We start from the raw sequence: 461,373 nt of genomic DNA, 5'->3' as shown, positions 1-461,373 counted from the left end.
CGGGTGAACCTTCTGTCCCACTATCGGGCACTTCCCTTCGTGTTCTCACGCGGAGCGACGACCACGGTGATGTGGCTGGTGCGCTTGAGGATGCGGTTCGCACGGCCCTGGGCCCGGGGGCGGAAACGCTTGAGGGTCGGGCCCTCGTCGACGAACGCCTCACGCACGACGAGCTCCTGCTCCTCGAACGCTTCGCTCGCGCGGTCCGCCTTCACCCGGGCGTTGGCGATGGCGCTCTCCACGACCTTGCGGACGGGCTCGCTCGCCGCCTGCGGTGCGAACTTCAGCACCGCGACGGCCTCGGAGGCCTGCTTGCCACGGATGAGGTCCACGACGCGCCGGGCCTTCTGGGGCGTGACACGGACGAACCGCGCCTGCGCCTTGGCTTCCATTGCTGTCCTGCCTTCTTGTCTCTTGACCGTCCAGGTCGTCACCAGACTGACCCGGGGGTCAGCGGCGACGACCCTTCTTGTCGTCCTTCACGTGGCCGCGGAAGGTCCGCGTGGGAGCGAACTCGCCGAGCTTGTGGCCGACCATCGACTCGGTGACGAACACCGGCGTGTGCTTGCGACCGTCGTGCACGGCGAACGTGTGACCGAGGAAGTCGGGCGTGATGACCGACCGACGGGACCAGGTCTTGATGACGTTCTTGGTCCCCTTCTCGTTCTGAGCGTCCACCTTCTTCTGCAGGTGGTCGTCGACGAAGGGGCCCTTCTTCAGGCTACGAGGCATGTCTCCAGGCTCCTATCAGCGCTTCTTGCCGGTACGGCGACGACGCACGATCAGCTTGTCGCTCGGCTTGTTGGGACGGCGGGTACGACCCTCCGGCTGGCCCCACGGGCTCACCGGGTGGCGACCACCGGAGGTCTTACCCTCACCACCACCGTGCGGGTGGTCGATCGGGTTCATGGCGACACCGCGGACGGTCGGGCGCTTGCCCTTCCAGCGCATGCGGCCGGCCTTGCCCCAGTTGATGTTCGACTGCTCGGCGTTGCCGACCTCGCCGACCGTCGCGCGGCAGCGCAGGTCGACGTTGCGGATCTCGCCGGAGGGCATGCGCAGCTGCGCGTACGGCCCGTCCTTGGCGACGAGCTGCACGGACGCACCGGCCGAGCGGGCGATCTTCGCGCCGCCACCGGGCTTGAGCTCGATGGCGTGGATGACCGTACCGGTCGGGATGTTGCGCAGCGGCAGGTTGTTGCCGGGCTTGATGTCCGCGCCCGCGCCCGCCTCGACGACGTCGCCCTGCTTGAGCTTGGCCGGCGCGACGATGTAGCGCTTCTCGCCGTCCGCGTAGTGCAGGAGCGCGATGCGCGCGGTGCGGTTGGGGTCGTACTCGATGTGCGCGACCTTCGCCGGCACGCCGTCCTTGTCGTGACGACGGAAGTCGATCACGCGGTACGCACGCTTGTGGCCACCACCCTTGTGACGGGTGGTGATACGACCGGAGCTGTTGCGGCCGCCGCTCTTGGAGAGCGGGCGGACCAGAGACTTCTCCGGCTGCGAGCGCGTGATCTCGGCGAAGTCGGCGACGCTCGAGCCGCGGCGGCCGGGCGTCGTCGGCTTGTACTTACGGATTCCCATGGGGATCTGTCCTCAATCTGCTCTCGTCGGCTCAGCCGAAGATGTCGATCGTGCCCTCGCGGAGGGTGACGATCGCACGCTTGGTGTCCTTGCGCTTGCCCAGGCCGAAACGCGTGCGACGCGTCTTGCCCTTGCGGTTGATCGTGTTCACCGAGGCGACCTTGACCGAGAAGATCTGCTCGACGGCGATCTTGATCTCGGTCTTGTTGGCCCGCGGGTCGACGACGAACGTGTACTTGCCCTCGTCGAGCAGGCCGTAGCTCTTCTCGGAGACGACCGGCGCGAGGATCACGTCACGGGGGTCCTTGGTCACGGTGGTCACTTCGCGGCCTCCTCGGCAGCAGTCTCGTCCGCCTCGGTGGAGGTGGCGACGGCCTTCGCGGAGCGACCCGTGGCCGGGCCCGTCAGGAACGCGTCGAGCGCGCCCTGCGTGAAGACGACGTCGTCGGAGACGAGCACGTCGTAGGTGTTGAGCTGGTCGGCCACCAGGAGGTGGACCTGCTCGACGTTCCGCAGCGACTTGATCGTCAGCTCGTCGCCACGCTCGGTGACGACGAGGACGTGCTTGCGCCCGGAGAGCTTGGCGAGCGTCGTGACGGCGGTCTTGGTCGACGGCACGCCGTCGACGCCGAAGCCGGTCACCACGTGGACGCGGCCGTTGCGGGCGCGGTCCGAGAGGGCACCGCGGAGCGCGGCGGCCTTCATCTTCTTGGGCGTCCGCTGGTCGTACGAGCGCGGCGTGGGGCCGTGGACGACGCCACCGCCGGCGAACTGCGGCGCACGGGTCGAACCCTGGCGGGCGCGGCCGGTGCCCTTCTGCTTGTACGGCTTGCGACCACCACCGCGGACCTCGCCGCGGGACTTGGTGTCGTGGGTGCCCTGGCGTGCGGCAGCACGCTGGGCGACGACGACCTGGTGGATCAGCGGGACGTTGAGCTCGACGTCGAACACCTCGGCGGGGAGCTCGGCGGTGCCGGCCTTCTTGCCCTTGGGGTCCAGCACGTCAACGGTCAGAGCGGACATGGGGTTCACGCTCCCTTCGCGGCGCTGCGCACGAGGACGACGCCGCCCTTGGGGCCGGGAACCGCGCCCTTGACGAGCAGCAGACCCTTCTCGGCGTCGACCGCGTGGACGGTCAGGTTCTGGGTGGTCTGACGGACGTTGCCCATCCGACCGGCCATGCGCAGGCCCTTGAAGACTCGCGACGGGGTCGAGGCCCCACCGATCGAGCCGGGCTTGCGGTGGTTGCGGTGCGAGCCGTGGGAGGCACCCACGCCGGAGAAGCCGTGACGCTTCATGACACCGGCGGTGCCCTTGCCCTTGGTCGTGCCCACGACGTCGACCACGGCGCCGGCCTCGAAGGCCTCCGCGGTGATCTCCTGGCCGAGCGAGTACTCGGTGGCGTCGGTGGTGCGGACCTCGGCGACGTGACGACGCGGCGTGACGCCGGCCTTCTCGAAGTGGCCCTTGAGCGGCTTCGTGACCTTGCGCGGGTCGATCTGGCCGTGGGCGAGCTGCACGGCGGCGTAGCCGTCGGCGTCCGACGTGCGCACCTGCGTCACGACGTTCGTGCCGACCGCGACGACGGTGACGGGCACGAGGCGCCCGGCCTCGTCCCAGAGCTGCGTCATCCCGATCTTCGTGCCGAGCACCGCGGTGACCGGGCGCGCGTTCTGCTGGGGGGTAGTCATGATGTCCTCCAGCCTCAGAGCTTGATCTCGATGTTCACGTCAGCCGGCAGGTCGAGACGCATGAGCGAGTCGACCGCCTTCGGCGTGGGATCGATGATGTCGATCAGCCGCTTGTGCGTGCGCATCTCGAAGTGCTCGCGGCTGTCCTTGTACTTGTGAGGCGACCGGATGACGCAGAAGACGTTCTTCTCCGTCGGCAGCGGCACCGGACCCACGACCGTTGCACCAGCGCGCGTCACCGTGTCGACGATCTTGCGCGCCGAGCTGTCGATGACCTCGTGGTCGTAGGACTTGAGCCGGATGCGGATCTTCTGTCCCGCCATGGCGTCGTCTGACTCTCTCTCTCGAACCGCTAGCTGTCCGACCCCCGCGCTCGGGCGTGTCGCGTAGTCGCGACGCACCTGGGCGCACACGCCGAGAGGCGCAGGGCCGTTGGATATGTGGACTCCCGCCGGGTTCCGTGCTGACGCACGGCTCCGCGAACCGGACCACAACGTTTGTGCGAGCCTGTCGGAACGTGTGTTCCGCGGGGTACTCGATCCATGGCGACACAGAGAGCTCAACCCGCAGACCCGAGAGAAGTCCCGGGGTCCTGGCCCTCGGCGAGAGGACCGGTTCAACACACTGTTCGACACGTGAAAGAGCGCACCCGTAACAGGCAACCTGAACAGTCTGCCACACGAAGCCGCCGTCGTCCAAGTCGGGACGACGCGACGCCGGTGTGACGGTGACCGCAGGCCGAAGGCCCGGCCCCGCGGACGGGACCGGGCCTTCGACGAGGTGCTGCGGAGGCAGCGTCAGATCACTTGAGGATCTTGGTGACGCGGCCCGAGCCGACGGTGCGGCCACCCTCACGGATGGCGAAGCCGAGGCCCTCCTCCATGGCGATCGGCTGGATCAGCTCGACCGTCATCTCGGTGTTGTCGCCGGGCATGACCATCTCGGTGCCCTCGGGCAGCGTGATGACGCCGGTGACGTCCGTCGTGCGGAAGTAGAACTGCGGACGGTAGTTCGAGTAGAACGGGTTGTGACGGCCGCCCTCGTCCTTGCCCAGGATGTAGACCTGCGCCTCGAACTGCGTGTGCGGGGTGATCGAGCCCGGCTTCACGACGACCTGGCCGCGCTCGACGTCCTCGCGCTTGATGCCGCGCAGGAGCAGACCGGTGTTGTCGCCGGCCTGAGCCTGGTCCATCTGCTTGTGGAACGTCTCGATGCCCGTGACCGTGGTCTTCTGGGGCGAGCGGATGCCGACGATCTCGACGTCCGAGTTGAGGTCGAGCGTGCCACGCTCCACCTTGCCGGTGACGACGGTGCCACGACCGGTGATCGTGAAGACGTCCTCGACGGGCATGAGGAACGGCTTGTCGAGCTCGCGGACGGGCTCGGGCACGTTCTCGTCCACGGCCTCCATGAGCTCGAGGATCTTCGCGGTCCACTCGGGGTCGCCCTCGAGCGCCTTGAGACCGGAGACGCGCACGACCGGCGCGTTGTCACCGTCGAACTCCTGCGAGGAGAGGAGCTCGCGCACCTCCATCTCGACGAGCTCGAGGATCTCCTCGTCGTCGACCATGTCGGACTTGTTGAGCGCCACGAGCAGGTACGGCACGCCGACCTGGCGGGCGAGCAGGACGTGCTCGCGCGTCTGGGCCATCGGGCCGTCGGTCGCGGCGACCACCAGGATCGCGCCGTCCATCTGGGCGGCACCGGTGATCATGTTCTTGATGTAGTCGGCGTGACCCGGGGCGTCGACGTGCGCGTAGTGGCGCTTCGGCGTCTCGTACTCGATGTGCGCGATGTTGATCGTGATACCGCGCTGCTTCTCCTCGGGGGCCGCGTCGATCTCGTCGAAGTTGCGCTGCGTGTTCGCCGGCAGGTCCGGGTACGTGTCCGCGAGCGTCTTCGAGATCGCTGCCGTCAGCGTCGTCTTACCGTGGTCGACGTGACCGATGGTGCCGACGTTGACGTGCGGCTTGGTCCGCTCGAACTTGGCCTTAGCCACTGGGGTCCTCCTGGGACTTGGGTAGATGTGCCGAACGTTGCGAATGTCGACCGAGAGATCCTACATCCGCGGGGCGTTGCGGTTTCCTACAGGTTGATGGTTGTGCGGGTCTTCGACCTGTGGGGACTCACTCGCCCCGGGTCTTCTTGATGATCTCTTCGGCAACGTTCCGAGGAACCTCGGCGTAGTTGTCGAACTGCATCGAGTACACCGCACGACCCTGGGTCTTGGACCGGAGGTCACCGATGTACCCGAACATCTCTGACAACGGTACGTGGGCCCGGACGACCTTCACACCCGTCGCGTCCTCCATGGACTGGATCATTCCACGACGTGAGTTCAGGTCGCCGATGACGTCGCCCATGTACTCCTCGGGCGTACGCACCTCGACCGCCATCACCGGCTCCAGCAGAACCGGGTCCGCCCGCTTGACGCCCTCCTTGAGGACCATCGAGCCGGCGATCTTGAACGCCATCTCCGAGGAGTCGACCTCGTGGTAGGCGCCGTCGAGCAGGATCGCCTTCACCCCGACCAGCGGGAAGCCGGCGAGCACGCCGAGCTCCATCGCGGACTGGATGCCGGCGTCGACGCTGGGGATGTACTCGCGCGGGATGCGACCACCGGTGACCGCGTTGGAGAACTCGTAGAGCTCGCCCTCGGACGTGTCGAGCGGCTCGAAGGTCACCTGGACCTTCGCGAACTGCCCGGACCCACCGGTCTGCTTCTTGTGCGTGTACTCGATCTTCTCGGCCTTGCGGCGGATCGTCTCGCGGTACGCGACCTGCGGCTTGCCGACGTTCGCCTCGACCTTGAACTCGCGACGCATGCGGTCGACGAGGATGTCGAGGTGGAGCTCGCCCATGCCGCCGATGACGGTCTGGCCGGTCTCGTCGTCCAGCTTCACGCGGAAGGTCGGGTCCTCCTCGGCGAGCTTCTGGATCGCCGTGGAGAGCTTCTCCTGGTCGGCCTTCGTCTTCGGCTCGATCGCCACGTCGATGACGGGCTCGGGGAAGCTCATCGACTCGAGGATGACCGGGTTCGCCATGTCGCTCAGCGTGTCACCGGTCGTGGTGTCCTTGAGGCCGATGACCGCGTAGATGTGACCGGCGCTCGCCTCGTCGACCGGGTTCTCCTTGTTGGAGTGCATCTGGAAGATCTTGCCGACGCGCTCCTTCTTGCCCTTGGTCGAGTTCGCGACCTGCTGGCCGGGCTCGACACGACCGGAGTACACGCGCACGTAGGTGAGCTTGCCGAAGAACGGGTGCGCCGCGACCTTGAAGGCGAGCGCGGAGAACGGCTCCGAGGCGTCGGGGTGACGCTGGATGACCTTCTCCTCGTCCTTCGGGTCGTGACCGTCGATGGCCGGCACGTCGAGGGGCGACGGCAGGTAGTCGATGACCGCGTCGAGCATGGGCTGGACGCCCTTGTTCTTGAACGCGGAGCCGCACAGGACCGGGAACGCCTCGCCCGCGATGACGAGCTTGCGGATGCCGGCCTTGAGCTCGGCGATCGTCAGCTCCTCGCCACCGAGGTACTTCTCGAGCAGCTCCTCGTCGGCCTCCGCGACGGCCTCGACGAGCTCGCTGCGGTACTGCTGGGCCTTCTCGACCAGGTCCGCGGGGATCTCCTCGGTGTCGTACGCCTCGCCGAGCTGGGTCTCCCCGTGCCAGACGAGCGCCTTCATCTCGAGCAGGTCCACGACACCGGTGAAGTCGCTCTCGGCACCGATCGGGAGCTGGATGACCAGCGGCTTCGCCTTGAGGCGGTTGATGATCGTGTCGACGGTGAAGTAGAAGTCCGCGCCGAGCTTGTCCATCTTGTTGACGAAGCAGATGCGCGGGACGTTGTACTTGTCCGCCTGGCGCCACACCGTCTCCGACTGCGGCTCGACACCCTCCTTGCCGTCGAAGACGGCGACGGCGCCGTCGAGCACGCGCAGGGAGCGCTCGACCTCGACCGTGAAGTCGACGTGGCCGGGCGTGTCGATGATGTTGATCTGGTTCTTGTTCCAGTAGCACGAGACGGCGGCGGACGTGATCGTGATGCCGCGCTCCTTCTCCTGCTCCATCCAGTCGGTCGTGGACGCGCCGTCGTGCGTCTCGCCGAGCTTGTAGTTCACACCCGTGTAGAACAGGATGCGCTCGGTGGTCGTGGTCTTCCCGGCATCGATGTGGGCCATGATGCCGATGTTGCGGACCTTGCTCAGGTCGGTCAGCACGTCAAGTGCCACGGTCTGCTTCCCTCGTTAGATGGGTTGAGTCGGGGGCGCTGCTCGGACCGGGGTGACCGGCCTCGACCCGCCGACGGCCCCGGGGACCGCTCCGGTCCCCGGGGCCCGTCGTGCGGACTACCAGCGGTAGTGGGCGAAGGCCTTGTTGGACTCCGCCATCTTGTGCATGTCCTCACGGCGCTTGACCGCGGCGCCGAGGCCGTTGCTCGCGTCGAGGATCTCGTTCATGAGGCGCTCCGTCATGGTCTTCTCGCGACGGGCGCGCGAGTAGTCCGTGAGCCAGCGCAGCGCGAGGGTCGTCGCACGCGCCGGGCGCACCTCGACCGGGACCTGGTAGGTCGCACCACCGACGCGGCGCGAGCGGACCTCGAGCGCCGGGCGGACGTTCTCGAGCGCGCGCTTGAGCACGACGACCGGGTCGCCGTCCGTCTTCGCCCGGACGCCCTCGAGGGCGCCGTAGACGATCGACTCGGCGGTGGACTTCTTGCCGTCGAGCAGCACCTTGTTGATGAGCTGCGTGACGACGGGAGACCCGTAGACCGGGTCGACGATGAGCGGCCGCTTCGGGGCCGGGCCCTTGCGAGGCATCAGCTCTTCTCCTTCTTGGCGCCGTAGCGGCTGCGGGCCTGCTTGCGGTTCTTCACGCCCTGCGTGTCGAGCGCGCCGCGCACGATCTTGTAGCGCACACCCGGGAGGTCCTTCACACGACCGCCGCGCACGAGCACGATGGAGTGCTCCTGGAGGTTGTGGCCGACGCCGGGGATGTAGGCCGTGACCTCGACCTGGGAGGAGAGCTTCACGCGAGCGACCTTGCGCAGCGCGGAGTTCGGCTTCTTCGGGGTGGTGGTGTACACGCGCGTGCACACACCGCGCCGCTGCGGGGAGCCCTTGAGGGCGGGAGTCTTGGACTTCCCCACCTTCGAGGTCCGCCCCTTGCGGACGAGCTGCTGGATCGTAGGCACTACGTCTCCGTGTCTTCTCGAGCTACCGGGGCTATCCCCGATGGTGGTCGTGCGGGCTGCTGGAGCCGATCGCACGAGGCACCCGCAGCGCGAGAGACGCTGCAGCAGCCACCTACCACCGGCTCGATGGTCCGGCTCCGGGCCGTGGGCGCGAGCGCGCCACCAGGACCGGGATCCGGAGTGCCCGGGCACTCACATCGGCCCGTCCGGAGACCGCCACGCGGCGGTGTGCGACGATCGCTCGCCCGCACCGTCCCGCCAGGGACATCACGGAGGGCCCGACGGCGCGGGCACGGTTTACCAGGCTACCTGCCACCCGGCAAGGAGTCAAAGGAGCAGGTCGCGAGCACGGCCGCTCCCCCGGGCTCGTCGTCGTCCCGCAGGAGGGACGACGACGGGTGCCCGCCGGCCACCGCGCGCGAGGCGCGGCAGCCGACGGGCACCCGTCGTGGGACGTCAGCGGTAGTCGCCGAAGTCCAGGTCCTCGAGCGGGATCGCCTCGCCGGAGCCCATGCCGAGCGCCGGGAAGTCGATCTCGTCGTAGCCGAAGCTCGGGTAGAGCTCCGTCTTGGCCTGCTCGGTCGGCTCGACCTGGACCTTGGTGTACCGGGGAAGACCGGTACCGGCCGGGATGAGCTTACCGATGATGACGTTCTCCTTGAGGCCGAGGAGCGGGTCACGACGACCGCTCATCGACGCCTCGGTGAGCACGCGCGTCGTCTCCTGGAACGACGCGGCCGAGAGCCACGAGTCCGTCGCGAGCGACGCCTTCGTGATGCCCATCAGCTCCGGACGGCCGGAGGCCGGCTGGCCACCCTCCGCCACCGCGCGACGGTTCGCGTCCTCGAAGCGGCCGCGCTCGGCGAGCTCGCCCGGCAGGAGGTGCGAGTCGCCCGAGTCGAGCACGGTCACGCGACGCAGCATCTGCCGCACGATGACCTCGATGTGCTTGTCGTGGATGTCCACGCCCTGCGAGCGGTAGACCTCCTGGACCTCGTCCACCAGGTGCTTCTGCGTGGCGCGCGGGCCGAGGATGCGCAGGACCTTCTTCGGGTCCACCGCACCCTGGACGAGCTGCGTGCCGACGTTCACGTGGTCGCCGTCCTGCACGAGCAGGCGGGCACGCTTCGTCACCGGGTAGGCGATCTCCTCCGAGCCGTCGTCCGGCGTGAGCACCAGACGGCGCGAGCGCTCCGAGTCGTCGATCGCGATGCGGCCCGAGAACTCCGCGATGGGCGCCTCACCCTTGGGGGTGCGGGCCTCGAAGAGCTCCGTGACACGCGGCAGACCCTGCGTGATGTCGTCCGCGGAGGCGACACCACCGGTGTGGAAGGTACGCATCGTCAGCTGCGTGCCGGGCTCACCGATCGACTGGGCGGCGATGATGCCGACCGCCTCGCCGATGTCGACGAGCTTGCCCGTCGCGAGCGAGCGCCCGTAGCACTTGGCGCACGTGCCGACGCGCGACTCGCACGTGAGGACCGAGCGGACCTTGGCCTCGCGGACGCCCGCGGTGACCGCGGCGTCGATGAGGACGTCGCCCGCGTCGTCGCCGGCCTTGCCGACGACGTTCCCGTCGGGGTCGACCAGGTCGGCCGCGAGGGTGCGCGAGTAGACGCTCGTCTCCACCTTGGGGTGGCGCACGAGCTTGCCCGCGAGCTCCTCGGCGATCGGCAGGGTCAGGCCGCGCTCGGTGCCGCAGTCCTCCTCGCGGACGATGACGTCCTGCGACACGTCCACGAGACGACGCGTGAGGTAGCCCGAGTCGGCGGTCCGCAGCGCGGTGTCCGCCAGACCCTTGCGGGCACCGTGCGTCGCGATGAAGTACTCGAGGACGGACAGGCCCTCGCGGTAGTTGGACTTGATCGGGCGCGGGATGATCTCGCCCTTCGGGTTCGCCACGAGACCGCGCATACCGGCGATCTGACGGACCTGCATCCAGTTACCACGCGCACCCGAACCGACCATGCGGTACACGGTGTTGCGGTCGTTCGCCTCGAGGTTCTCGCGCATGACCGACGCGACCTTGTCCGTCGCCTGGGTCCAGATCTCGATGAGCTCCTGACGGCGCTCGTCGTCCGTGATGAGACCACGGTCGTACTGCTGCTGGACCTTGAGCGCGCGCTCCTCGTGCTGCTCGAGGATGACGGCCTTCTCCTTGGGCGTCGCCACGTCGGAGATCGCGATCGTGACGCCCGAGCGGGTCGCCCAGCGGAAGCCGGCGGCCTTCAGCGCGTCGAGCGACGCCGCGACCTCGACCTTCGGGTAGCGCTCCGCGAGCTCGTTGACGATCGCCGAGAGGCGCTTCTTGTCGACGACCGAGTTCACGTACGGGTAGTCGACGGGGAGCGTCTCGTTGAACAGCGCGCGACCGAGCGTGGTGTCGAAGAGGATCGGCTGACCCTCCTCCCAGCCCTCGGGAGCCTCGAAGCCGGAGACCGGCGGGACGAGGTCCGTCGTGCGGATCTTCACCCGGGCGTTGAGGTCCAGGGTGCCCTGGTCGAACGCCATGATCGCCTCGGCCACCGAGCCGAACGCACGACCCTCGCCCTCGGCGCCCTCGCGGTCGCTCGTCAGGTGGTACAGACCGATGATCATGTCCTGCGAGGGCATGGTCACCGGACGGCCGTCCGACGGCTTGAGGATGTTGTTGCTCGAGAGCATGAGGATGCGGGCCTCGGCCTGCGCCTCGGCGCTCAGGGGCAGGTGGACGGCCATCTGGTCACCGTCGAAGTCCGCGTTGAACGCGGCGCAGACGAGCGGGTGCAGGTGGATCGCCTTGCCCTCGACGAGCTGCGGCTCGAACGCCTGGATGCCCAGGCGGTGCAGCGTCGGTGCACGGTTGAGCAGCACGGGGTGCTCGGTGATGACCTCTTCGAGCACGTCCCACACGACCGGGCGGGCACGCTCGACCATGCGCTTCGCGCTCTTGATGTTCTGCGCGTGGTTGAGGTCCACGAGGCGCTTCATGACGAACGGCTTGAACAGCTCGAGCGCCATCTGCTTCGGCAGGCCGCACTGGTGCAGCTTGAGCTGCGGGCCGACGACGATGACCGAACGGCCCGAGTAGTCGACGCGCTTGCCGAGCAGGTTCTGACGGAAACGACCCTGCTTGCCCTTGAGCATGTCCGAGATGGACTTGAGCGGGCGGTTGCCCGGGCCGGTGACCGGACGACCACGGCGGCCGTTGTCGAACAGCGAGTCCACGGCCTCCTGGAGCATCCGCTTCTCGTTGTTGACGATGATCTCCGGCGCACCCAGGTCGAGGAGACGCTTGAGGCGGTTGTTCCGGTTGATCACGCGGCGGTACAGGTCGTTGAGGTCGCTCGTCGCGAAGCGGCCACCGTCGAGCTGCACCATCGGGCGCAGGTCCGGCGGGATGACCGGGACGGCGTCGAGCACCATGCCCGTGGGCGAGTTCGTCGTGGTGAGGAACGCGTTGACGACCTTGAGGCGCTTGAGGGCACGCGTCTTGCGCTGGCCCTTGCCCGAGCGGATGGTCTCGCGCAGGGACTCGGCCTCCGCCTCCAGGTCGAAGTCCTGGAGACGCTTCTGGATCGCCGCGGCGCCCATCGAGCCCTCGAAGTAGGTGCCGTAGCGGTCCTGGAGGGCGCGGTACAGCATCTCGTCGCCCTCGAGGTCGGCGACCTTGAGGTTCTTGAAGCGGTCCCACACCTGCTCGAGACGGTCGAGCTGGGCGTCGGCGCGCTTGCGGATCTGCGCCATCTCGCGCTCGGCCGAGTCGCGGACCTTGCGGCGCGCGTCGGCCTTGGCACCCTCGGCCTCGAGCTCGGCCAGGTCGGCCTCGAGCTTCTGGGCACGGGAGTTGATGTCGTTGTCGCGGGCGTCCGCGATCTCCTTCTTCTCCAGGTCGATCTCGTTCTGGAGGTTCGGGAGGTCCTCCTGGCGGCCCTCCTCGTCGACCGAGGTGATCATGTACGCCGCGAAGTAGATGACCTTCTCGAGGTCCTTCGGGGCGAGGTCGAGCAGGTAGCCGAGGCGCGAGGGCACGCCCTTGAAGAACCAGATGTGCGTGACCGGCGCGGCGAGCTCGATGTGGCCCATGCGCTCACGACGCACCTTCGAGCGCGTCACCTCGACGCCGCAGCGCTCGCAGATGATGCCCTTGAAGCGCACGCGCTTGTACTTGCCGCAGTAGCACTCCCAGTCCCGGGTGGGGCCGAAGATCTTCTCGCAGAAGAGTCCGTCCTTCTCGGGCTTGAGGGTGCGGTAGTTGATGGTCTCGGGCTTCTTCACCTCACCGTGCGACCACGCACGGATGTCGTCGGCCGTGGCCAGGCCGATACGCAGCTCGTCGAAGACGTTGACGTCGAGCAAGTTGTCCTACTTCCTTCGCCTGCCGGGACCGGCCGTGGCCGGCCCCGACGCCAAAAAGACGGTTGGTGTGGGGGTCGTCGGTGGGAGCGGGGTGACCCGCTCCCACCTGCCCGAGATCAGATCTCGTCGACGCTGGACGCCGCGTTGGGGCGGCGCGACAGGTCGATGCCGAGCTCTTCGGCTGCGCGGTACACGTCGTCGTCCGACTCCCGCATCTCGATGGACACGCCGTCGCTCGAGAGCACCTCGACGTTCAGGCACAGCGACTGCATCTCCTTGAGGAGGACCTTGAAGGACTCCGGGATGCCCGAGTCGGGGATGTTCTCGCCCTTGACGATCGCCTCGTAGACCTTGACGCGACCGGGCACGTCGTCCGACTTGATCGTGAGGAGCTCCTGGAGCGTGTAGGCCGCGCCGTACGCCTCGAGGGCCCACACCTCCATCTCGCCGAAGCGCTGACCGCCGAACTGCGCCTTACCACCGAGCGGCTGCTGGGTGATCATCGAGTACGGGCCGGTCGAGCGCGCGTGGATCTTGTCGTCGACCAGGTGGTGGAGCTTGAGGATGTACATGTAGCCCACCGACACGGCCTCGGGGAACGGCTCGCCGGAGCGGCCGTCGAAGAGACGCGCCTTGCCGTCGGCGCCGACCATGCGGTCGCCGTCGCGGTTCGGGATGGTCGTCGAGAGCAGGCCCGTGAGCGCGTCCTCGTGGACGCCGTCGAACACCGGGGTGGCGACGGGACGGCCCGGCTCGGACGTCGCGGCGATCTCGGGGACGTTCTCCCGCCAGGAGAGGTCCTTGCCGTCGGCGAGCGAGATGTCCCAGCCCTGCTTCGCGACCCACCCGAGGTGGGTCTCGAGGACCTGGCCCACGTTCATACGACCGGGGACGCCCAGCGGGTTGAGGACGACGTCGACCGGCGTCCCGTCCTCGAGGAACGGCATGTCCTCGACGGGCAGGATCTTGGAGATGACGCCCTTGTTGCCGTGACGGCCGGCGAGCTTGTCGCCGTCCGTGATCTTGCGGCGCTGCGCGATGTAGACGCGCACGAGCTGGTTCACGCCCGCGGGCAGCTCGTCGCCGTCCTCGCGGTTGAACTCGCGCACGCCGATGACCGTGCCGGACTCGCCGTGGGGCACCTTGAGGGACGTGTCGCGCACCTCGCGCGCCTTCTCGCCGAAGATCGCGCGCAGCAGGCGCTCCTCCGGGGTCAGCTCGGTCTCGCCCTTCGGCGTGACCTTGCCGACCAGGACGTCGCCCGCGCCGACCTCGGCACCGATGCGGATGATGCCGCGCTCGTCGAGGTCCGCCAGGACGTCCTCGGAGACGTTCGGGATGTCCCGCGTGATCTCCTCGGGGCCGAGCTTGGTGTCGCGCGCGTCGACCTCGTGCTCCTCGATGTGGATCGAGGAGAGCACGTCGTCCTGCACGAGACGCTGGCTGAGGATGATCGCGTCCTCGTAGTTGTGGCCCTCCCACGACATGAACGCCACGAGGAGGTTGCGGCCGAGCGCGAGCTCGCCCTCGTCGGTCGCCGGGCCGTCCGCGAGGACGGAGCCGGGCTCGACGCGCTGGCCCTCGTCGACGAGCACGCGCTGGTTGTAGCTCGTGCCCTGGTTCGAGCGGCGGAACTTCGCGATCCGGTAGCTGCCGGTCGTGCCGTCGTCGTTCGCGACGAGCACGAGGTCGGCCGAGACCTCGGTGACGACACCGGGCTTCGTCGCGACGACGACGTCGCCCGCGTCGACGGCCGCGCGCCACTCCATGCCGGTCCCGACGAGCGGGGCCTCGGAGCGGACCAGCGGCACGGCCTGGCGCTGCATGTTCGCACCCATGAGGGCGCGGTTCGCGTCGTCGTGCTCGAGGAACGGGATGAGCGCCGTCGCGACCGAGACCATCTGGCGCGGCGAGACGTCCATGTAGTCGACCTGCGCGCCGGGGACGATCTCGACCTCGCCGCCCTTGGTGCGCACGAGCACGCGCTCGTCCGCGAAGGAACCGTCGGCGTTGAGCGTCTGGTTCGCCTGCGCGATGACGTGGCGGTCCTCGTCGTCGGCCGTGAGGTAGACGACCTCGTCGGTCACCTTGCCCGCCGTCACCTTGCGGTACGGCGTCTCGATGAAGCCGAACGGGTTGATGCGCCCGTACGACGCGAGCGAGCCGATCAGACCGATGTTCGGACCCTCAGGGGTCTCGATCGGGCACATGCGGCCGTAGTGCGACGGGTGGACGTCACGGACCTCCATGCCGGCGCGGTCGCGCGAGAGACCACCCGGGCCGAGGGCCGAGAGACGACGCTTGTGCGTCAGGCCCGCGAGCGGGTTGTTCTGGTCCATGAACTGCGAGAGCTGCGACGTGCCGAAGAACTCGCGGATGGACGCCACGACCGGGCGGATGTTGATGAGCGTCTGCGGCGTGATCGCCTCGACGTCCTGCGTCGTCATGCGCTCGCGCACGACGCGCTCCATCCGGGACAGGCCCGTGCGGACCTGGTTCTGGATGAGCTCGCCGACGGCGCGGATGCGGCGGTTGCCGAAGTGGTCGATGTCGTCCGTCTCGACGCGCACCTCGACGGCCTCGCCGTTGCGCGTGCCCGGGATGCTCGCGTGGTCCGCGTGCAGCGCCGCGAGGTACTTGATCGTCGCGACGACGTCCGAGACCGACAGCGTGGAGTCGCTGAGCGGCGCGTCGATGCCGAGCTTCTTGTTCGCCTTGTAGCGACCGACCTTCGCGAGGTCGTAGCGCTTCGGGTTGAAGTAGAAGTTCTCGAGGAGCGCGCGGCCGGCCTCGACCGTCGGCGGCTCGCCCGGGCGGATCTTGCGGTAGAGGTCGACGAGCGCCTCGTCCTGCGTGTGGACGTGGTCCTTCTCGAGCGTGTCGAGCACGGACGGGAAGTCCGCGAACTGCTCGCGGATCTCGGACTCCGTGAGGCCGAGCGCCTTGAGCAGCACGGTCACGGACTGCTTGCGCTTGCGGTCGACGCGCACGCCGACGGCGTCGCGCTTGTCGATCTCGAACTCGAGCCAGGCACCGCGCGACGGGATGATCTTCGCGGAGAAGATGTCCTTGTCGCTCGTCTTGTCGGCGGCGCGCTCGAAGTAGACGCCGGGCGAGCGGACGAGCTGCGAGACGACGACGCGCTCGGTGCCGTTGATGATGAACGTGCCGCGCTCGGTCATGAGCGGGAAGTCGCCCATGAAGACCGTCTGGCTCTTGATCTCACCGGTGTTGTAGTTGACGAACTCCGCGGTGACGAACAGCGGCGCGGCGTACGTGAAGTCCTTCTCCTTGCACTCGTCGGCCGTGTACTTCGGCGGCTCGAAGCGGTGGTTGGAGAACGACAGCGACATCGAGGACCCGAAGTCCTCGATCGGGGAGATCTCCTCGAAGATCTCCTCGAGACCCGACGTCGAGGGCACGTCCTGGCGCCCGGCCTCGGCCGCGGCGGCGACGCGCGCCTGCCACGCCTCGTTGCCGAGCAGCCAGTCGAAGCTCTCGGTCTGGAGGCCCAGCAGGTCGGGGACCTCGAGCGGCTCGAAGATCTTGGCGAAGGAGAGGCGACGCGATGCGGTGCGGTTCGCGATGGCGTCGGCGGACGGAGCAGAAGGGGTGCGCGAGGCAGCCAAGAGGGGTCCTTCCCTGCAGATCGAAAGAACGCTGCACCGGCCGGGCTGGACACGATCACCGCCGCCACGACACCTCGCGGACGCGCACGTACGTCGTCGAGGGGGTCGGGGGTATATGAGATCGGGGGCACAGGACAGCGCAAAGCGTGAGCATACCCCAAGAAGGCGTCGCCACACAACCTCGGGGCACACTCCCCCGCCCGGCCCCGGACGCTGCGCGCCTCGCCGGTACTCGCACGAGCCTCGTCGCCCGTCCTCCGGCCCGCCGTGCGGGCCCTGAACCTGCTGCTGTCGACCTCGCTGTCCTGCGTCGTCGACCCGCACATGGTGGCACACTCGTGGCCGTTCCGTGAAGCCGGTGCGCCGACGCCGTCGGATCCCGGTCGCCCCAGGACGCCGCGCGACGCCGCGCGACGCCGCGGGGCCGCCCCCGGGCCCTCCCGCCCGCCCGGCGCCGCCCCCGGGGAACGACGAGGCCCGCACCCCGGGCGGGGTGCGGGCCTCGTGCGGCGTGCGACCGGTCCCGTCAGGACGGGACCGGTGCGATCACTTGAGGGTGACCGTGGCGCCGGCGCCCTCGAGGGCAGCCTTGGCCTTCTCGGCCGTCTCCTTGTTCGCGCCCTCCAGGACCGGCTTCGGGGCACCGTCCACGAGGTCCTTGGCCTCCTTCAGGCCGAGGGACGTGAGCGCGCGCACCTCCTTGATGACCTGGATCTTCTTGTCGCCGGCAGCCTCGAGGATGACGTCGAACTCGTCCTTCTCCTCCTCGGCCGGGGCGTCGCCACCGGCGCCACCCGCGGGGGCGGCGACCGCGACGGCGGCGGGGGCGGCGGCGGTGACCTCGAAGGTCTCCTCGAAGGCCTTCACGAACTCGTTGAGCTCGATGAGGGTGAGGCCCTTGAACTGCTCGATGAGCTCGTCGGTGCTGAGCTTCGCCATGATGGCGTTCCTTTCGGTCGGTGCTCGGCAGCGGCCCGGGGCGGGCCTGCCAGAAGCGGGGTGTTGTGCTTGCGCTGCGTCGATCGCGGGACCGGGCGAGCCCGGTCACGGGATCAGGCGGCAGCGCCCTCCGATTCCTGCTTCTGACGCAGGGCATCGATGACGCGGGCGGCCTGGGCGGTGTTCGCGGTGAAGACGTAGGCAGCCTGGAAGAGCTTGGCCTTCATCGCGCCGGCCGCCTTGGCCAGCAGGACCTCGCGGGACTCGAGGTCCGCGAGCTTCGTGACCTCCGCGGCGGTCAGGGGGCGCCCGTCGAGGACACCGCCCTTGATGACCAGCGCGGGGTTCGCCTTGGCGAAGTCACGCAGACCCTTGGCTGCCTCGACCGGGTCCCCGGTGACGAAGGCGATGGCCGAAGGACCCTGCAGGTCGGCGTCGAGTCCCTCGACACCGGCCTCCTTGGCCGCGATGGCGGTCAGCGTGTTCTTCACCACGGCGTAGGTTGCGTTGCCGCTGAGCGACCGACGCAGCTGCTTGAGCTGCGCGACGGTGAGCCCGCGGTACTCGGTCAGCACGGCAGCGTTCGAGTCGCGGAACTTCTCCGAGATCTCGGCGACTGCGGCTGCCTTGTCCGGCCTCGCCATGGCAATCCTTCCGGTGGTGGTACCACCGGCGTCCGTCCCGGAACGAGAAAGAGCCCCGCGCAGGCGCGGGGCTCGCAGTCGCACGCGCGGCGGGACCGGGCGGACGTCGTCGATTCGCTACCTGCGCTGGCCTCCGCCTCGTGGGCGGGACTTCGGTCCGTCACGTCCTGCAGACGGAGTCTGCGGGCAGCGTCGGACGACCGGCGGTCTTGGGTACACGCTCATCGTACGGGACGACGGCGCGTGCTCCAAACCGCGGCCCGTGCCGTCAGAGCACCAGCGGGCCGAAGCAGACCAGCGGTACCGGCTCGGGCTCGTCGGCGACCGCCCGGGCGAGCGCCGTCCCCGGCATGGCGCCGTCGCGCAGCTCGGCGTGGAGCGACGGCATGACGCGCGCCGCGACGTCGTCGCGCAGCGGGGCCACGCTCGCGATCACCGCGCGGGCGCCGAGCCGCAGCAGGACGCTCGTCAGGCCGAGCGACTCGCCGCCGATGCGCGGCGTCGAGAGCCCCACCTCGCACGCCGACAGCACGACGACCACGCCGTGCAGGTCGGTCCCGTCGAGCTCGTGCGCGAACAGCGGACCGTCGGCGAGCCGCAGCGACGAGAACAACGGGTTGTCGGTCTCGTGCGTGCCGTGCGCGGCCAGGTGCACGACCCCCGCGGTGCGCAGCCCGTCGACGACGGCCTCGCACGTCGCCTCCTCCCCCGTGAGCGCCTCGGCACCCTCCCAGACGGACGCGACGAGCTTCGCCTCGGCGCCGGAGAAGCGCAGGCCCGGTCCGGCGACGACGAGCGCCTCGTCCGCCCGGCGCACCGGCTCGCCGACGCGCAGGTCCACCCACGAGTTCGCCCACGTGCGCAGCCCGCGCCGCGAGGGCAGCGAGGCCCATGGCAGCGCGAGCAGCAGGTCGCGGGCAGCGACGTGGAGGTCGCCGTCCGCCTCGAGCGGGACGACGAGCGCGTCGTCGAGCGCGGCCAGCGTCCGGGACAGCGAGCCGACGGCGGCCTCGCGCATGGGGACCGGGATGAGCACGTTCGACAGGACCGCGAAGTCCGCGCGCGCACGGCGCACCTGCTCGGCGACCGCTGCGCGCGACGCGAGGCGCACGAGCCGAGAGCCCCGGGCGCTGACGCGGACGGCGAGCACGTCGTCGCCGTCCAGCATGAGGTCGGCCACGACCGCGTCGGACCCGGCGTCGGCCAGCATGGCGCGCAGCCGCCGCTCCGACGCGGGGACCGGGGCGGCGGCCCCTCCCCCGTGCTGCCAGGAGCGCCGTCGTGCGTCGTCCTGGAGGCGCCGCGCCGCCTGGAGGTGGTCCTGCCGGCGCGCGAGGCTGGCCGCGTCCGAGGGCGCCCCCAGCGCGCGGGCCGCCTCGACCTCGCGCCGGGCGGCGGCGAGGAGGTCCGCGAGGACCGGGTCCGCGGGCGGGCGCACGCGGCCCGTCCCGGCGAACGCCGCCCGGCCGCGCTCGACGGCGTCGAAGATCGTCCCGGGGCGCCGGGTGCGCAGCGCCGCCTCGACGTCGACGTTGCCGAGCCGCACGCCGTGCACCGCGGACGCCGTCACCGCGTCCACCGACCCCAGCCGCGCGCGGTGGTCCGCGAGCGCCGCCTGGCCCCGCCGCACGGCGCGGACGCCGGCACGCCGGTCGCCCGCCACGAACGCGAGCTGCGCGAGGACCGCCTCGTGCTGGAGCCGGACGGGGAGCGGCGCGCGGCCGAGCCGCGGGGGCACGGCCCGCAGGACCTCCTGCGCCCCGCGCACGTCGCCCGCGGACACGAGCCACTCGACGGCGAGGAGCTGCGCCGGGACCTTGATCCCGAGGCCCGAGACGCTGCCCAGGGTCTCGCCGTCGTGCGCGAGGTCGAGCGCCCAGGTCGCGTGCCGACGGGCGCGCGCCGGGCCCACGGGTGTCGCGCGGTGCTCCGTGAGCGCCGCCTGGAGCTCCGCGACGCGGGCGCGCAGCACCCAGGGCCTGTTGCCGAGGCGGTCGAACCGGCGCGACGCCGAGCGGGCGAGGCGCCGCGCCTCGGCGTACCGCCGCAGGCCGAGCACGACGCGCGACCGGACCAGCTCGACCTCCGCGAGGTCGCGCAGCATGCGGTAGCGGGAGAGGTGCTCGCGCGCCTCGCTCAGCGCCTCGTCCGCCTCCGTGAGCAGGCCGGCGTCGAGCAGCACCTGCGCGCGGTCGATGAGCCCGACGGCGGCGTGCCGGTCCGGCGCCTGCGCCGCGGCCTCGTCCATGGCGCGCAGGGCGACCGGCAGGTCGCCGCGCAGGTACTCCGCGTACCCGAGGTTGTGCCGGGCCTTGGACACCAGGAGCTGGTCCCCGAGCGCGGTGGCCCGGTGGACGGCGTCGTCGAGGTCGCGGCTCGCCCCCTCGGCGTCGCCCAGCTCGAGGCGCAGGGAGCCGAGGTTGAGCAGCAGGACGGCCGCGTCGAGGGGGCGCGCGTCGTCGATGACCTCGGCCGCCGCCTCCATCTCGTCCAGCGCGGCGGCGACGTCGCCGGTCCGCAGCCGCAGGAGCCCGCGCTGCGACCGTACGACGAGAGCCAGGTCGCGCCTGGCCAGCGCGGCGCCGCGCGCCTCGACCTCGGCGAGCCGTTCGTAGGCGCCGTCGACGTCGCCCGTCAGCTCGAACTCGGCGAGCGCGAGCCCCAGCAGGGCGCGCGCGGCCAGGTAGGCGTCGTCCCGGCTCGCGCCCTCGCCCACGGCGTCGACGTCCTGGACGATCTGCGCGAACGCGCGGCTCGCGCGCCGGTGCTGGCCGCGCGCGTTCACGGCCTGCGCAGCGGCCAGCCGGGCCTCGAGCACCTCCCGGCCGCTGCGCACCACCGCTCATCACCTCATGCGTCGTCACCCGGGGTCGGGACCAGACCCGTCGCCAGGGTAATGGACGGCCACAGCCAGGCGCAGCGGCCCGGCGCGCCCTGGCCGGGCTGCAGGACGCCCGGGTCCGTCGGGTCGTCGGCGATCCGCTCGAGCAGGGACGCCGCGAGCTCGCCCGCGAGGACGGGCGCCGCGAACGACGTCCCGCTCCACGTCGCGAACCCGCCCTGGAACCCCTCGGGGTCGATCGTGGCGCGGTATCCCGGGCCCCACAGCTCCTGCACGTGGCGCGAGGGCGCGACGGCGCCGTCGATCGTGCGCGGGATCGTGGACACGAGGGCCGCGCCCGGGCGGGTGCACGTGATCCAGGGGCCGTCGTTGCTGAAGAGCGACACCGTCCCGTCGGGGTTCTCCGCACCGACCGTGAGGACCGGCGGCTCGTCGAGGAGCAGCGTCACCCCCTCGAGCGGCACGGGCGGCTCCGCCTTCCGGTTGATGCGGGGGGCGAACGCCGCGGGGTAGGTCGGGCGGGTCTGGCCGTCGTTGCCCGACGACACGACGACGACGACCCCGTACCGGCGCAGCGCGCGGATGAGCGCCCCGAACGGGGCGTCGAAGTCCGCGTCCTCCGGGCGCTCGTGGTAGTACCCGAGAGAGAGCACGAGGACGTCGATCGGCGCGTAGCCGTCGCGACCGGCCAGGCCGAGCACGTGCCACAGGAGCACGCGGCGCAGCGTCCGCAGCAGGTCGCGCTCGGGCACGATGCCCGACCCGCCGTAGAGGCGCGGGGCGAGGATGACGGCGTCCGGGCAGAGCTGGTGCACGAGGCCCGCGATGAACGTCCCGTGGCCCGCGACCGGGTCGAGCGGACCGGTCAGGGGCGAGACGGACACGCCGCCGATCTCCGGGTCCTCGTACGGGTACTCCGTCGGCGGCAGGGTCGACAGCGGCTGACCGAGCAGCTCGGGGTCGCGCACGACGATCGTGCCGCGCGTCTCGAGGTCGTCGTCGAACCACGGGTGCTCGCCGACGCCGGTGTCGAGCACGGCGACGACGGGGCGACGGACGCCGTCGCCCGCGACCCACGGCGTGTCCCCCGCGGGCAGCGCACGGCGCGGCACGGGCCCGATCCAGCTCACCGGCGTGCGGCCGCCCGAGCCCGGCAGGGAGTACTCCGCGGTGCCCGCGAAGGGGTGCGGCTGCGTGTAGGGATGGGGCTGGGTGTACGGGTGCGGCTGCGTGTAGGGATGAGGCTGGGTGTACGGGTGCGGCTGCGTGTACGGGAACGGCTGGGTGTACGGCTGGCCGCCGATGAACGGGGTCGGCGCGACCATGTGGTCGAGCGCGAGCCGCGGGCTGTGCCGGTCGTCCGGGCACAGTCGTCCGCTCAGCTCCTCGACGAGGCGCCAGGCGTCGGGGAGCTCCCCCTGCGTGTCGTCGCGGTAGCGCAGGCGCACGGAGTAGCCGAACGTGCGGAGCAGGTCGGTCGTCGTCTCCGGGTCGAGGTCGGCCTCGCGCACGAGCTCGGCGTCGTCGATGCTCTCCTGCTGCACCTCCACGCGAAGGCGGAGGCGCTCGGCCGCGCGCTCGAGCCACCGCAGGGAGCGGTTCCCCTCGCGGTCGAACGGCGACTCGGGGATGAGGATCCGGTCGCCCACGTACCAGGTCGGGTGCGGGGACTGCTGCCCGGCGCGACGCTGCGCGGCGACCGGGTCGATCGTGCGGGTGCGCCACTGGAGCCGGCTCGGCCGGTCACCGAAGAAGCCGGGGTCCGCCGCGGCGGGGGGCTCAGGGGTCTCGCTCACGTGCTCCTCCTCGGGAGATGACGTTCGTCCGGTGCCGCGCGCGTCGTCGTCGACGGGCGACCGCCCGCGCAGCGCTGCGCGGGGGGAAGGGTTTGCTGGTGCTGCGGTCGGTGGGCCGCGGGCGTCGCCCGCGGCCCACCGGGTGCTAGAGCTCGACGACCGGCGTGCTCACGGCACCGCCGGCGCCGTCGGCGCGGCGGACCACGAGGCTCGCCGGGCCGCGGTCGACGGCCTCGAAGACGAAGCGGCCGTCGTCGTCGCTCGTCGTCTCGCTCACCACGCCGGGGCGGTGCAGCTCGACGCGCAGCGCCGTCGCGGGGGCGGCCCAGCCGTCGATGCGGATGCGGCCGTCGTCCGTCGGGGACAGCGAGATCATCACCGTGACGGACTCGGACGTGAACGTGATCGTGCGCGCCTCGACGGGCGGCGCGTCGCCGCGCACGGACGTCGCGGGGGCCTGGACGTACTCCAGCTCCATGACCTCGGCCTCGAGCCCGGCGAGCGTGATCGCGAAGAGCGACCGCTCGACGAGGCCGTCCGGGACGGGGTCGATCTCCTCGGCGATCCGCGCGAGGTCGGCCAGGAGTGCGAGGTCGACGGCGTCGAGCGGCTCGTCGGGGCTGTGCGTCGGCTCGGTGCTCATGATGCTTCCCACGGTTCCCCCTGGTCGTCGATGATGTCGCGCAGCTTGGCGAGGCAGCGGCCCCGCGTGGAGCCGATGCTCCCGACGGGCATGCCGATGGCGGCCGAGATGGCCTTGTAGTCCGGACGGTCGGCGAGCGACACGAGGTGCAGGAGCTGGCGGCAGCGTTCCGGCAGCCGGTCGAGCGCGGCCCAGAGGGAGCGGTCGCGCTCGTTGCGGAGCACCTCGACCTCCGGCGTCGGGTCGCCCGACGGGAGCTCGGGGACGCCCTCGTCGGTGTCGTCCGGGAGCTCGGTGCGCCGTCGGGCCTCGTCGCGGTGCTTGCGCACGGCCTCCCAGGCCGCGCGCTTGGCCGTGATGAGCAGCCACTTGAGGACGGCGTGCGGCTCCTTGATGGTCATCGCGTTGCGCACGAGCGCGACCCACACCGTCTGGACGAGGTCGTCGGCCTGCTCGCGCTCCACGCCTTGCGCGCGCACCGTGTGCCACAGGAGGGGGGACGCCTCGCGGACGAAGTCCCCGAGCGCCTCCGGGCGGCCGTCGCGGTACTCCAGGAGCGCGAACGCGCCCCGGTCCCCCAGGCTGAGGCCCGGTTCGCCGGTGTCGGCCACCTCGTCGGTCGTTCTGGTCATGGGGCGCACTGTCCTCGGCACGCTCGTCCGGTCAGGCATCAGCGGGGGGTCCCCGGAAGCGCCTGATTCTACGGCCGGGCCGGTGGGGTCGACAACCATCGTCACTGGTCACACCCCTCCCGGCTCGTGCGGTTGCGTCGCATCTCGTCCCTCCGGCACACGGGCGGGAGCGTCCGGTCGGCGCTCCTCCACCCGGACGAGAGCGGCGGACCGCCCGTCTGATACATCGCGGTCTGCTCCGTCCGGAGCGATCCCGGTCCGGGACCCGCACCGGCGGACCCGTCCGGATCGCGCACCGCTCCGAACCCGGGGCGACGCGCGGAGAGGCCGCGCGACCACCGAGCGGAGACCACCATGACCTCGTCCCCGAACCGCCTGCTCGCAGCCGTCTTCGGCACCGTCTACCTGCTGGTCGGCCTCGCCGGCTTCGTCGTGACGTCGGGGGTCGGCTTCGCCGCCACCGAGGGCCGCAACCTCCTGCTGTTCGAGGTGAACCCCCTGCACAACATCGTCCACCTCGGCATCGGGGCGGCGCTGCTGCTCGCGTCGCGCAGCGTCCGGGCCGCGCGCGGCACGAACGTCGCGATCGGCGCGGTGTACCTCCTCGTCGGCGTGGTGGGGCTGTTCCTCGTCGACACCGGCGCCAACATCATCGCGCTCAACGGCGCCGACAACGTGCTGCACCTCGCCAGCGCGCTGCTGCTCCTCGGCGTCGGGCTCGCCGCGGACCGCGAGGACGCGGGCCGCGCCGTCACGGCATGACGACGCCCGTCCCGACCCGCCGCGTCGGCGCCGCGCTCGCGCTGCTCGGCGCCGGGATCGTCGACCTCGGGCTCGTCCGGGGCGCGTTCCCGGCGCCGTCCGGCCTGCTCGCGCTGGCCACCGGGGCCGGGGAGCTCGTCGTCGCGCTCGTGCTCCTCGCCCGCGGACCGCGGCCCGGGCGCCCGACGGCGGTCCCGCGCGTCGGGATCGCCCTGCTCCTCGTCGCGACCGTCGCCGGGGTGGCCGTGCCCGTCGTGTCCGGCGTGCCGCTCTCCGCGGGTGCGGCCGCCGCGGCCGCCCTGCGGGTCGCGTCGGCGTGCGTCCTCGCCCGACCGGCGCGCGTCCCCGCCGACGGCCCGCCGCCGCGCGCCGGGGCGCGGCTCGTCGCGCTCTTCTCGGTGTCCGTCGTGGTCGCCGCCGTCGCGACGTTCGGTCTCGGCGGGACCGACGCCGCGCGGCACGCCGTCCCGCACGGGTCCCACCTGCCCGCCCTGGGGCACCTGCCGGGTCACGGCCAGGCCCACGACGGCGGCCCCGGCACCGCGCCGTGAGGGCCCGACGGCGGCTGCGCCCGGAGCGGCGCCACGTCTTCCGGAGGGTACGAGTTCTCCCGTAACCGCGGGGCCCGAAGTTCGGGGGAATCCCTCATGCCGCGCGGAGGGCACCGGGCCTAGCGTCGGGAGCGACCCCTGCACCCACACCGCGGGTGCGGACCGGCGAGGCGCGACGACGCGCCCCGCCCGAGCACGAGGAGCACCTCCGTGAGAACAGTCCTCCCCGGCCGCACGCGCGGCCTCACCGGGCGCGCGCTGCGCGCCCTCGCCTCCGTCGTCGCCGCGGCGACCGTCGTCGCGGGCGGCGCGCTCGCCGCCGCGCCCGCGACCGCCGCGGCGCCGTCCGCCGCCCCCGCCGCTCCCGTGAGCGCCGCCGCGTCGTCGGGCAGCACGCAGTGGCTCACCGGCTACTGGCACAACTTCGACAACGGCTCCGTGACGATGCGCCTGTCCGAGGTCCCCCAGGCGTACAACCTCGTGGCGATCGCGTTCGCGGACAACCTCGCCGGGACCCCCGGCGGCATCACCTTCAACCTCGCGAGCGCGGAGCTCGGCGGCTACACCGAGGCCCAGTTCAAGGCCGACGTCGCGGCCATCCGGGCCCAGGGCCGCAAGGTCGTCATCTCCGTGGGCGGCGAGAAGGGGAACGTCATCGTCTCGAACGCGACCGAGGCGAAGAACTTCGCCGACACCACGTACGCGCTCATGCAGAAGTACGGGTTCGACGGCGTCGACATCGACCTCGAGCACGGCATCAACGCCACGTACATGTCGAGCGCCCTCCACCAGCTCGCGGCGAAGGTCGGTCCGAGCCTGATCCTCACCATGGCGCCGCAGACGATCGACTACCAGGCGACGAGCATGGGGTACTACCAGCTCACCCTCGCGATCAAGGACATCCTCACGATCGTCAACACCCAGTACTACAACTCCGGCTCGATGATGGGCTGCAACCAGCAGGTCTACTCGCAGGGCACGGTCGACTTCCTCACCGCGCTCACCTGCATCCAGCTCGAGATGGGCCTGCGCGCCGACCAGGTGGGCATCGGCGTCCCGGCCGTGCCGCGCGCCGCGGGCGGCGGCTACCAGCCGCTCGCGAACGTCGTCAAGGCCGTCGACTGCCTCGAGGTCGGCACCGGCTGCGGCGCCTTCAAGCCCGCGAAGCCGTACGGCAAGATCGGCGGCGTCATGACCTGGTCGATCAACTGGGACAAGACCAACGGCTACCAGGTCGCGTCCGTGATCGGCGGCCGCCTCGCGAGCGGTCCGACCACGCCCACGGAGCCGACCAACCCCACCGAGCCCACCAACCCCACCAACCCGACGAACCCCACCAACCCCGGGACCTGCACCGCGACCGCGTGGTCGGCCTCCGCCGTCTACACCGGTGGCGCCCGCGTCTCCCACCAGGGCCGCACCTACGAGGCCAAGTGGTGGACCACCAACGAGAACCCCGCGCAGAGCGGGCAGTGGGGCGTCTGGAAGGACCTCGGCGCCTGCTGACCCGGCCGGCGGACCCTCGGGCGACCTGCTGAGACGACGACGGCGCGGCACCCTGGTCGGGTGCCGCGCCGTCGTGCGTGGTGCGGACGGAGGACCGTCCGCGGGGAGGACTGCCGTCAGGCGGCGTCGTCCTCGAGCAGCTTCGTCGTCTTGGACTGGTCCAGCGGGATGCCGGGGCCCATCGTCGTCGTCAGCGTGGCCTTGGTGATGTACCGGCCCTTCGAGGACGACGGCTTGAGACGCAGGACCTCTTCGAGAGCCGCCGCGTAGTTCTCCACGAGCGCCTTCTCGTCGAACGAGACCTTGCCGATGATGAAGTGCAGGTTGCCGTGCTTGTCGACACGGAACTCGATCTTGCCGCCCTTGATGTCCGACACGGCCTTCGCCACGTCCATCGTCACGGTGCCGGTCTTCGGGTTCGGCATGAGACCACGGGGGCCCAGCACCTTGCCCAGACGACCGACCTTGCCCATGAGGTCCGGCGTCGCCACGGCGGCGTCGAAGTCGGTGTACCCACCGGCGACCTTCTCGATCAGGTCGTCGCCGCCGACCTCGTCGGCACCGGCCGCACGGGCCTCCTCCGCCTTCGCCGCGTTCGCGAAGACGATGACGCGGGCGGTCTTGCCCGTGCCGTGGGGGAGGTTGACCGTGCCACGGACCATCTGGTCCGCCTTGCGCGGGTCGACACCGAGGCGGAACGCGACCTCGACGGTCGCGTCGTACTTCACGGTCGACGTCTCCTTGGCGAGACGGATCGCCTCGAGCGGCGCGTAGAGACGCTCGCGGTCGATCTTCTCCTCGGCGTTGCGGTACGCCTTGCTGCGCGTTGCCATCTGCTTCTCCTTCTGCAGTCGTGGTCAGCGGGTCCGCGCGGACCCTGCCACTGCCGCCCACGGTCGTGGACGGACACTTCCGATGTTGCCACGCTCGGCCCGACGCATCGTCTGCTCGGGCCGAGCGCCGCTCACGCTCCGGCAGGACTCGCTGGCGCTCGTCCTACCTCCGCGCTCGCTCTGCTCAGCCCTCGACAGTGATGCCCATCGAGCGGGCCGTGCCGGCGATGATCTTCGACGCGGCGTCGAGGTCGTTCGCGTTGAGGTCCTCGAGCTTGGTCTGGGCGATCTCGCGCACCTGGTCCGCGGTGATCTTCGCGACCTTGGTGGTGTGCGGCGTCGCCGAGCCCTTCTGCACGCCCGCGGCCTTCTTGATGAGCTCCGCCGCCGGCGGGGTCTTCGTCACGAAGGTGAACGAGCGGTCCTCGTAGACCGTGATCTCGACGGGGATGACGTTGCCGCGCTGCGACTCGGTCGCCGCGTTGTAGGCCTTGCAGAACTCCATGATGTTCACACCGTGCTGACCGAGCGCGGGGCCGATCGGCGGCGCGGGCGTCGCCGCACCGGCCTGGATCTGGAGCTTGATGAGGCCGGAGACCTTCTTCTTGGGAGGCATGACTCTTCCCTGGCTTTCTTCTCGTGGGCCGACGCCGTGGGCGATGACCCGGTTGCAGTACTGCGCTCACGCGGGGCGGCTCGGGCCGCCCGCGCGTCAGATCTTGGCGACCTGGTTGAACGACAGCTCGACCGGGGTCTCCCGGCCGAAGATGGAGACGAGGACCTTGAGCTTCTGGTTCTCGACGTTGATCTCGGAGATCGTGGCGGGCAGCGTGTCGAACGGGCCGTCCGTGACGGTGACCGACTCGCCGACCGTGAAGTCGACCTCGACGGGAGCCTTCGCCGCGGCCTGCGCGGGCTTGCCGGCCTCCGGGGCGGGGGTGAGCATCGGCGCGAGCATCGAGAAGACCTCGTCGAGCGTCAGCGGCACCGGCTGGTGGGTGTGCCCGACGAAGCCGGTGACACCGGGCGTGTGGCGTACGGCGCCCCACGACTCGTCGGTGAGGTCCATGCGCACGAGGACGTAGCCGGGGATGCGCACGCGTCGGACGATCTTCTTCTGCGCGTTCTTGATCTCGGCCACCTCCTCCATGGGGACCTCGATCTGGAAGATGTAGTCCTCCATGTTCAGGCTCTGGATGCGGTTCTCCAGGTTGGCCTTCACACGGTTCTCGTAGCCCGCGTAGGAGTGGATGACGTACCAGTCGCCCGGCTGCGAGCGCAGCGTGCGCTTGAACTCCGCGACCGGGTCCTCGATGACGTCGCCGTCCTCGTCGGCCGGGCGGACCTCGTCGGCCTCGTCGTCGTCCGACGCGTCGTCGGTCTCGTCAGCGGCGTCGTCCGTCGCGTCGTCGTCGGTCTCGTCAGCGGCGTCGAGGGCCTCGTCGGCTCCGTCGACCGCCGGGACGTCCGTGGTCTCGTCGACGTCGTCCTGGGCACCCTCGGGCTGCGTCGGGTCGACGTTCTCCGTCTGGTCCAGCGACTCCTGGGACACGAACGAACCTGCTTTCTCAACGAACTGCTCGAAGACTTCTTCTGGAAGCGCCGACGGCGCCCCGAGAGGCGCCGGCTGCCGTGCTGACCCGGCCTGGCCGGGGAAGGTCGTGCGCTAGCCGAAGACCCACCGGACGGCCTGGCCGATCCCCAGGTCGAGGACGGTCACGAACGCCATGACCACGACCACGAAGACGAGGACCACCGTCGTGTAGGTGATGAGCTCGGACCGCGTCGGCGTGACGACCTTGCGGAGCTCGGCGACCACCTGGCGCACGAACAGGGCGATGCGCGCGAAGACGTTGGGCTTCTTGTCCGCGGACGGACCGCCCTTCTTCTTCACCTCGTCGGCGCGTGCACCGCCTGCGCCCACGGCCTCTGACGGCGATTCGCTCACTCGATCTTCCCCATCGCTCACGTACGGGACCTGCTCGAACCCTCGGTGCGACCCGGTGTCGGGCCGCGCGCGGATCCCGGGAAGGTCCCGCGAGAGCCACGCCGTGCAGGGTAGACAGGACTCGAACCTGCAACCTGCGGTTTTGGAGACCGCTGCGCTACCAATTGCGCCACTACCCTTCGTGCCGACGGCGCCTCGCACGGCCTCGCTCCCCGGACGAAAGTCGTCTCACGGGCGCGGACCAGCGTGGCGGGCGTCAACCACCGAGGGATCACTGTACGCGACGCGGCGCCCCTGGTCGAACCACCGTCCACCGATCGGTGGACACGAGGTCCGGACGAACGGGCGTCGCGGGCCGGGGCCCCGCGCCGACACGCTGGTCCCATGACGACGACACCCCTCCCCGCCGGCCCCCGCGGCGCCGGCTCCGGCCCCGGCGCCGGCGCCGGGCAGAGCGGACCGGCCGTGGACGTGCGCGGCCTGCGCAAGCGCTACGGCCCCAAGCAGGCCGTGGACGGCATCGACCTGCGCGTCGAGCGCGGCGAGATCTTCGCGGTCCTCGGCCCCAACGGCGCCGGGAAGACCACCACGGTCGAGATCCTCGAGGGCTTCCGTCGCCGGGACGCGGGCGAGGTCCGCGTGCTCGGTGAGGACCCCCAGTCCGCGGGCCGCGCCTGGCGCTCGCGCCTCGGCGTCGTCCTCCAGGACTCGCGCGACCAGGCCGAGCTCACGGTCGCCGAGCTCGTCCGGCACTTCGCGACGTTCTACCCGACGCCGCGGGACCCCGACGAGGTGATCGACGCCGTCGGGCTGCGGGAGAAGGCCCGCACGCGCACGCGCCAGCTCTCCGGCGGGCAGCGCCGACGGCTCGACGTCGCGCTGGGGATCGTCGGCCGGCCGGAGCTGCTGTTCCTCGACGAGCCCACGACGGGGTTCGACCCCCAGGCCCGCCGCGCGTTCTGGGCGCTCGTCCGGTCGCTGCGCGAGGACGGCACGACGATCCTGCTCACCACGCACTACCTCGACGAGGCGGCCTACCTGGCCGACCGCGCGGCCGTCGTGCGGTCGGGGCGGGTCGTCGCGCTCGACGCGCCCGACCGTCTCGGGGGCGCGGAGGCGCGCCGCCCCGTCGTGCGGTGGCTCGACGGCGGCACCCGGCGCTCCGAGCGCACGGACTCCCCCACGGCGGTCGTCGCGGCGCTCGCCGCGCGGTACCCCGACGGCGAGGTCCCCGGGCTCGAGGTGACACGCCCGAGCCTCGAGGACGTCTACCTCGAGCTCATCGGCGAGCCGGCCGCGTCGAGCGACCCGGCGCCCGCCCCCGACCGGCCCGGCGCACCCGCCGCGGCCCGCACGCCCGACGACGCGACCGTCGTCGTCCCCGAGGAGGCCCGACCGTGACCGTCGCCCCGACCACGCGCGCACCGCGCGCCGCCCTGCCCGGGCCCGCCCGCCTCGGCGTCGAGCGCACGCGCGCCGAGCTGCGCGGGTTCTTCCGCGAGCGCGACGCGGTCGTCTTCATCTTCACGTACCCGCTCATCATGCTCGCGATCTTCGCGACCGTGTTCGACGGACAGGACCAGGGCGACGCGGGCTACTCCGTGCCCTTCGCGCAGTACTTCCTGCCGGGCATGATCGCGACGGGCGTCATGCTCACGAGCTTCCAGTCGCTCGCGATCTCGATCGCGGTCGAGCGTGACGACGGCGCGCTCAAGCGCCTGCGCGCGACCCCGCTGCCCGCGTCGGCGTACTTCTACGGCAAGGTGGGCCTGGTCCTCGCGACCTCGATCGTGCAGACGGCGCTCCTGCTGCTCCTCGCGGCCGTCGTGTACGACGTCCCGATGCCCTGGGACATGCCCGACGCCGCGACCCGGCTCACGACGTTCGCGTGGGTGTTCGTGCTCGGGTGCGCCGCGGGCGCCGTGTGCGGGGTCGCGTTCTCGTCGCTGCCGCGCTCGGGCCGGTCCGCGACGGCGGTCGTCACGCCCGTCGTGCTCGTGCTGCAGTTCATCTCCGGGGTCTTCTTCGCGTTCTTCGCGCTGCCCGCGTGGATGCAGACCGTCGCCTCGGTGTTCCCGCTCAAGTGGATGGCGCAGGGCATGCGCTCGGTCTTCCTCCCCGAGCAGGCCGCGGCGCTCGAGCCGTCCGGGTCGTGGCAGCACGGCGCGACCGCTGCTGTACTGGTCGCATGGCTGGTCCTGGGGCTCGTGGTGGGCGCGCGGTCGTTCCGGTGGCGGCGCCGTGACGACGGCTGACCCGCCGTCGCCCGCGGGCGGGCTCCCGGCAGCCGGGGACCGGGCCGGGGGCGAGGACGGGGCCGGGGACGGTGCGGCCACGGCCCAGCTCGACGGCACGTGGGCGCGCGACGTGCGCTGGTGGGACGTGGCGTTCTACGTCATCGTCGTGCTCAGCGCGCTCGCGCTGCTCACCGCGGGCGTCGCCGGCACGGCCCTGCTCGTGTCGCTCGCCGCGCTCGGGACGATCCTCCTGGCCTACCTCGCGTGGGGGCGGCGCGCGGCCCGCACGCGCGCCCAGGTGCCGGCGCACCTCTACCTCGTCGTCGCGATCGCCGGGACGCTCGTCGTCGTCGGGCAGGACGCGCTCGGCACGCTGCTGCTGTTCGCCGTCTTCACGCAGATCTGGATGCTCTCGGAGCACCTCTGGGCGCAGGTCGTGCTGTGCGTCGTGCTCGCGGCGGGCACCGCGCTCGCGCTCGCGTTCGACCCGGCGACGGGGCGCGTCGAGCCCGACGAGCTCGCGAGCGCCGCGCCGCAGATGGGCGTCGCGCTCGCGTTCGCGCTGAGCCTCGGGCTGTGGACGGCGCACACGATGCGGCAGTCGGAGCGGCACGCGCGCCTCGTCGACGCGCTGCGCGCGACGCAGGCCGAGCTCGCGCGCTCGCACCACGAGGCGGGCGTGCTCGCGGAGCGCGAGCGGGTCGCCCAGGAGATCCACGACACGCTCGCCCAGGGGTTCACGAGCGTCGTCATGCTGGCGCAGGCCGCGGGCGCCGACCTGGACCGGGGCGCCCCGGACGCGGCGCGCGAGCGCCTCGCGCTCGTCGAGTCGACGGCGCGCGACAACCTCGCCGAGGCCCGCGCGTTGGTCGCGGCCTCCGCGCCGGCCCCGCTGCAGGGCAGCACGCTCGGGGAGGCGCTGCGCCGCCTCGCGACGCGCTTCACCGAGGAGACGGGGACGCGCACGGAGCTCGCGGCCGACGACGTCCCGGGGCTGTCGAGCGCCGAGGAGGTGGTCCTGCTGCGCTCGGCCCAGGAGGCGCTGACGAACGTGCGGCGCCACGCCGGGGCGGGCGCGGTGCGGGTCGTGCTGCGCCGCGACGCGGACGGGACCCTCCTGGAGGTGTGCGACGACGGTCGCGGGCTGCCCGCCGACGCGGCCGAGGGCTACGGTCTGCGAGGCATGCGCGAGCGCGTCGCCGCGGAGGGCGGCAGCCTCGAGGTCGGGCCCGCGCCGGGCGGGGGCACGCGCGTCGCGGTGCGGCTGCCCGCGACGGGCGTGGGCACGGGCCGGACGGCCCCGACGAGGCGAGGAGCGGTGCGGTGACGAGGACGACGGGCCGGGACGGCGCGGTGCGGGTGCTCGTGGTCGACGACCACCCGGTCGTGCGCTCGGGCATCGTGGGGATGCTGGCCGCCGAGCCCGACCTCGCGGTGGTCGGGGAGGCGGGCGACGGCGCGCAGGCGGTGGAGCTCGCGCGCGAGCTGGCGCCCGACGTCGTCCTCATGGACCTGCGGATGCCCGTGCTCGACGGCGTGGGCGCGACCGCGGCGATCCTCGGTGCACCGGGCCGTGGGCGCAGGGCGGCGGGGCCGCGCGTCGTCGTGCTGACGACCTACGAGACCGACGCCGACATCCTGCGGGCCGTCGAGGCGGGCGCCACCGGCTACCTGCTCAAGGACACGCCGCGCGAGGAGCTCGTCGCGGGCGTGCGCGCCGCGGCGCGGGGGCAGACGGTGCTGGCGCCGAGCGTCGCGACGCGGCTCGTGACGTCGGTGCGCGGGACGGAGCGGCTCACGGACCGGGAGGTCGAGGTGCTGCGGCTCGTGGCCCGCGGGCTGTCGAACGCGGCCGTCGGGCGCGAGCTGTTCATCGCCGAGGCGACCGTGAAGACGCACCTGCTGCGGGCCTTCGCCAAGCTCGGCGTGGACGACCGCACCGCGGCCGTGACGGTCGCGATGCAGCGCGGGTTCCTCCCCGGGGCGTGACGCGCGAGGGCGCCGTCGGCACCCCGACCTGCGGCGGGACCTGCGCCGTGGTCGGCCCGCGTCCGACGGCGGGCGCCGGGCGCCCGTGACAGACTCCCGCTGTGCGAGACCTGGCGACGCTCCCGAAGGCCCACCTGCACCTGCACTTCACGGGGTCCATGCGGCCCGACACGTTGCGCGACCTCGCCGCGCAGTACGGCGTGCGGCTCCCCCACGCGCTCGTCGACGGCGACCCGCTGCGCCTGCCGCCCACCGAGCGCGGCTGGTTCCGGTTCCAGCGCCTGTACGACGCGGCGCGCGCGTGCGTGCGGTCCGAGGCCGACATGCGGCGCATCGTGCTCGAGGCGGCGCAGGACGACGCCGCGGAGGGGTCGGGGCGACTCGAGATCCAGGTGGACCCGACGTCCTACGCGCCGTTCGTCGGGGGCATCACCCCGGCCGTGGAGATCGTGCTCGACGCCGCCCGGTCCGCGAGCGCCGCGACGGGGACGGAGGTCGCGGTGGTCGTCGCGGCGTCGCGCACGCGGCACCCGCTCGACGCGCGGACCCTCGCGCGGCTCGCGGCGCAGTACGCGGGCGAGGGCGCGGGCGAGGTCGTGGGGTTCGGTCTGAGCAACGACGAGCGGCGCGGGGACACGGCCGAGTTCGCGCGCGCGTTCGCGATCGCGCGACGGGCGGGGCTCGCGTCGGTGCCCCACGGCGGCGAGCTCTTGGGCCCCGGCCACGTGCACGAGGTCGTGCGCGAGCTGGTCCCGGACCGCCTGGGCCACGGGGTGCGGTCGGCGGAGGACCGGCGCGTCCTCGACGACGTGGTGGACCGGGGGATCGCGCTGGAGGTGTGCCCGGCGTCGAACGTCTCGCTCGGCGTCTACGAGGAGGCGGGGCAGGTCCCGCTCGGCGCGCTCGTCGACGCGGGCGCGCAGGTCGCGCTCGGCGCGGACGACCCGCTGCTGTTCGGGTCCCGGCTCGTCGGGCAGTACGAGACGGCGCGGCGCGAGCACGGGTTCTCCGACGCGGAGCTCGCCGACCTCGCGCGGTCGTCGATCCGAGCGAGCCGGGCGTCGTCGGGCACCAAGCGACGGCTGCTCGCGGGCGTGGACGACTGGCTCGCGGCGGGCTGACGCCCGCGTGCGCGCGGGCCGCCGGAGATCGGCGGACCGCCGCGTGGGGTCACGCGCGCGTCGCGACGACGAAGACGCGACGGAACGGCAGGAGCGTGCCTGCGCCGCGCTCCGGGTACGCGTCCCGCAGCGCGGCGGCGTACTGCACGACGAACGCGTCGCGCAGGTCGTCGGGGAGGGCCTGGAGCACCGGACGGGCGCCCGTCGCGGAGACCCAGCGCAGCACGGGGTCCGGGCCGTGGAGCACGTGGAGGTACGTCGTCTCCCAGGCGTCGACGGCCCAGCCGAGCGTGGTCAGCGCGTCCAGGTAGACCTCGGGGTCGTGCGCCGCGGGGCGCTCGACGCCCGCGGCGTGCGTCGCGTACGGGGGTCGGGCGGCGAGCTCGCGCAGGAGCCGGTGGCTCGGCGCGTCGTGGTTGCCGGGGACGGAGAACGCGAGCGCGCCGTCCGGGGCGACGTGGTCGGCGAGCCGGGGAAGCAGGTCGAGGTGACCGGGCACCCACTGGAGCGTCGCGTTGCTCACGAGGACGTCGGCGGGCGCGGGCGGCGCCCACGAGCGCACGTCCGCGAGCTCGTACCGCACCCAGGGGGCGGACGCGTCACGCCGGGCGGTGGCCACCATGGCCGGCGACGCGTCGATGCCGGTGATCGCGGCGTCGGGCCAGCGCGCGTGCAGGAGCGGGGTCAGGTGGCCGGGGCCGGACCCCAGGTCGACGACCGTGCGCGCGTCGACGGGGACGCGTGCCACGAGGTCGGCCATCGGGCGCGTGCGCTCGTCGGCGTGGCGGAGGTAGAGGGCAGGGTCCCAGTCGCGTGGCATGACGGCTCCGTCCTGTCGCAGTATCTAGACGTCAACAATCTTGACATCAAGGTACACACGTCCTCCCGGCTCGTCGCGCGGACTCTCATGTGCGTCTCATCCGGCTCTCCGATACTGGGTCCATGACTCGCCGGACCGTCGCGTGGCTCGTGGGGGCGCTCGTGCTCGTCCTCGCCGGCGCCGCCGCGGCGGGCGCGCTCGCCGCGCGGCCGCAGGACCGCGACGTCGGCGTGGCCGTCGTCGTGACGCCCGCTCCCCCGGCCGCGACCCCGACGACGCCGGCCCCGACGCCCAGCCCGACCGACGACGACGGTGACGGCGACGACACGGACGACGACCGCGTCACGCCCGCCCCGCCGTCGAGCGACGACGACCGGGACGACGACTCGGACGACGACTCGGGCGACGACCCCGACGACGACGCGACCGACGACCAGGACGACGACCGCGACGGCCCCGACCGGGGCGACGGGTGAGGCGCCGGGCGCGCGGCGCGGGACTCACGGTCCGCACCCGGATGCTCGCGGCGTTCCTCGGCCTGTCCGCCCTCGCGCTCCTCCTCGCGGGCGGCGCGGCGTGGTTCCTGCAGCGCGGACAGCTCGACGCGCGCATCGACGAGAGCCTCGTGCGGAGCGCGAACGAGCTGCGGCGGATCGCGGGCTCCGGCGTGAACCCCGTGACGGGCGAGCCGTTCCGGTCCGCCGAGGACGTCGTCGTCGCGTCGATCCAGCTCACCGTGCCCGCGCAGAACGAGGGCGTGCTCGGGCTGCGCGAGGGTCGCACGCCGCTCGTGTCGCAGCAGGACGTGCGCCTGCGCCTCGAGGAGGACGCCGAGCTCGTCGCCGCGCTGTCGCCGCTCGTGGCGGGCGACCACGTGGTGCTGCGCTCGGTCGGGACGGCGACCGCGGACTACCGCGCGCTCGTCGCACCTGTGCGCGCGACCGGGGCGGACGGCGCCGGGCCCCCCGCGGCGCTCGTCCTCGCCTACGACCGCTCGGCGGAGCACGCCGAGTTCGCCCAGGTCTTCCGCACGTACGCCGTCGTCGCGCTCGGCGCGCTCGTGCTCATCGGCGTCGTCGGCTGGGTCGTGGCCGGCCGGCTCCTGCTCCCGATCCGCACGCTCTCGCGCACCGCGCAGCGCATCGGCGAGACCGACCTCTCCGCGCGGATCCCGGTCACGGGCAACGACGACCTCTCCGACCTGTCCCGCACCGTGAACGGCATGCTCGACCGGCTCGAGGGCGCGTTCGACTCGCAGCGCCGGCTCATCGACGACGTCGGGCACGAGCTGCGCACGCCCCTCACCGTGGTGCGGGGTCACCTCGAGCTCATGGACCCGCACGACGCGACCGACGCGACCGAGACGCGCGACCTCGCGCTCGACGAGCTCGACCGCATGAACCGCCTCGTGGACGACCTCGTGACGCTCGCGACCGCCGGGCGCCCGGACTTCGTGCGCCCCCTCGACACGGACCTCGGACGGCTGCTCGACGACGTCCACGACAAGGTCCGCACGCTCGGCGACCGGCGGTGGCTCGTCGACGCGCGCGCGGACGTCGCGGTGCGGGCCGACGCGCAGCGCCTCACGCAGGCGCTCCTGCAGCTCGCGGCCAACGCGGTGAAGTTCTCGGCGCCCGGGTCAGCCGTCGCGCTCGGCTCGGCCGTGTCCGACGACGGCGCGCGCGTGCGCGTCTGGGTCCGCGACGAGGGCGTCGGGATCGCCCCCGAGCAGCAGGAACGGATCTTCGAGCGGTTCGCGCAGGCCACCACGCCCGGCGCGGCGCACCCCGAGGGTGCCGGGCTGGGGCTCGCGATCGTCGCGGCGATCGCCGACGGCCACGGCGGCCGCGTCCACGTCGCCTCGACGCCTGGCGTCGGGTCGACGTTCACGCTCGACCTGCCGCTCGTGCCGGTCCCGGGAGCGGCCCCCGCGACGACCGACGCCGCGACCCCGTACGGGGCGACCGCGCCGACCGCACCCACGGCGCCGTCCGCCGCGACCCCCGAGCTGCCGCCGGACACGCCGGACACGCCGCCGACCAGCCCGGGGGCGGGCTCCGAGACCCGCCCCCGGACCGGCACCCGGACCGGCACCGATAACGGCGCCGACAACGGCGCCCCGAGCAGCACCGAGACCGGAACCGACCCCGACGGAAGGACCACCCGGTGAGCCAGATCCTCGTCGCCGAGGACGAGACCCGCATCGCGTCGTTCGTGGCCAAGGGGCTGCGCGCCGCGGGCTACGCGAGCACCACGGTCGCGACGGGCCGCGAGGCGTTCGACCTCGCGAGCAGCGGCGACTTCGCGCTCCTCGTGCTCGACCTCGGCCTGCCGGACCAGGACGGCTTCACCGTGCTGCGCCGGCTGCGGGAGACCGGGAACGCGATCCCCGTCATCATCCTCACGGCGCGCACGTCGGTCACGGACACCGTCGCCGGGCTCGAGGGCGGCGCCGACGACTACATGGCCAAGCCGTTCCGCTTCGAGGAGCTCCTCGCGCGCATCCGGCTCCGGCTGCGCAGCGAGCCCGCGGGCGAGGTCACGGTGCTCACGCACGGTGCGCTGAGCCTGGACCTGCGCACTCGGCGGGCCCGGACGTCCGACCGCGAGGTCGACCTCTCCGCGCGCGAGTTCGCGCTCGCCGAGGCGTTCCTGCGCAACCCCGGCCAGGTCCTCAGCCGCGAGCAGCTCCTCTCGCGCGTGTGGGGTTACGACTTCGACCCCGGCTCCAACGTCGTCGACGTGTACGTGCGGTACCTGCGCAACAAGCTCGGCGCGGAGCACTTCGTCACCGTGCGCGGGATGGGCTACCGCCTCGCGGACGCGCCGCGGCGCTCCTGAACCGACGACGACGCCCGCCCCGGGGGCCGGGGCGGGCGTCGTGGGGGCGCGGGCGGCGAGGCCCGGGCCGGGTCAGGTCGCCGACTGCGGCGACGGCGGCGTCACCGGGCTGGCCGGCGTGCTCGCCGTCTGCGCGGTGCCCGCGGTGTCGGCCGTCGGGGCGGTGCTCGCGGTGTTCGCCGTCTGGCTCGTCACGGCGGAGGCCGCCGTCGTGGGCGACGCGGACGTGTTCGCGGAGCCCGCGGTGACCGTCGTGATCGACGTCCCGTTCTGGACGTCCGTCGGGCTCGGGGTGGCCGACGCGGTCGCCGCGGCCGTCGCGGCGTCGGACGTCGTCACCTCGACCGACGGGGAGACGACCGCCTCGTCGGGGGCGTCGAGCGCGCCCTGGGCGGCCGCCATCGTGGCCCCGAGACCGACCGCGCCGAGCGCCCCGGTGACGATCCATGCACTGCGTGCCTTCATGGTGCTTCTCCTTCGTCCGATGGTGCGCACGACCCCTCGGCCGTGCAGGTCTCGAGCCTCCCGCTCACGCGTGAGACTCCGAGGAGGTCGTCATGAGAGTGCTCTCAGGAACCGGCAGCAGCCCGTCGGCGACCGCGAGCCAGGCCTCCGCGAGCTCGCGCGAGCCCGCGCCCGGCACGAGCGACAGCACGACGCCCGCGGCCCGGGCGCGCAGCCCCACCGGGTCGACGGCGGTCCCGAACACCGCGAGGCACCGCTCGACGAGCCCGCCCACGCCCCCGTACACGGTCGGCGCGAGCGCGGGCAGGACGGCGAGGTGCCCGACGAGGCACGCGAGGTCGTCCACGCGGTGGCCCGGCCCGAGCGTGTCCACGTCGAGCAGCGCGGCCACGCGCGGCCGGGCCGTCGCCCCCGGGACGTCGACGGCGCCCGGGCCCGCGGCGAGCAGGACGTTCGCCTCGTAGAAGTCGCCGTGCGTCGCCACGACGGGGCCCGGGTCGCGCGTCGCGACCGCGTCCCCGACGCCGCGCGCCACGTGCCGCACCCGCTCGGCGTCGAGACCGTGGACCGCGAGCGCCGACGTCGCGTAGTGCTCCACGCGCTCCGCCCACGCGGGCCGACGGCGCAGCGTCGTCGCGCGCTCCGGCAGCGCGTCGAGCGCACGGAGCAGCTCGCGCGGGTCGATCGCGCCGGGCTGCGCGGCCGGCCCCGACGCCGCGAGGTGCTGCGCGAGCGACGGGCCGCGCGCCTCCTCGAGGACCACGAGGCCGTCGTCGTCCCGGGCGAGGCACCGCGGGGCGCGCACGGACCCGTCCTGGAGGAGGTCGTGGCGGCGCGCGAGCGCGCGCGCCCGGCCGGGCCGGACGACCTTGACGTAGAGCGTGCGCGAGGGGGTCCGGACGCGGAGCACGGCGCGCCGCAGCGGCCGGTAGGCGACCATCGCCACGGACTCGACGGACTCGCCCGGGGCGAGCACGCCCGCGTCGTCCAGGCGGCGCGTGAGCCCGGGCGCGTCGCACGCCGCGGCGAGCGCGGGCAGCGCCGGGTCGGCCGGGTGCCGCCACACGTGCACGACGCGCGGCCCGTCCTCCAGGCGCGCGACGCCCGGCCCGACGGCGTCCGGCGGCAGGGGCGCCGTCGTGGCGAGCAGGTACGCGGTCGCGTCGACGGTCGCCACCGCCCCGCCGGGCCGCGCCGGGAGCGTGCGGCGCGCGACGACGTCGTACCCGACGGTGACCTCCGCGCCGGGGCGCGCGTGCACCTGGTGCACGCGCCACGTGCCGAGCGCGGCGCCGTCGGCCCCGAGCGCCGCGTCGAGGAGGCCGCCCGCGTCGGGACCGGTGAGCAGGTCGAGCCAGGCGCGCTGGTCGGGGACGGCGGGGGCGATCGTCATGCGCCCAGGGCACCGTGCGCGCGTGGAACGGGGGTGAGAGCCCGATGAGAGTCCTCTCATCGAGTCCGCCCGCGGCGCCCGGCGCCCCTTGACCCGCGCACGGGTCCGTGGGAATGTATCGATGTGTTGATACAAAGCGTCTCCGAGGAGCCGGGCGGGGTCAACATGTTCCTCCCCGCCGCGTACGACCTGCTGTGGAGCGTCGTCGCCCTCGCCGTACTCGCGGGCGTCGGCGCCCTCGTGGTGCTCGTCGTGCGCGCGCTGACGCGCGAGCCGGCGCCCGCCCTGCACGGGCTCGCGGACGGGGACCCGGTGCGCCGCGCCGCCCGACGGCACGCGACGACCGTCAGCGTCGCCGCGGCGACCGCCGCCGCGCTCGTGGGCGCCGTCCTCGTGCAGGCCGTGACGACCGCCGTCGGCGGCCTCGCGGAGGGCGTGCTCGTGGGGCTCTCCCCCGCGCTCGTCGGCCTGGCGTTCCTCGGGGCGCACGCCGTCGGCGAGCGCACCTGGCCGCGCCAGCGCACGGCGGTCCGGGCGGCCACGCTGCGCCCGCGCACGGTGTCCGACGTCGCGCCGCGCGGCCTGCGCCGCCTCACCTGGGCCCTCGGTGCCCTCGTGCTCGTGCTCACCGCGGTCGGCGGCCTCACCGCCGGGGCGGACGGGCGGTCCGTGACGCGCGTGCTGGGCGACGTCACGTCGACGACCAGCCCCTATCCCGGGTGGTTCTACGGCGCCTGGCTCGCGGCCGGCGCCGTGCTGCTCGTGGCCGGCGCGGAGGGCGTGCTCCGGCTGGTCGCGCGCCGCCCCGCCGTCCCGCGCGTCGAGCCCGGGTGGGACCTCGCGCTGCGTCGCGCGTCCGCGCACCGCGTCCTGCGCGGCACCCAGCTCGCGCTCGGACTCACCGCGGCCGGCACGCTCGCCTACGGCGCGAACGCCGCCGCCCGGGCGGGCTACCCCGGAGCGGTCGTGCTCGTGATCGTCGCCGTCGGGATCGCCCTCGTGGCGGTCGCCGTCGGCGTGCGTCCCGCCCCCGACCCCGACGCTGAGGTCGCCGCCCCGGCGTCCGCGGGGCACGGGCGTCGCGATGGGTGAGCTGCGCGTCGAGATCGACCTGCGCACCGGCCTCGCCCCGTACGAGCAGATCCGGAGCCAGGTCGTCGCGCACGTCGCGGCCGGGCGGCTGCGCGTCGGGGACCGCCTCCCCACGATCCGCGCGCTCGCGACCGACCTCGGTCTCGCCCCCGGGACGGTGGCCCGCGCGTACCGGGAGCTCGAGGCGGCCGGGGTCGTCACGACGCGTCGCCGGGCCGGGACGGTCGTCGCCGACGGCGTCTCCCCCACGGACGTCGCCGCGCGCCACGCCGCGCACGAGCTCGTGCGCACCGGCCGCGAGGCTGGGCTGTCGGACGACGCGATCGTCGACGTCCTGCGCGGCGCGCTGCTCGACGCGCACCGCCCGGACCGGGGCGCGCCGCACTGACCACCGGCACCGACCGGGCACGGACCACCGGCACGGACCGTGCGTCACGACCGGGTCACGATCCGCCGAGAACCGGTGCCGTCGTCCGACCGGGCGCGGCGGACGGCGCATGATGGACCATCGCGGCGACGCCGCGGCAGACGAAGGGGGACCAGGTGGAGCAGGGAACCGTCCGCTCGACCGCGACCACACCCGCGACCGGCGCGCGACCGACGGCGGCACCGCGCCGTCACGGGCCCGTCCGGCGGGCGGTCGCGCGCGCCGTCGTGCCCGCGCTCGCCGCCGCGCTGGCCCTCGCGGGCTGCCAGGCGGGCCTGCCGGACATGGAGCCTGGGCGGACGCCGTCGGCCTCCGAGAGCCCGACCTCGCCGGAGCCGACGAGCCCGAGCCCGTCCGCGCCCACCACGGCGCCGGAGCCCACCCCCACGGAGCCCCCCGAGCCCGAGCCGACGCCCACCGAGACGCCTGAGCCCAGCACCCCGCCGCCCGCCGCCGAGCCCGCGCCGGAGCCGACGCCCGAGGCCCCGCCGGAGCCGGTCGAGCTCGCGCGCGGGGCGACCGGCGAGCGGGTGGTCGCTCTCCAGCAGCGCCTCGCCGACCTCGGCTACTTCATCGGCGCGCCCGACGGCGACTTCGGCGGCGGCACCCAGCAGGCCGTGTGGGCCCTGCAGAAGGCGGCGGGCCTCTCGCGCGACGGCGTCGTCGGGCCCGCGACCCAGGCCGCGCTCGACGAGGGCGTCACGCCGCAGCCGCGCAGCGGGTCGGGCAAGGTCGTCGAGATCGACCTCGACCGTCAGCTCCTGCTCGCCGTCGAGGACGGTCGCGTCGTCACGGTGGTCAACGCGTCGTCCGGGAACGGCGAGTCGTACGAGGCGAAGGGGCGCACCTACCGCGCGAGCACGCCGCGCGGCACGTTCCAGGTAGGCCGGCAGGTCGACGGGAACCACTCGTCCAGCCTCGAGCTCGGCGACATGTGGCGCCCCAAGTTCTTCACCGGCGGGATCGCGGTGCACGGCTCGGGGTCGATCCCGCCGTGGCCCGCGTCGCACGGGTGCGTCCGCGTCGCGAACTCGGCGATGAACTGGCTCTGGGACACCTGGCGCGCCGACCCCGGCACCACGGTCCTCGTCTACTGAGCCCCGCGCGTCGGGCGGGTCAGAGCGCGACGCCGACGAGCACCGGCTCCGGCACGAGCTCGACGCCGAACGCCTCGACGACGCCGTCGCGCACCGCGCGCGCGAGCTCGACGACGTCCTCCGCGCTCGCCCCGCCGCGGTTCGTCAGCGCGAGCGTGTGCTTCGTCGACAGCCGCGCGAGGCTCGACGGGCCGTGCACGCCGAACCCCTTGGTGAAGCCCGCGTGCTCGATGAGCCACGCGGCCGACGTCTTCACGAGCGTCGGGTCGATCTCGCCGAGGCTCGGGCCGGTGGTCCGGGTCGGGGTCGCCGTGCGGACCGGGTACCGCGGGGCCTCGGCCGGGAGCAGGTCCGCCTGCTCGGCAGGGACGACGGGGTTCGTGAAGAACGACCCGGCGCTCCAGCGGTCGTGGTCGGGCCCCGCCGCGCGGTCGACGTCGGGGCCGACGCCGTCGAGCAGCATGCCCTTGCGCGCGCGCAGGGAGAGCACCGCGGCGCGCACGTCCGCGCTCGGCGCGCGGTCCCCGACCTGGACCCCGAGCGTGCGTGCCAGCTCGGGGTACGCGACCGGCGCCGACAACGACCCGAGCCGCGCCTGGAAGCCCACGTCGAGCACGACGTAGCGGGGCGACGGGTACCAGGGGCCGTCGTCGTCGGACCCGGCGCCGGCGTCCACGTGCATGCTGCGCTTGAGCAGCGACGTCCGGTAGCCGAACGCGAGCTCGCCCAGGGCGAGCGTGCGCACGCGCGATCGCGCGCGGTCCCAGACCCGCACGGTCGAGACCACGCCCGCGACGTCCTGCCCGTACGCGCCGATGTTCTGGACCGGCGCCGCGCCGACGGTGCCCGGGATGCCCGACAGCGCCTCGACCCCGACCCACTCCTCCGCGACCGCGCGCGCCACGAGCTCGTCCCAGTCCTGGCCCGCCGGGGCGTGGAAGCTCGCGCCCCCGCACGAGTCTTCCGCGTCGACGGTGATCCCGCGCCGCAGGTCGCGCACGACGACGCCGCCGAAACCCTCGTCGCCCACGAGCAGGTTCGAGCCTCCCCCGATCACGAGGAGCGGCTCCCCCGCCTCGTCGGCGGCCCGGACGATCTCCAGCAGCTCCGCCTCGCTGTGCGCCTCGACGTACCGGTCCGCCGGCCCGCCCACGCGCAGCGTCGTCAGCTCGGCGAGCGACGGCGTCCCGACGGCCTCGGGACGCAGCCCCGGGGCGGTCCCGACGATCTCGGGCAGGTCACGGTCCACGGGGGCGGCAGGTTCGCAGGTCACCCGTCCAGCGTAGTTCGGGTTCCCCGTCAGTCGGCGCGCCCCGCGCGGTCCGCGCCCTGGGCGGCCTGCTGGCCCGCGGCACCGGCGGCCGTGGGGAGCGGTCGCGTCGCGCCGACGACGAGCAGGCCGACGACGACGGGCACGGCGATCACGAGGAGCGCCCCGCGGTAGCCGACGTGCTCGGCGAGGAAGCCGATGAGCGGCGGCCCCATGAAGAACGCGGAGTACCCGATCGTCGCGACGACGCTCACGCGCACGGCGGCGCGCGCCGGGTCGTCGGACGCGGCGCTCATCCCCACGGGGAACCCGAGCGCCGCACCCATGCCCCACGCGACGACGCCGACGAGCGCGACCCAGAGGTTCGGGGACAGCGTGAACACGAGCAGGCCGAGCAGCGCGAGCGCGGCGCCCAGGCGCAGGACGGCGACGCGGCCGTAGCGGTCGAGCAGGCCCGTCCCGAGCAGGCGCATCCCGGTCATGGCGGTGAGGAACACGGCGAGGCCGACGGCGCCCATGGCGTCGGACGTGCCGAACCCGTCGACGACGGCGAGGCTCACCCAGTCGTTCGCGGCGCCCTCGGTGAGCGCGGCCGCGAGCACGACGAGGCCGATGAGGAGGGTGCGCGGCTCGGTCCACGCGCTGAGGGCCCCGCGCGCGTCCTTGCCCGTGCCGTGCGACGCGCCGCTCCCGGCCGCGGCGGCGGGGTCGGCACCCGCGGCGTCCTCGACGGCGTCGGCGACCGCGTGGTCCACCTGGCCCGCGGGGAGGAAGAACCGCACGGACCACAGGACGCCGACGAGGCTCAGCACGACGGCGGCCGTGAGGTGCGCCTGGACCGGCACGTGGAGCGCGGCCATGAGCGCACCGACGCCGGCGCCGGCCATGGTGCCGAACGAGAACCCGGCGTGGAAGCGCGGCATGATCGCCTTGCCGAGCCGCTGCTCGACGGCGGCGCCCTCGAGGTTCATCGCGGCGTCCCACACGCCGGTGCCGATCCCGGCGAGGAACAGCCCGACGCGCACGACGACGTCCTCCCCCGTCGCGACGCCCGTGACCGCGGTGACGAGACCGACGACGTTGGTCACGGCGAAGACCGTCACGGCCTTCGAGGCACCGAGCCGCTGGACGACCATCCCGGACAGCGGCAGCGCGAGCAGCGACCCGACCGCCATGAAGAGCAGCAGGAGGCCCATCTGCGCCTCGGTGAAGCCGAGCGAGTCCCGCACCGCGGGCAGGCGGGAGGCCCACGTCGCGAAGTTGAACCCGTTGAGGAAGAAGACCGCGAAGACTGACCAGGTGGCGAGGGCGACGACGCGGCGGTCGGGGCGGGCGGTGGTCATGCGGAGGTCTCCTCGCGGCGGTGCGACGGGCGGGTGCGGGGGCGGCGGGACGCGGCCCGGTGGGCGGTGGCGGAGGACCCCGCGCGGACGCTGCGCCACGGGCGGCGACGACGGGCGCCGTCGGCCGGGGCGGGGCCGCCCACGGCGTCCGGGGCGTGCGCGCCGGAGGTCAGGACGTCCACCGGACCATCCTGCACCGCGACGGGTGCGGCGTCGTCGGTGCCGCGCGCCGGGCGCGCCGCACGGACGGCGGCGGTGCCCAGGGGTGCGACCTGGCGCGCGAGGAGGACGCTGAGGACCATCGCGGCGACGATGAGGACGAGCGCGTGGCGCGCGCCCATCGCCTCGGCGGCGAGGCCGAGGAGCGGCGGCGCGGCGAGCGACGCCATCGAGGAGAACGCCGACACGACCGAGACGCGGCTCGCGGCCCGCAGGGGCTCGTCGGACGCCGCGGCGATCCCGACGGGCACCGCGAGCGCGGCGCCGAAGCCCCACAGGACGACCCCGACGGCCGCGAGCGGGAGCGTCGGCGCGAACCCGAAGAGCACGAGACCGGCGATCGACGCGACGCCCGACGCGCGGAGCACGGTGACGCGGCCGAACCGGTCGATGAGGCGCGTGCCCGCGAGGCGCATCACGGTCATGGCGGCGACGAACGTGCCGAAGACGACCGCGCCGACGGCCTCGGTCTGGGCGAACCCGTCCACGACGGCGAGAGACAGCCAGTCGTTGGCGGAGCCCTCGGAGAGCGCGGCCGAGAGGATGACGAGCCCGATGAGCAGCGTGCGCGGCTCGCGCCATGCCGACAGCGCGGCGCCGAGCCGGGCACCGCGCCGGGCGAGGCGCGCGCGCAGGCCCGCCGTCTCGACGTCGACGACGGCGTCGCCGAGCGCGTCGACCGGGGCCGGCGCCGTGGTTCCGGGCGCGGGGGTCCGCGTCGGGAGGGTGTCGTGGACCGTGGCGGGGATCGCGGCGAGCCGCCACACCGTGGCGACGACCCCGGTCGCGACGAACTGCACGACGACGGGCACCTCGGCGTGCGCGCACGCCGCGCCGACCAGCGAGCCCACGACGGCGCCGACGGAGAACGCGGCGTGGAACTGGGGCAGGATCGTGCGCCCGACGCGCCGCTCGATGCCCGCGCTCTCCACGTTCATCGGCACGTTGCCGAGCGAGAACGCCATGCCGTTGACGAAGATGCCCGCGGCGAGGAGCGCGACCGACCCGGTCGCAGGGCCGAGCCCGAGCAGGAGGAACGCGAGGCCGAACAGGCCCGCCGAGACGGCGAACGCGACCCGGCCGCCGAACCGCGTGACGAAGGGTCCGGCCGCGGTGACCGTGAGGAGCGCCCCGACGGCGCCCGCGAGGAGCACGACGCCCAGGTCTGCGGGGCCGAGGCCGAGCGCGTCGCGCACGGAGGGGAGGCGCGCGAGCCAGCTCGACATCATGACGCCGTTGAGCGCGAACACCCCGAGGAGAACCCAGCGGGCCCTGGCCAGGGCGCGGGCGTCGGACCCGGGGCCGGACGGGAACTGCGCAGCACCTCCTCGAATCGATTCGATCCGACGGACGAGAGTGCGCTTCGAATCGATTCGAGGCATGGTCACCAGTGTGCGGGTACGCTGGCCGCGCGTCAATCGAGAATCCCGCGCCCGCGGGAGGCAGGGAGCGTGATGAGCGACACCCCCGGGAACCGGGAGCCCGCGGCGCCCGCCGCGCCGGCTCACCGGCCCACGCTCGCCAAGGTCGCCGAGCTCGCGGGGGTCTCCGTCTCGACGGCGTCGCTCGCGTTCTCCGGCGCCGGGCCGATCACCCCGGAGACCCGCGCGCGCGTGCTCGACGCCGCGAAGGAGCTCGGGTACACCGGACCGAACCCGCTGGGCCGCCAGCTCCGCTCCGGCCGGTCGGGCGTCGTAGGGGTCGTCGTCGGCGACCAGCTCCGCCGCGCGTTCCGCGACCCGGTCGCCGTCCAGGTGCTCGACGGCCTCGTCTCGACCCTGGGCGAGAACGGCCTCGGCGTGCTGCTCATCCCCGGCATCCCGTCCGACGACCCCGCACGCGCCGTCGACCCGCTCGTCGAGAGCGCGGCCATGGACGTCGCGGTGCTCGTGTGGGGCGTCGGCACGGACGACGCGACGCTCGCCGCGCTCCAGCGGCGCGGCGTGCCCGTCGTCGTCGGCGAGGGCCGCCCCGTCGAGGGCGCCCCGCTCGTCCTCATCCACGACCGCGCGGGCACCGCGGACGCCGTGCGGCACCTGGTCGAGCTCGGGCACACGCGCATCGCCGAGGTCTCGCTCCCCCTCGACACGTCCGACCGCAGCGGACCGCTCGACGCCGCGCGGCTCGCGCAGGTGGACCGCACCCCGACGGCCAACCGCCTCGCGGGCGTGCGCGACGTCGTCGAGCCGGTCGCGAGCTGGGAGACCGAGGCCTCGCTCGTCGAGCACGGCCGGTCCGCCACGCTCGCCCTGCTCGGCCGCACCGCGGCCGACGGGACGACCGAGCCGGCCGACCCCGCGACCCGGCCGACCGCCGTCATCGCCCACTCCGACCTCCTCGCGGCGGGCGCGCTGCTCGCCGCGCGCGAGCTCGGGCTGCGCGTGCCCGACGACGTCTCGGTCGCGGGGTTCGACGGGCTCGACCTCCCGTGGCTGGCCCCCGACGTGCTGACGAGCGTGCACCAGCCGCTCGCGCGCAAGGGCGCCGAGCTCGGGCTGGCCGTCATCCGCCAGCTCGCGGGCGAGGCGCCCACCACGGTCGAGCTCGACGTCGAGCTCGTGGTGGGGACGACGACGGGCCCCGCCCCCACCACCTGAGCCCGCGCGTCAGCCCAGCCGGCCCGGCTGGAGCGGGTTCGCGCGCGCCGCGGCGAGCAGGTACCACGACGTCGCGCCGACGTGCTGGACCTGGAAGTACCCGAACCCGAACCCCGAGTCGAGCAGGCTCGACGCCGCGACGACGCCCGCGCGCTCGGGCAGCGGCGCGCCCCCGATCGTCTGACCGGCGCCGACGCCCTCCTGCACGCCCTGGACCTCCCGCAGCAGGCCCTCGGCGCGGACCCGGTCGTCGTCCCGCTCGCAGCCCCGGCGTCCCCGCCGCCGGTCGTCGCGACTCCCCCGCCCGCGCGCCCCGCGGTCCGCGAGGGCCGACGCGAGCTGCGCCGTCCCCTCCAGCCACACGCCCTGCGGGTGCACCGGCAGGTCGTTGTACGAGGCCGTGGACGTGAGGCTCGCGCTCGAGAACGTCACGCCCTCGACGACCGTGCCCGCCGGGAGCTGCGACACCCCCTCGCCCGCGACGTCGCGCGCGGCCAGCGCGTCGTCCGCCCAGTCCAGGGCACGGGCGTAGCGCCGCTCGCGCAGCGCGAGCCACCCCCACGTCTGCGGGTCGAGCGGGAGCGGGTCCCGGTTGATCTCGGTGCCGTCGTTCGTGCCGGTGTAGAGGTAGCCGCCGTCGGGCTCCCACATGCGGGCGACGAACGCGCGCGCGTGCTCGGCGGCACGGCTCCAGCGCCGGTCGCGCGTCACGGACCCGAGCTGGCGGAAGAACGCGACGCAGTCGACGTTGTGCTCGGTCGAGCCGTTGGGTATCGGGGCGTTGCCGCCGTCCACGCCGAACGAGAACCCGCCGAGGGGTGCCTGCGACCACGTGTTCGCGACGATCCACTCGCCGATCCGCCGGGCGGCGTCGAGGTAGCGTCGCTCGCGCGTCACGGCGTGCAGGTGCAGCAGGGCGATGCCCGGCCAGGCCATGTCCCCGACCGCCGTCCCGAGGAAGCCGAACTGCCACCCGACGTTCGCCGTCCCGTCGGGGAGCACGAGCCCGTGCTCCTGCGGCGTGCCGTCGTAGAACGTGTAGGGCCCGACGTTGTACGCCTGCCGGAGCCGGCCGTCGTCGTGGTCGGGGTCGTGCTCGAGCGCGAAGACGAGCCCGTCGCCGAGCGCCCGCGCGCGGTCGAGGTGGCGTCGCCCGGCGGTGAGCGTCGCGAGGATCGCGAGGGCGTTGTCGTAGACGAACGCGGTGGAGAACAGCCCGAGCTGGTCCGCGTAGGACTGCGCGAGCCGCGGGCCGGGGTTCACCTCCGGGTAGGCGTCGGTCGCCGCGGCGAGGAAGCCGTGGGCCCGCTGGACCGACGCCGCGCGGCCCCGCGCCGGGACGCCGGGCGCACCCCGCCCGAGATCGCCTGCGGCGGGCAGCGGACCGGTGCTCGTCGCCGCGGCCGGGGCGGCCGTCAGCCCCGCGAGCGCGAGCGCGCCGCCGAGGGCGAGGACGGTGCGTCGGTCGACGCCGCGAGCGGGACCGGGGTCGTGCGCGGTGAGGTCGGGCCGTCCAGAGCGGCCGCCGTGCTGGGTCATGAGCGTCTCCTTCGACGTCGTGAGTGGCGCGACCCACCATAGTGGGAGCGCTCTCACGGCGAAAGGGGTGCGCCGAGGCGAGACGTATCGAACCCTGTGCGCCGCATCGCCCGTCGAAGACTCAACCTTCGGGAGCCGTCGCGCGTGTGACAGTCATGACCGTGAACGCGATCGCCCTCTCGGCCGACGACCAGCCCGACGAGAGCCCACCACCCGACGCCCTCCTCCCCGTCGTCCGGGTGGTCACGTCGCACGAGCAGGAGTTCAGCGACTTCATGGCGAGCGCCGCTCCCCGGCTCGCGCGCACCGCGTGGCTGCTGTGCGGCGACGCGCACCTGGCCGACGAGCTCGTCCAGCAGGCCCTGACGCGCACGTACCTGCAGTGGCGCACGGCCCGTGAGCGGGATCCCTACGCGTACGCCCGCCGCACCCTCGCCAATCTGCGGGTCGACACGTGGCGCCGCCGACGACGGGAGGTGCTCGTCGCTCCGCCCGACCTCCCCGAGACGGCGAGCGACGCCCGGGCCGACCAGCACGCCGAGCGGGACGCCCTCGTCCGTGCGCTCGCGACGCTCACGGCCCGCCAGCGCCAGGTCGTCGTGCTGCGCCACCTCGTCGGGCTGAGCGAGAGGGAGGTCGCCGACGACCTCGGCGTCTCCGTCGGCACCGTGAAGTCCACGGCGTCCCGCGGGCTCGGACAGCTCCGCTCCGTCCTCGGCACCGCCGGCGCGCCGCACCACCGCCCCACCGACCGGACCGACAGGAGGCAGCCATGACCGGCACCCTTCCGACCGACGACGAGACGTTCGTCCGCGCGCTGCGCGCGCGGGTCGACACCCTCGCCCCCCGCATCGACGTCGACACCGACCGCGTGCTCCCGACGGCCCGCCGCCGACGACGACGGCGCCGCACCGTGGTCTCGGGCCTGTGCGCGCTCGCGGTCGTCGTCGGCGGGGTGGGTGCGGCGTCCTACTGGTCGGAGCCCAGTCCCACGCACCCGTCGCAGATCGCTCCGGCGAGCGGCGGCGACGCCGCGGCCCCGGTCCCCGACGGGAGGCCGCAGGGCAACGGCCCGGCCGACGGCCCGTACTGGCGCGTCCGCACCCTGACGACCAGCACGGAGACGACCAGCGACGGACGGACCGAGGAGCGATCGCAGGGCATCACGTACTGGACCGCGCGTGACCCGGAGGGCGACTCGTACCGAGCCTTCGAGGGGGACGACGCCATGGAACCCTCGCCCGGCTCGACGTTCGGGTCGCTCGTCATCGACGGGGAGCACCTCCGGCTCGGCTGGGACGAGCTCGACACGCTCCCGACGGACCCGGCGGAGCTCGACGCGCTCCTGCGCGAGAGCGTCCGAGCGGAGGTCGGGACCGTGAACGAGGACGCGCTCGCCCAGAAGACGTGGAACCTGCTGCACAGCGGCCCCACCTCGCCTGCTGTGCGCGACGGGCTCTGGGCGACGCTGACCGGGCTGACGGCCAGCACCCCGCTCGGCGCCGTCCAGGACACGCAGGGGCGCACCGGGGAGGGCCTCGAATGGGTCGGTCAGGACCAGAGCAACCGGATCGTGCGGCTCGTCTACGACACGGCGGAGCACCGGCTCCTCGAGCTCACCTTCGACGTCGATCTCAGCACGTCCGGCTCCGAGCCCACCGCCGACGCCCCGACCGCGGGGTCGGACGGCGACGGTGCCGCCGCACTGCAGCACGTCGTGCTGCACACCACGTATCTCGACGAGGGAGAGGTCGCCGGGCCGCCCCCGGCGAGCGGCGGCCCCGACTGCTGGAAGACCTGCTGAGGCCTCCCGAGACGACGAGGGCGCCGCACCCGGCCGGGTGCGGCGCCCTCGTGGCGTCAGGAGCGCGTGGTCGCCCAGGGCGACCGCGGGTCAGAGGCGGACGACGGCCTGGGTCTTGCCGAGCACGCGCGCACCCTCGAACGTGACCGTAAGGTCGACGCGGACGGTGCCCGCCTCGGCGTCGACCGCGCCGACGGTGCCCGTCACCTCGAGCGTCGCGACGCCCGGGTTCGGCACGGGCACGGGGCGCGTGAACCGGGTCTGGTAGTCGACGACCGCGCCCGGGTCGCCGGCCCAGTCCTCCACCAGCGCGACGGCGGCACCCATGGTGAACATGCCGTGCGCGATGACGCCCGGCAGGCCGACCTCGGCCGCGAACGCGTCGTTCCAGTGGATGGGGTTGAAGTCGCCGCTCGCACCGGCGTACCGCACGAGGCGGGCGCGGTCGACCTCGACCGTGCGCGTGCCGATCACGTCGCCGACGGAGAGGTCGGCGAGGACGGGACGGGTGACGTCGGTGCTCATGCGCCCTCCCCGCGGACGGCGAGGGTCGAGGTGACGGTCGCGACGGGCTCGGTGCCGCCGTCGGACAGGGCCGCGATCTCGCAACGCGTGGTGACCATCGCGAGGCCGGCTCGCTCGACGATCGAGTCCACGTGCAGCACGGTCACGAGCTCGTCGCCCGCGACGATCGGCCGGTGGTGCGTGAAGCGCTCGTCCGCGTGGACGACGCGCGAGAAGTCGATGCCCGCCTCCGGGTCCTCGATGAGCTGCCCCTCCGCCCGCTGGGCGACGACGACCGCGAAGGTCGGAGGTGCGACGAGGTCCGGATAGCCAGCACCCCGCGCCGCCACGAGGTCGTGGTGCACGGGGTGGGTGGCGCCGACGGCGCCCGCGAACTCGCGCAGCTTCTCGCGCCCCACCGAGTACGGCGCGTTGGCGGGGTACTCGCGGCCGACGTAGGCCAGGTTGACGCTCACTGCGGGTCGCGGGTGCGGAGCCGGAGGCTCAGCGGGTCTCGCGGTGCGCGGTGTGCTTGCCGCAGCGCGGGCAGAACTTCGCGAGCTCCAGGCGGTCCGGGTCGTTGCGACGGTTCTTCTTCGTGATGTAGTTGCGCTCCTTGCAGTCCACGCAGGCCAGCGTGATCTTGGGGCGAACGTCAGCGCTCTTGCTTGCCACGGTAGTGAGCCACCTCTCGCGCCTCCGGAGGGCGCATGTGCTGTGCAGGTCGCACGACGCCGGCCGCCGTGCGAGGTTGTCGAAAGTGGTAGCGGAGGCGGGGATCGAACCCGCGACCTCACGATTATGAGTCGTGCGCTCTAACCATCTGAGCTACCCCGCCGCGTGACTGAACGCGAGGTCGCCTTGCAGTATTCCAGCAAGACGACCCCGCGTCACCACAGAGCCCCGAAAGGGAATCGAACCCTTGACCTTCTCCTTACCATGGAGACGCTCTGCCGACTGAGCTATCGGGGCAGCGCGGAAAACTCTACACGGAACATGGCGCCGAGAGAAATCGGCGTCGTTCCGCCGTTTCCGGGCCGTCGGACCGTGCCCGGCGACGCGCTCGCGGGGCACGCCCCACGCACCGGACCGGCACGACGACGGGGCGCCACCCGTGGGTGACGCCCCGTCGCTCCGGTGGCAGGTGAGGGATTCGAACCCCCGAAGGCTGAGCCGTCTGATTTACAGTCAGATCCCTTTGGCCGCTCGGGCAACCTGCCGTGTGGAGTTGTCGCTCGCCGGTGGTCGCTGCACCAGGTGCAGCCCCTGCCGTGCGGGCGAGCCAACGATACAGCCCGAGCGGACCAGGTGCGAAATCCGCGTGTGGGCGCCTCTCCGTACAGTGGTGCGGTGACCCACCCCTCCCCCGCGCCGGACCACCTCCCCGGCACCGGGACGCCCGCGCCCCCGGACGCCCCGTCCGTTCCCGCCGCACCGTCCGACGCCGCGGCACCCGCGCCGTCGGGCACGGGCCGCGGCGCACCCGCCCCGACGGACCGCTGGGGCCTGCTGCTCGGTGCCGGCGCGTTCTTCCTCTGGGGCGCGATGCCCCTGTACTTCCCGCTCCTGGAGCCGGCCGCACCGCTCGAGATCATCGCGCACCGCGTCGTGTGGAGCCTGCTCTTCTGCCTCGTGCTGCTCGCCGCGACGCGCCAGCTCGGGGGCTTCGTCGCCGCCCTCCGGTCGCCCCGCACGCTCGGGACGCTCGCCGTCGCCGCCGTCCTCATCGTGACGAACTGGACGGTCTACGTGTACGGCGTCCTCTCCGGCCACGTGCTGGACGCCGCGCTCGGGTACTTCATCAACCCGCTCGTCACCGTGCTCCTCGCCGTGGCCGTCCTGCGCGAGCGGCTGCGGCCCGCGCAGTGGGTCGCGGTCGGCGTCGGCGCGGCCGCCGTCGTCGTCATCAGCACCGGTGCCGGCGGCCTGCCGTGGATCGCGCTCGTCCTCGCCGGCTCGTTCGGCCTCTACGGCCTGGTGAAGAACCGGGTGGGCCGCACCGTCGAGGCGCTCCCGGGGCTCGCCGTCGAGACGGCGGTGCTCACGCCCGTCGCGCTCGTCTACCTCGGGTGGCTGGGCGCCACGGGAGCCGGCACGTTCGGCACCGAGGGCGTCGGGCACGCGCTGCTGCTCGCCTCCGCCGGGATCGTCACGGCCCTGCCGCTGCTGCTGTTCAGCGCGGCCGCCCGGCGGCTGCCGCTGAGCGTCGTCGGCCTCCTGCAGTACCTGGGCCCGGCGCTGCAGTTCCTGTTCGGCCTGCTCGTGTTCCACGAGCCCATGTCGCCCACGCGGTGGGCGGGCTTCGGGCTCGTCTGGCTCGCGCTCGTCGTGCTGTCGGTCGACGGTCTGCGCACCGCCCGGGCGACGCGCCTCGCGGCCCGTCGCTGAGCACGCTCGACTACGGTGGGACCCAGCACCGTTCCCGGCCCGAGAGAGGACCACCCATGGCCGACTCGTCGTTCGACATCGTCAGCAAGGTCGACCGCCAGGAGGTCGACAACGCGCTGAACCAGGCCGCCAAGGAGGTCTCGCAGCGCTACGACTTCCGCAACGTCGGCGCGTCCATCGCCTGGAGCGGCGAGACGATCGTCATGGTCGCCAACTCGGCCGAGCGCGTGCTCGCGATCCTCGACGTGTTCGAGACCAAGCTCATCAAGCGCGGCATCTCGCTCAAGTCCCTCGACACGGGCGACAAGGAGCCCAAGGCGTCGGGCAAGGAGTACCGCCTCGTCGCGACCCTCAAGGAGGGCCTGTCGAGCGAGAACGCGAAGAAGATCACCAAGATCATCCGCGACGAGGGCCCCAAGGCCGTGAAGACCCAGATCACGGGCGACGAGGTGCGCGTGACGAGCAAGTCGCGCGACGACCTCCAGACCGTCATCGCGCTGCTCAAGGGCGCCGACCTCGACGTCGCGCTGCAGTTCGTCAACTACCGGTAGCTCGCCATGACCCTGCCCGACGGCGGCCCGCGCCCGGTCGCGCCGGGCCGTCCCGCCGCGTCGTCGAGCGGGCTCCCGCGCGTCGTTGCGACGGACCTCGACGGCACGCTCCTGCGTTCCGACGGCACCGTCTCGGAGCGCACCCGCTCCGCCCTGCGCGCGGCCGAGCACGCGGGCGTCGAGGTGGTGTTCGTCACCGCCCGGCCGCCGCGCTGGCTCGGCGCGCTGGCCGACGTCGTGGGCGGGCACGGGCACGTCATCTGCCTCGGCGGGGCCGCCGTCTGGGACCTCGCGACCGCGAGCCCGCTCGACGTGGTCGGGTTCGCGGACGGCCACGCGGCAGCGCTCGTCGCGGACCTGCGCACCGCCGTCCCGGGTATCGCCCTCGCGTTCGAGCGCGTCGACGGCCCCACGTTCGACCCGGGCTTCCGCTCAACGCCGGACGACGATGCCGACGTCGTCGCCGTGGTCGAGTCGACGCTCGACCCCGGCGCCGCGCCGGGCGGCTCGACGCGGCAGCCGGGCGGCGCGACGCGGCAGCCGGTCGGCAAGATCCTCGCGCGCGACCCCGCCGTGCCCGTCGAGGACTCCCCCGCGACGCAGCCGGTCGTCGTCGCGGACGGGCAGACGACGGCGCAGGAGACGTTCTTCGCGCGCGTGCGCGACGCCGTCGGGGACCGCGCCCACCTCGCCTACTCCGGCGCGGCAGGGCTCGCCGAGCTGCTCGCCCCGACGGTCACCAAGGACGCCGCGCTCGCGCGCTGGTGCGCGCGCCTCGGCGTCGAACCGCACGACGTCTGGGCGTTCGGCGACATGCCCAACGACCTGCCCATGCTGCGCTGGGCAGGGCGCTCGTTCGCCGTCGCGAACGCGCACCCCGACGTGCTCGCTGCGGCGACCGACCGCACGGGCTCGAACGACCACGACGGCGTCGCGCGCGTCCTGCTCGACGCCGTCGAGGCGCTGCGCGGCGCGCCGAGGAGGACGACGGCCCGCTGAGCGCGGCCACCGCGCTCCAGGCCCTGCACTCCGGTGCGGGCCGGTCAGTGGTACGTGATGCCGCCGTAGCCCGGGCCGTGGCCGGCCATCGCCTCGAGGCGCTTGATGCGCTCCGCCATCGGCGGGTGGGTCGCGAACATCTTGCCGACGCCCGCGCCGCGGAACGGGTTGGCGATCATGAGGTGCGAGACGTCGACGAGGTCGCGGTTCTGGGGCAGCGGGGCGCGCTGCGTCCCGGCGTCGAGCTTGCGCAGCGCGGACGCGAGCGCGAGGGGGTCGCCGGTGAGCTTCGCGCCGTCCTCGTCCGCGTCGTACTCGCGCGTGCGCGAGATCGCGAGCTGCACGAGCATCGCCGCGATCGGCGCGAGGACCACCATGGCGATCGCCGCGAGCGGGTTGCCGCCGCGGTCGCGATCCCCGCCGAAGATCAGCAGGAACTGCGCGAGCGACGTGATGACCCCGGCGAGCGCGCCCGCGACCGACGACGTGAGGATGTCGCGGTTGTACACGTGCATGAGCTCGTGCCCGAGGACGCCGCGCAGCTCGCGCTCGTCGAGCAGGCGCAGGATGCCCTCGGTGCAGCACACGGCCGCGTTCTTCGGGTTGCGACCCGTCGCGAACGCGTTGGGCGCCTGGGTGGGCGAGACGTACAGGCGCGGCATCGGCTGGCGCGCCTCGGTCGAGAGCTCGCGCACGATGCGGTACATGGCGGGCTGCTCGAGCTCGCTCACCGGGCGCGCGTGCATCGCGCGGATGGCGATCTTGTCGGAGTTCCAGTAGCCGTAGAACGTCGTGACGAGGCCGATGCCGACGAACACCCACAGCAGGTTCGCGCGCGCGCCGAACAGGGCCCACAGGCCCAGGACGATGGCCCACATGACGCCGAACAGGCCTGCCGTCTTGAGACCGTTGAAGTGCTGACGCCCCACGCTGTGCTCCCTTCCGCGCCCCGGGCCCGCCCGCGCGGTGTGCCGGGCGCCCGACGGGCGCCGACCCTGCCGACGCCCACCTGGATGAACGCCCGAGGCGACCGTCCCGTTCCCGGGCGGGGCGACGGCGTCGGGCACCCGCGACGAGGGAGGTCCCGGACCACGCCTGGGACGACGACGGCGCCCCACCCGGTGCGGGTGGGGCGCCGTCGGGCGTGCGGCCGGGGCCGGGTCAGCCGGCCTGCGACTGGCCGCGCGCGACGCGGATCATGTCCTCGCGCGGCACGACCTTGATGCGCTCGCGCCCGTGCGGCTCGCCGAGCGAGCGCTCGTACGCGTCCAGGAGCTCCCAGCCCGACCACTCGATCGGGTCGACGCCGCGCTCGCGCAGGAAGTCCAGGACGGCCTCGGGCTCGCCGAGCGGCGCGACGCGGCCCGCCGTGAGGTCGGCCGCCGCGACGTCGCCGCCGTCGCCCGCGCCCGTGACGTCCTCGACGAGGTGCCGGACGGTCTCGGACGCGTCGGACTTCGTGTGCCCGATGAGGCCCACGGGACCGCGCTTGATCCAGCCCGTCGCGTAGACGCCGGGGAGGTGCTCGCCGTCGATGTCGACGACGCGGCCCTCGCGGTTGGGGATGACGCCCTTGAGCTCGTCGAAGGGGATCTCCGGGAGCGGCGAGCCGAAGTAACCGACCGCGCGGTACACGGCCTGGACGGGCCACTCGTGGAACTCGCCCGTCCCGGACACCGTGCCGTCGCCGTTGAGACGCGTGCGCTCGGTCCGCAGCGCCTCGACCTTGCCGTCGCCGAGGACGGCCGACGGCGCGTGGAGGAAGTGCAGGTGCAGGCGGCGCGACGCCGTGTTCTCGCTCGGGTCCTTGAGCGTCCAGTCGGTGAGGGTCTTGACGACCTGCTTCGTCTGGTTCGAGGAGCTGATGGCGGCCATCGAGCCCTCGTCGAACTCGAAGTCCTCCGGGTAGACGATGACGTCGACGTCCGGGACGTGGCCCAGCTCGCGCAGCTCGAGCGGCGAGAACTTGGCCTGCGCCGGGCCGCGGCGCGCGAAGACGTGCACGTCGGTGACCGGCGACGCCTTGAGCGCCTCGTAGACGTTCTGCGGGACCTCGGTCGGCAGCAGGTCGTCCGCGTGCTTGGCGAGCACGCGCGCGACGTCGAGCGCGACGTTGCCGGCACCGAGGACCGCGACCTGCTGGGCCTCGAGCGGCCACGTGCGCGGGACGTCGGGGTGGCCGTCGTACCAGGACACGAAGTCCGCCGCGCCGTAGGAGCCCGGGAGGTCGATGCCCTCGATCGGGAGCGCCGCGTCACGGATCGAGCCGGTCGAGAAGATCACCGCGTCGTAGTACTGGCGCAGGTCGTCCAGCTTGAGGTCGACGCCGTAGTCCACGTTCGCGAGCAGGCGGATGTCGCCGCGGCTCAGCACCTTGTGGAGCGCGACGATGATCTGCTTGATGCGCGGGTGGTCCGGCGCGACGCCGTAGCGCACGAGCCCGAACGGCGCGGGCAGGCGCTCGAACAGGTCGATGCTCACGTCGAGGTCGGTCTTGGACAGGATGTCCGCGGCGTAGATCCCGGCGGGACCAGCGCCGACGATCGCGACGCGCAGTGGACGGATGCTGCTCACAGGACAGGGCGCCTTCCGGTCGAGGACGGGGGTCTCTCCCGCGCGGCCGACGGGCCGTTCCGCGTCGACCGGTGGGTACCGGCCGCAGGAGACCTCTCGATTGTACGACTGGGGTGAGGGTTGCCTCACTCGGACCCTCTCCTCCGTGACCAGCCTGACACCGGTCTCGCCTGCTGGATACCCCGTCTTGCGGTCCGGGCGAATGTAACGCCGGGGGTCAGCGGTCGACGCGGAGGCTCTCCTGGACCGCGCGGATCTCCGCCGCGGCCCACGGGTGCTGCGTCAGCGTGCACGTCCCCGTCGTCTGCACGAGGTCGGCCACGGGGCCGCGCGGGACCACGACCGTGCGCACCGCCTGCACGAGGACCGTGCCCCCGCCCCCCTTGAACGACGCCTCCAGCCAGCGCCCCGGCAGTCCGTCGACGTCCACCTCGCCGCCGTCGAGCTCGCGCAGGCGCGGCATCGGCCGGAGCTTGCGGAGCACCTCGGCGTGCGCGTCGTCGAGCGTCTGCTCCGCCCGGATCCGCGACACCGTGACGATGACGTTCGGGTTGAACTCCCCCGGCTCGACCTCGCGGCCGAGCGCGAGCGGCAGGCCCACGTGCGGGAGCGGGACCCACCTCTCCGGCGCGACCAGGCGCACCCCCACGGGCGCGGGGAAGTCGTCGCTCGGGTAGCGCAGCTCGGCCATGCGTCAGGTCCTCTCGTCGGGGGTGGGCGCCACCGGGCGCGTCAGCAGTCTCGCACCCGAGCCCGGGCGCGCGTACGCCGAGGGCGCGGGACCCTCTCGGGGTCCCGCGCCCTCGGCGGAGCTCAGCCGGATCAGCTGTTCGAAGCCTGCTCCTGCTGCTGCGCGTTCTGCGTGGCCTTCTGGCCCGCGTCCGTCAGCGTCTGCGCGACGTTGTTCAGCTGCGTCTGCGCGGCCGGCCAGTCGCTGCCCTTGAACTGCTGGGCGTCGGGGCCCTCCCACGGCACGCTCTGGATCTGGGAGTTCAGGTTCTGCATCGTCGTCCGGATCTCGTCCGCCTTCTGCTGCAGCGTCTGACCGAGCCCACGGAGCTCCTCGACGTTCGCGCCCCACATGCCACCAGCCATGGTGTTCTCCTTCTGTGTCTCGACCCCCACCCTGCGTGGACGTCGTCCCGTTGTCGATGGCAGTACTCAACCATCGGCCCACGAGCGCCGTCGATGGGGAGGTGTCCCCATGAGGTGCCCGTGGTCGTCACGTCGCTACCGCGGGAGCGCGACGTGCAGCTTGCGCGCCCTCCCCGAGACCACGAGGAACCCGCGTCCCGGCGGGAAGTCCGCGCGACGGATGCGGCCCAGTCCCGTCCCGAGCAGCGTGTCGCCGTCGAGGTCGCCGGGCGTCAGCAGCAGACCGGTGCGGCCCGCCTTGAACGGCTGCGCGATCGCCCACGCCTGGCCCCACGTCGAGGACTCCGCCTCGCCCACGACGAGCTGCTCGGCTCGCGTGGCGGCCCGCACGAACGCGACGAGCGGCTGCTCGGCCGGGGTGCCGGTGAACTCGGTCACCGACTCGACCAGCACCGTGAGCGTGCCCGGGCGCAGCGACCCGCCCTCGATCGCCTGGGTGAGCGTCTCGAGGAGCGTCACGACCTCCTCGGGCGACGTCGCGACGGTGTCCCACGCGTCGAGCGCCGAGATGCTCGTGCGGCGCGGCGAGAGGTACACGACCCGGCCCGCGCGCGCCCGGCGCACGGCCTGCGCGATGGTGACGAGCGCCGTCGTGCGGCCGCCCCCGGGAGGGCCGGAGAGCATGAACGTGCCGCGCGCGGGGAGCCCCACGGGCGCGATGTCGAGGTCGTCGAGGCCGATCGTCGGGCGCCCGCCCGTGACCTCGGGCAGCGACTCGAGCGCGAAGCCGTCCGGCAGCCGCTCGACGCCCGGCGCCTGCGGGATGCCGAGCCGCGTCATCGCGTCGCGGAGCTTGCCGAGCTCGCGCGCCTGGAGCGCGACGTTCGGGTCGCCACCCAGCACCGCGACCTGGACCTCGTTCTCGTCGAGGACGCCGCGCCCGGGCGGGGACGTCAGCGACAGCACGTCCTTCGGGACGCCGAGCGTCAGGTAGTCGTCCTCGCTCGCGAGGCGCAGCACGAGCCGCTTCTGGATCGTCGAGCCGAGCGACGTCGGGACCGACGCCGCGCGGTCGCCCGCGACGACGACGTGGACGCCGACCTGGCGCCCGTCGGTCGCGACGGCCGTGAACGCGCCCCACACCGGGAACGCGTGCGCGGGCCGGAACTCGTACGACTCGCGGAACGCACCGATGCCGTCGACCAGGAGCAGGATGCGCGGCTCGTCGGGCGCGTTCGCGAGCCGACGGTACTCGTCCAGGCTGCCGGCGCGGACGGCGGCGTAGCGGGCGGACCGCTCGTCGACGAGGTCGCGCAGGGTGCGCAGGAGGCGCTGGACGCGCTCCTCGTCGTCGCCCGAGATCACGGCGCCGACGTGCGGCAGGTCCTCGAGCATCCGCAGGCCGCTCGCGCCCGCGTCGATCGCGTAGACCTGGACGGGGCCGCCGCGCGCGGTGATGGCGGCCGAGACCGCGATCGTCCGCAGCGTCGCGCTCTTGCCCGACCCGCCCGTGCCGTAGATCGCCATGTTGCCGTCGCGGTCGGGCTCGTAGAACACCGTCGGCTGGGCCTGCGACTTCGGGTCGTCCTCCACGCCGAGCAGCAGCATCGTGTCCGTGCGCGGGTTCGGCAGGCGCGCGAGGTCGTACGTCGGCGCGAGCTCGGCGAGCCACGGCTTGCGCGGCATCGGGACCGCGGCCTCGGTCGCGGCCCGGGAGATCGTCGCGACGACGCGCGCGATGTCGTTGGGGCCCGGGTCGGTGACCTCCTCGACCTCGGGCTCCGGGAGCTCCCAGCGCACGCCGGTGCCGAACGACATCTCCTGCACGTCGATGCGGGGACGCTCGGGGCGCGACGTCGTCCAGCCGCCCGCATAGCCGGTCTGGAACGGCGTGATGCGACCAGGACCGGTCTTCACCGCGCCGCGGCCCGGGATCGACGGGTCGAAGTGCGCGGCCATGGGGATGCCGAGGATGTCCGTCGAGTCGTCCTCGTCGGCCATGCGCAGCGCGACGCGCAGGTTCGTGTTGGCGCGCAGGTTGTCCTTGATGACGCCCGCGGGACGCTGCGTGGCGAGGATGAGGTGCAGCCCGAGGGACCGGCCGCGCTGGGCGACGTCCACGACGCCGTCCACGAACTCGGGGACCTCGTTGACCAGGGCCGCGAACTCGTCGACGACGATGAGCAGGCTCGGCGGCGCGTCCGGGTCACCCGTGCGCTCGAGGGACGCGAGGTCCTTGGCCTTCTTCCGGTTGAGCAGGTGCTCGCGGTAGCGCAGCTCGGCCCGCAGCGACGTGAGCGCGCGGCGCACGAGGTGGGGCGAGAGGTCCGTGACGAGCCCGACGGTGTGCGGCAGGTTCACGCAGTCCGCGAACGCGGCGCCGCCCTTGTAGTCGACGAAGAGGAACGTCACGCGGTCCGGGCTGTGCGCCGCGGCCATGCCGAGCACCCAGGACTGGAGGAACTCGGACTTGCCCGCGCCCGTCGTCCCGCCCACGAGCGCGTGCGGGCCCTGCGTGCGCAGGTCCAGGTAGAGCGGCTCCGTGCCGGAGTGGCCGACGAGGCCGCGCAGGTTGGTCGGCGCCGAGCGCCGCACCGGCGGGGAGCCGTCGCGCGGCGTGAGCGACCCGTTCTCGCGCCACGCGTCGATGAGCCGGCTCGGGTCCTCCGCGAGCGCCGTGCCCGCGAGCGCGAGGTAGGAGACCGAGCGCGGGAGGTCGGAGTCGTCGTCGACGGGCGCGCCGACGTCGACCACCGGGGCCAGGATGCGCGCGACCTCGTGCGCCGTCGCGAGGTCCACCGTCTCGCAAGCCACGGGGAAGGTCAGGCGTCCGACGCGGACCTCGCCGCTCGTCGCGCCCGCGGAGCCGCCCGGGGCGTCGGCGGTGTCGACGGTGTCCACGAGCACGAACGTGCGGCACGCGGCCGGGAGCTGCTCGACGGACGGCGCGACCCACACGACGTGCACGCCGGCGTCCGCGCCGCGCTCGACGAGGCGCGTGAGGCGCGAGCGGTCGACCGGGGCGTCGTCCTCGACGAGCACGACGACGGTCGGCAGGACCGGCTTGGGGGTGTCCTCCCCCTCCTCGGGGTCGATCGGTCCGCGCAGCTCGGCGTGCGTGCCGAGGTCGGCGCCGCGCAGCTCGACGAGGTCCTCGAGCCGGGACAGGAGCGACTGCGCGGCCCCCGGGTTGTCGGCGAGGTGCTCACCGCCCAGCGGGCTGTGGGCCGACCCGGTGTGCGGGAGCCACTCGAGCCACTCCCAGTCCGCGCGCGAGCGCTGCGACGTCACGGCCGCGAGCACGAGCTCCGACGGCGAGTGCAGGCCCGCGAGCTGGACCAGCACGCCGCGCGCGACGGCGTCGACCGCGGCGCCCGCCCCCGCGACCCCGAGCGCGCCGTCGGTCCGCAGCCGCGCGACGACCGGGACGCCGGAGATCGTGGCGCACTGCGCGTGCAGCTTCTCGAGCTCGTTCCAGTACTCCGGCAGCGTGTTGTTCTCGTTCGGCTGCTCGAGCTGCGTGCGCGCGGGCGCGGAGCCCAGACCGATCCGGACGGAGAGGAACGCGTCGTGCTCCGGGCGGTGCGTCCACAGCAGGCCGCCGAGGCGCCGCACCGCGTCGACCGTGTCGGCCACCGAGGGCGCCTCGGAGAGCCGCACCGCGCGCTCGACCGCGTGCGTGCGGTCGATCGTGTCGCGCATCGCGACGACGGCGGCCTCGAACTGCTCGCGCTGCGCCTTGAGCTTGCGCCGCGCCTGCACCTTCTGGTCGAGGTAGTTGCCGAGCATGAGGATCGGGCTGAGCCCGATGAACACGATCGACAGGACGTTGCGCGTGACGGAGTACAGGATCACGCCCATGAGGAGCGGCGCGACCATCGCGAGGTAGGGGAACCGCTGCGGCTCGGGCGGCTGCGGCGGCTTGGGCGCGCGCAGCTTGCGCTCGCCGAAGCGGGCCACGACGCGCGGGGACCGGTTGAACTCCACGACCGGGCTCGTCGGCGCGAGGCTCGTCGTGCGGTGCAGCGCGACGACCGAGACCACGGTCGAGCCGATCGTCACGGTGTCCGCGGACGTGAGCGTCGAGCGCAGCATCCGCTGGCCGCCCATGACCAGGCCGTTCGCGGAGTTCGTGTCCGTGATCTCGATCGTCTCGCCGACCGTGATGCGCGCGTGCCGCTTCGACACCTGCGGGTCGCTCAGGCGGATGTCCATGTTGCGGTCGCGCCCGAGGTAGCTCGTGCCGACGGGCAACGAGAACTCCCGCCCCGCGTCGGGGCCCTCCAGCACACGCAGCACGGCGACGGCGGCCCCGCGGTCCTGGCCCGGCGAGTCGAACTGCTCGGAGACCCGCACGATCGAGACGGTCGAGCCGGACCGCAGGCCCGCCTCGACGAGGTCGCTCGTCGGCGACAGCACGCGGCCCTGGCCGCTGCCCGACGGCGACGTCCCGACCTGCAGCGTGAGCCGGTCCGGCACGGCGGTGCCCGCGCGCGTCGGGTCGCCCGCGAACAGCGCCTCGGCGACGTCGCGCACCGACGCCGTCGCGTCGGCCGTGACGGCGACGTTCGTCGTGCTGGCGTCGGGGCGGTGCAGCGTGAGCTTGATTCGCACGGGAGTTCCTCGTTCGGGTCCGGGTGGTCAGCGGCGGACGGCGAGCGGTCGACGGGCGCGACCGACCGGAGCGCGCGGCGCGCGCTCGCAGGAGCGGGCGGGCTCAGCCGTCGTCGGTCAGGTCGAGCAGGGGCAGGTCGGCCGCCGTCACGAGGCGCGACGCCACGGCGTACTCGACGAGGCGCGCGCGGCGGTTCGTCGCGAGCGCGCCGGGCCCGCCGCGCAGGCCCTTGACGCCGATCCGGTCGAGCTTGTCGCACACGTTGTCGAGCTTGCGGTTGAAGCGCGTCGTCGCCCAGCCGAGCCGGGCCGCCGCCGCGGCGGACGACGGGATCTCCGACAGGCCCGTGCCGTCGCGCCGCAGCATCGGCTCGGCGAGCGCCACGATGAGCTGCTTCTGGCTCGTCGTGAACGTGATCATGCCGATCGTCGTCGCGCCGCCCGCCTCCGGGTCCTCCGAGCGGATCTCCTGGTAGGGCGCGCCGCGCAGTTGCGCGGTGATCTCGTACGTCGTCGGCCCCGCGGTGAACACGATCGACGTCGTCGGGAAGACGATCGGCAGGCGGTTGCCCGGGGAGAGCCACGACTGGACGCCGCCGCCGGAGTCGCACACCGTCGCGGAGATGAGCGACCCCACGTTGGCGAGCCACCAGATGCCGCCCTCGTGCGCGATGCGCAGGAAGCGCCGGTGCAGGTACGGGTTGTCCTCGATCGCGAGGTCCCCGTCGCGCCCGATGTCGAACGGGTCGCCGTCGGTGGACGGGCGGAACCACTCGCCGCAGAACTCGACCGCCAGCTCGCTCATGCCGCCTCCCCCGTGACGCACGCCTTCTGCGGCGAGGCCGAGACCTTGCCGTCCCGGTCGACGATGACCTCGACGCAGACCTGCTCGCCGGGCTTGGCCCGGAGCTCGACCGACGTCTTGTCGAAGTTCTCCTTGAACGGCGTCTCCTCGATCGGGTCGATCTTGCGCCACCAGAAGGAGTCGTCCTCGAGCGCCTTGTCCGAGTCGTAGGCCCACGTGAACGTCGCGACCTCGCGCGCCGGGTCGTAGGTGCCGACGAGGTCGTTCACCGGGGGCACGAGGTCGCCGAGGTTGTCCGACGGGACGAAGTCGTCGTCGGGCGCGGCCGAGCTCTCGCCGCCCGCGGTGGTCTCCGTGTCGTCCGGCGTCGCGTCGGGCCGCAGGAGGAAGAAGCCCCCGACGGCGACCGCGACGCCGACGACGCCCGCGACCGTCGCCCAGAGCGCACCGCGGCCGGAGCGCTGCTCCTGCGGGGACGCGTCGTCGGGCGCCTGGTCCGGCCCGGCGGTCCGGTGCACGGTGTCCTCGACGGGCGGGGTCCCCCAGCCACCGGGACGCCGCGGGCCGGGGTACAGCCGCGAGGGCTCCGTGAGCTCCGCGACGGGCGCGCCGCCCTGCCCGACGGCGGTCGTCGGCACCGTGCCGGACGTCCCCGCCGAGGGCCCCTGGTCCCACGCGGCGGGCGCGTACGGCACCTGGGGGCGGTACGGCGCCGGCTGCCCGGGCGCGGTGCCCGGGGCGACGGTCTGCCCGGGCCACGCACCGGGCGGGGCGGTGTGCAGCGGGGTCGTCGGCTGCGTCGGGCGGCCCGGTGCCACGGGCCCCGCGGACGTCCCGGTCCCGGACGGGTCGATCGAGACGACCTGGCGCAGGCGCGTCCCGGCGTCGTCGTCCGGCTCCTCCTCCTGGACGTGGCCCGAGTCGTCGAGCAGGTCGATCGGCGTCACCGCGTACGACAGCTCGTTCTGGACCTGCTGGAGTGCGCGCGCGAACGCGAGGACCGTCGGGTAGCGCGACGCCGGGTTCTTCGCCATCGCCGTCGCGAGCACGCGCTCGAGCGAGGCCGGGACGTCGGTGCGGCCCGTGGGCGGCAGGGGCGAGCCCTCGATGCGCGAGATGAGGTTCGCGCTCGAGTTCGACCCGCCGGGCACCTCGAACGGCGTGCGCCCGGCGAGCAGCGTGTACGTCGTCGCGGCGAGCGCCCAGACGTCCGTCGCGATGCCGCTGCGCGGGGGCTCCGCGAACGACTCCGGCGGCGACCACGGGATGGACATGCCCTCGGCGCGCGCCGCGTCGTCGACCGTGGACGAGATGCCGAAGTCCGTGAGCGCGGGGTGCCCGTACTCGGTGACGAGGATGTTCGCGGGCTTGATGTCGCGGTGCAGGATCCCGGCGCGGTGCGCCGTCTCGACGGCACCGGCGATCTGGACGGCCGTGCGCAGCGCCTCGGCGACGGGGAGCCGCTCGGTGCGGTAGCGCGCGCCGAGGTTGGGCCGCGAGCAGTACTCCATCGCGAGGTACGGGCGGCCGTCGTCCGCGATGTCCGCCTCGTACATCGTGACGATCGACGGGTGCGTCGAGAGCGTCGCCATGAGGTCGGCCTCGGCGTCGAACGCCGCGCGCTGCGAGTGGCTCGACCACTCGTGCAGCAGCACCTTCACCGCGACGCGGCGGCGCGGGCGCTGCTGCTGGTACAGGAAGACGTCCGAGAACCCGCCCGAACCGATGAGCGAGACGTACTCGAAGCCGCGGATCTCCGGTGGAGGGGACGGTGCGCGCTTGCTGCTCACCGGATCCCCTCGAAGCGCAGGGTCACGCCGTCGCCCAGGTCGGCGACGTCGCCGTCCACCACGAGGACCGGCTCGGACGGGTGCAGGCGCCGCGGCGGCTGGCCGCCGCGCAGGAGCGTGGTCCCGTTCGTCGTCGCCATGTCGCTGACGAGTACATGCCAGCCCTCGAGCGTGATCTCCAGGTGCGAGCGCGAGATGTCCTGCTGCGGGCTCGGCACCGTGACGAGGCGCGGGAGCTCCGCGGCCTGCGTGCGCGGCGAGCGCGGGCGACGGCCCACGACGACGGGCCGGTCGAGCTCGAGCGTCTGCCCCGTGGAGACCACGACCCGGCCGAGCGGCGGGCGCACGGCGAGCTCGGCGTCGCCGTCGAGCGGCGCGTCGCACACGGCGCACGTGTCGCGCGACGGCGGGTTCGCGTGCCCCTCGGGGCACGTGCGCGCGAGGATCTGCTGCTGCCCCGGTGCGGGCGGCGGGCTGAAGGACGGGACCGGGGGCGGCACGGGCGCGTCCTCGACCGCCGGCTCCTGGGCCGCCGCGCGCAGGTCCGCGATCGCCGACGACAGCACGGTGTGGCCGTCGTGGTCGAGCCCGGCGACGGGCGCGGGCTCGTCGTCGGGCGTGACGGTCGCCGCCCGGTGCGCGGCGGCGGGCGTGGCGCCCGTCCACTCGCGCGGGACGCCCGCGATGAGGCCGTCCGGCGCGGGCGGCGGGGCGGGCACGGGCGCCTCGTCCGCCGGCGGGGCGGGGACGGCCGGGACGGGCGGCGCGGGCGGCACCGTGGCCGACGGCGTCGGCTCGTCGGCCTCGTCCGTCTCCTCGTCCTCCGCGGACCGGACCGCGGCGTCCTCGACCGTCCGCAGGATGGTGGAGCCCCACAGGTGGGCGTAGTCGTCGTCCTCCTCCGGGGGCGCCTCGGAGACCGGCGCGGCCGGCTCGACGACGGGCGGCGGCTCGACGGCGTCGGGCTGCGGCGCGATCGTCTCCTCCGGGAGCCGGAGCGTCGCCCCGAGCCCGCCGAGGACCGTCGTCGCCGACGGCACCGCGGGCGCCTCGGCGAGCGTCGCGGTCTCCGCGGCGGCGTGGCGCGCACCCGGTCCGGGCTGCGACGCTCCGTCTTCGGGGACGCTCGCCTCCGAGGCGGCGAGCCGGTCGTCGTCCGGCCCGGGGTCGGAGCCGAGGTCCTCGCCGCCCGACGCGACGGGCTGCTCGGGGCGCTCGACGAGCGGCCACGCGACCGCGGAGGCGAGCACCACGCCCGACTCCAGCGGCACGGAGAGCGCGTCCCCGAGGAGCGGCCCGCCGGGCGGTGCGGGCTCGACGGGCACCACGCCCGCGTCCGCCTGGACGAGCAGCTCGACGACGTCGTCCAGCACCCGCTCCGACCAGGTGGTGACGCCCTCGCCCTCGACCTGGACGCGCTCGCCGCCGTCGAGCTCGAGCGTGACGGAGAGGCGGCCGCGCGCGGCCACGTGGACGCGGCGGCCGGTGACGACCGCGACGACGAACGGCGGCACGGTGCGCAGGCTCGAGCCGAACGCACCCGTGAGGACCTGGAGGACCTCGACGACGCCCGCGTCCGTGCCGAGCTGGTCCCACACCTGCTCGACGAGCGAGGGCTCCACCGGTGCGGGCAGCACGACGACCGCGCCGCCGCGCACCACGGTGCGTGCCGTTCCGGTGACGTAGCGCAGCGTCACGTCAGACCCCCGATCTGCAGACGAACATCCCTGGGCAGCGTGTCCTCGTCGACGACCGGACCCGGCGCCGCCACCTGGTCCCGCGGCGTCGTGCTCCCGCCGCTCGTGTCGTCGGACACGCCCGTCGCGTCGACGACGACGACTGTGATGTTATCCCGGCCACCGGCGGCGATGGCCTCGTGGACCAGCCGCTCGGCCGCGGCCTGCGGGTCCGGCGTGGCGAGCAGGACCTCCGCGATCCGCTCGTCGGACAGCTCGCCGGTGAGGCCGTCGGAGCAGACGAGCACGCGGTCGTGCCGCTCGATGGGCAGGTACCAGAAGTCGGCCTGCGGGGCGTTGCGCGAGCCGAGCGCACGCGTGACGACGTGGCGCCGCGGGTGCGTGAGCGCCTCGGTCGGGGTGAGGAGACCGGCGTCGACCATCTCCTGCACCTCGGAGTGGTCGACGCTCACCTGCTCCAGGCGTCCGCCCGCCAGGTGGTAGGTGCGCGAGTCGCCGACGTTCACGACGAGCCAGTACGGGTTGCCGTCCTGCTCGGAGACGACGACGCCCGTGACGGTCGTGCCGGCGCCGCGGCCCGGCTCGGTGACGATCGCCTGCACGTTCTCCTGCGCGACCGCGATCCGGGTCCGCACCTCCTCGGGCGTGACGACCTCGAGGTCGGCGAGCGGGCGCAGGGCCTCGACGGCGGTCGCGCTCGCGACCTCGCCCGCCTCGTGCCCGCCCATGCCGTCGGCGACGAAGAAGACGGAGCGCGCGGCGAGGAAGCGGTCCTCGTTGAGGAGGCGGCGGGCGCCGCGGTGCGACGCCGCGCCCCAGGCCAGGTGCACCTCGGCGGGCTGGTCGGTGGTCACGAGACTCCCGGGTGGACGACGAGGCGACGGTCGCCCACGTGGATGGTCGCGCCGACGGGGACGCGCACGCGCGTCCCCGGCTCGGCGACGCGGGGCGGGGCTCCGGGCACCGACACGACGGTGCCGTTCGTCGAGCCGCGGTCGGTGAGCCACAGGCCGCTCGGGTCGACGCGCAGCTCGGCGTGCGTCTTGGAGACGGAGCGCGTCGGGTCGTCGAGGGCGACGAGGGTCCAGGGTCCGTCGTCGGGCGCCTGGGGGTTGCGGCCCACGAGGGTCGGGCGGTCGACGGTGCGCCGCTCCCCCGACTCGAGCTCGATGACGACGGCCACGTCGGGCGCGGGCTCCATCGCGCGCACGTCGCGCGCGGACATCCGGGTGCTGTCCCACTCGGGCTCGGCGGCCTCGGGGCCCGCCGGCGGGGCGGCAGGCCGCGCAGCAGCCGCCGGGGCGGGCGTCGGCACGGGCGCAGGCGCCGGCACCGCGGCCGGCGGGGGCGCGGCGGGCGGCGGGGCGGACGCTCCGCTCCCGACGCCGGGGACGCCCGTGATGAGACCGCCCTCGGTGGGCGCGGGCGTGGACGGGAAGGCCCACGGGTCCGGCACGGGCGCGGCCGACGGTGCCCCGGACGCCTCGCCCGGGCGGGCCGACGAGGCGGGAGACGGCGGCGGCGCGAACGACGCGGCGGGCGTCGCGGCCGACGGCGCGGGCGGGCGCCCGACGTCGGGCGCCGGGTACGGCGCCGGCTGGCCGCCCGGGGCGGCGAGGTACGCGCCGGGGGCGGCCGGGGCGCCGTACGCCCCGGCGGGGCCGCCCGCCACGAGCGAGGCGACGCCGTCGTACCCCGAGGACGTGGGGGCGACGCCGCGCACGTCGAGCACGAGCGACCGGCCCGCCTTGTCGTGCCAGCCCTGCGACCGGCCGGTGGAGTCGAAGCGCGGGCTGAGCAGCACGACGAGGATCCCGCCCAGCGGCACGACGCCCACGATGATCCAGCGCAGCGCCGCGCGCCCGAACCCGACCGGCCCGCGCGTGCCCGCGTCCACCGTGCGGATGCCGGTCGCGAGGTTGCCGAGCGTCTTGCCCGTCGACCCCTCCCAGAACCAGACGCCGACCCACCACGCGAGCGCGAGCACCGCGGCCACGACGTAGACCACGAGGATCTTGCCGAGCAGCGCGGCGGCCTCCTCCTGGGTCACCGTCTGCACGCTGCCGAGCGGCGCGCCCACGACCGCGAGACCCGCCACGAGGACGACGAGAGCGACGACGGCCGGCACCGCCGCGTCCACGAGGTACGCGAGGAAGCGGCGGCCGGTCCCGGCGAAGGGCGCGGCGGCGAGGGACGACGGCGACGCCCCGGCCGAGACCGGGACGAAGGCCTTCTGCGTCGCCGCGTAGACCTCGGGCTCGGTCGTCGTGTCGGGCGCCGAGTGCGCGACGGCGGCGTACGGCAGGTCCGGCCCACCGCGGCCCGCGACGGCCTGGACGCCGCCGACCGGCCCCGCCGACGGCGCGGCGACGGGCCGGCCCGTCCGCGGGAACGGCTGCCCGCACACCGCGCAGAACGCGGCCCCCGGGGACTGCGCGGACCCGCAGGCGGGGCACGTCACGTCGCTCATGACTCGTCTCCCTGTCGTCTCGACGGCCCCGACGACGACCCTGCCGCCGGGGGCACCGCGCCACCCCGCGCGCCGGCGCGGCGGCCGGGCAGCCACCGGCGCAGGCCCGCGGAACCGCCGCCCGCGCGCACGGACCGCAGCGAGAGCGCGGCACGCACCCGGGCGCGACGGTTCACGGAGGAGCGTAGCCCTCCGACGACGGAGTCGACGTCCGCCCAGAACGCCTCGATCTCCTGCTCCGTCGGCTCCCCGGTGCCGAAGACGGTCGCGTCCGCGCGGTGCGCGAGCGGGATCGTCGCCGTCGCGCCGTACGCCTGCGCGAGCACCCCCGCGCCCTCGCGGCGGGTCGAGCCGGCGGGGACAGGCGTCCCGAGGTCGGTCGCGGTGTCGAGCACCTCGCGCCAGCCGCCGCTCACGCGGTCGACGGGCCGTTCCGCGGTGCGGCGCCGGGCCCGGCGTCGCGCCTTGTAGGCGAGCACGAGCACGACCGGGAGCGCGAGCAGCGCGAGCGGCACGACCACGGCGACGCCGATGAGGACCGCCTGCCCCCAGTCGAACCCGTCGCTGTCGGCCTTCTCCTTCTCCTCGTCGTCGATCTTCCCGGCCTCGGCCTCGGCGGGCTCCTCCGGCGGCTCCGGGTCCTCGAGGATCGGGGGCTTGGGCACCTGGAGGCTCTTCGGCTCCGGCTGGATCTTGTTGTCCTCGTCCGGGATCGCCGTGATCGGCACCCAGCCGTGGCCGACGAACGGCACCTCGGCCCACGCGTGCACGTCGGTCCCGGTCGCCGTGTACGGCTCGCCCGGCTCGAGCGGGTTCTTGTCCAGGTCGGGGTAGAAGCCCATCACGACGCGAGCCGGGATGCCGGCCTGGTTGGCCATGAGCGCGAGCGCGACGGCGAACTGCTCGTCGTCGCCCACCATCTCCTCGTCGGCGAGCAGCGTGTCGATGCGCTCCGCCGAGTGGCCCGGTCGCGACGGCGGCTGCGTGTCCAGCCCGCTCGAGAAGATGCCGCTCGCGACGAGGCCGTCGCGCAGCGCGTAGAGCTGGTCGACGGGCTCGGTCTCCTCGCCCATGAACTGCGCGGCCTTGCCCGCGAGCGACGCGGGCAGCACGCCCTTCGGCGGCGTGGGGACCTGCACCGACTGGTCGATCGCCCCGGCGCGCAGGTCGTCCTCGGTGGGCTCGGCCGTGACGAGCGCGTCGAGCGTGTAGGTGTCGCCCGGGCGCAGCCCGGCGGTCGACAGCGCCGTGCCGGTCGTGCCGTTGTAGTACGTCGTGTCGGCGAGCTCGCGCGCCCGCTCGCCGGTGTAGGTGATGCCTGCGAGCTGGCCGACGTCCGGCACCCACACCCCGGTGTAGTCGCCGACCTGGACGTCGAGGCGTGTCGGCGTGCCGGGCGCGACCGTCGCGATCTCCTGGCCCGCGCGCGTGTAGACGCCCGAGCCGGGCAGCCCGCTCGAGACGTCGTAGACGACGCCGTTGTAGGTGTCGAGCGCGGCGAGGCGGACCTTCGCGCCCGGGGGCAGGCCCCGGACGGTGAACAGCTCGTCCTCGCGCATGTCCTTCGCGTACTTGCGGAACGCCGTGAGCGGGCTGACGTACTGGTGCAGGTCGAGCGGCGGGACGACCGTCTCGCGCAGGACGGTGCGCGGGTCGTCGGGCAGGAGCGCGGGGGCCGCGAACGCCGCCGCGACGCCCCCGACGACGAGCATCGCGGCACCCGTGCGCACGCGGTGCCACCACAGGCGCCGGGTCGCGGCGCGGCTCGCCTCCGTCGTGATCTGGTGCGCGCCGAGCCGCGCGGCGGTGACGCGCCACCCCGCCCAGAGCAGGCCGACGCCGCCGAGCACGAGGCCCTGCGCCACCGGGTACGCCGCGATGACGGTCCCGAGCAGGATGACCGCCACGAACGCGCCGGCCACCGGCACGAGCGCCCACGCGGCACGACGCGCGCGCCACGCGATCGTGCCCGCGAGGAGACCCGTGACGAGCATGAGCAGGTAGGGGACGACCGCGAGGTGCGGGAACGAGTGCAGCGGCGGGACCGTCGTGACGAACTCCTTCCAGCCCGTCACCGCCCCCCGCGCGAGGTCGGCGATCGTCGTGAGCGACGGGAGCACGCCGCCGATCGCGTCGGCGGGCAGGGCGAGCAGACCGCCCAGGAGGAGGTACGCGAGGACCGCGACCGGGAGCACGGTGTAGGCCGCCCAGCGCCGCCAGGCGCCGAGCCACGCGACCGCGAGACCGACGACGGCGCCCCCCGCCGCGGGGAGCAGGTAGCCCGAGGAGCCCCACACGGGGCCGAACCCGACGACCGTGGCACCGAGGACGAGGACGAGCGCGAGCGCGTCGACGGCGCCGAGCGCCGTGAGGGCGCGCGGCGTGTCGGCGCCGCGCAACCGGGTCGTGTTCCGCTGCGACGTGCCGGACGAGGGCGCCGGCGTGCCGACCGGCGTGGCGCGGCGCGAGCCGCGCGTCGTGGTGCTGGGCGCGCTCATCAGTCGTTCAGCCTCCGCAGGGCGAGGGGGAGCTCGCCGAGCTCGCCGATGGTGAGGACGACGAGCTCCGCGATCGCGTGCCGGCTGAGGGACGCGCCGGGCACGCACTGGATCGCCATGACGCGCACGTCCTGCGGCAGGCGCGCCGACGCCGCACGGAGCTCCGTCGGGGTCACCCGGCTCCCGACGATGAACGCCACGACGGACGCGTCGGTGATCGTCAGGCCCGCGACGCGTGCGACGTCGACGAGCGACGTGCGCTGCGACTGCGTCTCCACGCGCGCGAGGTCGTCGAGCAGCCGCGTGCGGTGGTCGCCGCGCAGGTTGCCGTCGTTGACGAGGACCGTGACGCCGCGGTCCTCCTTGATCGCCTGGAGCCCGAGGGACCCGCACGCGCTCACGGCGAGCTCGAACTCGTCGTCGTGCGCGTAGTCCTCGGCCCGCGTCGAGAGCAGCACCGCGAGGTGCGAGCGCCGCGTCTCCTCGAACTGGCGCACCATGAGCTGGCCCGTGCGGGCCGTCGTCTTCCAGTGGATGTGGCGGCGGTCGTCGCCGGGCACGTAGTCGCGCAGCGCGTGGAACGACACGTCGGAGTTCGAGATGTCGGTGGTCACGCGGCCCTCGAGGTCCTTGAGGAACCCGGTCGACGAGCCGGACAGGTTCTTGACCCGCGGGTGGACGAAGAGCTCCTCGGGCTCGGTCCACACGACCTCGCGCCGCAGGAGCCCGAGCGGGTCGGCCCGCACGGAGCGCACCGGGCCGACGGAGATGACCGACCGCCGGTGGGTCGGCACGGTGAAGATCTCCTCGTGGCTCCCCTGCGGGCGCAGGCGCGGCACGGGGAACGTCGCCATGCCCTGCCCCACGGGCAGCTCCATGACCGACGGGAGCAGCGGGCGGGCGGAGTCGTTGCGGACGTCGAGCCGGCCCACCGCGCGGTCCCCCACCGTCACGCGCTGCTGCGCGAGGTCGAGCACGACGGCGTACCGGAAGCGCCCGAGGACGAACGCGACGGCCGCGAGCAGCGCGACCGTGAGCAGGACCGCCACGACGAGCAGCTCGAGCCACGACAGCGCGAGCCCGGCCCACCAGGCCGCGACCGTGACGACGAGCGCAGCCCAGCCGAACGGGCTGACGGCGGACGTCACGGGCCGGACCGTCCGCGCGGCGGGCGCGAGCGCACGCCCGACCGGCGCGGTGACCCGCGCGAGGGGTGCGGCCAGGGGGCGGAGCAGCCCGGCGAGGGCGGACCCCGCGCGGGGTGCGCCCGGGCGGCCGCCGCTGGCGGTGCGGCCGGAGCGGGCGCTGGGGCGCCCGCTGGTCGGGCCGGGGGTGGCGTTCATGGCATGAGCTCTCGGTCGGTGCGGGCCGTCGGTCCGCCGGCGGCGGGACGGCGTGCGGCCGGCGTGCGGGACGCCGGTCGTGTCAGGCGCTGCGGCGCTCCTGCGGCGCCGCGACGTCGGCGAGCAGGCGGCCGAGCACGGCCTCGTTCGTCGCGCCCGCGAACTCGGCCTCGGGGTCGAGCACGAGGCGGTGCGCCCACGTCGGCTGCGCCAGCTCCTTGACGTCGTCCGGCAGGACGTAGTTGCGCCCGTGCGCGGCGGCCCACACCTTCGCGCAGCGCACGAGGGCGAGCGCACCACGGACGGAGACGCCGACGCGCACCTCGGGCGCGTTGCGCGTCTCCTCGGCGAGCCGGGAGACGTACTCGAGCACCGCGCCGTCGACGTGCACCCGTGCGCCGAGCTCGGCCATCTCCGTGACGGCCTGCGTCGTGATGAGCGGCTGGAGCGTCTTGCTCCGGTCGCGGACGGACGCGCCCGAGAGGATCTCGACCGTCGAGGCGTGGTCCGGGTAGCCGATCGACGCCTTCATGAGGAAGCGGTCGAGCTGCGCCTCGGGCAGGCGGTACGTCCCGGCCTGCTCGATGGGGTTCTGCGTCGCGATGACCATGAACGGGCGGCCGACGTCGTGGCCGACGCCGTCGACCGTGACCCGGCCCTCCTCCATGACCTCGAGGAGCGCGGACTGCGTCTTGGGCGAGGCGCGGTTGATCTCGTCCGCGAGGACGATGGACGCGAAGATCGGGCCCTGGTGGAACTCGAACTTCCCCGTCTTCTGGTCGTAGATCGTCACGCCCGTGACGTCGGACGGCAGGAGGTCCGGGGTGAACTGGATGCGGTTGTTCGTGCCCTGGACGCTCGCGGCGAGGGCGCGCGCGAGCGAGGTCTTGCCGGTGCCGGGCGCGTCCTCGAGGAGGATGTGGCCCTCGGAGAGCATGCACGTCAGGGTCAGGCGCACCACGTGCGCCTTGCCCAGGACGGCCTGGCCCACGTTGCCGACGAGGCGGTCGAAGGTCTGAGCGAACCAGGTGGCCTGCTCGGGGGTCATGGTGGTCATTCGTCGCTTCCGTTCGCTGTGCTGTCCGAGGTGGGGCGCGGTCCGCGCTAGTACCACGTCATGGTGTTCGTGCTCCCGATGGTCGTCTCGATCCGCGCCGAGCCGCCCGGCTGGCCGTAGACGCACTGCTGGCCGCCGGAGTAGTTCCCGTTGCCGTCGGTCCGCAGGGCGCGGCCCTGGGCGTCGCGGCTGTAGTTGCCGGACCCGATCTGCGAACCGCCGCCATAGCACGTCACCCGGAACGAGGTGTTGGCCGGGCCGTCCTTGATGGTGAGGTAGAGCTCGGCGCACGACGAGTGCCCGCACTCGCCCGGCCACTTCCCGTCGGGGAGCTTGTGGTTGCTCCCCTTGCTCACCGTGAGGACGGGCTCGGGCTTCTTGTCGGACGTCGCCGACCGGCACGTCTCCTTCGCGGCGCCCTCCGTCGGGGTGACCCGGACGCAGATCTCGCGCGTCTCGGAGTAGCCGACCGAGAGGCTCCCGGAGCCTTCCTTCTGGGTGGACTGGACCGCGCCGCGCACCTGCACGGAGTACCCGCGCCCGTTGCCCGCGGTCGACCAGCTGTACGTGATCGAGCGGTCGCCGCCGTTCATCGAGACGACCGGCGCCGGGATGGGCCCGTAGGGCAACTCCTCGTTCGCCGTCGCCGCAGCGCCAGGCTCGCGCGCGCCGTCGACCCCCGCGACGGCGCGCACCGCGATCCGGTACGGCTTGCCGTTCGACAGCCCGTCGACGACCTTGTTCGCGCCGAGCGTCTGCCAGCCGCCGCCGGCGTCGTACTGGTAGGAGATCTCGTCGGCCCGCACGCCGTTGCCCGACGCGGCGCCGAACGACAGCTGGATCTGGCCGTCCGTGCCGTTCGCGTCGGCGCTGAGGTTCGACACCGCGCCCGGCTTCGCGAACGCGCGCACCGGGTCCGACGCCGGCGAGAACTCGGCGTCGCCGAGCTTGTCCGTCGCCTTGTTGTGCGCGCGCACCCGGAACGCGTAGCCCGTCGTGTCCGCCGGGACGCCGACCGTCGCGGACGTCGCGCCGCCGGCGGCGGTCGAGGTCTGCACGACGCTCCCGCCCCGCAGCGCCTCGATCGTGTACCGCGTGATCGGGGCGCCGTTGCCGTCCGGGGCGCCCCAGGAGACCTGCATCTGCGACGTGTCGCCGATCGACGTGCGCCGCACCGCCGGCTTGGCGGGAGCCGCCGGCTTGCCCGCCGGCGTCTCGGCGGCCGAGTAGTCGCCCCAGTCCGAGGGGTCGGGGGCGAGGTTCACGGCCTGGGCACGCACCTTGTAGGCGACGCCGTTCTGCAGGCCGTCCCACGTCACCGACGTCCCGGTCAGGGCCGTCTTCTGCACGGAGCCGCCCGGCGGCGCGGGCGAGATCTCGAGGTTGACGGCCTGGATCGGGGAGCGGTCGGTGTAGGTCTTGTTGGTCCAGGTGACCGTGAGGGACTTGTCGCCGAACTCGAGGGTGGGTGCGGCGGGCGGGTCGGGCTTCTCGTCCGGTCGGGCGACGGCGGAGGCCGGGGAGGCGGGTCCGTCGCCGACGGCGTTGGTCGCGTAGACGGTGAAGGTGTACTCGACGTTGTTGGTCAGGCCGTCCAGGGTGCAGGTGGTGGTGCCGCAGGCCTTCTCGTAGCCGTTCTGGGAGCGCACGGTGTAGCCGGTGATGTCGGCGCCGTTGTTGTTCGGCGGGTCCCAGGTGAGCACGACCGTCTTGGAGCGGACCTCGACGACCTGCGGGGTCGAGGGCGCCTCGGGCTTGCCCAGCACCTTGAGCTGGACGCGGCCCTCGACCTCGCGGTCGGGGTCCTTCGTCGCGTCCTGGATCCGGTACCGGACCACCATGACCCCGACGAAGTCGTCGCGCGGCGTAACCGAGACCTGGTCGCCCGCGACGGAGGCGGTGCCCTGCCCCGTCTCCACCACGGCGTCGACGAGGGTCAGCGGCCGGTCGGGGAACGGGTTGGAGTCGTTGGCCAGGACGGGCACGGTGGTGGCCTTGCCCTGGTGGGCGTCGTCGACGGTGTCGGGGTTGGCGCGCGCCAGGGGCCGGGTCGAGGCCACGACGGTCAGGGTCGCGGTGCCCTCGACCGGGGGGTGCTCGCCGTCGGTGACGGTGATCGGGACCTGCACGACCGAGCCCTTGGGCACGTCCGGGGTCGCCTGGGCGCGCAGCGTGGTGCCCTCGACGGTCACGGTCACGCCCTGGGCCTGGCCGGTGGCCTTGAAGGTCAGGGGGTCGCCGTCGGGGTCGGTCGCGAAGCGCGCGAGGTCGATCGAGGCCTCCTCGCCCGCTGCGACGTCGAGCGTCGGGGTCGACAGCTCCGGCGGCAGGTTTTCCGGCGGGAGCACCTGGACGGGGATCGTCAGGACGTTCGTCCGGCCCTCCGGGTCGTCCGGGCCCGACCCGTCCGTCACCTCGAACGACACCGACGCCGGGCCGGTGTAGTCCGCGTCCGGCGTGTAGACGATCTCGGTCACGGACGGGACCTGCCGGTCCCCCTCGGTGACCTTGACCTTGTCCTCGGTGGTCAGGCGCGGGGAGCGGCCCTCCACGACGAGCACGTGCTCGGTGAGGTCGATCGGCAGCGACTCCCCCGCCAGCACCTCGAGCTGCGTGCCCGGCCGCAGCGTGGGCTTCTGGTCGGTGAGGCCGGGGACCTTGACGAAGGCCTTGGCGGTCAGGCCGTCGATGTCGGTCGCGGTGTAGGTGATGACCTGGCGGCCCTCGGTGAGGGTGACGGTGAGCTCGCCGTCGGGGGTGACGCTCGCGGTGCTCGCGTCGGTGGTGACGGTGAGCTCGCTCGCGGCGCCGTCGGGGTCCTCGTCGTTGTCCAGGACGGGGACGGTGACCTCGGTCTTGCCCAGGATGTCCTCCACGGGCACGGTGTCGTCGCGCGCGACCGGGGGCAGCAGGGGCGCGTTCGCCGAGACGTTCACGGTGACCGCGCCGGTCGCGCGGGCGCCGTAGGTGTCCTGGATCTGGTAGTAGAACGTGTACGAGCCGTCCTGGTCGGGCGAGGTCAGCACGATGCGGTCGGCCACGACCTCGGCGTCCAGGTCGTGGGTGTCCTCGATCCCGCCCGGGACCAGCCCGACCTGGTCCCCGTCGGGGTCGGTGTCGTTGGCCAGCGCCGCGACCGAGACCGTGCGCCCCGGGCGCACCGTCACCTCGTCGTCCACCGCGACCGGCGACTGGTTGCTCTCGCCCGGCCGCGCGATCCCCACCCGCACGGTCCCGGTCGCCGTCGCCCCGCGGGCGTCCAGGACCGTGTACGTGAAGGTGTCGAGGCCCGTCGCGTTCTTGGAGGCCGCGTACTCGAGGAAGCCCTCGACGACGCTCGCCGAGCCCTTCGCGGGCGGCGCCGCCACCCCCGTCACCTGGACGGAGTCGCCGTCGGGGTCGATGCCGTCCAGCGGGACCGCGATGCGCACGCTGGACCCGGACAGCACCCGGGCCTCGATCTCGCGCGGCTGCGGCGGGGCGTTGTCCTCGCCGTCGCGGATCCGGATCGTGACCTGGGCCGAGTCCTCCTGCCCGTTGACGTCCCGCACCCGGTAGATCGCGTACGCCGTGCCCGCCTCCGAGCCCGCCTTGAACCGCAGCGTGTCCTCCGAGACGAACGCCTCGCCCAGCGCCGGGTCCACGTCCTGCTCCAGCTCGGGCTGCAGGAACAGCTCCAACCCGTCAGGGTGCGTGTCGTTCTTCAGCACCGGGACCGTCACCACGTCCCCCGCGTGCACCGTCACCTCGTCCGCCACCGCGTTCGGCGGCTGCAGCCGCGTCGGCGCCGGCACCGGCACCACCCGCACCTCGCCCACGGCCGACTCCGTGCCGTTCGACACGGTGTAGGCGATGCTGACGGGGCCGTCGAGCCGCCGCAGCTCCGTGACGCGGAGCATCTGGTGCCCGAGGACGGCCACGGAGACGCCTGCGTCCGCCGGGACCGAGACCGACTGGACCACCAGGACGCCGCCCGCCGGGTCGGTGTCGTTGGCGAGCACGTCGACCAGGGTCGAGCCGCCGGTGGGCAGCAGGGCCGTGTCGGTGACGACGATCGGGGCGCCCTCGGCCTCGGACGGCGGCAGGACGTCCACCCGCACCAGGCCCGTGGTCGCGTTCGGGCCGTCGGTCACCTGGTACGTCAGGTCGTAGGAGCGCGGCTCCATCGAGAGGAACGTGAACGTGCCCGCGTCGTAGTTCGGCGTGATCTGCGCCGGGGCGGACTCCGAGACCGACGCCAGGCGCAGCTCGTCCCCGTTCGGGTCGGTGTCGTTGCGCAGCGGCTCGACCGTCACCGGCTGCCCCGCCGGGACCACCACGTGGTCGCTCACCGCGACCGGCGGCTGCGGACCGGGCACCACGTCGACCAGCAGCTTGCCCTCGAACACGCCGCCCTGGCCGTCCGCCACGGTGACCGCGACGATCTTCCGGCCCGTCGAGCCGCCGCCGTCGCGCAGCTCGACCGTGCCGTCGGGGCGCGAGCGCACGTCGTCGCCCGCGACCGTCGCGGCCGCCGACGCGAGGTACAGGTCGTCGCCGTCCGGGTCCTTGAAGTACGGCAGCACCTTGATCGACGCCGTCCCGCCCTGCTCCACCCGGACCACGGGGTCGCCCGTCTGCTCCGGCGGAGCGTTCTCGCCCCAGGGCGAGACGCGCAGCGACACCGAGGCCTCCGCGGTCCCCCCACGGCCGTCGGAGACGGCGTAGCGGAACGAGCCCTCCCCGGTCGCGCCCTCGGGGACCACAGCCTGCAGGGCGGCGCCGCCCATGATCGTCTGCACGGTCGCGTTCGACGGCGAGTCCCCGACGAGCGACGCCGTCATCACGTCCCCGTCCGGGTCCACGTCGTTGCCCAGCACCGGCAGGATCGTCGTGCGCCCCGGACGTACCCCGAACGCGTCGTCCTTGGGCTGCGGCGGCCGGTTCGGCTGGGACCGGTCCGCGATGAACTGGTCCACCTGCTCGGGGTTCGTCAGCTCCGCGTCGGCCTCCTCGCCCTCGGCCTCCTCGGGCATCTGGACGTCCCAGTCGTCGACCTTCTGGTACTCGTCCGCCGCCATCCACAACGTCCCCGCCGACAGGTCGTTGAGCACGATCACCTGCCGGTTCACCCGGTACTCCAGGCGAGCCTGCGGGTCGATCCCCTCCAGGCGGGTGTCCAGGTCACGGTCGGTGCCCTCGCAGTCGCGGATCACCTGGCCGGTCGAGGCCCACGCCCCGTACGTGCACGACCCGAGCTGCACGGGCGCCGCCGGGCGGCCCTCGGCCGCGCGGCGGACCGCGTCGCCGCCGGCGAGCGGCTGCGTGACGAGACCGTGCGACGTCGCGACCACCACGTCGTCGGACGCCGCCGAGGGCTGCTGCAACCGCGCCTCCGCGCCGTCGTCGAGCGCCACGGTGCGTCCGCCGGGCAGCACGAGCTGCGACGCGGAGCGGTCCAGCACGACCGGCTCGTCGCCGACCGCGGTCACCTCGACCTCGGCACCCGACCCCACGGGCAGCGTGGTGGACGCGGGCTCCCCCGAGACCGCGCCGCGCACCGTCGTGCGGACCGTCCAGAGCGTCCCGGTCGACGGGACCGCGACGAACACCGTGCCGTCCTGCGCGACGACGACGTCCCCGTCGCCCTCGACCTCGACCGTCGGGTCGAGCTCCTCGGCGTCGAACGAGGTGGCGCCGTCGAACGGCAGGACCCACAGCAGGCCCTCCTCACCGTCGAGGATCGCGGTCGTCGCGCCCCCGGAGGCGACCTGCGCCCCGGCCGGCAGCCGCACCTGGCCGTCGAGCTTGAGGTGGGCGACGTCCACGGGCGAGGCGGTCCCGGTGCCCGCGTCCTCGAGGAGCACGCGGCCCGCGTCCTGCTGCACGTCGAACGACGCGCTGCCCGCGTTGAGCGTGCCGTCCATCGCCTGGGACTCGTAGTTGAACCGCCCCACCAGGCCGGCCGACGTCTTCGTCACCCACACGCCCGAGTCGTTGAGGTCCACGTCCGCCGTGGCCTCGCCCTCGGTGAACAGCGCGAGTCCCACCAGCGCCGTGGAGAACACCGACACGGTGCTCACGGACGCGACGGTACGGCGGTGCTCACGCAGGCGCGCCAGGAAACCCACAAGTCCTCCGAGGTGCCGGATCGGGAGGCGACCGGTCCCCTTCGCCGGCCCCCTCGATCTCGCACTTGCCAGGCGGCCCCACCGATCGCGCAACCGAGGATAACGGGAGGGCGAGTGAGGTCCGACACCCGTCCCATGGGGAGAACTCCCCTCTCGGTGAGCGCGCCCCGGGCCCACCGGCGCGGACCACCGTCGGGTGTGCCGCTACCGGCAGGGCCGGACGGGTGTCCCGGGCAACCGGCCCGGGCACCGGGACGGCCCCGCGCCCACGGCACCCACGACCGGAAAGTTCACCCTCTCGGCGGGTCAGGCGGCGCGGTCCGCCAGGGCCTCCGCGAAGGAGCGCAGCGCGTCGCTCACCGGCCCGGGGGGCAGCGTGTCGAGCTCGTCGACGGCGGAGCGGGCCCACCGGACGGCGAGCGCGCGCGTCTCGGCGAGCACCTCGTGCCGGCGCAGCGCCGCGACGGCCGCCGCGAGCGCGGCGTCGTCGGTCAGGTCGGAGTCGAGCAGCTCGACGAGCGCCGCATCGTCCTCCGTCGCGGTCCCCTGCGCGATGCGCGCGCGCAGCAGGAGGACCGGCATCGTGGGGACCTTCTCGCGCAGGTCGGTGCCCGGGGTCTTGCCCGACTCGTCTCCGGAGGACGCGAGGTCCAGGACGTCGTCGGCGAGCTGGAAGGCGACCCCCAGCCGCTCGCCGTAGGCCGCGACCGTCTCGACGACGTCGGCCGGGCAGCCGGCGAACATCGCGCCGAGCCGTGCGGACGTCGACAGGAGCGACGCCGTCTTGTCCGCGAGGACCTCGAGGTAGTGCTCGACGGGGTCGTCGCCCTCGCCCGGCCCCGTGGTCTCGTGGAGCTGGCCGAGGCAGAGCCGCTCGAACGTCCGCGCCTGGATGAGCACGGCCTCCGGGCCGAGCGCCGCCACGGTCGACGCGGCACGCGCGAAGAGCAGGTCGCCGACCATGATCGCGACGGAGTTGCCCCACACCGCGTGCGCGGACGGCGCCCCGCGCCGCACGGGCGCGGAGTCCATGACGTCGTCGTGGTAGAGCGACGCGAGGTGCGTGAGCTCGACGACGACGGCTGCCTCCGCGACCTCGGGCCGCGTCCCGTCCCCGAGCTCGGCCGCGAGCAGCGTGAGCAGGGGGCGCAGGCGCTTGCCCCCGGCGTTCACGAGGTGCCGCGACGCCGAGTCCGCGAGCGGGTCGGCGTGCGCGACGGCGGCCCGGAGCCGGGTCTCGACCTCCGCCAGGCGCTCGGTGAGGGCGGCCGCGAGCTCGGGGTCCGAGATCGGGATCGCGGTGGTCGTCACGGGAGCGGTCCGCTCGCGCGGGCCGCGGGGCCCGGCGGGCGCGGAGGGGACGGGAGGCACGGAGGTCACGGGACGAACTTAACCGCCTCGGCCGCCAGATCGAGAACCGGGGAGGGGAACACACCGAGGAGGAGCACCCCGATCGCGCACACGGCGATCGCCACGGTCGTCGGTCCGGTCGACCGCACGACGGTCACCCCGGTGCCCTCGGAGGCCTCCGCGCCGCCGTCCGCGCCGTCGCCCACGCCGCCGGACGGCGCCGTGAAGAACATGAGCACGATGAGGCGGACGTAGAAGAACACCGCCACGGCCGAGGCGAGCACACCGACCACCGCGAGCACCCACGTGGAGCCGCCGCCCTGCCCGTCGGGGCCGGCGATCGCCGCGCCGAACGCGGTGAACTTCGCCACGAACCCGGCGGTCAGCGGGATGCCCGCCATGGAGAGCAGGAACAGCGAGAAGACGCCGGCGAGCCACGGGCTGCGGCGCCCCAGACCCGCCCACTGGGCGAGGTGGGTGGCCTCGCCGAGCACGGCGACGGGCTCCCGGGACGAGTCGTCCGTGACGTTGTCCGCCGCGTCCGAGCCGTCGGCTCCCCCGGCGCCCGCCCCGACGGTCGCGGGCACCCGCTCGCGGACGGGGGCCGTCTCACGGACGAGCGTAACGACCGCGAAGGCGCCGACCGTCGCGAGGCCGTAGACGAGGAGGTAGAACACCGTCGCCCGCAGCGAGAGCTGGGAGAACCCCAGGACGCCGACGAGGATGAAGCCCGCGTGGGCGATCGACGAGTACGCGAGGAGCCGCTTGACGTCGGTCTGGACGGCGCCGACGACGGTCCCGACGACCATGGTGAGCAGCGTGACGATCCACAGCGCGACGAACAGGTCCTCGCGCGTGGCCGGCGACGACTGCGCCAGACCGAGGCTCACGACGTACAGCACGCGCAGGAGCGCCCCGAACGCCGCGGCCTTGGTGCACGCCGCCATGAAGCCGGTGATCGGCGTCGGGGCCCCCTGGTAGACGTCGGGGCTCCACGAGTGGAACGGCGCGGCGCCGATCTTGAACAGCAGCCCCGCGAGGATGAGCAGGGCGCCGACGACGACAAGGCCGGGCATGCTCGCGAGCGGGCCCTCGGGCGTCGCGAGCGACCGGTACACCTCGACGAGGTCCACCGAGCCGGCGAACCCGTAGACGAGAGCGACGCCGAACACGAACAGCGCGGACGCGAACGCGCCGAGCAGGAAGTACTTGAACGACGCCTCCTGCGACAGCAGGCGGCGACGCCGGGACATCGCGGACAGCACGTACAGCGGGAGCGAGAGCACCTCGAGCGCGACGAACATCACGAGCAGGTTCCCGGTGGCGGGGAAGATCATCATGCCGCCGACGGCGAACAGCACGAGCGGGTAGACCTCGGTCTGCTCGAGCCCCTTGCGCCGCGTGAGGTCCTCGTACGGCGAGCCGGGGACGGCGGCCGCGGACGGCGCGAACGCGTCCTGGCCGGTCGACGTCCGGTCGGCGATCACGAGGATCGCCAGGAACGCGAGCAGCACGACGATCCCCTGGACCGCGAGCCCGAAGGGGTCGATGACCATCGACCCGCCGAGCACCCGCACGCCGTAGGCGGCGCCGTCCGTGCCCTGGACGGCAGGGTCGCGCCACAGCACGACGACGAAAGCGAGCGCCACGGCCGTCGCCAGCAGGGCCAGGACGACCTGCACCGTGCGCCGGACGCGCGCCGGGACGAACGCCTCGACGAGCACGCCGACGACGCCGACGCCGAGCACGACGAGGACCGGGGCGAGGTACAGCCAGTCGACCGTGGGGGCCACGAAGGAGTCGTTCACGACTCGCTCCCTTCGTCGGAGCTACGAGTGACGGACGTGCCCGGGCTCGAGGAGGCGACCTGCTCGGTCCCCGCGGCGAACGGGTCGGAGCGCGGCGGGTCCTCGACGCCCGCGACCGCGAGGTCGGAGAGCGTCACCTCGGCGGGCTCGCGCACGAGGTCGAGCGCGGGCGCCGGGTAGAACCCGAGGACGAGGAGGGCGACCAGCAGCGGCGCGACGACCCACTTCTCGCGCGCGCCCAGGTCGGGGAGCCGGTCGAGCCCCTCGCGGGTTCCGCCCGTGAAGATCCGCTGGTAGGTCAGCAGCACGTAGAGCGCGGCGAGCACGACGCCGAGCACCGCGACGAGCGCGGCCCACGGGCTGCGCGCGAACGTCCCGACGAGGACCATGATCTCGCTGACGAACGTCGACAGGCCGGGCAGCGACAGCGCGGACAGGCCCGCCACGAGGAACGTGCCCGCGAGCACCGGGACGACCTTCTGCAGGCCGCCGTAGTCCGCGATGCGCTGCGAGCGCTCCGGGTGCCGCGCGACGAGGAAGCCCGCGATGAGGAACAGGGCCCCGGTCGAGATCCCGTGGTTGACCATGTAGAGCGACGAGCCGGACACGCTGAGCGACGTGAACGCGAAGATGCCGAGCACGATGAACCCGAAGTGCGACACCGACGTGTAGGCGATGAGGCGCATGAGGTCGCTCTGCCCGATCGCCATGAGCGCGCCGTACAGGATCGAGACCACGGCGAGCACGACGACGACGGGCGCCGCCCACCTGCTCGCGTTCGGGAACAGCGGCAGGCACAGCGTGAGCATCCCGAACGTGCCCACCTTGTCCAGGACGCCGACGAGCAGCGTGGACGTCCCGGCCGGCGCGTGCTGCGCGGCGTCGGGCAGCCAGGTGTGCACGGGGAAGAGCGGCGCCTTGATGGCGAACGCGAGGAAGAAGCCCAGGAACAGCAGCCGCTCGATCGTGACCGGCATCGGGTTCTCCGCGAAGTACCCGACGAGGTTCGTCGTGAGGAACGCGTCTTCGGGCCGCGCGCCCGTGGCCGGGTCGATCGGCACCTGGACGTAGAGCGCGATGACCGCCGCGAGCATGATGAGGCCGCCCGCGAGCGAGAACAGCAGGAACTTCACCGCGGCGTAGCGCCGCCGCGCCCCGACGCCGAACCCGCCGATCATGAAGTAGACCGGGATGAGCATGGCCTCGAACAGCACGTAGAAGAGGAACACGTCGCGCGCGACGAACACCGCGACCATGAACGCCTCGAGGAGCAGCACGAGCGCGAGGTAGTGGCGCAGGCGGCGGACGTCGCCGTCCTGCTCCTTCCACGCGGCGAGCACGACGAGCGGGACCAGCAGCACCGACAGCGCGACGAGCGCGAGCGCGACGCCGTCGGCGCCGACCGCGTAGCTCGCCCCGATCTGCGGGATCCAGCGGTACGTCTCGGCGAGCTGGTGGGTACCGGCCGCGGACGTGTCGAACGCGGTGAACGCGCCGACGAGCAGGCCGAGCTCGACGAGCGCCGCGCCGAGCGCGATGCCGCGCACGGCACGCAGCGCGCCCGCACCGACGCCGCGCGTGCGGGCCGCGGCCGTGAGCCACACCGCCGCGGCACCCACCAGGGGCCAGGCGATGAGCAGGGACAACCAGGGGACGGAGGTGGTCATGGGTGTCTCCCTCTCAGCTCGCGGAGCCGGTGGTCAGGGCGAGGACGACGGCGACGACGACCACGAGGCCGCCGAGCATCGTCGCGCCGTACGAGCGCACGTAGCCGTTCTGCCACCCGCGGAGCCACTCCCCCACCTTGCCGACGAGGCCGGCCAGGCCCATCCAGCCGCCGTCGACCATCTCCTTGTCGGCGTAGACGAGCGAGCGCGTGAGGTACTGGCCGGGACGCATGAACACCGTCTCGTTGACGTCGTCCTGGTACAGGTCGCGGCGGGCCGCGCGCGTGAGCACGGAGCCGCGCGGGGCGCGGACCGGGACGCTCGACATCGCGTACTGGCGCCACGCGAGGGCGACGCCCGCGAGGACGAGCAGGAGCGTCAGGGCGATGAGCGACCAGACGGGCAGCACCGGCTCGTGGTGCTCGGCGTGCCCCGTGACGGGCTCGAGCCACGTGACGAAGCGCGAGCCCGCGGCGAGGATGCCGCCCAGGGCCACCGACCCGACGGCGAGGACGATCATCGGCCACGTCATGAGGCGCGGGGACTCGTGCGGGTGCTGGACGGGACCGTCCTGCGGGCCGAGGCCGTCCAGGGAGCCGCTGCCGTCGTTCCAGCGGCGGCGACCGGAGAACGTCATGAAGAACAGGCGCGACATGTAGAACGCCGTGATCCCCGCGCCGAGCAGCGCCACGCCGCCGAAGACCCACGCCCGCCACGGCTCGCCGTCGACGGGGACGAACGCGGCCTCGATGATCTTGTCCTTGCTCCAGAAGCCCGAGAACGGCGGGATCCCGAGGATCGCGAGCCAGCCCATCATGAAGGTGATCCACGTGACCTTCATGTACCGCGCGAGGCCGCCGAACCGGCGCATGTCGACCTGGTCGTCCATGCCGTGCATGACGGACCCCGCGCCGAGGAACATCCCGGCCTTGAAGAAGCCGTGCGTCACGAGGTGGAAGATCGCGAACGCGTAGCCGATCGGGCCGAGCCCCGCGGCGAGGATCATGTAGCCGATCTGCGACATGGTCGACGCGGCGAGCGCCTTCTTGATGTCGTCCTTCGCGCAGCCGACGATCGCCCCGAAGAGCAGCGTCACCGCACCCACGATCACCACGACGAGCTGCGCCGTCGGCGCGCCCTCGAAGATCGGCGCGGACCGGACGACGAGGTAGACGCCCGCCGTGACCATGGTGGCCGCGTGGATGAGGGCGGAGACCGGCGTCGGGCCGGCCATCGCGTCCCCGAGCCACGCCTGGAGCGGGAACTGCGCCGACTTGCCGCAGGCCGCGAGCAGGAGCGCGAGGCCCGTCGCCGTGAGCAGCGCGGTCGAGGCCTCCGGCACGCGGGCGAACACCGTGCTGAAGTCGAGCGCGCCGAACGTCGCGAACATGAGCATCATCGCGACGATGAGGCCGATGTCGCCCACGCGGTTCATGACGAACGCCTTCTTCGCCGCGACCGCGTACGCCCGGTTGTGGTTCCAGAACCCGATGAGCAGGTACGACGCGAGGCCCACGCCCTCCCAGCCGACGAACAGCAGGAGGAACGAGTCGGCGAGGACGAGGACGAGCATCGCCGCGATGAACAGGTTGAGGTACGCGAAGAACCGGCGCCGGTCGCGGTCGTGCGCCATGTAGGCGACCGCGTACACGTGGATGAGCGTCCCGACGAACGTCACGAGGAGCACGAAGGTCAGGGACAGCGGGTCGATCCGCAGCCCGACGGCGAGGTCGAGCCCGCCGGACGCGATCCAGTCGAACAGGCGGTAGTCCACGACGCGCTCGTCGACCGGGAGGCCGAGCATCGACACGAAGAGGACCAGGCCCACGACGAACGCCGCGGCGGACATCAGCACGCCGAACCAGGCGCCCCAGCGGTCGCTGCGGCGGCCCGCGAGCAGCAGGACGGCCGCCCCGACGAGCGGGAGCAGCACGAGCAGCGGTGCGGCGAGGAACGCGCCCGGGACCGTCTCGGTCGCGGGCACGACGTCGGTCGCGGTCAGCAGTCCGCCCGCCGACGGCAGGGCGGGAAGGAGCATCGTCATCGGTGCCGGCCCCTCAGCTCTTGAGCAGGTTGACGTCGTCGACCGAGGCGGACCGACGGGTGCGGAAGATGGACACGATGATCGCGAGGCCGACGACGACCTCCGCCGCCGCGACCACCATGACGAAGAACGCGAGGACCTGGCCGGTCACGTCGCCGTGGATGCGGGCGAACGTCACGAACGCGAGGTTGGTCGCGTTGAGCATGAGCTCGATGCCCATGAACACGATGATCGCGTTGCGGCGCAGGAGGACCGTCGCCGCGCCGATCGCGAAGAGGATCGCGGCCAGCACGAGGTAGTGGGTGAGCTCCATCAGTCCTCTCCTCCCGGGGTCGCGCCGGGCACGCGGGACCGGCCCGGGTCGTCGGGACCCCCGACGTCGCCGGCGGGCGGCTCGCCCTCGGGCTGCTCGGCCGTCGCGGCCTGCACCACGCGCTCGTTCGCGTCCTGGGCCCGCAGCGCGGGCAGGGCACGGTGCGGCTCGTGCTCGACGAGCACGTCGCGCTCGGCCTCGAGGATCGTGCCGGCCGAGCGCTCCTGGCCACGGATCCGCAGGATGCGGGACACCGACTCCTCGATGGGCCGCCCCTGCGGGTCGAGGGCCGGCGTGTCCATCGCGTTGTTCTGCGCGTACACGCCGGGCGCGGCGAGCGGCGTGAGTCGGCCGCCCGAGGGCAGTGCCGCGACCTTCGCGTCCGCCTGCTCGCGCTGGCCGACCTTCGGGGTGAGCCGGCGCCGGTGCGTGAGCACGAGCGCCGAGACCGCGGCGGTGATGAGCAGGATGCCCACGACCTCCATCGCGAACACGTAGTCCGCGAAGAGCACGCGTGCGAGCGCCGTCGGGTTCGTCACCGCGTTCGCGGCCTCGAGACCGACCGCGGGCGGGAACGCCGCCTGCGAGACGACGCCGACCAGGACGGCCCCGAGCCCGAGCCCGAGCAGCACGCCGATCCAGCGCTGGCCGCGGATCGTCTCGACGAGCGAGTCCGACGCGTCGACGCCGACGAGCATGAGCACGAAGAGGAACAGCATCATCACGGCGCCCGTGTAGACGACCACCTGGACGACGCCGAGGAACGGCGCCTCCTGCGCGATGTAGAGGATCGCGAGGTCGACCATGACGAACATGACCGCGATGGCGGCGTGCACCGCCTTGCGCGCGAAGAGCAGCGAGAGCGCCGCGAGGACCATGAGGGGGGCGAGGACCCAGAAGAGGACCGCCTCGCCGCCGCCCCCGATCACCGCGCGCCCTTCCGGGCCGACGGACGGGCGGACCGCCCGGACGGCTGCGCGACCCGCCGGACCTCCGGCTCGCGGCCCGCCGGCTCCGGCGGGAGCGTCGGGTCGTCCGGCCGGTGCTCGCGCACCCACTCCACCTGCTCGGCCACCGGTCCGCTCACCTCTCCGCGGTAGTACTCGGTGTCCGACGTCCCGGGCACCATCGGGTGCGGCGCGGCGAGCATGCCCTCGCGCAGCGGCGCGAGGAGGTCCTGCTTCTCCCAGATCATGCCCTCGCGCGTCGGCCCGGCGAGCTCGTACTCGTTGGTCATCGTCAGCGCCCGCGTCGGGCACGCCTCGATGCACAGCCCGCAGAAGATGCAGCGCAGGTAGTTGATCTGGTAGACGCGGCCGTACCGCTCGCCGGGCGACATGTGGCCGCCGTCGGGCAGGTCGGCGTTGTCCGCGCCCTCGACGTAGATCGCGTCTGCGGGGCACGCCCACGCGCACAGCTCGCACCCGATGCACTTCTCGAGCCCGTCGGGGTACCGGTTGAGCTGGTGCCGGCCGTGGTAGCGCGGCTTGGGCGGCACCTTCTGGCGCGGGTACTGCTCCGTCACGGTCGGCCGGAACATCGAGGAGAAGGTCACGCCGAACCCGGCGACGGGCGCGACGAGCTCGCGCAGGCCCTTCGCCTGCGGGCGGCGGACCTCGTACTCGCCCGGCCGGTCCGGCTTCTGGTCGTCAGCCACGGTCGACCTCCTTGTCGTGCGGTGTGTCGCGGGGGGCACCGGCACCCGGTGCGGACGTCCTGGCCGCGCCCGCGTCGTCGGGCACGAGGGCCCGACGGCGCGGCGAGGGCGGGAGCGACTGGCCGGGCAGCGGCGGGACGGGGAAGCCGCCGGCGAACGCGTCGAACGGCTCGGGCGCGCCCCCCGCGGTGCGCGGAGCGGCGCCGGGTGGCGCCTTCTTCTCGGGCCAGAACCAGACGACGACCACGACGACGAGGGCTATCGCGACCGCGATCCCGATGAACACGCGCAGGTCCACGTCGAGGAACTGGCGCACGGCCTGGGCGACGGCGAGCAGCACGAGCCACGCGAGCGCGAAGGGGATGAGGACCTTCCAGCCGAAGCGCATGAACTGGTCGTAGCGCAGGCGCAGCAGCGTGCCGCGCACCCACACGAAGAAGAACATGACGGCCCAGACCTTGACGAGGAACCAGAGGATGGGCCACCAGCCCTCGTTGAACATCCCGTCGTTGATCGCCGAGAGCGGCCACGGGGCCCGCCACCCGCCGAGGAACAGCGTCGTCGCGACCGCGGAGACGTTGAGCATGTTGATGTACTCCGCGAGGAAGAACCACGCGAACTTCATCGACGAGTACTCGGTCATGTACCCCGACACGAGCTCGCCCTCGGCCTCGGGGAGGTCGAACGGCAGGCGGTTCGTCTCGCCGACCATGGAGATGACGTAGATGACGAACGCCGGGAGGAGCGGGAGGAACCACCACAGCTGCGTCTGCGAGTCGACGATGCGCGAGGTCGACATCGACCCCGCCATGAGGAAGACGGAGACGAGCGACAGACCCATCGCGAGCTCGTAGCTGATGACCTGGGCCGTCGAGCGGACCGACCCGAGCAGCGGGTACGTGGAGCCGGACGACCAGCCGCCGAGCACGATCCCGTACACGCCGAGCGACGCGCACGCGAGGATGTAGAGCGTCGCGACCGGGAAGTCGGTGAGCTGGGCGGGCGTCACGTAGTCCGTGAACGGGATCTGCACCTCGGGCCCGAACGGGATGACCGCGAACACGAGGAGCGCGCAGAACACGGAGATCATCGGCGCGAGCAGGTAGACGAACTTGTCGGCCGCCTTGACGGTGATGTCCTCCTTGAGCAGGAGCTTCATCGCGTCGGCGAGCGACTGCAGCAGGCCGAACGGGCCGTGCCAGTTCGGGCCGGGCCGCACCTGCATGCGGGCGACGACCTTGCGCTCGAACCAGATCGCGAACAGCACGCTCGTCAGCAGGAAGACGAGGATGAGGACGGCCTTGACGAGGTAGGTCCAGCCGTTGTCCTGCGAGAAGTTCGCCACGATGCCGGGCACCGCCGGCGTCTCGGTGGCCAGCGCGTGGAGCGCGTGCAGGCCGCTCATGCGCCCTCCCCTCCGTCGGTGGTCCCCGGCTCGAGCCGGACGAGGTCGCCCGGCACCGCGCCGAGCGTGGCGTGCACGGACGACCCCGGCGAGCGCAGCGGCAGCCACACCACGTGGTCGACCATGTCGGTCACCACCACGGGGAGCGTGACCGCGCCCCGGTCGGTGACGACCCGCACGAGCTCGCCGTCGAACACGTCGACCGCGGCGGCCGTGGCCGCCGACAGGCGTGCCACGGGGCGCTTGGCCGTGCCGGCGAGGTACCGCTCGCCGTCCTGGCCGCGCGCGTCGTCGAGCAGGAGGCGCCAGCTCGCGAGGACCGCGGTCCCCGGCGCGACGGCGGGCGGCTCGGTCGCGTCGACCGTGGGCGCCGCGGCGCGCGCGCCGTCCCACGCGCCGTCGCCCACGAGCTGCTCGAGCTCGGCGCGCACGGCCTCGAGCGTCGACAGGCCGAGCGGGGCGCCGGCGGCGTCCGCGAGTGCGTCGAGCACGCGGTGGTCGGGCATCGCGGTCGAGGCGAGCGCGGCCGGGAACGGGCGCACGCGCCCCTCCCAGCTGACGAACGCCCCGGCCCGCTCCACGGGCGGCGCGACCGGGAGGACGACGTCGGCGAGGTCCGTCACCGCCGAGCGCCGCACCTCGAGCGAGACGACGACGTCCGCCGCCTCGAGCGCGCGGCGCGCGTGCGCCGGGTCGGGCAGGTCGTCGAGCTCGAGCCCGCCCACGAGGACGCCCGCGAGCTGGCCGACCGAGAGCGCGTCGAGCATCTCCCCCAGGTCGCGGCCCGGCGCGGTGGGCAGCCCCGCGGGGTGGTCCTCGGTGGTCGCCGCGCCCCACACGGTCGCGACGTCCACGCGGGCCGCGGCGTCGGCGACCGGGCGTCCGCCCGGCAGGAGGTTGGGCAGCGTGCCCGCCTCGACGCCGCCGCGCTCGCCCGCTCGGCGCGGGACCCAGGCGAGGCGTGCGCCCGTCGCGGCGACCGCGCGCAGCAGCGCGCTGTACCCGCCGGGCGTCGTGGCGAGCCGCTCGCCCACGAGGACGACCGCCCCCGGCTGGCGGAGCGCGTCGCTCGCGTCGGCGAGGACGTCGTCGGTGCCGCTCGCCTCGTCGAGCGTGCGGACCCGGTCGCCCGCGGCGATGCCGTCGAGCCACTCGGCCTCGGTCCCCGGGGCGGCGGGGAGCAGCGTGCCGTGCATGCGCTGCACGCCGCGCGACGCGAACGGCGCCACGGAGAACACGCGGACCCGGTGCCGCAGCGCGCCCTTGCGCAGGCGCAGGAACGCGACGCCCGCCTCCTCCTCGGCCTCGAGGCCGACGAGCAGGACCGCGGGGGCCTTCTCGAGGTCGGGGAAGGTCACGCCGAGACCCGTGCCGGCGACCGCGTGCGCGAGGAAGTCCGCCTCCTCCGCGCTGTGCGCGCGGGCCCGGTGGTCGACGTCGTTCGTGCGCAGCCACGTGCGCGCGAGCTTGGCGTACGCGTAGGCGTCCTCGACCGTGAGCCGCCCGCCCGGCAGGACGCCGACCCCGCCCGCGTCGCGGGCCCGGGTCAGGGCGTCGGCCGCGACCTCGAGCGCCTCGGCCCACGAGGCCGGGCGCAGCTCGCCGCGCGTGACGGTCCCGTCGGGCGCGACCTCGCGGTCGCGCACGAGCGGGTGCGTGAGGCGGTCCGGCGCGGACTGCCACGTGAAGGCGAAGCGGTCCCGGTCGGTGATCCACTCCTCGTTGACCAGCGGGTCCTCCCCCGCGAGGCGGCGCAGCACGACGCCCCGGCGGTGGTCGACGCGGATCGCCGACCCGGACGAGTCGTGCTCGGCGACCGACGGCGTCGAGACCAGGTCGAACGGGCGCGACCGGAAGCGGTACGCCGCCCCCGTGAGCGCGCCGACCGGGCAGATCTGCACGGTGTTGCCGGAGAAGTACGACGCGAACGGGAGGCCCGCCTCGTCCTCCAGGGCCAGGCCCACCGGGCGGTCGCCGGGCGCCTCGCCCGCGGGCGGCGCGAAGTCGAGCACGGCCTCGTCGAAGCGCCCGATCTGCTGCGCGGCGCCGCGCTTCTGCAGGTCGATGAACGCGTCGCCCGCGATCTCCTGGGAGAAGCGCGTGCACCGCTGGCACAGGACGCAGCGCTCGCGGTCGAGCAGGATCGTCGTCGAGACGGCGATCGGCTTGGGGAACGTGCGCTTGACGTCGACGAACCGGCTCGTCGCGCGCCCGTTGCTCATCGCCTGGTTCTGCAGGGGGCACTCGCCGCCCTTGTCGCACACCGGGCAGTCGAGCGGGTGGTTGATGAGCAGCAGCTCCATGATCCCGTGCTGCGCCTTGTCGGCGACCGGGCTCGTGCGCTGGGTCTTCACCACCATGCCCGGCGTCGCCTCGAGCGTGCACGACGCCTGCGGCTTCGGCATGGGCCGCACGTTGCCCTCGCGGTCGGGCGCCGCGACCTCGACGAGGCACTGGCGGCACGCCCCGGCGGGCTCGAGCAGCGGGTGGTCGCAGAACCGCGGGATCTGGATCCCGATCTGCTCGGCCGCACGGATCACGAGCGTGCCCTTGGGCACCGACATCTCGATGTCGTCGATCGTGAACGTCACCTGGTCCGCGGGGGCCGGGGTCTTGGCCGCGCCGCCCGAGGGCGCGACGGCCGAGGAGCCGGTGCCCGGGGCGGGGGTCGTGGTCGTCATCAGTGCACTCCTGCCGTCAGGACGCGGGCCGGGCGGGGCGTGTAGTCGAAGAGCGCCGAGGCCGCCGGGTCGAACGGGCAGCGGTGCTCCGTGATGTGCGCCTCGTACTCGTCGCGGAACAGCGCGATGCTGCTCGTGACGGGCGACGTCGCACCGTCGCCGAGCGCGCAGAACGCGCGGCCCAGGATGTTGTCGCACGTGTCGAGGAGCAGGTCGAGGTCGGCCTCCGTGCCCTGGCCCGCCTCGATGCGCGCCAGCACCTGCTTCATCCAGTACGTGCCCTCGCGGCACGGCGTGCACTTGCCGCACGACTCGTGCGCGTAGAAGTCGGTCCACCGGCTCACGGCCCGCACGACGCACGTCGTCTCGTCGAAGAGCTGGAGCGCGCGCGTGCCGAGCATCGAGCCCGCCGCGGCAACTGACTCGTAGTCGAGCGGGGTGTCGAGGTGCGCGTCGGTGAACAGCGGCGTCGACGAGCCGCCCGGCGTCCAGAACTTCAGCGCCTTGCCCCCGCGCATCCCGCCCGCGAGGTCGAGCAGCTCGCGCAGCGTCGTGCCGAGCGGGGCCTCGTACTGCCCCGGCCGCGTCACGTGCCCGGAGAGCGAGAACAGGCCGACGCCGGCCGAGCGCTCCGTGCCCATCGAGGTGAACCAGTCCGCACCGCGCGCGACGATCGACGGCACGCTCGCGATCGACTCGACGTTGTTGACGACCGTCGGGCGCGCGTACAGGCCCGCGACCGCGGGGAACGGCGGCTTGAGCCGCGGCTGCCCGCGGCGGCCCTCGAGCGAGTCGAGCAGCGCCGTCTCCTCGCCGCAGATGTAGGCGCCGGCCCCGGCGTGGACCGTGACGTCGAGGTCGAAGCCCGACCCGAGCACGTCCTTGCCGAGGTAGCCCGCCTCGTACGCTTCCTCGACCGCGCGCAGCAGGCGGCGGTACACGTGCAGCACCTCGCCGCGCACGTAGATGAAGGCGTGCCGGCAACCGATCGCGTACGACGTGATCGCGACGCCCTCGACGAGCGCCTGCGGGCTCGCGAGCATGAGCGGGATGTCCTTGCACGTGCCCGGCTCGGACTCGTCCGCGTTGACGACGAGGTAGCGCGGGCCGCCGTCGGGCGCGGGCAGGAAGCCCCACTTCATGCCCGTGGGGAACCCCGCGCCGCCGCGGCCGCGCAGGCCCGACGCCTTGACCGTCGCGACGACGTCGCCCGGCTCCTGCCCGAGCGCCGCGCGCAGGCCCGCGTAGCCGCCGCGGTCCAGGTACGACGCGAGCGTCCAGGACCGGTCCGCGTCCCACGTGTCCGACAGGACCGGGGTCAGCGGGTCCGGCGCCGGACGGGTCTCGGTGCTCTGCTGCTCGCTCATGCGTCCGCTCCCTTCGACGGGTCGGGCTTCGTGCCGGGCGACTCGGCCTTGCCGCCGGGGTCGACGTCGGCGTCGGTCGTCGGCTTCCGCTCGGCGCTCGACTGCGCCTCGCCGGCGTCCGGCGCACCGCCGGCGGGGGCGCCGCCGTCCGGGGCCGCCTCCGCGTCCGTCTCACCGGTCGGTGCGGTCCAGCCGTGCTCGCGCGCGAGCCGCAGGCCGGCGAGGGTGGGCTCGCCCGCGCCGACGCCCTCGTCGGCGCGGCCGTCGGTGAAGCCGGCGAGCACGCGGCTCATCTGCTTGAACGTGCACACGCTCGCCGCGCCGCGCGTCGGGGCGACGGCCTCGCCGGCGCGGAGCCGGTCCACGACGTCCGTCGCGCTCCCGGGGGTCTGGTTGTCGAAGAACTCCCAGTTGACCATCATCACGGGCGCGTAGTCGCAGGCCGCGTTGCACTCCACGCGCTCGAGCGTGATCGCGCCGTCCTCGGTCGTCTCGTCGTGCCCGACGCCGAGGTGCTCAGACAGCTCGTCGAAGATCGCGTCGCCGCCCATGATCGCGCACAGCGTGTTCGTGCAGACGCCCACGGTGTAGGTGCCGTTGGGGTGGCGCTTGTACTGGGTGTAGAACGTCGCGACGGCGGAGACCTCGGCCGCGGTGAGACCGAGCTGCTCCGCGCAGAACAGGATGCCGTCGCGCGACACGTAGCCGTCCTCGGACTGCACGAGGTGCAGCATCGGCAGCAGCGCGGAGCGGGACTCGGGGTAGCGCGCGACGATCTGCGCGGCGTCGGCGGCGAGGCGCGCCGTCGTCTCTGCGTCGTACCCGGGGCGCGCCCGCCGGGCGGGCGTCCCGTCCGTCGCAGGTCCGGCGTCGATGGTCATCGGTCCACCCCTCCCAGCACGGGGTCCAGGGACGCGACCGCGACCACGACGTCGGCCACCTGGCCGCCCTCGCACATCGCTGCCACGGCCTGGAGGTTGTTGAACGACGGGTCGCGGAAGTGCGCCCGGTAGGGGCGCGTGCCGCCGTCGGACACGAGGTGCACCCCGAGCTCGCCGCGCGGGTGCTCCACGGTCTGCCACGCCTGCCCCACGGGGACCCGGAAGCCCTCGGTGACGAGCTTGAAGTGGTGGATCAGGGCCTCCATCGAGGAGCCCATGATCTCCTTGATGTGCTCGAGCGAGTTGCCCTGGCCGTCGCTCCCGATCGCGAGCTGCGCGGGCCACGCGATCTTGCGGTCGCCGACCATGACGGGCTGGCCCGCCGTCGCCTCGAGGCGGTCCAGGCACTGCGCGACGATGTGCAGCGACTGGTAGCACTCCTCGAGCCGCAGCACCACGCGGTCGTAGCAGTCGGCGCCCGTCGCGGTCGGGACGTCGAAGTCGTACGTCTCGTAGCCGCAGTACGGGTCGGCCTTGCGCACGTCGTACGGGTGGCCCGTCGAGCGCAGCACCGGTCCGGTGACGCCGAGCGCCATGCAGCCCGCGAGGTTGAGGTGCCCGACCCCGACGAGGCGCCCCTTGAAGATGGGGTTGGCGAGCATGAGGTCGCCGAGCTGGCCGAGGTAGCGGCGCACGAGCGGGTCCGCCCGGCGCACCTGCTCGACGAGGTCCGGCGGCACGTCCTGCGCGACACCGCCCGGACGGACGTACGCGTGGTTCATGCGCAGCCCCGTGACCGCCTCGAAGATCCGCAGGATCTCCTCGCGCGCGGTGAACGCGATGGTCATGACGGTCGTCGCGCCCATCTCGTTGCCGCCCGTGCCGAGGCACACGAGGTGGGACGCGATGCGGTTGAGCTCCATCATCAGCACGCGGATGACGCTCGCCCGTTCGGGCACGTCGTCCGTGATGCCGAGGAGCTTCTCGACCGCGAGGCAGTACGCCGTCTCCTGGAACAGCGGCGCGAGGTAGTCCATGCGGGTGCAGAACGTGACGCCCTGCGTCCACGTCCGGAACTCCATGTTCTTCTCGATGCCGGTGTGCAGGTAGCCGATGCCGCAGCGCGCCTCGGTGACCGTCTCGCCGTCGATCTCGAGCATGAGGCGCAGCACGCCGTGCGTCGACGGGTGCTGCGGACCCATGTTGACGACGATGCGCTCCTCGCCGAGCGCGGCGGCCGCGACGGCGCTCTCCGCGATCTCGGCCCAGTCGCCGCCGGACGCCTCGAAGCTCGGGACGCCGGGATCGAAGTCGCCGACGGGCGGACGGGTGGCGTGCGGGGCGCCGCCGGGGGCGCCGGTGGTGTGCGTGCTCACGAGTACGACCTCCTCGTGTCGGGCGGGGGCACGGTCGCGCCCTTGTACTCGACGGGGATCCCGCCGAGCGGGTAGTCCTTGCGCTGCGGGTGGCCCGGCCAGTCGTCGGGCATCTCGATGCGCGCGAGCGACGGGTGGCCGTCGAAGACGATGCCGAAGAAGTCCCACGTCTCGCGCTCGTGCCAGTCGTTCGTCGGGTAGACGGACGTCGTGGTCGGCACGTGCGGGTCCGCGTCGGGCACCGACACCTCGAGCCGCAGCCGCCGGCCGTGGGTGATCGAGGTCAGGTGGTAGACGGCGTGCAGCTCGCGGCCGACCTCGTGCGGGAAGTGCACGCCGCTCACGCCCAGGCTCAGCTCGAAGCGCAGGTCCTGGTCGTCGCGCAGCGCCCGGCACACCTCGACGAGGTGGTCGCGGTGCACGTGCAGCGTCAGCTCGGCGTGCGCGCCGGGCGGGTCGACGACGACGCGCTCGACCGCGGCGTCGAACCGGACGCCGGACGCCTCGAGCACCTCCGTGAGGACGTCCACGACCTCGTCGAACCAGCCGCCGTAGGGGCGGGCGCTCGCGCCCGGCATCGCGACGGGCTGCACCAGGCCGCCGTAGCCGGACGTGTCGCCCGAGCCGTGGACGCCGAACATGCCCTCGCGGACCTCGACGACCTCGAGCGTGCGGGGCGCCCCGGCACCGGTCACGAGGTCGGCCGACCGGGGGCCGTTCACCTCCTCCGGCTGCGGCACCGGCGTGCCGGCGCCGCTCTTCTCGTCCGTCACCGCAGCAGCCCCTTCATCTGGAACGTGGGCGTCGCCTCGAGCGCCGCCGCCTCTGCGGCGCGCGCCGCCTCCTTGCGGTTCACGCCGAGCGGCTCGTGCTGGATCTGGTCGTGCAGCGCGAGGATCGCGTTGATGAGCATCTCCGGCCGCGGCGGGCAGCCGGGCAGGTAGATGTCCACCGGGACGACGTGGTCGACGCCCTGGACGATCGCGTAGTTGTTGAACATGCCGCCGCTCGACGCGCACACGCCCATGGACAGGACCCACTTGGGCTCGCTCATCTGGTCGTAGACCTGCCGCACGACCGGCGCCATCTTCTGGCTCACGCGCCCGGCCACGATCATGAGGTCCGCCTGGCGCGGCGACGCGCGGAAGACCTCCATGCCGAAGCGCGACAGGTCGAACCGCGACGCGCCCGCCGCCATCATCTCGATGGCGCAGCACGCGAGGCCGAAGGTCACGGGCCACAGCGACGCCTTGCGCAGGTACCCCGCGAGGTCCTCGATCGTGGTGAGCAAGAAGCCCGAGGGAGCTTCCTCGATCCCCATGGTGTCTCTCCTAGTTCTCTCGCCGGTGCCCGCCGGGGCCCCCGCTGGGTGCCACCGTCAGTCCCACTCGAGGCCGCCGCGGCGCCACTCGTAGACGAACGGGACGGTGATGAGCGCGAGGAACGCGAGCATCGCCACCAGACCGAACGTCGCGAGCGTCGCGAAGTCGACGGCCCACGGGTAGAGGAAGACGACCTCGATGTCGAAGACGATGAACGTCATCGCGACGAGGTAGTACTTGATCGGGAAGCGCCCGCCGCCGACGGCGTGGGGCGTGGGCTCGATGCCGCACTCGTAGGCGTCGAGCTTGGCGCGGTTGTAACGCTTGGGGCCGATGACCGCGCTCGCGGCGACGCCGCCGAGCGCCAGGACGGCGGCCACGCCCATGAGGACGAGCAGCGGGACGTACGGGTTGGTCATCGTCGACTCCTCGAGTGGGGGCTCGGGACGGGTCTCCCCGGACGACGTCGTCCGGGTCCGCGGTCAGGTGGTGCGAGTGCCGGCGCTGCGCGGTGCGCGGGTGCCGGCCCACCTCGTGGGCTCATGACGATGGCACCACCCTGGTCAGCCCCGCGATGACGCGATCGACCCAGTCACCGCCGCGGGGCTCGTAGCAGTCCGACAGGAGCTTGAGCACGAACCGCATGACGACCGGGCGCGGGAGCCCGTAGCGCGTGCAGATCCGCATGATCTCGGGGTGCTCGATGAGCTTCACGAAGTACCGGCCGAGCGTGTAGTAGCCGCCGAGCTCGCGCCGCATGAGGCGCGGGTACGTCTGCAGCGCGCGCTCGCGACCGCCGTCGGTGAGCCGCGCGCGCGACTGGGCGACGACGTCGGCCGCCGCCCGCCCGGCCTGCATCGCGTAGGCGATGCCCTCGCCGTTGAAGGGGCTGACCATGCCGCCCGAGTCCCCGACGAGCAGCACGCCGCGCGTGTACAGCGGCGTGCGGTTGAAGCCCATGGGCAGCGCCGCGCCGCGCACCGGGGCGAGCCGGTTCTCCTCCGTGAACTCCCACTCGGCGGGCGCGTTGCGCATCCAGGTGGCGAACAGGTCCTTGTAGTCGACGTTCGCCGCGGACTGCCGCGCGGGCGTCGAGCTCACCGAGCCGAGGCCGACGTTCGCCGTGCCGTCGCCGAGCGAGAAGATCCAGCCGTACCCCGGCAGGAGGTTCGACTCGCGGGGCTTGCCCTCCCACAGCTCGAGGTGGGACTCCATCCACGGGTCGTCGTGGCGGGGCGTGCGGAAGTAGGTCCGGACGGCGACGCCGATCGGGCGGTCCTCGCGCCGCGCGAGGCCGAGGGCGAGCGCGAAGCGGGACGAGACGCCGTCGGCCGCGATAACGACGGGCGCCCGGTAGGTGACCTCGTCCCCGGCGCGCCGACCCTTCTCGTCGACGGGGCGCGCCGTGACGCCGACGACGCGGCCCGTGCGCTCGTCGAGGACGGGGCCGGTGACGGCGGTGCGCTCGAGCAGCTTGGCGCCGGTGCGCTGCGCGTGCTCGGCGAGCGTGCGGTCGAACGAGTGGCGCGCGCGGGCCATGCCGTAGCTGGGGTAGGACGCGAGGTCCGGCCACGCGAGCTCCCACGAGCGGCCGCTCGCGACGACGCGCAGCCCGCGGTTGCGGATCCAGCCGTCCTCGGCGCGCGTGGGGACGCCCATGCGCACGAGCTCGGCGACCGCGCGCGGCGTCAGGCCGTCGCCGCAGATCTTGTCGCGCGGGAACGCCGACTTCTCGAGGAGGAGGACGCTCAGGCCCGCGGCGGCGCAGTAGTGGGCGGCCGCGGAGCCGGCCGGGCCGGCGCCCACGACGATCACGTCGGCGTCGTCGAGCCTCGCGCCCACCGTGCTCACCTCGCCGTCCCGTCGTCTCGGTCCTCGTGCGGTGCTCCACCGTGACCCGGCTCGGGACACGATGCACCCACAGTCCTTGTGAAGTCGGTCACAATGGACACCGCCACTCTAGTCACTCCGGACGGGAGATGTGTAGCAAGGCGACCCTTCCCTGGGAGATCCTGTGACGAAGGTCCTGGCACCCGGCGACGACCGGCCCTGGGGACGAGGACTCGCGGGCAAGGGGGCCGGCGCCGCGATGGCCTAGCCTCCCGCGCGTCCGCGCCCGCCCGGAGCACCGTCGCCCCAGGTCAGGGACGCGCACGCGCGCCGACGCAGCAGCACGCCGCCGGGGTCGACGACGAGGCCCCGCGCAGCACGCGCGGGGCCTCGTCCTGGTGTGGCGTCAGGCCGGGCGCACGCCCCGGTGCAGCGCGACGATCCCGCCGGAGAGGTTGCGGTAGGCGACCTTCTCCCAGCCCGCGCGCAACAGGAGACGACCCAGGCCCTGCTGGTCCGGCCACGCGGCGATCGACTCGGCGAGGTACTCGTACGACCCGCCCTCGCGCGTCACCGCCGAGGCGATGCGCGGCAGCGCCTGGACCAGGTACTCCTGGTACAGGACGCGGAACGGCGCCCACGTGGGGGTCGAGAACTCGCAGATCACCACGCGCCCGCCCGGCCGCACGACGCGCAGCATCTCGCGCAGCGCCCCCTCGGTGTCGACGACGTTGCGCAGCCCGAACGAGATGGTCACCGCGTCGAACGTGCCGTCCGCGAACGGGAGCCGCGTCGCGTCCCCGGCGACGAACGGGAGGTCCGGGCGGCGCTCCTTGCCGACCTGGAGCATGCCGATGGAGAAGTCGCACGGGACGACGCGCACGCCGTCGTCGGCGAACGGCTCCGAGGACGTGCCCGTTCCGGCCGCCAGGTCCAGGACCTTCTCGCCCGGCAGCGCACCGACCGCGCGGACCGTCGCCCGGCGCCACGCGCGGTCCTGCCCGAGCGACAGGATGTCGTTGGTCAGGTCGTACCGGGAGGCGATCCCGTCGAACATCGACGCGACCTCGGAGGGCTTCTTGTCCAGGTTGGCACGGGGCATGGCGCCCATGCTTCCACGTCCCCGCGCCCGGGTCGCACCGCCGCGGCTTACGCTGGGAGGCGATGAGCGCAGAACCGTCGGCCACGGCCGCACAGCCCCACCCGCTGGTCGTGAGGACCACCCGGATCCCCGACCTGCCCGGCGGTCTCGACGCCCTCGTCGACCTCCTGCCGGACACGCGGCCCCTCGCGTGGGTGCGCCGCGGCGACGGGATCGTCGGCTGGGGCGAGGCTCTGCGGCTCGAGACGTGGGGCCCCGGCCGGTTCGCCGACGCCGAGGCCGCGTGGCACGAGACGCTCGCGCGCGCGGTCGTGCGCGACGAGGTGGGCCTGCCCGGCACGGGCCCCGTCGCGTTCGGCTCGTTCGCGTTCGACGACTCCGCGCCGGGCGACGACGCGCACGACCCGGTGCGAGCCGGCGGGGTGCTCGTCGTGCCGCGCGTCGTCGTCGGGCGACGTGACGGCCACGCGTGGCTCACGACGGTCGACACCGCCGGATCGCTGTCCTCCTCCCCCACGGACGCCCTGCGCCGCACGCCGCGCGAGCCCGTGCGCGCGCCGGGCGAGGTGGCCTGGCACGACGGCGCACTCGGCGCCGACGACTGGGCCGCCGTCGTCGCGGAGGGCGTCGAGCGCATCCGCTCGGGCGCGCTGGAGAAGGTGGTGCTCGCGCGCGACGTCGTCGCCCACACGAGCGAGCCCGTGGACCCGCGCTGGCTGCTCGCGCGCCTCGCCTCCGCCTACGAGGCGTGCTGGACGTTCTCGGTCGACGGGCTCGTCGGCGCGACCCCCGAGCTGCTCGTCCGCAGCGAGAAGGGCCTCGTGACGTCCCGCGTGCTCGCCGGCACGATCCGGCGCGGCGGCCTGTCCGACGACGAGGCGCTCCTGCGGGCCGCACAGCTCGCCCGGTCGTCGAAGGACCTGGAGGAGCACGAGTACGCCGTCCGGTCCGTCGCGCAGGCGCTCGCCCCCTTCTGCTCGTCCATGAACGTCCCCGACTCCCCGTTCGTGCTGCACCTGCCGAACGTCATGCACCTCGCGTCCGACGTGACGGCCGTCCTCGCGCGCGGCGCGAGCGCGCCCGGGACGTCGGGCGGCGCCGCGGCCGGGCCGACGAGCCTGGCGCTCGCGGCGGCGCTGCACCCCTCCGCGGCGGTGTGCGGCACGCCGACGGTCGTCGCGCGCGACCTCATCCGCGAGATCGAGGGCATGGACCGCGGACGGTACGCCGGCCCGGTCGGGTGGCTGGGCGCCGACGGCGACGGCGAGTGGGGCATCGCGCTGCGCTCGGCCGAGCTGTCGGGCACCGACCCGCGCTCCGTGCGGCTCTTCGCCGGGTGCGGGATCGTCGCGGCGTCCGACCCGGCGGCCGAGGTCGCCGAGTCCGAGGCGAAGCTCGAGCCGATGCGCTACGCGCTCGGCGACGCCTGACGCTCCACCGCCCCGCGCCCGCACCCCGGCGGAAGGCCCTCGACGAGAGCCCCCCGGACGACGACGAGCGGCCGGCACGGAGTTCCGTGCCGGCCGCTCGGTGCGGTGGGCCGCCGAGGCGGGGACGTCCCCGACGGCCCACCGTCCCGCCACGGTCAGAGGAGGTGGCGGGACGGGGTGCGGGGCCGGGTCAGCCCTGGCCGCCGAAGAACCAGTCGAACGGGTTCGGGACGTTGCCCGGGTCGGTCGGGTCGCCCTGCTGACCCTGGTCGCCCTGCTGGCCGCCCTGGTCACCCTGGCCGGGGAGCTGCCCCTGGCCGTCCTGGCCCGGCGTCTGCCCCTGGCCGCCCTGCGACCCCTGGCCGGTGGTCTCGTCGTCCGCCGGGCGCGTCGCGAGGGTGACGTCGAGCTCGAGCGTCTTGCCGTCGCGGACGACGGTGAGCTTCGACTCGGCGCCCGCGGCCCGCTCGCGCACGAACGCCGTGAGCGACTCCGCCCCGCCGACCGGGTGGCCGTCGATGGCGACGATGACGTCGCCCGAGCGGATGCCCGCGTCGGCGGCCGGCGAGCCGTCGGTGACCTCCTGGACCTCGGCGCCGCGGCGCGTCACGCCGTCGGCCGTCGCGGTCGCGTCGGCGAGCGTCACGCCGAGGAACGCGTGCTCCGCGGTCCCGTTGTCGACGAGCTGCTGACCGATCGTCTTGGCGAGGTTCACCGGGATGGCGAACCCGAGGCCGATCGAGCCGGACTGGCCACCGCCGCTCGACAGCGTCGCGATCGACGACGTGATGCCGATGACACGGCCCTGCGCGTCGAACAGCGGGCCGCCGGAGTTGCCCGGGTTGATCGCGGCGTCGATCTGGATCGCGTTCGTGACGACGGACGTGCCGCCGCCCTCGCCGGACGCGGACACCGGGCGGTCGACGGCCGACACGATGCCGGTCGTGGCCGTGTTCGCGAGGCCGAGCGGGTTGCCGACCGCGAGGACCGACTCGCCGACGGTCACGTCGTCGGAGTCGCCGAGCGTCGCGGGCTGGAGGTCGTCGGGGGCGTCGACGAGCTGCACGACGGCGAGGTCCGTCGCCGGGTCGAGCCCGACGATCTTCGCGTCGAACAGGCGGCCGTCGCTGAGCGTGACCTGGACCGTGTCGTTCTCGGCGCCGGACACCACGTGGTTGTTCGTCACCACGTGGCCCTTGTCGTCGATGATGACGCCGGAGCCCTCGGCCCCGCCCTGCGGGGTCTGGACCTGGATCGCCACGACCGACGGCGCGACGGCCTTGGTCACGGCCTCCCAGTCGGGGTTCTGCGACGACGAGTCGGCGACGGGCGCGGCCGACGTCTCGTGCTGCTGGCCGACGTCGGCGAGCGACGCGGAGTCCTGGTCGGCGCCGAACGCGCCGGTGAGGCCGGCGGTGCCGACGCTCGCGAGGAGCGCCGCGGCGGCCGCGGCGCTGACGACCGGCACCCAGGTGCGGCGGCGCTGCGGGGCGCCGCTCTCCCCGGCGGTGGCCGGGGCCGGCGGTGCGGGCGGCGGGCCGAAGCTGCCGGACGGCGTGTGCGCGCCGGGCGCGCCCTGCGCGGGTCGCGCGTACGGGTTCGCCGGCGGCGTGGCGGGCGTGTGCCCCGCGGGTGCGGTGGCGTGGCCCGTCGGGGCAGGCTGCGGCGTCGTGAGGTGCTGCACGGGGTGCGGCGGGAGCGGCTGCGTCGGGTGGCCGGTCGGGTGCGCCGACGGCCGGACCGGTGCCTGCTCGCCCGCGGTCGCGGCCGGCAGCGGCTGCGTGGCGTCGGGCGTCGGGACGGGGGTGGGCTCGGTGCCCGGGGTGTTCGTCATGGTGGGCCTCCTTCTTCTGCCCACTACTTCACACCGCCGCGCTTGAACGACGCTTGAACGAACCTGGGAGTCCGCTGCGAGTTTTTCCGCGCCCCTAGCCGCCCGAGGACAGCCCCGCGCGCACCGCCGCCCGGACGTCGTCCGCCAGGACCAGGCCCTCGCGACGGCGGTCCGCGCGCCCGACACGCACCTCGAGGACCTGCACGCCGTGGCTCGGCGCCGCGAGCGCGTGCCGCAACGAGGGGACGTCCTGGACGAGCTGGTGGTCCACCCCGTAACCGGCGCACAGCGGCGCGAGGTGCGCGCCGTGCGGCGTCGCGAAGACGCGCTCGAACGTGCGGTGCGCGCCCTCGGACGACTCCCCCAGCGCCCCGGGCTCGAGCCCCGCGAAGATCGCGCCGCCGTCGTCGTTCACGACGACGAGCTGGAGGTCCGCGTGCGGCTCGTCGGGTCCGCGCAGCAGCCCGCCGACGTCGTGGAGGAAGGTGAGGTCGCCGAGCAGCGCGCGGGTGCGCCGGTGGCCACGACCCGTCGCGAGGGCCGCGCCGAGCGCCGTCGACACGGTGCCGTCGATGCCCGCGAGGCCGCGGTTGGCGAGCACGCGCGGGCCGGGCCCGTCGAGGCCGAGCACGAGGCCCAGGTCGCGCACCGGGCTCGACGAGCCGACCACGAGCAGGTCGTCCGGGCCGCCCGCCGCGGCGACCGCGCGCGCGACGCTCGGGCCGTCCGTCCGGGCCCCGTCGGTCGCCGCCTTGATGACGGCCGCCGCCGCGGCCGACGCCGTTCCCCAGCGCTCGGCCCAGCCCGTGGCGGGCGCGGGCTCGAGCCACCCCGCGGGCACCACGGGGAGCACCGTCGAGGCGTTGCGCGCGGCGTCGGCCCAGGGGCGCGAGCCCGGTGCCACGACGGTCACCGCGACGTCCCCGCGCCCGAGCAGCCGCTGCACCGGCCGCGAGAGCGTCGGCCGCCCCAGCACGACGACGTGCTCCACGTCGTCCACGAGCGCGTCGACCCCGAGCACGAGCGGGTGCCCGACGACGAGGCGCCGGCCGCCCGCCGCCCCGGACGACGGCTCGGCGAGCAGCGGCCAGCCGCGCGCCTCGGCGAGATCGCGCGCGACGGGGCCCGCGCCGTCGCCCGCGACGACGACCGTCCGCTCGCCGGGGACCGGCATCTCGATGGGGCCGACGGGGGTTCCGAGCGGCTCCGTGACGTCGCCCGGCGCGACGCCTGTCGGCACGGCCGCGGGGGCGGCCGGCACGACGACGACCGGGCGGACACCGGGAAGGTCCGGGTCGGGCGCGGTGGGCGCGGTGGGCCCACCGGGCGCGACGTCGGGAGGAGTGCCGGGCAGGCCGACGGGCACGAGCGGCTCGCGGTACGCGAGGTCGAGGTGCACCGGGCCGGGGTGCCCCGAGCGCGCGCCCACGGCCTCGGCGAGCGCGCGCGCCGTGACGGCGAGGAGGTCACGGACCTCGCCCGGGCGTCCGTCGGGTGCCGGGACGTCCGCCGCGAACCGCGTCGCGGGGCCGAAGATCCCGGCCTGGTGGGTCGTCTGGTTCGCGCCCGTGCCGCGCAGCTCGTGCGGCCGGTCGGCGGTGAGGAGCACGAGCGGGACGCCCGTGTGGTGCGCCTCGAGGACCGCGGGGTGCAGGTTCGCGACGGCCGTCCCCGACGTCGTGACGACCGCGACGGCCCGGGGCAGCGCGACGCCGCCGCGCACGAGCGGGCCCGCGCCGCGCGAGAGCCCGACGGCGAGGAACCCGGCCGCGCGCTCGTCGACGCGCACGTGCAGCGTGAGGTGGCCGAGGTCGGCCGCCGCCGCGAGCGCGTACGCGAGCGGCGCGCTGCGCGAGCCGGGGGCGAGCACGACGTCCGCGACGCCCTCGAGCGCGAGGCGGTGCACGAGCGCGAACGCGCTGCGCACCGCGGGCGGCTGCGCGTCCAGGCCGTCGAGCAGCGGGTCGAGGGCGGCGCTCATCGCGCACCCCCGGTGGCCACGAGGCCGGCGACGCGCTCGAGCCGCGCGCGCCACCGTCGGTCGGTCTCCGGGTCGGGCGCGGTCGCGGCGAGCGCCTCCGCGCTCGGTGCGGGACGCGTCACGAGCAGGGCCCCGTCGGCGGGCACGAGCGGCGCGGGCACGACGTCGGCGGCGAACAGGTTCACGGTCGCGAGGCCGCACGCGTACGGCAGCGCGGGGAGCGCGGCGGCGAGCGCGACGCCCGCGGCGATGCCGACCGACGACTCGAGCGCCGACGACACGACGACGGGCAGCCGCACCTGCTCGGCGAGGTCGAGGCACGCGCGCACGCCGCCGAGCGGCTGCACCTTGAGCACCACGACGTCGGCCGCGTCCGCGCGCACGACGGCGAGCGGGTCCTCGGCGCGCCGGATCGACTCGTCGGCGGCGACGGGCACGGCGGTGTCGCCGCGCTGGCCGCGCCGCACGGCCGCGAGACCGGCCACGTCGGGGCACGGCTGCTCGACGTACTCGAGCCCGCCCGCCGCGCGGTCGAGGTGCGGGAGGCGGCGCAGCGCCTCCTCGGGGTCCCAGGCGCCGTTCGCGTCGACGCGCACCCGACCGCCCGGTCCGAGCGCGTCGCGCACGGCCTCGAGGCGCGCGACCTCGGCGTCGAGGGGTTCGAGCGTGCCGTCGGGCCCACGCTGCGCGACCTTGACCTTGGCGGTGCGGCACCCGCCGGACGCGGCGACGAGCTCCCGGGCGCGGTCGGGCTCGACCGCCGGGACGGTCACGTTCACGGGGACCCGGTCGCGGACGGGGGCGGGCCAGCCGTCGTCGGCCGCCTCGTGCGCGGCGCGCAGCCAGGAGGCGGACTCGGCGTCGTCGTAGTCCCAGAAGGGCGAGAACTCGCCCCAGCCGGCGTCTCCGCGCAGGAGGACGCCGTCGCGCGCGTCGAGCCCGCGGAACCGGGTGGTGAGTCGGGTGCGGTAGACGACGGCGCGGGAGTCGGGCACCCGCCCAGGCTATGCCACGCGTCGTCGTCGGCCCGCGGCGCGGGCGCGGCCGCGGGCGCAGGCGCGGCGGTCGGCCCTCACGCGTTGACGAGCACCACGACGACGAGCGCGACGATCACGGCGTTGAACGCGAACGCGACGACGGCGTGGGTCGTGACCATCCGGCGCGTGACGGAGTCGAGCACCGTGACGTCGGCGGTCGAGAAGGTCGTGCTCACGCCCGCCGCGAGGTACACGTAGTCGGCGTAGGCGCGCGGTCCCTCGCCGGGGAAAGCGAACCCGAGGCCGTCGCCGGCCGCGACGTCGCGGCGCGCGTAGTGCACGGTGTGGGACACGAGGACCGCGACCCACGACACGACGATGACCGCGACGCCGAGCACGGTCAGCGCGGGGGCCGCGGCCCACGCGACGCCCTGGGCCAGGGCGAACCCGACGAGCAGCGCCATGACCGCGAACTGGACGGACCACGCCGTCGACCCGCCGCCGAGGAGCAGCGTGCGGACGCGGCCGCGCCCGTCGGGGTGCGCGCGCAGCAGGGCCCGCTCGAGCTCGGGGCCGCGGCGCCCGGCGAACGCGACGCACGTCAGCGTGCAGGAGAGCCCGGCGAGCACGACCCACACGAGGAGGCCCGCCGCCACGGGGACGGTCCGGTCGTCGAGGCCGAGCGGGCCCTCCGCGAGGAGCACGACGACCGGACCGGTCACGAGCGCGACGACGGTCGAGACGAGGGTCCGGGTGGTCTCGGGGACGAGGCGGTCGCGCAGGGCGGGTCGGGCGGTGGACGAGCGTCGGGTCATGGGCCGCGAGGCTACCCGGCGGCGGCGCGGACTCAGCGCGGTCCGGGTGCCACGAGCTCGCCGACGAGGCGGACCGCGAGCGCGCGCGCGTCACGGCCCTCGCTCAGCGCGCTCACGGCGGCGCCGTCGACGACCGCGACGAGGAGCGACGCCGCGACGTGGCCGAGGCCTCGCACGGCGAGGAGCTGCGCGACGGCGTCGTCCAGCCCCTGCCGGCCCTTCCCGTAGGCCCGGGCGAGCGCCGGGTAGCGGCCCGCGCCGACGAGGTGCTCGTAGAAGCCCCGCAGCTCGCTCTCCCCGCCGGGCGGCAGGACGGCGTCGACGAGGACGCGCGCGTCCTCCCGGGCCCGGTCCCCGCCACGCGCCGCGCGCTCCGCGGCACCGTGCGCGTGCTCCGCCCACCCGGTGACGATGAGCTCGCCGGCCGCGCCCATGAGGTCGTCGAGGCCGGTGAAGTAGTAGGTGGTGGCGGCGAGCGGGACGTCGGCGCGCGTCGCGACGGCCCGGTGGGTCACCGCCGCGGGGCCGTCCTGGAGGATGAGGTCCGCGGCGGCGCGGACGATCGCGTCCCGGCGCGCGACACCGCGCGCCTGGCGCCGCGGTGCGGGTCGTCGGTCGGCGGTCTCGGTCGGCGTCGTCCCCACCCGCACACCGTAGGGCACCGGCCGGGCGCTCGTCAGGCGGGCAGGCGTCCCGCGCCCGCCGCCCGCAGCGCGTCGACGACGCGCGCGACGTCGGGCTCGCGCACGCGCGCCGTGCCGACGACCACGCCGTGCTCGACGCGCTCGACGCCCGTCCCGCTCAGGGGCTCGACGGGGACGCCGGCCGCGCGCAGCCCGTCGACCGCCACGCCCTCGGCCGCCGGGCCGGGGAGCGGGACGACGAGGTGGAGACCCGCCGCGACGCCCCCGACCGTGACGCCGGGCAGGGCCTCGCCGAGCGCGGCGAGCAGCGCGCGGCGCCGCCGCTGGTAGACGACCCGGGCCCGGCGCAGGTGCCGCTGGTACGCGCCGGAGCCGAGGAGCGCCGCGAGCGCCGCCTGCTCGGGGACGGACGTGCCGAGGTCGGCGTGGCGCTTGGCCTCGACGAGCGGCCCGACGACGCGCGGCGGCGCGACGACCCAGCCGAGCCGCAGCGCGGGCGACAGGAGCTTGGAGACGGAGCCGAGCAGCACGACCCGCTCGGGGTCCAGGGGCTGCACCGACGCGACGGGCCGACGGTCGTAGCGCAGCTCGGCGTCGTAGTCGTCCTCGAGCACGAGGCGGTCCCCCGCGGCGGCCCACGCGAGCAGCGCACGACGGCGCGCCGGGGCGAGCACGACGCCGAGCGGGAACTGGTGCGCGGGCGTCACGAGCGCGGCGCGCGCGTCCTCGGGGAGCAGGTCGGTCTGCAGCCCGTCGGCGTCGACGGGCACGCCTGCGGGCCGGGTCCCCGCGTCGCGCAGGAGCTCGAGCGCGCCCCGCGACGAGGGGTCCTCGACGGCGACCGTGACGGGCCCTGCCCCTGGCCGTGGCCCCGGCCCGGGCGCCACCCGGCCCGCGGCGAGCAGCCGTGCGAGCAGCGCGAGCGCCTGGGCGACGCCGCTCACCACGACGACGTCGTGCGCGGTCACGTGCGCGCCGCGGCTGCGGCGCAGGTGCTCCGCGAGCGCCTCGCGCAGCGCGGGCAGGCCCTGGGGGTCCGGGTAGCCGAGGTCGGCGTCCGCGAGCCCGCGGACGCCGTCGCGGACCGCGCGCGCCCACGCCGCCCGGGGGAACAGCGCCGGGTCCGGGGTCCCGACGCTCACGGGCCGGGGGCCCGCCGTGCCGCGCCGGGTGCTCCCGGTCCCCGGGCTGCGCGCGGGCGGTGCCCCTCGGGGGGACGGCGCCGCGGGGAGCGCCGCGACGACGACGCCCGACCGCGGCCGGGACACGAGCAGCCCCTCGCCCACGAGCACGTCGATCGCCGTCGTCACCGTGCCGCGCGAGAGCCCGAGCGCGACGGCGGCGTCCCGGCCCGACGGCAGGACCGTGCCCGCCGCGACCCGCCCCTCGACGACGGCCGCGCGCAGGCCGTCCTGCAACCAGCGGCCGACGTCGCGCGCGGGGCGCGGGCCGAGCACGAGCAGCAGGGCCTCGGGCGCGAGCCGGGTCGTCATCTGGCCCAGTGAACCAGGCACGACCTGGCCCTGCACCCTGGTCCACGACGCTCCTACCGTCGAGGCATGACACCCGCACCCGAGCGTCCCGGCAGCCTGCGGACCGGCGACCTGCGCTGCGCCGCGGGCATGGCGATCGTCGGCTCGTCGTTCGTCGCGTCCGCGGCCCTCGCCGGGTTCCCGGTGCTGGGCGGCCAGGCCGCGCGCTACGCCGTCGCCGCGCTCGTCCTGCTCGCCGTCCTCGCCGTGCGCCGGGTCACCTGGGTGCTCCCCTCGCCCCGCGCGCTCGGGCGCCTGACCGCGCTCGCGGCCACGGGGCTCGTCGGCTTCAGCGTCCTCGTCGTCGAGAGCGCGGGCCGCGCCGACCCGTCGCTCGTCGGGGCCGTCGTGGGCGCCTCGCCCGTCGTCCTCGCGGCCGCGGGCGCGCTGCGGGCCCGACGGCTCGCGGTCCGCACCCTCGCGGCCGCCGTCGTCGTGACCGCCGGGGTCGTGGTCGTCGAGGGCGGCGGCGCGGGCGACCCCGTCGGCGTCGCGCTCGCGCTCGGCGCGCTCGCGTGCGAGGTGTGCTTCTCGCTCCTCGCCGTCCCCCTCCTGCCGACGCTCGGCGCGCTGCGCGTCTCCGCCTACGCGTGCGTCCTCGCCGTGCCGCAGCTCGCCGTGCTCGGGCTCGTGCGGCAGCAGGTGTCGGGGAGCCCGTTCCTCGCGGTGCCCGACGGCGCCGAGCTCGCCGCGCTCGCGTACCTCGCCGTCGTCGTCACGGCCGTCGCGTTCCTCCTCTGGTACTCCGGGCTCGCGACGATCGGGCCCGCGCGCGCCGGGCTGTTCGCGGGCCTGCTGCCCGTGGCAGCGCTCGTCGCGTCGGTCGTGCTCGGGTTCGAGGAGCCGACCGCGCGGTCGGTCGTCGGGACGCTCGTCGTGGGAGCGGGGCTCGTGCTCGGCCTCGCCCCGGCGCGCGCACGCCGCCCGCTCGCCCACCGGCTACCGTGGCGGGCGTGAGCAGCACCGACCCCACCCCCGCCGTGCCCGACGACGCGAGCCGCGCCCCCGCGGGCCGGGAGCACGCGCTCCCCCGCCAGGTCTCCGAGACGTTCGACCCCCGCGCCTGGCGCGAGGTCGACGGCTTCGAGGCGCTCACCGACCTCACCTACCACCGCGGCGTCGAGCGCGACGCCGACGGCGCCGTCGTGCGGGACCTGCCCGTGGTCCGCGTCGCGTTCGACCGGCCCGAGGTGCGCAACGCGTTCCGGCCCCACACCGTGGACGAGCTGTACCGCGTCCTCGACCACGCGCGCATGACGTCCGACGTCGGGACCGTGCTCCTCACGGGCAACGGGCCCTCGCCCAAGGACGGCGGGTGGGCGTTCTGCTCGGGCGGCGACCAGCGCATCCGCGGGCGCTCCGGCTACCAGTACACGACCGCGCCCGACGGCGGCGGGGACGTGCACACGCGCGACGCCGTCGACCCGGGCCGCGCGGGGCGCCTGCACATCCTCGAGGTGCAGCGCCTCATCCGGACGATGCCGAAGGTCGTGGTCGCGGTCGTCAACGGCTGGGCCGCGGGCGGCGGGCACTCGCTGCACGTCGTCGCGGACCTGTCGATCGCGAGCCGCGAGCACGCGCGGTTCAAGCAGACCGACGCGAACGTCGGGTCGTTCGACGGGGGCTACGGCTCGGCGTACCTCGCGCGGCAGGTGGGCCAGAAGCGCGCGCGGGAGATCTTCTTCCTCGCGCGGGAGTACTCCGCGCAGGACGCGTTCGAGTGGGGCGCGGTCAACGAGGTCGCGGACCACGCGGACCTGGAGGCGCTCGCGATCGAGTACGCGCGCGTGATCGCGACGAAGTCGCCGCAGGCGATCCGGATGCTGAAGTTCGCGTTCAACCTCGCGGACGACGGACTCATGGGGCAGCAGGTCTTCGCGGGCGAGGCGACGCGGCTGGCGTACATGACGGACGAGGCCGTCGAGGGGCGCGACGCGTTCCTCGAGCGGCGCGACCCGGACTGGGGACGCTTCGGCTACGCGTTCTGACGGCCGCGGCTCAGGAGCCGCCGACGAGGCTCGTCAGCATCTCGAGGAGGCCGCGGCCGACGAACGCCGCCGCGACGGCGAGGCCGAACAGGAGCCCGACCGAGACGACGACCGGGACGGCCGATCGGGCGGCGCCCGGCTCGTCGTCGCGCGACGTGCGCGGCGCGTACGACGGCGGCAGCGAGGTGGGGGCCGGGCGCTGCGGGTTGCCCTCCGACGGGGTGCGGGGCTGGGACGGGTGGACGGGGTGCGGGACGACGGTTGCCATGACTCCACGGTGCCGCCCGGGACCCCTGCCGCGCGTCGGCCCCGCGGCTCGACCTGCGCGGCGGACGGTCCCCCTCGGGGCGGAGCGGACGTACGCCGTGGGGAGGACGCCGTCCGCCCGACGGCGGAGGGTCAGCCCACCGTCCAGCTCCCGGACCCCGTGGGCACGAGCTCGATCCACGACGTGCCCGGCTCGAGCTCGACGGGTGCCCCGTCGGCGCCGCTGAGCACGAGCGGGGCCTCGACGCCCTCCTTGGACCACGTCACCGCGACCTGCTTGCCACCGCTCGCGACGACACCCTTGCCCGTCCCGACGAGCTGCGTCTCGGGGACCGCCACCCCCGCCGGGTCCTTGAACCGCGTGTCCACCATCGTCGCGGCGAGCAGCACGACGTTCGTCGCCGACAGCCGCACCTCGTCCACGGAGACGGCCGGGCGGTCGCCCTCGCTGCGCACGTAGCGGCCCTCGCCGCCGTCCCACTCCCACACCGCGCGGCTCGCGTGCGTGAGACGCACGTCGAGCCGGGTCGCCGCGTCGCCCGCGACCGTCGCGGTCGCCGTCCCGGGCTCGCGGGCGAACACGAGCTGCGCGGGCGGCGGGGACGTGCGGTCGCCGTCGGCCTGGGCCCAGAACGCCTCCGGGCTGCCGTACACGTTGTGCGGGGCGCGCCGCGCGCGCGTGGTCGTGAAGCCGTCGTCGCCCTCGTCCATGACGACCGACTGGACGCCCGCGGCACCCAAGGCGTCGATGAACGGCTGCTGCCCGCCGGTGTACGCGAGGACGCCGTGCAGCGGCGCGACGATCGCCGGGTCCATGGGCCGCACCGAGCGGACGGGGCCCACGCTCTCGGGCACCTGCGAGTGATAGACGGCGACGAAGCGCGTGATGCCGCCCTCGACGACCTCCTCCCACACGACGTCGGCCTGCTCGAGCCCCGTCTGCGGGCGCGCCTGGGGCGCGTTCTCGATCTTCACCGCGAGCGCCGGCCGGTCCGCGACCTCGTCGGCCGCGACGCCCGTGAGCGGCCACACGAGGGGGACGTCCGGCGTCGGGGGCACCTCCTTGGTGCCCGACACGTCGGGCTCGACCGTCGTGGTGCTCGGCGCCGTCGGCTCGCCCGCGCACCCGGCGAGCGCGACCACCGCCGCCACCACGACCGCGGCGAGCGCGCTCCCCCGGACTCCTCGTCCCGTCCTCGTCACCCTCGACCTCCCGACGGCCCGGGGCCCCTGCCCGTGCCGGCACCACGACGGACCTGTGTCCTCGGCCACGGTACGACCCGACCTAGGCTGATCCGGTGAACCGCGCCGTCGTCCCCGCCGATCTGGACGCCCTCGTCGCGGCGGTCGGGGCCGCGCTCGACGGCGACGGCCCGCCCGTCGCGCCCGTCCCGCTGCTCCCCCGCCCCCAGGGCTCCGGGCCGACCTCGGGCGACGTGCCCGCGGGCACCGCGCTCGTGCTGCGCACGTCGGGCTCGACGGGCGCGCCCCGGGAGGTGCTGCTCGGCGCCGACGCCCTGCGCGCGTCGGGCGCCGCGACGCACGAGCGGCTGGGCGGCCCGGGACACTGGCTCCTCACGCTGCCCCCGACGCACGTCGCGGGGGTGCAGGTCGTCGCGCGGGCCCACGCCGCGGGACGGGGCCTCACGGTCGCGCCCGCGGGCGAGCCCTTCACCCCCGGCGGGTTCGCGGCGCTCGTCGCGCGCGCCCCGCGCGGCGAGCGGCGGTACGTCTCGCTCGTCCCGACCCAGCTCCATCGCCTCGTCGAGGCGGCCGACGCCGGGTCCGCCGACGGCACCGCAGGACTCGACGCGCTCCGCTCGCTCGACGCCGTGCTCCTCGGCGGCGCCGCGACGCCGCCCGCGCTGCTGCGCCGCGCACGGTCCGCGGGGGCGCGCGTCGTCACCACGTACGGCATGACGGAGACGTGCGGCGGCTGCGTGTACGACGGCGTCCCCCTCCCGGGCGCGCGCGTCCGGCTGGTCCCGGCCGGTGACACCGAGGGCGAGGAGGCGGGCGAGGGGGCAGGCGTCGTCGAGCTCTCCGGCCCGTTCCTCGCGCACGGCTACCTCGGGGAGCCGGACGCGACCGCGGCCGCGTTCCGCACCGACGACGACGGCACGCGCTGGTTCCGCACGAGCGACCTCGGGCGGCTCGACGGCCCCGCGGACGCGCCGGTGCTCACCGTCCTCGGCCGCGCGGACGACGTGATCGTCACGGGCGGCGTGAACGTGGCCCCGGCCGCGGTCGAGGCCGTGGTCGGCGAGGTCGCGGGCGTCGGGGAGGCGTGCGTCGTCGGGGTGCCGCACCCGGAGTGGGGCCAGGAGGTCGTCGCGGTCGTCACGCTGGCGGGCGCGCCGCACGACGACGGTGCCGCGGCGGGCACGTCGGGCACCGTGAGCACGGCGGGCACGGCGGGCACGGCGGGCACGGCGGGCGCAGTGAGCACGGTGGGCACCGCGGGCACGGCGAGCACGGTGGGCGCCGGGGGCGTGACGAGCGCCCCGCCCGAGCTCGTCGCCGCCGTGCGGGGCCGCGTCGCGGATAGGCTGGAGCGGGCGGCCGCACCCCGCCGCGTGCTCGTCGTCCCGGACCTCCCCCGGCGCGGGCCCGGCAAGGTGGACCGCGCCGCGGTGGCCCGGATCGCCGTCGGGCACGGGCGCACCCCGCCCGGCTGAGCCGGCCGGACCACTCCCGGCACGACCGAGCCGCACGACCCGAGACGCACGACCGAGACGCACGACCGAGACGGAGCACCATGGCCAGCACTACCCAGTGGGTCGCGGGCGCACGCCCGCGCACCCTCCCTGCCGCCGCGACGCCCGTCATCGTGGGCTCCGGCGCCGCGGCCCAGGTGGACGGGTTCGCGTTCTGGCCCGCGCTGCTCGCCCTCGGGGTCGCGCTCGCGCTCCAGGTCGGCGTGAACTACGCCAACGACTACTCGGACGGCGTGCGCGGCACCGACCTCGACCGCGTCGGCCCGCTGCGGCTCACCGCGTCCGGGCTCGCGCGGCCCGCGCAGGTGCGCGCCGCGGCGTTCGCCGCGTTCGGCGTCGCGGGCGTGCTGGGCCTCGTCCTGTGCGCGGTCACGGGCCACTGGTGGCTCCTGGCGGTCGGCGCCGTCGCGATCCTCGCCGCCTGGTACTACACGGGCGGGCGCAACCCCTACGGCTACCGCGGCCTCGGCGAGGTCGGGGTGTTCGTGTTCTTCGGCCTCGTCGCGACGCTCGGCACCACGTACACGCAGGCCGGGGTCGTCACGTGGCCGTCCGCGGTCGGCGCGGTCGCCGTGGGGCTGCTCGCGTGCGCGATCCTCATGGTCAACAACATCCGCGACATCCCGACCGACGTCGTCGCGGGCAAGCGCACGCTCGCGGTGCGGCTCGGCGACTTCCGGGCGCGCCGCGCCTACGTCGCGATGATCTGGGTGCCGCTCCTGCTGGCGGTGGTGTGCGCGTTCGCGTCGCCGTGGGCGCTCGGCACGCTCGTGCTCCTGCTGCCCGCCGCGCTCCTCACCGCCCCGGTGGTCGCGGGCGCGCGCGGTCCGCTGCTCGTCCCGGTGCTCGCGGGCACCGGTCTGTTCGAGCTCGGCTACGGCGTCCTGCTGGGGGTCGGGCTGGCGCTCTGAGCGCGGGCCCGCTCGGGGCGGGCCGGCTCTGGGCGGGCCGGCTCTGGGCGGGCGGGCTCGGCCTGACCGGCTCCGGCGTCCCCGGTCAGCGCGCCGGGGAGGCTCCCGGGCGGCCGGTCGCGTCGGCTTCTGCCTCTGCTTCGGCCTCGGGGCGGGACGTCCCGTCCGCCGCGGCGGGGTCCGTGGACCCGGCGGCAGCCGCGGCGCCGTCGACGGCCGCGTCCTCGGCAGCCGCGTCGTCCTCGATCTCCCGGGAGAACCGCTCGCCCGTGCGGGCGCGGTGCTCGGCCCGGGCGGCGAGGTAGCGCGAGGCCGCCTCGCGGGGCTTGCTCAGCGTCAGGTACGACAGCATGAGCGCGACGGCGGCCGCGACGAGCACGAGCAGCCAGCCGCGCAGGCCGGCGAACCAGAGGGCGCCGAGCGCCACCGCGAAGAGGAGCAGACGCAGGACGGAGTAGACGACGACAGGCACGACTCCAGGGTACGGCCCGTAGGCTGGAGCCATGCTCCGCGTCCTGCTCCCGCTGCTCGCCGTCGGTCTCGCCGTCTACGCGCTCGTCGACCTCGCCTCGAGCGACGAGGACGAACGCGGCGGCATCCCCAAGGGGCTGTGGGTCGTGCTCATCATCCTCCTGCCGTTCCTCGGCCCCATCGCGTGGATCCTCGTCAAGCGCTCGGCGTCGCGGTCCGGGACGCGCTCCCGCCCCGCCGGCCGCCCCGGCCCCGGCTCGGCCCCCGGGGGCACGCGGCGTCGGCGCAACGCGCCCGTCGCGCCCGACGACGACCCCGAGTTCCTCTGGCGGCTCGAGCAGCAGCAGCGCCGCCAGGCACGCGACGACTCCCCGGCACCCGCCGACGACGCTCCGGCCACGGACGCGACGCCCGGGGACGAGCGCACCGACGACGGCGACGCGCGCCGCCCCGGCGCGAGCAACCCCTCGGAGGACGGCGACGACGCGACGCGCTGAGGCGCCCGGCGCGACTTGAGGCTCCCGCGACGACGAGGCTCGCACCGCCGAGTCCGCGACACCACGACGCTCGCACCGCCCAGCCCGCAGCACCACGAGGCTCGCACCACCCAGCCCGCAGCACCACGAGGCTCGCGCCACCCAGCCCGCGGCATGACGAAGGGGGCCGCCGTCCGATCCGGACGGCGGCCCCCTTCGTCGTGCCGCGCCGCGTCGTCGTGCTGCGCGGCGGTCGGTCAGTCGCCCGGGTTGAGGCCCGAGTACGAGTGCTTGCCGTTGAACAGCAGGTTGACGCCGGTGAAGTTGAAGAGCACGCACGCGTAGCCGACGATCACGAAGTACGCCGCGCGGCGGCCGGACCACCCGCGGGTCGTGCGCGCGTGCAGGTAGGCCGCGTAGACGATCCAGACGACGAAGCTCCAGACCTCCTTGGGGTCCCAGCCCCAGTAGCGGCCCCACGCGTGCTCGGCCCAGATCGCCCCGCCGATGATCGTGAACGTCCACAGCACGAACGCCACCGCGTTGAGCCGGAAGCTCAGGGCCTCGAGCTGGAGCGCGCCCGGCGTCGAGTCGAGCCAGCGCCACCCGCGGGCCCCGAGGAACGCGTTGCCCGAGTCGCGCGAGTCGCGCAGGAGCTGGAGCACCGAGGTGACGAACGCGACGGTGAAGATGCCCGTCGCGATGATCGCGACCCCGACGTGGATGACGAGCCAGTAGGACTGGAGCGCCGGCTGCACGCCCGTCGCGACGACGAAGAACGCGTTCTGGGCGAGCACGAGGAACAGGACCGACAGCCCCGTGACGAACGAGCCCAGGAAGCGCACGTCGCGCTTGAGGGAGACGGCGAGGAACGCCGCGAGCGCGACGAACGTGCCCACGAGCGTGAACTCGTACATGTTGGCCCAGGGGGTGCGCCCGGCCGCGACGCCGCGCGTGACGATCGCGACGAGCAGCAGCGCGGTACCGAGCCACGTCAGCGAGACGCCGATGTTCGCGGCCTTGCGCGACGGCGGCGCGGCGTCCGCCGGGTCCGCGTCGGCGGCGTCCGTCGTGCCGGGCCCGTACGGGGAGGCCGACGAGGCACCCGCGGCGGTGAGCACCTCGGCGCGGTCCGCGGAGCGCTCGCGCGCCCCGGCCCGGGCGTCGGCACGCTCGAGGTCCGCGCGGCCCGCGAGGCGCGCGAGGTCGATCGCGAACGCGACGAGCGCGACGGTAAGCGCGGTCGCTGCGGCCCAGACGAGGTCCTGGCTCAGCTCGGCGAGGGTCATCGGTCAGCCTTTCGTGCGCGGTCGCGCGAGGTCGGGTCCTGTGCGGGACGCCCGGTGGGGCGGGTGCCGTCCGCCGGGGCACGCCCCGGCGACGAGGTGAGGTCGCCCTCGTCCGATGGTGCCACGCCCGGGAGCGCGGCGAGAAGCGAGTCGACCTCGCCCTGCAGCCCGGCGTCGTCGCCCCGGGCGAGCCCCGCGACGGCGACGACGGTCCGCTCGCGCGGGGCGTCGTCGTCGCCCGTGCCGGGCACCTCCTCGCGCCACGCGCGCACCCAGACGCGGCGGCGGGGCGTGAACAGGGAGACGGCGAGGCCCAGCAGGGCGCCGAGCGAGAAGACGAGCACCCACGTGAGCGACGGGTCGTGCCGCAGGTCGAGGGCCACGTAGCGCGGCAGGGAGTCGAACGTGATGGTGCCGAGCCCGTCGGGGAGGTCGACGGTCTCGCCGGGCGCGACGAGGATCTTCACCCGCTCGCCGTCTTCGTCGACCGACGGCGTGAGGTCGTCGGTGTCGAGGCGGTAGACGTTCTGGGGCAGGCCCTCGTCGAGGCCCAGGTCGCCCCGGTACACCTCGAGCACGAGGAGCGGGTTGATGGGCTGCGGGTAGATCGAGGCCGCCGTCTCGCCGTCCTCGCTGATCTCGGCAGTCGGCAGGAAGTACCCGACGAGGCCGATCTGGTCGAGGCCGTCCGACACGTCGGGCACCTTGATGACGCCGCGCGACGTGTACATCGTGTCCTCCGGCAGGAACGGCACGCGGCCCGAGAACGCGGTCTCGCCGTCGGCGTCGCGCACCGTCACCTCGGGCGCGAACCCGTTGCCCTGGAGGTAGATCTTCGCGCCGCCCGCGGTGAGCGGGTGGTTGACCTTGATGGTCTCCTCGTGGCGGGCGCCGTCGGGGTCGCGCACCGTGACGAACGCCGTGAAGTCGCGCGACTGGGCGAACGCGGCGGCGTCGGCCGCGAACTCCGACTCGAACGCGTCGAGCGTCATGGAGAACGGGACGAGCGACGACGGGCGGAACCAGGCCCCGTTCTCGAACGTGTCGTAGTCGACGACCGCGTTCGCGAACCCGCGGCCCTCGGTGACGATCGCCTGGCCGCGGTAGTGCAGGAGCTGGCCGGTCGCGACCGCGACGAGCAGCCCGACGAGCGACAGGTGGAACAGCAGGTTCCCGCTCTCGCGCAGGTACCCGCGCTCCGCGGAGACCGTCCGCGCGGCGGGCCGCGCGGCGGCGCGTCCGCGGGCGGGCGTCGCGTCCTCGGCGCCGGTGTCGACGCGGAAGGTCGGGAGCCAGGACAGGCGTCCGCGCAGGTGCGTGCTCGCCGCCTCGACGACCTCGTCGGGCGTCGCGTCCGTGACGGCCCGGCCCTGCGCGGGGAACCGGTCGAAGCGGCGGGGCGTGCGGGGCGGTCGGGAGCGGAGCGCCTGCAGGTGCGCCTTGGTGCGCGGCAGGATGCACCCGACGAGCGAGACGAACAGCAGGATGTAGATCGCCGAGAACCACACCGACGCGTAGACGTCGAAGAAGCCGAGACGGTCGAGCCACTCCCCCGTCGTGGGGTTCTCCTGGAGGTAGCGCAGCACCGCCGCCGGGTCCTGCGGGCGCTGCGGCAGGACCGACCCGGGCACCGCGGCGACCGCGAGCAGCATGAGGAGCATGAGCGCGACCCGCATGCTCGTGAGCTGGCGCCACGTCCAGCGCAGCGCACCGCGCCACCCGAGCGACGGGAGCGCCGGGCCGCCGTCGCCTCCCGCGCCGCCCTTCCCGCCCGACGGCGTCCGCTCCCCCGGGCCGTCGCCCGCGGAGAACGCGTCGTCGATGCCCTCGGGGCGGTAGCCCGTCCGCACGGTCGTGCCGGCCTTCTCGGCCTTCTCGGCCTGCTCGGCCTGCTCGCTGTTCCCGGGCTCCCCGGTCCGCCGGCTCATCTCACACCACCGTCACGTATCCGCCGATCCAGCCCTGCAGCGACGTCGTCCACGTCGTCCACAGGCCCGTGACCAGCGCCAGACCGATGAGCACCAGCAGCCCGCCGCCGATCCGCATGATCGCGAGACGGTGCCGGCGCAGGAACCCGAGCATGCGCTGCGAGCTCTGCAGCCCCAGCGCGATGAGGAGGAAGGGCACGCCCAGCCCGAGGCAGTACGCGACGCCGAGGATCGCGCCGCGCCCCGCCGACGCCTCGCTGAGCGACAGCGCCTGGACGGCGACGAGCGTCGGGCCGAGGCACGGGGTCCAGCCGAGCCCGAACACGATGCCGAGCAGCGGCGCCCCCCACAGCCCGGCCTGCGGGCTCACGTGCAGGCGCCGCTCGCGCTGGAGGAAGGGCAGCGCGCCGAGGAACGCGAAGCCCATGAGGATGACGACCACGCCGAGCACGCGCGTGATGACGTCCTCCCAGCGGACCAGGTGCACGCCGATCGCGCCCGCGGCGAACATGAGCGCCACGAACACGAGCGTGAACCCGGCGACGAACAGCCCGACGCCCGCGAGCACGCGTCCCCGGCTCGGTGCAGCGACCCGGGTGGCCGTCGTCGTGCCCCCGGACGCCTTGCCCCCGTCGCCGGTGGTGGCGGCGGCCATGCCCGAGACGTAGCCGACGTACCCCGGCACCAGCGGCAGCACGCACGGGGACGCGAACGAGACGAGGCCCGCGATGACCGCGACGGGCACCGCGAGCAGCATCGAGCCGCTCCACACGGTCGTCGCGAAGGTGTCGCCGATGCTCGACGCGGCGCCCGCGGGGACCGCGGCGGCGAGGGGCGTGAGGACGGGCACGGTCAGCTCTCGGCGAGGACGTCGTCGACCAGGGCGGTGAGCGTCGAGCCCTCGACGAGCCCGATGACGCGCGCCGCGACGCGGCCCTCGCGGTCGAGCACGACGGTGGACGGCACGGCCTGGAGCGGGACGGTGCCCGAGAGCGCCGCGACGACCTCGCCGGACCGGTCGTCGATCGACGGGTAGGGGACGTCGAACCGGCGCTGGAACGCCTGGGCGGCGCCCGCCTCGTCGGTCGTGTTGATCCCGAGCACCTGCACGCCGTCGTCGGCGCGGTCGTTGGCGAGCGCCACGAGGTCGGGCGCCTCGGCCCGGCACGGCGCGCACGCCGCGTACCAGGTGTTGAGCACGACGACGTCCCCGAGCCACGCGCTCGTGTCGACCTGCTCGCCCTCGTAGTCCGTGCCCGTGAGCGCGACGACGTCGCCGCGCTCGTCGGCGTCCCACGTGCGGACCGACCCGTCGCCCGAGACGAAGCCCTGCCCCACGACGTCGGTCGAGGCGCCGGAGTCCTGGGCGCACGCCGCGAGACCGAGGGTCGCGGCGAGCACGACGGCGCCCGTCAGCGCACGGCGCACGGGTCGCCGACGCGACGGCAGGGCAGCGGCCCGCGCCTCGACGGAGAGGGGGCGCGCGGCACGCGCGCGCGAGTCGGCGGTCACGACGGCATCACGGGACGCACCCTGCCCGCGCTTCCTGAACGGGACCTGAGAGACGTGACCTCCGCCACGCCCGAACCGTGCAGTTCGGGCGCGACGGCCGTGGCGACAGCGCTGGACATGACCGACGTCACGCCCCGGAGACGGTCGCCGCGCCCGGGAGGAGGTCCGCGACCGGCTCGGTGTAGTGCAGGCCGACCAGGCGGTCGTCCTCGAAGTGCAGCGACGTGAGCGACGCGAGCGAGCACTCGCGCTTGCGCGGGTCGTGCCAGAGCCGGCGGTTCTCGAAGCTCAGGCGCGTGAGCCACACGGGGAGCTGGTGGCTGACGAGCAGCGCCTCGTGCCCGGCCGCCTTGTCCCGCGCGTCGGCGACGGCGGCCCGCATGCGCGCGACCTGCTCCACGTACGGCTCGCCCCACGACGGGCGGAACGGGTTCCACAGGTAGGGCCAGTGCTGCGGGTGCCGCAGCGAGCCGTCCCCGACGCCGAAGGTCTTGCCCTCGAAGTGGTTCGCGGCCTCGATGAGCCGCTCGTCCGTGCCCAGCTCGAGGCCGAACGCCTCGGCGGCAGGCGTCGCGGTCTCCTGCGCGCGCTGCAGCGGCGAGGCCACGACGACCGTGAGGTCGGCGCGGGGGCGCGACGTGCCGTCGGGCCCGGGCTCGCCCGCGAGGTGCGCGGCGACGCGGCGGGCCATCTCGTGGCCGCGCTCGGAGAGGTGGTAGCCGGGGATCCGGCCGTAGAGGACGCCGTCGGGGTTGTGGACCTCGCCGTGGCGCAGGAGGTGGACGATGGTGGAGACCATGCCCACCAGTGTCCCGCACTCGGGGCGGGTGCACGCCACCGCGGGCCGGCGCGACGGGCCGGGACGGGCGGTCAGGCGTCGCGGTCGGCCTTGCACGCCTCCGCGACGGCCGCCATCGCCTCGCCCAGCGCCCGGAACTGCTCCGGCGTGAGCACGTCGACGAGGTACCGGCGCACGGCCGCGACGTGTGCGGGCGCCGACGCGACGAGCACGCGGTAGCCCTCGCTCGTCATCGCGCAGTTCACGCCGCGGCGGTCGCCCGAGCTCGCGGAGCGCCGGACCAGGCCGCGCGCCTCCATGCGCGCGACGGTGTGCGTCACGCGGCTGCGCGAGCGGGCGAGCCCGTCCGCGAGCGCCGACATGCGCAGGGTGTGGTCGGGGCTCTCGGAGAGGCGCACGAGCAGCTCGTACTCGTTGAGCGACACCTCGGACCGTTCCTCGTGGTCACGGCCGAGCGCCTCGATGAAGCGCACGGTCCCGTCGAGGTACGCGCGCCACAGGCGCTGCTGCTCCGCGTCGAGCCAGCGCGGCTCGGCGGCGTGGGCGGCGGGGGTGCGGACGGTGCTCGCCGTCGGGCTGTCGACGTCGTTGCGGGTCATGGGTCCTCGGCGGTGCGGGAGGGGCTGGGGGCGTGGGGGGTCGGAACATTGTTCCACCCCACGGGAATAGACGGACCGAGGGGTGCTGTTGATACGCTCGTTCCGAAGTTGAACGTTCAACCACTTGGTCCGCCCGGACCCCGACCACCCGCAGGAGCACCCATGGCCTCGTCGCTGCCCGCCGGCCTCACCGCCGGTACCTACGCCCTCGACGCGTCGCACTCGCAGGCGTCGTTCACCGTCCGCCACGCCGGGATCTCGAAGGTCCGCGGCACCCTCGCGATCACCGACGGCACGATCACCGTCGGCGACGACCTCGAGTCGACGTCCGTGACCGCCCAGCTCGACGCCGCGTCCGTGAGCACGGGCGACGAGAACCGCGACAACCACCTGCGCAGCGCCGACTTCTGGGACGCGGAGAACAAGCCGACGTGGACGTTCACGTCGACGCGCATCACGGGCGACGGCGACGACTACGTCGTGGCCGGCGACCTGACGATCAACGGCGTCACCAAGCCGGTCGAGCTCGAGACGGAGTTCGCGGGCACCGCGACCGACCCGTTCGGCAACCCGCGCGCGGGCTTCGAGGCGACCACCGAGATCTCGCGCAAGGAGTTCGGCCTCACCTGGAACGCCGCGCTCGAGACCGGCGGCGTGCTCGTCGGCGACAAGATCAAGATCGCGCTCGACGTCTCGGCCATCAAGCAGGCCTGACCGTCGTCCCGGGCACGCCCGGGCGCGACCGGCACCCTCCGGCAGGGGTGCCACCCCGAGGGGCCGCGTGCACCGGCACGCGGCCCTTCGTCGTCCCCGCGTCCGAACGCCGGGGCCGCTCAGCGCTCCTGCGACGCCGCGAGGGCGCGGGCCTGCGAGTGGAACGCGAGGATCTGCAGCTCGCTGCCGACGTCGACGCCGCGCACGTCGACGTCCGCCGGGACCTGGAGCGCACGCGGCGCGAAGTTGAGGATCTCGCGCACCCCCGCCGCGACCACGCGGTCCGCGACCGCCTGCGCGTGCGCCGCGGGCGTCGCGAGGACGACGATCGACACCTTCTCGCGCTCCACGACCTCCTCGAGCGCGTCGACGTGCTCGACGACGAGGCCCGCGGCCCGCGTCCCGACGACGTCCGGCGACGCGTCGAGGAGCGCCGCCACGTGGAAGCCGCGCTGCTCGTAGCCCGAGTAGTTCGCGAGCGCGTGCCCCAGGTTGCCGATCCCGACGATCGCGATGCGGTGCTCGTCGACGAGGCCCAGGGCCTCGGTGATGTACTGCGCGAGCGAGTCGACGTCGTAGCCCACGCCGCGCGTGCCGAACGACCCGAGGAACGACAGGTCCTTGCGCAGCTGGGCCGGGCCCACGCCGGACAGCTCCGCGAGCTCGACCGACGACGTCGTCCCGACGCCCCGCGCCACGAGGTCCCGCAGCGCGCGCAGGTAGGACGGGAGCCGCGCCACCGTCGCGCTCGGGATCCCCGGCGCCGTCACCTCACCGACTACCTGCTCAGCCACCGTCACTCCGTCGTCCAGGGACCGTCCTCGTCGACGGTCACGCTCCACGGGAGGAATCATCCCAGGTCCGCGCGCGGCGCCGAAATCCGGGCCACCGCACGCGCCAGCCGACGCGCGTCCACGCGCCAGAAGCCCTGCTGCACGCCGCCGACCGTGACGACCGGCACGTACTCCCCGTACTGCTCGCGCAGCGCCGGGTCCGCGCCCGGCGCGTCGACGTCGACCTCCGCCCACGCGACGCCGGCCTCGCGGCACACCGCCTCGACGACCGTCCGTGCGTCGTCGCACAGGTGGCAGCCCGCGCGACCGAACAGCAGGACCGGGGCGGGGGCGTCGGGGGTGCTCACGCCTCCCAGGGTACGAGGCCCCGGCAGGCCGACCGCCTAGAGTGGAGGCATGGCGACGTCTCCCGGCCCGGGCCCCGACCCGACCTCCCGGCCGACGCTCCCCGAGGAGGCGCCCGCGCGCGCCCCCGGTCCGCCGCACCGCACCGCCGCGTTCTTCGACGTCGACAACACGATCATCCGCGGCGCCTCGTCGTTCCACCTCGCGCGCGCCCTGTACCAGCGCGAATTCTTCTCGACGCTCGACATCGTGCGCTTCGCCGTGCACCAGGCCCGGTACCTCGCGTTCGGCGAGAACAAGCAGCAGATCGACCGCATCCGCTCGCGCGCCCTGGACCTCATCGCCGGGCGCTCCGTCGCGGAGGTCACCGCGATCGGCGAGGAGGTCTACGACACCGTCCTGTCGCTGCGCATCTACCCCGGCACGCGCCGCCTGCTCGACGAGCACCTCGCGGCCGGGCACCAGGTGTGGCTCGTCTCCGCGACCCCCGTCGAGATCGGCGAGCTCATCGCGCGCCGGCTCGGAACGACGGGCGCGCTCGGCACCGTCGCGGAGCACGAGGACGGCTTCTACACGGGACGGCTCGTCGGCGACATGATGCACGGCCGCGCCAAGGCTGCCGGGGTGCGGGCGCTCGCCGAGCGCGAGGACATCGACCTCGAGGCGTCGTACGCGTACGGCGACTCGCTCAACGACGTGACGATGATGGAGGCCGTGGGGCACCCGTGCCCCATCAACCCGGACGCCCGCCTGCGCCGCCACGCGCAGGACGTCGGCTGGCCCATCCGCGAGTTCCGCGGGCGGCGGCGCCGCGTCGCCCGCAGCAGCGTCCGCACCGCGAGCTGGGCCGGCGCCGCCTGGGCCGCCGCGCTCGTCCTGCGCTCCGTGCGCCGCGCCGTCGACCGGCGCATCGCCCGCTTCTGACCCCGCCCGGGCCGCGCCCGGAGACGCGTCGAGCCCGGTCCCTCGGGAGGGGCCGGGCTCGACGACGGGTCGGCGCGTCAGGACGCGCGCGACGTCACTTCTTGTTACGACGCTGGTGACGCGTCTTGCGAAGCAGCTTGCGGTGCTTCTTCTTGGCCATGCGCTTGCGGCGCTTCTTGATGACGGAGCCCATACGGTCCTCGCAATGCTCGAGCGGCGTGTCGGTCGGCGACCGGTCGACCGGCCGCGGGTGGTCCACGGTTGATCGGGGCCCCGGCGACCACGAGGGCGCCGCAAGCCGACCAACACGAGAGAAATCCGCCCCCTAGCCTACCCGCTCGCGCCCGTGCCCCGGTACGCGACCGGTCGCGGGGCGTCTCAGTCGAAGTGCGCGTCGAGGCCCAGCAGCGGGAAGACGGCCCGGCGCGTGGCCGCGACGGCGCGGTCGACGTCGTCGTCCGGGTCGTACCCGCTGCTCCACCGCCGGACCTCGACCTCGGGCCCGAACGCGAGCGGCGCGTCGAACCCGGCGACCTCCGCCACGCGCTCGCGCCACTCCGCGGGCAGGGGCACGCCCGCGGTGACGGGCCGGTGCACGACCTCCCCCACGACGGCCGACCACACGAGCGGCACGACGCGCGCGATCGCGTACCCGCCCCCGCCGAGCGCGAGCCACCGCCCGTCGGTCAGCTCGTGCGCGAGCCCGTGCATCCAGGTGGCGGCCGTGCGCTGCGCGTCGACGGACACGTCGAGGTCGGACAACGGGTCCTCGCCGTGCGCGTCGCACCCGTGCTGGGTGACGAGCACCTCGGGACGGAACGCGCGCAGCACGGGCGGCACGACGGCGTCGACCGCGCGCAGCCAGCGGGCGCCGTCGGTGCGGCGCGGGAGCGCGACGTTGACCGCCGTCCCCTCGGCGCCGGGGCCCCCGAGGTCGGTCGGGTGGCCCGTCCCGGGGAAGAGCGTCGCGCCGCTCTGGTGGACGGAGACGGTGAGGACGCGCGGGTCGTCCCAGAACGCCTCCTCGACGCCGTCGCCGTGGTGGGCGTCGAGGTCGACGTACGCGACGCGCTCGACGCCGTCGTCGAGCAGGCGCCGGATCGCGACGGCCGCGTCGTTGTAGACGCAGAAGCCCGACGCCGCGCCCGCCTTCGCGTGGTGCATGCCGCCCGCGACGTTCACCGCGTGCCGGGTGCGACCCGCCGCGATCTCGCCCGCCGCCTCGTACGAGCCCGCGACGATCCGCGCGGCGGCCTCGTGCATCCCGCGGAAGACCGGGTCGTCCTCGGTGCCGAGGCCGCGGGCCGGGTCGGGCGTGCCGTGCTCCGACGCCGCGCGCACCGCCGCGACGTACGCGGGCTCGTGCACGAGCTCGAGCACGTCGTCGGACGCGGGCTCGGGCCGCACGACCCGCAGGTCCGCGTCGTCGTCGAGCAGGCCGAGGGCGCGCACGAGCCCCATCGTCAGGTCGAGCCGGGCCGGCGCCATCGGGTGGCCGGGACCGAAGTCGTAGCCGAGGAGCTCGGGGCTCCACACGACGCAGGCTCCGGGCGCCGCAGCCGCCCCGGTCGGGGCGGGCGACGACGTCGGGTCGGTCGTGGGCATGGCTCACGGTAACGCCCGACGGCGCGCCCCCGCCCCACCGACCGCGCGACGGACCGCGCGCGACCGCCGGTCCGGGCCTCCGCCGGGTCTCCGCGAGCCCCCGGTGCGGCGTCCGGGCCCGCGAGCGGGCATGATGTCCCGGCGCCGGAGCGGCGACATGACGGGCCACCGGGCCCGTGGCAGAGTGGCGCGAGTGGTGAGGGAGGCTCCATGCCGACGAGCATGACCGGGCGCCTGTTCCGGGGGCGGGAGATCGTCGACCGCCTCGCCCGGCAGTCCCCCGCCCGCCTCGCCGTCACCGTGTTCGCCGCCGTCATCGCCGTCTTCACCGCCCTGCTCATGGCGCCCTGGGCGACGGCGAGCGGCCGGTCCGCGCCCTTCGTCGACGCGTTCTTCACCGCCACGTCGGCCGTGTGCGTCACCGGTCTCGTCGTGGTCCCCACGGGGACCTACTGGTCGGGGTACGGGCAGGTCGTCATCCTGCTCGGCATCAAGATCGGCGGCCTCGGCGTCATGACGCTCGCGTCGATCCTCGGCATGGCCGTGTCCCGGCGCATCGGCCTCACGCAGAAGCTCCTCACCGCGTCGGAGACGAAGACGACGCGCCTCGGCGAGGTCGGCTCGCTCGTGCGGGTCGTCATCATCACCTCGACGTCGCTCGAGCTCCTCATCGCGCTGCTCCTGCTGCCGCGGTTCATCGTGCTGGAGGAGACGTTCGGCGAGGCCGCGTGGCACGGCATCTTCTACGGCATCTCCGCCTTCAACAACGCGGGGTTCATCCCGACGGAGCACGGCCTCGCGCCGTACGTCGGCGACTGGATGCTGTGCCTGCCGATCATCCTCGGCGTGTTCATCGGCTCCCTCGGCTTCCCCGTCATCCTCAACGTCATGCGCAACCGCCGCCGGGCCTCCAAGTGGAGCCTGCACACCAAGCTCACGCTCACGACGAGCGCGGCGCTCGTCGTCGTGGGCACGGTGCTCTTCGCGGCCGTCGAGTGGGGGAACCAGCGGACCCTCGGGCCCCTCGACCTCGGCGAGAAGCTCCTCGCGTCGCTCTTCGCGGGCGTCATGCCGCGCTCCGGCGGCTTCTCGACCGTGGACACCGGCGGCATGCACGAGGCGAGCTGGCTCATCACCGACGCGCTGATGTTCGTCGGTGGCGGCTCCGCGTCGACCGCGGGCGGCATCAAGGTCACGACGCTCGCCGTCATGCTCATCGCCATCGTGTCCGAGGCGCGCGGCGACCGGGACATGGAGGCGTTCGGGCGACGCATCCCGCGCGACACCCTCCGGCTCGCGGTCGCGGTGTCGTTCGTCGGTGCGACGGCGGTGCTCCTGTCGAGCCTGCTCCTGCTGGAGATCACCGGCGAGACGCTCGACGTCATCCTCTTCGAGACCATCTCGGCGTTCGCGACCGTCGGCCTGTCGACCGGCATCACGCCCGACCTGCCCGACGCCGGGAAGTACGTCCTCATCGCGCTCATGTTCGTCGGGCGCACGGGCACCATGACGTTCGCCGCCGCGCTCGCGCTGCGCGACCGCCGCCGGATCGTGCGCTACCCCGAGGAGCGCCCCATCATCGGGTGAGCAGGCCCGCCCGGCGGCGCGACCGCCGGACGCGACCGCCGCACGAGACCTCACCGACACGCCAGACACCGCACCACCGGACCGACGAAAGGCCCCACCGTGACCGACCCGTTCACCCGCGCCGCCGACGGGAAGGACGGCGCGTCCGCGGACCCCGTCGCCCAGCGCATCGTCGAGCGCGGCCGCGCGGAGCGCGCGCGCCGGGACGAGGCGAAGGCCCCGCGCAAGGACGCGGGCGTCCTCGTCATCGGCCTCGGCCGCTTCGGGACCGCGATCGCCGCGACGCTGGACCGTCTCGGGCAGGACGTGCTCGCCGTCGAGCGCGACCCCGACCTCGTCGCCCAGTGGAGCGGACAGCTCCCGCTCGTCGAGGCCGACGCCTCCAACCCGGTCGCGCTCGAGCAGCTCGGCGCACGCGACTTCCCCGTCGCGGTCGTGGGCGTGGGCACGTCGCTCGAGGCGAGCGTGCTCATCACCGGAAACCTCGTCGACCTCGGCACGCCCCAGATCTGGGCCAAGGCGATCTCGGCGGAGCACGGGCGCATCCTCCAGCGCATCGGCGCGCACCACGTCGTGTTCCCCGAGGCCGACGCCGGCTCACGCGTCGCGCACCTCGTCTCCGGGAAGCTGCTCGACTACATCGAGGTCGAGGACGGGTTCACGATCGTCAAGATGCGGCCGCCCCGCGAGGTGCAGGGGTTCACGCTCGCGCAGTCGAAGGTGCGCGAGCGGTACGGCGTCACCGTGATCGGCGTGAAGTCGCCCGGCGAGGAGTTCCTCTACGCGACCCCCGAGACCCGGATCAGCGCGAACGACCTGCTCATCGTGTCGGGTCACGCCGACCTCCTGGAGCGGTTCGCCGCTCGGCCGTGAGGGTCGGGTCCGGTCGGGTTCGATCGGGTTCGATCGGGTTCACAGCCCGCGGATCGGGTCCGCGGTGGGGTCGGACCGTGCGCTCGGACTGGCGCACCGTCGCCCTGGTCCTCCGGGCGGAGGTCTGAGGAGTGCGCCTTGACGTCCTTCGCGCACGGTCCGACCCCACCGCTCGTCCTGGCCGTCGCCCTGGTCTTCCCGGCGGAGGTCGAAGAAGTCCACCTTGACGTCCTTCGCGCACAGTCCGACCCCACCGCTCGTCCTGGCCGTCGCCCTCCGTCCCGTGGTCCGGGTCCGGGTCCGGTGGTCGCGCGCGGTCGGCCTGGCGCTGTCGTGCCACCCGGGTCCCGACGTTCGCGCCACGGGAGCCCAGGGCTGTCGTGCCGCGGGGCCGCACCGTACGGTCCTCCCGCGCGGTCTCACCGACCTCGGCCGGTCGGGGTCAGGAGGGTGGGCGGTGCAGGACGAAGAGGCCTCGGTGCAGGGGGCGGTCGTGGCGGTCGGCGTCGGTCGCGACGTACTCGTCGAGGACGGCGAGGATACGGCGGTCGAGCTCGGCGACGTCGTCGTCGGAGAGGTGCAGGTAGAACGCCGCGGACGTGGTGACGGCGTCCGGACCGGCGGCGAGGGCGTCGTCGAGCGCCGCGGCGACGGGGCCGAACCGCGCGCCAGGCGCGGCGTCGCGCAGCGGGTCGTCGAGCCACCACGTGGCGCCCGTGGCGCGGTAGGGCCGCTCGAGCGCCCCGCCCGCCCCCGTGCGGACCTCCGCGGGCTCGAGCAGCCCGGCGCGCACGAGGAGCCGGACGTGGTGCAGCGCCGTGCCCGGCGGGACGCCGAGGTGGTCGGCGAGCTCCTTGTTCGTCATCTCGCGCGTGCCGCACTGCCGCACGATGCGCTGGCGCAGCGGGTGCGCGAGCGCCTTCGCCTCGAGGGCGGTGGGCGGACGACGGCCCGGGACGTCGGGGGCGCGCGGCCCGGGGGCGGGCCCGGCGCCGGGGTCCGGGATCGACTGCGGAGTCGGCTCCGGGGTGGGCTCGGGGGTCATGGGCTCATCGTACGGACCTCCGATCGATAGTGCTCGATCGATTGGGGTTTCTCGATCACTGTGCCATGCTGGGCGGCATGGCCTCTCGATCCGGGCGCCGCCGCCCCGCCGCCGCACCCCTCGGCGCGCCGTTCCGGCGCCTGTGGGCCGCGTCCACCGTGTCGAACCTCGCCGACGGGGTGCTCAAGGTCGCGCTCCCGCTCGTCGCGGTCCGGTACACCGAGTCGCCGGCGCTGGTCGCGGGGCTGACGTTCGCCCTCACGCTCCCGTGGCTGCTCTTCGCGCTGCCCGCGGGCGCGCTCGCCGACCGCCTGGACCGGCGGCTTGCGATGGTCGGCGCCAACGTGGCCCGCGCGGTCCTCGTGGTCGCGCTCGCGGCCGTCGCGCTCGTGCCCGACGCCGGGAGCGTCGCCGTGCTCTACGTCGTCGCCTTCGCCGTCGGCGTCACGGAGACGCTGTACGACACCTCGGCGCAGTCGATCCTCCCGCAGGTCGTGCCGCGCACCGCGCTCCCCCGCGCCAACGGGCGCCTCTACGCGGCGGAGCTCACCGCGAACCAGTTCGTGGGGCCGCCCCTGGGCGGGCTGCTCGTGGCCGCGGGCGCCGCCGTCGCGTTCGGCGTCCCCGGAGCGCTCTGGGCGCTCGCCGTGGTGCTGCTGCTCGGGCTCCCGGGCACGTACCGGACGGTGCGCGCGACCCGCACGACGCTGCGCGCGGACGTCGCCGAGGGCCTGCGGTTCCTGTGGCACGACCGCATCCTGCGCACGCTCGCGATGATGGTCGGCGGCATCAACTTCGCGAGCAACGCCGCGTTCGCGGTCTTCGTGCTCTACGCCGTCGGCCCCGACTCGCCCCTCGGCCTGTCCGAGCCGGCGTACGGCGTGCTCCTCACCGCGACGGCGGTCGGGGCGTTCGCGGGGTCGTTCGTCGCCGAACGCGTCGTCGGGACGATCGGGCGTGCGCGCTCCCTCGCGCTGACGATCCTCGGCACGGTCGCCCTCGTCGGCGTCCCCGCGGTGACGACCAGCGCATGGGTGATCGGCGCCGTCTTCGCGGTCGGCGGTGCCGGGATCGCCGTGTGGAACGTCGTGACGCTGTCGCTGCGCCAGCGCATCACGCCCGACGCCCTGCTGGGCCGGCTCAACGCGTGCTACCGGCTCCTCGCCTGGGGGACGCTGCCCCTCGGCGCCGCCGTGGGCGGCCTGCTCGGCGAGCTCTTCGGCCTGCGCACGGTGTTCGTGGTCATGGCGGTGGTGTCCGGCGCGACGCTCCTGGGGATGCTCGTCGTCGACGACCGGGCGATGGACGCCGCGGAGGCGGCCGCGGACGCACGCGACGCCGACGCGCGTCTGGCCGACGCCGCGCGGCCTGGCGCCGAGGCGGAGCCGCAGCCGGAGAGCTGACCCTGCGGGCGCGCCGGAGGGGCGCGCCGACGGGGTGCGCCCGGAGAGGTGCGCAGGCTCAGGCCGCGCCGCCCCTGCCTGCCCGACGGCGCAGCGCCGCCCCGGCCAGGACCGCCGCCCCGGCCAGCGCCGCGGCGAGGCCCAGGCCCGCGCCCGTCGTCGCCAGGCCCGGGCGCGAGGAGCCCGGCCCGCCGCCCTCCGCCGCACCACCCGACCCGCCCGCTCCCCCAGGCCCCGCGGACGGCGTCGTCCCGGGCTCGTGCGGCTCGCCGGGGGCGGCGAGCACGAGGAAAGGCTCGGACACCACGTCGGCGCCACCCGCGGTCGGGACGAGCCGCACGTGGTGCTCGCCCGGCGTCGTACCCGCGGGGATCGTCGCGACGAAGAGGAACGCCCCGTCGGCGTCCGTCGTGACGGTGCCCAGGAGCACGGGATCGCTCTCGAGCCAGACCTCGTGGACGGCGTGCGGCGCGAGGCCGGTCCCGCGCAGCTCGAGCCTGCCGCCGACGACGAACGGCCCGGACCCGACGACGGCCACGCGCGGCGCCGTCGGCACCGCGCGCTCGGTGATCTCGACGCTGACGCGCACGCCGTCGGCGGGGTCCGTGACCGAGATCGCGGCCGGGGCGGCGGCCGCTGCAGGGATGGTGGTCGGCGGTGTCGCGCCGGCCGTGCCCGCGGGCACGACGAGCGAGCCGGCGAGCACGAGGGCGGCGAGCAGCCTGCGGGTGGTCGTCGTCACGCGAGGAACCTCTTCGTCCGGCCCGGGGCGGGCACCGCTGGGTCGCCCCCGAACCCGACTGGACGGGCGTCCAGTTCACGGACATCCTGCCATCCTGGACGCCCGAACTGAACACCCGTCCAGTTTGTTCACCCACGCGTAGCACCGCCGTCGACAGGCGGGCACGGCTCGGCCCCCGCCGCTCCGCGGAGCGACGGGGGCCGAGCCCGGACCCGGGCCGTGCCGGCACACCACCCGGGGGTCCGGCACCCCCGGCCCGGCCGAGGCCGGACCGGGGGACGGTCAGGCGCAGTCGAGCGCGTCGACCGCCGCCTCGCGCGTGGCCGTCACCTCCCGGCCGTCGAGGGTCGCCACGCCGGTCACCGTGACCGTGCCCGCCGGGACCGCCGTCGTGCGGGCGGCGAACGACTGGTACGTGTTCTTCCCCGGCGCGACGTCGGCGACCGTCTTCTCCCCGTACGGCGTCGTGAGCGTCAGCGTGACGGGGACGTCCTCCCCGTTCGTCGCGCGGACCGCGACGTACGCCTTCCCCGCGAGGCAGCGCGGCGCGACCTCGACCGCGAGGTCGAGCTCGGGCGCCGGCGGCTGCTCGCCGTACGCCGCGAGGAGCGCGGCGTGCTCGGCGGCCGTGATCGGCAGGACGGTGCCGTGGCGCGGGCTGCTCGGCAGGTGCGCGTCGACCGACGTCCACACGCCCGAGTCAAGGTCGGTGGACTCGAGCGGCAGGTAGCCCTGGCCGCCGTGATAGCTCGGCTGGTCGACGAAGAGGTACCACTTCTCCTCGGTGTTCGACTTGAAGACGGTCGGCCCCTCGCCCGCGGTGAGGGTGCCGCCCCACGGGTTGGGCTGGCCGTAGCCGATCTTCTCGGCGACGAGGTCCCAGTCGGTCGAGCGCAGGTCCGTCGACTTCTCGAGGCGCGGGATCATGTACGCCTCGTCCTTGGTGAACCGGTAGTAGGTGCCCTCGTGCTCGACGATCGACGAGTCGATCATCCCCAGCCCGTTGCCGCGCTTCTCGTCGATCCACACCTGCGGCTCGGAGAACGTCACGAAGTCGCGCGTCGTGGCGTACATCATGCGCTGGTAGGAGTCGGCGATGCGGCGGCCGTCGGTCGACGTCGTCGGGTAGAGCGCCGAGGCCCAGTAGACGATGTACTCGCCGCGCTGCGCGTCCCAGAACGCCTCGGGCGCCCACGTGTTGCCCGCGTACGCGCTCGACACCGTGACCATGCGCTGGTCGGACCAGTGCACGAGGTCGGTCGACTCCCAGATCATCAGCGCGCGCGACCCGCGCTCCTGCGCGTTGCCGAAGTTGTTGCCGCCGTAGATGCGCAGGTCGGTCGCGAGGAGGAAGAACCGGTCGCCCTCGGGCGAGCGGATGATGAACGGGTCGCGCAGGCCCTTCTCGCCGAGCGTCGACGTGAGCACGGGCTCGCCGTCGTTGAGCTCGACCCAGTCGAGCGGGTCGTTCCCGTTGCTCGCGCTGAAGTAGACCGACTCGCCGTCCGCGGTGCTCTCCCCCTCGAAGTACGGGAAGAAGTAGCCCTCGTAGTCGGCGGCGGCCGGCAGCGGGCGGACCGTCGCGTCGTAGGTGTGCGTCGCGGTCGCGCCGTCCTTGGTCGCCGTGACGGTGAGCCGCACGACGGCGGCCGGCTCGCCGTGGGCGGGTCGGGTCACCTCGCCCGTGGCCGAGACGGTCGCGGGGTCGGAGCTCTCCCACGTGAGGGCGGAGCCGTTGGCCCCCTCGGCCGGCAGCGTGAGGTTGCCGCGCACGTCGTCGAGGTGCGGCACGACGACGTGGCTCGCGTCCCACGCCACGGCCTCGGCGGGCGCGAGGTGGGCCAGGACCGTGACGTCGATCTGCGCGGTGCGCGCGACCGCGCCGCGCGTGACGAGGGCCGTGAGGGTCACGGTCGCGTCGTCCTCGCCCGCGGCGGGCCGGGTGACCTTCCCCCTGGCGCTGACGACGCCCGCGTCCGACGACGTCCACGTGACGATCGAGCCCTGCGCCCCCGTGGTGGGCAGCACGAGGTCGGCGGTGACCGCGCTCGTGTCGCCGAGGTCGAGCGCGGCGAGGTCGGCGTCCGCGGCGGCCGTGGAGGTCCGGGCCGCGAGCTCGGCCGCCTCGGCCGGGCTCAGCGCACGGTCGTAGAGGCGGAAGTCGCGCACCTGGCCCTTGAGATAACGGTCGCCGGAGTAGAGCGAGCGGCCGACGTAGTTCGCGGTCGTCTGGCCGCCGCCGATCTGGCCGGGGTCGGTCGTGACGTTCGTGGCCTGCTTGACCTGCACGCCGTCCTCGTAGAGCGTCGCCGTCGTGCCGGTCAGCGTGTACGTGAGCGTCTTCCAGACGCCGCGCTGGAGGTTCGCGCCCTTGGTGACGGTCTGCTCGGTGGTCCAGCTCCCGGTCGCGATCGACGTGCGGTACGCGTTGCCGGTCGTGAACAGGTAGCCGTTGCCGTTGGACCCGCTCGTGTTGCCGAGCCCGTAGACGAAGTACGGCGTGCCCTGGTCCTGGCTCACGAGCACGTCGAGGCTCACGGTGGCGTCCGTGAGGCCCGCGAGCAGGTGGTCGGGCAGGTCGACGTAGTCGTCGGTCCCGTCGAGCGTCGTGCCGTCGGCCGTCGTCGTGCCGCCCACCACCGTGGCCGGGCCGAACGTCGAGCCCTCGGCGCGGTTCGCCGTCGTGCCGCCGGTCGTGCTCGCGGCGTCGAGCGGGTACCACGCGACGAGCCCGTCGTCGGTGGGGCCGCCGACGTCGGCCGCGGCCGGCGCCGCGACGGTGGCGGCGAGCGTCGTGGCGGCGAGCGCCCCCACGAGCCCGGCGGCGAGCGCCGAGCCTGCGCGATGTGTCAGGTCCATGTCGTCCTCTCCTCGTCGAGATGCAGGTGTGTCGCGAGGTAGAGCCCCGGTCCCGCGAGGTAGAGGCGTGGTCGTGACCACGCCTCTACCTCGGCTCACCGGGGCTCTACCTCGGGGGGGTCGTCAGCCGCAGGGGTGGGCGTCGTAGGCGACGTCGTAGGGCGTGGTGACCGGGGTGCCGTCGAGCACGGCCGTGCCGGTGACCGTCACGGTGCCCGCCGGGACCGACGTCGCCCTCGTCGCGAACGACTGGTAGGCGTTCGCTCCCGGGGCGACGCCCGCGAACGTCCTCGTGCCGTACGGGGTCGTGAGGGTGACGTCGGCGGGCACGTCGCCCGCGTTCGTCGCCCGCACCGCGACGTAGACCTTGCCCGCGAGGCACCGCGGGGTGGCCTCGACGGTCAGCTCGACCCGGGGCGCGGGGGCGACGTCGACCGGGTCCACGCTCTCGAGCGTCGGCACGACCTTCTGGATGAGGCCGTCCTCGCCGAACGTGAGGCGGTCGATCGTCGTCTCGCGGTTCGTCCCGTCGCCGCCGGGGATCGCGAACCGGTGGTACGCGATGTACCAGTCGTCGGTGCCCTCGACGTTGAGGATCGAGCTGTGCCCGGTCCCGAGGATGCCCTGCGAGGCGTCCTTCTCGAGGATCACACCGCGGTACGTCCACGGGCCGTCGATGCTGTCCGACGTCGCGTAGCCGACGCGGTAGTTCTCCGAGCCGGTGTCGTCGATCGAGTACGTGAGGTGGTAGACGCCGTCGCGGTAGTTGAGGAACAGGCCCTCGCGGAAGTCGGTCAGGCCGGGGATGCGTCGCAGCGTGTCCTGCTTGATCGACGTCATGTCGTCGTCCAGCTCCGCCATGACCGGGCCGTTCGACGGCCCGCCGTTGCCCCACAGGAGCCAGTACTTCCCGGTCTCCGGGTCGCGGAACGCGGCCGGGTCGATGGCCTGGCCGGACGTGACCGCCTCGCCGTTCGTGATCATCGCCGTCGGCTGCGCGGTGAACGGCCCCTCGGGGCTGTCGGCCACCGCGACGCCGATCGTCTTGCGGTCGTACGTCGGGTTGTGGCCGGAGAAGTAGAACCAGTACTTCCCGTCCCGCTCGATGATCGTGGGCGCCCACGCGTTGCCCGTCGCCCACGGGACGTTCCCGTTCGCGCCGTCGAGCGTGAGGAACGGCTGCTCCGAGCGCTCCCAGGTCACGAGGTCGGTGGACTTCCAGACGTAGAAGTCCTTGCCGCCCCAGCCCGGGGTGCCGTCGGTCGTGGCGTAGAGGTAGAACGTGTCGCCGAACTGCGCGATGTTCGGGTCGGCGTACGTCCCCGGGAGCACGGGGCTGCCCATCTGCTTCGCCTGGACCGTCCACGTGCGCGACGACCCGTCCGGCCCGCTCACCGTGTACTCCACGGGCTGCGTGAGGTCCTGCACCGAGCCGTTCCCGGGCGTGACGGTCGCGCGCGGCGAGACCGTGAGGACCGGCGCGAGCGCCGAGACGTCCGTGCCCGGCACGACGGCGAGCGTCACGGTCGAGCTCGCCCCGTCGACGATCGCGGGGACCTTGAGCGCGTCGAGCTCGGCGCCCGTGACGGCCGTGTGGTCCGCCCCGACCTGGTAGACCTCGTCGGCCGTGAGCGCACGGTCGTAGACCCGGAAGTCGCGCACCGAGCCCTTGAGGTAGCGGTCGCCCGAGTACAGGGAGCGGCCGATGTAGTTGGCGAGCGTCGAGCCGTTCCCGATGTCCTTCGGGTCGATGGTGACGCCGGTCTGGCGGCCCACCTCGACGCCGTCCTCGTAGAGCACGGCCGTCGTGCCGGACAGGGTGTACGTGAGGTGCTTCCACACCCCGCGCTGGAGGTTCGCGTTCTTGGTGACGGTCTGCTCGGTGGTCCAGTTCCCCGTCGCGATCGACGTGCGGTACGCGTTGCCCGTGGTGAACAGGTACCCGTCGCCCGCCGTGCCGCTCGTGTTGCCGAGGCCGTAGACGAAGTACGGCGTCCCCTGGTCGGTCGCGACCTTGACGTCGAGCGCGACCGTGACGTCGGTCAGCCCGGCGAGCAGGTGGTCGGGCAGGTCGACGTAGTCGTCCGTCCCGTCGAGGGTCACGCCCTCGCCCGTGCCGGAGAAGGCCGCGCCGTTGGTCAGCGTCGCCGGGCCGAACGACGACCCGGGCGCGGTGTTCGCCGCCGCCGTGCCGCTCGTCTCGTCGAACGCGTACCGCACCACGAGGCCCGGCACGTCGGCCGTCACCTCGACCGCCACGTACGCGGTGCGCGACCCGTCGGCGGTCGTCGCCGTGACGAGCGCGTGGCCCTCGCCGACGCCCGTCACGACGCCGTCGGCCGAGACCGTTGCGACGTCCGCGTCGTCCGACGCCCACGTGATCGCGCGCGCCGTCGCGTTCGCGGGCGTGACAGTCGCCGTGAGCTGCCGCGTGCCGCCGACGCCCACCTCGAGCGACTCGGGGGTGACGCTCAGGCCCTCGACGGGGACGACGTCGTCGGTCACGGTGACGACCGCGCGGGCGCGGACGCTCACCCCGCCGCCGAGCGTGCCGGCGACCTCGAACGAGCCCGCCTGCGCGTACGACGCCGGGTCGACCGCGTCCCACGTGACATCCGCCGAGCCCGTGGAGCCGTCGGCGAAGCGCGCCGTGACGCTCGCGGGCAGCACCGGCGCGGAGCCGGTCTGGACGATCACGGCGACGTCCTCGACGGACTCGACGAACGCGTCGGGCTGGTACGTGCGCAGCAGGCGGTCGTACTCGGCCTGCGTCACGGGGAGCACCGTGCCGTGGCGCGGTCGCGACGGCATCTCGTAGTCGGTGGACATGGTCCACTCGGCCGCGTCGAGCGAGGTCGACTCGAACGGCACGTAGCCGCGGCCGCCGAACTCGTCGATGAAGAGGTACCACTTCTCCTCGGTGTTCGACTTGAAGATCGTCGGGCCCTCGCCCTGGTTGATCCCGCCGCCGAGCGAGTTCGCCTTGCCGATGCAGTCGGTGATGAAGTCGTAGTCCGTCGAGCGCAGCTCGGCCGCCTTCTCCGCGAGGATGAACTTGGAGCACGGCGTGGACGACGTGTTGTTCCGCTCGTCCTTGGTGAACCGGTAGTACTGGCCGTCGTGCTGCGTCACGGTCGAGTCGATGACCGAGTAGCCCGGGTCGACCCACACCTGCGCCTCGCTGAACGTCACGAAGTCGCGCGTCGTGGCGTACATCATCCGGTTGTACGTGTTGCCGGTGTGGTCCGGGTCGTCCTCCGCGTAGAGCTTCGAGGCCCAGAACACGACGTACGCGCCGATCGTCTCGTCGTAGTACGCCTCCGGCGCCCACGTGTTGCCCGCGGTGTCGGGCGAGACCTGCACGAGACGCTGGTCGGTCCAGTTCACGAGGTCCGTGGACTCCCAGACCATGATCGACTTCGACCCCGTGCGCTGGGACGCGTCCCAGTTCCCGTTGCCGTAGATCTTGAGGTCGGTGGCGATCTGGTAGAACTTGTCGCCCTCGGGCGAGCGGATGATGAACGGGTCCCGCAGGCCCTTCTCCCCCAGCTCCGACGTGAGGACGGGCTGGTTGTCGTTGAGGTTCTGGTACTTCAGCGGGTCGTTGCCCTGGCTGAGCCCGAAGTAGACCTGCTCGCCCGTGGCGGTGCCCTCGCCCACGAAGTAGGAGAACAGGTAGCCCGCGAGGTCCTCCTGCTCGGGCAGCGGCGGCACGTGCGCCGCGAGCTCGCGCGTGGCGGTGGCCGCGCCGACCGTCACCGCCGCGGTGAGCGTCACGGTCTCGGCGTCCTCGCCGTGCGCCGGGCGCGTCACCTCGCCCGTCGGGGTGATCGTGCCCGACGACGACTCCCACGTCACGCTCGCGCCGTGCAGCCCCGTGGTGGGCAGCGTGAGGTTGCCGCGCACGTCGTCGAGGTTCGTCACCTCGAGCGCGGCGGCCGCGGCGTCGGCCTTCGCCTGGTCGCCGTCGCCCGGCAGGACCGTGACGTCGAACGTGCGGGTCGCGGTCGCGCCGCGCAGCGTCACCGTGGCGGTGAGCGTCGCGGTCGCCGGCTCGTCGCCCGCGGGGCGCGTCACCGCGCCGCTCGCGGAGACGACGCCCGCGTCGGAGCTCGACCACGCGACGGCGGAGCCACCGACGCCCTTCGCCGGGAGCGCGAGATCCGTGGCGACGGCGCTCGTGTCGCCCAGGTCGAGCGCGGCGGCGTCGGCCGCGACGGCGTCCTGCGCGGCGTCCGACGCGAGGTCGGCGACCTCCTGCACGGTGAGCGCGCGGTCGTAGAGCCGGAAGTCCTTCATGCGGCCCTTGAAGAAGTTGTCGGCGGCGTAGGCCGACTTCCCGAGCGCGTTCGCGGTCGTGGTGCCGCCGCCGATCGCGCCGGGCGTGATCGTCACCGCGGTGTTCTGCCCGACCTGGGTGCCGTCCTCGTACAGCCGCGCCGTGCCGCCCGCGAGCGTGTAGGTGACGGTCTTCCACACGCCGCGCTGGAGGGCGCCCGCGGGGGTCTTGGCCGTGTTCTGCTCGCGGCCCCACGCGAGGTCGGAGATCGTCGCGCGGTAGTTCGCGTTGCCCGTCGAGAACAGGTAGCCGTTCCCGGACTGCGGGGTCCCGACCGCCGCGTTGCCCAGGGTGTAGAAGAAGTAGTTGCCGCTGAGCGACGTGTCGACCCACACGTCCGCGCTCACCGTCACGGCGTCGTAGCCGGCCAGGAGGTCGTCGGGCAGGTCCACGTGGTTCGCGCCGCCGAACGTGAGCCCCTGTCCCGCGCGCCACCCGCCGCCCGAGCCGACGAGCGCGGCGTCGAGGCCGTGACCCGACGCGTCGTGCGCGACGGCGCCCTCGGTCTCGTCGAGCGGGAGCCAGAGCCGCAGACCGTCCGTGGTCGGCTCGGCCGCGGCGGGGACCGGTGCGGGCGCCGCGGGCATCGGGCCGGCGGCCGCCGCGCCCACGGGCGCGAGCGGGGCGACGAGCGCGAGGCCGAGCAGCGCCGCGAGCGAGCGGCGTCGGCGTCGGGCGCGGGGCTCCGCGGGCGTCGGGGGTGGTTCGTGGCGTGAGGTCATCGGTGACTCCTCGTCGTCGTGCCCGGCGTCGGCGCCGGTCGCGGGTCCGCCGTCGGACGCGCGTGTGAACGCTAACATGTGAACGCAAACATGCCTAGGGACCCCGGGACCGACAACGATGTCGAAAAGCGCGTGAGGGCTCCCCGGCGCACCCGGACGCCGACGGCGGCCCGCACCACCGGGTGGGGTGCGGGCCGCCGTCGGGCAGTGCTGGTCGTCCGGTGTCAGCCGCAGGACAGGTCGCCGTAGGCGGCCTCGTGCGCGGTCTCGACCGTGGCACCGTCGAGCACCGCGGTGCCCGTGGCGGTCACGACCCCGGCCGCGAGCGACCCGGACCGCGTGGCGAACGACTGGTACGCGTTCGCCCCCGGCGCGACGTCGCGCACGACGCGCGTGCCGAACGGGGTGACGAGCTCGACGTCGGCCGCGACGTCGGCGAGGTTCGTCGCGCGCACCGCCACGTAGGCCTTGCCCGCGAGGCAGCGTGCGGACGCGGTCACGTCGAGCTCGACGGCCGGGCCGGCGGCGTCGGCCGCGAACTCCCACGTGTCCACCTCGACGAGGTCGACGCCCGCGGGGCCGGCGAACGTGAAGTACACGTCGTGGACGCCGCTCACGCCCTCGAGGGCGGCGGTCACGTCCGCCCACTCGCCCACGGGGGTGTCGAGGTCGAGCGTGCCGACGACGGCACCCTCGCGGTCGTCGAGGCGCACCTCGACGGTGGCGCCCTCGACGAGCGGCTTGACGCGCGCCGTGACGCTCGCGGCACCGTCGCCGAAGTCGACCGACGACAGCGCCGACCAGTCTCCGGCGTCGACGTCGCGGACGACGAGGTTCGGCGCCTGGTCGCCGAACTGTGCCGAGCCGCCGTCGACCTTCGCGGTGGTGAGGCCCTGCTGCCACGCGAACGTCTCCGCCTCGAGCACCTGGAACGGGTCGAGGTCCTTGACCTGGTCCACGCCCGCGTAGTCGCCGACGACCTGCTGGACCGTGCCGTCCGCGTTGAACGTCAGCTCCTGGATGTGCGGGCTGCGGTAGCCCTGCGTGGTGCTGCCGTTGATGCGCTTGTTGAGCGTGGGCGCGTGGTAGGTGAAGTAGTACTTGCCGTCCAGCTCGAACACCGACTGGTGGTTGTTGCCGCCCGTGCCCGCGCCGAAGAACTGCGACTGGTTCGGGAACATCACGCCGGCGTACGTCTCCTTGGGGAACGACATCGGGTCGTCGGAGATCATGTAGCCGATCTGCCCGCCGCCCGGGTACCCCGGGAGCGTGGCCTGGTTGCCGCCGAAGTCGTTGCCGCCGAAGTGCGACGAGTACGACAGGTAGTACTTCCCGTCGCGCTCGAAGACCTGCGCCGCCTCGAACGCCACGGGCGCGTCCACGACGGCCGCCGTGCCCTGCGTGGAGACCATGTCGTCGCCGAGCTCGATGACGCGGATGTTCTTCGGGTTGTTGAACCGCTCCGCCGCGGGCATCGACGTCGACGCCGGGCCGCCGCCGAAGTAGAGGTACGCGCCGTCGTCGGTGACGAGCGGCGCCGGGTCGAACTTCCAGGCCACGGCCTCGGCGCCCGGGGTGCGCCCGTCGATGAGCGTGCTGTCGCGCTCGCTCGTCCACGGCCCGAGCGGCGAGGCGCCCGTGATGACGTTCGACGACCCGCCGCCGTTGGCGTAGTAGAGGAAGTACTTGTCGACGCCGTCGACCGTCTTCTTCGCCATGCCCGGCGCCCACGAGTTGTTGGTGAAGGGGGCGACGCCCTGCGGCCCCGCGACCTGGATCTCGCCGTGGTCCGTCCAGTTCACGAGGTCCTCGGACGAGATGAGCGTGATCTGGTTGATGCTGCCGTAGTTGATCTGCGGCGAGACGCCCGTCACCGGGTCGGGCGCGTAGCCCTGGGTGTCGTTCGTCATGTACATGTACACGCGCCCGTCCTCGACGAACCCGAACCCGTCGGCCCCGAACTTGTGGGAGATGAGCGGGTTGTGCTCGCCGGGCAGCTTGCCGAGCACCTCGATCGTCTTCGAGGGCGGTCCGGGCGGGGCCGCGCCGACGACGGAGACGTCGTCGAGCACGAAGTCCATGAGGTGCGTCGCCGGGTCGGCGGACGGGTTGCTCGTCCACGGCGTCTCGAAGAACAGCCGCGCGGTGCCGACGTTCTGGTCGGCCGGGATCGTGAACCGGCCGTCGAGCGTCGCCCACTGGCCCTTGGTCGCGGTGACGCTCACCAGGTTCGTGTACGACCCGCCGCCGTAGTGCATCGTCGCGAAGAACTGCTTGGTGGCCGGCGCCGCGGCGGCGTCGTAGCGGATCTTCGCGGTGAGCTCGTACGTCTCGCCCGCGCGGACCTTGCCGCTGAGGTCCTGCATCGGACCGGAGCCGGTCGTCGCGCGCTCGGTGGTCAGGGCCGCGGCCTCGCCCGCGAACGCCTGGTCGGTGGTCGACAGCACGGCCTTGTCGGTCGCGTTGCCGTTGTTGACGAACCAGCCGGTCGTGCCGTCCTCGAAGCCGCCGTTGACGACCAGCTCCTCGTCCGCGGCGTACGACGGCAGCGCGGCGAGCGACGCGGAGAGCAGCGTCACGAGCGCGGCCCCGGCGACGGCGCCGCGCAGGCGACGTCGTCTGCGGTGGTGCGTGTCCATGGATCCTCCTCGATCGATGTGGGTGTCCTGCGCGTCCGCGCGCCTCGCGCGGACGGTCGTGCCCGACGGCGGTCCCCCGCCGTCGTCCTGCGTCCTCCCTCCTCTCGCGCCGACCGGGCGCGGCCTGCGCGGCCCGCCGGGTCGGGCGCGGGTCAGCGGCCGAACGGCACGGTGCGGGTCGTCGTCGCGGCGTCGGTCGAGCGCGTGACGGTGACGGTGGCCTCGCCGGCCGGCGCCGGCGACCGTCGCGTCGGGAACGCCTGGTAGGCGCTCGCCCCCGGTCGGACGTCGGCGAACGTGCGGCTGCCGTACGGCGTGGTGACCACCACGTCCACCGGGACGTCCTCCTCGTTCACGACGCGCACGGCGACGTAGTCGGTGCCGGCGAGCGCGCGCACGCTCGCCTCCGCCGCGAACGCGACGTCCGGGGACGTCGTCGGCTCCAGCGACGCGACGGCGAGCGCGAGCGCCCGGGCGGGAGCGTCGGCCTGGTTCTGCGTCGACGGCGCGGTCGTCGACCGCGCCCAGGCGAGGGCCTGCTCGACGGCGGCCCACGACTCGGCCGTGTGGTCCGCCGGGTCGAGCCCTTCCGCCTCGGCGACGACGGCGTCGAGCGCCGTCCGGTCGGCGCCGCCGTCGGCGTCGAGCACGTCGCTGAGGAGGAAGTGGTCGAAGTCGACGTGCCCGCCGGTCCGCTCCTTGGCGTAGGAGAAGAGGCCGAACCGGTAGCCCATGAAGTGGGACAGGCTCCAGTCCATGACGAGCGGCCCCTGGCGCGGCCCGAGCGGCTGCCACGTGCGCCCGTCGAGGCTGTAGGAGTACTGCACCCAGAGCTGGCCGCCCGGCGAGGCGAAGTCCGCGTCCGCCTTGAGGTGCACGTCCGTGCGCTCCCCGAGCGGGACCTGCGACCCGGGGACGAACGACTCGACCGCCTCGCGGTCGATCGTGTCGGTGAACGGCTGGAGCCGCGTGACGAGGCCGAGCGTGCGCTCGCCGTCGACCTGCTGGATCCCCGCGTACGCGAAGCTGCGGCCGTAGACGGCCAGGCCGGCGACGTCGCCGTCGAGCATCCCCGACACGTCGACGCGGGTCTCCGCGGAGGCCGTCGGCCCGAAGGTGCGCTGACCGAGCGTGTTGCGCGCCTCCTCGAGGTAGGTGAGGTCGCGCCCGGGCGCCTTGGTGTACTCCGCCTCGCCGGTCACGACGTGCCCGTTGGTCAGGCGCAGCCAGCCCTCGCGCTCGGTGAGGGACCAGTACCGGTTGTCCGGCGCGTGGTTCCACTGCCAGGCGAGGTCGAGGTCCGAGCCGTTGTACGACACCTCCTCGAGCGTGGGCGTCTCGACGGCCGGCGCGCGGCCGACCACGGACACGTCGTCGAGCAGGTACTCGACGCTCGACGACGGCGGCTGCGGGTTGCCCCACGGCGTCTCGACCGCGAGCTTGAAGGTCCGGACGTCCGCGTCCTGCGGGACGGTGTAGGTGCCCCGCACGGTCGTCCACTCCCCCGGCGTGACGTTCGCCCACGCGAGCGTGGTGACGCCCGCGCCCCAGTCCCCGACGAGGTTGAAGCGGACCTGCGCCGGCCCGGAGGCGTAGCGGACCCGGGCCGAGACCTCGTACGTCACGCCCGCCTGGATCTTCCCGCCGAGCTGCTGGTTCGGCCCGGAGCCGTTGAGCGTCCGGCCCGCGACGAGCAGCGCGCCCGTGCCCGACGCCGCGCCGCTCGTCTCGCGCGACAGCGTCGCCCCGAACTGCGCGGCCCACGGCGCGGTCCCGGCGTCCTCGAACCCGGGGTTGGCGACGAGCTCGACGCCGAGCAGGGACTCGTCGTACGTGGGCGCGTCGGGGACCTCCCAGACGGTGTCGCTGAACGCGCGGTGCTCGGCGTCGTTCGCGAAGTCGTCGGAGGCGACGATGCTCTTCAGCCGCTCCCGGCGCTCCGTCGCCGGGTCCAGCGCGATCGGCTTGGCGAACGTGTCGCCGACGCGGACGACGCCGTCGTCGCCGAACGTGGGCCAGCCGTCCTCCCACGTCGCGGGGATGAGCGCGGGGATGCGGCCGAGAGGGTAGGTGTCGCGGAAGAACATGCCCCACCACTCGTAGCCGCCCGCGCCGTCGGGCACCTCGACCAGCCCGCCCTGCGCGAAGCCGTCCGAGTTCAGCGCGCTGCGCGCCTCGTACGGGTTCGACCCGTCGGCGGTCTCGTAGCGGCCCAGCAGGTGCGGGGAGCGGAACAGCACCTCCTGCCGGTTCTGGCCGCTGGGCCACGTGATGATCGCGACGTAGTACTCGCCGTCGATGTAGTGCACCTGCGCGCCCTCGAACAGCCCGCCGACGAACGGCTCGCCCGCGTAGTCCGCGGCGCGGAAGATGTTCGGGAAGTCCGCCTCGATCGCGGTGAGGTCGTCGTTCAGCCGGACGGCGCTCGTCGCGCCCGAGCCGTAGAAGATGTAGGGCGTCCCCCCGTCGGCCTCGTCGAAGAACAGCGACGGGTCGTGGAACCCCCGGCCGAGCGCGGTGCGCTCCCACGCGCCGTGCTCGACGTCGTCCGTGCGGAAGAGGTACGACCCCCCGAGGTCGTTGGTGTTGAACACCACGTAGAACGTGCCGTCGCGGTAGCGCAGCGAGGACGCCCACTGCCCGTTGCCGTAGCCGTTCTTCCCGTTGCGCAGCGACGACACGTCGCCGACGCCGAGCCGGTCGTAGACGTAGCCGACGATCTCCCAGCTCACGAGGTCGTACGACTTCATGATCGGGGCGCCGGGCGCGAGGTGCATCGTCGTGCTGATCATGTAGTACAGGTCGCGGCCCTCGTCGTTCTCGGCCGCGGGGACGCGCGTGACGCTGATGTCGGGGACGTCGCTGCGCAGGAGCGGGACGTCGTACGTCCCGTCGCCGCGGTCCGTCGTGGTCAGCCCGGTGAGGGCGGTCGCCGCCGGGGGCTCGTCGTCGGCCGTCGCGGTGGCGTGCGCCGCGGGCAGGCCGGCCCCGAGCGCCAGCACCCCCGCCACGATCGTCGCCGCGGCTCGTCGTCTCCGGTGCCTGCTCATGTCGTTCCTCCTCGTCGAGGTCCTGCTGCTGTCGTGGGTTCATGCCGGGGATATCGATGTCGGTACCGATATCGACTGACGCCGCGTCGCCGTGGTGCGGCGTCCTCGCGGCCCGTCGGACCGACCGCGAGGACGCCGGTGCGGCGCGCGGGTCGCTCAGCCGCAGGTGCGCGGCTCGATGTCGACGTCGTGGGTCGTGGTGACCGGGGCGCCGTCGAGCACCGCCGTCGCGGTGACCGTCGCGGTGCCGGCGGGGACCGCCCTCGCGCGCGACGCGAACGACTGGTACGCGCTCGCGCCCGGGGCGACGCCCGTGGACGACCTCTCCCCGTACGGCGTCGCCAGGGTGACGTCCACCGGCGTGGCGCCCGTGTTCGTCGCCCGGACCGCCACGTAGGCCCTGCCGGCGAGGCAGCGCGACGAGACCTCGACGTCGAGCGGGACGACGGCCGTCGCCCCCGGCACGATCTCGACCCGGTAGGTCGTGGCGGTCTCGTGGTCCTGCGCGACGCCGACGACCTCCACGGTCCGAGCGCTCCCGTCCGCCGGGAGCGGCACGACGCGACCCTGCGTGTCGTCGATCAGCACGCCGTCGACGCGGACCAGGCCGCTCGGCACGTGCGGGTCGGCGTCGAGCACGACGCCCGTCGTGCCCGCGGGGACGGTGAGGGTGTAGTCCGTCACCGCCGGGTCGAACGCAGGGGCGAGCGACCCGGTGTCGAACGCGAGCGCCGCGAGCCCGGGCGTCGCGTCGTACGACGCCGCGCGGTCGACCCGGACGCCGAACACGCCTCCGGCCCAGCCGCCCGTCGCCTGGAAGCGGACGGTGACCACGGGGATGCGCCCGCCGTCCTCGTCGAGCACGTACTCCCCCGCGCTGTCGACCTTCCAGCGCGTGCCCTCGCCGATCTCGAGGTACTTCGCCGGGAGCTGCGTCGTGTCGACGTAGAACCCCTGCTCGTCCTTGGTCGGGGCGTTCGCGACCGTGGTGATCGTCTTCAGCTTCTCGTCGTTCACGTACACGTCGAACACGCGGCCCTGGTCGCCCGAGTAGAGCGTGACGCCCAGGTGGTTCGACGCCGAGGCCGGGTCGACCATGAGGTCGTAGCTGAACCAGCCCGTGCCGTTCGCGTGGCGGAACTGACGGCCGGAGAACGTCCCGACCGACGACCCGCTCTGCTGGAGGTTCTTCGCGTTCTCGAAGTTGTTGTTGTCGAAGCTCGTCAGGCTGTCGACGGTGCGGTCGGCGTCGCGCAGCTCCTGCTTGCCGCGCAGGATGCGCTCCTGCGACGCGGCGGAGTCCGGCTCGTCGAGGTGGAGGTACAGCCCGTACGTCACGTCCCAGTTGGTGTGGTGGGGCGTGAAGACGAGGTCGCCGCCGTCGGCGGTGTTCCGCAGCACGAGCTGGACCCGACCCTCGGCGTCGTCCTCGACACGGACGAGGTTCTCCGCGATCCGCTCCTTCCACTCGTCGGCGCCCATGTTCGCGGCCGTGATCGTCGTCTGGGCGTCGGCGTCGCGCGTGGACGAGCGGACGAGGATGCCCGTGCCCTGCCACGCCGGCTCGGGGACCTCGCCGAGGTTCGCGGAGAGGACGACCGGCCCGTACCGGAAGGCCACGAAGTACGGGTTGTCCGGGGTGTCGACGACGGACGCCGCCATCGGCATCGTGTACCGGACCACGTCGCCCGCGGCGACGGGCAGCACGACGTACCCGCGCGACACGTGCGGCTCGACGGCGGCGCCGTTCACCTCGACCGCGGGCTCGCCCGCGATCCACGACGGCACGCGCAGGCGCAGCGTCGCGTCCTCGGCGACCGCACCGCCGTCGAGCGCGTCGACGCGGAAGGTCACGGTGTCCTCGTTCGGCAGGTTCGCCTCCTGCGTGAGCCGCAGGTTCTGCTCCGCGTGCTCGACCGTCGAGGAGAAGAACATGTTGACCCACACCGAGCCCTGGCCCGTGAAGTAGATCGAGTCGCCGAGCTTGGAGAAGCTCTCCATGCCCGTCCCGGTGCAGCACCAGAACTCGGTGAACGGCAGGTTGTAGACGCGGTGGTAGCCCGACGCCATGGGGTTGAAGTACGTCGTCGTCCCGGTCTCCGGGTTCTGCGACGCGAGGATCGTGTTGATGAACGCGTTCTCGTAGTAGTCCGCGTACCGCACGTCCTTGCTCAGCGTGAAGAGCTCTCGCGCGAGCTTGAGCATGTTGTACTCGTTGCACGTCTCGGCCGTCTCGGCGTTGCGCGCGGTGCCCTGCTCGTCCGCGCGCTCGTGCAGCGACCCGGGCGCGTGGAAGTGCTCCGCCTGGCTGTTCGCGCCGGTGACGTAGGTGTGGTCGCGCACCACGATGTCGAAGAAGTTCTCCGCCGCCGCGAGGTACAACGGCAGCTCGTCCTTCTCGGCGGGCGTGAGCAGGTCGTAGTAGGCGGGGTTCTGCGTGAACACCTGGTAACGCTTGAGCGCGCCGAGCAGCTTGGGGATCTGCGTGTTGGCGTGCTTGCCCGGCAGCACGTCCTGGCCCGCGGCGAGCTGACGGAAGAACGTCACCTCGTCGAACGCCTCGGCCGCCTCCTTGATCCGGACGTCGCCCGTGAGGTCGAACAGCTCGTACAGCGCCTCGTTCATGCCGCCGTACTCGGTGCGCAGCATGACGTCGGTGCTCGGCAGTTTCGCGACGCGGCCCTGGACGTAGAGCCCGAACTCGGTCGCCACGGCGAGCGCCTGGTCACCGACGGGGCCGTCCACGTGCTCGGCGACGTCGAGCAGCCCGGCGAGCACCTTGTGCAGGTTGTACCAGGGCACGATGACGTTCTCGTCCGACGTCCCGGTGCCCTGCACCTGGTCGAGGATCGACTCGCGGAACGCGGAGACGTAGCCCGCTGAGCCGGGGTGCGCGGCGGCGTACGCGTCCTGCACGCGCGCGAGCCCGCCCACGCCCTCCTCGATCTCGGTGAACAGCGCGTCCTTCGTCGCCTCGTCCTGCGTCGAGGACCACGACATCGCCAGCGCCGAGAGGTAGTGGCCGAACGCGTGGCCGCGGAAGTTCACGGCGTTGCTGCGCTCCCAGCCGCCGTACCCGGCGGCGGTGGTCGGGGTCAGCCCGCCGACCTTGTAGAACTCGTAGAGGAACGTCTCGGAGTCCAGGCTCAGCAGGTACTCGTGCTCCTTCGCGGCAGCGTTCTGGAGGAAGTCGTCGGAGAGCAGCACCGACGGCAGCGCGGTCTCCTCGAGCGGCGTCTCGTCGACGAGCGCGGGCACGACGACCTCGAGGTCGCGCGTCACCGGCTCGCCGTCGAGGTAGCGCACCGTCGCGCTCAGCGTGACGTGCGCGTCGTCCTCCCCGATCGCGGGCCGGACCACGGTCCCGTCGGTCGCGACCACCTCGGGGTGCGATGACCGCCAGGTCACGGCCGACCCGCGCGAACCGGTCGCCGGGAGCACGAGCGCGACCGTCGCGCGCTCCGGCAGGGACAGCGCGTCGGCGTCGTCCTGCGCGATCGCGTCGCGGTCCACCGTGCGCCCGCTCTCCTCGTACAGCCCGACGACGTCGCCCAGGTCCGCCACCGCGTCGTACAGGCGGTAGTCGTCCAGCGCGGCCTTGAGGTAGGCGCCGTTGTACTGGGGCCCGTTGAACCCGATCGTCTTCGGCAGCGCCGGGTCGGAGCCCAGGACCCCCGTCGCGTCGCCGGCGACCGCGCTGGCCACCGTCGACGGCACCTGCTCGCCGTTGCGGTAGAACGCGACGGCCTTCGTCGCGTGGTCGTACGTGACGACGACGTGCGTCCACTCGTCCGCGGGGAAGAACGCCGCGCGGTCGGAGCTCGCGACCCGCACCTTGTACGGCTGGCCCGACGCCGGCCCCACCGACAGCGCGAGCGGCACCGTGTCCGACTCGGACGACAGGTACCAGCCGTCGGAGTTGTAGGCCCGCTTGTTCCACGTGATGACGTGCTCCCCGGACAGCTTCCCGCTGGGCTCCACCCAGAACGAGAGGGTCAGGTCCTCGGGCTGGAGCGCCGTCGACGACCCGAGGTCGAGGTACGTGCTGCCGCTCAGGCGCAGGGCCTGCCCCGCCCCGTCGACGCCGTCGACGTAGGAGAAGCCGGTCGGAGCGGAGCCCGTGTGGCCGCGCAGGGCCACGGGGTGCGCGAGAGGGCTCGCGTCGGCGACGTCGCCGTCGAACGCGAGGTCGAGGACGGGCGCCGGGAGGGCGTCGGCCGCGACGGCGGTCGGTGCCCACGCGGTCACGGCGAGCGCGGCGGCGGCCGCCACGGCCGCCAGCCGGGTCACGCCGCCGGGTCGACGGCGGACGCCGTCGGTCGGTCGGGGGTGCATCGGTGCTCCTCTGGTCGGCGCGGGCGTCGTCGCCCGCGCGTCGAGACGTGCGGTGTCGTGCGGTGTCGTGCGGTGGCGGCCCGCGCGGGGAGCGCGGGCCGCGCCCTCGTGGCCCGCCGGACCGGCCACGAGGGAAGCGTGCTCTCGCGAGGTAGAGCCAGCGGTCGCGAGGTAGAGCCCGGGGGCTTCTACCTCGCGACCTGCGGTTCTACCTCGGCATGGTTCAGCCGCAGTCGAGCGCGTCGTAGGCGACGTCGATGGTCGAGGTGACCTGCTCGCCGTCGAGCGTCGCCGTGCCCGTCACCGTCGCGGTGCCGGCCGGGGCCGACGTCGCGCGCGCCGCGAACGACTGGTACGCGTTCCTGCCGGGCGCCACGTCCGCGAACGCCTTCTGCCCGAACGGCGTCGCGAGCGCCACCGAGACCGGGACGTCCTCGCCGTTCGTCGCGCGCACGGCGACGTACGCCGTGCCCGCCAGGCAGCGCGGCGCGACGTCGACCGCGAGGTCGAGCTCGGGCTCCGTGTCGGACGCGTGCAGCCGGACGAACGTGATCGAGTGCGCGGGGAACTCGTAGGAGAACTCCTCCCCCACGCCCGCGAGCGTCCGCTCCACCGGGACGACCCGCTCCGGGTCGGCCTTGGTGTTGGTGTCCGACGGCGCGCCCACCATCTCGGTGACCGTCGCCTGGTCCGCGATGCCGTCGGAGCCCTCGACGTGCACCTGCGTGCGCGCCGCGGTCGCGGTGGGGTTGACGACCTTGACCACGACGTCACCCGTGTCGTCGTCGCGCGTGACGACCTGGTAGAGCGACTTGGTCGACGGCTGCTCGTAGGACATCTGGAGCTCGCCGTCGAGGTAGAGCTCGATCGTCGAGCCCTCGACGACGACCTTGACGTGGTACGGCTGCCCGGCCTCGACGCTGTGGTTCTCGACGGCCTGCACCTCGTTGGCGCTCCCGCCCGACGCGCGCTGGAGGGCCTGGCGCGTGTTGTTCCACCCACCGAGGTTCCACCAGTAGTAGTCGTTCGGGCCGCCCGCGGCGAAGCCGACGAGGAAGCCCTCCGCGCCCGACGTCTTGCGCGCGTCGAGCTCGAGCGTGTAGCTCGACCAGTCCTTCGCGTACGCGCCGGCGACGATCGACCGGGCGTCGGTGACGTTCGTCGCCGACTGGACGTAGGCGCCGTCCTGCGCCGCCCACGTGCCCGACTGCGGCTCCCACTGCGAGGCGCCGGACTCGAAGTCGTCCGCGAAGAGCACGTCGCCGCTCGCGTTGTCGGTGACGCGCACGTTGTCGTACTGCGCGGCCGTGTTCCACGTGGAGAGGAAGACGCCGCCGTCGAGCGTCGCGTCGGCGGGCGCCGGTCCGGAGTGCGTGCTGGGCACGACCTCGTCGCCCGCGTTCGCGGAGAACAGCTGCTGGACGTAGTAGTTCACCGAGCCCCAGGACTCGTCGTTGTCGAACCAGATCGCGTCGGGCGACCACTGGACGTACGACTCGTTCGCGAGCAGCGGCGCGTACGACGCGAGCCGCACGACGTCGGAGTTGCGCTCGAGGCCCGTCATGAAGGCGGCCTCGGACAGCGCGTTGGCGAACGTGTTGCCCCGCGACGCGTACTCGCCGAGGAAGACCTGCGGCCCCTCGCGGTCGTAGGAGTCGTAGCGCTCGTCGTTCTCGAGGAACCACTGCGGGTCGTTGTAGTAGTGCTCGTCGACGAGGTCGACGTCCTGCTCGCGGTTGAACTCCCACAGCTCGTCGAAGCGCTGGCCCGTGTCGTCCGGCCCGGAGTTCGAGATGATCTGGACGTCCGGGTAGGCGGCCGCGATCGCGTCGCGGAACGCCGGGAAGTTGGCCTCGAACGTCTTCGTGTTCTCCTCGTTGCCGAGCCCGACGTACTTCAGGCCGAACGGCTCGGGGTGGCCCAGCTCGGCCCGCACGGCGCCCCACTCGGTCGTCACGTCGCCGTTGGCGAACTCGATCAGGTCGACCGTGTCGTCCACCCAGCGCTGGATCTGCGCAGGATCCTTCATCTCGGGGATGGTGCTGCCGCAGCCGTTGGCGCCGACCGACACCACGGGCAGCGGCGTCGCGCCGAGGTCCTCGGCGAGGAGGAAGTACTCGAGGTACCCGATGCCGTAGGACTGGTTGTAGCCCCAGAAGTTCCAGTTGGTCGCGCGCTCCTCGACCGGGCCGATCGTCTCCTTCCACTGGTACGTGCGGCGCCGGTCGGTGAAGCCCGACTCCTCGTACGTGCGGAACGTGCCGACGTTCGTCACGCAGCCGCCGGGGAAGCGCAAGAACTGCGGGTCGAGCGCGTCGATCTTCTCGGCGAGGTCCTTGCGGAGCACGGACTTCCCGTTGACCGGGCCGACCCACGTGTCCTGCGGGAAGAGCGACACCTGGTCGAGCGCGAGCGTGCCCGCCGCGCCGGAGAGCAGCGCGAGCCGCCCGGCGTTCGTCGTGCCCGTCGCGGTGAGCGTGACGTCGTACCTCTTCCACGCGTTCGAGCCGTCGACGGCGACCTGGCCGGTCGCGTACGCCGTGGTCCCGGCGGCGTCCTCGACGCGCACGGTGACGGTCTGCGCCGTCGCCGACCGCGCCCAGACGGAGAAGTCGTAGGACTCCCCCTCCTCGACGAACAGCCCCGTGTTGTACCCGGCGTTGCGCACCCCGGCGCCCGCCCCGGTCGTCGTCAGGTTGAGGTAGTTGCGGTTCGTCGCGTTGAGCCGCCCGGCGTCGTTCACGACCTGGGTCGTCGCCGTCGCGCCGCCGCGGTTCGCGGCGCTCCACGCGGTGAGGCCGGTGAACGACCCGTTGTCCTGGTTGCTGAACTCGAACGACCGGTTGCGCACGAGCTCGGCGTACAGGCCGCCGTCGGCCGCGTAGTTGATGTCCTCGTAGAAGATGCCGTAGAGCTCGTCGCTCATCTCGGTGCGCTCGCCCGCGAGGTCCACGGTGATCTCGTGGTCCGCGCTCGTGGCGGGCGTGATCGTCAGCTTCGTGGCCGCCTCGCGCGGACCGAGGACGAGCGCGCCGTCGGACGCGCGCACCCCGGCGTACCGCTCGGGGTCGGCCGCGCTGCGCAGCCAGACCGTGCCGCCGCCCGCGTCGGTGAGCCGCAGCGCCGTCGCGTCCGCGCCCGCGGCCCCGAGGGAGAGCCGGGACGCGCCGGAGACGACCACCGGCCGATCGCCGACGGCGAGCGTCACCGGGGACGTGCCCTCGGCGCCGTCGACCTCCGTCGCGGCGAGCGCGACGGTCGTCGCGGGGCGCTCGTCGTCGAGGGCGAGGCCGTCGTCGGTCGCCACGAGGTACCGGGCGTCGCCCGGGCCCGCGAGCGTGAACGTGCCGTCGGGCACCTGGTCCGCGCCTTCGGCGGCCTGGACAGCGACGTAGTCGAACGCCGCGGTGTGCGCCGCGCCGCTCTGCGCGGCGAGCGCGTAGAGGCCGACGTGCGTCGTCGGGAAGTCGACGGTCACGGAGCCCGCGGGCTGCCACGCGGTGCCGTCCCAGAAGCTCGTCGCGATCGTGTCGCCGGTGCGCTGCATGCGCAGCGTCTCCCCGGTGGAGCCCGGGCGGTCGGTGAAGGCCGCCGCGCTGAAGACGCCGCCAGTCTCGACGTCGTTCTCGATCGCGCGGCCCGACGGCGAGAGGTCACCCACGAAGGTCAGGCCGGACCGGACGTAGTTGTCCATGTCCTGCCACGCGACGAGACCCGCGCCCTGGTAGACGGAGGCGACGGGCGCCTCGAGCCGGGTGACGACGGTGAAGTCGCCCGCCGGCACGTCGAGCAGCACGACGTTCTTCGCGCTGTTCGCGTCCTGGTACGTGTCGCCCGGCTGCGAGGTCAGCGTGAGCTTCCCCCCGCCGACGGACAGCGCCTCGGGCACGGGGTTGACGACGGTCCAGTCCGGGCCGAGCGCGGCGCCGTCGAACGTGTCGACCCACGCGCCGTCAGGCAGGTCGGGCTCCGCGGCGGCGGCCGGCAGCGACGTCGCGAGCGCGGCCGTGCCGACCATGCCCGCCACGAGGGCGACGGCGACGGACCGGCGGCGCGCCGGTCTGCGCCGGGGCGTGGGGAGGGACGGGTGAACAGACGTTTCCATAGGGCTTCCTCTCATCGTCGAGAGACACGCACCGTTGCGTGTGAGCGTTCACAAGTTCGGCCCGAGCCTAGTGTGAGCGCTCACATTCTACAAGGGCGGCGTCATGACACCGCCGGTCGGGCGTACGCCCGAACGACCCAGGGGTGCCGGCCCCCGTCCTGCTCCGGTGACCCCGGGCCGTCGGCCCGGGCAGACGGCCGCGGCACCGGCCCGCGCCGCGGACGTCACGAGGACGCCCGCGGCGGAGGCCGGTGCCGCCGGCTCACCTCCGCCTGACGACGAGGACGCGCTGCAGGATCACGAAGACCAGCAGCAGCACGCCGATGACGATCTTCGTCCACCACGAGCTCAGGGTGCCCTCGAACGTGATGATCGTCTGGATGAGGCCCAGCACGAGCACGCCGAGCACGGACCCGAGCACGAAGCCCGTCCCGCCCGTGAGGAGCGTGCCGCCGATGACGACCGCCGCGATCGCGTCGAGCTCCATGCCGACGCCCGTGAGCGAGTAGCCGGACCGCGAGAACATCGCGAACAGGAGGCCGCCGATGCCGGCGCACGTGCCGCTCACCACGTAGACGAGCACCTTGGTGCGCGCGACGGGCAGGCCCATGAGCATCGCCGACTGCTCGCCGCCTCCGATCGCGTAGACCGTGCGGCCGAACTGCGTGTAGTGCAGCACGTAGAACGCGATCGCCACGACGACGAGCGCGATGATGACCGCGGTCGTCAGGCGCCAGCCGTCGCCGATCTCCTGGCTCCAGCCCGCGAGCGCGACGAACGACTCGTTCGTGATCGGGATGGACTGGAGGCTGATGACGTAGCACAGGCCGCGCGCGAGGAACATCGCGGCGAGCGTCGCGATGAACGGCTGGATGTCGAACACGTGGACCATGAGCCCGACGGCGAGCCCCAGCACGGTGCCGATGAGGACCGCGATGGCGAGCACCACCGCGACCGGCCACCCGCTCTGCAGGAGCGACGCCGTCGTGATGCCGGACAGCGCCACCACGGCACCCACGGAGAGGTCGATGCCGCCGGTGAGGATGACGAAGGTCATCCCGACCGCGAGCACGATGAGGAACGAGTTGTTGATGAACAGGTTCGAGACGACGCGGGCCGAGAGGAAGTTCTCGTACCGGCTCCCGCCCACGACGAGCATGAGCGCGAGCACCGCGAACGTGCCGAGGACCGGGAGGTAGCGCCGGTCGAGGCGCACGCGGCTCGTGAGTCGCTCGGTCATGGTCGGTCGGCCTCCGGGGGCAGCGGTCTCGGGGGCCCGGGGGTCGGGCGGCGAGGTCGGGGCAGGGGTCTGCACGGCGGACATCAGGCGCTCACCTCCGCGGCCGCGGCGGCCGTCGGGGCCGCGCGACGTCGTCGGGCGGCGACCAGGTCGCGCACCTTCGGGGACTGCGCGAGGCAGACCGCGATGACGACGATCGCCTTGAACAGGGGCGTGACGGACGGCGAGATGCCGAGCATGGTCACCGTGAGGGTGAGCGTCTGGATGATGAGGACGCCGACCAGGGTGCCGGAGAGCGAGAACTTCCCGCCCGCGAGCGACGTGCCGCCGATCACGACGGCGAGGATCGCGTCGAGCTCGATGAAGAGCCCGGCGTTGTTGGCGTCGGCCGCCATGGTGCTCGACGAGATCATGAGGCCGGCGAGGCCCGCGAAGAGCGCGCAGACCGCGTAGACGGTCCAGATGATGCTGCGCGCCTTGACGCCCGCGAGGCGGCTCGCCTCGGGGTTGATGCCGACGGACTCGATGAGCATGCCGAGCGCGGTGCGCCGCGTGAGCAGCGCGACGGCCGCGAAGACGATACCGGCCAGCACGACCGCGACGGGGATCCCGAACCAGAACCCGGACCCGATCGACTTGAACGGTGCGCTGTTGACCGTCGTGATCTGGCCGCCCGTGATGAGCATCGCGACGCCACGGCCCGCGGTCATGAGCACGAGCGTCGCGATGATGGGCTGGATCCCGAGGACGGAGACGAGGAACCCGTTCCACACGCCGAGGACGAAGGACAGCGCGAGCGCGATCCCCACGGCGACGAGGACGGTCGTCAGGCTGTCCGGCGTGGGCGACGACGCGATGAAGCTCAGCGCGACGGCCCCGGAGATCGCGACCACCGCGCCGACCGACAGGTCGATGCCGCGCGTCGCGATGACGAGGGTCATGCCGAGCGCGACGAGCAGCAGCGGTGCGCCGTTCTTCAGCAGGTTGACGAGCGACCCGAAGAGGTGGCCGTCCTGCAGCCTGATGGACAGGAAGCTCGGCCGGTTGACCGTGTTGACCGCCAGCAGCACGACCAGCGCGACGATCGGCCAGAAGAGCCGGTGCTGGACGGCGCGCTGCCAGGCGGGTGCCGTGGTGCTCATGACTCCTGCCCTCCGCTCGCGATGAGCTCGACGACGTCCTCGACCGTGACGTCCTCGTCGTTGGTGATCTCCGCGACCTTGACGCGGTCGCGCATGACGGCGATGCGGTGGCTGAGCCGCAGCACCTCCTCGAGCTCGGCCGAGATGAACACGACCGACATGCCCTCGCCCGAGAGCTGGGCGACGAGCTTCTGGATCTCGGCCTTCGCCCCGACGTCGATGCCGCGCGTCGGCTCGTCCAGGATGAGCAGCTTGGGGGCCGTCGCGAGCCAGCGCGCGAGGAGCACCTTCTGCTGGTTGCCGCCCGAGAGGTTCTTGATGAGCGCGTCCGGGTTGGCGGGGCGGATCGCGAGCGCGCTGATGTACTTCTCGACGATCTCGTCGACCTGCTTGCGCGGCAGGCGCCGCGCCCACCCGCGCTCGGCCTGGAGCCCGAGCACGATGTTCTCGCGGATGGTCAGGTCGCCCACGATGCCCTCGGCCTTGCGGTGCTCCGAGGAGAACGCGATCTTGCGCTGCATCGCGCTGCGCGGCGTGCGCAGCCGGGCGAGCGCGCCGCCGACGCGGACCTGGCCGCTGTCCGCGCGGTCCGCGCCCGCGAGCAGCCGGGCGAGCTCGGTGCGGCCCGAGCCGAGGAGGCCCGCGAGCCCGACGACCTCGCCCGGGTAGACGTCGAGGTCGAACGGCTGCACCGAGCCCTTGCGGCCGACGCCGAGCGCCTGGACGAACGGCGTCGCCTCGCGGTCGGCGACCGAGCGCTTGGGCGCCTCCTCGAGCTCCTCGAGCACCTCGAGCGAGGTGCCGATCATCTTGGAGACGAGCTCGAGGCGCGGGAGCTCGGCGGTGACGTACTCGCCGACGAGCTTGCCGTTGCGCAGCACGGTCATGCGGTCGGAGATCTCGTACACCTGCTCGAGGAAGTGCGAGACGAAGAGGATCGCGACGCCCTCGTCGCGCAGGCGCCGCACGACGGCGAAGAGCTGCGCGACCTCGTCCGCGTCGAGGCTGGACGTCGGCTCGTCGAGGATGAGCACCTTGCACTCGACGACGAGCGCGCGACAGATCGCCACGAGCTGCTGCACGGCGAGGGAGTGGCTCGAGAGCGAGGACGCCGGGTCGATGTCGAGGTTGAGGCGCGCGAGCATCTCCCCCGCCCGACGGCGCGTGGCCCGCCAGTCGATCGCGCCCAGGCGGCGCGGCTCGTGGCCGAGCATGATGTTCTCGGCGACCGAGAGGTTCTCGCAGAGGTTGACCTCCTGGTACACCGGCGAGACACCGGCGGCCTGGGCCTCGCCCGGGCCGGAGAACGTGTGCTCGGCGCCGTCGACGAGGATGCGACCGGAGTCGATCGAGTAGACGCCGGTGAGCGCCTTGATGAGCGTCGACTTGCCGGCGCCGTTCTCGCCCATGAGGGCGTGGACCTCTCCGGGCCGGAGCGTGAGGTCGACTCCGTCGAGCGCCTTGACGCCCGGGAACTCGATCGAGATCCCGGTCATCTCGACGACGGGCCGACCGTCGGGGACGGCGGTAGTCATGGGTGACCTTCCGTGCAGCGGTGGCGGCGGGGCTGCCGGGCCCCGGGGCGCCTCAGGACGCCGGCGGGGTCGGCATGCCGGCGGTGGTGCGTCGGCCGCGCGCCGGGGAGCCGTGCTCTCCCGGCGCGCGACCCGTCCGTGGTGGCGGGGCCGGTCGGCGTCGACCGGCCCCGCCGGGGCGGTGCGGAGCGGGTGCCCGGAGGTCCGGGGCGCCCGCTCGGCGCGCGCGGTGCGCTCAGTACTCGCGCGTCGGGAGCGCCTCGATCGCCTGCTCCTGCGTGAAGGACTCGTCCTTGACGACGATGCGCTTCTCGACCTCCTCGCCCGCGACGACCTTCTTGATGATGTCGGCCAGGTCCGGGCCGAGGAGCGGGTTGCACTCGACGATGAAGTTGATCTTGCCGTCGGCGAGAGCCTGCATGCCGTCCTTGACCGCGTCGACGGTGACGATCTTGATGTCCTCGCCCGGGACGAGACCGGCGGCCTCGATGGCCTCGATGGCGCCGAGGCCCATGTCGTCGTTGTGCGCGTACACGAGGTCGATGTCGTCGTGCGCCTGGAGGAAGCCCTCCATGACCGTCTTGCCCTCGGCACGCGTGAAGTTGCCGGTCTGCGAGTCGATGATCGTCACGTTGGGGTTGTCCGCCGTGGCGTTCTCGAAACCGGTCTTGCGGTCGATCGCGGGCGCGGCGCCCGTGGTGCCCTGGAGCTCGACGACGTTGATGGGCTCGGTCCCGAGGTTCTCGGAGACCCAGTCGCCGGCCATCTCGCCCTCGAGGACGAAGTCGGAGCCGATGAACGACTCGTAGAGGGTGTCGTCCTCGGAGTCGACCGCGCGGTCGGTGAGGATCACGGGGATGCCGGCCTGCTTGGCCTCCTCGAGCACCGCGTCCCAGCCGGACTCGACGACCGGGGAGAACGCGATGACGTCGACGCCCTGCGCGATGTAGGAGCGGATCGCCTGGATCTGGTTCTCCTGCTTCTGCTGCGCGTCGGAGAACTTGAGGTCGAAGCCGTTCTCGGCCGTGAGCGTGTCCTGGATGGACTTGGTGTTCGCCGCGCGCCAGCCGGACTCGGCGCCGACCTGCGAGAAGCCGACGGAGATCGTGTCGCCGCCACCGCCGCCGTCGCCGCCCGCGTCGTTGCTGCTGCCGTCCGTGCTGCCGCCCCCGCTGCTGCACGCCGCGAGCGCGAGGACCGCCACGCCGGCGAGGACACCCGTCAGACGCGTGCGCGCCTTGGTCGTGCTGAACATGCTCTCCTCCTTGAGATGCGACCTCGGCGCCGTGCCGAGGACCGTCGGGTCGTGCCAGCCCCTCATCGGACTGTTGACTCTTGTTGATACATGTTTGCTTGTGTCAATGTCTAGCGGTGTCAGGGCCGCTCCCGCAAGCCCCCACTCGGCATTCCGCATCACCGTTCGGTAACCATTCCGGTCACCGCTCGGCACTGCGACGTGCTCGAGCTGCGGAGCCAGGCGAAGGGCAGGACCCCGGGCCCGCGGATGTGATCGCTCACACCCTCCCGAGAGATGATGTTAGCGCTCACACGGCTCCAGGGGAAGCCGCCGCCCCGTCACGGTTCGGTCACGGCCGGTGGCCGTGACGGGACCGTGCGCGGACGGCTCCCCCAGGCGTCAGAGGCCCTGCGCGAGGCGGTAGTAGACCTGGTTCCACCGCACCTGGTCGCGGAAGCCCCGCCGCGTCGTGCTCTCGTCGATGACCAGGAGCTCCGTGCGCGCGATGTCCGCGAAGACCTCGAACGCGTCGATGCCCGCGGCCGTGGAGAGCACCGTGTGGTGCGCGCCGCCCGCCGTCAGCCAGGCCTCGGCGGACGTCGCGAAGTCCGGCCGCGGCTCCCACACCGCGCGTGCCACCGGCAGGTGCGGCAGCGGCGCGCTCGGCGGGACGACGTCCACGACGTTCGCCGTGAGCCGGAAGCGGTCGCGCATGTCCGCGAGGGACACGACGACGCCGACGCCCGGGTCGGCGTCGAACACCATGCGGACCGGGTCCTCCTTGCCGCCGATGCCGAGCGGGTGGATCTCGACGCGGGGCGTCGAGGTCGTGAGCGACGGGCAGATCTCCAGCATGTGCGCGCCGAGGATCTTCTCGCTGCCCGGGGTCAGGTCGTAGGTGTAGTCCTCCATGAGCGACGCGCCGCCGGGCAGCCCCTCGCCCATGACCTTCGCGGCGCGCACGAGCACGGCCGTCTTCCAGTCGCCCTCGGCCCCGAACCCGTAGCCCTTGGCCATGAGGCGCTGGACGGCGATGCCGGGGAGCTGGCGCAGGTCGCCCAGGTCCTCGAAGTTGGTCGTGAACGCCTTGGCGCCGACGGACTCGAGGAACGTCTCGAGCGCGATCTCCTGCCGGGCCGCGTACCGCAGCGAGGCGTGCCGGTCGCCGTCCTTGCGCAGCTCGGGGACGACGTCGTAGAGGTCCTCGTACTCGGCGACGAGCGCGTCGACGTCGGCCTCCGAGACCTCGTCGACCGCGCGCACGAGGTCGTTCACGCCCCACGTGTTCACGCTCACACCGAACCGGAGCTCGGCCTCGGTCTTGTCGCCCTCGGTCACCGCGACGTTGCGCATGTTGTCGCCGAAGCGGGCGAGGCGCAGCTCGTGCGTCGCCGCCCAGCCGGCGGCGCCGCGCACCCACGAGCCGACGCGCGCGGTGACCGCCGGGTTCGAGACGTGCCCGACGACCGTCGTGCGCGCCACCCCGAGCCGCGTCGCGACGTACGCGTACTCCCGGTCGCCGTGCGCGGCCTGGTTGAGGTTCATGAAGTCGAAGTCGATCGTGTCCCACGGCAGCTCGACGTTCGCCTGCGTGTGCAGGTGCAGGAGCGGCTTGCGGAGCTGGTCGAGGCCGCCGATCCACATCTTCGCGGGGCTGAACGTGTGCATCCACGTCACGACGCCGAGCACGCGGTCGTCGGCGTTCGCGTCGAGCATCGCGCGGCGGATCGCGCCGGCGTCCTTGAGGACGGGCTTCCAGACGACGGTCGCCGGGACGTCCGGCGACGCGTCGAGGGCGCGCGCGACCTCCTGCGACTGCTCGGCGACCTGCCGCAGCGTCTCCTCTCCGTACAGGTCCTGGCTGCCGGTGAGGAACCAGATCTCGCGGTCCGCGTAGGGCTTGCTCATGTCGGTCCATCTCTCGTGTCGTGGGCGAGGGCCGCACCGCTGCGGTCCCGTCCCGGTGGTCGTGCTGCGTGTCGTGCCGGTGCGCCGCCGGTCCGGGGGAACCGGGCCGGAGCGGCCCGCCGGTCAGCGCGCGGGCTGCTGCCCGTAGACGTGCTGGTAGCGCGCGTAGAGCGCGTCGACGTCGTCCTGCGCGATGCGCGTGGGCTCGCCGAGCTGGCGGCTGACGTGCACGGTGCGGGCGACCTCCTCGCACATCACGGCCGCCTTGACCGCCGCGCGCGCGTCCTTGCCGATGGTGAACGGCCCGTGGTTGCGCATGAGGACCGCGGGGCTGCGCGACCCGCGCAGCGTCTCCACGATGCCGCGCCCGATCGAGTCGTCCCCGATGAGCGCGAACGGTCCGACGGGGATGTCGCCCCCGAACTCGTCGGCCATCATCGTCAGGACGCACGGCACCGGCTCGCCGCGCGCGGCCCACGCCGTCGCGTAGGTCGAGTGCGTGTGCACCACGCCGCCCACCTCGGGCAGGTGGCGGTAGACGTACGCGTGCGCCGCCGTGTCCGACGACGGCGACCGGTCGCCCTCGACGAGGGCCCCGTCGAGGTCGCACACGACCATCGCGCCGGGGGTGATGTCGTCGTACGCGACGCCCGACGGCTTGATGACGAGCAGGTCGGACGCGCCGTCGGGCCGCGTGGTGTCCCGGACGCGCTCGGACACGTTGCCCGCGGTCCACACCACGAGCTCCCAGCGGGGCAGCTCGGCGTGCAGCGCGGCGACGCGCTCCTTGGCGGCGTCGACGGCGTCGCGCAGGTGCGCGGGCACCGCCGGGACGGCGGGTCGCGCGTCCGTCACGTCCGCGGACGGGGTGGGCGTGCTCATGCGGGGTCCTCTCCTCCGATGCGGGTGGGCAGCGCTGTCACGGCGGCGCGCTCGACGGCGAGCCCGGCCGCGTACCGCTCGAGGTACGCGGCGAAGCCGGCGACGTCCGCAGGGTCGGGCTCGACCGTCACGGTCTCGGCCGTCGCGAAGACGTGGTCGCGCAGGTAGCCGCCCAGGTCCGCACCGACGTCGGCGCCCGGCGCGCGCTCCCCGGCACGGGCGCGCGCGAAGGCCGCGAGCACCGCGATGCCCCAGGCCCCGCCCTCGCCCGCGGTGCGCCCCACGCTGACGGGCGCGCCGATCGCCGCCGCGAGGAGCCGCTGCGCGACGCCCGCGGTGCGGAACATCCCGCCGTGGGCGAGCATCCCGTCGATCCGGACGCCCTCCCGCGCGAGCACGCGCATGCCGAGCGCGAGGGTCCCGAAGGCGCCGTACACCTGCGTCCGCGCGAAGTTGGCGAGCGTCAGGCGGCTGCCGGGCGTGCGGACGACCAGGGGGCGACCCTCGTCGAGCCCGGTGATCGGCTCCCCCGCGAGGTAGTTGTAGGCGAGCAGCCCGCCGCCGTCGGCGTCGCCGTCGAGCGCGGCGCGGAACAGCGCGCCGAAGACGTCGTCCGGGCCCGCGTCGCTGCCGACGGCCGCGGCGAGCTCGCCGAGCAGTCCGGCCCACGCCTCGAGCTCGCTCGCGCCGTTGTTGCAGTGGACCATCGCGACGAGGTCGCCCGCCGGCGTCGTGACGAGGTCGAGCTCGTGGTGCACGGCGGCGAGCGGACCCTCGAGCACGACCATCGCGAAGATGCTCGTGCCCGCGCTGACGTTGCCCGTGCGCGGCGCGACGGCGTTCGTCGCGACCATGCCCGTGCCCGCGTCGCCCTCGGGCGGGCACAGCAGGACGCCGGGCTCCAGCGACCCGGTGGGGTCGAGCCAGGCCGCGCCCGCAGCGGTCAGGCGCCCGGCGTCCTCCCCCGCGACGAGCACGTCGGGCAGCAGCTCGGCGAGCTTCGGCCCGGCCCGGTGGGTGGCGGCGCGCTCGTCGACGAGCGCGAGGAGCGCGTGGTCGTAGTCGCGCGTCGCCGGGTCGACCGGGAACATGCCGGACGCGTCGCCGACGCCGAGCACGTGGCGGCCCGTGAGCCGCCGGTGGACGTACCCGGCGAGCGTCGTGAGCGACGCGACGCGGGTCGCGTGCGGCTCGGCGTCGAGGATCGCCTGGTACCAGTGCGCGACCGACCAGCGCAGCGGGACGTTGTGGCCCAGCAGCTCGGTGAGCTCGGCAGCGGCCGGGCCGGTCGAGGTGTTGCGCCACGTGCGGAACGGGACGAGCAGCTCGCCGTCGGCGTCGAACGCGAGGTAGCCGTGCATCATCGCGGAGACGCCGAGCGCCCCGTACGTCGTGGGTCGCACGCCGTACCGCTCCTCGACGTCGGCCACGAGGCGCGCGTAGCACTCGCGCAGCCCCGCCTCCACGGCGTCGAGCGGGTACGTCCACGTGCCGTCCTCGAACCGGTTCTCCCAGGCGTGGCTCCCGCTCGCGAGCGGCGTGCCGTCACCGTCCACGAGGCACGCCTTGATCCGCGTCGACCCGAGCTCGATCCCGAGCGCGGTGTCCCCCGCCACGACGGCCGCCCGACGGCGCCCGACCTCGTCCTGCTGCACCATTGCTGCTTCTCCTCGTCGCGGCGTCGCGCCTCGGTCGTTGAGTGTCCTTCGAATGTTAGCGCTCACAACCGGCGAGGCCAACTCCCTCCGCGCTCGCCCGTGCGAGCGCGCGGTCAGTCGCGCGGCGTGCCCGTGCTCTCGCGCACCATGAGCTCGGGCGGGATCGAGACGGGGCGGACCGTCGCGCCCGCCAGCGCGTCGATCATCATCCCCATGCACCGGCGGCCCAGGGACCCGAACGGCTGGCGCACCGTCGTCAGCGGCGGGATGAAGTGCCCGGCGCCCGCGACGTCGTCGAACCCGACCACCGAGACGTCCGCCGGCACCCGCACGCCCTGCTCCCAGAACGCGCGCAGCAGGCCGAGCGCGAGCTGGTCGTTGCCCGCGAACACCGCCGTCGGGCCGTCGCCCGCGCGGACCGCGGCCGCGAGCTCGCGCCCGACGGCGTACCCGCGGTCCGACGACCAGTCGCCCCGCACCGGCTCGGGCACCGGGGCGCCGTGCTCCTCGAGCGCGGCGCGCCAGCCCGTCTCGCGCTCGCGCGCGTCGAACCAGTCGAGCGGCCCGGACAGGTGGAGCACCGTGCGGTGGCCCAGGCCGAGCAGGTGCTCCGTCGCGACGCGCGCACCCAGGCGCTGGTCCACGGCGATGGACAGGATCGCCCCCGGCGCGCCGAGCGCACCGGGCGCGGGGCGCACGACGTCGGTCGCCTCGCCGTCCGCGGGGAGGTCGCGCGCGGCGATCATGATGACGGGGACGGGTGCGCGGAACGAGTCGACCGCCGCCGCGACGTCCGTCTGCGGCGCGATGACGACGATGCCCTCGACGCCCTGGTCCATGAAGTGCTCGAGCACGCGGTGCATCGTGTCGGCGTCGTAGCGCCGGATCGTCGCGACGCTCACGAAGTAGCCCTGCTCGCGGGCGGCCTCCTCGACCGCGATGAGGGTCGACGTCGGCCCGTACAGCGCGGAGCCGGTGGTCACCACGCCGATCGTGCCCGAGCGCATCGTCACGAGGGCGCGCGCCGCGCTGTTGCGGCGGTAGCCGAGCGTCGCGATCGCGTCGAGGACGCGGTCGCGGGTCTCGGGCCGCACGCTCGGGTGGTCGTTGAGCACGCGGGACACGGTCTGGTGCGAGACGCCGGCGAGCCGCGCGACGTCCGACATCGCGGGCGGGCGCGTGCGGGGCGACGGCCCGTCGCTCACGACCCGGCCCCCTCGGTCCCCGCGCGCGGCGCCGGGGCGTCCGCGAGCGCCGCCGCGAGCTCGGCCGAGCGGTCGCGCGCGGCCTCGAGCGCGTCGAGGAACGCGGCGCGCACCCCGCCGGCGTCGAGACGGCGCAGCGCCGCGACCGTCGTGCCGCCCGGCGACGAGACGCGCTCGCGCGCGATCGCCGGGTGCTCGCCCGTCTCGCGCAGCATCGTGGCCGCGCCGTGCACGGTCGCGGTCGCGAGCTCGAGCGCCGTCGCGCGCGTCAGACCGAGCAGCACGCCCGCCTCGGCGAGCGCGTCGATGACGTAGAAGACGTACGCGGGCCCGGAGCCGGAGAGCGCGCCGACGGCGTCCTGGTCCTTCTCCGCGACGCGCACGACGAGGCCCGTCGCGGCGAGCAGCCGCTCGACGAGCGCGACGTCGTCGTCGTCCGCGGCGCTCCCGCCGCTCACGGCGCTCACGCCCGCACCCACGACGGACGGCGTGTTCGGCATGACCCGCACGACGGCGGTGCCCGCGGGCAGCCGCTCCTCGTAGAAGGCGGTCGGGAGGCCGACGACGACGCTCACGACGACCGTGCCCTCGCCCACCGCGTCGTGGACCTCGGCGAGCAGCGCGGCCACGTCCTTCGGCTTCACCGCGACGACGACGACCCCGGCGCCGCGCACGGCCTCGACGTTGTCGCGCGTCGTCCGGACGCCGTGGCGTGCGGCGAGCTCGTCGGCGCGCTCGGGCCGGCGGACCGTGGCGACGACGTCGTCGGGTCGCCACCCGGACGCGAGCGCACCCGCGAGGACGGTCTCGCCCATGACGCCCGTGCCGAGGACGGCGAGCCGGGGCGCGGAGGGGGTGGGCAGGTCGGTCATGGGCGATCAGCTCCCGGGAGTCGGTGAAGGGCATTCTTGCGCACCCGGAGAGTCCGGGCCGCCGCGAGGGCCCCGGTGCTCAGAGCGGGAAGGCGGCGTAGACGTCGGCCACGACGTCGGCGGGCCCCGTCGCCTGGAGGACGGCCGTGTCGTTGCGCCACGTGACGGTGGCCCGGCCGTCGCCCGCGTCGGTCACGGCGTACCGGCCCGCGACCTCCCCGGCGACCTCGACGTCGCCCTCCTCCGTGGGCGTGCCCGCCGCGGCGACGAGGTCGTCCGCCGCGGCCTCCGCCTCCGCGGACGTCGGCCACTGGCCCGCGACGACGGTGACCCGGGTCGCGTCGTCCCCCTCGCCGTCGGCGTACTCGAGCTGGTACGCCTCCAGGGCGCGCGCGGCGGTCCACGCGTCCGTCGCCGAGTCGCTGCGAAGCACGAGGTCGAGCACGGTGTCCGGGAGCGCCTGCGCGAACGCGGTCGTGCCGGTGCGTGCCACGGGCTCGAGCGTCGGCGTGGGCGGGTCGGCGGTGACGGTGACCGTCGGCTCGGGCTCCGCCGCGGCGTCCGAGCGGGCGAACCCGGGCCACACCCACGCGAGGAGCGCCAGCACGAGGCCGACGACGACCAGCAGGCCGACCAGCACGACGAGCCGCCGACGCCGGTACACCGCCGCCGACGGGGGGCGGGAGTGCCGCCGGTCGCGCGCGCCCGTCGCGTCGGCGGGACGGCGGGGACCCGACGGGCCCGCCGTCGCCCCGGGGCGCGCCGGGGTGGCGGCCCGTCCTGGCGTGCCCCCGCCGGGCGGCTGGCTCATCGCGCGCACCTCTCTGCTCCCGGCCGTCCTCGTGGGCCGCCGATCCTCCGGGGCCTGGCCCCGCGGCCCAGCGTAGGACGCGCGCGGGCCCGACCCCCTGCGGTGACGCGGGGTGTCGTCCGGACGGAGCGGGTTCACCCGGTCGTCGCGCCCGCGCGTCCACCTCGGGGGACCGCCCGCCGGGGACCCCGCGCCGGAACTGTGCGCCGCGGACCGTGCGCCGCGGACCGCCGGCCGGGACGTCAGTCGGGGCGTCGCCCGGTGCGTTCCGCGCGCTCGCGGTGCTCCGCCCGGGCCCGCGCCCGCGACGTGGCGATCGACACCAGGACGCCCACGACGACGAGGTCCAGCACGATCTGGACCATCGCCACCATCTTGGCGGCCTCGCCCGTCGGGTGGACGTCGCCGTAGCCGACCGTCCCGAGCGTCACGACGGCGAAGTACAGGGCGTCGGTCCGGTTCTCGATCCCCACGAACTGGTCCGCGAGGAGGTAGTAGACGAGGGCGAAGAACGTCACGACCGGCAGCAGCAGGCCCATGACGGACTGGACCCGCACGCTCGGCGTCTCCCACGCGCGGAGCTGGCGCCGCACCTGGACCACGAGGAGCCCGCACAGCAGCGCCAGCCCGACGCCGAAGGAGACGAGCTGGACCACCTCGGGCGCGTCGTCGTCGGGCAGCGGCACGCCGTAGTAGACCGTGAGGCACGCGGCCGTCGAGGTCACCGTGAGGATCGGCGTCCACCACGGGCTGTCGTGCGGGAGGCCGCGCTTGCGCATGGGCCCAGCATCCCGCGCCGACGCCCGCTCGTCGCGGCGTGCGGCGGCGTGCCGGTGTCAGGGGTGCTGGCTAGGTTGGGGCGCGTGACGTCGTCGACCACCGCGGCCCGCTCCGCGGCCGCCAAGCGAGCCCGCCCCGCCTACCGCTGCAGCGAGTGCGGGTGGACCACCGCGAAGTGGGTGGGCCGGTGCGGCGAGTGCCAGGAGTGGGGCACGGTGACGGAGGACGCCCCGGCCGCCTCGGGCCCCCGCACCACGGCCGTGTCCCCCACGCGCTCCCCCGCGCGCCCCATCGGCGAGATCAGCGTCGAGGCCGCGCGCGCCACGCCCACCGGCGTGTCCGAGTTCGACCGCGTGCTCGGCGGCGGCATCGTGCCGGGCGCCGTCGTGCTCCTCGCCGGGGAGCCGGGCGTCGGCAAGTCGACGCTCCTGCTCGCCGTGGCGAGCAACGTCGCCGCGGGCGGCTCCGACCTGCCGACGGTCCGGCCCGCCGGAGAGCGTGCGCCCGCGGAGCCTGCGCGCCCCGCGCCCGTCCCGCGGCGCGTCCTCTACGTCACGGGCGAGGAGTCGGCCGGGCAGGTGCGCCTGCGCGCCGAGCGCGTCGGCGCCCTCGCGCCCGGGCTGCTGCTCGCGGCCGAGACGGACCTCGCGACCGTCCTCGGGCACATCGAGGCCACGGAGCCCGACCTGCTGGTCGTCGACTCCGTGCAGACCGTCGCGTCCGCGCAGGTCGAGGGCGCGCCCGGTGGCGTGAGCCAGGTGCGCGAGGTCGCGGCGTCGCTCATCGCCGCGGCGAAGGCCCGCGACCTGCCCGTGATCCTCGTCGGTCACGTCACGAAGGACGGCTCGGTCGCCGGCCCGCGCACGCTCGAGCACCTCGTGGACGTCGTGTGCCAGTTCGAGGGCGACCGGCACTCGCGCCTGCGCCTCGTCCGCGCGGTGAAGAACCGCTACGGGCCCACGGACGAGGTCGGTTGCTTCGACCTCACCGAGAACGGGATCGTGGGGCTCGCCGACCCGAGCGGCCTCTTCCTCTCGCACACCGGCGCGGGCGTACCGGGCACGTGCGTCACCGTGACGCTCGAGGGCCGCCGGCCGCTCGCGCTCGAGATCCAGTCGCTCGTCGTGCCGAGCTCGCTGACGAACCCGCGCCGCACCACGAGCGGCGTCGACTCGAGCCGCCTCGCGATGATCCTCGCCGTCATGCACCGGCACGCGGGCGTGCGGCTCGTCGACCAGGACGTCTACGCGTCGACCGTGGGCGGCGCCAAGGTGACCGAGCCGGCCGCCGACCTCTCGATCGCGCTCGCCGTCCTGTCCGCGCGGGAGGACGAGGCCCTCCCGCAGGGCACCGTCGCGTTCGGCGAGGTCGGTCTCGCCGGGGACATCCGACCGGTCGCCGGCCTCGACCGCAGGCTGGCCGAGGCCGCGCGGCTCGGCTTCACGCGCGCCGTCGTGCCGCGGGGGTCGTTCCCGCGCCCCGTCGAGGGCATGACGATCCACCCGGCGCGGCACCTCGGCGAGGCGGTCGAGCTCGCGCGGAGCTGAGCGCGCGGGCCGCGGCCGGGCAGCCGCCGAGAGCCGCCGAGCAGAGCCCGCTCGGGCCCCGACGGCCGCCCCGCCGCGGTGGTCAGCCTCCGAGACCGGTCGAGCGACGACGCCGAACCAGCAGGACCGTCCCGGTGCCGGCGGCCACGGCCAGCGCGGCCAGCACCGTGAGCAGCGCGACGCTCGCGCCGGTGGTCGCGAGGGGGCCGCCGCCACCGGGGGCGGGTGCGGCCGTGGCTCCCGGCTCGGAGGGCTCGGGCGCCGGCGTCGTGGGCGCGGGGTCGTCGTCGTTGGTCACCGTGCAGGTCACGGCGTCGTCGGGCCCGATGTCGACGACGTCGTCCTCGACCGCGAGCGCCGCGCCCTCCCCGTCGACGCACTCCCACCCGAGCGTGGTGTAGCCCGCCGGCCCGTCCTCGGCCAGCGCGTACGACCCCTCCTCGACGGGCACCGCGGTGACGTCGTCGCTCCCCGACGCCCCCGTCACGACGAGGTCGCCGGTCTCGGGAGACCCGGACGCCGTGAGCGTCCAGTCGGCGGGCGCGGCGGTGCCGCCGTCGTCGTTGACGACCTCCTTGACCAGCGTGAGCATCGGCGGGCACACGACCTCGTTCGTCACCTCCACCTCGCGCGTCGGCGACCCCGCCGTCGTCGTGAAGGGCAGCGCCTCGTCGACCGTCTCGCCGTCGACGGACGTCACACGCGCACCGGTGAGGACGCAGCCCGCGGGGAGGGTCGTCGTCTCGTCCACGACGACCTCCTGCGCGCCCGCGTACCCGCCCCGCTCGGCGCCCCACGGCTGGGCGCTCGGCCCGGCGCCGTCGGGCCCCGTGAGCGTGAGCGCGGCCTCCAGGCCCTCCGGCTGCTCACCCTCGGCGAAGGTCTCGCCGCGGACGACCCACGTCTTGTCGACGACGACCGCGGACTGCGGCCGGTTGCGGATCGTGCAGCTGACGAACCCCGACGGCGGGAGGTCGACCGTGAAGCCGGTGGCCCCGGAGCTCTCGACCGCGACCGGGGCGTCCTGCGCGAGCTTGTCGACGCACACGGCGTTCGCCCCGGCGGCCGTGACGAGGTCGTAGCCGTCCTGCTGGGTCTCCGCGACGGTCAGGGTCGCGGTCTGGGGCTGGCCGCCGTAGTCGACGTCGAACACCACGCTGCCGGTGCTGTCGTCGGGCGTCGTCTGCGTCGGCGGCGTGACCGTGACCCCGGCCGTCGTCGTGCCGGCCGAGATCTCCCACCCCGGTCCCGCGGGCACCGCGCCCGTCACGTCCTCGCCGACGTTCTCCGCGGGGACGAGCTCCTTGGTCACGGTCAGCCGCGACGCGCAGCCCGAGAGGAGCACGTCGCGGAGCGCGGACCCGGCCGACTCGAAGTCGGCCAGGTCGAAGTAGTCGGCCGACCCCGGGTCGCCGCCCTCGTAGAAGGTCTGGCCCGAGAGCGCTCGCAGGTTGAGGCGCGTCACGTCGTCGATCCCGCTGCCGACGCCGAGCGCGAGGAGCCGGGATCCCCGCGCCTTGACGGCGTCGGCGGAGTAGATCCCGTTCTCGACGTCGCGGAAGTGCGTGGTGCCGCCGCTGCCGAGCAGCGGGTCGGCGCTGAACCGCGTCGGGTTGCCGTCGGTGAGCAGGACGACCACCTGGTAGTCCGGCGCGGCCTGCGCGACGGCCCACAGGGCCTGGTCCCAGTTGGTCCCGGACCCCGTCGCCCAGTCCGCGTACTGGGCCTTGAACGCGTCCGCGCCGCCCTGCGTCGAGACGGGGACGAGCGTCGGGGCGTTCCCGCCGTTCGTCGCGGGCGACGTCCCGTCGAACGAGAAGACCGCCATGCGCGACGGCGTCCCGACGAGCGCGTCCGCGATCGAGTCGGTCGCGGCCTTGAGGTTCGTCACCTGGCTGCCCAGGGACGCCGACAGGTCGAGCACGAGCGCGACGTCGACCCCGCACTGCGCGGAGAACGCCGGGTTCGTGCGCGACTGCTGCCACACCCCTTCCGAGTCCGTCTCGGGGCGGCCGCTGCCGGCGCTGCCGAACATGAAGGGCGGCTCGGCCGCCAGGGAGCTGTACGTCTGGCCCGCCTCGAGCGGCGGCGTGAGGAACTCGTACGGCCGGGCGACGGAGCCCGACCCGCTCCCCGCTCCCGTCCGCAGGGTCGGGTTGGTGTACCACCCGGCGGGCGCCGACAGCTGGCGGACGAGGAACCGCGCCCCGGCGTTCGCGCCCCCCGGACCCGTGTCCGGGACCACGAACGAGCAGTCCCCGTCGGCGTCCGAGGTGCACAGCGCCCAGGGCTGGTCGACCGGCTCGGGCGTCGCACCCTCGGAGTAGAGCCCGAGCACGACGCCGGGCAGCGGGGCGACCTCCCGGGTCCCGACCCGGTCGCCGCCGACGCGGACGGTCACGACGGCCTCGCCCTCCCCGGGCTCCGGCACCTCGGCCACGGCCGAGGTGCCGGTGGCGAGAGCGGCGAGGCCCACGAGGACGAGCGCCGCGGCGCCCGCCGCGACGGACCTCCCGACCTGTGCGAACGACCGACGACGGTGCACGTGCCCTCCCGAGCCGCTCCGGTGACCTGTCTCGACCACCCACTCTGACGGAGCCGTCCGGAGGCGGCCACCGGTGCGCGCGGCGCCCGGACCCGGCACGCCCCCACGACGCCGAGACCGGATCGTGACCGCTTTGTGGCGTGGCGCCGGGGTTTTCCGGAGGTGCGGAGGGGCTCGCAGCGTAGGATTCCCCCGTGGCCAACTCCCCCGCGCACCCCGACGAGCTGCTCCGGGAGACCCTCGCCGCCGTGGCACCGGGCACCGAGCTCCGTGACGGTCTCGAGCGCATCCTGCGCGGCCGGACCGGCGCGCTCATCGTGCTGGGCCTGGACAAGGTCGTCGAGGAGATGTGCTCGGGAGGCTTCCAGCTCGACGTCGGGTTCTCCGCGACGCGGCTGCGCGAGCTGTCGAAGATGGACGGCGCCGTCGTGCTCGACCGCGACGCCAACCGCATCCTGCGCGCCGCCGTCCAGCTCCTGCCTGACCCGACGATCGAGACCACCGAGTCCGGCACGCGGCACCGCACCGCCGAGCGCGTGGCCAAGCAGAGCGGCTTCCCCGTCATCTCGGTGAGCCAGTCGATGCGGATCGTCGCGCTGTACGTCGGCGGCCAGCGCCACGTCCTGGAGGACTCCGACACGATCCTGTCGCGCGCCAACCAGGCGCTCGCGACGCTCGAGCGCTACCGCGCGCGCCTCGACGAGGTGTCCGGCACGCTGTCCGCGCTCGAGATCGAGGACCTGGTCACGGTGCGCGACGTCTGCGCCGTCGTGCAGCGCCTCGAGATGGTCGCGCGCATCTCCGAGGAGATCGCCGGCTACGTCATCGAGCTCGGCACCGACGGCCGCCTCCTCGCGCTCCAGCTCGACGAGCTCATCGGCGGCATCGGCTCGGACCGCGAGTTCGTCATCCGGGACTACGTCGACCTGGGCCGCAAGGACCGTTCGCTCGCCGAGGTGCAGAAGGCCCTCGGGGGCCTCGACTCCACGCAGCTCCTCGACCTCGGCCAGATCGGCCGGGTGCTCGACCTGCCGGGTGGCGGCGACGCGCTCGACGCGGCGGTCGCGCCGCACGGGTACCGCCTCCTGTCGAAGGTGCCGCGCCTGCCCGCGACGATCATCGACCGGCTCGTGGCGCACTTCGGCGGCCTGCAGAAGCTCCTCGCCGCGAGCATCGACGACCTCATGACCGTCGACGGCGTCGGCGAGCAACGGGCCCGCGCGGTGCGCGAGGGCCTGTCCCGGCTCGCGGAGTCGAGCATCCTCGAGCGCTACGTCTGACGCTCCGACCGTCCGCACGACGCACACGGAGGGGACCGTGGACCACGTCGACGAGTGGTCGGCACTGGCCGACGCCTGGGCGCGCTGGTGGGCGCCCGCCGCCGAGCCCGCGCAGCGGGCGATCCTCGACGCCGCGGGCGTCGGGCCGGGCTCCCGCGTGCTCGACGTCGGGTGCGGCACGGGCGAGCTCGTCGCCCTGGCCGTGGCCCGCGGGGCCGAGGCGGCCGGGTGCGACGCCGCCGCCGGGATGGTCGACGTCGCCCGGCGCCGCAGCCCGGGCGCGGACCTGCGCGTCGCGCAGGCGGAGCGACTCCCCTGGCCGGACGACTCCTTCGACCTCGTGACGCTCGTCAACGCGCTCGCCTTCACCGACGTCGCGAGGACGCTCGTCGAGTGCCGCCGCGTCGGTGGGCTGGTCGCCGTCGCGACGTGGGCCGAGGACGCGCTCAACGACCTCACCGTGCTCGAGCGCGCGGTCGCGGGCGAGGACCACGAGCCGAGCGACGAGAGCCGCGAGGAGGGGCACCTCGGCGCGCTCCTCGCGGAGCACGGCTTCACGCCGGTGACGGAGGGCGTCGCGGACGCGCCGATGGTGCTCGCCGACGCGGACGACGTCGTCGCCGCGATCATGTTCGGCGAGTCGGACGAGCTGCGCGCCGAGCTCCGCCCCGACGTGCTCCGCGCAGCGCGCCCGTACCGCCGTCCCGACGGGTCCTACCTGCTGCGCAACACCTTCCGCTGGGCCCTCGCCCGCCGCTGACGCCCGCGCCCGGGAGCGTCCGAAAGGCCCCTCCCAGAGGCGGGTCAGCGCCCCGGGCGGGGGCGGCGCCGCCGGTCTACGCGCCGTCGGCCGGAGGATCGGACGGGGCAGGCGGCTCGGCGCCCTCGGCGGGCGCCGTCCCCTCGGCCGGCGGCGCTCCGTCCGCCGGGGCCGTCCCGTCGGCGGGAGCGGTCCCGTCCGCCGGGGCGCCCTCCGGCGGGGTGGTCCCGTCCGCCGGGGCGGTGGGCTCGGCCGGGTCCGGCGTGGGCGCGGGCGGGGCGAGCAGGGTGAAGGTCACGGGCTCGCTCGTCGCGCCGTCGACGCCGGCGATGCTCACCACCGCCGTGTACGTGCCGGGCGCGACCTCGGGCTGGTCGGGCGCGCAGCCCTCGACCGAGCGGTGCCGGTCCCACCGCACGAGCCGCGACGGGTCCTCGTCGCCCGTGCTCATGAGCAGCAGGCGCTCGGTGGACCCGCAGTGGGCCGACGACCACACGAGCTCGTCGCCCGAGTAGACGAGCACCTGGCGGCCCGCGTCGGAGCCGTCGACGAGGCACGGCCGCCCGCCGGAGTGCCGGACGGTCACGTCGAGCTGCACGGCGCGACCGGGCTCGTACTCGGCGGCGTTCGTCGTCACGGCGAGCTCGAGCGACGCCGCCGTGCAGTCGCGGGGCGGCCCCGCCGCCTCGGGCGTGGGGGGCGGGGACTTGCCCTCCTGCGCGCTCGCGTCGCCGCTCAGCAGCGGCCCGACGGCGCGGACGGCCACCTGGCCGAGCAGCACGAGGCCGACGACGAGCGCCACGAGCAGGAGGAGCGCGACGAGCCGACGCCGCACCAGGGCGGCGCGCGTGGGAGCGCCCGGCCCGGTGCTGGGGCGGGTGCTCGGCCTCGGGGTGCGGTCGGTCCGCGGCGTGCTCACGGGTCCTCCGTCGTGCTCGTGCTGGTCGGGACCACGCTAGCCGCGGGGCCGCCCCGCGGGGCCCGTGCCGCGCCGACGGCGGCGCAGGTCGGGGCACAATGTGTCCGGCCCGTGCACCCGCCTGTGCACCTGCCCTGTCGATCTGCCCGCGCCCCGGCCCGCCGCCCCGACCCTCCCGAGGACCCACCCGTGCCAGCCCCCGCCCCGCGCTCGCCGCGTCCCGACGGCCGCGCCCGCCCGGCGCCGTCGAGCACGACCGCGCCCGCAGACCCGCACGCGGGGCTGCGGGACGCCGTCGGGCGCTGGTTCGGCGCGACGGCCCGCGACCTGCCGTGGCGGGCCGCGGACCGCACCGCGTGGGGCGTGCTGGTGAGCGAGGTGATGCTGCAGCAGACGCCGGTCGTGCGGGTCGAGCCGGCGTGGCGGGCGTGGATGGAGCGCTGGCCCGAGCCGGCCGACCTCGCCGCCGCACCGACCGCCGACGTGCTGCGCGCGTGGGGCCGGCTGGGCTACCCGCGGCGCGCGCTGCGCCTGCAGGAGTGCGCGCGGGCGATCGTCGAGCGGCACGACGGCGAGGTGCCCCGCGGCGAGGAGGCGCTGCGCGCCCTGCCGGGGATCGGCGAGTACACCGCCGCGGCGGTCACCGCGTTCGCGCACGGGCGCCGTGCGGTCGTCGTCGACACGAACGTGCGCCGCGTCCTGGCGCGCGCGGTCGGGGGTGTCGCGCTGCCCGCGCCGTCGTACACGGCCGGGGAGCGCGCGACCGCCGCCGCGGTCGCCCCGCCCGACGACGACGACGCGGTGCTGTGGGCGGCCGCGTCGATGGAGCTCGGCGCGCTCGTCTGCACGGCGCGCGCGCCCCGGTGCGGCGTCTGCCCCGTCCGCGACGCGTGCGCGTGGCGCCTGGCCGGGCGCCCCGGTGACGAGCACGCGGCCCGACGCCGCACGCAGGCCTGGGCCGGTACCGACCGGCAGGCGCGGGGCCGGGTCATGGCGGCGCTGCGCGACGCACCGGGCCCGGTGCCGCGCGGCGTCGTGGCCGAGGTGTGGCACGACGCCGCGCAGCTCGACCGGTGCGTCGCGAGCCTCGTCGAGGACGGTCTCGTCGAGCAGGAGGACGGGCCGGGCGGGGTGCTCTACCGGCTCCCCGCCTGACGCGGCCTGCGGATCGTCAGGCGCGCGCGGCGTCCGCGGCGCGGTCGCCGTCCACGTCCGCGCCGCCGTCGGGATCCGCGGGGCCGTCGAGGTCGAGCAGCATGCGCGTGTTGCCGAGCGTGTTGGGCTTCACGCGCGCGAGGTCGAGGAACTCCGCGACGCCGTCGTCGTGCGAGCGCAGGAGCTCGGCGTACACCTCGGGGGACACGGGCGTCCCCTCGATGGTGCGGAAGCCGTGCGCGCGGAAGAAGTCGACCTCGAACGTCAGGCAGAACACGCGCCGCAGGCCGAGGGCGCGGGCGCGGGCGACGAGCTCGACGACGAGCGCGTGCCCCACGCGGTGGCCGCGCCACGCCGGGTCCACCGCGAGCGTGCGGATCTCCGCGAGGTCGTCCCACATGACGTGCAGCGCCCCGCACCCGACGACGCGCCGCGCGCCCTCGCCGTCCGCCGCGTCCGGGTCCGGCACCTCGGCGACGACGAACTCCTGGACCGCCTCGTAGTAGCCGACCATCTCCTTGGCGAGGAGGATGCGGTCCTCCGCGTAGGGCTGTACGAGCGCACGCACCGCCCGCACGTCCGCGGGCAGGGCGGGACGGACACGGACGGCGGAGGTCGTGGGCACCGCGACACTGTACGCGCGCGGAGCACCCGCTGCATAGTCATGCATCGTGCCGCATACTTGCGCTCTGGGTGTCAGGAGCCCCCGACGAGGTGCGCCGCGGTGATCTCGTCCACGACGAGGTCGGTCACCACCCCCGCGCGCAGCGCCGCGCGCAGCGGTGCCACCTTGTTGTCCCCCGCGACGGCGCACACCCGCCGCGGCACGCGCCGCAGCTCCGCGGGCGCCGGCCCCGTCGCCCGCTCGTTGAGCGCGATGTCGCGATAGGTCCCGTCCGCCCGGAGGAACACGGTGCAGACGTCGCCGACGACGCCCTCGGCGTCGAGGACCGCGATGTCGTCGGGGTCGAGGTACCCCGCGGAGTACACGTGCGACGGCACGCCGCCCGCGACGGCCCCGACGGAGAAGAGCGCGATGTCGGCCCGGTGCTGCACGTCGAGCACGCGGCGCACGGACCGCTCGCGCCACATCGCGCGCTTTGTCTCCGCGTAGTCGAAGAACGCGGGCACTGGGAAATGGTGCACGTGGGCGTCGAACGCGCTGCCGAAGCCGGCGATGAGGTCGCCCGCGTAGTGCACGCCTGACGTCCGCGTGTTCGCCGCCCCGTTGAGCTGCACGACGGCGCTCCCCCGGGTCGGCTTGCGCGGCAGGTGCCGGGACACGGCCGAGAGCGTCGTGCCCCACGCGATCCCGAGGATCATGTCGGAGTCGAACCACGTCGACAGCAGGCGCGCAGTCGTCAGCGCGACCTGCTCGAGCCGCTCGACCTGCGGCGCCTGGTCGGGCACGGGGACCACGTAGGCGTCGATCCCCCACGTGCTCGCCAGGTGCTGCCCGAGCCCCGGCCCGCGGCTGCGCGCGGGGCGCAGCGAGATCTCGACCAGGCCCGTGTCGCGCGCCCGCTTCACCAGCCGCGACACGGTGGACCGCGACGTGTGCAGGTGCTTGGCGATCGCCTCCATCTTCATGTCCTGGAGGTAGTACATCGACGCCGCGCGCAGGACGTCCTGCTCCCGATCGACCATCGCGGTCTCCTTCCCGTCACGCCCATTCTGCACGTTCGTGCACCACGGTTGCGCGGGCGTTCGCCGCGTGGTGGTCTGGACCGTGTGCCTCCGCGCCGGAGACCCCGGTGCACGCACGGCGGTTCCCGCTCGCGCACCCTGGTCGGGCGTGGGACCGTCGCTGTGAGCGCACCGTGGGCGCGATCGTCCCGCGGCGTGCCGCAGCACCGAGGGACGAGAGAGGAAGACGGATGGCATCCACGAGACTCACCGCGGACTCCCGGCGGCAGGCGCTCGCCGCGCTCGAGGCCAGCACCAGCGCGGACGCCGAGCTCGACGTCCTCGTGATCGGCGGCGGGGTCACCGGTGCCGGGATCGCGCTCGACGCGGTCACGCGCGGGCTCTCCACCGCGATCGTCGAGGCGCAGGACTGGTCGGCGGGGACGTCGAGCCGGTCGAGCAAGCTCGTGCACGGCGGCCTGCGCTACCTGCAGATGCTCGACTTCCACCTGGTCAAGGAGGCGCTCACCGAGCGCGACCTCCTGCTCAAGGAGATCGCGCCGCACCTCGTGCGCCCCGTCCCCTTCCTGTACCCCCTCGAGCACCGCGTGTGGGAGCGTGCCTACGTCGGCGCGGGCATCGCGCTCTACGACACGCTCGCGAGCGTCGCGCCCGGTCGCCGCGCGATGCCGCTGCACCGGCATCTGTCGCGCAGCCGCATGGAGAAGAAGTTCCCCGACCTCGCGCACGACGCGGCCGTCGGTGCCGTCCAGTACTGGGACGCGTCGGTCGACGACGCCCGTCTCGTCTCGACGCTCGTGCGCACCGCGGCGTCGTACGGCGCGCACGCGGCCTCCCGCACGCAGGTCGTCTCGCTCACCAAGGGGTCGACCGGCGCCGTGAACGGCGCCGTGCTCCAGGACCTCGAGACGGGCCGCGAGATCACCGTCCGGGCGCGCGCCGTCATCAACGCGACCGGCGTCTGGACGGAGGACACCGAGGCGCTCGCCGGCAGCGAGGGCGGGCTGCGGGTCCTCGCGTCCAAGGGCATCCACATCGTCGTGCCGCGCGAGCGCATCAAGGGCCAGGTCGGGCTGATCCTGCAGACGGAGAAGTCGGTCCTGTTCGTCATCCCGTGGTCCCGCTACTGGGTGATCGGCACGACCGACACCCCGTGGGAGCAGGAGCTCCAGCACCCCGTCGCGACCGCGGCCGACATCGACTACGTGCTCGAGCACGCGAACGCCGTGCTCGCCCACCCCCTCACGCGCGACGACATCATCGGCACCTGGGCGGGCCTGCGGCCGCTGCTCCAGCCGGGTACCAAGGAGGGCACCAGCTCCGCGAAGGTCTCGCGCGAGCACACGGTGGCCTCCCCCACCCCGGGCCTCACGGTCATCGCCGGCGGCAAGCTCACCACCTACCGCGTCATGGCGAAGGACGCGGTGGACTTCGCGATCGGCCAGCGCGCGAGCGCCCTGCCGTCGATCACGCACAAGATCCCGCTGCTCGGCGCCGTCGGCCTCGACGCCGTGCGTCGCCAGGCGCGGCCCTGGGCGTCCCGGTACGGCTGGACCCCGGCCATGGTCGACCACCTCCTGCACCGGTACGGGTCGAACCTGCGCGAGCTCGTCGAGCTGTGCGAGGCGCAGCCGGACCTCGCCCGCCCGCTCGAGCACGCGCCGGCGTACCTGCGCGCGGAGATCGCGTACGGCGTCTCCCACGAGGGGGCGCTGCACCTCGAGGACCTGCTGCTGCACCGCACGCGGCTCAACTACGAGGTGCCCGACCGGGGCCTCGCCGCGCTGCCCGAGATCGCGGCCGTCGCCGCCGAGATCCTCGGGTGGGACGACGCGACGCGCGACGCCGAGATCGCGAGCTACATCGCCCGCGCGGAGGCCGAGGCCGCCGCCGAGCAGGAGCCCGACGACGCGTCCGCCGAGCGCACCCGGCTGGAGGCGCCCGACGTGTCCCCGCTCCAGCCGCTCCGCACGACCTGACAGCTGAACATCGCCGCGAGCGAGCCCCGGGGCTGCCGACCGTCGGGTCGGCCCCCGGGGCCCCGCACACCGACCCCACGGGGCGCCACGCCGACGGCGGACCGACCCGAGGACCCGGCGCTCAGGTGCGCCGGGACGGTTGAGACAGAGAAGTCCACCACGAAAGAGAGAGCACGATGGATCAACTCCTCATGAACGCCTTCTGGTCCGAGATACTCGGCACGGCGACACTGATCCTCCTCGGCGCGGGCGTCGTCGCGAACGTCGTCCTCCCGAGGACCAAGGGCTTCAACGGCGGCTGGCTCCTCATCAACTTCGGATGGGGCCTCGCGGTCTTCGCCGGCGTGTACGTGGCCTACAAGTCGGGTGCGCACCTCAACCCGGCCGTGACCATCGGGCTCTTCACCGCCCAGGAGCCGTTCTTCTCCGTGACCGGCCCCGAGGGCCTCGTGACGGCGACCATCGAGCCGACGGTCGGCAACATGTTCCTGTACTTCGGGGCCCAGATGATCGGTGCCTTCATCGGCGCCGTGCTGGCGTTCCTGGCGTACAAGAAGCACTTCGACGAGGACGCGCCCGGCGCGACCAAGCTCGCGGTGTTCTCGACCGGCCCCGAGATCCGCTCCTACGCGTGGAACTTCGTCACGGAGGTCATCGCGACGTTCGTGCTCGTGTTCTTCGTCGTGGCGTCCGGCAAGACCCCGTCCGGCCTGGGGCCGCTCGCGGTCGCGCTCATCGTGGTCGGTATCGGCGCGAGCCTCGGTGGTCCCACCGGCTACGCCATCAACCCTGCCCGTGACCTCGGTCCCCGCATCGCGCACGCGGTGCTGCCGATCCGGGGCAAGGGCTCGAGCGACTGGGCCTACGCCTGGGTCCCGGTCGCCGGTCCGCTGGTCGGCGGCGTCCTCGCCGGCCTGCTCGGGGCCGCCTGGGTCTGACCGACCCGGACGACCGGACCTCTCCCCCGCGTGACCGGGGAGCCGGGGGCCTCCCCGGTCACGCGACCCGCGCCGTCGGGCGCCGGGCACTACGCCGCAACCACACCCACACCGACGTGAAGGACTGAACGCACCATGGCCGACTACGTTCTCGCCATCGACCAGGGGACCACGAGCTCCCGGGCCATCGTCTTCAACCACTCCGGGGAGATCTTCTCCACCGGGCAGCTCGAGCACGACCAGATCTTCCCGCGCGCGGGCTGGGTCGAGCACAACCCCGAGCAGATCTGGAACAACGTGCGCGAGGTCGTCGGTCTCGCCCTCACCCGAGGCAACCTCACGCACGAGGACATCGCGGCCGTCGGCATCACGAACCAGCGCGAGACGGCCGTCGTCTGGGACAAGACCACGGGCAAGCCCGTCTACAACGCCATCGTCTGGCAGGACACGCGCACCCAGAAGATCGTCGACGAGCTCGGCGGCGACGAGGGTGCCGAGAAGTACAAGTCGATCGTCGGCCTGCCGCTCGCCACCTACTTCTCCGGCCCGAAGATCAAGTGGATCCTCGACAACGTCGAGGGCGCGCGCGAGAAGGCCGAGAAGGGCGACCTGCTGTTCGGCAACACCGACACCTGGGTGCTGTGGAACATGACGGGCGGGACCGAGGGCGGCGTGCACGTCACCGACGTGACGAACGCGTCTCGCACGATGCTCATGGACCTCGACACGCTCTCCTGGCGCGAGGACATCGCCGCGGACATGGGCATCCCGCTGTCGATGCTCCCCGAGATCCGGTCGTCGTCCGAGGTGTACGGCCACGGCCGTCCCCGCGGCCTCGTCCCCGGCGTCCCGATCGCCGGCATCCTCGGCGACCAGCAGGCGGCCACGTTCGGCCAGGCGTGCTTCGAGGTCGGCCAGGCCAAGAACACGTACGGCACCGGCAACTTCCTGCTGCTCAACACGGGCACGGAGAAGGTCATGAGCAAGAACGGCCTGCTCACGACGGTCTGCTACAAGATCGGCGACGCGCCCGCCGTGTACGCGCTCGAGGGCTCGATCGCCGTGACCGGCTCGCTCGTGCAGTGGCTGCGTGACAACCTGGGCATGTTCGAGGACGCGCCCGACGTCGAGTGGCTCGCGGGCAAGGTCCAGGACAACGGCGGCGCCTACTTCGTGCCGGCGTTCTCCGGCCTGTTCGCGCCCTACTGGCGGCCCGACGCGCGCGGCGCGCTCGTGGGCCTCACGCGGTACGTCAACCGCAACCACATCGCGCGCGCCGCGCTCGAGGCGACGGCGTTCCAGAGCCGCGAGGTCGTCGACGCGATGAACGCCGACTCGGGCGTCGACCTCACCGAGCTGCGCGTCGACGGCGGCATGGTCGCCAACGAGCTCCTCATGCAGTTCCAGGCCGACCAGCTTGGCGTCGACGTCGTGCGCCCCAAGGTCGCCGAGACGACGGCGCTCGGTGCCGCGTACGCCGCGGGCATCGCCGTCGGCTTCTGGAAGGGCGAGCAGGACGTCATCGACAACTGGGCCGAGGACAAGCGCTGGAGCCCGTCGATGGAGTCCGGCGAGCGCGAGCGCCTCTACCGGAACTGGAAGAAGGCCGTGACGAAGACCATGGAGTGGGTCGACGAGGACGTGGAGCAGTAGCCCGTCCCGGGACCACCCGCCGAGGGGGTGGGGTGCACGGCGCCGTGGCGTCGCGCACCCCACCCCCTCGTCGTGCTCCCACGGGCGAGTCGCGCGCGTCGTGCCTAGCGTCGAGGTGCCGCGACCCGCGGCCCGACGACGGGAGACGACATGACCGGCACGCACCACGAGCAGCCCCACGCGAGCTCCGACGAGGTCGCCACGGTCCGCGACCTGATCAAGGACGAGAAGATCGCCATGCTGACCACCGTCGCGACCGACGGGAGCCTGGTGAGCCGGCCGATGGGCGTCCAGGCCGTCGACTTCGACGGCGACCTGTGGTTCTTCGCCGCCGCCGACTCGCACAAGGTCGCCGAGATCGCGCGGGACTCGGCGGCGAACGCGGCCTTCTCGGGCTCGACGTCCTGGGTCTCGGTGTCCGGGCGCGCCGCGGTCGTCCGCGACCGCGAGAAGATCCGCGAGCTGTGGAACACGGTCGCCGACGCCTGGTTCCCCGACGGCCCGGACACGCCCGGCGTGGTGCTCGTCCGGCTGCACGCCGACTCCGCGGAGTACTGGGACTCCCCCGGCGGCCGCGTCGCGACGCTGTTCAGCCTGGTCAAGGCGAAGGTCACCGGCTCGCGCTACGACGGCGGGGAGAACGAGACCGTCGAGCTGTGACGCCCACCGCCGTCCGCCGCGGCCGCAGCGTGCGGCGCGGCTAGGGTGGCCGGGTGAGCGTCGCCCGCGAGACCGCGTACACCCTGCCCGGCATCCACGTCACCGACCGCGAGCTCGAGGTGCCGCTCGTGTGGGACGACGACACGGACCCCCGCCGCCTCACGCTGTTCGTGCGCGAGCTCGTCGACCCGGTCCGGCGTCACGACGACCTGCCGCTGCTCGTGTTCCTCCAGGGCGGCCCGGGCGGCAAGGGGCCACGGCCCACCGGGCCGGACGGCTGGGTGGGCACCGCGCTCGCGACGCACCGGGTGGTGCTGCTCGACCAGCGCGGCACGGGCCGGTCCTCGGCCGTGCGCGGGGCGGCGCTCGCCGCGCGCGGCCCGGGAGCGGCCCAGGCCGAGTACCTCTCCCGCTTCCGGGCGGACGCGATCGTCGCCGACGCCGAGCACGTGCGCCGGACGGTCTACGGCGGGCGGCGGTGGACGTCGCTCGGCCAGTCCTACGGCGGCTTCCTCACGATGACGTACCTGTCGCGGGCGCCCGAGGCGCTCGCCGCGTGCTACGTCACGGGCGGGCTGCCGGGCCTGACGGCGGACGCGCGCGAGGTGTACCGCCGCACCCAGCCGCGCGTCGTCGCGAAGAACGCCGCCTACCGGGAGCGGTACCCGGACGACGCGGCCCGCCTCGCGCGCGTCGCGGACCTCCTCGCTTCGGACGACGTGCGCCTGCCCGACGGCGACCGGCTCACCGTGCGCCGGCTCCAGTCGCTCGGCACGGACCTCGGGATGAAGCCCGGCCCGGAGCGCATCCACTGGCTCGTGGACGAGGCGTTCGACGCGGACGCGCCCGACACCCTGACGGACACGTTCCTCGCCGAGGTCGCGGCGGCGACGTCGTTCCGCACCAACCCGCTCTACGCCGTGCTCCACGAGTCGATCTACGCGCAGTGGGGCACCGGCCCGACGGCGTGGGCCGCCGAGGCGGTCCGCGCCGAGGAGCCGGCCCTCGACCCGGCGGCGCGACCGCTGCTCCTCACCGGCGAGATGATCTACCCCTGGATGCTCGAGGAGATCGCCGCGCTCCGGCCGTTCCGCGCGGCGGCGGAGGCGCTCGCCGCGCGCGAGGAGTGGCCCGACCTGTACGACCTCGACGTCCTCGCGCGCAACGAGGTGCCGGTCGAGGCGGCGGTGTACTTCGACGACATGTTCGTCGACGCCGGGCTCTCGCTCGAGACGGCGGCGCGCGTGGGCAACGTCCGCACGTGGGTGACGAACGAGCTCGAGCACGACGGCCTGCGCACGGGCGACGTCCTCGCGCGCCTGGCCGAGCGGCTCGCCGCCCGCGGCGGCCCGCGCGCCTGAGGTGTGCCGCGCCCGGCCGGCCGGGCTGCGGAGCAAGGCCCCCTGACTCCTGGTGGACAGAGTCAGGCCATCTGGTCGCGGCGCGCGCGCAGCACCCACGCCCCGGACACGAGCGCCCCGCCCAGCACCAGCGTGAGCAGGTCGAACCCGGCGTCCCCGCGCGGCGGGGCCGGTGGCACCGCGGCGGGCGCCCCGCTCGCGGCCACGACGACGGCGCGCGACGGGTCCGCCGTGCCGACCACCGGCGCCAGGTCGAGCGCGGGCCCGTCCGCCGTCGTCGGCGCGGACGCGTCCGGTGTCACAGCGGGCGCCGGGGCGGCCGGAGCAGGCGACGCGGGCGGGGCGGCGGGCGCCTCGGGGACGGCCGGCCCGTCGAGCACGAGCTCCCACGACGTCTCGCCGACGAGGACGTAGCCCTCGAGCGCGCGCGCCGTCACGGTCACCGTGCCCCGGGCGGGATGGCGTCCCGGGGCGAGGACCCGCCCGTCGAGGACGAACTCCACGCCGTCGGCCCGCGGCACCTCGACCGCGGCCGCCGCGCCCGGGCGCGCGGCGACGACCACGGGCGCCGGCGCCCGGACCTCGGTGAGACCGGAGAACACGAGCTCGACGGCGCGCGACCCGTCCGACCCCGGGAGCACCGGCTCCGCCGCGCCCTCCGCCGCGAGCCGCAGGCCCGCCGCCGGGGAGAGCGTGAGGACGACGCGCGCCACATGGTCGAGGTACCCCTCGACGGCGTGCGTGCTGCCGGGCGGGAGCACCGCGCCGGTCGCGTCGCGGACGACGAGGCCCTCGGCGTCGGGCACGGTGTACGTGTCCGCCCTACCCGGGCCCTCCTGTGCGGCGGGGAGCACCGCCGTGACGACGGGGAGCAGCTCCGTGACCGCCTCGGCGGCGGACCGCCCGTCCGGGAGCTGCAGCACGTGGCCGTCCTCCGCCACGGCCGTCGCCCGCAGGACGCCGCCGTCCCGCGGCGCCTCGACGGTCCGGTACCCGTCGACCAGGACCACGGTGCACGCCATCGGCTCGCCGCCCAGGGACCAGCGCACGCCCTCGACCACCGGCACGAGGTAGACCGCGTCCCCGGCCGCCGCGCGGACGAGGACCGGCGGCAGCACGACCACGCGGGGCGCGGGCTCGCCGTCGGGCACGGTGGGGTCGGGGCCGGGGGGCGTCTCGCCCTCCTCCGGGGCCGCCGGGTCGGGAGCGGGGACGGAGGGAGACGCGCCCTCCTCCGGAGCGGCCGACCCGGGCGCGGGAGGCTCCGGTCCGTCCGGCACGGGAGCACCGGGCACGGCAGGCACGACGGGCCCGACGCCCACGGTGCCGGCGCCCGCGCCGGCACCGGAGTCCATGCCCGCGCCGGGGTCCGTGCCCGATGCCGCGTCGGGGCCCGTGCCGTCGGCCGCAGCGGTGGACGCCGCCGCACCCGCGGCACCGGGCCGGCCGTCCTCCACGACCCGCGCCAGGGTCTCCGTCGTCACGGGCGCGACGCCCGGGTCTGCCGCGGCGCGGGCGACCGGGGCCGCATGGGCCGTCGTGGACGCGCCGACGAGGACGGCGCACACCAGCACCGTGGCGAGCGCGGTCCGCCGGCGGGCCCGGTGCACAGACATGGGCGTGCGGCTCCTCTCCGGTCACGTCCGCGGGTGGACGCGCCCGAGGCCCCTATGCACGCGAGGGGCCACGCTGTCCGCATCGTCCCTGCGCGTCCCGTTTCGTCCGGGGTGGCGGGACCCGCGCGCGACCCGGTTCGAGCGCTTCACCCGCCTTCCCCGAGAACCGGCGCACCTCCTCGCCTAGGGTGAGAGCGGATCACGGCGCGGTGCCGGCTCTCGGGGCGGAGCCGTGGCCGGACGCGGTTCGCCGCCGTCCGTCCGCCCGCCCGTGGAGCGGGGGAAGCACGGAGGCAGCATGTCGGTGACGGACACGACGACGTTCCGTCTGTACGGGGCGCCACGCCCCCCGCACACCGAGCTCGTCCGCGAGCGCCTGCTCGACCGGCTCGAGGTGGACGCCGCGCTCCGCGTGGTCCGCGGCCCCGCGGGTGCGGGCAAGACCTCCCTCCTCGCCGAGTGGTCCCGACGCCGGGCCACGCCGGGTCTCTGGCTGTCCGTCATCCCGGAGATGTCCCGGACGGACCTCTGGCGCGCGGTCGCGCGCCGTGCCGCGCGGGCCGGGCTCGAGGCGTTCGAGGCCGCGCTGGGGCCGGCGGAGCTCGCCCCCGAGGACGTGCCCGGCCGCCTGGCCGACGCGTTCCTCGCGGTGCCCGGGGAGGTCGTGGTCGTCATCGACGACTACCAGGACGTCACGGACGCCGCGGTCCACGAGGACGTCCTCGCCCTGCTGCGCCTGTGCCCGAACCTCTCCGTGGCCGTGGCCACGAGCACGGTCTCCCCCCTGGAGGCCGCCTCGGTCGGGCTCGAGCTCGACCGGACCGTCATCACCGCGGACCAGCTGCCGCTGACCCGGGACGAGACGGCCCGCATGCTGCGCCAGGCGGGCGTGGACCTCGACCCCGCGGAGGCGCACGTCCTCACCGGCGGTCAGCCGCTGTACCTGCGGGTCGCGATGCTCGCCGCGGAGATGGCCGGTTCCCACGGGACCCCGGCGCACGTCCAGGTCGCCGACGAGCTGCTGCGGGCCGCGCTCGAGAAGCAGCTCGAGGGCGCCGAGCGCCCTCGGCTCGAGCAGGTCCTGCGGCGGTGCGCGGTCGCGGACGTCCTCACCGCCGACCTCGCCGTGGCGCTGACGCGGGAGCCCGCGGCGCCGCAGCTGCTGTGGATGCTCGAGGAGCGCGGGCTGGGCGCGTGGGAGCGACGTCCCGCGGGCCGGGTCTTCGTCCTGTTCCCCGTGGTGCGGACGTTCGTGGCGGAGCGCGTCCGCGAGGAGCACCCCGACGAGTGGGGGCGTGCCCAGCTCGCCGCCGCGCGCTGGTACCTGACGAACGGCTATCCCGTCGAGGCGCTGCGGCACGCGGTCGGCGCGGGCGACCTCGGGCTCGCGTCCTCGGCCGTCTCGCGGTACTGGGGCGAGCTGCTCGAGCCGCAGGCGCTGGCCCGCCTCGACGTCCTCAAGAGCCTCCCGCAGACGGACCTGCGGCGCTGGCCGCTGCTCGCCGGGGCCCTCGCGATCCACCACGACAGCGTCCCCGGGGAGCGGACCGAGGCGATCGAGACGTACCAGCTGACGCTGGCCGCCCTGCGCCCCCGGGCGAGGACGACCTCGACGGCGGAACGCGTCGTCCTGGACGTGCTCGAGAGCGTCGCGCTGCGGTCGACGAACGCGACGCAGCGCGCGCTCGAGCCGGCGCGCCGGGCTCGGCAGACGCTCGACGAGCTGGGTGTGGACGAGCGCCGGGAGCTCGTCCGCGAGCTGCCCCGGCTCCGCGCCGAGGTCGCGATGTCGTTCGCGCGGGCGGGCGCGGACGACGAGGCGCTCGCCACGCTCGAGGACCTCGGCGGCTCCCCCGCCGTCGACCCGCGCACGCTCTACGGCCTGTCGCTGCGTGCGCTCGTGCTCGCGCTCCGCGGGGACCTGCCGGAGGCCGTGCGCGACCTCGAGGTCATCGAGGCGTCGCCCCACGCCGAGGTCCGCGCGGGGCGCGACGACCACCTGTACCGCATCGCCCGCGCGATCGTGTGCCTCGAACGCTTCGACGCCCGCGGCGCCCAGGCCCACCTCGACGTGCTGCGACCGCACCTCGCGACGCTCGAGACCCGCCCGGTCGTCGCCACGGTCCAGGCGTACGTCGACCTGGTGTCCTTCGAGCCGGCCCTGGGCATCGAGCGGCTGCGCCGCTACATCGAGTCCGAGCGCGGCCGCCGACGCATCTCCGCGCGCGACATCGACCACCTCGACTACGTGAGCGGCCTGCTCGGGCTCGCGCGCGGCCAGGTCGGCGCGGTGCACTCCTGGCTCAAGGTCGCCCCGGCGACGTCGTCGCTCACCTGGCTGCTGCGGGCCCACGCGGCGCTGCTCACCGGCCGGTGGAGCACCGCGCGCGACGTGCTCGTCGCGCACACGCCGCCGCGGACCGCCGCGCCGCGCCTGCGGGCCGCGCACGCCGTCCTGCTCGCCGCCGCGCTCACGCACGCGGAGGAGGAGACGCAGGCGCGCGACGCCCTGGACAAGCTCGCCGGCGTCGCCGAGGACCGGCGGCTGCGGTTCGCCCTCGCGCTCCCCGCCCGGCACGACCTCCTCGCGCTGGTCGAGCTCGCGGCACGGAGCAAGGACCAGACGGCGCAGCGCCTCATCGGGGACGCGGAACCCGTGCCGGAGCTCTTCGCCGCGACGGCCGACCTCCCCCAGCCCCTGTCCGACCGGGAGGTCGTCGTCCTCGACACCCTCATGCGCCACGCGACCGCGGTCGACATCTCCCGGAGCCTCACCGTGTCCGTGAACACGGTCAAGAGCCAGCTCCGCTCGATCTACCGGAAGCTCGGCGTGCGCCGGCGCGAGGACGCCCTCGCCCGCGGGATCGAGCTGGGACTCCTCCCGGCCCAGCGTCCCCTGCCCGCGAGCGGCACGGACGGGCGCTGAGGACCGGGCCGGTCAGACCAGGTCGTCGACGATCTTGGCGGACGCGCGCATCTCGGCGCGCGCGAGGTCGTCGTCGATCTCGCGCCCCGCGGCGATGAGCGCCGCGCGCGGCAGCCACGAGAAGACCACGAGGACGGGGTAGCTGTCCTCGCCCACGTACACGCGGCGACGCCAGGCGGCCCACGCCACGGCGCGCGTGAGCGTGCGCACCGGGTCCTCGAGCTCGTTCGCCGCGTGCGCGGCGTTCTCCCACCCGTGCTGCGCCTCGCTCATGACCCGCGCCCCGCCGTGCCCGAGCGGCCGGGCGAGCGCCGCGAGGCCGATGTCCTCGGCGATCACGACGGCCTCCGACGGGACCAGGTCCAGGCCGTCCCGGTACGTGCCGAACGTCGCGGGGTCCAGGTGGCGCCACGGGTCGTCGTCGGGCAACGAGTCCAGGAGGTCGGTGAGGGCGCCGGCGAGGAGCGTCACGGCGCGCAGCGGGTGCGCCTTCGCCTGCGCGCGCATCGCGGCCATGGTCGCGAGCCGGTCGTCGGGGTCGATGAGCGGCTCCACGAGGCCCACGGCCCAGATGGCCCAGGTCGTGTCGTCCCACGGCGCACCGGCGCCGTCCTCCTCCGGGGTCACCGCGACACCACCCCGCCCGGGGCGTCGGCGGCCCGGCACGGCGACGCCGTCGAAGCGCAGGACGCTGCGTGCACCCGGTCCACCTCCTGATCTCGTCCTGCCCTGTCCAGCCGGCGAGCCCGTCGCCGAGGACAGCATCCCACCGTGGCGACGTCCGCGAAACACCCGCGGCGGGCGAAGCGTGCGGAGATCACCCGCTGCCCGGGGCACCTGAGGGTGAAGTCCGGTGTGAAAGACGGTGTCCCGCGCGCCAGGAGCCCCTCCGGGTCCGCATGCTTGGACCGTGACCGACCGGACCCTGCTCGACCCGCGCCCGCAGCGGGCGCGCGACGCGCGTCCCGTGCGCGCCGTCGACGAGGGCCCGCAGGAGGACGACGACCCCGGGGCGCTCCGGGACGAGGTCGCCCGCGTCGTCGCGATCGAGCACGACGACCGGTACCGCACCGAGGTCTCGGCCCTCCTCGCCGCCCACGCGACGCAGTGGCGCCGGATCGCGGCGCGCCTGTGCCGCACCAACTCGGTGCCCGCGGCGCAGCACCTCGACGACGTCGCGGCGATCGTCGTGGAGACCGCCTGGGAGATGCTCGAGCGGTCCCGGCGCGACCCCGCGTACCTGCGCAGCATGCGCTCGTTCCTCGCCATCGTCGTCTACACGGCACGGCCCCGGGTCCGCTCGTTCCTCGACCACGCGACCGCGCCGGCGTCGGGCATGGTGGCCGCGCAGCGTCGCCGCCGCGAGCTCGCGCGCACGCGCTCGGAGCTCGCCGCGCTGCGCGGCGCGGCGCCCACGGTCGAGGAGGCCGTCCGCGCCACGAACGAGCGCCTCGGCGCCCACCGGGCCGACGTCGTCCGGCAGGGCATGGTCGTGACGGAGGCCGACGAGCTCGTGCTGCGCGGCGCGCTGTCGTTCGACGAGGCCCTCGACTCCGCGCGCACGACCGACGCGCACGCCGACTGCGTGCTGCACGCGGTCGAGGTCCCGGCGCTCGTCCGCTCCGTCGTCGACGCGGCGCACGCGGAGGACCCGGCCCGCGGACGGGTCGCGGCGCTCTGGATGTCCGAGGCGTACGGGGGCGGCGGGCCGCTACCGGGCCACGACACGGTCGTGTGGATCGCCCGGACCCTGGGTCTGCCCCGGCACCGGACCGTCGCCCACATCGACCGGGTCCGGGTGCTGGCGGCGCAGCACCTCCGGGACGTCGGCATCGTACTCGACGCCGTGGACAGCGTGTGAGCGCGAGCGTCGCTCCACGACCCGCACCTGCCGGGAGGCCCGCGGCGTACCGCGGCGAGCAGGAGAACCGCACCGTGGCGCGCACGGGGACCAGGGGGCGGCCGCAGGGCGGGCGCAGGAGCACGGGGGCAGCAGGACATGTCTGACGAGGGACCCGGGTCTCGACGCTCGGTCGTCGAGGACGCACGCGTCGTCGCCGCGACGGTGCCGGAGGGCGAGCGCGAGCGCGCGGTGGCCGGCCTCGTCGCCGCGCACGCCGTCGGGCTCGCGCGCGACGCCCGGCGGCACGTCCGCGCCGCCGGGGTCTCGGGGACGGACCAGGTCGCCGCGCTGCGGGCCGTGACCGACGCCCAGCGCGCCGTGCTCGACGACCTCGTCGCCGGCCGTCGTCCGCTCGAGGGCCGCGCCTGGTCGCCCACCGTGCGCTTCGAGGCCCTGCGCGCCGTGCGCGCGCTGGCCGCGGAGGGCGCGGTCGCCGTCCCTCCGTACCGCCACCGCCTCGCGGCCGACCGCGCCGCCCTGCTGCTGCTCCGGGAGACCGCCGCCGTCGTGGACCGTCCTGCCCCGCGGGAGGTCGTCCGCACGGGTGCCGTGGCGGCGGGGCTCCCGTCCACGCCGCACCCGCTGGACGAGGCCACCGCCACGCGCCCGCTCCCGACGTCCCGGTCGGCAGCGACGGTCTCGTCGGCGCACGCCCCCGCACGCCCGGAGCGTCGCCGTGCGCTCGGGGTACGGGGCCGCGCGCGCTCCAGCGGCCCGGGTCGTCCCGTGCGCTGGGGCGCCGCCGCGGTGCTCTCGGCGGCGACGCTCGCGTTCGGGGTCGTCGTCGCGCCCGCGCAGGACGAGGTCGGTGGTGGCCCGGGCGTATCGGCACGGCCCGAGCAGGTGCTCCTGGGTACGACCCCGGAGACCGGCTCGACCGCGTGGGCGCCGCTCGACGGCGCCGGCGCCGCGTCCGTCCGCCTCGACCTGTCCTCCCCGGTGCTGACGGGCCTGGCGCCGTCATCGGCACCCGCCGTCGAGCTCGTCGACGAGCCGGTGGACGAGCCGGTCGGTGCGCGGGTGGACGACGCCGTCGACGCGCCCGGCGACGAGCCCGTGGTCGAGCCGCTGCCCGTGGTCGTGCCGGCCGCACCGGGCCCGGCCGACCCGGAGACGCCCGCGCCGGCTCCCGCCCCCGGCTCCGGAGCGGCACCAGCACCGGCTGCTCCGCCCCAGCCCGCGCCGCCGGCTGCGGCGAAGCCGTCGCCGAAGCCGACGCCGAAGCCCGCGCCGGCCGTCCGGCCCGCACCGACGCCCGTGCCCGCGCGACCGGGGCCGCCCGTCACGCGCCCGGCTCAGCCGAAGCCCGACCGTCCCGCACCGCGGTCCGACGAGGCGCGCGGCTCGTCCCGGCCGGGGACGGCGAAGCCGCAGCCGCAGACCCGCGACGACCGGCGCACCGACAAGGACGCGGGCCGGCAGGACCGCGGCCACGGTGGCGGCCGCGGCGGACGCGGGTAGCGCTCGGCGGGCCTCCCGACGGGACGGGCACCCCCGACGGCGGCTCTCCGCCGCCGAGGACCCCGCACGTCCCGTGCGGCGCGTCAGGGCCGCGCGTCGAGCCCCAGCAACGCGCGGGCGCGCGCCTCGCCCCCGGGCGCCCCGAGCGCGGCGGCCCGGTTGTCCGCGGCGACCTGGTCGACGATCTCGGCCCGGTGGACCCGCACCTCGCGGGGCGCGTCGATCCCGACGCGCACCCCGTCCCGGCCCACCGACACGACCGTGACCACGACGTCGTCGCCGACGAGGATCCGTTCTCCCACCTTGCGTCCCAGCACCAGCATCGCCACGTCCTCCTGACGTCCCGCGTGTCATCCTGACCGTTCGGATTACCTATGCGGGCGCGGCCCGGGTCAGCCTGCGGGCCGCAGCTCCGGGAGCCCGAGCGCGAGCACGGAGTCGGGCGTCGTCGTCAGCTCGCGCCCGACCACGACCATGGCGCGGACCAGCACGAGCCGCTGCACCTCGGCGACCCAGCGCTCGGTGTCCGCGGGCTTGCGCGAGGCGTCGACCACGACCGCGACCTGCTCGGCGCCCAGCTCGTCGAGGACCCGCGCCACCCCGGCCGCGTCCACGCGCACCCCGACGGCCACGACCGTGGCGCGGGCCGCGCGGACCCCGCGGGCGCGCGCCTCGGTCGCCGCACGGCGGTCGTCGACGCGCACCGTGTCGCCGTCGGTCGCGCTGCCCGCGCAGGCCGTGAGCAGGCCCTCCCGCTGCGCCAGCGCGCGGGCCGCCGCGACGACGTCGGCGGCCAGCCCGACGAGCGCCACGAGGTCGCCCGGCGCCGCGCGCGGCAGCGGCGACACGGGCGCGGGCGGGGCGGTGACGGCCGCGGGCGGCGGCTCCGCCGTCTCGGCCACGAGCTCGTCGAGCAGCGCCGCGAAGTCGTCGCCGCGGGTCGAGACCTCGACCGCGGCCGACGGTGCCGGGCGCAGCGCGTCGCCCTCGTCGGCGTCGTCGAGCAGCGCCGCGATGCCCGCCCGGCGGGCGGCGGGGAACCGGACCGGCCCGACGGCGGTCCGGGGCGGCGCGTCGCCCACCTCGACGACCGCCTCGTAGTGCTGCCGCCCGAAGAGCCCCTTGAAGCCGCCCGTGATGACCCGCTCGGCGGAGACGATCCGCGCGTCCGGGCCGTGCAGGCGCCGTGCCTGGGCGAGCACGGCGTCGAGGGACTCACCCTCGAGCCGCAATCGCCGGGGCATCGTTCACCACCCCGACCGTCTCGATGAGCGCGTTGCCCGCCGTCACCTCGGTGTACGACAGCACGGCGAGGTCGGGCACCTGCGTCGCGACGAGGCGCCGGACCGCCGCGCGCAGCGACGGCGCGCACACGAGGACGACGTCCTCGCCGGTGGCCCGGGCCGCCTGCACGCGGTCGCCCACGGACGACCGGAACGCGTCGAGGCGCGCCGGGTCCACGACGATCGCGGTGCCCTGGTCGCCGCCGGGCTGACGGCCCGCGAGCATCGCCTGCTCCAGGGCCGGGGCGATCGTCACGACCCGGATCGTGCCCGCGACCGTGTGCCGGGCCGGGATCGCCGGCCCGAGCGCCGCGCGCGCCGCCTCGACGAGGTGCTCGGGGTCGGTCGAGCGCTTCGCGGCGAGCGCGAGCGCCTCGTAGATCCGGGGCAGGTCGTTGACGGCGACCTGCTCCTCGAGCAGCCCCTGCAGGACGCGCTGGACCTCCGCGAGCGACAGCAGGGCCGGCGTGAGCTCGTCGACGGCCGACGGGTTGGTCCGCTTCACCTCGTCGGTGAGCACGCGCACGTCCTCGCGGGACAGCAGCCGTGCCGCGTTCGCGGCGATGAGGGCGGACAGGTGCGTGACGAGCACGGAGACCCGGTCGATCACCGTGGCGCCCGCCATCTCGGCGCTGTGCCGCATCTCCACCGGGACCCACTTGCCGTCCATGCCGAACACCGGGTCGACCGTCGCCAGCCCGGGCAGGGCGGCGAGGTCGTCGCCGAGCGCGAGGACCTTGCCGGCCGGCGCCTGGCCGCGACCTGCCTCGACGCCGGCGATCCGCACGGCGTAGGTCGACGCCGGGAGCTCCAGGGAGTCGCGCGTGCGGACGGGGGGCACGACGACCCCGAGGTCCGTCGCGATCTTGCGCCGCAGGGCGCGGACGCGTCCGAGCAGGTCGTCGTGCGCGCCGGTGACCAGGTCGACGAGGTCGGGCGCGAGCAGGATCTCGAGCGCGTGCACGCGCATCTGCTCGAGGAGGTCCTCGGTGCCGTCGCTGCGCGTGCCCTCCTTCTCGATCTGCTCGGCCGCGGCGCGCGCCACCTCGGCCCGCCGCTGGCTCGCCTTGATCTGCTGGGCCGCGATGATCAGGCCCACCCCGAGCACGAGGAACGGGAGCTTCGGCATGCCCTCGATGAGCGCCATGGCGAACGCCGCGACGCCCGCGATGGCGAGCGCCTGCCGCGACTGGACGAGCTGGCTCGACGCCTGCGAGCCGACGTCGCCCTCGCCCGAGTTCGAGCGCGTGACGATCATGCCCGTGGCGACCGCCATGAGCAGCGCGGGGACCTGGGTGACCAGACCGTCGCCCACCGTGAGGATCGAGTACGTGTCGACGGCCTCCATGGCCGGCATGCCGTGCATGACGACGCCGATCACGATGCCGCCCAGCAGGTTGATGAGCGTGATGACGATGCCCGCGATGGCGTCGCCCTTGACGAACTTCGACGCGCCGTCCATCGCCCCGTAGAAGTCGGACTCCGCGGAGATCTCGGCGCGGCGGGCCCGCGCGTCCTGCTCGCTGATGAGCCCCGCGTTGAGGTCGGCGTCGATCGCCATCTGCTTGCCGGGCATCGCGTCGAGCGTGAAGCGCGCCCCGACCTCGGCCACGCGCTCCGCGCCCTTGGTGATCACGAGGAACTGGATGACGACGAGGATGAGGAACACGACCATGCCGATGACGAGGTTCCCGTCGACGACGATGTGGCCGAACGCGCCGATGACCTCGCCCGCGTAGCCGTCCCCGAGCACGAGCCGCGTCGAGGCGACGTTGAGGCCCAGCCGGAACAGCGTCGCGACGAGCAGCAGCGACGGGAACACCGAGAAGTCGAGCGGCTTCTTGACGAACATCGACGTCAGCAGGATCACGAGCGACAGCAGGATGTTGACGATGATGAGCACGTCGAGCAGGGCCGCGGGGATCGGCACGACGAGCAGCAGGACGATGCCGACGACGCCGAGCGGCACGGCGATCATGGCGAGGGATCGGTTCTTCACGCGGAACGCTGGTCCTTCCGGGTCCGGGGCGTCGGCGGCTGCTGACGCGACGTCCTATGCAGGTCGTGGCCGCCGCAGCGCGCGCCGACGGCTGGGCCGGGCGAGGTCATGCGGCCCGCGCGTCGTCGGCGGCGGGCCACTCGCCCGGCGCGATCGCCGGGCGGGCCATGCGGTGCGGGACGGACGAGGCCGCCGCGCCGCGGCGCGTGAGCGCCATGACGAACGCGAGGACGCGCGCGACGGCCATGTAGAGCTCGACGGGCACCTCCTGCCCGACGTCGCACGCCCGGTGCAGGGCGCGCGCGAGCGGGACGTCGCGGACCATCGGCACCCGCGACTCCTCGGCCTTCTCGCGGATGCGGGCGGCGACGTGGTCGGCGCCCTTCGCGACGACGCGCGGTGCGGAGCGTCCGGGCTCGTACCGCAGCGCGACGGCGACGTGGGTCGGGTTGACGACGACGACGTCCGCGTCGGCCACGGCGGCGATCATGCGGTTGCGCGTCATCGAGCGCGCCATCGACCGGCGCTGCGACTTCACGAGCGGGTCGCCGTCGGTGCTCTTGTTCTCGTCCTTGAGCTCCTTCTTGGTCATGCGTGTCTTCTTGCGGTTGCGACGCGCCACGACGAGCACGTCGAACAGCGCGAGCGTGAGGCCCGCCGCCGTCGCCCAGACCAGGAGCGAGCGCACGCCGGAGCCCGCCGCCTCGAGCAGCGAGGCGATCGGCAGGCCGCCCGCGGCCAGGAGGACCGGCATGAGGGACTGGACGACCGCGTAGAGCACGACGCCGACGACCGTCGTCTTGAGCAGGGCCTTGGCGCCGTTCCACAGCGCCTGCGCCCCGAACATCCGCTTGAGCCCGCTCATCGGGTTGAACTGGTCGGCCTCGGGCCTCAGCCGCTTCAGGTGCAGGCCGCCCTGCGCGACCGACGCGAGCAGCACGGCGACGGCGATCGCCCCGAGCAGCGGCAGCATGGTCGGCACCACGGAACCGAGCGCGTCCTGCGCGAGCTGGAGCGCGACCGCGGGCTCGGGGTTCTCGATCACGGTGCGCAGCGACAGCACTTGGTCGGTCGCGGCCCGTGCCGCGGCGCTCACGGTCAGCGGGATCACCGCGCCGGCGATCCCGACCCCGACCCAGGCCGTGAGGTCCTGCGACTTGCCGAGCTGGCCCTTGGACCGGACCTCCTTCATCTTCCGGTCGGAGGCCTGCTCGGTCTTCTCCTCGGTGGAGTCGGCCATCAGCCCACCCCGCCCATGCGCTCGACGGCCTCGGCCGTGAGCACCGAGACGACGTGCGGCAGCGCGACGAGCACGGTCCCGACGAGCGCGAGCGTGAGGAAGATCTTCAGCGGGAAGCCCATCGCGAACGCGTTGAGCGCGGGGGCGACCCGGTTGACCAGGCCGAGCCCGGCGTCGGCCAGGAAGAGCACGACGACGATCGGCCCGGCGATCTGCAGCCCCGCCACGAACGACCCGGTGAGGGCCTCGACGAACGACGCCGCCGGGACGCTGGCCAGGCCGCCCACCGGGACGGCCTCGTAGGAGCGGGCGAGGCCGAGCACCATCAGCTGGTACGCGTCGGAGACGAACATGAGCACGACCGCGAGGAGCGCGAAGAGGCGCGTGAACTGCGACCCGTTGACGTTCGTCTGGGGGTCGTACGCCATGCCGAGCGAGAACCCGCCGAACAGGTCGAGGTGGGCGCCGGCGGCGGTGATCGCCGAGAAGACGACCATGACGAGCGTCCCGAGCATCGCCCCCGTGACCGCCTCGGCGACGAGGTGCGCGAGGAACGTCGCGGTGCCGGTCGCCTCGTACCCGGGGGCGGCACGACCGGAGACCACGAGCCCGAGCGACACCGCGAGGATCGCGCGGACCTGGCGCGGGATGGCGTGGTGCGAGAACGGCGGCGCGATGGTCATGAACGCGGCCATGCGGACGCCCGCGAGCATCGTCGCCTGGAGCCACGCGAGGTCGATCTCGAGCTGCACGGGACGTCAGCCCCCGTTCAGCAGCGACGGGATGAGGTCGAACATCTCGTGCGTGAACGTCACCATCTCGCCGATCATCCAGTTGCCGCACACGACGAGCGCGACGGCGACCGCGAGCGCCTTGGGGACGAACGAGAGCGTGATCTCCTGGATCTGCGTGACGGACTGCACGATCGAGATGGCGAGCCCCACGACGAGCGACGTGACGAGCACGGGGGCCGCGAGCTTGGCGGCGAGGACGAGCGCCTGCGTGGCGACGTCGAGGACGGCGGCGGTCTCCACGGTCAACCCATCCCGTACGAGCCGATGAGCGAGGTCGTGATGAGACCCCACCCGTCGACGAGGACGAAGAGCAGCAGCTTGAACGGCAGCGAGATCATCGTGGGCGGCAGCATCATCATGCCCATGCTCATGAGGGCCGCGGCGACGACGAGGTCGATGACGAGGAACGGCACGAAGACGACGAACCCGATGATGAACGCGGCGCGGAGCTCCGAGATGACGAACGCGGGGACGAGCGTCGTGAGCGGGACGTCGACGGGGGTCGCCGGGTTCTCGAGGTCGGCGGCGCGCGTCATGAGCGCGAGGTCCTCCTCGCGCGTGTGGGCGAGCATGAACTCCCGCAGCGGCACGGCGCCCGCGTCGAGCGCCTGGCTGAAGGTCGTGGTGCCGTCGAGGTAGGGCTGGACCGCGGCGTCGTTGATCTCGCCGAACACCGGCCACATGACGAACAGCGAGAGGAACAGCGCGAGCCCGGCGAGGACCATGTTGGGCGGCACCGTGGCGGTGCCCAGCGCGTTCCGGGTCAGGGCGAGGACGACGAAGATCTTGGTGAACGACGTCATCATGAGCAGCAGCGTCGGCGCGAGCGACAGCAGCGTGATGCCGACCAGCGTCACGAGGGACGACGACGGCTCGCCGTTCGGCCCGTTGATCTCCACCGAGAGCGTCGACCCGCCGCCCTGCGGGTCGACCGGCTGGGTGGGCGGGGCCGGGTCGGTCGGGTCGACGACCGCGGCGCCCGCGTGGGGCGCGAGCAGGACGGTCGCGACCGCGACGAGGAGCAGGACCGCCCCGACGAGCACCGCGACGCGCAGCGCGCGGCGCGACGGGAGGGCGCGGGTCACCGGGCACCTCCTCGCACGACCCGCGCGGCCTTGCGCCACGTGTCGGGCGCGAGGAAGGTGCGCAGGGCGCTCGTCGGCACGGGCGGCGCGACGACGACGGCGGTCCCGGGGGTCCCGACCCGAGGCCCCGAGACGGCCGGGGGCGCGGCGGCGGGCGCGCCGGTGGGCACGTCGGTGGGAACCGAGCCGCGCTCGCCGTTCCACGCCGGGGCGTCCCCGTTCGCGGGCGGCTGCGCGAGCCACAGCCGTGCCGCGGTGACGGCGTCGTCGAACGACGGCTCGTCCGAGGTCGGAGCACCGGGCGTCGCGTCCGCGGCGGTGACCGCGGTGACCGCGGTGGGCGGGACGTCGGACGGGACGGGTGTCGGGCCGTCGATGACGGTCACGGACGACTCCGTCACGCCGAGGAGGTACCGCCGGCCCCCGGCCTCGAGCAGGACCGCGGCGCTCTTCTGCGACAGCCCCTGGCGCGCGACCACGGTCAGCTGCTCCTGGCGCCCGCGCGGCGCGGAGCGCGAGGTCTTGCTCGCGACGCGGTACGAGACCCACAGGAGCCCGAGCACGACCGCCAGCGAGAAGGCGACGCGCAGCACGGTGGTGACGTCCATGCCGGTCAGTCGTCCGCGTCGAGGATCTTGGTGATGCGCACCCCGTAGTCGCCGCCGTCGACGACCACGACCTCGCCCTTGGCGATCGTGCGCCCGTTGAGCTGCACGTCCGCCGGCGCCCCGGCGGACCGGTCGAGCTCGACGACGGCGCCCGGCTCGAGGCTGAGCACGTCCCGCACCGGCATCCGGGTGCGGCCCACGATCACGGAGAGGCGCATCTCGACGTTGGAGATGCGCGCGAGCCGCGCGCCGGTCACGGCCTCGTCGGGCAGGCTCTGGAGCGCGCGGCGCGTGCGCACGACGAACCAGCCCGCCGTCGGGCCGTCGTCCGTGGAGAGCTCGAACACGACGGACTCCGGGTCCTCGAAGAGCGCGGTCGCGTCGGCGACGCGCACCTCCCCGAGCACGCCGACGCCGGTGGTCGCCCCCGCGGCCTCCAGGGCGGGGCGCAGGACGTCGGTGACGTCGAGCGCCGCCTCCTGGGAGGCGTCGGCGAGCGCGTCCTGGTCGATGAGTGCGAGCGCGAGGTCGGTGCCGGAGTCCCCCACGTACGAGGCGACGACCGCCCGCGCGGCCTGCGGGCCGACGGGGGCGCCGCCGCGCAGGGCCGCGCGCAGCGGGGTGCTGGTCGGGACGAGCTCGACGAGCGCGTGGGCGGCGGCCGACGCGGCCTCGACGACGGACTGCTCGACCGGGGTGGCGGTGCTCATGGGTCAGTTCTCCTCGGTGGTGACGATGCGGCAGGCGAGGCGGGAGCCGGACGAGCCGACGGCGCCGCGGGCCAGGACGTGGCCGTCGACGATGACGTCGAGCGGGCGGGACTGGGCGTGGGGGACGTGCACGACGTCGCCGACGGCGAGGTCCAGCACCTCGGTCGGCGTCATGGACGCGCCGGTGAGCTCGACGGTGACGTCGACGAGCGAGCGCGCGACGTGCTGGCGCGTGCGCCGGGTCGCGTCGGCGGGGTCGTCCGCCGGGTTGGCCTCGCCGAGGTGCGGCAGCAGCGCGACCGACGGCACGGCGAGGGTCGCCCGGCACGCGCGCTCGCCGACGCGGAGGTCGAGCTCGGCGACGATCATGAGCTCGGCGGTCGGGGCGGCCTGGGCGAACTGTGAGTTGTGCTGGATCGACGAGATCCGCAGCGGGTTCTCGAGGAGCCGGCCCATCGAGTGGCGCAGGTCGCGCAGCGTCTCGGTGAGCAGCGACGTCACGAGCGTGCGCTCGACGTCGGTGAACTTGCGGTCGACGACCGGGATGCTCGGTCCGGCGCCGAGCATGTGGGCGATCCACGTGAGGGCGTCCGTGTGCGGGAACTGCAGGACGGCGCGCGGGCCGATCCCCTCGAGCTCGCACACGACGAACGTCGTCGTCACGGGCAGCTCGGCGACGTAGTCGTCGTAGGTGCGCATCGCGACCGCGGCGAGGTTGACCTGGCTCACGACCCGCACGCGGGCCGTGAGCTGCGTGCCCCACTGGCGCGCGAAGCTCTCGAACGCCATCTCGAGGATGCGGTGGTGCTCGCGGACGAGCGTCGTCGGGCGGCGGAAGTCGTAGACCTCGACCTTGCGGCTCGGTGCGGGCTGCTGGACCCGCTCGGGTGTCGTCGTGCTCACGACCGCTCCTATGCGGGCGCGCACGACGCGAGCCTGCGCGACGCCGCGCAGGCTCGACGGACCGCGTCACTCCCCCGGTGCGCCCGCCTCTCCCGCCGTCTCGGCGGCCCGCGCGAGAGCCCGCGCGTCCGCCTCCGCGGCCGGGACGTCCGCCGCGCTGAGCTGCCCCGAGAGCACCTGCGGGATGAGCGCGCGCACGGCCTCCGGCGCGGACGAGAGCACCATGATGTCGACGCGGCGGTTCGTCGCGAGCGCCTCGGGGCTCGTGCCCTCGGCGAGCGGGCGCGCCGAGCCGAAGCCCACCGCGGCGATCCGGTGCTCGGCGAGACCGTCCTGCTCGACGAGGTGGCGCAGCACCGCGGTGGCGCGCGACGACGACAGCTCCCAGTTCGACGGGAAGACCGACGTCACGGTCGAGGTGTAGTCCGCGTTGCCCTCGATGCGGATCTCGTGCGCGGTCGGCGCGAGCGCCGGGCCCACGACGTCGAGCACCGCCCGCGCCTCCTGCGTGAGGTCCGCGCTCCCGGGCGAGAAGAACGTGTCCGCGGACACGAGCCGCACGGTCAGCCCGCGCTCGTCGATGTCGAACCGGACCGTGTCGGACCGCCCGTGCGCGGCGAGGTCGCGGGCCATCGCGTCGCGCAGCGCCGAGAGGTCCGACACCTCGTCGAGCGCGCGCTCGAGGTCCGTCTCGACGTCGACCGGCTCCTTGGCCGGGTTCTCGACGACCTCCTCGACGACCGCGGCGTCCTCGACGTTGCCGAAGCCCTCCGCGAGGGAGGACTTCAGCTCCTGGTACTTGCCCTGGTCGACCGAGCTGATGGCGAACAGGACGATGAACAGGCACATGAGGACGGTCACCATGTCCATGTACGACACCATCCAGCGGCCGGAGCCGCCCGTGTCGTGCCCGCCACCGCCGCCCCCGCCCCCGTGGCCGCCCCTGCGACGCCGCGCCATCAGGCGGCCTTGTCCTCGGGCAACGACCACTCGGGGACCATCGTCTTGAGCCGCTCGTCGATGACCCGGGCGCGCGAGCCCGCCTGGATCGACATGTAGCCCTCGAGGAGGACGTGGAGCCGCTCGATCTCGAGGTCGGACAGGCGCTTGAGCTTCGCGCCGATGGGCAGCCAGATGAAGTTGGCGGAGAGGATGCCCCACAGGGTCGCGATGAACGCCGCGGCGATCATGTGCCCGAGCTTCTCGGGCTCGGACAGGTTCTCCAGCACGTGGGTCAGCGAGACGACGGTGCCGACGATGCCGATCGTGGGGGCGTAGCCGCCGATCGCGTTGAAGAAGTCGTACGCGACGGCGTCCTCGCGGGCCTTGGTCTCGATCCGCTCCTCGAGCAGGGTGCGCAGCTGCTCGGCGTCCGAGCCGTCGGCGAGCGACTGCAGCGCGCTGCGCTGGAACGGGTCGTCCGTCTTCTGGGACTCGGCCTCGAGGGCGAGCAGGCCGCCGTCGTTCTGGACGATCTCCGCGGCCCGGACCACCTCCTCGATGGCCTCCGCGGGACGGGGCGCCTTGCCCGTGAACGCGCGCGGCAGCGTCTTGAAGGCCCGGACCGAGTCCTTGAGCGTCCCCGACGCGACGGCGGCGAAGATGCTCGCCCCGAACACGAGGATGATCGGTGCCGGGAGCAGGATCGAGGTGATCTGCGACCCCTCGAGGTACACCATCGCGATGAGCGAGCCGAACGCGACGAGGATGCCGATGATGGTTGCGGGGTCCATGGCCTACTTCGTCCTCGTGTCGGGCAGGGGTGCGAGGGCGACCGGGCGGTCGCCGGGGGCGGGGGCGTCGTCGGGCGCGGACCGGACGACCTCGAGCGGCGCGCGCTCGGCGGGGGCGGGCAGGGAGCGCGCGAGCGCGAGCACGCGCGCCTTGTGCTCCTCGACGAGGCGGATCACGACCTCCATGGGCTCGGTCACGATGTAGCGCGAGCCGTCGATGAGCGTCACGCGCGTGTCCGGGTTGGTCTCGACGCGGGCCACCAGGTCCGCGTTGATCGCGATGCGCTCGGAGCTGAAGCGCGTGAGGACGATCACGGCTCTCCCTTCGGGTGGGACGGGTCCGGGTCAGGTGCGGACGGGTTCGGGACGGAGGTGCGGGTCGGGGGTCGGTGCGGGGTCCGGTCCGGGGTTCGGTCCGGGGTGCGGTGGGGTGCCTCCCGGTCGGGCCGGGAGGCACCCCATAGCGCCCGGGTCAGCGCTTGAGGTTGACGAGCTCGGTGAGCACCTCGTCGGACGTCGTGATCACGCGCGAGTTCGCCTGGAACCCGCGCTGCGACACGATGAGGTTGGTGAACTCCTGCGAGAGGTCGACGTTCGACATCTCGAGAGCGCCCGCGGTGATCGAGCCGAGGCCCGGGTCGCCCGCGGCGCCGACCAGCAGGTCGCCCGAGTACTGCGTCGCCGCGAAGAGCGAGTCGCCCGCCTTCTCGAGCCCGCCGGCGTTGGTGAACGTCGCGAGCGCGACCTGGCCGAGGACCTCGGTCCGGCCGTTCGAGTAGCGGCCGACGATCGAGCCGTCGCCGGAGACGGAGTACGACGTGAGCGACCCGGCGGCCCCGCCGTCCTTGCTCGCGACGGCGACGTTGGACAGCCCCGCGTACGAGGTGAGCCCGTCGAGGCCGACCGTCACGCCGCCGACGGCGAGGGACCCGCCGCCGGTCAGGGCGCCGCCGGTGAACGTCAGGGCCTGCGGGCCGGCGAGCGTGGCGCCGGTCGCGCCGTCCCGGGCGCTCACGGACCAGCCGCCGCCCGCGGCCGTGAAGACGAGCGAGAGCTTGCTGGCCCGGCCCGCCGCGTCGAAGACCTCGACGTCGCGCACGAGCTCGGTGCCGTCCGCCGCGTCCGAGGGCAGGTTGCCCCCGAACGTCACGCCCGTGGTCGCGCGGGGCGGGATGACGTCCCCGACGGGGATCGTGAGGTTGCCGAGCGGGCTGCTCGTGTTCACCACGCCGTCGGTGGCGGTCCAGCCCTGGACGAGGTCGCCGCTCGCGTTGACGAGCCGGCCCGCGCCGTCGAACGTGAACCCGCCGTTGCGCGTGTAGTACGCCTGGCCACCCCGCTCGACGACGAAGAACCCGTCGCCGTCGATCATGAGGTCGGTCGGGACGCCCGTGGTCTGCGCGGCGCCCTGCGTGAACTGCGTCGTGATGGCGGCCGTCGTGACGCCGAGGCCGATCTGCGCGGGGTTCGCGCCGCCGACCTGCTGGTCCGGCGCGACACCCGCCGCGACGAGCTGGGACAGCGTGTCCTGGAACTGGGTGCGCGAGGACTTGAAGCCCGTCGTGTTGACGTTCGCGATGTTGTTGCCCGTGACGTCCAGCATGTTCTGGTGGGCGCGCAGGCCGGAGATTCCGGTGTTGAGGGAGCGGAGCACGAGAGTCCTTTCGGGTCAGGCGGCGGAGCTGCCGTGGTCGTCGGTGGCGCCGTCCGTGGCTGCCGGGGTCCCGGTGGCATCCGTGCTGACCGAGGAGGTGACGGCGGAGACGTGGTCGAGGTCGACCGTCACCCCGCCGATCGTCACGGTGGGTACCGCGTCGCGGTACGACACCGCGGTGGCGGTGCCCGTGTGCTCGACGCCGTCGGCGTCGAGGTAGGAGACCTTGTTGCCCAGGAGGTCGGCGGCCGACTGACGCATCTGGAGCGCGAACGACTCCTCGACGAGCCCGCTCATCCGCGTGAGCGCCTCCATCATGGCGAGCGACGTCGTCTGCGAGACGATCTCGCCCGTGTCCATGGAGCTGGACGGGTCCTGGTTGCGCAGCTGGGTCACGAGGAGCCCGAGGAAGAGCTCGCTGTCGTACTCCTGCTTGGGCGCGCGCACGCTCTTCGTGGCATACATCGATGCCGGCGCCGGCGCGCTCACGGGTTCGACGGGCACGTGGTTCCTCTCCTCAGACGAGGACGTCGAGGCGCCGGGCGGCGCCGTACGTCCTGCCGACCACTGTCGGCTCGGTCTCGGGCTCGGTGGCCCCTCGGTGCGGGCGGCCCGGGCCGTGGTCGCGCGCGCCGGGCTCCTGCGGGTCGCGACGTGCGCCGGACCCGTCGGCGGTGGCACCGCGGCCGTCCCGACCGTCCCCGGCCGCGGCCGGTGCTCCCGCGTCCGCGACGGTGACCGACGACGCCCCGCCCGCGATGCCCGCGAGGTCGCGCCGCAGGTCGGCGACGATGGCGCGCAGCGCCTCGCGGCCCGTGTCGTGCGGCGCGTAGAGCTCGATGCGCAGGTCACCGCCCGCGACGTGCGCGCGGACCGTCACGGGCCCGAGGTTCTCGGGCGTCACGGAGAGCGTGAGCACGTGGTCGCCGTCGCCCGCCTCGGCGAGCCGGACGACGGGCCCGGTGACCTGGGCGTGCAGCGGCTGTGCCGGGTGCGACGCCGCCGCCGGGGCGGTCACCGCGGGCGCGCCGGCGGCGGCCGGTGCGGCGGGGGTCGGGACGGGCGCGGCGGCGAGGAGCTCCGCGGAGGCCCGCGGCGCGGCCTCCGGCGCGAGGGCCGTGCCCTCCGGGCCGGTCGGGGCCGGGGCCGTCACGCCGTCCGCCTCCCCCGGTGCAGGAGCGACGGCGAGGCCCCCGGGGTTGGTCTGCGCGGCGGGGACCGGCGCACCCGGTGCGGCGGGGACCGGACCCGGCGGCGGGGTCGTGCTCGTCCCGGCCCCGGGCCCGGCGCTCGCCAGGGATCCGGCCGTGGCGACGGCCTCTCCGGCAGCACCGCTCGCCCGCGTCGCGGCGGGCACGGTCGCCGGGCCGGCCGCCGTCGCCGTCGGGTCGGACGACCACGGCGCACCGGTCGGCCTCCGAGCCTCGCCCAGGCCGGCTGCTGAGGCGGTGCCGACCGCAGTGGCTGTGCCGGCCGCCGGGGCTGCGCCGGGTGCCGAGGTTGTGCCGGGTGCGCCCGGGCGGTCGGCCGTGGCCGGAGCGGGCGCACCCGGCGCCGCTGTGGCGTCGGCCGACGGCGCCGCGCCCGCCGGGCCGTGCGCGTCGCCGGCCGCCGCGTCGTCCGCCACGGCGGCGGGCGCCGTGCCGTCCGGCGTGGCCGTGACGGCGAGCGCGCCGTCGAGGCCGACGGGCGGCGCGTCGGGGAGCACCGGCAGGCCCGGCAGGCCGACGGGCACGGGCGGCCCGGCGGGCTGGTCGTCCGCGGCGGTCGCGCCGTCCGCCGAGGAGTCGGCGCCGGGGGGCCCCGCGGTCGCGGGCCCGTCGGTCGAGGACCCGTCGGTCGAGAGCCCGGCGGTCGAGGTGCTGTCGTTCGAGGACCCGGCGACGCGCGTGCCGTCGTCGACGGCCCGGTCGGCAGGGGTGCCGCCGGGAAGCCGCGCGGGCTCGGGGCGGCTGCGGGCCGCCTCGCCGAGCGCGGCGTCGAAGCTGCGGCCGAACGCGTCGGCCGACGCTCCGGACGCCGCCCGGGGCCGCGCCGTCGTGGCCGGTGCCGGAGCCGCGACCAGGGCGTTCGTGGTCAGGGTCATCGTGGTCCTCCTCAGCCGATCACGCGGCGGACGGTCGTCACGGAGGCGTCGGTGACGTCCGTGATCTCGACGGTGCGGCCGGGCTTGGGCGCGTGGATCATCTGCCCGTCACCCACGTAGATGCCGATGTGCTTGCCCCCGCGCTGCACCACGAGGTCGCCGGGGCGCGCCTCGGCGAGCGAGCCGACCTCGGTCCCCTGGCGCATCTGGTCGCGCGCGACGCGCGGCAGGTCGACGCCGTGCGCGGAGTACACGAGCTGGACGAGGCCCGAGCAGTCGAGACCGCCCTCGCCGAGGCTCTCGCCGCCCCACACGTACGGCACGCCGAGGTACTGGCGCGCCGTCTCGACGACCGACCGTCCCGCCACGCCGTCGGTCGCGCCGTCCGGCGCGGTCGCCGGGCCGACCGGCGCCGCGGGCGCCGCCGGCACGACGGCCGCCCCCGCCGCGGCGCCCGGCGACGCCCCCGCCCCGAACAGCGCGCTGCGCGCGAGCTCGTCGGCGCCCGTCGCCCCGGACAGCGTGCCGAGCAGGCGCCCGACCACGTCCGAGCCGGTGCCCGCCGCGCCCGTCGTCGGCAGCGCCGCGAGCGCCGAGAGCGCCGACGCGAAGTCGGTCGCGCTCGTGGACGGTGCCGCCGTCGACCGGCCGGGGGCGGTCACGACGTCGTGCAGCGCGACGATCTCCGTGCGGATCTCGCCCACGCGGGCGAGCGCCTGGGTCATGCTCACGTCGTCGACCCCCCGGCCGTCGTGCGCCGCGCGGCCGAGGCGATCTCGTCGAGCGCGGCCTGGTCGGCGCGACCTTCCGCGCGGGCCGTCTCGGCGTCGTGCCGCTCCTCGAGCTTCTCGAGGCCCAGCGCGGCGGCGCGGGCGCGCGCGAGCTCGGCGCGCGCCTCGTCCACGGCGTGCGCGCGCACGCGCTCCTCGGACTCGAGCACGGAGAACAGCGCGCTCGCCGCGGCGCGCGAGGCCGCGAGACCGGACAGGGCCGCGCTCGTCGTCGGGCGCTCGGGCGAGGCGTCGAGGTAGGCGGCGAGACCGCCCGCCTCCTCCACGGTGCGCGCGAGGTCCGCGTGCGCGCTCGCGAGCGCCGCTTTGGCGCCGTCCTCCTCGAGCCGACGCAGGCGCAGCACGCCCGCGAGCCGGAACTTCCCCGCCATCAGTCCTCCCCTCCGGCCAGCACCTGGGTGAGCCGCGTGAGGCGCGCCCACGACTCCTCGGCCGGCGTCCTGTCGGTCATGACCTGCTGCAGGAAGGCGTCGATCGCCCCCTGGTGCTCGAGGCTCGCGTCGACGAGCGGGTCGGTGCCCTTCTTGTACGCCCCGATGTCGAGGATGTCCTGGGCCTTGCGGCGCGCCGCGAGGACCCGGCGCAGCGTGAGCGCGACCGACCTCTGCTCGGGCGTGGTCACGCGCGACGCGACGCGCGAGACCGACGCGAGCGCGTCGACCGCCGGGTAGTGGCCCGAGACGGCGATGGACCGGTCGAGCACCACGTGCCCGTCGAGGATCGAGCGCGCCTGGTCGGCGATCGGCTCGTTGTGGTCGTCGCCGTCGACGAGGACGGTGTAGATCCCGGTGACGGAGCCCGTCGCCGCGGTGCCCGCGCGCTCGAGCAGGTTCCCCATGAGGGAGAACGTCGACGGCGGGTAGCCGCGCGTCGCGGGGGGCTCCCCCACGGACAGCCCGATCTCGCGCTGCGCCATGGACACGCGCGTGAGGGAGTCCATCATGAGGACGACGTGCGACCCGGCCTCCCGGAACGACTCGGCGATCCGGGTCGCCGTGAAGGCTGCGCGCCGGCGCATCATCGCGGGCTCGTCGGAGGTCGCGACGACGACGACCGACCGGGCCAGGCCCTCGGGGCCGAGGTCGTCCTCGAGGAACTCGCGCACCTCGCGCCCGCGCTCGCCGACGAGCGCGATGACCGACACCTCGGCGTCGGTCCCGCGCGCGACCATCGACAGCAGCGACGACTTGCCGACGCCCGAGCCGGCGAACAGCCCGATGCGCTGCCCCCGGCCGAGCGTGGTGAGCGTGTCGAGGACCCGCACGCCGGTCTGGAGCGGCGTGTCGATGCGCGCCCGCTCCATCGCGGCGGGCGCGTCCGCGTCCACGGGCACGCGGGGCGCGCGCCCGAGCGGGCCGCGCCCGTCCACGGGGCGGCCGAGCGCGTCGACCACGCGGCCGAACAGCCCGCGCCCGGTCGGGACGAGGACCCCGGTGCCGCGCGTGCGCACCGGGTCGCCCGCGCGGACACCGGAGAGCCGGCCGAGCGGCATGCAGCGCGCCCTGCCCTCGGCGGTCGCGACGACCTCCGCGTCGAGGGGGTGCGGGCCGTCGCCGACGTGGACGAGGTCGCCGATGCCGCAGCTCAGGCCCGCGACCTCGAGGCTCAGCCCGACGGCCGACGTCACGACGCCGACCCGCTCGGGCCGCGCCACCGCGACGAGGGACTCGAGCGCGGGCGGGCGGGAGTGCGGGCGGGACGCGCCCGCCGCGGTGCGCGTGCTCGGGACGGCCGAGCCGACCGGGGCCGTCACGACGACCCTCCGGACGCGCCGGGTCCGGCGTCGGGCGTGAGGTCGGGCCCGACGTCGAGCAGCGCCAGCTCGGCCCGCGCCCGGTCGACGGCGGCGCGCACGCGCGCGTCGAGGAAGCCGTGCTCGAGCTCCGCGACGGCGTCGCCGCGGTCGAGCGACGCGTCCGCGACGAGGCGCACGTCGTCGACCCCGGCCTCGGTCAGCAGGCTCACGTCGTCGGGGTGCAGCCGCACGGCGACGACCGCGCCGTCGGCGACGGCCGTCGCGCGCGCGAGGGCCGCGCGGGCGGCCCCCGGCCGGTCGGTGAGCTCGTACCCGAGGACCGACCCCGCGAGGTCGAGCGCGCCCCGGACCGTGGCGTCCTGCGCCGCGGCGACGACGGGGACCGTCCGCTCGCCGAGCGCCCGGGCGGCCTCGCGCAGGACGGCGACCGCGCGCGCGGTCCGCTCGTCCCGCTCGGCGGTGCGCCGTGCGTGGTCCGCCTCGAGCGCGGCGCGCAGGTGCTCCGCCTCGTCGCGGGCCGCGCGGGCCCCGGCCGCGTAGCCGGCGGCGTACCCGCGGGCCGACGCCGCCGCCTCGACCTCCGCGACGCGGTCGCTGCGCAGGACCGGCACGGCCCGCGGCACGAAGGAGGCGTCAGTAGACAAGCTCGTCCCCGTCCGTGCGGTGGATCGTGATCTTCTCGTCGGCCTCGAGGTTGCGGACGACGCGGACGATCTCCGCGCGCGCCTCCTCGACCTGGCTGATGCGCACCCCGCCCAGCCCGGCGACCTCCTCCTCCAGCAGCGCCCGGTTGCGCTCGGAGATGTTCTTCGTGATCGTCTCGACGACCTTGGCGGTCGTGCCCTTCATGGCGAGCGCGAGCACCGACATCTCGACGCCGCGCAGGATGATCTGCACGTCGCGCGCCTCGAACGAGGCGATGTCCTCGAAGGTCAGCATGCGCGAGCGGACCTCCTCGGCGAGCTGCGGGTCGCGGGCCTCGAGCCCTTCGAGGACCGCCTTCTCGGTGGCGCCGTCGGAGCGGTTGATGATGTCGACGAGCGGCTGGACGCCGCCGAGGATCTCGACCGGCTGGCGCGGGGTGATGCTCGCGCCCATGCGGGTGCGGAACTGCTCCGACACGATCTTCACCGCGTCGGGCGACGCGGTGCCCATGGTCGCGAGCGCCTGCGCGACGTCGGTGCGGTAGTCGTCGGCCAGCTTGGCGAGCACCGCGGACGCGACGCCCGAGCTGAGGTGCGCGAGGACGAGCGCGACGGTCTGCGGGTGCTCGCCGTCGAGCAGGGACACGATCTGTCCCGGCTCGGTGCCGTCGAGGTACTCGAACGCCTTGCCCTGCATGCTCGCGACGAGGCGCTCGACGACGTCGGCCGCCCGGTCGGCGCCCATCGACGCCTCGAGCAGCCCGACGGCGAAGTCCTTGCCCCCGCGCGGGCGCGGCGTGCCGGACAGCGCCATGTCGTAGAACTCGTCGAGGGCCGCGACCGCCAGCTCCTCGTCCACCACCTGGGTGCGCATGATCTCGGCGGCGACCTCGGAGGCCTCCTCCTCGGAGAGCAGCGACAGGACCGTCGCCGCCCGCTCCTGGCTGAGCTGCATGAGCACCAGGGCGACCTTCTGCACCCCGCTCATCGCGGCGACCTTGCGCGCGGCCTCGGTCGCGAGCGCCGCGGCGGCGGGGTCGAGGGCGGCCGCCAGGCCGGCGGCGCCGGTGCCCGCGGGCGCCGTCTCCGGCGGTGCCGTCGTGACGCTCATCGCTGCGCCCCCGCCCGGTCCTCGGCGAGCAGCACCCGCAGGTACTCGGCCGTCTTGTCGGGGTCGGTCGCCGCGAGCGCGTCGATCTCGGCCCGACGCTGGTCGAGGCTCGTGAACCGCGGGGTCGGCGGCTGGATCTCCGGCCGCTCGGGCACGGGCTCGAGCTCGCCCTGACCGCCGCCGGACAGGAGCGCCGGGTGCTCGTCGTCGCGGTCGAGCTCGTGCAGGGTCGTCATGCGGAGGTCCTCGAGGTCGACCGTCTCGCGCCGCTCGCGGCGACGACGGGCGCGCCGCACGGCCACGAGCACGATCACCAGGGCGATGAGCACCCCGGCGACGACCGCCGCGGTGCGCAGCATCTGCGCCCGGCTCTCGGCGGCGGCCGCCTCCTCCGCCGCGGCGAGCGCGGCCTGGGCCGACTCCGCGGCGCCCGTGTCGAACGGCAGCACCGCGACCTCGACGGTGTCCCCGCGCTCGGCGTCGATCCCGGCGGCGGCGGAGACCATCGCGGTGATGGCGGCCGTGTCCATCCCCCGGGCCACCTCGGCGTCGAGCGCGACCGACACGGCCTGCCGGGTCAGCGCGCCGGCGGGCGTCGTCGTGGTCTCGGTGACCTTGTCGATCGCGTTGTTGCGCGTGGCGTCCTCGGACGTGTAGCTGCTGTCCGCGCCGGCACCGCCCGGGACGGCGATGTTGTCCGGGCCGAGCACCCCCGCCGTACCCCCGGCCCCGCCGGTGTACTCCTCGGTCGTCGTGGACTCGTTGAGGACCGGGCCGCCCTCCGGGGTGCGGAACGTCTCCTCGAGCCGCTCGGAGCTCGCCACGTCCATCTGGGCGGTGACGGCGACGGTCGAGTTCCCCGCGCCGACGACGCGGTCGAGCATCGCCTGCACCTGCCCGGAGACCTTCTCCTCGTACTGCCCGGCCTGCTCGCCCGACGACCGCGCCCCGACGCCGACCTCGGAGAGCACCTCGCCCTGCGCGTCGACGACCGCGACGTCGGTGGGCGCCATGCCGTCGATCGACGCCGAGACGAGGTGGACCATCGCCTCGACCTGCTCGGTCGTGAGCTTCTGGCCCCGGGCGGGAGCGACGAACACCGACGCGGTCGGGGTGCCCTGCTCGGCCGCGAAGACCGTCTCCTCGGGGATCGCGAGCTGGACGGTCGCCGTCTCGACGCCGTCCATCGCGGAGAGGGTGCGGGCGAGCTCGCCCTCGAGCGCGCGCTTGTACGTCACGTCCTGCTGGAACTCGCTCGACGTGACGCCCATCTCGTCGAGCAGCGAGTAGCCGCCCGTCGACTCGTCGGCGGGCAGGCCGGCCGTCGCGGCCGCGAGCCGCTGCTCGTAGACCCGCTCCTCGGGCACGAGCACCGTGCCGCCGCCGTCGGTCAGCTCGTAGGGCACGCCCTGCGACCGGAGCTGGTCGACGATCGCGGCGGCGTCCGCGCTCGACATGCCGGAGAACAGGGGCGTGTAGCTGGGGCGCGACGCCCACGACACGAGCGCGACGATCCCGACCACGAGGATCGCGAGGGCGAGCAGCGCGAGCGTGCGCTGGGCGATGGTGAAGTCGCGGACGGCGCCGAACGCGCGGCCGAACGTCGACCTGATCTTCTCGGGCATCGTCAGGCCTGCATCCTCATGATCTCGTTGAACGCGTCGACCGCCTTGTTGCGCACGGCGGCGACGAGCTCGAGGGTCGTCTGGGCACGGGTGGAGGCGATGGTCGCCTGGTGGACGCTCTCGAGGTCGCCCGTGACGGCGGCGATCGCCAGCTCGTTCGCGGCGCCCTGGAGCTGCTGCGTGCTGTCGACCGCGCCGCCCAGCACGTCGGCGAAGGCGCTCGCGCCCGCGGCACCGGTCGACCCGGTCGCGGCGGCGGCGGTCGCGGAGAGGCTCTCGACGCCGGTGAGGTACCCGGTGCCGGTCGTGGCCTCGACGGAGGGGATGGGCATGAGGATCACTTCCCGATCTGGAGTGCTGCTTCGTAGGCCGTCTTCGCGCGGTCGATCACGGCGGCGTTCGCCTGGTAGCCGCGCTGGGCGAGGATGAGGCTCCCCATCTGCTCGGACATGTCGATGTCCGGGTAGCGCACGTAGCCGTCCTCGTCCGCGAGCGGGTGGTCCGGCTCGTACGTGAGCCGACCCTCCGCGCTCCCCCACGCCGCCCCGGCGACGTACGCGCCGGGGTTCTTCTCGCCGCCCTCGGTGGCGAGGACGTAACGGGCGCGGAACGCCGCGTCGTCGGTCGACGTGACGGTGTTGACGTTGGCGAGGTTGTCCGCGACGGCGTCGAGCCACTTGCGGTGCAGGGTGAGGCCGGTGCCGGCGATGCCGAGAGCGTCGTTGGTCATGTCAGGCCGTCCGCATCGCCGCGCGCAGGGCGGCGGCCTCGCCGCCGACGGCCTGGGTCGCGAACTGGTAGCGCAGGACGGTGTCGACGTTCGAGACGGTCTCGGTGTCGAGGTTGACGTTCGAGCCGTCGAGCCGGGTCGGCTCGAGCGAGCGGTCGACGGTGAAGGCGGTGCGCCGGGCGTCGCCGTCGGCGACGGAGGCCGCCAGCGCCTCCTCGAACTGCACCCGCTTCGCGGTGTAGCCCGGGGTGTTGATGTTGGCGACGTTCTCGGCGATGGCGCTCTGCCGGGCGGACAGCCCGTCCAGCGCGCTCTGGATCGCTACGGAGGTGACGGAGTCGAACACGGTCGCGGATTCCCCACGTCGTCGGTGTCGGCCGTCCGATGGCCTGCGGGGGGAGCGGTCCGTGCTCACCCTGAGCTGCCGACGACCGAGGGGCCGCCGTGCGTCGTGCGCGCGCAGCGGGGACGTGTGCTGCGCGGTCGGTCGTGTGCTCACCCGACCCCTATGCAGGGTCGCGACGTGTGAGCCGCACTCGCCCGGGAGCGCCGCCGGGCCGGAGGTGTCGCGGGGGTCAGGCGCTCACGTCGAGGTACGCCGCCGCGGTCGAGTCGTGGGCGCGCGGCACGCACGTCAGGGCACGGGAGTGCCGCCGGTTCTCCACGATGGCGGCGTGCAGGCGGTCCACGACGTCGGCCTGGCGGACCAGGACCTCGAGCGCGCGGTCCACGAGCTCGGCCGGGAGCCGCCCCAGCCCGGTCGGAGGGGTCCACGCGGCCAGGTGGGCGACGGCCGTCTCGCCGGCGTGCTCGCCGGCGACCGACGCCATCGCGTCGAGCTCGTCGAGGGCACTGGCCCAGGCCGTGAGCGTGCCCGCGCGGTCAGGCGACACCGGTCGCTCCGCCGCCGTGCGCCGCGGCGCTCCCGTGCCCGGCGGGCAGCACCTCCGCGGCCTGGCGCCACGTCTCCTGGAGCGGCACGACGATCTCGAGGACCTCGTGCGTGCGCCCGATGTCGCGGTGGACGTTCGCGGCGACCAGCGCCTCGTGGACGTAGACGTAGAGGGCCATGAGGTCCTCGGCGCCGTCCCAGACCGTGGTGTCGAGCGAGCCCATGAGCTCGGCCACGATCGCCTGCGCGTGCAGGAGCTGCTCGGACGCGGCGGCCCACCGCTCCTCGCCCTGCGCGGCCTCGGCCCGGCGCAGGTCGAGCACGAGACGGTCGTAGAGCAGGGTCAGCAGGCGCGCGGGGGACGCGGTGAGGATGGCGTCGCGCCCGTAGGCGCTCCGGGCGAGGTGGGTCACGGCGGTTCCTTCGCGGGAGGTGCGGCTCAGCGCTTCGAGGACGAGGAGGGCATGAGGGTCGCGAGCTGGCCCGTCAGCCACTGCTGCTGCGAGTCGAGCTTGGCGAGCTGGACCTCCATGACGGTGTACTGCGCGGTGAGGCGCTTGAAGCGCTGCTCGAGCCGCTGGTCCCACCGGGCGATCTGGTCGTCCAGGCGGGTGGCCTGGGTCTCGCGGTTCTTGACGGACGTCGTGAGGAGGCCGTCGTACTTGTCGGAGAGCATCTCGGAGGCCTTCTGGACGCGCGTCGCGACCTGCGTGAACGTGCTCATCGTCGTGTCGGGGTCGGCGGCGAGGGCCGCCGAGAGCTTCTCGGCGTCGAACGTGACCTCGCCGTAGCGCGTGATCTCGATGCCGATCGACGACAGGGACGCCCCGTCCACCGGGTCCGTGACGGCGCCGAGCAGCGACTGGCGCGCGTTGCGCACGATGGACTCCCCGGCGAGCGTCGCGCCGGAGGTCGAGCCGTCCGACCCGATCGTCACCTTGGTCTGCGTCCCGATGCGCGCGAGGATCGCGCTCACGGCGTCGACGAGGCTGCGGACCTTGTTCGCGCGCGCCTCGGGGTCCTCGCCGACGGTGACGGTGACGGGGTCGGCGGACGCCTTCGAGACGGTGACGTCGATGCCGGGGAGGAGGTCGGTGAACGTGCTCGACGCCGAGGTGACGGTCTGCTCGGCGGCGGTGCCGGCCCACAGGCGCACCACGGAGTCGGCGGCCGCCGTGACGGTGGCCGCGCCGGGAGCGGCGAGCAGGTTCGTCGCGGTGCCGGCGTCCACCTCGGCGGCGGTCCCGGCGTGGAACGAGAACGCGCCCGCGGCGCCCGTCGCGGCGCCCGTGAGCTGGAGGCGGTAGAGCTTCTCCCCCGTCGCGGCGTCGGTGCCCGCACCGACCTTGACCGCGGTGACGCCCGCGTCGGCGCGGTTGATCGCCGCGACGACGTCGTCGAGCGACGTGGAGGCCGCGGTCAGCTCGGTGTGCTCGCCCGCGGCGTCCGTGAGGGTGAAGCGCGTGGTGGGAGCCGTCGTGAGGGTCGCGGTGACCGACTTCTGCGCGGTGGCGACGGCGTCGACGACGACGTCGATGCTCCCCGGGGAGGCGCCGGCGCGGGCGGCGACCGAGACCGCGTCGGACGAGCCCTTCGCGGTGAAGAGCGCGAGCGCGTCGCCGGCGGTGAGCTCCTTGGCGAGCTTCGCGAGCGCGGCCACGCGCGTGTTGAGGTCCTGGAGCGCGGTGATCTCGGAGCGCTCGGCCTTGACCTTGGCCTGGAGCTGCTGCTGCGGGATCGACTCGACGGCGATGAGCTGCTTGACGAGGTCTGCCGTGTTGAGACCGCTCGACAGCCCGGTGAAGGAGATGCCCACGCGGATCACCTCCAGGTGTGGGACGGGGGACGTGCTGGGGACGTGGTGCGGAGAAGACCCGGCGGACGGCGCGGAGGGCGGTCCGTGCCGCCCGCCGGGTGGCCGTCAGGGTCAGCCGAGGAGCTGGAGGACTCCCGAGCTGGCCTGGTTCGCCTGGGCCAGCATCGCGGTGCCGGCCTGGGACAGGATGTTGGTGCGCGAGTAGTTCATCATCTCCTTGGCCATGTCGACGTCGCGGATGCGCGACTCGGCGGAGGTCAGGTTCTCCGTCGCGACGTTGATGTTGGAGATCGCGTACTCCAGGCGGTTCTGCGTCGCACCCAGGCCCGAGCGAGCCGTCGACACGGCCTTGAGCGCCGTGTCGATCGTCTCGATCGCGGCCTGCGCGTTCGCCGCCGTGTCCACCGTGAGGGAGCTGCCGCCCGCGGCGGCGTACACGCCCGCCTCGATGACCGTCTGGAGGTCGTTGGTGGTGAGGTCGATGGTGATGGTGTTGCCGTCACCGGTGCCCTCGGCGCCCACCTGGACCGTGAGGTCGGTCGCGCTGGCCTTGAGCAGGTCGATGCCGTTGAAGTTCGTCGAGTCGACGATCCGGTCGAGCTCGTCCGCGAGCTCGTCGAGCTCCGACTTGATCGCGGTGCGCGCGTCGGCGTTGTTCGTGTCGTTCGCCGCCTGCACCGACAGGTCGCGCATGCGCTGCAGGATCGACTGCGCCTCACCCAGCGCACCTTCCGCCGTCTGCACGACGCTGATGCCGTCCTGCGCGTTGCGCGCCGCGACGCTGTAACCGTTCACCTGGGCCTTGAGACCCTCGGCGATCGACAGACCCGCGGCGTCGTCCGCCGCACGGTTGATCCGCAGACCCGACGACAGCTTCTCCAGCGACTTGCTCTGGCTGTTCTGGGTGCTCGTGAGGTTCCGGTACGTGTTGAGTGCCGAGACGTTCGTGTTGACGCTGAAGCCCATGATGAGTCCTCCGTGAGACGGGCGAGTGGATGATCCCCCAGCCCATCCGTGGGCCGGTCACCGAGCACTCTCGGCACCCACCGCGACGTCGTGGGGGGCGACTTTCGACGAGTTCCCCGTCCCGTCGGGGGGCGCCCGCGGTGCGCACAGCACGACGGCGCCGCACCGGGTGCTCCGGTGCGACGCCGTCGGTGGGGACGGCCGCGCGGGACCGGCCGCGCGGCCGTCAGGATCAGCCGAGGAGCTGGAGGACTCCCGAGCTGGCCTGGTTCGCCTGGGCCAGCATCGCGGTGCCGGCCTGGGACAGGATGTTGGTGCGCGAGTAGTTCATCATCTCCTTGGCCATGTCGACGTCGCGGATGCGCGACTCGGCGGAGGTCAGGTTCTCCGTCGCGACGTTGATGTTGGAGATGGCGTACTCCAGGCGGTTCTGCGTCGCACCCAGGCCCGAGCGAGCCGTCGACACGGCCTTGAGCGCCGTGTCGATCGTCTCGATCGCGGCCTGCGCACCGGCGGCGGTCGCGACGTTGAGCGACGTCCCGCCGTTGGTGGCGTCGTAGACGCCGGCCTCGATGATGCCCTGCAGGTCGTTGGTGGTGAGGTCGATCGAGATGGTGTTGCCACCGCCGGCACCCTCGGCGCCGACCTGGACCGTGAGGTCCGTCGCCGTCGACTTGAGCAGGTCGATGCCGTTGAAGTTCGTCGAGTCGACGATCCGGTCGAGCTCGTCCGCGAGCTCGCCCAGCTCCGAGCTGATGGCGGTGCGCGCGTCGGCGTTGTTCGTGTCGTTCGCCGCCTGCACCGACAGGTCGCGCATGCGCTGCAGGATCGACTGCGCCTCACCCAGCGCACCTTCCGCCGTCTGCACGACGCTGATGCCGTCCTGCGCGTTGCGCGCCGCGACGCTGTAACCGTTCACCTGGGCCTTGAGACCCTCGGCGATCGACAGACCCGCGGCGTCGTCCGCCGCACGGTTGATCCGCAGACCCGACGACAGCTTCTCCAGCGACTTGCTCTGGCTGTTCTGGGTGCTCGTGAGGTTCCGGTACGTGTTGAGTGCCGAGACGTTCGTGTTGACGCTGAAGCCCATGATGAGTCCTCCGTGAGACGGGCGAGTGGATGATCCCCCAGCCCATCCGTGGGCCGGTCACCGAGCACTCTCGGCACCCACCGCCACGTCGTGGCCAGTGACCTGCGTCACTTTTCGGGAGCTCAGGAGCCTCAGCCCAGGAGCTGCAGCACCGACGACGGCGCCTGGTTGGCCTGGGCGAGCATCGCCGTCCCCGCCTGCGCCAGCACGTTCAGGCGCGCGCCGTCGCGCAGCTCCTGGGCGAGGTCGGCGTCCCGGATCCGCGACTCCGCCGCGCGCAGGTTCTCCCCCGTGCTGCCGGCGACGCGCGCCGCGTGGTCGAGCCGGTTGATCGTCGCGCCCATGCGCGAGCGCTCCTCCGAGACGCGCGAGATCGCGCGGTCGATCGCCTCGACCGCCGCACGCGAGGTCATGTGCGCGAGCTCGGGGTACCCCGCGCCGGTCAGGCTCACGCGCAGGTCGCCGTCGCCCGCGACGAGCACCGACGACACCGCCCACGTCACCCGCGGGAGCTGGACGGCGATCGTCGAGGCGGCGTCCCCCTCGGCACCGACCTGGAAGGTCACCGTCGGCTCGCTCGCGAGGAGGAGCTGGTCGGCGAAGGCCGACTCGTTGTGGGTCCGGCTCACCTCGCGCGCGAGCGCCGACAGCTCGTCCTCCATCGCGGCGCGCGCGTCCGGCCCGTTCGTGTCGCTCGCGGCCTGGAGCGCGAGCTCGCGCATGCGCTGGAGCATGCCCTGGATGCCGCCGAGCGCGCCGTCCGCCGTCTGGAGCATGGCGACCGCGTCCGCCGCGTTGCGCTGCGCGACGGCGCTGCCGTTCGCCTGGGCCCGCAGGCCCTCCGCCGTCGTCAGGCCCGCGGAGTCGTCCGCGGCGGTGGTGATCCGCAGGCCGGACGCGAGCCGCTCCGCCGACGCGCCCTGCTCGCGCTGCGTCGTCGCGAGGCGGCGGTACGTCGTCGTCGCCGCCACGTTCGTCACGATCGAGAGACCCATGCGTGCGCTCCTGTCCCGCGCGGCCCCGGGCGGGCCGGCTCGTCCGGTACCGGCCCGTCACCTCGACCGGCCTGCTCCTGGGGACTGTCGGACGCCGCGGCCCGACGGTGGCCGACACCGGTCGACGCCGTCGCGCCCCGCGTCACGACGCCGCGGGCACCGCCCACGCGGACCGCTGCGTGGCACCGCCCGCGACGCGCTCGCCCATCGCGGCGAGGTACTCCCGCCGGCGGGCCGTGAGCGGCGCGGCCGGGCCCTTCGCCTCGCGGCCCGAGTAGTGGGCCTCGAGCCCCTCGCGGAGCAGGCGGACCGCCTCGATCCGCGCGTGCGAGACGGTCGAGTGGCTGATCCCCAGCTCGGCGGCGAGGTCGCCGACGCTGCGCCCCGCGAAGTACACCTGCTCGACGACGTGCCGCAGCTGGTCCGGCAGCGCCGCCACCGCCTCGCGCACCACGTGCCGTTCCTCGACGGACAGGACCTGCTCCTCCGGGGTCGGCGCCTCGAGCGCGACGTGGTCGTAGGTGGTGTCCTCCATCGCCACGATCGAGCGGCCGGCGTCGTCGCGGGCCGCGCGCACGTCCGCGACCGCGACGCCCATCGCCTCGGCGACCTGCGCGTCGGTCGGCTCGCGACCGAGGGACGCGGTGAGCGACGCCGTCACGGCCGTCAGCGCCTTGATGCGGCGGCGCGCCGAGCGCGGGGCCCAGTCCTGCGAGCGCAGCTCGTCGGCGAGCGCCCCCACGATGCGGCGCCGCGCGTACGCGCCGAACGGGACGCCGCGGGTCGGGTCGAAGCTCGTGGCCGCCGTGGTGAGGGCGACGGCGCCGACCGACGCGAGATCCTCGCGCGAGAGGTGGTCGGCCCGCGCGCACAGGTCGGAGACGAGGAAGCCGACGAGGGCAAGGTTGTCGACGACGAGAGCGTTGCGCTCGGAGAGGTTCACGCCGAAGCACCTTTCTGCTGGGGCGGGCCCGGTACGGCACCGGGAGACGCGGGTGAGGCACGCGGTGGCACCGCGTCCTGACCTCTCCCATGCAGCGGGCGCGGGGATCAGCCGCCACATCCGCACCGCACGTGCCGACAGTGGGTCTCGAGCGGGCGCTGCCCGCCGCCCCGACCGACCACCGCGCACACAAGGGAGAGCCACGTTGGGCCCTCAGGAGCTGTCGACCCTGCTGTGGCGAGAGCGCGAGCTGCTCGAGATGCTGCTGTTCAAGCTCGAGGAGGAGCAGCTGCTCCTCACCGCCGGCCGCACCCGCTGGCTCGCCCACGCGAACCGCGAGGTCGAGACCGTGATGGAGAAGGTGCGCGAGGCGACCCTCGTGCGCACCGTCGCGTCCGAGACCGTCGCGGCCGAGTGGGGCCTGGCGCCCGACGCCACGCTGCGGGAGATCGCCGCGGCCGCCCCGGCCGCCGGCCCCTGGCGCGAGATCTTCGAGGGCCACCTCACGGGCCTCACGGAGCTGACGGTGCGGATCAAGACCGTCCGCGACACGAACACGCAGTTCGTCAACCACGCGTCGCGCTCCACGCAGGAGACGCTCGCGACGCTCGGCGGCGAGCCCCGCACCTACGACGCGACCGGCGCCACCACGGACCGGTCCGACGTCGCCCGCCTCTTCGACACGGTGCTGTAAGGAGTCCCGCCCATGAGCTCGTTCTCCATCCTCAACACCGCCTTCCGGGGCATGAGCGCCGCCCAGGCGGGCATCGACGTCACCGGTCAGAACGTGGCCAACGTCAACACGCCGGGCTACACGCGCCAGCGCGTGCAGCAGTCGGCCACGGCCCCGCTCACCGAGATGGGCCTGGGGCGGCTCTCGCAGTCCGCGCGGTCCGGCCAGGGCGTGACGATCGACGGCGTCGCCCGGCTCGGGAACCTCTTCCTCGAGTCGCGCGTGCGCCAGACGGCGTCCGCCGACGGGTACGCGAGCGTCCGCGCCGCGGCGTTCACGGCCGTCGAGGACATCCACGGCGAGCCCTCGGACACCGGGCTGTCCGCCGCGCTGCAGTCGTTCTGGGGCGCGTGGCAGGACGCCGCGAACTCCCCCGGCAAGGACGCCCAGGCCTGGGTCGTGGTCGAGGAGGCCGGCGCCGTCGTCGACCGGATCGTCGACGGTCGCGCCCGCGTGGAGGCCGCGTGGGGCCAGGCGCGCACGAGCGCGGGCTCGCTCGTGGCCGAGATCAACACGGTCGCCGACAAGATCGCCGCGCTCAACACGCGCATCCTCGACGCCTCCGGCCAGAACGGCTCCGCCAACGAGCTCGTCGACCAGCGCAACCAGCTCGCCGCCGACCTGGCGCGCCTCGCGGGCGCCCAGACGAGCACGAACCCCGACGGCACCGTCAACGTGCTCCTGGGCGGGAACCTCCTCGTCGACGGCCACCACGTGAACGAGGTCCGGCTCGTCGGGTCCTCGACGCTCGACGGCGCGGCCGACGACGCGGTGCGGCTCGAGTGGTCGCACCGCCCGGGCGCGGCCGTCGGGCTCGAGGGCGGCGAGCTCGCCGGGCACCTGTCGGCCCTCGCGCCGGTGTCGTCCGGCGGGATCTACGCCCAGGCCGCGGCGGGCTACGACGCGCTCGCGTCGGCGCTCGTCACGCAGGTCAACGCGCTGCACACGACGGGCCTGACGCCGTCGGGCACGCCGGGCGGCGCGTTCTTCGCGATCGAGCCCGGCAGGTCCGCGGGCGCCGGCCTGCGGGTCGCGGTGACCGCGCCCGGCCAGGTCGCGACCGCCGCCGTCGGGGCGGGGTCCCTCGACGGGTCCGTGGCCGACCGCATCGCCGCGCTCGGGACCGCCGGCGGCGGTCCCGACGCGGTGTGGTCGACGCACGTCACGCAGCTCGCCGTGAAGTCGAGCTCGGCCGGCTACGACGCGAAGCTCGCGACCACGGCGTCGACCGCGGCGTTCAGCGACCTGCTCTCGCACTCCGCCGTCTCGCTCGACGAGGAGACCGTGAACCTCATGCAGTACCAGCACGCCTACCAGGGCGCGGCCCGCGTGCTCACCGCCGTCGACGAGATGCTCGACCACCTCATCAACCGCACCGGCCGCGTCGGGCTGTAGCCCACGACCAGGTCCGCAAGGGGAGAACCGTGCGCATCACCAACCAGATGCAGGCCTCGTACGTCACGAGGAGCCTGCAGTCCAACCTCGCGAGGATCGCCGAGCTCCAGGAGCAGGGCACGTCGGGCCGCAAGCTCACGCGCGCCTCGAGCGACCCGTCGTCCGCGGCGGACGCCCTCGCGATCCGCGGCCGCCTCGCGGCCGAGCAGCAGTACGACCGCAACATCGCGAACGGCGAGGGCTGGCTCGCGACGCTCGACTCGACGCTCGGCACCGTGACCGACATCGTCCAGCGGGTGCGCGACCTCGTCCTCCAGGGCGCGTCGGACACGACGTCGACGGAGGGCCGGGAGGCCGTCGCCGCGGAGCTCGTGGAGCTCCGTGACGAGCTGCTGCGCCAGTCGAACTCCACGTACCTCGGGCGCACCGTCTTCGCCGGGACCTCGGACGAGGGGGTCGCGTTCCGCGACGACTACTCGTTCACGGGCGGCGGGGCGTCCGTCGAGCGCCGCATCGGCGTCGACTCGACGGTCCGCGTCGACATCGACGGCGCCGCCGTCTTCGGCACCGGGTCCGGCTCGGTGTTCGCCCTGCTGGACACCGTGGCGGCCGACCTGCGCGCCGGCAACGGCAGCGGCGGCCATCTCGCCGCCGTCGACGCGCGGCTCGACGCGGTCCTCACCCAGCACACGACCGTCGGCGCGCGCCAGAACCAGCTCGAGCGCGCCGCCGACACCAACCTCGGCAACCGCACCTCGCTCGAGACGCGCCGCGGCGCCATCGAGGACGTCGACCTCGCCGAGCTCGCGATCGACCTCCAGCTCAAGCAGGTCGCCTACCAGGCGACCCTGAGCATCGGCGCCACCCTCCTGCAGCCCTCCCTCCTGGACTACCTCCGCTGATGACCACGCTCACCTTCGTCACCCCGCCTCCCGGCCTCGCGGCCCGCCGGTTCGAGCTGCTCACCGAGCAGGGCGACGGCGTCTACACGCTGTCCGCGCTCGACACCCCGGGCGTCGAGATGCTCGTCCTCGACCCCGGCCGCTGGGTGCCCGGCTACTCCCCCGCGATCCCGTCGTCCGACCTCGCGCGCATCGGGGCCGAGGACACCGACCCGCTCGTGCTCGTCGTCGCGAGCGTGCGCGCCGGCGGCGTGCACGCGAACCTCATGGCGCCGGTGCTCGTGCACCCCGACACGGGCGCCGCGGTCCAGTCCGTCCTCGACGGCCAGGGGCTCGACCTGCGACGGACCCTCGTCACCGCCTGACGTCGCGGACGACCGCGTCCCCACCCCGACCACAGCCACCCCGGCGCCGCTCACGGCACCGGGGTGGCTGTCCGTCGTCGTGCCGTGCCGTGCGGTGCCGGGACGCGCGCCGGGACGGGCACCGGGGACGAGCACCGAGCCGGGACGACGAGAGGCCGGGCCCGGGGCGTGCGCCCCCGGCCCGGCCTCCGCACGGTTCTCGGTCCCGTCGCCGTCAGGCGAGGACCACCGTCAGCGCCCCGCCGCCGTAGCCGGCGATCTCGATCTCTGCGTCGAGCCGGCGACCGGTGCTGCGCAGGAACGACACGGGCGCGCCGGGCAGCGGCCCGCGCGTCGAGTCGAACACCTCCGCGAGCTTGAGGTGCGGCGCGTCCTCCGCGTTGAAGAGGGCGGCGGTGACGTTGAGGACCTCGGACAGGTTCTCGAGCAGGACGTCGCTCAGCGTGCCCTCGGCCGCCGCGTCCTGGGCGGGACCGGGCGGCACGAGGCCGATCGAGGCGCCGAGGTGGGCACCGAGCGGGACGTCGACGGCGACGACCGCCTCGACCTGCGCCCGGTGGCTGACGTAGGTCGCGGCGATGACGCCCGGCCTCGTCTCGGGCGTCAGGAGCGCGCTCGCGCGCACGGCCGTGCACCCGCGGCCGACCAGTCCCGCGTACAGGTCGCGGATCTCCTTGAGCTCGGGCAGGGGGGTCGTGGTCACAGGGGGCTCCTCCGGGGGGACGTGCGTCGGGTCAACGGACGTGGGGACGCAGGACGTCCTCGAACGTGTCCGCGTCGAACGGCTTGGCGATGAGGAACAGGGCGCCCTCGGCGTCCGCGAGCTCGCGCATCTGCGGCGAGCCCTCCGACGTGACGAATCCGAACGGCACGCTCGACCCCGCGGTGCGCAGCGCGCGCAGGACGTCGATGCCGTTCATCTCCGGCATGTTCCAGTCGGACAGCACGAGGTCCGGCTGCTCCGCCAGGGTGAGGGCGAGCGCCTCGGCGCCGTCCCCCGCCTGCAGGATCTCCCAGTCCTTGAACCCCGCCTGGCGCAGGGTCCGGACGACGATCTGCCGCATCACGCGGCTGTCGTCCGCGACGACGACTCTCACAGCTGTTCTCCGTCCTTCGAGGTCCACAACGAGATGACGAGGGGTTCGCCGCGCCACAGCAGCGCCTGCGCGTGGTCGGCCGCTCGCGCGACCGCCGGGCCCGTGGTGTCGACCACGGGCAGGGTGAGCGAGGAGCCGCCGTCGAGCATGCCCTTGAGGTTCCCGCCGACGACGTTCGCGACCTCGCCGAGCGCGTCGCGCACGTCGTCGAGGCCCACGGTCTCGTCGTCGTCCAGCTGGAGGAGCGCGCGCGCGATCCGGTCCGCAGTCGGGCGGGCGGTCACGACGAGCGTGCGCCACGAGGTCGGGCCGACGATGTCGACCCACGCGTGCACGGGGTCGGGGATCGGCGCCCCGAGGGCGTCGACGGGCTCGAGCAGGCCCGGCTCGCCGTCGACCATGGCGGCGAAGAGGTCCTGGGCGATGGGCAGGACGCTCTGGGTGAGCGTGTCCCGGGTGTCGATCATGCGAGCTCCTTGGTCGGCAGCAGCCCGAGCATGTCGAGCTTGCCCATGAGTGCGTCCGGCGTGAACGGCTTGATGAGGTACTCGTGGGCACCGGCGGCGAGCGCGCGCACGATGCGCGACTGCTCGGACTCCGTGGTGATCATCATGAGCGTGAGGTCGCGCCACTCGCGGCGCGCGCGGACGGCCTGCACGAACTGCAGCCCGTCCATCACCGGCATGTTCCAGTCGACGCACGCGAGGTCGAAGCGCTCGCCCGCCTCGAGCAGGTCGAGCGCCTGGCGTCCGTCACCCGCCTCGGCGGTCTCGAAGCCGAGATCCCTCAGCGTCGTGGCGACGATGCGGCGCATCACGCGGGCGTCGTCGATGATCAGCGCTCTCATGCGCTGCCTCCTCGGAGTCGGTAGATGGAGCCCTGCGTGACGTCGACCCGTTCCCACGCGGGATCGACGCCGACGGTGGTCTCGGCGGCCCCCAGCAGGAGGAAGCCGCCCGGCCGCACCCGGCTGCGGAGCCGGGCGAGGATCGACTGCTTGGTCGGCATGTCGAAGTAGATGAGCACGTTGCGCAGGAAGACGATGTCGAACATCCGCGGTCCGGGCGGCGCCGTGAGCAGGTTGTGCTGCTGGAACGTGAGGTTCTCCCGCAGTGCCGGGTCGACCTCCCACTCGGCGCCCACGCGCCGGAAGTTGCGCACGAGCATGGGCGCGGGCAGGCCGCGGTTGATCTCGAGCTGGCTGTACCGGCCCGTCCGGGCCCGCTCGACGACCTGCGCGTTGATGTCCGTCGCGAGGATCCGGTAGCTCCGCACCCGCTCCTCGCGCAGGACCATCGCGATGCTGTACGGCTCCTGGCCGGTCGAGCACGCCGCGGACCAGATGCTGAGGTCCGCGCCCGCGAGCTCCGGCAGGATCGCCCGGCGCAGGGCGGTGAACGGCGAGGTGTCGCGGAACCAGGAGGTCTCGTTGGTCGTCATGGCCTCGACGACGCGCACGGTCTCCGTCGGGGAGCCGCCCCGCAGGTAGCGGCGGACGTAGCTGTCGACGGCGTCGGGACCCTGCAGGCCCTTCTCGCGCGCGAGCGGCCCGAGCCGGGCCTCGACGAGGTACTCCTTGCCCGGCGCGAGCTGGATCGCGCTGTGCTTGCGGACCAGGTCGCTCACGTAGGCGAACGACTGGGTCGAGACGGTCATGCGTGCGCTCCTTCGGCCGCACCGACGATGGCGCGGGCGACCTGGTCGAGGGGAAGGACCGCGTGGGCGTGCCCCGCGGTCGTGACGGCACCCGGCATGCCCCAGACGACCGAGCTCTGCTCGTCCTGGGCGAGCACGTGGCCGCCGGCGCGGGCGATCTCGCCCGCACCGTCGCGGCCGTCGGAGCCCATCCCCGTGAGGACGACGGCGAGCAGGTCGCCACCGAGCGTGCGGACCGCGGAGCGGAACAGGACGTCGACGGCGGGGCGTGTGAAGTTGACGGGGGGCCCGTCCGTGACGAGGGTCGTCAGGCCCGTGCCCTGGCGGCCGAGCTCGAGGTGCCGGCCGCCCGGCGCCAGGTAGGCGTGACCGGGACGGAGCACCTCGCCGCCGGCGGCCTCGACCACGGTCGTGGGTCCCGCGCGGTCCAGGCGCTCGGCCAGCTGCCGCGTGAACACCGGCGGCATGTGCTGGACCACGAGCATCGGGACGGGCAGCGGCGTGGTCAGGGACGACAGCACGGTCCGCAGCGCCTCCGGCCCGCCCGTGGAGGAGCCGACGACGACCGCGCGCACCGGTCGGGCCGGGGCGGGGCGCCGGACCACGGCCGTCGTCCCGCTCGCCCGCGCCGCCGGGGCGGCGGGCGCGCGCGGGACGAGCGCCTTGATCTTCGGCGTGAGCTCCAGGCCGACGCGCTCGAGCGCCGTCTGGACCGACCCGCTCCCGCTCGGCTTGGTGACGTAGTCCGTGGCTCCGGCCGTGAGGGCGTCGAGCGTCGCGGACGCCCCGCGCTCGGTGAGCGTCGAGAACATCACGACGGGCATGCGCCGGCCGGCCGCGCGGAGCGCCCGGACCGTCTCGATGCCGTCCATGACGGGCATCTCGATGTCGAGCGTGACGACGTCGGGGTCGAGCTGCTCGACCTTCGCGAGGGCGAGGCGGCCGTCGGCCGCCGTGCCGACGACGGTGATCTCGGGGTCCCGGTCGAGCGTCTGCGCGACGAGGCGACGGATCACGACGGAGTCGTCGACGACGAGCACGCGGATCACGGTCGTCCTCCTCGGGCGCGGGGCGCGCCGGCCGGGCGGGGTGTGGGCGTCATGGTCAGCGGTCTCAGAGCCGGAACCGGGAGACCTGGGCGTCGAGCTGCTCCGAGACGTGGGCGAGCTCGCCGACGGCGACGTTGAGCTGCTCCATCGACCGGGCGCTCTCCCGCGCGCCGGCGGCGATGCCGGTGATGTTGCCCGCGATCTCGCTCGACCCCGTCGCCGCCTCCTGCACCCCCCGCGACATCTCGTTCGTCGTCGCCGTCTGCTCCTCCACCGCCGACGCGATCGTCAGCTGGTAGTCGTTGATCCGCCCGATGATGTCCGCGATCTCCCCGATCGCCTCCACCGCACCCACCGTGTCCCCCTGGATCGCCTCCACCCGACGCGCGATGTCCTCCGTCGCCTTCGCCGTCTCCTGCGCCAGCTCCTTCACCTCGCTGGCCACCACCGCGAACCCCTTGCCCGCCTCACCCGCACGAGCCGCCTCGATCGTCGCGTTCAACGCCAACAAGTTCGTCTGCTCCGCGATCGACGTGATCACCTTGATCACGTCACCGATCTCCTGCGACGACGTCCCCAGCTTCTGCACCGTCTCGTTCGTCGCCGCAGCCCGCTCCGTGGCCTTGTTCGCCACCTTCGCCGCCTCGTTCGAGTTCTGCGCGATCTCCCGGATCGAAGCCCCCATCTCCTCCGCACCCGCAGCCACCGTCTGCACGTTCTGCGACACCTGCTCCGCCGCCGACGCCACCACACCCGACTGCGCCGCCGTCTCGTCCGACGACGCCGAGAACTGCGCACCCGCCGCAGACAGCTGCTCCGTCGCCGCAGCCACCGCCTCCGACGTCCCCGCCACCTCCGCGATGATCCCCCGCAAGTTCTCCTGCGCACTCGTCAACGCCGCAGCCATCTGCCCCAGCTCGTCACGACCCACCACCTCGGCCCGCACGGTGAGGTCGCCGTCGCCCAGCGCGGTCAGGCTCCTCGACACGGCCCGGATCCGCAGGGCGATCCCGCGCGCCACGACGTAGGACAGCGCGGTCGCCGCGAGGGCGCCGAGCACCGCGACGAGGATCGTGGCGAGCAGCGCCCGCGCCGCGAGCGTGTCCGTCTCCTCGGCGAGCACCGCCGCCTCCTCGCCCTGCGACGCCGTCTCGACCTGCATCGCGTCCATGACGCCCGTGGTGAGGGGGCGGACGGTGCCGTCGAAGTACGCGGCGAAGCCCGCGGTGTCGCCCGCGTCCGCGAGCGGGAAGAGCTCGCCCTCGGCCGCCGCGTAGTACGCGTCCAGGGCGGCGACGAGCGCGTCGACGTCGGTCTGGCTCACCGCGTTCGGGCGGTACGCCTCGATCTGGGCGTCCAGGTCGACCTTGCGCTCCACCAGCTCGTCGAGGAGGCTCGCCCGGGTCTCCGCGTCCGCGATCCCGTACTGGATGACGCGGGCGCGGTCGCCCTGGAAGGCGCGCTGGATCTCCGTGAGCTGCTGCAGCGGCGTGACGTTGCTGCGGTACATCTCGTCGGCGTCCGAGCGCAGCTGGCGCATCGAGACGAGCGCGACGGCCGTGATGACGGCGGTCACCACCACCATCACGAGGACCGACGTGAGGATCTTGACGAGGACGGGGCGGTCCCCCCACAGGCGTCGGGGCGCGTCCTGCTGCTGGTTCGTGGTCATCTGGTCGTCTCTCTGCGTGGGTGCGTGGGTGCGTGGGTGTCAGGGGGTCAGCAGGTCAGTAGGTGAACCGGGAGGCGCGGCCGCGCAGCTCGGCGGCCATGCGCGCGAGCTCGGCGATCGACCCGTTCATCTGCTCGACGGCCTGGGCCGTCGACGAGGCGCCGGCGGCGATGCCGGTGATGTTGCCCGCGATCTCGCTCGACCCCGTCGCCGCCTCCTGCACCCCCCGCGACATCTCGTTCGTCGTCGCCGTCTGCTCCTCCACCGCCGACGCGATCGTCAGCTGGTAGTCGTTGATCCGCCCGATGATGTCCGCGATCTCCCCGATCGCCTCCACCGCACCCACCGTGTCCCCCTGGATCGCCTCCACCCGACGCGCGATGTCCTCCGTCGCCTTCGCCGTCTCCTGCGCCAGCTCCTTCACCTCGCTGGCCACCACCGCGAACCCCTTGCCCGCCTCACCCGCACGAGCCGCCTCGATCGTCGCGTTCAACGCCAACAAGTTCGTCTGCTCCGCGATCGACGTGATCACCTTGATCACGTCACCGATCTCCTGCGACGACGTCCCCAGCTTCTGCACCGTCTCGTTCGTCGCCGCAGCCCGCTCCGTGGCCTTGTTCGCCACCTTCGCCGCCTCGTTCGAGTTCTGCGCGATCTCCCGGATCGAAGCCCCCATCTCCTCCGCACCCGCAGCCACCGTCTGCACGTTCTGCGACACCTGCTCCGCCGCCGACGCCACCACACCCGACTGCGCCGCCGTCTCGTCCGACGACGCCGAGAACTGCGCACCCGCCGCAGACAGCTGCTCCGTCGCCGCAGCCACCGCCTCCGACGTCCCCGCCACCTCCGCGATGATCCCCCGCAAGTTCTCCTGCGCACTCGTCAACGCCGCAGCCATCTGCCCCAGCTCGTCACGACCCACCACCTCGGCCCGCACCGTCAGGTCACCGGAGGCGAGCGCGCCGAGCGCGTGCTGGACCGTGCCCGCGGACCGACGGATGCGGTTGGCGACCCGCACGCCCACGAGGACCGCGAGGAGGAGCCCGACGACCGCGACGACGATCATGAGGAGGAAGGCGCGCGCGGCCTTCGCCGCCGCGTCGTCCGCGACCGTGTCGAGGTAGGCGTAGACCGCGTCACCGGACGCCGACAGCGAGGCGCGGTACGTCGCGATGATCTCGTCGTTGGCCGCCTGGATCTCGGGCGTCACGGCCTTCGCCTCGACCGCCGGCATGAGCGTCGCGTCGCGGAAGGCGAGCCACTCGGCCCACCTCGCCTTGAACGCGGTCCAGTTCGGCTCCTCCACCCCGTCGGCGGCGAGCACCGCGTCGATCAGGCCGATCTGCTCCTCGACGCGGGCGTCCGTCGCCGCCATCTGCTCCGCGGTCTGCTCGCGAGCCTCGCCCTCGACGATGTCGTACTGGTAGGTGAGCCGCCACGCCTCCTGCGTGTCGTGGTCCACCTCCGCGTTGCTGCGCAGGAGCGAGCTCGCCACGCCCGCGACCGACGCCGTGTCGTCGGACGTCGACCGCAGGCTCTGCAGGGCGAACCCCACGACGAGGACGAGCACGACGGCGAGCACGCCGAGCGCGGTGAGGATCTTCGTGCGGACGGAGAAGTCGGCGAAGCGACGCCGGCGCGCGGCGGGCCGCGGGGTCTCGAGCGTGGACATGAGGAGCTCCTGGGGACGTGGGGACGAGAAGAGGAAGGGGGCGAGCCGGTCGGGCTCAGGACGCCGCGGCGTCGACGTCGAGCGCGAGCAGCAGCCGGTCGGAGAGCTTGTACGCGCCGCGGATCACGGCGCGCAGCTCCTCGGGGAGCGTCTGGGGCGGCGTCTCGAACTGGTCGGCGTCGACCTCGAGCACGTCGCCGATCGTGTCGACGAGCAGGCTCACGGTCTCGTCGCCGACGAAGACGACGACCATCATCTGGTCCGCGTCGTGGGCCGTCATGCCGAGGCGACGCCGCAGGTCGACCGACAGCACGACCTGCCCGCGGAGGTTGACGAGGCCCCCGACGTCGTCGGGCGCGAGCGGAACGCGTGTCCGGGCGCGGCCCGGCAGGACCTCCTGGACGCGGTCGACGGGGATCCCGCAGAGCCGGTCGGCCAGCGTGAACGTCACGAGCTGCTGCGTGGTCATCGGGCACCTGCCAGCGACAGGTCGTTCTCGGCCGTCGCGTCGTCGAAGGGGTCGAGGTCGTCGTAGAAGCCGGGGTCCGCCGCCTGGACGGCGCTGCGGACGTCGAGCAGCTCCGTCACGCGGTCCTTGAGGACGGTCGACCCGGTGAGCCCGTGGCCGTCGATGTCGCTGCGCCGGCGCGCGTCGTCCTCGACGATGTCGAAGATCTCCGTGACCGCCATCGCGATGCTGCGCCCCGCGCGGGTGTACACGACGATGTCGAGCTCGTCCGCGGGCGGGCCGCCCGCCGCGCCCAGGAGCTGGTCGAGCCGGACGAGCGGCAGCAGCGCGCCGCGGTACTGGAGCACCTCGCGCGAGCCGACCTGCTCGATCGTGGCGGCGCGGATCCGTTCGAGCCGCGTCACCGCGGAGAGCGGGATCGCCACGCGACGGTCGCCCGCCCCGACGACGAGCATCTGCTCGACGGTCGTGGCGCTCTCCGTCGTGTCCTGCGCGTACGCGCGGGCCATGTCCGCGGCGTCGGACGTGAGCACCTTGCGGGCGATCGCCTGGAGGTCGAGGATGAGCGCCACCCCGCCGTCGCCGAGCACCGTCGCTCCGGAGTACATGCCGATCTGCTTGAGCCGGTTCGCGAGCGCCTTGACGACGATCTCCTCCATGTTGAGGACGCGGTCGACGATCACGCCGAAGCGCTGGTCGTCGGCCTCGACGACCGCGATGACGCGGCCCTCGGACTCCGGGTCGAGCCCGAGCACCTCGGAGAGCGACAGCAGCGGGAGCAGCGTGCCCCGCAGCCGGAAGACGGGGGCGGTGCCGACGTGCTCGATCTCGCCGTGCTGGTCGCCGAGGGCGACGAGCTCGAGGAGGCTGACCTGCGGGATCGCGTACACCGCGCCGCAGCACATCACCGTGAGGGCGGGCATGATCGCGAGCGTCAGCGGGATCCGCATGCGCCACGTCGTCCCGGTCCCGACCGTCGACTCGACGTCGACCGAGCCGCCGATGGCCTCGATGTTCGTGCGGACGACGTCCATCCCGACGCCGCGCCCGGACACGTTCGTGACCTTCGCCGCCGTCGAGAAGCCGGGCAGGAACAGCAGGTCGAGCAGCTCGGACGGGGCCATCGCGGCGACGTCGCCCGCCGTCCGCAGCCCCTTGGCCACGGCGGTGCGGCCGACCTTCTCGGGGTCGATGCCCGCGCCGTCGTCCGTGATCTCCACGACGACCTGGCCGTTCGAGTGGTACGCGCGCAGCGTCACGAGCCCCTGGGGCCGCTTGCCGGCGCGGCGCCTGTCCTCGGGCGCCTCGATCCCGTGGTCGACGGCGTTGCGCACCAGGTGCGTCAGCGGGTCCTTGACCGCCTCGAGCAGGGAGCGGTCGAGCTCGGTGTCGCCGCCCGTCATCTCGATCCGGACGTCACGACCCAGCATCTTCGCGAGGTCGCGCACGACGCGCGGCATCTTGGACCACACGTGCTCGATCGGCTGCATGCGCGTCTTCATGACGCCCTCCTGCAGCTCGGACGCGATGAGGCTGAGGCGCTGCGCGGACCGCTTGGTCTCCTGGTCCTCGCCCGCGCCGGCGATCCGGTCGATCTGGTTGCGCACCAGCACGAGCTCCCCGACCTGCCGCATGAGCGTGTCGAGGAGGTCGACGTCCACCCGGATCGAGCCGTCCGCGGCGTTGCGGGTGTGCGGCTCGGGCTCGGGTGCCGGCTCGGGCGCGGGCGCCGGTCCGACGGCGGGCGCGGGCGCCGGCTCGGCAGCGAGCACCGGCGCCGTCCGGGGCGTGGGAGCCGGCTCGGGTGCAGGAGCCTGCTCGGGTGCGGGGCCCGCCGCGGGCGTGGGCTCCGGCTCCGCCTCCGGCTCGGGTGCAGGCTCGGGGTCGGTCTCGGGCGCGGTGCCGGCCGCGGCGTCGGGCGAGGTACCGCCCGCGACGGCGGGCGCGAGGTCCGGCTCCGGCGCCGCCGTGCCGTCCTGGACCGCGACGATGCGCGCGACCATCGGGTCGACGTCGAGGTCGTCCCCGGCACCGGCCTCGACCTTCGCGAGGATGGCACGCAGCGTGTCGACGAGCGCGAGCAGCACGTCCGCCGTCGGCTGGTCCATCGCCCGCTCGCCGTCGCGCAGCTCCGACAGGAGCGACTCGCCCACGTGGGACACGCGCTCGAGGTTGCCGAACCCGAGGAAGCCGCTCGTGCCCTTGATGGTGTGCACGGTGCGGAAGATGCTGCTCAGCAGCGCGCGCGACGACGGGTCGCTCTCGAGCGCCACGAGGTCCTGGTCGAGCTGGTCGAGGTTCTCGTAGGACTCGACCAGGAACTCGTGGACGATCTCGTCCATCTCGTCCACGTCCGTACCTCCCCGCCACATCTGGCGTGTGTCTGTCTCGTCGCCGGTGTCCGGCGTGCGGCCCGGGTACCCCCGCGGGTGCCCGGGTGGCCGACCCGTTCGCACGGGCGGTCACCGCGTACTCTCGGTACGCGCTGCCGCCTCGTGGGGTGCGGGTCGTCCGGGGTCGTGTCAGGCGGTGGCCTTCTGCGCGGCACGGTTCACGAGTCCCGCGGCCTCCGGGCGCGTCATGCCCTGCAGGACGAGCTCCTCGACCAGCGAGGCGATGAGCTCGTGGACGTCGCGCGGGTTGAGCGGCGAGCCGGACCGGCGCCGGGCGAGCTCCTTGTTCAGCGGGGCGCAGCGTTCGGCGATGGTCGTGCGCGGGCGTGCCGGGACGGCGGCCATGGGGTCTCCTCTCGGTGCCTCGCGGGCGAGGCGCGTCGGTGGTCGTGAGGTCCTATGCGACGAGCGAGCGCTTCTGGCCACCCGTGCGGGCCGCGGCCACCAGGTCCGCCAGCGCGCGGCGCACGGCGAGCGGCGTCGCGCCCAGCGGGGCGCCGGGCAGCGCCGCGGCCGTCGTCAGGGCGGCGAGGTAGCGCGCCGCGTCGCGCGTCGTCTCGCCGGTCCCGCGGTCGGGGTCCCACGCGGAGCGCGCCTCGTGCTCGTGCTCGAGGAAGACGGCGGTGAGCTCGGCGACCCAGGCCGCGTCCACGCCGCAGCCCGCGACGGCCTGCTTGACGGCGACGCGGGTGCGGGAGACGGCGGGCCGGCCGGGGCGCGCGCGGTCGGCGAGCGCGTCGCGGACGAGCAGGTCCGCGATCCGGGCGCCGTACTCGTGGTCGGCGAGGGTCGAGAGCCGGTCGCGGTGGAACGCGGCCCAGAGGCGGCCGAGCAGGACCGCCCGGCGCTCGTCGGTCGGGGCGAGGAGCCCGACGACGGAGCGCAGTGCGAGGCCCTCGTCCTCCTCGACCCACCCGAGCATCCGGGCGCGCACGTCCGGGTCGAGCGGGCGGTCGAGCTCGGGCAGGTCGAACGCCTCGCGGATCGCGCCCGCGTCGATCTGCGTGCGGAGCACGCCGCGCTGCCGTGCGGCCGCGCTCACGTGCGTCTCGTAGAGCTGCTCGAGCTGCGCGGAGCGCCCCGCGTCGACGACGTCCGTCGCGGGGTCGGGGACGACCGGGAGCTCATGCAGGAGGCCCGCGAGCCGGCCCTCGTCGTCGACCGTGCCCTCCAGCAGGTCGGTCGACACGATCTGCCCCACCCGGCGCGCGCTGCGCACGGTGCGCAGGAGCGTGCGGTGCATGAGCGTGTAGTCGCCGAGCGCCTGGCGGATGGAGCCGGCCGCGCTCGCGCCGTCGGCGAACACCTCGAGGTCGAAGAACTTGGTGCCGTTGCGTCCGGTCGAGTCGCCGGTCGCGCCGTCGGCGCTCGGGAGGTCGAGGAGCTTGCGGGTGTAGAAGTCGACGGCCGCCTCGACCATGTCGTCGTGCAGGAACCGCGCGACGTCGTGCCGGTGGCAGTAACGCAGCGTCTCGGACGGGATGATCCCGGTCCGGAAGACGGCCTCGAAGACCGCCATGCGGGCCTCGCGCTCGGGGAGCGCACCGGCGCGCACGCGCAGCGCGAGGTCGGTGGTGAGACGGTCGAGCTCGTCGCTCGCGCGGTCGTGGGTGCGGGGGGCGGGGACGTCGGTGGCGACGGTCGAGGTGTGCATGGCGAGGGTGTGTGCGGCGCCCGCGCGAAAATCGGCCGCTCGCAGCCTCACGGCGCTGTGATGTCCGTCACACCGTCGCCGCCTCGTGCGCGGTGGTGCGCGCAGGTTGGCGCGCTCCCCCGCCGCATAGGCGTGGAGACCACCACGACGAGAGGACCCCTGTGGAGCACAGACGCCGGACGTTCGACGCCGGACCGGGAGCGGGCCTCCTGCTCCCCTCGTCCGCGATCGAGACGGTGGCCCGCCTGCACCGCTGGCAGGCGTTCGCCGGCCTGGCCGACGGCGAGGTGCTGCTCTCTCCCCTGTCCGCGTCACCGCTCCCCCTGCCGTGGACCGTGCCCGCGGGCCGGCGGCGGTGGGCCACCGTGCGCCCCGAGGCGATGTGGCACCCGCTCCTGTGGCTGCCCGAGCGCCTGAGCACGCCGCGGGTCCTGCACGACCCGGTGACGGGCGAGACGTGGGGCGAGACGTACGACGAGTGGGCGCTGCGCGTCGTGCTCGAGCTCACCGAGGCGGGCCCGGTGACGCTCGACGGGCAGGACTGGGTCCTGCTGCACGACCCGGCGCACGACCGGTTCGTGCGCCCCGCCGGGCCGGAGGACCACGACCTCGTCCCGCTGTTCGACGTGACGACCGGGACGTGGCTCGACGTGCTGTCGACCGTGGGGCTCGACGTCGACGACCGCGCGGACGTCGCCCGGGTCGAGGCATGGCTCGCCGGCGGCGCCGACGCCGCGCTCGACGCGGTGGACCTCGACCGGCACCTGCAGGCCGAGGGGCGCGACCCGGCGTGGTCGCTCGACCGGGTGCACCGGCCCCTCGCCGGGCCGGGCGAGTCCCGGACCTACGTCGAGGACCTGCGCGACGCGTCGTCGGCCCTCGTGGCGCGCGAGCTCGGCGAGCGCGCCGCCCGCCTGGGGCGCGGCCGGGCGACCGCGCGCGAGCTCGGCCGACAGGTCGGCACGCTCGCGCGCATCGCGTCGACGCTGCTCTCCCCGCGCGAGCTCGTCGCCGAGGACCTCGGGCTCGCGCTGTCGCTCGTCACCGCGAGCGCCGAGCGGGCGACGACGAGGCGGGCCGCGCTCGACGCCGTCGCGGACCTGCGCATGGTGCTCGGCCCGGTCGCGCAGGCGGCCGCCGTCGGGCTCGACCGCGTCGCGCTACGGTCGGAGATCGAGACGGCGCAGGTGCACCGGCAGGTCGCGGCGCTCTCGGGTCGGCCGGTCGCCTGAGGCGCGCTCGCCCGGCGCCCGGTCAGGCGTCCCGCGGGGCGTGCTTCGCGAGGAACGCGTAGACCTCCGTCGCGTCGACGCCGGGGAACGCGCCGCTCGGGAGCGCGGAGAGCACGTGCTGGTGCATGCGCGCGCTGGGCCACGACGCGTCCTCCCAGCGCGCGGCCGCGTCCGCGGCCGGGCGGCGGCAGCACGACTCGTCCGGGCACGACGACTGCCGCCGCACCGTCGTGTCCCGGCCGCGGAACCACTTCGCCGAGGCGAACGGCACCCCGACGGCGATGGAGAACTGGCCGGACGTCGTCGTGCCGGTCTGCGTGGAGCACCAGAACGTGCCCGCGGGCGTGTCCGTGTACTGGTACGACTCCTGCGCGCGGTCGCGGCGCGTGAAGGCCTCGCGGGCGGCCCACTTGCGGCACACCATCTGGCCCTCGATCGAGCCCGTGACGTCGGCGGGCAGGGGCAGGCCGTCGTTCTCGTAGCCCCGGAACAGCGCGCCGTCGTCGCCGACGCGCAGGAAGTGCAGCGGGATGCCGAGGTGCACGGTCGCGAGGTTCGTGAAGCGTTGCGCGGCGGCCTCGTGGGTGACGCCGAACGCGTCGCGCAGGTCCTCCACGGCGAGGTCCTTCTCCCGCTTGCGCCGCTCCAGGAAGTCGACGGCCGCGCTCTGCGGGATGAGGCAGCACGCCGCGAAGTACGTGATCTCGACGCGCTGGCGCAGGAACTCCGCGTACGAGCGCGGCCGCTCGTGCCCGAGCACGCGGTGCGCTATGGCCTGGAGCGCGAGCGAGCGCAGCCCGTGGCCGCCGGGGATCGACGCGGGCGGCAGGTAGATGCGCCCGTTCTCCAGGTCGGTGACGGTGCGCGTCGAGTGCGGCAGATCGTCGACGTGCCAGATGGTGAAGCCGAGCTGCTCGGCCATGCGCGCGACGGTGCGGTGGGTGAGCGCGCCGACCGTGTAGCCGGCCTTGCGCGTCATCTCCTCGGCGAGCGCCTCGATCTCCGGGTAGTAGTTGTCGCGCGCCTGTCGCTCGAGGCGGAGCTCGGTGTTGGCGCGGCGCGCCTCCTCGGGGGTCGCGACGGCCTCGGTCGCGCGGCGCTGGAGCTCGGCGTGCAGGCCGACGAGGTTCTCGAGCACCGGCAGGGGCAGCTTCTGGCTCGCCTTCACGGCGGGCAGCCCGAGGCCCGCGAACAGCGGGCCGCGCTGGGCGCGGTCGAGCGCGATCTCCAGCGCGGCGCGGCGCGACGGCGGCTCGTCCGTGAGCAGGTCCGTGACCGGGACGTCGAGCGCCTGGGCGAGCTGCTGGAGGAGCGACAGCCGCGGCTCGCGGCGCCCGTTCTCGATCATCGACAGCAGGCTGGGCGCGGTGCCCACGGCCTCCCCGAGCGCGTCGAGGGTGAGGCCGCGCGCCGTGCGGAAGTGCCGCACGCGCCGACCGAGCGTGATGAGGTCCGCCTGGGCCGTGGGCTGAGCCTCGGGACGGTCCCCGGGGCGGCTGGACGACGTCGTGCTGGCCATGGCTTGACAGTACGTCAAGATCAACGAATCTTCACAGCATTCTGAGGCGAAATCTACGCCGGTTCCGCGTGAGGCTGGAGGTACAGCACCGCCCACCCGCCGAGCGAGGAGAACCCATGACCACCGCCGCAGGCCCCCGCCAGACCCGCCGCACCCGCCAGGCCGCGCTGCTCGACGACGTCGAGACCGACCTCGCCGGGCTGTCGACGGACCGGTCGCCGGGGCAGCGAGGCGGCACGGCCGACCCTCGTCCGCGCGACGCGCGCGCCTGGGTGCGGGAGATCGCGACCCTCACCGAGCCGGACGCGATCGTCTGGTGCGACGGCTCCGCGGCGGAGAAGCAGCGCCTGACCGACCTCCTCGTGGACGCCGGGACGCTCCTGCCCCTCGACCCGGAGCTGCGCCCCGGGAGCTACCTCGCGCGCTCCGACCCGAGCGACGTCGCGCGCGTCGAGTCGCGCACGTTCATCTGCTCGCGCGAGGAGGTCGACGCCGGCCCGACCAACAACTGGCGCGAGCCGGAGGCCATGCGCGCCGAGCTCCGCGACGTGTTCGAGGGCTCGATGCGCGGCCGCACGATGTACGTCGTGCCGTTCTCGATGGGCCCGGTGGGCGGCCCCATCTCCCAGGTCGGCATCCAGGTCACCGACTCGCCGTACGTCGTCGTCAGCATGGGGATCATGACGCGCGTCGGGACGGCCGTCATGGACCTCATCGACGCCGGTGCCGCGTTCGTGCCCGCCGTGCACTCGGTGGGCGCGCCCCTCGTCGACGACACCGGGGCGGTCTCCGAGGACGTGCCGTGGCCGTGCAACGACACGAAGTACATCGTCCACTTCCCCGAGACGCGCGAGATCTGGTCGTACGGCTCCGGGTACGGCGGCAACGCCCTCCTCGGCAAGAAGTGCTTCGCGCTGCGCATCGCGTCCGCGATGGCGCGCGACGAGGGCTGGCTCGCCGAGCACATGCTGCTCATCCGCGCGACGTCGCCCGAGGGCCGGGCCTACCACCTCGCCGCGGCCTTCCCGTCGGCGTGCGGCAAGACCAACCTCGCGATGCTGCGACCGACGATCCCCGGCTGGACCGTCGAGACCATCGGCGACGACATCGCGTGGCTGCGCCCCGGCCCCGACGGCCGCCTGCGCGCGATCAACCCCGAGGCCGGCTTCTTCGGCGTCGCGCCCGGCACCGGCGTCGAGACCAACCCCGCCGCCGTCGAGACGTTCGCGCGCGACACGATCTTCACGAACGTCGCGCTCACCGACGACGGCGACGTCTGGTGGGAGGGCCTGACCCCCGAGCCGCCCGCGCACCTGATCGACTGGACCGGCCAGGACTGGACGCCCGACGCCGGCCGCCCCGCCGCGCACCCGAACTCGCGGTTCACCGTCTCCGCCGCGCAGTGCCCGACGATCGCCGACTCCTGGGAGGACCCCGACGGCGTCCCGATCGACGCGATCATCTTCGGCGGACGCCGCGCGACCAACGTCCCGCTCGTCGCGCAGGCGTACGGCTGGGAGCACGGCGTCTTCATGGGCGCCACCATCTCCTCCGAGCAGACCGCCGCCGCCGAGGGCACCGTCGGCGCGCTGCGCCGCGACCCGTTCGCGATGCTGCCCTTCTGCGGCTACAACATGGCCGACCACTGGGCGCACTGGCTCCGCGTCGGCGCCTCCCTCGACCCCGAGAAGCGCCCCAAGATCTTCCAGGTCAACTGGTTCCGCAAGGACGCCGACGGCCGGTTCCTCTGGCCCGGGTTCGGCGAGAACGCGCGCGTGGTCGCGTGGATCGCGGCACAGGTCGACCGCTCGCGCGGCGTCCGCACCGACAGTGGCGCCGTGAAGAGCCCTGTCGGCCTGCTCCCCGCGCCCGGCGCGCTCGAGCTCGGCGGCCTCGACCTGGACGACGCCGACCTCGACGCCCTGTTCGACGTCTCGCCCGAGCAGTGGCTCGCCGAGGCCGAGCTGACCGCCGAGTTCTTCGACACCTTCGGCAACCGCGTGCCCGACGAGCTCTGGGCGCAGCTCGCGCGGCTGCGGGACCGGCTGGGCGCGTGACCGCGTGCGCCCGGGCCGGGCGCGGCTAGTGTCGGTCGCATGGTCGAACGACGCCCTTGGCAGTCCGAGGCCGACCTGCTGGGCAGGGCGGACGCCGCCCACCCGACGGCCTGGTTCGAGCAGCTCTGGGCGTCCGCGGCGAGCGGCACCGTGACGACACCGTGGGAGCACGACGACCCGCACCCCGCGCTGACGGAGCGGGTCGTCGCCCCGCCGGACGGGGAGCACCGCACGGCGGTCGTCGTCGGGTGCGGGCTCGGCGCCGACGCGGAGCACCTGTCCCGGCTCGGCTACGTCACGACCGCGTTCGACGTCGCGCCGTCCGCGGTCGCCGCTGCGCGCGACCGTCGCCCCGGGTCAGCGGTGACGTACGCCGTCGGCGACCTGCTCGACCTGCCCGCTGCGTGGCGCCGAGCCTTCGACCTGGTCGTCGAGGTCTTCACGGTCCAGGCCGTGCACCGGGTCGTCCGCGCCGAGCTCACCGCCGGCGTGCGCTCCCTCGTCGCGCCGGGCGGCACGCTCCTCGTGATCCAGGCCGTCGCCGACGAGCCCGACGACGACGGGCCGCCCTGGCCCCTCACCCGAGCCGAGATCGACGCGTTCGGCCAGGACGGGCTCGTCGCCGTCTCGGTCGAGCGGCTGGACCGGTCCGCGCCGGGCGGGCGCGGGCTGTGGCGCGCGGAGCTCCGCCGGGCGGATCAGTAGGCGGTTCCCATGAGCTCGCGGACCTCGGCCAGGGTGCGCTCGGCGGTCGCGTTCGCGCGGGCGTTGCCCTCGCGCAGCACGTCGAGCGGGTCGGGCCCGTCCCCCGCGGCGAGGGCACGACGGCGCGCCCGCAGGGGACGCAGGTGCTCGACGAGCGCCTCGGTCACCACCTGCTTGAGCCGGCCCGCCCCGGCGGCACCGACCTCGTCGGCGAGCGCCTCGGGCGTCGTCCCGGCGGCGAACGCGCCCAGCGTGAGGAGGTTCGCGACCTCGGGCCGGCGCTCGGGCTCGTACGTGACGTGCCGCTCGGAGTCGGTGCGGTGGCGGCGGACGAAGCGCGCGGTGGCGTCCTCGTCGTCGCGCAGCTCGAGCGCGTTGCCCGCGGACTTGCTCATCTTGCGCCCGTCGGTGCCGAGCACGGTGGGCGCGGGGGCGAGCAGGACGTCGGGCTCGGGGAAGTAGGGCTGCGCGGCGGCGTAGCGCTGGTTGAAGCGTCGCGCGACGGTGCGCGTGAGCTCGACGTGCGGGAGCTGGTCCTGCCCGCCGGGCACGAGGTTGCCGTGGCAGAACAGGATGTCGGCCGCCTGGTGCACCGGGTAGGTGAACAGCAGGCCGCTCATGGGGCGGCCCTGCCGTGCGGCGGCCGCGACGGCCTCGGCCTTGACGGTCGGGTTCCGCTCGATCTCGGCGGTCGTGACGAGGCTGAGGAACGGCAGCAGGAGCTGGTTGAGCGCCGGGACCGCGGAGTGGGCGAAGACCGTCGTGCGGGCGGGGTCGATCCCGGCCGCGAGGTAGTCGAGGACGACCTCCCGCACGGTGGCGCGCAGGTCCCCGGCGTCGTCGCGGTCGGTGATGACCTGGTAGTCGGCGACGACGAGCACGACCTCGACGCCGTCGTCCTGCAGCCGGACGCGGTTCGCGAGGGTGCCGAGGTAGTGCCCGAGGTGCAGCGCGCCCGTCGGGCGGTCGCCGGTGAGGACGCGGAAGCCGGACGGGTCGGTCGCGAGCCGGGCCTCGATCTGCGCGGACCGCTCGCGGGCCGCCGCGACGGACGCGGTCGACGCTGCGGACGAGAGGGCCGACGGCGCGGGGTCGAGAATCGTGGTCATGGTGCTCTCCTTCGGTGGGGAGCCACGCACCACGCCCGGTCGAGGACCGGACCGGCCCGGACATGACGACGTCCCGGCTGCGGCGCGCAGCTCGGGACGTGGGCAGGACTGGTCACGGCTGCGGAGGCAGCCACCACCAGCTCTGCGTGATCATGCGTCCACCCTACGCCCGCCGCGCGGGCCGACGGCCCTCGGCGAGAATGGTCGGATGCCTGAGATCTCCGTCGAGAACGTCACCGGTCCCGTCGCCTACCACGCGGAGGGCCCGGTGTGGTGGCCGGGCTGGGGCGGCCTGCGGTACGTGGACATGCTCGCGGGCGACCTCCTCACTCTGCGGCCCGACGGCGGCGTCGACCGCCTCCACGTGGGCGACCACGCGGCCGTGGTGCGGCCGCGGACCGGGGGCGGGTTCGTCGTCGGGCTCGCGCGGTCGGTCGCGGTGGCGGACGGCGAGGGCGCGCCGGTGCGCGCGCTCGCGTCGCTCGTCGACGACCCGACGGTCCGCCTCAACGAGGGGGCGGCGGCGCCCGACGGCGCGTTCTACGTGGGCGGCCAGGCCGAGGGCGAGCGGCCGAGCGCGCTGTACCGGGTGGAGGCCGACGGGTCGTCGCGTGTCGTGCTCGACGGCGTCGAGGTGTCGAACGGGCTCGGGTTCTCGCCGGACGGGTCGCGGGCATACTACGTCGACTCGGCGACGCGACGGATCGACGTGCTCGACGTCGTCCCCGTCGCGGAGGACTCGCGCGGTCTCGTGCGGCGTCGCGCGTTCGTGGAGATCGACCCCGACGACGGCATGCCGGACGGCCTCACGGTCGACGCCGAGGGTGGCGTCTGGGTGGCACTGTGGGGCGGCGGGGCCGTCCGGCGCTACTCCCCCGACGGCACGCTCGACGCCGTCGTCCCGCTCCCGGTGTCGCAGGTGAGCGCGTGCACGTTCGGCGGCGACGACCTCGACCGGCTGTTCGTCACGACCTCGCGCCAAGGGCTGGACGACCCCGACGCGGACGAGGCCGCGTCGGGGTCGCTGTTCGTGGCGGACCCGGGGGTCCGGGGGCTCCCGGCCCTGCCGTTCGCGGGCTGAGCGGCGCCGCGGGTGGTCAGCGGACGGCGTCGCGCACGCGCTGCTCGGCGCGGCCCAGGCCGTCGATCTCGAGGGTGACGACGTCGCCCGCGCGCAGGTAGGGGAAGCGCCCGGACAGGGCGACGCCCTGCGGGGTGCCGGTGTTGATGAGGTCGCCCGGCTCGAGGACCATGTACTGCGACAGGTGGTGCACGAGGTACGCGACGTCGAAGATCATGTCGGCCGTCGTCGAGTCCTGGCGGGGCTCGCCGTTGACCCAGGACCGGAGCCCGAGGTTCTGGACGTCCACCTCGTCGGCGGGGACGAGCCACGGGCCGAGCGGGTTGAACGTCTCGCAGCTCTTGCCCTTCGACCACTGCCCGCCGGAGACCTTCATCTGGTAGTCGCGCTCGGAGACGTCGTGGGACAGGACGTAGCCCGCGACGTGCTCGAGCGCCTCCTCCGGGGACGACAGGTAGCGCGCCCGGCGGCCGATCACGACGCCGAGCTCGACCTCCCAGTCGACCGTCGTCGCCCCGGGCGGCACGAGCACGTCGTCGTGCGGGCCGACGACCGTGTTCGAGTGCTTCCAGAAGACGATCGGGACGTCGGGCGGCGTCGAGCCGGACTCGGCGGCGTGCTCCGCGTAGTTCATCCCGATGCAGACGACGGCCGTCGGCCGGGCGACGGGCGCACCGACGCGCAGCTCGTCCGCGCCGTCGAGCACGGGCAGCGCGCCCGCGGCGAGCGCCGCGCGGACCCGGCCGACGCCGTCGGCCGCGAGGAACGCGCCGTCGATGTCGCGGGTGAGCGGGTCGAGGGAGTACACGACCCCGTCCTCGCGGACGGCGGGACGCTCCTGGCCGAGGGGGCCGAGTCGGACGAGCTGCACGGGTGGGTCTCCTAGGTCGGGGCGGGTGGCGCGGTTGCTCAGGCGAGGGCGCGCGCGTGGTCCGGGTTGACGATCGACGGCACGGGGCGGCCCGCGAGGAAGTCGACGGCGTTGCGTGCGGTGTGCACGGGGAGGTCCTGCATGGCCTCGGGCGAGAACCACGCGGCGTGCGGGGTGAGCAGCACGTTGTCGAGCGTGCGCAGGCGCGAGTCGGCGGGCAGCGGCTCGGTCGCGTAGACGTCGAGCGCGGCGGAGCCCACGTGGCCGGACGCGAGCGCGTCGGCGAGCGCGTCCTCGTCGATGAGCGGCCCGCGGCACGTGTTGACGACCCGCACGCCCGGCTTCGCGGCCGCGAGGGTGCGGGCGTCGAGCAGGTGGCGCGTCGACTCGGTGAGCGGCGCGTGCAGCGTGATGACGTCGGCGCGCGCGACGGCCTCGTCGATCCCCACGGCCTCGTGCCCGTCGGACGCCACGGCCTGCGGGTCGACGAACGGGTCGTGCACGAGCACGCGGTAGCCGAGCGCGCGGGCGGAGCGCGCGACCTCGGAGCCGATCCGCCCGTACCCGATGACGGCGACGACGGTGCTGGACAGGCGCGCGGCGTGCTGCGCCGTCGGGGCCCACGTGCCCGCGCGCAGCGCGCGGTCGTAGGCGACGAGGCCGCGGTCGAGCGTGAGGATCATCGCGACCGTGTGGCTCGCGACCTCCTCGATGCAGTAGGTCGGGGTGTTCGCGACGGCGACGCCGCGCTCGGTGGCGGCCGCGACGTCGACCATGTCGTAGCCGATGCCCATGCGCGAGACCATGCGCACCCCGCCCGGGCCGGCGACGGCGTCGAGCACGCGGGCCGTGATGGGGGCCCACTGCACGACGAGCGCGGAGGGCGCGGACCCGCTCGCGGCGGCCTCCTCGACGGCGGCGATCACCTCGTCCTCGGTGCGCGCGGCGGCGCGCACGGCCCGCAGCCCGGCGGCGGTCAGGGTGTCCTCGCACGCGGTCCCGGGCAGGTCGCAGTCGGTGATGACGACGGTGTCGGCTGTCATGCGAGGAATGCTATAGCAAATAGCACCCTCGACCAACCCTCGGGCCGGTCGGATGCTATAGCGTGGGCTCATGACCCTTGCCCCGGACGGCGCCCGCCGCCGCCTCGCCCTCGTCACCGGCGCCAGCTCCGGCATCGGTGCCGCCACCGCACTCCAGCTCGCGCGCGACGGGCACGACGTCTGGCTCACGTACACCGGCGGCGAGGCCGGCGCGCGCGCCACCGCCGCCCGCTGCGAGGAGGAGGGCGCCGCGACGCGCGTCTCGCGCCTCGACCTGCGCGACACCGCGTCCGTCGAGGCGCTCGTCGCCGAGGTCACGGACGCCTGGGGACGCCTCGACGTGCTCGTCAACAACGGCGGCGTGTGCCCCTACCGCGCGCTCGACGACATCGAGCTCGACGAGTGGGACCTCGTCATGGAGACCAACGCGCGCGGCACGTTCGTGCTGTCGCGCGCCGCTCTCCCCCTGCTGCGCGCAGGCCGTCCGTCGCCCGCCGGGGCCACGGTCACGCCCGACGAGCGGACCGCGCGCGACCGCGCGATCGTCAACCTCTCGTCCATCGCGGGCGAGCAGGGCGCGCTCAAGACCGGCGTGCACTACGCCGCGAGCAAGGCCGCGATCCTCGCGATCACGCGCTCCTTCGCGCGCATCCTCGCGAGCGAGGGCATCCGCGTGAACGCCGTGACGCCCGGCCCCGTGACGAGCGCCATCACCGACCAGCTCGCCCCCGACGCCCGCGCCGGGCTCACCGCGTCCATCCCCCTCGGGGACTTCGGCACGCCCGACGACGTCGCGTGGGTCGTCGCGTCCCTCGCCTCCCCACGTGCCGGGTTCGTCACCGGCGCGACGTACGACGTCAACGGCGGCGTCCGGATCGACTGACGCCCCGCCCGCCGCACACCGCGCCCACCCCTGCCTGAGGAGGCACCCATGAGCACGTCCCCGTCCGCCGTCGTCACCGCCCAGGTCGACGCCTTCAACGTCCGCGACCTCGACGGCTTCTGCGCGACCTACGCGCCCGACGCCGTCGTGAGCGGCGTGACCCCCGAGCCGATCGTCGGCCGCGACGCCCTGCGCGCGTTCTACGCCAGCCGGTTCGAGGACACCGCGCTGCACTGCGTCATCGACGCGTCCGTGACGTTCGGCGACCGCTGGCTCGTCGCGCGCGAGCTCGTCACGACGTCGAACGGCACCGGCGAGACCATCGCGACGTTCGAGGTCCGCGACGGCCTCATCACCCGCGCGAGCATGGTCAAGGGCTGACGCCCCGGCCTAGGGCGTGTTGCTAAACCGTTCTTAGGGACTCGCGGGAGAGTCTTGGATGCGTGTCGCGCGATGTGATTTCTGACGAGGACTGGGCCGTGATCGGCCCGTTGCTCCCGAAAGTGAAGTGGACCGGTCGGCCGCCTATCGATCGTCGGACCGTGGTGGAGGCGACGGCATGGCGATTCCGCACGGGAGCTCCATGGCGGGACGTGCCGGACCGGTTCGGGAACTGGAACACGGTATACAAGAACTTCAACCGGTGGGCTGAGCAGGGCGTCTGGGCGCGACTACTGGAGCACGTGCAGTCGCTCGCGCAGCAGGCCGGCGACCTCGACTGGGTCGCGTCGATCGACTCCACAATCGTGCGCGTGCACCAGCACGGCGCCACCCTCCCGCGGGCCACGGGGGGCTCTGTCGAACTACAAGAAGTTCGGTGAAGAGCCTGCTGATCATGCGATCGGGCGTTCTCGCGGAGGGTTGACGACGAAGAATCACCTGGTCTGCGACGGGAAGGGGCGGCCTCTCGCGTTCGTCCTCAGCCCGGGGCAGGCGGCCGACACCAGCATGCTGGCCGTGACGCTCAGCGAGATCCGCGTCCCAGGTGCCAGGGGCAGGCCACGCTCCCGCCCGGACCGGGTGCTCGCTGACAAGGGATACCCGTCGAAAGCGAACCGGGCGTGGCTGCGGCAACACGGGATCGCCGCGACGATCCCCGAGCGCGAAGACCAGATCGCCCACCGCCGCAAGAAGCCGGGCCGGCCGATCGACTTTGGCGACCAGCAGCGCGTCCGTTACCGCGACCGAAACGTCGTCGAGCGATGCTTCAATAGACTCAAGCAATGGCGTGGCATCGCGATGCGCTCAGATAAGACCGCCCGCAACTACCACGCCGCGCTCTGCCTTGCCGCGACGCTCTACTGGCTCAACAGTTCCAGCGCATTAGCGGACCCGCCGTGAAGTTGCTAACCGTGCGCCAGCATGAGCGATAACGCGCTCAAGCACGGGGATCTGCATCTCGACCGACGCCCGCCATCCTTCATCGGATTCGATGGCATGGTCTGCATTCGCCACCGTGATCAGTGTTGCCGAAGTCTGACCGACAGCGTCCGGCGTCCACATGTGGTCACGGTCCCCACCCATCGCGAGGTGCTCAGGCCCGGCAATCGCCAGCGCTGCCCGAATCGGTTCGTCGGTGACGACAGGAGTGAGCCATGCCCCCGGTAGACCACGCTCGATCGCCCACGGCAGCGCGTGGCAGCCGAACGACTTGCCGATCACGAGACGAGCCACGGATGTCGGCGCCTCCGCGAACGTGGCCTCGGCGATCTTACTGACGAACTCTTGCGGGCGAGAACGTTCCACTGCGGTGATCGTCCACTCGACGGCACCGACCCGCCATCCCTGTTCTACGAGCGCTGCCGTGGTCCAGTGCAATAGAGGGGATCGAGCGGTGTATCCGCTCCCGCCGGGCAAAACGACCGCGACTGCATCCGATTCCGGACCAGACCATGTCACAGTGACCATGCCGACCACCCTAACGAGCCAGAACTCGCGATCAGAGCCGCTTTAGCAACACAGCCTAGGCGCCGACGGTGAACTGCCCCTGGAACGGTGAGGGGTGCCACTCGTGGGTGGTGAAGGTGACCAGCGGCGCATCCCACGAGTCGACGACGCCGTCGTACATGCGCACGGTGCCCTCGGCCCACGGCCACGACCGCGTCGTGCCGGTGACGCGCGAGAGGTCGACCGTGATGCGCGCGGAGGTCCCCTCCGCGCCCTGGTAGCCGTCGACGTCGACGGTGAACACCATCCCCCCGTTGAGGACGTCCCCGTCCGGGCCGGGGTCGCCCCACTCGTGGACGACGCTGACCGCCGACACCTCGCAGCTGCCGACCACCTCGCGCGACGCGTCGCTGACGATCTCGCAGCTGTTCCCGGTCGACCAGTCGCGTGCGGTGGCCGTCGCGGAGAACGTGGCGCCGTCCGTCCAGGAGGCCGTCGTGGCGGGAGCGGTCACCTGCACGAGGAGCAGGCACACCAGGAGGGTGGCGGCGGCGCTCGCGAGCCGTCGGAGGGTCCGGGTCACGACTCGCTCCCCGAGGGCTGAGGGCTGGGGCGCCGGTCGCGTGCGCGTTCGTGTCCGGTGCGCGAGGCGGGCATCCGGCTGAGCGCGAGGAGCGCGGCCAGGGCGACGAGCAGCGGCACGGCGGTGCTCGGGCGGGTCAGGCGGGTGATGAAGTCCCCGCCGCCGGGAACCTGCCACCGCGGGCTGAGGACGGTGTCGTCGGTGACGACGTAGGCGCCGCCGTCCTCGGTGTCGTTCGCGTCGCCCTGCATCCGGACGTGCCAGGTGCCGTCGTCCTGCTGGGCGATGTCGACCACTCGATGGGTGACCAGCACCCCGGTGGCCGGGTTCGGCAGGGACACGACGTCGCCGACCTCGACCTGCTCCACCGGCACGGGGGTGTCCAGGAGCAGGTCGCCGGTCATGATCGCCGGTTCCATCGAGCCTGACACCACGACGAGAGGCTGGACCAGGCCTGCCTGGCCGGCCGCCCACAGGGCGCCGCAGAGCACGCCGATCACGGCCAGCGTCCACACCAGGACGTCAGCGAGGGCTTTCAGCGCGCGCAAAAGGATCATCACCTCCAAACCACGGGGGACCGAGCGCGACGGCTGGGCAGATCCCGAGCCTCCCCAGCCGTCGCGCCCAGCGCAGGCGACCGACGCCTACGCCTGGCTGACGCCGGTGAACGACACCGTCAGGGCACCAGCCGCACCCTGGTACGACGGGTCCCAGTCCTCCGGGGTCGTGATCGTCAGGGTCGCGGTCGCGGTCTCCGCCGGGGACAACAGCACGTCGTCCGGCACGCTCACCGTCGCGCTGGCCGGATCGGACCCCTCGAACAGGGATCCGGTGGCGCTGACCTCTGCCTGCCCGCCGAGGCTGAGGTCGACCGACCCGGAGTTCTTGAGATGCAGCGTCACCTGCCGCGTCTCCCCCTGGTTCATGCGAGCGAACGCCGCCTCGTCGATCGCGACGGCCACCCCGTCGCCGACGGTGTCGGCGTCGACCCACGACGTGCCGTCGGTGCTCGCCTGCAGCTCGACCTGGGCGGCCCCGGCGCTGCCGGTGAACCACGCCTGGTCGGTCCACGAGGCGCTCGTCACCGCGGCTCCGATACCCAGGACTGCGACTGCGGCGAGCCCGAAGCGCAGGTAGGTCTTGCGATCGCGGCGCTCGGTCTCGACGGCGGTCTCGATGTTGGACACAGTGTGCTCCTCTCCCACATGAGCGCCCTGTCGGGCGGGACGGTCGCGTGCGTCATGCGGGAGCGTTCAGCGCTGGACGCCTCGCCGGGCACGGGCACAGGTGGACCGGGCACCGGTTGTGGCGCCCTCGCCCCGCGATGTCGTCACGCCGGGCCCTGGTGGCCCTGGCTGCGGTCGTGGCGCCTTCGCCCAGCGGTATCCGCACGCCGGAACAGCGCCCTGGACAGGTGTCCAGATGTCCAGTTGACCGATCACCATTATATGAACGTTCGGCGGGCATAAGAAAAGCGTTCGGCGGGCCGTGGGCAGTCCGCTCGGTCGTCGCCGCGACGACGGGACGAGAAGCGAGAAATGGCCCCTGTCGCCGGCCTGCCAGGGGCCACGACTCACTTCTCGCGCCCAACGCTGCGGGCTCGTCGGGTTCGTGTGCCCGGGTCAGGCGAGGCCGTAGCGCGCGTCGAGGTCGGGGTCGTGGGGCGGGTTGCCGAACGACGCGGTCCAGGCGCCGTCGGCCGCGATCGACTGGCCGGACACGTAGCCGGCCTCGTGGGACAGCAGGAACGCGACGAGCGCGGCGATCTCGGCGGACTCGGCGATGCGGCCGAGCGGCGGGCCCTCGGCGAGGGCGCGCTCCTCGGCGGCCGGGTCGGCCGCGCGGGCGATCTGCGCGTCGAGGTGCGGGGTGCGCACCCCGCCCGGCGCGACGGTGTTGGCGCGGATGCCGTACCGCCCGTACGTCACGGCGACGGAGCGCGCGAGCGCGTCGATGCCGCCCTTGGTCAGCTCGTAGGCGGCGTGGTCGGCGAACGCCGCGCGGCCGTGGATCGAGCCGATGTTGACGATCGACCCGCCGCTCACCTGGTCGGTGAACGCCTCGACGGCGGCGGCGCAGCCCCACAGGTAGCCGAGACCGTTGATCTCGACGACGTCGCGCGCGTCCTGCTCGACCTGCGCCGCCCGCTCCGGGTCGGCGAGCGCGTGCAGCGGCGTGCGGACGGTGATGCCCGCGTTGTTCACCCATCCGGCGAGCGGCGCGAGGTCGCGCGCGGTCCGCGCGGCCTCGCGGTGGGCCTCGCGGTCGCGCGAGTCCCCCAGCACGACGGCGGCGCACACCCCCTCCTCGACCGTCCCCGAGCCCGGGGTGCGTTCCAGCCCGACGACGGTCCACCCGTCGGCGGTGAGGCGCGCGGCCACGGCGCGGCCGATGCCCTTGCCGCTGCCGGTGACGACGACGCTGCGGTGCTCGCTCGCGGGTCCGTCCGTGGGTCCTGTCACGGGTTCGCCTCCAGGTCGAAGCGGTCGGGGTCGAGCGTGAAGCCCAGGCCGGGCGCCTCGGGCGGGGTGGCGTGGCCGACGTCGAACACGGGACCGCCGCGCACGAGCAGCGGCGCGGGGTCGTAGGGGTTGCCCGCGGGCGAGCGGTCGAACGTCTCGACGCCGATCCCCGCCGCTCCGCCCAGGTGCACGCTCACCTCCGGGTACACGTGGCTGGACACGGCCTTCCCCTTCGCGGCCCACGCGCGCACCAGCGGGTCGGCGGCCGTGATGCCGCCGATCGCGACGACGTCGACGCGCGGCACGTCGAGCGCGCCCAGGGCGTCGAGCCGGGCGAAGACCTCGGGGTCGGTGACCTCGTCGCCCACGGAGAGCGGCAGCCCGGACGCATCGCGGACGCGCGCCGCGCCGGCCGCGTCCTCGGGCAGCAGCGGGTCCTCGAGCCACGCGAGCGCGGGCGCGCTCTCCCCCGCCGCACCCGTGACGCCCCACGCGTCGAGGTCCGCGAGCGCCTCGTCGGCGGCGCGCCAGCCGAAGCCCACGTCGACGACGACGCCGCTGCGCCCCGCGACGGTCGGGCGACCGGTGGCGTCGGGCAGCTCGGCGCGCAGGATCGCGAGCAGGTCGCGCATGAGCGCGCGGTCGGGCGAGCGCGAGATCTTCAGCAGCGGCCACCCGGCGCGCGCGTGCGCGAGCACCTCGTCCGCGACGTCGCGCGCGGTGCGGCCGGGCGTCGGGTAGGCGGCGACGAGGATCGCGGGGCGTGGCACTGCGACGGCCGCCCCGGACGAGACGTCGCGGGGACTCCCGGCGACGGCACCTGCCGGAGCGTCCCTGTCGCCGCCGACACCCGGCTCCGCGGACCCCGCGAGGTGCGGGCCGTCGTCGAGCAGGGACCACACGGGACGACCGGCGAGGCGGCCCGCGAGGTCCCACAGCGCGACGTCGACCAGGCCGACCGCGCGCCGCACGAGGCCCACGCGGCCGACGATCGCGGACCCGCGCAGGGCCGCGTCCCAGGCGGCGCCGACGCTCTGGCGCGCGGCGACGCCGTCGGACGCCACGACCTCGCGACCCACCACGTGCGGGGCGACGAGCCGGTCCACGAGCTCGGCCATGGGCGCCTCGCGCGTGAGCGCGTACGACTCGCCCGCGACGGTGCGGCCGTCGTCCGTCTCGGCGACGACGCGCACGCCGACGTACTCGCGGCGCTCGACCGTCATCGCGCCGAGGCGCAGCGGCTGCGGCAGCGGGACGACCGTCGTCGCGGTGCGGACGGCGACGACGCGCGCGGCGGTCCCCACGCTCACTCCGGCTTCTTGGCGAGCGGCACGCCGTAGTCGACGAGGAACCCGCCGTCGACGTAGACGGTCTGCCCGACCATGTACGCGGCCTGGTCGGAGACGAGCCAGCTCACCGCGTTGCCGATCTCCTCCGGCTGGGCGAGCCGGCGGGCGGGGATGCGCGCGAGGATCGTCTCCTCCGAGAGTGTGCCCTGGGCGACGCCCTGGCGGAACACGCCCGTGTCGATGTACCCGGGCGCGACGGCGTTGACCCGCACGCCGCGCGCGGCCCACTCGGCGCCCGCGGTCGCAGTGAGCCCGATGACGGCGGCCTTGGTCGTGGAGTACGGGGCCCGGCCGGCGGAGCCGCGGGCCGAGACGGACGAGATGTTGACGACGGCGCCCCGGCCCGCCGCGAGCATGTGGCGGCCCGCGGCCTGGAGGCACGCGAAGACGCCGTGCAGGTTGACGTCCACGACGGCCGACCACTCGTCCCACGTGAGGTCCTCGAGCGCGCGGTGGCGCTGGATGCCCGCGTTGTTGACGAGCGCGTCGATCCCGCCGAACGCCGCGGCGAGGTCGTCGAACGCGGCGCGCACGGCGGCGTGGTCGGTGACGTCGAGCGGGGCCCACACGAGCCCGGGCGCGTCGGGGACGGCGCCGAGGTCGAGCGCGGGGAGGTCGTGCTGCACGACGTCCGCGCACACTACCCGGAACCCGTCGGTCGCGAGGCGCTCGGCGACGGCCCGGCCGATGCCGGCCGCTCCCCCGGTGACGACGGCGAGCGGGACGCGCGGGGCGTCGGGGGCGGGGGTGGTCACTGGTCCTCCTCGGGGACGGGACGGGTCGGGGACGCGGCGGACGTCGGTGCGGCAGGTGCCGGTGCGGCGGGTGCCGCGACGCCGGGGGGCCAGGCGGCGGCGCCGGCGAGCACGTCGTCGACGACGGCGCACGCGTGCCGCTCCAGGCGTTCGAGCGAGCCCGGCGCGAGCGGCGACTGCCACGCCTGGTAGGCGCCGACGTCGTACGCCTCGCGGGTGGGCAGGTAGACGAAGCCGGGCCCGTTGGTGAGGTTCGCGACGACGACCGGCCGCGTCCCGGCGTGGGCACGGACCGTGCGCTGGAGGCGCGAGTACGCCTCGCCCGGGTGCGCGACGAGCAGCGCCTCGCCGACGCGCCACACCCACGTGGGGTGCTGGACGGTCGGACCGGTGACGTAGCCGTCGCGCAGGTTCCGCGCGCGGCGCAGGCGCTCCTCGCGCGAGCGCGGGTCGATGGCGGCCCACTCGGCCTCGAGCTCGTCCCACGTCGGGAGGTCGCGCAGGTCGAGGGCGACGGGCTCCGCCACGGCGGCGAGCGTCCGGGCGTCGGGCCGGGCATCGGTGCCGGTGCCGGCGCCGGGGAGCGCGGCCGACGGCGCGGGCTCCCAGACCGCGAGCGGCGCGCCGGACTCGACGACGTGGGTCAGCTCCAGCTCCGTGCCCGGCGGCGGGAGCTCGGCGAGCGCCGCGAGCACCGCGTGGCCGAGGGAGGTGCCGTGCCGGTCCGCGACGGCGGTGTCGCCCGTGTACTGCTCGCGCGGCGCGAGCTCGCCCGACGCGCCCTGGAGGAACGCGACGGGGGCGCCCGTCTCGCGCTCGACGAGGTCGCGCATCGCGCCCACGTAGTCGGGCGAGACGAGCCGGTTCTGCCAGGCGAGCGTCGTCGGGTGGCACGCGTAGTTGACGATCGTCGCGAGGGTGACGTCCTGGCCTGCGGGCGCGGCGCCGTCGGGCCGGGTCTCCCCGGCGGGCGCGAGGCGTGCGGTGAGGCGCCCGACGACGACCGTGTCGTCCGCGGGGTCGGCGCCGGGCGAGCGCGGGGTGCCGGCGTCGGGGTTGAAGCCGACGAGCGGCCGGGGCGGCGTGCTCGCCGCAACGGCTCCCGCGGTCGTGCCCGCGTGCCCGCCCGCGCAGCCGTCGAGCAGCGCCTCGCGGTTGGACGCGAGGCCGCAGCGGCCGGTCGTCCACTCGAGGGTCGCGGGCCGGAGGGACGCGATCGCCTCCACGGCGGCGTCGGCCGCTGCGCGCGCGAGGTCGTGCAGGTAGGCGACGCCGCGGTCGCCGCCCGCGAGGTCGGCGTCGCCCGAGCACAGGACCGGCCCGGCGTGCGTGTGCGAGAGCGAGACGAGCAGGCGCTCGACGGGCAGCCCGGTCGCGTCGAGGACGGTCGCGCGCAGGGTCGCCTCGTCGTCGACCCGGCGCCACCAGGTGCCGTCGATCGTGACGAGGACGAAGGGCTCGGCGACCCCGGGGCCGGAGCGCTCCTCCGCGAGCGCCACGGCGGTCAGCGTCATCGCGCGGTGGGCGCCCTCGGAGACGTCCCAGTCCGCCGGGCCCCAGTTGCGCGCCCGGATGCCGGGGGCGGGCGTGACGTCGCGGACGGCGACGCCGGCCAGGCCGACGAACGCGGGGACGGGGGCCCGCGTGTGCAGGGCGACCATCGCACCTCCTCTGGGCTCGGGAGTGCCGATGCTATAGCATGTAGTCCGGTCGGGACGCCCCCGGGACGGCACCGTGGCCGCTATCCTTCAGCGGCGCCCCACCCTCGACGATCCGAGCCCGCCGCCCCCACGACACCACGGAGAAACCATGGCGCTCAAGAGCGTGCCGGACCAGAACGTCGCCGACCGCGTCACGGTCGAGCTGCGCGAGGCGATCTTCAGCGGCGACCTCGCCCCGGGCGAGCGGCTCGTCGAGCGCAAGCTCGCCGAACGCCTCGGCACGAGCCACATCCCGGTGCGCGAGGCACTGACGCGACTGACCCAGGAAGGCCTCGTCGAGCGGCTCCCCCACCGCGGCGCACGCGTCGCCGCGCTCACGAGCCGCGACCTCGAGGAGATCTCCAGCCTGCGCACCCTGCTGGAGCAGTTCGCCGTCGTGCGGGTCCAGGACGCCTGGGACCCGGCGAAGGAGGCGAAGCTGCGCAAGACGGTCCAGCAGATGGTCCAGGCGGCGGAGAAGGGCAGCAACGCCCGCGTCTTCGAGCTCGACCGGCGCTTCCACGAGCAGCTCTGGGAGATGGCCGACCACCGCATGCTCATGACGCTCAACGCGCAGCTCCGCAGCCGCATCACCGGCTTCCTGCGCGCCGCGAACGCCGCGCTCGAGCCCGAGGCGCGCGTCGCGCACGCGCGCACCCACGACCTCATCGTCGACGCCATCGCGGGCGGCGACCCGGGCACGGCCCAGCGCGTCATGGCCGAGCACATCGGCGAGGCCGCCGCGCGCCTCGCGAGCCACACGGACGACGAGGCCGAGCCCGCCGTGGCGAACGGCTGACGCCCCGCTCTCGCAGGAGGAGCCCGGATGGCGGCACCGCCGCCATCCGGGGCGTTCGTGCGCGCCCAGCCCGGCCCGCACGGTCCGCCGCGTCGCACGCCGACGGTCGTCCCGCGACCCTACTTTTGCTATAGCATCCCGTCAACACCGGCCCGGACCCTGGACTGCCATGCACCTGCGCACCGCCACGCCCGACGACGTCCCCGCGCTCTTCGCGCTGTGGGACTGCGCGTTCGACGCGCCGCTCATGGTGCCGGTCTACGAGACGGACGGCGGCCGGCTCGACCGCACGCACGTCGCCGTCGACCCGGACGACGGCCGCGTCGTGGGCTCGGTGTACTGGACGCCGCGCGAGCTCGGCGGGCCGGGCGGCGGCACCCTCCGGGCGGGCGGCGTCGCGAACGTCGCGACCGCCCCCGAGGCGCGGGGCCGGGGCCTCGTCCGCGCGCTGCTCGCGCGCGCCGTCGAGCAGATGGAGCAGGACGGCGCGGACGTCGCGCTGCTGTTCACCGGCACCCCGGACGTCTACCGGTCGAGCGGCTTCGAGACGTTCGACGTGCCGCTCCGGCGCGGCGCGCCGCGTCCGGTCGACGAGCCGGACCCCGGGCACGACGACCTCGACGACGACGGGCTCCCGACGGGCGCCGCGCCGTCGGACCTCGTGGGCGACGCCCCCGTGCGGACCCGCACCGACCGCCTGCCCGGCGTGCCGTGGCCCGCGTGGTCGGTCGCGCTGCGGTGGGAGCAGCTCGCCGTGCTGCACGACGCGTTCGACACCGCGGCGGGCGGGCCTCGCCCCCTCGCCACCCGACGCACCGCCGAGCACTGGCAGCAGCGCATCCCGCTCTGGTACTCCGGCGCCGAGGTGTTCACCGCACGGGCAGCCGACGGGGAGATCATCGGCTACCTCGTCCTCGAGCCCGAGCCGGACGTGCTGAAGGTCCGCGAGCTCGGCGTCGACCCGGCGTCGGACCGCGCGCCCGACGTCGTCGACGCCCTCGCGCGCACCACGCTCCACCGCGCGCACCTGCACGGCTCCCCCACCGTCGAGGTGCGCCTCCCCGCGCACGCCCTGACCGACCGCTTCGCCGCCGCGGTGCTCGACGCGCCCGTCGTCGCGACCGACACGACGGGGATGCTCCGGCCCGTCCGCGCGGCGGCCGACGTCGTCGCGCACCTCCGCGACGCCGCCGCGGCCGGGGTGGGTTTCCACTGGCCCGGCGACTACCTCTGACCTGCTGACCCACCCCACGAGGTAGAGCCCCGGTCCGCCGAGGTAGAGCCCTGGTCACGCCACCAAGGCTCTACCTCGCGCGACCACGGCTCTACCTCGGCGTCGTCGGCACGTGCGCTCCCGTGGGAAGGCAGTTGCTATGGCATTTTTCGAGGCGGTACAGCGATCTGACCTGCGTGGATGCTCGATCAATTGCTCTTGACGATGCCATAGCATCCCGCTACTCTCCGAGTGTCCGGTTCACCGTCGCAACGACGCGCACGAACCCGCTGACCCCCGACCCAGCACCGGAACCGCACGACCCCCGCAGCACCGCTCCCCCGGAACACCCCGCAGCCCCGGGCCGCCGGAGCCACCGCGTCGCCCGCCCGCACGGCGTCCTCCCGACGTCACGAAGGGTGCCCCCGTTGTCCACTCCCCGATCCCAGACCCGCCCCGCGCCCATCAGCTCCGGCGCGACCGACCCCATGACCGCCGAGGCGGTGTCACCCTCGCGCCGCCACCTGCTGCGCGTCGCCGGCATGGCCTCGCTCGCCGCGGGCGCCGTCGCGCTCGGCACCGGCAGCGCGCACGCGGCGCCCCTCGCCGGCACGCTCCCTGCGGGCAAGAACGACACGCCCGACGACGAGGTCCTCGTCGCCGCCACCGTCGCGCAGCTCACCGGCTGGAAGGCCAAGAAGCTCGACGACGGCACCGTCGCCCAGCTCCTCGGCCACGCCACCCCCGGCGACGGCGCCGCCCGCCTCGTGCGCTACGACGCGAGGTCCACCGCCGCCCCCAACGGCGGCACCGTCCTCGCCCCGACCGACGCAGGAGCCAAGGGCCGCTGGCACACCCTCCACACCGGCACCGGAGACTTCCGCTGGTTCGGCCTCTTCGACCCCGACACCCCCGCCGACGACGCCCTCGACGCCCTCGTGAACGACCCCAGCATCACCCGCATCGAGGCCCACACGGACCTCAACTTCACCCGCCGCCACACCTACACGCGCTCGAACCTCGAGATCGACTTCGCCGGGCGCACGGTCACGACGGAGGGCATCGAGCGCAACGCCCACGACAACCCCTTCGGCGCGGTCCTGTTCTTCCAGGGCCGCGTGACCGACGAGACGCAGCAGCGCTCCCTCGCGGCGACGCTCCCCGACCTCACGGACGTCTTCGAGGTCGCGGACGCGGGCGCGTTCGCCGTCGGGCAGTGGTGGGCGCTGCGCTCGGACGAGCGCCCGGGCGGCGGTGGCGACGAGCGCGAGCTCCAGCGCCTCGTCCAGGTCACGCAGGTGCTCGACGCGACGCACGTGCGCGTCGACTACAAGAACGGCTGGGAGTTGCCCGCCGGGCGGGTGCTCACCTGGACGCGCGTCGAGCCCGTCGAGCAGGTGCACGTGCGCGCGATGACGTTCCACGGTTCCGGGCCCTTCGACGGCCCGGCGAACGGCGAGCTGCCCGACGACCGCGAGATGACCGGATCCCACCCCGTCGCGTTCGAGTACGCGGTGCGCTGCGACGTCTCGGACGTGCACGGCCACCGCACGTGGTGGCCGGTGATCATGCGGCGCTGGAACACCCACTTCGTCACGGAGCGGTGCTCGGTCGCCAACCCGCCGACGGTGTTCTACGGCGGCGCCGGGTACCTCACGCAGCAGATCTACTGCCTGTACGGGCGCGTCTCCGACTGCACGAGCCACAACGCGCGGCACCTCAACGACCTCACGGCGTCGGCGTACTGCCTCGTGGAGAACTGCCACGGCGACGGGGACGACCAGGGCGGCAACCCCTTCACGACCCACGGCCAGTACGAGCACGACCTCGTGTTCGTCGGCAACAGCGGGCTCATGGACATCGCCAACTCGGGCGGCCAGTGGGGCACGGCGGCCAAGCGCATCACGGTCAAGCACCACACGTGCTCGTGGTTCGTCGCGGGCACCAAGATCACGGACCTCACGCTCGAGGACGTGCACGTCGTCGCCCGGTCGACGTTCGACCCGCAGGCGACGCTCACGATCAACGCCGACGGCGCACAGGTGCGCGGCTGCACGGCCGGCTTCTTCGCCGTCGGGCAGCGGTCGTCGCTGTCGCGGCGGCCGACGGTCGTCGAGGACTGCGCGTTCGCGCTGCCTGCGGGGTCGGTGCTGCACCAGACGCCGGTGACGACCCCCGTGCACTTCGTGCGCACCCGCCTCACCGGCGTGGACGGCACGATCTTGCGCGGCGCCGGCCCCGTGACGTTCACCGACTGCGAGCTCGTCGGCGGCACGGACGACGCCCCGGCCGCGCCGGTCGACCTCGGCTCGGCGGACGTCACCGTCACGGGCGGGTCGTGGCAGGGCGTGGGCGTGCGGCTCAGCGGCGCGCGCGACCAGCGGCTCGTGCTCGACGGCGTCCGGGCCGCGGGCACGACGACGGCCGGGGCCCTCGTCTCGCGCGGCACCGGCGCGGGCGCCGTGGACGTCACGCTCCGCGGCGCCGACCTGCGGACTGCCGACGGCACCGCGCACGTCGCGCTGCGCCCCGGCGACCGCTACGCCGCGACCGGCTCACGGTTCACGGGCGGTCGCCTCGACCTGCCCGACGGCGTGCGCGTCCTCCATGCGCGCAACGTCGAGACCGGCGTCGACCGCGCAGGCCTGCCGACCGCGGGCGTCGGCGTGCTCGTCGACGCGAACCTCACCGTGTGACCCGCCCGGGCGACGCCCGGGCACCCTGTCCCGCCTCCCCACCGACACCCGCGCCGTCGCGCCGGGCCGACGAAAGGACACCCCTATGACCCTCGAGACCACGACCGAGCCGACGACGGCCGCGCCGGGCGAGGCCGCCCAGGCGCCCTCGCGGCGCCACCTGCTGCGCATCGCCGGCATCGCCTCCCTCGCCGCCGGCGCCGTCGCGCTCGGCAGCGGCAGCGCCCAGGCGGCGCCCCTCCCCGGCGCGCCGCTCGCGGCGAAGAAGGACGACAAGCCCGACGAGGAGGTCCTCGTCGCCACCACCGTCGCCCAGCTCACGGGCTGGAAGGCCAAGAAGCTCGACGACGGCACCGTCGCCCAGCTCCTCGGCCACGCGACCCCCGGCGACGGCGCCGCCCGGCTCCTGCGCTACGACGCGAGGTCCACCGCCGCCGCCAACGGTGGCACCGTCCTCGCCCCGACCGACGCAGGAGCCAAGGGCCGCTGGCACACCCTGCACACCGGCACCGGCGACTTCCGCTGGTTCGGCCTCTTCGGCCCCGACACCCCCGCCGACGACGCGCTCGACGCCCTCGTGAACGACCCGAGCGTCACCCGCATCGAGGCGCACACGGACCTCAACTTCACGCGGCGCCACACGTTCACGCGCTCGAACCTCGAGCTCGACTTCGGCAACCACCTCATGACGACCGAGGGCATCGAGGACGCCGGGCAGGACGACCCCTTCGCGGCCGTGCTGTTCTTCCGCGGGAAGGTCACGGACGACGTCCGGAAGAACACCCTCACGGCGACGATGCCGGAGCTGCGCGACGACTACGAGGTCGCGGACTCCTCGCAGTTCGAGGTGGGCCAGTGGTACGCGGTCGAGGTCAACGCGCTCGCCGGCCGGTGGGAGCGCGAGCTGCAGCGCCTCGTCCAGATCACGCAGATCGTCGACGCCACCCGCGTGCGCGTCAACTACAAGGCGGGCTGGTCGCTCGCGAAGGGCCGCACGCTCACGTGGACGCGCGTGGAGCCCGTCGAGCAGGTGCACGTGCGCAACCTCGCGTTCCGCGGCCGGCCCGACGGCGACCAGTACACCGGCTCGCACCCGATCGCCTACGAGTACGCGGTGCGCTGCGACGTGGAGAACGTGCACGGCGTCGCGACGTTCTGGCCGCTCGTCATGCGCCGCTGGAGCACGTTCTTCCGCACGGCGGGCTGCTCGCTGACCAACCCGGCGTCGGTCACGTGGGGTGGCGCGGGCTACCTGACGCAGCAGATCTACTGCAACTACGGGCACGTCGTGGACTGCCACACGACCAACGCGAGGCACCTCAACGACTGGACCGCGTCGTCGTACGGGCTCGTGGAGAACTGCCACGGCGACGGCGACGACCAGGGCCCGTTCGTCACGCACGGCCAGTACGAGCACGACCTCACGTACGTGGGGAACTCGGGGCTCATGACGTTCGCCAACTCGGGCGCGGCCTGGGGCGGCGCGGCCAAGCGCATCACCGTGACGCGGCACGTGTGCTCGTGGTTCGTCGCGCGCGTCAAGGTCACCGACCTCACGCTCGAGGACGTGCAGGTCATCCGCAAGGACGGCCTCGCGGGCTCGGGGATGCTGTGGGTCAACGCCGACGGCGTGCAGCTCCGCGGCTGCCAGGCCGACGACACCCTGATCATCTCGCAGGCCTCGGCGCTGTCGAAGCGGCCCAACGTCATCGAGGGGTCGCGCTTCGCGGTCCTGCCGGACACCGCGATCACCCAGGCGAACGTCACGAACCCGGTGCACCTCGTACGCACGACCCTGAACGGGCTGAAGAACGCGTCGTTCGCCGGGAAGGGTCCCGTCGTGCTGGACACGTGCACGCTCGAGGCCGCCGAGGGCGAGGGCACGGTGACGGTGAGCGGCGACCTCACGGTGCGCGGCGGCGTCCTCCGCAACGTCGCGGTCGTCGCGGCGGGCGCGGCCGAGCAGACCGTCCGGCTCGACGGCGGCGCCCGGCTCGAGGGCAAGCCCGCGGGCGGGAGCTTCCTGCGCCGGGCGAAGGCGGACAAGCCGGTCACCTGGGCGCTGGACGGCGTCCGGAGCACCGCGCCGTCGGGCGACACTGGGCACGTGAACCTCGACGCCGGTACCAACAGCTGGTCCGCCACGGGCTCGACCTTCGCGGGCGGGACCCTGGCGCTCGCCCCGTCCGCCCTGGGCGGCGGCTCGTCCGTCCTCCACAGCGGCAACGTCGAGCAGGGCGTCACCCGCACGGCGTTCCCCGACGACGGCGACCGCGTCGTCACGACGGGCAACCTCGTCGTCTGACCCGAGGGTCGGCAGCACCCAGCCTCTCCTCCGCGCTCCTCGTCGCCGGACGACGAGGAGCGCGGAGCAGGCCGGCGCTCCCCCGCGCGAGGTGAGACGACGAAGGGGCCGGGGGTGGTGAGTGCGGGTCGTGGCGGGCCTGGCGGGAGCGCCGCGAGGAACGAGCAGCGCGGATGGTAGACCCGCACTCACCACCCCCGGCCCCGGCCCACGACGACCACCGCGTCGGCGCCCCGCGCCGCGGCACGAAAGGTCACAACTCCGCATCGCGTCGTGCGCGAGTTAACACGAGCGCCGATCTGGCGTAACATCGGCATGGCAGGCTTGCTATAGCAAATAGCAAATGAGGCCTGCCAGGGCCGGGAGACCCCCGCCCCGCAGGACCATCGCAACGGAGCAAGGACCGCACACGTGACCCCCACCCCCCAGCCTGTCACCGTCGCCCTCGTCGGCGCCGGGAACCGCGGACAGACGTACGCGCGCTGGATCGCCGAGCACCCCGAGCGCGCCCGTCTGGTCGCCGTCGCCGACCCTCGGGCGCACCAGCGCGGGCTCGTCGTCGACCAGGCCGTCGCGGCCCAGGCCGCCGCGGCCCAGACCGGCGGCCCCGCCGACCCGGCCGTCACGCCGGCCGCCACCACCGCCGCCGCGCTCGCCGCCGACACGTCCGCGCCCGCCGTCGGCCTGGGCGCGGCACTCCCGCAGGTCGCGGAGTTCGCCGGCTGGCAGGACCTCGTCGCCGCGGGCGACGCCGACCGGGCCGCGGGGGGCACGGGCCGGGTCGCGGACATGGTGATCGTCGCGACGCAGGACCGCGAGCACCGCGACCCCGTCGTCGCGCTCGCGCCGCAGGGGTACGCGATCCTCGTCGAGAAGCCGCTCGCGCCGAGCCCGGAGGAGTGCCGGGACGTCGTCGACGCGGTCGAGGCGTCGGGCGTGCTCTTCGGCGTCTGCCACGTCATGCGCTACATGCCGTACACGGACCTCGTGAAGTCCGTCGTCGACTCGGGCGTCCTGGGCGAGATCGTCAACGTCCAGCACCTCGAGCCCGTCGGCTGGTGGCACGACGCCCACTCCTACGTGCGCGGCCCCTGGCGCTCCGAGAAGACGTCGAGCCCGATGCTCCTCGCGAAGTCGAGCCACGACCTCGACTGGATCCGCTACGTCACGGGCAAGCGGATCGCGACGGTCGCGAGCTTCGGCTCCCTGAAGCACTTCCGGCCCGAGGAGCGGCCCGCGGGCGCGGCGGACCGCTGCCTGGACTGCCCGCTCGAGCCGACGTGCCCGTACTCGGCCCCGCGCCTGTACCTGTCGACGCTGCGCGAGAAGGGCCCGATCTGGCCGGTCTCCGTCATCACGGACGCGACCGACGAGGCGGGCGTCGTCGAGGCGCTGCGCACGACCGACTACGGCCGCTGCGTCTACGCCTCGGACAACGACGTCGTCGACCACCAGGTCGTCGCCATGGAGCTCGAGGGCGGCGGCGCGGCGACGTTCACCATGACCGCGTTCTCCGAGCAGGACCACCGCAAGACCCAGATCTTCGGCACCCACGGGTGCCTCGACGGCGACGGGGAGAAGGTCCGCGTGACCGACTTCCGCGACGGCAGCGTCACCGTGCACGACGGCGGCCACCACGGCGCCACGAACGCCGCCGACGACCACGGCGGCGGCGACTCGGGGGTGATGGACGCGTTCGTGCGCGCCGTCGCGACGGGGGACCCGAGCCACGTCCGGTCAGGCGCCGTCGAGTCCCTGCAGAGCCACCTCGCCGTGTTCGCGGCCGAGGAGTCGCGCCACCGGCGCACCGTCGTCGACGTCCCGGCGCGCTGACGCGCCGGGCCCGACGACCGCACCACCACAGCACCACACCGCCCAGCAGCACCCCCATCCCCACCCGCCCACCCGGGCGGGACCTCACCAAGGAGACACGTCGATGACCCTGCGCACGACGAAGCGCCTCTGGACCGCCGCGCTCGCGGTCGGCACGCTCGGCGCGCTGAGCGCCTGCGCCGGCGGTGCCGGCGCCGGCAGCTCCACCCCCACGCCCGAGGACGGCGCCGCGTCCGGCTCCGTCACCATGTGGACCTACCCCGTCATCGCCGACGAGGCCGCCCACAAGGCCTTCTGGGACGAGCAGGTCGCCGCGTTCCAGGAGGAGAACCCCGACGTCGACGTCAAGGTCGAGATCTACCCGTGGGCCGGCCGCGACGAGACGCTCGCGACCGCGATCGCGGGCAACAAGGGCCCCGACGTCGTCTACCTCATCCCGGACCAGATCCCGAAGTACGGCAAGTCCCTCGCCGCCGTGGACAACTACGTCACGGACCAGGTGGGCGACCTGCGCGAGAACGCGTCGAAGGCCGTCACGGTCGACGGCGCGATGCTCGGCTCGCCGCTGATCATGAACAGCAAGCCGCTCGTGTGCAACGCCGCGGCGTTCGAGGCCGTCGGCGAGGCGGGGAACTACCCGGAGACGTGGGACGACCTCATGGCGCTCGCGCCGACGTTCCAGGCCGCCGGCTACGACGTCACCAACTACTGGGGCTCGGTCGACGCGACGCTCAACGAGTCCTTCTACCCGCTGCTGTGGCAGGCGGGCGGGTCCGTCTTCTCCGAGGACGGCTCGTCGGTCGCGTTCGACTCCCCCGAGGGCGTCGAGGCGCTGCAGTTCGCGGTCGACCTCGCCGAGGGCGGGTACATCGAGAAGGACCTGCTGACGACCATCCCCGCGTTCGAGCAGACGAACACCGCCAAGGGCAAGATCGCGTGCACCTGGCAGCAGGGCCCGGCGGACGTCGCGGGCTTCTGGGGCGAGGAGAACGTCGTCGTCCTGCCGCCGCTCAAGGAGGCGGAGGCGGTCGCGTTCGGCACCGTCGGCTCGCTGTCCGTGCTCAAGACGGCCGACAGCCTCGACGCCGCGGGCAAGTGGGCCGCGTTCGCGACCTCGCCCGAGGTGAGCGCCGAGTACGCCCAGGCCGCCGGCTGGTTCTCGCCGTACGAGAGCGAGTCGGGCCTCTACGCCGACGACCCGGTGCTGTCCGCGCTCGAGGAGACGCTCCAGTACACGACGGCCGGCGAGGTCAACGAGAAGTCCCGTGAGGTCATGGGCGTGCTCGCCCCGGAGCTCCAGGCCGCGCTCATCGGCGAGAAGACGCCCGAGCAGGCCCTGAAGGACGCGGCCGCGGCGGCGAACCCGCTGCTCGGCTGACCGACGCCGCGGCGCGGGCAGCCGTCCCCCTGCTGCCCGCGCCGCGGTACCTCGCGGTACGAGAGGAGAACCCATGACCGCGACCGCCCCCACCTCGGACGGGCTGACCGCCGACGGGCCCGACCGGCGCCCGACGCCGTCGAGGCCCTCGCGCGGCACGACCCGCCGCGTCCTGGAGCGCCGTGAGGCGAGGATCGGCCTGCTGTTCGCCCTCCCCGCGTTCCTGCTGTTCCTGCTGTTCCGCTTCGGCCCGGCGATCGCCGGCGTCGCGCTGAGCTTCTTCGACTACACCATCGGCGTCGGCGCCGAGTGGACGGGCGTCGAGAACTTCCGCCGCATGGTCGACGACCCGATCTTCTGGTCGGCGCTGCGCGTCACGGTCGTGCTGAGCGTGCTCATCGTCCCCGTGTCGCTCGCGATCTCGACGTTCATGGCGCTCATGGTGCGCCGCTCGTTCCGCGGCTCCGGCTTCTACCGCTCGGTGTTCTTCCTGCCCGTGGTCACGAGCCTCGTGCTCGCGGCGACCGTGTTCACGTGGGTGTTCTCCACGAACGGCCCGTGGTCGAAGCTCATGGGGGCGCTCGGGTTCTCGACCGACTCCTGGCTGGGCGACACGCTGCTCGTGCTGCCCGCGCTCGCGATGGTCGCGATCTGGTCGCGCTTCGGCTACGGGATGCTCATCCTCCTCGCGCGCATGCAGGACCTGCCGCGCGAGCTCGAGGAGGCGGCCGCGATCGACGGCGCCGGGCCGTGGAAGCGGTTCTGGTTCATCATCGCGCCGCAGCTCAAGCCGACCCTGTTCTTCCTCGCCGTCATCGAGACGACGGCGTCGTTCCAGATCTTCGACCTCGTCTACGTGATGACGGCGGGCGGGCCCGCCCGGGCGAGCTACAACCTCGTCTTCTACATCTACGACCAGGGCTTCAAGTACTTCGACCTCGGCTACGCGAGCGCGCTCGGCGTCGCGCTGTTCGTCGTCACGCTGGTCGTCGCCCTGATCCAGCGCTACGCCATCGGGAGGGACAAGTGACCGCCGTCGACCCCACCACCACCGGGCGGGTGCTCGAGGGCGCCGCGATGCCCGTGCGCCCCACCGCGACCCGCCGCCGGCGCGGCCGCAAGGGCGCGAGCGACCTGTCGCTGCGCGGCAAGGTGCTGCGCTACGTCGTGCTCTCGCTCGCCGCCGTCGTGACGATCTTCCCGTTCTACGCGATGGTCGTGCTGTCGCTGAAGCCGGCCGCCGCGATCGACTTCCCCGCGTCGCTCCTGCCGACGAACCTCACGACCGAGGCCTACGGCCGCGTGCTCGGCGCGGGCAACATCGGCACCTGGCTCGTCAACACGCTCGTGTACTCCGTCGTGTCCGTCGTCGCGGTGCTGCTGCTCGCGTCGATGGCCGGCTACGCGTTCGCGAAGAAGAAGTTCCCGGGGCGCGAGGCGATGTTCTGGTCGTTCCTCGCGATGGTCATGGTCCCGTACCACGTGACGCTCATCCCGACGTTCATCCTCATCGCGCAGGCGGGCGGGCTCGACACGTACTGGGGCCTGATCCTGCCGACGCTCGCGAACGCGCAGGCCGTGTTCCTCATGCGGCAGTTCATCCTCGACCTGCCCGACGAGCTGTTCGAGGCCGCGAAGCTCGACGGCGCCTCGGAGTGGCGCATCTTCCTGCGCATCGTGCTGCCGCTGTGCAAGCCGATCCTCGCGACGCTCGGCACGTTCGTCTTCCTGTGGCACTGGAACGACTTCCTGTGGCCGCTCATCATCGGCCAGGGCACCGACCACTGGACGCTGACCGTCGGCATCGCCTCGCTCCAGCAGCAGGACGTGCCGCTCAACATGGTGCTCGCGGGCGCCACCATCTCGTTCGTTCCGATCTTCGCCTCGTACCTCGTGGCCCAGCGCTTCTTCGTCGAGGGCGTCACCTCGTCCGGCATCAAGGGATGACTCACCACATGACCACGCAGACCAGCACCACCGCCCTGAAGGCCCCGACGTCCGTCGCGGAGCTCGAGGAGCTGCTCACGACGCCGTCGCCCGCCCTCGTGGAGGACCTGGCCGCCCGCTCGGGCGACCTCGTCATCCTCGGCGCGGGCGGGAAGATGGGCCCGAGCCTGACCGTCCTCGCCCGCCGGGCGCTCGACGCGGCCGGGCGCACGGGCGACGCCGTGCACGCCGTCTCGCGGTGGTCCGACCCCGAGCAGGCCGACCGCCTGCGCGACGCCGGGGTGAACGTCGTCGCGGCCGACCTGCTCGCGCCCGACGCGGACCTCGCCGCCCTGCCCGACGGCGCCGACGTCGTCTACATGGTGGGCGCCAAGTTCGGCACGTCGTCCGCGCCGTCGCTCGCGTGGGCCGCGAACGCGGCCCTCGTGCACGACGTCGCGCGCCGCTACGCCGACTCCACCATCGCGGCGTTCTCCACCGGGAACGTCTACCCGCTCGTGCCCGTCGAGTCCGGCGGGTGCTCGGAGGAGCACCCCGTCGGCCCGGTCGGCGAGTACGCGATGAGCTGCCTCGGCCGCGAGCGCGTGCTCCAGCACGCCGCGCTCTCGCGCGGCACGAAGGTCGTGACGATCCGCCTCAACTACGCCGTCGACCTGCGCTACGGCGTCCTGTTCGACGTCGCGTCGCCGATCCTCGCGGGCGAGCCCGTGGACCTCACGACCGGGCACGTCAACGTCGTGTGGCAGGGGTACGCGAACGAGGTCGCGCTGCGCTCGCTCGCGCTCGCGTCGTCGCCCGCGACGGCGATCAACCTCACCGGCCCGGAGACGGCGTCGGTGCGGCGCCTCGCGGAGCTCCTCGGCCGTGGCCTCGACCGCGAGGTGTCGTTCACGGGCGATCCCGCGCCGACGGCGCTGCTCAACGACGCGACGCGCTGCCACGAGCTGTTCGGCTACCCGCAGGTGCCGCTGCGGACGCTCGTGGACTGGCAGGCGCAGTGGCTCGCGGCCGGGCTGCCGACGAGCGGCAAGCCGACGAAGTTCGCCGTGCGCGACGGGGCGTTCTGATGACGGCCCCCAGCACCCCCGCCGCGGCGCCCGCAACCCCGCGCCTCGCCGACCCCGTCGCCGCGCTCCTGCGCGCGGGGACCGTCATCCCGGCCCAGCCCCTCGCGCTCGACGCGGGCCGCCGCCTCGACGAGCGCCGCCAGCGCGCGCTCACGCGGTACTACCACGCGGCGGGCGCGGGCGGCGTCGCCGTCGGGGTCCACACGACGCAGTTCGAGATCCGCGAGCACGGGCTCCTGCGGCCCGTGCTCGAGCTCGCGGCCGAGGTGTCGCGCGCGACGGCCGCGGGCGACGCGCCCGCGGGCTCGCTGCACACCGGGCCCCGCCCGCTCGTCCAGGTCGCGGGCGCGGCCGGCGACGTGCGGCAGGCCGTCGCGGAGGCGGAGCTCGCGGCGTCGCTCGGCTACGACGCGGTGCTGCTCGCGCCGCGCGTGCCCGGTCTCGCCGGCTCGCGCGAGGAGGTCGAGCGCGTGCTGCTCGACCGCGCCCGCGCCGTCGGCGAGGTGCTGCCCGTCATCGGGTTCTACCTCCAGGAGGCGATCGGCGGCCCGCGCCTGTCCGTCGGCTTCTGGCGCGAGTACGCGTCGATCGAGGCGGTCGTCGCGATCAAGGCCGCGCCGTTCCACCGCTACCGGACGATCGACGTGCTGCGCGGCGTCGCCGCGTCGGGTCGCGGCGACGAGATCGCGCTGTACACGGGCAACGACGACGCGATCGTCGCCGACCTCACGCAGCGCCTCGACGTCCCCGTGACCGACGCCGAGGGCCGCGCCTCGACCTTCACGGCGCGGTTCGTGGGCGGCCTGCTCGGGCAGTGGGCGGTCTGGACCCGGGGCGCGGTCGAGACGCTGGCCCTCGCGCACGCCGCGCACGGCGTCGGTCCCGACGGCGGGGCCACCGTGCCCGACGCCGCCGCCCTCGCGACCCTCACCGCGCGCGCGGCTGGCCTCACCGACGCGAACGCGGCCGTCTTCGACGCGGCGCACGACTTCGCGGGCGTCATCGCGGGCGTGCACGAGGTGCTGCGCCGCCAGGGCCTGCTCGACGGCATCTGGTGCCTCGACCCGGAGGAGACCCTCTCCCCCGGGCAGGCCGACGAGCTGACGCGCGTGACGGCGTCGTACCCGTGGCTCGCCGCCGCGGACGATGCGCTCGTCGCGGAGCACCTCGAGGACTGGCTGCGGTGACCGGCGCGCCCGACCCGGGGACCGCCGCGGGGCCCGGCCCGGGTACCGGGGCGGCCCGCGCGGTCGTCGCCGTCGCGCCGTGGCTGCGCACCGAGCTGTTCGCCCCCGACGTGTGGGAGCGCCTGGCGGGCGCGGGACCGTTCGACGTCGTCGACGACCCGCGCGCGCTCGGCGCCGCGCTCGACCGGCTGAGCCCCGCGGCGCGCGAGCGCGTCGACGCGCTCGTCATCTCCTGGGGCACGCCGCCCCTGGACGCGGACCTCCTGGACCGGCTCCCCGGGCTACGGCTCGTCGCGCACACGGGCGCCTCCGTCAAGCCGTTCGTCACGGCCGCGCTGTGGGAGCGCGGGGTCCGCGTGACGCAGGCGGGCCAGGCGATGGCACGCCCGGTGGCCGAGGTCTCGGTGACGTTCGCGCTCGCGCTGCTCCACCAGGTCCCCGCGTTCCACAACGCCCTGCGCGACGGCGTCCCGTGGGCCGACGCCGAGGCCGCACCCCCGCGGTACGAGATCGCGGGCACGCGCGTCGGCGTCGTCGGGGCGTCGCGCACCGGGCGCGCGGCGATCGCGATGCTGCGCGCGCTCGGCGCGGAGGTCGTGGTCGCCGACCCGACCCTCTCCCCCGCCGACGGCGCCGCGCTCGGCGCGACCCTCGTCGGGCTCGACGAGCTGCTCGCGACGAGCCGCGTGACGATGCTGCACGCACCCGTGCTGCCCGAGACCCACCACCTGCTCGGCGCGCGCGAGCTCGCGCTCCTGCCCGACCACGCCGGGCTCGTCAACACCGCGCGGTCGTGGCTCACGGACGAGGACGCGCTCGTCCAGGAGCTCGCGAGCGGGCGGATCAGCGCCGCGCTCGACGTCTACGACGCCGAGCCGCTGCCCGAGGACCACCCGCTGCGCCGCCTGCGGAACGTGCTCCTCACGCCGCACCACGCCGCCGCGACGGTGCAGGGCCGGCTCGCGCAGGGCGCGATCGTCGTCGACGAGCTGGAGCGCTTCCGCGCGGGCGAGCCGCTCGTCCACGAGGTGCGTGAGGCCGACCTCGACCGCATGGGCTGAGCCCGCGGCGGGGCCGGGTCGGAGCGTGTCGCACCGGGCGGGCAGGGTACGTCGGGCCGGGTCGTACCGGCCGGAGCGGGTCAGGCTCGCGCGGCCGGCACCGCGGGCACCGGAGCGACCCGCCGCCCTGGGAGGGTCGCGACCGCGACCCCGGCGAGGCACAGCGCGCCGCCCGCGAAGGTGACCGGCGCCGGGACCTCCGCGAGCACGAGCCAGGAGAGCACCACCACGAGCGGCGGGACGAGATACGTCGTCGCCGCGGCCCGTCCCGCGCTGAGCCGCGAGAGCGCGTAGCCCCACGTCGTGAACGCGACGGCCGTCGGGCCGAGCCCGAGCAGCACGACCGCCCACGTCGACGACGGCGGCGCCGCGGCGGCGTCGGCCGCGAGCGCCGGGGCGAACGGCAGGAGCGCGACCGTGCCCGCGAGGCACCCGACCCACGTCATCGTGAGGGCGTCGACGTGCGCGAGGAGGCGCTTCTGCGACGTCGCACCCGCGGCGTAGAGGACGGCGGCGGTGAGCCCGAGCGCCACGCCGACGACGTCGCGCTCGCCCGAGGACGTCGCGGCCGCGATGATCGCGACCCCGGCGAACGCCGAGGCCATGCCGACGAGCAGTCGCCGCGGGAAGCCCTCGCCGAGCAGGAGGCCCGCGAGCACCGCGACGAGGACGGGCGCGACGTTGACGAGGAGCGCCGTCGTGCCGGCGTCGAGGTGCTGCTCGGCCGCGTTGAGCGCGAGGTTGTAGAGGCTGAACCAGCCGACGCCCCACGCGAGGACGCCCGCGAGCACGCGGCCGCGGGGCAGCACGGGCCGGTGCCCGCTGCGCAGCCACCGCACGGCGACGACGGCGGTGAGCCCGAGGCTGCCCGCGAGCTGGCGGCCCAGGGCGAGCGACCCGGGCGCGTAGTCGTGCCCGGCGGTGCGCACGCCGATGAACGCCGACGCCCACAGCACGACGGTCACGGCCACCGCGAGGACGACGGGCAGCCCGACGCGACGGGCCGGTCCGCGGGCAGAGGGCAGGCCCGGCCGGGCGGAGCCGACGGGTGTCGTCGTCGAGGTCTCGGGTGCGGTCACGGGTCGATCGTCGCCCCGCCGCACCGTTCAGCACCAGCACGTGTTCCTACCGTTCGCTGCAGTACGGCTGTAGCGTGAGGGGATGCTGGACGTGCACCGTCTCCGGATCTTCCGCTCCGTCGTCGCGAGCGGCTCGGTCCAGGCCGCCGCCGCCAACCTCGGGTACACGCCGTCGGCGGTGAGCCAGCACGTGGCCGCGCTCCAGCGCGAGACCGGGCTCGCGCTCCTGGAGCGCGCCGGGCGGGGCGTCCGGCCGACGGCCGCCGGGCTCGAGCTCGCCGCGCAGGCCGACCGCGTGCTCGCCCGGCTCGGCGAGGTCGAGGCCGTCGTCGCGGACCTGCGCGCCGGGCGGACCGGGACCCTGTCGCTCATGTACTTCGCCTCCGCGGGATCCGCGTGGCTGCCGCGCGTCGTCCGACGGCTCACGACCGAGTTCCCCGGGGTCCGGCTCGACCTCGCCCTCGGCGAGGCGATCCCCGACGATCCCGACGCCCGCGCCGACGTGCAGGTCGCCGTCGCGTCGCCCGCCTTCGTCCCCGGCACCGGGTTCCGGGCGCACCACCTGCTCGACGACCCGTACGTCGCCGTCCTCCCCACCGACCACCCGCTCGCCGGGCAGCCCGAGGTGGAGATCGCCGCGCTCGCGACGGAGCGCTGGGTCGACAACGACTTCGCGCGCGGGTGGTGCCGCCGCAACCTCGTCGAGGCGTGCACCGCGGCGGGGTTCAGCCCGCCGTTCCACGTCGAGGCCCACGACTACCCGACGGCGGTCGCGTTCGTCGGCGCGGGCATCGGCATCACGGTGCTGCCGCGGCTCGGCGCGGTGCACCTGCCGCCCGGCCTCGTCGCGGTCCCGGTCGTGCGGCCCGCGCCCGTCCGGTCGGTCTACGCCGTCGTGCGCGACGCCGCCGCCTCGACCCCGCCCGCCCGGGCGGTGCTCGACGAGCTGCGCGCGGTGGCGCGCGCGGGCGCCGCCGAACCGGCCGCGCGCTGAGCGCCGACGCCGCCCGTCACCCGGCGCTGTAGGAGCGGCCGGGCCAGTAGGCCCACTCCTCGAAGTGCTCGACGCGGCCGTCGGGGGCGAACCGCAGGACCCACAGGTCGCGGTACTCCTGCTCGCGCGGGGCGAGGTAGCGGACCTCGAGGCGCACGACGGCGTCCGGGCCGTCCACCGCGACGGGCTCCGCCGTCACCGTGAAGCGCGCGTCCTCGTCCACGCGCCAGAACCCCCGGATCGCGTCGTGGCCGTGCAGGGGCTCGTCGTCGTAGGGCGAGCGCAGGTACGTCGCGTCCGGGGTGAAGAGCCGCTCCACGGCGTCGGCGTCGCTCGCGCGCCACGCCTCCTCGTACGCGGCGACCCAGGCCATGACCTCCTCGCGGCCGCGCTCGCCGGTCATCGGTGGCCCGCCGCGGGGCGAACAGGGATGGTCTGGTGCACGAGAACCTCCACGGTGGTCGTCGTCGACCCGTCGACGCTACCGAGGGAGAGCCGAGGTCCGCGAGGTAGAGCCCCGGTCCACCGAGGTAGAGCCCCGGTCCACCGAGGTAGAGCCCCGGTCCGCCGAGGTAGAGCCCAGGTCCGCCCTGGCTGGCTACCACGCCTCTACCTCGGCGAGACCAGCCCTCTCCCTCGGCGGGGCGCGCCTCAGTGCCGCGGGGGCGCACCTCCCCCGCGGCGCTGCGAGAATCGGGGCGTGAGCGAGACCCCCGACCCCCGCACCGACTGGCGGCCGCACGTCGCCGACCCGGCCGCCCGACCGCCGTCGACCCTGCCGCACGTGGTGTTCTTCGAGCCGCGCATCCCGGGGAACACGGGCAACGCGATCCGCCTCGCCGCGGTGACCGGGGCGCGTCTGCACCTGGTCGAGCCGCTGGGCTTCGACCTGGACGAGCCCAAGCTGCGCCGCGCGGGGCTGGACTACCACGACCTCGCGAGCGTCGAGGTGCACGCGGACCTCGACGCCGCGCTCGCGACCCTCCCGGGCCGGGTGTTCGCGTTCACGACCCGCGCGACGACGTCGTTCACCGACGTGACGTACCGGCCCGACGACGTCCTGCTGTTCGGCCCCGAGCCGACGGGCCTGCCCGACGACGCGCTGGCCCACGAGCGGATCACGGACCAGCTGAAGATCCCCATGCTGCCCGGTCGGCGCTCGCTCAACCTCACCAACGCGGCGTCGATCGCCGTCTACGAGGCGTGGCGCCAGACGGGCTTCGCCGGAGGCGCGTGACCGCGGCGCCGACCCGGCCCACCGCCCCCGCCGACCCGTGAGTACGTGAGACAGTCGCGCCCGAGAGCCTCGGACGCGACTGTCTCACTCAGCAGGGACGGTCAGACCAGGTCGCGGACCGCCGCGTACTGCTCGCGGATAGCCGGGACCGGGTCTGCCTCGATCACCGTGGCCGACGACGCGGCCCACGTGGGCGGGGCGACGTCCGCCCCGGTGCCGCCCGCCTCGTGCGCGGCGAGGACCCACGCCGCCTGGCGCGCGGCGCCGTCGGCCACGTACTCGCCGGGCTCGGGGACCGTGACGGGCAGGCCGAGGACCTGCGGCGCGATGCGCCGGACCGCCTCGGACTGCGCGCCGCCGCCGATGAGCTGCACGCGCTCGACCCGGACGCCGAGCGCCCGCAGCGCGTCGAGCCCGTCCGCGAGGCCGCACAGCATGCCCTCGACGTACGCGCGCGCGAGGTGCTCCGGCGTCGACGTGCCGAGCCGGATCCCGTGCAGCGTGCCCGACGCGTCGGGGCGGTTGGGCATGCGCTCGCCCTCCAGGTACGGCACGAGCACGAGCCCGTCCGCGCCGGGGGGCGCCTGGAGCGCGAGCCGCGACAGCCCCGCGTGGTCGACGCCGAGGACGGCGCGCGCGGCGTCGAGCACCCGGCTCGCGTTGAGCGTCACCGCGAGCAGCAGGTACCGGCCCGTCGCGTCGGAGAACCCGTTGACGAGCCCGGAGCCGTCCGCCGTGCGGTCGTCGGTCACGGCGGACACGACGCCCGACGTCCCGATCGACACCGCGACGTCGCCCGCGACCATGCCGAGGCCGAGCGCGGCCCCGGCGTTGTCGCCCGCACCGGGGCCGAGCAGCGTGCCGCCCTCGACCGCGCTCCCGGCGACCGAGGCGTGCGCGACGCCCGCCGTCGCGGACGGCGCGACGACGCGCGGCAGCACGACGTCGGTCCGTCCGAGCGCGAGCTCCAGCAGGTCGAGGCGGTACGCGGCCCGGCCGTCGGGTCCGTCGTCCCTCGTCGCGTCGTAGTAGCCGGTGCCCGACGCGTCGGACGCGTCGGTGACGAGCGCGTCGAGGTCCGGCCCGAGCGGCGCGGACTCGTCGCCCGCGGGGCCGTACCCCGCGATGCGCCACGTGAGCCAGTCGTGCGGCAGCGCGACGGCGGCGACGCGCGCCGCGTTCTCCGGCTCGGCGTCGCGCAGCCAGCGCAGCTTCGTCACCGTGAGCGACGCGACCGGCACGGACCCGATCGCGTCGGCCCACGCCTGGGCGCCCGCCTCGGTCGCGGACTCGACCCGGTCGTGGGCGTCGGGGACGCCCTCGGCGAGGCGGGCCTCGCCGAGCTCCCGGATCAGGTCGCGCGCCGCGGGCGCCGAGCGCGTGTCGTTCCACAGGAGCGCGTCGCGCACCACGTTCCCGTCCGCGTCGAGCGCGACGAGACCGTGCTGCTGGCCGCCGACGGCGAGCGCCGCGACGTCGTCGAGCCCGCCCGCCGCGGACGCGGCCTCGCGGAACGCGTCCCACCACGCGTCGGGGTGGACCTCGGTGCCGTCGGGGTGCTTGGCCGAGCCCGTGCGCACGAGCGCGCCCGTCCCGGCGTCGCGCACGACGACCTTGCAGGACTGCGTGGACGTGTCGACGCCGGCGACGAGCACGCGCTCGCCGCCGGCGTCGGACGTCCTGGCTTCGGTGGCCACCTCAGCCGATGAGGTGCTCGAGCGCGAGCTGGTTGAGGCGCACGAAGCCGAAGTCGCGGTTCGCCGCGGCGTCGACGTCGAACTCCTCGTACGCGCTGCGGTCCGCGAGCAGGTCGGCCACGGACTCGCCCTCGCCCAGCGTGGGCTGGCCGAGCTCGAACACGCCCGAGTGCGCGAACGCCTCCTGGACGCGGCTGTCGGCGCGGTACGCCGCGGCCTTGCGCGCGAGCAGGCGGTAGGTCTCCATGTTGGCGCGCGCGGAGTCCCACACGCCGACCTCGTTCTCGGTGCGCGACGGCTTGTAGTCGAAGTGGCGCGGGCCCGTGTACGTGGGGCCGCCGTTCGGGAAGCCGTTCTCGAGCAGGTCGACCGTGAAGAACGCGGAGAGCAGGTCGCCGTGGCCGAACACGAGGTCCTGGTCGAACTTGATCGAGCGCTGGCCGTTGAGGTCGATGTGGAAGAGCTTGCCCGCCCACAGCGCCTGCGCGAGGCCGTGCGTGTAGTTGAGGCCCGCCATCTGCTCGTGGCCCGTCTCCGGGTTGAGGCCCACGATGTCGCCGTTGTCGAGCTTCGCGATGAGGCCGAGCGCGTGGCCGATGGTCGGCAGGAAGATGTCGCCGCGGGGCTCGTTCGGCTTGGGCTCGAGCGCGATCTTGAGGTCGTAGCCCTTCTCCTTGATGTACGCCGCAGTGAGGTCGAGGCCCTCCGCGTAGCGCTCGTGCGCGGAGTGCAGGTCCTTGGCGCCGTCGTACTCGGTGCCCTCGCGGCCGCCCCACATGACGAACGTCTTGGCGCCGAGCTCGGCGGTGAGGTCGACGTTGCGCAGCACCTTGCGCAGCGCGTAGCGGCGCACGCCGCGGTCGTTCGACGTGAGGCCGCCGTCCTTGAAGACGGGGTGGCTGAACAGGTTGGTCGTCACCATCTCGATGACGAGGCCCGTGTCCTCGGCGGCCTGGCGCACCGCGTCGAGGCGCTTGGTGCGCTCGGCGTCGTCCGCGCCGAAGGGGACGACGTCGTCGTCGTGGAACGTGAAGCCCCACGCGCCGAGGTCGGCCAGACGACGCACCGACTCGGCCGGGTCGAGCGCCGGGCGGCTCGCGCTGCCGAACTGGTCCTGCGCGGTCCAGCCCACGGTCCACAGACCGAAGGAGAAGTTGATGTCTGCGTCGTGTCGGGTGGTCTCGTCGGCCACGGTGGTCTCCTCGTCGAGAGGGCCGGAGCGACGTCGGTCGACCCCGGCCTATTTATGTCGTACGGCTGAACTTATCCGGCCGGGTCGGTAAGGTCAAGACCGTGAACCGCAGCGTCGCGACCCGGACGGGTCCCCCAGCAGCCCGCCAGGCCACGCTGCGCGAGCACAACCTCGCCCTGGTCGCGCGGGCCGTGTTCGAGGCGTCGCACCCCTGCTCGCGCGCCGACATCGCCGGCGCGAGCGGGCTCACGCGCGCCACCGTCTCGACGCTCGTCGACCGCCTCGTCGCCGCCGGCATCGTGGCCGAGCTGCCGCCCGCCACCCCGCAGCGCGCCGGGCGACCCGCCGTGCCGCTGGCCCCCGCGCCGCGCACCCTCGTGGGCCTCGGGCTCGAGGTCAACGTCGACTACCTCGGCGGCCGCGTGCTCGACCTCACCGGCGCCGTCGTCGCCGAGCAGGTCGACCCCGACGACCTCCACGACAGCGACCCCACCGAGGTGCTGGCCCGCCTCGGCCGCATCGCGCACGACCTCCTCGCCCAGGTCCGCGCCGACGGCATGACCGTCGCGGGCGCGCGCCTCGCCCTGCCCGGCCTCGTCGACCCGCGCGCCGGCCGGCTCGAGGTCGCACCGAACCTCGGCTGGTCCCACCTCGACCCCGTCCGCCTCCTCGGGCTCGGCCCCGACGTCGCCGTCGAGATCGGGAACGAGGCCAAGCTCGCCGCGCTCGCCCAGGCGAGCCACGGCGTCGTGCCCGACGACGCGACCGGGCCCGCGCCCTCGACGTACCTCTACGTGTCGGGCGACGTGGGCATCGGGTCCGCGATCGTCGTCGACCGCCGCCTGTTCCACGGCCGCCACGGCTGGACGGGCGAGGTCGGGCACGTCGTCGTCGACCCGCACGGCCCCCGGTGCCGCTGCGGAGCGACGGGCTGCCTGGAGCAGTACGCGGGCAAGGACGCGCTCCTGCGCGGCGCGGGCCTCCCCGTCGACGCGCCCACCGGGGCGCTCGTCGCCGCCCTCGACGCCGGCGAGCCGGACGCGCTCGCCGCGGTCGAGCGCGCCGGGACCGCGCTCGGCAGCGCCCTCGCCGACTACGTCAACCTCGTCGACATCGACACCGTCCTGCTGGGCGGCATCTACCCCGCGCTCCTGCCCTACCTGCGCGCCGCCGCCGAGGCCGAGCTCCGGGCGCGCGTCCTCGCCGCCCCCTGGACCGACGTCGTGCTGCTGCCCGCGCCGGTCGGCGACCACGCCGCGCTCACGGGCGGCGCGCGCGAGGTGCTGCGCCGCGTCGTCGAGGACCCGAGCGCCTGGGTCGCCGAGGACTGATCCCGGGCGCGCGCCGGTGGTGCGCGCCCAGGGGCCCCGCGTCAGGCCAGGTCGAGCCCGACCGCCGCCCACGAGAGCGCCGGGAGCGTCAGCCGCACCTCGCCGTCCTCGACGCGCGCGCCGAGCGGCACGGGGCGGACGGGCTGCGCGTCCCGCGTGTTGGTCACGAACCGGTCGTGCCCCTCGGGGACCGTCAGCACGACGGCGTCGCGCACCGCCCGCACCCCGCCCGCGGCGAGCGTGACCTCGACAGGGTGCTCCGGGTCACGGTTCACGCAGAACACCTCGACACGACCGTCGGCGGTCGTCGTCGCGGAGACGTCGACGACGGGCACGTCGCCGTACGCGGCGGTCGGGACGGTCGGGCAGTCCGCGGCGACGCGCAGCGCGGCGCCCCGCGCACGGGCGGCCGTGATCGCGAAGGGCCAGAAGATGGTCTGCCGCCACGCGTCGGCGTCGGGCTCGGTGCGGATCGGCGCGATGACGTTGACGAGCTGCGCCTGGTTCGCCATCGAGACCCGGTCCGCGTGCCGGACGAGCGAGTTGAGCAGGCTCCCGACGACGACGGCGTCCGCCACCGCGTACTCGTCCTCGATGATCCGCGGCGCGACGTTCCACGCGCCCGTCAGCAGCGGCTCCTTGTCCCGCTCGTTGAAGCGGTCGAGGTACCACACGTTCCACTCGTCGACGCTGATGCCGAGCCGCCGACCCTGCATCCGGTCGCCGAGCGCCGCCTCCTCCTCGTCGAGGATCCCCGCGACGGTCGCGATGTAGCGGTCGAGCCCGACGCCGGACGCGAGGAAGGAGGGCAGGTCGCCCGGGGTCTCCTCGTAGTAGGCGTGCAGCGACACGTGGTCGACGAGCCCGGCGGTCTGGCGGACCACCTCGCGCTCCCAGTCCCCGAACGTCGGCTGGTCGGCCGACGACGACCCCGCCGCGACGAGCTCGACCGTCGGGTCGACGAAGCGCATCAGCCGCGCGGTCTCGGCCGCGAGCCGGCCGTACTCGTGGGCCGTCTTGTGGCCGATCTGCCAGTCGCCGTCCATCTCGTTGCCGAGGCACCACAGGCGGAAGCCGAACGGGTCCGGCGCGCCGTTCGCCCGACGCTCGTCGGACAGCGCGGTACCGCCCGGGTGGTTGCAGTACTCGAGGAGCTGCGCCGCCTCGGCCGCGCCGCGCGTGCCGAGGTTGACCGCCATCATGACCTCGAGCCCCGCGCGCTCGGCCCACCCGGCGAACTCGTGCAGCCCGACCTGGTTGGTCTCGATGCTGTGCCAGGCGGCGTCCAGCCGGACCGGGCGCTGCTCGCGCGGGCCGACGGAGTCCTCCCACCGGAAACCGGAGACGAAGTTCCCGCCCGGGTAGCGCACGACCGTCGCACCCAGCTCGCGCACGAGCTCGAGCACGTCGCCGCGGAAGCCGTCGGCGTCGGCCGAGGGGTGCCCGGGGTCGTGGATCCCCCCGTACACGCAGCGCCCCATGTGCTCGACGAACGTGCCGAACAGCCGCGGAGAGACGGCGCCCACGGCGTCGTCCGGATCGATCTGGATGCGTGCGTGGGTCATGGTCCTCGTCTCGTGGGTCGGTGCCGACGGGTCGACGGCGGGGATCTGCGGTGCGCGGGCGACGCTCAGCGACGTGTGGCCGCGGCGGGCGGGGGTGCGGTGCTCGCGCGCTCGACGAGACGGGTGGGCACGAGCCGCGTCCCGGTCTCGGCGACGCCGTCGTGCACCTGGCGCAGGACCTGCTCGACGCACCGACGCCCCACCTCGGCGAAGTCCTGGTGGACGGTCGTCAGGGGCGGCAGGAACTCGCTCGACTCGGGCAGGTCGTCGAACCCGACGACGCTCACGTCCTGCGGCACGCGCCGGCCCGCGTCGTGCAGGGCGCGCACGAGCCCGAGCGCCATCTGGTCGTTCGCGACGAACACCGCGGTCACGTCGTCGTCCTCGGCGAGCCGCCGCCCGGCCTCGTAGCCCGACGCGGGCGACCAGTCGCCCCGCTCCGGCTCGGGCACCGGACGGCCGGCGCGCTCCAGCGTCTCGCGCCACGCGACGGCCCGGCGCTCGGCCGCGAAGGAGCTCTCCGGGCCGGCGAGGTGGTGGACGGTGCGGTGGCCGAGGTCGAGCAGGTGCTGCACCGCCTGGCGGGTGCCGTCCGCCTGGTCCGTGTCGACGACGGCGTACGCGTCGCCGGCGTCGGAGTCGGCGACCACGACCTTCACCCCGGGCGGGAGGTTGACTCGCGCCACGTCGAGCAGGTGCACCTCCATGAGGAGGATGATCGCGTCGACGGCCAGCTCGCCGAGGCGCGTGAACGCGCCGTGCACGCCACCCTGGGTCGGCGCGGCGACGGGGATGACGGTGATCGCGTAGCCCTGGGCGGCCGCGGACGTCGCGATGGCCTCGAGCGTGCGGACGTTGCCCGTGGTCGCGAGCGAGAAGAGGATCACGCCGATGGTCCGGAACGTGCCGCTCTTGAGCGCGCGGGCCGCGCTGTTCGGCCGGTAGTCGAGCTCGGCCATCGCGGCGAGCACGCGGGTCCGCGTCTCCTCCACGACCCCGGGGTGCCCGTTGGCGACGCGCGACACGGTCTGCGCGGACACCCCGGCCATCCGGGCGACGTCGGCCATCGACACGCGGCGGACGTCGTGCGGCCGGCGGGCCCGGGCCGGCTCGACGGCGGGGACCGTCTCGGCGACCGGAGCGGTCCGCCGCTGCGGCGCCGTCGTCGTGACGGGGGCGTCGTCGTCGAGCCGGTTGGTCATCCGTCGTCCTCGCGGTCAGTGGCGGCACAGCTCCAGCGCTGGTTCGGCGCCGTCGCGCCGACGTCGACCACCCTAAGCGATGTTTGCGCAAACATCGAATGTCGTGCATGCTGATGTTTGCGTAAACAAGGGCGACGACCGGCGTCCCCCTTCCCCCGACGACGAGGACACAGCATGACGACGACGTCCCCACCCGTGGCAGGAGCGTCCCTGCCATCGGTCGACGCACCTTCGTCCCCCCGCACCCGACGCCACCGGCGCTCGTGGGTCGGCTGGGGCTTCGTGGGTCCGTTCATGGCCGTGTTCGCCCTGGTGTTCCTCGCACCCATCGCGTACTCCCTGTACCTGAGCCTGTTCCGCACGCAGATGGTCGGCGGCACGCACTTCGTGGGCCTCGACAACTACGCCCGGGCGTTCTCGGACCCGCAGTTCTGGGAGGCGCTCGGGCGCGTCAGCCTCTTCCTCGTGGTCCAGGTGCCGATCATGCTCGGCCTCGCGCTGCTCGTCGCCCTCGCGATCGACAGCGGCCGGCTCTACGGCAGGTCGTTCTTCCGCATCTCGATCTTCCTGCCGTACGCCGTCCCGGCCGTCGTCGCGACGCTCATGTGGGGCTTCATGTACGGCACGCGGTTCGGGCTCGTCGGCAACATCAACGACGCGCTCGGCGTCTCGCTGCCCAACCCGCTCTCCCCCGACCTCGTGCTCGCCTCGATCGGCAACATCGTGACCTGGGAGTTCGTGGGCTACAACATGCTCATCTTCTACTCGGCGCTGCGGGTGATCCCCACGTCGCTGTACGAGGCCGCGGAGCTCGACGGGGCCAGCCAGTGGCGCATCATCTCGGCGATCAAGCTGCCCGCGATCCGCGGCGCGCTGGTCATCGCGACGATCTTCTCGATCATCGGCTCCTTCCAGCTCTTCAACGAGCCGAGCATCCTGCAGGCACTCGCCCCGAACGCGATCACGACGTACTTCACCCCGAACCTGTACGCGTACTCGCTGTCCTTCTCCGGGCAGCAGTACAACTACTCGGCCACGGTCGCGATCATCATGGGCGTCGTCACGATGATCGTCGCCTACGTGGTCCAGCTCCGCGGCATGCGCAAGGAGGCCTGAGACCATGACCACCGCGACCCCCACGGCCTCCGCCGCGTCCCGCCCCGGACCGAAGCCCGTCCGCCTCCGCACGCCCCGGCGTGCCGCGTACTCCGCCGACAAGCCCCGCCGCAGCGTGCTGCTCACCGTCCTGACCGGCGTCGTGCTCGTGTACTCGCTCGTCCCGCTCGTCTGGCTCGTCGTCAACGCGACGAAGACCCAGCCCGACCTCTTCGACAGCTTCGGGCTGTGGTTCGGCAGCGAGTTCGCGCTGGTCGACAACGTCGTCCAGACGCTCACCTACGACGACGGCATCTTCGTCCGCTGGCTCGCCAACACCCTGCTCTACGTGGTCGTGGGCGCCGGCGGGGCCACGTTCCTCGCCGTGATGGGCGGGTACGCGCTCGCCAAGTTCGACTTCCCCGGCAAGCGAGGCGTGTTCGCGACCGTCATCGGCGCCGTCGCGGTGCCGGGCACGGCGCTCGCCGTGCCGACGTTCCTCATGTTCAGCCAGATGGGCCTGACGAACACTCCCTGGGCCGTGATCATCCCGTCGCTGATCTCCCCGTTCGGCCTCTACCTCATGTGGACCTACGCCGCCGAGTCGGTGCCCCAGGAGCTGCTGGAGGCCGCCCGCGTCGACGGCGCCAACGAGGCCCGCACGTTCTTCCAGGTGTCCCTGCCGCTGCTCGCGCCCGGCATCGTCACCGTCCTGCTCTTCACCATGGTCGCGACCTGGAACAACTACTTCCTGCCGCTGATCATGCTCAAGGACCCCGACTGGTACCCGCTGACCCTCGGGCTCAACGCGTGGAACGCCCAGGCGGCCACCGCGGGCGGGCAGGCGATCTTCAACCTCGTCATCACCGGCGCGGTCCTGACGATCCTGCCCCTCGTGATCGCGTTCCTGTTCCTGCAGCGCTACTGGCAGTCCGGCCTCGCGGCCGGCTCGGTCAAGGAGTGACGGTCCGACGCCGGACCGTCCACCCACCCGCCGGCACCCCGGCGCACACCCCCACCCGCACCACCCCACGCACCACCCGTCCGTCTGACGACGAAGTGAGAGGAACCCGCATGTCCCCCATCACCCGCAGGTCGCGCCGAGCGACCGCCGCCATCGCCGCCACCGGCGTCCTCGCCCTCGTGCTCACCGCCTGCAGCGGCGGGTCGGGCGGCGGGAGCTCCGACGACGCGGAGAGCGCCCTCGAGGAGGGCGGCACGATCACCGTGTGGGCCTGGGACCCCACGCTGGAGAGCGTCGCCGCCGACTTCGAGGAGGAGAACCCCGGGGTGACGGTCGACATCGTCAACGCCGGCACCGGCAACGACCAGTACACGGCCCTCCAGAACGCGATCGCCGCCGGCTCCGGCGTGCCCGACGTCGCGCAGATCGAGTTCTACGCCCTCCCGCAGTTCGCGCTCTCCGAGGCGCTCACCGACCTCTCGTCCTACGGGGCCGACGACCTCGACGGCACGTTCACGCCCGGCCCGTGGGACGCCGTGACGCAGGGCGACGGCGTCTACGCGCTGCCGACCGACTCCGGCCCGATGGCGCTCTTCTACAACAAGCGCGTGTTCGACGAGCACGGCATCGCGGTACCGACGACGTGGGACGAGTACGTCGAGGCCGCCCGGGCGCTGCACGCCGCCGACCCCGGCGCGTACCTCACCAACGACACGGGCGACGCCGGCTTCACGACCTCCATGATCTGGCAGGCCGGCGGGCGCCCCTACCAGGTCGACGGGACCGACGTCACCGTCGACTTCTCCGACGAGGGCACGCAGAAGTTCGCGACGACGTGGCAGCAGATGATCGACGAGGACCTCGTCGCGCCCGTCACGTCGTGGAGCGACGAGTGGTACCAGGGCCTCGCTGACGGGTCGATCGCGAGCCTCGTGATCGGCGCCTGGATGCGCGGCAACCTCGAGACCTCGGTCGAGTCCGCCTCGGGCGACTGGGCCGTCGCGCCCATGCCCCAGTGGGAGGCCGGCGCCGACGTCACCTCCGAGAACGGTGGCAGCTCGCTCGCCATCCCGGCGGCGAGCAAGAACCAGGACCTCGCGTGGGCGTTCCTCGAGTACGCGACGGTCGGTGACGGGATCGCGACCCGCGTCGCCGAGGGCGCGTTCCCCGCGACCGTCGCCGAGCTCGAGGCCGACGACTTCACGCAGCAGGAGTTCGAGTACTTCGGCGGCCAGAAGGTCAACGAGGTCCTCGCGGACTCCGCCGCGCACGTCGCCGAGGGCTGGGCGTACCTGCCGTTCCAGGTGTACGCGAACTCCGTCTTCAACGACACCGTCGGCAAGGCCTACGTCTCGGGCACCCCGCTCGCCGACGGGCTGACCGCGTGGCAGGACGCCACGGTCACCTACGGCAAGGACCAGGGCTTCACCGTCAACGAGTGACGCGCTGACACCGTCACCCCCGGTCGTCGGGCCGGCGCTCGCTCGCCGGCCCGACGACCTCCCCGAGGACGCCGTCGCGCGTCCTCCCGACCGGCCGGGCACCGCCCGTCGCCGCGCACCGTCCCGCTAGGAGCACGCATGTCTTCCCCCACCCCGTTCCGCTGGCTGCGCCGTCCCGGGCCGCACACGCCGCCGGGCGAGCCCGGCGCGCACACGCCGTCGGGTCTGTCCTACGGCGCGGACTACAACCCGGACCAGTGGCCGCGCGAGGTCTGGGACGAGGACGTGCGCCTCATGCGCGAGGCCGGCGTGACGGTGGTCTCGCTCGCGATCTTCTCGTGGGCCCGCATCCAGCCGACCGAGGACACGTGGGACTTCGCGTGGCTGGACGACGCGATGGACCTGCTCCACGCGCACGGCATCACGGTCGACCTCGCGACGGCGACCGCGTCGCCGCCGCCGTGGCTGACGACGAAGCACCCGGAGGTCCTGCCGCAGACCCGCACGGGCGAGACCCTGTGGCCGGGCGCGCGGCAGCAGTGGCGCCCGACGTCGCCGGTCTTCCGGGAGCACGCGCTGCGCCTCGTCGAGCGCATGGCCGAGCGGTACGGCGACCACCCGGCGCTCGTCGCGTGGCACGTGTCGAACGAGCTCGGCTGCCACAACGTCTACGACTTCTCCGACGACGCGGCCGCGGCCTTCCGCGCGTGGCTGCGCGACCGCTACACGACGCTCGACGCGCTCAACGCCGCGTGGGGCACCGCGTTCTGGTCGCAGCGCTACAGCGCGTGGGAGCAGGTCCTCCCGCCGCGACTCGCCGCGTCGCACCCGAACCCGACCCAGCAGCTCGACTTCAAGCGCTTCTCGTCCGACGCGCTCCGCCAGTACCTGCGCGCCGAGGCGGAGATCCTGCGCCGCGTCACGCCGGACGTGCCCGTGACGACGAACTTCATGGTCATGGGCGAGACGAAGGGCATGGACTACGCCGCGTGGGCGGACGAGCTCGACTTCGTCTCCAACGACCACTACGTCCTGCCCGGCCCGCAGGCGCTCGACGAGCTGTCGTTCTCCGCGAACCTCACGGGCGGCATCGCCCGGCACCGCCCGTGGTTCCTCATGGAGCACTCGACGAGCGCGGTGAACTGGCAGCCCGTCAACGTCGCGAAGAAGCCGGGCGAGCTCGCGCGCGACTCGCTCACCCACGTGGCCCACGGCGCCGACGCGGTCTGCTACTTCCAGTGGCGCCAGTCCGCGGCCGGCGCGGAGAAGTACCACTCGGGCATGGTCCCGCACGCGGGCGAGCGCTCGCGCCTGTTCCGCGACGTCGTCGCGCTCGGCGCGACGCTGCGCGACCTCGCACCCGTCGCGGGCAGCACGCAGAAGCCCGCGCGCGGCGCGATCGTCTTCGACTGGGACTCGTGGTGGACGAGCGAGCTCGACTCCCACCCCACCGACCGGCTGCGCTACCGCCAGGAGGCGCTCGACTGGTACTCGGCGTTCCTCGCGCTCGGCGTGCGCGCGGACGTCGTGCCGTCCGCGGCGGACCTCGCGGCGTACGACGTCGTCGTGGCGCCGGTGCTGCACGTCGTCCCGGCCGGGCTGCGCGACCGCCTCACGGCGTTCGTCGAGGCGGGCGGCCACCTGGTCACCACGTACTTCTCGGGGGTCGTCGACCAGGACGACCACGCGTGGCTCGGCGGCTACCCGGGCGCGCTGCGCGACCTGCTCGGCATCCGGGTCGAGGAGTTCGCCCCGCTGCTGGACGGCGAGAGCGCGACGGTCGAGCTCGCGGGCGAGCAGCTCGAGGGCACGGTGTGGACCGAGCCGGTGGACGTCGTCGACCCCGACGTCGAGGTGCTGGGCTGGTACAAGACCGGCGAGCAGGCCGGCCGCGCCGCCGTGACGCGGCGGACGGTCCGCACCGGGGACGGCACGGGCACCCGCGAGGGCTCCGCCGCGTACGTCTCCACGCGCTTCGGCCGCCAGGGCCTCGTCCCCGTCCTCGCCCGCCTGCTCGACGACGCGGGCGTGCGCAGCGAGCTGCCCGCCGCCGTGCGCGGCGACGTCGAGCTCGCGGTGCGCACCGACGGCACGGACGACTTCTGGTTCCTCGTCAACCGCACGGCGCGCCCGGTCGAGGTGCCCGACGTCGCGGGCGACGTCCTCGCCGGGCGCCGCCTCACGGCGTCGGGCACGACGGACGGCGCGGCGGGAAGCACGGGGGACGGCGCGCTGCTGCTCGAGCCGCGCGGCGTCGCCGTCGTCCGCCGCCCGGCCGCGCCGACCCCGCCGAGGAAGAACCCCGCCACCGCGAGGTAAAGCCCCGGCTCCACGAGGTAGAGCCCCAGTACCGCGAGGTAGAGGCCTGGTACCGCGAGGTAGAGGCCTGGTATCGCCGAGCCGGAGGCCGTGGTCGCCGTCGTCGAGACCACGCCTCTACCTCGGCAGACCGGGGCTCTACCTCGGCGGACCAGGGCTCTACCTCGGCACGACAGACCCCCGCGGGAACGACCCGCACCCGGTGCACCCCGCCGGTTCGCAGCGACGCGAAGGAGGTGGCTCAGGGATGAGCCCGACCGAGACCGACACGACCACGCGGGGTGGACCACCCGGTCCTCGCCGCACGGGCCCGGGCGGTGCGGCCGCCCGCCGGACGGGGGCCCGCGTCGTCGCGGGCCTCGGTGCCGGGGCGCTCGTCGCCGGCTGCGCGCTCGCGGCCCTGCCCGCGCAGGCCGCACCCGCGGGCGCGGTCGCCGCGACCGGCACGACGACGGCCCCCGCCGACGTCGCGGGCGTCACCGTGACGCCCGACCCGTCGTACGCGGGCGCGCCGTTCGAGGGCTGGGGCACGAGCCTCGTGTGGTTCGCCAACGCCACGGGCGGCTACCCGGACGAGATCCGCGACCGGCTCGCGGACATGGTGTTCGGCGACGAGGGCCTCAACCTCAACATCGCGCGCTACAACGTCGGCGGCGGGAACGCTCCCGACGTGCCGGACTACCTGCGCGCCGGCGGCGCCGTCGACGGCTGGTGGAAGGCGCCCGAGGGCACGACGCGCACCGACGTGGACTGGTGGGACCCCGAGAACCCGGACCACTGGGACGAGGACGCCGACGCGACGCAGCGCTGGTGGGTCGACCGCATCAAGGACGACGTCACGCACTGGGAGACGTTCAGCAACTCCCCGCCGTGGTTCATGACCGTGAGCGGGTACGTCTCGGGCGGGTTCAGCTCGACCGCGGACCAGCTCAAGACGGACAGCATCGACGACTTCGCGGCCTACCTGGTCGGCGTGACCGAGCGCCTCGAGGACGCGCACGGCATCGAGGTCGACACGATCGACCCGTTCAACGAGCCCAACACCAACTACTGGGGCACGCAGCTCGGCGCCGACGGCAACCCCACCGGCGGCCGCCAGGAGGGCGCCCACATGGGCCCCGCGCTCCAGGCGAAGGTCGTCCCGGCGCTCGCCGCGGCGCTCGAGGGCTCCTCGACCGACGCCGTGGTCTCGGCGATGGACGAGACCAACCCCGGCACGTTCGCGACCAACTGGAACGCGTACCCGCAGGCGGTCCGCGACCAGGTGTCGCAGCTCAACGTCCACACCTACGGCACGGGCCAGCGCACGACGGTCCGCGACATCGCCAAGGGCGAGGACAAGCCGCTGTGGATGAGCGAGGTCGGCGGGAACTGGAGCTCGACGGGCCAGGACTTCGAGACCATGGAGTCCGGCCTCGGCAGCGCGCAGCACATCGTCGACGACCTGCGCGAGCTCGAGCCGAGCGCGTGGGTGTTCTGGCAGCCGGTCGAGGACTACGCCAACATGGCGCCCGGCGGCGAGAGCGCGAACGGCATGAACTGGGGCGAGATCCAGATCCCGTTCGACTGCACCGCCGAGGACACGCTCGAGACGTGCCCGATCTACACGAACACGAAGTACTGGGCGACCCAGAACTTCACGCACTACATCGAGCCGGGCGACTCGCTGATCCGCTCGGACGACGCGAGCAGCACGGCCGCGGTGTCGGCCGACGGCACGTCCGCGACGGTCGTCCACGTCAACGCCACGAAGGGCGAGCGCGCCGTGACGCTCGACCTGTCGAAGTTCGGTGCGGTCGGGTCCGATGCGACCGTCACCCCCGTGGTCACGAGCACGGCCGGCTACCTCGTCGAGGGCGAGCCGGTGGCCGTCGAGACGGGTGCGGACGGTCCGAGCGCGACGCTCGTCGTGCCGGCCGAGTCCGTGACGACGTTCGTCGTCGACGGCGTCTCCGGCGTCGCGGACGACGCCGCGCTCGTGCAGGACGGGCACGCCTACCGTCTCGACGGCGTCCAGGCGGACCGCTCGCTCGCGCCGTCGGCGTCGGGCACGGGCGTCGTGATCCGCACCGACGCGCCGGTCGCGGAGCAGGCGTGGGAGCTCACGGCGCTCGGCGCCCCCGAGGGCTCCGGCACGCACCGCACGCGCTACGCCGTGACGAACGCGGCCACGGGCCGCCAGCTCGCCGTCGCGGCCGACACGTCCGCCGTCCTCCAGGACGCGCCCGCCGACGTCGCGGACACCCCGCTCGCCGCGCAGTGGATCCTCTCGACGACCGGCGACGGCACCTTCACGCTCGTCAACGCGTCCTCGAAGACCCTCCTCGAGGTCGGCGGCCAGGCGACGGCGGACGGCTCGCCGGTGGGCACGTACCTCGCGAACTCCGGCGTGAACCAGCGCTGGCGCGTGGTCGACGAGACGGTCCTCGGCACCGAGCCCGTCCAGGCGTTCACGACGCCGGGCACCGCGCCCGAGCTCCCCGCGACCGTCACGCCCGTCTACCGCGACGGGGCGCGCGGCGCGCTCCCCGTGACGTGGGACGTGCCGGACGACGACGCGTGGGCCGAGCCCGGCACCGTCGAGGTGACCGGCACCGTGGCCACGCCGACCGGCGGCGAGGTCGCCGCGACGGCGACCGTCGTCGTCGACGAGCTCACGTCCACGCTCCCCGCGCGCGCCAAGGCGTACGCGGGCGGCACCCCGGCCCTGCCCACGACCGTCACGGCGGTCGCCGCGGGCGGCGCGGAGGTGCAGCGCCCGGTGGTCTGGGACGACGCCCCCGCGGGCGCGTACGACGCCGTCGGGGTCGTCGAGCTCACGGGCACGGCCGACGCCGGGGCGGGCGCCACGCTCCCTGCCACCGCCCGCGTCCAGGTGACCGAGGCGGCGTCCGCCAACGGCGCGCTCGCCGCGGGCACGACCGCCAGCGCGACGTTCACCGAGCCGGGCTACGCCGTCGGCGGCGTCGTGAACGGCAACCTCACCGACAAGGCGTGGTCGAACTGGGTGTCGGGCACCAAGCGCACCTCCGACACGCTCACCGTCACGCTCCCCGCGGACCGGGACGTCACGGGCGTCGTGACGCGGTTCTGGAAGGACGGGTCCAGCGCGAGCTGGGCGCAGTCCGTCCGGCTCCAGGCCCTCGTGGGCGGCACGTGGACCGACGTCGGCGCGCCCGTCACGGTGGACGCCTCGCCCGACGGCCCCGCGCCCGCGGTCGAGATCCCCGCGGACGTGCGGACGTCGTCCGTGCGCGTCGTCCTCACGGCACGGGCGAACACCCACCTGGTCGTCTCCGAGATCGAGGTGCTCGCCAAGGTGCCCGGCACGGGGACCGACGCCGCGGCGTCGGGCATCACCGTGGCCGGCGAGCCCCTCGCCGGGTTCGACCCGGCCGTCACGGCGTACGACGTGCCCGTCGCGGGCGGGGTGCCCGCCGTCGAGGCGGTCGCGCACGACCCCTGGGCGACGGTCGCGGTCGAGGCCGCCGACGCCGTCCCCGGCACGACGACGGTGCGCGTCACGGCCGAGGACGGCACGGAGCGGGCGTACGCCCTGCGCTGGACGGCCGACGCCGGCGCGGCGCCGGTGACGGTCACCGCCGAGACGCGGTGCCTGGCCGGCAAGGTGTACGTCGCGGTCCGCGCCACGAACGACGGCGACGCGCCGCTCGACGTGACCCTCGCGACTCCGTACGGCACGCGCACGGTCGCCGCCGTGGCGCCGGGCGCGAGCGCCTACCAGTCGTTCGCGTCGCGCGCGGCGTCCGTCCCGGGCGGGACGGCCGTCGTGACGGTCGACGGGTTCGCACCGCTCGAGGTCGCGTTCGACGCGCGCTCCTGCTGAGCCGTCCGGCCGCACGGTGGGCCGGGTCGGCGTCCTCCGCGACGCCGTCCCGGCCCGCCGTGCGGCCCTCGTCGTGGCTCCCCCGCGCCGCCCTGCGCGGCGCGGGAGAGGCACGTCACCCGATGATCGCGGCCACGCCGCGACACTGCCTCGCGTGCGTCGGCGGAGCCGCGTACCGTATCCCGGGTGCCCGGTACAGTGCCGGGACCGAGGAGGAGCCCACCACCGTGACCCCCACCACGAGCGGAGACGTCCTGACGACGGCCGGCGGCACGCGCTGGACCATGCGCGGCGAGATCGACGCCGCGGTCCAGGCCCGGCGCGAGGACGAGCTGCTGCGGCTCGCGCAGTCGGCCGACGGGCGCATCCACATCGACCTCGGCGCGGTCACCTTCATGGACTCGGGCGGCCTGCGCCTGCTCTACCACGCCGCCACGGCCGGCTCGGGGGCACCCGTGCTGGAGCGCGTCCCGCGCCGCGTCCGCGACCTGCTCGAGCTCAGCGGTGTCGCCGAGCTGTTCGAGCTCACCGACGACGCCGGACCTGCCGAGGACGAGGCGTGACCTTCGCCCACGCGGCGGTACCGCCCGGCTTCGTCGAGATCGGCGCCTGGCCGCTGCGCACGCTGGCGGACCTCGCCACCCTGCGGGAGGGCCTGCACCGCATGCTCACCGGCGCCCCGCTGCCCGCGGACCGCGCGCTCGAGGCCACGCCCGAGCGCGTCGTCCTCGTCGCGAGCGAGCTCGCGACGAACGCGCTGCGGCACGGCCTCCCCCCGACGCAGGTGCGCCTGCTCAGCGACGGGCGCGAGCTCGTCATCGACGTCGTGGACCACTCGCCGGACGTCCCCGTCATCGCGGGCCGGCGCTCGCCGGGCGCGGGCGGGTTCGGCCTCGTGCTCGCGCAGCGCGCCTCGACGGCCGTCGGCTGGTTCCGCGCCGGCACCGGCGAGAAGCACGTCTGGGCACGCTTCGACGTCCCCGTCTTCCGTGGCGGGGCCGGCGTGCGCAGCGCGCTCCTCCCGATCGGCTGACACCCCGGCCGCACCGCTTCCCCGCCGCGACGCTCGATCCCCCGCACGCTCGCGTCCCGGCGCGCGCCTCAGGCGTCGCGCCGCACCAGGAGCAGGGTCGCGTCGTCCGCGGAGCGCGGGTCGCGCGCGGCGGCCACGACGCCGTCGACGTCGACCGTCCCCGGCTCCGCCGCGAAGAACGCCGCGAGCCGACGCAGGCCGTCGAGGATCGACTCCTCGCGCCGCTCCACGAGCCCGTCGCTGTACAGCACGAGCGCGCCGCCGGGCGGCACCTGGACGTGCTGCGCGGGCGGCACGCGGTCCACGAGGCCGAGCGGCGGCACGATCGCGCTCTCCGTCCAGCTCGTGGTCCCGTCGGGCGCGACGACGAGCAGCGGCGGGTGCCCCAGGGACACGTGCTCGACGACGCCGGTCACCGGGTCCAGCACCGCGACGGCGATCGTCGCGACCTCGCCGGGGAGCGTCCAGCGCGCGACCTCCCCCAGCAGCGTCACCGCCTCGACCGCGGAGCCCGTGCTCACGAGCGCGGCCCGCAGCGTCGTCCCGAGCTGGCCCATCGTCGCCGCGGCCTGGAGCCCGTGGCCCGTCACGTCGCCCACGACGAGCGCGAGGCGCCCGGACGGCAGCACGAGCGCGTCGTACCAGTCGCCGCCCACGAGACCCGTGCCGGCCGACTCGTAGCGAGACTGCAGCGTCCACCCCGGGACGTCGGGCAGGAGCGCGGGCAGGAGGCTCCGCTGGAGCTCCTCCGTCGCCCGCACCGCCTTGCGGCCGCGCAGGTAGAGGGCCTCGACGAGGTGGCCACGCAGCGACGTCGCGACGTCCGTCTGGTCCGACGTCCAGGGCACGCTGTGCCCGCGCACGACCTCGCGCCACCGCTCGAACGACTTGCGCGGGCTGAGCCGCACCGAGTCGTCCTCGCCGCGCGCGATCTCCTTGTTGTACGGGTCGCCGCCCCAGTCCACGTGCCGCAGGACCTCGTCGCGCACCCACAGCACGACCTGGCCCTCGGGCAGCACGATCCCGAGGACGCCCGCGACGTCGGGCACGATCGCCGCGACGTCCGGCGCGTCCCGGTGCAGGGCGTCTGACATGACCAGGTCCTCGCCGTGCCCGAGGACCCACGCGACGAGCGCGCGGCACCCGTCCTCGTCGGGCACGTTGCCGACCGCGATGAGGCCGCCCTCCGCGACGACGATCGCGCCGTCGGCCCGCACGAGGCGGCGCAGCCAGCCCGAGCGCGTCAGGGCGATGCCGATGGGGACGCTCTCGTCGCGGCTGTCCGCGGCCAGGTGCGCGAGGACGCCCTCGGCGCGCCGCACCTCGGTCTCGCGCTCGTCCTCCGCCTGGGAGACGAGCCGGACGGAGAGCGCGGACCCGAGGAACTCCGCGGCGGTGCGGACCTCGAAGGGTGGCTCGTGCGGGCCGGAGTAGTGGTGGCACGCGACGAGCCCCCACAGCCGGCCGTCGCGCAGGAGCGAGATCGACATCGACGCCCGCACGCCCATGTTGCGCAGGTACTCGAGGTGGATCGGCGAGACGCTGCGCAGCGTCGAGTAGGTGAGGTCGAGCGGCGCGCCCGTCGTGGGGAGCAGCGTCGGGACGATCGGCTGGGGCGCGTAGTCCACGTCCGCGATGAGCCGGATCCAGTTCTTCTCGTACAGCGCGCGCGCCTGCGGCGGGATGTCCGACGCCGGGTAGTGCAGCCCGAGGAACGCGTTGAGGTCGTCCCGGCGCGCCTCGGCCACGACCTCCCCGTTGTAGTCCGCGTCGAAGCGGTAGATCATCACGCGGTCGAAGCCCGTGAGCTCGCGCACGTGCCGGGCCGCGTCGTCGTACAGCTCGTCGAGCGTCGCGGCGCGCTCGAGGTCGCGCAGCGCCTGCCGGACGGCGAGGTAGGTGTTGGGGAACGTCAGCGGGCGCGCGCCCGCCGCGGTCTCGAGCTCGACGACGAGCACCGGCTCGGAGCCCGGGCCCTCCTCCGGCAGCGGCGGCCGGTGGAGCACGGCGTCGACGTCGAGCGGCCTGCCGTCCCAGCGGTCGAGGTGCAGGGTCACGGGGTTGCGCGTCGCGAGGTCCGCGCCGTCCGCCGCGTGCGCGAGCAGGTCACGCGCAGGTTCCTCGCCGAGCACGTCGGCGAGCGGCCGGCCCGCGAGCTCCTCCGCGGGGACGCCGAGGTGCCGTTCCACGTTCGCCGACGCCTGGAGCAGCACGCCGTCCGCCTCGCGGACCACCAGCAGGACCCCGCGCGGCTGGATCATGCCGGGGACGTGGATGGGCTCGCGGGCACAGTTGTCGAGGTCCACCGCCTCGCCGGGCGCGAGGAGCTCCGGCTCGTCGACCGTCCTGGTCACGATCCTCCGTCCGGGCATCACGTCCCGCGGACGGTTGCCGTACTACGGTCGGCGGACCACCTTGGCTCGAGGATCCGGAGACGCGTGCCTCAGGCTACCGCGCCCCACCGACCGTTCGTGCGCCGCGTCCGTGGAGGTCGGCGGGCGAGCCCCGTGAGCGACGCCACGGAACTCCGCGGTAGCGTCGTTCGTCGGACGAGCGGGAGCCCGGACCGCCCGCCCGGACCCCGACGACCAGAAGGTGACCCATGAGCACGACGACGACCCCCCTCCTGCGCGCCAGCGGCCTCGCGGCCGGTTACGGAGGCCCCGACGTCGTGCACGGCATCGACCTCGACGTGACGCCCGGCACCGCGCCCGTCGGGATCGTCGGGGAGTCGGGCGCCGGGAAGTCGACGATCGTGCGCGCGCTCGTCGGCCTCGTGCGCCCCACGGCGGGGCACGTCACCTACGCCGAGCGGACGGTGGGCAAGCTCTCCCGCCGGGACAAGAAGCAGTTCACGGCCGACGTCCGCCGCGTCTCCCAGGACGGCCTCGCCGGCATCGGCATCGACCCCCGCTGGACGGTGGACCGCACGCTGTCCGCGGCGCTCAAGGACGCGCGGCGTGCCGGCCGCCCGAGCGGACGCTCCGTCGAGGACCTGCTCGGCGACGTCGCGCTCGAGCCCCGCTACGCGCCGCGGACCGTGCAGTCGCTCTCGGGCGGCGAGAAGCAGCGGGTCGCGCTCGCCGTCGCGCTCGCGACGCGCCCCCGGGCGCTCCTCCTCGACGAGCCGCTCACCGCCGTCGACCCCGCGATGCGCGGCGACGTCGTGCGCCGCCTCGCCGACGCGACGACCGCCCTCGGCACCGCCGTGCTGCTGGTCTCGCACGACCTCGAGCTCGTCGAGCGGATGTGCCCCATCGTGCACGTGCTCGCCGACGGCACGTTCGTGGCGTCGGGGTCGCTGCGCGACGTGTTCGCGGGCGCCGCCCCGGGCGCTGACCACCCGGCCGTCCGCGGACTCGCGGAGGCCGCCCCGCTCGCCGTCCAGCGCTTCCGCTGACGTCCGGGAGAACTCGTCGGCGGGCCGTGTCGAAAACCGGGGTGCGCCGTCCGACGTCCTGGTGAACCCGTCTCCACGACACTACGGTCGAGGAGGCACTCACCGAGGAGGAACGTCATGCGAGTCGTGGTCATGATCCAGGGCAGCGGGGCCGATGAGGACAAGATCGCCCCGACGCAGGAGATGCTCGCGCAGATGGGCGAGTACAACGAGCAGCTCGTCCAGGCCGGCATCATGCTCGACGGGCAGGGCCTGCAGCCGACGTCCCGGGGCGCGCGGGTCGTGTTCCGCGGCGGCGAGACCTCGGTCGTCGACGGGCCGTTCACCGAGTCCAAGGAGATCGTCGCCGGGTACTGGATCTGGCAGGTCTCCTCGCTCGAGGAGGCGGTCGAGTGGGCGCGGAAGTGCCCGAGCGACCCGAGCGCGGGCCTCGAGGAGGTGCTCGAGATCCGCCCGATCTTCGAGGCCGAGGACTTCGGCGCCGAGTACACGCCCGAGCAGCGCGAGAAGGACGAGCGCCTCGCCGAGCAGATCCGCGCGCAGCACGGCGCCTGACGCCGGACGCGCACGACGAGGCCGGGCCCGGGCATGACCGACGTCTCCCGCACCGTCGAGGCCGTGTGGCGCATCGAGTCGCCGCGGCTCGTGGCCGGTCTCGCCCGCACGCTGCGCGACGTCGGCCTCGCCGAGGAGGTCGCGCAGGAGGCGTTCGTCGCGGCGCTCGAGCAGTGGCCCGCGCGGGGTGTGCCGGACAACCCCGGCGCGTGGCTCACGACCGTCGCGCGCCGTCGGGCCGTCGACCTGGTCCGCCGCGAGCGCACGCGCGACGAGAAGTACGCGCGGCTCGCGGCGGAGCTCGCCGTGCCCGGCGGGAGGGGAGGCCCGACGGCGCACCCCGCCGACGGCCGCGCCGTCCTCGTCGGGTCCGTCCCGGCTCCCGACGCGGTCGTCGAGGACCCGGTGGGCGACGACCTGCTCGCGCTCGTCCTCGTCGCGTGCCACCCCGTGCTGCCGCGCGAGTCCCGCGTGGCGCTCACGCTGCGCCTCGTCGGAGGCCTCAGCACCGACGAGATCGCGCGCGCCTTCCTCGTGCCGTCCGCGACCGTCGGGCAGCGCATCTCCCGGGCGAAGCGGACTCTCGCCGAGGCGAACGTCCCGTTCGCGGTTCCCCAGGCCGACGAGCTCGCCGCGCGCGTTCCGGCCGCGCTGGAGGTCGTGTATCTCGTCTTCACCGAGGGCTACGCCGCGACGTCGGGCGACACGTGGGTGCGGCGCGAGCTCGCCGACGACGCGATGCGCCTCGGGCGTGTGCTCGCCGGGCTTCTCCCGGCCGAGCCCGAGGTGCACGGGCTCGTCGCGCTCATGGAGCTCCAGGCGTCCCGGTTCGCCGCGCGCACCGGGACGGACGGCGAGCCGGTGCTCCTCGAGCACCAGGACCGCTCGCGCTGGGACCGGCTCCTCGTGCGCCACGGGCTCGCCGCCCTCGACCGCGCGCTCGCGCTCGGCACGCAGACTGGCAGGGCGCTCGGCCCCTACTCGCTCCAGGCCGCGATCGCGGCGTGCCACGCGCGTGCCCGGACCTGGGCGGAGACCGACTGGGACGCGATCGTCGCGCTCTACGACGCGCTGGCGTCCGTCGCGCCCTCGCCGGTCGTCGAGCTCAACCGCGCCGTGGCCGTCGGGTTCGCGGACGGCCCCGCGGCCGCGCTCTTGGTGCTCGACGGCGTTGCGGACGACCCGCGGCTCGCGCGCCACCACCTCTACGGGGCCGTGCGCGGCGACCTGCTCACCCGTCTGGGTCGGCACGCCGAGGCGGCCGACGTGCTCGAGCGCGCCGCGGCCCTCGCCCCGACCCGCCACGAGCGCCGGCTCCTGCTCGAGCGCGCCGCCGCCGCGTCGTCGTCCGCGGACGCGCACCCCGCCTGACCCGACCACCTGCGAGGTAGAGCCCTGGTAGCGACCAGGGCTCTACCTCGCGCGACCAGGGCTCTACCTCGCGAGGACGGACTCGATGGTGGCCGACTCCTCCGGGGTGAGCGGGGGCGCAGAGAGGGCCGCGACGTTGTTCTCGAGCTGGCGGACGCTGCTCGCCCCGACGAGGGCGGAGGTGACGCGGTCGTCGCGCAGCACCCAGGAGAGGGCGAGCTGCGCGAGGGTCTGGCCGCGGGCCCCCGCGATCTCGTTGAGCGCCCGGGCGCGCTCCAGGTACGTCTCGTCGAGGTTCTTCTCCGACAGGAACGGCGAGTCCGGGCGGGCCGCGCGCGACCCCTCGGGCGCCGACCCGGAGAGGTAGCGGTCCGTGAGCAGGCCCTGCTGCAGCGGCGAGAACACGATGGTGCCGACGCCGAGGTCGCCGACGACGTCGAGCAGCGACTCGGTCTGCACGCCGTCGTACGCGTCCTCGTGCGCCGGGTCCTCGACGTGGCGGTTGAGCATCGAGTAGCTCGGCTGGTGGATGAGCAGCGGGGTGCCGAGGTCGGCCAGGATCGCCGCGGCCTCGCGCGTGCGCGCCGGCGAGTAGTTGGAGACGCCCACGTACAGCGCCTTGCCCTGCTGGACGGCGTCGTGCAGCGCGCGCATGGACTCCTCGAGCGGCGTGCTCGGGTCCGGCCGGTGGTGGTAGAAGACGTCGACGTAGTCGAGGCCCATCCGGCGGAGCGACTGGTCGAGCGAGGAGAGCAGGTACTTGCGCGAGCCGCCGTCGCCGTAGGGGCCGGGCCACATGTCGTAGCCGGCCTTCGACGAGATGACGAGCTCGTCGCGGTACGCGCCGAGGTCCTGCGCGAGGTGCCGGCCGAAGTTCTCCTCCGCCGAGCCGTACGGCGGGCCGTAGTTGTTCGCCAGGTCGAAGTGCGTGATCCCGAGGTCGAACGCGCGGCGCAGCACCGCGCGCTGCGTCTCGAACGGGTTCACGTCACCGAAGTTGTGCCACAGACCGAGCGAGATCGCGGGCAGGTCGAGGCCGCTGCGCCCCGTCCGCCGGTAGGTCATGGTGTCGTAGCGGTCGTCGGCGGCGAGGTAGCGCGGGGCGAGAGGCATGGGGCCATTCTGGCGCGCGCCGGCCGCGACGCCCACCCCGGTCCACGACCGCGCCGCCCGGGCCCGGTCCCCGTGCCGGCGACGGAGCGCCTTCCTAGAGTGGCCGGGTGAGCGTCGTGTACACGGTGGGGCACTCCACGCGTCCGGTCGAGGAGCTCCTCGCGCTCCTCCGGGCGAACGGCATCCGCCGCCTGGTCGACGTCCGGACCGTCCCGCGGTCGCGGCACAACCCCCAGTTCGGCCAGGACGCCCTCGCGCCCGTCCTGCGGTCCCACGGGATCACGTACCGCTGGGTGCGCGCGCTCGGCGGCCTGCGGCACGCCCGTCCCGACAGCCCGAACGGCGCGTGGCGCAACCTGTCGTTCCGCGGGTACGCGGACCACATGCAGACGCCGGAGTTCGGCGCCGCGGTCGACGACCTCGTGCGGCGCAGCGCCCACGACGACCTCGTGCTGATGTGCGCGGAGGCCGTCCCGTGGCGCTGCCACCGGTCGCTCGTCGGGGACGCGCTCGTCGTCCGCGGCGTCGAGGTGCGCGACATCGTCTCCGACGCCGCGCCACGGCCCCACACCCTGACGTCCTTCGCCCGCGTCGAGGGCACGCGCGTCTGGTACCCGCCGGAGCCGGACCACACGGCGGGCTGACGCAGCGGGCTCGTCGTCCCGCGTCAGCGGGTCGGGGTCTCCACGACCTGGCCCGCCCACGCGAACCCGCCGCCGAAGCCGAAGAGCAGGGCCGGGACGCCCGCGGGGATCTTGCCCGCGTGCCACCACTTGGAGAGCCCGAGCGGGATGGACGCCGCGGACGTGTTGCCGGACTCGACGATGTCCGTGACGACGACCTTCGACTCCATCCCGAGCGCCTTCGCGAGCGGCTCGATGATGCGCAGGTTGGCCTGGTGCGCGACGAGCACCTCGATCTCGTCGAGCGAGACGCCGGAGCGCTCCACGACCGTGCGCGCGCGCTCAGCGGCGCGCGTGATGGCCCACTTGAAGACGGCGCGGCCGTCCTGGGCGAACTTCTCCTGCGGCGCCTCGATGAGCACGGCCGGGGTGAGGTCGGGCTCGGAGCCCCAGGTCACCGGGCCGACGCCGGGCTCGTCCGTCGCGCGCAGCACCGCCGCGCCCGCGCCGTCCGCGGTGAGGATGCACGTGCTGCGGTCGGTCCAGTCGGTGAACGCGGTGAGCTTCTCCGCGCCGACCACGACGGCCGTGCGCGCCGAGCCGCCGCGGATCGCCTGGTCGGCGAGGCCGACGGAGTGGGCGAAACCGGAGCACGCGACGTTCACGTCGAGCACCGCCGGCCCGACGACGCCCCGCAGGTCGAGCTCGGACGCCTCCTCGGGCGTCGACTGCCCGGGCATGACGCCGGTGCGCAGGTGGTACGCGACGCGTCCCGCCGTGTTGGGCGAGCGGTCCGTCGCGGTCGCCGTGGCGACGATGACGAGGTCGACCTCGGCCGGGTCGACGCCCGCGTCGTCGAGCGCGTGGCGGGCCGCCGCGGTCGCCATGTCGGCGACGGTCGTGTCGTCGTCCGCGACGTGCCGCGTGACGATGCCCGTCCGCGAGCGGATCCACTCGTCGTTGGTCTCGACGAGCTGCGCGATGTCGTCGTTCGTCAGCGTCTTCTCGGGCTGGAAGTGACCGAGGCCGACGATGCGCGACCCGGCCGCGCCGGTGGCGGGAGTGAGCATGAGGACGATCATGTCACGCGGCCGCTCGTCGTCAGAACGCTCCGGGCGGGGCTCCGGGAGGTCGTGCGCCACACCCGTGACGTACCGTCGGGAGGTCCGCCGTCGTGCCACCGAAGGAGCCGTCGTGTCCCGTCCGCCGCTGCCCTCCCGTCTCGTCGAGATGCTCCGCCGCCCGAACGCCGCCGTCATGGCGACGGTGCGCTCCGACGGCGCGCCCGTCACCGCCGCGACCTGGTACGTCTGGGAGGACGACGGCCGCGTGCTCGTCAACCTCGACGAGTCCCGCGTGCGGCTCAAGCACCTGCGCAACGACCCCCGGGTCTCGCTCACCGTGCTCGACGAGAACTGGTACACCCACGTGACGCTCATCGGTCGCGTCGTCGAGCTGCGCGCCGACGAGGGCCTGGCCGACATCGACCGCATCTCGCGCCACTACACCGGCCACGAGTACGCGAACCGGACCGACCCGCGCGTCAGCGCCTGGGTCGAGGTCGAGCGCTGGTACGGCTGGGGCGAGGCGAGGTCCGGCGACGACGCGTAGCGCCGTCGGCCGCCCTCCGCCCGTCCCCCGCGGCGCGCCGCCCCGCGAGAGACGGTCGCGAGAAAGGTGTCGATCTCGGCGACCGGGCTTCGTCGTCCTCTCGTACGGCCGCACGGGCCGTGCGAGAGGAGGAGGCACGATGACGACGTTCCTGGAGACGATCCTCGCGGCGGACCGCGAGCACCCGCCGGACCGTGCGCGGTACCGTGACGGGCGACGCTGCGCCGGGGACGGGACGGCCGCCGCCGACGTCGCGTCCTCCGGGCCGACGGTGCTCCGCCGGCCCGCGGCGACGAGGGCGGAGGACCTCTGATGCGCTACCTCATGCTCGTGCTCGGCACCCCGGACGACCCGGGGCTGCCGCCCGAGGAGGCCGAGGCCGCGGCCCCGATCGGGGAGTGGGTCGGGCGGCACTACGGCAGCGGCGCCGCGGTGGTCGGCGACCGGCTGCGCCCCCCGGAGGACGCCGTGGGCGTGCGGGTCCGGGGCGGCAAGGTGCTCGTCACGGACGGGCCGTTCTCCGAGACGAAGGAGTCGATCGCGGGCTTCGACGTCCTCGAGGCGCCCGACCTGGACACCGCGATCGCCATCGCGTCCGAGCACCCCATGGCGTACGGCGGCGCGATCGAGCTGCACCCCGCGTGGCCGCTGGACCTCGACGGGTCCTGAGCTGACGCCCGCGACGGACCCCGTCGAGGACGCGTTCCGCACCGAGTGGGGACGCGTCCTCGGCGCCGTCGCGCGCAGCACGGGCGACCTCGACCTGGCCGAGGAGTCCGCGCAGGAGGCGTTCGCCGCGGCGCTGCGGACGTGGGGCCGCGACGGCGCGCCCGAGCGTCCCGGCGCGTGGCTGACGACGACCGCGCGCCGCCACGCGATCGACGTCCTGCGCCGTCGTCGGGTCGAGACGGAGCGGGTCGCGGCCGCGGGCCGCCTGGGCGAGCGCGTCGACCCGGGTCCCCGGGGCGGGAGCCGAGCCGCGGACCCCGTGCTCGACCAGGTCGCGCGCGGCCTCGACGACGACCCCTGGGACGCCGACGACCCGGACGGCGACCTCGTGCGCCTGCTCTTCACGTGCTGCCACCCGGCGCTCCCCGCCGAGGCGCGGGTCGCGCTCACCCTCCGGTCGCTGACCGGCATGACGACCGCCCAGGTCGCGCGCGCCTTCCTCGTCCCCGAGGCGACGATGGCGCAGCGCCTGGTCCGGGCCAAGCGCCGCATCCGCGCCACCGGCATGACCTTCCGCGTGCCGCCGGCCGCGCTGCGGTCCGAGCGCGTCGAGGGCGTCCTCGCGGTGCTGTACGTGCTGTTCACCGAGGGGTACGACGCGTGGGCGGAGCCCGCCGACGCCGTCGAGGGCTCGGCCGAGCGGCGCGCGCTCGCCGACGTCGCCGTCCGGCTCGCGCGGCTCACCGCGCGCCTGCTCGACGACGAGCCCGAGGCCCGCGGGCTGCTCGCCCTGCTGCTGCTCCAGCACGCGCGCCGCGACGAGCGCGTGGGCCCCGACGGCGTCACGCGGACCCTGGCCGAGCAGGACCGCGCACGCTGGCGGCACGACGAGATCGCCGAGGGGCTGTCCGAGCTGGACGCGGCGCTCGCCGTCGGGCGGCCTGGGCCGTACCAGGTGCAGGCCGCCGTCGCGGCGCTCCACGACGCGGCGACCGACGCGGCCGCGACCGACTGGCCGCAGATCCTCGGCCTCTACGACGTGCTGCTCGACCTCACCGGCTCGCCCGTCGTCGCGCTCAACCGCGCGGTCGCGGTCGCGGAGGTGCACGGCGCGGACGCAGGGCTGGCTGCGCTCGACGCCGTCGCCGACGAGCCGGCGCTCGCGGGCTACCACCTCCTGCCCGCCGTCCGCGCCGAGCTGCTCGTCCGGGCCGGGCGGCCCGCTGACGCCGCCCACGACCTGCGCCGCGCGCTCGCGCTCGTGGACCGCGAGGGCGACCGCCGGCTCCTGGCGCGCCGCCTGGCCGGCCTGCTCCGCGCCAGATCGACCTAGCCGCCGCGAAACTCCTCGCGGGACGCGGGCACGGCGGTCCGCTCAGAGGCCCGTCTCGGCGTAGAACCCCTCGATGTGGGCACGCACCTCGCGGGCCGCGCGCTCGCCGTCGCCCTCCGCGACGGCGGAGAGCACCGCGCGGTGCTCGGCGCGCAGGCGCGCGGCGGTCCGCTCCCACGACGGGAGTGCGGCGCTGCCCGCGGCGACGTACGACTCGATCGCGCCGCGCAGCCCGGTCATGACGGCCTCGACGAGCGCGTTGCCCGCGAGCCGCACGAGCAGCACGTGGAACGTCGCGTCGAGCTCGCGGAAGTCGGCCGCGGGCAGCGTCGGGTCCTCCATCCGGTCGAGCAGGGCGCCCGCCTCAGCGAGCGTCGCTGCGGCCTCGTCGTCTCCCGCACCCACTCGCTCCCCCGCGGCCCGGACCGCCCACGTCTCCAGCAGCACGCGCGTCTCGACGACGTCGCGCACCGCGAGCGTCCCGGACGCGACGTGCAGGCGCACGGCCGCGCCCAGCCCGGCGGCGGGCCGGTCGACGACGGTCGCGCCGGCGTCGGGCCCGGAGCCCACGGCGGTGCGCACGATGCCCATGGCCTCGAGCACACGGAGCGCCTCGCGCACCGAAGGGCGCGAGACGCCGAGCTCCTCGGCGAGCGCGCGCTCGGCCGGGAGGCGCTCGCCGAGCGCCCAGCGGCCCGCGGCGAGGTCCGCCTCGATGCGGGCGAGGACGCGTTCGTGGGTGCGCACCCGCTCAGGGTAGGCGACCCCGGCACGCTGTGGTCAGACCACGCCGACCTCGTGGTCTACAGTGGACGGACTGTGGTCAGACCACAGCCGCGGCGCCTCACCGCGGCGGTCTCGGCAGGCGGCACGGACGCGGCCCGGCGAGACTGGACCGACTCGCCCTCCCCCGGAGCAACGATGCGCATAGCCCTCACCGCGACCTGCATCGGCGACGTGATGTTCCCCCAGGCACCGCGCGCCACCGCCCAACTCCTCGAGCGCCTCGGCCACGAGGTGTTCTTCCCCGAGCGCCAGGCCTGCTGCGGCCAGATGCACGTCAACACGGGGTACCTCGACGAGGCTGTCCCCGTGGTGCGCAACCACGTCGAGGCGTTCTCCCCCGTGCTCGACGGCGAGTGGGACGCGATCGTCGTCCCGTCCGGGTCGTGCACCGGGTCCGTGCGGCACCAGCAGGGCATGGTCTGCCGGCGCGCCGGTCTCGACGACCTCGCGCGCACCGCCGACGCCGTCGCCGCGAAGACGTACGAGCTGTCCGAGCTGCTCGTCGACGTGCTCGGCGTGACCGACGTCGGCGCCTACTTCCCGCACCGGGTCACCTACCACCCGACGTGCCACTCGCTGCGCATGCTCCACGTCGGCGACAAGCCGCTGCGGCTCCTGCGCGCGGTCGAGGGCATCGACCTCGTCGAGCTGCCCGCGGCGGAGGAGTGCTGCGGGTTCGGCGGCACCTTCGCGCTGAAGAACGCCGAGACCTCGACGGCGATGCTCGCCGACAAGATGACGCACGTGAAGGCGACGGGCGCCGAGGTCCTCACCGCAGGCGACGCGTCGTGCCTCATGCACATCGGCGGCGGCCTGTCGCGCATCCGCGCGGGCGTCCGCACGCTGCACCTCGCGGAGATCCTCGCGTCCACGAAGGACACGCCCGCCCCCGCCGGAGTCGGCCCGTCGACGCGCGGGGGTGCCCGGTGAGCCGCACGTTCCTCGGCCTGCCCGTCCGGCGCGGCGCGCGCACCCTGCCCGACGACGTCGCCCACCCGGGCGGGCACGGCACCTCGGCGGGTGCGGGGGCGGCGTCGGACGCGTTCGGCGACGTGCCGCACCCGGACGCCCCGCTGCGCTGGGGCGGGTCGTTCCCCGACACGGCGCGCGAGGCGCTCCAGAACACGCAGCTGCGGCGCAACCTCGCGCACGCGACGTCGACCATCCGGGCCAAGCGCGCGGCCGTCGTCGGCGAGGTACCGGACTGGGAGGCGCTGCGCGACGCGGGCTCCGCGATCAAGACCGACGTCATGGCGCGCCTGCCCGAGCTCCTCGAGGAGCTGGAGCGCAACGTCGTGGCGCGCGGCGGCGTCGTGCACTGGGCGCGCGACGCGGACGAGGCGAACCGGATCGTCGCGGACCTCGTCAAGGCGAAGGGGGTCGACGAGGTCGTCAAGGTGAAGTCCATGGCGACGCAGGAGACCGGGCTCAACGAGGCGCTCGCCGCCGAGGGGATCGCGGCGTACGAGACGGACCTCGCGGAGCTCATCGTGCAGCTCGCCGACGACATGCCGTCGCACATCCTCGTGCCCGCGATCCACCGCAACCGCGCGGAGATCCGCGAGATCTTCCTCGCGCGCATGGGCGACGCCCCGCCGGACCTGTCGGACGTCCCGCGCGAGCTCGCGATGGCCGCGCGCGCCCACCTGCGCCGCAAGTTCCTCTCGGCGAAGGTCGCGATCAGCGGCGCGAACTTCGGCGTCGCGGACACGGGGACCCTGACCGTCGTCGAGTCCGAGGGCAACGGCCGCATGTGCCTCACGCTCCCCGAGACGCTCATCACGGTCATGGGGATCGAGAAGGTCGTTCCCACGTACACCGACCTGGAGGTGTTCCTCCAGCTCCTGCCGCGCTCGTCCACGGGCGAGCGCATGAACCCGTACACCTCCCTGTGGACGGGCGTCACGCCCGGCGACGGCCCGCAGGAGTTCCACCTCGTGCTGCTCGACAACGGACGCACCGACGTCCTCGCCGACGAGGTCGGGCGAGCCGCGCTGCACTGCATCCGCTGCTCCGCGTGCCTCAACGTGTGCCCGGTGTACGAGCGGGTGGGCGGCCACGCGTACGGGTCGGTGTACCCCGGTCCGATCGGCGCGATCCTCACGCCGCAGCTCACGAAGTCCTCCGGCGGGCTCTCCGGCCACCACGACCCGAACGCGTCGCTCCCCTACGCCTCGACGCTGTGCGGCGCGTGCTACGAGGTGTGCCCCGTGAAGATCGACATCCCGTCGATCCTCGTCGAGCTCCGGGCGCGCGAGGTCGACGCCGACCGCGGCCGCCCCACCGGGTGGGGCGCCGCGATGAAGGCGGCCTCGTTCGTCATGTCCGACGCGCGCAGGTTCGAGCTCGCGGAGAAGGCGGCGGGGGTCGGGCGCCTGGTCGCCGGTCCGAAGGGCCGCATCTCGACCCTCCCGCCGCCCGCGTCCGGGTGGACCCGCTCGCGCGACCTCCCGGCGCCCGCGAAGCAGACCTTCCGCGACTGGTGGCGCGACCGCCCGGCCGACGAGCCCCGCACCGAGGGAGGTGAGGACCGGTGAGCGCGCGCGACGACGTCCTCGCCCGCGTGCGCACCGCGCTCGGCGGATCGACGGCGGCGGGCGGCCCCGCGGCGTGGGGCAGCGTGCCGCGCGCCTACCGCGAGCACGGCGAGCTCGCCCCGGGCTCGCCCGAGGTCGTGGACGTGCTCGTCGACCGGCTCGTCGACTACCGGGCGCACGTGCACCGCGCCGAGACGGCGGCGGACGTGGCGACGGTCGTCGGTGACCTGCTCGCCGACGCGACGTCCGTCGTCGTGCCGGCCGGTCTCGACGAGGCGTGGCTCGCGGGCCTGGGCGCCGGGACCGCCGTCGTGCGGGACGCGCGCGACGACCCGCGCACGCCCGACGAGCTCGACCGCACGGACGCCGTCGTCACCGCGGCGCGCGTCGCGGTCGGCGACACCGGCACGATCGTGCTGGACGGCGAGCCCGACCAGGGCCGCCGGGCGATCACGCTCGTGCCCGACCTGCACGTGTGCGTGGTGCGCACGGACCAGGTGGTGCAGACCGTGCCCGAGGCCGTGCGCCTGCTCGCCGCGCACCCCGGGCGCCCGCAGACGTGGATCAGCGGCCCCAGCGCGACGAGCGACATCGAGCTCTCCCGCGTCGAGGGCGTGCACGGCCCCCGCACCCTCCACGTCGTCCTCGCCCCGCCGAGGGAGAGCCCCGGTCCGCCGAGGTAGAGCCCTGGTCAGCCGAGGTAGAGCCCTGGTCGTGACCAGGGCTCTACCTCGCGCGACCGGGGCTCTACCTCGTGGGGAGTCCTGCCCGACGGCGGTGGCGCACCTCCGCGAGGACCGTCGCCAGGCGGACGGGGAAGTCGTCGGGCGTGCCGGGCGGCAGCGCGTCCACCGGGAACCACGCGACGTCCTCGCTCTCGTCGCTGACGACCGTGCGCGCGTCCGGGTCGGCGAACGCGACGAACCCGACGTCCCAGTGCGTCCGGCAGGTGCCGAACGCCGCGGCGAGGTCGTGCCGGTGCACGTCCACCGGGGCGGACGGCGCGGCGCCGGCGCGGGACCCGGCCACGGACTCCACGCCCTGCTCGGGGTCCGCGTTCAACGGGACGCCCGGCTCGGGGTCCGGGTCGAACGGGACGAGGTCCTCGATGCCGCTCTCCTCGCGCGCCTCGCGGTAGGCGGCACCGGCGAGCGTCGTGTCCTCCGGCTCGGTGTGGCCGCCCACCTGGACCCAGAACCGGCCCTTGCGGTGGAAGCACAGCAGCACGCGATCGAGACCGGGGCTGAGCACGAAGCAGCTCGCCGTGAGGTGCTGCGGACCGCCGTCGCGCCGCACCGCCTCGGCGCGCGGGCCGGCGTCGCCGCGGACGAACGCGCGGTACTCCGCCGCGAGCGCCTCCTGACGGGGATCCACGGGCTCCCACCGGTCGAGGCGGTCGAGGGCGTCGCGGGCGAGCAGGGCGGCGGGGTCCGGAGCGGTCACCGGGGAAGGCTACGCGCCGCACCCGACGCCCCGCCTCGGGGCTCACGCCGGACGCTGCGACAATGGTGTCCCGTGAGCGACCCTCAGCACGACGCCGACGGCGGCCCCACCGACGCCGCCACCCGGACCGACCCGGTGCCGACCGGACCCACCGGGGACCCGGCGCTGTTCGACCTCCCGCCCGGGTCGCGCGAGGTCCCGACGCGGATCGTGCTGCTCACCGGGGCGTCGGGCTCGGGCAAGACGTCGCTCACCCGCCGGCTCGGGCTCCCGGTCGTCGCGCTCGACGACTTCTACCTCGACCACGACCACCCCGACCTGCCGCAGCGCTTCGGCATCGTGGACTGGGACGACCCCCGCTCGTGGGACGCCGAGGGTGCGGTCGCGGCGCTCGTCGACCTCGCGCGCGCGGGCCACGCCGACGTGCCGGTCTACGACATCCCGACGTCGCGCCGCACCGGCACGACCCACGTCGACGTCACGGGCTCGCGCGTCGTCCTGGCGGAGGGCATCTTCGCGGCGGAGATCGTCGCGGCCTGCCGCGCACAGGACGTGCTGGCCGACGCGATCTGCCTCTACCGACCGCGCCTCGTGACGTTCTGGTTCCGCCTGCTGCGCGACCTCGCCGAGATGCGCAAGCCGCCGCTCACCCTGTTCCGGCGCGGCTGGGCGCTGCTGCGCGCCGAGCCCGCGCTCGTGCGGCACTGGGAGTCGCTCGGCTGCCGCGCGCTCACGCCCGCGCAGGCCGAGAAGGAGATCCGCGCACTGCTGCGGCCCGCCTCGGCGTAGGCGTCACCCCGGCGGGGCGGCGATCTCGATCGTCGCGACCGACGGTCCGCCGCACTCCGAGTCGGCACCGTCCGCGCTCTCCCACGTCGGGTCGATCTCGCGCTCGACGACGACGTCGCCCGAGGCGACCTCGACGACGCGGACGAGGACCGGACCGACCGGACCGTTCAGCGCGGACCCGGTCCACTCGCCGACGGAGGGCGCGTCCTGCGCCTCTCCGGTCGGCTCGGGCGAGGTCTCGACGGCCTGGGGCGGGACCGGGTCGACCGGGTCGACCGGGATCGTCGTGGGGGCCCGCTCGGGGCCGGGCCGGAGCGTACCGTCGCGCACGAGCGCGCAGGGGTCGGCGCCGACGCAGGCCACCGTGACGCCGTACGCGTCGCGGTCCGGCCAGGAGTCGTCGAGCCGGACCTCCAGGCGAGCCGAGTACCCGACCGCCGGGCACGCGGTGACCAGACCTCCCGGACCGCTGCACGCCGGGAGCACGGCGACGAGCAGCGCACCGACCAGGCCGTGCGCGCGTCGTCGCGCTCGTGCGGTGCTCACCGACGTCCCCTCTCGCGGCCCGCCCGCCCGTCGGGCCCTCGTCCACTCTTTGTCACGGACGGCCCGCGCCTTGCACCACGGCGCACGTTCCCCCTCGCCGAGCCTGCCGAGACGTGAGAAGTGGCCCCTGACCCGCGCGTCGCGGGGACCACTTCTCACGTCTCGGCGGGGAGCGTCCCGACGACGATCGTCGCGCCGATGTCGTCGTCCCGGACGACGCGCGCGACCAGCCCGGCGCGGCCGAGCACCGCGACGGCGCCCGTTGCCTGGCGCTCGCCGGACTCGGTGAGCAGGTGGCCGCCGGGGGCGAGCCAGGCGGGCGCCTCGGCCGCGACGCGGCGCAGCACGTCCAGCCCGTCGCCGCCGCCGTCGAGGGCGACGTGCGCCTCGTGGTCGCGCGCCTCGCGCGGCAGCAGCGGGATCTCGGTCGTCGGGACGTACGGCACGTTGGCGAGGAGGAGGTCGACCCGCCCGCGCAGACCGGCGGGCAGAGGGTCGAAGAGGTCGCCCTCGTGCGCGGTCCCGCCGACGGCCGCGACGTTGCGCGCCGCGCACGCGACCGCGGCCGGGTCCACGTCGCTCGCGTGCAGCGCGACGGTCTCGTCGCCGCCGAGGCCCACCGCGGTCGCGAGCCCCAGCGCCCCGGCGCCGCAGCACAGGTCGACGACGACCGTCCGGCCGTCCGGGCCACTCTCCGGACGACCGCCGGGGCCGCTGCCCGGGCCGCCGTCGAACAGCCACGCCGGGCGCCCGGCCCGCCGCCCGAGCACGACCGCCTCGTCGACGAGCAGCGTGGTGCGCTGGCGCGGCACGAACACCCCGCGGTCGACGGCGACCCGCAGCCCGTGGAAGTCGACGTACCCGAGGACGTGCTCGAGCGGCTCGCCCGCGACCCGGCGCGCGACGAGCTCCTCGAGGTGCGCGGCGTCGTCGGCCCGCTCGGCGAGGAGCGTGGCCTCGTCCTCCGCGAAGACGCACCCGGCGGCGCGCAGGCGGGCGGTGAGGTCGTCGAGCCGGCTCTGGTCCACGCTCTGGACGGTACTCCGGGTCGCGGACGCCCGGGACCGTCGACCGGCCGGCGATCGACCCGCGCGCCCGAGGTCAGCGCGCGCCCGGGACCGACCCGCGCGCCCCGGACCGACCCGCAGAGGGTCGACCTCACGACGCGCGGGTCGATCCGCGCGACGGTGACCGTCAGTCGCGCAGCAGCGGGAGGAGCCGGGTGCCCTGGCGCTCGATCTCGCGCAGGTACGGGGTGTCGGACAGGACGAAGTGCGTCACGCCGAGGTCCTCGTAGCGCCGCAGCGACTTCGCGACGTCCTCCGCGGAGCCGACGAGCCACGTCGTGCCCGCTCCCCCGCCGCCGAACCGGCCCGGGGCGGTCCACAGGTTGTCGTCGAGCACCTCGCCCCGCTCGGCCAGGTCGAGCAGGCGCTGCTGCCCGACGGCGGTGCTCCGCCCCCGGTCGCGGGCCGACCACGCCTCGCGCTCCGGCGACCGGGCCGCGAGCTGCGCGACCTTCGCCTCGGCGTCGGCCCACGCCTCCTCCGTCGTGTCCCGCACGAACGTCGTGACGCGCAGCCCGAACTCGAGCGGTGCGTGCTCACGGCCGAGCTCGGCGCTCAGCTGCCTCAGCCGGTCGATGCGCTCCGCGATCCCGTCGAGCGGCTCGCCCCAGAAGAGCTGCACGTCGGCCTCGGTCGCCGCGACGCGCTCCGCCGCCTCCGAGGCGCCGCCGAAGTAGATCCGCGGGTGGGCGCGGTCGCCGCGGACCACGGGCCGCGGCCCCAGCGACGAGCGCGTCACCGAGAAGTGCTCGCCCGCGTACGTGACCACCTCCTGCGTCCACAGGCGCCGCACGATCTGCAGGAACTCGCGCGTGCGGGCGTAGCGGTGCGCCGGGTCGGCCTCGCCGTCGCCGTACGCCTCCTGCCCGTCGGTGCCGGACACGATGTTGACGCGCAGCCGGCCGCCGCTGAGGTGGTCGAGGGTCGCGGCGGCGGACGCGAAGTGCGCGGGCCGCCAGAACCCGGGCCGGATCGCGACGAGCGGCTCGAACGTCGTGGTGCGGGCCGCGAGCGCCGTCGCGACCGTGAACGTGTCGGGACGCCCCCAGCTCGTCCCGAGCAGCGCGCCCGCGAACCCGTGGCGTTCCAGGGCGTGCGCGTGGCTCGTCAGGGTGTCGAGGCTGTTGTGGTCCTCGGTGGTGTCGTCGCCGCGGTGCCCCGGCCGCACCTGGTTCGGGATGTACCAGAGGTGCTCCGCGCTCATGCGAAGGCCCCCTCGACGACTCGTGCCCCGCCGTCGGACGACGTCCCGGCGGGGGCCGCGTCCGTGTAGCGGTTCGCCGGTCGTTCGAGCCCGTAGTGCTCGCGCAACGTCCGGCCCTCGTACTCGGTGCGGAACAGGCCGCGCTCGCGCAGCACGGGCAGCACGTGCTCGACGAACTGCTCGAGCCCCGACGGCAGCACCGCGGGCATGATGTTGAACCCGTCGGCGGCCTCGGCGTCGTACCAGTCCTGGAGCGCGTCGGCGACCTGCTCGGGCGTGCCGGCGAACGTGCGGTGGCCCCGCCCGCCGCCGAGGCGCCCGATGAGCTGGCGCACCGTCAGCCGCTCGCGCCGCGCGAGCTCGACGATCAGCGTGTACCGGCTCTTGGCCCCCTCGATCTCGTCCTCGGTGGGCAGGCCGTCGGGCAGCTCGCGGTCGAGCGGCAGGTCCTCGGGCGCGAGGCGCAGCGTCTTCGCGAGCTGGGCGCGCGCGTACTCGGGGACGATGAGCTCGTCGAGCTCGCGCTCCCGCGCGAGCGCCTCCGCCTCCGTGGACCCGATGACGGGGACGATGCCGGGCAGGATCTTCACCGTGCCCGGGTCCCGCCCGACCGTGACCGCCCGGGCCTTGAGGTCGGAGTAGAACGCCTGGGCGTCGGCGAGCGTCTGGTGCGCGGTGAACACGGCCTCGGCGTAGCGCGCGGCGAGGTCCTTGCCGTCCTCGGACGACCCGGCCTGCACGATGAGCGGGCGCGCCTGCGGCGAGCGCGGCGTCGTGAGCGCGCCGTGCACGGAGAAGTGGGTGCCGACGTGCGCGGGCCCGTGGATCTTGGCCGGGTCCGCCCAGACGCCCGCGGCCTTGTCGGCGAGCACGGCGTCGTCCTCCCACGAGTCCCAGAGCCGGAACGCGACGTCGAGGAACTCGGCCGCGCGCTCGTACCGCACGGCGTGCGCCGGCTGGTCGTCGAGGCCGAAGTTGCGCGCGATCTCCGGCCCCGCCGTCGTGACGACGTTCCACCCGGCCCGGCCGCCTGACACGTGGTCGATCGACGCGAAGCGCCGCGCCAGGTTGTACGGCGAGTTGTACGTCGTCGACGCCGTCGCGATGAGGCCGATGCGCTCGGTCACGGTCGCGATCGCCGTCAGCACGATGAGCGGGTCGAGCGAGCCCGCCGGGCGGCGCCCGACGTCGGACCGCAGCCCGGGGCCGTCCGCGAAGAAGATCGAGTCGAGCTTCCCCGCCTCCGCGACCTGCGCGAGGCGCTGCAGGTGCGCGATGTTCGTCGAGGTCCACGACGGGTCGCTCTCGGGCAGGCGCCACGACGCCTCGTGGTGGCCCGTGCTCATGAGGAACGCGTTGAGGTGCAGGCGGCCGGGGCGGTGGCCCGAGGAGGCGTGGCGGGTCATGCGGCGGTGTCCTTCCGGTCGGGGGTGGTCGGGGCGTCGCGGACGACGCCGAGCGCGTCGAGCAGCTCCGTGCGGAGCCGGGCGAAGCGGGGGTCCGCGGGGTCGCGGGCCTCGGTGGGGCCGTAGCTCCGGTCGATGCGGCGCTCGGCCGCGATCCGTCCCTCGTCGAGCACGACGACGCGGTCCGCGAGCACGATCGCCTCGTCGACGTCGTGCGTGACGAGCAGGACCGCGGGGCGGTGCCGCGCGCACAGGTCGCGCAGCAGGGCGTGCATCCGGATGCGCGTCAGGGCGTCGAGCGCGCCGAACGGCTCGTCGGCGAGCAGGAGCCGCGGCGAGCGCACGAGCGAACGGGCGAGCGACACGCGCTGCTGCTCGCCGCCCGAGAGCTCGTTCGGCCACGCGCGCTCACGCCCGGCCAGGCCGACCTCCGCGAGGCTCGCGCGGCCGGCGTCGCGCGCGACGCTCCGACCGCGCCCGCCGGCGTCGAGACCGAGCACCACGTTGTCCAGGACGCGCGCCCACGGGAGGAGCCGCGAGTCCTGGAAGACGACGGACACCTGGTCCGGCACCGCGACCTCGCCCGAGCCCGCGACCCCGTGGTCGAGCGCGGCGAGCGCGCGCAGGAGCGTGCTCTTGCCCGAGCCGGACCGGCCCAGGATCGCGACGAACTCGCCGTCGTCCACGGTGAGGTCGAGGTGGTCGAGGATGCGCTGCTCCCCGTACGACCGGACGAGCGAGCGGACCCGCACGGCCGCGCCCGGCGCCGTCGGGCGGGCCTCCTGCGCGGTCAGTCCTCCAGCGTGCGCCGCCACGAGAGCACCCTCCTCTGCAGGAGGCGGACGGCGAGGTCCGCGGTGTAGCCCAGCACGCCGTAGACCACGAGGCCGACGAGGATGATCTCCGTCTGCCCGTACGTCCGGGCGAGCTCCATCATGTAGCCGATCCCGGCCGTCGCGTTGACCTGCTCGACGACGACGAGCGCGAGCATCGACCCCGTGACCGCGAACCGCAGGCCGAGGAAGAAACCGGGCAGCGCGCCCGGCAGGATGACGCGGCGCACGAACTGCCACCGCGAGAGCTGCACCGTCTCGGCGAGCTCGACGTACCGGCTGTCGATCGCGCGCAGGCCGTTGTGCGTGTGCAGGTAGATGGGGATGAAGACGCCGAGCGCGATGGTGATGACCTTCATCTCCTCGCCGATGCCGAACCACAGGATGAGCAGCGGCAGGAGCGCGAGGTTGGGGATGGCGCGCTTGACCTGGATCGGGCCGTCGAGCACCGCGTCGCCCATCCGGCTCAGCCCGGCGGCCAGCGCGAGCACGACTCCCGCGACGATGCCGGCCGCGAGCCCGAGCGCGGCGCGCGTCAGGGACACGCCGAGGTGCGCCCCGAGCTTGCCGTTCGCGACGAGCTCCGCGCCCGTCGAGACGACCGTCCACGGCGCGGACAGCACGCGCGGGTCGACGAGCCCCGTCGCGGACCCCACCGACCAGACGACCGCGAGGAGCGTGACCCCGACGAGCGCGGCGAGCGGGACCGGCCGGCCGAGCCCGAGGCGCGTGCCGCGCGGCCGCACGTCCGCCGGGGTCGACGGGGCGGCGTCGGCCTGCGGGACCGCGACGTCGACCCGGTCGACGACCGCGGCGCTCACTGCGTGCCCCCGTCCCGCGCGGCGGCGGCCGCCTCGCCCGCGACCGGGCCGAAGCGCACGTCGAACAGGTCCGCCGCGTCGAGCGGCTGCTCGTCGAGCTCCGCCGCGAGCAGGTCGACCGTCGCCTGCGTGCGCTCGATGCCCTCCGTGAGGTCGGACGGGACGTCCGGGACCGGCGCGTGGTCGACGAGATACTGCGCGTCCTCCTCGCTCAGCCCCTGGTCCTCGATGTAGTAGCCCTGCTTCCACTCCTCGGGGTGCTCCGCGACCCAGATCTTCGCGGCCGCCCACGCGGCGACGTACTCCCGCAGCGCCGCCGCCCTGGCCGGGTCGCGCACGACCTCGGTCGGGCCGTAGAGGTGCGACGCGTCGTCGCGCAGGTGGTGCTCGACCGACGTCGCGCCGTCGGCCTCGTACGTCGCGAGGTACCGGAAGAGCTGCGTGCCGCCGAGCGGCGCGACGTCGACCTCGCCCGCGGCGAGGGCCGTCGAGTACACGTCGCCCGTGCTCGGGAGCTCGACGAGCTCGACGTCGTCCTGCGTGAGCCCGGCCTCCTCCAGCGCCTTGAGGACGATCGCGCCCTGCGCCTGGCCCGGGCTGAACGCGATGCGGTGACCGCGGAAGTCCTCGAGCGAGTCGAGCTCGACCCCCGGCGCCCCTGCGAACTCGTAGACCGGCGCGTCCTCCCAGTTCTCCCGGTAGACGGACGCGTAGACCTGCACGTCCAGGCCCGTCCACGTCGCGTGGATCGGCGGGATCTCCGCGACGGCGCCGACGTCGAGCGACCCGGCCCGGAACGCCTCCGTCGTCGCCGGGCCGCCCGAGATGTTGGCCCACTCGATCTCGAACGAGAAGTCGCTGTCCAGGTCGTCGCCCGCGAGCTCGAACGCCTTCTGCGTGGTCGGGTCGCCGACCCGCAGGACGGTGCCCTCCGACACCTCGGTGGGCAGCTCGGCGTCCGGGGCGAGCGTGCCGCCGTCGGCCGAGTCACCGCCCCCGGACGCCTCGGCGGTGCTGCACGCACCGGCGGCGAGGAGCGCGACGAGACCGAGCGCGACGGCCGTCGCCCTCCGGCGGCCGGGCGGTGCGGACGGACGGCGGAGCGGGGAAGCAGGCATGACGGGTCCTCTCAGGGAGAGCGCACGGGGAGGCACGAGGGCGCGCGGGTGCCGTGCGCGGCAGGGTGGTGGGACGGCCCGACGGCGGCCCGGGGCGGCCGTCGGTCAGTGCGTCGGGGTGCTCAGCGGCACGCGGTCGGACGACACGCGGCCCGACGGCGCAGGCGCGCACGCAGGGCGCGACGACACGCGAGCCCGGGCACGTGCCCGGCGTCGGTGGCGGGGAGGGCGACGAGGCCCCCCGGTGTCGTCGGCATGCGGGCGACTGTGCCAGCGTGCGCACGCCCCGCAAAGGGCGGTCGCCCCCTGTCCCACGACGAGGACGGACGTAACGCCGTGCAACGGCCCCTCGCCCGCCGACCAGGTGGTCCGTGTCGGCCGAGCAGGCGATGGTGGTGCGTCGGTCGCCCCGGACGCGCCACGACCACCTGCTCGGCGGGAGAGGGGGCGCCGGGACGACGACGGGCCCCGACCCTCCCGGAGGAGGATCGGGGCCCGTGTGTCAGGCGTTCAGGAGTGCGTCACTCCGCGCCGGCCTGCAGCTCGCCCGTCGGGGGCAGGTCGCGGACCGAGACGCCGGTCGGGGCGTCGAGCGCGGCGGCCGCGCCCACGCTCACCGGGCCGCGGTCGTGCTCGCCCTTCGAGACACCCCGGAAGGTGAACTCTCCGAGCAGGCCCTCGCCCTCGGCGTCGACCAGGACGATCTCGCCGGCCTTGAGCTCGCCGAACAGGATCTTCTCCGAGAGCACGTCCTCGATGTCGCGCTGGATCGCGCGGCGCAGCGGACGAGCACCCAGGACCGGGTCGTAGCCCTTCTCGGCGAGGAGCTGCTTCGCGGGCTGCGTGAGCTCGATGCCCATGTCCTTGTCCCGCAGGCGGGCGTCGAGACGGGCGATCATCAGGTCGACGATCTGGATGATCTCGGCCTGCGAGAGCTGCGGGAAGACCACCACGTCGTCGACGCGGTTGAGGAACTCCGGCCGGAAGTGCTGCTTGAGCTCGTCGTTGACCTTCGCCTTCATGCGCTCGTAGGACGTGACCAGGTCGCCGCCGGCGTTGAAGCCGGTCTGGACGCCCTTGGCGATGTCCCGCGTGCCGAGGTTGGTCGTCATGATGATGACGGTGTTCTTGAAGTCCACGACGCGGCCCTGCGAGTCGGTCAGGCGACCGTCCTCGAGGATCTGCAGGAGCGAGTTGAAGATGTCCGCGTGGGCCTTCTCCACCTCGTCGAACAGGACGACCGAGAACGGCTTGCGCCGCACCTTCTCGGTGAGCTGGCCGCCCTCGTCGTACCCGACGTAGCCGGGGGGCGAGCCGAACAGCCGCGAGACGGTGTGCTTCTCGGAGAACTCCGACATGTCGAGCTGGATGAGCGCGTCCTCGTCCCCGAAGAGGAACTCGGCGAGCGCCTTGGCCAGCTCCGTCTTCCCGACGCCCGTGGGGCCGGCGAAGATGAACGACCCACCGGGGCGCTTCGGGTCCTTGAGGCCCGCACGCGTGCGGCGGATGGCCTGCGACAGCGCCTTGATCGCGGCCTCCTGGCCGACGACGCGCTTGTGCAGCTCGTCCTCCATGTTGAGCAGGCGGCTGGACTCCTCCTCGGTGAGCTTGAAGACCGGGATGCCCGTGGCCATGGCCAGGACCTCGGCGATCAGCTCCTCGTCCACCTCCGCGACGGTGTCCAGGTCACCGGACTTCCACGCCTTCTCCTTGTCGGCGCGCTTCGCGGTGAGCTGCTTCTCCTTGTCGCGCAGGCCGGCGGCCTTCTCGAAGTCCTGCGCGTCGATCGCGGACTCCTTCTCGCGGCGCGCCTCGGCGATCTCCTCGTCGAGCTCCTTGAGCTCCGGCGGGGCCGTCATGCGGCGGATGCGCAGGCGCGCGCCCGCCTCGTCGATGAGGTCGATCGCCTTGTCCGGGAGGAACCGGTCGTTGATGTACCGGTCCGCGAGCGTGGCCGCGGAGACGAGGGCGGAGTCCGTGATGGACACGCGGTGGTGCGCCTCGTAGCGGTCGCGCAGGCCCTTGAGGATCTCGATGGCGTGCGGGAGCGACGGCTCGGCGACCTGGATGGGCTGGAAGCGGCGCTCCAGGGCCGGGTCCTTCTCGACGTGCTTGCGGTACTCGTCGAGCGTCGTCGCGCCGATGGTCTGCAGCTCGCCGCGCGCGAGCATCGGCTTGAGGATGCTCGCGGCGTCGATCGCGCCCTCGGCGGCACCCGCCCCGACGAGGGTGTGGATCTCGTCGATGAACAGGATGATGTCGCCGCGCGTGCGGATCTCCTTGAGCACCTTCTTGAGGCGCTCCTCGAAGTCGCCGCGGTAGCGCGAGCCGGCCACGAGCGCGCCGAGGTCGAGCGTGTAGAGCTGCTTGTCCTTGAGCGTCTCGGGGACGTCGCCGCGCACGATGTCCTGGGCGAGGCCCTCGACGACGGCCGTCTTGCCGACGCCGGGCTCGCCGATGAGGACGGGGTTGTTCTTGGTGCGGCGGCTCAGCACCTGCATGACGCGCTCGATCTCGAGGCTGCGCCCGATGACCGGGTCGAGCTTGCCCTCGCGCGCGGCCTGGGTGAGGTTGCGCCCGAACTGGTCGAGCACGGCCGAGCCCGACGGCTGGCCCTCGGTGGGACCGCCGGCGGCGACCGGCTCCTTGCCCTGGTAGCCGGACAGGAGCTGGATGACCTGCTGGCGCACCTTGTTGAGGTCGGCGCCCATCTTCGTCAGGACCTGGGCGGCGACGCCCTCGCCCTCGCGGATGAGGCCGAGCAGGATGTGCTCGGTGCCGATGTAGTTGTGGCCGAGCTGGAGCGCCTCGCGCAGCGACAGCTCGAGCACCTTCTTGGCGCGCGGCGTGAACGGGATGTGCCCGCTCGGGGCCTGCTGGCCCTCGCCGATGATCTCGGTCACCTGGGTGCGGACGCCGTCGAGGGAGATCCCGAGGGACTCCAGCGCCTTGGCCGCGACACCCTCGCCCTCGTGGATGAGGCCGAGGAGGATGTGCTCGGTGCCGATGTAGTTGTGGTTGAGCATCCGCGCCTCTTCCTGGGCGAGGACGACGACCCGACGGGCTCGGTCTGTGAATCTCTCGAACATGTGCTGCTCCTCGTGAGCGGCGTACACCTGCCCGCCGGACGACGGGTACAAGCCTGACCGCATTGACTCTATGCGGTTCGAACGAGCCGCACCCCCTCCGTATGCCGTTGTTCGCCAGGGGCGTGAAAGAGGGGTCGCGCCGTGACCTGCCGGGCGGTCCCGGGGGCACGACGGCGGAGATCACCCGGCCCGACACGCGCCGGGGGCGTTGACCGCGGCCCGCGCCACGGGCAGGCTCGGGAGTGCGCCCCGCACGACGTCCAGAAGGGTGGCGAAGAGCGATGCACCAACCGGACCAGCCGCCGGAGGACACCCCCGCACCGGACGCGGACGAGCGAGAGGCACGCCCCACGGGCTCGGCCGCGTCGTGGGAGCAGGTGGTCGCACGGTTCCACGGCGCCGTCGCGGAGGTCGACGACCCGCTCACCTGGGGTCTCGACCTCGACGAGGAGACGCTCACGGGCGCCGGCCACGGCGCGCACGACCCGGCCGAGGAGCGCTTCCTGCGCTCCTACGTGTCGTTCACGGGCGAGACGCTCGACGTCGAGACGCTGCGGGTGCGGGCCGCGCACGACGAGCAGGCCGAGGACATCGCCCGCACCGCGCTCAGCGGGGCGCTCGCCGCGCCCCTGCACTCGGACACCCCCGGCGACGACGACTTCCTCGACTCCTACCAGGAGTACCGCGCCGCGATGCGCGCGATCGTCGAGGAGGTGGACGTCGCGCCCGTCGTGCGCACCACGTTCCGGGTCGACGGCGAGACCCGCCCCTGCCTGTACGTCACCGTGCGGGAGCACGCCGCGGCGTACGTGCCGGTCGAGGACCGGGCGCTGGTCGTCTCGGGCCCGGCGGACCTGCTCGCGCGGGTCGACGTCGTCACCCGCCCCCTGCGCAACATCCTCCAGGACGAGCCCGACCCGCGGTTCTGACCGGCTCCGCGCGCCGCGCCACGGGACTCTCGTCCACCACCCCGGGACGCCCGTCCCGGGCGCGGCGCGGCCCCGCGGCCTAGGGTCGAGTCAGCACCGGCGCCGCCGACGGCGTCGGGGACAGCACGCCGACGGCGCACGCGGTCGGCCGACCGGGCGGAGGTGGCGAGATGCGCGGCGTGATCGTCGGTGTCGACGGGTCGGAGGAGTCGGGCGGCGCGCTCGACTGGGCGCTGCGCGAGGCAGCCGACCGGGCGGTGCCACTGACGGCCGTGCTCGCGTTCGAGTCGCGGCAGGGGCCGGGCGACGGCCCCGACGCGGCGGCCGAGGAGAAGCGGGCGCTCGCCCAGGAGTGGCTCGACGCCGCGCACGCCCGCACGGGGATCGGCCCGGACGCGGTCACCGCGACGGCCGTCGCCGAGCGCGGCAGCCCCGCGGCCGTCCTGCTCGCCCTCGCCCAGCCGCGCGTCGCGCAGGCCGCCCAGGACGACGTGCGGCCCGACACCACCGACCGCGACGACGCCGACCTGCTCGTCCTCGGCCGCTGCGGCCGGGGCCGCCTCGGACGGATGGTCCTCGGGTCGGTGCCGACCGCCGTCGTGCAGCACGCGACCGTCCCCGTGACCGTGGTGCGCGGGACGCCCGACGTGCGCCACGACCACGCGCGGCCCGTCGTCGTCGGGGTCGACGGGTCGTCGACGTCGGTCCAGGCGCTGCGGCACGGCGCCGACGTCGCGCGGCGCACGGGCGCGACGCTCGAGGCCCTGTTCTGCTGGCAGATCGTCTCGCTCGCGCCCCTGCCCGACTCGTGGGGGTGGACGCCACCCATCGACGACTACGAGAAGTTCGCCGCCCAGAAGCTCGACGCCGCGCTCGATGCAGCGGGGGTCGACCTGCCCGACGACCGCCTCGTGCGCAGCGTGCAGCACGTGCACGCCGCGAAGGGGATCATCGAGGCGTCGTCGCGCGCGGAGCGGCTCGTGCTCGGCAACCGCGGCGTCGGCGGGTTCGACCGGCTGCTCCTGGGCTCGGTGAGCCGGCACGCGGTCGAGTACGCGCACTGCCCGGTCACGGTCGTGCGACCCGCGGACGCGACGCACCCCTCGGGCGCGCACGACGCCTGAGGTCACCCGCGGCGCGCGGCCGACCCCCGGAACGCGAACACGAGGACGCGCACGGCGAGCACGGTCCCGACGAACCCGAGCGCCGCACCGAGGACGGCGAACAGGCGCAGACCCTCGACGAGCTCGGGGCCGGAGTCCGCGGAGACGAGCACGACCGCCGCGACGACGGCCGCGGCAGCGATGACGGTGGACACGACCTGCTGCACGAGGCCGGTGAGGAACGCGCGGTCCTCGGGGTGCGCGAACGAGCGGACGTTGACGGTGAGCCGCCCGGCCTCGACGTCGCTCGTGATCTTCGCGAGCCGGCGCGGGAGCCGTTCCAGCTCGGGCGCGAGGCCGAGGAACAGGCTCGTCGCCCGCTCGCGCAGGCCCTCCGGCGTCACGACGCGCCGCACGAGCGGCTGCGCGGTCGCGCGGGCCCCGGCGACGAGGTCGAACCCGGGGTCGAGCAGGCGCAGCGTGCCCTCCAGCGACGTGAACGTGCGGAACGCGGCGGCGACCTGCGACGGGACGGCGAGGCCCGCGTCGGTGACGAGCCGGAACAGCGCGGTGAACATCGCGCCGCTCGCGCCGGCGCCGCGGAACCGCACGATCACCTGCCCGACGGCGCGCTCCAGGCGGCGCACGTCGAGGTCGGCCGGGGCGTCGAGCAGCTCCAGGAGGGCGTCGGTCGCGGCCACGGCGTCGTCGGCGTCGACCGCGAGCAGCACCGCCGCGAGCGCGAGCCGGTCGGGCTCGCCGAGCCGCCCGACGGAGCCCATGTCGAGCAGGCCGAGGCGGCCGTCGGCGGTGACGAGCACGTTGCCGGGGTGGAGGTCGGCGTGGAAGGTGCCCGCGACCAGCACCTGCTCGAGCGTCGCGGTGAGGAGCCGCGAGGCGAGGTCGGCGCGCACGGCGTCGTCGAGGCTCGCGAGCACGTCCGCGGCGCGGCCGAGGGGAACGCCGTCGAGCCGTTCCATGACGAGCAGCGTCGTCCCGGAGAGCTCGGGGTAGACGTCGGGGACCCGGACGCGCGGGCCCGCGCCCGGGTCGGTGGCGCCGTCGTCGGGGCGCCGGTCCCTCGCTGCTCCCCGCGCGAGCGCGGCGCGCAGCGCGAGCGTGTTCTCCAGCTCGACCGTGTAGTCGAGCTCCTCGCGCAGCGACGCGGCGAAGCCGTCGGCGAGGTCGACGACGCCGAGGGAGCGGCCCCACGCGGTGTCGCGCTCGATGCGGCGCGCGAGCCGCCCGAGGATCGCGAGATCCGTCTCGACCTGGGCACGGGCGCCCGGGCGCTGCACCTTGACCACGACGTCGCGCCCGTCGAGCAGGCGGGCCGCGTGGACCTGGCCCACGGACGCCGAGGCGAGGGGCTCCGGCGAGAAGCCGGCGAACGCCTCGTCGACCGGGCGCCCGAGCGCGCCCGCGACGGCCGCCTCCACCTGCGACCACGGCGCGGGCGGGACCTCGCTCTGGAGCGTGGCGAGCGCGTCCGCGAACGCGGCGGGGAGCAGGTCCCGGCGCGTGGACAGCACCTGGCCGAACTTCACGAAGGTCACGCCGGCGTCGCTGAGAGCGTCGCGCAGCGCGGCGGCCTGGCGCCGCTGGTCGGTGCGCGACAGGCGCGACCCGTCCGGCTGCCGAGCCCCGCGCGTGAGCGCCCCGCCGAGGCCGTGCCGGACGCCGATCCCCAGGATCTGGGCGTAGCGCCGCGTCTCGCGGCGGCCCTGGCGCAGCCCCCGGAGCGCGCGCCACGGCCCCGGGACGGAACCCGTCGGGACGAGGAGCTCGAGCACGAGGAGCACGCACAGCCCGAGCACGAACGCCCACGCGAACGCGAGCACGACGGCGACGAGCGCGACGCCCGGCGCGACGGTGAGCGTCCCGTCCGGGCGCGACCAGCCGACGTCGAGCAGGCCGCCCGTGAGCACCCAGGACGCGACCGACAGCATCGCGAGGGCCACGACCGCCGAGCGGATCCAGCCGACCGGCGCGCCCATGACGCGCCGCGCCGTCGCGGCGAGGAGCAGCAGCATGCCGACGGTGAAGACGAGGCCGAACAGACCGACGAGGAGACCGGAGACCACCTGCATGGCGGCCACTCTTCCGGACCGCACGGCAGACCACCAGCACGCGCCACCGGCGCGCCCCGCCCGCCCGAGCCGGTCGCGGCGACCAGCGCCGCACGGCCGCGGCATGGGGGGGGCACCGACGTCCGCGGCGCGGCATGATGGAGCTCCCCGACAGGCCGGAGCCCCGATGACGAACGTCGACCTCCTCACGGAAGCCCACCTCACGACCGCCCGCACCGCGCCGAACGGTCGCAGCGCCGAAGTCGTGCTGCACGACGGCCCGCTGCGCCAGACGATCCTCGCGCTGCGCGCGGGCGTCGAGCTCGGGGAGCACAACTCCCCGCCCGCGGCGTCGATCCAGGTGCTGCGCGGCCGGGTCCGGGTCACGGCGCTCGGCGAGGGCGACGTCGAGCTGGGCGAGGGCGAGCTGCGCGTGCTCACGCACGAGCGGCACGCGGTGAGCGCGATCGAGGACGCGGCGTTCCTCCTGACGACCGTGACGAGCGTCCCGGGCAGCTGAGCGCCTGCTCCTGCGAACCGCCCGCACGGCTGCCAGGGTGGTGCGGATGAGAGCTCCGACAACGACGACCGTCCTCGCCGCGAGCGCCCTGGTCCTCGCGGCCTGCACCGCGGCCCCCGGCGACGCGCCGAGCACCCCGGAGCCGTCGGCCCCGGCCCCCTCGACCTCTGCCGCGACCCCGGCACCAGGCGATCCCGCCGCGGCGCTCCCGACGGACGCGCCCGCCGACGTCCTCCTCCCCGCGGGCGCGTGGGGCGGCGATGGAGCACGCGACGAGGCGGAGGGGGTCGCGGACTGGCACCTTCCGGAGGCGTGCGCCGACGGCGGCCCCGCGGACGCCACGGCGATGCGCACAGCGACCGAGGGCGACGGCGCGGCCGAGGGCGTCGTGGGGGTCCACCAGGTCGCGGTGTTCGCCGACGCCGACGCCGCCACCGCCGAGGCCGCACGGCTCGCGGACCTGCTCGCCGCGTGCGCGGCGCAGGGCGGGGCGGAGGGCACGGCGTACACGGCCGAGCCGCTCGACGTCGGCGCCCAGGGCAGCGGCCTGGCCACCGACTACTACGGGTCGGGCGGGAGCGGGGACCTGGACACGGCGCTCGGGACCTACCTGGCGACCACGCGCCGCGGTGCCGCGGTCACGCTCGTCGCGCTCGACGGCGGGGAGAGCACCGTGGGCGCGGCCCGCGAGACGGTCGCGGAGCAGGCCGGTGCCGCGTGGGAGCTGCTGTGCCGCTACGAGCAGGCGGGCTGCTGACGGACGGCGTCCTCCCGCCCGGGAGACTCACTCCCGGGACGTCGTGCCCCGGGTCGCCGTGGCGGGCGCTCAGACCCGGACGGCCCAGGCGGCGAGGGCCAGCGCCGTGACGTCCTCCGCGACGGCGCCCGGCCAGTCGGGCCGCTCGCCGACGGCGAGGCGTCGCCACGCCGCACCGCCCCACGTCCCGACGGCCCCGCCCGCGGCTCCCGCGACGGCGGCGAGGACCAGCCCGACCGGACCGGTCCGGTGCCGGGCGACGAGCACGCCGCCGACGGCGCCGCTCGCGACGCGGACGACGGGGCCGGGCGGCGCGAGCCGGCTCGGCGTCTGCGGCAGCTTGTCGCCGACCAGCTCGCCGACGACGCCCAGGAGCGCCGCGCCGCGCGCGAGCGGCCCGGGTCCGTGGCCCGACCGGCGCGACCCGCGGGGCCGCACGAGGCCGGCCAGCACCGGCGCCGCGACCCCGAGGCTGCTGCGCGAGCCCGCGGCGACGCCGAGCGCGAGCGCCCGGGCGAGCACCGCCGTCGTGCCGCGCGGCGCGGCTGCGTCCTGGGACGTCATGGGGTCCTCCTGCGGTGTGGTGGTGGCCCGGTCGACCGGGTTCTCCCGAACGTAGCCGCTCCCGGGGCGGCCCACCCGGCGGCGCGGCGCGCCGCCCGCCGGGTCCCGCGCCCGGGCCCACCCCCAGCGACGCCGAGGTCGGCGAGCAGGCGCTGCGCCTCGCGGTCGCCCGGGCGACGACGCACCCCGGCGCGTGGCGGTCCGGTGCCCGGTCGTGCTGCGGGAGCCCACCCCGCGCCCCTGCCGCCGCCCCTCACGGACGGGTCGCGCTCGAACGGTTGACGGATCGGCACCACGGGGGCATGATCGGGAGGAGACGATACCCCCTAGGGGTATCAGCAGCCGAGAGGAGACACGGTGGACCACCGCACGGAGCACGGCCCCGGGCGTCGGACCGGCGCGGACGGCGAGCACGAGCACCACGAGGCGCACGGGCACCCCGAGGCGCACGGGCACCCCGGCGCGGCGGCGACCGCCGCCGTCGACCACGCGACGCACGACCCGGCCGCGCACCGCGGCCACGACACGGGGCACGAGGACCACCACGCGGGTCACGGCACCGCGGGTCACGGCACCGCCGGGCACGAGGGCCACGGCACGTCCGGGCACGAGAGTCACGACACGGCCGGTCACGGCACGGCGGGCCACGCCGGACACGACATGGCGGGTCACGGGGGTCACGGCGGGCACGGCGACCACGTCGGGCAGTTCCGCCGCATGTTCTGGATCATGCTCGTCCTCGCGGTCCCCACGGTCGCGCTGAACGCCATGTTCGCGATGCTCCTGGGCTACGACCTGCCCGACGCCGCGTGGGTGCCCTGGGTGTCCCCCGTCCTGGGCACGGTGATCTACGCGTGGGGCGGGCGCCCGTTCCTCACCGGTGCGGTGAGCGAGCTGCGGAGCCGCAAGCCCGGGATGATGACGCTCATCTCGCTCGCCATCACGGTCGCGTTCGTGTCCTCGCTGGGAGCGAGCCTGGGCCTGCTCGCGCACGAGCTCGACGTCTGGTGGGAGCTCGCGCTCCTCGTCGTCATCATGCTGCTCGGCCACTGGCTCGAGATGCGCTCGCTCGCGCAGACCGCGTCGGCGCTCGACTCGCTCGCCGCGCTCCTCCCGGACGAGGCGGAGCGGGTCGCCGAGGACGGGAGCGTGACGACGGTCGCGCCGACGGACCTGCGGGTGGGCGACCTGGTCGTCGTCCGGCCGGGCGGGCGCGTGCCCGCGGACGGCGAGGTCGCGTCCGGGTCCGCGGACGTCGACGAGTCGATGATCACCGGCGAGTCGCGCCCCGTGCGCCGCACCGTCGGGGACGCCGTGGTCGCCGGGACCGTCGCGACGGACGACGCGCTGCGCGTGCGGATCACGGCCGTCGGCGAGGACACCGCGCTCGCAGGCATCCAGCGGCTCGTCGCCGACGCGCAGGCGTCGTCGACGAAGACGCAGCGGCTCGCGGACCGCGCCGCCGGGTGGCTGTTCTGGTACGCGCTCGGCGCGGCGGCCCTGACGATCGGCCTGTGGCTCGTCTTCGGCACGCCGGAGCAGGCACTAATCCGGGCGATCACCGTCCTCGTCATCGCGTGCCCCCACGCGCTGGGCCTCGCGATCCCGCTCGTCGTCTCGCTGTCGACGGAGCGCGCCGCGAAGGCGGGCGTCCTCGTCAAGGACCGCCTGGCGCTCGAGCGCATGCGCACCGTGGACACCGTCCTGTTCGACAAGACCGGGACGCTCACCGCGGGCGAGCCGGTCGTCGTGCACCTCGCGACCGCGGGCGGCACGTCCGAGGCCGCGCTGCTCGCGCTCGCGGCGGCGGCCGAGGCGGACAGCCAGCACCCGCTCGCCCGCGCGATCGTGCGGGCGGCCGAGGAGCGGGGCGACGACGTCCCCCGCGCCACCGACTTCCGGTCGCTCACGGCCGTCGGCGTCGAGGCGACCGTCCCGACCCCCGACGGCGCGCGCCGCGTCGCGGTCGGCGGGCCGGCACTCCTGCGCGAGCGCGGGCTCGACCCCCTGCCCGACGCCGCGGCGTGGGCCGAGGACGGGTCGACCGTCCTGCACGTGGTCGTCTCGGACGAGGCCGGCACCCGCACCGGCACCGCGTCGGACGCGCGGTCCGGCGAGGTCGTGGGCGCGTTCGCCCTGGCGGACGCGATCCGTCCCGAGTCGCGCGAGGCCGTCGACGCGCTGCACCGGCGCGGCATCCGGGTCGTCATGATCACCGGCGACGCCGAGCCCGTCGCCCGCGCGGTCGGGCGCGAGCTCGGCATCGACCAGGTCTTCGCGGGCGTGCGCCCCGAGGACAAGGACGCGAAGGTCGCCGAGCTGCAGCACGGCGGGCGCGTCGTCGCGATGGTCGGCGACGGCGTCAACGACGCCCCGGCGCTCGCCCAGGCGGACGTCGGCATCGCGATCGGCGCGGGCACCGACGTCGCGATCGCGTCCGCCGGGGTGATCCTCGCGAGCTCCGACCCGCGGGCGGTGCTGTCGATCATCGAGCTGTCGCACGCGTCGTACCGCAAGATGCAGCAGAACCTGTGGTGGGCCGCGGGCTACAACATCGCGGCCGTGCCCCTCGCCGCGGGCGTGCTCGCGCCCGTCGGGTTCGTCATGCCGATGGCGGTGGGCGCGATCCTCATGTCCGCGTCGACGGTCATCGTCGCGCTCAACGCGCAGCTCCTGCGCCGCACCGACCTCGACCCGGCCCGGCTCGCGTCGCGGTGACCGGGGCCGCGAGACCCCCTCGACCACGAGGTTGCTGTCGTCCTGCCGCGCAGGGCGACAGCAACCTCGTGGTCGGCCGCGCGGAAGGTCGTGCTCGACCGTGAGGAACCTCGTGCGCGCTGCGAGACTGGGCCGGTGACCACGCCGCACCCCGACGACCGGCCCGTCGCCGGCGTCCTCCTCACGCCCGGCGCCGGCGCGAGCCGCGACCACCGCGCGCTCGTCGCGATCGACGAGGCGCTGGCCGCCCTCGACCCGCCCGTCCCCGTGCGCCGCGTCGACTTCCCCTACCGGATCGCCGGCAAGCGGATGCCCGACCGGCCGCCCGTCGCGATCGCGCACGTCCGCGCCGAGGCGGAGGCGTTCGCCGCCGAGCTCGGCACCACGACGGACCACCTCGTGCTCGGAGGCCGCTCGTACGGCGGCCGCATGTGCTCGATGGCCGTCGCCGAGGGGCTCCCCGCCGCCGGGCTGGCCCTCGTCAGCTACCCGCTGCACCCGCCGGGCAAGCCCGAGCGGCTGCGGACCGAGCACTTCCCGGACCTCCACGTGCCGGTCCTCCTCGTCTCCGGGCGCACCGACCCGTTCGCGACGCCGGACGAGCTCGCCGAGCACGCGGCCGCGATCCCCGGGCCCGTCACGCGCGTCGAGCTGCCCGGTGCCCACGACCTCAAGGGGCAGGACGCGGCCGTGTGCGAGGCCGTCGTCCGGTGGCTCGCGACGCTCGGGGCCTGACGCACCCCAGGGCGCCGCTCCGGCGTTCCGACCGGCCCGCACGACTGCGTACGATGTGCCGCGGACCGCTCCCGAACGACCCGGAGGTGCTGATGCGTGCCGCTGGCCGCCTGCTCGCCCTCGCACCGCTGGCGGTGCTCGTGGTGGCCGTCGCCGCCGCACCCGCGACCGCCGTCGGGCGGGACGGCGAGAGCGGGCTCGAGGTGAGCGTCGACGGCGTCTCGTTCGACCCGGAGCGCCTCTGGTCCGAGTGGGGCGCCGTCTCGTACGCCGTGAGCGCGCCGGACGGGAGCCGCGAGCGGTACTACTCCGACTCCTACGGCCCGCGCGACTCCGCGGACGGGTTCCTGGCCTTCTCGGTGCCGTCGCGCACGTTCCCCGACGGCTACTGCGTCACGTGGGCCCAGGTGTCCGGCCTGCGCGCGCAGCACGCGCGGTGGAACGGGGACGACCCCGTCTGCACGACGGCGCAGGCCGAGCCCTCCCCCACGACGGCGCCCCCGGCGCCGACCCCCGACGCCCCCGCGACCTCGGCCCCGACGGCCGAGGTGCCGCCGGCCGCGGCGGTCGTGGAGGCGCCCGTCGAGACGCCGGACGCGCCGGAGCCGGACGTCACGGAGGAGCCGACCGCCGAGCCGACGGAGGAACCGACGACGGACGCCCCCGACGAGCCGACGCCGACCGCCGCGCCCACGACCGCGGGCCCCGAGCCGGCGCGCGTCCCGCTCGCGTCCGTCGACCGCACGGCGCCGCCCCCGCCCGCGGGCGAGACCTTCCCGACCTTCGCCGCGGTAGGCATCGGCGGGCTCGTCGCCGCCGCGGCCGGCGGCGTGATCCTGCTCGTGCGCCGCGTGGGCTGAGGCCTCAGCGGCGGGCGGTGCCCGCCGTCGTCCAGCCGGACCGGCGCTCCCCGCTGGCCCGCGAGCACCGGGAGCGCGCGGCGCTGCTCAGCCGCTCAGGCCGCTGTCCTGTGGTCCCGGGTCTCGCGGCTGCGCACGGACCTCGGCGTGCGGGACCGGCCGGGCGAAGAGCCCGAGGAGCCCGAGCACGGCGACGATCCCTCCGGCGGCCGCTGTCGTGGCTGCACAACCCAGGAGAAGGGTCACGTGCACGCGCGGCACGCCGTCTTCCGCCAGCGGGTTGTCGGAGATGACGCCCACGGTGTAACCGGTGACGACGCCGGCGACCACCAGCACGAGGCCGAGGCCCATCAGGGTGACTGCGACGCTGCGGGACATCTCGCTCCTCGGGGTCGGGTCGTGCGACCGACGTGCATCGTGCGGCCCGTGCGCCGTCCGGCCGCCACGAGTCGGTGCTCGAGTGTCGCACCGCTCCGCGCCGCCCCCTGAGCACGACGAAGGCCCGGAACCGTGGGTTCCGGGCCTTCGTCACCGAGCCGCCTAAGGGAATCGAACCCTTGACCTATTCATTACGAGTGAATCGCTCTGCCGACTGAGCTAAGGCGGCGTGCTACGTCCCGGTCCGCTCGGCGAACCGGTGGCAACGAGCGCCTACTGTACCCAACGACCGGGCCAGATTCCAAAGCGGGCCCGAGGGCCGCTGTCGGGCGCCCTCCGCGTCAGCAGCGGAGCCCGTCCTCGGGGACGGTCCCGTCCACGAGGTAGGCGTCCACGGCGTCGCTCAGGCAGTCGTTCGCGCGCCCGTACGCGGTGTGCCCCTCGCCCTCCCAGGTGACCAGGACGGCGGAGTCGAGCGTGTCGGCGAGGCCCTCGGCCCACACGTACGGGGTGGCCGGGTCGTTGGTCGTGCCGATGACGAGGATCGGCGCGGCGCCCTCCGCGGCGAGGTCGAACTCCTGGTCGACGACGGGGTACGCCCAGCCCTCGCACGTGAGCCCGCCGAACGCGAAGAAGTAGCCCATCGTCGGGGCCTCCTCCTCGAGCCGCTCGAGCTGGGCCTGCATCGCGGCCGGGTCGTCGTCCTGGCGCCCGTCGAGGCAGTTCACGGCCCGGAACGCCTCGGCCGAGTTCGACGAGTACGTGCCGTCGGCGTTCCGGTCGTTGTAGAAGTCGGCGAGGTAGAGCAGGCCGTTGCCGGTACCCTCCTCGAACGCCTCGGTGAGCGCCTGCGTGAGCACGGGCCAGCTCTGGTCGTTGTACAGCGTGACGGCGACGCCGTAGAAACCGAGGGTCTGCGTGACGCTGCGACCCGAGTCCGTCGGGAGCGGGTTCGCCTTCGCGGCGTCGAGGAGCGAGCGGATCTGGCGCATCCCCGCGTCCGTGTCGCCCTTCAGGGGGCACCCGGCTCCGGCCTGGCAGTCCTCGACGTACGCGCGCAGGGCGTTCTCGAAGCCGACGGCCTGCTGCTCGGAGATCTCGTCCGGGTCGAGCGAGGTGTCGATCGCCCCGTCGAGCACCATGCGGCCGACCTTGTCCGGGAACAGCCCGGCGTACGTGGCCCCGAGCTGCGTGCCGTAGGAGTAGCCGAGGTACGCGAGCTTCTCGTCACCGAGGACGGCGCGCAGCATGTCCATGTCGCGGGCCGCGCTCTGGGTGTCGACCTGCCCGAGGAGCTCGCCCGTGTTGTCGGCGCACGCGTCGGCCCAGGCGCGACGGTCCTCCGCGAGCGCCTCGAGCCCCGTCTCGTCCGTGTCGAAGTCGCGCGACAGGGACTCGTCCTTCGCGGCGTCGTCGAGGCACACGACGGGCGAGGACTGCCCGACGCCGCGGGGGTCGAAGCCCACGAGGTCGTAGGCCGCGGTGACGCTCTCGCCGACGGTCGGCGCGAGCGACGCGACGAAGCCGACGCCCGACGCGCCGGGCCCGCCGGGGTTGGTGAGGAGCGAGCCGATGCGCTCGCCGGTCGCGGGCTGGCGCTTGACCGCGAGCTCGATCTCGCCCGCCGCCGGGTCCTGCCACGAGAGGGGGGCGCGCGCCGTCGTGCACTCCCAGCCGGCTCCGCAGTCCTCCCACGCGAGGGTCTGCCCGTAGAACTCCTCGAAGCCCTCCGGTCCCGTCTCGCCCGTGCCGGTCGACGACGCGGTCGGGACGTCCTCGACCGGGGTCTGCTGCTTCGGGGGCGCCGAGCACGCGCCCGCGACGAGAGCCAGCACGAGGGTCGCGGCGCAGGCCAGGGCGCGGCGAGCGGGGCGGGAGGAGGGGGACGTCGTCACCCGGACACGGTAGCCGCTCGCCCGTCGCGCGGGAGACGGCCCACCGGCGGCGGCCCGTCCTTTCACGCGCTCTTCACCGCGGGGGTCGTCACCCCGCGGTCCAGGCGAACTCGCCGGCCGCGCCCTCGGCCGGCGGCGGCACGACGACGGTCCCGCGGTCCCCGAGCACGACGCTCACGTCGGCGCCCGGGTCCACGTCGTCGGGCACCGCGACGACGGACGTCGCGGGGACGTAGTCCATGGTGCACGCGGTGTCGGCGGGGATGTCGACGAACGACACGACGACGTCGCTCCCCTCGACCGCGGCGTCGTCCTCGGCGAGCAGCGGGCACGTGCTGGACCCGAACGTCACGACGAGCAGCAGGCCCGGCTCGGCGCTCCACGCGGCGCCGGTGCCGCCCTCGGTCGGCGCGTCCGCGCCGGGCGGCAGGCCCTTGCCGTGCGCGCCCGCGACGACGTCCATCGTCGCGGCGTCGGGCAGGCCCTGCTGCTCGTCGGTGGCGTCGTCGGTCGGCTCCGTCGAGGGCTCCGTGGTCTCCTCGGTGGCGCTCGTGCCGTCACCGCCCCCGTCGGTTCCGGACGCGCACGCCCCGAGCAGGGCGACCGTGGCCGTGAGCGCGAGCGCCGCGGTGAGGCGCGCGGTGCGGGCGGCGGGACGACGGGCGGGGACCATGGGGACTCCTCGGTCGGCGACGGGTGCGCGACCATCGTGGTCCGCGCCGGGACCTCGCGCGCGCCGAACCGCCGACGCGCCGCGGGATCGTGACCCGACGGTGACCCGGGGTGGGAGCATCCCCGCATGGACGCACCGCACCCGACCCGCGGCACCGAGCGGCCCCCGCTGCCCTGGGGCCTGCGCACCGACCTCCTGCGGCACGGCGACGGCGGCGACTCGAGCCGGGTCGGCTACGTGGAGCTGTTCTTCGACCTGGTGTTCGTGTTCGCGGTCACCCAGCTCTCGCACGGGCTCATCGCGCACCCCGGCGTCGAGGCGCTCGGGCACACTCTCCTGCTCGGCGTCGCCGTCTGGTGGGTGTGGGTCGACACGATGTGGGTGACGAACTGGCTCGACCCCGAGCGCCTTCCGGTGCGAGGCCTGCTCGTGGTGCTCATGCTGCTGGGCCTCGTCCTCGCGAGCGCGATCCCGGAGGCGTTCGGCGACAAGGGCCTGCTGTTCGCCGTCATGCTCGTCGCGATGCAGGTGGGGCGCAGCCTCTTCACGATGGTCGCGATGGGCCGCGTCTGGCCCGAGAACGCGGTGAACTTCGTCCGCATCACGACGTGGCTCGCGGCGTCGGGCGCGCTGTGGGTCGCGGGCGGTCTCGTCGAGGAGCACCGCCTGCTGCTGTGGGCGGTCGCGGCCGCGATCGACGTCGCCGGGCCGCGCGCGATGTTCTGGCTCCCGGGGCTCGGGGCGTCGCGCGCGAGCACGTGGGTGGTCCGCGGGGAGCACATGGCCGAACGGGTCAGCCTGTTCGTCATCATCTGCCTGGGCGAGTCGATCATCGTCACGGGCGCCGCGTTCGCCGAGCTCCCCCTCGACCTCACGACCGTCTCCGCGTTCTGCTCCGCGTTCGCGAGCACCGTGCTCATGTGGCTGCTGTTCTTCGACCGGTCCGAGCGGCGTGCCACCGAGTACTTCACGTCGCGCGCCGAGCGCGGGATGGTCGCCCAGACGGCGTACACGTACGTCCCGTTCGTCATCGTCGCCGGGATCGTGCTCACCGCCGTCGCCGACGAGCTCGTGCTCCTGCACCCGCTCGGGCACGACGGCGGTCACGCCGACGCCTGGACCGCCGGCCTCGTGTGCGGGGCGGCGGCGACGTACCTCGTGGGGAACGCGCTGTTCCGGCGCGCGACGGGCGGGCGCTGGTCGCTCCCGCACGTGCTGGGCGCCGTCGCGGTCGGCGTGCTCTTCGCCGTCCACGCGTGGCTCTCGCCGCTCGCGCTCAACTGGGTGACGGACGGCGTCCTGCTGGCGGTCATCGTGGGCGACGTCGCCCGCGCGCGGCGGGCCCCGATCCCACCGTCGGGCGCGCCGTCGGACGGGCCGTCGGAGGGGCCGGGCGCGCCCGCGGGGCCTCCGCCCAGCACACCGGCCGGGACGTCGTGAGCCGCGGCACCGCGCGCCTCGCCGGGCGCGATCGTCGCGACGTCGCTACGTTCGCCCTGATGGCGCGGGGCAGCAGGCCGTCGCGTCGCGGGACCCGTCGAGAAAGGGCGTGACCGTGGACTTCTGGGACTTCTTCTGGCTCCTCGTGTGGAGCTTCTTCTTCATCGCGTACCTCATCGTGCTCTTCCAGATCATCGCGGACCTGTTCCGTGACCGGGAGCTCTCCGGGTGGTGGAAGGCAGTCTGGATCATCTTCCTCATCTTCCTGCCCGTGCTGACGTCGCTCGTCTACCTCATCGCGCGGGGGCGCGGCATGGCGGAGCGACAGGCCGCGGCCGTCGTCCAGGCGAAGCACGACACGGACGCCTACATCCGCCAGGTCGCGACGACGTCGCCGGCCGAGCAGATCTCCCACGCCAAGTCGCTCCTCGACTCGGGCGCCATCACCCCCGAGGAGTTCGCGCAGCTCAAGGCGAAGGCGCTCGCCTGACCGACCCCTCCCTCCCCCGGGCCGGGCGTACCCGCGTGCGGGTGCGCCCGGCCCGTCCCACGATCGAGACATGACCCGCTTCGGCTACACCCTCATGACCGAGCAGTCCGGCCCTCGTGCGCTCGTGGAGCACGCGGTCGACGCGGAGCGCGTCGGCTTCGACTTCGAGGTGATGAGCGACCACTACTTCCCCTGGCTCGACGCCCAGGGCCACGCCCCGTACGCGTGGTCCGTGCTCGGGGCGGTCGCCCAGGCGACCGAGCGCGTCGGCCTCATGACGTACGTGACCTGCCCCCTCCTGCGCTACCACCCCGCGGTCGTGGCGCAGAAGGCCGCGACCGTGGCGCTCCTGTCCGACGACCGCTTCACCCTCGGGCTCGGCGCCGGGGAGAACCTCAACGAGCACGTGGCGGGCGAGCGCTGGCCCGCCGTCGGCGAGCGGCACGACATGCTCGAGGAGGCGGTGGAGATCATCCGCTCGCTGCTCGACGGCGAGCGCCTCACGTTCGACGGCGTCCACTATCGCGTCGACTCCGCCAAGCTCTGGGACCTGCCCGACGAGACCGTCGAGATCGGCGTGGCCGTCTCCGGGCCGCAGTCGATCGAGCGGTTCGCCCCGCTGGCCGACCACCTCGTCACGACCGAGCCCGAGGCCGGCGTCGTGCAGCGGTGGTCCTCCGTCCGCGAGCGCGCCGAGCTCGCGCCGTCGCGCGTCGTCGGGCAGATGCCGATCTGCTGGGACCCGGACGAGGAGACCGCCGTGGCGCGCGCGCACGAGCAGTTCCGGTGGTTCGGCGGCGGCTGGCGCGTCAACGCGGACCTGCCGACGACCGAGGCGTTCGAGGCGGCGACGGCGTTCGTGCGGCCCGAGGACGTGGCCGCGTCCATCCCGTGCGGTCCCGACCTGGACGCGGTCGTCGAGGCGGCGTCCGCGTGGTGGGAAGCGGGGTTCACCGACCTCGCGCTCGTCCAGGTGGGCGAGGTCGGGCAGCGCGAGTTCCTCGAGACCGCGGCCGGGCCGCTCCTGGAGAAGCTCCGGGCGGCGGCGCCGTCGAGCTAGCGGCAGTCAGCCCTGGGGGCGCAGCGCGACGACCATAGCCTCCACCGCGAGCAGCGGCGCGACGTTGCCCTCGAGCCGCTCGCGCGCGACGCCGATCGCGTCCATGCGCCGCACCGTCTGCTCGGGCGTCGAGTCCTGCGCGAGCGCGCGCACCGTCTCGGCGAGCTCGGTGTTGACGAGCTCGACCTGCGCCCCGAGCTGCACCACGAGCACGTCGCGGTACAGCGAGAGCAGGTCGACCATCGCGCGGTCGAGCACGTCGCGCTGGTGGCGCGTCGCGCGCCGCTTCTGGTCGGCCTCGAGGTCGCGGAGCTGGGACCGCAGCCGGGGCGGGAGCGTCTCGCCGTCCGCGACACCGAGCGCACGCAGGAGCTCGGCCTTCTCCGCGGCGTCGCGCTCCTCCGTCGCCGCCTTCGCCTCGGCCTGCGCGAGGTCCACGAGCTCTCCCGCGGCGAGCACGGCGTCGCCCACCCCGCGGACCCGCCGGGCGAGCGACAGCACGGACGTGCGGCGCTCGCGCGCGCCCGCGTCTCGCGCGAGGCGCCGGGCGAGGCCGATGTGGCTCTGGGCCGCGCGCGCCGCGACGAGTGCGACGTGCTCGTCGACGCCGTCGCGCTGCACGAGCAGGCCCGCGACGGCCTCGACCGGCGGCACCCGCAGCACGACCCCGCGGCACCGCGAGCGGATCGTCACGAGCACGTCCTGCGGGCTCGGGGCGCAGAGGATCCACACCGTGTGCGGGGCGGGCTCCTCGATCGCCTTGAGGAGGACGTTCGTGGTGCGCTCCGCCATGCGGTCGGCGTCCTCGACGACGATGACCCGGCGCCGGCCCTGCGACGGGCTGCGGCTCGCGACCGTCACCAGGTCGCGCACGTCGTCGATCTTGATGGTCACGAGCTCGGTCGCGACGAGCGTCACGTCCGGGTGCGTCCCGGCGAGGGTCGTGCGGCACGCCTGGCAGCGTCCGCAGCCGCCCTGCTCGCACTGGAGCGCGGCCGCGAACGCGCGCGCGGCGTTCGAGCGGCCGGACCCGGGCGGGCCGGTGAGCAGCCACGCGTGGGTCATCGCGGCGGGGTCGGTGGCCGCGGCACGGAGCGTCGCGACGGCCTGCTCCTGCCCGACGACGTCGTCCCAGACGCTCATGCGCGCGCGTCCCCGGCAGGCCGCGCCGGGGCGCCCGGGAGGAGGTCCGTGCCCGGCGCGTAGCCGATCGCGCTGTCCGTGTCGTCGAAGCCGTCGTCGGGCAGCGCGGCGACCGTGTCCTCGGCCTCCTCGACGACGGGCGTGAGCTCGAGCCGCGCGGCGACGTCGACCCGGATCTGCGCCTGGAGGTCGTCGACCGAGCCCGCGGCGTCGAGGACGACCCAGCGGTCCGGGTCCGACGCCGCGCGCGTGAGGAACGCCTCGCGCGTGCGGCGGTGGAACTCCGCCCCCGCGCGCTCGAGGCGGTCGTGCTGGCGGCGGATGCGACCGGCGGCGACCGCCGGGTCGAGGTCGAGCAGGATCGTCACGTCGGGCAGGAGGTCCTGCACGGCCCAGCGGGAGATGAGCTCGACCTCGTCCGCACCGAGCTCGCGCCCGCCCGCCTGGTAGGCGACCGACGAGTCGAGGTAGCGGTCCGTGACGACGATCGCGCCGCGCTCGAGCGCGGGGCGCACGAGGCTCGCGACGTGGTGCGCGCGGTCCGCGGCGTAGATGAGCGCCTCCGTGCGGGGGTCCATGTCCTGCCCGTGGAGCACCGCGGCGCGCAGCTCCTTGCCGAGCTCCGTGCCGCCCGGCTCGCGCGTCAGCACGACCTCGCGCCCCGTGAGCTCGCCGAGCCACTGCCCGAGCAGGCGCGCCTGCGTCGACTTGCCGACGCCGTCGCCGCCCTCGAAGGAGATGAAGTACCCGGGTGCGCTCACGGCGACCACCCTAGTCGCGACGTCGGACACGGGCCGGTCCCCCGGCCGCCGGTCGTGCGGGACGGCCGCAGGCGCCGGACGCGCGGGATAGCCTCGGGCCATGCCCGATCCCGTGACCGCCCCCGCGACGGACCCCGCGCCCGCTCCTCTGCCCACCCCCGGCGTCGCGTTCGCCGGGCGGACGTTCCACGCCGTGCTGTTCGACATGGACGGCACCCTCATCGACTCGGTCCCGGCGGTGGACCGGAACTGGCGTCGCTGGGCCGCGGAGCACGGGCTGCCCGACGCCGAGGACTTCCAGATCCAGCACGGCACCCCCGCGCGCACGCTCATCGCGACGCTCCTGCCGGCCGACCAGGTCGAGCCCGCGTACGACCGCATCCACGAGCTGGAGCTCGAGGACAACGAGGGCGTGACGATCCTGCCGGGGACGCGCGACGCGCTCGCCGCCCTGCCCCCGGAGCGGCAGGCGATCGTCACGTCGTGCACCCGCCCCCTCGCGGCGGCGCGCATGGCCGCGTCGGGCCTCGTCGCGCCGTCGGTGGTCGTCACCGCGGACGACGTCGCCCACGGCAAGCCCGACCCGGACCCGTTCCTCCTCGGCGCGGAGCGCCTGGGCGTGGACCCGGCGCGGTGCCTCGTCGTCGAGGACGCCCCGGCCGGGGTCGCGTCCGCCCGCGCCGCGGGGTGCGCCGTGCTCGTCGTGACGGGCACGCACACGGCCGACGAGCTGGCGTCCGCGTCCCCTGCACCCGACGCGCTGGCGGCGGGTCTGGCGGCGGTGCGCTTCGCCGCAGGCCCGGACGGCATCCGGATCACGGACGCCTGACCACCCCGCCGACCCTGCGGTCGTCTCCCGTCCTCCTCCCCTGACGGGCCAAGCCCCCATGCTCGGCGGGCTGCAGCGGGCTGATCCTCAGTAGACGGACGCTCGCTGGGCGGCCGCGACGACCTTCGACGCGGCGGCGTGGATCTCCGCCAGCTCGTCGAGGGTGAGGCCCGTGGCGGCGACGATCGCGGGCGGGATGCGCTCCGCGTCACGACGCCGCGCCCGTCCCTCGGGCGTGAGCGTCACGCGGACCTGGCGGCCGTCGTCGGGCGAGCGAGAACGGCGCACGTAGCCGAGGCTCTCGAGCCGCTTGAGGAGCGGCGAGAGCGTCCCGGCGTCGAGGTGCAGCCGCGCCGCGAGGTCGCCGACGGTCGACGTCGTGCCCGCCGCGTCGTCCTGCCACAGCGCGAGCAGCACGAGGTACTGCGGGTGGGTGATGCCCAGGGGCTCGAGCAGCGGCCGGTACAGGGCGACCATGCCGCGCGCGCCCGCCGAGAGCGCGAAGCACACCTGCGCCTCGAGCGCGAGCGGGTCCGCGAACAGCGTCGCCGCGCCCGGTGCGGACGCCCCGCCGTTCTCCTCGCTCGTCATGGCGCCATGCTACCGAGGATCGCGCTATTCTTGGTACGCCAATCATTGGTGCACCAACCATCAGCGGACGAGCACCAGCCACCGGCCCCCGGGCCGGCGACGCGACACCAGCGGAGGACACCGTGGCGCGCAAGAACGACAAGCGCACGCTCGGCATGCGCATCACCGAGGGCTTCCTGCCGATCTTCGGCCCGGCACAGCTGGGGCGACAGGAGGCCGACGGCCGCGGCGTGTCCGACGCCGAGCGCGAGCGCGACCAGGAGCTGCGCACCCGCTTCGAGCGGGTCACCGGCCCCGACGGCCGCAGCTACGTCGTCGAGCACACCGACTGACGCGACGCCCGCCCGCGGGCGTCACTCCCCGGGGTAGACGACCCCGACCTGGCGACGCACCTCGTCGAGCGTGCGCATGACCTCGAGCGTCGAGTCCCACGACATGCGCGGGCTCTGCGTCTCGCCCGCGGCGACGCGGCGCGCGACCTCGGCGGCCTGGTACTGCTTGCCCTCGCCGGAGAAGCCGTCGTAGTACCAGGACGCGCCGTCGTGCCGGACGACCCGGAACGACGTCGGCGCGTAGAACGTGCCCTCGACCTCGATGCGGCCCGCCGTGCCCGAGATCACCGCCGTGTTCGCGGTGCGCGACCACAGCGTGGTCGAGAGCGTCGCCTGCGTGTCGCCGTAGCCGAGCACGATGCTCACCTGCCCGTCCACGCCCGTCTCCGTGAGTGCACCGACGGCCGTCACTGTCGACGGCGCGCCCAGCAGGTCGTGCGCGAACGACACCGGGTAGACGCCCAGGTCGAGCAGCGCGCCGCCCGCCAGCTCCGGCGCGTAGAGCCGGTGCTCGGGGTCGAACGGGAACCACTGGCCGTGGTCCGCGCTGAGGTTCACGACGTCACCGATCTCGCCGCGCGCGATCACGCCGCGCAGCGCGGCGACGTGCGGCAGGAACCGCGTCCACATGGCCTCCATGACGAACACGCCCGCCTCGCGCGCGGCGTCGAGCACCTCGACCGCCTCGGCCTCGTTGCGCGTGAACGCCTTCTCGACGAGGACGTGCTTGCCCGCGCGGATCGCGAGCAGGGCGTGCTCGTGGTGGTGCGAGTGCGGCGTCGCGACGTACACGACGTCCACCTGCGGGTCCTCGACGAGCTCGTCGTAGCCGTGGTGCGTCGTGGGGACGCCGTGCGCGGTCGCGAAGCGCTCGGCGCGCACGCGGTCGCGCGAGCCGACCGAGGCGACGCGACCCTGCGTGTGCAGGCGCACCGCCTCCGCGAACGACGACGCGATGCCGCCCGCGCCGAGGATGCCCCAGCGGATCGGGGGCGCGCTGCGCGGGTCGGGGACCGTGCCCGTCACCTCGGCGGACAGGTCGGGGAACGGGTGGACGCCGGAGGCGGCCGGGGTCTCGTCGGGGTGCGCGGCGGGCGGCGGGGCGACGGTGCTCATGCGGCCCACGCTATCGCCCTGCGCGGCCTCGCCGCCGCTCGTCCACAGGCCGCGCGTCGGGCGCGCGAGCCACCTTCCCCCGCACGGGTGGTGCGCGCCGCCGCGCGGCACGTCACGATGGGGGCATGACGACCCCCGCGCCCCGGACCGGCACGCCGACCGACGCCGGACCCGAGCCCGAGGCACGGGCGAGCGCGCGCGACCTCGTCAAGGTCTACGGATCCGGCCCGACGGCCGTCCGCGCGCTCGACGGCGTCGACGTCGACTTCGCGCGCGGCCGGCTCACGGCGATCATGGGGCCGTCCGGGTCCGGCAAGTCGACGCTCATGCACTGCCTCGCCGGGCTGGACTCCCCGACCTCCGGCAGCGTGGTGATCGACGGGCAGGAGATCAGCCGGATGTCGCAGCGGCGGCTCACGGCTCTGCGCCGCACGCGCGTCGGGTTCGTCTTCCAGGCGTACAACCTCGTCCCGACGCTCACGGCCGCGGAGAACATCACGCTCCCGCTCGACATCGCGCGCACCCGCGTGGACCGCGACTGGTTCGACGAGGTGACGACCGCCGTCGGGCTCACCGACCGCCTGCACCACCGCCCCTCCGAGCTGTCCGGTGGGCAGCAGCAGCGCGTGGCGTGCGCGCGGGCGCTCGTGTCGCGGCCCTCGATCGTGTTCGCCGACGAGCCGACCGGCAACCTCGACTCGCGCTCCGCGGGCGAGGTGCTCACGTTCCTGCGCCGCTCCGTCGACGAGCTCGACCAGACGGTCGTCATGGTCACGCACGACCCGCGTGCGGCGTCGTACGCGCACCGCGTCGTCTTCCTCGCGGACGGGCGCCTCGCGGGCGAGCTGCACGACCCCACGCAGCAGGACATCCTCGACGCGCTCGCGCTCGCAGCGGACGACGGCGCATGATCCGCGTCGCGCTGCGGGGCGTGCGCGCGCACGTCGTGCGGTTCGTCCTGTCGGTGCTCGCCGTGACGCTCGGCGTCGCGTTCGTCGTCGGCACGTTCGCGTTCCGCGGCATGCTCTCCTCCACGTTCGACGACATCATCGCGACGACGCTCACGGCCGACGTCTACGTGCGCGGCGCGCAGGAGGTCGAGAGCGACACGTCCGGGCCCGGTGGCGGCGGCGCCGCCGGCGGGGGCGGGTTCGCGGGCGACCGCACGCTCGTCCCGGCCGACCTCGCGACGGAGGTCGAGGGCGTCGACGGCGTCGAGCGGGCCGTGCCGGACGTGTCCGGCCCCGTCGTGCTCGTCACGGCCGACGGCACCGCCGTCGTGACCACGGGCCCGCCGAGCACGGCGTTCTCCGTCGACCCGGAGGACCCGAGCCTCACGCTGCTCGACGGCGCGTGGCCCGGCGCGGGCGAGATCGTCCTGGAGCAGAGCGCGGCCGAGACCGCTGACCTCGCCACGGGCGACGAGACCACGGTCGTGCTCGGCGGGGAGCCGCGCCCCGTGACCGTGTCCGGCGTGTTCGGCATCGAGGCCGCCGCCGCGGGTGCGGTCCTCGTCGGGATCGACGGCGACACGGCGCGCGAGGTCTACGCGCCCGACGGGCTGGTGCCCCAGATCGCGGTCTGGGCGGACGCGAGCGGACCGGTGGACGAGGACGCCCTCGCGGGCCGCGTCGCGTCGGTCCTGCCGTCCGGGGCGGAGGCCGTCACGGGCGAGCTGGCGCGCGCCGAGGCGAGCGAGGCGGTCGAGGAGGTGCTCGGGTTCGTCGAGACCTTCCTGCTCGTGTTCGCCGCCATCGCGCTGTTCGTCGGCGCGTTCATCATCGCGAACACGTTCGCGATGTCGGTGCGCGAGCGCCTGCGCGAGCTCGCGCTCCTGCGCGCGCTCGGCGCGTCGCCGGGCCAGGTGTTCGCGTCGGTCCTCGTCCAGGCGCTCGTCGTCGGGCTCGTGGGTGGCGGGTTCGGCGTGCTCGCGGGGGCCGGCCTCGTGCGGGTCATCCGGTGGGGGCTCGCGCTCGCCGGCTTCGAGTTCTCCGGCCGGGTCCCGCTCGGGACCTCGCACGTCGTGGCCGCCGTCGCGCTCGGGGCCGTCGTCAGCGTCCTCGCGGCCGTGCTGCCCGCGCGGCGGGCCGCCGCGATCCCGCCCGTGCAGGCGATGCGCGACGACGTCGCGCCCGACCGCGGTACCGGGCTGCGGGCGGTGGGCGGGGTGGTCGTCGTCGCGGCCGGTGCAGGTGTGCTGTGGCTCGCGGCGTACCTGGGATCCTCCGTCGTGGACGGGCCGACCGGCTGGGCCTGGGTCGACGACCTGAGCCCCCGCCTGCTCCTCGGCGTCGGGGCCGGGCTCGTGCTCGTGGGCGTGCTCGTCGGGTCGCCGGCGGTCGCGCGCGGCGTGCTCGCGGTGCTCGCGTGGCCTCTCGTCGTCGCGCTGCGCCCGCTCGGCCGCCTCGCGCGCGGCAACGTCACGCGCAACCCCCGCCGCACCGCGAGCACCGCGGGAGCCCTGCTCATCGGCATGGCGCTCGTGTCGGTCACGGGCGTCATCGCCGCCTCGACCCAGGCGTCGGTGCGGAGCATCGTCGAGAACGAGGTGCGGGCCGACCTGGTGGTCAACTCCGCGACGCTCGTCGTGCCCGAGGGCGCGGTCGAGGCCGTCACCGCGACGCCGGGCGCCGCGGTCGTGGACACGGTGCGGCTCGGGTCGGCGTCGGTCGCCACGGTCGGCGGCACGGACGACGGACCGCGCGGGACCGACGTCGCGGGCGTGCCCGCCGGGTTCTTCGACACCGCGCTCGAACCCGTGACGCTCGCCGGGGACCCGACGGCCACGCTCGAGGACGGGGACGTCGTCGTGCACCGGCGCACCGCGCGCGAGCGCGGCTGGGAGGTGGGCGACACGCTGCGGCTCGGCGAGGGCGACGCCGCCGTCGAGGCGCGCGTGGGCGCGGTGATCGACAGCCAGCTCGTGGGGACCGGCGTCCTCGTGCGCGACGACGTGTTCGACGCCGTCGTGCCGGCCGCCCAGGCGAGCGTGCGGATCGTCTACGTGTCGGCGGCCGACGGCGCGAGCCCCGCCGACGTCGAGGAGCTGCGCACCGCCCTGACGTCGGCGGTCGAGCCGTTCCTCGTCGTCACGGTGCTCGACCGGGAGCAGACCGCGTCCGCGTTCGCCGACCAGGTGAACCAGGTGCTCGTCATCCTCTACGCCCTGCTCGCGCTGTCGATCGTCATCGCGCTGCTCGGCATCGTCAACACGCTCGCGCTGTCGATCATCGAGCGCACGCGCGAGATCGGGCTGCTGCGCGCCGTCGGGCTGGGACGCCTCCAGCTTGCCGGGGTCATCGCGATCGAGTCGGTGCTCACCGCCGTCTACGGGACGGTGCTCGGCGTCGCGACGGGCATCGGCATCGGTGCCGCCCTCCCGGGCGTGCTCGCCGACGAGGGGCTGAGCACGCTCGCCGTGCCGTGGGGCCAGGTGCTCGCGATCCTCGGCGTCGCCGTCGTCATCGGGCTCGTCGCGAGCGTCTGGCCCGCGATCCGTGCCGCCCGCCTCCCGGTCCTCGACGCGGTGACCGTCGACTGACACCCCGTCTCCCGCTGAGTGCGTGAATTCGTCGCGTCCCGGAGGCCCCGGCGCGACTGTTTCACGCACTCACGGGACCGGGAGGGGGGCCGGGGCCGGGGTGCGGTAGCGGCGCAGCGGGGCGTTGCGCCACGCGACGAGCCCGACGACGGCGCTCGCCACCAGCCCGCCCGCCACCAGCGCGACGGGCGCGGACGTCAGCGACGCGAGCACTCCCCCGCGGAAGTTCCCGACCTCGGGGCCGGCGACGCCCACGACGTGCTCGACCGAGGACACGCGGCCGCGGAACTCGTCGGGCGTCTCGAGCTGCACCAGCGCGCCGCGCGTCACGACCGACACCGTGTCCGCCGCACCGGCGACCGCCAGGCACGCGAGCGCGAGCCACAGCGGTCCCGCGAGACCGAACCCGGCGAGTGCGACGCCCCACGTCGCCGCCGCGGCGAGCTGCAGCGCGCCCGAGCGCGTCGCCCGCGTCACGGCCCCGGAGAGCAGGCCCGCGCCGATCCCTCCCACCGCGACCGCCGAGAGGAACAGGCCGAGGGTGCGGGGGTCGCCGTCGAACCGGATCTCGTTGACGAGCGGGAACAGCGAGATCGGCATGGCGAGCACGGTCGCCGCGACGTCCGTCGCGAACGCGCCGCGCAGCGTCGGCTTGCGCCACACGATCGACCACCCGCCCGCGGCCGCCCGACGGCGCGGCGCGGGCCCGGGCGGCGCGGCGGCCGGGCCCGTCATGGCCGAGGGACCGACGGGGAGCGGGGGCAGGGGCGGGAGGCGCACGAGCCCGAGCAGTGCGACGACGGCCGCCACCGCCTGGAGGCCGTAGGCCGCGGGCAGGTCCCAGCGCGCCAGGACCAGGCCGGCGAGCGCGGGCCCGACCAGCATGGCCACCTGGAACGCGAGGTTCTGCAGCGCGAGACCCGCGGCGACCTGGTCGGGCGGCAGCAGCCGGGGCGGCACCGTCCGGCGCGCCGGCGAGCCGAGCGCGTTGCACGCCGCGCCGGCGGCGACGAGCCCGAGCAGGAGCCACACCGACCGGTTCCCCGCGAGCGCCTGCGCGGCGAGACCAGCAGCGGAGAGCACCTGCCCGACCGCGGCGAGGCGCATGAGGGTGCGCCGGTCGTGGACGTCGGCGAGGTGCCCGCCCACCAGGCCGAGCGTCAGGAGCGGGACCGCCGTGGCCAGGCCGATCGTGCCCGTCCACAGCGGGCTGCGGGTGAGCTCCCAGACCTGGAGCAGCACCGCGACGTTCGCGATCTGGAACCCGAGGCCGCCCACGGCGGACCCGGCCCACAGGTCCCGGTACGCGCGGCTCGCGCGCAACGGCCGCAGGTCGAGGACGTGGTCGCGCACCTCAGCGCTCCCGCGGCGTCGGGTGGCCGGCCGCGTCGAGGCGCTCGACGAGCCGCTCGCGCAGCGAGCGACGGGCGAGCACGCGCTCCAGCTCGACGACGACCGCGCTCAGGGCGTGCGGCAGCTCGTCGTCGATCTCGGCGACGGACTCCTCGGTCGCCCGCCACTCCGCCTCGAGGAGCGGGACGAGCTCGCGCGACCGCGCCGTGAGCGCGACGCGGCGCGTGCGGGCGTCCGCGCCCGGCGCGGTCTCGACGAGGCCCTCGCGCCGCATCGCGGTGACCGTCTGGCTCATCGCCGAGTGCGTGCGGCCGAGCGAGGCGGCGAGCTCTCGGATGGTCAGGGGGCCGGTGTGCGCGAGCCGGATGAGCGGGTAGACGAACCGCGGGCGCACCCCCACGATCCCGCGGTCGGCGTAGACGGTCTCGATCTCGTCGTCGAGGCGTCGGAGCACGGCGTGCAGGGAGTCCCACCGGCCGGGGACCGTGGTCGGGTCCAAAGAAGTCATAGCACTGTTATAACAGCACTCATGCGATCGTCGGTTGGCTGCCCGAGAACGACTAGGTTGCCTCCCTAACTAGATAGCCGTACTGTCTAGCCCATGAAGTTCGACGAGCGGCTCGACCGCGAGCTCCTGCGCGGCGTGCTGCCGCTGTGCGTGCTCGCGGTCGTCGCGGCCCACGGCCCCACCTACGGCTACGCGATCACGCGGTCGCTCGCCGACGCGGGCCTCGGCACCGTGAAGGGCGGCACGCTCTACCCGCTCCTGCAGCGGCTGGAGGACGACGGCCTCGTCACGACCTCCTGGCACCAGGGCGAGCGCGGGCCGAGCCGTCGGTACTACGCCGTCACGGACCAGGGTCGCGTCGCGCTCGCCGACGCGACCTCCCGCTGGGACGCCGTGACGACGGCGGCGACCACCCTCGTCGCCGGCGCGTCCGGCGCGCCCTCGCCGGACGGCGCGATCCCGGCCGACGCACCCCCTCCCGATCCCACCCCGACAAGGACCCCCCGATGAGCGACACGACCCGCTACACGATCGAGCGCCGCCACGCGCCGCACGTCGACCCGCGCTGGGCCGAGGCGCTCCTGCTGGAGCTGCGGCTCCAGGGCGTCGCCGGAGCGCGCATCGGCGCGGTGCTCGCCGAGGTGGACGCGCACGTCGTCGACTCCGGCGAGACCGCGCAGGAGGCGTTCGGCGATCCCGTGGCGTACGCGCGCTCGCTCGACCTGCCCGAGGACCCCGCGCAGTCGAGCTCCTCGATCGGGCGGACGGTCGCCGCCTCCGCCGTGCAGACGGTCGGGATGCTCGGCGTGCTGTGGTCTCTGCGGCCCGCGCTCGACGGCGGCGCCCTCGTGGTGCCGGCCGGGATGCTGCTCGTCCTCGTCGCCGCGCTCGCGGGCTTCGTCGGGCTGTGGCGCGCCGGCGACCGGCTGCTGCGTGCCGCGCTCGCCCATCCCGTGCTGACCGTCCTCGGGAACATGGTCGTGACGGCTGCCCTCGTGGCCGTCGCGGTCACGCTGCGCGCCCCGGTCGCGAGCCTCCCTGCGGTCCCGGTCCTGGTCGCGGCCGCGGTCGCGCTCGTCGTGGGGACCGTCTGGGGCCTGCGCGAGCAGGGCTCGGGCGACCCCGTCGTCGACCCTCTCGACGACGCACCGCAAGCCCGCACCGACCGCACCGGGCGCTGGGGCGTGCTGCTCCTGCCCGCGGTGACGGTGGTGCTCGGGACGATCACGGTGCTCGTCCGCTGAGCCCGGAGGGGACCTAGGTCACGCGACCCGGCGTCCCGGTGGTGGTCGCCGGGGACGCGTGACACGGTGGGGATGGCCGGCGGGCACCGGCCTCGCACGGCTGCGGCGCGCCCGACGGCGACCCACCGACCCCACAGGAGGCCACGATGTCCGAGGTTCCCGTCCGCACGCTCATCAGCCCGCTGCGCTACGTCCAGGCCCGCGGTGCGCTCACGCGGCTCGGCGAGTTCGTCCGACCGATCGGCACGAAGCCGCTGCTCGTCGCCGACGACGTCGTGTGGGGCATCGTCCAGGACACGGTCGCGGTGTCCTTCCAGGAGCAGGACCTCCCCCGCCACCGCACGGGGTTCGGCACCTACGCCACCGCCGCGGAGGTCGACCGGCTCGCGCGCGAGATCGACGAGCTCGGCGCCGACGTGGTCGTCGGCATTGGCGGCGGCTCGACCATCGACGCGGTGAAGGCTGCGGGCCACCTGCGCGGCATCCGCTGGGTGTCCGTGCCGACCGTCGCGTCCACCGACGCCCCGTGCTCCGCCCTGTCCGTGATCTACACCGAGGACGGCGCGTTCGAGGAGTACCGGTTCTTCCCGCACAACCCGGACCTCGTGCTCGTCGACACGGGCCTCGTCGCGAACGCGCCCGTGAAGTTCCTCGTCGCCGGCGTCGGCGACGCGCTCGCGACGTGGATCGAGGCGCGCGCCGTCGCCGAGGCGAACGCGTCGACCATGGCCGGCGGCCTCCCTCTCGTCACGGGCACGGCGCTCGCGCAGCTCTCGTGGGACATCCTCTGGGAGAACGCGCTGCCCGCGATCGACGCGGTGAAGGACCACCTCGTGACGCCCGCGGTCGAGAAGGTCATCGAGGCGAACACGCTGCTGTCCGGGCTGGGCTTCGAGTCCGGCGGCCTCGCCGCGGCGCACGCGATCCACAACGGCCTCACCGCCGCGCCCCAGACGCACGGCCTCACGCACGGCCAGAAGGTGAACATCGGCTCCGTGACGCAGCTCGTCCTGGAGGGCGCGCCGACCGAGGAGATCGAGGAGTTCGTGCGCTTCACCACGCGCGTCGGCCTGCCGAACACGCTCACCGAGATCGGCCTGACCGCCGACGACGTGCACGACCTCACGCGCGTCGCGGAGGCCGCCACCGCGGAGGGCGAGACGATCCACGCCATGCCGTTCCCCGTGCGCGTGCCGGAGCTCGTCGACGCCCTGCGCTCCATCGAGGGCTTCTCCCGCCGCGTCCGCGCCGAGGCGGGCCTCCCCGAGCCGGTCAAGCACACCACGCACTGACCGTTCCCACCGCCCCGGGCCCCGCCGTCGCCGGAGGGGCCCGGCCCGGGATGGGCCGACCAGGCGGTCCCACCCCCTCGAGCAGGTCGACCTGGCGCGTCCGGCAGCCCGGACGCGCCACGATCACCTGGTCGGCCGACGGCTGACGGGGCTGACCGCGGCTACTTCTTCGCGGCCGTCTTCTTGGCGGGGGTCTTCTTCGCGGCTGGCTTGCGGGCCGTGGTGCGCTTCTTCGCCGGGCCCTGCGCGCGCTTCTCCGCGAGGAGCTCGATCGCCTGCTCGGGCGTGATCGACTCGGGCGTGACGTCGCGGGGCAGGGTGCGGTTCGTCTCGCCGTCGGTGACGTACGCGCCGAACCGGCCGTCCTTGACGACGATCGGCTTGCCGCTGTTCGGGTCGTCACCGAGCTCGCGCAGCGGCGGCGTCGCGGCACGCTGGCCGCGCCCGCGCTTGGGCTGCTTGTACAGCTCGAGCGCCTCGTCGAGGGTGACGGTGAACATCGACTCCTCGTCGGGCAGCGACCGGGAGTCGGTGCCCTTCTTGAGGTAGGGGCCGTAGCGGCCGTTCTGCGCCGTGATCTCCTCGCCCGACTCCGGGTCGGTCCCCACGACGCGCGGCAGCGACAGCAGGCGCAGCGCGTCGTCGATCGTGATCGTGTCGAGCGACTGCGTCTTGAGCAGCGATGCCGTGCGCGGCTTGGGCTGCGCGGCCTTCGCCCTCTTCTGCGCGGCGGCCGAGAGGCTCGCGTCGATCGGCGGGAGGTCGAGCACCTCGGTCACGTACGGGCCGTAGCGGCCCGCCTTCGCGATGATCTCGTTGCCGGACACCGGGTCGGTGCCGAGCACCTTGCCGTCGTCGGCGCCCGCGGCGAGCAGCTCGCGCGCCTTGGCGACCGTCAGCTCGTCGGGGGCGACGTCGTCGGGCACGGACGCGCGCGGCGGGTTCTCGCCCTCCTTGACGGGGACGGAGAGGTCCTCCACGTAGGGCCCGTAGCGCCCGACGCGGAGCTGGATGCCCTCGCCGATCGGCACCGAGTTGATGCCGCGCGCGTCGATGTCGCCCAGGTTCGCGACGAGGTCGCGCAGGCCCTCGGCGTCCTCGCCCTTCGCGGCGTCGCCGAAGTAGAACTCGGTGAGCCACGCGACGCGGTCGCGGCGACCGGCGGCGATCTCGTCGAGGTCGGCCTCCATGCGCGCGGTGAAGTCGTAGTCGACGAGCCGGTCGAAGTGCTCCTCGAGCAGCCGCACGACGGCGAACGCGAGCCAGCTCGGCACGAGCGCCTGCCCGCGCGACAGCACGTACCCGCGGTCCTGGATCGTCGAGATCGTCGAGGCGTACGTCGACGGCCGCCCGATCCCGAGCTCCTCGAGCGCCTTGACGAGGCTGGCCTCGGTGTACCGGGGCGGCGCGGACGTGGAGTGACCGTCGGCGGTGAGGTCGTCGGCCCGCAGGGCGTCGCCCTCGCTCATCTGCGGCAGGCGCGCCTCGTCGCCGCCCTTGGCCCCGACGACGGGCGCGTCCTCGGCGTAGCGGTCGACGTCCGAGCTCTCCTCGTACGCGGCGAGGAAGCCGCGGAACGTGATGACGGTGCCCGACGCGGCGAACACCGCGTCGCGGCCCGCGACGTCGCCCGCGGCGGCCGAGAGGGTCGCGCCGAGGCGGACGGACGCCGTCGACCCCTTCGCGTCCGCCATCTGCGACGCGACGGTGCGCTTCCACACGAGCTCGTAGAGCTTGAACTGGTCGTCGCTCAGCTCGCGCTTGACCTGCGCGGGCGTGCGGAACGAGTCGCCCGCGGGGCGGATCGCCTCGTGCGCCTCCTGCGCGCCCTGGTTCTTCGCGGCGTAGACGCGCGGCTTCTCCGGGACGAACTCGGGCCCGTACAGCTCGGCCGCCTGGCGGCGGGCCGCCGTCGTGGCCTCCGCCGACAGCGACGGCGAGTCCGTACGCATGTAGGTGATGTAGCCGTTCTCGTACAGCGACTGCGCGGTGCGCATCGCCTGGCGCGACGACATGCGCAGCTTGCGGCTGGCCTCCTGCTGGAGGGTCGACGTCGTGAACGGCGCCGCGGGACGGCGCGTGTACGGCTTGGTCTCGAGCGAGCGCACCGCGAACGCCGCGTCCGCGAGGCCGGTCACGACGGCGCGCGCCGTCGTCTCGTCGAGGTGCGCGACGCCGTCGCGCGCCGCCGCCGGCTTGAGCTGCCCGCGGTCGTCGAAGTCGCGGCCCGAGGCGACGCGCGCGTCGCCGAGCTGCACGAGCCGGGCGCCGAAGGCCTTGCCCGCGTCCGGTGCCGACGCGTCGGCGTGCTCGAAGGTGCCCGTGACGTCCCAGTACTCGGCGGGGACGAACGCCATGCGCTCGCGCTCGCGCTCGACGACGAGGCGCGTCGCGACCGACTGCACGCGGCCGGCCGAGAGCCCCTGGGCGATCTTGCGCCACAGCACGGGCGAGACCTCGTAGCCGTAGAGGCGGTCGAGGATGCGGCGGGTCTCCTGCGCGTCGACGAGGTGCTCGTCGAGGTCGCGCGTGTTCTGCAGCGCCCGCTGGATGGCCTCGCGCGTGATCTCGTGGAAGACCATGCGCTTGACCGGGACCTTGGGCTTGAGCGCCTCGAGGAGGTGCCACGCGATGGCCTCGCCCTCGCGGTCCTCGTCGGTCGCGAGGTAGAGCTCGTCGGCGTCCTTGAGCGCGCGCTTGAGCTCGGCGACCTTCTTCTTCTTGTCCGCGTAGACCTCGTAGTACGGGTCGAAGCCGTGGTCGACGTCGACCGCGAACTTCCCGTACGGGCCCTTCTTCATGTCCGCGGGCAGCTCGGACGGCTGCGGCAGGTCGCGGATGTGCCCGACGCTCGCCTCGACCTCGTAGTCGTCGCCGAGGTAGCCCTGGATCTTGCGAGCCTTGGCGGGCGACTCGACGATCACGAGCTTGCGTGGCATCCGATCCTGCTTTCGTCCGTGCGTACGTGTCCGTGGCGGGCGCTCCCTGCCCGACGGCGGCGGGCCCCGCCGGGGCCCCGGCGACCCGGACGACCGTCCGGTCGCCCGCCGTGGCAGCCTACGACGTTACTCCCGTCGCGCCAGCCGCACGCACCCTACCCCCGAACGGGACGCGGGTCGGGGCGGGCTGTGGACTGCCGGACCAGGAGCAGCACCGCGAACGCCGCGGCCGTCACCGCCAGCACGCCCGCGACGCCGCCCGCGTAGGCCGTCATCTCCTGCGCCGCCGTCGTGCCCCAGGTCGCGGGCGTCGCGCGCAGCGCGAGCGCCGCCGCGACCCCCGCCGCGGCCGCGCCGAGCAGGAGGAGCACCGCCGTCACGGTGGAGCCGGGCGTGGGCCCGGCGCCCGGGTCGAGCGACGACCTCGGCGTGAAGACGCACACGAGGGCGGCCCACGCGAGGACGACGAGGACGGCGGCGACGACGTCGCTCGGGCGGTGCCACTGGCCGACCAGGGTCGAGACCCCGGTGGCCGCGGTGTACGCGCCGCCGAGGACGGCGACGAGCGCCCGGGCGCCGCGCGGCACGACGAGCAGCAGCGCGGCCGCGACCGACCCCGCGACGGTGGTGTGGCCGCTGGGCAGCGAGTTCTCCCAGTGCCAGCCGCCGATGAGCTCCTCGCGGCCAAGGAGGGAGTGCTTGACGAGCTGCGTCGTGACGTTCGCGCCGACGACGAGGAACGCGACCTGCACCGCGAGCCCCCAGCGGCGGCGGAGGAGCGCGATGCCCATCGCGGCGCCCAGGCCGCCGACGACGAACGCGACGGAGACCGTGTCGAGCACCGGCTCGGCGACCGCCCACAGCTCTCCCTGGCCGGTCACGGCGCCGTCGAACGCGGCCCGCTCGAGCATCTGCCCGGCGAACGTGTCGACGAAGAACCGCCACACGAGCCACGCCCCCGCGACCGCGAGCAGCGCGACCACGGCCGCGACGACGCGCGAGCCGGTGCTCGGTCCGTCGGGACCCGGGACGGCGTGCGCGTGCGGCGCCCGGCGCGGCGCCGGGGCCGAGGGACCGCCCGCGGCGGCCTGCGGGACGGGCGGGTACGGGGTCCCGGCGGGGGGCGCTGCGGCGGGGCCTGCGGGAGGCACTGCCGGGGGCGCTGCGGCGGGCGGCGGCGCGGCCGTCGGTCCGGGCGTGGGCGGCATCGGCTGCGTCGCCGGGAGCGGCCGCGTACCCGCCCCGCCGCTGGTCGGCAGCGGCCGGGTCGGGGCGTGGTCGGAAGGCATCCCACCACCGTAGAGGACGCGTGTGCGCATTCGGGGAAGACGACGGGAAGAGCTGCGGGCGCTGCCCCGGACCGGTCCGGGGCACGGCCCGCCCGTCCGGGTCGAGGGGCCCGGGCACGGCGTCGCAGGCCGCCAGTAGGGTGACGCCATGACCGACGCCTCCCCCGCGCCGAGCGCCCCCGGCGACGCCGACGCGAGCGACTCCGCGTCCCCCCGGAGCCCGCGGCCCCGGCGCCCGCGCCCCGGGACCGCCGAGCGGAGGGAGGAGATCCTGCGCGCGGCGATGCGCGTCTTCGGGTCGCGGGGCTACCACCAGGGGTCGCTCGCGGAGGTCGCCGAGCAGGTGGGCATCACGCACGCCGGCGTGCTGCACCACTTCGGGTCCAAGGAGCGCCTGCTCACCGAGGTCCTCGCGTCCCGCGACCGCGACGGCGTCGCGCACCTCGAGGGGCAGCACATGCCGGGCGGGCTCGACCTGTTCCGGCACCTCGTCGCGACCGCCGCCGCGAACGCCGAGCGCCCCGGGATCGTGCAGACCTACACGGTCCTCGCCGGCGAGGCCGTCACGGACGACCACCCGGCGCGCGCGTGGGTCACCGCGCGCTTCGCCGGACTGCGCGCCGACGTCGCCGGTGCTCTCCGCGAGGTCGTCGAGGAGCGGCGGGCCGCGGGCGACGAGACGGCGGCCGTGCCGGACGACCGCGCGCCCGACCTCGCCGCCTCGACGATCATCGCCGCGATGGACGGCCTCCAGACCCAGTGGCTCCTCGACCCCGACGCCGTCGACCTCGCCGAGGCGACCGCGTTCGCGATCGAGGCCGTCCTCGCCGCGACCCTGGCGGGCGCCCGCCCGCTCGCCTGACGCGCTACGTCGCCACGCTCTCCGGCACGGGCTCGGGCACCGGCTCGACCGCGGGCTCCGCACCGCCGTCCGACGGCGCGGCGTCGCCGTCCGACGGCGCGGCCTCGCCCTCCCGGCGGCCCTCGCGGTACGCGGCGATGGACAGCGTCCGCAGGCGCGACGACCGGCCGGTCGGGTTGTCGACGAACCCGACGGCCGAGATGTAGGGCTCGATGACGTGGATCTTCTGCAGCGGCGTGACGATGAGCAGCTGCAGCCCGAGGCGGCGGAACAGCTCGAGCGCGAAGCGCGTCGACTCGTCCGACCCCCGCCCGAACGCCTCGTCGATGACGACGAACCGGAACGCCGTCGACCGCACCGCGCCCCAGTCGAGCTTGAACTGGTAGGCGAGCGACGCCGCGAGCACGGTGTACGCGAGCTTCTCCTTCTGGCCGCCGGACTTGCCGCCGGAGTCGGAGTAGTGCTCGTGCTCGGAGTCGTCGGCGCGGGACCGCTCGGACGCGGAGAGCACGAACCAGTTGCGCACGTCGGTCACGCGGCGGCGCCACGCCTCGTCCAGGTCCGTCATGCCCTCGCGGCCGCGGAACCGCTCGACGAGCGCCTTGACCCGCAGGAACCGGTCCTCCGAGTAGGACAGCGCGCCGTCGGCGAGCGACCCGTCGCCCTCGGCGAGCGCGCGGTCGTCCTCGGCGAGGATCCCGTCGCCGTCGGTGCACGCGCGCAGGTCCTGCTGGAACTCGCGCACCTCGAGGTTGGGCGTGCGCGACATCTCCAGACGGATGTACCGGCCCGGGTTGTAGTCGATCGCGCGGAGCGAGTCGTTGATCGTGTCGATCCGGTCGCGGATGACGTCGGCCTGCTTGGCGAGCTCGGCCGCGAAGCCCGCGATGTCGCGGATCGCGTTCGTGTTGAGGTACGCCTTGAAGTCGGCCTCGAACCGCGGGAGGTCGTCGCGCACGAGCCGGTCGTGGATCTCGCGGTAGCCGTCGGCCGACCGCACGTCCGCGTCGAGCTCCGCCGTCTCGACCGGGTACGCCGACCGGAACGAGGCCATCTGCCCCGCGATCCGCGTCCCGAGGTCCGCGCGCTCGCGCTGCGCCTGCTCGGCCTCGGCGGTGAGCCGCGAGCGCACCGCGTTCTCGACCGCGTCGAGGTCGGCCGCGCGCGTCGGGCCGTCGGCGGCGCCGCCCGGGCCCACCGTGCCGAACCCGGCGAGCTCGCGGTCGAACTCCGCGGCGAGGGCCGCCGTCGTCTCCTCGTCGAGCGTCTCGCCCGCGCCGTCGAGCACGGCGCGCGCCCGCTCCCGCGCCGTCCGCGCCTCGTCGAGCGCGTGCCGGTCGGCACCGAGCGTCGCGACGACGCGGTCGCGCTCCGCCTCGAGCTCGGCCTGGCGGCGCGCGTTGTCGTCGAGGAGCGCCGCGAGGCGGCCGAGCTCGTCGCTCGCCTGCTCGAGCCGTCGCTTCTCCTCGGCGAGCTCGGCGATGCGCGCCGTCTCGGCCCCACGGTCGAGCTCGTCCCAGTCGCGGTAGACGTCGAGCCGCCCGAGCGCGGCGGAACGGGCCTGGAGCGCCTCGCGCGTGGCGGCCGCCTCGTCCCGACGCCGTGCGAGCGCGTCGCGACGCGCCGTGACCTCGGCGGCCTGCTCGAGCAGCGCGTCGATCTTCGCCTGGGTCGACCAGCCCAGCACGTAGCCCCGGCGGTCGTCGACCGCGCGCGTGTCGTTCTTCTCGTGGTGGTCCGGCGAGTGCTTGACCTGGCCGGCCCGCGTGATCGCGCGCGGGAGCCGGCGGAACGCGTCGAGGTCCGGCGCGCACGCGTGGTCGGCGCGGCGCTCGAGCTCGGCCTCGACCCACGCCGTGAGGGTCGGCGCGTCGTCGAGACGCCGCACGTCGAGCAGGTCGGCGAGGAGCGGGACGCCGTCCTCGCGCGGAGCCGGCCGGGCGGCGGCGACGCGCTCGGGCACCCGGTGGTAGACGAGCCGCAGCCCGAGGTGCTCACGGTCGACCCACGCGGACACCGCGTCGTAGTGCGCCGCCGGCACGAGGAGCGAGAGCGCGAAGCCGCGCAGCACGCGCTCGGCCGCACCCTCCCAGTCGGCGTGCTCGGGGCGGACGGCGAGCAGCTCGCCCACGAAGGGGACGTCGCCCGGCGCGAGCCCGACGCCGTCGCACAGCCGGTCCCGGACCTCCAGGTGGGTGCGCGGCAGGTTGGACCGGCGGTCGGCGAGGCTCGCGAGCTCGGCCTTGACGTCGGCGGTCTCCTGCTCGACGGCGCGCACCTGCGCCGCGACCTCGCTCGCCTGCTCCTCGGCCCGGGCGAGGTCGTCGCGCACGCGCACGGCGGCGTCGTCGGCCGCGCGACGGAGCGCCGCGAACGCCTCGGCGTCGACGAGCGCGGCCGCCACCGCGCCCGCGGTGGCGCCCTCCCCCGGCCCCGCCGGGCCGGAGTCCCCCGCCGCGGCGTCGGCGCCGTCCGGGGCGCCGAGCGTCAGGCCGGCCGCCGCCGCGTACCCGGCGAGCTGGGCGACCCGGCGCTCGCGCGCGGCGCGCTCGACCTCGCGGCGCGCGACCTCGCCCTCGATCGCGGCGAGCCGGTCGCCGCCGTGGCCCGCGCGCTCGAGCTCGAGCCGCTGCCGCTCGGCGCCGAGCAGCCCCAGCTCGTCGACGACGCGGCGGCGGCGGGCCTCGCCGTCGGCCACGCGCTCGTCGAGGGCGGCGGTGAGACCGTCGAGGTCCGCCACGCGGCGCGACGCGGTGAACGCGCGCAGGGCGTCGCGGCGCGCGACGAGCGCCTCGGCCCGCTCCCCGAGCGCGTCGTGCGCGTCGCAGTCCGCGAGCAGGGGCGCGAGCCGCTCGATCTGCGCGGTCGCCCGCACGACGGCGTCGTGCGCGCTCGTCAGGTCGTCGAAGTGCGCGACGAGCCGGTCCGTCCAGCGGTCGGCGTCGAACGGCTCGAGCATGTGCTCGCGCACGAACTCGCCGAGGTCGCCGACCGACTTCATCGACACCGTCTGGTGGAACAGGTCCATCGCCTGCTCCGACGGGATGCCGAGCAGGCGGCGGAAGTCGCGCCCGTAGTCGGGGAAGTGGTCGCGCACCTGCGCGCCGGACTCGCGCAGGCGGCGGCGCAGCGCCGCGACGTCGCCGCCGAAGCCCGCGAAGTCCTCGGTGATCGTCAGCGGGCGGTCCGCCGTGACGAAGAAGCGGTCCGGCTGGCCCGCCTGGCCCGGGGCGAGCCAGAACACCTGCGCGAGCGTGACCTCCTGGTCGAACCCGCGGTTCGAGAACCGCCCCAGCACGACCGAGTACGTGCCGCGCTCGCGCAGGCCCACGTGGCGCGTCGTGCCCGTCGCCTCGTCGCGCTCGGACTTGTAGTGCCCTGCGACGTACGACCGCAGCGACCGTTCGCGCGCGCCCGCCCCGGCGGCCTTGTTGTACGAGATCCGGTGCGACGGCACGAGCAGCGTCGTCACCGCGTCGACGATGGTCGACTTGCCCGAGCCGATGTCGCCGGTCAGCAGGGCGTTGCGACCGTCGAGGTCGAACGCCCACACGCGCTGGTCGAACGTGCCCCAGTTGAGCACCTCGAGCCGTTCGAGCCGGAACCCGGCGCGCGCGTCGAGGTCGGCCGCCGGGTCGTGCAGCTCGACCGCGCTGAACAGGCCCTCCATCACGCCACCGTCCTCGTCGTCGTCGCCGTACCCGTCGCCAGGCCTGTCCCCGCGCCCGCCGCCCCCGTGCGCGTCCCCGCCCCCGGGCCGCCGCCCTCGGCGGCGAGCTCCAGGTACTGCGCGAGGCGCGCGTCGAAGTCCGCGAGCCACTGCGCGTCGACGAACGCCTTGAGGATGCGGCGCACCTCGTACCGCCGGGCCTCCGCGTCGGCCGGGTCACCGGGGTCCCCCGCCGCGGCGGCGTCGGGCCCGTCCGGGTCCGGGCGCCCCGCCGGCCGCAGGAAGCCGAGCTCCACGACGCGCCGCACGAGCGCGTCCACCCGGTCCACGAGCCGTGCCTCGTTCGCCGCGGCGCCCGCGTCCTGGGTGAGGAAGACCCGCAGCAGGTCGACGATCTCCGAGCGCGTGAGCACGAGGCGCGTCTCGCCGCCCTCCGAGTCCGCCTGCGCGAGCCGCTTGCGCAGCAGGGCGAGCAGCAGGCTGACGTCGAACGGCAGCTCGCGGCGCGGGATCAGCCGCGGCACGCGCTCGTCGCGCTCGTGCTCGGGCTGGGAGCGCAGGTAGGCGTAGCCGTCGCCCTCGTCGACGACGACCTGCAGCCCGAGCATCGCGACGGCGTCGCGCACCTGCGCCTCGCGCGCGAGCAGGTCGCGCCACAGCGCCTCGCCGGACTCGCGATAGACGACGCCCTTGAGCAGCGACGTCACGACGACGGACAGCTCCGGGTCGCGCGCGGTGCGGGTCGTGCTCACGGGGTCTCCTCCGGGCTCGGGTCGGGGGCGGCGTCGGGTCGTGCGTCGGGTCGCGCGGCAGGGGGCCCGCCGGGCGGGGAGCCGCTCGTCCGCCGCGCGTACGTGACGCGGGGCAGCCGCGCGACGCGCACCACCGGGTCCGGCGCGCCGTCCTCGGCGACGGGCCCCGCCGGGGCCTCGCCCTCCCAGCGCACCTCGTCGCTGCGCTCGTCGTCGTGCACGACGACGAACCGCGGGTCCTCGAGCGACAGGTACGTCACGAGCTCGGCCAGCCCGTGCTCGAGCGGCGCGTCGGCGAGCAGGTCCGCGAGCGCGACCTCCCCCGGGCCGCCGGGCCGCGAGAGCGTCGCGCGGACCGTGCGCGCGAGGCGCTCCGGGTCGACGTGCACCTGGTCGTAGAGCGCGTCGACCTCGAAGTCGTCGTCGCCGACCTCGACGTGGTCGGAGTCGAGGCGGGCCGTGGGCCGCGGCGTGAAGAGCGGCCGCTCCGTCGGCAGCACGACCTCGGGCGCGACGGCGTCCACCGGCATCCCCGGCGGCGCACCGGCGCGGCCTGCCGCGCGGGCGACGTCGCGCGCGGCGAGCGCCTTCGCCTCGACGCCGCGCAGGATGTCCATGACCCGTCGGTTCTCGAGCCACACCTGGTCGTCGAGGAAGCGGCGGAGCTGCTCGGAGAGGGTCCGCACGGTCGCCTGGGTGCGCTCGCCGGCGTCGAGCCAGTCGTAGTGGACGCGGCGCAGGCGGCGGTGCTCCTGCTCCCGGGCCGCGGCCTGCGCGGCGGCGTCCACGACCGGGCCCGGCGTCCCGGGGGCCGGCCGGACGACGTCGGGCGCGATCGCGTCGAGGGACTGCACGCGCTCGACGAGCGCGGTGAACTCCTCCTGGCGGCGCCGGTCGAGGAGGAAGTCGTAGAACGCGTGGAACGACCGCCCCTGGTCCGACTCCGCGATGGCCGTGCGCGACCGCACGACCTCCTCGAGCAGCTCGCCCTTCGCGCCGTCCCACCCCGTGATGCGCTCGCGCAGCTCCCGGTCGAGGGAGCGGAAGTTCGCCTCGACCTCGCGGAAGTCGGAGAGCAGGTCGGCCGCCGTCTGGGTGAGCTGCTGGTAGCGGTCGCGCTGCGCCGCCGCGTCGAGGACGGCGACGCGCCCGGCGCGGACCTGGGCGATCTCGTCGTCGATCGCGGCGCGGCGCTCCTCGAGCTCGCGCAGGCGCTCCGCCGGGTCGGTCTGCGTGCCGACGGCGAGCTGGCGCAGCAGCTCGAAGACGGTGTTGAGCCGCGACTCGGTGCCGACGAACCCGCGCCCGCGCAGGGACGCGACCCAGCGCACGGCCTGCTCGACGGCGGGCGTCGCGTCGTAGTGCGGCTCGGCCGAGCCGGGCGGGTACCAGGCGCGCAGCCAGCTCTGGTCCGGGTGCGTCCAGTGGTCGACGTACGCCTGCGGGGCCCGCGGGTACCGCGGCTCCGTGCCGGAGGCGCGCGCGGCCCGGCCGTCGACGGCCCACAGGTGGTCGTCGAGGCGCGCGACGAGCTCGCTCTCCGGGATGGCGCGCACGTTGTCCTCGACGAACAGGGTGCCGAGGAACGAGAGCACGAGCGGCGCCGTGTCCGCGCGCAGGAGCCGCCACGCCGCGCTCGACCGTCGCAGGGAGTCGACGTCGTCGTGCTGCACGCAGGTCCTCTCGGGCGGGGCGGGTCGGTGCCCGGCGCGGCGGCCAGGGCGCGCCACGCGAGGGGGCGCCCCCAGATCTTAGGGCGGACCGCCCGCACCGCCCCCACGACCCACCGCGAGGCCGCCCTCCCGCCGGGCTCGGTGGGCGTCCGACCGGTCGGCCCGGGACCGCCCGAGAAGCGCCCCGGATCCGGGACCATGGTCCCTGTCGGCCCCGCCGCGCACGTTCGTACGCTGGGTGCGGCGCCGGGCCGGCAGCGCGCCCACCCTGCCGGCCGGCGCCACCTTCTGCCCCGCCCGCCGGACCTCTCCGGCGGGGCCCCGCGGACCCGAGGACCGCCCGTGACCGGAACGACCACCGCGCTCGCGGACGACGCCCGCTCGCCCGGCCCGACGGCGTCGGGCCCCACGCCGGACGCGGGCTTCGACCCCTTCGCCCGGCCCACCGGCTGGACCCACTCCCGCGGCGTGCTGTTCGGCGAGATGCTGCTGTTCGGGCTGCTCAGCCTCACGGCGGCGTTCGTGCTGTCGTACGACGCCGTCCTCCTCGCCGGGGACCCCGGCGCGGTGCTGTCGTGCGACGTCAACACCGTGCTGTCGTGCGGGACGGTCGCGCAGTCGTGGCAGGCGCAGGTGTTCGGCTTCCCCAACGCGTTCCTCGGGCTCGTCGCGGAGCCGATCGTCATCACGACGGCGGTCGCGGCGCTCGGCGGGACCCGCTTCCCCCGGTGGTTCCTCTTCGCCGCGCAGTGCGTGTACCTGCTCGGGGTCGTGTTCGCGTACTGGCTCTTCTACCAGTCGATGTTCGTCATCGGGGCGCTGTGCCCGTGGTGCCTGCTCATCACGGTCTCCACGACGCTCGTGTTCGCGTCGCTCCTGCACTGGAACGTCCTGGAGGACAACCTCTACCTGCCGCGCGGCGCCCAGGCGCGCCTGCTCGGGTTCGTGCGGTCGGGGGCGTACGGCTACCTCGTCGCGGCGTGGCTCGTGGGCCTCGCCGCCCTCGTGCTGCTCAAGTACGGCCCGGCGCTGCTGGCCTGACGGCCCACGCGGCCGAGCACGAGGCTGCTCCCGGGAAGCGGACGGGAACGACGGCAACCTCGTGCTCGGCGCGCGGCGGGCGGGTCAGGGCGTCGTCGCCCCCAGCGTGTAGGCGCCCGAGCCGGAGTACGCCTGGACGACGAACCGGTAGTAGCCCGCGGCCCCCGAGTAGGAGACGGACTCGTTCGCGCCCGGGGAGGTCGACTGCGCGACCGTCGCCCACGTCGACCCGTTCCAGCGCTGGAGGTAGAGGTCGAAGTCGGCGCCGCTCGGACCGCTCACGCACGCGCGGTGCGTCCCGGCGGCCCCCGCCGTGTAGTACGACCCGTTGGGCTGGACGGCCGTCGTGCCCGCGGCGAGCGACCCGGTGTACGTGCGGGCGTAGCCGCTGCAGCCCGTCGGCGGCTGCGGCGTGCCGCCCCCGCCGTCGCTCGTGACGAGCGTCAGGCCGTACGCCGAGAGGATCTCGCCGACCGGCTGGAAGTACGTCGTCCCGCCGGAGCTGCAGTTCCCGGACCCGCCGGACGTGACGCCCTGCGCCTGGTTGCCCGCGAGGAGCGAGCCGCCGGAGTCACCGGGCTCGGCGCACACCGTCGTGCGGATGAGGCCCGTGACGGTCCCCTGCGGGTAGGTGACGGACGCGTTGTACGCCTGGACGGTGCCGCAGTGCCAGCCGGTGGTCGAGCCCGAGCGGCAGACGGAGGCTCCGACCGGCGCCTGCGTCGCGCCCGCGACCGCGACGCGGCCCCCGGCGTAGTTGTTCACCGCGCCGACGGGCGTGTTGCCCGCGTCGACCTGGACCCACGCGTAGTCGTTGCCCGGGAAGCTCGACCCGCGGAACGTGCCCGCCGGCCCGGACGTGCGCGCGCCGGTCGAGCCGCAGTGCCCGGCGGTGACGAACCCGCCCTGGACCGCGAACCCGACGGAGCACCGGCTGCCGCCGCCGATCGTGTACGCGTTGCCGCCCACGACGTCGATCAGCGGCCGCGGGGACTCCGTCGTCTCCTCGTACGCGACCGCGTCGGCGGGCACGCCCGCGGCGGCGACCTGGGCGGCGACGTCGGCCTGGCCGCCCTCGCGCACCGAGACGACGACGCGGTTGCGCGTCACGTCGACGTACCAGCCCGGCAGCGCCGCCGGGTCGTCGGCGAGCGCGCCGTCGAGCGTCGCGCGCCAGGTCTCGAGGTCGGCGAGCGTGTGGTCCACGTCGACCGCGGTGGCGCCCTCGGCGCGCACCGTGCGCGCGTCGGCGGCATCGGTGACGCCGACGTAGAGGACGTTCGCGGCGTCGTCGACCCACGCGCCCGCGTAGTCGGCGCCGAGGCGCCGCTCGAGCGCGGCCTCGGTGCCTGCCGCGTCGGACTGGAAGGCGAGGCGCGTCCGTGCGTCCCGCGCGCTGAGGCCCAGGTCGCGCTCCAGCGCGCGCTCCAGGCCGGGGGCCGTCTTGGGGACCGCGCGCACCGTCGCGCGCTGGTCGTCGGGTGCGGGCGTGGCGGCGACGGCGTGCGTCGCGGCCCCGCCCGCCAGGAGCGTCGCCGCGGCGGTGACCGCGGCGAGCCTCCTGCGGAGTGGTCGTGTCATGTCGTCCATTCCCTTCGCCGGGCCCGGGTGGCCCGGTCGAGGCCACGCTAAAGACACGTCCAGGGGGCGCCCAGATCACGATCAGGTCATACGCGGGCGCTATGTGGGGGCTCGCCCCTACGCAGTCTCCACCGGGTGCTCGGCGCGCCACCGCCGGTAGCGGGGCGAGCGCTGGACGGCGTCGCGGTGCGCACCCGTCGCGGCCCGCAGGACCGCGTCCACCGGGAGGCGGTCGACGGCGTCGCGCCGCCACCCCACGTGGTGCGTCCAGCGCAGCGGGGCGCCCTCGATCGCGACGGTCCGCACGCCGGGGGCGTCGAGGAGCACGGGCTGGACGAGCGCGACCGCGTGCCCGCCGCGCACCTGGTCGATGCACGACGTGCGGTCCGACTCCCCCATCGCGCGCGGCGTGAAGCCCGCCCGCGCGCACGCCCCGACGAAGCAGCGCTCGAAGCACCCGCTCCCGGGGGCCGTGAGCCACAGCGCGTCGGCGAGCTCGCCCAGCCCGACGGCGTCGCGCCCCGCGACGGGGTGGTACTCGTCGACGAGCACGAACACCGGGTCGGTGGACACCGCCGTCCACACCAGGCCCCCGGCCGCGGGCGGGGTCGCGTCGCCGCACATGCCGACGAGCGCGACGTCGAGCGTCCCGCTCGCGAGCCGGTCCGCGGTCTCCTCGACGGACCACGACGTCGCCGTCGTGACGAGCAGGTCGTCGACCCCCAGCGCGCCGGGCAGCGCGGTGTGCAGCCGGCTCGCGAACAGGCCGCCGATCGCGGAGCTCACCGTCCCCACGTGCACGCGGCCGACCGTGCCGTGCTCGCTCGTGAGCCGCCGGGCGTCGTCGACCAGCGCGGACATGGCGGGCAGCACGACGCGCGCGTGCCGCAGCACGAGCTCGCCGAGCTCCGTGGGGCGCGCGCCCTGCCGGTCGCGCGTGAAGACGCACCCGCCGAGCGTGCGGTCGATCCGGTTGAGCTGGGCGGTGAGGGCGGGCTGCGCGAGGCCCAGCGACGCCGCCGCCTTGGTCACGCTGCCCGTCTCGGCCACCGTCACGATCATGCGCAGGTGCCGCACCTCGAGGTCCATGCCGCCCCAACGTATCGGTGCGGCCGGGGCGTGTCGCGCGCGTCAGCCCACGGGCGCGAGGAAGCCGTCGCGCACGAGCCCGCGCACGTCGGGCAGGAGCTCGCCCGCGAGGTCCTCGGCGCCGACCTCGAACAGCGCGGCGATCGCCCCCACGAGCTGCCCGACCGTCAGCTCGCCGTCGCTCGCGCCGACGAGCGCGGCGAGCCCCGTCGTCGCCCGCACGGCGCGGCCCAGACCGTCGCCCTGGCGCAGCAGGACGACCGTGGGGTCGGGCGCGCCGGGCGTGTGGAACCGCTCCTCCGTGACGTCGGGCGCGACGGCGAGCCGCTCGCCCGCGAGGGCCGCGTCGTCGCGCGCCGCGAGCCAGTCGTGCGCCGCGAGCGACGCCGCGAGGTGCGCGCCGAGCGGCTGGCGCACCGACCCGGTGTGCTCCTCGAGCCGCCGCAGCGTCGGGCGCGCGCCCGCGAGCGGACGACGCAGCGTGACGATGCCGAAGCCGACGGCCTCCACGTCGCGCGCGGCGAAGTCGTCGAGCCACGCGCCGTACGCCGCCGCCCACGCCGCGGGCTCGCGCTCGGGGGTCGTGCCGCCGTCGCGGATCCAGGTCTCCGCGTACTCCGCGGGGTCGAGCACCTCGCGCTGGACCACCCAGCCGTCGAGGCCGGCCTCGTCGAGCCACGCGCCGACGCGCTCGTCCCACGGGACGCCCCGGCGGTGCTCCCAGTTGCCGAGGAGCTGCGCCACGCCGCCGGGCTCGAGCACGGCGCCGACCCCGGTCACGAGGTCGCGCACGAGGTCGTCGCCCGACCGGCCGCCGTCGCGGTACTCGTAGTCCGGGAGCGCGCCCCCGCCGGCGCGCGGGGTGATGACGAACGGCGGGTTCGACACGACGAGGTCGAACCGCTCGCCCGCGACCGGCTCCAGCATCGAGCCCTCGCGCAGCTCGACCCGCCCGGCCGGTGCGGCGCCTCCGGGCCCGGCCGCCGAGGAGTCGCCGGAGTCCTCGTCGAACGCGGCGTTGAACGCAGCGTTGAACGCGGCGAAGCCGAGCGCCCGGCGCGAGATGTCCGTGCCGACGACCGCGCGCGCGTGCCGCGCGGCGTGCAGGGCCTGGATGCCGCAACCTGTCCCGAGGTCGAGCACGCGCCCGACCGGCGTCCGAACCGTCACCTGGGCGAGGGTCAGGGACGCGCCGCCCGCACCGAGCACGTGGTCCGGGGCGAGCCGGCGACCCGTCGCGAGCTCGCCCAGGTCCGACGACAGCCACCACGTGACGGGGCCCGCGGCGTCGGTCGCCGCGTACGGCCGCAGGTCGACGAGCGCGCGCACCGCGTCGTCGTCGCCCGCGCCCGCCGCCTCGACGAGACCCAGCCGCCGTGCGCCGTCGACCCCCGTGCGCCCGAGCGCCGCGTCGAGGGCGCGCCGGGGCACGTCGTCGCCGAGGAGGAAGAGGGCGGCGAGAGCGGCGGTGGGGTCGGCCCCCTCCCGACCGCGGTCGCGCAGCGCCCGCCGCGCCGGGACGGCCTGCTCGCGGTGCAGCGCGGCGGACGCGACGGGACCGAGCACGCGCTCGACGCCGTCGACCGTGAAGCACGCCGCCGCGAGGTCCTCGCGCAGCGTCGCCGCGGCGGCCGCGAGGTCGGCGGGGGCGAGGCCCGCGCCGGGCGGGACGGGACCGGGCCCGTCCGCGGCGGTGCGCGACGAGGGGCTCGGGGTGCTGGAGGCGGGAGGCATGGCTCCATCCTCACCGATCCGCGCGCGGCGGCCGAGGGCCCGCGCCGCCCCGGACGCGACGGACCCCCGGCGCGCCGAGGCGTGCCGGGGGTCCGTGGGGGACGACGTCGTCAGCAGTTCTGCGTGCCGTAGACCGCGACGTTCTGCGCCGAGGTCTGGAAGGTCTCGTCCGTCATGAGCGACATGATCGAGGAGGTGTCGGCGTTCGCCGGGTCGTCGACCGCGGTCTCGAGCGTGTCGGTGAGCTGGCGGAAGACGCCCGTGACGTTGTCCCAGTCGGTGCTGATCTCGGCCGGGGCCTCGGCGGCCTCGAGCGACGCCGTGAACGTCTCGAACTGCGTCACGGCGGCGGCCGGGTCGCTCGTGTCGATCGAGCTCAGGGTCGTCTGGGCGTCGAGCAGGGCGTCGTAGGCGGTGCAGAAGTCGCCCGACGCCTCGGTGTCGCCGGACTCCTCCTCGGCGGGCTCCTCGGACGGGGTGGTCTCCTCCTCGGCCGACGTGCTGGTCTCCTCCGCCGGCGTGGTCTCGGAGTCGGTGCTCGCGTCGTCGCCGGAGCCGCCGCAGGCGGCCAGGCCGAGCACGAGGAGGGCGCTCGTCGCGAGGGCGGTCGTGGTCTTGGTGATCGTCAGTCGGGTGCGCATGACGACCATGGTTTCCCACGGACGCGCGTCGCGCGCCCTCAAAGCCTCGAAGTGGGGACCGCTCCCCATGTGGCCATCGCCACGGGGTGAAGTTCCGGCGCGTGCCGGTCAGCGCGCGCAGCCGGCCCGGAAGTACTCGGTGACGGCCCGGGACGACGACGTGAGCGCCGCCGTGTCGATCCGGCGCCCCACGCGGTCGATCGCCCGCGACAGCTCGCCCGTGTCCCGCGTGCCGGTGGCCTCGACCTCGTCCGCGATCATCGTGAGGTAGGTCGTGACGACGGCCCAGTCGCGCGCGACCGGCGCGGGCGGGGTGGCCCCGGCGAGCGTGTCGCGGGCGGTGGTGAACCCCTCGACGAGCGCCTCGGGGTGGTCGACCGTGAGGTTGACCTGCGCCTTGGCCGCCGCGCCCCACGCGACCTCCGCCTCCCGGCACGCCGGGTCGACGGCGCCCGCCCCCGGGTCCGTGCCGTCGTCGGGCGCGGTGGTCGCGGCGAGGTCCGTCTCGGCAGGGTCCGTGCCGTCGGCGGGTGCCGCGCCGTCGTCCGCGTCGTCCCCGGCACCCGGGGACGACGACGCGGGTGCGGCGGGCGGGGGCGGTGCGGCGGCGGGTGCTGCGCCCGGGAGGGCAACGACGTCGAACGCCCCGCTCGCGACGACGGCGAGGCACAGCCCGGCGACGACGGCGAGGACCGCGGCGTGGGCCACGGCGCGCACCGGTGATTGCATGGCCCCTATGATGACGCCTCCCGCGGGCGCGAAGAACCCCGCGGGCCTGGTCGGCCGGCGGGGTCCTCGGGGTCGCCGCGGCGTCAGCCCATCGTGTTGACGATGAGGCCGATGTGGGTGAAGAAGTTCATCGCGCCGAACAGCAGGAACGCGACGCCGGACAGGCCCCAGGCCCACCCGATGACGACCCGCACGACGCGGCGCCCGGAGCGGACCGCGAACGGGAAGAGGATCGCGCCGACGCCCACGAGCGCGATGAGCCCGGACATGAAGATCGCCTCGACGAGCGGGTAGGCGGCGAACGCGCCGGAGATCGGCTCCTCCGGCGGCGCGGCGAAGAGCTGGTACGTCACGCCGGCGATCGCGATGGCGACGAGGCCGAGGCCCATGCCGAGCACGAACACCGAGACGGGGCGCGCGACGGCCTGCAGGTGCTCGGTGGCGTCGGCTCGCTCGAGCGCGGCGCGGCCGCGGGTCCACAGGTAGAACGCGGCGGCGAGCAGCAGCACGCCGAACGCGAGGCTCGTCTCGCCGAAGATGATGTTGTCGAACGGGAAGCCGCCCGCGGCGAGCGGCCACGTGAGCGTCATGTGCAGCCCGGTCGCCGTGAGGATCGTGCCCAGCACGCCGAACGCGAGCGACCAGCCCTCCACGACGATCTTCCCGGGCGCCCGCAGCAGCTCGCGGCCGAGCATGACCAGCAGGATCAGCCCGGCGCCGACGGCGACGGACATAACGGTGTTGTAGGTGGGCATCTGCGCCCAGTCGATGACGAGCCCCTCGGCGGCGACCATCCTTCTCCACTCCTCGTTCGTTCCACGGGCCGCGCTCGCGGTCCGAGGGCGATAACCATACGCGCGTATAGGTTATTCCTCACTACGATGGCCGCGTGGACGACGCTGCGGGTGCCCGGGACCGGTCGGCGACGAGCGGCGCGCGGGGCGCACGCACCACGGTGCAGGGGCGCAGCGCGGAGCGGCAGCGCGCGATGGTCGACGCCGCCGCGCACCTGCTCATCGACCAGGGCTTCGCCGCCGTGACCCACCGGCAGGTCGCCCGCGCCGCGGGCGTGCCGCAGGGGTCGGCGTCGTACTACTTCCCGACGAGCGCCTCGCTCGTCGCCGCCGCCGTCGAGGCCGCGGAGGACGTGCGCGCGACGGCCGCGCAGGAGCACGCGGACGCCCTCGCCCGCCGGCGCCGCTCGAGCACCGCGACGGCGCGCGAGCTCATCGAGACGCTGTACGCCCCGCACGTGGACGACTCGGTGGTCGACGTGCGCCTCGACCCCATGCTCACGGCCATGCGGGACCCGGCGCTGCGGCCGATCATGCGGGCGTCGCGCCCGCGCCTGCTGGCGGCCGCGCGGACGGTGCTCGACGCGTCGGGCCACGGGCACGTGACGGACACCGACCTCGTCGCGCACGTCGTGGACGCGGCGCTGCTCTCGGGGGCCGCCGCGGAGGACGGTCACGTGCTCGACCACGCGACGCGGACCGTCGCCCGCTTCCTCGACCACTGGCGCTGAATCCAAACTTACTGACCAGTTACTTGGTTTCCGGTAGAGTGACGGCGCCCGGTCCGCCGACGCCGTGCCCGCACCCGCGGCGCCGCCGGGTGCCGTCGCCGCCGCCGTGGAAGGACCGTCGTGAGCACCCTGCCCTACCTCGACCCCGCCGTGCCCGTGGCCGACCGCGTCGAGGACCTCCTCGCCCGCATGACGCTGCCCGAGAAGGTCGGCCAGATGCTCCAGCTCGACGCGCGCGACGGCGTCGGCCCCGCGGTGCTCGAGAAGCACGCGGGCTCGCTGCTGCACACCTCGCCGGAGAACGTCCTCGCCGCGCACGAGCTCACCGGGCGGACACGGCTGCGCATCCCCCTGCTGCTCGCCGAGGACTGCATCCACGGCCACTCGTTCTGGGTCGGCGCGACGATCTTCCCCACGCAGCTCGGCATGGCCGCGACGTGGGACCCCGCGCTCGTGGAGCAGGTCGCGCGCGCGACCGCGGTCGAGGTCGCCGCGACCGGCGTCCACTGGACCTTCTCCCCCGTGCTCTGCATCGCCCGCGACCTGCGCTGGGGCCGCGTCGACGAGACGTTCGGCGAGGACCCGTTCCTCATCGGCGAGCTCGCGTCCGCGATGGTCCGCGGCTACCAGGGCGACGGGCTGTCCGACCCGACGGGCGTCCTCGCTACGGCGAAGCACTTCGCGGGCTACTCCGAGACGCAGGGCGGGCGCGACGCGAGCGAGGCCGACATCTCGCAGCGCAAGCTCCGGTCCTGGTTCCTGCCCCCGTTCGAGCGGGTCGCGCGCGAGGGCTGCGCCACGTTCATGCTCGGCTACCAGTCCATGGACGGCGTGCCCGTCACCGTGAACGGCTGGCTGCTCGACGACGTCCTGCGCGGCGAGTGGGGGTACACCGGCACGCTCGTCACCGACTGGGACAACGTGGGCCGCATGGTCTGGGAGCAGCACATCCAGCCCGACTACGTGCACGCGTCCGCCGCGGCCGTGCGCGCCGGCAACGACATGGTCATGACGACTCCGCGCTTCTTCGAGGGCGCGCTCGAGGCGGTGGACCGCGGCCTCGTCGAGGAGGCGGCGATCGACGCCGCCGTCCGGCGCATCCTCACGCTCAAGTTCCGCCTCGGCCTGTTCGAGGACCCGCGGCGGCCGGACGTCGCGCGCCAGCAGGCGGTCATCGCGTCGGCTGGGCACTCCGCGGTGAACCTCGAGGTCGCGCGCCGCTCCCTCGTGCTCCTCGCCAACGACGGGACCCTCCCGTTCGCGGGCGGGCTCGACCGCGACGCCGGCACGCCCGACGGCCGGGCCCTCGCCCCGGCCGGGGCGCCCGCCCGGACGATCGCCGTCGTCGGCCCGAACGCGGACGACGACCACACGCAGCTCGGCGACTGGGCGGGCGCGTCGGGGCAGGCCGACTGGCTGCCCGACGGCCACCCGCGCGAGATGACGACGACCGTGCTCGACGGCTTCCGCGCGCTGGCCCCGGAGGGCTGGGCCGTGACCCACGCGCGCGGCGCCGACATCCTCACGCTCGCGCCCGACCCGGAGGGCGAGCTGTTCCCCGACGGGCAGCCGCGGCCCCAGGTCGTCGTCCCGGCCGCGCCCGACGACGCGCTGATCGCCGAGGCCGTCGCCGCCGCGCGCGACGCCGACCTCGCCGTCGCCGTGGTGGGCGACCGCATCGAGCTCGTGGGCGAGGGGCGCTCGACCGCGACGCTCGAGCTCGTCGGCGGCCAGGTCGCGCTGCTCGACGCCCTCGTCGCCACCGGCACCCCCGTGGTCGTGGTCGTCGTCGCGTCGAAGCCGCTCGTGCTGCCGCCGTCGGCGCACGCGGCGGCGGCGGTCGTCTGGGCGGCCAACCCCGGGATGCGCGGCGGCCAGGCCGTCGCCGAGCTCGTGCTCGGGCTGATCGAGCCCGAGGGCCGGCTCCCGATCTCGTTCGCGCGCCACGCGGGCCAGCAGCCCACCTACTACAACGTGGTGCGCGGCCAGCACGGCGTCCGCTACGCCGACCTCACGCAGAGCCCCGCGTTCGCGTTCGGCGAGGGCCTGAGCTACACGACCGTCGAGTACGCCGACCTGCGGGTGCTCGGCACGGAGCACGGGCCCGACGACGTCGTGCGCGCCGAGGTCACGCTGACGAACACCGGGTCGCGACCGGTGCGCGAGACCGTCCAGGTCTACGTGAGCGACACCGTCACGTCGGTGACGTGGGCCGAGAAGGAGCTCAAGGCCTACCGCAAGGTGAACCTCGCGCCGGGCGAGTCCGCGACCGTCGGCCTCGAGGTGCCCGTGGCGGACTGCACGCTCGTCGACGCGCGCGGGCGTCGCGTCGTCGAGCCGGGCGAGTTCGAGCTGCGCGTCGGGCCGTCGTCGCGCGAGGACGCGCTCCTGCGCGCGTCGTTCACCGTCGCGGGCTAGTCCCGCGCACGACGGAGGGCGCCCGGGTCGATCCGGGCGCCCTCCGTCGTCTGCGGTGGCCGGGTGTCAGGCGCCCGTCGCGACACGCTCCCGCTCGACGGCGGACTCCTCGCGGTCGACGCGCGCCGCACGCAGCCGCGACATGATCACCGCGCCGAACGCGATGGCCGCCGCGACGACCGCGATCGCGATGCGCAGGACGTGGTTCGCGTCCTCGGGCACGCTCATGAGCACGACCGCGGGCGCGATGAGCACCGACACGAGGTTCATCACCTTGATGAGCGGGTTGATCGCCGGGCCGGCGGTGTCCTTGAACGGGTCGCCGACCGTGTCGCCGATGACGGTCGCGGCGTGCGCCTCCGAGCCCTTGCCCCCGTACGCGCCGTCCTCGACGATCTTCTTCGCGTTGTCCCACGCGCCGCCCGAGTTGGCGAGGAACACGGCCATGAGCACGCCCGCGCCGATCGCGCCCGCGAGGAAGCCGGCCAGCGGCCCGACGCCCAGGCCGAAGCCGACGGCGATGGGCGCGAACGCGGCGAGCAGACCGGGGGTCGCGAGCTCGCGCAGCGAGTCGCGCGTGCAGATGTCGACGACCCGGCCGTACTCGGGACGCTCCTGGAACGTCATGATCCCGGGGCGCTCGCGGAACTGGCGGCGCACCTCGAACACGATCGCGCCCGCGGCCCGGGTCACCGCGTCGATCGCGAGACCCGAGAAGAGGAACACGGTCGCGGCACCGAGGATCACGCCCACGAGCGTGATCGGCGAGATGATCTGGTAGTCGAGCATCGCCGTGACGAGACCGCTCCCGACGCCCTGCACGTCCGCGAGCGCGTGGCTCACGGCGTCGGCGTACGACCCGAACAGGGCGGTCGCCGCGAGGACGGCCGTCGTGATCGCGATGCCCTTGGTGATCGCCTTCGTCGTGTTGCCCACCGCGTCGAGGTCCGTGAGGATCTGCGCAGCCTCCTCATCGCCGTCGCCCGACTCGCCGACCGACATCTCGTAGATGCCCTGGGCGTTGTCCGAGACGGGGCCGAACGTGTCCATCGCGACGATGACGCCGACCGTCGTCAGCAGGCCGCACCCGGCGAGGGCGACGAGGAACAGCGCGAGCCACACCGACCCGCCCGCGAGCAGGAACAGCCCGCAGATCGCCGCGGCGATCACGCCCGCCGTGTACACGGCCGACTCGAACCCGACCCCGATGCCGGACAGCACGACCGTCGCCGCGCCCGTGCGCGAGGTGGCCGCCACGTGCAGGGTGGGCTTCGACGTCGTGCCGGTGAAGTAGCCCGTGATCCACAGGATGATGCCCGCGAGGACGATCCCGATGACGACGGCGAGGCTCGCGACGACGCGCGGGTCGGCCGCGATCCCGGACAGGTCGCCGAGGTCGGCCGTGCCGTCGAGCGCGGCGAACGACGACGGCAGGTAGACGAACGCGGCGACGGCGGCGAGCACCGCGCCGATGAGCGCCGAGAGGTAGAACCCGCGGTAGATGGCCTTGAGGCCGTTCTCCTGGCCGCGCACGCGCGTGATGAACACGCCGAGCACCGCGACGAGCGCGCCCAGGGCCGTCACGACGAGCGGGAACACGAGGCCCTCCTCGCCCATCGCCGCCTTGCCGAGGATGAGCGCCGCGACGAGCGTCACCGCGTACGACTCGAACAGGTCGGCCGCCATGCCCGCGCAGTCGCCGACGTTGTCGCCCACGTTGTCCGCGATGGTGGCGGCGTTGCGCGGGTCGTCCTCGGGGATGCCCTGCTCGACCTTGCCGACGAGGTCCGCGCCGACGTCCGCCGCCTTGGTGAAGATGCCGCCGCCGACGCGCATGAACATCGCGAGCAGCGCCGCGCCGAACCCGAAGCCCTCGAGCACCGCCGGGGCGTCGCCCTTGTAGACGAGCACGACGCCCGCGGCGCCGAGCAGGCCGAGGCCGACGACCGACATGCCGACGACGCCGCCCGTCCGGAACGCGATGCGCGCGCCCTCCGAGCGCCCGCCCGGCCGGGTCGCGGCCGACGCGACGCGCACGTTCGCGCGCACCGCGAGCCACATCCCGAGGTAGCCGATCGCCGCCGAGAACCCGGCGCCCACGAGGAACGCGACCGAGCGCCCCACGCGGATGCCGCCGTCGCCCGGCAGCAGGAACAGGAGGCCGAAGACGATCGCCGCGAACAGCGCGAGCGTGCGGAACTGGCGGCTCAGGTACGCGCCGGCGCCCTCCTGCACCGCCTGGGCGATGTCCTGCATCTTCGCCGTGCCCTCGTCCGCGGCGAGGACCTGTCTGCGCAGCACGACCGCGAAGGCGAGGGCCACGAGGGCGATCGCCGCGATGACCGCGACGATGGTGAGACTTTCCGTACCGAGCGTGAGCATCCGTCCTCCTTGACGAACCGCGCGACCGTCGCGCCGGTCCCCTGCCGGAGCGATGGGGGTGAGTCTACGCACGTGTGTCGTACGTCACGACCACTCGTGCAGGACGTCACGAGCGCACCCGGTGACGGCGCCCCGGGCCCTGTCAGCCCGGCGGTCGCGCGGTCGCTCCGCCGGTGTCCGGGGCGAGGTCCGTGGCGAGGCGCGCGACGGCGTCGGGCCGGGTGAGCGGGTAGAGGTGGCCCTCCCCCGCGAGCCCGACGCGCGGCACCCCGAGCCGGTCCGACAGCTCGCGCTGCGCGCGCAGGAACCGGGCGCTCGCCCGCAGGCCGGTGACGAGCAGCGGCTCGGCGCCCGCGGGCAGACGGCGGCCGTCGTCGAGCAGGTCGCGCACCCGCGGCGCCTGCTCCCAGCTCGCGAACCACTGGTGGGCGAGCAGCGTCCACGCCTCGCGCGAGCCGTAGCGGGCGCGCGCGACGTCGTGCGGGAGGCGGTCCGGGGCACGCGTGACGACCCGGACGCCCACGCGGCGCAGGGTCGCGCCCGTCACGGCCAGCCCGGTCGCGAGCACGCCCGCCGCGGCGGTGCCGGCCCGGGCCGTGACCCGCCCCGTGTGCAGGGCCGGGAGATGGGCCTCCCACGGGCTCGTCGGGTCGAGGAGCACGAGCCGGCGGACCTCGTTTGGGTGCCGCAGCGCCCACTCGATCGCGGTGAGCCCGCCGACGGAGTGCCCCACGAGGTCCACGGGCCGCGACCCGTCGACGCCGAGGCCCTCCCGCACCACGTCGACCGGTCCCGTCACGGGCACGCGCCACGCGTCGAGGACGCGGACGTCGTCGGTGCCGGACGCGGTGCCGAGGGCGCGTGCGAGCGGGGCGAAGTCCTCGGGCGTGAGCGCCAGGCCCGGCAGGACGACCCAGGTCATGCGGACTCCCTCTCTCGCGTGCGCGACCACCCTACGGAGCGCTCCTGGGCGTGCGTAGGGTGGAGCCTGTGTCGACGCCCAGCACCCCCGTGACCGACCCGACCCTCCACGACCGCGCCCTCGCCCACGCGCACGACCTCGCGACGTTCGTCGAGGCGTCCCCGTCGTCGTACCACGCGGCGCACGAGGTCGCGCGCCGGCTCGAGGCCGTCGGCTTCGAGCGCCTGGACGAGACCGCGGCGTGGCCGTCGGTGACCGAGGGCGACGGGCCTGCGGGCGGGCGGTACGTCGTCGTGCGCGACGGCGCGGTGATCGCCTGGGCCGTGCCCGCGGGCGCGACGGCGACCACGCCGTTCGCGATCCTCGGCGCCCACACCGACTCGCCCGGCTTCAAGCTCAAGCCACGCCCGAGCGTCGGCCGCGAGGGCTGGTGGCAGGCGGGCGTGGAGATCTACGGCGGCCCGCTGCTCAACTCGTGGCTCGACCGCGAGCTCGAGCTCGCCGGTCGCCTCGTCACGGCCGACGGCGAGGAGCACCTCGTGCGCACGGGCCCCCTGCTGCGCATCCCGCAGCTCGCGATCCACCTCGACCGCGCCGCGAACGACGGGCTCACGCTCGACAAGCAGCAGCACACGCAGCCCGTGTGGGGCCTCGCGTCGGCGTCGGGTCCGGCCGGGTCCGACGTCGCGGGCGCGCCGCACGGGACGAGCGGCGGGGACGTGCTCGCCGAGCTCGCGCACCACGCGGGCGTGCGGGCGAGCGAGATCGCCGGGTACGACGTCGTGGTCGCCGACACCCAGTCGCCCCGCGTGTTCGGTGCGCACGGCGCGTTCCTCGCGTCCGGGCGCCTCGACAACCTGCTGTCGGTGCACGCCGGTCTCGTCGCGCTGCTCGAGGTCGCGGGCACGCCCGACCGGCGCGTCGAGGGCGCCACGATCCCCGTGCTCGCCGCGTTCGACCACGAGGAGATCGGGTCGGAGTCGCGCTCCGGCGCGTCGGGCCCGTTCCTCGCGGACGTGCTCGACCGGGTCGCGGCCGGCCTCGGCGCGACGGACGAGGAGCGGCACCGCCAGCTCGCGGCGTCGCTGTGCGTGTCGAGCGACGTCGGGCACTCGGTGCACCCCAACTACCCGGAGCGGCACGACCCCGCGAACCGGCCGCTCGCGGGCGGCGGGCCGATCCTCAAGATCAACGCGAACCAGCGCTACACGACCGACGCGCACGGCGCCGCGGCGTGGGCGCGCGCCTGCGCCCGGGCCGGGGTGCCGAGCCAGGAGTTCGTCTCGAAGAACACCGTGCCGTGCGGCTCGACCATCGGGCCGCTCACCGCGACCCGCCTCGGCATCCGCACGGTCGACGTGGGCGTCCCCATCCTCTCGATGCACTCCGCGCGCGAGCTCACCGCCGTCGTGGACCCGTGGTACCTCTCGCGCGCGGTGCTCAAGATCTTCCAAGGCTGAGGTCCGGGCCCACCCCACCGGCCGAGCAGGCGGTTCTGGTTCGTCCTGGGCGCGGGACGGACCACGACCGCCTGGTCGGGCAGCCGCGATCGCCTGGTCGCGCCCGTCAGGGGCGCCCGTCAGGGGCGCTCGGCGCGGTCGCGGACGCCGCGCAGCATCTTCTGCGTCATGAGGAAGCTCACCGGCTGCACCGCCTCGACGACCGCGCGGCCCGCGGCGCCCAGCGGCACGTACCGCTCGCGGACGAGCAGGCGCGACCGCGGGGTGCCGTCCGCCCCCGGCGGGAGCGGTCGCACGACGAACGCCCACGAGAACCGGAACGGCATCGTGTCCGGCTGCCCGGGGCCCGGCGCGCCGAGCAGCACGAGGTGCGAGCCCGGCTCGAGCGCAGCCACCCGCAGGACGGCCTCGTCGGCCAGGTGGACGTCGTCGCCCACAGCGAGGCCCTGCCAGCGCTCCTCGATCGCGTCCGCGCTGCGGATGCCCAGGCCGACGAGGTTCTCGAGCGCGTCGTAGGAGTAGAAGCCGCCGCGGCCCTGGCCGAGCTGGACGAGCCACGGCCAGACGTCGGCCGGCGGCGCGTCGACCGTCACGGCCCGCGTCGCGACGACGGCGCGCGCGTCGGGGACGAGGTCGTCGCCGGGGAGCACGCACTCGTGCTCGCCCTCCCAGGTGCCCCACGTCTGGGTCATGCGCCGGGTGAGCAGGAGCGCCCCGGCGGCGAGCGCCGTCGTCGTCAGGACCCGGACCCCACGCCACGCTGCCATGCGTCGATCGTCGGCCGTGCGCCCCGCCCCGCGCGAGGGCCGGAGGTCCCGAGCACGACGTCCCTCGGCCGAGGCGTGGGCCCGAGGTGGGACACTCGGAGACGTGCTGCACGCCCCCACCACCTCCCCGCGACCGACGAGCGCGACGCTGCTCGACGTGCTGCGCGCCGGCGGGCGGCGGGACGAACGGCTGCGGCACGTGCGCGAGCTGCCCGCGCGCCCCGGCACCCAGGGCGAGTGGCCCGCGTGGGCCGACGCGTCGCTCGTCGCCGGGTACCGCGCGCTCGGGGTGGAACGCCCCTGGGAGCACCAGGTCGAGGCGGCCGACGCCGCGTGGTCGGGCCGGCACGTCGCGCTCGCGACCTCCACCGGCTCCGGCAAGTCGCTCGCGTTCTGGCTCCCGGCGCTCACGGCCGTGCGCGCCGACGCCGCGGCGCGCGTGCTCGACCCCGGTCGCATCGAGTCGGTCGCACGGCGCGGCGCCGTGCTCTACCTCTCGCCCACGAAGGCGCTCGCAGCCGACCAGCTCTCCGGGCTCCAGCGCCTCCTCGACGCCGCCGGGACGCGCGACGTCCGGGTCGCGACGTGCGACGGCGACACCGGGCAGGACGAGCGCCGGTGGGTTCGCGAGCACGCCGACGTCGTGCTCACCAACCCGGACTTCCTGCACTTCGCGCTCCTGCCGCACCACCGCGGCTGGACGCGGCTGCTGCGGGACCTGCGGTACGTCGTCGTGGACGAGGGGCACGCCTACCGGGGGGTGTTCGGCGCGCACGTCTCCCTCGTCCTGCGGCGCCTGCGCCGGCTCGCGGCGCACTACGCGCGCGAGGGCGACCCGCCTCCGACGTTCGTCGTCGCGTCGGCGACGACCGCCGACCCGGCGACGAGCGCGGCGCGGCTCGTCGGGGTCGAGCCCGACGACGTCGTGACCGTCGCGCGCGACACCTCCCCCGCGGGGCGCAAGACGTTCGCCCTGTGGGAGCCGCCCGTCGTGGTGGGCTTCGAGGCGTCCGCGGACGACGGTCCCGCCGAGGGCCACGACGACGACCCGGCGGTCGCGACGCCCGCCGAGGGGCCGGAGCACCCCCGCCGCAGCGCCACCGCCGAGACGGCCGACCTGCTCGCCGACCTCGTCATCGCGGGCGCCCGCACGCTCGCGTTCACGCGCTCGCGCCGCGGCGCGGAGTCCGTCGCGGTCCAGACGCAGGACAGCGTGCGCGTCGTCGACCCCCGGCTCGTGCGCCGCGTCGCCGCCTACCGCGGCGGCTACCTGCCCGAGGAGCGGCGCGAGCTCGAGGACGCGGTGCGCACCGGCGACGTGCTCGGCCTCGCGACGACCAACGCGCTCGAGCTGGGCGTCGACATCTCGGGGCTCGACGCCGTCCTCATCGCCGGCTGGCCCGGCACCCGCATGTCGGTGTGGCAGCAGGCGGGCCGCGCCGGGAGGGCGGGCGCCGACGGCCTCGTCGCGTTCGTGGCACGCGAGGACCCGCTCGACACGTTCCTCGTGCACCACCCCGAGGCGGTGTTCGACGTACCGCTCGAGGCGACCGTGTTCGACCCCGCGAACCCCTACGTCCTCGCGCCGCACCTGTGCGCCGCGGCGGCGGAGGTGCCCCTGCGGTCCGAGGACCTCGCCGCGTTCGGCACGCCCGACGTCGTGCGCGGCCTGCTCGACGTGCTCGTCGCGCGCGGCGCCCTGCGGCGCCGGGCCTCCGGCTGGTACTGGACGCACGCGCAGCCCGCGTCGGGCATGACCGACCTGCGCGGCTCCGGCGGCGCGCCCGTCCGGGTCGCCGAGGCGCGCACCGGCCGGCTGCTCGGGACCGTCGACGCCGCCTCCGCGGACGGCTCCGTGCACGACGGCGCCGTGTACGTCCACCAGGGCCGCACCTACGTGGTCGAGCACCTCGACCTCGCGGACCACGTCGCGCTCGTGCGTCGGCAGGACGTCGACCACGGCACGTGGTCCCGGTCGACCACGTCCATCACGATCGTCGACGAGCCCACCGATGGGGACGTCGCGACGGGCCGCGAGGTCGTCGAGCGCAGCTGGGGCCCGGTCGGCTGGGGCTACGGCCCGGTCGACGTGTGCTCCCAGGTGGTGAGCTTCCAACGCCGCCGCCTCCTCGACATGCAGGTCCTCGGCACGGAGACCCTCGACCTTCCCGAGCGCACGCTGCCGACGATGGCCGTCTGGTGGACCGTCCCCGCCTCCGTGATCGAGGAGGCGGGCGTCGACGCCGACGAGCTGCCCGGCGCGCTGCACGCCGCCGAGCACGCGTCGATCGGTCTGCTCCCCCTCCTCGCGACGTGCGACCGCTGGGACCTCGGCGGGGTGTCGACCGCGCTGCACGCCGACACCGGCGAGGCCACCGTGTTCGTCCACGACGCCTACCCCGGCGGGGCCGGCTTCGCCGAGCGCGGGTTCGAGCTCGGCGCGACCTGGCTCCGCGCGACGCGCGACGCCATCGCCCGCTGCCCGTGCCACGACGGCTGCCCGGCGTGCGTGCAGTCGCCCAAGTGCGGGTCGTACAACGCCCCGCTCGAGAAGGCCGCCGCCGTCCGGCTGCTCGACGCGGTGCTGGCGCACGCCCCGGCCGCCGCGACCGAGGCCGAAGCCGAAGCCGAAGCCGGGGGGCGGACCGCAGGTATCCCGCGACAGGGCACGGCACGTCCGTAGGGTCGAGGACGAGTACCGTCCGGTCGCTGACGGCACCCGCCCCACGAAGGATCGCGCCCGCCGGTCACAACGCTCGCGCCGCCCGACGGACCGCTGCCCCTGCCGGTGGCGGCCGCTCATCGCGCGCTCGCCGGGCCGGCGCGGGCGGCGGCGGTCGCGCGGCCGAGCGTGACGCCGAGGAACGTCACGCCGGCTCTCGACTCGACGTCCACCCGGACGACCCCCGCGCTCTGCTCCGTGCACGCGACGACCACGGCCCGGTTGCGCGCCGCGGCCTCGCGCGCCCGGCCGCAGGGTTCCCACCCGTCGCGGACCGCCGTCGCCGCCGCGAGCGCCGCGAGGTCGGCTCCGGTCTGCGCGGTGCCACGCGCCGCTTGCGCCTGCGCAAGCCCGGCGAGCGCGAGCGCCAGCACGAGGACCGCCGCGACGACCCCGAGCACGAGCACCGTGCCTGCTCCGTGCTCGGGGTGGGGGTAGACGGCCACCCCCGCCCTGGCACCCGGTCGTCCGTCGGTCTCGGTCCCGATCGCGGTCTCGATCCCGCTTCCGGCCCGAGTCTCGGCGCCAGACCTGATCCCGGACCCGGTCTCGGTCTCGGTCTCGGTCTCGGTGCGCCGTCCCCGCGGAGGCCGCGCCGCGGTCACGGCTCCGCCCACGCGACGGCCGCGCCGCTCGCTCGCAACGGCGACCCGGCGAGCCACCCGCCCACGACGGGCGTCGTGACGCGCACCTCGACCCACGGGTCGCCGCGCAGCACGCCGACCGTCGCGCCGGCTCCGGCGACCCGGAGCGCGGTCGCGCGCACCGTCGCGTCGTCCTCACCGATGGCCACCGCCCGGGCGGCGGCCCTCGCCGCGTCGGCGGAGCGCATCTGGGCGCCCGCCGCCGCGGCGAGGGTGAGGACCACGACGAGCACCAGGACGACCGCCGGCAGGGCGACCGCGAGCTCGGCCGTGACCGCACCGCGCTCGCCGCCCTCACGGACCCGACCCCTCGGCCGGCGGCTCTCCGCCCCGGCGTCCCGTCGCACGGGCTCAGCCCAGCGAGAGCGCGCTGCGCACGATGCCGAGCAGCATCTCGCGCACCTCGCCGCTCTTCAGCACGACGATGAGCAGCCCGGCGAAGCCCGCCGCCGCGACCGTCGCGATGGCGTACTCCGCCGTCGCGAGACCCGCCTCGCCGTCCTGCCCCGTGCTCGTCCCCGTCAGGCGCGCGAACGCGCGTCGCGGCTGTCGTGTCATCTCCGGCTCCCCTCGTGTGGCCCGCGTCGTGCGGGCGGTCGGGGAGACCCTCCCGGGACCTGCACCCCTGCCGCACCCCACCGCGGGGCGTCGGTGGACGGGGCCCTCAAGACGACGACCTGTGCACGGCAGTGCGCGCTCCGCTCGCGTCGACGGGTCGAGCCACCAGCACTCCGTCGCGCGATCAGCACCCGGTCGACGGGTCGAGAGACCAGCCCCACCCAACCGGGGCGCGGTCAGCCCCAGGTGAGCGGGTCGAGCTCGAGGTGGAAGCGGAGCCTGCCCGGGTCGACCGGGGACCCGTAGCGCGGCGCGAGCGACTCCTCCAGGGCACGCGCGTGCTCTGGCCAGGTGTCCTGGGCGTTCGCCAGGAGGAGGGAGAGGTCGGCGTGCCGGTCGGCGACCCCGAGCCGCCCGACGTCGACGAACCCGCGGAGCTCCAGCGTCTCGGGGTCGAGCAGGACGTTGGGCAGGCACAGGTCGCCGTGGCAGACCACGAGGTCGGCCGCCTGCTGCTCCCGCCGCCACGGCAGCTCGGCGAGGAGCTCCGCAAGAAGGTCGGCGGGATCCCGGGACTCCTGCTCCGGCCGCAGGAACTCCGGGTGCACGCGGCCGCCGTCGACCACGTCGCGGGCGAGGGCGACCATGGCGTCGAGGCTCCGGTCGAACGGGCAGCCGGCCACGGGGAGGTCGTGGAGGGTCCGCGCCGCCGCGAGGACGCTCGTCCAGGCGCGGTCGACCTGGTCGGGGCGGACCGTGTCGGCGGGCACGCCCGGCACCGTGCGCGTCACGAGCACGGCCTGCTCCCCCGTGTCCTCCCACGCCAGCACCTCGGGGACGACGATCCCGCGCTCAGCCGCCCAGAGCGCGCGGTCCCGCTCGTCCGCCAGGGCGGCCGCCTGGTCCGGGCCCACGACCTTGGCGTGCCGTGCGCCGTCCGCGCTGACGAGCACGCGGGCCGAGGACTCGCCGCTCCCGACGTCCCGCCAGGCGTCGTCCCGGAGCGCAGCGGGCACACGGGAGACAGGGGACGGGTCCATGCGGCCACCGTAGCGACCCGACACCGACCTCGGCCCCGGCCCCGATAATCACACCGACGCCCGCCTCTGCCTCCGGACCTCCGACGCCTATCCGGAGAGCAGACCCGCCCCGAGGGAGACGAGGACGGGCAGCAGCCCGACGAGCACGAACGCGGGCAGGAAGCACGCACCGAGAGGGAGCACGAGGTGCACGGCGAGCCGTGCCGCGGCAGCCTTGGCCGCCCCGGTCCGGTCCTGGCGCGACGCCCCGGCCGCCGCCCGCAGCGACGACGCCGGAGCGGCGCCGTGCAGCCACGCGGGCCGCAGCGCGCGCTGCACGACCCCGAGCCGTGGCGGTGCACCCGCCCAGGCCCCGTCCCACGACGCCCCGAGGAGGAGCGCCGCGCCGGCGGCGCGCAGCCCCGCACCGTCGCGGCCACCGACGCACGACCCGACGACGTCGAGCGCTCGCGGGATCGCCGCCCCCGACCCGACGGCGGCCGCGAGGAGCTCGAGGAGCACCCCGGTCTCGATGCCGGGTTCGCGGTCGTCGCCCCGGCGCCGTCGGCCACTCGGGTTGCCGGCGGGATCGTCCGGCGCGGGCGCTGCCCGCCCGACGGCGACGGCGCGCCGTCCGGCCTCCGTGCGCGCGGACCACCACGGCGCCGCGCCCGCCAGGACGCAGAGCGCCACGAGGACGAGGGTCATCGGTGCTCTCCTTCTCGGGCGGGCCGCGCCGCGCGCCGCGCGGTCACCGGTCGTCCCCTGCGGTGCGCGCCCGCTCGACGAGCCGAGCTGACCACGTGCGGCCCGCGACGAGCAGCAGGACCCCGAGGAGCACGCCTGCCGTCCCGAGGCCGCCGTCGGTCGCCGTGCCGAGCGGGTCGGCGCCCAGCACGTAGCCGAGCAGCACCCCGACGACCGGGAGCCAGAGCAGCACGCGGGCGGTCGCGCGCGGTCCGGCGAGCGCCGCCTCCCGCTCGGCCCGCGCCTCGGCGTCCGCGGCCACGGACACGGCAACCTCGTCGAGCACGGTCGCCAGCGGCGCACCGAGCTCCGCGGCCAGCCGGCACGCCGCGACGAGGGCACGCGCCGTCGCCGGGCCGCCGACGTGCGGCGCGAGGTCCGCGACCCGCGGGACGCCCCCGCCGTCGACCCGGACCCCGACCGCACGACCCCACGCGACGCCCGGCGCGGCTCCGGACCGCAGGAGCGCGCCGACCTGCGTCACGACGACGCGCACGAGCTCGGGCACCGCCTGGGGTCGGGCCGGGCGGCGCAGGACGGACCACCGCACGCCGCGCGACGCCGACCGACCGACGACCTGGCGCGCCGACCGACCGCCCCGGGCCGTGGCGCACCAGACCGCGGTACCGACGAGCAGACCCACGAGGACCGTCATGCGCGCGCTCCCCCGCCGCGCACCGTCCGGGCCGCACCGGCGCGGAGGCTCCCGGCACGTCGTCGCGTCATGCGGACCACCGCCCCACGAGCTCGTCCCACGCCGGTCCCGCGACCGGCCCCGCCGCGCCCGGCGACCCGTCTCCCGTCGAACCGCCGCGCGGCGACCCGGCGCCCGGCGACCCGCCTGCCGTCGACCCGCCGCCCAGCGAGCCACCGCCCGGTGACCCACCGCCCGGTGACCCACCGCCCGGCGGCACGACGGTCCCGTCCCACGACCCCGCGACGTCCACGCGCAGGGCGCCGCGCTCGTCCTGCCGCACGACGCCGAGCTGCGCGAGGACGCGCCGGGTCGTGCCCGCCGTGCGGACGCGGCGCAGGTGCAGCACGACGTCGAGCCCGCCCGCGGCCTGCGCGGCGACGGCGGCCCGGTCCATCCCCGCGAGCGCCGCGAGCGCCTCCAGCCGGGCGGGGACCACCTCGACGTCGTTGGCGTGGATCGTCGCGAGGCCGCCGTCGTGGCCCGTGTTGAGCGCCATGAGCACCTCGCGGACCTCCGGCCCGCGGCACTCGCCCAGCACGATGCGGTCGGGCCGCATGCGCAGCGCGGCGCGCACGAGGTCGGCGAGGTCCACGCCGCCCGCGCCTTCGACGTTGGGCCGCCTCGCGGTGAGCGGGACGACGTGGGGGTGGTCCGGGTCGAGCTCGCGCGCCTCCTCGACGCAGACGACCCGCTCGTCGGGCGGGACGAGCGCGAGGAGGGCGGCGAGGAGCGTCGTCTTGCCGGTGCCGGTGCCGCCGGAGACGAGGACGTTCGCGCGCCGCGCGACGAGGCCGCGCAGCACCGGCTCCCACGCGTGCGGGACGGTGCCGCCCGCGACGAGGTCGTCGAGCCGGAACGTCCGGGTCCGCAGGACGCGCAGCGAGACGACCGCCCCCGTCGCGCACACGGGCGCGACGACGGCGTGCAGGCGCGTCCCGTCCGGGAGGCGGGCGTCGACGACGGGTGACGCGTCGTCGAGCCGCTGCCCGCCCGCCGCGGCGAGGCGCACCGCGAGCGCCCGCACCGCCTCGGGGCCGCCGAGCGCGACCTCGACCCGTTCGAGGCCGGCGCCGCGGTCGACCCACACGTCGTCGGGCCCGTTGACGAGCACGTCCGTCACGCCGGGCTCGTCGAGGTACCGCTGGAGCGGCCCGGCCCCGAAGATCTCCGCGTGGGCCGTCCGGGTCAGCTCGCGCAGCGCGGTCGTGCCGAGCACCCGGCCCGACGCCCGCAGCGCGTCCGCGACGGCCGCGTCGCCGAGCACCTCGGTGGCGCCGCCCGGGTCGTCGCTCGACCGCACGAGGCGGTCTCGGACCCCGTCGAGCAGGGCGACGCGGCCGCGCTCGGCACGCGGCGGCTCCTCCCCGCGGCGCTGCGCCCCGTCCGCGACACCTCCGTCCCGACCACGCCCGCCGCGCGGCGCACGCGCCTCCCGCGCGCTCACCGGGCGGGCCCGAGGTAGCGCGCGGCGAGCTCGCGACCGGCCCGGACGACCGGCCCGCGCCCGACGCACGGCCCGTGCCCCCGCTCGACCGCCCCGGCGAGCGCGCGGTCCCACCCGGCGGTGGCGGCGACGTCCAGCCCGACGGCGGCGGCCACCTCGGGCGGCGAGAGCCGACCGGGCGCTGGGCCGCGCACGACGAGGGCGGCCCGGCCCGGCAGACGGTCGCGCACCGCGGCGGCGCCCGCGACCCCGGCGACGTCGAGCGGGGTCACGAGGAGCACCTCGTCGCACGCCTCGAGCAGCGACGCCCCGGCCGCGCCCGCCCCGAGGGCCGCGCGGTCGGCGTCGAGCACGAGCACCCCGGACCGCGCCGCCGTGGCCTCGGCGAGCGCGGCGACGACGTCGGCGAGCGCCGCCTGCTCCGGGCCCCCGCCGCGCTCGGTGCTGACGACCGGCACGGTGCCCCAGCGGGGCAGGCGCGCGAGGAGGTCGTCGCCGTCGATCCGGCCCCGCGCGTCGGCGAGGTCCGGCCAGCGCACGCCCGGGTCCTGCTCGACGCCGAGCAGGACGTCGAGGCCCCCGCCCAGGAGGGAGAGGTCGACCAGGCACGTCGGCGCGCGCCGCCGCGCGACCGCCCGGGCCAACGACGCGGCGACGACGCTCGCCCCCGCCCCGCCGCGCGCACCGACCACCGCCACGACCGCTCCGTCCATCGCGCTCCCCCGCCCTCCGTCGACCGGGGACCACCGTGGCCCCTGGGCGCGGGCCGCCGTCGGCCCGTCACCCGCCCTGGGGACGGGCCGGTCGGCGAGCGCTCCTGGGGACGGCCACGTTCCGCCGCTAGGCTCGCGACCGTGACCCCGCTCCCGGACCCGACGGACCCGCCGCGCGCCGGCCGGGTCGCCGCGTTCTTCGACCTGGACAAGACGATCATCGCGACGTCGTCGGCCGCGGCGTTCTCGCGGCCGTTCTTCGCGGGCGGGCTCATCAACCGCGGCGACGTGCTGCGCAGCGCGTACGCGCACTTCCTGTTCATGGTGGGCGGGGCCGACGCGGACCAGACGGAGCGCATGCGCGCGCACCTGTCGAACCTCGTGACCGGCTGGGACGTCGCGACCGTCTCCCGCATCGTCGAGGAGACGCTCCACGAGCACATCGACCCGGTCGTGTACGCGGAGGCGGTCGAGCTCATCGAGTCGCACCACGAGCACGGGCACGACGTCGTCATCGTCTCCGCCTCGGGCAGCGAGGTGGTGGAGCCCATCGCCGCGGTGCTCGGCGCCGACCACGCCATCTCGTCCCGGATGGCCGTCGAGGGCGGGCGCTACACCGGCGCGATCGACTTCTACGCGTACGGCGAGAACAAGGCCGTGGCCCTGCGCGAGCTCGCGGAGCGCGAGGGCTACGACCTCGCGGCGAGCTACGCGTACTCGGACTCCGTGACCGACGCGCCGATGCTGAGCTCCGTCGGCCACGCGTTCGTCGTCAACCCCGACCGGACGCTGCGTCGTCTCGCCGCCGAGCACGGGTGGGGCGCGCTGACGTTCTCGCGGCCCGTCGCCCTGCGCTCGCAGCTCGCCGCGCCGACGCCGGTGCTCGCCGCCGCGGGCCTCGTCGGGCTCGGCGTCGTCGGGTGGCTCGGGTGGCGGGCCTGGCGCCGCCGCTCGCGCGGCTGACCCTCTCCAGGGTCGCCGCCCGCGCGGCTGACCCGCGCGTCGGGCCCCCGCGGACGCCCGCCGAAGGGCCCGATCCGGACCTCCCGGACCAACCGCACCGGCGTGTTCGAACCCCGGTAGAACACAGTGTGGAAGAACCCCCGGAGCGCTTGCGCCCGCCGCCCCGGCGGGCTGTGATGGAGGGACAACAGCACCGCGGCGGTACCCACGCGCAGGGCAGTCCACCGAAGGACGCGCTGACCGGGGCGGACCAGGCCACGACGGCCACCGACCCGTTGCAGCGACTTGGAGCGAGCGCGCCTGTTCACCGCCGCCGCTGGCGACCACGGCGTCCGCGAGGGCGCCGTCGTCGTGTCCGGGCTCACGCGCCCCGTTCCCGCGTCGTGGCCCGCCGGCCGGGCGATACTGGGGCCCATGACGTCAGCGCCGAGTGTCTCCTCCTCCATCACCGCCCGCCTCCAGGTCGAGGCCCGCCCCACCGCCGTGAGCGAGCTGACGACGGCGATCGAGCACACCGGGGGCATCGTCACCGCCCTGGACGTGACGGCGTCGGGCCACGAGCGCATCACCGTCGACGTCACCGTCGCGACGCGCGGCGAGGAGCACGCCGGGCAGATCGTCGAGGCGCTGCGCGCGCTCCCGGGCGTCGTCGTGGACCGCGTCTCCGACCGCACGTTCCTGCTGCACCTGGGCGGCAAGCTGAAGATCGAGTCGAAGGTGCCGATCCGCAACCGCGACGACCTGTCGATGATCTACACGCCCGGCGTCGCGCGCGTGTGCGAGGCCATCGCCGCCAAGCCCGACGACGCCCGCCGCCTGACGATCAAGCGCAACACCATCGCGGTGGTCACCGACGGGTCGGCCGTGCTCGGGCTGGGCGACATCGGCCCGCTCGCGTCGCTGCCCGTCATGGAGGGCAAGGCGGCCCTGTTCAAGCGGTTCGCGGACATCGACGCGTTCCCCATCGCGCTCGACACGACCGACGTCGACGAGATCGTGCGGACGGTCAAGGCGATCGCGCCCGTGTTCGCGGGCATCAACCTCGAGGACATCTCGGCCCCCCGGTGCTTCGAGATCGAGGCGCGGCTGCGGGCCGAGCTCGACATCCCCGTGTTCCACGACGACCAGCACGGCACGGCCATCGTGGCGCTCGCCGCGCTGACCAACGCGCTCAAGGTCGTGGGCAAGCAGCTGCCCGACGTGCGCATCGTCCTCTCGGGCGCGGGTGCGGCCGGGACCGCGGTGCTCAAGCTGCTCCTCGCGGCGGGCGCGCACGACGTCGTCGTCGCGGACATCGAGGGCGTCGTGCACCCGGGCCGCCCGGGCCTGTCCCCGTCCCTCGCGTGGACCGCGGTCAACACGAACCCGCGGCGCGTCACCGGCACGCTGCGCGAGGCCGTCGTCGACGCGGACGTGTTCATCGGCGTCTCCGCCCCCGACGTCCTGACGGGCGACGACGTCGCGCGCATGGCCCCCGACGCCATCGTCTTCGCGATGGCGAACCCGCGGCCCGAGGTCGACCCGGTCGAGGCGGCGGAGCACGCGGCCATCGTCGGCACCGGGCGCTCCGACTTCGCGAACCAGATCAACAACGTGCTCGCGTTCCCGGGCGTGTTCCGCGGCCTGCTCGACGCGCGGTCGCACCGGATCACCGACGCGATGCTGCTCGCCGCCGCCCACGCGCTCGCGTCCGCGATCCACGAGGACCAGCTCAACCCGACCTACATCATCCCGAGCGTGTTCAACCCGGAGGTGACGACGCTCGTCGCCGCGGCGGTCGAGCGCGCCGCGCGCGAGGACGGCGTCGCCGAGCCTCCCGCGCTGACCGGCGGCCTCCCGCGCGTCGCGACCACGACGTCCGCCCCGACCACTGCCCCGGAGGCCTGAGCGTGCAGCGCGTCACGACCCGCAACGCGGCGTTCCAGCAGTGGGAGGCCCTGCTCACCAACCGCACGAAGCGGCACCGGGCGGGCGAGATGGTCGTCCAGGGGGTCCGGCCCATCACGCTCGCCGTCGAGTCCGGGTGGACCGTGCGGACGTGGCTCGTCGACGCCGACCGGTCGCTGTCGTCGTGGGCCCACGCGATGCTCGACCGGGTCCGCGCACAGCGGTTCGCCGTGTCATCCGCGCTCCTGCGCGAGCTCGGCGGCAAGGAGGACGAGACGCCCGAGCTCCTCGCCGTCGTCGCGACGCCGCCCGACGACCTCGGCCGGATCGGCGGCGGCACCGTGGGCGCCGACTTCCTCGGCGTCGTGCTGGACCGGCCCACGAGCCCGGGCAACGTGGGGACCGTCGCGCGGTCGCTCGACGCGTTCGGCGGGAGCGGGCTCGTCGTCGCCGGGCACGCGGCCGACCCGTACGACCCGCGCGCCGTGCGCGCGAGCACCGGCTCGATCTTCTCCGTCCCGACCGTCCGCGTCCCCGCGGGGCGCGACGTCCTCGACTGGGTCGCCGCGCAGCGCTCCTCCGGGGTCCCGCTGACCCTGGTCGGGACCGACGAGCACGGCGACGTCGAGCTCGCCGACCACGACCTCACGGGCCCGACGCTCGTCGTCACGGGCAACGAGACCACCGGGCTCAGCGCGGGCTGGCGCGAGGCGTGCGACGTCATGGTGAGCATCCCGATGCTCGGCTCGGCGAGCTCGCTCAACGCCGCGAGCGCGACGACGGTCGTGCTGTACGAGGCCGTGCGCCAGCGCCGGGCGCGCTGACGGCACGCACGGCGGCGGTCGGCGCACGCCCGACGGCGGGTGCGGCGTCCCGGGGGGCGCCGCACCCGCCGTCGTCCCCGCGTCAGGACGAGCGCGGCGCCGTGCTGCCCGGAGCCCGGGTGATGTGGTGCACCGCCTGCGTGCGCAGGCCGGCCCCGTTGAACTCCTGGTAGATCTCCTTCGCCTCCTGCAGCGCCTGCTTGACCTGGTTCTTGTCGAGGTGAGCCGCGGTCAGCTGGTTCTGGTAGAGGTACAGGAACGTGTTGAAGTCGATCTTCGTCAGGTCCACCGTGGACTTGACCGCGACGAACGCACTGATGCGCTCCATCTTCTCGTAGATGCCGCGGGCCGAGACGTTGAGGTACCACGCCTTGAGGTCGACCCGGACGATGGACAGGCCCTCGGTCACGACGTAGTACTCCTCCATCGTGCCGGTCGACGCCGACGCGCCGCCGAGGAACACGGTGAGGGCCTCGGAGATGAGGCCGCCCACCCCGTCGATGATGCTGTCCGCCGTCCCCGAGACGAACGACTTGAGCGACGACTTCACGGTGTCGGCGAGGTGCTCCGTCGACGTGGACGTGAAGGCGTGCACCTCCTTCTTGGACGCGAGGATGGACGTGATGGGCACGGTCGAGTTCGTGCCCCCGGCCCCGCGGAGCGACTCCTGGATCTTCGCCTCGAACAGCTCGGCCTTCGTCTCGCCGAGCCGGGCGAGCGACTCCACGACCTCGCGCTGCGTCTGCGCGAGCTCGTCGCTGTTGTCGAACTGCTTGACGATGTCTCTCACGAGCGACATGACTTCCTCCGATGACGTGTGGTGCGGTGTCGGAGCGCGGCGACCGCCCCGCCCCCGTGGCGCGAGGTCAGAAGACGACCTGCGTGCCCTGCAGGTCGACCTGCCTGCTCAGCGCGTCCGGCCGCGGGTAGCGGGCGTCCGCCGGGACGGGCCGGTTGTAGCCGTAGACCCAGACGCCCTCGAGCGCCCGCTCCTCCTCGAGCGCGAGGGCGAGCCCCGCCGAGAAGTTAGAGACGTTCTCGGCGCACGCGTGCACGAGCACCGGGCCGACCGGCCCGGGCGCCCGGGCGAGGAGCCGGGCGACCTGCCGCCGGTTCCACCCCCAGTCGTCGGCGCCGTTCCCCTCGTCGCCGATCTCCTCGTCGTTGCCGTGCGCGGACAGGCAGACCGGGCCCCGCGCCGTCGCGAGCGCCGCGACGAGCGCCCGTTCCGCCGCGGCCCGTGAGCCCTTCGGAAGCAGGACGACCTCGCCCCACGCGTCCGCCCCGGAACCGTGCTCCTCGACGGCCTCGCGGATGTCGTCGTCCTGTGTGCAGACCACCAGCATGTCGTGCCCCCTCTCGTGCGTCGGCGGGGCTGCGTCGCCCCGCCGTCGGCCCGGTGCCTTCGTCCGGGTCCGTCGCCAGGATCCGCCGGGCGCCGACCGCCCCACATCGTCAGTTCTGACTATCTGCGGACGGGACGGCCGCCCCGTGCGCGGGCCAGGGCGGCAGAGGCCGCGAGCTGCGACGAGACGCCGAGCTTGCCGAGGATCGAGCGGACGTGGGCGCGCACGGTCGCGACCGACAGCACGAGCGCAGCAGCGATCTCGGCCACCGACCGACCGCCCGCGAGGTGCTCCAGCACCTCGGTCTCCCGGCCCGTGAGCGACGCCACCGCCCGGCGGTCGCGCACGACCCCGACGAGCTGCTCCACCAGGAGCGCGTCGCCCGCGCGCACGTCCCCCGCGAGCATGCGGGCGACAGTCCGCACCTGGTCGCCGAACGGCCGCTCCGCGGCGACGACCAGCGCGCCGGCGCGCGCGGCGACGAGCAGCCGGTCCGCGGCGACCGCGCCGCCCACGACCACGACCGGGCCCGGGCGCCGCAGGACCGCGAGCAGCGGCGGGCCGGGGAGGGACCCGGCGTCGTCGGCCACGAGCACGAGCCCGCGGCGGCCGCCGGACCCCGGCCGGAGGGCGTCCTCGGGGACCGTGCGCGCCCCGCAGCGGCCGACGGCGCGCAGCCCGGCGGCCACGGCGACGGCGAGCACGCGGTCCCGGGACGCGACGTCGACACCGTCGTCCCGGCGTGCGGGCGCGGCAGGGCGCGACCGCGCGCCCCGCACCGCCGCGTACGCCAACCCGCCCCCTGTGCCTCGCCGTGAGGCCGCACGCTCCGCGAGGAACGTGAGCCCATGGTGGGTCACCACCCCGTGCGCGGCAACAGCGCGCCGGGGTGCCCGGCGGGTCGCCCGACGGCGCGCTCCCCCGCCGTCCGGGGCGCTCGCCCGCTCCTTTGCGAGCACTCTCGCCGAATCCCGGACGGATGTGACCGCGCTCACCGCAGGAGGTCTACACTCGCCAGGTCGGGGCCCCGGTCGTGCGGCCGTCCGCCCCGTCGTACCGTCGTACCGTCACGCCGCCCCCGGGCGGCCGCCGCGGTCGGCGGGACCGCACCAGAGTCGATGCGCACCGGAGGTCAGCGTGCCAGAGAACGAGCCCGAGGCCGCAGCAGCGGCCACCACGTCCAGCCTGGAGAACCTCCTCCACGAGACCCGGAGCTTCCCCCCGAGCCCCGAGTTCGCCGCGCAGGCGAACGCGCAGCCCGAGCTGTACGAGGAGGCGCGGGCCGACCGGCTCGCGTTCTGGGCGCGGCAGGCGAACGACCTCGTCACGTGGCAGACCCCGTTCACCGAGACCCTCGACTGGTCGCAGGCGCCCGTCGCGCGCTGGTTCGCCGACGGCACGCTCAACGCCGCGTACAACGCGGTGGACCGCCACGTCGAGGCGGGTCTGGGCGACCGGGTCGCGATCCACTTCGAGGGCGAGCCGGGCGACACGCGTACCGTCACGTACGCCGAGCTGCAGCGCGACGTCTCGCGCGCGGCCAACGCGCTCGCGGCCCTCGGCGTCGAGACCGGCGACCGCGTCGTCATCTACCTGCCGATGGTCGTCGAGGCCGTCGTGGCGATGCTCGCGTGCGCGCGCATCGGCGCCCCGCACTCGGTCGTGTTCGGCGGGTTCTCCGCCGACGCGCTGCGCAGCCGCATCGCCGACGCCGAGGCGAAGCTCGTCATCACGGCCGACGGCGGCTACCGCCGCGGCGCGGCCTCCGCGCTCAAGCCCGCGGTCGACGAGGCGCTCGCGCCGAAGGAGGGCGCCGAGCCGACGACGGTCGAGCACGTCCTCGTCGTGCGCCGCACCGGCCAGGACACCGCGTGGACCGAGGGCCGCGACGTGTGGTGGCACGACGCGCTCGAGGCCGCCGACACGACGCACACGCCGGTGTGGGTCGAGGCGGAGCACCCGCTGTTCATCCTCTACACGTCCGGCACCACGGGGAAGCCCAAGGGCATCCTCCACACCACGGGCGGCTACCTCACGCAGGCCGCGTACACGCACCGCAACGTGTTCGACCTCAAGGCCGACACCGACGTCTACTGGTGCACCGCCGACATCGGCTGGGTCACGGGCCACTCGTACGTCGTCTACGGCCCGCTGCTCAACGGCGCGACGCAGGTGATCTACGAGGGCACCCCGGACTCGCCGCACCAGGGCCGCTGGTGGGAGATCGTCGAGAAGTACAAGGTCTCGATCCTCTACACCGCGCCGACGGCGATCCGCGCGTGCATGAAGTGGGGCGAGGAGATCCCGGCGAAGTTCGACCTGTCGTCGCTGCGCGTGCTCGGGTCGGTGGGCGAGCCCATCAACCCCGAGGCCTGGATGTGGTACCGCCGCGTCATCGGCGGCGACCGCACGCCCATCGTCGACACGTGGTGGCAGACGGAGACGGGGGCGATCATGATCTCGCCGCTGCCGGGCGTCACGGCGGCCAAGCCGGGCTCCGCCCAGGTGCCGCTGCCGGGCATCGTGGCGGACGTCGTCGACGACGAGGCGCGCTCCGTGCCGAACGGGGGCGGCGGGTACCTCGTGCTGTCCGAGCCGTGGCCGTCGATGCTGCGCGGCATCTGGGGCGACCTCGAGCGCTTCAAGGACACGTACTGGTCGCGCTTCCCGGGCATCTACTTCGCGGGCGACGGCGCCAAGAAGGACGAGGACGGCGACATCTGGCTGCTCGGCCGGGTCGACGACGTCATGAACGTCTCGGGCCACCGCCTGTCCACCACGGAGATCGAGTCGGCGCTCGTCTCGCACGAGATCGTCGCGGAGGCCGCGGTCGTCGGCGCGAGCGACGACCTCACGGGCCAGGCCGTCGTCGCGTTCGTCATCCTGCGCGGCGAGCACGCCGGCCGGGCGTCCGACGCCGACGGCGCGGCGGCCGTGCAGACCGAGCTGCGCAACCACGTCGCGAAGGAGATCGGCCCGATCGCCAAGCCGAAGCGCATCCTCGTGGTGCCCGAGCTCCCGAAGACGCGGTCCGGCAAGATCATGCGCCGCCTCCTGCGGGACGTCGCGGAGAACCGGACGGTGGGCGACGCCACGACCCTCGCGGACTCGTCCGTGATGGAGCTCATCTCGGCGGGCCTGCAGAAGCCGTCGTCCTCGGACGACTGACGCGCCGCTCGTCGACCACGGGGTCGGTGCCGTCGTCCGCGCGACGACGGCACCGGCCCCGTTCTCGTGCGCCGACCGCCCGGCCGGTGCGCACCGCGATTTGCCCGTGCCCGGCGTCCCCACGACGGCGTAGCGTCGAGGCGTGCCCCGCGTCCCCGCGGCCGACGGCCGCGCCCTCCTCGCCGAGCAGCTCGACCTGCGCAGCGACTGCTCCCGCTGCACGGGCCTGTGCTGCGTGGGCCTGCACCTCGTGCGGTCCGCCGACTTCGCGATCGACAAGCCTGCCGGCACGCCCTGCCCGAACCTGCGCACCGACTTCGGCTGCGGCATCCACGCCCGGCTGCCCGAGTCCGGTTTTCCCGGCTGCGTCGCCTACGACTGCCTGGGCGCGGGCCAGCGCGTGACGGCCGCCGTCCGGGCGGCGCACGACGGCGCGACCTGGCGCGACGACCCCGCCGCCGCGCGCGACGCGTTCGCCGCCCTGCCCGTCGTCACGCAGCTCCAGGAGCTGCTCTGGTACCTCGCGGAGGTGCTCGCGCTCCCCGCGGCCGCCGCCGTGCACGACGACGCCCGGCAGGCGCTCGACCGCACCGCACCGCTCGCCGACCTCGCCGCGGCGGACCTGCTCGCGCTCGACGTCGGCGCCGTCCGTCGTTCCGTCGGCCCGCTGGTCGACCGCGCGAGCGCGCTCGTGCGCGACGCGGCCCGCGGCGCGGCGCGCGACAGCTCGCAGGCGCGCGACCGCCGGCACCGGGACGGCCGCCGCGACGCCGCGTCGCCGCACGGCACCGCCCGCGCAGCGGCCCCGCCCGACGCCCCGCCGGCACTCCGGGCTCCGGGCACGGGGGTGCGTCGTCGGCTGCGCCCGGGGGCGGACCTCGTCGGCGCGGACCTCCGCGGGCGGGACCTGACGGCGTCGGACCTGCGGGGCGCGCTGCTCCTCGGTGCCGACCTGCGCGGGGCGCGGCTCGACGCCGTCGACCTGCTCGGCGCCGACCTGCGGGGCGCGGACGCGCGCGGCGCCGACCTCTCCCGGGCGCTGTTCCTCACCCCGGCGCAGGTCGGCGCCGTCCGCCGGGACGAGCGCACGGCGCTCCCGGCCGTGCTCGCCTGACCCTGCCCGCAGCCGCCCACCCCGCGACATCGGCACCCGCAGACCGGATCGGCGGTCGCGACCACCGATCCCACCCCCGGGTGCCGATCTCGGCGGCCGTCGTCAGCGGAGCGCAGCCCGCCGCGCGAGCGGAGCCGCCACGACCGCGCACACGACGACGAGCGCCGCCGCACCCCACGCGAGCGCGCCGTACGACGAGAACCCGATGATCGCGCCCGCGAGGATGCCGCCGACGGCGCCGCCCGTGTTCATCGCGAGGTCCGACAGGCCCTGCACGGCGGTGCGCGACGGCCCCGGCGTCGCGTCCACGAGCAGCGCCGACCCGGCGACGAGCCCGCACGACCACCCGAGCCCCAGCAGCACCAGGCCGACCGTGAGGCGCGCGGAGTCCTCGCCCGGCGCGCCCGCCACGACGACCGCCGCCGCGAGGAGCAGCGCGCCTCCGGCGTACAGCACGCGCGCGTGCCCGAGCCGGTCCGCGAGCCACCCGACGACCGGGCTCAGCGCGTACATGCCCGCGATGTGGGCGCTGATCACGAGACCCACGACCTGGAGCGTCGCGCCGCCGTGGTTCATGTGGACCGGGGTCATGGACATGAGGCCGACCATGACGAGGTGGCTCAGCACGATCGCGCCGAGCGCGAGGCGCGCCGTCGGGCTGGCCGCGACGACGGCCCAGCCGGCGCGCAGGCCGTCGCGCCACGACGCCGGGCCCGGCGCTCCGCCCGCGCCCGGCGCACCCCCGTCACCACCCGCCGCACCGGAGGCCGCCGCACCCGAACCCGTCGCGCCGGAACCCTCCGCGCCGGACCCCGCCGCGCCCGCCCCCGACGGCGCGCGCGACGCGAGCAGCGGGTCCGGGCGCAGCCACACCGCGACGACGGTCGCCGCGAGGGCGAACGCGAGCGTCGCGAGCACGAACGGGGCCGCGCTCGGCGCGGTGCTCCCCGCGGTGCTCCCGTGCTCGGCGTGCGCGTCCCCGAGGCGCAGGGCGGGCCCGGCGACCCGGTCGGCGACGCCCGCGAGCGTCGGCCCGACGACGGACCCGACGGTCGTCGCCCAGACCACCACGGACAGGTCGCGGGCCCGGCGCTGCGGCGTCGCGAGATCCGTCGCGGCGAAGCGGGAGGCGAGACCGGCGGCCGTGCCGGAGCCGAAGAGCAGCATCGCCACGACGAGCAGCGGCCACGAGCCCAGCAGGACGGCGACCGTCGCGAGGACGGCGCCGCCCGTCGCGAGGCCGAAGCCGAGCAGGAGCGAAGGCCGCCGACCGCGTCGGCCCGCGACCTGGGCGAGCGGCAGCGCGACGAGCGCCGCGCCGACGACGCCCGAGGTCGAGGTGAGCCCCGCGATGGCGTCGGACCCGGACAGCGCCGACGCCACGAGGGGTGCGACGGCGATGCCGCTCGCGACCCCGACGCCGGACAGCACCTGCGTCGCGACGAGGGTCGTCAGGGTGCGGCGCTGCGTCGGCAGGGCAGGCGCGTCGACCGCGACCGGGGCGGGCTCGCGGGCGGCGGACGGGTCGGGGGCCGGGGAGGACTCGGTGCTCACGGGTGCACGCTAGGGCTCGACGGCGGGCGCTGACGAGCCCTCACACCGCCACCGGTCGCCGAGATCCTGCCGCGGGGCCGCGCTCGGGCCGTCGGCCGAGCGCCCGCAGCACGCCGCGCGCCGCCTCGCGCCCCGCCCGGTTGGCCCCGATCGTGGAGGCGCTGGGCCCGTAGCCGACGAGCTGGACGCGCGGGTCGCTCGCCGCCGTCGTGCCGTCGAGCACGATCCCGCCGCCGGGCGCACGCAGGCCGAGGGGCGCGAGGTGGTCGAGCGCGGCGCGGAACCCGGTGGCCCAGAGGATGACGTCGGCGGGCTGGTGCAGGAGGCCGTCGTCGTTCGCGCCGGGAGCCCACTCCACGCCGGTCGCCGTGACGCGCGCGAACATCGGCCGACGCCGCAGCACCCCGTTCGCGATCCCCGCGCGGTACCGGGGCGTGAGCGGCAGGCCCGTGACCGAGACGACGCTCCCGGGCGGCAGGCCCGCGGCCGTGCGCTCCGCGACACGCGCGACGGCGGCCCGGCCGAGCTCGGGCGAGAACTCCTCCTCGACCCACACGGGCTCGCGGCGCGTCACCCACGTCGTGCCCGACGCGTGCGGCGCGATCTGGAGCAGGAGCTGCGTCGCCGACGCCCCGCCGCCGACGACCACCACGTGCTGCCCCGCGAAGTCCTCGGCGGCGCGGAAGTCGTGCGTGTGGAGCTGGCGCCCGCGGAACGTCTCCATCCCGGGGTAGCGCGGCCAGAACGGGCGGGTCCACGTGCCGGTCGCGTTGACGACCGTGCGCGTGCGGACGACGCCGTCGCGCGCGTCCGGCCCGGCGCCGACCGTGGCGCGGACCAGCAGGAGCGCGGGGTCGTCGGGGTCGTCGCGCACGTCGTGCACCGTGACGGGCCGCACCACGCGCAGGTCGTTCTCGCGCTCGTACGCGGCGTAGTAGCGCGGGACGGCGACGTTGGCGCGCTCGCCCGGGTCACCGGCCGGGAGCGGGACGCCCGGGAGGTCGTGCACCGCGTGCGTCTCGGCCATGGTCAACGAGTCCCAGCGGTCCTGCCACGCGCCGCCCGGGCCGCGACCGCCGTCGAGCACGAGCGGGTCGAGCCCGGCGCGCCGCAGGTGGTACGCCGACGACAGCCCGGCCTGGCCCGCACCGACGACCACGACGTCGTGCACGGCCCCGCCCGGGCCGAGCAGGTCCGCGCCCGCCGTGCCCGGTGCCGCCGTCTCTCGCCCGTGGTTCCGCTCGCTCACGCCGACCACAACGACCCGCCCCGACAGAACCTTCCCCCACCCCGAGGTGAGGTGCCGAACACGGGGTTGCCGTCGTCATCGCGCTCTGAACGACCGCAACCCCGTGGTCGACGGCGAGCAACCCCGTGCTCGGCGACGCGCCGCCGCGCGTGCGGCGCGCGCTCAGGGGAGGTCCGGGACCCGCCGGAGCGTGCGGATCGGCCGGACGGCGAGGAGCGCCACGACCGTGAGCGTCCCCACGACCGCGCCCACCAGGAGCACCCGGTCCGTCCCGAACGCGGCGACGGCGGGACCGGCCAGCGCGGCCCCGATCGGGTACATCCCGACCGACCCCGCGACCTCGTAGGCGTGGACCCGGTTGAGCACGTCGCCCGGCACCTGCGTCTGGACGCTCGTCGCCCACATGACGCCCCACACCCCGACCCCGACGCCCACGAGCACCTGCGCGACGGCGAGCGCCCCGACCGGCCAGCCCAGCACGAGGCCGAGCGGGTAGAGCGGGTAGGCCACGAGCGCCACGGCGCCCGCGGCGAGCGGCCGCCGCGGCCGGTAGCGGATCGCGAGCAGCCCGCCGACCACGGTCCCGACCCCGAGCGCGCTGTTGAGCACGCCGAACGCGGTCGCCCCGTGCGTCGGCACGACGACGCTCGCCGCCAGGGGGAGCTGCGGCCCCCAGGCGAGCACCGCGTAGACCATCCAGATGACGACGACGCCCCACAGCCACGTGCGGGAGCGGAACTCCTGCCACCCGACGGCCAGGCTGCGCCACAGGCCCGCGCCCGCCGGGGGCGCCGGCACGACGCCGAGCCGGAGCGCGAGCAGGCACAGCGCGCTCGTCGCGTAGGCGACGGCGGAGAGGATCATCACCCCGCCGGTCGACCCGAACCCGACGAGGACGCCCGCGAGCGCCGGGCCGCCGAGCCCGGTGATCGCCTCGGAGGTCCGCAGGACGCCGTTGGCCCCCTGGACGTCGCGCGCGACGAGCGGCACGGTCGACGCGGCGCCGGGCTGGAACAGCGCGTTGGCCGTGCCGGCGACGGCGAGGAGGGCGTAGAGGTGCCAGAGGTGGTCGATCCCCCGCACGAACAGGACCGCGAGGAGCACGTGCGCGGCGAGGTTCGCGAGGTCGGCGACGATCATCATCCGGCGCGCGGTGAACCGGTCGGCGAGCACGCCGCCGAAGAGCACGAGCCCCGCGAACGGGGCGACGAGGAACGCCATGGCGTACCCCGCGACCGCGAGCCCGTAGCCCGAGGCGAGCAGCCCGGCCGAGACCGCGACCGGGAGCATCGCCCAGCTGAGCAGCCCCGCGCTGCGCGCGGTGAAGTAGTACCGGAAGTCCCGCGACCAGACGGCCGGTCCCGTCGGTTCCCCGACCAGCCGGGCCGGGACCGTCACCGGGACCGGGACCCGCCCTGCTGCGGCCTCCGCCGCCTCCTCGACCGCGCACGCGCCCATGCCGCCTGCCTCTCAGCCCGTCGCCGTCGTCCGACCGGTCGGACGACGGCGGGGCGGGCAGGCCGACGCGGCCCTCCGGGTCCCGCGCCTCACGGCCGCTCGCTCACGGACGTGACAACCGTCACCCCGGCCCGAACCTTCCCGCGACGATGACGGCGTCCCGCGGGCGCGGGTGGCGCGCGTTCGGTCGTGCGCGGGCGCCGGGGGCAAGATGGACCGGTGGAGACCGCGATCCTCTGGCACACCGGGCCGCTCATCGACGACGTCGAGATCGCGCAGGTCCACGACCTCGCCGCGGCGGCGGAGCGGGAGGACGGTGTGGCTCCCCTCTCGGAGCAGCCGCTGCTCAACCTGCGCGAGGCGACCGACGACGTCGTGCACCTCCTCACGTGGCGCGGGGGCGAGCTCGCGGGCTACGCCCAGGTGGACAAGCGCGGGGACGCGCCGAGCGCGGAGCTCGTCGTGCGCCCGGCGCACCGCGGCCACGGCCTCGGGTTCCACCTCCTGGGGAGCGCCGCGGACCGCGCCGTCGAGCCGCGCCCGTCCGAGCGCACCGCGGACGAGCGCGCCACGGACGAGCGCGGCCCGGACGGGGCCGCGACGGACGGCGCGCCCTCCCCCGGCAGGGACGTCCCGCCGCTGCGCGTGTGGGCCCACGGCGACCTGCCCGCGGCGCAGGCACTCGCCGCGCGGGCGGGGTACGGCGTCGTGCGGGAGCTGCTCGTGCTCGAGCGCCCGCTGGGCGGCCCGGCGGAGCACCCGCGCCCCGCCGTCCCGGCGGGTCTGCGGTTGCGCGCGTTCGTGCCCGGGGACGACGACGCGGCCTGGGTCCGGGCCAACGCGCTCGCGTTCGCGCACCACCCGGAGCAGGGGCGGCTCACGGTCGACGACCTGCGTGCGCGGATGCGCGAGGACTGGTTCGACGCCGCCGGTCTCCTGCTCCTCGAGCGCGACCCGGCGCCCGGCGACGGTGCGCCCGAGCTCGTCGGGTTCGTCTGGACCAAGATCCCGACGGGCCAGCCGGACGGCGCACGCGAGGGCGAGATCTACGTCGTCGGCGTGGTCCCGTCCGCCCAGGGCGAGGGGCTCGGGCGGCTGCTGACCGCCGTCGGGCTCGCGCACCTCGCGGAGCGCGGGGCACGCACGGCGGTGCTGTACGTGGACGGCGACAACGTCCCGGCGGTGCGGACCTACGAGCGGGCGGGGTTCGTGCGGCGTGCCGTGCACGTGCAGTACGCGCGGCCCGCCCGCTGACCCCCGCACCGACCGCGCGGTGACCCGCGTCACGCACCGTTCATCAACTGGTGCCACCATGAACCCATGACCGACACGTCCACGCAGCGCACCCTCGACCCGGACCTCGCCGCGCACATCGCGGAGCACATCGCCGAGGAACCCGAGATCGAACCGGTCGGTGCGGAGCTCGACCTCGGTCCGCTGCCCGACGACCGGTTCGCCGACCGCGAGCTGAGCTGGCTCGCGTTCAACCAGCGCGTGCTCGAGCTCGCGGAGGACCCGAGCCAGCCGCTCCTGGAGCGCGTGCGGTTCCTCGCGATCTTCGCGTCGAACCTGGACGAGTTCTTCATGGTCCGCGTCGCCGGCCTCAAGCGCCGCATGGCGACGGGCATCGCGGTCACGGCCGCCTCCGGGCTGTCGCCGCGCCAGGTGCTCGACGCGATCAGCGAACGCGCGCACGAGCTCATGGCGCGGCACGCGCGGGTCTTCGCCGACGAGGTCCAGCCGGCGCTCGCCGCCGAGGGCATCACGCTCGTCCACTGGGACGAGCTGGAGACGCGCGAGCAGGAGCGCCTGCACAAGTTCTTCCGCAAGCAGATCTTCCCCGTGCTCACGCCGCTCGCCGTCGACCCGGCGCACCCGTTCCCGTACATCTCGGGGCTCTCGCTCAACCTCGCGGTCGTGGTGGCGAACCCGACGACCGGCAAGGAGCACTTCGCGCGCGTCAAGGTGCCGCCGCTGCTGCCCCGGTTCATCGCCGTGGACGCGCGCGGCCGCCCGAGCGCGCCGACGTCGCAGACGGCGTCGCCCGACCGCGGGCCGACGTCGTTCGTGCCGATCGAGGAGGTCATCGCCCAGCACCTCGACCACCTCTTCCCCGGCATGGAGGTGCGCGAGCACCACCTGTTCCGCGTCACGCGCAACGAGGACGTCGAGGTCGAGGAGGACGACGCGGAGAACCTGCTCCAGGCGATGGAGAAGGAGCTGCTGCGCCGCCGGTTCGGCCCGCCCGTGCGCCTCGAGCTCACGCCGGGCATCAGCCCGCGCATCCGCGCGCTGCTGGTGCGCGAGCTCGGCGTCGTCGAGGAGGAGGTGTACGAGATCCCGCTGCCGCTCGACCTCACGGGCCTCAACCTCATCGCCGACCTCGACCGCGCCGACCTGCACTTCCCGCCGTTCGTCCCGACGACGCACCGCCTCCTCGCCGAGGTGGAGAGCTCGTCCCCGACGGACGTGTTCGCCGCGATCCGCGAACGCGACGTCCTGCTGCACCACCCGTACGACTCGTTCTCGACGTCGGTGCAGACGTTCCTCGAGCAGGCGGCGGCCGACCCGGCGGTGCTCGCGATCAAGCAGACGCTGTACCGGACGTCGGGCGACTCGCCGATCGTCGACGCGCTCATCGACGCGGCCGAGGCGGGCAAGCAGGTGCTCGCGCTCGTCGAGATCAAGGCCCGGTTCGACGAGCAGGCCAACATCTCGTGGGCACGCAAGCTCGAGCAGGCGGGCGTGCACGTCGTGTACGGGATCGTCGGGCTCAAGACGCACTGCAAGCTCTCGCTCGTCGTGCGCCAGGAGTCGGACGGCCTGCGCCGCTACTGCCACGTCGGCACCGGGAACTACCACCCGAAGACGGCGCGCCTCTACACCGACCACGGCCTGCTCACGTGCGACCCCGACGTCGGGCAGGACCTCACGCGCCTGTTCAACCAGCTCTCCGGGTACGCGCCGCAGTCGCGGTTCCACCGCCTGCTCGTCGCACCCCGCACCGTACGCTCCGGCCTCGTCGAGCGGATCGACCGCGAGGCGGTCGCCGCGCGCGAGGGCCACGAGGCGTGGGTCAAGATCAAGGTCAACTCCGTCGTCGACGAGACGACGCTGGACGCGCTCTACCGCGCGTCGCAGGCGGGCGTGAAGGTCGACCTCGTGGTGCGCGGCATCTGCGCCGTCCGCCCGGGCGTGCCCGGGCTGAGCGAGAACATCCGCGTGCGCTCGATCCTCGGGCGCTTCCTCGAGCACTCGCGCATCTACGCGTTCGCCAACTCCGCCGGCCCCGCCATCGGTGAGGGGCCGGAGAGCGGCCCGGAGGTGTTCATCGGGTCGGCCGACCTCATGCACCGCAACCTCGACCGCCGCGTCGAGGCGCTCGTGCGCATCACCGACCCCGACCAGGTGATGGAGCTGCTCGACCTGCTCGACGCGTCGATGTCCGAGCGCACCGCGTCGTGGCACCTCGACGCCGACGGCACGTGGCACCGCCCCGACACCGCGCCCGACGGCTCGCCGCTCGTCGACCTCCAGGCCAGCCTCGTCCAGCGACAGCGCCGCCGGCTCGTCGGGAGGCGGTAGCGGATGGGAGTGCCGTCCTCCGCGCTCCGCGGCGGCGTGCCGCTCGTGGACACGCTCGGCCCGACGCACGTGTCGCACGCGCCCGTCATCGAGTCGGCCGGTGCCCTCGTGTGGCGCGTGCGCGACGACGAGCTGCAGGTGCGCCTCGTCCACCGGCCGCGCTACGACGACTGGTCGTGGCCCAAGGGCAAGCTCGACCCGGGCGAGACGTTCCAGGCGGCCGCGGCGCGCGAGGTCGCCGAGGAGACGGGCAAGCCGGTCGTGCTGGGCGTCCCGCTCCCGGGGCTGCAGTACCTCACGCCCGAGGGCCGTGTGAAGCGCGTGCACTACTGGGCCGCCCGCAGGGCGTCGAGCCGGTCCGACGCCGGCGCGCTCGCCGCGCGCGCCCCCGTCCCGCCGGTGTCGCCCCAGGAGATCGACCGCGCCGCGTGGCTCTCCGCGGACGACGCCGCGCGGCGCCTCACGCGGCAGGCCGACCGGGCGCCGCTCGAGGCGCTCGTGCGCGAGCGCGACGAGGGCCGCCTCGCGACGCACGTCGTCGTCATCGCGCGCCACGGCAAGGCCGTGGCGCGGTCGGCGTGGCACGGCGACGAGCAGGACCGTCCGCTCACGCCCGCTGGCCACGCCCAGGGGGTCGCGCTCGTGCCGGTGCTCGCGGCCTACGGCGTCGAGACGATCGTCACGAGCCGCTGGGACCGCTGCGCCCAGACGATCGCGCCCTACGCGACCGCCTCGGGGCTCGCCCCGGTCAGCATCGACCACCTCACCGAGGCGCAGCACGAGCGGTCCCCCGCGCGCGTCGCGCGGACGGTCCGGGAGCTGCTCGAGGCGGAGCGGTCGTCGGTGCTGTGCACGCACCGGCCCGTACTGCCCACGGTGCTCGACGTCCTCGGCCAGCACTCGCGGCGCCCGGTCGCGAACGCCCTGCCCGCGCACGACCCGTTCCTCGAGCCCGGCGAGATGATCGTGGCCCACGTGGCGCGCACACCGAAGGGCCCACGCGTCGTCGCGGCGGAGAAGGTCGCCCCGCCGCTGCACTGAGACCCGCACCGGCGTCCCCGCGCCGCGACGTCCGGACGCACGACGACGCCCCGCCGGCGGCCGCGAGGCCTCCGACGGGGCGCCGTCGTCGTGCGAGGGGACCGGCGTCGCCGGTGCCCTGGGGTCAGAGCAGGATGGGGCTGAGGATCCAGTAGACGACGGCCGCGACGAGCGCGGCGGCAGGGATCGTCAGGACCCACGCGGCGCCGATGTTCTTGGCGACGCCCCAGCGCACCGCGGACAGGCGCTTGGTCGCGCCGACGCCCATGATCGCCGAGGTGATGGTGTGGGTCGTCGAGACGGGCGCGTGGAAGATGAACGCGTTGGCGTAGAGCACGACGGCGGACACCGACTCGGCGACGAAGCCGCGCGCCGGGTCGAGCTCGATGATCTTGCGGCCGAGCGTGCGCATGATGCGCCAGCCGCCCGCGTAGGTGCCGAGCGAGATCGCCGTCGCGGCCGACAGCTTGACCCACAGCGGGATCGTGTTGTCGTCCTGGAACCCGCCCGCCACGAGGGCGAGCACGATGACGCCCATCGTCTTCTGCGCGTCCTGCAGACCGTGGCCCAGCGCCATCGCGGCGGCGGAGGCCGTCTGCGCGATCCGGAACCGGCGGAACGCCCGGGCGGGCGCCGCGTTCCGGAACACCCACAGCAGCAGGACCATGAGCGCGAACGCGAGGCCGAAGCCGATCAGCGGCGAGAAGATCATGGGGAGCACGACCTTGTCGAGGATCGCGTCCCAGTGCACCGTGATCCCGGACGCGAGGCCGACGCCCGCGAGGCCGCCGATGATCGCGTGCGTCGACGACGACGGCAGGCCCAGCCACCACGTGATGAGGTTCCACGTGATCGCGCCGACCAGCCCGCACAGGACGATGACGAGACCCTGGTGGGGTGGCACGTCGCCGACGGCGACGATGTCCTCCGCGATGGTCTGCGCCACGGCCGTGCCGAGCAGCGCGCCGATGAGGTTGAACACCGCCGCCATGAGGAGCGCCGCGCGCGGTGTGAGGGCCCGGGTCGACACCGAGGTCGCGATGGCGTTCGCGGCGTCGTGGAACCCGTTCGTGTAGTCGAACGCCAGGGCGAAGGCCACGACGACGACGACGAGCACTGCCTCCACGGGGCTCAGGACTCCTTGAGGGCGATGGTCTCGACCGTGTTGGCGACCTTCTCGAAGGCGTCGGCCGCCTGCTCGAGGACCTCCACGATCTCCTTGAGCTTCATGAGGAGGACCGGGTCGGACACGTCGTCGAAGAGCTCGGCGAGCAGCTTGCGGTGGACCTTGTCCGCCTGGTTCTCCAGGCGGTTGACCTCGACCCAGTACTCGGGGAGGTCGTCCATCGAGCGCAGGCGCGGCATCGCCTCGGCCGTGAGCTCCGACGCCCGCTGGAGCACCTGGACCTGCTCGGACACGCGGGCCGGGAGCTCGTCGACCTTGTAGAGGACGATGAGGTCGGCCGCCTCCTCCATGTAGTCCATGCAGTCGTCGAGCGCCGACGCGAGGGCGTAGATGTCGTCCCGGTCGAACGGCGTGACGAACGTCTGGTTGAGGCGTCGCATGATCGAGTGCGTCGCGTCGTCCGCGAGGTGCTCGGTCTCGCTCAGCTGCTTCGCGAGCTGCTTGCGCGTGGGGCGGTCCGCCCCCAGCAGCTCCGCGAGGAGCGTGGACCCTGTGACCAGGTGCTGCGCCGAGGCGGCGAGGAGGTCGAAGAACGAGGTGTCGCGCGGTGTCAGGCGCAGGCGCACGGGGGGCTCCGGAAGGGACGCGGGGTAGGGGTCTGAGCTGGCGTCGGCCGCGGGGGCCGCTCGACCGCCGGGAGGACCGGACGGCCGGGGTGGTCACGATCTCTGGTCGGATGATCTCTCGGTGAACGCACGTCGAACTCTCGTCAAATGTAGCCGACGCGCGGAGCGATGCTGGAATCGTCGGGCCCAAGGTCCCGGATGCTCAGGACGCCCACAGCCTGCGCCCGGCCTCGTCGCCGGTGCGGCCACCGCGCCCGCGCACCGCACGAGAGGCGGTGCGCGGTGGGCGCGAGGGGAAGTTAGTGACGCCGGACCGGGAGCGCCTCTCGGCGCGTGGCCGCTCGTAGCGGCTGAGTGTGGAGCCCGGGGCTACCGCGGCCCGGCGTCGAGATCCATCGTACGTGCCGCACCCCGCTCGGGGTACCCGTGTTCGCGCTCCGCGAGACCGCCCCCGCCCGCCGTGCGTCGGCGCCGCCGATCCCGCACCCTCCGCGCCCGCGGGGTCCCGACGGGCCCGACCAGGTGGTCCCGGTCGGTCGAGCAGGCGGTCCGGGCGCGTCAGGTGGCACGGACGCGCCAGGTTCGCCTGCTCGGCGACGACCGGGGCCTCCGCGGCGGGGAGGGACGCGCGCTCAGTCGAGGCGGTCGGCGCGCCAGAGCTCGGCGGCGTGCTCGAGCTCCTGGGCGGTCCGCAGCAGCGAGCCCGCGCCCCGGGTCGTGCGCAGGGCGCCGTCGGGGTCGGCGACCTCGCGCGCGTCGGCGTCGAACGCGGCGCCGGTGGCGAGGATGCGGCAGAACGACCCGGCGCGCTCGAGCGCGACCGCGAGGTCGCCCGTGAAGACGCCGGACAGCACCGCGTCGGCGAGGTCGCGCACGTCCTGCGGCCCCGGCGGCCGGGGCACGCCCGCGATGGCCTCGTGGACGGGCGCCGCGTCGACGCCGAGCCGGTAGCGGAGGGTGACGGTCTGCGGGTCGCGGCGCACCCACTCGCGCAGCACGTAGAGCCGCCAGAGTGCCCCCGGCAGGGAGTTGGGGGCGGCGTCGGACCACAGGCCGGCCACGACGTCGAGGCCCTCGGTCTCGACGAGGTGGACGAGCCGCTCGACGACCTCCGGGTCCTCGGTGTCGCGGGCGCGGTGGACGATGGCGTGCGCGGTGGTGTGCGCGACCCGGTCGCGGAGCGCGGGGTCGAGCTCGCCGGGCAGCTCGTCGGCGTCGCGCGGGTCGAGCATGGCGGGGCGGCGAGGTCGCTGCGTGCGGTCGGACCGACCGGGGTCGGGCCGGGCTCCGGGGGTGGGGACGTCGTCTGGCACCCGCCCAGTCTCCACCCGGGCCCGCGACGCGCGCAGCCTCCGGGGGGTGCTCGGGGCCGGACCTCGTTCGCCGCGCCACGGTCCGCACCCCGCCCTACAGTGACGACAGAGGGACGACAGGAGCTGCCACCGGCTCCGGGACGGAGCGGAGGGCGAGATGTCGAGCAGCGGCGCAGCAGGTCAGAGGACCGTGAGCGAGCGGAGCGCCCACCGGAAGGCGATCGGCCTCGCCGTCGCGGCCGCGGTCGGCGGCTTCCTCTTCGGGTTCGACAGCTCGGTCATCAACGGCGCCGTCGCGGCGATCGAGGGCCAGTTCGACCTCGACTCCGCGGTGACGGGCCTCGTCGTCGCGATCGCTCTCCTCGGGTGCGCGCTCGGCGCGTGGTCGGGCGGCCGCCTCGCCGACCGGTGGGGCCGCACGCGCGTCATGGTGTTCGGCGCCGTCCTGTTCTTCGTCTCCTCGATCCTCTCGGCGATCGCGTGGTCGGCCTTCGACCTGGCGATCTGGCGGTTCATGGCGGGTGTCGGCATCGGTATCGCGTCGGTCATCGCGCCCGCGTACATCGCGGAGATCGCGCCGGCCCGGCTGCGCGGCCGCATGGGCTCGCTCCAGCAGCTCGCCATCACGATCGGCATCTTCGCCGCGCTGCTCTCCGACCAGCTCCTCGCGGAGACGGCGGGCGGGGCGTCCAACGAGCTGTGGCTCGGGTGGGAGGCGTGGCGCTGGATGTTCCTCGTCTGCGTCGTCCCCGCGGCGGTCTACGGCATCCTCGCCCTGCGCATCCCCGAGTCGCCCCGGTACCTGGTGGCGAAGGGCCGGGACGACGAGGCGCGCGCCGTGCTCGAGTCCGTGCTCGGCCCGGACGAGGACGTCGACGACCGCATCGCGCAGATCCACCGCTCGATCGTCGTCGACGAGAAGAACGCGCAGGAGGGCACGCTCCGGGGGTCGACGTTCGGCCTCAAGCCGATCGTGTGGGTCGGCATCCTGCTCTCGGTGTTCCAGCAGTTCGTCGGCATCAACGCGATCTTCTACTACTCCACGACGTTGTGGCAGACCGTCGGCTTCGACGAGAGCCAGTCGTTCCTGTTCTCCACGATCACCGCCGTGACCAACGTGGCGGTGACGTTCGTCGCCATCGTCCTGGTCGACAGGGTGGGCCGACGGCCGATCCTCCTCGTCGGCTCCGCGGGCATGACCGTCTCGCTCGCCGTGATGGCGTTCGCGTTCACCCAGTCGAGCGGGAGCGGCGACAACATCTCGCTGCCCGACCCCTGGGGGCCGATCGCCCTGGTCGCGGCGAACGCCTTCGTCGTGTTCTTCGGCGCCTCCTGGGGGCCGCTGGTCTGGGTCCTGCTCGGCGAGATGTTCCCGAACCGCATCCGTGCCGCCGCGCTCGGCGTCGCGGCGATGGCTCAGTGGCTCGCCAACTTCACCGTCACGATCGCCTTCAAGCCCGCCCTCGACACGTTCGGCGCCTCCGTCCCGTACACCGCGTTCGCCGTCTTCGCGGCGCTGTCCTTCGTCTTCGTCCTCGCGAAGGTCCCCGAGACGAAGGGCGTCGAGCTGGAGGACATGGGAACCACGGCGGATCGCCGGGCGCCCCAGTAGTCGTCGCGCGGGCGGCCGCCCGGATAGGAGGGGCCGCCCGCGCGGGGCCGTCGCGTTCCTCGACGGCCCCGCACCGACTCGCTCAGCAGTTCGCTACGCCGCGGATGTAGGCGGGGTTGGCACTGTTCTTGACCCAGTACCAGCTGACCGTCTTCCCCGGGGCTACTGACTTGCAGCCGATGTCGATACCCTAGGCGATGTCGAGCCGCTTCTTCTGGGTCGAGGACGTGCAGTTCTTGTAGTACGACGTGTACGGCGTCTGTCGGTAGATCTTGTTGCTGGCGACGTAGGTCCACGAGGTGTGCTGAACCTTCGAGAACCCGCAGGGCGCTGCCTGGCTGCTGGGCGCCGTCGCCACCAGACCGCCGAACGCGAGCGCCGCCGTCGCAGCCGCCGACCAGAGTCTTCGACCTGTGCTCCTCATCTTCTCCCCCTTCTCCGATCCCCTCGCCGTCGAGGGGTGGTGGCCTCACCGTAGGGCGACGGAGCACCTCGCGCCCGTCGAGAGTGGACCCTCGATCCACCGATGGTTGCTACAAGCAACTTTGCAGCGTATGCTTGCCTGCAGCAACCAAGGAGTGCCTGTGCCTGTGACCGCCCTTCCCGCGACCGACGTCGCGCACCCCGGACTCACCCCCGACCCGTCCCCCGCGGCGGGACTCGTCCGCGCGCTCGACGACCTGGCGCGCGCCCAGCGGGAGTCCGCCGTCCGGATCGCCCGCGACCTCGACATGCCGCGGGCGTCGTTCGGCCTGCTCCGGATGCTCCAGCACTGCGGCCCCGTCCAGCTCGGGGACGTCGCGGCGAAGCTCCGGGTCGACCTCTCCGTCGCGAGCCGCCAGGTGAGCCACCTGGTCGACGCGGGCCTCGTGCGCCGCACGGTGGACGACGACGACCGGCGGGCCCGGACCGTCGAGCTCACCGAGGCGGGCCGCGCGCTCCTGGTGCGGGCGTACGAGCACATCGACGTCCTCGCCGCGACGACGTTCGCGGACTGGGGCGACGAGGAGATCGTCGAGGCCACGCGCCACATCGAGCGCGTCGCCGCGGCGGTCGTCGCGGTCCACGACTCCCCCCGCGCCGCCGGGTGACCGACGACGTCCGGCGGCCCTGCGCCGTCGGGCCCGCGCCCCGACCACCGGCCGCACCGCGGACCGGCCCCCGACCACCTGACACCGCCCCCCGACACGTGCGCCCCGCCCCGGCCTCGTGAGCAAGGAACCCAGCGCCTGATGACCAGCACCCCCGCAGAACGCACCGCACCGCCCGGCAGCGCCGGAGCCCCCGCACCGATGACCCGCCGCGAGGTCATGGAGTCCCTCTCCGGGATCCTCCTCGGCATGTTCGTCGCGATCCTCGCGAGCTCGATCGTCTCGAGCTCCCTCCCGAAGATCGTCAGCGACCTCGACGGCTCGCAGTCGTCGTACACGTGGGTCGTCACCTCGACCCTCCTCGCCATGACGATCTCGACCCCCATCTGGGGCAAGCTCGCCGACCTCACCAACCGCAAGGTCCTCATCCAGATCGCGCTCGTCGTCGCGGTCGTGTCCTCCGCGCTCGCGGGGCTCTCGCAGAACGTCGGCACCCTCATCGCGCTGCGCGCCTTCCAGGGCATCGGCGCCGGTGGCCTCATGGCGCTCGCCACGGTGCTCATCACCGACATCATCTCGCCGCGCGAGCGCGGCAAGTTCATGGGCCTCATGGGCGGCATCATGGCCGTCAGCCAGATCGGCGGGCCGCTGCTCGGCGGCGTCCTCACCGACGCCGTGAGCTGGCGCCTCAACTTCTTCGTCGGCCTGCCGTTCGCCATCGCCGCGATCGTCGTCCTCCAGCGCACGCTGCACCTGCCGAAGGTCGCGCGCCGCGTCGTCCGGATCGACTACTGGGGCGCGATCCTCATCAGCGCCGGCGTGTCCTCGCTCCTGCTGTGGGTGACGTTCGCCGGGCAGAACTTCGAGTGGCTCTCGTGGCAGACCTTCGCGATGGTCGGCGGCGCGGTCGTCGCGCTCGTCGGTGCCGTGCTCGTCGAGCGCGTCACGCCCGAGCCGCTCATCCCGCTGCACCTGTTCAAGAACCGCACGTTCGTCCTCGCGGTCGTCGCGTCCGTCGCGGTCGGCGTCGCGATGTTCGGGACCGCCGTGTTCCTCAGCCAGTACATGCAGGTCGCGCGCGGCAAGACGCCGACCGAGTCCGGCCTCCTCACGATCCCGATGATCGTCGGCACGTTCGTCGCGTCGACCCTGTTCGGCCAGCTCATCACGCGCTACGGCCGCTACAAGGCGTTCATGGTCACCGGTGGTGCGGTCCTCGTCGCGTCGCTCTTCGCGCTGTCGACGATCGACTACCACACGAGCTTCACGCTGATCAGCGTCTACCTGTTCTTCCTCGGCGTGAGCATGGGCATGCTCATGCAGAACCTCGTGCTCGCCGTGCAGAACACGCTCGCCGTGGAGGAGATGGGGGCCGGGACCTCGACCGTCGCGTTCTTCCGCAGCCTCGGCGGCGCGATCGGCGTGTCCGTGCTCGGCGCGGTGCTCGCGAACAAGGTCACGACGTCGATCCAGGACGGCCTCACCCAGCTCGGCGTGCCGGCCGGGTCGATGGGCGGCGGCAACGCCGTGCCCGACGTCTCGACCCTGCCCGCGCCGATCAAGGACCTCGTCGAGAAGTCCTACGGCGACGGGATCGCCGAGATCTTCCTCGTCGCGGTGCCGCTCGCGCTCGTCGCGCTCATCGCCGTGTCTTTCCTTAAGGAGGTGCCGCTCGGCACCAAGACCGGCCTCCAGGAGCGCCTCGAGAAGGAGGCGGCCCTGCTCGGCGCGGACGCCCCCGTCGACGCGACCCCCGGTCGCGTGACCCTCGCGGAGGAGACGGAGTCCACGCTGCTCGGCGCCTATGAGCCCGCGGGCGTGGTCGACGACGAGGCGACCGCGCGCCGGTCGCGCTGACGTCGGCGTCCCCGCCGCACGGGGGCACCGCCGACACACCCCGAGGGGGTGGTCCCGGACTGTCCGGGACCACCCCCTCGGTCGTGCGCGGGGAGCTCCCGTCGCCCCGTGCGGGTGAGGTTCCGGGGAGGAAGGTGACCGGGCCGTGCCCTTCGCGCCATGATGGCCCTGTGCCCCCCGAGACCGCTCCGGCCCGCCCCGCTCCCGACACCGCGCACGTCGACGACGACGCGTACGTCGACCTCGAACGCGAGCTGCGGATCCTGCTGCGCCGCGCCGGCGCGGTCGCCACGGGCATGGCCCGCCGGATCCATCCCGACCTGGAGGCGAGCGCCTACCCGCTGCTCGCCCACATCGCCGACCACCCCGGCGTCCGCGGCTCGGAGCTCGCGGCGCAGTTCGGCGTGGGGCGCGCGACGATCTCCCGCCAGCTCAGCCGCCTGCACGACCTCGGCCTCGTCGCGCGCGAGGTCGACCCCGACGACTCGCGCGGGCAGCTCATCACCCTGACGCCCGACGGCGAGGCGCGGCTCCACGCGGCGCACAGCGGGCGGGTCACGTCGATCACCGAGGCGCTGGAGGGCTGGGACCAGCGCGACGTCGCGACGCTCGCGACGCTCCTGCACCGGTACTCCGAGGACGTCGTGCGCTGGGCCGCCAACCGGTGACCCTGGCCCCCGGCGCGGCATGACCGTGCCCGACGGCGCCCGCCCGCCCCACGACGCCCCGCGCGGCCGCGGGGTGGCCCGGGTCCGACGGCGGCCCGTCGTCGCGCTCGTCCTCGCGCTCGTCGTGGTGGCGGGACTCGTCGTCGCGACGCGTGTCCCCGACCCGTGGGGCGACGTCGGCGGCGACGTGCTCTACGCCGTCGCGACCTTCGTCCTCGTGGTCCTCGTGGCGCCGCGCGTGCGCCCGCTCGTGGCGGGCGCCGTCGCGCTGGGGTGGTGCTGGGCGGTCGAGGCGCTCCAGGCGACGGGCGTCGCCGCCGCCGTGAACGACGCGGTCCCGCCCGCGGCGTGGCTGCTGGGCAGCACGTTCGCGGTGCGGGACCTGGTCTGCTATCTGGTGGGCGTGGCGCTCGCGTGCGTGGTCGACGCGGGCGTCGGCGCCCGGTCGGCTACTCCGCGCCGGCCTCGAACGTCAGGCTGACCGAGTTCATGCAGAACCGGTCGCCCGTCGGGGTCTGGGGCGCGTCGTCGAACACGTGGCCCAGGTGCGAGCCGCAGCGCGCGCAGCGCACCTCGGTGCGCACCATGCCGTGGCTGCGGTCGGTGAGCAGCTCGACGCGGTCGCCCGCGAGCGGGCTGAAGAAGCTCGGCCACCCGCAGTGCGAGTCGAACTTCGTGTCCGAGCGGAACAGCTCGTTCCCGCACGCCCGACACGCGTAGACGCCGACGCGCTTCTCGTCGAGCAGCTCGCCCGTCCACGCGCGCTCGGTCCCGGCCTGCCGCAGCACGGCGTACTCCTGCGGGGACAGCTCGGCGCGCCACTCGTCGTCGGTCTTCACGACCTCGTAGGGCTGGTTCTCGTGGGTCTGGCTGGTCATGGTCCACCTCCGACGGTCCCAACCACGCCGACCGCTCCCGTGTTCCCGCCCCGCCCCACCCGCTGAGGGCAGGAAAAAGTCGCGGCCGAACCGGTTCGACCGCGACTCTCTCCTGCCTCAGCGTGGGGGCGTCAGCGCGGGCTGGAGGTCGAGTAGACGGTGCTCGACCCGCCGGCGGGGCGCTGCGCACGGCCACGGCCACCGCGACGGCGGCCGCCGCCCTGGCCCGCCGCGCCGTTCCCGGTGCCCGAGGTGCCGCGGCCGTCCCGGGCGCCGCCCTCGGGGCGACCCGCACCCGTCGGGCGCTGCGCCGGGCGCTGACCGCCCTGGCCGCGCGCCGCCGTCGTGCCCTGGCCCGCGGGCTGCGCGGCCGGGCGTGCGCCGCCCTGGCCGCCACGGCCACGGCGCGACGCGCGCGACCCGCCGTTGGACGAGCCCGTGCCGCGCTTCGCCTGCGTCTGCGGCGGCGTGATGTCGGACGGGCGCACGTACTCCGCGACCTCGCCGACGAGCCCCTTGATCGTCGCGTCGCCCGGGGCGACGGGCTGCGGCTGCGCGGTGATCTTCGCCTTGCGCGTGAGGTCGCGCACGTCGCCGCGCTGCTCCGGGAGCATGACGGTGACGACGACGCCCTCCGACCCGGCGCGGGCGGTACGGCCCGAGCGGTGCAGGTACGCCTTGTGCTCCGCCGGCGGGTCGACGTGCACGACGAGCTCCACGTCGTCGACGTGGATGCCGCGCGCCGCGATGTCCGTGGCGACGAGCACCTTGACCGCGCCCGACGAGAACGCCTCGAGGTTGCGCTCGCGCGCGCCCTGGCCGAGGTTGCCGTGCAGGTCGACGGCGGGCACGCCCGCCGCGGTGAGCTGCTTCGCGAGCTTCTTCGCCTGGTGCTTGGTGCGCATGAACAGCACGCGACGGCCCGTGCCCGAGGCGAGCTCGTGCACGATCTGCTTCTTCGCGTCCGCGTCGCGCACCGCGAGGATGTGGTGCGTCATCTGCGGGGGCGCGGCCGCGGCGTCGTCCACCGAGTGGCGCACCGGGTTGCTGAGGTAGCGCTTGACCAGCTGGTCGACGCCGTTGTCCAGCGTCGCGGAGAACAGCATGCGCTGCCCCTGCTTCGGCGTCTTGTCCATGATGCGCTTCACGCCGGGCAGGAACCCGAGGTCGGCCATGTGGTCGGCCTCGTCGAGCACTGTGATCTCGATGCCGTCGAGCGTGAGCAGGCGCTGGTTGAGGAGGTCCTCCAGGCGGCCCGGGCACGCGATGACGATGTCGGCGCCCTTGTCGAGCGCGGCGACCTGGCGCGACTGCGCGACGCCGCCGAAGATCGTCGTCGTCACGAGCCCGAGCGCCTTGGCGACCGGCTCCATCGTGGCGTTGATCTGGTTGGCGAGCTCGCGCGTCGGGCACAGCACGAGCGCACGGGGCCGGCGCGGGTAGAGCGACGACTTCGCCCACGACAGGCGGGCGACGGTGGGCAGCGAGAACGCGAGCGTCTTGCCGGAGCCGGTGCGGCCGCGGCCGAGGACGTCACGGCCCTTCAGCGAGTCGGGCAGCGTGGCGGTCTGGATGGGGAACGGGGAGTCGATGCCCTGGCGCGAGAGCTCGCGCACGACAGGGGTGGGCAGGCCGAAGTCGGCAAAGGAAGTCACAGGTGATGGGCCTCTCGGGGCTCAAGGTCGGGGTCCGCCGCACGCAATCCGGGGGGATCTCCACGACGCCGGGCGCGCGGGATCGCGCTGCCCTCGAACGTCCAGTGTCTCATGCCCGACGACGGGCGGCCGGGTGAGGTGCGTCTCGGCACTCTCGGGCACAGGGCCCTGTGGTGGAATGTCGCGCGTGCACGCCCTGGCGAACGCCCTCACCGTCCTGCCCGCCCTCCCCCGCGGCGGGGTCGCGGGAGCGCCCGCCGACGCCTCCACCGCGGGCAGTGACGTCGCCGCGTCCGTGGGGGACGTCGTCGGGCAGGTGTGGGAGGCCGCGACGACGCCCGTCCCTCCCCCGGCGGCCGCCGTGGTCGTCGCGATGGGCGTCCTCGCGCTCGTCGTCGTGCTCGTCACGCCCGTGTGGCGCGTGGCCCGGCACGTCGTGACCATCGCGCACGAGGCGTCGCACGCGATCGCGGCCCTGCTCACGGGCCGTCGGCTCGCGGGCATCCGCCTGCACTCCGACACGTCGGGGCTCACCGTCTCGTCCGGGCGCCCGCGCGGGTTCGGCATGGTCCTCACCGCGTTCATGGGGTACGTCGGCCCCGGCCTCATCGGCCTGGGGGCGGCCGCGCTGCTCCGCCAGGGGTATGCCGTCGGGCTGCTGTGGCTGCTCGTCGTGCTGCTCGCCCTCATGCTGCTGCAGATCCGCAACTGGTTCGGGCTCTGGTCCGTGCTCGTCACCGGCGCCGCGCTCGTCGGGGTGTCCTGGTGGGCGACGCCGCCCGTGCAGAGCGCCGTCGCCTACGCCGTGACATGGTTCCTGCTGCTGGGCGCCGTGCGGCCGGTGCTGGAGCTGCAGTCCGAGCGGTCGCGCGGCCGGGCGAGCACCTCCGACGCCGACATCCTCGCGCGCCTCACCCGGATGCCCGGCCTGTTCTGGGTCGGGGTGTTCCTCGTCGTGACGGTCGGCGCCGCCGTGCTCGGCGGGTCGTGGATCGTCGGGCCCGCCGCCTGACCCTCGCGTACCGGTCGCACCCCGGTCGAGCGGGCCTTGCAGGCCGGTCGAGACACGACGACGGGCCGCCCGCCGGAGCGAGCGGCCCGTCGTGGGACCGAGGACGCGCCTGGAGGAGGAGGACGCGTCGTCGAGATGGTCCGGCGCGAGCGCCGGGAACGTCCCGTCAGCCCTGCGGCGTCAGGACGAACGCCGGTCCCTGCGCGTTCGGGTCCGTGTCGAGCGTGAGGTTCGCGAGGGTCGGGGCCGTGGCGGACTCCACGAACACCTTCGCCTCGCCGTTCTCCACGACCGTGTCGTCGGGCTGCGGGGCGGGGACGAGCGCGAGCTCGAAGCTGCCCGCCTGGTCCGCCGACTCGGCGATCCGCAGACCGCCTCCCTCGGGGACGCCGGCCTGGGTCTGCAGGTCGTGGACAGCGGAACGGGCGTTGTCGGTCAGGGTAAGCACGAGAGCTCCTCTCGTCGCCGGGCGGAACCTGCGGGACACGTCCGTGCGGCCCACGCCTGGCCGGCGTGACCTGCCGTCGGTGCACCCTCCCGCGGGCTCCTCGGTCTTCTCCACCGAAACAAGAACCGCCGACCGTCGCAAGCGAAACGCCCGGTTCTCACCAAATTTCTCACGGAGCAAGACCGCGGGTGACACGTCGTGGAGCGCCGCATAGGGTGCGCGCCCGCCGGGGGTCGCGGTCTGAGATCGGCACCCGCTACCGGGGTCGGCACGTACTGCCGCGTTCGGCACGTTCTGCCGCGTTCGGCAGTCGCACGTGCCGATCTGCGTCGGGACTGCCGAACTCGGTCGGGACTGCCGACGGCGGGGCGCGGGTAGCCTGTGCGTGGACGCCACCAGCGTCCAGGGCCTCTAGCTCAATCGGCAGAGCTGCGGACTTTTAATCCGTAGGTTGTGGGTTCGAACCCCACGGGGCCCACTGCTGACCTGTGGACGCCCCGGCACCCGTCAGGCGCCGTCGAGCGCCGCGACGACGAGCCCGAGGGCCACGGCCGCCAGGGCGAGGGGCCAGCCCCAGCCGGCGAGCGAACGACGCAGCCGCGGGTCCTGCGTCACCACGTAGGCCGAGCGCAGGAGCACTGCGGCCAGCAGCCCCGTGACCAGGGCGAGCAGCAGCAAGACGTCGACGAGCACGCGCGCACTCTCTCACGACGCGGCTCGGCGGACGGCCACACCCCCGTCGGCACCGGTCAGCGCCCGCGCGCAGGGTCGGGTCGGGTCAGCAGACGCTCAGGCCGTGAACGTCGCCCAGACGGTCTTGACGTCGTCGGTCCGGTACCAGCCGACGTCGAGCGAGAGCTGGCGGGCCATGTGCAGGCCGACGCCGCCTGCGCCGGGGATGCGGCGTCCGGCGTAGACGGGCTCGGTGGACACGTCGTGGTCGGCGACCTCGAGGAGGAAACGGTCGCCGCTGCGGGCGAGGCGCACGATCGTCGGGGGCAGGCCGTGGCGCAGCGCGTTGGTCGCGAGCTCCGAGGCGATGAGGACGAGCTTGTCCGGCGTGAACGAGAGCCGACCGGTCGACGGGACGCCCTGGCTCTCGAGCGTCGCCACGAGGCCGGCGCGCAGCGCGGAGAGCTCCTCCGTCGTGGAGAGCACCCACTCCTCCACGAGCTGGTACTCCTCGGGCGGCATCGACGTGATGAGGTCGGCGTCGTCGAGGGGGACGTCGATCAGGGTCTGGTCGTCCACGCGCGGGTACCTCCAGCGGCTTGAAGGAGCGGAGCGGCCACCCTGACACGCGGACCCCCGGCCCGCACCCCGTCCCGCCCGGCTCGCCGGGAGCCCGCCGGCCCGGCCACCGGGACCGGGCTGGTCAGCGGCCCGACGGCGGCCCGACCGCGGGCCGACACCGCCCGTTCATCCGCCGTTGGTTGCGCGCGGGACGGGTGCGGCCGGACCGTCGGACCATGGCGATCGAGGACGAGGACCGCGAGATCGACGTCGTGGTGGAGCGGGTCAGCACGCGCTTCCCGGACGTGCCGATGGAGGACGTCCGCGAGCAGGTGCTCGCGGAGCTGGGCCGGTACCAGGCCGCGCACGTGCGCGACTTCGTGCCGGTGCTGGTGGAGAACGCGGTGATGGACGTGCTGCGCTCGGGCGAGCGGGCGCACCGGCCGCCCCGCGGGAGCGTGCACCGCGACCGATGAGTCCGGGTGTGGGCGGCCGTCGGTACGTTCGCGGCGGGTCGATCGACCTGCCCCGACGACGAGGAGCTCGCATGTCCTTCCAGGCCTATCTCGACGCGGTCGAGGACAAGACCGGTCTGACCCCGCGCCAGCTGGTCGACCTCGCGCACGAGCGCGGGTTCGACGAGACGACGAAGGCGACACCGATCCTCGAGTGGCTCCGGGACGACTACGGCCTGGGCCGCGGGCACGGCATGGCGATGGTCCACGTCATCACGAAGGGCCCGCAGATCTCGTCGAAGCACGTGGAGTCCGACGGCTCGCACCGCGACGACTCCGACACGCTGTGGCTGGACGGCAAGGCGACCCGGCCGGCCTGACACCCGGCGGGCCCGGCGCGGCCCTCCCTCGGCCCGCACGCCGGTGCCCGACGACGTCCCGGGAGCGGGCGTCGTCGGGCACCGGGGCGCGGGGCCGCTCAGGCGACGGGCGCGGTCAGAGCGTCCAGCGCTGGGCGTCGGTCTGGTTGCAGGTCCAGAGCTGGACCTTCTGGCCGTCACGCAGCGGTGCGCCGCCCTGGGCGTCGAGGCACTTGCCGGACTGCGGGTTGCGCAGGGCCTTGGTCGCGGAGTCGTACGTCCACTTCTGCGCGCCCGTCCCGTTGCACGTGTAGATCCACACGGCGGTGCCGTCGGCCGTCCCGCTGCGAGCGACGTCGAGGCACTTGCCGAGGGCGCGCACCGTCCCGTCGGTGCCGCGCGTCCACTGCTGCGCCGCGTTGCCGCTGCAGGTGGCGAGCTGGACCTGGTTGGTGTCGGTCGGGTCGGCCCACGGGACGTCGAGGCACAGCGTGCTCCCGATGCGGAGCGCGCCCGTCCCGGCGGGCAGACCACCGGGGGTGCCCGGCTGCTCGGTGCTGCCGCCGTTCCCGATGGGCGTGGCCGTGCCGGTGAACGGGTCGAGCTTGATGTACGCGGCCTGGGGGTTGCCGTCGTGGACGAGCGACTCGTGCGCGCCGACGTCGTCGAACGCGAACGCGTACGCCTTGCCGTTCGCCATCTGCTGGTGCGCGAGCTTCGCGTACACGTTCGTGCGGGCGTCCTGGTAGAAGCCGGCGCTGCTCGCGTCCGGGTGGTTCGGGTTCGTCAGCGCCGTGGTGCGGACGAGCGCGGCGCACAGGGTGCGGGCGATCGGCCCGACGACGTGGTCGTTGGGCGCCTGGAGGTCCTTGTGGCACCCGTACACGCTCGACGCGTCGGGCTTCTTGAACGCGGCGACCTCCTGCCCGGACCCGTTCCTGAAGCGGAACCAGTCGCCGTCGACCCGGCCGCGGAACTGCGTGCCGGGCTCGTGGGAGAACGGCGTGACGACCATGTCGCGCGTGCGGTACGAGTTCCACACCTCGGTGACGTAGGAGTCGATCGAGGCCGACGAGATCTTCCCGACGTCGATCCCGTGCGACGGGTTGAGCGCGCGCAGGCGGCTCCCGTCGGGCGCGCGCTGCACGAGCCCGCCCCACCCCGCGCTCTCGAGGGCCGTGTAGAACGCCTCGTAGCCGTTCGGCTTGAGCATGCCCGTGCTGAGGACCTGCCCGTCGGCGCGCTGGACGCCCACCTGGTACGGCGCGGACCAGTGGTCCACCTGCGTGCTGTTGATCCACAGGCCGCCGTCGTTGAGCGTGTACTCGGTCCAGTTGAAGAGGATGTTCCGGTTGGGGTCGGAGTCGTTCTGGACGGCGGGCTGGACGAGCCGCCCGTCGAGCACGATCTGGAACGTCATCTTCTGGCCGTACGAGTAGTAGACGCGCCCGGACAGCTTCGGGAGCCGGATCGTCACGGACTGGCCGGGGCCGGGTCCGGCGATCGACGCGTCGGGTGCCGGGACGGGCACGGGCCCGACCCCGCCGGGCCACGGGTGGAACGTGCCGCCCGCGTCCGCCCAGCCGGCGACGCCGTCGCGCTCGCCGAGGACGTACAGGTAGATCGGCCCCCTGCCCGAGTCGTTGGTGATCGTCAGCGGGATGGTCGCGGGGACCGCGCTCGCGGGCGCCGCCACGCCGACCAGCGCCCCGCTCACCGCGAGGACCGCGGCGCACAGCGCGGCCCACGCTCGTCTGCTGCTGTTCTTCCTGTCGTGAGGCATACGGGATCTGCTCCTGTTCGGTTGCTCCGTCGAAACCGGTCGCCGGACCGTTCCGGCGACAGCGTTGCCACAGGAGGTGTGGAAGCGCTGCCACGACCGTAACGGACAGCGGCCCGCGACGCCAGGGAGCGCTCCCCCGAGTCCGGTGCGGCGTGCTGGGGGCCATGGATCGACGCCGCGGCGCTCTCTCCGTGCGCGGCCCCGGGAGGGAGCCGGTCGCCCGTAGACTCGAACGAGTGCAGTGCCACCACTACGACGCCGGCCGGTGCCGGTCGTGCACCCTCCTCGACCTCGCGTACCCCGCGCAGGTCACCGGCAAGCAGGAGCACTGCGCCGAGCTCCTCACCCCGCTCGCGCCGGACCTCACCTGGCTGCCCACTGTCGAGTCCGCCGACTCCGGCTTCCGCAACAAGGCGAAGATGGTCGTCACCGGCACCACCGACGCCCCGGTGCTCGGGATCCTCGCGGAGGGCGGCGGCGTCGACCTCACCGACTGCCCGCTCTACCCGCCCGCGCTCCAGGCGTCGTTCCCCGCGTTCGCGGCGTTCGTCACGCGCGCGCGGCTCGTCCCCTACGACGTCCGCACGCGGCGCGGCGAGCTCAAGTACGTCCTCGTCACCCTCTCCCCCGACGGCGACCTCATGGCGCGGTTCGTCCTGCGGTCCACCGAGTCCGTGCCGCGGGTCCGCAAGCACCTGCCTGCCCTGCTCGACGCTCTCCCGTCGCTGCGCGTCGTGTCCGTGAACCTGCACCCCGAGCACAAGGCCGTCGTCGAGGGCGAGACCGAGATCGTGCTCACCGAGGCCGAGACGCTGCGCATGCACGTCAACGGGATCGACCTCCACCTGCGCCCGCAGAGCTTCTTCCAGACCAACACCGACGTCGCCGCGGCCCTCTACCGCCAGGGCCGGGCCTGGGTGGACGACGCCGCACCCGCCACGGTCTGGGACCTCTACTGCGGCGTGGGCGGGTTCGCGCTGCACGTCGCGGGGCCCGCGCGCGACGTCGTCGGCGTCGAGACGAGCGCCGAGGCCGTCGCGAGCGCACGGCTCACCGCGCGCGACGCCGGGCTCGACCGCACGACCTTCCTCGCCGAGGACGCGACCGCGTTCGCCCTCTCACGGCAGGACGTGCCGGACCTCGTCGTCGTGAACCCCCCGCGGCGCGGCATCGGGGAGACGCTCAGCACCTGGCTGGAGCGGTCCGGCGTCGGGCACGTCGTCTACTCGAGCTGCAACGCGACGACGCTCGCGCGCGACCTGGCCCTCATGCCGTCGCTCCGACCGCGCGAGGCGCGCGTGCTCGACATGTTCCCGCAGACGTCGCACTACGAGGTCGCGGTCCTGCTCGAGCGCGCCTGACCTCGCCCGGCGTCCGCGAGCGCCGCGCGGCTCAGGGGCGCTCCCCCGCGCGTCGGGACGCCTCGACGGCCGCAGACTCGACGCGCGCCCGGTAGGCGACCCACTCGTCGTCGTCCAGCGCGGGCAGGTTGCCCCGCCCGTCGCCCGCCGCGCCGTCGACGAGCTCGCGCACGATGTCGGCGTGCCCGGCGTGGTGCGCCACCTCCGCGAGCACGTGCACGAGCACCTGGTGGAGCGTGACGTCCCGGTTCTCCGGGCGCCACCACGGCACGTGCCCGGGTGCGTCGAGGTCGAGCGACGCCACGGTCGCGTCGCACAGCTCCGACGACCGGCGGAAGAGCCTCAGGATCTCCTCCCGGCTCTCGTCCGCCGTGGCCCACATGTCGGCGTTCACCTCCGCGCCGTCGGCGAACCAGGGCAGGTCGAGGTCGTGCGTGCCGCCGAACGCCTCGTGCAGGTAGCCGAGCTGCACGCTGCCCACGTGCTTCACCAGGCCCAGGATGTTCGTGCCGGTGCGCGTGAGCGGACGGCGCACGTCGTACTCGCTCAGCCCCTCCGCCTTGGCGAGCAGCGCGTCGCGCTCCCGGCTCAGGTACCGCAGCAGCGTCGCCTTGGGGTCGTGGCCCGGTGCCGTCCTCGTGCTCATCCACCGGACGTTACCGACGCCCTCCCACGCCGGTGCCAGACTCCCCTCATGGCCACCGTGCACGCAGAGATCACCGACCGGCTGGCGACGTTCGTCCTCGCGCAGCCGGTGTTCTTCGTCGGCACCGCGCCGCTCGCCGCGGACGGTCATGTGAACGTCGCGCCCAAGGGCATGGCCGGGACGTTCGCGGTGCTCGGGCCGCACCGCGTCGCCTACCTGGACTACACCGGCTCGGGCGCGGAGACGCCCGCGCACCTGCGCGAGAACGGCCGGATCGTCGTGATGTTCTGCGCGTTCGAGGGTCCGCCCAACATCGTCCGCTTCCACGGGACCGGCCGGTACGTCGAGGCCGGCAGCCCGGAGTTCGACGCGCTGCGCGCCCGCTTCCCCAAGCGCGAGACAGCGGGTCAGCGCGGCGTCGTGGTCGTCGACGTGACGCGGGTCTCCGACTCGTGCGGGTTCTCCGTGCCGCGCATGGCCCTCGTCGAGGACCGGGACCTGCTCGACCGCTGGGCCGATCGCAAGACTCCGGAGCAGCTCGAGGCCTACCGCGTCACGAAGAACACCACGAGCATCGACGGCCTCCCGGCGATCGGCGACGGCTCCCACACCGTGGAGGCTACGACGCCACGTGAAGCCCTCGGGCGCTGACGTCTCGCGACACCGGGCTCCTGGGTGCGTGCGCACCCGAGAACCCGCGACGCACGCCCGCGCGCACGTCCGCGCGCACGTCCGCGCGCACGTCCGCGCGCACGTCTCGCCGACAGGCACTACCAGGCCTCTACCTCGCCGAGGTAGAGGCCCGGTTCTGCGAGGTCGAGGCGGGGTCTCGCGAGGTAGAGCCCAGGTCCGCGAGGTAGAGGCCTGGTCGCGCGGAGTAGAGGCCTGGCCCCGCGAGGGAGCTCGACCTCACGAGGCGGGCCGCTCGTCCGCCGTCGCGGCGAGGTAGGCCCTCCCGCGCGGCGAGAGGCGGTACCCGACGTCGAGGCTCTCGGTGAGGCCGAGCTCCTTGAGCCGACGCACGCGCACCTTGAAGTCGTCGCGGACCATCCCGAGCCCGGCCGCGAGCTCGCGCGCGACGACGCCCTCGTGCGTGCCGATCAGCTCGAGGTACCGGCGCGTCCACGGCTCCGCGGCGGCCCGGTCCTTCCGCGCGAGCGCGGTGCGGAGCTGCTCGACGGCGTCCGCGTCGAGGTCCGCGTCCTCGCGCAGCGCGACGCGCGGGTCCGGGCCGGCGAGCCGCAGGCCCACGCGGTAGAGGTCGCCCTCGCGCCCGGCGCCCCGAGCGAGCACACGCTCGGGCGAGGTCATCCCGGCAAGGCGGGCCTCGTCGTCGGACACGACGGGCGCGCCGTCCGGACCGGCGGGCACGCGCTCGACCGACGTCACCTCGACGACGCCCACCCGGGTGCGCTGGAGCGTCCCGACGCGCACGCGCGGCGTCGTCCAGCGGCGGAACGCCAGCGTCACCGTCCCGTCCTGGAGGCCGCGCAGCGTGCGGGCGTCGAGGAGCACGCTCCGAGCCTACGACCACGCCGCCACGCCCTCCCGAGGGAGAGCCCGTCCGGTGAGGTAGAGCCGAGGTCACGACCTGGGCTCTACCTCGGCCCACCTGGGCTCTACCTCGCGCGACCAGGGCTCTACCTCGGCCCACCGAGGCTCTACCTCGCGCGAGCCCGCGCGACTGCGGCTCTACCTCGGCAGGGCAGGCAGGTCAGGCGAGCTCGGGGCGGCGGGCGACGGTGAGCACGTGGGTGTCGGGCCAGTCGACGGGCTCGCCGGTCGTGGCGTCGTGCAGGGCGGCGACGGGCGCGAACGCGTGCTCGACGACCCACTCGTTGCGCCACGCCCCGCTCCCCGGCTCGAGCTCGAACCCGGCGGCGGTGAGGAGGTCGGCCCACCGGGGGCCGGTGAGGTCGCAGAAGCGCTCGTGGCTCTCGGACAGCCAGTTGTCGACGTAGTCCTTGCGCGTGAGGAACTCCATCGCCTCGCGCAGCGTGAGCCGCCACGACCCGGGGCGCACGCGCTCGGGCCGGAAGTCGGCCCCGGAGAGGCGCGGGAAGTCGTACGCGAACTGGACGAGCCGCGCGTCGGTCGAGAGTGCCCCGACCCACGCCGCGACGTCCTCGCGCGCGAGGTCGTCGAGGTCGGTGCGGGCGCCGCCGGGCCCGTCGCCGGTCGCGGGGGCGCCGTCGTCGGTCCGCAGCGTGAGCACGACGACCCGGTCCGGCTCCGCGGGGCCGCACACGTCCGAGTTGATCCACACGCCGCCGGGCCGCGTGTGCGCGTGGACGCGGCGCGCGAACGTCTCGACGTCGCGCACGCCGTCCCCGTACGACGACACCTCGTGCGTGAGCGCGACGGTGAGGGTCGTGTCGACGGAGGCGTCGGGCATCACGGACCGGTCGAGGATGTTCGCCTGCACGAACCACACGTGCGGGTTCGCGAACACGCCCTGCGCCTTCTTGTGCTCGGCCTCCGCGACGAGGTGCCGCGCGACGTCGACGCCGAACAGGTCCGACTCGTGCAGGCGCGGCTCGCGCGCCACGTGCTCCAGGAGGCCGCCCGTCGCACACCCGATGTCGACGATCCGGCCGGGCCGCACGTGCGGGGCGACCTGGGCCCACTTGCGCGCCGACGCGTCCTCGAACGCGGCGGCGTACGTGCGGTAGTCGCGCGTCGAGGTGAGGTCGCCGTCGCCGGACACGACCGGGTCGGCGAAGATCCGCCGGACGTCCTCGACGAACCGGTAGCGCGCGAAGAACTCCGGCACGGCGGGGTGCGCGACGTCGCGCCAGCGCTCGTCCCCCGCGGCGATCTGCTCGACGACGTCCCACGGCCGCGCGGGGAGGTCGCCGCCCCGCTCGGCGGCGTCGAGCTCGACCCCCGCGACCCGGTAGCCGAGCGCGCGGTAGGCGTCGACGAGCGCGGGTGTCGAGCACGCGACGACGGTGTCCGCGGGGTCCGGCGCGACGCCGGTCGCGGTCGCGACGCTCGTCACGACGAGCTGGGCGAAGCGGTCGTCGGGCGCGACGTCGGGCACGGGCACGACGACGGACGCGAGGCCCTCCCGGGTCGTGACGTTCTCGACGAGCGCCTCGCGCCGGTGCCCGGGCAGCGGGTTGCGGCGGGTGCCCGCGTGGTTGGCGGACGTCACGACCCAGACGACCTCGACGTCGGGGGTGCAGCGCACGCGCCGACCGTCGAGGTCGTGCACGAGACCGGCGCGCAGCGCCCGGAGGTAGTCGACCTGGTAGCGCGTGACGACGTGGTGGCGGCCGGGGAAGAGGATGCGGCGCACGGGCGGGCCGTCGGTGGGGAGGGGCACCCGCACACGGTGCGGCCAGCCGGCACCCGGGCGCAACCCGTCTCACCTCTCGGGCCGACAGCCGCAGCCCTGGGCGCCACCCGTCTCACGTCTCGGGCGGCCGGACGCAGCACCCGCAGGGCCCGCGTCCGGGGCACGGACGCTCACGAGGCGCGGAACGGTGCGGTTGCGCGGGTCCGGGCACGCGTCCGCGCCGCGCGACACGCCCGGACTGGACGGCCGTCCACGATGCAGCTGGGCGCGCCGTATGCGACGGTATGGGCGATGTTCTGGATCGTGGCAGGGGCTGTGCTCGTCGTGTCCGGCCTCGCGATCGCCGCGACGGCCGTCCGTGGCGCGCGCCGCGCCGGGTCGACGGGTGCGAGCGGCATCGCGATCGCGGTCGGCGGCGGCCTCCTCGTGTGGGGCGCCGTGGCCCTGCTCGTCGGCCTGCTCACCGAGGGCTGACCGGCACCTCCCGCGCGTCCACGAGCTCCGCCCCGCTCACCGCGCCCGAGAGCCCGCGGCGCGAGCGGGTGAACGGGACCGCGACCACCGACACCACCGCGAACAGGGCCGCGAGCGGTGCCGCGACCGAGGCGGCCACCCCCACCGCCGCAGGGATCCCGGCCGGCAGGTCGCTCAGCAGGCCGAGCGCTCCCCACAGGGCGCCGCCCGCCGACGCGCGGGCGACCCGCTGCGCCGTCGTGCCGCGCCGCCCGGCCCAGCGCGGGGCGAGCCATACCGTCCGCTGGCCCCACGAGGCGCCGCTGCCGAGGAACGTCGGCACCACGAAGACGACCACGAACGGCACGAGCGTGCCGAGCAGCCACTGGGCCCAGTCCGCGCCGTCGGGCAGCGGGCGCCCGAGCGCGTAGAGCACCGTGCGGTAGGCGACCTGCAGCACGACGCCCAGCGCCGTGACGAGCAGCGCGTCGAGCAGCATCCCGAGCCATCGCCGCCAGACGGTCACCGGCCGGGCCTCCTCGCGGCGCGCCTCGAGCTCTCCCGCACGCGGCATCCAGCGCAGCAGGAGGGGCGCCGCGAGCGCCCCGAGGAGCGCGCCGAGCGTGTTGGTCAGCACGTCGTCGACGTCGGCGACCCGGTACGAGCACGGGATGATCCCGAAGATCCCGGTGTACTGCGTGGTCTCGACGAGGAGCGACACGAGCAGGCCGGACAGCGTCGTGACGAGCACCCCGCGGCCGAGGTAGCGCCGCACGAGCACGCCCCAGGGGACGAACAGGACGACGTTGAAGACCACCTGGAGCACGGCGGTGCTGCGCAGGGTCGCGCCGAGCCCGAGCCCGGCCGTGTCCCGCCGGACGTCCGCGAGCGAGTGGAACGGCACGAGCTCGGCGCCCGCGACGCCGTACTGCGCGCACCACCGCGCGAGGTCGCCGCTCGGGAGCGGCAGGAGCGTGTAGGCGACGAGCGCGACGCCGTAGACCGCGACGGCGGCCGCCCCGAGCAGACGCCGGCCGCTCAGGCGGCCGTACCGCCGGTACTGCCATGCGAGCGCGGGCACGAGGAAGGCCGCGAAGAGCAGGGCGCCCCCGAGCAGGCCGACGTACGCGGGCCACGTCCACCGGTCGGTCACGCGCGGGCTCCGCCCTGCGCGGGTCGGCGCGCGGCGCGCGTCACGGTCGGGACCGGGGTCGGGTTCGGCGTCACGGGCCCCAGTATCGCGGCCGACGACGACCGGCCCGGCCCCGCGGGACCTTCGGCGCGGCCCGGGGCGGGGACGCCCGCCTACCGTGGAGGTGCGGTCGGTCGTCACGGGTCGCCGAGGGTGCACCGAGGACCGGTCCGGCACCGCCCGCCGCGCACCGACCGGTGCGCGCGGCACGACGGACGAGGTGAGCACGATGAAGGCGGCGCGGTACCACGGCAAGGAAGACCTCCGGATCGAGGACGTCCCGGAGCCCGAGACCCGGCCGGGGACCGTGAAGATCCGGCCCGCGTGGACGGGGATCTGCGGCTCGGACCTGCACCTCTACCTCGAGGGCCCGTTCCCGCCGGCGCCGTCGGAGACGCAGCCGCACCCCCTGTCGGGCGAGACGCTGCCCGTCGTGTTCGGGCACGAGTTCTCCGGCGTGGTCGAGGAGCTCGGCGAGGGCGTCGAGGGCCTCGCGGTCGGGGACGCGGTCGTCGTCGAGCCGTTCATGGTGTGCGGCGAGTGCCCGCCGTGCCGCGACGGGCTCTACAACGCGTGCGTGAAGATGGGCTTCATCGGCATCTCGGGCCGCGGCGGCGGGCTGGCGGAACACGTCGTCGTCGAGCGGCGGTGGGTGCACCCGGTGGGCGACGTCCCGCTGGACCAGGCGGCGCTCATCGAGCCGCTGGCCGTCGCGTACCACGGCGTCCGCCTCTCCGGGGCGCAGGCGGGCGACACGGTCCTCGTCGGCGGCGCGGGTCCGATCGGCCTGCTCACGTGCGCCGTGCTGCACGCGATCGGGGCGCGCGCGATCGTCACGGAGGTGAGCGGGGCGCGCAAGGCCAAGGCGCTGGAGACCGGGGTGGCCGACGACGTCCTCGACCCGCGCGAGGTCGACGTCGCCGCGCGCGTCCTCGAGCTCACGGACGGCCGCGGCGCGGACGTCGCGATCGAGTGCTCGGGCGCGCAACCTGTGCTCGACACGCTGACCCGCGCGCTCAAGGCGGGCGGCACGCTCCAGATCGTGGCGCTGTTCTCCGAGCCGCCGACGCTCGACGTCATGACGGTCCTGCTCCGCGAGCTGACCATCAAGGGCGCGATCGGGTACGCGGACGACCACCCGGCCGTGATCCGGCTCGTGCAGGAGGGCAAGGTCGACCTCGCCCCGTTCGTGACGAGCCGCATCGCCGTCGAGGACGTCGTGGAGAAGGGGTACCGAGAGCTCATCGACCACAAGGACGACCACGTGAAGATCGTCGTGTCGGTGTGAGACGGCGGCCTGCGGCCCCCACCGTCCCCGGGGGCCGCGGGCCGCGCTGCTCGACCTGCGGTGCACGGCGGGGCGTGCCACGGTGGAGGAGCACCGCAGCACCCGGCCCCGGGAGGCCCGCATGGACGTCCTCGCCGCCCACGGCGACGCGATCGGCGCGTTCGACGCGCTCGTGCGCCCGCTGCGCGACGACCGCTGGCCGCTCCCCACGCCCGACGCGGACTGGACCGTCCGCGACCTCGTCAACCACGTCACGGCCGAGCAGCTCTGGGCCCCGGAGCTCCTCGCGGGCCGCTGGATCGAGGACGTCGGCGGCGTCTTCGACGGCGACGTGCTGGGCGACGACCCCGTCGACCGCTGGGTCGACGCGTCCGTCCAGGCGCGCGAGGCGTTCCTCGCGCCGGACGCCCTCGACCGTCGCGTGCACCTCTCGTACGGCGACGAGTCGGGCGCGGAGTACTGCGCGCAGATGACGTTCGACCTCGTGGTGCACGCGTGGGACCTGGCCCGGGCGACGGGCGGTGACGAGGAGGTCGACCCGGCGCTCGTCGCGTGGGCGCTGCGCTACGCCGAGGCGCGCTCGACGTTCCTCGAGCCCGGCCCGCTCTTCCGCGGTCCCCTCGACGCCGACGACGGCGCCGACGACCTCACGCGCCTCCTCGCGCTCACCGGCCGCGCGCGCTGACCGCCGCCGCACGACGACGGGGTGAACGTCGGCGGGACGTCCGGCGTGCGGCGTCCTGCGCAGGACGGCCGGGCGCGCCGCGCGCGAGACTGGCCCCATGCCGCTCGACCGCACCGCACCCCGGACGCCGGCGGAGCCGCCCGGCGCACCGGGTCGCGCCCGCCTCCTCGAACCGGTCGCCGACCGCGCGGGCCGGCCGCTCGCCGTCGGGCACCGGGGCAACTCGTCCGTCGCGCCGCAGAACACGCTCGCGGCGTTCGAAGCGGCGTGGCGCGCGGGCGCGGACGCGATCGAGCTCGACGTGCACCTCACCGCCGACCGGCACGTCGTGGTGCTGCACGACGACGTCGTGGACGAGACGACGGACGGCACCGGCCACGTGGACGGACTGACGCTGGCGCAGGTCCGCGCGCTGGACGCCGGGTCTTCGTTCGCGCGGGCGTTCGCGGGCCAGCGCGTCCCCACGTTCGAGGAGGCGGCGCGGTTCGTCGCGGAGCGGCCGGGCCTGGAGCTGCTCGTCGAGCTCAAGGGCGTGTGGTCGACGGACGACGCGGCGCTCGTGACGGGGGTCGTGGACGCCGCCGGGATCGGGGAGCGGGTGGTCGTCCAGTCGTTCTGGCCGCCCACGGTCGCCGCGCTGCGCGACGCCGCGCCGCACCTCGACCGGGCGCTGCTGCTCGCGCTGCACCCGGACAGCCTGGGCGAGCTGGTCGCGGTGTGCGCGGACCTCGGGGTCGCGGGGTGCCACCCGGAGGTCGCGCTGCTCGCGCACGAGCCGGGCCTCGTGGAGACGCTGCGCGACGCGGGCCTGCGAGTGCACGTGTGGACCGCGGACACGCCGGACGAGTGGGACGACCTCCTGGTCCAGGGCGTCGACGGCATCATGACCGACCGGCCCGACCGCCTCGTCGGCTGGCTCGACGCGCGGCTCGGCCCCGCCGCGCACGCGGGCGCCCGAGAGGTGGACCTCGCCGCGTCGCCCTAGCCTCGACGGATGAGCGCGACGACCCCGCCGGCGCCCCCGGCCGCGACCCCACCCGGCACCGCGACGAGCCCTGCCGCGCCCGACGGTGCGCCCCGGTCCCCCGCGGTGTGCGTGCTCGCCCTGACACCGCTGCTCGCGATCGAGATCGAGCCCGCCGGGCCGACCGAGACGTCGCCCGAGGTGCACGTCCACCCGGGCGGGCAGGGCCTGTGGCTCGCCCGCATGGCCTACTCGCTCGGGGCGCACGTCGTGGTCTGCGGGCCGTTCGGCGGCGAGACGGGCAGCGTCGCGGCGCACCTCGCCCGCACCGAGAACCTCGAGCTGCGCACGGTCGGCACCGGCGGCAACGGGGCGTTCGTCCACGACCGGCGCAGCGGCCAGCGCACCGAGCTCGTGACGATGGATCCCTACCCCCTGAACCGGCACGAGGTCGACGACCTCTACAGCACCGTCCTGGTCAGCGCGCTCGACGCGGCCGTCACGATCCTCACCGGCTCGGAGACGGGCGTCGGGGTCCCGGCGTCGTTCTTCCGGCGCCTCGCTCACGACCTGCACGCCTCGGACAGCCAGGTCGTCGCGGACCTCTCCGCGGACCAGGCCCGGGCCGTCGCCGACGCGCCGGGGGTCGTGCTGAAGATGAGCCACGAGGAGCTCGTCGAGGGCGGCTTCAGCGACGACGAGTCCGAGGAGTCGCTCCTGCGGTCCGCGCGCGCCATGGTCGACGCCGGCCCGCGCGCGCTCGTCGTGTCCCGCGCGCACGACCCCTCGCTGCTCGTCACGCGCGAGCACACGTACCGGGTCACGACGCCCCGCGTCACGACCGTCGACCACCGCGGCGCGGGCGACTCGATGACGGCGGGGATCGCCGTCGGGCTGGGGCGCGGGCTCGAGCTGCCCGACGCCGTCCGGCTCGGCGCCGCGGCCGGGGCGCTCAACGTCACGCGGCGGGGCCTCGGGACGGGCCGCCGCGACCAGATCGAGCGCTTCGCGCGCAGCGTCACGGTCGAGGACGTGACCTGACGCCCGCCCGCGGAGCGTGACCGAACACCGAGACCCGGACCCGAACCCTCAGGAGGACCGCGTGCGCGCACTCGTGACCAACGACGACGGGATCGACTCCCCCGGCCTGGCGGTGCTCGCCGGGGCGGCGCTCGACGCCGGGTACGAGGTCGTCGTCGCGGCGCCCGCCCGGGAGTCGTCCGGGGCGAGCGCCGCGCTGCTGGGCGCCGAGCGCGACGGCCGGCTGGCCGTCGAGCCGCGTAGCGCGCCCGGCCTGCCCGACGGCGTCACCTCCTACGCCGTGCGCGCCGCCCCCGCGCTCATCGCGTTCGTCGCCGCCTACGGCGGGTTCGGCCCGCGGCCCGACCTCGTGCTCTCGGGCGCCAACAAGGGCGCGAACACGGGCAACGCGATCCTGCACTCGGGCACCGTCGGCGCGGCGCTGTCCGCGATGACGCACGGCATCCGGTCGCTCGCCGTCTCGGTCGACGCCGCCGAGCCGCGGCACTGGGACACCGCGCGGCTCGTCACCGACCACGTGCTCGCCTGGATGGACAGGAGCGCCGCCGACGTCCCGCTCGACCGGCGCACGCTCAACGTCAACGTGCCCGACGTCGCCCCCGACCGCCTGCGCGGGCTGCGGCAGGCGCCGCTCGCGTCGTTCGGCCTCGTCCAGGCGAACATCCACGAGGACGGCGACCGGCACCTCGTGCTCCAGTACTCGGGCACCGAGCGGCACTCCGAGCCCGACTCCGACACCGGCCTGCTCACGCGCGGCTGGGCCACCGCGACGCTCCTCGTCGCCCCCTACGCGGACGCGAGCGTCGACATCCCGACCCTCCCGCCCCTGGCTTGACGACCCCCGCCGTCGAGCACGGGGTCCGCGACCGCGTCGCGGCCGATCCGGTCGTCAACCCCGTGCTCGACCGTCGCCGGTGTCGTGATCGGGGGTCTCGTCGTCCGGCACCGTCTCGTGCTCGGCGGTGCGCTCGCGCTCCTCGATGACGTCCTGGCCGGGCCCGGCGAACGCCCGCGAGCGCTCCTCGCCCTCGGGCGTCCCGCTGAAGAAGGCGGACTCCGCGGCCTCGGGCAGGTCGTCGTCGTGCCCGACGGCGGGCAGCGGCCGGGTGCTGCCCGGCGCCTCGGCGTCGTCGACGCCCCCGTCCGCCGCGGTCGGCCCGGTGCGGCCCGGACGACCCGCGCCGTCGTCGGGGCCCGGCACCACCCCGACGAGCCGCGTCGGGTCCTCGCTCGGCGCGGCGCCCGCGCCCCGGCCCGCGCGCCGGATCGTGCCGAGGACGACGGGCGCGTCGGCACGACGCGCACCTCGCTCCGCGGGGAGCCGCGGCGGCCGCGCCGGGGCGACGGGACCGCCGTCGTCCGTGGCGTCGCGGCCGGGGCCACCGGACGCGTCGGACCTGTCCGGCGCGCCGAGCCCGTCGCGCTCGTCCGGCCCGTCGAGGTCCAGCGCGTCCACCGCGCGCTCGAGCCGCGTGCGCGGCAGGCCCTGGGGCGCGGCGCGCTGCAACCAGTCGACGAGTCCCTCGCGCACGAAGCACCGCAGGTCGAACAGCGTCGGGGCGTCGTGCGCGCTGACGAGCGCGCGCACGCGGACGAGGCCCCCGACGGCGTCGGTCACCTGGAGGATGCCGACGCGCTCGTCCCACAGGTCCGTGAGCCCGAGCAGCCGCCGCAGCTCGGCGCGCATGGGGCCGACCGGCACCTCGAAGTCGAGGTCGAGCTCGACCGTGCCCAGCAGGTCGGCCGCGCGCCGGGTCCAGTTCTGGAACGGCGTCGTCGTGAAGTACGTCGACGGCATGATGAGCCGGCGGTCGTCCCACAGGTGCACGACGACGTACGTCATCGTGATCTCCTCGATGCGCCCCCACTCGCCCTCGAGGACCACGACGTCGTCGACGCGGATCGCGTCGGTGAACGCGATCTGCATGCCCGCGAAGACGTTGGCGAGCGACGTCTGCGCCGCGAGCCCCGCGACGATCGAGATGAGCCCGGCCGACGCGAGCAGGCTCGCCCCCGCCGCGCGCGCGGCGGGGAACGTCAGCAGGATGCCCGCGACCGCGCACACGACGATCACCGCGACGGTGAGCCGCCGCAGCACCGTGATCTGCGTCCGGACGCGGCGCGCGTGCCGGTTGTCCGCGGTGTCCATGCGGTAGCGCTGGAGCGCGGAGTCCTCGAGCACGAACGCGATCGCGCCCACCCACCACGCCCCGACCACGATGAGCGCGATGAGCAGCAGGTGCTCGACGGCGGGCCGCCACGGCGTCCCGGCGTCGGTGGTGACGCGCACGGCGATCCAGACGGCGACGACGGTGAGGACCGCGCGGTCCGGCCGCCGGAGCCGTCGCGACAGGTCCCGGGCCAGCTCGCTGCGCCGCCCGGCCCGCCGCACGACGGCGGAGATCACCGTCCCCAGCACGAACGCCAGGACCACGCCCGCCGCGACCGCACCGAGGGTGAGCAGGACGTCGGTCGTGTTCTCGAGCTCGGTGTCCATCCCCCCAGGCTAGGCAGGGTGCGAGACCGTCACCTCCGGGCCGCGCGACGGACGCGGGGCGCCCGGGACCGCGGGGGGCGGGCCAGCCACGGGGCGAGCACCTGCGTCACGCGCGGCAGCACGAGGTAGGTCATCACGGGCGTGAGGACGAGCGTCGTGGCGAGCACGCGCGGGACGACCGGCACCGCGTCCCACGCGGGGACCAGGCTCCCGACGAGCAGGGTGAACGCGAGGTTCACGGGGAAGAACCCGAGCCAGATGCTCACGGACTGCTTCCAGCGGGGCGGCGCCGCGGCGACCGCCGCGCCCGACGATGCGCCCGACGACGCGCCCGGCGTCGGGTCGTCGAACCAGCCCTCGATGCCCGTGCGGCGCTCGACCCGCGTCTCCTCGACGAGGTCCCGGCCTCGCGCGAGCCAGCCCACCCGGTCGGGCGAGGTCTCCCAGGCGTCGAGCGTCGCAGCGTCCGCGAACCGGTAGAGCATGTGCCAGTCGTGCGACCCGGCCGAGGCGCGCACCCAGCCGGAGCCGAGGAAGCCCGGGTAGCGGTTGGCGAGGTTGACCCCGTCCTGCACCCAGCGCGTGACGGCTGGGACGTTCTCGGGCCGGACGCGGCGCTCGATCGCGACGGTCACGGGACCGGCGCCGGTGCGGGCCGGGCCGGAGCGGGGTCGGGCGGGCGGGCTCGGGGGCAGGGCGCGGGCGGGGTCGCCGCCGGTCCGCCGCACGTCCCCGGGGACGTCGTGGGTCATGGGACGAGTGAACGCGGCGGGTGTTTCCGGGTCGTGAACGCGCGCGGGCGCGGGACGGATCGTCCCGCGGGTCGGGACGCGAGCCGACGCGCGCGGCGGCCGGGCCGGGCCTACCGTGGCAGGCATGATCTCGTGGGAGCTCGCGCTCGCCCTGCGCGACGCGGGCGTGCGGTGGTCCCCCGCCTCGGGCGACCGCTTCCGCCTCCTCACCACCGGTGCCGACGGCGACGTCTTCACCGTGAGCGACATGACCATCGAGCCGCACGAGTTCGACACCGGCGTCGTGCTCGGCTTCAACGGCACGACGGAGTGGGCGCTCGACTCCGTCGCGCTCGAGGACGCGCTGTGGCACCCGCTGGAGGACCAGCTCCGCGAGCTGCTCGGCGGCACGTTCCGCGCGCTCGAACGGACCGCCGACGGGTACGTCGTGCGCACCGAGGTCCTCGGCGAGGCGGCCGAGCACCGCGCCGCCGACGCGGCCGACGCCTACGCGGACGCCCTGCTCGCGCTCGTCGCCGTGAGCACGGAGGGCCCGCCCTGACCCGCCGCCGGCACGCGGCCTGGCTCGACGACGTCCGGCGTGCCCCGGGCGTCGTGCGCCGGGTGCTGCGCGCGCTGGGCGACGAGCCGCCCCTCGCCGTCGAGCCCGAGCCGCCCGAGGTCTCGCCCGACCTCGTGCCCCTCCTGCGCGAGCTCGGGACGGCGCTCCTCGACTCCGGCCGCTCGGTCACCGACGTCGAGGACGACCTCGAGGCGGTCGCCCGGCGGTCGGGCGCCTCGACCGTCGGCACCCTCGTCCTGCCGACGGGCGTGTTCGTCCGGGTGAGCACCGAGAGCGGCGCGGTCGCGGACTTCTCGGCCGCGGAGGCGAGCGGTCTCAACCTCGACCAGATCGGGGCGCTCATGACGCTCGTGCGCCGCCTGCGCACGTCGGACGTCCCGCTCGCCGACGCGCGGGCGCAGCTGCGCGCGATCGTCGCCCGCCCGCCCCGGTTCGGGGCCGCGCTCACCGTCGTCGGGCACGGGCTGCTCACCGTCGGTTTCGGGCTCGTGCTCAACCCGACGGGCCCGCTCCTGCCCGTCTACCTCGCCCTCGGGCTGCTCGTCGGAGCGCTGCGCTGGCTCGGCACGCGGTGGCCCACGCTCGCGACCGCCCTGCCTGTCGTCGCGGCGTTCGTCGTCACGCTCCTCGCCGTGGACGTGGTGCACCCGTGGCTGGGCGACGACCCGCTGAGCGTGCTCGTCCCGCCACTCGTGTCGTTCCTGCCCGGGTCGGTGCTCACCGTCGCGGCGATCGAGCTGACGAGCAACCAGATCGTCGCGGGGGCGAGCCGGCTCGTCTACGGCGTCGCGCAGCTCCTGCTCCTCGTGTTCGGCGTCGTCGCCGGCGCCGCCGTCGGGGGCCCGCTCGTCGCGGCGCCGCAGGGCGACCACCTCGGGTGGTGGGCGCCGTGGGTGGGGATCCTCGCCGTCGGGCTGGGGCAGATGCTCTTCGCGTCGTCGCCGCGCGGTTCGCTCCCCTGGGTCCTGCTCGTGCTGCTGGGCGCCTACGCGGCCCAGCTCCTGGGGTCGCTCGCCGCGGCGCCCCTCGCCGGGTTCTTCGGGGCGCTCGTCATCGCCCCGCTCGCCGCGCTCGTCGAGCGCTCGCGGCACGGGCCGCCGGCGGCCGTCACGACGCTGCCCGCGTTCTGGCTCCTCGTGCCCGGCGCCCTGAGCCTCCTGGGTCTCTCCGACCTCGTGAACGGGGGCCCGGAGGCCGCGCAGGAGATCGCGAACGCGGTCGTCGCCGTGTTCGGGATCGCGCTCGGGACGCTCGTCGGCTCGGCGGTCACGCGCGACGCAGGACGCGTGACACGTACCCTCTTCACGTCCTGAGCACACGGTCCCCACGCCATTCCCGGGGGTTCCCCTCGTGAGCCCACCCCTCTGGACGTCCGTCTAGTTGAAGATGGAACAGCCGACAGGCCTCCGCGGTCCACCCCGAGACCGTGCCTGTCGGCGTCGTGGTGAGAGGGCGCGCTCGCGTCCCGCCCGACCGCACGCCGTCGTGGTCACCCCGCGCTCCCCTGCGCAGGTGCCCAGGGACCGGAGCGCGCCGCGCTCGACCGCCCGCGACCACGACCCGATGATCGGATCGTCCGCTTGACCACTGCACAGCACCTCACGTCCACCCCGACCGGCACCACCGGCGCGTACCCCGCCGTCCGCGGCGAGGCGCGCTAGATGGGCCGCCACACCGCGCGCCGGGCCTCGTTCCCCGCCGCCCTCGTCTCCGCCGCCCGCCGTGGCACGCACGGGACCGGCTCTGCCGCGCCCCGGCGCCGCCGCACGCTCGGGACCGGCGCCGCCGTCGCGGCCGTCGCGCTCACCGCGAGCACCGCCGCGGCGGCCTTCGCCGACGGCGCGGCGCCGTCCGCCACGACCGACGCGACCGAGGCGGCGCCCGCCGGCACGCCGACGTCGGGCGCCGCGGTCGCCCCCGTGTCCCTCGGGACGGTCGCCGCCCCGGCGACCGCCGACCCGGCGACCGTCGACGCCGCGGGCGACGTGCTCGTCCGGGCCCAGTTCCTCACCGGGGAGGGCGCCGCGGCGCTCACGCCCGAGCAGGTCGCCCAGATCGAGGACGCGCGCACGCGGCTCAGCGAGGCCGTGTCCGAGGCGTCCCCGTCCGAGGATGCCACCACGCTCCTCGGCTCCCCCGCGGGGTCCGGGCTCGCGAGCCCGGACGACGGCGCCACGGCGACCGCCGAGGCCACCGAGGAGCCCGCGACCGACGACACGCTCACCGCCGCCGAGACGCTCGGCGCGAGCGTGCCCGCGCTCGACGGCCGCGCCGACGACCGTGCGAGCCGGTCCTCGGCCCGCACGCCGCTCGACGAGCTCGAGGCCGCGGTCCCGACGCTCGGCACCGCGACGCCGGGCCTGGCCACGGCGCCCGACGACGCCCCGCCCGGGACGGACGCCGCCGCGCCGTCGGCCGGCGCTGACGCGGCGACCGAGTCGCCCGAGGAGGACGCGGCGGCCGCGGACACCGCGACCGACGCGCCCGACCTCACCACCGGTACGGGGAACGCGAACGCCGGTGCCCCGGCCGCAGACGCCGAGGCACCCGCGGACCCGGCGGCTCCCGCCGGCACGGAGGAGATCGCCGCGCTGACGGCGGAGCTCACGACCCTGCTCGACGCCGCCGGCTCGGGCGTGACCGTCCAGGTCGTGCCCGGACCGCCGTCGGCCGAGGAGGTCGCCGCCCAGCTCGACCAGTGGGCCACGTCCACCGCGGGCTACGGCAACGGCCAGATCCCGGCGAGCGCGCTGTGCGAGCTGTCGTTCGCGCCCGGCGAGCAGCTCCGCTGCGACGCCGCCCACCAGATCGAGGCCCTCAACGAGAAGTACCGCGAGGCGTTCGGCGCGAACCTGTCCGTCACGGACTCGTACCGCTCGTACGCGTCCCAGGTCGCCGTGAAGGCGTCCCGCGGCTACTTCGCGGCGCCGCCCGGCATGTCGAACCATGGCTGGGCGCTCGCGCTCGACCTCGGCGGCGGCATCCAGAGCTACGGCACCGCGCAGTACGAGTGGATGCGCGCCAACGCGCCGGCCTACGGGTGGGAGAACCCCGAGTGGGCCCGCGCCGGCGGCTCGAAGAACGAGCCCTGGCACTGGGAGTACGGCGACATCTCCTGACGGGCCGCTCCCCCACGACGACGGCCCCGGCACCGCGACGACCTCGCGGGACCGGGGCCGTCGTCGTCCGTGCCCGGCGACGCGGGGCGCGTCAGGTGAGGGCGTCCGCGAGGAGCAGCATCGTCACGAGGAACCCGGTGACGAGGTTGAGCCACAGGAACGCCCGCCACCCGGCGTTGGCGCGCTCGCAGTCGTCGTCGCGCACGTCGCGGAACCGCAGCACGTTGAGGGCGTACGGCAGCGGGAGCAGCGCGGCGAGGACGCCGGGCCACGGGAGCACCGCGAGCACGACGGCCGCCCCGACGTACGCCGCCGCCGCGGCGAGCACGGTCGCGTGCGCGCCGATCGCCGTCGCGACGGACGCGATGCCGCCCTCGCGGTCCGCGCGCACGTCCTGCACCGCACCGAACGCGTGCGAGGCCATGCCCCAGAGCACGAAGCCGACGAGCACGGGCCAGACGGACCGCGCGGAGAGGTCCGCGTCGACGAGCACGAGCGCGTACAGCAGCGGCCCGGCGAAGTGCATGGCGGAGGTGAACGAGTCGAGGAACGGGCGCTCCTTGAACCGCAGCCGGGGCGCCGAGTAGGCGACGACGCCGAACACCACGAGCGCGAGGACCGCGCCCGCGAGCGGGTCGCCGAGGAGCAAGAGCGCGACGAGGAACGGCACGTTGGTCGCGACGCACGCGCGCAGGATGCGCCGGTGCGTGACGCGCGCGGTCGCCGGGTCCGCCAGCGCACCCTCGATGCCGCCCTTGCGCGGGTTCCGCAGGTCGCTCGCGTAGTCGAAGACGTCGTTCACGCCGTACATGAGCAGGTTGTACGGCACGAGGAAGTACAGCGTCCCGACGACGAGCGCGAGGTCGACGCGCCCGCCGGTCGCCACGAGGTACCCCGCGGCGAAGGGGTACGCGGTGTTGATCCAGGAGAAGGGCCGCGACGCGGCGAGGACGTCCTTCACCGGTCGTCCTCCGTGGCACGCCCGCGCCCGGACCCGCGGCCGGCGGTGCGGTCGCGACCGCGGGCGCCGAGCACCGTCCACAGCACCGGCATCCCGAGCGCGGCGGCGAGCGCGTACGCGAAGTCCTCGAGCGGCGCCCCCCACAGGTAGACGCCGAGGATCTTGTCCGGGTGGTAGACGTACAGGTCGGCCGCGATCATCAGCGTGTCGAACACGAGGGTGAGCACGCACATCACGACGGCCGTCCACACGAGCGGCCCGGGTCGCAGTCGGCGCAGCACGCGCCACGACACCGCGACGAGCACCGCGAGGACGATGACGTTGAGCACGATGTTCGTCACGCGTCGTCCTCCCCGGCGCGCCGGGCCGCGAGCACGCGCTCGGCGCCCCGCCAGACGAGCAGCGCGTTGTAGCACAGGAGCGTCAGGAACACCGCCTCCTCGACGGGGAGGTCGGGCGCGAGCAGCAGCCCGGTCATCCAGGGGCTCTCCCCGCGCGCGAAGATCCCGAGCGCGAGTCCCGCGACGTCCCACGCGAGGAACCCGACGACGCCGAGCCCGACCGTGAGCGCGGCCCGCCGCGGGTCGGACCAGAACGCGAGCCGGAACCGGCGGTCGAGCACGGCCAGGCCGCCGAGCGAGACCGCGAGCGCACCGAGGTAGGCGAGGCCCGTCACCGGCGGACCGCCACCGGCCGGTCCGCCGGCCGGAGCCGTTCGGGCCGGCGGCTCGCGGCGAGGAAGCCCTCGCGCAGCGGCTCGGGCAGCGGGCGCGCGGACGTCTCGCCGAGCAGCCGCTTGGCGACGAGCTCGGCGCTGATCAGGCACATCGGCAGTCCCACGCCCGGGATCGTGCCACCTCCGGCGTGGTAGAGCCCGTCGACACGGCGGGACGCGTTGCCCGGGCGCCACAGCGCGGACTGCCGCAGGGTGTGCTCCATGCCGAGCGCGCCGCCGCGCCACGCCGAGAGCTCGGTCGCGAAGTGCGCCGGGCCGAGCACGCGTCGCGTGACGACGCGCCCCGGGAGGTCCTCGACGCCCGCCCAGCGTCCCACCTGGGCGAGGTAGCGGTCGGCCAGCCCTTCGAGCGTGCGCTGCGACGGCTCGTCGCCGCCGAGCGTCGGGTCGGCGGGGAACGGCACGAGGAGGAACAGGTTCTCGTGGCCGGGCGGCGCCGCGGGGGCGGCCGACGTCGGCCCGTCGGTCGCGCTCGTGCGCGACACGTACAGCGAGGCCGGCTCCGGCACGCGCAGGCCGCGGGGGTCGCTGCGACGGTCCGGGCCGAGCACCGCGTCGAAGTTGGCGGGCCAGTCCTTCGTGAAGAACAGCGAGTGGTGCGCGAGCTCGGGCAGCTCGCCGCGGACGCCCGCGAGCACGAGCAGCGCCGAGATGCCGGGGCCCTTGTCCTCCCACGCCGCGGCGGGGAGGTCGGCCCAGCGCGGATCGAGGAGCGCCGTCTCCGTGTGGTGCCGGTCGGCGGCCGACACGACGACGTCCGCCTCGACGAGCTCGCCCGACGCGAGGCGCACCCCGGCGACCCGGCCGCGGCGACCGCCGCCGGGCACGACCTCGATCCCGGCGACGTCGGCGCCGGTGCGCACCTCGGCGCCCGCGTCGCGCGCGAGCCGCTCGACGGCCTCGATGAGCGTGTACATGCCCCCGCGGGGGTACTGGACGCCGTCGACGAGGTCGAGGTGGCTCATGAGCGAGTAGAGCGCGGGCGCGCGGTAGGGGGACGACCCGAGGAACACGGCGTGGTACCCGAGGAGCTGCTGGAGCCGCGGGTCGTCCACGGCGCGCGCGGCCCGGTCGGCGAGCGACTCGCGCAGGAGCCCGGCCAGGCGCGGCAGCCGGCGCAGCACCGCGGGCGAGAGCGCCCGGTCGGGGCGCTCGAACGTCGTGTAGAGGAAGTGGTCGAGCGCGAGCCCGTACGCCTCGCTCGCGTCCTCGGCGTACGCGGCGACCCGGCCCCCGGCACCCGGCTCGATCGCGTCGAGCCGCGACCGGTTGACCCCGGGGTTGCCGGACAGCTCGAACGTCGACGCCGCGCCGTCCGCGCCCGGCTCGAAGAACACCCGGTACGCCGGGTCGAGCGGGACGAGGTCGAGGTGGTCCTCGACGCGCGCGCCGAGCAGCCCGAAGAAGTGCTCGAACACCTCGGGCATGAAGTACCAGGACGGGCCGGTGTCGAAGCGGAAGCCGTCCACCTCGAGCGTGCCCGCGCGACCGCCCACCTCGTCGTGCCGCTCGAGCAGGGTGACGCGCGCGCCACCGCGCGCGAGCAGGGCGGCGGTGGCGAGCCCGGCGATCCCCCCTCCGACGACGACGACGCGCGGAGCCCTCACGCGAGCACCTTCCGCGGGCGCGGGGAGCGGGCGGACGCCACCTGGCCGAGGAGCTGGCCGCCGGCGGCGCGCGCCGCGAGCGCGACCTTCATCGTGTCCGGGATGCGCACGCGCGCACGCAGGATGTCCTCCGGCGGCGTCGCGGCGAGCCGCGCGAGGAGCCGCTCGTAGACGGCGACGGTCGCGGCCACGGCGATGCGCGGGCGCACCGGGAGCCCGGGGAGCGCGGCGCGGGCGGCGGCGAGGTCGCCCTCCACCTCGCGGCAGAACGCCTCGACGTCCCGGCGGCGCAGCCGGCCGGGGACGACGCCCGGCAGGTAGGCGCGCCCGAGCTCGTCGTGGTCGGTGCGCAGGTCGCGCAGGAAGTTGATCTTCTGGAACGCCGCGCCGAGCGCGCGGGCGCCGCGGACCAGCACCGGGTCCGGGACGCGCAGCGGCTCTCCCGGGCGGCGCCGCGCGTTGAGGAACACCGCGAGGCACATGAGGCCGACGACCTCCGCCGAGCCGTACACGTACCGCTCGTAGCTCTCGCGGTCGTGCACGCGCACCGTGAGGTCGGTGCGCATCGAGGCGAAGAACGGGTCGACCTCGTCGTGCCCGAAGCCGCAGCGGCGCGCGGCACGGGCGAACGAGTGGACGACGAGGTTCGTCGACCAGCCCCGGTCGAGCGCCCGCGCCGTCTCCGCCTCGAGCTCGTCGAGGAGGTCTGCCGCGCCGTCGCCGCGGCGCGTGTCCACGACCTCGTCGGCGATCCGCACGAGCCCGTACACCGCGTCGATCCCGTCGCGGGTCGGCGTGTCGAGCAGGCGTGCGCCCAGCCCGAATGAGGTCGAGTACGCCGCCAGCACGACCCGGCTCGTGCGTGCGGCGGTCAGGTCGTACAGCCGTGCCGGGTCGCTCTCGTCGCCCACGTCGTCGTCCCGCCTTCCGTCGCCGGGGCACCTCCCCGGTCAATCCTCAGCATGCTGAGGGATGTAGGATCGCACGGGACGCCGGATTTCACACCTCGGAGGCGGCCTCGCGCGTCGTGTCGATGCGGCGGGGCCCGGACTGCCAGGCCTCCCACGCCGACGCGATGATCTCCGGCAGGCCGTTCGTGGCGCGCCAGCCGAAGAGCTCGTTGATGCGGCGGGGGTTCCCGACGAGCTGCGGCGGGTCGCCCGCGCGGCGCGGCAGGACCTCCGGCGTGACGTCGAGCCCGCTGACGCGCCCGATCTCGTCGATCACCTCGCGCACCGAGGAGCCCTCGCCCGTGCCGACGTTGAAGACGTCGAACGGACGCTCGTCCACGTCGAGGTACTCGAGCGCGGCGAGGTGGGCCTGCGCGAGGTCGAGGACGTGGATGTAGTCCCGGATGCACGTGCCGTCCGGCGTCGGGTAGTCGTCCCCGAAGATCTTGGGCCGCTCGCCGCGCTCGAGGCGGTCGAGGACCATGGGCACGAGGTTGAGCACCGCGGGGTCGCCCAGGTCCGGCCAGCCCGCACCGGCGACGTTGAAGTAGCGCAGGGCGACGAACCGCAGCCCCCACGCGCGGCTCGCGGCCCGACCGAGCCACTCCCCGACCAGCTTCGTCTCGCCGTAGGGGTTGATCGGCTCGGCGTGCAGCTTCTCCTCGACCAGGGACACCGACGGCATGCCGTACGTCGCCGCCGACGACGAGAAGACGAGGCGGTCGACGCCGGCCGCCTGCATCGCGGTGACGAGGTTCGTGAAGCCCCCGACGTTCTGCTGGTAGTACCAGGCCGGCTTCTCGACCGACTCCCCCACCTGCTTGCGCGCCGCGAAGTGGACGACCGCGCGCACGTCGTGCTCGGTCATGGCGCGCGTGAGCACGTCCACGGCCTCGGGCGACGCGACGTCGACCTCGACGAGCACCGCGTCACCCACCCGGTCCGCGCGGCCCGTGCTCAGGTCGTCGACCACGACCACCTTCTCGCCGCGCTCCTGCAGGAGGCGCACCACGTGCGCGCCGATGTACCCGGCTCCGCCGGTCACGAGGATCGTCATGGCACCACCCTAGTGCGCGCGCCCCGCGCGGCGACGGGTCGTCCCCAGGGCGTCCGGTCGCGCGCCGCGGGGAGGCCCGACGGCGCCCTCAGGCGTGGCCGTGCGCCTCGCGGTCGCGCAGGGCCGCCGTCTCGAGCTGGAAGGTCGAGTGCTCGACGGAGACCGGGAAGTGGTGGGCGACGCACGTGCGCACGCGCTCGACGATCTCCAGCGCGTGCCCGTCGCGGAAGCACGCGTCGTCCACGACGACGTGCGCCGAGATGGTCGGGAGCCCCGTCGCGACCGTGGAGGCGTGCAGGTCGTGGACGTCCTCGACGTGGTCGAGCGAGAGGATGTGCCGCCGGACGTCGTCGAGGTCCAGGCCCTCGGGCGTGAACTCCATGAGGACGGCCGTCGCCTCGCGCAGGAGGCGGAACGCGCGCGGCACGATGAGGACGGCGATGAGCAGGCCGGCGATCGCGTCGGCCCGCTGGTAGCCCGTCGTGGCGATCACGACGGCGGCCACGATGACCCCGACGGAGCCCAGCGCGTCGTTGACCACCTCGAGGAACGCGGCCCGCAGGTTGAGGTTCGCGCGCCGCCCGGACGCCAGGACCGCGATGGTGACGAGGTTCCCCACGAGGCCGACGATCCCGAACACGAGCAGCTCGGAGGAGGGCACCTCGGGCGGCTCGAGCAGGCGCCGGACGCCCTCGACGGCGGCGTACGCGCCGACGGCGAGGAGCAGCGCCGCCTGCGCGAGGGCCGCGAGCACCTCGACACGACGGAAGCCCCACGTGCGGTGCTTGGTCGCCGGGCGCAGCGCGAGCGACGCCGCGACCAGCGCGACGGCCAGCCCGATCGCGTCGGTGAGCATGTGCGCCGTGTCCGTGAGGAGCGCCAGGCTCCCTGTGAGCACCGCGCCGACGGCCTGGGCCGCGAGGATCGTCGCGGTGATGCCGAACGCGACGGCGAGCCGCCTGCGGTGGTCGGGCGCGCCGAGGTCACCTGCGCCGTGGTCGTGACCCGCTCCCATCGATCCTCCATTCATCGGTGTTTACCGATGATATCGATGAACACCGATGTTTTCTAGGCGGGATGCACCGTGACACGCGTCACGCGCAGGGGTCAGGGGGCGAGGGCGACGTGCTCCGCGTCGGCGAGGAGGTGCGCGACCTCCGGGCGCACGAGGCGGTACCAGGACGACCGGCCCTCCCGCCGCACCGCGACGACCCCCACCTCGCGCAGCGTGGTGAGGTGCTCCGAGACGGTCGACTGCGCCAGCCCGAGCTCGCGCGTGAGGTCGACGACCCGGCGCTCCGAGCCCGTGAGCAGGTGCACGATCGCGAGACGGCGCGGCTCGGCGAGCGCGTGGAGCAGGCGCGCGACCGCCTCGTGGTCGTGCGCGCCGTCGTGCCGGGGGTCGCTCGCGGCGCTCGTCGTCACCCGCCGATCCTAGCGATCGGCAGCCCCGGACCGCCCGGGCTCAGCCCCAGCCGAGCTCGTGCAGCCGGTCGTCGTCGATGCCGAAGTGGTGCGCGATCTCGTGGACGACGGTCACCGCCACCTCCTCGACCACGTCCTCGCGCGTCTCGCAGATGGCGAGCGTCGGGTTCCGGAAGATCGTGATGCGGTCGGGCAGCGCGCCCGCCGCCCACATGTGGTCGCGCTCCGTGAGCGGCACCCCCTCGTAGAGCCCGAGCAGCTCGGGGTCGTCGTCGGGCGCGTCGTCCTCGACGAGCACCACGACGTTGTCCATCTGCACCGCCAGCTCCTCGGGGACGAGGTCCAGCCCGTCGCGCACGGCGTCCTCGAAGTCGGCTTGCGTCATCTCCACCACCCGCCCATCCTCCCCCGCGCGGGCGGCGGATCCGACGAGGAGCCCCCGGCGGCGCCGCTGTACACTGGCCGACGTTCCTGAGCCCCCATCGTCTAGCGGCCTAGGACCCCGCCCTTTCACGGCGGTAGCACGGGTTCGAATCCCGTTGGGGGTACGCGAGATCGCGTCGGGACCGGTGGTCACCGGCGGATTTACGGATCGGCTCACCGGTACGGTACGATCCTCTCGGTTCGAATGCGGGCCACCACACCACCAGGATCGCTGGTGAAAATCACCGGGTTCCCTGGTGCTAAGGTGTGTCTCGCGAAGAACAGCAAGGCCCTGTAGCGCAGTTGGTTAGCGCGCCGCCCTGTCACGGCGGAGGTCGCGGGTTCAAGTCCCGTCAGGGTCGCGTGAGGCGAAGAGCCCGGTCGGCATCGGCCGGCCGGGCTCTTCCCCCATGGCTCTGTAGCTCAGTTGGTAGAGCGTTCGACTGAAAATCGAAAGGTCACCGGATCGACGCCGGTCGGAGCCACCGAGAGACCCCCGCCCGGGATTCCGGACGGGGGTCTTCTGCGTCCCGGGCCCGCGCGGTGTCCCTCGCGCGACCCTCCTCGCCCCCGGGCACCGCGCGCACCCCCGGGGAAGTTGCGCGCCGACCCCGGTGCCGGTTGAGTGGTGGGGGATCACCTGCGGAAAGGCTGAGAGATGAGCGACTGGATCGACGGGCGCATCCCGCCCGAGGAGCAGAAGCCGACGGTCGGACAGCTCGTGGAGCGCTTGTCCGAGCAGGCGACCCGGCTCGTCCGCTCGGAGATCGCCCTCGCGAAGGCCGAGCTGACGACGAAGGCGAAGCACGCCGGCATCGGCATCGGCCTGCTCGTCGTCGGCGGCGTGCTCGTGCTGTACGGCCTGGGCTTCCTGCTGCACTCCGCCATGGAGGGCCTCGCGACCGCCATGCCGCTGTGGCTCGCGGCGCTGATCGTCGGCGGCGTCCTCGTGCTGGTCGCCGGTACGCTCGCGTTCGTCGGCGTCAAGCAGCTCCAGCGGGGCGTGCCGCCGACGCCGACCGGTGCGGTCGAGAGCATCAAGGAAGACGTCGCGACCATCAAGGAAGGACTGCGCCCGTGAGCGGAACCGGCGAGACCCCCGACCCCCAGCTCTCCCCGTCCCAGCTCGAGGACGAGATCGCGCGCACCCGCAAGGAGCTCGCGGGGACGATCGACGAGCTCACGACGCGGCTCGACCCGCGCGTCCAGGCCAAGGCCGCCGCGCAGCAGGCGAAGCAGGCGGCGAGCGACACCGGGGCGTTCCTCTCCGGCAACGGGCTGCCCGAGGAGGACCCGGACCGGTCCCGCAACGTCAAGCTGCTGCTGGGCGCCGCCGTCGTCGGTGTCGCGCTGGTGGCCGCGGCGATCCTCCGCCGCCGCTCGTAACGACCCCCTCGACGAACGCCGTCGACCCCGCGCCGGTGCTCCACCGGACGCGGGGTCGGCGGCGTTCCGGCGTGCGGGAAGGTTCGACGACGCGCGGGGCGTCCGGCACGCGGGAGGGTTCGGGGACGCGGGACGTCCGGCGTGCAGGAACGTCGCACGCGCGCAGGGCTGGGTGGCAAGGCCGGCGCCGACCGAGAACGTGCGTCGTGCCGGCGTCCGTTCGGGTGCGCGCCGCCACGTCGGCGTGCCGTGGGCCGTGGGCCGGGCGCGACGCCGGGTCAGGACTTGTCGGTGCCGTCCGCGGGCTCGCTGGCGGCGCCGAGCAGGGCCCGGACCTCGGACTCGCGGTAGCGCCGGTGGCCACCGAGGGTGCGGATCGACGACAGCTTGCCCGCCTTCGCCCAGCGGGTGACGGTCTTGGGGTCGACGCGGAAAAGGCTGGCGACCTCGGCGGGCGTGAGCAGAACCTCGGACTCCCCGTGCATGGACATCACGACACCTCCTCCTGGTACGCGCTGGTCCGGCAGATACCCCGGATCACGACGACAGCACGACGCCAGTACCTTCCATTGTCGCAGCATGCGGATTTCGGGCGACTTGACGGACGGGTGAATTAGGCGCTCTATGGTCGGATCGGCCGGATAGGCGCTCCTGCGGCATACGAGAGCGTTGCCGCAGGTGGTCCGCAGGGGCCCTCCGCACCACCGGACCCGGCCCGGGCGAGGCCACGCGGTGGAGACTGTGTGACGGTAGGCACGTCCACGGCTCGACCAGGGTCTCTGAGTGGATGGAATAGGCCCTGAGCATGTACCGTTGGACCCTGAACAGACGAAACTACACCCCGGGGCCGCACGTCTGAGTACGTTGCCGCCCCGCTTCTACGTTGAGGGGGTCGGAGCCATGGGCCGCGGCCGTCAGAAGGCAAAGCAGACCAAGGTCGCTCGCGCGCTGAAGTACTACAGCCCCGAGACGAACTACAGTGCGCTCGAGCAGGAGCTCACGGGTCACAGCCGTACGGATGTCGTGACCGACTCGCGCTTCGGCGCCGAGCCGGACGACCTCGAGCGCTACGACCAGCGCTACAACGACTGGTCCGACGACCGCTGACGGTCGTCCGCGACACCCCCTCCGCCGTCTCGCACGGACGCACCTGACCTCGACGGCGCCGTCGCCTGCCCGCAGGCGGTGGCGCCGTCGTCGTGCGTCCGCGACGGATCAGCCCACCGCGATGTCCTCGGCGGATCGACCCACCGCGCCGTCGCGCCCGCGGGAGAGCAGCCCTGGCCGGGCCGACGCCGCGATCCGCGCGCCGACCCGACCGGGCGGTGATCAGGAGCGGTAGTCCCCGACGAGCCGCACCGCACCCGCCTGGACGCCCTTGGTGCCGGCGACCAGGTCGCCGTCGGCGAGGTCGCGGGCCGCGTCCGGGTCGAAGGCCTCGACCGTGCCGAGCACCCACGCGGGCACGCCGAGCGCGGCGCACCGCGCCAGGGCGGCGTCGACGCCGTCCGCGCCCACGACCGCGACCATCCCGACGCCGAGGTTGAGGGTGTTCTCGAGGTCGCCGCGCGGGACCCCGCCCAGCTCGCGCACGAGGCGGAACACCGGCGGCACGTCCCAGCTCCCCCGGTCCACGACCCCGACGAGCCCCGCCGGGAGGACACGCGCGAGGTTCGCGGCCAGGCCGCCGCCCGTGACGTGCGTGAACGCGTGGACCTGGGCCGCGTCGTCGGCGGCCAGGGCGAGGCAGTCGCTCGCGTAGACGCGCGTGGGGGTGAGCAGCTCCTCGCCGACGGTGCGGCCGAGCTCGTCCACGTGCCGCTCGAGGCCCCAGCCCGCGTGCTTCAGCACGGCGCGCACGAGCGAGTAGCCGTTCGAGTGGAGACCCGACGACGCCATGGCGACGAGCACGTCGCCCTCGCGCACGCGCTCCGGGCCGAGCAGGGCGTCCGCCTCGACGACGCCCGTGGCCGCGCCCGCGACGTCGTACTCGTCCTCGCCGAGCAGGCCCGGGTGCTCGGCCGTCTCGCCGCCGACGAGCGCGGTGCCGGCGACCTCGCAGGCCGCGGCGATGCCCCGCACGATGCCCGCGATGCGCTCGGGCACGACCTTGCCGCACGCGATGTAGTCGGTCATGAACAGCGGCTTGGCACCCACCACCACGATGTCGTCGACGACCATGCCGACGAGGTCGAAGCCGATCGTGTCGTGCACGTCGAGCGTCTGGGCGATCGCGACCTTGGTACCGACGCCGTCGGTCGACGTCGCGAGCAGCGGACGGCGGTACGTCGCGACCTCGGAGAAGTCGTAGAGCCCGGCGAACCCGCCGACGCCACCGAGGACCTGCGGCCCGTGGGTGCGGCGCACGGCGTCCTTCATGAGCTCGACGGCCTTGTCACCGGCCTCGGTGTCGACCCCCGCGGCGGCGTAGGTGAGGCCCGTGCGGGGCGAGTCGGCAGTCATGGTGTCGGCTCCAAAGGTGTCTCGCGGCGCGCGCGCCGGTGGTGCGGAGGGTGCGGGTCAGGGATGCTGGAGGGCGCCGGCGCCGCCGGCGGTCACCGAGAGGCTGCGCAGCCCGTCCTCGGGCGCCCCGAGCGGGAGCTCGGCCTGCTCGAGGAGGTGCTTGCCGAGCTGGTCGTCCGGCGGCAGCTCGATGGGGTACTTGCCCGTGAAGCACGCCGTGCAGAGCTGGGACGACGGCTGCTCGGTCGCCGAGATCATGCCCTCGGTCGAGATGTAGCCGAGGCTGTCGGCACCGAGCGACTGGCCGATCTCGTGCGGCGACAGGCCGTTCGCGATGAGCTCGGCGCGCGACGCGAAGTCGATGCCGTAGAAGCACGGCCACTTCACGGGCGGCGAGCTGATGCGCACGTGCACCTCCGCCGCGCCGGCCTCGCGCAGCATCCGCACGAGCGCGCGCTGCGTGTTGCCGCGCACGATCGAGTCGTCGACGACGACGAGCCGCTTGCCGCGGATCACGTCGCGCAGCGGGTTGAGCTTGAGCCGGATGCCGAGCTGGCGCAGCGTGTCCGACGGCTGGATGAACGTGCGGCCCACGTAGGCGTTCTTCGTGAGCCCCTGGCCGAACGGGATGCCCGACTCGGCGGCGTAGCCGACCGCGGCGGGCGTGCCGGACTCGGGGACCGGGATGACGAGGTCCGCCTCGACGGGGTGCTCGCGGGCGAGCTGGCGGCCCATCTCGACGCGCGCCGCGTGCACCGAGCGGCCGTTGATGCTCGTGTCCGGGCGGGCCAGGTAGACGTACTCGAAGACGCAGCCCGCGCGCTCGATGGGCGCGAAGCGCTGCGAGCGCAGGCCCTCCGCGTCGATCGCGATGAGCTCGCCGGGCTCGACCTCGCGCACGAAGGACGCGCCCACGATGTCCAGAGCCGGCGTCTCGCTCGCGACGACCCAGCCGCGCTCGAGGCGGCCGAGCACGAGCGGGCGCACGCCCTGCGGGTCGCGCGCGGCGTACAGCGTGCGCTCGTCCATGAAGACGAGCGAGAACGCACCGCGCAGGCGCGGGAGCACCTCGAGCGCCGTCGCCTCCAGCGTGTGGTCGGCGTCGCCCGCGAGCAGGGCGGTGACGAGCGCGGTGTCCGTCGTGTTGCCGCGCGCGAGCTCGCCGCGGCGCTGGCTCCCGTAGCGCTCGGCGACGAGGTTGACGAGCTCGGCGGAGTTCGTGAGGTTGCCGTTGTGCCCGAGGGCCACGGTCCCGGACGCGGTGGCACCGAGTGTCGGCTGCGCGTTCTCCCACGTCACGCCGCCCGTGGTCGAGTAGCGGCAGTGCCCGACGGCGATGTGCCCCGTCAGGGCGTTGAGGGCCGTCTCGTCGAAGACCTGGGAGACGAGGCCCATGTCCTTGTAGACGAGGATCTGCTCGCCGTTGCTCGTCGCGATGCCCGCCGACTCCTGGCCGCGGTGCTGCAGCGCGTAGAGACCGAAGTAGGCGAGCTTGGCGACCTCCTCGCCGGGCGCCCAGACACCGAAGACGCCGCAGGCGTCCTGGGGGCCTTTCTCGCCGGGCATGAGGTCGTGGTTGAGAAGTCCATCTCCGCGGGGGGCCACGTACCTCAGTGTCCCACAGCGCGCGGGCGAGGACGGAAGCGGACGACCAGGCGGACGGCCCCCGCCGTCGTTCACGGTGGCGTTACGTCGTCCCACCTGTCGGTCGGGGGTTTCGCTGCGTGGGAACGCCGCGCTTGAATCTCGACTTACCCGACCGCAGGGGTCCAGTATGGCCGCCGCGTCGGGCCCGTTCCACCACCGCTCCCGCTCCCCGGGACCCCGACGAAGGACGACACCATGCGACGCCTCCGGACGACGATCACCCTCGCGGCTGCCGCGGCAGCCACCGCCCTGGTCCTCACCGCCTGCGCGCCGACCGCCGTCGACGGGTCGGGCGGGGGCGACGCGAGCGGCGACGGGGGCTCCGACGTCGAGCCCACGACGCTCTCGCTCGTCGGCTTCGCCGTGCCGAAGGCGGGCAACGACGCGGCGCAGGAGCTGTGGGGCGAGACCGAGGACGGCCAGGGCGTGACCTGGGAGACGTCGTACGGCGCGTCCGGCGACCAGAGCCGCGCGGTCGCCGACGGGCTGGAGGCCGACTACGTACACTTCTCGCTCGAGGGCGACGTGACGCGCCTCGTCGACGCGGGCCTCGTCGACGCGGACTGGAACGCGGGCGATCACCAGGGCATCGTCAGCCAGTCCGTCGTCGTGCTCGTGGTGCGCGAGGGCAACCCGAAGAACATCCAGAGCTGGGAGGACATCGTCCAGCCCGGCGTCGAGATCGTCACCCCGAACCCCGGCTCGTCGGGCTCGGCCCGCTGGAACATCCTCGCCGGGTGGGGCAGCGTCATCGCGAACGGCGGCTCGGAGGAGGACGCGACCGAGTACCTGCGGAAGTTCTTCACCAACGCCGTCGCCCTCCCCGGCAGCGGCCGCGACGCGACGACGGCCTTCACGTCCGGCACCGGCGACGTCCTGCTCTCCTACGAGAACGAAGCGATCCTCGCGCGGCAGAACGGCGAGACGTTCGACTACGTGGTCCCCGACCAGACGCTCCTCATCGAGAACCCCGCCGCGGTGACGGTCGACGCCGACCCCAAGGCGCAGAGCTACCTCGACTTCGTCCTCACGCCCGAGGGCCAGGAGGCGTTCGCGCACGTGGGCTTCCGCCCGCTCACCGGCGACGTCGACTTCGAGGTGGAGGGCGCGAACGACCCGAGCGACCCGTTCCCGGCCGTCCCCACCCTCCTCACCATCGCCGACGACTTCGGCGGCTGGTCCGCGACCAACGACAAGTTCTTCGGCGACGAGGGCCTCGTGACGAAGATCCAGGCCGAGACCGGGAAGCAGTGACCGGTGGCCTCGACCCTCGCTGAACGACCGGGCCGGGCGGCGCGCGAGCGCCGCCCGGCCCCGGCCGCGCCTCCCGGCCGCACGCGCCGTCGGGCGCCCAACGGCCCCTACCGGCTCACGGCGACCTCGGGCCTCGGGCTGGGCGTTGCGCTCGTGTGGTTCTCGGCCCTCGCCCTCGTCCCGCTGATCGCGGTGCTCGTCGAGACGTCCGTCGGCGGCTGGCCCGCCTTCGCCGCCGCCGTGACGCAGCCGCAGACCGCCGCGGCGCTGACCCTCACGGTCACGCAGGCGCTCGCCGTGACCGCCGTCAACGTCGTCATGGGCACGCTCATCGCGTGGGTCCTCGTGCGCGACCGGTTCCCCGGCAAGCGGCTCCTCGAGGTGCTCATCGACATCCCGTTCGCGCTCCCCACGATCGTCGCCGGACTCGTCCTGCTCGCGCTGTACGGGCCGTCGGGGCCGCTGGGGATCGACGTCGCGAACACGCGCGCCGCCGTCTTCCTCGCGTTCCTGTTCGTCACGCTGCCCTTCGTGGTGCGCAGCGTGCAGCCCATGCTCGCCGAGCTCGACCGGGACGTCGAGGAGGCCGCCGCGTCGCTCGGCGCGACGCGGGCCACGACCTTCCGCCGCGTCGTCCTCCCGGCCCTCGCGCCCGCGATCACCGCGGGCGCCGCGCTGTCGTTCGCGCGCGCGATCAGCGAGTACGGCGCGCTCGTCCTGCTCTCCGGGAACCTGCCCATGCGCACCGAGGTGGGCTCCGTGCGCATCCTCAGCTACCTCGAGAACGGCCAGCCCGAGCAGGCGGCGGCCGTCGCGTCGGTGCTCCTCCTCGTCTCGCTGCTCGTCATCGCGACGATCCAGCTCCTCCAGCGCAGGGTGGCCCGCCGTGGATAGCTCTCCCTGGGTGCGCCGAACGCTGCGCGCCGTCGTGGTCGTCTACCTCGTGCTGCTCGTCGGGTGGCCGGTCTCGCTCGTCGTGCGCGGCGCGTTCGCCGACGGGCTCGAGACGTTCCAGCGGGCTCTCGCCGACCCGTCCGTCGTCTTCGCGCTCCAGCTCACCGCCGCCGTCGCGGTGCAGGTCGTGCTGATCAACACCGTGTTCGGCGTCGGCATCTCGATGCTCATCGTCCGGTACGACTTCCCGGGCAAGGCGCTCCTCAACGCCCTGCTCGACCTCCCGCTGTCCGTCTCGCCGATCGTCGTCGGGCTCTCGCTCGTCCTCGTGTACGGGAAGAACGGCTGGTTCGGCGGCGCCCTCGAGGACGCCGGGCTCCAGGTGATCTTCGCGCCGCCGGGCATCGTCCTCGCCACCGCGTTCGTGTGCCTCCCGCTCGTCATCCGCGAGGTCGTGCCGGTCCTCACGGAGCTCGGCACCGACGAGGAGCTCGCCGCGACGAGCCTCGGGGCGAGCCGCCTCCAGACGTTCCGGCGCATCACCCTGCCGGCGATCCGGTGGGCCGTCGTCTACGGGGTCGTGCTCACGCTCGCGCGCGCCCTCGGCGAGTTCGGCGCGGTCAAGGTCGTCTCCGGCAACTTCGAGGGCCGCACGCAGACGTCCACGCTGCTCGTCGAGCAGCGGTACCAGGACTTCGAGCAGGGCACCGCCTACGCCGTCGCGTTCCTCCTCGCGTCGGTCTCCGTCGCGTGCATCGTCGCCGTGACGTTCCTGCGCTCCGACGACGCCGCCGGCCCCCGCCCCCGCCGCTCCCCCCGCACCGCAGCCCCCACGGAGGCCGACGCATGAGCATCGAGATCCGCAACGTCCGCAAGACCTTCGGCGACTTCGTCGCGCTCGACGACGTCTCCGTCTCCGTGCCGACCGGCCGTCTCACGGCCCTCCTCGGCCCGAGCGGCGGCGGCAAGTCCACGCTGCTGCGCGTCGTCGCCGGGCTCCAGGTGCCGGACTCCGGCCAGGTCGAGATCGAGGGCCGCGACGCCACGAACCTGCCCGCGCGCCGCCGCAACGTGGGCTTCGTCTTCCAGCACTACGCGGCCTTCAAGCACCTGAGCGTCGCGCGGAACGTCGCGTTCGGGCTCGAGATCCGCCGCACGCCGAAGGCCGAGATCGCCGAGCGCGTCGACGAGCTCCTGCGGCTCGTGCACCTCGAGAGCTTCGCGCACCGGCTGCCGTCGCAGCTCTCCGGCGGGCAGCGCCAGCGCATGGCGCTCGCCCGCGCGCTCGCGATCCGCCCGAGCGTCCTCCTGCTCGACGAGCCGTTCGGCGCGCTCGACGCGAAGGTCCGCAAGGAGCTGCGCGACTGGCTGCGCCGCCTGCACGACGAGATCCCCGTGACCACGGTGTTCGTCACGCACGACCAGGAGGAGGCGCTCGAGGTCGCGGACGAGATCGTCGTCGTCAACGAGGGCCGCATCGAGCAGGTCGGCACGCCCGACGACCTCTACGACCGCCCCGCGAACGACTTCGTCATGGGCTTCCTCGGGCCGGTGACCCGCCTCGGCGGCGTCCTCGTCCGCCCGCACGACGTGCACGTCGAGGTCCTGCCCGACGGCGGGGCGGGCCTCGACCCGTCGGCGCGCCGGGGCGTCGCGATCGGGGACACGGCGGACGCGGCGGGCGTGACCGGCGTCGTCACGCGGACGACGCGCGTGGGGTTCGAGGTGCGCGCAGAGGTGACCGCGGGCGACGAGGTGGTGTCCGTCGTCGTGACCCGCGCGGAGGCGCGGACGCTGGGCCTGGCGCCCGGCGTGGCGGTGCGGCTCTCCCCCGCCGCCGGCGCCCCGACCGGATCGGCGTCCGAGCCGGCGGACCGGCGCGTGGCCGAGCCGCTCGTCGGCTGAGCGGTCAGCGGCGCCCGCGCAGGCTGCGGCGGTCGGCGACGACGGCCCACACGCCCGCGACCGCGGCGCCGAGCGCCGCGCACGTCACGAGGATGACCGTGAAGTAGACGCCGGGCTTGAAGACCGGCGCCGCGGCGGGCGACTGGAGCCACGCGCCACCGATGCCCAGGCCGAGGACCGTGCCCAGGAGGATGCCGACCGTGAAGAACGCGCGGTAGCGGGGGGCGCGGCGGACGGTCGCCGGGTCGACCACGGACTCGATCTCGACCTCCTCGCCACCGGCGGAGGCGGTGTCGTCGGACGCCGCGCCGGGCGTCTCGTCCGCCCTCGTCCCCGGCCCGGCGGCCTCGGGCTCAGCGGCCCCGGGCTCGGCGGCCTCGGACCCGGCCTCGGGGCGCGCGGCGTCGGGCACGACGGCGTCGGGCGCGGCGGACGGGTCGGGGGCCGTGCCGTCGGGCACGCGGGACTGCTCGGAGCTCACGAGCACGACCCTACCCGCGCTTCCTGGGACTCCCCGCAGAGTCCTCGCCCCGGACGCACCGCGACCCGGGCCCGTCGGACGGGACCCGGGTCGCGGGACGTGGCGCCGCCTCCTCGGCGGCGCCGCACGGCGTCAGGCAGGCGTCAGCCGCAGGTCTGACCCTCGAAGGGGATCTCGTACTCCTGCGTCACGCCGTCGAGCGTCGCGGTCACGGTGACCGTCCCGCCCTCGACCGACGTGGCCCGGGTGTTGAACGACTGGTAGGCGTTCTTGCCCGGCTGGAGGTTCGGGAACCGCTTGGAACCGTAGGGCGTCTGGAGGACGACCTCGACCGGCGCGTCCTCGCCGTTGGTGGCGCGGACCGCGAGGTGGACGAACTTGCCCGTGCAGCGCGCGGTGGCCTCGAGGTTCACGAGCTCCACCGTCGGGGCGGCGGCCTCGACCGTGACCGGGATGCGCGCCGTCGTGCCGCTCGGCGACGCGACGACCCACAGGTCGTACTCGCCCGCCGCGGCGTCGGCCGGGACCGTCGCCGTCAGGGTCGCCGCCCCGCCCGTCACCGTGGCGGTGCCCGCCGGGGTGCCCGGGGCCGCCGGGTCGAACGTGGCGTCCGCCGCGACGAGATACCCGTCCACCGACGTGTTCGCCGGCGACCCGAGCGACGTGAGGTCGAGGCCCGAGAGCCCCACGCTCACGTCGGAGCCCGCCGTCACGGTGCCGGGCAGCTCGTCGACGACCACGCGCGAGCGGTCGAACGACGGCGACACCGGCGAGCTCTGCTGCAGGTACGCGATCCACGCGTCCCGGTCGACCAGACCGGAGTCGCGCGGGTCGGTGCCGTCCGTGAACACGCGGAAGTTGTCGCCCCCGGTGGCCAGGAACGAGAACGTCGCGACGCGGTACTCGCCGGCGGGGTCGATCGGCTCGCCGTCGATCGTCACGGACGAGACGTTGCTCCCCGGCGCCGCGTTCGGGTCGGCGGTGCTCGCCGTCCACGACACGTTGTCCGAGAGGCCCAGGGCGAGGTACGGGCGCGACGGGCGGTTGCCGTTCGCGTCCGTCTGCCACTGCTGCTCGAGCATCTCGACGACCTGCTCGCCCGTGAGGGTCACGGTCCACAGGTTGTTGACGAACGGCAGGACCGCGTTGGCCTCGGCGTACGTGATGACGCCGTCGTCGCCGTGCAGGAGCTCGGCGCGCAGCCCGCCCGGGTTGACGACGCCGATGTCCGCGCCGCCGCGCGCCGGGTCGGAGAGCGTCGCGAGGAGCGAGTCCGCGACGAGGTTGCCGAGCGTCGACTCCGAGGCGCGGTCGTCACGCCCGGACGTCGGGTCCGGGCCGGGGCCCACGTACGTCCCGCCGGGACCCGTGTACGCGCCGCCCGCGAACGCGGTCGTGATGTCCGCGGTGACCTCGCCGATCGGGGTCGCGCCGATGATCTCGGCCTGCTGGAGCGCCGCGTCGACGATCGTCTTGACCTCCGCGACGCGCGGGTACGTCGCGACCAGGGTCGCGTCCTCCGTCTTCGTGCGGGCCACGTTCTGCGCCGTGTACGCCGTGACCTCGTGGGTCGCGGTGTCCACGGTGAGCGACACGTGCCCGATGAACTCGCCGTAGTTGCCGGTCTGGACGATCGGGCGGGTCTTGCCCGGGACGCCCGGGACGGGCGCGTCCCACGCGTACTGCTTGTGGGTGTGGCCCGTGAAGATCGCCGCGACGCGCGCGTCGGTCTCGTCGACGATGTCCGCGAAGGCGCCGCCCGCGGCGACCTCCTCCTCGAGCGTCGCGCCGTCGGGCGTGCCCGCGGACGCGCCCTCGTGGACGAGGCCCACGACGACGTCCGCCTCGCCGTTCGCCGGGTCGCCGTCCTGGAGCTGGGCGGTGACGCGGTTGAGCGCCTCGACGGGATCGCCGAACTCGACGTCGGCGATGCCCGACGGCGTGACCAGCGTCGGGGTCTCCTGCGTCACGACGCCGACGAAGCCGACGTCGAGGCCGTCGATCTCGACGACCTGGTACTCCGGCAGCGCCGGGTTCGTCGTGCCCTTGTCGTAGACGTTCGCGCCCAGGTAGGCCCAGTCGGCCTCGTCGGTGACCCGACCCGTGAGGTCGTCCATGCCCTGGTCGAACTCGTGGTTGCCCACCGCGGACGCCGCGAGGTCGAGCGCGTTCAGCACGTCGATCGTCGGCTGGTCCTCCTGGAGCGCCGACGCGAACAGCGAGGCGCCGATGTTGTCGCCCGCCGAGACGAACGCCGTCCCGTCAGGGTTCGCCGCGCGCAGCTGCTCGATCGTGCCCGCGAACTTCACCGTGTTGGCGTCGATGCGACCGTGGAAGTCGTTGATCGCCAGCAGGTCGAGCTGCGTGGTGCCGGGCTCGGCGGCGCCGAGCTGGAGGCCCACGAGGACGGGGTCGTGGTCGGACGACCGGAACGGCGTCGTGTCGTAGAGGATCGACGCGTTGTAGTTGTACCGGCTGTACTCGTTGGCGATCGGCTCGACCGAGTTGATGTTCCACACGTCGGTGCCGGTGACGGCGTCCGCCGCGGCCGACGACGCGAACACGTGGTCGAGCGACCCGACGTACCCGTCGAACAGGTAGGTGTGCTCGCCCGTCGACGCACCGAGGTCGGTGTAGCCGGCGTCCTTGAGCACCTGCAGCGGGTCCTCCTGCTCGTAGGAGTTGAAGTCGCCCGCGAGCAGGACCTTGTCCGTCCCGGCGTCGGCCGCGACGTCCTCGGCGAAGGCGACGAGCGCCGTCGCCTGGCCCACGCGCGCCTTGTTGTACGCGCCCTGGCCGTCGCCGGTGTCCTTCTGGTCGGCGGGCGCGGAGTCGTTGCCGCCCTTCGACTTGAGGTGGTTCGCGACGACGAGCACGTCGTCGCTCGCCGCGTCGTCGCCCTCGGTGATCCCGCCCGCGGGCTGGAAGACCTGGGCGAGCGGCTCGCGCGCGTTCGAGAACGCCGGGTCGTCGAGCAGGATCACGGAGTCGCCGACCGGCTCGGCCTCGGCCACCTGGTAGATGTACGCGAGGCGGATGACGTCCTCGTCCGTCGGCACGGCGGCCGGCGACGGGACGAACGCCCACTCCTCGGCGCCCGCGGCCGCGTTGAGCGCGTCCACGAGGTCCGACAGCGCCTGGTCGCGGTCCTTGCCGAACGGCTCGGAGTTCTCGATCTCCATGAGCGCGACGACGTCCGCGTCGAGGGCGTCGATCGCCGCGACGATCTTCGTCTGCTGCCGCTCGAGGTTCGCGGCGTCCGCCGCGCCGCGCGCGTCGCAGCCCGTGCGGACCGTGATCGGGTTCCCGGCGCGGTCCGTGTAGAACTGGCAGCCCGCGACCTGGTCGCCCGTGGTCGTGAAGTAGTTGAGCACGTTGAACGTCGCGACGGAGAGGTCGCCCCCGACCTCGGCCGGAGCGTCCTCCCGCGTGTTCTCGAACGTGACCGGCTGCACCGTGGCGGCGTTGCCGCCGTCACCCGCGGTGAGCTGCGTGCGCGGCTGGAACGTCCAGGCGTCGAACCGGTAGTCGAGGATGACCGGCGTCGTGAACGACACGGCCGCACCCACGCGCGCCGGTGCCCCGCCCGTGAGGTACGGGAGCGGGACGCCCTTGTTCGCGGTGTTGTTGAAGTTCGTCGTGGCGCCGTCGTCGAGCACCACGGCCCGCGCGGCCCGGTCCGCGACGGCGGCCGCCGCCTCCGCGCTGCCCGGCCGACCGGCCGACGTCGGCTGGACGAACGGGTCCGTCCCCGCCGCGAGCACGAACGACCCGTAGTAGTTCGTGTCGTAGTTGTCCGCGACGACGTAGTCGCCCGCCGGCTGCACGAGCATGCCCTCGAGGACCTCGCGCTCGGCGTCGGTCGCCGGGAACGCGACGTTCGCGGGCTTGACGTCCTGCGCCGCCTCGTCGAGGACGGTCCAGCCGCCCGCCGCGGGCGTGATCTGGGTCAGCGTGAAGTACTCGGACACCGCCCCCGTCACCTCGACGTGGTCGCCGACCGCCACCGCGGCCGCGCCCGCCTTCGAGTAGACGAAGATCGCGTCCGACGCCGTGTGCGACGCGTCGAGGTCGCCGCCGGTGCCCTCCGTCTGCAGGTAGAAGCCGTCGTAGCCGCCCGTGGGGTAGGTCGCGGTGACGACGCCGCGCGTGGTGACCGTCTGCCCGACGAGCGGGCTCGCCGCCCCCGTGCCCTGGATCTCCGCGATCGGGACGACCTCGCCCGGCTCGGGGCCCGGGCCGCCGCCGCCGTCACCGCTGTTCTGCGGCGTCACGGCGCTGGAGAGCGTGAGGTCCTTGCTGTTGTCGTCCGTGTCGGCGTACCCGGTCCGGTTGATCGACGCGGGCACGTTGTTGGCCGACGGCGCGGGGCCCACGGCCGTCTCGAACGTGTTCGAGGTGCCGTACCCGATCAGGTCGACGACGTTCGCGGCGCCCGCGGCGTTCCCCGCCGGCAGCGTCACCGGAGAGGTCGACCGCACGAGCGCCAGGGTGCCCGTCGTGCCCGACGGGTTGAGACCGCCCGTCGCGTCGGGCGTGGGCAGCGCGGCGCCGTTCGAGCCGTTCGACCCGCCCTGCACCAGGTAGTAGCCCCCGGGGGCGACCGAGCCGGTCAGCGCGGTCACGCCCGTGAAGGCGCCCGTGCTCGTCGCCGAGCGGTACTGCAGCGACATCCCGGAGAGGTCGATCGCCGCCTGCGTGGGGTTGTACAGCTCGACGAACTTGTGGGTGTACGGGGCGTTGGCGCTGCCGCCGCTCAGGTAGGCCTCGTTGATGACGAGGCCCGACCCGTCGGGCGCCGCGCTCGCGGCGGTGGCCGCCGCGACGGAGAACGGCACGGCGAGGGCCACGGTCAACGTGCCCGCCACCACCCTCCGTCGCCGCAGGTGCTGGTGGTCGGTCACGCTGACTCCTTCATCTCGTGCGGACGGCCGGGCAGCAGCTCGCGCGTTCCCGTGGGTCGGGGACGAACCTCGGACGGGGCGACACCCTGCCTCCGCGGGACATCGCACCCCACCTGGATGAACGTGCGGTTGCTGCCGTGTCACCGCCACGAGAACGCCAGCGCACGTCGTCGTGCCGCGAGCGCCCGCGCGGACGGCGGCCGGTCATCCTGGGACGCTAGTCCCCCGCCCGGCGCTCCGCCAGACCTGACGCGGAGAACGTTACCCACCGGTAACACGCTCGCCGCCCGCGAGCAGGTGCCGAGGTCCCCGCCGGAGCGGTCAGCGTGGCCGGGCCGCCTGGAGCGGCAGCAGGAAGGAGATGTCGGAGCGCTCGCCCGACGCGCGGACCCGCCCGTCCGCGACGGCGTCGGCCCAGGCGACCGCCCCCGTCACGAGGCCCAGCCACGTCTGCGGGTCCGTCTCGACGACGTTCGGCGGCGTCCCGCGCGTGTGCCGCGGGCCCTCGACCGCCTGGACGGCCCCCGCGGGCGGCACGCGTACCTCGACCGTGTGCCCGGGCGCGACGTCGGCGAGCTCCTCGAGCGTGAACCGCACGGCCGTCGTCACGGCGCGCCGGTCGGTGGGGTCGTCGCGCCACGTCGCCAGGGCGAGGCGGCCGGCGGCGGGGTCGGTACGGCGTCGGGCAGGCACGGGGACCAGCCTAGGCCGCGCGGCGCGGCGTCAGCCGACGGTGAACCGGACGCGGCGCCCGGGCACCGACGCCTCGCGCAGCGTGGCGCGGACCGGGTCGCCGAGCGGGAGGTCCGTCCCCTCGACGGGCGCGCGCACCGCCGGGTCGGCGAGGACCACCTGGCCGCGCCGCGCCCCGCCCGCCTCGTCGGCGTCCTCGCGCTCGAGACGGCGTGCGCGCTCGCGGTCGTCCTCGACGTCGACCACGACGCCGTCGAACTCCTCGCCCTCGCGACCGGTGAGCAGCGCGGCCTCGACGACGTCGACGATCGCGCGCTCGTACGCGCTCGCGCGCTGGCCCGTGCGGGCCATGGTGCGCGGCAGGCCGGGCAGGGCGTCGAGCACCCACCGCGGCACGTCCTCCCCCGCGCACAGCGCGAGGCACACCTCGGTGCCGTAGCGGTCCACGAGACGGCGCAGGGGCGCGGTGACGTGCGCGTACTCCGCGCCGATCGCGGCGTGCGCCGCGTCGTCGGGCACGCCGGGCTCCTGGCCCGTGCCGCCGAACGCCTCGTACGACGCGCCCCGGAACAGCGACGTCGCCTCGTTGAGGAACGCGGCGTGGCGCGAGACGCGCGAGTCGAGCGTCGGGACGAGCTCGGCGTACGGCGTCTCGCGCGGCCAGTCGATGCCGAGCGCGCGGGCCGTGCGGCGCAGGCGCGCGACGTCGCGCGGGTCGGCCTCCGGCAGCGCGCGGAAGACGCCGACGCCGCCCGCGCGCATGATCCGCGCCGCCGCGATGCCCGTGAGCAGCGACACCTGCGCGTTCCAGGCCTCTGCCGGGAGGGTCGAGCGGAACTCGAGGCCGAACGAGCCGTCGTCGCGCGTGACGATCTCCTGCTCCGGGACCTCGAGCGACACACCGCCGCGCTCGCGCTCGCGCGCGAGCCGCAGCTCGCCCACCTCGCGGAGCAGGAGGAGCGCGTCCCCTGCGTCGTCCCCGGCGCTCCGAGTGTCGATCCGGGCCTGCGCCTCGTCGTAGGTGAGGCGCTGCGTCGAGCGCACGACGGCGCGCCGCACCGTCGCGTCGAGGATCTCGCCGCGGGCGTCGAGCACGACGCGCCACGCCGCGGCCGGGCGGTCCTCGCCCGGCAGGAGGCTCGCCGCGCCCTCGGACAGCACGGCCGGGTGCAGCGGGGTGCGACCGTCGGGCGCGTAGAGGGTCGTGCCGCGCTCGTGGACCTCGGCGTCGATCGCTCCGCCCGGCACGACGAACGCGCCGACGTCGGCGATCGCGTAGTGGACGACGAACGCGGCGCCCGCCGGGTCGTCCGGCGCTCCCCCGGCCCGCTCGAGGTGCAGCGCCTGGTCGAGGTCCATCGAGCCCGGCGGGTCGATCGTGACGAACGGGACGTCGCGCAGGTCGACGCGTCCCGGGCCGGGCGCCGCGCGGTCCTCGCGCACGGCCTCCTCGGCCTCGGCGAGCACCCCGTCCGGGAAGGTCTCCGGGACCTCCATCTCGCGGCGCAGCGCCGCGAGCGCGTCGGTGACCAGCGCGGTGGTGCTCGGTGCGGAGGGCTCGGGTCGCGCGAGGCGCAGGTGACGGGCGGGCACGAGCCCGACCCTACCCACCCGTCGCCGGGCACGTCCTGCGTGGCAGGACGGACGACGACGGACGGGGCGAGCGCGCGGGCCAGGGCGTCCGACTGACCTGGCCCGCGCGACGCGCACGCGTCACCACCGACGCGTGCCGCCGGGCAACCCCCGCTGCCCGGACGACGAGGGGACGGGCGACGCCCGTCTCACATGCCGCGCGTGCCGAAGCGGTCGCGGGCGACGGCGTCGCCCCCGCCCGCCGCGGCCGCGGCGAGCTCGCGGCGCACCTCCTCGCGGAGGCGGCCGTGGTTCTGCGGCTCCGGTGCCGCCCCGAGGAGCAGCTTCGTGTACTCGTGCTGCGGGTCGAGGATGACCTGGTCCGACGGCCCGCGCTCGACGACGTTCCCGCGGAACATCACGAGGATCTCGTC

Annotated in this window: 398 protein-coding genes, 9 tRNA genes and 3 pseudogenes (2 of these 410 only partly in view); 149 read left to right on the top strand and 261 right to left on the bottom strand. The window is 74.6% G+C overall.

Annotation, left to right across the window (positions count from 1 at the left end):
- The 20 genes from rpsC to RSE42_RS05075 form a co-directional block, all read right to left on the bottom strand.
- Window positions 1–21 carry the 5' portion of a 30S ribosomal protein S3 gene (rpsC, locus tag RSE42_RS05170; protein ID WP_034654910.1) on the bottom strand. Its footprint begins 825 nt before the window's first position, so 21 of the gene's 846 nt are visible here — the first part of the coding sequence; its start codon is at window positions 19–21; its stop codon lies off the left edge, out of view.
- On the bottom strand, window positions 21–392 hold the full coding sequence (gene rplV / locus RSE42_RS05165; RefSeq protein WP_021479879.1) for a 50S ribosomal protein L22: 372 nt from the start codon (window positions 390–392) through the stop codon (window positions 21–23). Before rplV ends, rpsC begins: the two co-directional genes overlap by 1 nt.
- A 58-nt stretch (window positions 393–450) precedes the next feature.
- Entirely contained in the window at window positions 451–732 is a 282-nt protein-coding gene (rpsS, locus tag RSE42_RS05160) for a 30S ribosomal protein S19 (RefSeq protein ID WP_021479878.1), read from the bottom strand.
- 15 nt (window positions 733–747) lie between these two features.
- Window positions 748–1,584 carry a 50S ribosomal protein L2 gene (rplB, locus tag RSE42_RS05155; RefSeq protein ID WP_021479877.1) on the bottom strand — a complete coding sequence of 279 codons (837 nt, stop codon included), beginning with the start codon at window positions 1,582–1,584 and terminating at the stop codon, window positions 748–750.
- 31 nt (window positions 1,585–1,615) lie between these two features.
- Window positions 1,616–1,906: a 50S ribosomal protein L23 gene (gene rplW, locus RSE42_RS05150; RefSeq protein WP_021479876.1), complete on the bottom strand. Its 291-nt coding sequence runs from the start codon at window positions 1,904–1,906 to the stop codon at window positions 1,616–1,618.
- On the bottom strand, window positions 1,903–2,607 hold the full coding sequence (rplD, locus tag RSE42_RS05145) for a 50S ribosomal protein L4 (protein ID WP_034654917.1): 705 nt from the start codon (window positions 2,605–2,607) through the stop codon (window positions 1,903–1,905). Before rplD ends, rplW begins: the two co-directional genes overlap by 4 nt.
- A 5-nt stretch (window positions 2,608–2,612) precedes the next feature.
- Window positions 2,613–3,275, bottom strand: coding sequence for a 50S ribosomal protein L3 (gene rplC / locus RSE42_RS05140; RefSeq protein ID WP_415298058.1), 663 nt, complete (start codon window positions 3,273–3,275; stop codon window positions 2,613–2,615).
- 14 nt (window positions 3,276–3,289) lie between these two features.
- Window positions 3,290–3,598, bottom strand: coding sequence for a 30S ribosomal protein S10 (gene rpsJ, locus RSE42_RS05135; protein WP_012867945.1), 309 nt, complete (start codon window positions 3,596–3,598; stop codon window positions 3,290–3,292).
- A 479-nt stretch (window positions 3,599–4,077) separates the two neighbouring features.
- Entirely contained in the window at window positions 4,078–5,274 is a 1,197-nt protein-coding gene (tuf, locus tag RSE42_RS05130) for an elongation factor Tu (protein ID WP_021479872.1), read from the bottom strand.
- A 127-nt stretch (window positions 5,275–5,401) separates the two neighbouring features.
- The gene (gene fusA, locus RSE42_RS05125) at window positions 5,402–7,504 is read right to left on the bottom strand and encodes an elongation factor G (RefSeq protein ID WP_021479871.1); all 2,103 of its coding nucleotides are present in this window, start codon (window positions 7,502–7,504) and stop codon (window positions 5,402–5,404) included.
- A gap of 117 nt (window positions 7,505–7,621) precedes the next feature.
- A complete protein-coding gene (rpsG, locus tag RSE42_RS05120; protein WP_021479870.1) occupies window positions 7,622–8,092 on the bottom strand; it encodes a 30S ribosomal protein S7 in 471 nt (156 codons plus the stop codon).
- On the bottom strand, window positions 8,092–8,466 hold the full coding sequence (gene rpsL / locus RSE42_RS05115; RefSeq protein ID WP_021479869.1) for a 30S ribosomal protein S12: 375 nt from the start codon (window positions 8,464–8,466) through the stop codon (window positions 8,092–8,094). Before rpsL ends, rpsG begins: the two co-directional genes overlap by 1 nt.
- Before the next feature lie 456 nt (window positions 8,467–8,922).
- Complete coding sequence (locus RSE42_RS05110) at window positions 8,923–12,804, bottom strand: DNA-directed RNA polymerase subunit beta' (RefSeq protein WP_021479868.1); 3,882 nt, start codon at window positions 12,802–12,804, stop codon at window positions 8,923–8,925.
- Between the two features lie 116 nt (window positions 12,805–12,920).
- Window positions 12,921–16,433 carry a DNA-directed RNA polymerase subunit beta gene (gene rpoB, locus RSE42_RS05105; protein ID WP_021479867.1) on the bottom strand — a complete coding sequence of 1,171 codons (3,513 nt, stop codon included), beginning with the start codon at window positions 16,431–16,433 and terminating at the stop codon, window positions 12,921–12,923.
- A 546-nt stretch (window positions 16,434–16,979) separates the two neighbouring features.
- Window positions 16,980–17,372 carry a 50S ribosomal protein L7/L12 gene (gene rplL / locus RSE42_RS05100; RefSeq protein ID WP_024840305.1) on the bottom strand — a complete coding sequence of 131 codons (393 nt, stop codon included), beginning with the start codon at window positions 17,370–17,372 and terminating at the stop codon, window positions 16,980–16,982.
- 113 nt (window positions 17,373–17,485) lie between these two features.
- On the bottom strand, window positions 17,486–18,016 hold the full coding sequence (rplJ, locus tag RSE42_RS05095) for a 50S ribosomal protein L10 (RefSeq protein WP_024840304.1): 531 nt from the start codon (window positions 18,014–18,016) through the stop codon (window positions 17,486–17,488).
- Between the two features lie 268 nt (window positions 18,017–18,284).
- Window positions 18,285–20,855: a CHAT domain-containing protein gene (locus RSE42_RS05090; protein ID WP_396050692.1), complete on the bottom strand. Its 2,571-nt coding sequence runs from the start codon at window positions 20,853–20,855 to the stop codon at window positions 18,285–18,287.
- 11 nt (window positions 20,856–20,866) lie between these two features.
- Window positions 20,867–22,654, bottom strand: a complete 1,788-nt coding sequence (locus tag RSE42_RS05085; RefSeq protein WP_415298053.1) for a S8 family serine peptidase — start codon at window positions 22,652–22,654, stop codon at window positions 20,867–20,869.
- A gap of 145 nt (window positions 22,655–22,799) precedes the next feature.
- Window positions 22,800–23,297 carry a hypothetical protein gene (locus tag RSE42_RS05080; RefSeq protein WP_034653625.1) on the bottom strand — a complete coding sequence of 166 codons (498 nt, stop codon included), beginning with the start codon at window positions 23,295–23,297 and terminating at the stop codon, window positions 22,800–22,802.
- A complete protein-coding gene (locus RSE42_RS05075; protein WP_415298051.1) occupies window positions 23,294–23,929 on the bottom strand; it encodes an RNA polymerase sigma factor in 636 nt (211 codons plus the stop codon). The genes RSE42_RS05080 and RSE42_RS05075 overlap by 4 nt, the downstream gene beginning before the upstream one ends.
- A 354-nt stretch (window positions 23,930–24,283) precedes the next feature.
- Here RSE42_RS05075 and RSE42_RS05070 point away from each other — a divergent pair, with 354 nt between their 5' ends.
- The 3 genes from RSE42_RS05070 (at window position 24,284) to RSE42_RS05060 (ending at window position 26,748) form a co-directional block, all read left to right on the top strand.
- Entirely contained in the window at window positions 24,284–24,691 is a 408-nt protein-coding gene (locus RSE42_RS05070) for a DUF4383 domain-containing protein (RefSeq protein ID WP_021483202.1), read from the top strand.
- Window positions 24,688–25,242 carry a hypothetical protein gene (locus tag RSE42_RS05065; RefSeq protein ID WP_415298050.1) on the top strand — a complete coding sequence of 185 codons (555 nt, stop codon included), beginning with the start codon at window positions 24,688–24,690 and terminating at the stop codon, window positions 25,240–25,242. The genes RSE42_RS05070 and RSE42_RS05065 overlap by 4 nt, the downstream gene beginning before the upstream one ends.
- Before the next feature lie 210 nt (window positions 25,243–25,452).
- Window positions 25,453–26,748: a glycosyl hydrolase family 18 protein gene (locus tag RSE42_RS05060; RefSeq protein WP_415298048.1), complete on the top strand. Its 1,296-nt coding sequence runs from the start codon at window positions 25,453–25,455 to the stop codon at window positions 26,746–26,748.
- 116 nt (window positions 26,749–26,864) lie between these two features.
- On the opposite strand, the gene rplA is transcribed toward RSE42_RS05060, so the two are convergent.
- The 5 genes from rplA to RSE42_RS05035 form a co-directional block, all read right to left on the bottom strand.
- On the bottom strand, window positions 26,865–27,581 hold the full coding sequence (gene rplA, locus RSE42_RS05055; protein ID WP_034653773.1) for a 50S ribosomal protein L1: 717 nt from the start codon (window positions 27,579–27,581) through the stop codon (window positions 26,865–26,867).
- A gap of 184 nt (window positions 27,582–27,765) precedes the next feature.
- Complete coding sequence (rplK, locus tag RSE42_RS05050) at window positions 27,766–28,197, bottom strand: 50S ribosomal protein L11 (protein ID WP_021482529.1); 432 nt, start codon at window positions 28,195–28,197, stop codon at window positions 27,766–27,768.
- Between the two features lie 96 nt (window positions 28,198–28,293).
- A complete protein-coding gene (nusG, locus tag RSE42_RS05045) occupies window positions 28,294–29,133 on the bottom strand; it encodes a transcription termination/antitermination protein NusG (RefSeq protein WP_389299356.1) in 840 nt (279 codons plus the stop codon).
- A gap of 114 nt (window positions 29,134–29,247) precedes the next feature.
- The gene (secE, locus tag RSE42_RS05040) at window positions 29,248–29,529 is read right to left on the bottom strand and encodes a preprotein translocase subunit SecE (protein ID WP_031316181.1); all 282 of its coding nucleotides are present in this window, start codon (window positions 29,527–29,529) and stop codon (window positions 29,248–29,250) included.
- Window positions 29,530–29,635: 106 nt separating this feature from the next.
- Window positions 29,636–29,708 (bottom strand) — tRNA-Trp (locus tag RSE42_RS05035).
- 205 nt (window positions 29,709–29,913) lie between these two features.
- Here RSE42_RS05035 and RSE42_RS05030 point away from each other — a divergent pair.
- The 5 genes from RSE42_RS05030 to RSE42_RS05010 all read left to right on the top strand — a co-directional run bounded on the left by RSE42_RS05030 (window position 29,914) and on the right by RSE42_RS05010 (window position 34,876).
- Window positions 29,914–30,930, top strand: coding sequence for an ABC transporter ATP-binding protein (locus RSE42_RS05030; protein ID WP_085388403.1), 1,017 nt, complete (start codon window positions 29,914–29,916; stop codon window positions 30,928–30,930).
- Window positions 30,927–31,784 carry an ABC transporter permease gene (locus RSE42_RS05025; RefSeq protein ID WP_043656145.1) on the top strand — a complete coding sequence of 286 codons (858 nt, stop codon included), beginning with the start codon at window positions 30,927–30,929 and terminating at the stop codon, window positions 31,782–31,784. The genes RSE42_RS05030 and RSE42_RS05025 overlap by 4 nt, the downstream gene beginning before the upstream one ends.
- Entirely contained in the window at window positions 31,771–33,093 is a 1,323-nt protein-coding gene (locus RSE42_RS05020; RefSeq protein ID WP_085388404.1) for a sensor histidine kinase, read from the top strand. The genes RSE42_RS05025 and RSE42_RS05020 overlap by 14 nt, the downstream gene beginning before the upstream one ends.
- Window positions 33,090–33,755 carry a response regulator gene (locus tag RSE42_RS05015; protein ID WP_255438041.1) on the top strand — a complete coding sequence of 222 codons (666 nt, stop codon included), beginning with the start codon at window positions 33,090–33,092 and terminating at the stop codon, window positions 33,753–33,755. The genes RSE42_RS05020 and RSE42_RS05015 overlap by 4 nt, the downstream gene beginning before the upstream one ends.
- A 101-nt stretch (window positions 33,756–33,856) precedes the next feature.
- Window positions 33,857–34,876: an adenosine deaminase gene (locus tag RSE42_RS05010; RefSeq protein WP_086148967.1), complete on the top strand. Its 1,020-nt coding sequence runs from the start codon at window positions 33,857–33,859 to the stop codon at window positions 34,874–34,876.
- Between the two features lie 49 nt (window positions 34,877–34,925).
- On the opposite strand, the gene RSE42_RS05005 is transcribed toward RSE42_RS05010, so the two are convergent.
- Complete coding sequence (locus RSE42_RS05005; protein ID WP_415298044.1) at window positions 34,926–35,696, bottom strand: methyltransferase domain-containing protein; 771 nt, start codon at window positions 35,694–35,696, stop codon at window positions 34,926–34,928.
- Between the two features lie 122 nt (window positions 35,697–35,818).
- Here RSE42_RS05005 and RSE42_RS05000 point away from each other — a divergent pair, with 122 nt between their 5' ends.
- From RSE42_RS05000 to RSE42_RS04990, 3 genes are read left to right on the top strand one after another with little or no spacing between them, the layout of a single operon-like run.
- Entirely contained in the window at window positions 35,819–36,172 is a 354-nt protein-coding gene (locus RSE42_RS05000; RefSeq protein ID WP_137280098.1) for a hypothetical protein, read from the top strand.
- 41 nt (window positions 36,173–36,213) lie between these two features.
- Window positions 36,214–37,866, top strand: a complete 1,653-nt coding sequence (locus RSE42_RS04995) for a sensor histidine kinase (protein WP_415298042.1) — start codon at window positions 36,214–36,216, stop codon at window positions 37,864–37,866.
- Window positions 37,863–38,537 (top strand): response regulator transcription factor, encoded by a 675-nt coding sequence (locus tag RSE42_RS04990; RefSeq protein WP_034654727.1) that lies wholly within the window; start codon window positions 37,863–37,865, stop codon window positions 38,535–38,537. Before RSE42_RS04995 ends, RSE42_RS04990 begins: the two co-directional genes overlap by 4 nt.
- Window positions 38,538–38,609: 72 nt before the next feature.
- Here the strand turns inward: RSE42_RS04990 and RSE42_RS04985 are convergent, their stop codons facing one another.
- Together RSE42_RS04985 and RSE42_RS04980 are read right to left on the bottom strand one after the other, a co-directional pair.
- The gene (locus RSE42_RS04985; RefSeq protein WP_415298040.1) at window positions 38,610–39,002 is read right to left on the bottom strand and encodes a hypothetical protein; all 393 of its coding nucleotides are present in this window, start codon (window positions 39,000–39,002) and stop codon (window positions 38,610–38,612) included.
- 64 nt (window positions 39,003–39,066) lie between these two features.
- Entirely contained in the window at window positions 39,067–40,395 is a 1,329-nt protein-coding gene (locus RSE42_RS04980; protein ID WP_415298038.1) for an aminoglycoside phosphotransferase family protein, read from the bottom strand.
- A 165-nt stretch (window positions 40,396–40,560) separates the two neighbouring features.
- Here RSE42_RS04980 and RSE42_RS04975 point away from each other — a divergent pair, with 165 nt between their 5' ends.
- From RSE42_RS04975 to RSE42_RS04965, 3 genes are all read left to right on the top strand, one after another.
- On the top strand, window positions 40,561–41,487 hold the full coding sequence (locus RSE42_RS04975) for a hypothetical protein (RefSeq protein ID WP_415298036.1): 927 nt from the start codon (window positions 40,561–40,563) through the stop codon (window positions 41,485–41,487).
- Window positions 41,480–41,875, top strand: coding sequence for a GntR family transcriptional regulator (locus RSE42_RS04970; protein ID WP_085388410.1), 396 nt, complete (start codon window positions 41,480–41,482; stop codon window positions 41,873–41,875). Before RSE42_RS04975 ends, RSE42_RS04970 begins: the two co-directional genes overlap by 8 nt.
- A gap of 155 nt (window positions 41,876–42,030) precedes the next feature.
- The gene (locus tag RSE42_RS04965) at window positions 42,031–43,011 is read left to right on the top strand and encodes a L,D-transpeptidase family protein (RefSeq protein ID WP_415298034.1); all 981 of its coding nucleotides are present in this window, start codon (window positions 42,031–42,033) and stop codon (window positions 43,009–43,011) included.
- A 19-nt stretch (window positions 43,012–43,030) separates the two neighbouring features.
- Here the strand turns inward: RSE42_RS04965 and RSE42_RS04960 are convergent, their stop codons facing one another.
- The 3 genes from RSE42_RS04960 to RSE42_RS04950 form a co-directional block, all read right to left on the bottom strand.
- On the bottom strand, window positions 43,031–44,248 hold the full coding sequence (locus RSE42_RS04960; protein WP_415298832.1) for a UDP-N-acetylmuramate dehydrogenase: 1,218 nt from the start codon (window positions 44,246–44,248) through the stop codon (window positions 43,031–43,033).
- A 62-nt stretch (window positions 44,249–44,310) separates the two neighbouring features.
- Window positions 44,311–45,624 carry an MFS transporter gene (locus tag RSE42_RS04955; protein WP_085388844.1) on the bottom strand — a complete coding sequence of 438 codons (1,314 nt, stop codon included), beginning with the start codon at window positions 45,622–45,624 and terminating at the stop codon, window positions 44,311–44,313.
- The gene (locus RSE42_RS04950; RefSeq protein WP_391514349.1) at window positions 45,621–47,225 is read right to left on the bottom strand and encodes an MFS transporter; all 1,605 of its coding nucleotides are present in this window, start codon (window positions 47,223–47,225) and stop codon (window positions 45,621–45,623) included. Before RSE42_RS04950 ends, RSE42_RS04955 begins: the two co-directional genes overlap by 4 nt.
- A 72-nt stretch (window positions 47,226–47,297) precedes the next feature.
- Here RSE42_RS04950 and RSE42_RS04945 point away from each other — a divergent pair, with 72 nt between their 5' ends.
- Window positions 47,298–48,440, top strand: coding sequence for a LacI family DNA-binding transcriptional regulator (locus RSE42_RS04945; protein ID WP_144722345.1), 1,143 nt, complete (start codon window positions 47,298–47,300; stop codon window positions 48,438–48,440).
- A gap of 9 nt (window positions 48,441–48,449) precedes the next feature.
- Here RSE42_RS04945 and RSE42_RS04940 read toward each other — a convergent pair whose 3' ends face one another.
- Window positions 48,450–49,979 (bottom strand): Tat pathway signal sequence domain protein, encoded by a 1,530-nt coding sequence (locus RSE42_RS04940; protein WP_415298031.1) that lies wholly within the window; start codon window positions 49,977–49,979, stop codon window positions 48,450–48,452.
- A 161-nt stretch (window positions 49,980–50,140) separates the two neighbouring features.
- Here RSE42_RS04940 and RSE42_RS04935 point away from each other — a divergent pair, with 161 nt between their 5' ends.
- Together RSE42_RS04935 and RSE42_RS04930 are read left to right on the top strand one after the other, a co-directional pair.
- Complete coding sequence (locus RSE42_RS04935) at window positions 50,141–50,755, top strand: SigE family RNA polymerase sigma factor (protein WP_415298029.1); 615 nt, start codon at window positions 50,141–50,143, stop codon at window positions 50,753–50,755.
- Window positions 50,752–51,783: a hypothetical protein gene (locus tag RSE42_RS04930; protein WP_415298027.1), complete on the top strand. Its 1,032-nt coding sequence runs from the start codon at window positions 50,752–50,754 to the stop codon at window positions 51,781–51,783. The genes RSE42_RS04935 and RSE42_RS04930 overlap by 4 nt, the downstream gene beginning before the upstream one ends.
- A 90-nt stretch (window positions 51,784–51,873) precedes the next feature.
- On the opposite strand, the gene RSE42_RS04925 is transcribed toward RSE42_RS04930, so the two are convergent.
- From RSE42_RS04925 to RSE42_RS04900, 6 genes are all read right to left on the bottom strand, one after another.
- The gene (locus tag RSE42_RS04925) at window positions 51,874–52,308 is read right to left on the bottom strand and encodes a MaoC family dehydratase (RefSeq protein WP_415298025.1); all 435 of its coding nucleotides are present in this window, start codon (window positions 52,306–52,308) and stop codon (window positions 51,874–51,876) included.
- A complete protein-coding gene (locus RSE42_RS04920; RefSeq protein WP_085388415.1) occupies window positions 52,305–52,763 on the bottom strand; it encodes an FAS1-like dehydratase domain-containing protein in 459 nt (152 codons plus the stop codon). The genes RSE42_RS04925 and RSE42_RS04920 overlap by 4 nt, the downstream gene beginning before the upstream one ends.
- Before the next feature lie 28 nt (window positions 52,764–52,791).
- The gene (rpmG, locus tag RSE42_RS04915; RefSeq protein WP_021482899.1) at window positions 52,792–52,962 is read right to left on the bottom strand and encodes a 50S ribosomal protein L33; all 171 of its coding nucleotides are present in this window, start codon (window positions 52,960–52,962) and stop codon (window positions 52,792–52,794) included.
- A gap of 86 nt (window positions 52,963–53,048) precedes the next feature.
- Window positions 53,049–53,125, bottom strand: a tRNA-Met gene (locus tag RSE42_RS04910).
- Window positions 53,126–53,186: 61 nt separating this feature from the next.
- Window positions 53,187–53,259 (bottom strand) — tRNA-Thr (locus tag RSE42_RS04905).
- 166 nt (window positions 53,260–53,425) lie between these two features.
- Window positions 53,426–53,507: transfer RNA gene (locus RSE42_RS04900), tRNA-Tyr, on the bottom strand.
- Between the two features lie 130 nt (window positions 53,508–53,637).
- Here RSE42_RS04900 and rarD point away from each other — a divergent pair.
- The 3 genes from rarD to RSE42_RS04885 are packed head-to-tail and all read left to right on the top strand — an operon-like array spanning window position 53,638 to window position 56,225.
- Complete coding sequence (gene rarD, locus RSE42_RS04895; RefSeq protein ID WP_081895871.1) at window positions 53,638–54,675, top strand: EamA family transporter RarD; 1,038 nt, start codon at window positions 53,638–53,640, stop codon at window positions 54,673–54,675.
- Window positions 54,676–54,731: 56 nt separating this feature from the next.
- Window positions 54,732–55,226, top strand: a complete 495-nt coding sequence (locus RSE42_RS04890; RefSeq protein ID WP_144680650.1) for a YajQ family cyclic di-GMP-binding protein — start codon at window positions 54,732–54,734, stop codon at window positions 55,224–55,226.
- Between the two features lie 6 nt (window positions 55,227–55,232).
- Complete coding sequence (locus tag RSE42_RS04885; RefSeq protein ID WP_415298023.1) at window positions 55,233–56,225, top strand: HAD family hydrolase; 993 nt, start codon at window positions 55,233–55,235, stop codon at window positions 56,223–56,225.
- Between the two features lie 44 nt (window positions 56,226–56,269).
- On the opposite strand, the gene htpX is transcribed toward RSE42_RS04885, so the two are convergent.
- The 31 genes from htpX to RSE42_RS04730 form a co-directional block, all read right to left on the bottom strand.
- The gene (htpX, locus tag RSE42_RS04880; RefSeq protein WP_021483666.1) at window positions 56,270–57,154 is read right to left on the bottom strand and encodes a zinc metalloprotease HtpX; all 885 of its coding nucleotides are present in this window, start codon (window positions 57,152–57,154) and stop codon (window positions 56,270–56,272) included.
- A 232-nt stretch (window positions 57,155–57,386) separates the two neighbouring features.
- Window positions 57,387–58,799 carry an FAD-dependent oxidoreductase gene (locus RSE42_RS04875; RefSeq protein WP_034653179.1) on the bottom strand — a complete coding sequence of 471 codons (1,413 nt, stop codon included), beginning with the start codon at window positions 58,797–58,799 and terminating at the stop codon, window positions 57,387–57,389.
- 217 nt (window positions 58,800–59,016) lie between these two features.
- A complete protein-coding gene (locus RSE42_RS04870) occupies window positions 59,017–59,490 on the bottom strand; it encodes an LpqN/LpqT family lipoprotein (RefSeq protein ID WP_415298021.1) in 474 nt (157 codons plus the stop codon).
- 131 nt (window positions 59,491–59,621) lie between these two features.
- Window positions 59,622–59,894: a WXG100 family type VII secretion target gene (locus RSE42_RS04865; protein ID WP_021482523.1), complete on the bottom strand. Its 273-nt coding sequence runs from the start codon at window positions 59,892–59,894 to the stop codon at window positions 59,622–59,624.
- Between the two features lie 135 nt (window positions 59,895–60,029).
- The gene (locus RSE42_RS04860) at window positions 60,030–64,508 is read right to left on the bottom strand and encodes an FtsK/SpoIIIE domain-containing protein (protein ID WP_415298020.1); all 4,479 of its coding nucleotides are present in this window, start codon (window positions 64,506–64,508) and stop codon (window positions 60,030–60,032) included.
- Between the two features lie 103 nt (window positions 64,509–64,611).
- Window positions 64,612–65,313, bottom strand: a complete 702-nt coding sequence (locus tag RSE42_RS04855; RefSeq protein ID WP_043654136.1) for a hypothetical protein — start codon at window positions 65,311–65,313, stop codon at window positions 64,612–64,614.
- Window positions 65,310–67,103: a protein kinase domain-containing protein gene (locus RSE42_RS04850; protein WP_415298018.1), complete on the bottom strand. Its 1,794-nt coding sequence runs from the start codon at window positions 67,101–67,103 to the stop codon at window positions 65,310–65,312. The genes RSE42_RS04855 and RSE42_RS04850 overlap by 4 nt, the downstream gene beginning before the upstream one ends.
- Window positions 67,100–68,800 carry an FHA domain-containing protein gene (locus RSE42_RS04845; protein ID WP_415298016.1) on the bottom strand — a complete coding sequence of 567 codons (1,701 nt, stop codon included), beginning with the start codon at window positions 68,798–68,800 and terminating at the stop codon, window positions 67,100–67,102. Before RSE42_RS04845 ends, RSE42_RS04850 begins: the two co-directional genes overlap by 4 nt.
- A complete protein-coding gene (locus RSE42_RS04840; RefSeq protein WP_021483309.1) occupies window positions 68,797–69,654 on the bottom strand; it encodes a PP2C family protein-serine/threonine phosphatase in 858 nt (285 codons plus the stop codon). The genes RSE42_RS04845 and RSE42_RS04840 overlap by 4 nt, the downstream gene beginning before the upstream one ends.
- The gene (locus RSE42_RS04835; protein ID WP_415298014.1) at window positions 69,651–71,270 is read right to left on the bottom strand and encodes an RDD family protein; all 1,620 of its coding nucleotides are present in this window, start codon (window positions 71,268–71,270) and stop codon (window positions 69,651–69,653) included. The genes RSE42_RS04840 and RSE42_RS04835 overlap by 4 nt, the downstream gene beginning before the upstream one ends.
- Window positions 71,267–73,768, bottom strand: coding sequence for a transglutaminase-like domain-containing protein (locus tag RSE42_RS04830; RefSeq protein WP_415298012.1), 2,502 nt, complete (start codon window positions 73,766–73,768; stop codon window positions 71,267–71,269). The genes RSE42_RS04835 and RSE42_RS04830 overlap by 4 nt, the downstream gene beginning before the upstream one ends.
- Window positions 73,768–75,111 (bottom strand): DUF58 domain-containing protein, encoded by a 1,344-nt coding sequence (locus RSE42_RS04825; protein WP_082774863.1) that lies wholly within the window; start codon window positions 75,109–75,111, stop codon window positions 73,768–73,770. Before RSE42_RS04825 ends, RSE42_RS04830 begins: the two co-directional genes overlap by 1 nt.
- Before the next feature lie 82 nt (window positions 75,112–75,193).
- Complete coding sequence (locus tag RSE42_RS04820; RefSeq protein WP_043659321.1) at window positions 75,194–76,168, bottom strand: AAA family ATPase; 975 nt, start codon at window positions 76,166–76,168, stop codon at window positions 75,194–75,196.
- Window positions 76,169–76,215: 47 nt separating this feature from the next.
- A complete protein-coding gene (locus RSE42_RS04815) occupies window positions 76,216–82,230 on the bottom strand; it encodes an Ig-like domain-containing protein (protein WP_415298009.1) in 6,015 nt (2,004 codons plus the stop codon).
- A gap of 354 nt (window positions 82,231–82,584) precedes the next feature.
- Window positions 82,585–83,589, bottom strand: a complete 1,005-nt coding sequence (locus RSE42_RS04810; protein WP_034652106.1) for a polyprenyl synthetase family protein — start codon at window positions 83,587–83,589, stop codon at window positions 82,585–82,587.
- A 65-nt stretch (window positions 83,590–83,654) separates the two neighbouring features.
- Window positions 83,655–85,436, bottom strand: coding sequence for an NADH-quinone oxidoreductase subunit NuoN (gene nuoN / locus RSE42_RS04805; RefSeq protein ID WP_415298007.1), 1,782 nt, complete (start codon window positions 85,434–85,436; stop codon window positions 83,655–83,657).
- Window positions 85,433–87,103 (bottom strand): NADH-quinone oxidoreductase subunit M, encoded by a 1,671-nt coding sequence (locus RSE42_RS04800; RefSeq protein WP_415298005.1) that lies wholly within the window; start codon window positions 87,101–87,103, stop codon window positions 85,433–85,435. Before RSE42_RS04800 ends, nuoN begins: the two co-directional genes overlap by 4 nt.
- Before the next feature lie 13 nt (window positions 87,104–87,116).
- Window positions 87,117–89,147, bottom strand: coding sequence for an NADH-quinone oxidoreductase subunit L (nuoL, locus tag RSE42_RS04795; RefSeq protein WP_249356048.1), 2,031 nt, complete (start codon window positions 89,145–89,147; stop codon window positions 87,117–87,119).
- Window positions 89,148–89,160: 13 nt separating this feature from the next.
- A complete protein-coding gene (gene nuoK / locus RSE42_RS04790; RefSeq protein ID WP_021482715.1) occupies window positions 89,161–89,460 on the bottom strand; it encodes an NADH-quinone oxidoreductase subunit NuoK in 300 nt (99 codons plus the stop codon).
- Window positions 89,460–90,338, bottom strand: coding sequence for an NADH-quinone oxidoreductase subunit J (locus tag RSE42_RS04785; protein ID WP_081599926.1), 879 nt, complete (start codon window positions 90,336–90,338; stop codon window positions 89,460–89,462). The genes nuoK and RSE42_RS04785 overlap by 1 nt, the downstream gene beginning before the upstream one ends.
- A gap of 47 nt (window positions 90,339–90,385) precedes the next feature.
- Entirely contained in the window at window positions 90,386–91,117 is a 732-nt protein-coding gene (gene nuoI, locus RSE42_RS04780; protein WP_043653739.1) for an NADH-quinone oxidoreductase subunit NuoI, read from the bottom strand.
- Window positions 91,110–92,522 carry an NADH-quinone oxidoreductase subunit NuoH gene (gene nuoH, locus RSE42_RS04775; RefSeq protein ID WP_051027981.1) on the bottom strand — a complete coding sequence of 471 codons (1,413 nt, stop codon included), beginning with the start codon at window positions 92,520–92,522 and terminating at the stop codon, window positions 91,110–91,112. The genes nuoI and nuoH overlap by 8 nt, the downstream gene beginning before the upstream one ends.
- Window positions 92,519–95,203, bottom strand: a complete 2,685-nt coding sequence (locus RSE42_RS04770; protein ID WP_415298002.1) for an NADH-quinone oxidoreductase subunit G — start codon at window positions 95,201–95,203, stop codon at window positions 92,519–92,521. Before RSE42_RS04770 ends, nuoH begins: the two co-directional genes overlap by 4 nt.
- The gene (gene nuoF / locus RSE42_RS04765; protein ID WP_415298000.1) at window positions 95,203–96,570 is read right to left on the bottom strand and encodes an NADH-quinone oxidoreductase subunit NuoF; all 1,368 of its coding nucleotides are present in this window, start codon (window positions 96,568–96,570) and stop codon (window positions 95,203–95,205) included. Before nuoF ends, RSE42_RS04770 begins: the two co-directional genes overlap by 1 nt.
- Window positions 96,567–97,451, bottom strand: a complete 885-nt coding sequence (nuoE, locus tag RSE42_RS04760; RefSeq protein WP_175007753.1) for an NADH-quinone oxidoreductase subunit NuoE — start codon at window positions 97,449–97,451, stop codon at window positions 96,567–96,569. Before nuoE ends, nuoF begins: the two co-directional genes overlap by 4 nt.
- The gene (locus RSE42_RS04755) at window positions 97,448–98,827 is read right to left on the bottom strand and encodes an NADH-quinone oxidoreductase subunit D (RefSeq protein ID WP_021481792.1); all 1,380 of its coding nucleotides are present in this window, start codon (window positions 98,825–98,827) and stop codon (window positions 97,448–97,450) included. The genes nuoE and RSE42_RS04755 overlap by 4 nt, the downstream gene beginning before the upstream one ends.
- Window positions 98,824–99,600, bottom strand: coding sequence for an NADH-quinone oxidoreductase subunit C (locus RSE42_RS04750; protein ID WP_114553223.1), 777 nt, complete (start codon window positions 99,598–99,600; stop codon window positions 98,824–98,826). Before RSE42_RS04750 ends, RSE42_RS04755 begins: the two co-directional genes overlap by 4 nt.
- Entirely contained in the window at window positions 99,597–100,148 is a 552-nt protein-coding gene (locus tag RSE42_RS04745) for a NuoB/complex I 20 kDa subunit family protein (RefSeq protein WP_021481794.1), read from the bottom strand. The genes RSE42_RS04750 and RSE42_RS04745 overlap by 4 nt, the downstream gene beginning before the upstream one ends.
- Before the next feature lie 57 nt (window positions 100,149–100,205).
- On the bottom strand, window positions 100,206–100,568 hold the full coding sequence (locus RSE42_RS04740) for an NADH-quinone oxidoreductase subunit A (RefSeq protein WP_021481795.1): 363 nt from the start codon (window positions 100,566–100,568) through the stop codon (window positions 100,206–100,208).
- A 121-nt stretch (window positions 100,569–100,689) separates the two neighbouring features.
- Window positions 100,690–101,991 (bottom strand): geranylgeranyl reductase family protein, encoded by a 1,302-nt coding sequence (locus tag RSE42_RS04735; RefSeq protein WP_034653812.1) that lies wholly within the window; start codon window positions 101,989–101,991, stop codon window positions 100,690–100,692.
- A gap of 394 nt (window positions 101,992–102,385) precedes the next feature.
- On the bottom strand, window positions 102,386–103,081 hold the full coding sequence (locus tag RSE42_RS04730) for a demethylmenaquinone methyltransferase (RefSeq protein ID WP_043653744.1): 696 nt from the start codon (window positions 103,079–103,081) through the stop codon (window positions 102,386–102,388).
- A gap of 62 nt (window positions 103,082–103,143) precedes the next feature.
- On the opposite strand from RSE42_RS04730, the gene RSE42_RS04725 reads away from it, so the two are divergent.
- Window positions 103,144–104,511 (top strand): isochorismate synthase MenF, encoded by a 1,368-nt coding sequence (locus RSE42_RS04725; protein ID WP_076403197.1) that lies wholly within the window; start codon window positions 103,144–103,146, stop codon window positions 104,509–104,511.
- Between the two features lie 190 nt (window positions 104,512–104,701).
- Here the strand turns inward: RSE42_RS04725 and RSE42_RS04720 are convergent, their stop codons facing one another.
- The 6 genes from RSE42_RS04720 to RSE42_RS04695 all read right to left on the bottom strand — a co-directional run bounded on the left by RSE42_RS04720 (window position 104,702) and on the right by RSE42_RS04695 (window position 112,255).
- Window positions 104,702–106,345 carry a trypsin-like peptidase domain-containing protein gene (locus RSE42_RS04720; protein ID WP_415297996.1) on the bottom strand — a complete coding sequence of 548 codons (1,644 nt, stop codon included), beginning with the start codon at window positions 106,343–106,345 and terminating at the stop codon, window positions 104,702–104,704.
- A gap of 94 nt (window positions 106,346–106,439) precedes the next feature.
- Window positions 106,440–108,326: a 2-succinyl-5-enolpyruvyl-6-hydroxy-3-cyclohexene-1-carboxylic-acid synthase gene (gene menD / locus RSE42_RS04715; RefSeq protein ID WP_415297994.1), complete on the bottom strand. Its 1,887-nt coding sequence runs from the start codon at window positions 108,324–108,326 to the stop codon at window positions 106,440–106,442.
- A complete protein-coding gene (locus RSE42_RS04710) occupies window positions 108,323–109,321 on the bottom strand; it encodes an o-succinylbenzoate synthase (RefSeq protein ID WP_076403205.1) in 999 nt (332 codons plus the stop codon). Before RSE42_RS04710 ends, menD begins: the two co-directional genes overlap by 4 nt.
- 77 nt (window positions 109,322–109,398) lie before the next feature.
- Complete coding sequence (locus RSE42_RS04705; protein ID WP_415297992.1) at window positions 109,399–110,118, bottom strand: DUF1345 domain-containing protein; 720 nt, start codon at window positions 110,116–110,118, stop codon at window positions 109,399–109,401.
- A gap of 32 nt (window positions 110,119–110,150) precedes the next feature.
- A complete protein-coding gene (locus RSE42_RS04700; protein WP_168946158.1) occupies window positions 110,151–110,762 on the bottom strand; it encodes a TetR/AcrR family transcriptional regulator in 612 nt (203 codons plus the stop codon).
- Between the two features lie 32 nt (window positions 110,763–110,794).
- Window positions 110,795–112,255: a PLP-dependent aminotransferase family protein gene (locus RSE42_RS04695; protein WP_415297990.1), complete on the bottom strand. Its 1,461-nt coding sequence runs from the start codon at window positions 112,253–112,255 to the stop codon at window positions 110,795–110,797.
- A gap of 66 nt (window positions 112,256–112,321) precedes the next feature.
- On the opposite strand from RSE42_RS04695, the gene RSE42_RS04690 reads away from it, so the two are divergent.
- Both RSE42_RS04690 and RSE42_RS04685 read left to right on the top strand, forming a co-directional pair.
- The gene (locus RSE42_RS04690) at window positions 112,322–113,251 is read left to right on the top strand and encodes an EamA family transporter (protein ID WP_415297988.1); all 930 of its coding nucleotides are present in this window, start codon (window positions 112,322–112,324) and stop codon (window positions 113,249–113,251) included.
- A 23-nt stretch (window positions 113,252–113,274) separates the two neighbouring features.
- Entirely contained in the window at window positions 113,275–114,282 is a 1,008-nt protein-coding gene (locus tag RSE42_RS04685) for a 1,4-dihydroxy-2-naphthoyl-CoA synthase (protein WP_061269147.1), read from the top strand.
- Between the two features lie 10 nt (window positions 114,283–114,292).
- Here RSE42_RS04685 and RSE42_RS04680 read toward each other — a convergent pair whose 3' ends face one another.
- Together RSE42_RS04680 and RSE42_RS04675 are read right to left on the bottom strand one after the other, a co-directional pair.
- Window positions 114,293–114,550: a hypothetical protein gene (locus RSE42_RS04680; protein ID WP_076403217.1), complete on the bottom strand. Its 258-nt coding sequence runs from the start codon at window positions 114,548–114,550 to the stop codon at window positions 114,293–114,295.
- Window positions 114,551–114,681: 131 nt separating this feature from the next.
- A complete protein-coding gene (locus RSE42_RS04675) occupies window positions 114,682–115,752 on the bottom strand; it encodes a DUF3048 domain-containing protein (protein ID WP_415297986.1) in 1,071 nt (356 codons plus the stop codon).
- A 95-nt stretch (window positions 115,753–115,847) separates the two neighbouring features.
- On the opposite strand from RSE42_RS04675, the gene RSE42_RS04670 reads away from it, so the two are divergent.
- The gene (locus RSE42_RS04670) at window positions 115,848–117,227 is read left to right on the top strand and encodes an AMP-binding protein (RefSeq protein ID WP_415297985.1); all 1,380 of its coding nucleotides are present in this window, start codon (window positions 115,848–115,850) and stop codon (window positions 117,225–117,227) included.
- An 80-nt stretch (window positions 117,228–117,307) separates the two neighbouring features.
- Window positions 117,308–118,177 (top strand): 1,4-dihydroxy-2-naphthoate polyprenyltransferase, encoded by an 870-nt coding sequence (locus tag RSE42_RS04665; RefSeq protein WP_415297983.1) that lies wholly within the window; start codon window positions 117,308–117,310, stop codon window positions 118,175–118,177.
- Window positions 118,178–118,262: 85 nt separating this feature from the next.
- Here the strand turns inward: RSE42_RS04665 and RSE42_RS04660 are convergent, their stop codons facing one another.
- Complete coding sequence (locus tag RSE42_RS04660) at window positions 118,263–118,649, bottom strand: DUF4229 domain-containing protein (RefSeq protein ID WP_137281581.1); 387 nt, start codon at window positions 118,647–118,649, stop codon at window positions 118,263–118,265.
- A gap of 31 nt (window positions 118,650–118,680) precedes the next feature.
- On the opposite strand from RSE42_RS04660, the gene RSE42_RS04655 reads away from it, so the two are divergent.
- A complete protein-coding gene (locus RSE42_RS04655; protein WP_085388441.1) occupies window positions 118,681–119,145 on the top strand; it encodes a PLD nuclease N-terminal domain-containing protein in 465 nt (154 codons plus the stop codon).
- A 236-nt stretch (window positions 119,146–119,381) separates the two neighbouring features.
- Here the strand turns inward: RSE42_RS04655 and ccsB are convergent, their stop codons facing one another.
- From ccsB to RSE42_RS04625, 6 genes are all read right to left on the bottom strand, one after another.
- On the bottom strand, window positions 119,382–120,413 hold the full coding sequence (ccsB, locus tag RSE42_RS04650; RefSeq protein WP_137281580.1) for a c-type cytochrome biogenesis protein CcsB: 1,032 nt from the start codon (window positions 120,411–120,413) through the stop codon (window positions 119,382–119,384).
- On the bottom strand, window positions 120,410–122,341 hold the full coding sequence (locus RSE42_RS04645; protein ID WP_415297980.1) for a cytochrome c biogenesis protein ResB: 1,932 nt from the start codon (window positions 122,339–122,341) through the stop codon (window positions 120,410–120,412). Before RSE42_RS04645 ends, ccsB begins: the two co-directional genes overlap by 4 nt.
- A 1-nt stretch (window position 122,342) precedes the next feature.
- Window positions 122,343–123,137 carry a cytochrome c biogenesis CcdA family protein gene (locus RSE42_RS04640; protein ID WP_061269149.1) on the bottom strand — a complete coding sequence of 265 codons (795 nt, stop codon included), beginning with the start codon at window positions 123,135–123,137 and terminating at the stop codon, window positions 122,343–122,345.
- Between the two features lie 56 nt (window positions 123,138–123,193).
- Window positions 123,194–123,769 carry a TlpA family protein disulfide reductase gene (locus tag RSE42_RS04635; protein WP_061269150.1) on the bottom strand — a complete coding sequence of 192 codons (576 nt, stop codon included), beginning with the start codon at window positions 123,767–123,769 and terminating at the stop codon, window positions 123,194–123,196.
- Window positions 123,770–123,980: 211 nt separating this feature from the next.
- On the bottom strand, window positions 123,981–124,652 hold the full coding sequence (locus tag RSE42_RS04630; protein WP_043655743.1) for a histidine phosphatase family protein: 672 nt from the start codon (window positions 124,650–124,652) through the stop codon (window positions 123,981–123,983).
- 71 nt (window positions 124,653–124,723) lie between these two features.
- Window positions 124,724–125,251 carry a MarR family winged helix-turn-helix transcriptional regulator gene (locus RSE42_RS04625; RefSeq protein ID WP_415297977.1) on the bottom strand — a complete coding sequence of 176 codons (528 nt, stop codon included), beginning with the start codon at window positions 125,249–125,251 and terminating at the stop codon, window positions 124,724–124,726.
- A gap of 162 nt (window positions 125,252–125,413) precedes the next feature.
- Between RSE42_RS04625 and RSE42_RS04620 the strand changes: the two genes are divergently transcribed.
- Complete coding sequence (locus RSE42_RS04620) at window positions 125,414–125,965, top strand: YceI family protein (RefSeq protein ID WP_009862579.1); 552 nt, start codon at window positions 125,414–125,416, stop codon at window positions 125,963–125,965.
- A gap of 119 nt (window positions 125,966–126,084) precedes the next feature.
- On the opposite strand, the gene RSE42_RS04615 is transcribed toward RSE42_RS04620, so the two are convergent.
- Entirely contained in the window at window positions 126,085–126,759 is a 675-nt protein-coding gene (locus RSE42_RS04615; RefSeq protein WP_021482510.1) for a redox-sensing transcriptional repressor Rex, read from the bottom strand.
- Window positions 126,760–126,815: 56 nt separating this feature from the next.
- Complete coding sequence (locus RSE42_RS04610) at window positions 126,816–127,106, bottom strand: glutaredoxin family protein (protein ID WP_415297975.1); 291 nt, start codon at window positions 127,104–127,106, stop codon at window positions 126,816–126,818.
- A 49-nt stretch (window positions 127,107–127,155) separates the two neighbouring features.
- Here RSE42_RS04610 and RSE42_RS04605 point away from each other — a divergent pair, with 49 nt between their 5' ends.
- On the top strand, window positions 127,156–128,028 hold the full coding sequence (locus tag RSE42_RS04605; protein ID WP_415297972.1) for an HAD family hydrolase: 873 nt from the start codon (window positions 127,156–127,158) through the stop codon (window positions 128,026–128,028).
- Between the two features lie 94 nt (window positions 128,029–128,122).
- Here RSE42_RS04605 and RSE42_RS04600 read toward each other — a convergent pair whose 3' ends face one another.
- Together RSE42_RS04600 and RSE42_RS04595 are read right to left on the bottom strand one after the other, a co-directional pair.
- On the bottom strand, window positions 128,123–128,221 hold the full coding sequence (locus RSE42_RS04600; protein ID WP_003792170.1) for a 30S ribosomal protein bS22: 99 nt from the start codon (window positions 128,219–128,221) through the stop codon (window positions 128,123–128,125).
- Between the two features lie 185 nt (window positions 128,222–128,406).
- The gene (locus RSE42_RS04595) at window positions 128,407–129,633 is read right to left on the bottom strand and encodes an acetoin utilization protein AcuC (RefSeq protein ID WP_415297970.1); all 1,227 of its coding nucleotides are present in this window, start codon (window positions 129,631–129,633) and stop codon (window positions 128,407–128,409) included.
- A gap of 210 nt (window positions 129,634–129,843) precedes the next feature.
- Between RSE42_RS04595 and RSE42_RS04590 the strand changes: the two genes are divergently transcribed.
- Complete coding sequence (locus RSE42_RS04590) at window positions 129,844–131,220, top strand: TrkH family potassium uptake protein (RefSeq protein ID WP_086149010.1); 1,377 nt, start codon at window positions 129,844–129,846, stop codon at window positions 131,218–131,220.
- Window positions 131,221–131,388: 168 nt separating this feature from the next.
- Complete coding sequence (locus tag RSE42_RS04585) at window positions 131,389–132,093, top strand: potassium channel family protein (RefSeq protein WP_043655776.1); 705 nt, start codon at window positions 131,389–131,391, stop codon at window positions 132,091–132,093.
- 442 nt (window positions 132,094–132,535) lie between these two features.
- On the opposite strand, the gene RSE42_RS04580 is transcribed toward RSE42_RS04585, so the two are convergent.
- Complete coding sequence (locus RSE42_RS04580; protein ID WP_170963108.1) at window positions 132,536–133,138, bottom strand: ArsR/SmtB family transcription factor; 603 nt, start codon at window positions 133,136–133,138, stop codon at window positions 132,536–132,538.
- A 77-nt stretch (window positions 133,139–133,215) separates the two neighbouring features.
- Between RSE42_RS04580 and RSE42_RS04575 the strand changes: the two genes are divergently transcribed.
- A complete protein-coding gene (locus RSE42_RS04575) occupies window positions 133,216–134,541 on the top strand; it encodes an MFS transporter (RefSeq protein WP_415297968.1) in 1,326 nt (441 codons plus the stop codon).
- 58 nt (window positions 134,542–134,599) lie between these two features.
- On the opposite strand, the gene RSE42_RS04570 is transcribed toward RSE42_RS04575, so the two are convergent.
- The 18 genes from RSE42_RS04570 to RSE42_RS04485 all read right to left on the bottom strand — a co-directional run bounded on the left by RSE42_RS04570 (window position 134,600) and on the right by RSE42_RS04485 (window position 170,601).
- A complete protein-coding gene (locus RSE42_RS04570; RefSeq protein WP_415297966.1) occupies window positions 134,600–135,283 on the bottom strand; it encodes a hypothetical protein in 684 nt (227 codons plus the stop codon).
- 282 nt (window positions 135,284–135,565) lie between these two features.
- Complete coding sequence (locus tag RSE42_RS04565; RefSeq protein WP_415297964.1) at window positions 135,566–138,142, bottom strand: immunoglobulin-like domain-containing protein; 2,577 nt, start codon at window positions 138,140–138,142, stop codon at window positions 135,566–135,568.
- A gap of 123 nt (window positions 138,143–138,265) precedes the next feature.
- The gene (locus tag RSE42_RS04560; protein ID WP_415297963.1) at window positions 138,266–143,203 is read right to left on the bottom strand and encodes a family 43 glycosylhydrolase; all 4,938 of its coding nucleotides are present in this window, start codon (window positions 143,201–143,203) and stop codon (window positions 138,266–138,268) included.
- A gap of 224 nt (window positions 143,204–143,427) precedes the next feature.
- Window positions 143,428–145,842 (bottom strand): family 43 glycosylhydrolase, encoded by a 2,415-nt coding sequence (locus tag RSE42_RS04555; protein WP_415297961.1) that lies wholly within the window; start codon window positions 145,840–145,842, stop codon window positions 143,428–143,430.
- A gap of 152 nt (window positions 145,843–145,994) precedes the next feature.
- Window positions 145,995–148,892 (bottom strand): family 43 glycosylhydrolase, encoded by a 2,898-nt coding sequence (locus tag RSE42_RS04550; RefSeq protein WP_415297959.1) that lies wholly within the window; start codon window positions 148,890–148,892, stop codon window positions 145,995–145,997.
- Between the two features lie 156 nt (window positions 148,893–149,048).
- Complete coding sequence (locus RSE42_RS04545; protein WP_415297957.1) at window positions 149,049–153,227, bottom strand: beta-L-arabinofuranosidase domain-containing protein; 4,179 nt, start codon at window positions 153,225–153,227, stop codon at window positions 149,049–149,051.
- A 223-nt stretch (window positions 153,228–153,450) separates the two neighbouring features.
- Entirely contained in the window at window positions 153,451–157,332 is a 3,882-nt protein-coding gene (locus RSE42_RS04540) for an alpha-L-arabinofuranosidase C-terminal domain-containing protein (RefSeq protein ID WP_415297956.1), read from the bottom strand.
- Window positions 157,333–157,594: 262 nt separating this feature from the next.
- On the bottom strand, window positions 157,595–158,572 hold the full coding sequence (gene yjfF, locus RSE42_RS04535; protein ID WP_144721705.1) for a galactofuranose ABC transporter, permease protein YjfF: 978 nt from the start codon (window positions 158,570–158,572) through the stop codon (window positions 157,595–157,597).
- Window positions 158,573–158,655: 83 nt separating this feature from the next.
- Window positions 158,656–159,714: an ABC transporter permease gene (locus tag RSE42_RS04530; protein WP_043655183.1), complete on the bottom strand. Its 1,059-nt coding sequence runs from the start codon at window positions 159,712–159,714 to the stop codon at window positions 158,656–158,658.
- On the bottom strand, window positions 159,711–161,249 hold the full coding sequence (locus tag RSE42_RS04525; protein ID WP_085388451.1) for a sugar ABC transporter ATP-binding protein: 1,539 nt from the start codon (window positions 161,247–161,249) through the stop codon (window positions 159,711–159,713). Before RSE42_RS04525 ends, RSE42_RS04530 begins: the two co-directional genes overlap by 4 nt.
- A gap of 235 nt (window positions 161,250–161,484) precedes the next feature.
- Window positions 161,485–162,504, bottom strand: coding sequence for an ABC transporter substrate-binding protein (locus RSE42_RS04520; RefSeq protein ID WP_043658850.1), 1,020 nt, complete (start codon window positions 162,502–162,504; stop codon window positions 161,485–161,487).
- 381 nt (window positions 162,505–162,885) lie between these two features.
- Window positions 162,886–164,394, bottom strand: a complete 1,509-nt coding sequence (gene araA, locus RSE42_RS04515; RefSeq protein ID WP_021479858.1) for an L-arabinose isomerase — start codon at window positions 164,392–164,394, stop codon at window positions 162,886–162,888.
- Window positions 164,395–164,517: 123 nt separating this feature from the next.
- Window positions 164,518–165,276 carry an L-ribulose-5-phosphate 4-epimerase gene (locus RSE42_RS04510; protein ID WP_137281567.1) on the bottom strand — a complete coding sequence of 253 codons (759 nt, stop codon included), beginning with the start codon at window positions 165,274–165,276 and terminating at the stop codon, window positions 164,518–164,520.
- Entirely contained in the window at window positions 165,273–166,934 is a 1,662-nt protein-coding gene (locus RSE42_RS04505) for a xylulokinase (protein WP_396050586.1), read from the bottom strand. Before RSE42_RS04505 ends, RSE42_RS04510 begins: the two co-directional genes overlap by 4 nt.
- A gap of 113 nt (window positions 166,935–167,047) precedes the next feature.
- Entirely contained in the window at window positions 167,048–168,100 is a 1,053-nt protein-coding gene (locus RSE42_RS04500) for a LacI family DNA-binding transcriptional regulator (RefSeq protein WP_034655503.1), read from the bottom strand.
- Window positions 168,101–168,135: 35 nt separating this feature from the next.
- Window positions 168,136–169,011 carry a pyrroline-5-carboxylate reductase gene (gene proC, locus RSE42_RS04495; RefSeq protein WP_354805533.1) on the bottom strand — a complete coding sequence of 292 codons (876 nt, stop codon included), beginning with the start codon at window positions 169,009–169,011 and terminating at the stop codon, window positions 168,136–168,138.
- A gap of 79 nt (window positions 169,012–169,090) precedes the next feature.
- Window positions 169,091–169,822 (bottom strand): hypothetical protein, encoded by a 732-nt coding sequence (locus RSE42_RS04490; protein ID WP_415297952.1) that lies wholly within the window; start codon window positions 169,820–169,822, stop codon window positions 169,091–169,093.
- A 242-nt stretch (window positions 169,823–170,064) separates the two neighbouring features.
- Complete coding sequence (locus RSE42_RS04485; RefSeq protein ID WP_211932017.1) at window positions 170,065–170,601, bottom strand: potassium channel family protein; 537 nt, start codon at window positions 170,599–170,601, stop codon at window positions 170,065–170,067.
- An 84-nt stretch (window positions 170,602–170,685) separates the two neighbouring features.
- On the opposite strand from RSE42_RS04485, the gene RSE42_RS04480 reads away from it, so the two are divergent.
- Window positions 170,686–172,149: a DNA repair protein RadA gene (locus RSE42_RS04480; protein WP_061266717.1), complete on the top strand. Its 1,464-nt coding sequence runs from the start codon at window positions 170,686–170,688 to the stop codon at window positions 172,147–172,149.
- 82 nt (window positions 172,150–172,231) lie between these two features.
- On the opposite strand, the gene RSE42_RS04475 is transcribed toward RSE42_RS04480, so the two are convergent.
- Window positions 172,232–174,694, bottom strand: a complete 2,463-nt coding sequence (locus RSE42_RS04475; RefSeq protein WP_415297950.1) for a hypothetical protein — start codon at window positions 174,692–174,694, stop codon at window positions 172,232–172,234.
- Window positions 174,695–174,888: 194 nt separating this feature from the next.
- Between RSE42_RS04475 and disA the strand changes: the two genes are divergently transcribed.
- Together disA and RSE42_RS04465 are read left to right on the top strand one after the other, a co-directional pair.
- Window positions 174,889–175,974: a DNA integrity scanning diadenylate cyclase DisA gene (gene disA, locus RSE42_RS04470; protein WP_034654928.1), complete on the top strand. Its 1,086-nt coding sequence runs from the start codon at window positions 174,889–174,891 to the stop codon at window positions 175,972–175,974.
- 37 nt (window positions 175,975–176,011) lie between these two features.
- On the top strand, window positions 176,012–176,734 hold the full coding sequence (locus RSE42_RS04465; RefSeq protein WP_034654926.1) for a class I SAM-dependent methyltransferase: 723 nt from the start codon (window positions 176,012–176,014) through the stop codon (window positions 176,732–176,734).
- Between the two features lie 76 nt (window positions 176,735–176,810).
- On the opposite strand, the gene RSE42_RS04460 is transcribed toward RSE42_RS04465, so the two are convergent.
- Window positions 176,811–177,653, bottom strand: coding sequence for a hypothetical protein (locus tag RSE42_RS04460; protein WP_043658729.1), 843 nt, complete (start codon window positions 177,651–177,653; stop codon window positions 176,811–176,813).
- A gap of 189 nt (window positions 177,654–177,842) precedes the next feature.
- Between RSE42_RS04460 and RSE42_RS04455 the strand changes: the two genes are divergently transcribed.
- Window positions 177,843–178,808: an A/G-specific adenine glycosylase gene (locus RSE42_RS04455; protein WP_415297947.1), complete on the top strand. Its 966-nt coding sequence runs from the start codon at window positions 177,843–177,845 to the stop codon at window positions 178,806–178,808.
- A gap of 16 nt (window positions 178,809–178,824) precedes the next feature.
- Here RSE42_RS04455 and RSE42_RS04450 read toward each other — a convergent pair whose 3' ends face one another.
- On the bottom strand, window positions 178,825–179,478 hold the full coding sequence (locus tag RSE42_RS04450; protein WP_415297946.1) for an amino-acid N-acetyltransferase: 654 nt from the start codon (window positions 179,476–179,478) through the stop codon (window positions 178,825–178,827).
- 26 nt (window positions 179,479–179,504) lie between these two features.
- A complete protein-coding gene (locus RSE42_RS04445) occupies window positions 179,505–180,455 on the bottom strand; it encodes a sugar-binding transcriptional regulator (RefSeq protein WP_255180590.1) in 951 nt (316 codons plus the stop codon).
- A 230-nt stretch (window positions 180,456–180,685) separates the two neighbouring features.
- Here RSE42_RS04445 and RSE42_RS04440 point away from each other — a divergent pair, with 230 nt between their 5' ends.
- The 5 genes from RSE42_RS04440 (at window position 180,686) to RSE42_RS04420 (ending at window position 187,046) form a co-directional block, all read left to right on the top strand.
- Window positions 180,686–182,434 (top strand): FAD-dependent oxidoreductase, encoded by a 1,749-nt coding sequence (locus RSE42_RS04440; RefSeq protein WP_415297944.1) that lies wholly within the window; start codon window positions 180,686–180,688, stop codon window positions 182,432–182,434.
- Window positions 182,435–182,610: 176 nt separating this feature from the next.
- On the top strand, window positions 182,611–183,372 hold the full coding sequence (locus tag RSE42_RS04435) for an MIP/aquaporin family protein (protein WP_021482286.1): 762 nt from the start codon (window positions 182,611–182,613) through the stop codon (window positions 183,370–183,372).
- A gap of 135 nt (window positions 183,373–183,507) precedes the next feature.
- Window positions 183,508–185,025, top strand: a complete 1,518-nt coding sequence (gene glpK / locus RSE42_RS04430; RefSeq protein WP_415297942.1) for a glycerol kinase GlpK — start codon at window positions 183,508–183,510, stop codon at window positions 185,023–185,025.
- Between the two features lie 150 nt (window positions 185,026–185,175).
- A complete protein-coding gene (locus RSE42_RS04425) occupies window positions 185,176–185,685 on the top strand; it encodes a pyridoxamine 5'-phosphate oxidase family protein (protein ID WP_085388463.1) in 510 nt (169 codons plus the stop codon).
- A 53-nt stretch (window positions 185,686–185,738) separates the two neighbouring features.
- Complete coding sequence (locus RSE42_RS04420; protein WP_415297941.1) at window positions 185,739–187,046, top strand: alpha/beta fold hydrolase; 1,308 nt, start codon at window positions 185,739–185,741, stop codon at window positions 187,044–187,046.
- Between the two features lie 62 nt (window positions 187,047–187,108).
- On the opposite strand, the gene RSE42_RS04415 is transcribed toward RSE42_RS04420, so the two are convergent.
- Window positions 187,109–188,662 carry a hypothetical protein gene (locus RSE42_RS04415; protein ID WP_415297940.1) on the bottom strand — a complete coding sequence of 518 codons (1,554 nt, stop codon included), beginning with the start codon at window positions 188,660–188,662 and terminating at the stop codon, window positions 187,109–187,111.
- Window positions 188,663–188,960: 298 nt separating this feature from the next.
- Between RSE42_RS04415 and RSE42_RS04410 the strand changes: the two genes are divergently transcribed.
- A complete protein-coding gene (locus RSE42_RS04410; protein WP_415297939.1) occupies window positions 188,961–191,588 on the top strand; it encodes a LuxR C-terminal-related transcriptional regulator in 2,628 nt (875 codons plus the stop codon).
- 12 nt (window positions 191,589–191,600) lie between these two features.
- On the opposite strand, the gene RSE42_RS04405 is transcribed toward RSE42_RS04410, so the two are convergent.
- On the bottom strand, window positions 191,601–192,215 hold the full coding sequence (locus RSE42_RS04405) for a hypothetical protein (RefSeq protein WP_021483189.1): 615 nt from the start codon (window positions 192,213–192,215) through the stop codon (window positions 191,601–191,603).
- A 283-nt stretch (window positions 192,216–192,498) separates the two neighbouring features.
- Between RSE42_RS04405 and RSE42_RS04400 the strand changes: the two genes are divergently transcribed.
- Together RSE42_RS04400 and RSE42_RS04395 are read left to right on the top strand one after the other, a co-directional pair.
- Entirely contained in the window at window positions 192,499–193,449 is a 951-nt protein-coding gene (locus RSE42_RS04400; RefSeq protein ID WP_415297938.1) for a hypothetical protein, read from the top strand.
- A gap of 138 nt (window positions 193,450–193,587) precedes the next feature.
- Window positions 193,588–194,952: a hypothetical protein gene (locus RSE42_RS04395; RefSeq protein ID WP_415297937.1), complete on the top strand. Its 1,365-nt coding sequence runs from the start codon at window positions 193,588–193,590 to the stop codon at window positions 194,950–194,952.
- 83 nt (window positions 194,953–195,035) lie between these two features.
- Here the strand turns inward: RSE42_RS04395 and csrA are convergent, their stop codons facing one another.
- From csrA to RSE42_RS04235, 32 genes are all read right to left on the bottom strand, one after another.
- A complete protein-coding gene (csrA, locus tag RSE42_RS04390) occupies window positions 195,036–195,275 on the bottom strand; it encodes a carbon storage regulator CsrA (RefSeq protein ID WP_043660876.1) in 240 nt (79 codons plus the stop codon).
- A 69-nt stretch (window positions 195,276–195,344) separates the two neighbouring features.
- Window positions 195,345–196,196, bottom strand: a complete 852-nt coding sequence (locus tag RSE42_RS04385) for a hypothetical protein (protein ID WP_415297936.1) — start codon at window positions 196,194–196,196, stop codon at window positions 195,345–195,347.
- Window positions 196,168–198,213, bottom strand: a complete 2,046-nt coding sequence (locus RSE42_RS04380) for a flagellar biosynthesis protein FlhA (protein ID WP_228075759.1) — start codon at window positions 198,211–198,213, stop codon at window positions 196,168–196,170. The genes RSE42_RS04385 and RSE42_RS04380 overlap by 29 nt, the downstream gene beginning before the upstream one ends.
- A 127-nt stretch (window positions 198,214–198,340) precedes the next feature.
- Complete coding sequence (locus tag RSE42_RS04375; RefSeq protein ID WP_076403286.1) at window positions 198,341–199,474, bottom strand: flagellar biosynthesis protein FlhB; 1,134 nt, start codon at window positions 199,472–199,474, stop codon at window positions 198,341–198,343.
- Window positions 199,474–200,226, bottom strand: coding sequence for a flagellar biosynthetic protein FliR (locus RSE42_RS04370; RefSeq protein ID WP_144721656.1), 753 nt, complete (start codon window positions 200,224–200,226; stop codon window positions 199,474–199,476). Before RSE42_RS04370 ends, RSE42_RS04375 begins: the two co-directional genes overlap by 1 nt.
- Window positions 200,227–200,232: 6 nt before the next feature.
- Complete coding sequence (gene fliQ / locus RSE42_RS04365) at window positions 200,233–200,508, bottom strand: flagellar biosynthesis protein FliQ (RefSeq protein WP_021482560.1); 276 nt, start codon at window positions 200,506–200,508, stop codon at window positions 200,233–200,235.
- A 2-nt stretch (window positions 200,509–200,510) separates the two neighbouring features.
- Window positions 200,511–201,353 carry a flagellar type III secretion system pore protein FliP gene (gene fliP, locus RSE42_RS04360; protein ID WP_415297935.1) on the bottom strand — a complete coding sequence of 281 codons (843 nt, stop codon included), beginning with the start codon at window positions 201,351–201,353 and terminating at the stop codon, window positions 200,511–200,513.
- Entirely contained in the window at window positions 201,350–201,961 is a 612-nt protein-coding gene (locus RSE42_RS04355; protein WP_085388469.1) for a FliO/MopB family protein, read from the bottom strand. Before RSE42_RS04355 ends, fliP begins: the two co-directional genes overlap by 4 nt.
- Window positions 201,962–201,966: 5 nt before the next feature.
- Window positions 201,967–202,671, bottom strand: coding sequence for a flagellar motor switch protein FliN (gene fliN / locus RSE42_RS04350; protein ID WP_034652790.1), 705 nt, complete (start codon window positions 202,669–202,671; stop codon window positions 201,967–201,969).
- Window positions 202,672–202,674: 3 nt separating this feature from the next.
- Window positions 202,675–203,574 carry a flagellar motor switch protein FliM gene (locus tag RSE42_RS04345; protein ID WP_061266698.1) on the bottom strand — a complete coding sequence of 300 codons (900 nt, stop codon included), beginning with the start codon at window positions 203,572–203,574 and terminating at the stop codon, window positions 202,675–202,677.
- A 66-nt stretch (window positions 203,575–203,640) separates the two neighbouring features.
- Entirely contained in the window at window positions 203,641–204,534 is an 894-nt protein-coding gene (locus tag RSE42_RS04340; RefSeq protein ID WP_081600165.1) for a flagellar motor protein MotB, read from the bottom strand.
- On the bottom strand, window positions 204,534–205,307 hold the full coding sequence (locus tag RSE42_RS04335) for a motility protein A (RefSeq protein WP_021483317.1): 774 nt from the start codon (window positions 205,305–205,307) through the stop codon (window positions 204,534–204,536). Before RSE42_RS04335 ends, RSE42_RS04340 begins: the two co-directional genes overlap by 1 nt.
- A 3-nt stretch (window positions 205,308–205,310) precedes the next feature.
- Window positions 205,311–205,622, bottom strand: coding sequence for a flagellar FlbD family protein (locus RSE42_RS04330; protein WP_034652796.1), 312 nt, complete (start codon window positions 205,620–205,622; stop codon window positions 205,311–205,313).
- 157 nt (window positions 205,623–205,779) lie between these two features.
- Window positions 205,780–206,961 (bottom strand): flagellar hook protein FlgE, encoded by a 1,182-nt coding sequence (locus RSE42_RS04325; protein WP_086149048.1) that lies wholly within the window; start codon window positions 206,959–206,961, stop codon window positions 205,780–205,782.
- A gap of 15 nt (window positions 206,962–206,976) precedes the next feature.
- On the bottom strand, window positions 206,977–207,465 hold the full coding sequence (locus tag RSE42_RS04320) for a flagellar hook capping FlgD N-terminal domain-containing protein (RefSeq protein WP_061266696.1): 489 nt from the start codon (window positions 207,463–207,465) through the stop codon (window positions 206,977–206,979).
- Between the two features lie 13 nt (window positions 207,466–207,478).
- Entirely contained in the window at window positions 207,479–209,047 is a 1,569-nt protein-coding gene (locus RSE42_RS04315; protein ID WP_415297934.1) for a flagellar hook-length control protein FliK, read from the bottom strand.
- 11 nt (window positions 209,048–209,058) lie between these two features.
- Window positions 209,059–209,772 (bottom strand): C40 family peptidase, encoded by a 714-nt coding sequence (locus RSE42_RS04310; protein WP_415298827.1) that lies wholly within the window; start codon window positions 209,770–209,772, stop codon window positions 209,059–209,061.
- Between the two features lie 2 nt (window positions 209,773–209,774).
- Window positions 209,775–210,209: a flagellar export protein FliJ gene (locus RSE42_RS04305; RefSeq protein ID WP_415297933.1), complete on the bottom strand. Its 435-nt coding sequence runs from the start codon at window positions 210,207–210,209 to the stop codon at window positions 209,775–209,777.
- Window positions 210,209–211,492 carry a FliI/YscN family ATPase gene (locus tag RSE42_RS04300; protein WP_232322819.1) on the bottom strand — a complete coding sequence of 428 codons (1,284 nt, stop codon included), beginning with the start codon at window positions 211,490–211,492 and terminating at the stop codon, window positions 210,209–210,211. The genes RSE42_RS04305 and RSE42_RS04300 overlap by 1 nt, the downstream gene beginning before the upstream one ends.
- 95 nt (window positions 211,493–211,587) lie before the next feature.
- Entirely contained in the window at window positions 211,588–212,238 is a 651-nt protein-coding gene (locus RSE42_RS04295) for a FliH/SctL family protein (protein WP_415297932.1), read from the bottom strand.
- Window positions 212,228–213,349 (bottom strand): flagellar motor switch protein FliG, encoded by a 1,122-nt coding sequence (gene fliG / locus RSE42_RS04290; RefSeq protein WP_081600280.1) that lies wholly within the window; start codon window positions 213,347–213,349, stop codon window positions 212,228–212,230. The genes RSE42_RS04295 and fliG overlap by 11 nt, the downstream gene beginning before the upstream one ends.
- A complete protein-coding gene (gene fliF, locus RSE42_RS04285; protein WP_034652806.1) occupies window positions 213,346–214,974 on the bottom strand; it encodes a flagellar basal-body MS-ring/collar protein FliF in 1,629 nt (542 codons plus the stop codon). The genes fliG and fliF overlap by 4 nt, the downstream gene beginning before the upstream one ends.
- Window positions 214,975–214,976: 2 nt before the next feature.
- Window positions 214,977–215,306 carry a flagellar hook-basal body complex protein FliE gene (fliE, locus tag RSE42_RS04280; RefSeq protein ID WP_043658833.1) on the bottom strand — a complete coding sequence of 110 codons (330 nt, stop codon included), beginning with the start codon at window positions 215,304–215,306 and terminating at the stop codon, window positions 214,977–214,979.
- 5 nt (window positions 215,307–215,311) lie between these two features.
- A complete protein-coding gene (locus RSE42_RS04275; protein WP_034652808.1) occupies window positions 215,312–215,704 on the bottom strand; it encodes a flagellar basal body rod protein FlgC in 393 nt (130 codons plus the stop codon).
- A gap of 1 nt (window position 215,705) precedes the next feature.
- A complete protein-coding gene (locus RSE42_RS04270) occupies window positions 215,706–216,050 on the bottom strand; it encodes a flagellar basal body rod protein FlgB (RefSeq protein ID WP_021482579.1) in 345 nt (114 codons plus the stop codon).
- A gap of 229 nt (window positions 216,051–216,279) precedes the next feature.
- Window positions 216,280–216,597: a hypothetical protein gene (locus tag RSE42_RS04265; protein ID WP_409141401.1), complete on the bottom strand. Its 318-nt coding sequence runs from the start codon at window positions 216,595–216,597 to the stop codon at window positions 216,280–216,282.
- Window positions 216,587–217,009, bottom strand: a complete 423-nt coding sequence (fliS, locus tag RSE42_RS04260) for a flagellar export chaperone FliS (RefSeq protein WP_021483132.1) — start codon at window positions 217,007–217,009, stop codon at window positions 216,587–216,589. The genes RSE42_RS04265 and fliS overlap by 11 nt, the downstream gene beginning before the upstream one ends.
- A gap of 26 nt (window positions 217,010–217,035) precedes the next feature.
- Window positions 217,036–218,412 (bottom strand): flagellar filament capping protein FliD, encoded by a 1,377-nt coding sequence (gene fliD, locus RSE42_RS04255; protein WP_043658829.1) that lies wholly within the window; start codon window positions 218,410–218,412, stop codon window positions 217,036–217,038.
- A 111-nt stretch (window positions 218,413–218,523) separates the two neighbouring features.
- Complete coding sequence (locus RSE42_RS04250) at window positions 218,524–219,378, bottom strand: flagellin (protein WP_137281550.1); 855 nt, start codon at window positions 219,376–219,378, stop codon at window positions 218,524–218,526.
- Between the two features lie 232 nt (window positions 219,379–219,610).
- The gene (locus tag RSE42_RS04245; protein ID WP_085388479.1) at window positions 219,611–220,468 is read right to left on the bottom strand and encodes a flagellin; all 858 of its coding nucleotides are present in this window, start codon (window positions 220,466–220,468) and stop codon (window positions 219,611–219,613) included.
- A 131-nt stretch (window positions 220,469–220,599) separates the two neighbouring features.
- On the bottom strand, window positions 220,600–221,463 hold the full coding sequence (locus tag RSE42_RS04240) for a flagellin (protein WP_144721643.1): 864 nt from the start codon (window positions 221,461–221,463) through the stop codon (window positions 220,600–220,602).
- Between the two features lie 142 nt (window positions 221,464–221,605).
- Window positions 221,606–222,406 (bottom strand): sigma-70 family RNA polymerase sigma factor, encoded by an 801-nt coding sequence (locus RSE42_RS04235; protein WP_043658103.1) that lies wholly within the window; start codon window positions 222,404–222,406, stop codon window positions 221,606–221,608.
- Window positions 222,407–222,611: 205 nt separating this feature from the next.
- On the opposite strand from RSE42_RS04235, the gene RSE42_RS04230 reads away from it, so the two are divergent.
- From RSE42_RS04230 to fliW, 4 genes are read left to right on the top strand one after another with little or no spacing between them, the layout of a single operon-like run.
- Window positions 222,612–223,100 (top strand): flagellar protein FlgN, encoded by a 489-nt coding sequence (locus tag RSE42_RS04230; protein WP_021483253.1) that lies wholly within the window; start codon window positions 222,612–222,614, stop codon window positions 223,098–223,100.
- Between the two features lie 12 nt (window positions 223,101–223,112).
- Window positions 223,113–224,534, top strand: a complete 1,422-nt coding sequence (gene flgK, locus RSE42_RS04225; RefSeq protein ID WP_043658108.1) for a flagellar hook-associated protein FlgK — start codon at window positions 223,113–223,115, stop codon at window positions 224,532–224,534.
- A gap of 29 nt (window positions 224,535–224,563) precedes the next feature.
- Window positions 224,564–225,436: a flagellar hook-associated protein FlgL gene (gene flgL, locus RSE42_RS04220; protein WP_021483277.1), complete on the top strand. Its 873-nt coding sequence runs from the start codon at window positions 224,564–224,566 to the stop codon at window positions 225,434–225,436.
- The gene (gene fliW / locus RSE42_RS04215) at window positions 225,436–225,801 is read left to right on the top strand and encodes a flagellar assembly protein FliW (protein WP_021483278.1); all 366 of its coding nucleotides are present in this window, start codon (window positions 225,436–225,438) and stop codon (window positions 225,799–225,801) included. The genes flgL and fliW overlap by 1 nt, the downstream gene beginning before the upstream one ends.
- Window positions 225,802–226,015: 214 nt before the next feature.
- Here fliW and RSE42_RS04210 read toward each other — a convergent pair whose 3' ends face one another.
- The 12 genes from RSE42_RS04210 to RSE42_RS04155 all read right to left on the bottom strand — a co-directional run bounded on the left by RSE42_RS04210 (window position 226,016) and on the right by RSE42_RS04155 (window position 237,463).
- A complete protein-coding gene (locus tag RSE42_RS04210) occupies window positions 226,016–226,504 on the bottom strand; it encodes a hypothetical protein (RefSeq protein ID WP_021482434.1) in 489 nt (162 codons plus the stop codon).
- Window positions 226,505–226,535: 31 nt separating this feature from the next.
- Window positions 226,536–226,898, bottom strand: coding sequence for a response regulator (locus tag RSE42_RS04205; protein WP_043658110.1), 363 nt, complete (start codon window positions 226,896–226,898; stop codon window positions 226,536–226,538).
- On the bottom strand, window positions 226,895–227,365 hold the full coding sequence (locus RSE42_RS04200) for a chemotaxis protein CheX (RefSeq protein WP_021482436.1): 471 nt from the start codon (window positions 227,363–227,365) through the stop codon (window positions 226,895–226,897). Before RSE42_RS04200 ends, RSE42_RS04205 begins: the two co-directional genes overlap by 4 nt.
- The gene (locus tag RSE42_RS04195; protein WP_021482437.1) at window positions 227,362–227,745 is read right to left on the bottom strand and encodes a response regulator; all 384 of its coding nucleotides are present in this window, start codon (window positions 227,743–227,745) and stop codon (window positions 227,362–227,364) included. The genes RSE42_RS04200 and RSE42_RS04195 overlap by 4 nt, the downstream gene beginning before the upstream one ends.
- A complete protein-coding gene (locus RSE42_RS04190) occupies window positions 227,742–228,554 on the bottom strand; it encodes a CheR family methyltransferase (RefSeq protein ID WP_043658116.1) in 813 nt (270 codons plus the stop codon). The genes RSE42_RS04195 and RSE42_RS04190 overlap by 4 nt, the downstream gene beginning before the upstream one ends.
- Window positions 228,551–229,603, bottom strand: coding sequence for a protein-glutamate methylesterase/protein-glutamine glutaminase (locus RSE42_RS04185; protein WP_137281547.1), 1,053 nt, complete (start codon window positions 229,601–229,603; stop codon window positions 228,551–228,553). Before RSE42_RS04185 ends, RSE42_RS04190 begins: the two co-directional genes overlap by 4 nt.
- A 64-nt stretch (window positions 229,604–229,667) precedes the next feature.
- Window positions 229,668–231,275, bottom strand: coding sequence for a methyl-accepting chemotaxis protein (locus RSE42_RS04180; protein ID WP_085388484.1), 1,608 nt, complete (start codon window positions 231,273–231,275; stop codon window positions 229,668–229,670).
- Between the two features lie 55 nt (window positions 231,276–231,330).
- Window positions 231,331–232,947: a methyl-accepting chemotaxis protein gene (locus RSE42_RS04175; protein WP_415297931.1), complete on the bottom strand. Its 1,617-nt coding sequence runs from the start codon at window positions 232,945–232,947 to the stop codon at window positions 231,331–231,333.
- A 55-nt stretch (window positions 232,948–233,002) separates the two neighbouring features.
- Entirely contained in the window at window positions 233,003–233,416 is a 414-nt protein-coding gene (locus RSE42_RS04170; protein ID WP_061266653.1) for a chemotaxis protein CheW, read from the bottom strand.
- On the bottom strand, window positions 233,413–235,758 hold the full coding sequence (locus RSE42_RS04165) for a chemotaxis protein CheW (protein WP_415298825.1): 2,346 nt from the start codon (window positions 235,756–235,758) through the stop codon (window positions 233,413–233,415). Before RSE42_RS04165 ends, RSE42_RS04170 begins: the two co-directional genes overlap by 4 nt.
- A 180-nt stretch (window positions 235,759–235,938) precedes the next feature.
- Window positions 235,939–236,154, bottom strand: coding sequence for a hypothetical protein (locus RSE42_RS04160; RefSeq protein WP_043653789.1), 216 nt, complete (start codon window positions 236,152–236,154; stop codon window positions 235,939–235,941).
- Between the two features lie 52 nt (window positions 236,155–236,206).
- On the bottom strand, window positions 236,207–237,463 hold the full coding sequence (locus RSE42_RS04155) for a hypothetical protein (RefSeq protein WP_076403322.1): 1,257 nt from the start codon (window positions 237,461–237,463) through the stop codon (window positions 236,207–236,209).
- A 161-nt stretch (window positions 237,464–237,624) separates the two neighbouring features.
- On the opposite strand from RSE42_RS04155, the gene RSE42_RS04150 reads away from it, so the two are divergent.
- Complete coding sequence (locus RSE42_RS04150) at window positions 237,625–238,695, top strand: hypothetical protein (protein ID WP_415297930.1); 1,071 nt, start codon at window positions 237,625–237,627, stop codon at window positions 238,693–238,695.
- A gap of 22 nt (window positions 238,696–238,717) precedes the next feature.
- On the opposite strand, the gene RSE42_RS04145 is transcribed toward RSE42_RS04150, so the two are convergent.
- A complete protein-coding gene (locus RSE42_RS04145) occupies window positions 238,718–240,214 on the bottom strand; it encodes an XRE family transcriptional regulator (protein ID WP_082774183.1) in 1,497 nt (498 codons plus the stop codon).
- A gap of 116 nt (window positions 240,215–240,330) precedes the next feature.
- Between RSE42_RS04145 and RSE42_RS04140 the strand changes: the two genes are divergently transcribed.
- Together RSE42_RS04140 and RSE42_RS04135 are read left to right on the top strand one after the other, a co-directional pair.
- Entirely contained in the window at window positions 240,331–242,271 is a 1,941-nt protein-coding gene (locus tag RSE42_RS04140; protein ID WP_082774182.1) for a phosphoenolpyruvate carboxykinase (GTP), read from the top strand.
- Between the two features lie 39 nt (window positions 242,272–242,310).
- Complete coding sequence (locus tag RSE42_RS04135; protein WP_415297929.1) at window positions 242,311–242,976, top strand: class I SAM-dependent methyltransferase; 666 nt, start codon at window positions 242,311–242,313, stop codon at window positions 242,974–242,976.
- On the opposite strand, the gene trpS is transcribed toward RSE42_RS04135, so the two are convergent.
- Window positions 242,970–244,085, bottom strand: coding sequence for a tryptophan--tRNA ligase (gene trpS / locus RSE42_RS04130; protein WP_415297928.1), 1,116 nt, complete (start codon window positions 244,083–244,085; stop codon window positions 242,970–242,972). The two genes, RSE42_RS04135 and trpS, sit on opposite strands and share 7 nt — an antisense overlap.
- Window positions 244,086–244,293: 208 nt before the next feature.
- Here trpS and RSE42_RS04125 point away from each other — a divergent pair, with 208 nt between their 5' ends.
- Window positions 244,294–245,166 (top strand): SMP-30/gluconolactonase/LRE family protein, encoded by an 873-nt coding sequence (locus RSE42_RS04125; RefSeq protein ID WP_415297927.1) that lies wholly within the window; start codon window positions 244,294–244,296, stop codon window positions 245,164–245,166.
- Window positions 245,167–245,182: 16 nt separating this feature from the next.
- On the opposite strand, the gene RSE42_RS04120 is transcribed toward RSE42_RS04125, so the two are convergent.
- A complete protein-coding gene (locus tag RSE42_RS04120; protein WP_076403326.1) occupies window positions 245,183–246,037 on the bottom strand; it encodes a fumarylacetoacetate hydrolase family protein in 855 nt (284 codons plus the stop codon).
- A gap of 38 nt (window positions 246,038–246,075) precedes the next feature.
- The gene (locus tag RSE42_RS04115; protein WP_108048980.1) at window positions 246,076–247,080 is read right to left on the bottom strand and encodes a C-terminal binding protein; all 1,005 of its coding nucleotides are present in this window, start codon (window positions 247,078–247,080) and stop codon (window positions 246,076–246,078) included.
- 70 nt (window positions 247,081–247,150) lie between these two features.
- Between RSE42_RS04115 and RSE42_RS04110 the strand changes: the two genes are divergently transcribed.
- From RSE42_RS04110 to RSE42_RS04100, 3 genes and pseudogenes are all read left to right on the top strand, one after another.
- Window positions 247,151–247,963 (top strand): SDR family NAD(P)-dependent oxidoreductase, encoded by an 813-nt coding sequence (locus RSE42_RS04110; protein WP_085388493.1) that lies wholly within the window; start codon window positions 247,151–247,153, stop codon window positions 247,961–247,963.
- A gap of 48 nt (window positions 247,964–248,011) precedes the next feature.
- Window positions 248,012–248,344, top strand: a complete 333-nt coding sequence (locus RSE42_RS04105) for a nuclear transport factor 2 family protein (protein ID WP_021482951.1) — start codon at window positions 248,012–248,014, stop codon at window positions 248,342–248,344.
- A gap of 62 nt (window positions 248,345–248,406) precedes the next feature.
- Window positions 248,407–249,304, top strand: a pseudogene (locus tag RSE42_RS04100) (IS5 family transposase).
- Here the strand turns inward: RSE42_RS04100 and RSE42_RS04095 are convergent.
- The 8 genes from RSE42_RS04095 to RSE42_RS04060 all read right to left on the bottom strand — a co-directional run bounded on the left by RSE42_RS04095 (window position 249,287) and on the right by RSE42_RS04060 (window position 256,660).
- Window positions 249,287–249,871: a hypothetical protein gene (locus tag RSE42_RS04095; protein ID WP_391514197.1), complete on the bottom strand. Its 585-nt coding sequence runs from the start codon at window positions 249,869–249,871 to the stop codon at window positions 249,287–249,289. The pseudogene RSE42_RS04100 and the gene RSE42_RS04095 overlap by 18 nt on opposite strands.
- A 55-nt stretch (window positions 249,872–249,926) precedes the next feature.
- The gene (locus RSE42_RS04090; RefSeq protein WP_391514195.1) at window positions 249,927–250,433 is read right to left on the bottom strand and encodes a hypothetical protein; all 507 of its coding nucleotides are present in this window, start codon (window positions 250,431–250,433) and stop codon (window positions 249,927–249,929) included.
- Window positions 250,430–250,990 (bottom strand): signal peptidase I, encoded by a 561-nt coding sequence (locus RSE42_RS04085; protein WP_391515015.1) that lies wholly within the window; start codon window positions 250,988–250,990, stop codon window positions 250,430–250,432. Before RSE42_RS04085 ends, RSE42_RS04090 begins: the two co-directional genes overlap by 4 nt.
- 87 nt (window positions 250,991–251,077) lie before the next feature.
- Window positions 251,078–251,620 carry a DUF4232 domain-containing protein gene (locus tag RSE42_RS04080; protein ID WP_051028004.1) on the bottom strand — a complete coding sequence of 181 codons (543 nt, stop codon included), beginning with the start codon at window positions 251,618–251,620 and terminating at the stop codon, window positions 251,078–251,080.
- Between the two features lie 435 nt (window positions 251,621–252,055).
- Window positions 252,056–252,895 (bottom strand): SDR family NAD(P)-dependent oxidoreductase, encoded by an 840-nt coding sequence (locus tag RSE42_RS04075; RefSeq protein WP_415297926.1) that lies wholly within the window; start codon window positions 252,893–252,895, stop codon window positions 252,056–252,058.
- Complete coding sequence (locus RSE42_RS04070; protein WP_415297925.1) at window positions 252,892–254,205, bottom strand: enolase C-terminal domain-like protein; 1,314 nt, start codon at window positions 254,203–254,205, stop codon at window positions 252,892–252,894. Before RSE42_RS04070 ends, RSE42_RS04075 begins: the two co-directional genes overlap by 4 nt.
- Complete coding sequence (locus tag RSE42_RS04065) at window positions 254,202–254,999, bottom strand: SDR family NAD(P)-dependent oxidoreductase (protein ID WP_085388495.1); 798 nt, start codon at window positions 254,997–254,999, stop codon at window positions 254,202–254,204. The genes RSE42_RS04070 and RSE42_RS04065 overlap by 4 nt, the downstream gene beginning before the upstream one ends.
- Window positions 254,996–256,660 carry a hypothetical protein gene (locus RSE42_RS04060; protein ID WP_415297924.1) on the bottom strand — a complete coding sequence of 555 codons (1,665 nt, stop codon included), beginning with the start codon at window positions 256,658–256,660 and terminating at the stop codon, window positions 254,996–254,998. The genes RSE42_RS04065 and RSE42_RS04060 overlap by 4 nt, the downstream gene beginning before the upstream one ends.
- Window positions 256,661–256,808: 148 nt before the next feature.
- Here RSE42_RS04060 and RSE42_RS04055 point away from each other — a divergent pair, with 148 nt between their 5' ends.
- From RSE42_RS04055 to RSE42_RS04005, 11 genes are all read left to right on the top strand, one after another.
- Entirely contained in the window at window positions 256,809–257,498 is a 690-nt protein-coding gene (locus tag RSE42_RS04055) for a GntR family transcriptional regulator (RefSeq protein WP_415297923.1), read from the top strand.
- A 169-nt stretch (window positions 257,499–257,667) separates the two neighbouring features.
- On the top strand, window positions 257,668–258,732 hold the full coding sequence (locus RSE42_RS04050) for a GNAT family N-acetyltransferase (RefSeq protein ID WP_415297922.1): 1,065 nt from the start codon (window positions 257,668–257,670) through the stop codon (window positions 258,730–258,732).
- A 407-nt stretch (window positions 258,733–259,139) separates the two neighbouring features.
- Complete coding sequence (locus tag RSE42_RS04045; protein ID WP_415297921.1) at window positions 259,140–261,407, top strand: peptidase C14; 2,268 nt, start codon at window positions 259,140–259,142, stop codon at window positions 261,405–261,407.
- Between the two features lie 85 nt (window positions 261,408–261,492).
- Window positions 261,493–263,712, top strand: coding sequence for a peptidase C14 (locus RSE42_RS04040; protein WP_415297920.1), 2,220 nt, complete (start codon window positions 261,493–261,495; stop codon window positions 263,710–263,712).
- 411 nt (window positions 263,713–264,123) lie between these two features.
- Complete coding sequence (locus tag RSE42_RS04035; protein ID WP_076403344.1) at window positions 264,124–265,545, top strand: Gfo/Idh/MocA family protein; 1,422 nt, start codon at window positions 264,124–264,126, stop codon at window positions 265,543–265,545.
- 103 nt (window positions 265,546–265,648) lie between these two features.
- Complete coding sequence (locus RSE42_RS04030) at window positions 265,649–266,923, top strand: ABC transporter substrate-binding protein (RefSeq protein WP_034655723.1); 1,275 nt, start codon at window positions 265,649–265,651, stop codon at window positions 266,921–266,923.
- Between the two features lie 73 nt (window positions 266,924–266,996).
- Complete coding sequence (locus tag RSE42_RS04025; protein ID WP_114553201.1) at window positions 266,997–267,953, top strand: carbohydrate ABC transporter permease; 957 nt, start codon at window positions 266,997–266,999, stop codon at window positions 267,951–267,953.
- Window positions 267,950–268,870 (top strand): carbohydrate ABC transporter permease, encoded by a 921-nt coding sequence (locus RSE42_RS04020; RefSeq protein ID WP_232422954.1) that lies wholly within the window; start codon window positions 267,950–267,952, stop codon window positions 268,868–268,870. Before RSE42_RS04025 ends, RSE42_RS04020 begins: the two co-directional genes overlap by 4 nt.
- 8 nt (window positions 268,871–268,878) lie before the next feature.
- Complete coding sequence (locus RSE42_RS04015) at window positions 268,879–269,937, top strand: NAD-dependent epimerase/dehydratase family protein (RefSeq protein WP_415297919.1); 1,059 nt, start codon at window positions 268,879–268,881, stop codon at window positions 269,935–269,937.
- Window positions 269,937–271,124: a dihydrodipicolinate synthase family protein gene (locus RSE42_RS04010; protein WP_415297918.1), complete on the top strand. Its 1,188-nt coding sequence runs from the start codon at window positions 269,937–269,939 to the stop codon at window positions 271,122–271,124. Before RSE42_RS04015 ends, RSE42_RS04010 begins: the two co-directional genes overlap by 1 nt.
- Window positions 271,121–272,185, top strand: a complete 1,065-nt coding sequence (locus RSE42_RS04005) for a hydroxyacid dehydrogenase (RefSeq protein ID WP_415297917.1) — start codon at window positions 271,121–271,123, stop codon at window positions 272,183–272,185. The genes RSE42_RS04010 and RSE42_RS04005 overlap by 4 nt, the downstream gene beginning before the upstream one ends.
- A gap of 80 nt (window positions 272,186–272,265) precedes the next feature.
- Here RSE42_RS04005 and RSE42_RS04000 read toward each other — a convergent pair whose 3' ends face one another.
- A complete protein-coding gene (locus tag RSE42_RS04000) occupies window positions 272,266–273,264 on the bottom strand; it encodes a DMT family transporter (protein ID WP_415297916.1) in 999 nt (332 codons plus the stop codon).
- Between the two features lie 82 nt (window positions 273,265–273,346).
- Between RSE42_RS04000 and RSE42_RS03995 the strand changes: the two genes are divergently transcribed.
- A complete protein-coding gene (locus RSE42_RS03995) occupies window positions 273,347–274,258 on the top strand; it encodes a LysR family transcriptional regulator (protein WP_415297915.1) in 912 nt (303 codons plus the stop codon).
- A gap of 16 nt (window positions 274,259–274,274) precedes the next feature.
- Here RSE42_RS03995 and RSE42_RS03990 read toward each other — a convergent pair whose 3' ends face one another.
- On the bottom strand, window positions 274,275–274,661 hold the full coding sequence (locus RSE42_RS03990) for a YybH family protein (RefSeq protein ID WP_021483152.1): 387 nt from the start codon (window positions 274,659–274,661) through the stop codon (window positions 274,275–274,277).
- A 372-nt stretch (window positions 274,662–275,033) separates the two neighbouring features.
- Here RSE42_RS03990 and RSE42_RS03985 point away from each other — a divergent pair, with 372 nt between their 5' ends.
- On the top strand, window positions 275,034–275,495 hold the full coding sequence (locus tag RSE42_RS03985; RefSeq protein WP_194217709.1) for a tRNA (cytidine(34)-2'-O)-methyltransferase: 462 nt from the start codon (window positions 275,034–275,036) through the stop codon (window positions 275,493–275,495).
- A 101-nt stretch (window positions 275,496–275,596) separates the two neighbouring features.
- Here the strand turns inward: RSE42_RS03985 and RSE42_RS03980 are convergent, their stop codons facing one another.
- Both RSE42_RS03980 and xylA read right to left on the bottom strand, forming a co-directional pair.
- Entirely contained in the window at window positions 275,597–277,192 is a 1,596-nt protein-coding gene (locus RSE42_RS03980) for a xylulokinase (RefSeq protein ID WP_415297914.1), read from the bottom strand.
- A gap of 1 nt (window position 277,193) precedes the next feature.
- Entirely contained in the window at window positions 277,194–278,384 is a 1,191-nt protein-coding gene (gene xylA / locus RSE42_RS03975; RefSeq protein ID WP_186325206.1) for a xylose isomerase, read from the bottom strand.
- Between the two features lie 101 nt (window positions 278,385–278,485).
- On the opposite strand from xylA, the gene RSE42_RS03970 reads away from it, so the two are divergent.
- Entirely contained in the window at window positions 278,486–279,715 is a 1,230-nt protein-coding gene (locus tag RSE42_RS03970) for an ROK family transcriptional regulator (RefSeq protein WP_415297913.1), read from the top strand.
- A gap of 41 nt (window positions 279,716–279,756) precedes the next feature.
- Here RSE42_RS03970 and RSE42_RS03965 read toward each other — a convergent pair whose 3' ends face one another.
- Window positions 279,757–281,280: an alpha-N-arabinofuranosidase gene (locus tag RSE42_RS03965; protein ID WP_171467486.1), complete on the bottom strand. Its 1,524-nt coding sequence runs from the start codon at window positions 281,278–281,280 to the stop codon at window positions 279,757–279,759.
- A gap of 65 nt (window positions 281,281–281,345) precedes the next feature.
- Window positions 281,346–282,347, bottom strand: a complete 1,002-nt coding sequence (locus RSE42_RS03960; RefSeq protein WP_043654319.1) for a LacI family DNA-binding transcriptional regulator — start codon at window positions 282,345–282,347, stop codon at window positions 281,346–281,348.
- Between the two features lie 309 nt (window positions 282,348–282,656).
- Between RSE42_RS03960 and RSE42_RS03955 the strand changes: the two genes are divergently transcribed.
- From RSE42_RS03955 to RSE42_RS03925, 7 genes are all read left to right on the top strand, one after another.
- A complete protein-coding gene (locus RSE42_RS03955; RefSeq protein WP_043654297.1) occupies window positions 282,657–283,598 on the top strand; it encodes a carbohydrate ABC transporter permease in 942 nt (313 codons plus the stop codon).
- Window positions 283,599–283,602: 4 nt separating this feature from the next.
- A complete protein-coding gene (locus RSE42_RS03950; protein WP_043654299.1) occupies window positions 283,603–284,541 on the top strand; it encodes a carbohydrate ABC transporter permease in 939 nt (312 codons plus the stop codon).
- 110 nt (window positions 284,542–284,651) lie between these two features.
- Window positions 284,652–285,983 (top strand): ABC transporter substrate-binding protein, encoded by a 1,332-nt coding sequence (locus RSE42_RS03945; protein WP_043654300.1) that lies wholly within the window; start codon window positions 284,652–284,654, stop codon window positions 285,981–285,983.
- Between the two features lie 138 nt (window positions 285,984–286,121).
- Window positions 286,122–288,302 (top strand): beta-galactosidase, encoded by a 2,181-nt coding sequence (locus RSE42_RS03940; RefSeq protein ID WP_415297912.1) that lies wholly within the window; start codon window positions 286,122–286,124, stop codon window positions 288,300–288,302.
- 247 nt (window positions 288,303–288,549) lie between these two features.
- Window positions 288,550–292,149 carry an Ig-like domain-containing protein gene (locus RSE42_RS03935; RefSeq protein WP_415297911.1) on the top strand — a complete coding sequence of 1,200 codons (3,600 nt, stop codon included), beginning with the start codon at window positions 288,550–288,552 and terminating at the stop codon, window positions 292,147–292,149.
- A 227-nt stretch (window positions 292,150–292,376) separates the two neighbouring features.
- On the top strand, window positions 292,377–292,712 hold the full coding sequence (locus tag RSE42_RS03930; RefSeq protein WP_228485224.1) for an STAS domain-containing protein: 336 nt from the start codon (window positions 292,377–292,379) through the stop codon (window positions 292,710–292,712).
- Window positions 292,709–293,182, top strand: a complete 474-nt coding sequence (locus RSE42_RS03925) for an ATP-binding protein (RefSeq protein WP_061266630.1) — start codon at window positions 292,709–292,711, stop codon at window positions 293,180–293,182. The genes RSE42_RS03930 and RSE42_RS03925 overlap by 4 nt, the downstream gene beginning before the upstream one ends.
- Window positions 293,183–293,250: 68 nt before the next feature.
- Here the strand turns inward: RSE42_RS03925 and RSE42_RS03920 are convergent, their stop codons facing one another.
- Entirely contained in the window at window positions 293,251–295,536 is a 2,286-nt protein-coding gene (locus RSE42_RS03920) for a SpoIIE family protein phosphatase (RefSeq protein ID WP_363375354.1), read from the bottom strand.
- Window positions 295,537–295,784: 248 nt separating this feature from the next.
- Between RSE42_RS03920 and RSE42_RS03915 the strand changes: the two genes are divergently transcribed.
- The 3 genes from RSE42_RS03915 to RSE42_RS03905 all read left to right on the top strand — a co-directional run bounded on the left by RSE42_RS03915 (window position 295,785) and on the right by RSE42_RS03905 (window position 298,508).
- Complete coding sequence (locus RSE42_RS03915; protein WP_308820782.1) at window positions 295,785–296,582, top strand: ABC transporter ATP-binding protein; 798 nt, start codon at window positions 295,785–295,787, stop codon at window positions 296,580–296,582.
- A gap of 117 nt (window positions 296,583–296,699) precedes the next feature.
- The gene (locus RSE42_RS03910) at window positions 296,700–297,137 is read left to right on the top strand and encodes a YciI family protein (RefSeq protein ID WP_061266628.1); all 438 of its coding nucleotides are present in this window, start codon (window positions 296,700–296,702) and stop codon (window positions 297,135–297,137) included.
- A gap of 33 nt (window positions 297,138–297,170) precedes the next feature.
- The gene (locus RSE42_RS03905) at window positions 297,171–298,508 is read left to right on the top strand and encodes an RNA polymerase sigma factor (RefSeq protein WP_061266627.1); all 1,338 of its coding nucleotides are present in this window, start codon (window positions 297,171–297,173) and stop codon (window positions 298,506–298,508) included.
- 63 nt (window positions 298,509–298,571) lie between these two features.
- Here RSE42_RS03905 and mgrA read toward each other — a convergent pair whose 3' ends face one another.
- On the bottom strand, window positions 298,572–299,621 hold the full coding sequence (mgrA, locus tag RSE42_RS03900) for an L-glyceraldehyde 3-phosphate reductase (RefSeq protein WP_034656290.1): 1,050 nt from the start codon (window positions 299,619–299,621) through the stop codon (window positions 298,572–298,574).
- 107 nt (window positions 299,622–299,728) lie between these two features.
- Here mgrA and RSE42_RS03895 point away from each other — a divergent pair, with 107 nt between their 5' ends.
- Window positions 299,729–300,265 (top strand): DUF488 family protein, encoded by a 537-nt coding sequence (locus RSE42_RS03895; RefSeq protein ID WP_034656293.1) that lies wholly within the window; start codon window positions 299,729–299,731, stop codon window positions 300,263–300,265.
- 23 nt (window positions 300,266–300,288) lie between these two features.
- Here RSE42_RS03895 and RSE42_RS03890 read toward each other — a convergent pair whose 3' ends face one another.
- Entirely contained in the window at window positions 300,289–301,314 is a 1,026-nt protein-coding gene (locus tag RSE42_RS03890) for a beta-ketoacyl-ACP synthase III (RefSeq protein WP_034656309.1), read from the bottom strand.
- Between the two features lie 124 nt (window positions 301,315–301,438).
- On the opposite strand from RSE42_RS03890, the gene RSE42_RS03885 reads away from it, so the two are divergent.
- The 5 genes and pseudogenes from RSE42_RS03885 (at window position 301,439) to RSE42_RS03865 (ending at window position 303,857) form a co-directional block, all read left to right on the top strand.
- Window positions 301,439–301,855, top strand: coding sequence for a TIGR03618 family F420-dependent PPOX class oxidoreductase (locus tag RSE42_RS03885; protein ID WP_114552886.1), 417 nt, complete (start codon window positions 301,439–301,441; stop codon window positions 301,853–301,855).
- A 139-nt stretch (window positions 301,856–301,994) separates the two neighbouring features.
- Window positions 301,995–302,168 carry a hypothetical protein gene (locus RSE42_RS03880; protein WP_186325205.1) on the top strand — a complete coding sequence of 58 codons (174 nt, stop codon included), beginning with the start codon at window positions 301,995–301,997 and terminating at the stop codon, window positions 302,166–302,168.
- Entirely contained in the window at window positions 302,168–302,524 is a 357-nt protein-coding gene (locus RSE42_RS03875) for a YciI family protein (RefSeq protein ID WP_009862891.1), read from the top strand. The genes RSE42_RS03880 and RSE42_RS03875 overlap by 1 nt, the downstream gene beginning before the upstream one ends.
- 1 nt (window position 302,525) lies before the next feature.
- Window positions 302,526–302,744: pseudogene (locus RSE42_RS03870) on the top strand (sigma factor); the annotation flags it as partial.
- A gap of 99 nt (window positions 302,745–302,843) precedes the next feature.
- Window positions 302,844–303,857 (top strand): RNA polymerase sigma factor, encoded by a 1,014-nt coding sequence (locus tag RSE42_RS03865; RefSeq protein ID WP_415297910.1) that lies wholly within the window; start codon window positions 302,844–302,846, stop codon window positions 303,855–303,857.
- A gap of 42 nt (window positions 303,858–303,899) precedes the next feature.
- On the opposite strand, the gene RSE42_RS03860 is transcribed toward RSE42_RS03865, so the two are convergent.
- Window positions 303,900–304,604 (bottom strand): FadR/GntR family transcriptional regulator, encoded by a 705-nt coding sequence (locus RSE42_RS03860; protein ID WP_415297909.1) that lies wholly within the window; start codon window positions 304,602–304,604, stop codon window positions 303,900–303,902.
- Between the two features lie 174 nt (window positions 304,605–304,778).
- Here RSE42_RS03860 and RSE42_RS03855 point away from each other — a divergent pair, with 174 nt between their 5' ends.
- From RSE42_RS03855 to RSE42_RS03845, 3 genes are read left to right on the top strand one after another with little or no spacing between them, the layout of a single operon-like run.
- Window positions 304,779–305,573 carry a (Fe-S)-binding protein gene (locus RSE42_RS03855; RefSeq protein ID WP_086149108.1) on the top strand — a complete coding sequence of 265 codons (795 nt, stop codon included), beginning with the start codon at window positions 304,779–304,781 and terminating at the stop codon, window positions 305,571–305,573.
- Window positions 305,570–307,180: a LutB/LldF family L-lactate oxidation iron-sulfur protein gene (locus RSE42_RS03850; RefSeq protein WP_415297908.1), complete on the top strand. Its 1,611-nt coding sequence runs from the start codon at window positions 305,570–305,572 to the stop codon at window positions 307,178–307,180. Before RSE42_RS03855 ends, RSE42_RS03850 begins: the two co-directional genes overlap by 4 nt.
- Window positions 307,177–307,863 carry a LutC/YkgG family protein gene (locus RSE42_RS03845; RefSeq protein ID WP_415297907.1) on the top strand — a complete coding sequence of 229 codons (687 nt, stop codon included), beginning with the start codon at window positions 307,177–307,179 and terminating at the stop codon, window positions 307,861–307,863. Before RSE42_RS03850 ends, RSE42_RS03845 begins: the two co-directional genes overlap by 4 nt.
- Before the next feature lie 64 nt (window positions 307,864–307,927).
- Here the strand turns inward: RSE42_RS03845 and RSE42_RS03840 are convergent, their stop codons facing one another.
- Window positions 307,928–308,623 carry an NUDIX hydrolase gene (locus RSE42_RS03840; RefSeq protein WP_415297906.1) on the bottom strand — a complete coding sequence of 232 codons (696 nt, stop codon included), beginning with the start codon at window positions 308,621–308,623 and terminating at the stop codon, window positions 307,928–307,930.
- A gap of 72 nt (window positions 308,624–308,695) precedes the next feature.
- Here RSE42_RS03840 and RSE42_RS03835 point away from each other — a divergent pair, with 72 nt between their 5' ends.
- A complete protein-coding gene (locus RSE42_RS03835) occupies window positions 308,696–309,412 on the top strand; it encodes a uridine kinase family protein (protein WP_415297905.1) in 717 nt (238 codons plus the stop codon).
- Between the two features lie 3 nt (window positions 309,413–309,415).
- Here RSE42_RS03835 and RSE42_RS03830 read toward each other — a convergent pair whose 3' ends face one another.
- From RSE42_RS03830 to RSE42_RS03795, 8 genes are all read right to left on the bottom strand, one after another.
- Complete coding sequence (locus RSE42_RS03830) at window positions 309,416–309,958, bottom strand: hypothetical protein (RefSeq protein ID WP_415297904.1); 543 nt, start codon at window positions 309,956–309,958, stop codon at window positions 309,416–309,418.
- Window positions 309,959–310,113: 155 nt separating this feature from the next.
- Window positions 310,114–310,986, bottom strand: coding sequence for a methyltransferase (locus RSE42_RS03825; RefSeq protein WP_415297903.1), 873 nt, complete (start codon window positions 310,984–310,986; stop codon window positions 310,114–310,116).
- 166 nt (window positions 310,987–311,152) lie between these two features.
- The gene (locus tag RSE42_RS03820; RefSeq protein ID WP_415297902.1) at window positions 311,153–312,229 is read right to left on the bottom strand and encodes an LLM class flavin-dependent oxidoreductase; all 1,077 of its coding nucleotides are present in this window, start codon (window positions 312,227–312,229) and stop codon (window positions 311,153–311,155) included.
- Window positions 312,226–313,635 carry an LLM class flavin-dependent oxidoreductase gene (locus tag RSE42_RS03815; protein WP_409141368.1) on the bottom strand — a complete coding sequence of 470 codons (1,410 nt, stop codon included), beginning with the start codon at window positions 313,633–313,635 and terminating at the stop codon, window positions 312,226–312,228. The genes RSE42_RS03820 and RSE42_RS03815 overlap by 4 nt, the downstream gene beginning before the upstream one ends.
- Complete coding sequence (locus tag RSE42_RS03810) at window positions 313,632–314,450, bottom strand: ABC transporter ATP-binding protein (RefSeq protein ID WP_415297901.1); 819 nt, start codon at window positions 314,448–314,450, stop codon at window positions 313,632–313,634. The genes RSE42_RS03815 and RSE42_RS03810 overlap by 4 nt, the downstream gene beginning before the upstream one ends.
- Entirely contained in the window at window positions 314,426–315,289 is an 864-nt protein-coding gene (locus tag RSE42_RS03805) for an ABC transporter permease (RefSeq protein ID WP_415297900.1), read from the bottom strand. The genes RSE42_RS03810 and RSE42_RS03805 overlap by 25 nt, the downstream gene beginning before the upstream one ends.
- Window positions 315,286–316,407, bottom strand: coding sequence for an ABC transporter substrate-binding protein (locus tag RSE42_RS03800; protein WP_415297899.1), 1,122 nt, complete (start codon window positions 316,405–316,407; stop codon window positions 315,286–315,288). Before RSE42_RS03800 ends, RSE42_RS03805 begins: the two co-directional genes overlap by 4 nt.
- Window positions 316,408–316,928: 521 nt before the next feature.
- Window positions 316,929–319,496, bottom strand: coding sequence for an ATP-dependent Clp protease ATP-binding subunit (locus RSE42_RS03795; RefSeq protein WP_031315080.1), 2,568 nt, complete (start codon window positions 319,494–319,496; stop codon window positions 316,929–316,931).
- Window positions 319,497–319,777: 281 nt separating this feature from the next.
- On the opposite strand from RSE42_RS03795, the gene RSE42_RS03790 reads away from it, so the two are divergent.
- A complete protein-coding gene (locus tag RSE42_RS03790) occupies window positions 319,778–320,425 on the top strand; it encodes a hypothetical protein (protein ID WP_228485221.1) in 648 nt (215 codons plus the stop codon).
- 170 nt (window positions 320,426–320,595) lie between these two features.
- A complete protein-coding gene (locus RSE42_RS03785; protein WP_415297898.1) occupies window positions 320,596–321,549 on the top strand; it encodes a universal stress protein in 954 nt (317 codons plus the stop codon).
- A 2-nt stretch (window positions 321,550–321,551) separates the two neighbouring features.
- On the opposite strand, the gene RSE42_RS03780 is transcribed toward RSE42_RS03785, so the two are convergent.
- Window positions 321,552–323,618 (bottom strand): ABC1 kinase family protein, encoded by a 2,067-nt coding sequence (locus RSE42_RS03780; RefSeq protein ID WP_415297897.1) that lies wholly within the window; start codon window positions 323,616–323,618, stop codon window positions 321,552–321,554.
- Window positions 323,619–323,784: 166 nt separating this feature from the next.
- Between RSE42_RS03780 and RSE42_RS03775 the strand changes: the two genes are divergently transcribed.
- On the top strand, window positions 323,785–324,117 hold the full coding sequence (locus tag RSE42_RS03775; RefSeq protein ID WP_085386519.1) for a cupin: 333 nt from the start codon (window positions 323,785–323,787) through the stop codon (window positions 324,115–324,117).
- Window positions 324,118–324,163: 46 nt separating this feature from the next.
- Window positions 324,164–324,874 (top strand): hypothetical protein, encoded by a 711-nt coding sequence (locus RSE42_RS03770; RefSeq protein ID WP_415297896.1) that lies wholly within the window; start codon window positions 324,164–324,166, stop codon window positions 324,872–324,874.
- Between the two features lie 69 nt (window positions 324,875–324,943).
- Here RSE42_RS03770 and RSE42_RS03765 read toward each other — a convergent pair whose 3' ends face one another.
- Window positions 324,944–325,438 (bottom strand): hypothetical protein, encoded by a 495-nt coding sequence (locus RSE42_RS03765; RefSeq protein ID WP_409141362.1) that lies wholly within the window; start codon window positions 325,436–325,438, stop codon window positions 324,944–324,946.
- A 357-nt stretch (window positions 325,439–325,795) separates the two neighbouring features.
- On the opposite strand from RSE42_RS03765, the gene RSE42_RS03760 reads away from it, so the two are divergent.
- The 3 genes from RSE42_RS03760 to RSE42_RS03750 all read left to right on the top strand — a co-directional run bounded on the left by RSE42_RS03760 (window position 325,796) and on the right by RSE42_RS03750 (window position 329,751).
- Window positions 325,796–328,156, top strand: a complete 2,361-nt coding sequence (locus RSE42_RS03760) for a heavy metal translocating P-type ATPase (protein WP_415297895.1) — start codon at window positions 325,796–325,798, stop codon at window positions 328,154–328,156.
- Window positions 328,157–328,291: 135 nt separating this feature from the next.
- Complete coding sequence (locus RSE42_RS03755) at window positions 328,292–328,891, top strand: alpha/beta family hydrolase (RefSeq protein ID WP_395411408.1); 600 nt, start codon at window positions 328,292–328,294, stop codon at window positions 328,889–328,891.
- Window positions 328,892–328,983: 92 nt separating this feature from the next.
- Window positions 328,984–329,751 (top strand): hypothetical protein, encoded by a 768-nt coding sequence (locus RSE42_RS03750; protein WP_415297894.1) that lies wholly within the window; start codon window positions 328,984–328,986, stop codon window positions 329,749–329,751.
- Window positions 329,752–329,838: 87 nt separating this feature from the next.
- Here the strand turns inward: RSE42_RS03750 and RSE42_RS03745 are convergent, their stop codons facing one another.
- The 4 genes from RSE42_RS03745 to RSE42_RS03730 all read right to left on the bottom strand — a co-directional run bounded on the left by RSE42_RS03745 (window position 329,839) and on the right by RSE42_RS03730 (window position 332,697).
- Complete coding sequence (locus RSE42_RS03745) at window positions 329,839–330,129, bottom strand: hypothetical protein (RefSeq protein WP_168945378.1); 291 nt, start codon at window positions 330,127–330,129, stop codon at window positions 329,839–329,841.
- A 156-nt stretch (window positions 330,130–330,285) separates the two neighbouring features.
- Window positions 330,286–330,358: transfer RNA gene (locus RSE42_RS03740), tRNA-Thr, on the bottom strand.
- 112 nt (window positions 330,359–330,470) lie between these two features.
- Window positions 330,471–332,024: an alpha/beta hydrolase gene (locus RSE42_RS03735; protein ID WP_415297893.1), complete on the bottom strand. Its 1,554-nt coding sequence runs from the start codon at window positions 332,022–332,024 to the stop codon at window positions 330,471–330,473.
- Window positions 332,025–332,112: 88 nt separating this feature from the next.
- Window positions 332,113–332,697, bottom strand: coding sequence for a hypothetical protein (locus tag RSE42_RS03730; protein WP_251176523.1), 585 nt, complete (start codon window positions 332,695–332,697; stop codon window positions 332,113–332,115).
- A gap of 126 nt (window positions 332,698–332,823) precedes the next feature.
- Here RSE42_RS03730 and RSE42_RS03725 point away from each other — a divergent pair, with 126 nt between their 5' ends.
- The 3 genes from RSE42_RS03725 to RSE42_RS03715 all read left to right on the top strand — a co-directional run bounded on the left by RSE42_RS03725 (window position 332,824) and on the right by RSE42_RS03715 (window position 335,687).
- A complete protein-coding gene (locus RSE42_RS03725) occupies window positions 332,824–334,137 on the top strand; it encodes a low temperature requirement protein A (RefSeq protein WP_415297892.1) in 1,314 nt (437 codons plus the stop codon).
- Window positions 334,138–334,246: 109 nt separating this feature from the next.
- Window positions 334,247–334,627 (top strand): SHOCT domain-containing protein, encoded by a 381-nt coding sequence (locus tag RSE42_RS03720; protein WP_051027601.1) that lies wholly within the window; start codon window positions 334,247–334,249, stop codon window positions 334,625–334,627.
- A gap of 70 nt (window positions 334,628–334,697) precedes the next feature.
- On the top strand, window positions 334,698–335,687 hold the full coding sequence (locus RSE42_RS03715) for a TIGR03557 family F420-dependent LLM class oxidoreductase (RefSeq protein ID WP_021483001.1): 990 nt from the start codon (window positions 334,698–334,700) through the stop codon (window positions 335,685–335,687).
- A gap of 6 nt (window positions 335,688–335,693) precedes the next feature.
- Here the strand turns inward: RSE42_RS03715 and RSE42_RS03710 are convergent, their stop codons facing one another.
- Complete coding sequence (locus RSE42_RS03710; RefSeq protein ID WP_137279680.1) at window positions 335,694–336,830, bottom strand: DNA polymerase III subunit delta'; 1,137 nt, start codon at window positions 336,828–336,830, stop codon at window positions 335,694–335,696.
- Complete coding sequence (gene tmk / locus RSE42_RS03705; RefSeq protein WP_083385458.1) at window positions 336,827–337,591, bottom strand: dTMP kinase; 765 nt, start codon at window positions 337,589–337,591, stop codon at window positions 336,827–336,829. Before tmk ends, RSE42_RS03710 begins: the two co-directional genes overlap by 4 nt.
- Before the next feature lie 100 nt (window positions 337,592–337,691).
- On the opposite strand from tmk, the gene RSE42_RS03700 reads away from it, so the two are divergent.
- A complete protein-coding gene (locus tag RSE42_RS03700; protein ID WP_415297891.1) occupies window positions 337,692–338,420 on the top strand; it encodes an HAD-IA family hydrolase in 729 nt (242 codons plus the stop codon).
- Window positions 338,421–338,507: 87 nt separating this feature from the next.
- On the opposite strand, the gene RSE42_RS03695 is transcribed toward RSE42_RS03700, so the two are convergent.
- Complete coding sequence (locus RSE42_RS03695; protein ID WP_051027593.1) at window positions 338,508–339,011, bottom strand: MarR family winged helix-turn-helix transcriptional regulator; 504 nt, start codon at window positions 339,009–339,011, stop codon at window positions 338,508–338,510.
- Window positions 339,012–339,133: 122 nt separating this feature from the next.
- On the opposite strand from RSE42_RS03695, the gene RSE42_RS03690 reads away from it, so the two are divergent.
- Complete coding sequence (locus RSE42_RS03690) at window positions 339,134–339,343, top strand: hypothetical protein (RefSeq protein WP_021482922.1); 210 nt, start codon at window positions 339,134–339,136, stop codon at window positions 339,341–339,343.
- Window positions 339,344–339,364: 21 nt separating this feature from the next.
- On the opposite strand, the gene RSE42_RS03685 is transcribed toward RSE42_RS03690, so the two are convergent.
- Window positions 339,365–340,459, bottom strand: coding sequence for a Gfo/Idh/MocA family protein (locus RSE42_RS03685; protein ID WP_021482923.1), 1,095 nt, complete (start codon window positions 340,457–340,459; stop codon window positions 339,365–339,367).
- Between the two features lie 125 nt (window positions 340,460–340,584).
- Here RSE42_RS03685 and RSE42_RS03680 point away from each other — a divergent pair, with 125 nt between their 5' ends.
- Window positions 340,585–341,370, top strand: a complete 786-nt coding sequence (locus tag RSE42_RS03680; protein ID WP_061266601.1) for an ABC transporter ATP-binding protein — start codon at window positions 340,585–340,587, stop codon at window positions 341,368–341,370.
- Window positions 341,367–344,000, top strand: a complete 2,634-nt coding sequence (locus RSE42_RS03675; RefSeq protein WP_415297890.1) for an ABC transporter permease — start codon at window positions 341,367–341,369, stop codon at window positions 343,998–344,000. Before RSE42_RS03680 ends, RSE42_RS03675 begins: the two co-directional genes overlap by 4 nt.
- 69 nt (window positions 344,001–344,069) lie before the next feature.
- Here RSE42_RS03675 and RSE42_RS03670 read toward each other — a convergent pair whose 3' ends face one another.
- Together RSE42_RS03670 and RSE42_RS03665 are read right to left on the bottom strand one after the other, a co-directional pair.
- Window positions 344,070–345,353 carry an MFS transporter gene (locus RSE42_RS03670; protein ID WP_415297889.1) on the bottom strand — a complete coding sequence of 428 codons (1,284 nt, stop codon included), beginning with the start codon at window positions 345,351–345,353 and terminating at the stop codon, window positions 344,070–344,072.
- Window position 345,354: 1 nt separating this feature from the next.
- Window positions 345,355–345,861, bottom strand: a complete 507-nt coding sequence (locus RSE42_RS03665) for a MarR family winged helix-turn-helix transcriptional regulator (protein ID WP_308820816.1) — start codon at window positions 345,859–345,861, stop codon at window positions 345,355–345,357.
- Between the two features lie 93 nt (window positions 345,862–345,954).
- Here RSE42_RS03665 and RSE42_RS03660 point away from each other — a divergent pair, with 93 nt between their 5' ends.
- The 3 genes from RSE42_RS03660 to RSE42_RS03650 all read left to right on the top strand — a co-directional run bounded on the left by RSE42_RS03660 (window position 345,955) and on the right by RSE42_RS03650 (window position 348,397).
- Complete coding sequence (locus RSE42_RS03660; RefSeq protein WP_415297888.1) at window positions 345,955–346,371, top strand: PadR family transcriptional regulator; 417 nt, start codon at window positions 345,955–345,957, stop codon at window positions 346,369–346,371.
- On the top strand, window positions 346,368–347,105 hold the full coding sequence (locus RSE42_RS03655; RefSeq protein WP_163185833.1) for a hypothetical protein: 738 nt from the start codon (window positions 346,368–346,370) through the stop codon (window positions 347,103–347,105). The genes RSE42_RS03660 and RSE42_RS03655 overlap by 4 nt, the downstream gene beginning before the upstream one ends.
- 146 nt (window positions 347,106–347,251) lie before the next feature.
- Entirely contained in the window at window positions 347,252–348,397 is a 1,146-nt protein-coding gene (locus RSE42_RS03650; protein WP_415297887.1) for a glycerol dehydrogenase, read from the top strand.
- A 161-nt stretch (window positions 348,398–348,558) separates the two neighbouring features.
- On the opposite strand, the gene topA is transcribed toward RSE42_RS03650, so the two are convergent.
- Both topA and RSE42_RS03640 read right to left on the bottom strand, forming a co-directional pair.
- The gene (gene topA / locus RSE42_RS03645) at window positions 348,559–351,336 is read right to left on the bottom strand and encodes a type I DNA topoisomerase (protein WP_085386534.1); all 2,778 of its coding nucleotides are present in this window, start codon (window positions 351,334–351,336) and stop codon (window positions 348,559–348,561) included.
- A 155-nt stretch (window positions 351,337–351,491) separates the two neighbouring features.
- Complete coding sequence (locus tag RSE42_RS03640; protein ID WP_415297886.1) at window positions 351,492–352,625, bottom strand: phosphatase PAP2 family protein; 1,134 nt, start codon at window positions 352,623–352,625, stop codon at window positions 351,492–351,494.
- Between the two features lie 148 nt (window positions 352,626–352,773).
- On the opposite strand from RSE42_RS03640, the gene RSE42_RS03635 reads away from it, so the two are divergent.
- Entirely contained in the window at window positions 352,774–353,487 is a 714-nt protein-coding gene (locus RSE42_RS03635; RefSeq protein WP_415297885.1) for a TetR/AcrR family transcriptional regulator, read from the top strand.
- Window positions 353,488–353,491: 4 nt separating this feature from the next.
- On the opposite strand, the gene RSE42_RS03630 is transcribed toward RSE42_RS03635, so the two are convergent.
- From RSE42_RS03630 to RSE42_RS03620, 3 genes are read right to left on the bottom strand one after another with little or no spacing between them, the layout of a single operon-like run.
- Window positions 353,492–357,157 carry an ATP-binding protein gene (locus RSE42_RS03630; RefSeq protein ID WP_415297884.1) on the bottom strand — a complete coding sequence of 1,222 codons (3,666 nt, stop codon included), beginning with the start codon at window positions 357,155–357,157 and terminating at the stop codon, window positions 353,492–353,494.
- Window positions 357,157–357,909, bottom strand: coding sequence for a DUF4194 domain-containing protein (locus tag RSE42_RS03625; RefSeq protein WP_076403434.1), 753 nt, complete (start codon window positions 357,907–357,909; stop codon window positions 357,157–357,159). Before RSE42_RS03625 ends, RSE42_RS03630 begins: the two co-directional genes overlap by 1 nt.
- Window positions 357,906–359,582, bottom strand: a complete 1,677-nt coding sequence (locus RSE42_RS03620) for a DUF3375 domain-containing protein (protein WP_085386538.1) — start codon at window positions 359,580–359,582, stop codon at window positions 357,906–357,908. Before RSE42_RS03620 ends, RSE42_RS03625 begins: the two co-directional genes overlap by 4 nt.
- A 342-nt stretch (window positions 359,583–359,924) precedes the next feature.
- Between RSE42_RS03620 and RSE42_RS03615 the strand changes: the two genes are divergently transcribed.
- Complete coding sequence (locus RSE42_RS03615) at window positions 359,925–360,623, top strand: vitamin K epoxide reductase family protein (protein WP_232322624.1); 699 nt, start codon at window positions 359,925–359,927, stop codon at window positions 360,621–360,623.
- 84 nt (window positions 360,624–360,707) lie between these two features.
- Here the strand turns inward: RSE42_RS03615 and RSE42_RS03610 are convergent, their stop codons facing one another.
- The 6 genes from RSE42_RS03610 to RSE42_RS03585 all read right to left on the bottom strand — a co-directional run bounded on the left by RSE42_RS03610 (window position 360,708) and on the right by RSE42_RS03585 (window position 367,191).
- Window positions 360,708–362,204 (bottom strand): S1 family peptidase, encoded by a 1,497-nt coding sequence (locus RSE42_RS03610; protein WP_034652773.1) that lies wholly within the window; start codon window positions 362,202–362,204, stop codon window positions 360,708–360,710.
- Window positions 362,205–362,321: 117 nt separating this feature from the next.
- Window positions 362,322–363,293: a LysR family transcriptional regulator gene (locus RSE42_RS03605; protein ID WP_415297883.1), complete on the bottom strand. Its 972-nt coding sequence runs from the start codon at window positions 363,291–363,293 to the stop codon at window positions 362,322–362,324.
- 42 nt (window positions 363,294–363,335) lie between these two features.
- The gene (locus RSE42_RS03600; RefSeq protein WP_415297882.1) at window positions 363,336–365,027 is read right to left on the bottom strand and encodes a methyltransferase; all 1,692 of its coding nucleotides are present in this window, start codon (window positions 365,025–365,027) and stop codon (window positions 363,336–363,338) included.
- A gap of 110 nt (window positions 365,028–365,137) precedes the next feature.
- Window positions 365,138–365,668 carry a hypothetical protein gene (locus RSE42_RS03595; protein WP_170963638.1) on the bottom strand — a complete coding sequence of 177 codons (531 nt, stop codon included), beginning with the start codon at window positions 365,666–365,668 and terminating at the stop codon, window positions 365,138–365,140.
- A 108-nt stretch (window positions 365,669–365,776) separates the two neighbouring features.
- Window positions 365,777–366,397 carry a hypothetical protein gene (locus tag RSE42_RS03590; RefSeq protein WP_415297881.1) on the bottom strand — a complete coding sequence of 207 codons (621 nt, stop codon included), beginning with the start codon at window positions 366,395–366,397 and terminating at the stop codon, window positions 365,777–365,779.
- 83 nt (window positions 366,398–366,480) lie between these two features.
- Entirely contained in the window at window positions 366,481–367,191 is a 711-nt protein-coding gene (locus RSE42_RS03585; protein WP_021482095.1) for a DUF981 family protein, read from the bottom strand.
- 95 nt (window positions 367,192–367,286) lie between these two features.
- Here RSE42_RS03585 and RSE42_RS03580 point away from each other — a divergent pair, with 95 nt between their 5' ends.
- Together RSE42_RS03580 and RSE42_RS03575 are read left to right on the top strand one after the other, a co-directional pair.
- Window positions 367,287–367,922 (top strand): TetR/AcrR family transcriptional regulator, encoded by a 636-nt coding sequence (locus RSE42_RS03580; RefSeq protein ID WP_415297880.1) that lies wholly within the window; start codon window positions 367,287–367,289, stop codon window positions 367,920–367,922.
- Window positions 367,923–368,042: 120 nt separating this feature from the next.
- A complete protein-coding gene (locus tag RSE42_RS03575) occupies window positions 368,043–370,340 on the top strand; it encodes a glycoside hydrolase family 3 N-terminal domain-containing protein (protein WP_415297879.1) in 2,298 nt (765 codons plus the stop codon).
- 66 nt (window positions 370,341–370,406) lie between these two features.
- Here the strand turns inward: RSE42_RS03575 and RSE42_RS03570 are convergent, their stop codons facing one another.
- Together RSE42_RS03570 and RSE42_RS03565 are read right to left on the bottom strand one after the other, a co-directional pair.
- Window positions 370,407–372,722 carry a sodium-translocating pyrophosphatase gene (locus RSE42_RS03570; protein ID WP_415297878.1) on the bottom strand — a complete coding sequence of 772 codons (2,316 nt, stop codon included), beginning with the start codon at window positions 372,720–372,722 and terminating at the stop codon, window positions 370,407–370,409.
- A 142-nt stretch (window positions 372,723–372,864) separates the two neighbouring features.
- Window positions 372,865–373,689, bottom strand: a pseudogene (locus tag RSE42_RS03565) (alpha/beta fold hydrolase); the annotation flags it as partial.
- 23 nt (window positions 373,690–373,712) lie between these two features.
- Here RSE42_RS03565 and RSE42_RS03560 point away from each other — a divergent pair.
- Window positions 373,713–375,104: a M18 family aminopeptidase gene (locus RSE42_RS03560; RefSeq protein ID WP_415297877.1), complete on the top strand. Its 1,392-nt coding sequence runs from the start codon at window positions 373,713–373,715 to the stop codon at window positions 375,102–375,104.
- Window positions 375,105–375,223: 119 nt separating this feature from the next.
- Here the strand turns inward: RSE42_RS03560 and RSE42_RS03555 are convergent, their stop codons facing one another.
- Window positions 375,224–375,871: a hypothetical protein gene (locus RSE42_RS03555; protein ID WP_043655704.1), complete on the bottom strand. Its 648-nt coding sequence runs from the start codon at window positions 375,869–375,871 to the stop codon at window positions 375,224–375,226.
- Window positions 375,872–375,974: 103 nt separating this feature from the next.
- Between RSE42_RS03555 and RSE42_RS03550 the strand changes: the two genes are divergently transcribed.
- Window positions 375,975–378,554: a DEAD/DEAH box helicase gene (locus RSE42_RS03550; protein ID WP_415297876.1), complete on the top strand. Its 2,580-nt coding sequence runs from the start codon at window positions 375,975–375,977 to the stop codon at window positions 378,552–378,554.
- Window positions 378,555–378,670: 116 nt separating this feature from the next.
- Here the strand turns inward: RSE42_RS03550 and RSE42_RS03545 are convergent, their stop codons facing one another.
- The 8 genes from RSE42_RS03545 to ssd form a co-directional block, all read right to left on the bottom strand.
- Window positions 378,671–379,039, bottom strand: coding sequence for an Rv3654c family TadE-like protein (locus tag RSE42_RS03545; RefSeq protein ID WP_415297875.1), 369 nt, complete (start codon window positions 379,037–379,039; stop codon window positions 378,671–378,673).
- 155 nt (window positions 379,040–379,194) lie between these two features.
- Window positions 379,195–379,584: a TadE family type IV pilus minor pilin gene (locus RSE42_RS03540; RefSeq protein WP_043655698.1), complete on the bottom strand. Its 390-nt coding sequence runs from the start codon at window positions 379,582–379,584 to the stop codon at window positions 379,195–379,197.
- A gap of 4 nt (window positions 379,585–379,588) precedes the next feature.
- Window positions 379,589–379,795 carry a DUF4244 domain-containing protein gene (locus tag RSE42_RS03535; RefSeq protein ID WP_043655695.1) on the bottom strand — a complete coding sequence of 69 codons (207 nt, stop codon included), beginning with the start codon at window positions 379,793–379,795 and terminating at the stop codon, window positions 379,589–379,591.
- 236 nt (window positions 379,796–380,031) lie between these two features.
- Entirely contained in the window at window positions 380,032–380,835 is an 804-nt protein-coding gene (locus RSE42_RS03530; protein ID WP_415297874.1) for a phosphotransferase, read from the bottom strand.
- 87 nt (window positions 380,836–380,922) lie between these two features.
- Window positions 380,923–381,522: a type II secretion system F family protein gene (locus RSE42_RS03525; RefSeq protein WP_085386547.1), complete on the bottom strand. Its 600-nt coding sequence runs from the start codon at window positions 381,520–381,522 to the stop codon at window positions 380,923–380,925.
- A 43-nt stretch (window positions 381,523–381,565) separates the two neighbouring features.
- Window positions 381,566–382,216 carry a hypothetical protein gene (locus RSE42_RS03520; RefSeq protein WP_043660460.1) on the bottom strand — a complete coding sequence of 217 codons (651 nt, stop codon included), beginning with the start codon at window positions 382,214–382,216 and terminating at the stop codon, window positions 381,566–381,568.
- Between the two features lie 67 nt (window positions 382,217–382,283).
- Complete coding sequence (locus RSE42_RS03515) at window positions 382,284–383,558, bottom strand: TadA family conjugal transfer-associated ATPase (RefSeq protein ID WP_415298822.1); 1,275 nt, start codon at window positions 383,556–383,558, stop codon at window positions 382,284–382,286.
- A 140-nt stretch (window positions 383,559–383,698) separates the two neighbouring features.
- Complete coding sequence (gene ssd, locus RSE42_RS03510) at window positions 383,699–384,415, bottom strand: septum site-determining protein Ssd (RefSeq protein WP_086149155.1); 717 nt, start codon at window positions 384,413–384,415, stop codon at window positions 383,699–383,701.
- Window positions 384,416–384,556: 141 nt separating this feature from the next.
- Between ssd and RSE42_RS03505 the strand changes: the two genes are divergently transcribed.
- The 3 genes from RSE42_RS03505 (at window position 384,557) to RSE42_RS03495 (ending at window position 388,089) form a co-directional block, all read left to right on the top strand.
- Complete coding sequence (locus tag RSE42_RS03505; RefSeq protein WP_415297873.1) at window positions 384,557–385,378, top strand: HAD family hydrolase; 822 nt, start codon at window positions 384,557–384,559, stop codon at window positions 385,376–385,378.
- A 414-nt stretch (window positions 385,379–385,792) separates the two neighbouring features.
- Entirely contained in the window at window positions 385,793–387,265 is a 1,473-nt protein-coding gene (locus tag RSE42_RS03500) for an NAD-dependent malic enzyme (RefSeq protein ID WP_415297872.1), read from the top strand.
- Between the two features lie 2 nt (window positions 387,266–387,267).
- Window positions 387,268–388,089 carry an RNA methyltransferase gene (locus tag RSE42_RS03495; protein WP_338077402.1) on the top strand — a complete coding sequence of 274 codons (822 nt, stop codon included), beginning with the start codon at window positions 387,268–387,270 and terminating at the stop codon, window positions 388,087–388,089.
- Between the two features lie 82 nt (window positions 388,090–388,171).
- Here RSE42_RS03495 and RSE42_RS03490 read toward each other — a convergent pair whose 3' ends face one another.
- The 3 genes from RSE42_RS03490 to RSE42_RS03480 all read right to left on the bottom strand — a co-directional run bounded on the left by RSE42_RS03490 (window position 388,172) and on the right by RSE42_RS03480 (window position 390,229).
- Complete coding sequence (locus tag RSE42_RS03490; protein WP_021483279.1) at window positions 388,172–388,888, bottom strand: hypothetical protein; 717 nt, start codon at window positions 388,886–388,888, stop codon at window positions 388,172–388,174.
- Window positions 388,889–388,955: 67 nt separating this feature from the next.
- Window positions 388,956–389,429: a hypothetical protein gene (locus tag RSE42_RS03485; RefSeq protein WP_061266568.1), complete on the bottom strand. Its 474-nt coding sequence runs from the start codon at window positions 389,427–389,429 to the stop codon at window positions 388,956–388,958.
- Between the two features lie 125 nt (window positions 389,430–389,554).
- Entirely contained in the window at window positions 389,555–390,229 is a 675-nt protein-coding gene (locus RSE42_RS03480) for a response regulator transcription factor (protein WP_168944908.1), read from the bottom strand.
- Window positions 390,230–390,572: 343 nt separating this feature from the next.
- Here RSE42_RS03480 and acs point away from each other — a divergent pair, with 343 nt between their 5' ends.
- Both acs and RSE42_RS03470 read left to right on the top strand, forming a co-directional pair.
- Window positions 390,573–392,603, top strand: coding sequence for an acetate--CoA ligase (gene acs / locus RSE42_RS03475; protein ID WP_076403456.1), 2,031 nt, complete (start codon window positions 390,573–390,575; stop codon window positions 392,601–392,603).
- Window positions 392,604–392,745: 142 nt separating this feature from the next.
- Window positions 392,746–393,717 carry a pentapeptide repeat-containing protein gene (locus tag RSE42_RS03470; RefSeq protein ID WP_415297871.1) on the top strand — a complete coding sequence of 324 codons (972 nt, stop codon included), beginning with the start codon at window positions 392,746–392,748 and terminating at the stop codon, window positions 393,715–393,717.
- Window positions 393,718–393,819: 102 nt separating this feature from the next.
- On the opposite strand, the gene RSE42_RS03465 is transcribed toward RSE42_RS03470, so the two are convergent.
- From RSE42_RS03465 to RSE42_RS03455, 3 genes are all read right to left on the bottom strand, one after another.
- Window positions 393,820–395,271 carry an MFS transporter gene (locus tag RSE42_RS03465; protein ID WP_415297870.1) on the bottom strand — a complete coding sequence of 484 codons (1,452 nt, stop codon included), beginning with the start codon at window positions 395,269–395,271 and terminating at the stop codon, window positions 393,820–393,822.
- 40 nt (window positions 395,272–395,311) lie between these two features.
- Window positions 395,312–396,442, bottom strand: coding sequence for an FAD-dependent oxidoreductase (locus RSE42_RS03460; RefSeq protein WP_043655169.1), 1,131 nt, complete (start codon window positions 396,440–396,442; stop codon window positions 395,312–395,314).
- 240 nt (window positions 396,443–396,682) lie between these two features.
- Entirely contained in the window at window positions 396,683–397,978 is a 1,296-nt protein-coding gene (locus tag RSE42_RS03455; protein WP_144721537.1) for an MFS transporter, read from the bottom strand.
- A 219-nt stretch (window positions 397,979–398,197) separates the two neighbouring features.
- On the opposite strand from RSE42_RS03455, the gene mshD reads away from it, so the two are divergent.
- The 3 genes from mshD (at window position 398,198) to RSE42_RS03440 (ending at window position 402,604) form a co-directional block, all read left to right on the top strand.
- Complete coding sequence (gene mshD, locus RSE42_RS03450) at window positions 398,198–399,232, top strand: mycothiol synthase (RefSeq protein ID WP_137279709.1); 1,035 nt, start codon at window positions 398,198–398,200, stop codon at window positions 399,230–399,232.
- Window positions 399,233–399,298: 66 nt separating this feature from the next.
- Window positions 399,299–401,563: an RNA degradosome polyphosphate kinase gene (locus RSE42_RS03445; RefSeq protein ID WP_043655147.1), complete on the top strand. Its 2,265-nt coding sequence runs from the start codon at window positions 399,299–399,301 to the stop codon at window positions 401,561–401,563.
- 3 nt (window positions 401,564–401,566) lie between these two features.
- Window positions 401,567–402,604 carry an NUDIX hydrolase gene (locus RSE42_RS03440; protein WP_389299976.1) on the top strand — a complete coding sequence of 346 codons (1,038 nt, stop codon included), beginning with the start codon at window positions 401,567–401,569 and terminating at the stop codon, window positions 402,602–402,604.
- A gap of 124 nt (window positions 402,605–402,728) precedes the next feature.
- Here RSE42_RS03440 and RSE42_RS03435 read toward each other — a convergent pair whose 3' ends face one another.
- The 3 genes from RSE42_RS03435 to RSE42_RS03425 all read right to left on the bottom strand — a co-directional run bounded on the left by RSE42_RS03435 (window position 402,729) and on the right by RSE42_RS03425 (window position 405,588).
- Window positions 402,729–403,730 carry an inorganic phosphate transporter gene (locus tag RSE42_RS03435; protein WP_021482998.1) on the bottom strand — a complete coding sequence of 334 codons (1,002 nt, stop codon included), beginning with the start codon at window positions 403,728–403,730 and terminating at the stop codon, window positions 402,729–402,731.
- Window positions 403,731–403,735: 5 nt separating this feature from the next.
- The gene (locus tag RSE42_RS03430; protein ID WP_021482999.1) at window positions 403,736–404,356 is read right to left on the bottom strand and encodes a DUF47 domain-containing protein; all 621 of its coding nucleotides are present in this window, start codon (window positions 404,354–404,356) and stop codon (window positions 403,736–403,738) included.
- A 632-nt stretch (window positions 404,357–404,988) separates the two neighbouring features.
- Window positions 404,989–405,588, bottom strand: a complete 600-nt coding sequence (locus tag RSE42_RS03425; RefSeq protein ID WP_043655142.1) for a hypothetical protein — start codon at window positions 405,586–405,588, stop codon at window positions 404,989–404,991.
- 238 nt (window positions 405,589–405,826) lie between these two features.
- Here RSE42_RS03425 and RSE42_RS03420 point away from each other — a divergent pair, with 238 nt between their 5' ends.
- Entirely contained in the window at window positions 405,827–407,281 is a 1,455-nt protein-coding gene (locus RSE42_RS03420; protein WP_085386556.1) for a sugar porter family MFS transporter, read from the top strand.
- A 190-nt stretch (window positions 407,282–407,471) separates the two neighbouring features.
- Here RSE42_RS03420 and RSE42_RS03415 read toward each other — a convergent pair whose 3' ends face one another.
- Window positions 407,472–407,705, bottom strand: coding sequence for a hypothetical protein (locus RSE42_RS03415; RefSeq protein ID WP_415297869.1), 234 nt, complete (start codon window positions 407,703–407,705; stop codon window positions 407,472–407,474).
- A 166-nt stretch (window positions 407,706–407,871) separates the two neighbouring features.
- Between RSE42_RS03415 and RSE42_RS03410 the strand changes: the two genes are divergently transcribed.
- The 4 genes from RSE42_RS03410 to RSE42_RS03395 all read left to right on the top strand — a co-directional run bounded on the left by RSE42_RS03410 (window position 407,872) and on the right by RSE42_RS03395 (window position 411,378).
- Window positions 407,872–408,372 (top strand): MarR family winged helix-turn-helix transcriptional regulator, encoded by a 501-nt coding sequence (locus tag RSE42_RS03410; protein ID WP_051028182.1) that lies wholly within the window; start codon window positions 407,872–407,874, stop codon window positions 408,370–408,372.
- A gap of 141 nt (window positions 408,373–408,513) precedes the next feature.
- Window positions 408,514–410,229, top strand: coding sequence for an MDR family MFS transporter (locus RSE42_RS03405; RefSeq protein ID WP_137279712.1), 1,716 nt, complete (start codon window positions 408,514–408,516; stop codon window positions 410,227–410,229).
- 170 nt (window positions 410,230–410,399) lie between these two features.
- Window positions 410,400–410,897: a MarR family winged helix-turn-helix transcriptional regulator gene (locus tag RSE42_RS03400; protein ID WP_034652516.1), complete on the top strand. Its 498-nt coding sequence runs from the start codon at window positions 410,400–410,402 to the stop codon at window positions 410,895–410,897.
- A 19-nt stretch (window positions 410,898–410,916) separates the two neighbouring features.
- The gene (locus RSE42_RS03395) at window positions 410,917–411,378 is read left to right on the top strand and encodes a DUF2809 domain-containing protein (RefSeq protein WP_241769894.1); all 462 of its coding nucleotides are present in this window, start codon (window positions 410,917–410,919) and stop codon (window positions 411,376–411,378) included.
- Here RSE42_RS03395 and msrB read toward each other — a convergent pair.
- Window positions 411,347–411,775 (bottom strand): peptide-methionine (R)-S-oxide reductase MsrB, encoded by a 429-nt coding sequence (gene msrB / locus RSE42_RS03390; RefSeq protein ID WP_034652513.1) that lies wholly within the window; start codon window positions 411,773–411,775, stop codon window positions 411,347–411,349. The genes RSE42_RS03395 and msrB overlap by 32 nt on opposite strands.
- Before the next feature lie 131 nt (window positions 411,776–411,906).
- Window positions 411,907–413,430 (bottom strand): DEAD/DEAH box helicase, encoded by a 1,524-nt coding sequence (locus tag RSE42_RS03385; protein WP_415297868.1) that lies wholly within the window; start codon window positions 413,428–413,430, stop codon window positions 411,907–411,909.
- A 295-nt stretch (window positions 413,431–413,725) separates the two neighbouring features.
- On the opposite strand from RSE42_RS03385, the gene RSE42_RS03380 reads away from it, so the two are divergent.
- Window positions 413,726–414,442 (top strand): M50 family metallopeptidase, encoded by a 717-nt coding sequence (locus RSE42_RS03380; RefSeq protein WP_043655079.1) that lies wholly within the window; start codon window positions 413,726–413,728, stop codon window positions 414,440–414,442.
- 166 nt (window positions 414,443–414,608) lie between these two features.
- Here the strand turns inward: RSE42_RS03380 and RSE42_RS03375 are convergent, their stop codons facing one another.
- Window positions 414,609–414,890: a HesB/IscA family protein gene (locus tag RSE42_RS03375; protein ID WP_061266560.1), complete on the bottom strand. Its 282-nt coding sequence runs from the start codon at window positions 414,888–414,890 to the stop codon at window positions 414,609–414,611.
- Between the two features lie 405 nt (window positions 414,891–415,295).
- Here RSE42_RS03375 and RSE42_RS03370 point away from each other — a divergent pair.
- A tRNA-Lys gene (locus RSE42_RS03370) sits at window positions 415,296–415,368 on the top strand.
- A gap of 29 nt (window positions 415,369–415,397) precedes the next feature.
- Here RSE42_RS03370 and RSE42_RS03365 read toward each other — a convergent pair.
- Together RSE42_RS03365 and RSE42_RS03360 are read right to left on the bottom strand one after the other, a co-directional pair.
- Window positions 415,398–415,583, bottom strand: coding sequence for a hypothetical protein (locus tag RSE42_RS03365; RefSeq protein ID WP_114553134.1), 186 nt, complete (start codon window positions 415,581–415,583; stop codon window positions 415,398–415,400).
- A 96-nt stretch (window positions 415,584–415,679) separates the two neighbouring features.
- Window positions 415,680–416,141 (bottom strand): ATP-binding protein, encoded by a 462-nt coding sequence (locus RSE42_RS03360; protein WP_415297867.1) that lies wholly within the window; start codon window positions 416,139–416,141, stop codon window positions 415,680–415,682.
- Window positions 416,142–416,359: 218 nt separating this feature from the next.
- On the opposite strand from RSE42_RS03360, the gene RSE42_RS03355 reads away from it, so the two are divergent.
- Window positions 416,360–416,599, top strand: coding sequence for a three-helix bundle dimerization domain-containing protein (locus RSE42_RS03355; protein WP_144721525.1), 240 nt, complete (start codon window positions 416,360–416,362; stop codon window positions 416,597–416,599).
- A 71-nt stretch (window positions 416,600–416,670) separates the two neighbouring features.
- On the top strand, window positions 416,671–416,958 hold the full coding sequence (locus RSE42_RS03350; protein ID WP_144721523.1) for a DUF4287 domain-containing protein: 288 nt from the start codon (window positions 416,671–416,673) through the stop codon (window positions 416,956–416,958).
- Between the two features lie 115 nt (window positions 416,959–417,073).
- On the opposite strand, the gene RSE42_RS03345 is transcribed toward RSE42_RS03350, so the two are convergent.
- The gene (locus RSE42_RS03345) at window positions 417,074–418,720 is read right to left on the bottom strand and encodes a glucan endo-1,3-beta-glucosidase (protein WP_415297866.1); all 1,647 of its coding nucleotides are present in this window, start codon (window positions 418,718–418,720) and stop codon (window positions 417,074–417,076) included.
- A 236-nt stretch (window positions 418,721–418,956) separates the two neighbouring features.
- On the opposite strand from RSE42_RS03345, the gene rlmC reads away from it, so the two are divergent.
- Complete coding sequence (gene rlmC / locus RSE42_RS03340) at window positions 418,957–420,081, top strand: 23S rRNA (uracil(747)-C(5))-methyltransferase RlmC (protein ID WP_085386561.1); 1,125 nt, start codon at window positions 418,957–418,959, stop codon at window positions 420,079–420,081.
- Between the two features lie 31 nt (window positions 420,082–420,112).
- Here rlmC and RSE42_RS03335 read toward each other — a convergent pair whose 3' ends face one another.
- Window positions 420,113–420,727 (bottom strand): DinB family protein, encoded by a 615-nt coding sequence (locus RSE42_RS03335; RefSeq protein ID WP_043655055.1) that lies wholly within the window; start codon window positions 420,725–420,727, stop codon window positions 420,113–420,115.
- Window positions 420,728–420,775: 48 nt separating this feature from the next.
- Here RSE42_RS03335 and RSE42_RS03330 point away from each other — a divergent pair, with 48 nt between their 5' ends.
- A complete protein-coding gene (locus RSE42_RS03330; RefSeq protein WP_415297865.1) occupies window positions 420,776–421,378 on the top strand; it encodes a pyridoxamine 5'-phosphate oxidase family protein in 603 nt (200 codons plus the stop codon).
- Between the two features lie 258 nt (window positions 421,379–421,636).
- Here the strand turns inward: RSE42_RS03330 and RSE42_RS03325 are convergent, their stop codons facing one another.
- Window positions 421,637–422,242 carry an ASCH domain-containing protein gene (locus RSE42_RS03325; RefSeq protein WP_415297864.1) on the bottom strand — a complete coding sequence of 202 codons (606 nt, stop codon included), beginning with the start codon at window positions 422,240–422,242 and terminating at the stop codon, window positions 421,637–421,639.
- A 199-nt stretch (window positions 422,243–422,441) separates the two neighbouring features.
- Window positions 422,442–424,055: a class I SAM-dependent methyltransferase gene (locus tag RSE42_RS03320; protein ID WP_085388532.1), complete on the bottom strand. Its 1,614-nt coding sequence runs from the start codon at window positions 424,053–424,055 to the stop codon at window positions 422,442–422,444.
- A gap of 264 nt (window positions 424,056–424,319) precedes the next feature.
- On the opposite strand from RSE42_RS03320, the gene RSE42_RS03315 reads away from it, so the two are divergent.
- The gene (locus tag RSE42_RS03315; protein ID WP_043655062.1) at window positions 424,320–424,502 is read left to right on the top strand and encodes a hypothetical protein; all 183 of its coding nucleotides are present in this window, start codon (window positions 424,320–424,322) and stop codon (window positions 424,500–424,502) included.
- Here the strand turns inward: RSE42_RS03315 and RSE42_RS03310 are convergent.
- Complete coding sequence (locus tag RSE42_RS03310; RefSeq protein ID WP_043655066.1) at window positions 424,489–425,634, bottom strand: VanZ family protein; 1,146 nt, start codon at window positions 425,632–425,634, stop codon at window positions 424,489–424,491. The genes RSE42_RS03315 and RSE42_RS03310 overlap by 14 nt on opposite strands.
- A 268-nt stretch (window positions 425,635–425,902) precedes the next feature.
- Between RSE42_RS03310 and RSE42_RS03305 the strand changes: the two genes are divergently transcribed.
- From RSE42_RS03305 to surE, 5 genes are all read left to right on the top strand, one after another.
- A complete protein-coding gene (locus RSE42_RS03305; RefSeq protein WP_021483082.1) occupies window positions 425,903–426,961 on the top strand; it encodes a 2,3-butanediol dehydrogenase in 1,059 nt (352 codons plus the stop codon).
- A gap of 121 nt (window positions 426,962–427,082) precedes the next feature.
- Window positions 427,083–427,646 (top strand): TIGR03086 family metal-binding protein, encoded by a 564-nt coding sequence (locus tag RSE42_RS03300; RefSeq protein WP_144721513.1) that lies wholly within the window; start codon window positions 427,083–427,085, stop codon window positions 427,644–427,646.
- A 97-nt stretch (window positions 427,647–427,743) separates the two neighbouring features.
- Entirely contained in the window at window positions 427,744–428,631 is an 888-nt protein-coding gene (locus tag RSE42_RS03295; protein WP_415297863.1) for a glycerophosphodiester phosphodiesterase, read from the top strand.
- Window positions 428,632–428,640: 9 nt separating this feature from the next.
- The gene (locus RSE42_RS03290) at window positions 428,641–429,651 is read left to right on the top strand and encodes a 1-phosphofructokinase family hexose kinase (protein ID WP_415297862.1); all 1,011 of its coding nucleotides are present in this window, start codon (window positions 428,641–428,643) and stop codon (window positions 429,649–429,651) included.
- Between the two features lie 61 nt (window positions 429,652–429,712).
- Entirely contained in the window at window positions 429,713–430,486 is a 774-nt protein-coding gene (gene surE, locus RSE42_RS03285; protein ID WP_085386568.1) for a 5'/3'-nucleotidase SurE, read from the top strand.
- Window positions 430,487–430,540: 54 nt separating this feature from the next.
- Here the strand turns inward: surE and RSE42_RS03280 are convergent, their stop codons facing one another.
- Both RSE42_RS03280 and RSE42_RS03275 read right to left on the bottom strand, forming a co-directional pair.
- Complete coding sequence (locus RSE42_RS03280; protein WP_085386569.1) at window positions 430,541–432,148, bottom strand: mechanosensitive ion channel domain-containing protein; 1,608 nt, start codon at window positions 432,146–432,148, stop codon at window positions 430,541–430,543.
- A gap of 29 nt (window positions 432,149–432,177) precedes the next feature.
- The gene (locus RSE42_RS03275) at window positions 432,178–432,900 is read right to left on the bottom strand and encodes an antibiotic biosynthesis monooxygenase (RefSeq protein ID WP_114554096.1); all 723 of its coding nucleotides are present in this window, start codon (window positions 432,898–432,900) and stop codon (window positions 432,178–432,180) included.
- A gap of 124 nt (window positions 432,901–433,024) precedes the next feature.
- Between RSE42_RS03275 and RSE42_RS03270 the strand changes: the two genes are divergently transcribed.
- From RSE42_RS03270 to RSE42_RS03260, 3 genes are all read left to right on the top strand, one after another.
- The gene (locus RSE42_RS03270) at window positions 433,025–433,441 is read left to right on the top strand and encodes a hypothetical protein (RefSeq protein WP_034654403.1); all 417 of its coding nucleotides are present in this window, start codon (window positions 433,025–433,027) and stop codon (window positions 433,439–433,441) included.
- Between the two features lie 62 nt (window positions 433,442–433,503).
- Window positions 433,504–434,775 (top strand): threonine/serine ThrE exporter family protein, encoded by a 1,272-nt coding sequence (locus tag RSE42_RS03265; RefSeq protein WP_186325201.1) that lies wholly within the window; start codon window positions 433,504–433,506, stop codon window positions 434,773–434,775.
- Window positions 434,776–435,123: 348 nt separating this feature from the next.
- A complete protein-coding gene (locus RSE42_RS03260; RefSeq protein ID WP_085386573.1) occupies window positions 435,124–436,581 on the top strand; it encodes a D-alanyl-D-alanine carboxypeptidase family protein in 1,458 nt (485 codons plus the stop codon).
- A gap of 91 nt (window positions 436,582–436,672) precedes the next feature.
- Here the strand turns inward: RSE42_RS03260 and RSE42_RS03255 are convergent, their stop codons facing one another.
- The 9 genes from RSE42_RS03255 to RSE42_RS03215 all read right to left on the bottom strand — a co-directional run bounded on the left by RSE42_RS03255 (window position 436,673) and on the right by RSE42_RS03215 (window position 443,702).
- Complete coding sequence (locus RSE42_RS03255) at window positions 436,673–437,542, bottom strand: prenyltransferase (protein ID WP_378226495.1); 870 nt, start codon at window positions 437,540–437,542, stop codon at window positions 436,673–436,675.
- The gene (locus RSE42_RS03250) at window positions 437,539–437,883 is read right to left on the bottom strand and encodes a lycopene cyclase domain-containing protein (protein ID WP_043655437.1); all 345 of its coding nucleotides are present in this window, start codon (window positions 437,881–437,883) and stop codon (window positions 437,539–437,541) included. Before RSE42_RS03250 ends, RSE42_RS03255 begins: the two co-directional genes overlap by 4 nt.
- Window positions 437,880–438,218 (bottom strand): lycopene cyclase domain-containing protein, encoded by a 339-nt coding sequence (locus tag RSE42_RS03245; RefSeq protein ID WP_031317163.1) that lies wholly within the window; start codon window positions 438,216–438,218, stop codon window positions 437,880–437,882. Before RSE42_RS03245 ends, RSE42_RS03250 begins: the two co-directional genes overlap by 4 nt.
- Window positions 438,215–439,885, bottom strand: a complete 1,671-nt coding sequence (crtI, locus tag RSE42_RS03240) for a phytoene desaturase family protein (RefSeq protein ID WP_144681908.1) — start codon at window positions 439,883–439,885, stop codon at window positions 438,215–438,217. Before crtI ends, RSE42_RS03245 begins: the two co-directional genes overlap by 4 nt.
- Window positions 439,882–440,796: a phytoene/squalene synthase family protein gene (locus tag RSE42_RS03235; RefSeq protein WP_085386576.1), complete on the bottom strand. Its 915-nt coding sequence runs from the start codon at window positions 440,794–440,796 to the stop codon at window positions 439,882–439,884. The genes crtI and RSE42_RS03235 overlap by 4 nt, the downstream gene beginning before the upstream one ends.
- A gap of 88 nt (window positions 440,797–440,884) precedes the next feature.
- Window positions 440,885–441,892 (bottom strand): UDP-glucose 4-epimerase GalE, encoded by a 1,008-nt coding sequence (gene galE, locus RSE42_RS03230; RefSeq protein ID WP_085386577.1) that lies wholly within the window; start codon window positions 441,890–441,892, stop codon window positions 440,885–440,887.
- An 88-nt stretch (window positions 441,893–441,980) separates the two neighbouring features.
- Entirely contained in the window at window positions 441,981–442,907 is a 927-nt protein-coding gene (locus RSE42_RS03225; RefSeq protein ID WP_415297861.1) for a cation diffusion facilitator family transporter, read from the bottom strand.
- A 92-nt stretch (window positions 442,908–442,999) separates the two neighbouring features.
- Window positions 443,000–443,317, bottom strand: a complete 318-nt coding sequence (locus RSE42_RS03220) for an ArsR/SmtB family transcription factor (protein WP_021481595.1) — start codon at window positions 443,315–443,317, stop codon at window positions 443,000–443,002.
- 40 nt (window positions 443,318–443,357) lie between these two features.
- Entirely contained in the window at window positions 443,358–443,702 is a 345-nt protein-coding gene (locus RSE42_RS03215; protein WP_415297860.1) for a metallopeptidase family protein, read from the bottom strand.
- Window positions 443,703–443,792: 90 nt separating this feature from the next.
- On the opposite strand from RSE42_RS03215, the gene RSE42_RS03210 reads away from it, so the two are divergent.
- The 5 genes from RSE42_RS03210 (at window position 443,793) to RSE42_RS03190 (ending at window position 445,126) form a co-directional block, all read left to right on the top strand.
- A tRNA-Glu gene (locus RSE42_RS03210) sits at window positions 443,793–443,865 on the top strand.
- Between the two features lie 163 nt (window positions 443,866–444,028).
- Window positions 444,029–444,102: transfer RNA gene (locus tag RSE42_RS03205), tRNA-Asp, on the top strand.
- Window positions 444,103–444,152: 50 nt separating this feature from the next.
- Window positions 444,153–444,225, top strand: a tRNA-Phe gene (locus RSE42_RS03200).
- A gap of 173 nt (window positions 444,226–444,398) precedes the next feature.
- A complete protein-coding gene (locus RSE42_RS03195; protein WP_021481597.1) occupies window positions 444,399–444,821 on the top strand; it encodes a phage holin family protein in 423 nt (140 codons plus the stop codon).
- A complete protein-coding gene (locus RSE42_RS03190; RefSeq protein WP_021481598.1) occupies window positions 444,818–445,126 on the top strand; it encodes a DUF3618 domain-containing protein in 309 nt (102 codons plus the stop codon). Before RSE42_RS03195 ends, RSE42_RS03190 begins: the two co-directional genes overlap by 4 nt.
- Window positions 445,127–445,404: 278 nt before the next feature.
- Here RSE42_RS03190 and RSE42_RS03185 read toward each other — a convergent pair whose 3' ends face one another.
- Window positions 445,405–445,617, bottom strand: a complete 213-nt coding sequence (locus tag RSE42_RS03185) for a BldC family transcriptional regulator (RefSeq protein WP_021482113.1) — start codon at window positions 445,615–445,617, stop codon at window positions 445,405–445,407.
- A 409-nt stretch (window positions 445,618–446,026) separates the two neighbouring features.
- On the opposite strand from RSE42_RS03185, the gene RSE42_RS03180 reads away from it, so the two are divergent.
- Window positions 446,027–446,233 (top strand): DUF3073 domain-containing protein, encoded by a 207-nt coding sequence (locus RSE42_RS03180; protein WP_021482112.1) that lies wholly within the window; start codon window positions 446,027–446,029, stop codon window positions 446,231–446,233.
- A 222-nt stretch (window positions 446,234–446,455) separates the two neighbouring features.
- On the opposite strand, the gene purM is transcribed toward RSE42_RS03180, so the two are convergent.
- A complete protein-coding gene (gene purM, locus RSE42_RS03175) occupies window positions 446,456–447,589 on the bottom strand; it encodes a phosphoribosylformylglycinamidine cyclo-ligase (protein WP_415297859.1) in 1,134 nt (377 codons plus the stop codon).
- A gap of 57 nt (window positions 447,590–447,646) precedes the next feature.
- On the bottom strand, window positions 447,647–449,194 hold the full coding sequence (gene purF / locus RSE42_RS03170; RefSeq protein WP_031315107.1) for an amidophosphoribosyltransferase: 1,548 nt from the start codon (window positions 449,192–449,194) through the stop codon (window positions 447,647–447,649).
- Window positions 449,195–449,431: 237 nt separating this feature from the next.
- Between purF and RSE42_RS03165 the strand changes: the two genes are divergently transcribed.
- Genes RSE42_RS03165 through RSE42_RS03150 form a run of 4 tightly spaced genes read left to right on the top strand, consistent with a single transcriptional unit; the run spans window position 449,432 to window position 453,289 of the window.
- Complete coding sequence (locus RSE42_RS03165) at window positions 449,432–450,490, top strand: sulfate ABC transporter substrate-binding protein (protein ID WP_415297858.1); 1,059 nt, start codon at window positions 449,432–449,434, stop codon at window positions 450,488–450,490.
- A 3-nt stretch (window positions 450,491–450,493) separates the two neighbouring features.
- Window positions 450,494–451,384, top strand: coding sequence for a sulfate ABC transporter permease subunit CysT (gene cysT / locus RSE42_RS03160; protein WP_415297857.1), 891 nt, complete (start codon window positions 450,494–450,496; stop codon window positions 451,382–451,384).
- 10 nt (window positions 451,385–451,394) lie between these two features.
- Window positions 451,395–452,234: a sulfate ABC transporter permease gene (locus tag RSE42_RS03155; RefSeq protein WP_415297856.1), complete on the top strand. Its 840-nt coding sequence runs from the start codon at window positions 451,395–451,397 to the stop codon at window positions 452,232–452,234.
- Window positions 452,231–453,289, top strand: coding sequence for a sulfate/molybdate ABC transporter ATP-binding protein (locus RSE42_RS03150; protein ID WP_415297855.1), 1,059 nt, complete (start codon window positions 452,231–452,233; stop codon window positions 453,287–453,289). The genes RSE42_RS03155 and RSE42_RS03150 overlap by 4 nt, the downstream gene beginning before the upstream one ends.
- A 4-nt stretch (window positions 453,290–453,293) precedes the next feature.
- Here the strand turns inward: RSE42_RS03150 and RSE42_RS03145 are convergent, their stop codons facing one another.
- The 5 genes from RSE42_RS03145 to RSE42_RS03125 all read right to left on the bottom strand — a co-directional run.
- Complete coding sequence (locus RSE42_RS03145; RefSeq protein ID WP_415297854.1) at window positions 453,294–453,770, bottom strand: hypothetical protein; 477 nt, start codon at window positions 453,768–453,770, stop codon at window positions 453,294–453,296.
- A 143-nt stretch (window positions 453,771–453,913) separates the two neighbouring features.
- A complete protein-coding gene (locus tag RSE42_RS03140; protein WP_415297853.1) occupies window positions 453,914–458,674 on the bottom strand; it encodes an ExeM/NucH family extracellular endonuclease in 4,761 nt (1,586 codons plus the stop codon).
- Between the two features lie 321 nt (window positions 458,675–458,995).
- Window positions 458,996–459,367 carry a sterol carrier family protein gene (locus RSE42_RS03135; RefSeq protein ID WP_043656540.1) on the bottom strand — a complete coding sequence of 124 codons (372 nt, stop codon included), beginning with the start codon at window positions 459,365–459,367 and terminating at the stop codon, window positions 458,996–458,998.
- Window positions 459,368–459,397: 30 nt separating this feature from the next.
- Window positions 459,398–460,960, bottom strand: coding sequence for an RNB domain-containing ribonuclease (locus tag RSE42_RS03130; protein ID WP_415297852.1), 1,563 nt, complete (start codon window positions 460,958–460,960; stop codon window positions 459,398–459,400).
- Window positions 460,961–461,148: 188 nt separating this feature from the next.
- Window positions 461,149–461,373, bottom strand: partial view of an ABC transporter ATP-binding protein gene (locus RSE42_RS03125; RefSeq protein ID WP_144721493.1) — the 3' end only. Its footprint extends 660 nt past the window's final position; 225 of the gene's 885 nt are visible here — the last part of the coding sequence; its start codon lies off the right edge, out of view; the stop codon is at window positions 461,149–461,151.

Source organism: Cellulosimicrobium sp. SJTW-1, assembly GCF_047716875.1.
GTDB classification, from domain to species: domain Bacteria; phylum Actinomycetota; class Actinomycetes; order Actinomycetales; family Cellulomonadaceae; genus Cellulosimicrobium; species Cellulosimicrobium funkei.
The sequence above is the reverse complement of the archived record's forward strand: the minus strand, read 5'-3'. Positions and strand labels throughout refer to the sequence as shown.

Excerpts from the sequence above, each read along its gene's own strand:
- rplV (WP_021479879.1), bottom strand. The coding sequence starts at position 392 with ATGGAAGCCAAGGCGCAGGCGCGGTTCGTCCGTGTCACGCCCCAGAAG.
- rpsS (WP_021479878.1), bottom strand. The coding sequence starts at position 732 with ATGCCTCGTAGCCTGAAGAAGGGCCCCTTCGTCGACGACCACCTGCAG.
- rplB (WP_021479877.1), bottom strand. The coding sequence starts at position 1,584 with ATGGGAATCCGTAAGTACAAGCCGACGACGCCCGGCCGCCGCGGCTCG.
- rplD (WP_034654917.1), bottom strand. The coding sequence starts at position 2,607 with ATGTCCGCTCTGACCGTTGACGTGCTGGACCCCAAGGGCAAGAAGGCC.
- rplC (WP_415298058.1), bottom strand. The coding sequence starts at position 3,275 with ATGACTACCCCCCAGCAGAACGCGCGCCCGGTCACCGCGGTGCTCGGC.
- rpsJ (WP_012867945.1), bottom strand. The coding sequence starts at position 3,598 with ATGGCGGGACAGAAGATCCGCATCCGGCTCAAGTCCTACGACCACGAG.
- rpsG (WP_021479870.1), bottom strand. The coding sequence starts at position 8,092 with ATGCCTCGCAAGGGCCCGGCCCCGAAGCGGCCGCTCATCGTCGACCCG.
- rplL (WP_024840305.1), bottom strand. The coding sequence starts at position 17,372 with ATGGCGAAGCTCAGCACCGACGAGCTCATCGAGCAGTTCAAGGGCCTC.
- rplJ (WP_024840304.1), bottom strand. The coding sequence starts at position 18,016 with ATGGCGAGGCCGGACAAGGCAGCCGCAGTCGCCGAGATCTCGGAGAAG.
- RSE42_RS05080 (WP_034653625.1), bottom strand. The coding sequence starts at position 23,297 with ATGAGCACCGAGCCGACGCACAGCCCCGACGAGCCGCTCGACGCCGTC.
- RSE42_RS05075 (WP_415298051.1), bottom strand. The coding sequence starts at position 23,929 with ATGACCAGAACGACCGACGAGGTGGCCGACACCGGCGAACCGGGCCTC.
- RSE42_RS05070 (WP_021483202.1), top strand. The coding sequence starts at position 24,284 with ATGACCTCGTCCCCGAACCGCCTGCTCGCAGCCGTCTTCGGCACCGTC.
- RSE42_RS05065 (WP_415298050.1), top strand. The coding sequence starts at position 24,688 with ATGACGACGCCCGTCCCGACCCGCCGCGTCGGCGCCGCGCTCGCGCTG.
- rplA (WP_034653773.1), bottom strand. The coding sequence starts at position 27,581 with ATGGCAACGCGCAGCAAGGCGTACCGCAACGCCGAGGAGAAGATCGAC.
- rplK (WP_021482529.1), bottom strand. The coding sequence starts at position 28,197 with ATGCCTCCCAAGAAGAAGGTCTCCGGCCTCATCAAGCTCCAGATCCAG.
- RSE42_RS05030 (WP_085388403.1), top strand. The coding sequence starts at position 29,914 with ATGACGACGACACCCCTCCCCGCCGGCCCCCGCGGCGCCGGCTCCGGC.
- RSE42_RS05005 (WP_415298044.1), bottom strand. The coding sequence starts at position 35,696 with ATGCCACGCGACTGGGACCCTGCCCTCTACCTCCGCCACGCCGACGAG.
- RSE42_RS05000 (WP_137280098.1), top strand. The coding sequence starts at position 35,819 with ATGACTCGCCGGACCGTCGCGTGGCTCGTGGGGGCGCTCGTGCTCGTC.
- RSE42_RS04995 (WP_415298042.1), top strand. The coding sequence starts at position 36,214 with ATGCTCGCGGCGTTCCTCGGCCTGTCCGCCCTCGCGCTCCTCCTCGCG.
- RSE42_RS04985 (WP_415298040.1), bottom strand. The coding sequence starts at position 39,002 with ATGAAGGCACGCAGTGCATGGATCGTCACCGGGGCGCTCGGCGCGGTC.
- RSE42_RS04980 (WP_415298038.1), bottom strand. The coding sequence starts at position 40,395 with ATGACGATCGCCCCCGCCGTCCCCGACCAGCGCGCCTGGCTCGACCTG.
- RSE42_RS04975 (WP_415298036.1), top strand. The coding sequence starts at position 40,561 with ATGTTCCTCCCCGCCGCGTACGACCTGCTGTGGAGCGTCGTCGCCCTC.
- RSE42_RS04970 (WP_085388410.1), top strand. The coding sequence starts at position 41,480 with ATGGGTGAGCTGCGCGTCGAGATCGACCTGCGCACCGGCCTCGCCCCG.
- RSE42_RS04955 (WP_085388844.1), bottom strand. The coding sequence starts at position 45,624 with ATGACCACCGCCCGCCCCGACCGCCGCGTCGTCGCCCTCGCCACCTGG.
- RSE42_RS04950 (WP_391514349.1), bottom strand. The coding sequence starts at position 47,225 with ATGCCTCGAATCGATTCGAAGCGCACTCTCGTCCGTCGGATCGAATCG.
- RSE42_RS04945 (WP_144722345.1), top strand. The coding sequence starts at position 47,298 with ATGAGCGACACCCCCGGGAACCGGGAGCCCGCGGCGCCCGCCGCGCCG.
- RSE42_RS04940 (WP_415298031.1), bottom strand. The coding sequence starts at position 49,979 with ATGACCCAGCACGGCGGCCGCTCTGGACGGCCCGACCTCACCGCGCAC.
- RSE42_RS04930 (WP_415298027.1), top strand. The coding sequence starts at position 50,752 with ATGACCGGCACCCTTCCGACCGACGACGAGACGTTCGTCCGCGCGCTG.
- RSE42_RS04925 (WP_415298025.1), bottom strand. The coding sequence starts at position 52,308 with ATGAGCACCGACGTCACCCGTCCCGTCCTCGCCGACCTCTCCGTCGGC.
- RSE42_RS04890 (WP_144680650.1), top strand. The coding sequence starts at position 54,732 with ATGGCCGACTCGTCGTTCGACATCGTCAGCAAGGTCGACCGCCAGGAG.
- RSE42_RS04885 (WP_415298023.1), top strand. The coding sequence starts at position 55,233 with ATGACCCTGCCCGACGGCGGCCCGCGCCCGGTCGCGCCGGGCCGTCCC.
- RSE42_RS04870 (WP_415298021.1), bottom strand. The coding sequence starts at position 59,490 with ATGGCCGAGCTGCGCTACCCGAGCGACGACTTCCCCGCGCCCGTGGGG.
- RSE42_RS04865 (WP_021482523.1), bottom strand. The coding sequence starts at position 59,894 with ATGGCTGGTGGCATGTGGGGCGCGAACGTCGAGGAGCTCCGTGGGCTC.
- RSE42_RS04855 (WP_043654136.1), bottom strand. The coding sequence starts at position 65,313 with ATGAGCGAGCTGGCGGTCGAGTTCTGCGGCGAGTGGTTCCGCCCGTCC.
- RSE42_RS04835 (WP_415298014.1), bottom strand. The coding sequence starts at position 71,270 with ATGAGCGACGTGACGTGCCCCGCCTGCGGGTCCGCGCAGTCCCCGGGG.
- RSE42_RS04830 (WP_415298012.1), bottom strand. The coding sequence starts at position 73,768 with ATGAGCGCGCCCAGCACCACGACGCGCGGCTCGCGCCGCGCCACGCCG.
- RSE42_RS04825 (WP_082774863.1), bottom strand. The coding sequence starts at position 75,111 with ATGAACGCCACCCCCGGCCCGACCAGCGGGCGCCCCAGCGCCCGCTCC.
- RSE42_RS04820 (WP_043659321.1), bottom strand. The coding sequence starts at position 76,168 with ATGACCACCATGACCCCCGAGCAGGCCACCTGGTTCGCTCAGACCTTC.
- RSE42_RS04800 (WP_415298005.1), bottom strand. The coding sequence starts at position 87,103 with ATGACCACCTCCGTCCCCTGGTTGTCCCTGCTCATCGCCTGGCCCCTG.
- nuoL (WP_249356048.1), bottom strand. The coding sequence starts at position 89,147 with ATGACGATGCTCCTTCCCGCCCTGCCGTCGGCGGGCGGACTGCTGACC.
- nuoK (WP_021482715.1), bottom strand. The coding sequence starts at position 89,460 with ATGGAGCTCACCCACTACCTCGTGCTGGCCGCGATCCTCTTCGCGATC.
- RSE42_RS04785 (WP_081599926.1), bottom strand. The coding sequence starts at position 90,338 with ATGGTCCTCGCGGCGCTCTCGCTGCTCTTCGCGCGCAAGGCGGTGCAC.
- nuoH (WP_051027981.1), bottom strand. The coding sequence starts at position 92,522 with ATGAGCGGCCTGCACGCGCTCCACGCGCTGGCCACCGAGACGCCGGCG.
- RSE42_RS04770 (WP_415298002.1), bottom strand. The coding sequence starts at position 95,203 with ATGACGACCACGACCCCCGCCCCGGGCACCGGCTCCTCGGCCGTCGCG.
- nuoF (WP_415298000.1), bottom strand. The coding sequence starts at position 96,570 with ATGAGCGAGCAGCAGAGCACCGAGACCCGTCCGGCGCCGGACCCGCTG.
- nuoE (WP_175007753.1), bottom strand. The coding sequence starts at position 97,451 with ATGACCATCGACGCCGGACCTGCGACGGACGGGACGCCCGCCCGGCGG.
- RSE42_RS04745 (WP_021481794.1), bottom strand. The coding sequence starts at position 100,148 with ATGGGGATCGAGGAAGCTCCCTCGGGCTTCTTGCTCACCACGATCGAG.
- RSE42_RS04740 (WP_021481795.1), bottom strand. The coding sequence starts at position 100,568 with ATGACCAACCCGTACGTCCCGCTGCTCGTCCTCATGGGCGTGGCCGCC.
- RSE42_RS04730 (WP_043653744.1), bottom strand. The coding sequence starts at position 103,081 with ATGCCCCGTGCCAACCTGGACAAGAAGCCCTCCGAGGTCGCGTCGATG.
- RSE42_RS04725 (WP_076403197.1), top strand. The coding sequence starts at position 103,144 with ATGAGCGCAGAACCGTCGGCCACGGCCGCACAGCCCCACCCGCTGGTC.
- RSE42_RS04720 (WP_415297996.1), bottom strand. The coding sequence starts at position 106,345 with ATGACGAACACCCCGGGCACCGAGCCCACCCCCGTCCCGACGCCCGAC.
- menD (WP_415297994.1), bottom strand. The coding sequence starts at position 108,326 with ATGAGCGCCGCCCTCGACCCGCTGCTCGACGGCCTGGACGCGCAGCCG.
- RSE42_RS04705 (WP_415297992.1), bottom strand. The coding sequence starts at position 110,118 with ATGACCCGACGCTCGTCCACCGCCCGACCCGCCCTGCGCGACCGCCTC.
- RSE42_RS04695 (WP_415297990.1), bottom strand. The coding sequence starts at position 112,255 with ATGACGACCCGGCTCGCGCCCGAGGCCCTGCTGCTCGTGCTCGGCCCG.
- RSE42_RS04690 (WP_415297988.1), top strand. The coding sequence starts at position 112,322 with ATGACACCCGCACCCGAGCGTCCCGGCAGCCTGCGGACCGGCGACCTG.
- RSE42_RS04680 (WP_076403217.1), bottom strand. The coding sequence starts at position 114,550 with ATGGCAACCGTCGTCCCGCACCCCGTCCACCCGTCCCAGCCCCGCACC.
- RSE42_RS04665 (WP_415297983.1), top strand. The coding sequence starts at position 117,308 with ATGGCCAGCACTACCCAGTGGGTCGCGGGCGCACGCCCGCGCACCCTC.
- RSE42_RS04655 (WP_085388441.1), top strand. The coding sequence starts at position 118,681 with ATGCTCCGCGTCCTGCTCCCGCTGCTCGCCGTCGGTCTCGCCGTCTAC.
- ccsB (WP_137281580.1), bottom strand. The coding sequence starts at position 120,413 with ATGACCCTCGCCGAGCTGAGCCAGGACCTCGTCTGGGCCGCAGCGACC.
- RSE42_RS04645 (WP_415297980.1), bottom strand. The coding sequence starts at position 122,341 with ATGAGCCGGCGGACCGGGGAGCCCGGGAACAGCGAGCAGGCCGAGCAG.
- RSE42_RS04630 (WP_043655743.1), bottom strand. The coding sequence starts at position 124,652 with ATGGTCTCCACCATCGTCCACCTCCTGCGCCACGGCGAGGTCCACAAC.
- RSE42_RS04625 (WP_415297977.1), bottom strand. The coding sequence starts at position 125,251 with ATGACCCGCAACGACGTCGACAGCCCGACGGCGAGCACCGTCCGCACC.
- RSE42_RS04620 (WP_009862579.1), top strand. The coding sequence starts at position 125,414 with ATGGCCTCGTCGCTGCCCGCCGGCCTCACCGCCGGTACCTACGCCCTC.
- RSE42_RS04605 (WP_415297972.1), top strand. The coding sequence starts at position 127,156 with ATGGCGACGTCTCCCGGCCCGGGCCCCGACCCGACCTCCCGGCCGACG.
- RSE42_RS04600 (WP_003792170.1), bottom strand. The coding sequence starts at position 128,221 with ATGGGCTCCGTCATCAAGAAGCGCCGCAAGCGCATGGCCAAGAAGAAG.
- RSE42_RS04595 (WP_415297970.1), bottom strand. The coding sequence starts at position 129,633 with ATGCCCACGACCGACCCGACGTCGTCGCCCGCCCCGACCGGGGCGGCT.
- RSE42_RS04590 (WP_086149010.1), top strand. The coding sequence starts at position 129,844 with ATGCCGACGAGCATGACCGGGCGCCTGTTCCGGGGGCGGGAGATCGTC.
- RSE42_RS04580 (WP_170963108.1), bottom strand. The coding sequence starts at position 133,138 with ATGACCCCCGAGCCCACCCCGGAGCCGACTCCGCAGTCGATCCCGGAC.
- RSE42_RS04575 (WP_415297968.1), top strand. The coding sequence starts at position 133,216 with ATGGCCTCTCGATCCGGGCGCCGCCGCCCCGCCGCCGCACCCCTCGGC.
- RSE42_RS04565 (WP_415297964.1), bottom strand. The coding sequence starts at position 138,142 with ATGGACCTGACACATCGCGCAGGCTCGGCGCTCGCCGCCGGGCTCGTG.
- RSE42_RS04560 (WP_415297963.1), bottom strand. The coding sequence starts at position 143,203 with ATGACCTCACGCCACGAACCACCCCCGACGCCCGCGGAGCCCCGCGCC.
- RSE42_RS04555 (WP_415297961.1), bottom strand. The coding sequence starts at position 145,842 with ATGGACACGCACCACCGCAGACGACGTCGCCTGCGCGGCGCCGTCGCC.
- RSE42_RS04550 (WP_415297959.1), bottom strand. The coding sequence starts at position 148,892 with ATGAGCAGGCACCGGAGACGACGAGCCGCGGCGACGATCGTGGCGGGG.
- RSE42_RS04545 (WP_415297957.1), bottom strand. The coding sequence starts at position 153,227 with ATGCACCCCCGACCGACCGACGGCGTCCGCCGTCGACCCGGCGGCGTG.
- RSE42_RS04540 (WP_415297956.1), bottom strand. The coding sequence starts at position 157,332 with ATGGAAACGTCTGTTCACCCGTCCCTCCCCACGCCCCGGCGCAGACCG.
- yjfF (WP_144721705.1), bottom strand. The coding sequence starts at position 158,572 with ATGACCGAGCGACTCACGAGCCGCGTGCGCCTCGACCGGCGCTACCTC.
- RSE42_RS04530 (WP_043655183.1), bottom strand. The coding sequence starts at position 159,714 with ATGAGCACCACGGCACCCGCCTGGCAGCGCGCCGTCCAGCACCGGCTC.
- RSE42_RS04525 (WP_085388451.1), bottom strand. The coding sequence starts at position 161,249 with ATGACTACCGCCGTCCCCGACGGTCGGCCCGTCGTCGAGATGACCGGG.
- RSE42_RS04520 (WP_043658850.1), bottom strand. The coding sequence starts at position 162,504 with ATGTTCAGCACGACCAAGGCGCGCACGCGTCTGACGGGTGTCCTCGCC.
- araA (WP_021479858.1), bottom strand. The coding sequence starts at position 164,394 with ATGAGCAAGCCCTACGCGGACCGCGAGATCTGGTTCCTCACCGGCAGC.
- RSE42_RS04510 (WP_137281567.1), bottom strand. The coding sequence starts at position 165,276 with ATGAGCACGCCCACCCCGTCCGCGGACGTGACGGACGCGCGACCCGCC.
- RSE42_RS04505 (WP_396050586.1), bottom strand. The coding sequence starts at position 166,934 with ATGGTGCAGCAGGACGAGGTCGGGCGCCGTCGGGCGGCCGTCGTGGCG.
- RSE42_RS04500 (WP_034655503.1), bottom strand. The coding sequence starts at position 168,100 with ATGTCGGACGTCGCGCGGCTCGCCGGCGTCTCGCACCAGACCGTGTCC.
- proC (WP_354805533.1), bottom strand. The coding sequence starts at position 169,011 with ATGACCGACCTGCCCACCCCCTCCGCGCCCCGGCTCGCCGTCCTCGGC.
- RSE42_RS04490 (WP_415297952.1), bottom strand. The coding sequence starts at position 169,822 with ATGAGCCAGCCGCCCGGCGGGGGCACGCCAGGACGGGCCGCCACCCCG.
- RSE42_RS04485 (WP_211932017.1), bottom strand. The coding sequence starts at position 170,601 with ATGCGCAAGCGCGGCCTCCCGCACGACAGCCCGTGGTGGACGCCGATC.
- RSE42_RS04450 (WP_415297946.1), bottom strand. The coding sequence starts at position 179,478 with ATGCATGACTATGCAGCGGGTGCTCCGCGCGCGTACAGTGTCGCGGTG.
- RSE42_RS04445 (WP_255180590.1), bottom strand. The coding sequence starts at position 180,455 with ATGGTCGATCGGGAGCAGGACGTCCTGCGCGCGGCGTCGATGTACTAC.
- RSE42_RS04440 (WP_415297944.1), top strand. The coding sequence starts at position 180,686 with ATGGCATCCACGAGACTCACCGCGGACTCCCGGCGGCAGGCGCTCGCC.
- RSE42_RS04435 (WP_021482286.1), top strand. The coding sequence starts at position 182,611 with ATGGATCAACTCCTCATGAACGCCTTCTGGTCCGAGATACTCGGCACG.
- glpK (WP_415297942.1), top strand. The coding sequence starts at position 183,508 with ATGGCCGACTACGTTCTCGCCATCGACCAGGGGACCACGAGCTCCCGG.
- RSE42_RS04425 (WP_085388463.1), top strand. The coding sequence starts at position 185,176 with ATGACCGGCACGCACCACGAGCAGCCCCACGCGAGCTCCGACGAGGTC.
- RSE42_RS04415 (WP_415297940.1), bottom strand. The coding sequence starts at position 188,662 with ATGTCTGTGCACCGGGCCCGCCGGCGGACCGCGCTCGCCACGGTGCTG.
- RSE42_RS04410 (WP_415297939.1), top strand. The coding sequence starts at position 188,961 with ATGTCGGTGACGGACACGACGACGTTCCGTCTGTACGGGGCGCCACGC.
- RSE42_RS04395 (WP_415297937.1), top strand. The coding sequence starts at position 193,588 with ATGTCTGACGAGGGACCCGGGTCTCGACGCTCGGTCGTCGAGGACGCA.
- csrA (WP_043660876.1), bottom strand. The coding sequence starts at position 195,275 with ATGCTGGTGCTGGGACGCAAGGTGGGAGAACGGATCCTCGTCGGCGAC.
- RSE42_RS04385 (WP_415297936.1), bottom strand. The coding sequence starts at position 196,196 with ATGCCCCGGCGATTGCGGCTCGAGGGTGAGTCCCTCGACGCCGTGCTC.
- RSE42_RS04380 (WP_228075759.1), bottom strand. The coding sequence starts at position 198,213 with ATGATCGCCGTGCCGCTCGGCGTCGTCGGCATCGTCCTGCTGCTCGTC.
- RSE42_RS04375 (WP_076403286.1), bottom strand. The coding sequence starts at position 199,474 with ATGGCCGACTCCACCGAGGAGAAGACCGAGCAGGCCTCCGACCGGAAG.
- RSE42_RS04355 (WP_085388469.1), bottom strand. The coding sequence starts at position 201,961 with ATGGACGTCACCACCGTGCTGCGCGTCGCCTTCTCGCTGGCGGTCGTG.
- fliN (WP_034652790.1), bottom strand. The coding sequence starts at position 202,671 with ATGAGCACCGCCACCCCGGTCGAGCAGTCCGTCGTCGAGGCCGCGTCG.
- RSE42_RS04340 (WP_081600165.1), bottom strand. The coding sequence starts at position 204,534 with ATGGCGCGGCGTCGCAGGGGCGGCCACGGGGGCGGGGGCGGCGGTGGC.
- RSE42_RS04335 (WP_021483317.1), bottom strand. The coding sequence starts at position 205,307 with ATGGACCCCGCAACCATCATCGGCATCCTCGTCGCGTTCGGCTCGCTC.
- RSE42_RS04315 (WP_415297934.1), bottom strand. The coding sequence starts at position 209,047 with ATGACCCTGACCACGAACGCCCTGGTCGCGGCTCCGGCACCGGCCACG.
- RSE42_RS04310 (WP_415298827.1), bottom strand. The coding sequence starts at position 209,772 with ATGACCCAGGCGCTCGCCCGCGTGGGCGAGATCCGCACGGAGATCGTC.
- RSE42_RS04305 (WP_415297933.1), bottom strand. The coding sequence starts at position 210,209 with ATGGCGGGGAAGTTCCGGCTCGCGGGCGTGCTGCGCCTGCGTCGGCTC.
- fliG (WP_081600280.1), bottom strand. The coding sequence starts at position 213,349 with ATGAGCGTCACGACGGCACCGCCGGAGACGGCGCCCGCGGGCACCGGC.
- fliF (WP_034652806.1), bottom strand. The coding sequence starts at position 214,974 with ATGCCCGAGAAGATCAGGTCGACGTTCGGCCGCGCGTTCGGCGCCGTC.
- fliE (WP_043658833.1), bottom strand. The coding sequence starts at position 215,306 with ATGCCCATCCCCTCCGTCGAGGCCACGACCGGCACCGGGTACCTCACC.
- RSE42_RS04275 (WP_034652808.1), bottom strand. The coding sequence starts at position 215,704 with ATGACCAACGACGCTCTCGGCATCGCCGGCACCGGCCTCACCCTGCAC.
- RSE42_RS04250 (WP_137281550.1), bottom strand. The coding sequence starts at position 219,378 with ATGGGCTTCAGCGTCAACACGAACGTCTCGGCACTCAACACGTACCGG.
- RSE42_RS04245 (WP_085388479.1), bottom strand. The coding sequence starts at position 220,468 with ATGGGCTTCAGCGTCAACACGAACGTCTCGGCACTCAACACGTACCGG.
- RSE42_RS04240 (WP_144721643.1), bottom strand. The coding sequence starts at position 221,463 with ATGGGTCTCTCGATCGTGACGAACGTGGCGGCGACGACGACGTACCGC.
- flgK (WP_043658108.1), top strand. The coding sequence starts at position 223,113 with ATGAGCTCGTTCTCCATCCTCAACACCGCCTTCCGGGGCATGAGCGCC.
- fliW (WP_021483278.1), top strand. The coding sequence starts at position 225,436 with ATGACCACGCTCACCTTCGTCACCCCGCCTCCCGGCCTCGCGGCCCGC.
- RSE42_RS04200 (WP_021482436.1), bottom strand. The coding sequence starts at position 227,365 with ATGATCGACACCCGGGACACGCTCACCCAGAGCGTCCTGCCCATCGCC.
- RSE42_RS04195 (WP_021482437.1), bottom strand. The coding sequence starts at position 227,745 with ATGAGAGCGCTGATCATCGACGACGCCCGCGTGATGCGCCGCATCGTC.
- RSE42_RS04190 (WP_043658116.1), bottom strand. The coding sequence starts at position 228,554 with ATGACCGTCTCGACCCAGTCGTTCGCCTACGTGAGCGACCTGGTCCGC.
- RSE42_RS04180 (WP_085388484.1), bottom strand. The coding sequence starts at position 231,275 with ATGACCACGAACCAGCAGCAGGACGCGCCCCGACGCCTGTGGGGGGAC.
- RSE42_RS04175 (WP_415297931.1), bottom strand. The coding sequence starts at position 232,947 with ATGTCCACGCTCGAGACCCCGCGGCCCGCCGCGCGCCGGCGTCGCTTC.
- RSE42_RS04170 (WP_061266653.1), bottom strand. The coding sequence starts at position 233,416 with ATGACCACGCAGCAGCTCGTGACGTTCACGCTGGCCGACCGGCTCTGC.
- RSE42_RS04165 (WP_415298825.1), bottom strand. The coding sequence starts at position 235,758 with ATGGACGAGATCGTCCACGAGTTCCTGGTCGAGTCCTACGAGAACCTC.
- RSE42_RS04160 (WP_043653789.1), bottom strand. The coding sequence starts at position 236,154 with ATGGCCGCCGTCCCGGCACGCCCGCGCACGACCATCGCCGAACGCTGC.
- RSE42_RS04155 (WP_076403322.1), bottom strand. The coding sequence starts at position 237,463 with ATGCACACCTCGACCGTCGCCACCGACGTCCCCGCCCCCCGCACCCAC.
- RSE42_RS04145 (WP_082774183.1), bottom strand. The coding sequence starts at position 240,214 with ATGGCCAGCACGACGTCGTCCAGCCGCCCCGGGGACCGTCCCGAGGCT.
- RSE42_RS04140 (WP_082774182.1), top strand. The coding sequence starts at position 240,331 with ATGACCACCGCCGCAGGCCCCCGCCAGACCCGCCGCACCCGCCAGGCC.
- RSE42_RS04135 (WP_415297929.1), top strand. The coding sequence starts at position 242,311 with ATGGTCGAACGACGCCCTTGGCAGTCCGAGGCCGACCTGCTGGGCAGG.
- trpS (WP_415297928.1), bottom strand. The coding sequence starts at position 244,085 with ATGACCACGATTCTCGACCCCGCGCCGTCGGCCCTCTCGTCCGCAGCG.
- RSE42_RS04125 (WP_415297927.1), top strand. The coding sequence starts at position 244,294 with ATGCCTGAGATCTCCGTCGAGAACGTCACCGGTCCCGTCGCCTACCAC.
- RSE42_RS04115 (WP_108048980.1), bottom strand. The coding sequence starts at position 247,080 with ATGACAGCCGACACCGTCGTCATCACCGACTGCGACCTGCCCGGGACC.
- RSE42_RS04110 (WP_085388493.1), top strand. The coding sequence starts at position 247,151 with ATGACCCTTGCCCCGGACGGCGCCCGCCGCCGCCTCGCCCTCGTCACC.
- RSE42_RS04105 (WP_021482951.1), top strand. The coding sequence starts at position 248,012 with ATGAGCACGTCCCCGTCCGCCGTCGTCACCGCCCAGGTCGACGCCTTC.
- RSE42_RS04095 (WP_391514197.1), bottom strand. The coding sequence starts at position 249,871 with ATGGTCACTGTGACATGGTCTGGTCCGGAATCGGATGCAGTCGCGGTC.
- RSE42_RS04085 (WP_391515015.1), bottom strand. The coding sequence starts at position 250,990 with ATGATCCTTTTGCGCGCGCTGAAAGCCCTCGCTGACGTCCTGGTGTGG.
- RSE42_RS04060 (WP_415297924.1), bottom strand. The coding sequence starts at position 256,660 with ATGGTCGCCCTGCACACGCGGGCCCCCGTCCCCGCGTTCGTCGGCCTG.
- RSE42_RS04055 (WP_415297923.1), top strand. The coding sequence starts at position 256,809 with ATGGCGCTCAAGAGCGTGCCGGACCAGAACGTCGCCGACCGCGTCACG.
- RSE42_RS04050 (WP_415297922.1), top strand. The coding sequence starts at position 257,668 with ATGCACCTGCGCACCGCCACGCCCGACGACGTCCCCGCGCTCTTCGCG.
- RSE42_RS04040 (WP_415297920.1), top strand. The coding sequence starts at position 261,493 with ATGACCCTCGAGACCACGACCGAGCCGACGACGGCCGCGCCGGGCGAG.
- RSE42_RS04030 (WP_034655723.1), top strand. The coding sequence starts at position 265,649 with ATGACCCTGCGCACGACGAAGCGCCTCTGGACCGCCGCGCTCGCGGTC.
- RSE42_RS04025 (WP_114553201.1), top strand. The coding sequence starts at position 266,997 with ATGACCGCGACCGCCCCCACCTCGGACGGGCTGACCGCCGACGGGCCC.
- RSE42_RS04015 (WP_415297919.1), top strand. The coding sequence starts at position 268,879 with ATGACCACGCAGACCAGCACCACCGCCCTGAAGGCCCCGACGTCCGTC.
- RSE42_RS04010 (WP_415297918.1), top strand. The coding sequence starts at position 269,937 with ATGACGGCCCCCAGCACCCCCGCCGCGGCGCCCGCAACCCCGCGCCTC.
- RSE42_RS03995 (WP_415297915.1), top strand. The coding sequence starts at position 273,347 with ATGCTGGACGTGCACCGTCTCCGGATCTTCCGCTCCGTCGTCGCGAGC.
- RSE42_RS03990 (WP_021483152.1), bottom strand. The coding sequence starts at position 274,661 with ATGACCGGCGAGCGCGGCCGCGAGGAGGTCATGGCCTGGGTCGCCGCG.
- RSE42_RS03965 (WP_171467486.1), bottom strand. The coding sequence starts at position 281,280 with ATGACCCACGCACGCATCCAGATCGATCCGGACGACGCCGTGGGCGCC.
- RSE42_RS03960 (WP_043654319.1), bottom strand. The coding sequence starts at position 282,347 with ATGGCCGACGTCGCCCGGATGGCCGGGGTGTCCGCGCAGACCGTGTCG.
- RSE42_RS03955 (WP_043654297.1), top strand. The coding sequence starts at position 282,657 with ATGACGACGACGTCCCCACCCGTGGCAGGAGCGTCCCTGCCATCGGTC.
- RSE42_RS03950 (WP_043654299.1), top strand. The coding sequence starts at position 283,603 with ATGACCACCGCGACCCCCACGGCCTCCGCCGCGTCCCGCCCCGGACCG.
- RSE42_RS03945 (WP_043654300.1), top strand. The coding sequence starts at position 284,652 with ATGTCCCCCATCACCCGCAGGTCGCGCCGAGCGACCGCCGCCATCGCC.
- RSE42_RS03940 (WP_415297912.1), top strand. The coding sequence starts at position 286,122 with ATGTCTTCCCCCACCCCGTTCCGCTGGCTGCGCCGTCCCGGGCCGCAC.
- RSE42_RS03935 (WP_415297911.1), top strand. The coding sequence starts at position 288,550 with ATGAGCCCGACCGAGACCGACACGACCACGCGGGGTGGACCACCCGGT.
- RSE42_RS03915 (WP_308820782.1), top strand. The coding sequence starts at position 295,785 with ATGAGCACGACGACGACCCCCCTCCTGCGCGCCAGCGGCCTCGCGGCC.
- RSE42_RS03910 (WP_061266628.1), top strand. The coding sequence starts at position 296,700 with ATGCGAGTCGTGGTCATGATCCAGGGCAGCGGGGCCGATGAGGACAAG.
- RSE42_RS03905 (WP_061266627.1), top strand. The coding sequence starts at position 297,171 with ATGACCGACGTCTCCCGCACCGTCGAGGCCGTGTGGCGCATCGAGTCG.
- mgrA (WP_034656290.1), bottom strand. The coding sequence starts at position 299,621 with ATGCCTCTCGCCCCGCGCTACCTCGCCGCCGACGACCGCTACGACACC.
- RSE42_RS03890 (WP_034656309.1), bottom strand. The coding sequence starts at position 301,314 with ATGCTCACTCCCGCCACCGGCGCGGCCGGGTCGCGCATCGTCGGCCTC.
- RSE42_RS03880 (WP_186325205.1), top strand. The coding sequence starts at position 301,995 with ATGACGACGTTCCTGGAGACGATCCTCGCGGCGGACCGCGAGCACCCG.
- RSE42_RS03875 (WP_009862891.1), top strand. The coding sequence starts at position 302,168 with ATGCGCTACCTCATGCTCGTGCTCGGCACCCCGGACGACCCGGGGCTG.
- RSE42_RS03855 (WP_086149108.1), top strand. The coding sequence starts at position 304,779 with ATGCGCATAGCCCTCACCGCGACCTGCATCGGCGACGTGATGTTCCCC.
- RSE42_RS03820 (WP_415297902.1), bottom strand. The coding sequence starts at position 312,229 with ATGAGCGCGGAGCACCTCTGGTACATCCCGAACCAGGTGCGGCCGGGG.
- RSE42_RS03815 (WP_409141368.1), bottom strand. The coding sequence starts at position 313,635 with ATGACCCGCCACGCCTCCTCGGGCCACCGCCCCGGCCGCCTGCACCTC.
- RSE42_RS03800 (WP_415297899.1), bottom strand. The coding sequence starts at position 316,407 with ATGCCTGCTTCCCCGCTCCGCCGTCCGTCCGCACCGCCCGGCCGCCGG.
- RSE42_RS03795 (WP_031315080.1), bottom strand. The coding sequence starts at position 319,496 with ATGTTCGAGAGATTCACAGACCGAGCCCGTCGGGTCGTCGTCCTCGCC.
- RSE42_RS03790 (WP_228485221.1), top strand. The coding sequence starts at position 319,778 with ATGCACCAACCGGACCAGCCGCCGGAGGACACCCCCGCACCGGACGCG.
- RSE42_RS03785 (WP_415297898.1), top strand. The coding sequence starts at position 320,596 with ATGCGCGGCGTGATCGTCGGTGTCGACGGGTCGGAGGAGTCGGGCGGC.
- RSE42_RS03780 (WP_415297897.1), bottom strand. The coding sequence starts at position 323,618 with ATGCAGGTGGTCTCCGGTCTCCTCGTCGGTCTGTTCGGCCTCGTCTTC.
- RSE42_RS03775 (WP_085386519.1), top strand. The coding sequence starts at position 323,785 with ATGACGAACGTCGACCTCCTCACGGAAGCCCACCTCACGACCGCCCGC.
- RSE42_RS03770 (WP_415297896.1), top strand. The coding sequence starts at position 324,164 with ATGAGAGCTCCGACAACGACGACCGTCCTCGCCGCGAGCGCCCTGGTC.
- RSE42_RS03765 (WP_409141362.1), bottom strand. The coding sequence starts at position 325,438 with ATGACGTCCCAGGACGCAGCCGCGCCGCGCGGCACGACGGCGGTGCTC.
- RSE42_RS03750 (WP_415297894.1), top strand. The coding sequence starts at position 328,984 with ATGCGTGCCGCTGGCCGCCTGCTCGCCCTCGCACCGCTGGCGGTGCTC.
- RSE42_RS03745 (WP_168945378.1), bottom strand. The coding sequence starts at position 330,129 with ATGTCCCGCAGCGTCGCAGTCACCCTGATGGGCCTCGGCCTCGTGCTG.
- RSE42_RS03730 (WP_251176523.1), bottom strand. The coding sequence starts at position 332,697 with ATGGTCCCCGCCCGTCGTCCCGCCGCCCGCACCGCGCGCCTCACCGCG.
- RSE42_RS03725 (WP_415297892.1), top strand. The coding sequence starts at position 332,824 with ATGGACGCACCGCACCCGACCCGCGGCACCGAGCGGCCCCCGCTGCCC.
- RSE42_RS03715 (WP_021483001.1), top strand. The coding sequence starts at position 334,698 with ATGACCCGCTTCGGCTACACCCTCATGACCGAGCAGTCCGGCCCTCGT.
- RSE42_RS03710 (WP_137279680.1), bottom strand. The coding sequence starts at position 336,830 with ATGAGCGTCTGGGACGACGTCGTCGGGCAGGAGCAGGCCGTCGCGACG.
- RSE42_RS03700 (WP_415297891.1), top strand. The coding sequence starts at position 337,692 with ATGCCCGATCCCGTGACCGCCCCCGCGACGGACCCCGCGCCCGCTCCT.
- RSE42_RS03695 (WP_051027593.1), bottom strand. The coding sequence starts at position 339,011 with ATGACGAGCGAGGAGAACGGCGGGGCGTCCGCACCGGGCGCGGCGACG.
- RSE42_RS03685 (WP_021482923.1), bottom strand. The coding sequence starts at position 340,459 with ATGAGCACCGTCGCCCCGCCGCCCGCCGCGCACCCCGACGAGACCCCG.
- RSE42_RS03680 (WP_061266601.1), top strand. The coding sequence starts at position 340,585 with ATGACGACCCCCGCGCCCCGGACCGGCACGCCGACCGACGCCGGACCC.
- RSE42_RS03675 (WP_415297890.1), top strand. The coding sequence starts at position 341,367 with ATGATCCGCGTCGCGCTGCGGGGCGTGCGCGCGCACGTCGTGCGGTTC.
- RSE42_RS03665 (WP_308820816.1), bottom strand. The coding sequence starts at position 345,861 with ATGACTTCTTTGGACCCGACCACGGTCCCCGGCCGGTGGGACTCCCTG.
- RSE42_RS03660 (WP_415297888.1), top strand. The coding sequence starts at position 345,955 with ATGAAGTTCGACGAGCGGCTCGACCGCGAGCTCCTGCGCGGCGTGCTG.
- RSE42_RS03655 (WP_163185833.1), top strand. The coding sequence starts at position 346,368 with ATGAGCGACACGACCCGCTACACGATCGAGCGCCGCCACGCGCCGCAC.
- RSE42_RS03650 (WP_415297887.1), top strand. The coding sequence starts at position 347,252 with ATGTCCGAGGTTCCCGTCCGCACGCTCATCAGCCCGCTGCGCTACGTC.
- topA (WP_085386534.1), bottom strand. The coding sequence starts at position 351,336 with ATGCCACGCAAGCTCGTGATCGTCGAGTCGCCCGCCAAGGCTCGCAAG.
- RSE42_RS03640 (WP_415297886.1), bottom strand. The coding sequence starts at position 352,625 with ATGCCTTCCGACCACGCCCCGACCCGGCCGCTGCCGACCAGCGGCGGG.
- RSE42_RS03635 (WP_415297885.1), top strand. The coding sequence starts at position 352,774 with ATGACCGACGCCTCCCCCGCGCCGAGCGCCCCCGGCGACGCCGACGCG.
- RSE42_RS03630 (WP_415297884.1), bottom strand. The coding sequence starts at position 357,157 with ATGGAGGGCCTGTTCAGCGCGGTCGAGCTGCACGACCCGGCGGCCGAC.
- RSE42_RS03610 (WP_034652773.1), bottom strand. The coding sequence starts at position 362,204 with ATGACACGACCACTCCGCAGGAGGCTCGCCGCGGTCACCGCCGCGGCG.
- RSE42_RS03605 (WP_415297883.1), bottom strand. The coding sequence starts at position 363,293 with ATGGACCTCGAGGTGCGGCACCTGCGCATGATCGTGACGGTGGCCGAG.
- RSE42_RS03600 (WP_415297882.1), bottom strand. The coding sequence starts at position 365,027 with ATGCCTCCCGCCTCCAGCACCCCGAGCCCCTCGTCGCGCACCGCCGCG.
- RSE42_RS03595 (WP_170963638.1), bottom strand. The coding sequence starts at position 365,668 with ATGCGCACCCGACTGACGATCACCAAGACCACGACCGCCCTCGCGACG.
- RSE42_RS03590 (WP_415297881.1), bottom strand. The coding sequence starts at position 366,397 with ATGCAATCACCGGTGCGCGCCGTGGCCCACGCCGCGGTCCTCGCCGTC.
- RSE42_RS03585 (WP_021482095.1), bottom strand. The coding sequence starts at position 367,191 with ATGGTCGCCGCCGAGGGGCTCGTCATCGACTGGGCGCAGATGCCCACC.
- RSE42_RS03570 (WP_415297878.1), bottom strand. The coding sequence starts at position 372,722 with ATGCTCACGCTCGGTACGGAAAGTCTCACCATCGTCGCGGTCATCGCG.
- RSE42_RS03555 (WP_043655704.1), bottom strand. The coding sequence starts at position 375,871 with ATGGCAGCGTGGCGTGGGGTCCGGGTCCTGACGACGACGGCGCTCGCC.
- RSE42_RS03535 (WP_043655695.1), bottom strand. The coding sequence starts at position 379,795 with ATGACACGACAGCCGCGACGCGCGTTCGCGCGCCTGACGGGGACGAGC.
- RSE42_RS03530 (WP_415297874.1), bottom strand. The coding sequence starts at position 380,835 with ATGGACCCGTCCCCTGTCTCCCGTGTGCCCGCTGCGCTCCGGGACGAC.
- RSE42_RS03525 (WP_085386547.1), bottom strand. The coding sequence starts at position 381,522 with ATGACCCTCGTCCTCGTGGCGCTCTGCGTCCTGGCGGGCGCGGCGCCG.
- RSE42_RS03520 (WP_043660460.1), bottom strand. The coding sequence starts at position 382,216 with ATGACGGTCCTCGTGGGTCTGCTCGTCGGTACCGCGGTCTGGTGCGCC.
- ssd (WP_086149155.1), bottom strand. The coding sequence starts at position 384,415 with ATGGACGGAGCGGTCGTGGCGGTGGTCGGTGCGCGCGGCGGGGCGGGG.
- RSE42_RS03500 (WP_415297872.1), top strand. The coding sequence starts at position 385,793 with ATGACGTCAGCGCCGAGTGTCTCCTCCTCCATCACCGCCCGCCTCCAG.
- RSE42_RS03490 (WP_021483279.1), bottom strand. The coding sequence starts at position 388,888 with ATGTCGCTCGTGAGAGACATCGTCAAGCAGTTCGACAACAGCGACGAG.
- RSE42_RS03455 (WP_144721537.1), bottom strand. The coding sequence starts at position 397,978 with ATGGGCGCGTGCGCGGTCGAGGAGGCGGCGGAGGCCGCAGCAGGGCGG.
- RSE42_RS03445 (WP_043655147.1), top strand. The coding sequence starts at position 399,299 with ATGACCGACACGTCCACGCAGCGCACCCTCGACCCGGACCTCGCCGCG.
- RSE42_RS03440 (WP_389299976.1), top strand. The coding sequence starts at position 401,567 with ATGGGAGTGCCGTCCTCCGCGCTCCGCGGCGGCGTGCCGCTCGTGGAC.
- RSE42_RS03425 (WP_043655142.1), bottom strand. The coding sequence starts at position 405,588 with ATGCTCGACCCGCGCGACGCCGACGAGCTGCCCGGCGAGCTCGACCCC.
- RSE42_RS03420 (WP_085386556.1), top strand. The coding sequence starts at position 405,827 with ATGTCGAGCAGCGGCGCAGCAGGTCAGAGGACCGTGAGCGAGCGGAGC.
- RSE42_RS03415 (WP_415297869.1), bottom strand. The coding sequence starts at position 407,705 with ATGAGGAGCACAGGTCGAAGACTCTGGTCGGCGGCTGCGACGGCGGCG.
- RSE42_RS03405 (WP_137279712.1), top strand. The coding sequence starts at position 408,514 with ATGACCAGCACCCCCGCAGAACGCACCGCACCGCCCGGCAGCGCCGGA.
- RSE42_RS03395 (WP_241769894.1), top strand. The coding sequence starts at position 410,917 with ATGACCGTGCCCGACGGCGCCCGCCCGCCCCACGACGCCCCGCGCGGC.
- msrB (WP_034652513.1), bottom strand. The coding sequence starts at position 411,775 with ATGACCAGCCAGACCCACGAGAACCAGCCCTACGAGGTCGTGAAGACC.
- RSE42_RS03355 (WP_144721525.1), top strand. The coding sequence starts at position 416,360 with ATGGCGATCGAGGACGAGGACCGCGAGATCGACGTCGTGGTGGAGCGG.
- RSE42_RS03350 (WP_144721523.1), top strand. The coding sequence starts at position 416,671 with ATGTCCTTCCAGGCCTATCTCGACGCGGTCGAGGACAAGACCGGTCTG.
- RSE42_RS03345 (WP_415297866.1), bottom strand. The coding sequence starts at position 418,720 with ATGCCTCACGACAGGAAGAACAGCAGCAGACGAGCGTGGGCCGCGCTG.
- RSE42_RS03335 (WP_043655055.1), bottom strand. The coding sequence starts at position 420,727 with ATGAGCACGAGGACGGCACCGGGCCACGACCCCAAGGCGACGCTGCTG.
- RSE42_RS03330 (WP_415297865.1), top strand. The coding sequence starts at position 420,776 with ATGGCCACCGTGCACGCAGAGATCACCGACCGGCTGGCGACGTTCGTC.
- RSE42_RS03315 (WP_043655062.1), top strand. The coding sequence starts at position 424,320 with ATGTTCTGGATCGTGGCAGGGGCTGTGCTCGTCGTGTCCGGCCTCGCG.
- RSE42_RS03305 (WP_021483082.1), top strand. The coding sequence starts at position 425,903 with ATGAAGGCGGCGCGGTACCACGGCAAGGAAGACCTCCGGATCGAGGAC.
- RSE42_RS03300 (WP_144721513.1), top strand. The coding sequence starts at position 427,083 with ATGGACGTCCTCGCCGCCCACGGCGACGCGATCGGCGCGTTCGACGCG.
- RSE42_RS03295 (WP_415297863.1), top strand. The coding sequence starts at position 427,744 with ATGCCGCTCGACCGCACCGCACCCCGGACGCCGGCGGAGCCGCCCGGC.
- RSE42_RS03290 (WP_415297862.1), top strand. The coding sequence starts at position 428,641 with ATGAGCGCGACGACCCCGCCGGCGCCCCCGGCCGCGACCCCACCCGGC.
- RSE42_RS03280 (WP_085386569.1), bottom strand. The coding sequence starts at position 432,148 with ATGGACACCGAGCTCGAGAACACGACCGACGTCCTGCTCACCCTCGGT.
- RSE42_RS03275 (WP_114554096.1), bottom strand. The coding sequence starts at position 432,900 with ATGACCCACGACGTCCCCGGGGACGTGCGGCGGACCGGCGGCGACCCC.
- RSE42_RS03270 (WP_034654403.1), top strand. The coding sequence starts at position 433,025 with ATGATCTCGTGGGAGCTCGCGCTCGCCCTGCGCGACGCGGGCGTGCGG.
- RSE42_RS03260 (WP_085386573.1), top strand. The coding sequence starts at position 435,124 with ATGGGCCGCCACACCGCGCGCCGGGCCTCGTTCCCCGCCGCCCTCGTC.
- galE (WP_085386577.1), bottom strand. The coding sequence starts at position 441,892 with ATGACGATCCTCGTGACCGGCGGAGCCGGGTACATCGGCGCGCACGTG.
- RSE42_RS03225 (WP_415297861.1), bottom strand. The coding sequence starts at position 442,907 with ATGGGAGCGGGTCACGACCACGGCGCAGGTGACCTCGGCGCGCCCGAC.
- RSE42_RS03215 (WP_415297860.1), bottom strand. The coding sequence starts at position 443,702 with ATGACGCAAGCCGACTTCGAGGACGCCGTGCGCGACGGGCTGGACCTC.
- RSE42_RS03195 (WP_021481597.1), top strand. The coding sequence starts at position 444,399 with ATGAGCGACTGGATCGACGGGCGCATCCCGCCCGAGGAGCAGAAGCCG.
- RSE42_RS03185 (WP_021482113.1), bottom strand. The coding sequence starts at position 445,617 with ATGTCCATGCACGGGGAGTCCGAGGTTCTGCTCACGCCCGCCGAGGTC.
- RSE42_RS03180 (WP_021482112.1), top strand. The coding sequence starts at position 446,027 with ATGGGCCGCGGCCGTCAGAAGGCAAAGCAGACCAAGGTCGCTCGCGCG.
- purM (WP_415297859.1), bottom strand. The coding sequence starts at position 447,589 with ATGACTGCCGACTCGCCCCGCACGGGCCTCACCTACGCCGCCGCGGGG.
- RSE42_RS03165 (WP_415297858.1), top strand. The coding sequence starts at position 449,432 with ATGCGACGCCTCCGGACGACGATCACCCTCGCGGCTGCCGCGGCAGCC.
- RSE42_RS03150 (WP_415297855.1), top strand. The coding sequence starts at position 452,231 with ATGAGCATCGAGATCCGCAACGTCCGCAAGACCTTCGGCGACTTCGTC.